The organism is Blastococcus brunescens (genome assembly GCF_035320885.1).
Classification (GTDB): Bacteria; Actinomycetota; Actinomycetes; order Mycobacteriales; family Geodermatophilaceae; genus Blastococcus_B; species Blastococcus_B brunescens.
Genome location: NZ_CP141261.1, coordinates 1,861,916 through 2,301,544, shown reverse-complemented (window position 1 = coordinate 2,301,544; position 439,629 = coordinate 1,861,916). Strand labels below are relative to the sequence as shown.

At 72.9% G+C, this 439,629-nt stretch carries 480 protein-coding genes, 2 tRNA genes, 3 rRNA genes, 88 pseudogenes and 1 riboswitch (2 of these 574 only partly in view); of the genes and pseudogenes, 262 read left to right on the top strand and 311 right to left on the bottom strand.

Annotated features, from left to right (window positions below; genetic code table 11):
* Positions 1–39 carry the start of an FAD-dependent oxidoreductase gene (locus U6N30_RS15285; protein ID WP_324277946.1) on the bottom strand. Its footprint begins 231 nt before the window's first position, so the window shows 39 of its 270 coding nt (coding positions 1–39); the start codon lies at positions 37–39; its stop codon lies off the left edge, out of view.
* A gap of 123 nt (positions 40–162) precedes the next feature.
* On the opposite strand from U6N30_RS15285, the gene U6N30_RS15280 reads away from it, so the two are divergent.
* Complete coding sequence (locus tag U6N30_RS15280; protein ID WP_324277945.1) at positions 163–828, top strand: TetR/AcrR family transcriptional regulator; 666 nt, start codon at positions 163–165, stop codon at positions 826–828.
* A 453-nt stretch (positions 829–1,281) separates the two neighbouring features.
* The gene (locus U6N30_RS15270) at positions 1,282–2,439 is read left to right on the top strand and encodes an HNH endonuclease (RefSeq protein WP_422678073.1); all 1,158 of its coding nucleotides are present in this window, start codon (positions 1,282–1,284) and stop codon (positions 2,437–2,439) included.
* A gap of 99 nt (positions 2,440–2,538) precedes the next feature.
* On the opposite strand, the gene U6N30_RS15265 is transcribed toward U6N30_RS15270, so the two are convergent.
* The 8 genes and pseudogenes from U6N30_RS15265 to U6N30_RS15235 all read right to left on the bottom strand — a co-directional run bounded on the left by U6N30_RS15265 (position 2,539) and on the right by U6N30_RS15235 (position 8,971).
* Positions 2,539–4,110, bottom strand: a complete 1,572-nt coding sequence (locus U6N30_RS15265) for a VOC family protein (RefSeq protein WP_324277942.1) — start codon at positions 4,108–4,110, stop codon at positions 2,539–2,541.
* A gap of 21 nt (positions 4,111–4,131) precedes the next feature.
* Complete coding sequence (locus U6N30_RS15260; RefSeq protein ID WP_324277941.1) at positions 4,132–4,488, bottom strand: SDR family NAD(P)-dependent oxidoreductase; 357 nt, start codon at positions 4,486–4,488, stop codon at positions 4,132–4,134.
* A gap of 80 nt (positions 4,489–4,568) precedes the next feature.
* Positions 4,569–4,856: pseudogene (locus U6N30_RS33915) on the bottom strand (SDR family NAD(P)-dependent oxidoreductase); the annotation flags it as partial.
* 147 nt (positions 4,857–5,003) lie between these two features.
* A complete protein-coding gene (locus U6N30_RS15255; protein ID WP_324277940.1) occupies positions 5,004–5,609 on the bottom strand; it encodes a fumarylacetoacetate hydrolase family protein in 606 nt (201 codons plus the stop codon).
* Positions 5,610–5,849: 240 nt separating this feature from the next.
* Entirely contained in the window at positions 5,850–6,626 is a 777-nt protein-coding gene (locus tag U6N30_RS15250; protein ID WP_324277939.1) for a VOC family protein, read from the bottom strand.
* Positions 6,587–6,787 carry a VOC family protein gene (locus U6N30_RS15245; RefSeq protein ID WP_324277938.1) on the bottom strand — a complete coding sequence of 67 codons (201 nt, stop codon included), beginning with the start codon at positions 6,785–6,787 and terminating at the stop codon, positions 6,587–6,589. Before U6N30_RS15245 ends, U6N30_RS15250 begins: the two co-directional genes overlap by 40 nt.
* A gap of 54 nt (positions 6,788–6,841) precedes the next feature.
* Positions 6,842–7,869, bottom strand: a pseudogene (locus U6N30_RS15240) (FAD-dependent monooxygenase).
* A gap of 103 nt (positions 7,870–7,972) precedes the next feature.
* On the bottom strand, positions 7,973–8,971 hold the full coding sequence (locus tag U6N30_RS15235) for a cyclase family protein (RefSeq protein ID WP_324277937.1): 999 nt from the start codon (positions 8,969–8,971) through the stop codon (positions 7,973–7,975).
* A gap of 85 nt (positions 8,972–9,056) precedes the next feature.
* On the opposite strand from U6N30_RS15235, the gene U6N30_RS15230 reads away from it, so the two are divergent.
* The 12 genes and pseudogenes from U6N30_RS15230 (at position 9,057) to U6N30_RS15175 (ending at position 17,564) form a co-directional block, all read left to right on the top strand.
* Positions 9,057–10,013 carry a LysR family transcriptional regulator gene (locus U6N30_RS15230; protein ID WP_324277936.1) on the top strand — a complete coding sequence of 319 codons (957 nt, stop codon included), beginning with the start codon at positions 9,057–9,059 and terminating at the stop codon, positions 10,011–10,013.
* A gap of 194 nt (positions 10,014–10,207) precedes the next feature.
* On the top strand, positions 10,208–10,846 hold the full coding sequence (locus U6N30_RS15225) for an MFS transporter (protein ID WP_324277935.1): 639 nt from the start codon (positions 10,208–10,210) through the stop codon (positions 10,844–10,846).
* Complete coding sequence (locus tag U6N30_RS15220) at positions 10,810–11,355, top strand: MFS transporter (RefSeq protein WP_324277934.1); 546 nt, start codon at positions 10,810–10,812, stop codon at positions 11,353–11,355. The genes U6N30_RS15225 and U6N30_RS15220 overlap by 37 nt, the downstream gene beginning before the upstream one ends.
* Before the next feature lie 87 nt (positions 11,356–11,442).
* Positions 11,443–11,601: a hypothetical protein gene (locus U6N30_RS15215; RefSeq protein ID WP_324277933.1), complete on the top strand. Its 159-nt coding sequence runs from the start codon at positions 11,443–11,445 to the stop codon at positions 11,599–11,601.
* Positions 11,602–11,905: 304 nt separating this feature from the next.
* Positions 11,906–12,100, top strand: coding sequence for a hypothetical protein (locus U6N30_RS15210; RefSeq protein ID WP_324277932.1), 195 nt, complete (start codon positions 11,906–11,908; stop codon positions 12,098–12,100).
* A gap of 23 nt (positions 12,101–12,123) precedes the next feature.
* On the top strand, positions 12,124–12,384 hold the full coding sequence (locus U6N30_RS15205; protein WP_324278690.1) for a hypothetical protein: 261 nt from the start codon (positions 12,124–12,126) through the stop codon (positions 12,382–12,384).
* Positions 12,282–12,986 carry an alpha/beta fold hydrolase gene (locus U6N30_RS15200; protein WP_324278319.1) on the top strand — a complete coding sequence of 235 codons (705 nt, stop codon included), beginning with the start codon at positions 12,282–12,284 and terminating at the stop codon, positions 12,984–12,986. The genes U6N30_RS15205 and U6N30_RS15200 overlap by 103 nt, the downstream gene beginning before the upstream one ends.
* Before the next feature lie 183 nt (positions 12,987–13,169).
* Positions 13,170–15,029, top strand: coding sequence for a protein kinase domain-containing protein (locus U6N30_RS15195; RefSeq protein ID WP_324277931.1), 1,860 nt, complete (start codon positions 13,170–13,172; stop codon positions 15,027–15,029).
* 117 nt (positions 15,030–15,146) lie between these two features.
* Positions 15,147–15,923, top strand: coding sequence for a cyclase family protein (locus U6N30_RS15190; RefSeq protein ID WP_324277930.1), 777 nt, complete (start codon positions 15,147–15,149; stop codon positions 15,921–15,923).
* Complete coding sequence (locus tag U6N30_RS15185; RefSeq protein ID WP_324277929.1) at positions 15,920–16,696, top strand: thiamine pyrophosphate-binding protein; 777 nt, start codon at positions 15,920–15,922, stop codon at positions 16,694–16,696. Before U6N30_RS15190 ends, U6N30_RS15185 begins: the two co-directional genes overlap by 4 nt.
* Positions 16,597–16,818: pseudogene (locus tag U6N30_RS15180) on the top strand (thiamine pyrophosphate-binding protein); the annotation flags it as partial. The gene U6N30_RS15185 and the pseudogene U6N30_RS15180, both read left to right, overlap by 100 nt.
* 260 nt (positions 16,819–17,078) lie before the next feature.
* Complete coding sequence (locus U6N30_RS15175; protein ID WP_324277928.1) at positions 17,079–17,564, top strand: thiamine pyrophosphate-dependent enzyme; 486 nt, start codon at positions 17,079–17,081, stop codon at positions 17,562–17,564.
* 9 nt (positions 17,565–17,573) lie between these two features.
* Here U6N30_RS15175 and U6N30_RS15170 read toward each other — a convergent pair whose 3' ends face one another.
* The 4 genes from U6N30_RS15170 to U6N30_RS15155 form a co-directional block, all read right to left on the bottom strand.
* The gene (locus U6N30_RS15170) at positions 17,574–18,203 is read right to left on the bottom strand and encodes an NUDIX hydrolase (RefSeq protein WP_324277927.1); all 630 of its coding nucleotides are present in this window, start codon (positions 18,201–18,203) and stop codon (positions 17,574–17,576) included.
* A gap of 31 nt (positions 18,204–18,234) precedes the next feature.
* Positions 18,235–19,005, bottom strand: coding sequence for a DivIVA domain-containing protein (locus U6N30_RS15165; protein ID WP_324277926.1), 771 nt, complete (start codon positions 19,003–19,005; stop codon positions 18,235–18,237).
* On the bottom strand, positions 19,002–20,126 hold the full coding sequence (locus U6N30_RS15160; RefSeq protein ID WP_324277925.1) for a globin domain-containing protein: 1,125 nt from the start codon (positions 20,124–20,126) through the stop codon (positions 19,002–19,004). The genes U6N30_RS15165 and U6N30_RS15160 overlap by 4 nt, the downstream gene beginning before the upstream one ends.
* A gap of 81 nt (positions 20,127–20,207) precedes the next feature.
* A complete protein-coding gene (locus U6N30_RS15155) occupies positions 20,208–21,437 on the bottom strand; it encodes a globin domain-containing protein (protein ID WP_324277924.1) in 1,230 nt (409 codons plus the stop codon).
* A gap of 175 nt (positions 21,438–21,612) precedes the next feature.
* Here U6N30_RS15155 and U6N30_RS15150 point away from each other — a divergent pair, with 175 nt between their 5' ends.
* Positions 21,613–22,380: a sulfotransferase family protein gene (locus U6N30_RS15150; protein WP_324277923.1), complete on the top strand. Its 768-nt coding sequence runs from the start codon at positions 21,613–21,615 to the stop codon at positions 22,378–22,380.
* Positions 22,368–22,496 (top strand): hypothetical protein, encoded by a 129-nt coding sequence (locus tag U6N30_RS15145; RefSeq protein WP_324277922.1) that lies wholly within the window; start codon positions 22,368–22,370, stop codon positions 22,494–22,496. The genes U6N30_RS15150 and U6N30_RS15145 overlap by 13 nt, the downstream gene beginning before the upstream one ends.
* On the opposite strand, the gene U6N30_RS15140 is transcribed toward U6N30_RS15145, so the two are convergent.
* Positions 22,493–23,452, bottom strand: coding sequence for a YihY/virulence factor BrkB family protein (locus tag U6N30_RS15140; RefSeq protein WP_324277921.1), 960 nt, complete (start codon positions 23,450–23,452; stop codon positions 22,493–22,495). The two genes, U6N30_RS15145 and U6N30_RS15140, sit on opposite strands and share 4 nt — an antisense overlap.
* A gap of 536 nt (positions 23,453–23,988) precedes the next feature.
* On the opposite strand from U6N30_RS15140, the pseudogene U6N30_RS33910 reads away from it, so the two are divergent.
* Positions 23,989–24,768, top strand: a pseudogene (locus tag U6N30_RS33910) (M12 family metallopeptidase); the annotation flags it as partial.
* 268 nt (positions 24,769–25,036) lie between these two features.
* The gene (locus U6N30_RS15130; protein WP_324278318.1) at positions 25,037–25,912 is read left to right on the top strand and encodes a hypothetical protein; all 876 of its coding nucleotides are present in this window, start codon (positions 25,037–25,039) and stop codon (positions 25,910–25,912) included.
* A 221-nt stretch (positions 25,913–26,133) separates the two neighbouring features.
* On the opposite strand, the gene U6N30_RS15125 is transcribed toward U6N30_RS15130, so the two are convergent.
* The 3 genes and pseudogenes from U6N30_RS15125 to U6N30_RS15115 form a co-directional block, all read right to left on the bottom strand.
* Positions 26,134–27,762, bottom strand: coding sequence for a GGDEF domain-containing protein (locus tag U6N30_RS15125; RefSeq protein WP_324277919.1), 1,629 nt, complete (start codon positions 27,760–27,762; stop codon positions 26,134–26,136).
* A gap of 122 nt (positions 27,763–27,884) precedes the next feature.
* Positions 27,885–29,269: pseudogene (locus tag U6N30_RS15120) on the bottom strand (phosphoenolpyruvate carboxykinase domain-containing protein).
* Positions 29,270–29,274: 5 nt separating this feature from the next.
* Positions 29,275–29,718: a hypothetical protein gene (locus tag U6N30_RS15115; RefSeq protein WP_324278317.1), complete on the bottom strand. Its 444-nt coding sequence runs from the start codon at positions 29,716–29,718 to the stop codon at positions 29,275–29,277.
* A 170-nt stretch (positions 29,719–29,888) separates the two neighbouring features.
* Here U6N30_RS15115 and U6N30_RS15110 point away from each other — a divergent pair, with 170 nt between their 5' ends.
* On the top strand, positions 29,889–30,464 hold the full coding sequence (locus U6N30_RS15110; protein WP_324277918.1) for an LLM class flavin-dependent oxidoreductase: 576 nt from the start codon (positions 29,889–29,891) through the stop codon (positions 30,462–30,464).
* 160 nt (positions 30,465–30,624) lie between these two features.
* Here U6N30_RS15110 and U6N30_RS15105 read toward each other — a convergent pair whose 3' ends face one another.
* From U6N30_RS15105 to U6N30_RS15090, 4 genes and pseudogenes are all read right to left on the bottom strand, one after another.
* Entirely contained in the window at positions 30,625–30,873 is a 249-nt protein-coding gene (locus U6N30_RS15105; protein WP_324277917.1) for a hypothetical protein, read from the bottom strand.
* A 112-nt stretch (positions 30,874–30,985) separates the two neighbouring features.
* Positions 30,986–31,441, bottom strand: a complete 456-nt coding sequence (locus tag U6N30_RS15100) for an ATP dependent DNA ligase (RefSeq protein ID WP_324277916.1) — start codon at positions 31,439–31,441, stop codon at positions 30,986–30,988.
* Positions 31,442–31,595: 154 nt separating this feature from the next.
* Positions 31,596–32,267 (bottom strand): annotated as a pseudogene (locus U6N30_RS15095) (ATP-dependent DNA ligase); the annotation flags it as partial.
* Between the two features lie 23 nt (positions 32,268–32,290).
* Complete coding sequence (locus U6N30_RS15090) at positions 32,291–32,512, bottom strand: hypothetical protein (RefSeq protein WP_324277915.1); 222 nt, start codon at positions 32,510–32,512, stop codon at positions 32,291–32,293.
* Between the two features lie 98 nt (positions 32,513–32,610).
* Between U6N30_RS15090 and U6N30_RS15085 the strand changes: the two genes are divergently transcribed.
* From U6N30_RS15085 to U6N30_RS15075, 3 genes are all read left to right on the top strand, one after another.
* A complete protein-coding gene (locus tag U6N30_RS15085) occupies positions 32,611–33,243 on the top strand; it encodes a saccharopine dehydrogenase family protein (protein ID WP_324277914.1) in 633 nt (210 codons plus the stop codon).
* 56 nt (positions 33,244–33,299) lie between these two features.
* On the top strand, positions 33,300–33,758 hold the full coding sequence (locus U6N30_RS15080; protein ID WP_324277913.1) for a saccharopine dehydrogenase family protein: 459 nt from the start codon (positions 33,300–33,302) through the stop codon (positions 33,756–33,758).
* Positions 33,759–33,908: 150 nt separating this feature from the next.
* Positions 33,909–34,772: an SGNH/GDSL hydrolase family protein gene (locus U6N30_RS15075; RefSeq protein WP_324277912.1), complete on the top strand. Its 864-nt coding sequence runs from the start codon at positions 33,909–33,911 to the stop codon at positions 34,770–34,772.
* 18 nt (positions 34,773–34,790) lie between these two features.
* On the opposite strand, the gene U6N30_RS15070 is transcribed toward U6N30_RS15075, so the two are convergent.
* Both U6N30_RS15070 and U6N30_RS15065 read right to left on the bottom strand, forming a co-directional pair.
* A complete protein-coding gene (locus U6N30_RS15070; protein ID WP_324277911.1) occupies positions 34,791–35,099 on the bottom strand; it encodes a hypothetical protein in 309 nt (102 codons plus the stop codon).
* A 145-nt stretch (positions 35,100–35,244) separates the two neighbouring features.
* Positions 35,245–35,550, bottom strand: a complete 306-nt coding sequence (locus tag U6N30_RS15065) for a hypothetical protein (RefSeq protein ID WP_324277910.1) — start codon at positions 35,548–35,550, stop codon at positions 35,245–35,247.
* 83 nt (positions 35,551–35,633) lie between these two features.
* Here U6N30_RS15065 and U6N30_RS15060 point away from each other — a divergent pair, with 83 nt between their 5' ends.
* The 3 genes from U6N30_RS15060 (at position 35,634) to U6N30_RS15050 (ending at position 37,561) form a co-directional block, all read left to right on the top strand.
* Entirely contained in the window at positions 35,634–36,308 is a 675-nt protein-coding gene (locus U6N30_RS15060; RefSeq protein ID WP_324277909.1) for a DNA polymerase, read from the top strand.
* Between the two features lie 76 nt (positions 36,309–36,384).
* Positions 36,385–36,816 carry a hypothetical protein gene (locus U6N30_RS15055; RefSeq protein ID WP_324277908.1) on the top strand — a complete coding sequence of 144 codons (432 nt, stop codon included), beginning with the start codon at positions 36,385–36,387 and terminating at the stop codon, positions 36,814–36,816.
* Between the two features lie 49 nt (positions 36,817–36,865).
* Positions 36,866–37,561, top strand: a complete 696-nt coding sequence (locus U6N30_RS15050; RefSeq protein WP_324277907.1) for a cytochrome b — start codon at positions 36,866–36,868, stop codon at positions 37,559–37,561.
* On the opposite strand, the gene U6N30_RS15045 is transcribed toward U6N30_RS15050, so the two are convergent.
* Positions 37,458–39,284: a protein adenylyltransferase SelO gene (locus tag U6N30_RS15045; RefSeq protein WP_324277906.1), complete on the bottom strand. Its 1,827-nt coding sequence runs from the start codon at positions 39,282–39,284 to the stop codon at positions 37,458–37,460. The two genes, U6N30_RS15050 and U6N30_RS15045, sit on opposite strands and share 104 nt — an antisense overlap.
* Before the next feature lie 121 nt (positions 39,285–39,405).
* Between U6N30_RS15045 and U6N30_RS15040 the strand changes: the two genes are divergently transcribed.
* The 3 genes from U6N30_RS15040 to U6N30_RS15030 are packed head-to-tail and all read left to right on the top strand — an operon-like array spanning position 39,406 to position 40,432.
* Positions 39,406–39,570, top strand: a complete 165-nt coding sequence (locus tag U6N30_RS15040; RefSeq protein ID WP_324277905.1) for a hypothetical protein — start codon at positions 39,406–39,408, stop codon at positions 39,568–39,570.
* Between the two features lie 26 nt (positions 39,571–39,596).
* Positions 39,597–40,229: a hypothetical protein gene (locus U6N30_RS15035; protein WP_324277904.1), complete on the top strand. Its 633-nt coding sequence runs from the start codon at positions 39,597–39,599 to the stop codon at positions 40,227–40,229.
* The gene (locus U6N30_RS15030; RefSeq protein ID WP_324277903.1) at positions 40,205–40,432 is read left to right on the top strand and encodes a helix-turn-helix domain-containing protein; all 228 of its coding nucleotides are present in this window, start codon (positions 40,205–40,207) and stop codon (positions 40,430–40,432) included. The genes U6N30_RS15035 and U6N30_RS15030 overlap by 25 nt, the downstream gene beginning before the upstream one ends.
* Here U6N30_RS15030 and U6N30_RS15025 read toward each other — a convergent pair.
* The 9 genes and pseudogenes from U6N30_RS15025 to U6N30_RS14985 form a co-directional block, all read right to left on the bottom strand.
* Positions 40,407–41,456 (bottom strand): flavin-containing monooxygenase, encoded by a 1,050-nt coding sequence (locus U6N30_RS15025; RefSeq protein WP_324277902.1) that lies wholly within the window; start codon positions 41,454–41,456, stop codon positions 40,407–40,409. The two genes, U6N30_RS15030 and U6N30_RS15025, sit on opposite strands and share 26 nt — an antisense overlap.
* Positions 41,456–41,581 (bottom strand): annotated as a pseudogene (locus U6N30_RS15020) (FAD-dependent oxidoreductase); the annotation flags it as partial. The gene U6N30_RS15025 and the pseudogene U6N30_RS15020, both read right to left, overlap by 1 nt.
* A 104-nt stretch (positions 41,582–41,685) precedes the next feature.
* Entirely contained in the window at positions 41,686–41,934 is a 249-nt protein-coding gene (locus tag U6N30_RS15015) for a hypothetical protein (protein WP_324277901.1), read from the bottom strand.
* Positions 41,934–42,937 (bottom strand): annotated as a pseudogene (locus tag U6N30_RS15010) (uroporphyrinogen decarboxylase family protein). The gene U6N30_RS15015 and the pseudogene U6N30_RS15010 overlap by 1 nt, the downstream one beginning before the upstream one ends.
* A 38-nt stretch (positions 42,938–42,975) precedes the next feature.
* The gene (locus U6N30_RS15005; protein ID WP_324277900.1) at positions 42,976–43,536 is read right to left on the bottom strand and encodes a phosphatase PAP2 family protein; all 561 of its coding nucleotides are present in this window, start codon (positions 43,534–43,536) and stop codon (positions 42,976–42,978) included.
* Positions 43,537–43,651: 115 nt separating this feature from the next.
* Entirely contained in the window at positions 43,652–44,452 is an 801-nt protein-coding gene (locus U6N30_RS15000; RefSeq protein WP_324277899.1) for a lysylphosphatidylglycerol synthase domain-containing protein, read from the bottom strand.
* Positions 44,434–45,006, bottom strand: a complete 573-nt coding sequence (locus U6N30_RS14995) for a hypothetical protein (protein WP_324277898.1) — start codon at positions 45,004–45,006, stop codon at positions 44,434–44,436. The genes U6N30_RS15000 and U6N30_RS14995 overlap by 19 nt, the downstream gene beginning before the upstream one ends.
* 13 nt (positions 45,007–45,019) lie before the next feature.
* Positions 45,020–46,084: a phosphatase PAP2 family protein gene (locus U6N30_RS14990; RefSeq protein WP_324277897.1), complete on the bottom strand. Its 1,065-nt coding sequence runs from the start codon at positions 46,082–46,084 to the stop codon at positions 45,020–45,022.
* The gene (locus U6N30_RS14985) at positions 46,081–47,193 is read right to left on the bottom strand and encodes a hypothetical protein (protein ID WP_324277896.1); all 1,113 of its coding nucleotides are present in this window, start codon (positions 47,191–47,193) and stop codon (positions 46,081–46,083) included. Before U6N30_RS14985 ends, U6N30_RS14990 begins: the two co-directional genes overlap by 4 nt.
* 601 nt (positions 47,194–47,794) lie before the next feature.
* Here U6N30_RS14985 and U6N30_RS14980 point away from each other — a divergent pair.
* The 5 genes and pseudogenes from U6N30_RS14980 to U6N30_RS14960 all read left to right on the top strand — a co-directional run bounded on the left by U6N30_RS14980 (position 47,795) and on the right by U6N30_RS14960 (position 52,043).
* Entirely contained in the window at positions 47,795–48,175 is a 381-nt protein-coding gene (locus U6N30_RS14980; protein ID WP_324277895.1) for a hypothetical protein, read from the top strand.
* Between the two features lie 132 nt (positions 48,176–48,307).
* Positions 48,308–48,568, top strand: a complete 261-nt coding sequence (locus U6N30_RS14975; RefSeq protein ID WP_324277894.1) for a hypothetical protein — start codon at positions 48,308–48,310, stop codon at positions 48,566–48,568.
* Positions 48,565–50,055 (top strand): SpoIIE family protein phosphatase, encoded by a 1,491-nt coding sequence (locus U6N30_RS14970; protein ID WP_324277893.1) that lies wholly within the window; start codon positions 48,565–48,567, stop codon positions 50,053–50,055. Before U6N30_RS14975 ends, U6N30_RS14970 begins: the two co-directional genes overlap by 4 nt.
* 82 nt (positions 50,056–50,137) lie before the next feature.
* Positions 50,138–51,535, top strand: a complete 1,398-nt coding sequence (locus U6N30_RS14965) for a thioredoxin family protein (RefSeq protein WP_324277892.1) — start codon at positions 50,138–50,140, stop codon at positions 51,533–51,535.
* Positions 51,532–52,043, top strand: a pseudogene (locus U6N30_RS14960) (UGSC family (seleno)protein). Before U6N30_RS14965 ends, U6N30_RS14960 begins: the two are co-directional and overlap by 4 nt.
* Positions 52,044–52,052: 9 nt before the next feature.
* On the opposite strand, the gene U6N30_RS14955 reads toward U6N30_RS14960, so the two are convergent.
* From U6N30_RS14955 to U6N30_RS14945, 3 genes are all read right to left on the bottom strand, one after another.
* Positions 52,053–52,454 (bottom strand): DoxX family protein, encoded by a 402-nt coding sequence (locus U6N30_RS14955; RefSeq protein ID WP_324277891.1) that lies wholly within the window; start codon positions 52,452–52,454, stop codon positions 52,053–52,055.
* A 77-nt stretch (positions 52,455–52,531) separates the two neighbouring features.
* Positions 52,532–53,329, bottom strand: a complete 798-nt coding sequence (locus U6N30_RS14950) for an FAD-dependent monooxygenase (protein WP_324277890.1) — start codon at positions 53,327–53,329, stop codon at positions 52,532–52,534.
* Complete coding sequence (locus U6N30_RS14945) at positions 53,326–54,159, bottom strand: FAD-dependent monooxygenase (RefSeq protein ID WP_324277889.1); 834 nt, start codon at positions 54,157–54,159, stop codon at positions 53,326–53,328. The genes U6N30_RS14950 and U6N30_RS14945 overlap by 4 nt, the downstream gene beginning before the upstream one ends.
* Positions 54,160–54,490: 331 nt before the next feature.
* Between U6N30_RS14945 and U6N30_RS14940 the strand changes: the two genes are divergently transcribed.
* The 3 genes from U6N30_RS14940 to U6N30_RS14930 all read left to right on the top strand — a co-directional run bounded on the left by U6N30_RS14940 (position 54,491) and on the right by U6N30_RS14930 (position 56,628).
* Positions 54,491–55,234, top strand: a complete 744-nt coding sequence (locus U6N30_RS14940) for an IclR family transcriptional regulator (protein WP_324277888.1) — start codon at positions 54,491–54,493, stop codon at positions 55,232–55,234.
* A gap of 195 nt (positions 55,235–55,429) precedes the next feature.
* Entirely contained in the window at positions 55,430–56,218 is a 789-nt protein-coding gene (locus U6N30_RS14935; protein WP_324277887.1) for a hypothetical protein, read from the top strand.
* A complete protein-coding gene (locus U6N30_RS14930; protein WP_324277886.1) occupies positions 56,194–56,628 on the top strand; it encodes a hypothetical protein in 435 nt (144 codons plus the stop codon). The genes U6N30_RS14935 and U6N30_RS14930 overlap by 25 nt, the downstream gene beginning before the upstream one ends.
* Before the next feature lie 9 nt (positions 56,629–56,637).
* Here the strand turns inward: U6N30_RS14930 and U6N30_RS14925 are convergent, their stop codons facing one another.
* The 4 genes and pseudogenes from U6N30_RS14925 to U6N30_RS14915 all read right to left on the bottom strand — a co-directional run bounded on the left by U6N30_RS14925 (position 56,638) and on the right by U6N30_RS14915 (position 59,441).
* The gene (locus tag U6N30_RS14925; protein ID WP_324277885.1) at positions 56,638–57,258 is read right to left on the bottom strand and encodes a hypothetical protein; all 621 of its coding nucleotides are present in this window, start codon (positions 57,256–57,258) and stop codon (positions 56,638–56,640) included.
* A gap of 92 nt (positions 57,259–57,350) precedes the next feature.
* Complete coding sequence (locus U6N30_RS33905) at positions 57,351–57,512, bottom strand: kynureninase/PvdN C-terminal domain-containing protein (protein ID WP_422678072.1); 162 nt, start codon at positions 57,510–57,512, stop codon at positions 57,351–57,353.
* 155 nt (positions 57,513–57,667) lie between these two features.
* Positions 57,668–58,501: pseudogene (locus U6N30_RS14920) on the bottom strand (aminotransferase class V-fold PLP-dependent enzyme); the annotation flags it as partial.
* Positions 58,502–58,592: 91 nt separating this feature from the next.
* Complete coding sequence (locus U6N30_RS14915; RefSeq protein ID WP_324277883.1) at positions 58,593–59,441, bottom strand: tryptophan 2,3-dioxygenase; 849 nt, start codon at positions 59,439–59,441, stop codon at positions 58,593–58,595.
* 83 nt (positions 59,442–59,524) lie between these two features.
* On the opposite strand from U6N30_RS14915, the gene U6N30_RS14910 reads away from it, so the two are divergent.
* From U6N30_RS14910 to U6N30_RS14895, 4 genes are all read left to right on the top strand, one after another.
* Positions 59,525–60,271, top strand: coding sequence for an alpha/beta hydrolase (locus tag U6N30_RS14910; RefSeq protein WP_324277882.1), 747 nt, complete (start codon positions 59,525–59,527; stop codon positions 60,269–60,271).
* A gap of 642 nt (positions 60,272–60,913) precedes the next feature.
* Positions 60,914–62,689 (top strand): SNF2-related protein, encoded by a 1,776-nt coding sequence (locus U6N30_RS14905; RefSeq protein ID WP_324277881.1) that lies wholly within the window; start codon positions 60,914–60,916, stop codon positions 62,687–62,689.
* Entirely contained in the window at positions 62,584–63,033 is a 450-nt protein-coding gene (locus tag U6N30_RS14900; protein ID WP_324277880.1) for a C-terminal helicase domain-containing protein, read from the top strand. The genes U6N30_RS14905 and U6N30_RS14900 overlap by 106 nt, the downstream gene beginning before the upstream one ends.
* Before the next feature lie 44 nt (positions 63,034–63,077).
* Positions 63,078–64,691 carry a phospholipase D-like domain-containing protein gene (locus U6N30_RS14895; protein WP_324277879.1) on the top strand — a complete coding sequence of 538 codons (1,614 nt, stop codon included), beginning with the start codon at positions 63,078–63,080 and terminating at the stop codon, positions 64,689–64,691.
* A 41-nt stretch (positions 64,692–64,732) separates the two neighbouring features.
* Here the strand turns inward: U6N30_RS14895 and U6N30_RS14890 are convergent, their stop codons facing one another.
* Both U6N30_RS14890 and U6N30_RS14885 read right to left on the bottom strand, forming a co-directional pair.
* A complete protein-coding gene (locus U6N30_RS14890; RefSeq protein ID WP_324277878.1) occupies positions 64,733–64,969 on the bottom strand; it encodes a DUF6186 family protein in 237 nt (78 codons plus the stop codon).
* 10 nt (positions 64,970–64,979) lie between these two features.
* The gene (locus U6N30_RS14885; RefSeq protein ID WP_324277877.1) at positions 64,980–65,315 is read right to left on the bottom strand and encodes a hypothetical protein; all 336 of its coding nucleotides are present in this window, start codon (positions 65,313–65,315) and stop codon (positions 64,980–64,982) included.
* A gap of 62 nt (positions 65,316–65,377) precedes the next feature.
* On the opposite strand from U6N30_RS14885, the gene U6N30_RS14880 reads away from it, so the two are divergent.
* The 3 genes from U6N30_RS14880 (at position 65,378) to U6N30_RS14870 (ending at position 68,993) form a co-directional block, all read left to right on the top strand.
* The gene (locus tag U6N30_RS14880; RefSeq protein WP_324277876.1) at positions 65,378–65,641 is read left to right on the top strand and encodes a hypothetical protein; all 264 of its coding nucleotides are present in this window, start codon (positions 65,378–65,380) and stop codon (positions 65,639–65,641) included.
* Between the two features lie 88 nt (positions 65,642–65,729).
* Complete coding sequence (locus U6N30_RS14875) at positions 65,730–66,032, top strand: CPBP family glutamic-type intramembrane protease (protein WP_324277875.1); 303 nt, start codon at positions 65,730–65,732, stop codon at positions 66,030–66,032.
* Between the two features lie 156 nt (positions 66,033–66,188).
* Positions 66,189–68,993 (top strand): TSUP family transporter, encoded by a 2,805-nt coding sequence (locus U6N30_RS14870; RefSeq protein ID WP_324277874.1) that lies wholly within the window; start codon positions 66,189–66,191, stop codon positions 68,991–68,993.
* 44 nt (positions 68,994–69,037) lie between these two features.
* On the opposite strand, the gene U6N30_RS14865 is transcribed toward U6N30_RS14870, so the two are convergent.
* Entirely contained in the window at positions 69,038–69,856 is an 819-nt protein-coding gene (locus U6N30_RS14865) for a hypothetical protein (RefSeq protein ID WP_324277873.1), read from the bottom strand.
* 104 nt (positions 69,857–69,960) lie between these two features.
* Between U6N30_RS14865 and U6N30_RS14860 the strand changes: the two are divergent.
* The 10 genes and pseudogenes from U6N30_RS14860 to U6N30_RS14820 all read left to right on the top strand — a co-directional run.
* Positions 69,961–70,382, top strand: a pseudogene (locus U6N30_RS14860) (acyl-CoA dehydrogenase family protein); the annotation flags it as partial.
* Positions 70,383–70,499: 117 nt separating this feature from the next.
* Complete coding sequence (locus tag U6N30_RS33900) at positions 70,500–70,733, top strand: acyl-CoA dehydrogenase family protein (protein WP_422678115.1); 234 nt, start codon at positions 70,500–70,502, stop codon at positions 70,731–70,733.
* The gene (locus U6N30_RS14850) at positions 70,703–71,893 is read left to right on the top strand and encodes an acyl-CoA dehydrogenase family protein (RefSeq protein ID WP_324277870.1); all 1,191 of its coding nucleotides are present in this window, start codon (positions 70,703–70,705) and stop codon (positions 71,891–71,893) included. The genes U6N30_RS33900 and U6N30_RS14850 overlap by 31 nt, the downstream gene beginning before the upstream one ends.
* Before the next feature lie 137 nt (positions 71,894–72,030).
* Entirely contained in the window at positions 72,031–72,939 is a 909-nt protein-coding gene (locus tag U6N30_RS14845) for an NAD-dependent epimerase/dehydratase family protein (RefSeq protein ID WP_324278316.1), read from the top strand.
* Between the two features lie 178 nt (positions 72,940–73,117).
* On the top strand, positions 73,118–74,896 hold the full coding sequence (locus U6N30_RS14840) for a glutamine synthetase family protein (RefSeq protein WP_324277869.1): 1,779 nt from the start codon (positions 73,118–73,120) through the stop codon (positions 74,894–74,896).
* Positions 74,897–75,179: 283 nt separating this feature from the next.
* Positions 75,180–75,392 carry a type II toxin-antitoxin system VapB family antitoxin gene (locus tag U6N30_RS14835; protein WP_324277868.1) on the top strand — a complete coding sequence of 71 codons (213 nt, stop codon included), beginning with the start codon at positions 75,180–75,182 and terminating at the stop codon, positions 75,390–75,392.
* Between the two features lie 94 nt (positions 75,393–75,486).
* Positions 75,487–75,786 (top strand): type II toxin-antitoxin system VapC family toxin, encoded by a 300-nt coding sequence (gene vapC / locus U6N30_RS33895; RefSeq protein ID WP_422678114.1) that lies wholly within the window; start codon positions 75,487–75,489, stop codon positions 75,784–75,786.
* A gap of 240 nt (positions 75,787–76,026) precedes the next feature.
* On the top strand, positions 76,027–76,260 hold the full coding sequence (locus U6N30_RS14830; RefSeq protein ID WP_324277867.1) for an AbrB/MazE/SpoVT family DNA-binding domain-containing protein: 234 nt from the start codon (positions 76,027–76,029) through the stop codon (positions 76,258–76,260).
* Between the two features lie 4 nt (positions 76,261–76,264).
* Positions 76,265–76,672 (top strand): type II toxin-antitoxin system VapC family toxin, encoded by a 408-nt coding sequence (locus tag U6N30_RS14825; RefSeq protein ID WP_324277866.1) that lies wholly within the window; start codon positions 76,265–76,267, stop codon positions 76,670–76,672.
* Positions 76,673–77,010: 338 nt separating this feature from the next.
* Positions 77,011–77,451, top strand: a complete 441-nt coding sequence (locus tag U6N30_RS14820) for an ester cyclase (RefSeq protein WP_324277865.1) — start codon at positions 77,011–77,013, stop codon at positions 77,449–77,451.
* Between the two features lie 141 nt (positions 77,452–77,592).
* Here U6N30_RS14820 and U6N30_RS14815 read toward each other — a convergent pair whose 3' ends face one another.
* Positions 77,593–77,790, bottom strand: coding sequence for a hypothetical protein (locus U6N30_RS14815; protein ID WP_324278689.1), 198 nt, complete (start codon positions 77,788–77,790; stop codon positions 77,593–77,595).
* On the opposite strand from U6N30_RS14815, the pseudogene U6N30_RS14810 reads away from it, so the two are divergent.
* Positions 77,779–78,114, top strand: a pseudogene (locus U6N30_RS14810) (hypothetical protein); the annotation flags it as partial. The gene U6N30_RS14815 and the pseudogene U6N30_RS14810 sit on opposite strands and share 12 nt — an antisense overlap.
* 46 nt (positions 78,115–78,160) lie before the next feature.
* Entirely contained in the window at positions 78,161–78,583 is a 423-nt protein-coding gene (locus U6N30_RS14805; protein WP_324277864.1) for a MarR family winged helix-turn-helix transcriptional regulator, read from the top strand.
* 106 nt (positions 78,584–78,689) lie between these two features.
* On the opposite strand, the gene U6N30_RS14800 is transcribed toward U6N30_RS14805, so the two are convergent.
* Entirely contained in the window at positions 78,690–79,163 is a 474-nt protein-coding gene (locus tag U6N30_RS14800; protein ID WP_324277863.1) for a helix-turn-helix domain-containing protein, read from the bottom strand.
* A 44-nt stretch (positions 79,164–79,207) separates the two neighbouring features.
* Between U6N30_RS14800 and U6N30_RS14795 the strand changes: the two genes are divergently transcribed.
* The 12 genes and pseudogenes from U6N30_RS14795 (at position 79,208) to U6N30_RS14740 (ending at position 87,258) form a co-directional block, all read left to right on the top strand.
* Positions 79,208–80,440, top strand: a complete 1,233-nt coding sequence (locus U6N30_RS14795; protein ID WP_324277862.1) for a thiolase family protein — start codon at positions 79,208–79,210, stop codon at positions 80,438–80,440.
* 48 nt (positions 80,441–80,488) lie between these two features.
* Positions 80,489–82,267: a feruloyl-CoA synthase gene (locus tag U6N30_RS14790; RefSeq protein ID WP_324277861.1), complete on the top strand. Its 1,779-nt coding sequence runs from the start codon at positions 80,489–80,491 to the stop codon at positions 82,265–82,267.
* A 120-nt stretch (positions 82,268–82,387) separates the two neighbouring features.
* Positions 82,388–82,993 carry an ABC transporter ATP-binding protein gene (locus U6N30_RS14785; RefSeq protein ID WP_479690607.1) on the top strand — a complete coding sequence of 202 codons (606 nt, stop codon included), beginning with the start codon at positions 82,388–82,390 and terminating at the stop codon, positions 82,991–82,993.
* Between the two features lie 56 nt (positions 82,994–83,049).
* Positions 83,050–83,708 (top strand): annotated as a pseudogene (locus U6N30_RS33890) (ABC transporter ATP-binding protein); the annotation flags it as partial.
* Between the two features lie 63 nt (positions 83,709–83,771).
* Positions 83,772–84,005, top strand: coding sequence for an ABC transporter ATP-binding protein C-terminal domain-containing protein (locus tag U6N30_RS33885; protein WP_422678113.1), 234 nt, complete (start codon positions 83,772–83,774; stop codon positions 84,003–84,005).
* Complete coding sequence (locus U6N30_RS14770; protein ID WP_324277860.1) at positions 84,002–84,616, top strand: branched-chain amino acid ABC transporter permease; 615 nt, start codon at positions 84,002–84,004, stop codon at positions 84,614–84,616. Before U6N30_RS33885 ends, U6N30_RS14770 begins: the two co-directional genes overlap by 4 nt.
* 100 nt (positions 84,617–84,716) lie before the next feature.
* The gene (locus U6N30_RS14765; protein ID WP_324277859.1) at positions 84,717–84,890 is read left to right on the top strand and encodes a hypothetical protein; all 174 of its coding nucleotides are present in this window, start codon (positions 84,717–84,719) and stop codon (positions 84,888–84,890) included.
* Positions 84,883–85,851, top strand: a complete 969-nt coding sequence (locus tag U6N30_RS14760) for a branched-chain amino acid ABC transporter permease (RefSeq protein ID WP_324277858.1) — start codon at positions 84,883–84,885, stop codon at positions 85,849–85,851. The genes U6N30_RS14765 and U6N30_RS14760 overlap by 8 nt, the downstream gene beginning before the upstream one ends.
* On the top strand, positions 85,776–86,012 hold the full coding sequence (locus U6N30_RS14755; RefSeq protein ID WP_324277857.1) for a hypothetical protein: 237 nt from the start codon (positions 85,776–85,778) through the stop codon (positions 86,010–86,012). Before U6N30_RS14760 ends, U6N30_RS14755 begins: the two co-directional genes overlap by 76 nt.
* The gene (locus U6N30_RS14750; RefSeq protein ID WP_324278688.1) at positions 86,009–86,161 is read left to right on the top strand and encodes a hypothetical protein; all 153 of its coding nucleotides are present in this window, start codon (positions 86,009–86,011) and stop codon (positions 86,159–86,161) included. The genes U6N30_RS14755 and U6N30_RS14750 overlap by 4 nt, the downstream gene beginning before the upstream one ends.
* A 55-nt stretch (positions 86,162–86,216) precedes the next feature.
* Positions 86,217–86,687, top strand: a pseudogene (locus U6N30_RS14745) (ABC transporter substrate-binding protein); the annotation flags it as partial.
* A 46-nt stretch (positions 86,688–86,733) separates the two neighbouring features.
* The gene (locus U6N30_RS14740; RefSeq protein WP_324278313.1) at positions 86,734–87,258 is read left to right on the top strand and encodes an ABC transporter substrate-binding protein; all 525 of its coding nucleotides are present in this window, start codon (positions 86,734–86,736) and stop codon (positions 87,256–87,258) included.
* A gap of 121 nt (positions 87,259–87,379) precedes the next feature.
* On the opposite strand, the gene U6N30_RS14735 is transcribed toward U6N30_RS14740, so the two are convergent.
* From U6N30_RS14735 to U6N30_RS14715, 5 genes and pseudogenes are all read right to left on the bottom strand, one after another.
* Entirely contained in the window at positions 87,380–87,943 is a 564-nt protein-coding gene (locus U6N30_RS14735) for an acyl-CoA dehydrogenase family protein (RefSeq protein WP_324277856.1), read from the bottom strand.
* The gene (locus tag U6N30_RS14730; RefSeq protein WP_324277855.1) at positions 87,934–88,539 is read right to left on the bottom strand and encodes an acyl-CoA dehydrogenase family protein; all 606 of its coding nucleotides are present in this window, start codon (positions 88,537–88,539) and stop codon (positions 87,934–87,936) included. The genes U6N30_RS14735 and U6N30_RS14730 overlap by 10 nt, the downstream gene beginning before the upstream one ends.
* Positions 88,540–88,585: 46 nt before the next feature.
* Positions 88,586–88,834, bottom strand: a complete 249-nt coding sequence (locus tag U6N30_RS14725; RefSeq protein WP_324277854.1) for a 3-hydroxyacyl-CoA dehydrogenase family protein — start codon at positions 88,832–88,834, stop codon at positions 88,586–88,588.
* Between the two features lie 101 nt (positions 88,835–88,935).
* A pseudogene (locus tag U6N30_RS14720) lies at positions 88,936–89,016 on the bottom strand (3-hydroxyacyl-CoA dehydrogenase NAD-binding domain-containing protein); the annotation flags it as partial.
* Between the two features lie 119 nt (positions 89,017–89,135).
* Positions 89,136–90,350, bottom strand: a pseudogene (locus U6N30_RS14715) (LLM class flavin-dependent oxidoreductase); the annotation flags it as partial.
* A gap of 89 nt (positions 90,351–90,439) precedes the next feature.
* Between U6N30_RS14715 and U6N30_RS14710 the strand changes: the two are divergent.
* Positions 90,440–91,153, top strand: coding sequence for an SDR family NAD(P)-dependent oxidoreductase (locus tag U6N30_RS14710; RefSeq protein WP_324278312.1), 714 nt, complete (start codon positions 90,440–90,442; stop codon positions 91,151–91,153).
* 5 nt (positions 91,154–91,158) lie between these two features.
* Here U6N30_RS14710 and U6N30_RS14705 read toward each other — a convergent pair whose 3' ends face one another.
* The 11 genes and pseudogenes from U6N30_RS14705 to U6N30_RS14655 form a co-directional block, all read right to left on the bottom strand.
* Entirely contained in the window at positions 91,159–91,677 is a 519-nt protein-coding gene (locus tag U6N30_RS14705; protein ID WP_324277853.1) for a gamma carbonic anhydrase family protein, read from the bottom strand.
* Positions 91,674–92,006, bottom strand: coding sequence for a ferredoxin (fdxA, locus tag U6N30_RS14700; RefSeq protein WP_324277852.1), 333 nt, complete (start codon positions 92,004–92,006; stop codon positions 91,674–91,676). The genes U6N30_RS14705 and fdxA overlap by 4 nt, the downstream gene beginning before the upstream one ends.
* A 24-nt stretch (positions 92,007–92,030) precedes the next feature.
* Positions 92,031–93,098: an NAD(P)/FAD-dependent oxidoreductase gene (locus tag U6N30_RS14695; protein ID WP_324277851.1), complete on the bottom strand. Its 1,068-nt coding sequence runs from the start codon at positions 93,096–93,098 to the stop codon at positions 92,031–92,033.
* 236 nt (positions 93,099–93,334) lie between these two features.
* A complete protein-coding gene (locus U6N30_RS14690; RefSeq protein ID WP_324278687.1) occupies positions 93,335–93,514 on the bottom strand; it encodes a hypothetical protein in 180 nt (59 codons plus the stop codon).
* Between the two features lie 100 nt (positions 93,515–93,614).
* On the bottom strand, positions 93,615–94,370 hold the full coding sequence (locus U6N30_RS14685) for an AMP-binding protein (RefSeq protein ID WP_324277850.1): 756 nt from the start codon (positions 94,368–94,370) through the stop codon (positions 93,615–93,617).
* 185 nt (positions 94,371–94,555) lie between these two features.
* Positions 94,556–95,014: pseudogene (locus U6N30_RS14680) on the bottom strand (AMP-binding protein); the annotation flags it as partial.
* A gap of 65 nt (positions 95,015–95,079) precedes the next feature.
* The gene (gene boxB / locus U6N30_RS14675; RefSeq protein WP_324277849.1) at positions 95,080–96,561 is read right to left on the bottom strand and encodes a benzoyl-CoA 2,3-epoxidase subunit BoxB; all 1,482 of its coding nucleotides are present in this window, start codon (positions 96,559–96,561) and stop codon (positions 95,080–95,082) included.
* A 2-nt stretch (positions 96,562–96,563) separates the two neighbouring features.
* Positions 96,564–96,737 carry a hypothetical protein gene (locus U6N30_RS14670; RefSeq protein WP_324277848.1) on the bottom strand — a complete coding sequence of 58 codons (174 nt, stop codon included), beginning with the start codon at positions 96,735–96,737 and terminating at the stop codon, positions 96,564–96,566.
* 5 nt (positions 96,738–96,742) lie between these two features.
* A complete protein-coding gene (locus tag U6N30_RS14665; protein WP_324277847.1) occupies positions 96,743–96,988 on the bottom strand; it encodes a hypothetical protein in 246 nt (81 codons plus the stop codon).
* On the bottom strand, positions 96,985–97,224 hold the full coding sequence (locus tag U6N30_RS14660; protein ID WP_324277846.1) for a hypothetical protein: 240 nt from the start codon (positions 97,222–97,224) through the stop codon (positions 96,985–96,987). The genes U6N30_RS14665 and U6N30_RS14660 overlap by 4 nt, the downstream gene beginning before the upstream one ends.
* Positions 97,140–98,153 (bottom strand): enoyl-CoA hydratase-related protein, encoded by a 1,014-nt coding sequence (locus U6N30_RS14655; RefSeq protein WP_324277845.1) that lies wholly within the window; start codon positions 98,151–98,153, stop codon positions 97,140–97,142. The genes U6N30_RS14660 and U6N30_RS14655 overlap by 85 nt, the downstream gene beginning before the upstream one ends.
* Positions 98,154–98,538: 385 nt before the next feature.
* On the opposite strand from U6N30_RS14655, the gene U6N30_RS14650 reads away from it, so the two are divergent.
* Positions 98,539–99,219: a GNAT family N-acetyltransferase gene (locus U6N30_RS14650; RefSeq protein ID WP_324277844.1), complete on the top strand. Its 681-nt coding sequence runs from the start codon at positions 98,539–98,541 to the stop codon at positions 99,217–99,219.
* Here the strand turns inward: U6N30_RS14650 and U6N30_RS14645 are convergent.
* The 8 genes and pseudogenes from U6N30_RS14645 to U6N30_RS14615 all read right to left on the bottom strand — a co-directional run bounded on the left by U6N30_RS14645 (position 99,195) and on the right by U6N30_RS14615 (position 103,915).
* Entirely contained in the window at positions 99,195–99,350 is a 156-nt protein-coding gene (locus tag U6N30_RS14645) for a hypothetical protein (protein ID WP_324277843.1), read from the bottom strand. The two genes, U6N30_RS14650 and U6N30_RS14645, sit on opposite strands and share 25 nt — an antisense overlap.
* Positions 99,347–99,637, bottom strand: a complete 291-nt coding sequence (locus U6N30_RS14640) for an ATP-binding cassette domain-containing protein (RefSeq protein ID WP_324277842.1) — start codon at positions 99,635–99,637, stop codon at positions 99,347–99,349. The genes U6N30_RS14645 and U6N30_RS14640 overlap by 4 nt, the downstream gene beginning before the upstream one ends.
* A pseudogene (locus U6N30_RS14635) lies at positions 99,616–99,828 on the bottom strand (ATP-binding cassette domain-containing protein); the annotation flags it as partial. The gene U6N30_RS14640 and the pseudogene U6N30_RS14635, both read right to left, overlap by 22 nt.
* Positions 99,829–99,894: 66 nt before the next feature.
* The gene (locus U6N30_RS33880) at positions 99,895–100,224 is read right to left on the bottom strand and encodes an ABC transporter ATP-binding protein C-terminal domain-containing protein (RefSeq protein ID WP_422678112.1); all 330 of its coding nucleotides are present in this window, start codon (positions 100,222–100,224) and stop codon (positions 99,895–99,897) included.
* Positions 100,225–100,686: pseudogene (locus tag U6N30_RS33875) on the bottom strand (ATP-binding cassette domain-containing protein); the annotation flags it as partial.
* Positions 100,687–100,819: 133 nt separating this feature from the next.
* Positions 100,820–101,722: pseudogene (locus tag U6N30_RS14625) on the bottom strand (branched-chain amino acid ABC transporter permease); the annotation flags it as partial.
* Positions 101,722–102,636: a branched-chain amino acid ABC transporter permease gene (locus U6N30_RS14620; protein ID WP_324277840.1), complete on the bottom strand. Its 915-nt coding sequence runs from the start codon at positions 102,634–102,636 to the stop codon at positions 101,722–101,724. The gene U6N30_RS14620 and the pseudogene U6N30_RS14625, both read right to left, overlap by 1 nt.
* A 58-nt stretch (positions 102,637–102,694) precedes the next feature.
* Positions 102,695–103,915 (bottom strand): ABC transporter substrate-binding protein, encoded by a 1,221-nt coding sequence (locus tag U6N30_RS14615; RefSeq protein WP_324277839.1) that lies wholly within the window; start codon positions 103,913–103,915, stop codon positions 102,695–102,697.
* A gap of 210 nt (positions 103,916–104,125) precedes the next feature.
* Between U6N30_RS14615 and U6N30_RS14610 the strand changes: the two genes are divergently transcribed.
* Together U6N30_RS14610 and U6N30_RS14605 are read left to right on the top strand one after the other, a co-directional pair.
* Positions 104,126–104,764: a hypothetical protein gene (locus tag U6N30_RS14610; RefSeq protein ID WP_324278311.1), complete on the top strand. Its 639-nt coding sequence runs from the start codon at positions 104,126–104,128 to the stop codon at positions 104,762–104,764.
* Complete coding sequence (locus U6N30_RS14605) at positions 104,662–104,946, top strand: PaaX family transcriptional regulator C-terminal domain-containing protein (protein ID WP_324278310.1); 285 nt, start codon at positions 104,662–104,664, stop codon at positions 104,944–104,946. Before U6N30_RS14610 ends, U6N30_RS14605 begins: the two co-directional genes overlap by 103 nt.
* 8 nt (positions 104,947–104,954) lie before the next feature.
* Here U6N30_RS14605 and U6N30_RS14600 read toward each other — a convergent pair whose 3' ends face one another.
* Positions 104,955–106,409 carry a DUF6158 family protein gene (locus tag U6N30_RS14600; protein WP_324277838.1) on the bottom strand — a complete coding sequence of 485 codons (1,455 nt, stop codon included), beginning with the start codon at positions 106,407–106,409 and terminating at the stop codon, positions 104,955–104,957.
* Positions 106,410–106,494: 85 nt separating this feature from the next.
* Positions 106,495–107,382 carry an FAD-dependent monooxygenase gene (locus U6N30_RS14595; RefSeq protein ID WP_324277837.1) on the bottom strand — a complete coding sequence of 296 codons (888 nt, stop codon included), beginning with the start codon at positions 107,380–107,382 and terminating at the stop codon, positions 106,495–106,497.
* An 8-nt stretch (positions 107,383–107,390) separates the two neighbouring features.
* Here U6N30_RS14595 and U6N30_RS14590 point away from each other — a divergent pair, with 8 nt between their 5' ends.
* A complete protein-coding gene (locus U6N30_RS14590) occupies positions 107,391–108,059 on the top strand; it encodes a hypothetical protein (protein WP_324277836.1) in 669 nt (222 codons plus the stop codon).
* A 28-nt stretch (positions 108,060–108,087) separates the two neighbouring features.
* Here U6N30_RS14590 and U6N30_RS14585 read toward each other — a convergent pair whose 3' ends face one another.
* Complete coding sequence (locus tag U6N30_RS14585; protein ID WP_324277835.1) at positions 108,088–109,695, bottom strand: AMP-binding protein; 1,608 nt, start codon at positions 109,693–109,695, stop codon at positions 108,088–108,090.
* A 129-nt stretch (positions 109,696–109,824) separates the two neighbouring features.
* Here U6N30_RS14585 and U6N30_RS14580 point away from each other — a divergent pair, with 129 nt between their 5' ends.
* The gene (locus U6N30_RS14580; protein ID WP_324277834.1) at positions 109,825–110,679 is read left to right on the top strand and encodes a PaaX family transcriptional regulator; all 855 of its coding nucleotides are present in this window, start codon (positions 109,825–109,827) and stop codon (positions 110,677–110,679) included.
* 155 nt (positions 110,680–110,834) lie between these two features.
* On the opposite strand, the pseudogene U6N30_RS14575 reads toward U6N30_RS14580, so the two are convergent.
* A pseudogene (locus U6N30_RS14575) lies at positions 110,835–111,215 on the bottom strand (RidA family protein); the annotation flags it as partial.
* Positions 111,212–112,008, bottom strand: a pseudogene (locus U6N30_RS14570) (SDR family NAD(P)-dependent oxidoreductase). The pseudogenes U6N30_RS14575 and U6N30_RS14570, both read right to left, overlap by 4 nt.
* Between U6N30_RS14570 and U6N30_RS14565 the strand changes: the two are divergent.
* Positions 111,926–112,809, top strand: a pseudogene (locus U6N30_RS14565) (enoyl-CoA hydratase-related protein); the annotation flags it as partial. The pseudogenes U6N30_RS14570 and U6N30_RS14565 sit on opposite strands and share 83 nt — an antisense overlap.
* Positions 112,810–112,951: 142 nt before the next feature.
* Here U6N30_RS14565 and U6N30_RS14555 read toward each other — a convergent pair.
* Complete coding sequence (locus U6N30_RS14555) at positions 112,952–113,374, bottom strand: MaoC/PaaZ C-terminal domain-containing protein (RefSeq protein WP_324277833.1); 423 nt, start codon at positions 113,372–113,374, stop codon at positions 112,952–112,954.
* A gap of 161 nt (positions 113,375–113,535) precedes the next feature.
* Between U6N30_RS14555 and U6N30_RS14550 the strand changes: the two genes are divergently transcribed.
* Positions 113,536–114,396 (top strand): amidohydrolase family protein, encoded by an 861-nt coding sequence (locus tag U6N30_RS14550; RefSeq protein ID WP_324277832.1) that lies wholly within the window; start codon positions 113,536–113,538, stop codon positions 114,394–114,396.
* Here the strand turns inward: U6N30_RS14550 and U6N30_RS14545 are convergent.
* From U6N30_RS14545 to U6N30_RS14535, 3 genes and pseudogenes are all read right to left on the bottom strand, one after another.
* Positions 114,372–114,722 (bottom strand): EamA family transporter, encoded by a 351-nt coding sequence (locus U6N30_RS14545; RefSeq protein WP_324277831.1) that lies wholly within the window; start codon positions 114,720–114,722, stop codon positions 114,372–114,374. The two genes, U6N30_RS14550 and U6N30_RS14545, sit on opposite strands and share 25 nt — an antisense overlap.
* 208 nt (positions 114,723–114,930) lie before the next feature.
* Positions 114,931–115,299 (bottom strand): annotated as a pseudogene (locus U6N30_RS14540) (EamA family transporter); the annotation flags it as partial.
* Between the two features lie 215 nt (positions 115,300–115,514).
* Positions 115,515–115,928: a PaaI family thioesterase gene (locus U6N30_RS14535; RefSeq protein WP_324277830.1), complete on the bottom strand. Its 414-nt coding sequence runs from the start codon at positions 115,926–115,928 to the stop codon at positions 115,515–115,517.
* Between the two features lie 222 nt (positions 115,929–116,150).
* On the opposite strand from U6N30_RS14535, the gene U6N30_RS14530 reads away from it, so the two are divergent.
* Together U6N30_RS14530 and U6N30_RS14525 are read left to right on the top strand one after the other, a co-directional pair.
* Complete coding sequence (locus U6N30_RS14530; RefSeq protein ID WP_324277829.1) at positions 116,151–116,414, top strand: hypothetical protein; 264 nt, start codon at positions 116,151–116,153, stop codon at positions 116,412–116,414.
* Positions 116,411–116,797: a type II toxin-antitoxin system VapC family toxin gene (locus U6N30_RS14525; protein ID WP_324277828.1), complete on the top strand. Its 387-nt coding sequence runs from the start codon at positions 116,411–116,413 to the stop codon at positions 116,795–116,797. Before U6N30_RS14530 ends, U6N30_RS14525 begins: the two co-directional genes overlap by 4 nt.
* A 474-nt stretch (positions 116,798–117,271) precedes the next feature.
* Here the strand turns inward: U6N30_RS14525 and U6N30_RS14520 are convergent, their stop codons facing one another.
* The 3 genes from U6N30_RS14520 to U6N30_RS14510 all read right to left on the bottom strand — a co-directional run bounded on the left by U6N30_RS14520 (position 117,272) and on the right by U6N30_RS14510 (position 121,995).
* Positions 117,272–118,687, bottom strand: a complete 1,416-nt coding sequence (locus U6N30_RS14520; protein WP_324277827.1) for a CPBP family glutamic-type intramembrane protease — start codon at positions 118,685–118,687, stop codon at positions 117,272–117,274.
* A gap of 104 nt (positions 118,688–118,791) precedes the next feature.
* Complete coding sequence (locus tag U6N30_RS14515; protein WP_324277826.1) at positions 118,792–118,926, bottom strand: hypothetical protein; 135 nt, start codon at positions 118,924–118,926, stop codon at positions 118,792–118,794.
* A gap of 483 nt (positions 118,927–119,409) precedes the next feature.
* Entirely contained in the window at positions 119,410–121,995 is a 2,586-nt protein-coding gene (locus U6N30_RS14510) for an AfsR/SARP family transcriptional regulator (protein WP_324277825.1), read from the bottom strand.
* A 187-nt stretch (positions 121,996–122,182) separates the two neighbouring features.
* On the opposite strand from U6N30_RS14510, the gene U6N30_RS14505 reads away from it, so the two are divergent.
* The 8 genes from U6N30_RS14505 (at position 122,183) to U6N30_RS14470 (ending at position 128,210) form a co-directional block, all read left to right on the top strand.
* On the top strand, positions 122,183–122,479 hold the full coding sequence (locus U6N30_RS14505; RefSeq protein ID WP_324277824.1) for a heavy-metal-associated domain-containing protein: 297 nt from the start codon (positions 122,183–122,185) through the stop codon (positions 122,477–122,479).
* Positions 122,479–123,285 carry a multicopper oxidase family protein gene (locus U6N30_RS14500; RefSeq protein ID WP_324277823.1) on the top strand — a complete coding sequence of 269 codons (807 nt, stop codon included), beginning with the start codon at positions 122,479–122,481 and terminating at the stop codon, positions 123,283–123,285. Before U6N30_RS14505 ends, U6N30_RS14500 begins: the two co-directional genes overlap by 1 nt.
* The gene (locus U6N30_RS14495; RefSeq protein ID WP_324277822.1) at positions 123,282–124,073 is read left to right on the top strand and encodes a multicopper oxidase domain-containing protein; all 792 of its coding nucleotides are present in this window, start codon (positions 123,282–123,284) and stop codon (positions 124,071–124,073) included. Before U6N30_RS14500 ends, U6N30_RS14495 begins: the two co-directional genes overlap by 4 nt.
* 635 nt (positions 124,074–124,708) lie before the next feature.
* Entirely contained in the window at positions 124,709–126,097 is a 1,389-nt protein-coding gene (locus tag U6N30_RS14490) for an MFS transporter (protein WP_324277821.1), read from the top strand.
* A gap of 87 nt (positions 126,098–126,184) precedes the next feature.
* A complete protein-coding gene (locus U6N30_RS14485; protein ID WP_324277820.1) occupies positions 126,185–126,433 on the top strand; it encodes a hypothetical protein in 249 nt (82 codons plus the stop codon).
* Entirely contained in the window at positions 126,430–127,440 is a 1,011-nt protein-coding gene (locus tag U6N30_RS14480; RefSeq protein ID WP_324277819.1) for a DMT family transporter, read from the top strand. Before U6N30_RS14485 ends, U6N30_RS14480 begins: the two co-directional genes overlap by 4 nt.
* 147 nt (positions 127,441–127,587) lie before the next feature.
* Entirely contained in the window at positions 127,588–127,794 is a 207-nt protein-coding gene (locus tag U6N30_RS14475) for a DUF2191 domain-containing protein (RefSeq protein ID WP_324277818.1), read from the top strand.
* Positions 127,791–128,210, top strand: coding sequence for a PIN domain-containing protein (locus U6N30_RS14470; RefSeq protein ID WP_324277817.1), 420 nt, complete (start codon positions 127,791–127,793; stop codon positions 128,208–128,210). The genes U6N30_RS14475 and U6N30_RS14470 overlap by 4 nt, the downstream gene beginning before the upstream one ends.
* A gap of 136 nt (positions 128,211–128,346) precedes the next feature.
* Here the strand turns inward: U6N30_RS14470 and U6N30_RS14465 are convergent, their stop codons facing one another.
* From U6N30_RS14465 to U6N30_RS14455, 3 genes are read right to left on the bottom strand one after another with little or no spacing between them, the layout of a single operon-like run.
* Complete coding sequence (locus U6N30_RS14465; protein WP_324277816.1) at positions 128,347–128,832, bottom strand: response regulator transcription factor; 486 nt, start codon at positions 128,830–128,832, stop codon at positions 128,347–128,349.
* Positions 128,817–128,948 (bottom strand): hypothetical protein, encoded by a 132-nt coding sequence (locus U6N30_RS14460; protein ID WP_324277815.1) that lies wholly within the window; start codon positions 128,946–128,948, stop codon positions 128,817–128,819. Before U6N30_RS14460 ends, U6N30_RS14465 begins: the two co-directional genes overlap by 16 nt.
* Positions 128,945–130,147, bottom strand: coding sequence for a sensor histidine kinase (locus U6N30_RS14455; protein ID WP_324277814.1), 1,203 nt, complete (start codon positions 130,145–130,147; stop codon positions 128,945–128,947). Before U6N30_RS14455 ends, U6N30_RS14460 begins: the two co-directional genes overlap by 4 nt.
* A 164-nt stretch (positions 130,148–130,311) precedes the next feature.
* Here U6N30_RS14455 and U6N30_RS14450 point away from each other — a divergent pair, with 164 nt between their 5' ends.
* The 11 genes and pseudogenes from U6N30_RS14450 to U6N30_RS14400 all read left to right on the top strand — a co-directional run bounded on the left by U6N30_RS14450 (position 130,312) and on the right by U6N30_RS14400 (position 137,053).
* Positions 130,312–131,205, top strand: a complete 894-nt coding sequence (locus U6N30_RS14450) for an ABC transporter ATP-binding protein (protein WP_324277813.1) — start codon at positions 130,312–130,314, stop codon at positions 131,203–131,205.
* Between the two features lie 21 nt (positions 131,206–131,226).
* Positions 131,227–131,427, top strand: a complete 201-nt coding sequence (locus U6N30_RS14445) for a hypothetical protein (RefSeq protein ID WP_324277812.1) — start codon at positions 131,227–131,229, stop codon at positions 131,425–131,427.
* Positions 131,379–131,945 carry an ABC transporter permease gene (locus U6N30_RS14440; protein WP_324277811.1) on the top strand — a complete coding sequence of 189 codons (567 nt, stop codon included), beginning with the start codon at positions 131,379–131,381 and terminating at the stop codon, positions 131,943–131,945. The genes U6N30_RS14445 and U6N30_RS14440 overlap by 49 nt, the downstream gene beginning before the upstream one ends.
* A pseudogene (locus tag U6N30_RS33870) lies at positions 131,942–132,118 on the top strand (GPP34 family phosphoprotein); the annotation flags it as partial. The gene U6N30_RS14440 and the pseudogene U6N30_RS33870, both read left to right, overlap by 4 nt.
* A gap of 62 nt (positions 132,119–132,180) precedes the next feature.
* Positions 132,181–132,555, top strand: a complete 375-nt coding sequence (locus U6N30_RS33865) for a GOLPH3/VPS74 family protein (RefSeq protein WP_422678071.1) — start codon at positions 132,181–132,183, stop codon at positions 132,553–132,555.
* Between the two features lie 383 nt (positions 132,556–132,938).
* Complete coding sequence (locus U6N30_RS14430) at positions 132,939–133,199, top strand: hypothetical protein (RefSeq protein WP_324277809.1); 261 nt, start codon at positions 132,939–132,941, stop codon at positions 133,197–133,199.
* 65 nt (positions 133,200–133,264) lie between these two features.
* Entirely contained in the window at positions 133,265–133,915 is a 651-nt protein-coding gene (locus U6N30_RS14425; RefSeq protein WP_324277808.1) for a hypothetical protein, read from the top strand.
* A 505-nt stretch (positions 133,916–134,420) separates the two neighbouring features.
* The gene (locus U6N30_RS14420; RefSeq protein WP_324277807.1) at positions 134,421–134,735 is read left to right on the top strand and encodes a GNAT family N-acetyltransferase; all 315 of its coding nucleotides are present in this window, start codon (positions 134,421–134,423) and stop codon (positions 134,733–134,735) included.
* Positions 134,736–134,892: 157 nt separating this feature from the next.
* Positions 134,893–135,839, top strand: a pseudogene (locus tag U6N30_RS14410) (DUF5996 family protein).
* Between the two features lie 144 nt (positions 135,840–135,983).
* A complete protein-coding gene (locus U6N30_RS14405; RefSeq protein WP_324277804.1) occupies positions 135,984–136,649 on the top strand; it encodes an NAD(P)H-binding protein in 666 nt (221 codons plus the stop codon).
* On the top strand, positions 136,646–137,053 hold the full coding sequence (locus U6N30_RS14400) for a RidA family protein (protein ID WP_324277803.1): 408 nt from the start codon (positions 136,646–136,648) through the stop codon (positions 137,051–137,053). Before U6N30_RS14405 ends, U6N30_RS14400 begins: the two co-directional genes overlap by 4 nt.
* A gap of 56 nt (positions 137,054–137,109) precedes the next feature.
* On the opposite strand, the gene U6N30_RS14395 is transcribed toward U6N30_RS14400, so the two are convergent.
* Positions 137,110–138,258, bottom strand: a complete 1,149-nt coding sequence (locus tag U6N30_RS14395) for a LuxR C-terminal-related transcriptional regulator (protein WP_324277802.1) — start codon at positions 138,256–138,258, stop codon at positions 137,110–137,112.
* A 219-nt stretch (positions 138,259–138,477) separates the two neighbouring features.
* Positions 138,478–139,854, bottom strand: a complete 1,377-nt coding sequence (locus tag U6N30_RS14390) for an AAA family ATPase (protein ID WP_324277801.1) — start codon at positions 139,852–139,854, stop codon at positions 138,478–138,480.
* Positions 139,855–140,048: 194 nt separating this feature from the next.
* Here U6N30_RS14390 and U6N30_RS14385 point away from each other — a divergent pair, with 194 nt between their 5' ends.
* From U6N30_RS14385 to U6N30_RS14375, 3 genes are read left to right on the top strand one after another with little or no spacing between them, the layout of a single operon-like run.
* Positions 140,049–140,894, top strand: coding sequence for an alpha/beta fold hydrolase (locus tag U6N30_RS14385; RefSeq protein WP_324277800.1), 846 nt, complete (start codon positions 140,049–140,051; stop codon positions 140,892–140,894).
* Positions 140,891–141,340, top strand: coding sequence for an SRPBCC domain-containing protein (locus U6N30_RS14380; RefSeq protein ID WP_324277799.1), 450 nt, complete (start codon positions 140,891–140,893; stop codon positions 141,338–141,340). The genes U6N30_RS14385 and U6N30_RS14380 overlap by 4 nt, the downstream gene beginning before the upstream one ends.
* 45 nt (positions 141,341–141,385) lie before the next feature.
* On the top strand, positions 141,386–142,357 hold the full coding sequence (locus U6N30_RS14375) for an aldo/keto reductase (RefSeq protein ID WP_324277798.1): 972 nt from the start codon (positions 141,386–141,388) through the stop codon (positions 142,355–142,357).
* Between the two features lie 17 nt (positions 142,358–142,374).
* Here the strand turns inward: U6N30_RS14375 and U6N30_RS14370 are convergent, their stop codons facing one another.
* Positions 142,375–142,533 carry a hypothetical protein gene (locus U6N30_RS14370; RefSeq protein WP_324277797.1) on the bottom strand — a complete coding sequence of 53 codons (159 nt, stop codon included), beginning with the start codon at positions 142,531–142,533 and terminating at the stop codon, positions 142,375–142,377.
* A 102-nt stretch (positions 142,534–142,635) separates the two neighbouring features.
* Here U6N30_RS14370 and U6N30_RS14365 point away from each other — a divergent pair, with 102 nt between their 5' ends.
* Positions 142,636–143,439 (top strand): NAD(P)H-binding protein, encoded by an 804-nt coding sequence (locus U6N30_RS14365; protein ID WP_324278309.1) that lies wholly within the window; start codon positions 142,636–142,638, stop codon positions 143,437–143,439.
* A 989-nt stretch (positions 143,440–144,428) separates the two neighbouring features.
* Here the strand turns inward: U6N30_RS14365 and U6N30_RS35435 are convergent.
* Genes U6N30_RS35435 through U6N30_RS14355 form a run of 3 tightly spaced genes read right to left on the bottom strand, consistent with a single transcriptional unit; the run spans position 144,429 to position 146,226 of the window.
* Positions 144,429–144,533, bottom strand: coding sequence for a hypothetical protein (locus tag U6N30_RS35435; RefSeq protein ID WP_479690606.1), 105 nt, complete (start codon positions 144,531–144,533; stop codon positions 144,429–144,431).
* A complete protein-coding gene (locus tag U6N30_RS14360; protein WP_479690605.1) occupies positions 144,530–145,090 on the bottom strand; it encodes a response regulator in 561 nt (186 codons plus the stop codon). Before U6N30_RS14360 ends, U6N30_RS35435 begins: the two co-directional genes overlap by 4 nt.
* Positions 145,087–146,226: a sensor histidine kinase gene (locus tag U6N30_RS14355; protein WP_324277796.1), complete on the bottom strand. Its 1,140-nt coding sequence runs from the start codon at positions 146,224–146,226 to the stop codon at positions 145,087–145,089. Before U6N30_RS14355 ends, U6N30_RS14360 begins: the two co-directional genes overlap by 4 nt.
* 172 nt (positions 146,227–146,398) lie before the next feature.
* Here U6N30_RS14355 and U6N30_RS14350 point away from each other — a divergent pair, with 172 nt between their 5' ends.
* On the top strand, positions 146,399–148,690 hold the full coding sequence (locus tag U6N30_RS14350) for an MMPL family transporter (RefSeq protein ID WP_324277795.1): 2,292 nt from the start codon (positions 146,399–146,401) through the stop codon (positions 148,688–148,690).
* Here U6N30_RS14350 and U6N30_RS14345 read toward each other — a convergent pair.
* The 4 genes from U6N30_RS14345 to U6N30_RS14330 form a co-directional block, all read right to left on the bottom strand.
* Positions 148,621–149,094: a hypothetical protein gene (locus U6N30_RS14345; protein ID WP_324277794.1), complete on the bottom strand. Its 474-nt coding sequence runs from the start codon at positions 149,092–149,094 to the stop codon at positions 148,621–148,623. The two genes, U6N30_RS14350 and U6N30_RS14345, sit on opposite strands and share 70 nt — an antisense overlap.
* A 121-nt stretch (positions 149,095–149,215) precedes the next feature.
* A tRNA-Leu gene (locus U6N30_RS14340) sits at positions 149,216–149,298 on the bottom strand.
* Between the two features lie 54 nt (positions 149,299–149,352).
* Complete coding sequence (locus tag U6N30_RS14335) at positions 149,353–150,372, bottom strand: GGDEF domain-containing protein (RefSeq protein ID WP_324278308.1); 1,020 nt, start codon at positions 150,370–150,372, stop codon at positions 149,353–149,355.
* A 162-nt stretch (positions 150,373–150,534) separates the two neighbouring features.
* Positions 150,535–150,846, bottom strand: a complete 312-nt coding sequence (locus U6N30_RS14330) for a hypothetical protein (RefSeq protein ID WP_324278686.1) — start codon at positions 150,844–150,846, stop codon at positions 150,535–150,537.
* Between U6N30_RS14330 and U6N30_RS14320 the strand changes: the two are divergent.
* The 3 genes and pseudogenes from U6N30_RS14320 to U6N30_RS14310 all read left to right on the top strand — a co-directional run bounded on the left by U6N30_RS14320 (position 150,793) and on the right by U6N30_RS14310 (position 154,677).
* Positions 150,793–151,865: pseudogene (locus U6N30_RS14320) on the top strand (M20/M25/M40 family metallo-hydrolase). The gene U6N30_RS14330 and the pseudogene U6N30_RS14320 sit on opposite strands and share 54 nt — an antisense overlap.
* Positions 151,866–151,985: 120 nt before the next feature.
* Positions 151,986–152,753, top strand: coding sequence for an SDR family oxidoreductase (locus U6N30_RS14315; RefSeq protein ID WP_324278307.1), 768 nt, complete (start codon positions 151,986–151,988; stop codon positions 152,751–152,753).
* Between the two features lie 178 nt (positions 152,754–152,931).
* Positions 152,932–154,677 (top strand): zinc-binding dehydrogenase, encoded by a 1,746-nt coding sequence (locus tag U6N30_RS14310; RefSeq protein ID WP_324277792.1) that lies wholly within the window; start codon positions 152,932–152,934, stop codon positions 154,675–154,677.
* Here U6N30_RS14310 and U6N30_RS14305 read toward each other — a convergent pair.
* Both U6N30_RS14305 and U6N30_RS14300 read right to left on the bottom strand, forming a co-directional pair.
* Positions 154,674–155,222, bottom strand: a pseudogene (locus U6N30_RS14305) (amidohydrolase family protein); the annotation flags it as partial. The gene U6N30_RS14310 and the pseudogene U6N30_RS14305 sit on opposite strands and share 4 nt — an antisense overlap.
* A 78-nt stretch (positions 155,223–155,300) precedes the next feature.
* On the bottom strand, positions 155,301–155,504 hold the full coding sequence (locus U6N30_RS14300; protein ID WP_324278306.1) for a DUF5703 family protein: 204 nt from the start codon (positions 155,502–155,504) through the stop codon (positions 155,301–155,303).
* A gap of 67 nt (positions 155,505–155,571) precedes the next feature.
* Here U6N30_RS14300 and U6N30_RS14295 point away from each other — a divergent pair, with 67 nt between their 5' ends.
* The 8 genes from U6N30_RS14295 to U6N30_RS14260 all read left to right on the top strand — a co-directional run bounded on the left by U6N30_RS14295 (position 155,572) and on the right by U6N30_RS14260 (position 160,840).
* Entirely contained in the window at positions 155,572–155,895 is a 324-nt protein-coding gene (locus U6N30_RS14295; RefSeq protein WP_324277791.1) for a hypothetical protein, read from the top strand.
* Positions 155,896–156,440: 545 nt separating this feature from the next.
* Positions 156,441–156,863, top strand: coding sequence for a hypothetical protein (locus tag U6N30_RS14290; protein WP_324277790.1), 423 nt, complete (start codon positions 156,441–156,443; stop codon positions 156,861–156,863).
* Between the two features lie 191 nt (positions 156,864–157,054).
* Positions 157,055–157,891, top strand: a complete 837-nt coding sequence (locus U6N30_RS14285) for a quaternary amine ABC transporter ATP-binding protein (RefSeq protein ID WP_324277789.1) — start codon at positions 157,055–157,057, stop codon at positions 157,889–157,891.
* On the top strand, positions 157,891–158,124 hold the full coding sequence (locus U6N30_RS14280) for a CBS domain-containing protein (RefSeq protein ID WP_324277788.1): 234 nt from the start codon (positions 157,891–157,893) through the stop codon (positions 158,122–158,124). Before U6N30_RS14285 ends, U6N30_RS14280 begins: the two co-directional genes overlap by 1 nt.
* On the top strand, positions 158,117–158,794 hold the full coding sequence (locus U6N30_RS14275; RefSeq protein WP_324277787.1) for an ABC transporter permease: 678 nt from the start codon (positions 158,117–158,119) through the stop codon (positions 158,792–158,794). Before U6N30_RS14280 ends, U6N30_RS14275 begins: the two co-directional genes overlap by 8 nt.
* On the top strand, positions 158,773–159,069 hold the full coding sequence (locus U6N30_RS14270; protein ID WP_324277786.1) for a hypothetical protein: 297 nt from the start codon (positions 158,773–158,775) through the stop codon (positions 159,067–159,069). Before U6N30_RS14275 ends, U6N30_RS14270 begins: the two co-directional genes overlap by 22 nt.
* 129 nt (positions 159,070–159,198) lie before the next feature.
* Positions 159,199–160,128 carry a glycine betaine ABC transporter substrate-binding protein gene (locus tag U6N30_RS14265; protein ID WP_324277785.1) on the top strand — a complete coding sequence of 310 codons (930 nt, stop codon included), beginning with the start codon at positions 159,199–159,201 and terminating at the stop codon, positions 160,126–160,128.
* A 229-nt stretch (positions 160,129–160,357) separates the two neighbouring features.
* The gene (locus U6N30_RS14260) at positions 160,358–160,840 is read left to right on the top strand and encodes a hypothetical protein (protein WP_324277784.1); all 483 of its coding nucleotides are present in this window, start codon (positions 160,358–160,360) and stop codon (positions 160,838–160,840) included.
* 69 nt (positions 160,841–160,909) lie between these two features.
* Here the strand turns inward: U6N30_RS14260 and U6N30_RS14255 are convergent, their stop codons facing one another.
* The 6 genes and pseudogenes from U6N30_RS14255 to U6N30_RS14230 form a co-directional block, all read right to left on the bottom strand.
* Positions 160,910–161,080 (bottom strand): hypothetical protein, encoded by a 171-nt coding sequence (locus U6N30_RS14255; protein ID WP_324277783.1) that lies wholly within the window; start codon positions 161,078–161,080, stop codon positions 160,910–160,912.
* Positions 161,062–161,493 carry an ATP-binding domain-containing protein gene (locus tag U6N30_RS14250; RefSeq protein ID WP_324278305.1) on the bottom strand — a complete coding sequence of 144 codons (432 nt, stop codon included), beginning with the start codon at positions 161,491–161,493 and terminating at the stop codon, positions 161,062–161,064. The genes U6N30_RS14255 and U6N30_RS14250 overlap by 19 nt, the downstream gene beginning before the upstream one ends.
* Complete coding sequence (locus U6N30_RS14245; protein ID WP_324277782.1) at positions 161,424–162,851, bottom strand: AAA family ATPase; 1,428 nt, start codon at positions 162,849–162,851, stop codon at positions 161,424–161,426. Before U6N30_RS14245 ends, U6N30_RS14250 begins: the two co-directional genes overlap by 70 nt.
* A 148-nt stretch (positions 162,852–162,999) precedes the next feature.
* A pseudogene (locus U6N30_RS14240) lies at positions 163,000–163,728 on the bottom strand (aldo/keto reductase); the annotation flags it as partial.
* A gap of 242 nt (positions 163,729–163,970) precedes the next feature.
* Positions 163,971–165,188: an RNA polymerase sigma factor gene (locus U6N30_RS14235; protein WP_324277781.1), complete on the bottom strand. Its 1,218-nt coding sequence runs from the start codon at positions 165,186–165,188 to the stop codon at positions 163,971–163,973.
* Entirely contained in the window at positions 165,185–165,517 is a 333-nt protein-coding gene (locus U6N30_RS14230; RefSeq protein ID WP_324277780.1) for a YciI family protein, read from the bottom strand. Before U6N30_RS14230 ends, U6N30_RS14235 begins: the two co-directional genes overlap by 4 nt.
* A 291-nt stretch (positions 165,518–165,808) precedes the next feature.
* On the opposite strand from U6N30_RS14230, the gene U6N30_RS14225 reads away from it, so the two are divergent.
* From U6N30_RS14225 to U6N30_RS14200, 6 genes are all read left to right on the top strand, one after another.
* Positions 165,809–166,639, top strand: a complete 831-nt coding sequence (locus U6N30_RS14225; protein WP_324277779.1) for an undecaprenyl-diphosphate phosphatase — start codon at positions 165,809–165,811, stop codon at positions 166,637–166,639.
* A gap of 26 nt (positions 166,640–166,665) precedes the next feature.
* Positions 166,666–167,130 carry a histidine phosphatase family protein gene (locus U6N30_RS14220; protein ID WP_324277778.1) on the top strand — a complete coding sequence of 155 codons (465 nt, stop codon included), beginning with the start codon at positions 166,666–166,668 and terminating at the stop codon, positions 167,128–167,130.
* Complete coding sequence (locus tag U6N30_RS14215; protein WP_324277777.1) at positions 167,055–167,363, top strand: histidine phosphatase family protein; 309 nt, start codon at positions 167,055–167,057, stop codon at positions 167,361–167,363. The genes U6N30_RS14220 and U6N30_RS14215 overlap by 76 nt, the downstream gene beginning before the upstream one ends.
* 50 nt (positions 167,364–167,413) lie before the next feature.
* Entirely contained in the window at positions 167,414–167,965 is a 552-nt protein-coding gene (locus tag U6N30_RS14210) for a DUF3090 family protein (protein ID WP_324277776.1), read from the top strand.
* A gap of 871 nt (positions 167,966–168,836) precedes the next feature.
* Positions 168,837–169,223 (top strand): VOC family protein, encoded by a 387-nt coding sequence (locus tag U6N30_RS14205; RefSeq protein WP_324277775.1) that lies wholly within the window; start codon positions 168,837–168,839, stop codon positions 169,221–169,223.
* Positions 169,220–169,666, top strand: a complete 447-nt coding sequence (locus tag U6N30_RS14200) for an SRPBCC domain-containing protein (protein ID WP_324277774.1) — start codon at positions 169,220–169,222, stop codon at positions 169,664–169,666. Before U6N30_RS14205 ends, U6N30_RS14200 begins: the two co-directional genes overlap by 4 nt.
* A gap of 1 nt (position 169,667) precedes the next feature.
* Here U6N30_RS14200 and U6N30_RS14195 read toward each other — a convergent pair whose 3' ends face one another.
* Together U6N30_RS14195 and U6N30_RS14190 are read right to left on the bottom strand one after the other, a co-directional pair.
* Positions 169,668–169,790 carry a hypothetical protein gene (locus tag U6N30_RS14195; protein WP_324277773.1) on the bottom strand — a complete coding sequence of 41 codons (123 nt, stop codon included), beginning with the start codon at positions 169,788–169,790 and terminating at the stop codon, positions 169,668–169,670.
* Positions 169,787–170,383, bottom strand: coding sequence for a maleylpyruvate isomerase N-terminal domain-containing protein (locus U6N30_RS14190; RefSeq protein ID WP_324277772.1), 597 nt, complete (start codon positions 170,381–170,383; stop codon positions 169,787–169,789). Before U6N30_RS14190 ends, U6N30_RS14195 begins: the two co-directional genes overlap by 4 nt.
* A gap of 113 nt (positions 170,384–170,496) precedes the next feature.
* On the opposite strand from U6N30_RS14190, the gene mshC reads away from it, so the two are divergent.
* Positions 170,497–171,891: a cysteine--1-D-myo-inosityl 2-amino-2-deoxy-alpha-D-glucopyranoside ligase gene (gene mshC / locus U6N30_RS14185; protein ID WP_324277771.1), complete on the top strand. Its 1,395-nt coding sequence runs from the start codon at positions 170,497–170,499 to the stop codon at positions 171,889–171,891.
* Positions 171,892–172,134: 243 nt separating this feature from the next.
* Positions 172,135–172,848: a deoxyguanosinetriphosphate triphosphohydrolase family protein gene (locus U6N30_RS14180; RefSeq protein ID WP_324277770.1), complete on the top strand. Its 714-nt coding sequence runs from the start codon at positions 172,135–172,137 to the stop codon at positions 172,846–172,848.
* A gap of 87 nt (positions 172,849–172,935) precedes the next feature.
* Here U6N30_RS14180 and U6N30_RS14175 read toward each other — a convergent pair whose 3' ends face one another.
* The gene (locus U6N30_RS14175) at positions 172,936–173,796 is read right to left on the bottom strand and encodes a PAC2 family protein (RefSeq protein ID WP_324277769.1); all 861 of its coding nucleotides are present in this window, start codon (positions 173,794–173,796) and stop codon (positions 172,936–172,938) included.
* 89 nt (positions 173,797–173,885) lie between these two features.
* On the opposite strand from U6N30_RS14175, the pseudogene U6N30_RS14170 reads away from it, so the two are divergent.
* The 8 genes and pseudogenes from U6N30_RS14170 to U6N30_RS14130 form a co-directional block, all read left to right on the top strand.
* Positions 173,886–174,341: pseudogene (locus tag U6N30_RS14170) on the top strand (homocysteine S-methyltransferase family protein); the annotation flags it as partial.
* An 8-nt stretch (positions 174,342–174,349) separates the two neighbouring features.
* Positions 174,350–175,050: pseudogene (locus tag U6N30_RS14165) on the top strand (homocysteine S-methyltransferase family protein).
* Entirely contained in the window at positions 175,047–176,003 is a 957-nt protein-coding gene (locus tag U6N30_RS14155) for a dihydropteroate synthase (RefSeq protein ID WP_324277768.1), read from the top strand. Before U6N30_RS14165 ends, U6N30_RS14155 begins: the two are co-directional and overlap by 4 nt.
* On the top strand, positions 175,958–177,034 hold the full coding sequence (locus U6N30_RS14150; protein WP_324277767.1) for a B12-binding domain-containing protein: 1,077 nt from the start codon (positions 175,958–175,960) through the stop codon (positions 177,032–177,034). Before U6N30_RS14155 ends, U6N30_RS14150 begins: the two co-directional genes overlap by 46 nt.
* Positions 176,953–177,783 carry a vitamin B12 dependent-methionine synthase activation domain-containing protein gene (locus tag U6N30_RS14145; RefSeq protein WP_324277766.1) on the top strand — a complete coding sequence of 277 codons (831 nt, stop codon included), beginning with the start codon at positions 176,953–176,955 and terminating at the stop codon, positions 177,781–177,783. The genes U6N30_RS14150 and U6N30_RS14145 overlap by 82 nt, the downstream gene beginning before the upstream one ends.
* Positions 177,784–177,896: 113 nt before the next feature.
* Positions 177,897–178,051, top strand: a riboswitch (cyclic di-AMP (ydaO/yuaA leader).
* Between the two features lie 307 nt (positions 178,052–178,358).
* A complete protein-coding gene (locus tag U6N30_RS14140) occupies positions 178,359–178,595 on the top strand; it encodes a hypothetical protein (RefSeq protein WP_324277765.1) in 237 nt (78 codons plus the stop codon).
* Positions 178,592–178,969 (top strand): VldE C-terminal domain-containing protein, encoded by a 378-nt coding sequence (locus U6N30_RS14135; RefSeq protein WP_324277764.1) that lies wholly within the window; start codon positions 178,592–178,594, stop codon positions 178,967–178,969. The genes U6N30_RS14140 and U6N30_RS14135 overlap by 4 nt, the downstream gene beginning before the upstream one ends.
* The gene (locus U6N30_RS14130; RefSeq protein ID WP_324277763.1) at positions 178,966–179,685 is read left to right on the top strand and encodes an HAD family hydrolase; all 720 of its coding nucleotides are present in this window, start codon (positions 178,966–178,968) and stop codon (positions 179,683–179,685) included. The genes U6N30_RS14135 and U6N30_RS14130 overlap by 4 nt, the downstream gene beginning before the upstream one ends.
* Before the next feature lie 198 nt (positions 179,686–179,883).
* Here the strand turns inward: U6N30_RS14130 and U6N30_RS14125 are convergent, their stop codons facing one another.
* The gene (locus tag U6N30_RS14125) at positions 179,884–180,672 is read right to left on the bottom strand and encodes a RecB family exonuclease (RefSeq protein ID WP_324278303.1); all 789 of its coding nucleotides are present in this window, start codon (positions 180,670–180,672) and stop codon (positions 179,884–179,886) included.
* Between the two features lie 153 nt (positions 180,673–180,825).
* Between U6N30_RS14125 and U6N30_RS14120 the strand changes: the two are divergent.
* From U6N30_RS14120 to U6N30_RS14105, 4 genes and pseudogenes are all read left to right on the top strand, one after another.
* Positions 180,826–181,515: pseudogene (locus U6N30_RS14120) on the top strand (tRNA (adenine-N1)-methyltransferase); the annotation flags it as partial.
* A gap of 83 nt (positions 181,516–181,598) precedes the next feature.
* Positions 181,599–181,826 carry a hypothetical protein gene (locus tag U6N30_RS14115; protein ID WP_324278685.1) on the top strand — a complete coding sequence of 76 codons (228 nt, stop codon included), beginning with the start codon at positions 181,599–181,601 and terminating at the stop codon, positions 181,824–181,826.
* Positions 181,827–181,993: 167 nt separating this feature from the next.
* A pseudogene (locus tag U6N30_RS14110) lies at positions 181,994–182,854 on the top strand (proteasome ATPase); the annotation flags it as partial.
* A 131-nt stretch (positions 182,855–182,985) separates the two neighbouring features.
* Positions 182,986–183,762, top strand: a complete 777-nt coding sequence (locus U6N30_RS14105) for an AAA family ATPase (RefSeq protein ID WP_422678070.1) — start codon at positions 182,986–182,988, stop codon at positions 183,760–183,762.
* 60 nt (positions 183,763–183,822) lie between these two features.
* Here U6N30_RS14105 and U6N30_RS14100 read toward each other — a convergent pair whose 3' ends face one another.
* Complete coding sequence (locus U6N30_RS14100) at positions 183,823–183,990, bottom strand: hypothetical protein (protein ID WP_324277762.1); 168 nt, start codon at positions 183,988–183,990, stop codon at positions 183,823–183,825.
* 130 nt (positions 183,991–184,120) lie between these two features.
* A complete protein-coding gene (locus U6N30_RS14095; RefSeq protein WP_324277761.1) occupies positions 184,121–184,390 on the bottom strand; it encodes a hypothetical protein in 270 nt (89 codons plus the stop codon).
* Between the two features lie 383 nt (positions 184,391–184,773).
* Here U6N30_RS14095 and dop point away from each other — a divergent pair, with 383 nt between their 5' ends.
* On the top strand, positions 184,774–186,279 hold the full coding sequence (gene dop, locus U6N30_RS14090; RefSeq protein ID WP_324277760.1) for a depupylase/deamidase Dop: 1,506 nt from the start codon (positions 184,774–184,776) through the stop codon (positions 186,277–186,279).
* Positions 186,280–186,328: 49 nt separating this feature from the next.
* Here the strand turns inward: dop and U6N30_RS14085 are convergent, their stop codons facing one another.
* Positions 186,329–187,063 carry a hypothetical protein gene (locus U6N30_RS14085; RefSeq protein WP_324277759.1) on the bottom strand — a complete coding sequence of 245 codons (735 nt, stop codon included), beginning with the start codon at positions 187,061–187,063 and terminating at the stop codon, positions 186,329–186,331.
* Positions 187,064–187,258: 195 nt separating this feature from the next.
* Here U6N30_RS14085 and U6N30_RS35430 point away from each other — a divergent pair, with 195 nt between their 5' ends.
* The 6 genes from U6N30_RS35430 (at position 187,259) to pafA (ending at position 191,886) form a co-directional block, all read left to right on the top strand.
* Positions 187,259–187,597, top strand: a complete 339-nt coding sequence (locus U6N30_RS35430) for a ubiquitin-like protein Pup (protein WP_479690604.1) — start codon at positions 187,259–187,261, stop codon at positions 187,595–187,597.
* 25 nt (positions 187,598–187,622) lie between these two features.
* Entirely contained in the window at positions 187,623–188,285 is a 663-nt protein-coding gene (locus tag U6N30_RS14075) for an endonuclease VII domain-containing protein (RefSeq protein WP_324277758.1), read from the top strand.
* Positions 188,286–188,382: 97 nt separating this feature from the next.
* Positions 188,383–188,988: a proteasome subunit beta gene (prcB, locus tag U6N30_RS14070; RefSeq protein WP_324277757.1), complete on the top strand. Its 606-nt coding sequence runs from the start codon at positions 188,383–188,385 to the stop codon at positions 188,986–188,988.
* Positions 188,898–189,239, top strand: a complete 342-nt coding sequence (locus tag U6N30_RS14065) for a hypothetical protein (protein ID WP_324278300.1) — start codon at positions 188,898–188,900, stop codon at positions 189,237–189,239. The genes prcB and U6N30_RS14065 overlap by 91 nt, the downstream gene beginning before the upstream one ends.
* Before the next feature lie 3 nt (positions 189,240–189,242).
* Complete coding sequence (prcA, locus tag U6N30_RS14060; RefSeq protein WP_324277756.1) at positions 189,243–190,445, top strand: proteasome subunit alpha; 1,203 nt, start codon at positions 189,243–189,245, stop codon at positions 190,443–190,445.
* An 82-nt stretch (positions 190,446–190,527) separates the two neighbouring features.
* Complete coding sequence (pafA, locus tag U6N30_RS14055) at positions 190,528–191,886, top strand: Pup--protein ligase (RefSeq protein WP_324277755.1); 1,359 nt, start codon at positions 190,528–190,530, stop codon at positions 191,884–191,886.
* 3 nt (positions 191,887–191,889) lie between these two features.
* Here the strand turns inward: pafA and U6N30_RS14050 are convergent, their stop codons facing one another.
* Both U6N30_RS14050 and U6N30_RS14045 read right to left on the bottom strand, forming a co-directional pair.
* Positions 191,890–192,183 carry a putative quinol monooxygenase gene (locus tag U6N30_RS14050; protein WP_324277754.1) on the bottom strand — a complete coding sequence of 98 codons (294 nt, stop codon included), beginning with the start codon at positions 192,181–192,183 and terminating at the stop codon, positions 191,890–191,892.
* Positions 192,180–193,501: pseudogene (locus U6N30_RS14045) on the bottom strand (DUF3866 family protein). The gene U6N30_RS14050 and the pseudogene U6N30_RS14045 overlap by 4 nt, the downstream one beginning before the upstream one ends.
* 86 nt (positions 193,502–193,587) lie before the next feature.
* On the opposite strand from U6N30_RS14045, the pseudogene U6N30_RS14040 reads away from it, so the two are divergent.
* The 12 genes and pseudogenes from U6N30_RS14040 to U6N30_RS13985 all read left to right on the top strand — a co-directional run.
* Positions 193,588–194,166: pseudogene (locus U6N30_RS14040) on the top strand (helix-turn-helix transcriptional regulator); the annotation flags it as partial.
* A gap of 167 nt (positions 194,167–194,333) precedes the next feature.
* Positions 194,334–194,564, top strand: coding sequence for a WCX domain-containing protein (locus U6N30_RS14035; protein WP_479690603.1), 231 nt, complete (start codon positions 194,334–194,336; stop codon positions 194,562–194,564).
* Positions 194,565–194,619: 55 nt separating this feature from the next.
* Positions 194,620–194,924, top strand: a pseudogene (locus U6N30_RS33860) (protein pafC); the annotation flags it as partial.
* Entirely contained in the window at positions 194,904–195,596 is a 693-nt protein-coding gene (locus tag U6N30_RS14025) for a helix-turn-helix transcriptional regulator (protein ID WP_324277753.1), read from the top strand. The pseudogene U6N30_RS33860 and the gene U6N30_RS14025, both read left to right, overlap by 21 nt.
* A 9-nt stretch (positions 195,597–195,605) precedes the next feature.
* Positions 195,606–195,800 (top strand): hypothetical protein, encoded by a 195-nt coding sequence (locus U6N30_RS14020; RefSeq protein ID WP_324277752.1) that lies wholly within the window; start codon positions 195,606–195,608, stop codon positions 195,798–195,800.
* A 90-nt stretch (positions 195,801–195,890) separates the two neighbouring features.
* A complete protein-coding gene (gene tatA, locus U6N30_RS14015) occupies positions 195,891–196,247 on the top strand; it encodes a Sec-independent protein translocase subunit TatA (protein ID WP_324277751.1) in 357 nt (118 codons plus the stop codon).
* Positions 196,248–196,326: 79 nt separating this feature from the next.
* Positions 196,327–197,163, top strand: a complete 837-nt coding sequence (gene tatC / locus U6N30_RS14010) for a twin-arginine translocase subunit TatC (protein WP_324277750.1) — start codon at positions 196,327–196,329, stop codon at positions 197,161–197,163.
* A gap of 5 nt (positions 197,164–197,168) precedes the next feature.
* Entirely contained in the window at positions 197,169–198,068 is a 900-nt protein-coding gene (locus U6N30_RS14005; protein ID WP_324277749.1) for a diacylglycerol/lipid kinase family protein, read from the top strand.
* Between the two features lie 123 nt (positions 198,069–198,191).
* Positions 198,192–199,076 (top strand): DEAD/DEAH box helicase, encoded by an 885-nt coding sequence (locus U6N30_RS14000; protein WP_324277748.1) that lies wholly within the window; start codon positions 198,192–198,194, stop codon positions 199,074–199,076.
* A complete protein-coding gene (locus U6N30_RS13995) occupies positions 199,073–199,507 on the top strand; it encodes a hypothetical protein (RefSeq protein ID WP_324277747.1) in 435 nt (144 codons plus the stop codon). The genes U6N30_RS14000 and U6N30_RS13995 overlap by 4 nt, the downstream gene beginning before the upstream one ends.
* On the top strand, positions 199,456–201,036 hold the full coding sequence (locus U6N30_RS13990; RefSeq protein ID WP_324277746.1) for a DEAD/DEAH box helicase: 1,581 nt from the start codon (positions 199,456–199,458) through the stop codon (positions 201,034–201,036). The genes U6N30_RS13995 and U6N30_RS13990 overlap by 52 nt, the downstream gene beginning before the upstream one ends.
* Before the next feature lie 196 nt (positions 201,037–201,232).
* Complete coding sequence (locus tag U6N30_RS13985; protein WP_324277745.1) at positions 201,233–201,715, top strand: DUF4333 domain-containing protein; 483 nt, start codon at positions 201,233–201,235, stop codon at positions 201,713–201,715.
* Here U6N30_RS13985 and U6N30_RS13980 read toward each other — a convergent pair.
* Positions 201,672–202,634, bottom strand: a complete 963-nt coding sequence (locus U6N30_RS13980) for a 5'-3' exonuclease (protein ID WP_324278299.1) — start codon at positions 202,632–202,634, stop codon at positions 201,672–201,674. The genes U6N30_RS13985 and U6N30_RS13980 overlap by 44 nt on opposite strands.
* A gap of 129 nt (positions 202,635–202,763) precedes the next feature.
* On the opposite strand from U6N30_RS13980, the gene U6N30_RS13975 reads away from it, so the two are divergent.
* The 4 genes from U6N30_RS13975 to U6N30_RS13960 are packed head-to-tail and all read left to right on the top strand — an operon-like array spanning position 202,764 to position 205,523.
* Positions 202,764–203,588 (top strand): M24 family metallopeptidase, encoded by an 825-nt coding sequence (locus U6N30_RS13975; RefSeq protein WP_324277744.1) that lies wholly within the window; start codon positions 202,764–202,766, stop codon positions 203,586–203,588.
* On the top strand, positions 203,519–203,878 hold the full coding sequence (locus U6N30_RS13970) for a M24 family metallopeptidase (RefSeq protein ID WP_324277743.1): 360 nt from the start codon (positions 203,519–203,521) through the stop codon (positions 203,876–203,878). The genes U6N30_RS13975 and U6N30_RS13970 overlap by 70 nt, the downstream gene beginning before the upstream one ends.
* Positions 203,853–204,329 carry an Lrp/AsnC family transcriptional regulator gene (locus U6N30_RS13965; RefSeq protein ID WP_324277742.1) on the top strand — a complete coding sequence of 159 codons (477 nt, stop codon included), beginning with the start codon at positions 203,853–203,855 and terminating at the stop codon, positions 204,327–204,329. Before U6N30_RS13970 ends, U6N30_RS13965 begins: the two co-directional genes overlap by 26 nt.
* Positions 204,330–204,386: 57 nt before the next feature.
* A complete protein-coding gene (locus U6N30_RS13960; protein WP_324277741.1) occupies positions 204,387–205,523 on the top strand; it encodes an Rv2578c family radical SAM protein in 1,137 nt (378 codons plus the stop codon).
* A 48-nt stretch (positions 205,524–205,571) separates the two neighbouring features.
* Here U6N30_RS13960 and U6N30_RS13955 read toward each other — a convergent pair whose 3' ends face one another.
* The gene (locus U6N30_RS13955) at positions 205,572–206,417 is read right to left on the bottom strand and encodes a hypothetical protein (RefSeq protein WP_324277740.1); all 846 of its coding nucleotides are present in this window, start codon (positions 206,415–206,417) and stop codon (positions 205,572–205,574) included.
* A 312-nt stretch (positions 206,418–206,729) separates the two neighbouring features.
* Here U6N30_RS13955 and U6N30_RS13950 point away from each other — a divergent pair, with 312 nt between their 5' ends.
* Together U6N30_RS13950 and U6N30_RS13945 are read left to right on the top strand one after the other, a co-directional pair.
* Complete coding sequence (locus U6N30_RS13950) at positions 206,730–207,878, top strand: glutamate--cysteine ligase (protein ID WP_324277739.1); 1,149 nt, start codon at positions 206,730–206,732, stop codon at positions 207,876–207,878.
* 9 nt (positions 207,879–207,887) lie between these two features.
* Complete coding sequence (locus tag U6N30_RS13945) at positions 207,888–208,724, top strand: lysophospholipid acyltransferase family protein (protein ID WP_324277738.1); 837 nt, start codon at positions 207,888–207,890, stop codon at positions 208,722–208,724.
* A 36-nt stretch (positions 208,725–208,760) separates the two neighbouring features.
* On the opposite strand, the gene U6N30_RS13940 is transcribed toward U6N30_RS13945, so the two are convergent.
* The 5 genes from U6N30_RS13940 to U6N30_RS13920 form a co-directional block, all read right to left on the bottom strand.
* Positions 208,761–209,162 carry a GNAT family N-acetyltransferase gene (locus U6N30_RS13940; protein WP_324277737.1) on the bottom strand — a complete coding sequence of 134 codons (402 nt, stop codon included), beginning with the start codon at positions 209,160–209,162 and terminating at the stop codon, positions 208,761–208,763.
* Between the two features lie 178 nt (positions 209,163–209,340).
* The gene (locus U6N30_RS13935; protein WP_324277736.1) at positions 209,341–209,727 is read right to left on the bottom strand and encodes a hypothetical protein; all 387 of its coding nucleotides are present in this window, start codon (positions 209,725–209,727) and stop codon (positions 209,341–209,343) included.
* 85 nt (positions 209,728–209,812) lie between these two features.
* Complete coding sequence (locus U6N30_RS13930; RefSeq protein ID WP_324277735.1) at positions 209,813–209,971, bottom strand: hypothetical protein; 159 nt, start codon at positions 209,969–209,971, stop codon at positions 209,813–209,815.
* 43 nt (positions 209,972–210,014) lie between these two features.
* The gene (locus U6N30_RS13925; protein ID WP_324277734.1) at positions 210,015–210,341 is read right to left on the bottom strand and encodes a hypothetical protein; all 327 of its coding nucleotides are present in this window, start codon (positions 210,339–210,341) and stop codon (positions 210,015–210,017) included.
* Positions 210,323–210,745, bottom strand: a complete 423-nt coding sequence (locus U6N30_RS13920; RefSeq protein WP_324277733.1) for a hypothetical protein — start codon at positions 210,743–210,745, stop codon at positions 210,323–210,325. Before U6N30_RS13920 ends, U6N30_RS13925 begins: the two co-directional genes overlap by 19 nt.
* A 123-nt stretch (positions 210,746–210,868) precedes the next feature.
* Between U6N30_RS13920 and U6N30_RS13915 the strand changes: the two genes are divergently transcribed.
* From U6N30_RS13915 to U6N30_RS13860, 11 genes and pseudogenes are all read left to right on the top strand, one after another.
* On the top strand, positions 210,869–211,414 hold the full coding sequence (locus U6N30_RS13915; RefSeq protein ID WP_324277732.1) for a hypothetical protein: 546 nt from the start codon (positions 210,869–210,871) through the stop codon (positions 211,412–211,414).
* A gap of 108 nt (positions 211,415–211,522) precedes the next feature.
* Positions 211,523–211,894, top strand: a complete 372-nt coding sequence (locus U6N30_RS13910) for a hypothetical protein (RefSeq protein ID WP_324277731.1) — start codon at positions 211,523–211,525, stop codon at positions 211,892–211,894.
* Positions 211,891–213,090, top strand: a pseudogene (locus tag U6N30_RS13905) (amidohydrolase); the annotation flags it as partial. The gene U6N30_RS13910 and the pseudogene U6N30_RS13905, both read left to right, overlap by 4 nt.
* Positions 213,091–213,400: 310 nt before the next feature.
* Positions 213,401–213,496 (top strand): annotated as a pseudogene (locus U6N30_RS13900) (hypothetical protein); the annotation flags it as partial.
* Between the two features lie 163 nt (positions 213,497–213,659).
* Positions 213,660–214,981: pseudogene (gene kamD / locus U6N30_RS13890) on the top strand (lysine 5,6-aminomutase subunit alpha).
* The gene (gene kamE, locus U6N30_RS13885) at positions 214,974–215,684 is read left to right on the top strand and encodes a lysine 5,6-aminomutase subunit beta (RefSeq protein ID WP_324277730.1); all 711 of its coding nucleotides are present in this window, start codon (positions 214,974–214,976) and stop codon (positions 215,682–215,684) included. The pseudogene kamD and the gene kamE overlap by 8 nt, the downstream one beginning before the upstream one ends.
* Before the next feature lie 31 nt (positions 215,685–215,715).
* Positions 215,716–216,105: a 3-aminobutyryl-CoA ammonia lyase gene (gene kal / locus U6N30_RS13880; protein WP_324277729.1), complete on the top strand. Its 390-nt coding sequence runs from the start codon at positions 215,716–215,718 to the stop codon at positions 216,103–216,105.
* Positions 216,106–216,493: 388 nt separating this feature from the next.
* A pseudogene (locus tag U6N30_RS13875) lies at positions 216,494–217,147 on the top strand (hypothetical protein); the annotation flags it as partial.
* A 106-nt stretch (positions 217,148–217,253) separates the two neighbouring features.
* Positions 217,254–218,294, top strand: a complete 1,041-nt coding sequence (gene lnt, locus U6N30_RS13870; protein ID WP_324277728.1) for an apolipoprotein N-acyltransferase — start codon at positions 217,254–217,256, stop codon at positions 218,292–218,294.
* Positions 218,291–219,076 (top strand): polyprenol monophosphomannose synthase, encoded by a 786-nt coding sequence (locus tag U6N30_RS13865; protein WP_324277727.1) that lies wholly within the window; start codon positions 218,291–218,293, stop codon positions 219,074–219,076. The genes lnt and U6N30_RS13865 overlap by 4 nt, the downstream gene beginning before the upstream one ends.
* Positions 219,069–219,593 carry an FxsA family protein gene (locus tag U6N30_RS13860; protein ID WP_324277726.1) on the top strand — a complete coding sequence of 175 codons (525 nt, stop codon included), beginning with the start codon at positions 219,069–219,071 and terminating at the stop codon, positions 219,591–219,593. Before U6N30_RS13865 ends, U6N30_RS13860 begins: the two co-directional genes overlap by 8 nt.
* Here U6N30_RS13860 and U6N30_RS13855 read toward each other — a convergent pair.
* The 8 genes and pseudogenes from U6N30_RS13855 to U6N30_RS13820 all read right to left on the bottom strand — a co-directional run bounded on the left by U6N30_RS13855 (position 219,590) and on the right by U6N30_RS13820 (position 225,889).
* Positions 219,590–220,147 (bottom strand): dihydrofolate reductase family protein, encoded by a 558-nt coding sequence (locus U6N30_RS13855; RefSeq protein WP_324277725.1) that lies wholly within the window; start codon positions 220,145–220,147, stop codon positions 219,590–219,592. The genes U6N30_RS13860 and U6N30_RS13855 overlap by 4 nt on opposite strands.
* A 92-nt stretch (positions 220,148–220,239) precedes the next feature.
* Entirely contained in the window at positions 220,240–220,584 is a 345-nt protein-coding gene (locus U6N30_RS13850) for an RNA polymerase-binding protein RbpA (protein ID WP_089336610.1), read from the bottom strand.
* 131 nt (positions 220,585–220,715) lie between these two features.
* On the bottom strand, positions 220,716–221,534 hold the full coding sequence (locus U6N30_RS13845) for a thymidine kinase (RefSeq protein WP_324277724.1): 819 nt from the start codon (positions 221,532–221,534) through the stop codon (positions 220,716–220,718).
* A complete protein-coding gene (locus tag U6N30_RS13840) occupies positions 221,531–222,790 on the bottom strand; it encodes an MFS transporter (protein WP_324277723.1) in 1,260 nt (419 codons plus the stop codon). Before U6N30_RS13840 ends, U6N30_RS13845 begins: the two co-directional genes overlap by 4 nt.
* A 167-nt stretch (positions 222,791–222,957) precedes the next feature.
* On the bottom strand, positions 222,958–223,524 hold the full coding sequence (locus U6N30_RS13835) for a lysophospholipid acyltransferase family protein (RefSeq protein WP_324277722.1): 567 nt from the start codon (positions 223,522–223,524) through the stop codon (positions 222,958–222,960).
* A gap of 426 nt (positions 223,525–223,950) precedes the next feature.
* Positions 223,951–224,310 (bottom strand): annotated as a pseudogene (locus tag U6N30_RS13830) (glycerophosphodiester phosphodiesterase family protein); the annotation flags it as partial.
* A gap of 23 nt (positions 224,311–224,333) precedes the next feature.
* Positions 224,334–224,528, bottom strand: a pseudogene (locus U6N30_RS13825) (glycerophosphodiester phosphodiesterase); the annotation flags it as partial.
* 158 nt (positions 224,529–224,686) lie between these two features.
* Complete coding sequence (locus tag U6N30_RS13820) at positions 224,687–225,889, bottom strand: MalY/PatB family protein (RefSeq protein ID WP_324277721.1); 1,203 nt, start codon at positions 225,887–225,889, stop codon at positions 224,687–224,689.
* A 50-nt stretch (positions 225,890–225,939) separates the two neighbouring features.
* Between U6N30_RS13820 and U6N30_RS13815 the strand changes: the two genes are divergently transcribed.
* Positions 225,940–226,356: a hypothetical protein gene (locus U6N30_RS13815; protein ID WP_324277720.1), complete on the top strand. Its 417-nt coding sequence runs from the start codon at positions 225,940–225,942 to the stop codon at positions 226,354–226,356.
* A gap of 7 nt (positions 226,357–226,363) precedes the next feature.
* Here U6N30_RS13815 and U6N30_RS13810 read toward each other — a convergent pair whose 3' ends face one another.
* Positions 226,364–226,594: a hypothetical protein gene (locus tag U6N30_RS13810; RefSeq protein ID WP_324277719.1), complete on the bottom strand. Its 231-nt coding sequence runs from the start codon at positions 226,592–226,594 to the stop codon at positions 226,364–226,366.
* Between the two features lie 987 nt (positions 226,595–227,581).
* On the opposite strand from U6N30_RS13810, the gene U6N30_RS13805 reads away from it, so the two are divergent.
* Both U6N30_RS13805 and U6N30_RS13800 read left to right on the top strand, forming a co-directional pair.
* Positions 227,582–227,755 carry a LuxR C-terminal-related transcriptional regulator gene (locus tag U6N30_RS13805; protein WP_324277718.1) on the top strand — a complete coding sequence of 58 codons (174 nt, stop codon included), beginning with the start codon at positions 227,582–227,584 and terminating at the stop codon, positions 227,753–227,755.
* Between the two features lie 201 nt (positions 227,756–227,956).
* Positions 227,957–228,184 (top strand): VOC family protein, encoded by a 228-nt coding sequence (locus tag U6N30_RS13800; RefSeq protein ID WP_324277717.1) that lies wholly within the window; start codon positions 227,957–227,959, stop codon positions 228,182–228,184.
* On the opposite strand, the gene U6N30_RS13795 is transcribed toward U6N30_RS13800, so the two are convergent.
* The 3 genes from U6N30_RS13795 to U6N30_RS13785 form a co-directional block, all read right to left on the bottom strand.
* Positions 228,185–228,445, bottom strand: coding sequence for a hypothetical protein (locus U6N30_RS13795; protein WP_324277716.1), 261 nt, complete (start codon positions 228,443–228,445; stop codon positions 228,185–228,187).
* A gap of 337 nt (positions 228,446–228,782) precedes the next feature.
* Positions 228,783–229,016, bottom strand: coding sequence for a hypothetical protein (locus U6N30_RS13790; protein WP_324277715.1), 234 nt, complete (start codon positions 229,014–229,016; stop codon positions 228,783–228,785).
* Positions 229,013–229,414, bottom strand: a complete 402-nt coding sequence (locus U6N30_RS13785; RefSeq protein ID WP_324277714.1) for a LysE family translocator — start codon at positions 229,412–229,414, stop codon at positions 229,013–229,015. Before U6N30_RS13785 ends, U6N30_RS13790 begins: the two co-directional genes overlap by 4 nt.
* 103 nt (positions 229,415–229,517) lie before the next feature.
* On the opposite strand from U6N30_RS13785, the gene U6N30_RS13780 reads away from it, so the two are divergent.
* Positions 229,518–230,225, top strand: a complete 708-nt coding sequence (locus U6N30_RS13780) for a M50 family metallopeptidase (protein ID WP_324277713.1) — start codon at positions 229,518–229,520, stop codon at positions 230,223–230,225.
* Here the strand turns inward: U6N30_RS13780 and U6N30_RS13775 are convergent.
* The 3 genes and pseudogenes from U6N30_RS13775 to U6N30_RS13765 all read right to left on the bottom strand — a co-directional run bounded on the left by U6N30_RS13775 (position 230,218) and on the right by U6N30_RS13765 (position 233,083).
* Positions 230,218–230,493, bottom strand: coding sequence for a glycosyl hydrolase family 65 domain-containing protein (locus tag U6N30_RS13775; protein ID WP_324278297.1), 276 nt, complete (start codon positions 230,491–230,493; stop codon positions 230,218–230,220). The genes U6N30_RS13780 and U6N30_RS13775 overlap by 8 nt on opposite strands.
* 144 nt (positions 230,494–230,637) lie before the next feature.
* A pseudogene (locus tag U6N30_RS13770) lies at positions 230,638–232,625 on the bottom strand (glycoside hydrolase family 65 protein); the annotation flags it as partial.
* On the bottom strand, positions 232,622–233,083 hold the full coding sequence (locus U6N30_RS13765) for an HAD family hydrolase (protein ID WP_324277712.1): 462 nt from the start codon (positions 233,081–233,083) through the stop codon (positions 232,622–232,624). The gene U6N30_RS13765 and the pseudogene U6N30_RS13770, both read right to left, overlap by 4 nt.
* Before the next feature lie 454 nt (positions 233,084–233,537).
* Here U6N30_RS13765 and U6N30_RS13760 point away from each other — a divergent pair.
* Together U6N30_RS13760 and U6N30_RS13755 are read left to right on the top strand one after the other, a co-directional pair.
* Positions 233,538–234,082, top strand: a pseudogene (locus U6N30_RS13760) (YbhB/YbcL family Raf kinase inhibitor-like protein).
* Between the two features lie 89 nt (positions 234,083–234,171).
* Complete coding sequence (locus U6N30_RS13755; protein ID WP_324277710.1) at positions 234,172–234,735, top strand: serine hydrolase; 564 nt, start codon at positions 234,172–234,174, stop codon at positions 234,733–234,735.
* Here U6N30_RS13755 and U6N30_RS33855 read toward each other — a convergent pair.
* Positions 234,633–235,913, bottom strand: coding sequence for a hypothetical protein (locus tag U6N30_RS33855; RefSeq protein ID WP_422678069.1), 1,281 nt, complete (start codon positions 235,911–235,913; stop codon positions 234,633–234,635). The two genes, U6N30_RS13755 and U6N30_RS33855, sit on opposite strands and share 103 nt — an antisense overlap.
* 302 nt (positions 235,914–236,215) lie before the next feature.
* Between U6N30_RS33855 and U6N30_RS13745 the strand changes: the two genes are divergently transcribed.
* The 3 genes and pseudogenes from U6N30_RS13745 to U6N30_RS13735 form a co-directional block, all read left to right on the top strand.
* A complete protein-coding gene (locus U6N30_RS13745) occupies positions 236,216–236,404 on the top strand; it encodes a hypothetical protein (protein ID WP_324277709.1) in 189 nt (62 codons plus the stop codon).
* Positions 236,401–236,985 (top strand): type I pantothenate kinase, encoded by a 585-nt coding sequence (gene coaA / locus U6N30_RS13740; protein ID WP_324277708.1) that lies wholly within the window; start codon positions 236,401–236,403, stop codon positions 236,983–236,985. Before U6N30_RS13745 ends, coaA begins: the two co-directional genes overlap by 4 nt.
* Before the next feature lie 211 nt (positions 236,986–237,196).
* A pseudogene (locus U6N30_RS13735) lies at positions 237,197–237,307 on the top strand (DUF5999 family protein); the annotation flags it as partial.
* On the opposite strand, the gene U6N30_RS13730 reads toward U6N30_RS13735, so the two are convergent.
* The 22 genes and pseudogenes from U6N30_RS13730 to U6N30_RS13630 form a co-directional block, all read right to left on the bottom strand.
* Positions 237,268–238,092, bottom strand: a complete 825-nt coding sequence (locus tag U6N30_RS13730) for a DinB family protein (protein ID WP_324277707.1) — start codon at positions 238,090–238,092, stop codon at positions 237,268–237,270. The pseudogene U6N30_RS13735 and the gene U6N30_RS13730 overlap by 40 nt on opposite strands.
* A gap of 38 nt (positions 238,093–238,130) precedes the next feature.
* Positions 238,131–238,352, bottom strand: a complete 222-nt coding sequence (locus U6N30_RS13725; RefSeq protein ID WP_324277706.1) for a hypothetical protein — start codon at positions 238,350–238,352, stop codon at positions 238,131–238,133.
* Positions 238,322–239,272 carry an aminotransferase class V-fold PLP-dependent enzyme gene (locus U6N30_RS13720; RefSeq protein WP_324277705.1) on the bottom strand — a complete coding sequence of 317 codons (951 nt, stop codon included), beginning with the start codon at positions 239,270–239,272 and terminating at the stop codon, positions 238,322–238,324. Before U6N30_RS13720 ends, U6N30_RS13725 begins: the two co-directional genes overlap by 31 nt.
* A gap of 41 nt (positions 239,273–239,313) precedes the next feature.
* Positions 239,314–241,016: pseudogene (locus U6N30_RS13715) on the bottom strand (aminomethyl-transferring glycine dehydrogenase).
* A gap of 212 nt (positions 241,017–241,228) precedes the next feature.
* Positions 241,229–241,801 (bottom strand): MerR family transcriptional regulator, encoded by a 573-nt coding sequence (locus U6N30_RS13710; RefSeq protein WP_479690602.1) that lies wholly within the window; start codon positions 241,799–241,801, stop codon positions 241,229–241,231.
* 246 nt (positions 241,802–242,047) lie between these two features.
* Positions 242,048–242,539: a bifunctional nuclease family protein gene (locus U6N30_RS13705; protein WP_324277704.1), complete on the bottom strand. Its 492-nt coding sequence runs from the start codon at positions 242,537–242,539 to the stop codon at positions 242,048–242,050.
* A 154-nt stretch (positions 242,540–242,693) separates the two neighbouring features.
* Entirely contained in the window at positions 242,694–243,065 is a 372-nt protein-coding gene (locus U6N30_RS13700) for a hypothetical protein (protein ID WP_324277703.1), read from the bottom strand.
* Positions 243,053–243,430, bottom strand: coding sequence for a transcriptional regulator FtsR (ftsR, locus tag U6N30_RS13695; RefSeq protein ID WP_324277702.1), 378 nt, complete (start codon positions 243,428–243,430; stop codon positions 243,053–243,055). Before ftsR ends, U6N30_RS13700 begins: the two co-directional genes overlap by 13 nt.
* Before the next feature lie 85 nt (positions 243,431–243,515).
* Complete coding sequence (odhI, locus tag U6N30_RS13690) at positions 243,516–244,034, bottom strand: oxoglutarate dehydrogenase inhibitor Odhl (protein ID WP_324277701.1); 519 nt, start codon at positions 244,032–244,034, stop codon at positions 243,516–243,518.
* Between the two features lie 262 nt (positions 244,035–244,296).
* Positions 244,297–244,659 carry a glycine cleavage system protein GcvH gene (gene gcvH, locus U6N30_RS13685; protein ID WP_324277700.1) on the bottom strand — a complete coding sequence of 121 codons (363 nt, stop codon included), beginning with the start codon at positions 244,657–244,659 and terminating at the stop codon, positions 244,297–244,299.
* A gap of 90 nt (positions 244,660–244,749) precedes the next feature.
* Complete coding sequence (locus U6N30_RS13680) at positions 244,750–245,118, bottom strand: DUF881 domain-containing protein (RefSeq protein ID WP_324277699.1); 369 nt, start codon at positions 245,116–245,118, stop codon at positions 244,750–244,752.
* Positions 245,115–245,360 (bottom strand): hypothetical protein, encoded by a 246-nt coding sequence (locus U6N30_RS13675; RefSeq protein ID WP_324277698.1) that lies wholly within the window; start codon positions 245,358–245,360, stop codon positions 245,115–245,117. The genes U6N30_RS13680 and U6N30_RS13675 overlap by 4 nt, the downstream gene beginning before the upstream one ends.
* Positions 245,361–245,756: 396 nt before the next feature.
* Positions 245,757–246,089, bottom strand: a complete 333-nt coding sequence (locus U6N30_RS13670) for a small basic family protein (RefSeq protein ID WP_097183245.1) — start codon at positions 246,087–246,089, stop codon at positions 245,757–245,759.
* 4 nt (positions 246,090–246,093) lie between these two features.
* Positions 246,094–246,834: a DUF881 domain-containing protein gene (locus U6N30_RS13665; RefSeq protein ID WP_324278294.1), complete on the bottom strand. Its 741-nt coding sequence runs from the start codon at positions 246,832–246,834 to the stop codon at positions 246,094–246,096.
* A gap of 2 nt (positions 246,835–246,836) precedes the next feature.
* On the bottom strand, positions 246,837–247,001 hold the full coding sequence (locus tag U6N30_RS13660) for a hypothetical protein (protein WP_324277697.1): 165 nt from the start codon (positions 246,999–247,001) through the stop codon (positions 246,837–246,839).
* Positions 246,998–247,678 (bottom strand): cardiolipin synthase ClsA, encoded by a 681-nt coding sequence (gene clsA, locus U6N30_RS13655; protein WP_324277696.1) that lies wholly within the window; start codon positions 247,676–247,678, stop codon positions 246,998–247,000. Before clsA ends, U6N30_RS13660 begins: the two co-directional genes overlap by 4 nt.
* Positions 247,679–247,936: 258 nt before the next feature.
* Positions 247,937–248,209: a hypothetical protein gene (locus U6N30_RS13650; protein WP_324277695.1), complete on the bottom strand. Its 273-nt coding sequence runs from the start codon at positions 248,207–248,209 to the stop codon at positions 247,937–247,939.
* Positions 248,206–249,534 (bottom strand): EF-Tu/IF-2/RF-3 family GTPase, encoded by a 1,329-nt coding sequence (locus tag U6N30_RS13645; protein WP_324277694.1) that lies wholly within the window; start codon positions 249,532–249,534, stop codon positions 248,206–248,208. Before U6N30_RS13645 ends, U6N30_RS13650 begins: the two co-directional genes overlap by 4 nt.
* Complete coding sequence (locus tag U6N30_RS13640; protein WP_324278293.1) at positions 249,417–249,941, bottom strand: GTP-binding protein; 525 nt, start codon at positions 249,939–249,941, stop codon at positions 249,417–249,419. The genes U6N30_RS13645 and U6N30_RS13640 overlap by 118 nt, the downstream gene beginning before the upstream one ends.
* Positions 249,942–250,079: 138 nt before the next feature.
* Positions 250,080–250,420 (bottom strand): annotated as a pseudogene (locus U6N30_RS33850) (DUF1918 domain-containing protein).
* Positions 250,357–250,809 (bottom strand): DUF2243 domain-containing protein, encoded by a 453-nt coding sequence (locus tag U6N30_RS13635; RefSeq protein ID WP_324278292.1) that lies wholly within the window; start codon positions 250,807–250,809, stop codon positions 250,357–250,359. Before U6N30_RS13635 ends, U6N30_RS33850 begins: the two are co-directional and overlap by 64 nt.
* Before the next feature lie 168 nt (positions 250,810–250,977).
* Positions 250,978–251,151 carry a hypothetical protein gene (locus U6N30_RS13630; protein ID WP_324277693.1) on the bottom strand — a complete coding sequence of 58 codons (174 nt, stop codon included), beginning with the start codon at positions 251,149–251,151 and terminating at the stop codon, positions 250,978–250,980.
* A gap of 153 nt (positions 251,152–251,304) precedes the next feature.
* Here U6N30_RS13630 and U6N30_RS13625 point away from each other — a divergent pair, with 153 nt between their 5' ends.
* The 16 genes from U6N30_RS13625 to U6N30_RS13550 all read left to right on the top strand — a co-directional run bounded on the left by U6N30_RS13625 (position 251,305) and on the right by U6N30_RS13550 (position 261,102).
* Positions 251,305–251,583 carry a hypothetical protein gene (locus tag U6N30_RS13625; RefSeq protein ID WP_324277692.1) on the top strand — a complete coding sequence of 93 codons (279 nt, stop codon included), beginning with the start codon at positions 251,305–251,307 and terminating at the stop codon, positions 251,581–251,583.
* A 312-nt stretch (positions 251,584–251,895) separates the two neighbouring features.
* A complete protein-coding gene (locus tag U6N30_RS13620; protein WP_324277691.1) occupies positions 251,896–252,339 on the top strand; it encodes a hypothetical protein in 444 nt (147 codons plus the stop codon).
* Positions 252,336–253,328: a response regulator gene (locus U6N30_RS13615; RefSeq protein ID WP_479690601.1), complete on the top strand. Its 993-nt coding sequence runs from the start codon at positions 252,336–252,338 to the stop codon at positions 253,326–253,328. Before U6N30_RS13620 ends, U6N30_RS13615 begins: the two co-directional genes overlap by 4 nt.
* A 246-nt stretch (positions 253,329–253,574) precedes the next feature.
* On the top strand, positions 253,575–253,775 hold the full coding sequence (locus U6N30_RS13610) for a hypothetical protein (RefSeq protein ID WP_324277690.1): 201 nt from the start codon (positions 253,575–253,577) through the stop codon (positions 253,773–253,775).
* A gap of 23 nt (positions 253,776–253,798) precedes the next feature.
* Entirely contained in the window at positions 253,799–254,722 is a 924-nt protein-coding gene (locus tag U6N30_RS13605; RefSeq protein ID WP_324277689.1) for a HAMP domain-containing sensor histidine kinase, read from the top strand.
* Positions 254,722–254,868 (top strand): hypothetical protein, encoded by a 147-nt coding sequence (locus U6N30_RS13600; protein WP_324277688.1) that lies wholly within the window; start codon positions 254,722–254,724, stop codon positions 254,866–254,868. The genes U6N30_RS13605 and U6N30_RS13600 overlap by 1 nt, the downstream gene beginning before the upstream one ends.
* A complete protein-coding gene (locus tag U6N30_RS13595; protein WP_324277687.1) occupies positions 254,865–255,437 on the top strand; it encodes a GerMN domain-containing protein in 573 nt (190 codons plus the stop codon). Before U6N30_RS13600 ends, U6N30_RS13595 begins: the two co-directional genes overlap by 4 nt.
* A gap of 96 nt (positions 255,438–255,533) precedes the next feature.
* Positions 255,534–255,947 (top strand): hypothetical protein, encoded by a 414-nt coding sequence (locus U6N30_RS13590; RefSeq protein ID WP_324277686.1) that lies wholly within the window; start codon positions 255,534–255,536, stop codon positions 255,945–255,947.
* Positions 255,944–256,084, top strand: coding sequence for a hypothetical protein (locus U6N30_RS13585; protein ID WP_324277685.1), 141 nt, complete (start codon positions 255,944–255,946; stop codon positions 256,082–256,084). The genes U6N30_RS13590 and U6N30_RS13585 overlap by 4 nt, the downstream gene beginning before the upstream one ends.
* Positions 256,085–256,131: 47 nt before the next feature.
* Positions 256,132–256,506 (top strand): STAS domain-containing protein, encoded by a 375-nt coding sequence (locus U6N30_RS13580; RefSeq protein ID WP_324277684.1) that lies wholly within the window; start codon positions 256,132–256,134, stop codon positions 256,504–256,506.
* Between the two features lie 192 nt (positions 256,507–256,698).
* Positions 256,699–257,931, top strand: a complete 1,233-nt coding sequence (locus U6N30_RS13575) for a PEP/pyruvate-binding domain-containing protein (RefSeq protein WP_324277683.1) — start codon at positions 256,699–256,701, stop codon at positions 257,929–257,931.
* Positions 257,932–258,447: 516 nt separating this feature from the next.
* Complete coding sequence (locus U6N30_RS13570; RefSeq protein WP_324277682.1) at positions 258,448–258,672, top strand: PEP-utilizing enzyme; 225 nt, start codon at positions 258,448–258,450, stop codon at positions 258,670–258,672.
* Positions 258,669–259,214, top strand: a complete 546-nt coding sequence (locus tag U6N30_RS13565) for a hypothetical protein (RefSeq protein WP_324277681.1) — start codon at positions 258,669–258,671, stop codon at positions 259,212–259,214. Before U6N30_RS13570 ends, U6N30_RS13565 begins: the two co-directional genes overlap by 4 nt.
* Positions 259,211–259,618 carry a hypothetical protein gene (locus tag U6N30_RS13560; RefSeq protein ID WP_324277680.1) on the top strand — a complete coding sequence of 136 codons (408 nt, stop codon included), beginning with the start codon at positions 259,211–259,213 and terminating at the stop codon, positions 259,616–259,618. The genes U6N30_RS13565 and U6N30_RS13560 overlap by 4 nt, the downstream gene beginning before the upstream one ends.
* 88 nt (positions 259,619–259,706) lie before the next feature.
* A complete protein-coding gene (locus tag U6N30_RS13555) occupies positions 259,707–260,675 on the top strand; it encodes a metallophosphoesterase family protein (RefSeq protein WP_324277679.1) in 969 nt (322 codons plus the stop codon).
* Between the two features lie 235 nt (positions 260,676–260,910).
* The gene (locus tag U6N30_RS13550) at positions 260,911–261,102 is read left to right on the top strand and encodes a hypothetical protein (RefSeq protein ID WP_324277678.1); all 192 of its coding nucleotides are present in this window, start codon (positions 260,911–260,913) and stop codon (positions 261,100–261,102) included.
* Positions 261,103–261,382: 280 nt separating this feature from the next.
* Here the strand turns inward: U6N30_RS13550 and U6N30_RS13545 are convergent, their stop codons facing one another.
* The 4 genes and pseudogenes from U6N30_RS13545 to U6N30_RS13530 all read right to left on the bottom strand — a co-directional run.
* Complete coding sequence (locus tag U6N30_RS13545) at positions 261,383–262,954, bottom strand: molybdopterin-dependent oxidoreductase (protein ID WP_324277677.1); 1,572 nt, start codon at positions 262,952–262,954, stop codon at positions 261,383–261,385.
* Between the two features lie 242 nt (positions 262,955–263,196).
* Positions 263,197–264,810, bottom strand: coding sequence for a phospholipase D-like domain-containing protein (locus U6N30_RS13540; RefSeq protein WP_324277676.1), 1,614 nt, complete (start codon positions 264,808–264,810; stop codon positions 263,197–263,199).
* Positions 264,803–264,982 (bottom strand): hypothetical protein, encoded by a 180-nt coding sequence (locus tag U6N30_RS13535; protein ID WP_324277675.1) that lies wholly within the window; start codon positions 264,980–264,982, stop codon positions 264,803–264,805. The genes U6N30_RS13540 and U6N30_RS13535 overlap by 8 nt, the downstream gene beginning before the upstream one ends.
* A gap of 485 nt (positions 264,983–265,467) precedes the next feature.
* Positions 265,468–266,061, bottom strand: a pseudogene (locus U6N30_RS13530) (YihY/virulence factor BrkB family protein); the annotation flags it as partial.
* 632 nt (positions 266,062–266,693) lie between these two features.
* Between U6N30_RS13530 and U6N30_RS13525 the strand changes: the two are divergent.
* The gene (locus U6N30_RS13525) at positions 266,694–267,179 is read left to right on the top strand and encodes an alpha/beta fold hydrolase (protein ID WP_324277674.1); all 486 of its coding nucleotides are present in this window, start codon (positions 266,694–266,696) and stop codon (positions 267,177–267,179) included.
* Between the two features lie 191 nt (positions 267,180–267,370).
* On the opposite strand, the gene U6N30_RS13520 is transcribed toward U6N30_RS13525, so the two are convergent.
* The 3 genes from U6N30_RS13520 to U6N30_RS13510 form a co-directional block, all read right to left on the bottom strand.
* Positions 267,371–268,738 carry an LmeA family phospholipid-binding protein gene (locus U6N30_RS13520; protein ID WP_324277673.1) on the bottom strand — a complete coding sequence of 456 codons (1,368 nt, stop codon included), beginning with the start codon at positions 268,736–268,738 and terminating at the stop codon, positions 267,371–267,373.
* Positions 268,735–270,504 carry an MMPL family transporter gene (locus tag U6N30_RS13515; RefSeq protein ID WP_324277672.1) on the bottom strand — a complete coding sequence of 590 codons (1,770 nt, stop codon included), beginning with the start codon at positions 270,502–270,504 and terminating at the stop codon, positions 268,735–268,737. Before U6N30_RS13515 ends, U6N30_RS13520 begins: the two co-directional genes overlap by 4 nt.
* Before the next feature lie 64 nt (positions 270,505–270,568).
* Positions 270,569–270,982: a hypothetical protein gene (locus tag U6N30_RS13510; protein ID WP_324277671.1), complete on the bottom strand. Its 414-nt coding sequence runs from the start codon at positions 270,980–270,982 to the stop codon at positions 270,569–270,571.
* Between the two features lie 161 nt (positions 270,983–271,143).
* Between U6N30_RS13510 and U6N30_RS13505 the strand changes: the two genes are divergently transcribed.
* Together U6N30_RS13505 and U6N30_RS13500 are read left to right on the top strand one after the other, a co-directional pair.
* Positions 271,144–271,446 (top strand): hypothetical protein, encoded by a 303-nt coding sequence (locus U6N30_RS13505; protein WP_324277670.1) that lies wholly within the window; start codon positions 271,144–271,146, stop codon positions 271,444–271,446.
* A complete protein-coding gene (locus U6N30_RS13500) occupies positions 271,443–271,748 on the top strand; it encodes a hypothetical protein (protein ID WP_324277669.1) in 306 nt (101 codons plus the stop codon). Before U6N30_RS13505 ends, U6N30_RS13500 begins: the two co-directional genes overlap by 4 nt.
* Here the strand turns inward: U6N30_RS13500 and U6N30_RS13495 are convergent.
* Positions 271,723–272,328 carry a hypothetical protein gene (locus tag U6N30_RS13495; protein ID WP_324277668.1) on the bottom strand — a complete coding sequence of 202 codons (606 nt, stop codon included), beginning with the start codon at positions 272,326–272,328 and terminating at the stop codon, positions 271,723–271,725. The genes U6N30_RS13500 and U6N30_RS13495 overlap by 26 nt on opposite strands.
* Before the next feature lie 258 nt (positions 272,329–272,586).
* On the opposite strand from U6N30_RS13495, the pseudogene U6N30_RS33845 reads away from it, so the two are divergent.
* The 3 genes and pseudogenes from U6N30_RS33845 (at position 272,587) to U6N30_RS13475 (ending at position 277,183) form a co-directional block, all read left to right on the top strand.
* Positions 272,587–274,232, top strand: a pseudogene (locus U6N30_RS33845) (AI-2E family transporter).
* A 450-nt stretch (positions 274,233–274,682) separates the two neighbouring features.
* On the top strand, positions 274,683–276,899 hold the full coding sequence (locus U6N30_RS13480; RefSeq protein WP_324277665.1) for an HAD-IC family P-type ATPase: 2,217 nt from the start codon (positions 274,683–274,685) through the stop codon (positions 276,897–276,899).
* Positions 276,863–277,183, top strand: a complete 321-nt coding sequence (locus U6N30_RS13475; protein ID WP_324277664.1) for a hypothetical protein — start codon at positions 276,863–276,865, stop codon at positions 277,181–277,183. Before U6N30_RS13480 ends, U6N30_RS13475 begins: the two co-directional genes overlap by 37 nt.
* A 231-nt stretch (positions 277,184–277,414) precedes the next feature.
* Here U6N30_RS13475 and U6N30_RS13470 read toward each other — a convergent pair whose 3' ends face one another.
* The 3 genes from U6N30_RS13470 to U6N30_RS13460 all read right to left on the bottom strand — a co-directional run bounded on the left by U6N30_RS13470 (position 277,415) and on the right by U6N30_RS13460 (position 278,932).
* Entirely contained in the window at positions 277,415–277,864 is a 450-nt protein-coding gene (locus tag U6N30_RS13470; protein WP_324277663.1) for a hypothetical protein, read from the bottom strand.
* Positions 277,861–278,187, bottom strand: coding sequence for a hypothetical protein (locus tag U6N30_RS13465; RefSeq protein ID WP_324277662.1), 327 nt, complete (start codon positions 278,185–278,187; stop codon positions 277,861–277,863). The genes U6N30_RS13470 and U6N30_RS13465 overlap by 4 nt, the downstream gene beginning before the upstream one ends.
* 672 nt (positions 278,188–278,859) lie before the next feature.
* Positions 278,860–278,932, bottom strand: a tRNA-Pro gene (locus U6N30_RS13460).
* A gap of 215 nt (positions 278,933–279,147) precedes the next feature.
* On the opposite strand from U6N30_RS13460, the gene U6N30_RS13455 reads away from it, so the two are divergent.
* Positions 279,148–280,428, top strand: coding sequence for an MMPL family transporter (locus U6N30_RS13455; RefSeq protein ID WP_324277661.1), 1,281 nt, complete (start codon positions 279,148–279,150; stop codon positions 280,426–280,428).
* A complete protein-coding gene (locus U6N30_RS13450; RefSeq protein ID WP_324277660.1) occupies positions 280,422–281,306 on the top strand; it encodes an MMPL family transporter in 885 nt (294 codons plus the stop codon). The genes U6N30_RS13455 and U6N30_RS13450 overlap by 7 nt, the downstream gene beginning before the upstream one ends.
* 110 nt (positions 281,307–281,416) lie before the next feature.
* Here the strand turns inward: U6N30_RS13450 and U6N30_RS13445 are convergent.
* The 4 genes and pseudogenes from U6N30_RS13445 to aroH form a co-directional block, all read right to left on the bottom strand.
* Positions 281,417–282,187 (bottom strand): annotated as a pseudogene (locus U6N30_RS13445) (GTP-binding protein); the annotation flags it as partial.
* Positions 282,070–282,663 carry a GTPase gene (locus U6N30_RS13440; RefSeq protein WP_324277659.1) on the bottom strand — a complete coding sequence of 198 codons (594 nt, stop codon included), beginning with the start codon at positions 282,661–282,663 and terminating at the stop codon, positions 282,070–282,072. The gene U6N30_RS13440 and the pseudogene U6N30_RS13445, both read right to left, overlap by 118 nt.
* Positions 282,660–283,354, bottom strand: a pseudogene (gene cmk, locus U6N30_RS13435) ((d)CMP kinase). The gene U6N30_RS13440 and the pseudogene cmk overlap by 4 nt, the downstream one beginning before the upstream one ends.
* 140 nt (positions 283,355–283,494) lie before the next feature.
* A complete protein-coding gene (gene aroH / locus U6N30_RS13430; protein WP_324277658.1) occupies positions 283,495–283,857 on the bottom strand; it encodes a chorismate mutase in 363 nt (120 codons plus the stop codon).
* 96 nt (positions 283,858–283,953) lie between these two features.
* Here aroH and U6N30_RS13425 point away from each other — a divergent pair, with 96 nt between their 5' ends.
* Both U6N30_RS13425 and U6N30_RS13420 read left to right on the top strand, forming a co-directional pair.
* Positions 283,954–285,165 (top strand): IS110 family RNA-guided transposase, encoded by a 1,212-nt coding sequence (locus U6N30_RS13425; protein WP_324277657.1) that lies wholly within the window; start codon positions 283,954–283,956, stop codon positions 285,163–285,165.
* Between the two features lie 372 nt (positions 285,166–285,537).
* Positions 285,538–285,971 (top strand): annotated as a pseudogene (locus U6N30_RS13420) (glycoside hydrolase family 3 protein); the annotation flags it as partial.
* A gap of 56 nt (positions 285,972–286,027) precedes the next feature.
* Here the strand turns inward: U6N30_RS13420 and U6N30_RS13415 are convergent.
* On the bottom strand, positions 286,028–286,891 hold the full coding sequence (locus tag U6N30_RS13415; RefSeq protein ID WP_479690600.1) for a pseudouridine synthase: 864 nt from the start codon (positions 286,889–286,891) through the stop codon (positions 286,028–286,030).
* 124 nt (positions 286,892–287,015) lie between these two features.
* On the opposite strand from U6N30_RS13415, the gene U6N30_RS13410 reads away from it, so the two are divergent.
* The gene (locus U6N30_RS13410) at positions 287,016–287,837 is read left to right on the top strand and encodes an alpha/beta fold hydrolase (RefSeq protein ID WP_324277656.1); all 822 of its coding nucleotides are present in this window, start codon (positions 287,016–287,018) and stop codon (positions 287,835–287,837) included.
* A gap of 1 nt (position 287,838) precedes the next feature.
* Here U6N30_RS13410 and scpB read toward each other — a convergent pair whose 3' ends face one another.
* The 7 genes and pseudogenes from scpB to ald all read right to left on the bottom strand — a co-directional run bounded on the left by scpB (position 287,839) and on the right by ald (position 293,421).
* On the bottom strand, positions 287,839–288,342 hold the full coding sequence (gene scpB / locus U6N30_RS13405; RefSeq protein WP_324277655.1) for an SMC-Scp complex subunit ScpB: 504 nt from the start codon (positions 288,340–288,342) through the stop codon (positions 287,839–287,841).
* Positions 288,342–288,698 (bottom strand): hypothetical protein, encoded by a 357-nt coding sequence (locus U6N30_RS13400; RefSeq protein WP_324277654.1) that lies wholly within the window; start codon positions 288,696–288,698, stop codon positions 288,342–288,344. Before U6N30_RS13400 ends, scpB begins: the two co-directional genes overlap by 1 nt.
* A complete protein-coding gene (locus tag U6N30_RS13395; RefSeq protein WP_324278289.1) occupies positions 288,616–289,413 on the bottom strand; it encodes a segregation and condensation protein A in 798 nt (265 codons plus the stop codon). The genes U6N30_RS13400 and U6N30_RS13395 overlap by 83 nt, the downstream gene beginning before the upstream one ends.
* 225 nt (positions 289,414–289,638) lie before the next feature.
* Positions 289,639–290,148: a hypothetical protein gene (locus U6N30_RS13390; RefSeq protein WP_324277653.1), complete on the bottom strand. Its 510-nt coding sequence runs from the start codon at positions 290,146–290,148 to the stop codon at positions 289,639–289,641.
* Positions 290,149–290,221: 73 nt separating this feature from the next.
* Positions 290,222–290,962 (bottom strand): ParA family protein, encoded by a 741-nt coding sequence (locus U6N30_RS13385; RefSeq protein ID WP_324277652.1) that lies wholly within the window; start codon positions 290,960–290,962, stop codon positions 290,222–290,224.
* Between the two features lie 373 nt (positions 290,963–291,335).
* Positions 291,336–292,253, bottom strand: coding sequence for a site-specific tyrosine recombinase XerD (locus tag U6N30_RS13380; protein ID WP_324277651.1), 918 nt, complete (start codon positions 292,251–292,253; stop codon positions 291,336–291,338).
* 53 nt (positions 292,254–292,306) lie between these two features.
* Positions 292,307–293,421: pseudogene (ald, locus tag U6N30_RS13375) on the bottom strand (alanine dehydrogenase).
* 272 nt (positions 293,422–293,693) lie between these two features.
* Here ald and U6N30_RS13370 point away from each other — a divergent pair.
* Positions 293,694–294,317 carry a hypothetical protein gene (locus U6N30_RS13370; RefSeq protein ID WP_324277650.1) on the top strand — a complete coding sequence of 208 codons (624 nt, stop codon included), beginning with the start codon at positions 293,694–293,696 and terminating at the stop codon, positions 294,315–294,317.
* Between the two features lie 81 nt (positions 294,318–294,398).
* On the opposite strand, the gene U6N30_RS13365 is transcribed toward U6N30_RS13370, so the two are convergent.
* The 11 genes and pseudogenes from U6N30_RS13365 to U6N30_RS13315 form a co-directional block, all read right to left on the bottom strand.
* Positions 294,399–294,902, bottom strand: a complete 504-nt coding sequence (locus U6N30_RS13365; RefSeq protein WP_324278288.1) for an NUDIX hydrolase — start codon at positions 294,900–294,902, stop codon at positions 294,399–294,401.
* A gap of 102 nt (positions 294,903–295,004) precedes the next feature.
* Positions 295,005–296,741 carry a CTP synthase gene (locus U6N30_RS13360; RefSeq protein ID WP_324277649.1) on the bottom strand — a complete coding sequence of 579 codons (1,737 nt, stop codon included), beginning with the start codon at positions 296,739–296,741 and terminating at the stop codon, positions 295,005–295,007.
* A 190-nt stretch (positions 296,742–296,931) separates the two neighbouring features.
* Positions 296,932–297,987, bottom strand: a complete 1,056-nt coding sequence (locus U6N30_RS13355) for a hypothetical protein (RefSeq protein ID WP_324277648.1) — start codon at positions 297,985–297,987, stop codon at positions 296,932–296,934.
* Positions 297,966–298,169 carry a hypothetical protein gene (locus U6N30_RS13350; protein ID WP_324277647.1) on the bottom strand — a complete coding sequence of 68 codons (204 nt, stop codon included), beginning with the start codon at positions 298,167–298,169 and terminating at the stop codon, positions 297,966–297,968. The genes U6N30_RS13355 and U6N30_RS13350 overlap by 22 nt, the downstream gene beginning before the upstream one ends.
* Positions 298,133–298,906: a hypothetical protein gene (locus tag U6N30_RS13345; protein WP_324277646.1), complete on the bottom strand. Its 774-nt coding sequence runs from the start codon at positions 298,904–298,906 to the stop codon at positions 298,133–298,135. The genes U6N30_RS13350 and U6N30_RS13345 overlap by 37 nt, the downstream gene beginning before the upstream one ends.
* A gap of 166 nt (positions 298,907–299,072) precedes the next feature.
* Positions 299,073–300,230, bottom strand: a complete 1,158-nt coding sequence (locus U6N30_RS13340; RefSeq protein ID WP_324277645.1) for a glycosyltransferase family 4 protein — start codon at positions 300,228–300,230, stop codon at positions 299,073–299,075.
* Positions 300,223–301,709, bottom strand: a pseudogene (gene murJ, locus U6N30_RS13335) (murein biosynthesis integral membrane protein MurJ). Before murJ ends, U6N30_RS13340 begins: the two are co-directional and overlap by 8 nt.
* Before the next feature lie 255 nt (positions 301,710–301,964).
* The gene (locus U6N30_RS13330) at positions 301,965–302,729 is read right to left on the bottom strand and encodes a hypothetical protein (RefSeq protein WP_324277644.1); all 765 of its coding nucleotides are present in this window, start codon (positions 302,727–302,729) and stop codon (positions 301,965–301,967) included.
* Entirely contained in the window at positions 302,726–303,673 is a 948-nt protein-coding gene (locus U6N30_RS13325; RefSeq protein ID WP_324277643.1) for a copper transporter, read from the bottom strand. The genes U6N30_RS13330 and U6N30_RS13325 overlap by 4 nt, the downstream gene beginning before the upstream one ends.
* Positions 303,670–304,476 carry a putative cytokinetic ring protein SteA gene (steA, locus tag U6N30_RS13320; protein WP_324277642.1) on the bottom strand — a complete coding sequence of 269 codons (807 nt, stop codon included), beginning with the start codon at positions 304,474–304,476 and terminating at the stop codon, positions 303,670–303,672. The genes U6N30_RS13325 and steA overlap by 4 nt, the downstream gene beginning before the upstream one ends.
* On the bottom strand, positions 304,443–304,856 hold the full coding sequence (locus tag U6N30_RS13315) for a hypothetical protein (RefSeq protein ID WP_324277641.1): 414 nt from the start codon (positions 304,854–304,856) through the stop codon (positions 304,443–304,445). Before U6N30_RS13315 ends, steA begins: the two co-directional genes overlap by 34 nt.
* Positions 304,857–305,019: 163 nt before the next feature.
* Between U6N30_RS13315 and U6N30_RS13310 the strand changes: the two genes are divergently transcribed.
* Positions 305,020–305,865, top strand: a complete 846-nt coding sequence (locus tag U6N30_RS13310) for a TetR/AcrR family transcriptional regulator (RefSeq protein ID WP_324277640.1) — start codon at positions 305,020–305,022, stop codon at positions 305,863–305,865.
* 146 nt (positions 305,866–306,011) lie between these two features.
* Here U6N30_RS13310 and U6N30_RS13305 read toward each other — a convergent pair whose 3' ends face one another.
* The 6 genes and pseudogenes from U6N30_RS13305 to U6N30_RS13280 form a co-directional block, all read right to left on the bottom strand.
* Positions 306,012–306,491 carry a hypothetical protein gene (locus U6N30_RS13305; protein WP_324277639.1) on the bottom strand — a complete coding sequence of 160 codons (480 nt, stop codon included), beginning with the start codon at positions 306,489–306,491 and terminating at the stop codon, positions 306,012–306,014.
* Complete coding sequence (locus U6N30_RS13300) at positions 306,488–306,640, bottom strand: hypothetical protein (RefSeq protein ID WP_324277638.1); 153 nt, start codon at positions 306,638–306,640, stop codon at positions 306,488–306,490. The genes U6N30_RS13305 and U6N30_RS13300 overlap by 4 nt, the downstream gene beginning before the upstream one ends.
* A 164-nt stretch (positions 306,641–306,804) precedes the next feature.
* The gene (locus U6N30_RS13295) at positions 306,805–307,527 is read right to left on the bottom strand and encodes a DNA repair protein RecN (RefSeq protein WP_324278684.1); all 723 of its coding nucleotides are present in this window, start codon (positions 307,525–307,527) and stop codon (positions 306,805–306,807) included.
* A 901-nt stretch (positions 307,528–308,428) separates the two neighbouring features.
* A pseudogene (locus U6N30_RS13290) lies at positions 308,429–308,599 on the bottom strand (hypothetical protein); the annotation flags it as partial.
* A 3-nt stretch (positions 308,600–308,602) separates the two neighbouring features.
* Positions 308,603–310,528: an NAD kinase gene (locus tag U6N30_RS13285; RefSeq protein ID WP_324277637.1), complete on the bottom strand. Its 1,926-nt coding sequence runs from the start codon at positions 310,526–310,528 to the stop codon at positions 308,603–308,605.
* Positions 310,528–310,740, bottom strand: coding sequence for a hypothetical protein (locus U6N30_RS13280; protein ID WP_324277636.1), 213 nt, complete (start codon positions 310,738–310,740; stop codon positions 310,528–310,530). Before U6N30_RS13280 ends, U6N30_RS13285 begins: the two co-directional genes overlap by 1 nt.
* A 184-nt stretch (positions 310,741–310,924) precedes the next feature.
* Here U6N30_RS13280 and U6N30_RS13275 point away from each other — a divergent pair, with 184 nt between their 5' ends.
* Positions 310,925–311,242 (top strand): alkyl sulfatase C-terminal domain-containing protein, encoded by a 318-nt coding sequence (locus U6N30_RS13275; RefSeq protein WP_324277635.1) that lies wholly within the window; start codon positions 310,925–310,927, stop codon positions 311,240–311,242.
* A gap of 7 nt (positions 311,243–311,249) precedes the next feature.
* On the opposite strand, the gene U6N30_RS13270 is transcribed toward U6N30_RS13275, so the two are convergent.
* The 3 genes and pseudogenes from U6N30_RS13270 to U6N30_RS13260 all read right to left on the bottom strand — a co-directional run.
* Positions 311,250–311,453, bottom strand: a complete 204-nt coding sequence (locus U6N30_RS13270) for a hypothetical protein (protein ID WP_324277634.1) — start codon at positions 311,451–311,453, stop codon at positions 311,250–311,252.
* A 155-nt stretch (positions 311,454–311,608) separates the two neighbouring features.
* Positions 311,609–312,297: pseudogene (locus U6N30_RS13265) on the bottom strand (HAD-IIA family hydrolase); the annotation flags it as partial.
* 136 nt (positions 312,298–312,433) lie between these two features.
* Positions 312,434–312,757 (bottom strand): annotated as a pseudogene (locus U6N30_RS13260) (tetratricopeptide repeat protein); the annotation flags it as partial.
* Between the two features lie 67 nt (positions 312,758–312,824).
* On the opposite strand from U6N30_RS13260, the pseudogene U6N30_RS13255 reads away from it, so the two are divergent.
* Positions 312,825–314,173: pseudogene (locus U6N30_RS13255) on the top strand (DUF1015 domain-containing protein).
* 7 nt (positions 314,174–314,180) lie between these two features.
* Here the strand turns inward: U6N30_RS13255 and U6N30_RS13250 are convergent.
* The 23 genes and pseudogenes from U6N30_RS13250 to U6N30_RS13140 form a co-directional block, all read right to left on the bottom strand.
* Positions 314,181–314,540, bottom strand: coding sequence for a single-stranded DNA-binding protein (locus U6N30_RS13250; RefSeq protein WP_324277633.1), 360 nt, complete (start codon positions 314,538–314,540; stop codon positions 314,181–314,183).
* Positions 314,537–315,502, bottom strand: coding sequence for a tetratricopeptide repeat protein (locus U6N30_RS13245; protein WP_324277632.1), 966 nt, complete (start codon positions 315,500–315,502; stop codon positions 314,537–314,539). Before U6N30_RS13245 ends, U6N30_RS13250 begins: the two co-directional genes overlap by 4 nt.
* A gap of 1,296 nt (positions 315,503–316,798) precedes the next feature.
* A 5S ribosomal RNA gene (rrf, locus tag U6N30_RS13240) occupies positions 316,799–316,914 on the bottom strand.
* A gap of 179 nt (positions 316,915–317,093) precedes the next feature.
* Positions 317,094–320,222: ribosomal RNA gene (locus tag U6N30_RS13235) — 23S ribosomal RNA — on the bottom strand.
* A 450-nt stretch (positions 320,223–320,672) separates the two neighbouring features.
* Positions 320,673–322,190, bottom strand: a 16S ribosomal RNA gene (locus tag U6N30_RS13230).
* Together the 16S, 23S and 5S rRNA genes form the textbook arrangement of a ribosomal RNA operon.
* Before the next feature lie 342 nt (positions 322,191–322,532).
* Positions 322,533–322,805, bottom strand: coding sequence for a hypothetical protein (locus U6N30_RS13225; protein WP_324277631.1), 273 nt, complete (start codon positions 322,803–322,805; stop codon positions 322,533–322,535).
* A complete protein-coding gene (tyrS, locus tag U6N30_RS13220) occupies positions 322,802–323,704 on the bottom strand; it encodes a tyrosine--tRNA ligase (RefSeq protein ID WP_324278287.1) in 903 nt (300 codons plus the stop codon). The genes U6N30_RS13225 and tyrS overlap by 4 nt, the downstream gene beginning before the upstream one ends.
* Positions 323,623–323,850, bottom strand: coding sequence for a hypothetical protein (locus U6N30_RS13215; RefSeq protein ID WP_324277630.1), 228 nt, complete (start codon positions 323,848–323,850; stop codon positions 323,623–323,625). The genes tyrS and U6N30_RS13215 overlap by 82 nt, the downstream gene beginning before the upstream one ends.
* Positions 323,851–323,863: 13 nt before the next feature.
* Positions 323,864–324,474: pseudogene (locus U6N30_RS13210) on the bottom strand (DNA-3-methyladenine glycosylase).
* 32 nt (positions 324,475–324,506) lie between these two features.
* Positions 324,507–324,893 (bottom strand): hypothetical protein, encoded by a 387-nt coding sequence (locus U6N30_RS13205; RefSeq protein ID WP_324278286.1) that lies wholly within the window; start codon positions 324,891–324,893, stop codon positions 324,507–324,509.
* 189 nt (positions 324,894–325,082) lie between these two features.
* Positions 325,083–325,876 (bottom strand): annotated as a pseudogene (argH, locus tag U6N30_RS13200) (argininosuccinate lyase); the annotation flags it as partial.
* An 80-nt stretch (positions 325,877–325,956) separates the two neighbouring features.
* Positions 325,957–326,493, bottom strand: a complete 537-nt coding sequence (locus tag U6N30_RS13195) for an arginine repressor (protein WP_324277629.1) — start codon at positions 326,491–326,493, stop codon at positions 325,957–325,959.
* A 19-nt stretch (positions 326,494–326,512) separates the two neighbouring features.
* Positions 326,513–327,457 carry an ornithine carbamoyltransferase gene (argF, locus tag U6N30_RS13190; RefSeq protein ID WP_324277628.1) on the bottom strand — a complete coding sequence of 315 codons (945 nt, stop codon included), beginning with the start codon at positions 327,455–327,457 and terminating at the stop codon, positions 326,513–326,515.
* 120 nt (positions 327,458–327,577) lie between these two features.
* Entirely contained in the window at positions 327,578–328,639 is a 1,062-nt protein-coding gene (locus U6N30_RS13185; protein WP_324277627.1) for an acetylornithine transaminase, read from the bottom strand.
* Complete coding sequence (argB, locus tag U6N30_RS13180) at positions 328,636–329,667, bottom strand: acetylglutamate kinase (protein ID WP_324277626.1); 1,032 nt, start codon at positions 329,665–329,667, stop codon at positions 328,636–328,638. The genes U6N30_RS13185 and argB overlap by 4 nt, the downstream gene beginning before the upstream one ends.
* Positions 329,664–330,830 carry a bifunctional glutamate N-acetyltransferase/amino-acid acetyltransferase ArgJ gene (argJ, locus tag U6N30_RS13175; RefSeq protein WP_324277625.1) on the bottom strand — a complete coding sequence of 389 codons (1,167 nt, stop codon included), beginning with the start codon at positions 330,828–330,830 and terminating at the stop codon, positions 329,664–329,666. The genes argB and argJ overlap by 4 nt, the downstream gene beginning before the upstream one ends.
* A gap of 10 nt (positions 330,831–330,840) precedes the next feature.
* Positions 330,841–331,578 carry an N-acetyl-gamma-glutamyl-phosphate reductase gene (argC, locus tag U6N30_RS13170; RefSeq protein WP_324278285.1) on the bottom strand — a complete coding sequence of 246 codons (738 nt, stop codon included), beginning with the start codon at positions 331,576–331,578 and terminating at the stop codon, positions 330,841–330,843.
* 98 nt (positions 331,579–331,676) lie between these two features.
* Positions 331,677–331,892: pseudogene (locus U6N30_RS13165) on the bottom strand (hypothetical protein); the annotation flags it as partial.
* Between the two features lie 44 nt (positions 331,893–331,936).
* Positions 331,937–333,457 carry an SDR family NAD(P)-dependent oxidoreductase gene (locus tag U6N30_RS13160; protein WP_324277624.1) on the bottom strand — a complete coding sequence of 507 codons (1,521 nt, stop codon included), beginning with the start codon at positions 333,455–333,457 and terminating at the stop codon, positions 331,937–331,939.
* The gene (locus U6N30_RS13155; RefSeq protein ID WP_324278284.1) at positions 333,450–334,100 is read right to left on the bottom strand and encodes a phenylalanine--tRNA ligase subunit beta-related protein; all 651 of its coding nucleotides are present in this window, start codon (positions 334,098–334,100) and stop codon (positions 333,450–333,452) included. The genes U6N30_RS13160 and U6N30_RS13155 overlap by 8 nt, the downstream gene beginning before the upstream one ends.
* Positions 334,101–334,228: 128 nt before the next feature.
* A pseudogene (locus U6N30_RS13150) lies at positions 334,229–334,563 on the bottom strand (hypothetical protein); the annotation flags it as partial.
* Positions 334,482–335,930, bottom strand: a pseudogene (gene pheT, locus U6N30_RS13145) (phenylalanine--tRNA ligase subunit beta); the annotation flags it as partial. The pseudogenes pheT and U6N30_RS13150, both read right to left, overlap by 82 nt.
* Positions 335,931–335,958: 28 nt before the next feature.
* Positions 335,959–337,026, bottom strand: coding sequence for a phenylalanine--tRNA ligase subunit alpha (locus U6N30_RS13140; RefSeq protein WP_324277623.1), 1,068 nt, complete (start codon positions 337,024–337,026; stop codon positions 335,959–335,961).
* 184 nt (positions 337,027–337,210) lie between these two features.
* Between U6N30_RS13140 and U6N30_RS13135 the strand changes: the two genes are divergently transcribed.
* From U6N30_RS13135 to U6N30_RS13120, 4 genes are all read left to right on the top strand, one after another.
* The gene (locus tag U6N30_RS13135; RefSeq protein WP_324277622.1) at positions 337,211–337,741 is read left to right on the top strand and encodes an EamA family transporter; all 531 of its coding nucleotides are present in this window, start codon (positions 337,211–337,213) and stop codon (positions 337,739–337,741) included.
* Complete coding sequence (locus tag U6N30_RS13130) at positions 337,738–338,052, top strand: EamA family transporter (protein WP_324277621.1); 315 nt, start codon at positions 337,738–337,740, stop codon at positions 338,050–338,052. The genes U6N30_RS13135 and U6N30_RS13130 overlap by 4 nt, the downstream gene beginning before the upstream one ends.
* A gap of 125 nt (positions 338,053–338,177) precedes the next feature.
* A complete protein-coding gene (locus tag U6N30_RS13125) occupies positions 338,178–339,218 on the top strand; it encodes a sensor domain-containing phosphodiesterase (RefSeq protein WP_324277620.1) in 1,041 nt (346 codons plus the stop codon).
* Complete coding sequence (locus tag U6N30_RS13120) at positions 339,188–340,384, top strand: diguanylate cyclase domain-containing protein (protein ID WP_324277619.1); 1,197 nt, start codon at positions 339,188–339,190, stop codon at positions 340,382–340,384. The genes U6N30_RS13125 and U6N30_RS13120 overlap by 31 nt, the downstream gene beginning before the upstream one ends.
* Here U6N30_RS13120 and U6N30_RS33840 read toward each other — a convergent pair.
* Positions 340,282–340,590, bottom strand: a pseudogene (locus U6N30_RS33840) (DUF4873 domain-containing protein); the annotation flags it as partial. The gene U6N30_RS13120 and the pseudogene U6N30_RS33840 sit on opposite strands and share 103 nt — an antisense overlap.
* 123 nt (positions 340,591–340,713) lie before the next feature.
* Positions 340,714–341,346, bottom strand: a complete 633-nt coding sequence (locus U6N30_RS13115) for a TetR/AcrR family transcriptional regulator (protein ID WP_324277618.1) — start codon at positions 341,344–341,346, stop codon at positions 340,714–340,716.
* A gap of 115 nt (positions 341,347–341,461) precedes the next feature.
* Here U6N30_RS13115 and U6N30_RS13110 point away from each other — a divergent pair, with 115 nt between their 5' ends.
* Positions 341,462–342,400 carry an AurF N-oxygenase family protein gene (locus U6N30_RS13110; protein ID WP_324277617.1) on the top strand — a complete coding sequence of 313 codons (939 nt, stop codon included), beginning with the start codon at positions 341,462–341,464 and terminating at the stop codon, positions 342,398–342,400.
* A gap of 17 nt (positions 342,401–342,417) precedes the next feature.
* Here the strand turns inward: U6N30_RS13110 and U6N30_RS13105 are convergent, their stop codons facing one another.
* The 5 genes from U6N30_RS13105 to U6N30_RS13085 form a co-directional block, all read right to left on the bottom strand.
* Positions 342,418–343,233, bottom strand: coding sequence for a TrmH family RNA methyltransferase (locus tag U6N30_RS13105; protein WP_324277616.1), 816 nt, complete (start codon positions 343,231–343,233; stop codon positions 342,418–342,420).
* Between the two features lie 46 nt (positions 343,234–343,279).
* Positions 343,280–343,669, bottom strand: coding sequence for a 50S ribosomal protein L20 (gene rplT / locus U6N30_RS13100; RefSeq protein WP_324277615.1), 390 nt, complete (start codon positions 343,667–343,669; stop codon positions 343,280–343,282).
* Between the two features lie 39 nt (positions 343,670–343,708).
* Complete coding sequence (gene rpmI, locus U6N30_RS13095) at positions 343,709–343,903, bottom strand: 50S ribosomal protein L35 (RefSeq protein WP_092200389.1); 195 nt, start codon at positions 343,901–343,903, stop codon at positions 343,709–343,711.
* 98 nt (positions 343,904–344,001) lie between these two features.
* Entirely contained in the window at positions 344,002–344,574 is a 573-nt protein-coding gene (infC, locus tag U6N30_RS13090) for a translation initiation factor IF-3 (protein WP_324278283.1), read from the bottom strand.
* Between the two features lie 382 nt (positions 344,575–344,956).
* A complete protein-coding gene (locus U6N30_RS13085; RefSeq protein WP_324277614.1) occupies positions 344,957–345,397 on the bottom strand; it encodes a PH domain-containing protein in 441 nt (146 codons plus the stop codon).
* Positions 345,398–345,606: 209 nt separating this feature from the next.
* Here U6N30_RS13085 and U6N30_RS33835 point away from each other — a divergent pair.
* The 10 genes and pseudogenes from U6N30_RS33835 to U6N30_RS13040 all read left to right on the top strand — a co-directional run.
* Positions 345,607–345,855, top strand: a pseudogene (locus U6N30_RS33835) (MBL fold metallo-hydrolase); the annotation flags it as partial.
* A 244-nt stretch (positions 345,856–346,099) separates the two neighbouring features.
* Positions 346,100–346,552 carry an MBL fold metallo-hydrolase gene (locus U6N30_RS13080; protein ID WP_324277613.1) on the top strand — a complete coding sequence of 151 codons (453 nt, stop codon included), beginning with the start codon at positions 346,100–346,102 and terminating at the stop codon, positions 346,550–346,552.
* A 5-nt stretch (positions 346,553–346,557) separates the two neighbouring features.
* Positions 346,558–346,860 (top strand): hypothetical protein, encoded by a 303-nt coding sequence (locus tag U6N30_RS13075; RefSeq protein ID WP_324277612.1) that lies wholly within the window; start codon positions 346,558–346,560, stop codon positions 346,858–346,860.
* Positions 346,857–347,144: a hypothetical protein gene (locus U6N30_RS13070; protein ID WP_324277611.1), complete on the top strand. Its 288-nt coding sequence runs from the start codon at positions 346,857–346,859 to the stop codon at positions 347,142–347,144. The genes U6N30_RS13075 and U6N30_RS13070 overlap by 4 nt, the downstream gene beginning before the upstream one ends.
* 111 nt (positions 347,145–347,255) lie before the next feature.
* The gene (locus U6N30_RS13065; protein ID WP_324277610.1) at positions 347,256–347,732 is read left to right on the top strand and encodes a GAF domain-containing protein; all 477 of its coding nucleotides are present in this window, start codon (positions 347,256–347,258) and stop codon (positions 347,730–347,732) included.
* Positions 347,648–347,992 carry an ANTAR domain-containing protein gene (locus U6N30_RS13060; protein WP_324277609.1) on the top strand — a complete coding sequence of 115 codons (345 nt, stop codon included), beginning with the start codon at positions 347,648–347,650 and terminating at the stop codon, positions 347,990–347,992. Before U6N30_RS13065 ends, U6N30_RS13060 begins: the two co-directional genes overlap by 85 nt.
* Positions 347,989–348,597: a hypothetical protein gene (locus U6N30_RS13055; protein ID WP_324277608.1), complete on the top strand. Its 609-nt coding sequence runs from the start codon at positions 347,989–347,991 to the stop codon at positions 348,595–348,597. The genes U6N30_RS13060 and U6N30_RS13055 overlap by 4 nt, the downstream gene beginning before the upstream one ends.
* A complete protein-coding gene (locus U6N30_RS13050; RefSeq protein WP_324277607.1) occupies positions 348,594–348,773 on the top strand; it encodes a hypothetical protein in 180 nt (59 codons plus the stop codon). Before U6N30_RS13055 ends, U6N30_RS13050 begins: the two co-directional genes overlap by 4 nt.
* A gap of 145 nt (positions 348,774–348,918) precedes the next feature.
* Positions 348,919–349,373, top strand: a pseudogene (locus tag U6N30_RS33830) (PP2C family protein-serine/threonine phosphatase); the annotation flags it as partial.
* 87 nt (positions 349,374–349,460) lie between these two features.
* Positions 349,461–350,660, top strand: coding sequence for a uroporphyrinogen-III synthase (locus U6N30_RS13040; protein WP_422678107.1), 1,200 nt, complete (start codon positions 349,461–349,463; stop codon positions 350,658–350,660).
* Here U6N30_RS13040 and U6N30_RS13035 read toward each other — a convergent pair.
* A complete protein-coding gene (locus tag U6N30_RS13035; RefSeq protein WP_324277604.1) occupies positions 350,541–351,230 on the bottom strand; it encodes a GNAT family N-acetyltransferase in 690 nt (229 codons plus the stop codon). The two genes, U6N30_RS13040 and U6N30_RS13035, sit on opposite strands and share 120 nt — an antisense overlap.
* A 486-nt stretch (positions 351,231–351,716) precedes the next feature.
* Between U6N30_RS13035 and U6N30_RS13030 the strand changes: the two genes are divergently transcribed.
* From U6N30_RS13030 to U6N30_RS13015, 4 genes are all read left to right on the top strand, one after another.
* A complete protein-coding gene (locus tag U6N30_RS13030; RefSeq protein WP_324277603.1) occupies positions 351,717–353,006 on the top strand; it encodes an MFS transporter in 1,290 nt (429 codons plus the stop codon).
* An 88-nt stretch (positions 353,007–353,094) separates the two neighbouring features.
* Positions 353,095–353,781, top strand: a complete 687-nt coding sequence (locus U6N30_RS13025) for a hypothetical protein (protein WP_324277602.1) — start codon at positions 353,095–353,097, stop codon at positions 353,779–353,781.
* Positions 353,782–353,984: 203 nt separating this feature from the next.
* Entirely contained in the window at positions 353,985–354,155 is a 171-nt protein-coding gene (locus tag U6N30_RS13020; protein WP_324277601.1) for a hypothetical protein, read from the top strand.
* Between the two features lie 73 nt (positions 354,156–354,228).
* Positions 354,229–354,672 (top strand): hypothetical protein, encoded by a 444-nt coding sequence (locus U6N30_RS13015; protein ID WP_324277600.1) that lies wholly within the window; start codon positions 354,229–354,231, stop codon positions 354,670–354,672.
* 89 nt (positions 354,673–354,761) lie between these two features.
* Here U6N30_RS13015 and U6N30_RS13010 read toward each other — a convergent pair whose 3' ends face one another.
* Positions 354,762–354,926, bottom strand: a complete 165-nt coding sequence (locus U6N30_RS13010; RefSeq protein WP_324277599.1) for a helix-turn-helix domain-containing protein — start codon at positions 354,924–354,926, stop codon at positions 354,762–354,764.
* A 432-nt stretch (positions 354,927–355,358) separates the two neighbouring features.
* Here U6N30_RS13010 and U6N30_RS13005 point away from each other — a divergent pair, with 432 nt between their 5' ends.
* On the top strand, positions 355,359–356,027 hold the full coding sequence (locus tag U6N30_RS13005) for a DUF4333 domain-containing protein (protein ID WP_324277598.1): 669 nt from the start codon (positions 355,359–355,361) through the stop codon (positions 356,025–356,027).
* A gap of 7 nt (positions 356,028–356,034) precedes the next feature.
* Here the strand turns inward: U6N30_RS13005 and U6N30_RS13000 are convergent.
* The 7 genes and pseudogenes from U6N30_RS13000 to U6N30_RS35425 all read right to left on the bottom strand — a co-directional run.
* Positions 356,035–356,286, bottom strand: a pseudogene (locus U6N30_RS13000) (Rieske (2Fe-2S) protein); the annotation flags it as partial.
* A 79-nt stretch (positions 356,287–356,365) separates the two neighbouring features.
* Positions 356,366–357,577 (bottom strand): (2Fe-2S)-binding protein, encoded by a 1,212-nt coding sequence (locus tag U6N30_RS12995; protein ID WP_324278282.1) that lies wholly within the window; start codon positions 357,575–357,577, stop codon positions 356,366–356,368.
* A gap of 140 nt (positions 357,578–357,717) precedes the next feature.
* Positions 357,718–358,206: pseudogene (locus U6N30_RS12990) on the bottom strand (FAD-dependent oxidoreductase); the annotation flags it as partial.
* Positions 358,207–358,295: 89 nt separating this feature from the next.
* Positions 358,296–358,475, bottom strand: a pseudogene (locus U6N30_RS12985) (hypothetical protein); the annotation flags it as partial.
* On the bottom strand, positions 358,472–360,298 hold the full coding sequence (locus U6N30_RS12980; RefSeq protein WP_324277597.1) for a molybdopterin oxidoreductase family protein: 1,827 nt from the start codon (positions 360,296–360,298) through the stop codon (positions 358,472–358,474). The gene U6N30_RS12980 and the pseudogene U6N30_RS12985, both read right to left, overlap by 4 nt.
* Positions 360,299–360,548: 250 nt before the next feature.
* A complete protein-coding gene (locus tag U6N30_RS12975) occupies positions 360,549–360,962 on the bottom strand; it encodes a molybdopterin-dependent oxidoreductase (protein ID WP_324278281.1) in 414 nt (137 codons plus the stop codon).
* A gap of 318 nt (positions 360,963–361,280) precedes the next feature.
* A pseudogene (locus U6N30_RS35425) lies at positions 361,281–361,457 on the bottom strand (hypothetical protein); the annotation flags it as partial.
* A 123-nt stretch (positions 361,458–361,580) separates the two neighbouring features.
* On the opposite strand from U6N30_RS35425, the pseudogene U6N30_RS12965 reads away from it, so the two are divergent.
* From U6N30_RS12965 to U6N30_RS12925, 9 genes and pseudogenes are all read left to right on the top strand, one after another.
* Positions 361,581–361,823 (top strand): annotated as a pseudogene (locus U6N30_RS12965) (hypothetical protein); the annotation flags it as partial.
* Positions 361,824–362,241: 418 nt separating this feature from the next.
* The gene (locus tag U6N30_RS12960; RefSeq protein ID WP_324278683.1) at positions 362,242–362,424 is read left to right on the top strand and encodes a hypothetical protein; all 183 of its coding nucleotides are present in this window, start codon (positions 362,242–362,244) and stop codon (positions 362,422–362,424) included.
* Positions 362,425–362,536: 112 nt separating this feature from the next.
* Complete coding sequence (locus tag U6N30_RS12955; RefSeq protein WP_324277596.1) at positions 362,537–362,962, top strand: PRC-barrel domain-containing protein; 426 nt, start codon at positions 362,537–362,539, stop codon at positions 362,960–362,962.
* Positions 362,959–363,327 carry a YsnF/AvaK domain-containing protein gene (locus tag U6N30_RS12950; protein ID WP_324277595.1) on the top strand — a complete coding sequence of 123 codons (369 nt, stop codon included), beginning with the start codon at positions 362,959–362,961 and terminating at the stop codon, positions 363,325–363,327. Before U6N30_RS12955 ends, U6N30_RS12950 begins: the two co-directional genes overlap by 4 nt.
* Positions 363,327–363,926: a M48 family metalloprotease gene (locus U6N30_RS12945; RefSeq protein WP_324277594.1), complete on the top strand. Its 600-nt coding sequence runs from the start codon at positions 363,327–363,329 to the stop codon at positions 363,924–363,926. Before U6N30_RS12950 ends, U6N30_RS12945 begins: the two co-directional genes overlap by 1 nt.
* A gap of 159 nt (positions 363,927–364,085) precedes the next feature.
* Positions 364,086–364,427 (top strand): hypothetical protein, encoded by a 342-nt coding sequence (locus U6N30_RS12940; protein ID WP_324277593.1) that lies wholly within the window; start codon positions 364,086–364,088, stop codon positions 364,425–364,427.
* A 61-nt stretch (positions 364,428–364,488) separates the two neighbouring features.
* Entirely contained in the window at positions 364,489–364,767 is a 279-nt protein-coding gene (locus U6N30_RS12935) for a GNAT family N-acetyltransferase (protein WP_324277592.1), read from the top strand.
* 93 nt (positions 364,768–364,860) lie between these two features.
* Positions 364,861–365,211, top strand: coding sequence for a YciI family protein (locus tag U6N30_RS12930; RefSeq protein WP_324277591.1), 351 nt, complete (start codon positions 364,861–364,863; stop codon positions 365,209–365,211).
* A gap of 21 nt (positions 365,212–365,232) precedes the next feature.
* Positions 365,233–366,447, top strand: coding sequence for an RNA polymerase sigma factor (locus U6N30_RS12925; RefSeq protein WP_324277590.1), 1,215 nt, complete (start codon positions 365,233–365,235; stop codon positions 366,445–366,447).
* On the opposite strand, the gene U6N30_RS12920 is transcribed toward U6N30_RS12925, so the two are convergent.
* Positions 366,448–366,747, bottom strand: coding sequence for a hypothetical protein (locus U6N30_RS12920; protein WP_324278280.1), 300 nt, complete (start codon positions 366,745–366,747; stop codon positions 366,448–366,450).
* Here U6N30_RS12920 and U6N30_RS12915 point away from each other — a divergent pair.
* Positions 366,631–367,035: a hypothetical protein gene (locus U6N30_RS12915; protein ID WP_324278682.1), complete on the top strand. Its 405-nt coding sequence runs from the start codon at positions 366,631–366,633 to the stop codon at positions 367,033–367,035. The two genes, U6N30_RS12920 and U6N30_RS12915, sit on opposite strands and share 117 nt — an antisense overlap.
* Positions 367,036–367,067: 32 nt before the next feature.
* On the opposite strand, the pseudogene yidD reads toward U6N30_RS12915, so the two are convergent.
* A pseudogene (gene yidD, locus U6N30_RS12910) lies at positions 367,068–367,235 on the bottom strand (membrane protein insertion efficiency factor YidD); the annotation flags it as partial.
* 197 nt (positions 367,236–367,432) lie between these two features.
* On the opposite strand from yidD, the gene mmuM reads away from it, so the two are divergent.
* From mmuM to U6N30_RS12890, 4 genes are all read left to right on the top strand, one after another.
* Entirely contained in the window at positions 367,433–368,386 is a 954-nt protein-coding gene (gene mmuM / locus U6N30_RS12905; RefSeq protein WP_324277589.1) for a homocysteine S-methyltransferase, read from the top strand.
* A 321-nt stretch (positions 368,387–368,707) separates the two neighbouring features.
* Positions 368,708–369,049 (top strand): phosphatase PAP2 family protein, encoded by a 342-nt coding sequence (locus U6N30_RS12900; RefSeq protein WP_324277588.1) that lies wholly within the window; start codon positions 368,708–368,710, stop codon positions 369,047–369,049.
* A complete protein-coding gene (locus tag U6N30_RS12895) occupies positions 369,028–369,936 on the top strand; it encodes a phosphatase PAP2 family protein (RefSeq protein WP_324277587.1) in 909 nt (302 codons plus the stop codon). The genes U6N30_RS12900 and U6N30_RS12895 overlap by 22 nt, the downstream gene beginning before the upstream one ends.
* Complete coding sequence (locus U6N30_RS12890; RefSeq protein WP_324277586.1) at positions 369,933–370,727, top strand: metallophosphoesterase; 795 nt, start codon at positions 369,933–369,935, stop codon at positions 370,725–370,727. The genes U6N30_RS12895 and U6N30_RS12890 overlap by 4 nt, the downstream gene beginning before the upstream one ends.
* 182 nt (positions 370,728–370,909) lie before the next feature.
* Here the strand turns inward: U6N30_RS12890 and U6N30_RS12885 are convergent, their stop codons facing one another.
* Positions 370,910–371,767: an SDR family oxidoreductase gene (locus tag U6N30_RS12885; RefSeq protein WP_324277585.1), complete on the bottom strand. Its 858-nt coding sequence runs from the start codon at positions 371,765–371,767 to the stop codon at positions 370,910–370,912.
* A gap of 11 nt (positions 371,768–371,778) precedes the next feature.
* On the opposite strand from U6N30_RS12885, the gene U6N30_RS12880 reads away from it, so the two are divergent.
* The gene (locus U6N30_RS12880; RefSeq protein WP_324277584.1) at positions 371,779–374,436 is read left to right on the top strand and encodes a DEAD/DEAH box helicase; all 2,658 of its coding nucleotides are present in this window, start codon (positions 371,779–371,781) and stop codon (positions 374,434–374,436) included.
* Between the two features lie 615 nt (positions 374,437–375,051).
* Here the strand turns inward: U6N30_RS12880 and U6N30_RS12875 are convergent.
* The gene (locus tag U6N30_RS12875; protein WP_324278279.1) at positions 375,052–376,101 is read right to left on the bottom strand and encodes an arginase family protein; all 1,050 of its coding nucleotides are present in this window, start codon (positions 376,099–376,101) and stop codon (positions 375,052–375,054) included.
* Positions 376,102–376,210: 109 nt separating this feature from the next.
* Between U6N30_RS12875 and U6N30_RS12870 the strand changes: the two genes are divergently transcribed.
* The 3 genes and pseudogenes from U6N30_RS12870 to U6N30_RS33825 all read left to right on the top strand — a co-directional run bounded on the left by U6N30_RS12870 (position 376,211) and on the right by U6N30_RS33825 (position 377,746).
* Complete coding sequence (locus U6N30_RS12870; protein WP_324277583.1) at positions 376,211–376,984, top strand: sulfite exporter TauE/SafE family protein; 774 nt, start codon at positions 376,211–376,213, stop codon at positions 376,982–376,984.
* Complete coding sequence (locus U6N30_RS12865) at positions 376,981–377,106, top strand: hypothetical protein (protein ID WP_324277582.1); 126 nt, start codon at positions 376,981–376,983, stop codon at positions 377,104–377,106. The genes U6N30_RS12870 and U6N30_RS12865 overlap by 4 nt, the downstream gene beginning before the upstream one ends.
* Positions 377,103–377,746, top strand: a pseudogene (locus U6N30_RS33825) (sulfite exporter TauE/SafE family protein). The gene U6N30_RS12865 and the pseudogene U6N30_RS33825 overlap by 4 nt, the downstream one beginning before the upstream one ends.
* Before the next feature lie 14 nt (positions 377,747–377,760).
* Here the strand turns inward: U6N30_RS33825 and U6N30_RS12850 are convergent.
* The 6 genes and pseudogenes from U6N30_RS12850 to U6N30_RS12825 form a co-directional block, all read right to left on the bottom strand.
* Positions 377,761–378,153 (bottom strand): hypothetical protein, encoded by a 393-nt coding sequence (locus U6N30_RS12850; RefSeq protein WP_324277581.1) that lies wholly within the window; start codon positions 378,151–378,153, stop codon positions 377,761–377,763.
* A 279-nt stretch (positions 378,154–378,432) separates the two neighbouring features.
* Positions 378,433–378,798: a GmrSD restriction endonuclease domain-containing protein gene (locus U6N30_RS12845; protein ID WP_324277580.1), complete on the bottom strand. Its 366-nt coding sequence runs from the start codon at positions 378,796–378,798 to the stop codon at positions 378,433–378,435.
* 502 nt (positions 378,799–379,300) lie between these two features.
* On the bottom strand, positions 379,301–379,702 hold the full coding sequence (locus U6N30_RS12840) for a hypothetical protein (protein WP_324277579.1): 402 nt from the start codon (positions 379,700–379,702) through the stop codon (positions 379,301–379,303).
* Positions 379,669–380,897, bottom strand: a pseudogene (locus U6N30_RS12835) (alpha-amylase family glycosyl hydrolase). The gene U6N30_RS12840 and the pseudogene U6N30_RS12835 overlap by 34 nt, the downstream one beginning before the upstream one ends.
* Before the next feature lie 68 nt (positions 380,898–380,965).
* Complete coding sequence (locus U6N30_RS12830) at positions 380,966–381,952, bottom strand: TIGR03885 family FMN-dependent LLM class oxidoreductase (RefSeq protein WP_324277578.1); 987 nt, start codon at positions 381,950–381,952, stop codon at positions 380,966–380,968.
* 190 nt (positions 381,953–382,142) lie between these two features.
* Positions 382,143–382,775: a LysE family translocator gene (locus tag U6N30_RS12825; protein ID WP_324277577.1), complete on the bottom strand. Its 633-nt coding sequence runs from the start codon at positions 382,773–382,775 to the stop codon at positions 382,143–382,145.
* Between U6N30_RS12825 and U6N30_RS12820 the strand changes: the two are divergent.
* The 5 genes and pseudogenes from U6N30_RS12820 to malQ form a co-directional block, all read left to right on the top strand.
* Positions 382,675–383,292, top strand: a pseudogene (locus U6N30_RS12820) (DEAD/DEAH box helicase); the annotation flags it as partial. The gene U6N30_RS12825 and the pseudogene U6N30_RS12820 sit on opposite strands and share 101 nt — an antisense overlap.
* Positions 383,293–383,426: 134 nt before the next feature.
* Positions 383,427–383,720 (top strand): hypothetical protein, encoded by a 294-nt coding sequence (locus U6N30_RS12815; protein ID WP_324277576.1) that lies wholly within the window; start codon positions 383,427–383,429, stop codon positions 383,718–383,720.
* 2 nt (positions 383,721–383,722) lie between these two features.
* Positions 383,723–384,097: a hypothetical protein gene (locus U6N30_RS12810; RefSeq protein WP_324277575.1), complete on the top strand. Its 375-nt coding sequence runs from the start codon at positions 383,723–383,725 to the stop codon at positions 384,095–384,097.
* Between the two features lie 315 nt (positions 384,098–384,412).
* Positions 384,413–385,329 (top strand): annotated as a pseudogene (locus tag U6N30_RS12805) (ATP-dependent helicase C-terminal domain-containing protein).
* 37 nt (positions 385,330–385,366) lie between these two features.
* Entirely contained in the window at positions 385,367–387,196 is a 1,830-nt protein-coding gene (malQ, locus tag U6N30_RS12795) for a 4-alpha-glucanotransferase (protein WP_324278276.1), read from the top strand.
* Between the two features lie 113 nt (positions 387,197–387,309).
* On the opposite strand, the gene U6N30_RS12790 is transcribed toward malQ, so the two are convergent.
* The 7 genes and pseudogenes from U6N30_RS12790 to U6N30_RS12760 all read right to left on the bottom strand — a co-directional run bounded on the left by U6N30_RS12790 (position 387,310) and on the right by U6N30_RS12760 (position 392,716).
* A complete protein-coding gene (locus U6N30_RS12790) occupies positions 387,310–387,882 on the bottom strand; it encodes a hypothetical protein (protein WP_324277574.1) in 573 nt (190 codons plus the stop codon).
* The gene (locus tag U6N30_RS12785) at positions 387,801–388,262 is read right to left on the bottom strand and encodes a 5'-nucleotidase (RefSeq protein WP_324278275.1); all 462 of its coding nucleotides are present in this window, start codon (positions 388,260–388,262) and stop codon (positions 387,801–387,803) included. Before U6N30_RS12785 ends, U6N30_RS12790 begins: the two co-directional genes overlap by 82 nt.
* A 356-nt stretch (positions 388,263–388,618) precedes the next feature.
* Positions 388,619–389,776: pseudogene (locus U6N30_RS12780) on the bottom strand (metallophosphoesterase); the annotation flags it as partial.
* 161 nt (positions 389,777–389,937) lie between these two features.
* Positions 389,938–391,161 (bottom strand): endonuclease/exonuclease/phosphatase family protein, encoded by a 1,224-nt coding sequence (locus U6N30_RS12775; RefSeq protein ID WP_324277573.1) that lies wholly within the window; start codon positions 391,159–391,161, stop codon positions 389,938–389,940.
* Positions 391,162–391,277: 116 nt separating this feature from the next.
* Positions 391,278–391,595: a hypothetical protein gene (locus tag U6N30_RS12770; protein WP_324277572.1), complete on the bottom strand. Its 318-nt coding sequence runs from the start codon at positions 391,593–391,595 to the stop codon at positions 391,278–391,280.
* 76 nt (positions 391,596–391,671) lie between these two features.
* Positions 391,672–392,262, bottom strand: coding sequence for a hypothetical protein (locus U6N30_RS12765; protein WP_324277571.1), 591 nt, complete (start codon positions 392,260–392,262; stop codon positions 391,672–391,674).
* Between the two features lie 10 nt (positions 392,263–392,272).
* Positions 392,273–392,716: a hypothetical protein gene (locus U6N30_RS12760; RefSeq protein ID WP_324277570.1), complete on the bottom strand. Its 444-nt coding sequence runs from the start codon at positions 392,714–392,716 to the stop codon at positions 392,273–392,275.
* A gap of 517 nt (positions 392,717–393,233) precedes the next feature.
* Here U6N30_RS12760 and U6N30_RS12755 point away from each other — a divergent pair.
* The 4 genes from U6N30_RS12755 (at position 393,234) to U6N30_RS12740 (ending at position 395,106) form a co-directional block, all read left to right on the top strand.
* Positions 393,234–393,590 carry a hypothetical protein gene (locus U6N30_RS12755; protein WP_324277569.1) on the top strand — a complete coding sequence of 119 codons (357 nt, stop codon included), beginning with the start codon at positions 393,234–393,236 and terminating at the stop codon, positions 393,588–393,590.
* Positions 393,591–393,666: 76 nt separating this feature from the next.
* Positions 393,667–393,867 carry a hypothetical protein gene (locus tag U6N30_RS12750; RefSeq protein ID WP_324277568.1) on the top strand — a complete coding sequence of 67 codons (201 nt, stop codon included), beginning with the start codon at positions 393,667–393,669 and terminating at the stop codon, positions 393,865–393,867.
* Between the two features lie 22 nt (positions 393,868–393,889).
* A complete protein-coding gene (locus tag U6N30_RS12745; RefSeq protein ID WP_324277567.1) occupies positions 393,890–394,702 on the top strand; it encodes a hypothetical protein in 813 nt (270 codons plus the stop codon).
* Positions 394,681–395,106 (top strand): hypothetical protein, encoded by a 426-nt coding sequence (locus U6N30_RS12740; RefSeq protein ID WP_324277566.1) that lies wholly within the window; start codon positions 394,681–394,683, stop codon positions 395,104–395,106. Before U6N30_RS12745 ends, U6N30_RS12740 begins: the two co-directional genes overlap by 22 nt.
* A gap of 235 nt (positions 395,107–395,341) precedes the next feature.
* Here U6N30_RS12740 and U6N30_RS12735 read toward each other — a convergent pair whose 3' ends face one another.
* From U6N30_RS12735 to U6N30_RS12720, 4 genes are all read right to left on the bottom strand, one after another.
* Positions 395,342–396,172 carry a DMT family transporter gene (locus U6N30_RS12735; protein WP_324277565.1) on the bottom strand — a complete coding sequence of 277 codons (831 nt, stop codon included), beginning with the start codon at positions 396,170–396,172 and terminating at the stop codon, positions 395,342–395,344.
* A 234-nt stretch (positions 396,173–396,406) separates the two neighbouring features.
* On the bottom strand, positions 396,407–396,772 hold the full coding sequence (locus tag U6N30_RS12730) for a GyrI-like domain-containing protein (protein ID WP_324278274.1): 366 nt from the start codon (positions 396,770–396,772) through the stop codon (positions 396,407–396,409).
* Positions 396,721–397,029, bottom strand: coding sequence for a hypothetical protein (locus tag U6N30_RS12725; RefSeq protein WP_324278681.1), 309 nt, complete (start codon positions 397,027–397,029; stop codon positions 396,721–396,723). Before U6N30_RS12725 ends, U6N30_RS12730 begins: the two co-directional genes overlap by 52 nt.
* Entirely contained in the window at positions 397,026–397,190 is a 165-nt protein-coding gene (locus U6N30_RS12720) for a hypothetical protein (RefSeq protein ID WP_324278680.1), read from the bottom strand. Before U6N30_RS12720 ends, U6N30_RS12725 begins: the two co-directional genes overlap by 4 nt.
* Positions 397,191–397,258: 68 nt before the next feature.
* Between U6N30_RS12720 and U6N30_RS33820 the strand changes: the two genes are divergently transcribed.
* Entirely contained in the window at positions 397,259–397,651 is a 393-nt protein-coding gene (locus U6N30_RS33820) for a hypothetical protein (RefSeq protein WP_422678067.1), read from the top strand.
* Positions 397,652–397,990: 339 nt separating this feature from the next.
* Entirely contained in the window at positions 397,991–399,535 is a 1,545-nt protein-coding gene (locus U6N30_RS12710; RefSeq protein WP_324277564.1) for a helix-turn-helix domain-containing protein, read from the top strand.
* A gap of 133 nt (positions 399,536–399,668) precedes the next feature.
* Here U6N30_RS12710 and U6N30_RS12705 read toward each other — a convergent pair whose 3' ends face one another.
* From U6N30_RS12705 to U6N30_RS12690, 4 genes are all read right to left on the bottom strand, one after another.
* Positions 399,669–400,280 carry a DUF5995 family protein gene (locus tag U6N30_RS12705; protein WP_324277563.1) on the bottom strand — a complete coding sequence of 204 codons (612 nt, stop codon included), beginning with the start codon at positions 400,278–400,280 and terminating at the stop codon, positions 399,669–399,671.
* Between the two features lie 132 nt (positions 400,281–400,412).
* Positions 400,413–401,435, bottom strand: coding sequence for a PucR family transcriptional regulator (locus U6N30_RS12700; RefSeq protein ID WP_324277562.1), 1,023 nt, complete (start codon positions 401,433–401,435; stop codon positions 400,413–400,415).
* Entirely contained in the window at positions 401,378–402,076 is a 699-nt protein-coding gene (locus U6N30_RS12695) for a PucR family transcriptional regulator ligand-binding domain-containing protein (RefSeq protein ID WP_324277561.1), read from the bottom strand. Before U6N30_RS12695 ends, U6N30_RS12700 begins: the two co-directional genes overlap by 58 nt.
* The gene (locus tag U6N30_RS12690) at positions 402,070–402,219 is read right to left on the bottom strand and encodes a hypothetical protein (RefSeq protein WP_324277560.1); all 150 of its coding nucleotides are present in this window, start codon (positions 402,217–402,219) and stop codon (positions 402,070–402,072) included. Before U6N30_RS12690 ends, U6N30_RS12695 begins: the two co-directional genes overlap by 7 nt.
* A 1,100-nt stretch (positions 402,220–403,319) precedes the next feature.
* Between U6N30_RS12690 and U6N30_RS12685 the strand changes: the two genes are divergently transcribed.
* Positions 403,320–403,622 (top strand): oxamate carbamoyltransferase subunit AllH family protein, encoded by a 303-nt coding sequence (locus U6N30_RS12685; protein ID WP_324277559.1) that lies wholly within the window; start codon positions 403,320–403,322, stop codon positions 403,620–403,622.
* Positions 403,623–403,627: 5 nt separating this feature from the next.
* Here the strand turns inward: U6N30_RS12685 and U6N30_RS12680 are convergent, their stop codons facing one another.
* The 16 genes and pseudogenes from U6N30_RS12680 to U6N30_RS12605 all read right to left on the bottom strand — a co-directional run bounded on the left by U6N30_RS12680 (position 403,628) and on the right by U6N30_RS12605 (position 411,835).
* Positions 403,628–403,930 (bottom strand): SSI family serine proteinase inhibitor, encoded by a 303-nt coding sequence (locus tag U6N30_RS12680; RefSeq protein ID WP_324277558.1) that lies wholly within the window; start codon positions 403,928–403,930, stop codon positions 403,628–403,630.
* Positions 403,927–404,088 carry a hypothetical protein gene (locus tag U6N30_RS12675; protein ID WP_324277557.1) on the bottom strand — a complete coding sequence of 54 codons (162 nt, stop codon included), beginning with the start codon at positions 404,086–404,088 and terminating at the stop codon, positions 403,927–403,929. Before U6N30_RS12675 ends, U6N30_RS12680 begins: the two co-directional genes overlap by 4 nt.
* Before the next feature lie 11 nt (positions 404,089–404,099).
* Positions 404,100–404,314, bottom strand: a pseudogene (hisG, locus tag U6N30_RS12670) (ATP phosphoribosyltransferase).
* Positions 404,314–404,964 (bottom strand): ATP phosphoribosyltransferase, encoded by a 651-nt coding sequence (hisG, locus tag U6N30_RS12665; RefSeq protein ID WP_324277556.1) that lies wholly within the window; start codon positions 404,962–404,964, stop codon positions 404,314–404,316. The pseudogene hisG (U6N30_RS12670) and the gene hisG (U6N30_RS12665) overlap by 1 nt, the downstream one beginning before the upstream one ends.
* A 92-nt stretch (positions 404,965–405,056) precedes the next feature.
* The gene (locus U6N30_RS12660) at positions 405,057–405,320 is read right to left on the bottom strand and encodes a phosphoribosyl-ATP diphosphatase (protein WP_135158081.1); all 264 of its coding nucleotides are present in this window, start codon (positions 405,318–405,320) and stop codon (positions 405,057–405,059) included.
* Positions 405,317–405,829 (bottom strand): 6,7-dimethyl-8-ribityllumazine synthase, encoded by a 513-nt coding sequence (ribH, locus tag U6N30_RS12655; RefSeq protein ID WP_479690599.1) that lies wholly within the window; start codon positions 405,827–405,829, stop codon positions 405,317–405,319. The genes U6N30_RS12660 and ribH overlap by 4 nt, the downstream gene beginning before the upstream one ends.
* A gap of 10 nt (positions 405,830–405,839) precedes the next feature.
* A pseudogene (locus U6N30_RS12650) lies at positions 405,840–407,188 on the bottom strand (bifunctional 3,4-dihydroxy-2-butanone-4-phosphate synthase/GTP cyclohydrolase II).
* A gap of 37 nt (positions 407,189–407,225) precedes the next feature.
* Positions 407,226–407,501, bottom strand: a complete 276-nt coding sequence (locus U6N30_RS12645; protein ID WP_324277554.1) for a hypothetical protein — start codon at positions 407,499–407,501, stop codon at positions 407,226–407,228.
* Positions 407,501–407,791, bottom strand: a complete 291-nt coding sequence (locus U6N30_RS12640; protein ID WP_324277553.1) for a riboflavin synthase — start codon at positions 407,789–407,791, stop codon at positions 407,501–407,503. Before U6N30_RS12640 ends, U6N30_RS12645 begins: the two co-directional genes overlap by 1 nt.
* A gap of 1 nt (position 407,792) precedes the next feature.
* Positions 407,793–408,358: pseudogene (locus U6N30_RS12635) on the bottom strand (RibD family protein).
* A gap of 62 nt (positions 408,359–408,420) precedes the next feature.
* Positions 408,421–408,681 carry a hypothetical protein gene (locus tag U6N30_RS12630; protein WP_324278273.1) on the bottom strand — a complete coding sequence of 87 codons (261 nt, stop codon included), beginning with the start codon at positions 408,679–408,681 and terminating at the stop codon, positions 408,421–408,423.
* Positions 408,682–408,846: 165 nt separating this feature from the next.
* Entirely contained in the window at positions 408,847–409,518 is a 672-nt protein-coding gene (gene rpe / locus U6N30_RS12625; RefSeq protein ID WP_324277552.1) for a ribulose-phosphate 3-epimerase, read from the bottom strand.
* A 244-nt stretch (positions 409,519–409,762) separates the two neighbouring features.
* Entirely contained in the window at positions 409,763–410,176 is a 414-nt protein-coding gene (locus U6N30_RS12620) for a DUF2589 domain-containing protein (protein WP_324277551.1), read from the bottom strand.
* A 9-nt stretch (positions 410,177–410,185) separates the two neighbouring features.
* Positions 410,186–410,869, bottom strand: a complete 684-nt coding sequence (locus U6N30_RS12615; RefSeq protein ID WP_324277550.1) for a hypothetical protein — start codon at positions 410,867–410,869, stop codon at positions 410,186–410,188.
* Positions 410,866–411,456, bottom strand: coding sequence for a DUF2589 domain-containing protein (locus tag U6N30_RS12610; protein WP_324277549.1), 591 nt, complete (start codon positions 411,454–411,456; stop codon positions 410,866–410,868). The genes U6N30_RS12615 and U6N30_RS12610 overlap by 4 nt, the downstream gene beginning before the upstream one ends.
* Before the next feature lie 22 nt (positions 411,457–411,478).
* Complete coding sequence (locus U6N30_RS12605; RefSeq protein WP_324277548.1) at positions 411,479–411,835, bottom strand: hypothetical protein; 357 nt, start codon at positions 411,833–411,835, stop codon at positions 411,479–411,481.
* A gap of 392 nt (positions 411,836–412,227) precedes the next feature.
* On the opposite strand from U6N30_RS12605, the gene U6N30_RS12600 reads away from it, so the two are divergent.
* Together U6N30_RS12600 and U6N30_RS12595 are read left to right on the top strand one after the other, a co-directional pair.
* The gene (locus U6N30_RS12600) at positions 412,228–412,923 is read left to right on the top strand and encodes a hypothetical protein (RefSeq protein WP_324277547.1); all 696 of its coding nucleotides are present in this window, start codon (positions 412,228–412,230) and stop codon (positions 412,921–412,923) included.
* Between the two features lie 12 nt (positions 412,924–412,935).
* Positions 412,936–413,457 carry a hypothetical protein gene (locus U6N30_RS12595; protein WP_324277546.1) on the top strand — a complete coding sequence of 174 codons (522 nt, stop codon included), beginning with the start codon at positions 412,936–412,938 and terminating at the stop codon, positions 413,455–413,457.
* A gap of 8 nt (positions 413,458–413,465) precedes the next feature.
* On the opposite strand, the pseudogene U6N30_RS12590 reads toward U6N30_RS12595, so the two are convergent.
* The 19 genes and pseudogenes from U6N30_RS12590 to U6N30_RS12495 all read right to left on the bottom strand — a co-directional run.
* A pseudogene (locus tag U6N30_RS12590) lies at positions 413,466–413,824 on the bottom strand (rRNA cytosine-C5-methyltransferase); the annotation flags it as partial.
* Positions 413,825–413,961: 137 nt separating this feature from the next.
* Positions 413,962–414,015 (bottom strand): annotated as a pseudogene (locus tag U6N30_RS12585) (hypothetical protein); the annotation flags it as partial.
* A gap of 451 nt (positions 414,016–414,466) precedes the next feature.
* Positions 414,467–414,829 (bottom strand): annotated as a pseudogene (locus U6N30_RS12580) (transcription antitermination factor NusB); the annotation flags it as partial.
* Positions 414,826–415,815 carry a methionyl-tRNA formyltransferase gene (gene fmt, locus U6N30_RS12575; protein ID WP_324277545.1) on the bottom strand — a complete coding sequence of 330 codons (990 nt, stop codon included), beginning with the start codon at positions 415,813–415,815 and terminating at the stop codon, positions 414,826–414,828. The pseudogene U6N30_RS12580 and the gene fmt, both read right to left, overlap by 4 nt.
* Positions 415,752–416,297 carry a peptide deformylase gene (def, locus tag U6N30_RS12570; protein ID WP_324277544.1) on the bottom strand — a complete coding sequence of 182 codons (546 nt, stop codon included), beginning with the start codon at positions 416,295–416,297 and terminating at the stop codon, positions 415,752–415,754. The genes fmt and def overlap by 64 nt, the downstream gene beginning before the upstream one ends.
* Before the next feature lie 134 nt (positions 416,298–416,431).
* On the bottom strand, positions 416,432–418,423 hold the full coding sequence (locus tag U6N30_RS12565; RefSeq protein ID WP_324277543.1) for a primosomal protein N': 1,992 nt from the start codon (positions 418,421–418,423) through the stop codon (positions 416,432–416,434).
* A 130-nt stretch (positions 418,424–418,553) separates the two neighbouring features.
* The gene (metK, locus tag U6N30_RS12560; RefSeq protein ID WP_324277542.1) at positions 418,554–419,750 is read right to left on the bottom strand and encodes a methionine adenosyltransferase; all 1,197 of its coding nucleotides are present in this window, start codon (positions 419,748–419,750) and stop codon (positions 418,554–418,556) included.
* A gap of 108 nt (positions 419,751–419,858) precedes the next feature.
* Positions 419,859–421,027, bottom strand: a pseudogene (gene coaBC / locus U6N30_RS12555) (bifunctional phosphopantothenoylcysteine decarboxylase/phosphopantothenate--cysteine ligase CoaBC).
* A gap of 242 nt (positions 421,028–421,269) precedes the next feature.
* Positions 421,270–421,533: a DNA-directed RNA polymerase subunit omega gene (gene rpoZ / locus U6N30_RS12550; RefSeq protein WP_012949163.1), complete on the bottom strand. Its 264-nt coding sequence runs from the start codon at positions 421,531–421,533 to the stop codon at positions 421,270–421,272.
* A 119-nt stretch (positions 421,534–421,652) separates the two neighbouring features.
* Positions 421,653–422,561 (bottom strand): guanylate kinase, encoded by a 909-nt coding sequence (gene gmk, locus U6N30_RS12545; RefSeq protein ID WP_479690598.1) that lies wholly within the window; start codon positions 422,559–422,561, stop codon positions 421,653–421,655.
* A 317-nt stretch (positions 422,562–422,878) separates the two neighbouring features.
* Positions 422,879–423,190, bottom strand: coding sequence for a hypothetical protein (locus U6N30_RS12535; protein WP_324277540.1), 312 nt, complete (start codon positions 423,188–423,190; stop codon positions 422,879–422,881).
* Entirely contained in the window at positions 423,187–423,984 is a 798-nt protein-coding gene (gene pyrF / locus U6N30_RS12530) for an orotidine-5'-phosphate decarboxylase (RefSeq protein ID WP_324278272.1), read from the bottom strand. The genes U6N30_RS12535 and pyrF overlap by 4 nt, the downstream gene beginning before the upstream one ends.
* Before the next feature lie 93 nt (positions 423,985–424,077).
* Positions 424,078–424,257, bottom strand: coding sequence for a hypothetical protein (locus tag U6N30_RS12525; RefSeq protein ID WP_324277539.1), 180 nt, complete (start codon positions 424,255–424,257; stop codon positions 424,078–424,080).
* Between the two features lie 612 nt (positions 424,258–424,869).
* Entirely contained in the window at positions 424,870–425,562 is a 693-nt protein-coding gene (locus U6N30_RS12520) for a beta/alpha barrel domain-containing protein (RefSeq protein WP_324277538.1), read from the bottom strand.
* A gap of 1,577 nt (positions 425,563–427,139) precedes the next feature.
* Positions 427,140–427,787 carry a hypothetical protein gene (locus tag U6N30_RS12515; RefSeq protein ID WP_324277537.1) on the bottom strand — a complete coding sequence of 216 codons (648 nt, stop codon included), beginning with the start codon at positions 427,785–427,787 and terminating at the stop codon, positions 427,140–427,142.
* Positions 427,730–429,151, bottom strand: a complete 1,422-nt coding sequence (carB, locus tag U6N30_RS12510) for a carbamoyl-phosphate synthase large subunit (protein WP_324277536.1) — start codon at positions 429,149–429,151, stop codon at positions 427,730–427,732. The genes U6N30_RS12515 and carB (U6N30_RS12510) overlap by 58 nt, the downstream gene beginning before the upstream one ends.
* Positions 429,152–429,308: 157 nt before the next feature.
* Positions 429,309–430,425: pseudogene (gene carB / locus U6N30_RS12505) on the bottom strand (carbamoyl-phosphate synthase large subunit).
* Positions 430,425–430,598 carry a glutamine amidotransferase-related protein gene (locus U6N30_RS12500; protein WP_324278271.1) on the bottom strand — a complete coding sequence of 58 codons (174 nt, stop codon included), beginning with the start codon at positions 430,596–430,598 and terminating at the stop codon, positions 430,425–430,427. Before U6N30_RS12500 ends, carB (U6N30_RS12505) begins: the two are co-directional and overlap by 1 nt.
* A 163-nt stretch (positions 430,599–430,761) precedes the next feature.
* On the bottom strand, positions 430,762–430,989 hold the full coding sequence (locus U6N30_RS12495) for a glutamine amidotransferase-related protein (RefSeq protein WP_324277535.1): 228 nt from the start codon (positions 430,987–430,989) through the stop codon (positions 430,762–430,764).
* A 116-nt stretch (positions 430,990–431,105) separates the two neighbouring features.
* Between U6N30_RS12495 and U6N30_RS12490 the strand changes: the two genes are divergently transcribed.
* Positions 431,106–431,282 (top strand): hypothetical protein, encoded by a 177-nt coding sequence (locus tag U6N30_RS12490; protein ID WP_324277534.1) that lies wholly within the window; start codon positions 431,106–431,108, stop codon positions 431,280–431,282.
* Here the strand turns inward: U6N30_RS12490 and U6N30_RS12485 are convergent.
* From U6N30_RS12485 to pyrR, 4 genes and pseudogenes are all read right to left on the bottom strand, one after another.
* A pseudogene (locus tag U6N30_RS12485) lies at positions 431,261–431,515 on the bottom strand (carbamoyl-phosphate synthase domain-containing protein); the annotation flags it as partial. The gene U6N30_RS12490 and the pseudogene U6N30_RS12485 sit on opposite strands and share 22 nt — an antisense overlap.
* Before the next feature lie 151 nt (positions 431,516–431,666).
* Positions 431,667–432,956: a dihydroorotase gene (locus U6N30_RS12480; protein WP_324277533.1), complete on the bottom strand. Its 1,290-nt coding sequence runs from the start codon at positions 432,954–432,956 to the stop codon at positions 431,667–431,669.
* Complete coding sequence (locus U6N30_RS12475; RefSeq protein WP_324277532.1) at positions 432,953–433,873, bottom strand: aspartate carbamoyltransferase catalytic subunit; 921 nt, start codon at positions 433,871–433,873, stop codon at positions 432,953–432,955. Before U6N30_RS12475 ends, U6N30_RS12480 begins: the two co-directional genes overlap by 4 nt.
* 151 nt (positions 433,874–434,024) lie before the next feature.
* A complete protein-coding gene (gene pyrR / locus U6N30_RS12470) occupies positions 434,025–434,306 on the bottom strand; it encodes a bifunctional pyr operon transcriptional regulator/uracil phosphoribosyltransferase PyrR (RefSeq protein ID WP_324277531.1) in 282 nt (93 codons plus the stop codon).
* A 578-nt stretch (positions 434,307–434,884) separates the two neighbouring features.
* Here pyrR and bldD point away from each other — a divergent pair.
* Entirely contained in the window at positions 434,885–435,439 is a 555-nt protein-coding gene (gene bldD / locus U6N30_RS12465; RefSeq protein ID WP_324277530.1) for a transcriptional regulator BldD, read from the top strand.
* A gap of 62 nt (positions 435,440–435,501) precedes the next feature.
* Here bldD and nusB read toward each other — a convergent pair whose 3' ends face one another.
* The 9 genes and pseudogenes from nusB to U6N30_RS12425 all read right to left on the bottom strand — a co-directional run.
* The gene (gene nusB / locus U6N30_RS12460) at positions 435,502–435,906 is read right to left on the bottom strand and encodes a transcription antitermination factor NusB (protein WP_324277529.1); all 405 of its coding nucleotides are present in this window, start codon (positions 435,904–435,906) and stop codon (positions 435,502–435,504) included.
* A 29-nt stretch (positions 435,907–435,935) separates the two neighbouring features.
* Complete coding sequence (locus U6N30_RS35420; RefSeq protein WP_479690597.1) at positions 435,936–436,118, bottom strand: hypothetical protein; 183 nt, start codon at positions 436,116–436,118, stop codon at positions 435,936–435,938.
* Positions 436,115–436,495 (bottom strand): hypothetical protein, encoded by a 381-nt coding sequence (locus tag U6N30_RS12455; RefSeq protein ID WP_479690596.1) that lies wholly within the window; start codon positions 436,493–436,495, stop codon positions 436,115–436,117. The genes U6N30_RS35420 and U6N30_RS12455 overlap by 4 nt, the downstream gene beginning before the upstream one ends.
* A complete protein-coding gene (locus U6N30_RS12450; RefSeq protein ID WP_324277528.1) occupies positions 436,495–437,046 on the bottom strand; it encodes a M24 family metallopeptidase in 552 nt (183 codons plus the stop codon). The genes U6N30_RS12455 and U6N30_RS12450 overlap by 1 nt, the downstream gene beginning before the upstream one ends.
* A 197-nt stretch (positions 437,047–437,243) precedes the next feature.
* Positions 437,244–437,594 (bottom strand): annotated as a pseudogene (locus U6N30_RS12445) (aminopeptidase P family N-terminal domain-containing protein); the annotation flags it as partial.
* Positions 437,591–438,025, bottom strand: a complete 435-nt coding sequence (gene aroQ / locus U6N30_RS12440) for a type II 3-dehydroquinate dehydratase (RefSeq protein ID WP_324277527.1) — start codon at positions 438,023–438,025, stop codon at positions 437,591–437,593. The gene aroQ and the pseudogene U6N30_RS12445, both read right to left, overlap by 4 nt.
* Positions 438,022–438,792, bottom strand: coding sequence for a 3-dehydroquinate synthase family protein (locus U6N30_RS12435; protein WP_324277526.1), 771 nt, complete (start codon positions 438,790–438,792; stop codon positions 438,022–438,024). Before U6N30_RS12435 ends, aroQ begins: the two co-directional genes overlap by 4 nt.
* Positions 438,789–439,127, bottom strand: a complete 339-nt coding sequence (locus tag U6N30_RS12430) for a hypothetical protein (RefSeq protein WP_324277525.1) — start codon at positions 439,125–439,127, stop codon at positions 438,789–438,791. Before U6N30_RS12430 ends, U6N30_RS12435 begins: the two co-directional genes overlap by 4 nt.
* Positions 439,124–439,629: pseudogene (locus tag U6N30_RS12425) on the bottom strand (shikimate kinase); it runs 30 nt beyond the window's last position. The gene U6N30_RS12430 and the pseudogene U6N30_RS12425 overlap by 4 nt, the downstream one beginning before the upstream one ends.

The following is a 439,629-nucleotide window of genomic DNA, read 5'->3' as shown; positions in this document are numbered from 1 at the left end:
GGCGACACGGCCAGGCTTGACGGCGGGGGCAGAAGTCATGAAGCACCTCGACGGAGTGATCGGAAACCGTAGTAAGCACTACTGTTAGCCGAGAACTGTAGTACCCGTCACGTTGCTGTCAAGCAGCCTTGATCGCGGGCCGCGACAGGAGAGGATCAGTTGGTGAGCGATGTCGACGCCGCGGTGCCGCCCGGCCTGCAGGTCCGCCCGCCCAAGCAGCGACGTAGCCGCGAAGCCTGGGAGCGGGTCCTCGACGCGGGCGTCACGATCCTCGAGGACGGCGGCTACGACGCCTTCACCATCGCGGCGGTGTGCCAGCGGGCGCACGTGGCGCCCCCGGCCATCTACGCCCGCACCACCAGCAAGGACGCGCTGTTCCTCGCCGTCTACGAGCACGGCATCGGGCGCTTGCGGGCCGAGCAGGACGTGTTCGCGGACGACGGTCGCTGGGTGGACCTGGTGCCCGCGGACCTGGTGCGCGCGGCGGTCGGCGAGATGGTCGCCATCTCTCTGCGGCACGAGCGCTTCCTGCGCTCCGTCGTCCTGATCTCGGCCGCGCATCCCGAGGTGCGCGAGCGTGGCTCCCGGTACAGCAAGGAACTCGGGGAGCGGTTCGGGCAGGTGGTGCTGCGGGTGGCCGAGAGCGTCACCCACCCGGACGCCGAACTGGCGATCCGCTCCTGCTTCGGCACCGTCTTCTCGGCGTCCATCATCCGCGTGGCGTACGGCCCCGCCTTCGCGACGTCGCAGCCGGTCGACGACGACGCGTTCGTCGCCGATCTCGGGGAGATGGCCGTCCGCTACCTGCTCGGCGACTTCGCCGGCTGATGCCCGGGGGTCGGGGACGCAGCCCGTACTTCCCGGATCCGCCCATCGATCGACCAGAACTGTCAGTGGTCGCACGTATGTTCGATCCGTGCAGCAGACGGTGGACGCCTCTCCGGTGGAGGAGTTGTTGGCGGGCTGGCTGGCGGTCCAGCCGGAGCCGGTGTCGGCTCTGCCTGCCCGTCTGCTGGATGACGAGCGGGTCGCCGAGGAACTCGGTCGCATCCAGCGCAACCGGGCGCGGGAAGCCGCGCGGGAGGCGGAGCTGATCCTGCGGCTGGCGGAGCTGCGGCCCGATGGGGAGGATCCGGCGCCGGGAACGCCGGGGGCGCGGCGCGGCTGGCGCAGGACCGATCCGGAGTTCGCCGGGGTGAGCGAGTTCTTCCCCGACGAGGTCGCGCACGCGATCAATCTGGGCCGGGGGACGGCGGCGGTGCGGGCGCGGCGGGCGTTCACGTGGCGGGACAGGTTGCCGGCGACGTTCGCCGCGCTGGCCCGAGGGGAGATCGACGAGCGGCGGGCCTCGGCGCTGGCCGATGCGCTGCAGCACAGCCCGCCGGGGGTGGCCGGCGCGGTGGAGGGGTGCTGCTGCCGGGGGCCGGTGACCTGTCGGTGGCCCGGCTGCGGGCGCGAGCGCTGGAGCTGCTGGCCGAACTGGACGCCGACGCGGTCAGGCAGCGGCACGAGGAGGCGCAGCGGGCCGCCGACGTGCGCTGCGCCGATGCCGGTGACGGCATGGCCACCCTGTCCACCGACCTGCCCGTGGCCGAGGCCGCGGCCTGCTACGACGTGATCGACCAACTGGCCGCGATGGCCAAGGCCGACGGCGACCCGCGGCCGATCGGGGCCATCCGGGCGGCGATCCACGCCATGCTCATCCTGCGCCCAGCCGACTCCGGCCTGCCCGGGGTGACGGTGAACCTGGCCGTGTCCGCCGCCCTGGAGGGGTTGGCGGGCACCTCGACCCGCGGCGGGGAGGTCAACGGGCTCGGTCTCAGCGCCGCCCAGCTGCGCGACCTGCTGCGCCGGGTGGGCGCCCTGGGCCTGCAGACCCCCGAGGGCGGGACGCTGACGTTCGCGCTCACCGACCCCAACGGCCGTCTGCTCGCGACCCTCAGCGCAGCGGAGCTGGCCCGGCTGGCCGCGAGAGGCTGCCCCGACCACCCAGCCGACACCGACCACCCCGCCGACACCGACCACCCCGCCGACGCGGACCATCCAGCCGACGCGGAGTGCAGTTGCGCGGTAACCGGGATGCCACCGCCGACCGGTTCCTACGAGCCCACCTCGGCGCAGCGGCGGTTCGTGAAGACCCGTGACCGTCGTTGCCGGTTCCCCAACTGCGGGCAGCGCGTCGGCTGGGCCGACCTCGACCACGTAGTCGCGCACGCCCGGGGCGGCGCCACGACCTGCTCGAACCTGTGCTGCGCCTGCCGATCCCACCACCGGCTGAAGACCTTCGCCCGCGGCTGGACCTTCCGCATGGACCCCGACGGCACCCTGTACGTCACCAGCCCGTCCGGGATCACCCGCACCACCCGACCACCCGGCCTGCGGCCACCTGAACCCGAACCACCGCAGGACCAGCCGGCCGACGACCCTGCACCGTTCTGACCACCGCGACATGACGCGTCGACTCGACCGCATGTCGACGTGCCGACATGCGGTCGAGTCGACGAACGGTCGCGGCCCGCGAGCAATGGGCCGAGACGATCAGTTCACGACGTGCAGCTGGTCCATCCACCTGACCTGCCACACGTGACCGTCCGGATCGGCGAAGCTGCCGGTGTAGGTCGAGTCGTCGTCCGTGGCCGGAAGCCGAGTCCCGCCCGCAGCGAGCGCCTTCGCGACCATGTCGTCGACCTCCGGCCGGTCTTCGACGATCAGACAGTGGACCACTGTCGGACCGGCTGCCTGATCGCCGACGTCGACGGGAAACGACTCGCGCGTCAGCAGCGTCACCACGATGTTGTCGTCGACGACCACCGCGGCGGTGTGCCCGTCCGAGGAGTGTTCGTTGATGCCGAAGCCGAGGGCCTCGTAGAAGGCCCTCGACGTCAGCACATCGCGCACCGGCAGCGTCACGAAGAGCATGGGCACGGCGGTCAGCCCTTCCGGCTCAGCTCGGCGAAGGTGTCGGCCACCCAATCGGCGACGAAGGTGCTCACGTGAGGGAGGTGGTCGAGACCGATGTGCTCGGTCGCGCCCTCCTCGGGGGTGAACACGCGGAGCTCCCGCTTCGGTGAGTTGACCGCCTGGTCGTAGGAGCGGTGCGCGTACTCCAGCGGGATCTGCCGGTCGTTCGCGCCGTGGGCGATGAGGAACGGCACGGTGATCTTCTCGACGACGCCGTCGAGGTGGATGTCGTCGGCGAAGTCGAGGAACGCGTCGAGGTTGTTCTCGTCGCCGTCCTGGCCCCACACCCAGAGGACGTGCGACCAGTAGTGGGGGACCGGGCGCTCGCCCTCGCGCTCCTTGCGACGACGCTGCACCGCGCCCCAGTTGTGGTTGGCCCCCAGGCCACGCAGAGCGCGAACCGCTTCTCGAAGGCGGCCGCGCGCGGGCGTAGTAGCCGCCGAGCGACCAGCCGACGATGCCGATGCGGGAGGCGTCGACGTCGGCGCGGGTCTCCAGCCAGTCCACGGCAGCACCGGCCCAGACTTCGGTGTCGATCCGGGCTGTGATGCCCTGCAGGCGGAGCGCCTCACCGGTGCCGGGCTGGTCGAGCATCAGGCAGGAGATGCCGCGGGCGGCCAGCTCCTCCCAGTGGTTGGAGGCGTACATGTGCTCCTTGGTGGAGTCCAGACCGTTGACCAGGACGATCACCGGCGCGGGGCCGTCGTCCGTGGCCGGCGCGGCGCTGAAGTACGCCGGCAGCGTCGTGCCTTCGTAGGGGATCTCGACGCGCGAGACCCGGGGGCTGTGCGTGTCGAAGGCCTTCTGCGCGATCTCCAGCATCCGCCGGTAGGTGGGCACCCGGTTCGGGTCGGAGTGGGCCAGCATCCGCTCGGCCTGGGCCAGGTAGTTGCTGGCGCGGAAGTACAGCTGCCCGGCGGTGCGGGTGTGCCCTGCCTTCTCCGCGTCCTCGGCCTGGCCGACGAGCTGGTCGGTCAGCGCGGTCCAGGCGCGCAGGAACTCGGGCGTCCTGGCGTCCTCGCCGGCGTTCGCGGCGTCCTTGATCGGCCGGCAGGCGCGGTCGACCTCGTCGATGAGCCCGCCGGAGTTCAGCGTCGCGACGACGCCGAGGTTCCAGGTGTAGGGGCCGGTGGGGAAGTACTCGAACACGGTGGTTCCTCTCGGTGGTTCCTAGGAGGCGCGGAGGGCGTCGCTGATCGACTTCACGCCGCCGTGGGCGGTCATGCCGCCGTCGACGGGGATCTCCGCGCCGGAGATGAAGGAGGCCTCGTCGCTGACGAGGAACAGCACCAGCGGCGCCACCTCGTCGACGGTGCCGGTTCGGCCGAGCGGGGTCTCCGCCACGTTGGCGTCCCGGAAGGCGGGCGCGGCCGAGGCGGTCATCGGGGTCTCGATGTAACCCGGGTGCACGGTGTTGACCCGGATTCCGCGCGGCCCCAGTTCCAGGCACGCCGCCTTCGCCAGGCCGCGGAGCGCCCACTTGCTCGCGGTGTAGGCGACTGGGAAGTGCCCGGTGAGCGCCGCCACCGACCCGCCGGCCCTCCTGCAGGGGCCCGACGCGAGCGTGCGAGCGGTGGGGGCAGGAGGGTCCTTTCACCGGCGACGTTGACCTCGCTCACCCGTGCCAGGTCGGCGGCGCCCAGCTCGTCCAACCGGGCGCGCCAGGTGATCCCAGCGTTGGCGACCAGTCCGTGGACGACGCCGAAGCGGGCGCGCAGGTCCTGCGAGAGCAGTCCCCAGCCGGTGGCGTCGGTGACGTCCAGCTGCCGGTACTCGACGCCGGCCAGCTCCTCGGCCGGCTCGGGATCGAGGTCGCAGCCGAACACCGTGGCGTCCTCGGCGGCGAGCAGCCTCGCCTCGGCCGCCCCCTGCCCCTGGCCGGCCCCGGTGACCACGACGACCTTGCCCGCCACCCGCCCGATGACCTTCCCTCCACGCTCACGAGCGCTTGCGCGTCCGCGGTCGTGGGCGAGCGGGTGCCACGGGCGGCAGGTCGAGGCCGGGAACGATGCGGTTGCGGATGGTGCCGATGCCCTCGACGGTCATCTCGACGACGTCCCCGGGCCGCAGCGGGGAGGAGCCTGATCGCCACGGCGTCCCCACAGCTCGGCGAGGCAGCCGCCGTTGCCGCAGGTGCCGGAGCCGAGGACGTCGCCGGCGCGCACCTCGGTGCCGCGGGAGGCGTAGGAGATCAGCTCCTCGAACGGCCAGCCCATGTTCGACAGCAGGTCCTGGCCGACCTCGACGTCGTTGACCGAGACGCGCATGTCCAAGGTCAGGAAGCCCTCCTCGTCCCGGTAGGGCTCGAGCTCGTCGGCGGTCACCAGCCACGGGCCGAGGGTGGAAGCGGAGTCCTTGCCCTTGGCCGGGCCGAGCTTGACCGCCATCTCGCGGAACTGGAGGTCACGTGCCGACCAGTCGTTGAGGATGGTGTAGCCGAAGACGTGGTCCCGGGCCTGCTCGGGGGTCAGGGAGGCCCCGTCCCTGCCGACGACGACGGCGACCTCGAGCTCGAAGTCGAACCGCTGCGACCCCGGGGGCACCGGGACGTCGTCGAATGCGCCGACGAGCGCGTACGGGTTGGTGAAGTAGAACGTCGGCGCCTGGTACCACTCCGGCGCGACCGGCTCGCCACTCGGCGCCACCATGCCTTCGACGTGCTCCTCGAAGGCGACGAAGTCGCGGACGGTCGGGGCCTGCAGCGGCGGCAGCAGCCGGACCGAATCCAGCGGGACGGCGGGCCCTCGAGCGCGGCGGTTCCGGCCTCGAGCGCCCCCCGGCGCGCACGAGGTCGAGGACGGTGCGGTCGTCGGGGAGTGCGTGCAGGCCTGCGGCTGATGCCACACCGGCCTGCACGCGGCCGCCCGCCTCCCAGGTGGCGAACCGCATCAGACGGGAGGAGCGACGAAGAGACCCTTGTCCGGGTCGTTGAAGGACTTCTGCGCGACGAACTCGTTCATCGCGTTCGCCGTGCCCCACTGGTCGCTGACCTCGGGGTCGCTGATGTCGTACAGGTGCGGGTGCCAGGTGTCCTCGTCCAGGGTCTCCAGCTCGGTCGTGTACTCGACGGTGTTGCCGTGCGGGTCGAGGAAGTAGCTGAAGGTGTTGTTGCCCGCCAGGTGCCGGCCCGGGCCCCAGACCTTCTCGACGCCCGCGCGCAGCAGGCGGCCGGTGCCGCGCATGTACTCGTCGAGGCCGCGCATCTCGAAGGAGGCGTGGTGCAGCGAGGCGTGCGGGCCGCGGGCGATGGCCATGCTGTGGTGCCAGGCGTTGGTGCGCAGGAACCACATCATGTTGCCCATCCGCGGGTGCATGAGCGTGTCCGACAGGGAGAAGCTCAGGTACTTGTCGTAGAACGCGACGGTGCCCTCGGGGTCGGTCGAGTTGATCACGACGTGGGAGAGGCGGACGGGGATCGACTCGCCCTCCTCGATCGTGCGGTGCTGGCGCACCTCGACGTCCGAGCTGACCTCGATGGTGCGGCCCTCGTTGTCGAAGAACCGGAAGCCGTAGCCGCCACCGGGGGTGTGCAGGTCGGTCGGCTCGTGCACCAGCTGGACGCCGTCGGCCGCCAGCTGACCGGCCAGGGTGTCGACGTCGGCGCGGTTCGCGGCGCCGAACGAGATCAGGTCGATCCGCTTGTCGGTGGCCTCGCGCAGCCGCACGATGTACTGCTCCGGGGACCCCTCTGCGGCCAGGAACGCCAGCCCCGTGTCGGTGTGCTCGGGGCCAGGCCCCAGATGCCGGAGTAGAAGTCGAGCTGCGTGGCGAAGTCCGGCACGGCGAGGTCGACGTGCCGCAGGTGGGTGATCAGGCGCTGGGTCATGGTTCTGTCTCCGGCTTCAGGCGGGCTGGCTGGTGAGCATGGCGATCGAGCGCATCATCGAAGGGATGTCCCCTGGACGTGGTCGAGCTGCCACTGGGCGAGCTGGTTGGACGCGTCGACGACGGTCTTCGCGCGCTGGTACCGGCGCGCCATGAAGGCGTCCCACAGGTCTTGGTCGAGGGCGTCCCGCTCGACCAGCAGCTCGGCGAGGACGACGGCGTCCTCCAGGGCCATGGCGCCGCCCTGGGCGATCGTGGGCGGGCAGGTGTGCGCGGCGTCGCCGATGAGCACGACCCGGCCGCGGTTCCACGGCTCGTCGAGGAGGTGGGTCTCGAACCACGTGTAGTTCACCCGCGACGGGTCGGTGAGCGTCTCGCGGATCTCGTCCCATGGGCCGTGGTAGGCCTGCGACAGCTCCTTCATCACCGCCAGCTGCTCGTCGGGTGAGAGGGCGCTGCGGTCCTGGGCGTCCTCGACGATGTAGGCGTAGAGCGAGTCCTCACCGGTGGGGCAGTAGCCGGCGATGTACGACGGTCCGCCGTAGTAGAGGTCGGTGCGGGTCACGGACGCCGGACGAGGCCCGAAGGCGCGCCAGATCCCCATGCCGACGGACTTCGTCTCCAGGTTCACGCCGACGGCCCGCCGCGTCCACGAGCGGATGCCGTCCGCCCCACGACGAGGTCGTACCGGACGCGCCGAGCTTCGCTCGCCGATGTGCCGACGTGGTCGGAGAACGTCACGTCGACGCCGTCGGCGTCCTGCTGGAGCTCGTTGTGCGTCGTCCCGAAGCGGACCTTGACGCCGACCTCCGTGGCCCGGTCGACCAGGATCCGGGCCAGCTCCCGCCGCGGCATGCCCATGGCGGCGGGCAGGTCCGGCCCACCGGTCTTGGCGTCGGGGATCTCGGCGACGACGGTGCCGTGCGGATCCGGGGCGCGGATGCCGGTGACGTCGAAGGCGTAACCCGCGGCCTGCACCTGGTCCCACACCCCGAGGGAGCGGAACTCGCGCAGGGCGTTGCCCTGCAGCGTGATGCCGGAGCCGAGCGCGGCGACGTCGGGCTTGATCTCCACGAGGTCCACGGCGACGCCGGCCTTCGCGAGGTGGATCGCGGTCGCGGCGCCGGCGAGGCCGCCCCCACGACGAGGACGGTGTTCACAGCGGGCATGGCGGGACTCCTTCGTCCTACTTGACGGCGATCGGGTTGACCGGGGAGCCCACGGCGCCGGTCACGGGAAGGGGCGCGGCGGTGAGCCAGAAGTCGTAGCGGCCGTCCTCGGCGCAGTCGGCGGCCAGCGCGTCGAGGTCCCACATCTCGCCGATGAACAAGCCGATGTTCGGGATGGCGACCTGGTGCAGGGGCTGGAAGGCGACGTCGAACTCGTTGGGCCGGACCTCGAAGCCCCAGGTGTCGGTGGCGATGCCGGCGATCTCGGTGCCGTGCAGCCAGCCGGCAGTGGTGAAGGACAGGCCCGGGGCGTCGCCGCCGGCGTAGTCGCCCCAGCCGCGCCCCTCCGCGATGTCGCGGCGGGCCCGGGTGAGGCGCCCGGTCCGGACGACGACGAGATCGCCGCGCCCGACCCGGGAGGACTCGCCCTGGGCGGCGATCGTCGCCTCGAGGTGCTGATGAGTGATGGCGAAGCCGTCGGGCAGCTCGCCGTCGGTGCCGACGGCCCGGCCGACGTCGAGCAGCACGCCGCGGCCGGCGATCAGCGAGGCCACGGTCTCGATGCCGGTGACCGAGTCGCCGAGGCTGGTGACGACGTCGCCCGCGCGGCGGCCGTTCCAGGCGAAGCCGTGGTCGAAGATGTGCCCGAGGCCGTCCCACTGCGTGGAGCACTGCAGGGGCATGGCGATGACGTCGTCGGCGCCGCCGATGCCGTGCGGGAACCCCTGGACGCCGCGCTCGGCGTCGGTACCGGTGTCGGTCATCGTGTGCACGGGGTTGGTCCGGCGGCGCCAGCCCTTCTGCGGGCCGTCGGTGTCGAACGACTGCGACAGCGAGAAGCTCGCCCCGCGCCGGACCAGTGCCGCGCCCTCGACCCGCTTCGCGTCGTCGAGGAAGTTCATGGTGCCGAGGACGTCGTCGGCACCCCAGCGGCCCCAGTTCGAGCAGCGCTTCGCGGCGGCCGCGATGGCGCCCTCGGGGTCGGTGCGGTCGAGGTCGTCGGGGGACTGGTGCACGATCCCGACAGTGGTCCAGCCCACAGGGGTGAGGGAAGACCGAATGCCTGATGACGGGCATAACTCGGGTCGATACGGTGCGCGGGTGAACCTCGCGAGCCTGGATCTCAACCTGCTCGTGTCGCTCGACGCGCTGCTCCAGCAGCGCAGCGTCACCCGGGCCGCGGCGCAGATGGGGCTCAGCCAGCCGGCCCTGTCCGCGTCGCTGGCCCGGCTGCGCCGGCACTTCGACGACGAGCTGCTCACCCGCGTGGGCAACGAGTACCGCCTCACGCCGCTGGCGGTCCAGCTCCGCGAGCTCGCCCGCATCGCGCTGTCGGGGGTCGAGCGCGTGTTCACCGCCCAGCCGGAGTTCGACCCGGCGTCGTCGACCCGCGAGTTCACCCTGCTCGTCAGCGACTACGTCACCGCGATCCTCGGCGACACGGTGGCCGCTCTCCTGGCCGAGGAGGCGCCGCACACCCGGTTGCGGTTGAGCACCCACTCGCCGGCGGTCGTGGACCGCGCCGAGCAGGCGCTGCTCTCGGCCGACCTCCTCTTCCTACCGCCCGGGTTCCTGACCGGTCTCTCCCGCCGGGACCTGTACCGCGACGAATGGGTCTGCGTGGTGGCCGCGGACAACCCGGTCGCGGACGTGGGACTGACGGTCCAGGACCTGGAGACCCTGCCCTGGGTGGCCACCTACCACGGGCCGACGGCGTCGACGCCGGCCGCGCGCCAGATGCGCATGCTGGGCATCGAGCCGCGGGTGCAGGTGGTCAACGAGAACTTCCTGACCGTGCCGACGCTGATCGCGGGCAGCGACCGCATCGCGCTGCTGCAGCGCCGGCTGGTCGACCAGCTGCCGCTCAACACCGGGATCCGGGCGCTGCCGGTGCCGTTCGACGCCGGCCCGCTCATCGAGGCGATGTGGTGGCACCCGGTCTTCGACGACGACCCGGAGCACCTCTACCTCCGCGACCTGGTCGTCCGTGCGACCGGGCTCGCCGTCGGCGAACCCGAGGGTATCGACCTGACTGATGACGGTCAGCAGAAGAAGTGATTTCCGCTCGGTACTCCCCGTAGTGACACTTCACGGCCAGTGATGCCGGTCACCGGGACCGGCACGCCGCTGTCAACGGAGATCCCCGTGTCGGAGAACGTCCTGAGTCCTGAGCGGCCGGCCGAGGAGCCCTCGCCGGCGAGGTCGCCGTCGATCCCGCCACCGGCCGGCTCGCAGGCCGCGCACAGGCGCTGGTGCTGCTCCTCTCCAGCTGCCTCGCCGTCCTGGGCGCGGTGTTGCTCGCGCCCGTGCTGCCCCGCATCCAGGACGCCTTCGCCGGCACCCCCGGGGTCGAGGCGCTGGCGCCGATCGTCCTCACCGCGCCGGCCCTGGTCATCGGTCTCACGGCCATGATCGCCGGCCGGATCGTCGACCGGGTCGGCCGCAAGCGCCTGCTCGTCGCCTCGCTCGTCGTCTACGCCGTCGTCGGGACGGCGCCGCTCTGGCTTCCCTCGCTGCAGCTCATCGTCGCCAGCCGTGTGCTGCTGGGGCTGACCGAGGCGGCGATCATGACCTGCTGCACGACCCTGCTGGCCGACTACTTCCACGGCTCCCAGCGGGAGAAGTACTTCGGGCTCCAGGTCGTCTTCACGACCGTCGCCGCGACGATCTTCTTCGCTGTGGGCGGCGCGCTGGGCGCAGCGGACTGGCGGGCGCCCTTCTGGCTGTACGTGGTCAGCCTGCCGCTGGCCGTCGCGGCCGCGAAGCTGATCTGGCAGCCGGCACCCGCGCGCGGGCGGCACGGACCGAGAAGCTGCCGGCCCTGCCGTGGCGTCAGCTCGGCGCGCCCGTGGGCGTGTCGTTGCTCGGTGGGCTGGTCTTCTACGTCCTGATCGTCCAGCTGTCCTTCAAGCTCGACGACATCGGCGTCGAGTCCACGGCGATCATCGGCGCCGCCAGCGCGATCGCGTCGCTGGGCACGGCCGTCGGCGGGTTCCTCTTCGGCAAGCGGGCGACGCTCGGTCCGGCCGTCCTGGTCCCGCTCGCCTTCGCCCTCTCCGGCATCGGCATCATCGGTCTGGGCCTGGTGTCGACGGTCCCGCTGGTGATCGCCTGCGCGGTGGTCACGGGCTTCGGCAACGGACTGCTCCTGCCGTCGCTGCTCACCTGGGCCCTCAGCTCGCTGACCTTCGAGCAGCGGGGTCGCGGCACCGGCATCTGGACGTCGGCCTTCTTCATCGGCCAGTTCGTCTGCCCCCTGGTGGTGCTGGGGCTCTCGGGGGCCCTGACCGGGTTGGGCGCGGCGCTCACCGTCCTCGGCGTCGTCTCCGTGCTCGTCGCGGTGGCCGTGCGGCTGGCCCGTCCGACCGTCGCGGTGGAGCCCGCACTCGCCGGTCACTGAGGCAGCCGTGGCGGGGCCCCGTGGGAGACCACGGGGCCCGTCGCCTACCCGGGTGCCGTCCGAGGGCTGGGCGCGCACGATGGGGACGTGACGGAGACCGGCCGCCCGGTGTGCGTGGCCCTCGGTGACTCGACCTCCATCGACGACCACGCCGGCGGGCTCGGGCGGAGCGCCGCCAGTTCCCTGGTCGCCAACCGGGACGAGGGACGCCATCCGCGGGCGGTACGGGGGTCGGCCGGGAGCTGATCGACCGGGGCGTCGCCTTCTCCCCGGGCTTCATGCCGTCCGGGAGGGCACAGGGCCGACCGGCGGTCGTCTCGTCTCGCACGGAGACGCGGACGACGTCCCCCGGTCGCCCGGACCAGCCGCCGGATCGCCCCTGCTCTGGAGGACGACGGCTACGACGTCACCTACCGGGAGGTCGCCGGTGGGCACACCGTCCCACCCGAGATCTCCCGGGAGGCGTCGGCTGGCTGGGCTGGAGCCCGGACGGATGAGCCGGGAGCTCAGGACGGGTCTGGCCGGGCCGTCGACCGGGTAGCGGCGACCCATGGATGCGATCTCAGTGGGAAAGGCCGGCCTCCAGGGTTGGCGCGGCAAGGTGGCCGACGCCGTGGCCGGGCCGGTGGCCAAGCGCACGGGGGTGGCTGACGACCAGGTGCGCGCGGTGGTCGGGGCGCTGTTCCTCGCTCTCTCGGTGATGTACGTCGTCAGCGCGGCCAAGCGGCTGGCGAGCGAGCGCTGAGCTCCGCCGAGGGACCGGACGCCATGGAAGATCGCCGGGAGGGCGTCGTCCGGCTCTCCGACGGCCGGACCCTGGCCTACGCCGAGTGGGGAGACCCCGACGGGTGGCCCGTCCTGGGCTGCCACGGGTCACCCAGCTCGCGCCTCGAGCGGCACGTCGAGGACCCGGACGCCTACCGGCGCTGGGGGTCCGGCTCGTCGTTCCGGACCGGCCCGGGTTCGGTCTCTCGGACCCGCACCCCGGCCGCCGGGTCATGGACTGGCCCGACGACGTCCGCGCGCTGATGGAGCATCTGGACGTCGACCGGTTCGCCGTCCTCAGCCTGTCCGGCGGCGCGGCCTACGCGCTGGCCTGCGCACATGCCTTCGGCGACCGGGTGCACGCCGTCGGCGTGCTGGGCGGCGCCCCACCGCCGGACGTCCCGTGGCCGTGGCCCCGGTGGGTGCCGGAGCGGGTCCGGGCAGCCGCCCACCGGCCCACCCGGGCGGCAGCGCTCCTCGCGCCGATGTTCGCCCCGGCCGCGCTCCGCCCGGCCATGATCCCGCGATACCTGCAGGCACGGCTGAACCCCGCCGACCGTCGGGTGATCGGCCGACCGGCCGTGCGGCGGATCCTGGCCGAGACGTTCTCCGAGGGTCTGCGGAACGGTTCCGCGGTGCTCGCCGAGGACCGCGCCCTGCTCTTCCGGCCATGGGGCTTCTCCCTGTCCTCGGTGCGGCAGCGTGTCCACATCTGGCACGGCACCCAGGACTGGTTGGTCCCGGTGTCGATGGGCCGGGTCCTCAGCGCGATGCTTCCGGACTGCACGGCGCACTGGTTCCCCGGCGAGGGCCACTTCCTCGTGTTCGACCACGCCGAGGAGATCTACGCAGCCCTCCGTCCGTGACCCGGCCGGGCGCCGGGAGGGCGACCGACGTGGCGGCCCGGGTGTCGCGCCGCCGGTCGACGAGGCTCGTCCGGAGCGTGCCCCGGAGCGCCCGACGTGCCGGGCGGGTGTAGCGATACCTGCCGACGGGCACCCTTGGTGCGCGGGAGCAGACCCGCGACTTCATCGAGGGACGGGGCAGGAGTGACCATCGCTGAGCAGGATCACGAGATCCTGGGTGGCCGCTACGCGCTGGAGCACCTGATCGCCACCGGTGGAATGGGTGAGGTCTGGCGCGGCCGCGACCTCCGCCTCGGCCGGCCCGTCGCCGTCAAGATCCTGCGGAGCGAGTACGCCGACGATCCGGGCTTCGCCGCCCGCTTCCGGGCCGAGGCCACACACGCCGCCGCCCTCAGCCACCCCAACATCGCCGCCGTCCACGACTACGGGGAGACCACCTCCCGGGCGACCGGCGAGCGCATCGCCTATCTGGTGATGGAACTGGTGGAGGGCGCTCCGCTGTCCGCCCTTCTCAGCGACGAGGGGCCGCTCGAGCCGGCAGCCGCCCTGTCGGTCCTCCGGCAGGCCGCGTCCGCGCTGGCCGAGGCCCACCGCGCCGGCCTCGTCCACCGCGACGTGAAGCCGGCGAACATCCTGATCGACCCCGACGGGCACGTGAAGCTCACCGACTTCGGCATCGCCTGGTCGGCGGCGAGCGTCCCGCTGACCCGGACCGGGCAGGTGATCGGGACGCCGCAGTACATGTCGCCCGAGCAGGCGTCCGGGGAGGCTCCCCGTCCCGCGAGCGACGTGTACGCCCTCGGGCTGGTCGGCTACGAGACCCTCGCCGGGCACGCCGCCTTCGACGGGGACAACCCGGTGACCATCGCGCTCAAGCAGGTACAGCAGGACCCCGACCCGCTGCCCGCCGAGCTCCCGGCCGAGGTGCGCAGCCTGATCGACGCCGCGCTCGAGAAGGATCCCGACGCGCGGATCCCCGACGGGAACGCCCTCCTCTCCGCGATCGACGAGACGCTGGACGGCCGCACCCCGGAGGTGGGGTCGGGAACTCGTGCCCTTCCCGTGGCCGCAGGCACGAACGCGTACCCGGTCGCGGTCACCGAGACCGCTGACCCGAACGGCGGCCCGAGGACGGCGGGCACGGCCACGGCGGACCCCTTCCGTCCCGGATCGCGGCACCGGCGGTGGCTGGTGATCGTCGCCGGCCTCGCGGTACTGCTCGGTGGTGGCGGCGCCGCGGTCGCGCTGTGGGGGAGCGATCGCGCGCCCGTGGACTCCGCCCAGGCCGGCCTGCCGGAGGCGGGGGCGATCGTCCTGGCCGCCGACGACTACGTCGGGCGCCCGGCCGACGAGGTCGCCGACGAGCTGACGGCGCTCGGCCTCACGGTGGAGCGGCTCGACCGCGTGACGGCCGAGCGTGCCCCTGGGACCGTCGCCGCGCTGGACCCTGTCGGCACCGGTCTCTCCGCGGGTGACGACGTCCGCCTGCATGTCGCCGTGGCGCCCCTGGCGGTTCTCCGGATCCGGGGAGCGGGAGCAGCACGACCGGGACGGGGCCGGAGGTCGCCATCACGACGTCTGCCGATCCCGCCGCCACGTCGACCGCACCCGCACCCGCACCCGCACCCGCTTCCGGCGGATCGGGGGCGGTCGACGAGCCGGCCGGCCAGGCGCCGGCCGGTCAGGCGCCGACCGGCGTGGGAACCGGCGAGGGCAGGGCACGCCGGCCGATCCCGCGACCGAGCCGTCGACCGCGCCCTCGACCGCGCCCTCGACCGCGCCGGAGACCGGAGCCGGAGAGTCGACTGCGCCCTCGACCGCGCCGGAGACCGGAGCCGGAGAGTCGACCGCGCCGGAGACCGGAGCCGGAGAAGGGGACGCGGCCGAGGAGCCGGCACCCTCCTCACCCACGGTGGACGACGGGGGACCGCGCCGAGCAGCCCGTCGGCCGACGAGCCGGCGGGCGGGACGCCCGACAGCGCCGCACCTGGCCCCTCCTCCCCGGCGGGCCAGACCACCCCGGATCCAGGCCCTGCCGCCTGAGGGACCGGCGCGAGGACGCGCGGGCACCGCGGCCGAGAGCAGGGTGCTGGTGACCACGGGCCGGAATCGTGTGCTTGGCTGACGGCCGCCCCGCAGCCGGCCCGAAGGGATCCCGAGATGTCCGTGCTCTCCAGCTTCGCCGAGGCACTGTCCACCGGGGCCGTCGAGGTGGTGGACCTGACGTCGCCCCTGTCGTCGGACACCCCGGTGATCGCCCTGCCCGAGCAGTTCGCGCAGACGGCGACCTTCCAGCTGGAGGAGCTCAGCCGTTACGACGACCGGGGCCCGGCCTGGTACTGGAACAACTTCCGGACCGGCGAGCACACCGGCACCCACTTCGACGCGCCCAACCACTGGGTCACCGGGAGGGACGGTGACGACGTCGCTTCGGTGCCGCCGCGGCGGTTCATCGCGCCGGCCGTCGTCCTCGACTTCTCCGCCGAGGCCGCCGCGGACCCGGACTTCCTGCTGGAGGTCGAGCACGTCCGCGCGTGGGAGGCCGAGCACGGCCCGCTGCCTGACGGCGGCTGGCTGCTGTTCCAGACCGGGTGGGACGCGCGGTCGGCGTCGCAGCAGGACTTCCTCAACGCCGACGAGACCGGCCCGCACACGCCCGGCCTGTCGCCGGCCTGCGCCCAGTGGCTGGCCGAGGAGTCGCCGGTCATCGGGCTGGGCGTCGAGACGGTCGGCACCGACGCCGGCGGGGCGCACTCGTTCGACCCGCCGTTCCCGTGCCACGCCGCCCTCATGGGCAGCGGGAAGTACGGGCTGACCCAGCTGCAGAACCTGCACCGGCTGCCGGCCACCGGGGCGCTCGTCGTCGCGGCCCCGCTGCCCATCGTGTCCGGCTCGGGCTCGCCGCTGCGGGTGGTGGCCCTGGTCGAGCGGGGATGAACGGGGCGGGGACGACGGTCGCCGATGCCGTCGGGGAGGCCCTCGTCCGTTGCGGGATCGACGCCGTCTTCGGTGTCGTGGGCTCGGGCAACTTCGCCGTGACCAACGCGATGGTGGCAGCGGGGGCGCGGTACGTCGCAGCGCGGCACGAGGGCGGGGCGGCCACGATGGCCGACGCCCACGCCCGCATGTCCGCGCGCGTAGCTGCGCTGAGCCTCCACCAGGGCTGCGGGCTGACCAACGCGCTCACCGGCATCACCGAGGCGGCGAAGAGCCGCACCCCGCTGGTGGTCGTGACCGCCGAGGCGACCTCCCGCCGGTCCAACTTCTTCGTCGACCAGCAGGCCCTGGCCGCGGCGGTCGGTGCGGTGCCGATGCGGGTGGAGCGGGCGGACGACGCGGCGGCGGTGGCCGCGGCGGCGGTGGCCACGGCACGGGATGAGCGGCGGGTCGTCGTCCTCAACCTCCCGCTGGACGTGCAGCAGCTGCCCGCCGGCTCCATCGCCCCGGAGCCGACGCCGCCACGGGCGCCGGTCGCCCCGGCGGATGACGACGTCGACCGGCTGGCGGACGCGCTGCGGCGGGCCCTGCGGCCGGTGTTCGTGGCCGGACGCGGCGCCCGGGGAGCGGCACGCGGGCAGCTCTCGAAACCCTCGCGGACCGGTGCGGGGCGCTGCTGGCGACCTCCGCGGTCGCGAAGGGGCTGTTCCGCGGCAGCCCCTGGGACCTGGACGTCTCCGGCGGCTTCGCCACCCCGCTCGCCGCGGAGCTGATCTCCGGCGCCGACCTGATCGTCGGCTGGGGGTGCGCGCTGAACATGTGGACCATGCGGCACGGACGCCTGATCGCCGACGACGCCGTCGTCGTGCAGGTGGACGACGACGCCGACGCGATCGGCGCCCAGCGGCCGGGGGCCCTCGGGGTGGTGGGCGACGTCCGCGAGGTCGCCCGGGCGACCGCCGCGGTCCTCCGCGAACAGCAGCCCGGCTACCGGACGGACGCGGTGCGGACCGCCCTCGCCGCCCGGCGGCGCTGGCGGGACGAGCCGTTCGACGACGGCGGGGAGCGGGCCGGGTCGACCCGCGGGCGCTCACCGCCGCGCTCGACGACCTGCTGCCGCCCGAGCGCCTGGTCGCCGTCGACTCCGGCAACTTCATGGGTTATCCCAGCATGTTCCTCGACGTCCCCGACGAGTTCGGGTTCTGCTTCACCCAGGCCTTCCAGTCGGTCGGCCTCGGCCTGGCGACCGCCATCGGGGCCGCCCTCGCCCGCCCCGGCCGACTGCCGGTCGCCGCCCTGGGGGACGGGGGCGCGCTCATGGGCGCCTCGGAGCTGGAGACCGTCGTCCGCCTCGGGCTGCCGATGGTCGTCGTCGTGTACGACGACGCCGCCTACGGCGCCGAGGTGCACCATTTCGGCCCGGCCGGCCACCCGCTGGACATCGTCCGGTTCCCGGAGACCGACTTCGCCGCGATCGCGCGGGGCCACGGCTTCGAGTCGGTCACCGTCCGGGCCGTGGCCGACCTCGAGCCGGTGCGGCAGTGGCTGGCGGGTCCGCGCTCGGCGCCGCTGCTGGTCGACGCCAAGGTGACCCGCGACGAGCCCTCGTGGTGGCTGGAGGAGGCCTTCCGCGGGCACTGAGACTCCCGGTCACCGCCAGGCGAACACCGGTTGCTCGAAGTGGGCGACCCGGGTGACCAGACCGCGGCAGGCGATCCGGCAGAACTGGTGGATGATCGCGGCCGTCGGCGCGTGCAGCTGCCGGCCCAGCAGGGGTAGCGCGATCACCGGTGCGTCGGACTCCGGGATGCGGGTGAGGGTCGGCTCGACGTCGAGGTAGGCCAGCGGCACCTGGTGGACCGCGGCCACCTCGGCCTCGGCGCCGACGAGCGTCCCCACCTCGCCCGCCCAGCAGACCACCGGGGTCATCACGTAGCCGGAGCGGGTCACGTAGTCGTCGAGGACGCCCAGGACGTCCGTCGGGGGCACGGTGAGCAGCACCTCCTCCCGCAGCTCGCGCAGCGCGGCGTCGACGACCGTCTCGCCCGGGTCCAGTCGGCCGCCCGGGAGCGCCCACTGGCCGGCGTGCGCCCGGAGCCGCGGCGCACGGCGGGTGATCAGCAGGGCCGGCCGCCCGTCGTGGACGGTGACGCACAGCGCGACGGCGGCGTGCACCAGGTCCGGGCGGTCGGCCGAGCGCCTGGGAAAACCGTGCAGGCGCTCGGCCGTCGTCGTCCTGCTGATCGGCTCGCTCGTGGCAGCCAGGACCCACCTCCGCACCGGACCGCGCGTCGGACCCGTCCCGAGCCTGTCAGCCGCGGGCGGGCGAGGTCGAGGAACGCGAGCCGGCCGTGGCCGGGAGGTCCTCCTCCACCTCCTCCGGCGGCTGGGCGACGGTGTTGTCGCTGAAGGCCGTCGGGCCGCCGTTCTCGCTGCCCGATCGCCGCTGCTCCGGCGGGCGGGGCGGTCCCTGCGGCAGGGCTGCCGGATCGGCCTGCCCCCACTCCTTCTCCACGTCACTGAGCAGCGCCTCCAGGTAGGAGCGCAGCTGCACGCGGCAGGCCTGGCCGAACGCCTTGAGGTAGGCCACCTGCTCCTCGAGCTCCGCGACGCTCCGCCCCGGTGCGTCCGCGCCCATCGGGCCGGGCCCGGTCATCTTCGCCGCGGCCTCCTGCGCCGCCTGGATGATCGCGCCGGCGTTCTCCCGCGCCTCGCGGACCCGCTCCTCGTACTCGGCGCGGGCCTCGCTGGTCATCTGGCGGCTGAACTCCTCGGCCTCGGCCACGTAGTTGTCCGCCGTCTGCTGCGCGCTGGCGAGGATCCGGACGGCCTGGTCGCTGGGCGGCACCGGCGGCACGGTCTCGTCCACCTGGGCCTGGAGCGCGCGGAGCCGGTCGCGCAACTCGGCCTTCTCGGCGATGTGCCTGCCCAGCTCCTCGGCGAGGCGGTGCACGAGCCGGTCGACCTCGGTGTCGGCGTACCCCGGGTGCAGCATGGAAGCCCGGGTGAACCGGACGTTGTGCAGGTCGGCGGGTGTGATCCCGCGGTCCCCGTGCGCGGACCCGTTGGATGCGCTGCTCATTCGGTCACCTCTCCGTCAACACTGGGCCCCGGTCGGCTGGGGGCGAAGACCTCGCTGGACATGCGTTGTGGTGGGACGCCGTGCTGCAGCAGCCGGCCGACGGTGTCCTCGACCATCGGGGCGGGCCCGGCGACGCACACCTCCCGGCTGGTCCACGGGCCCTGCCGCAGCACCACGTCACCGACGTCACCGTGCTCCAGGGACGACAGCTTGTCCTCGGAGACGGCGTAGGTGACGGTCAGCCACGGATTCTCCTCCTGGAGCCGGGCCAGGTCCGGGCGGTCGTAGATCTGGTCCTCGGTCCGGAACCCGACGAACAGATCCACCCTCCGGGTCGGCCCGACGCGCGCCACCTGGTCGACCATCGCCTTGAGCGGGGCCAGGCCCAGGCCGCCGGCGACGAGCAGGAGGTCGCGGTCGGACTCCGGGTCGAGGGCCAGGTGACCCATGGGTGGCCCGAGGCGCAGGACGTCTCCGACGCCGACCCGGCGGACCAGCGCGGAACTGACCGGCCCGCCGTCGCGGGCCTTGACGTGCAAATCGAGGACGCCGTCGGGCCGCGGCGCGTTGGCGGGGGAGTAGTAGCGCCACAACCGGGGCCGCAGATCGGACTCCAGGGAGACCGACTGGCCGGGCAGGTAGTCGTAGCGGACCCGCGGCCGGACGCGCAGGACGGCGACGTCGATGGTGCGACGCTCGTGCCCGACCACGTCGGCCTCCCACCAGGCGGGTTGCTCGGTGGCCTCGTCGGCGGCGGCGATCATGACCTCCGCGACGAGGGTGTAGGCCTCGGTCCAGTCCTTGGCGAGCTCGGGGCTCCACTGGTCGTCGAAGTGCTCCAGGGTGGCGAGCAGGCTCGCGCCCACCGCCGGGTAGTGCGCCGCCAGGGTCCCGAACTTCCGGTGGTCGCGCCCGAGCTGCTGGAGGATCGGGACGAGCGAGTCCAGGTCGTCGACGCGGGCGACGACGTCGCCCAGCGCCGCGAACAGCCGGTCGCGCTGGTGCGCCATGGACACCGGGAACATCTGGCGGGTCTCGGGATGGCTCAGGAACAGGTGCGAGTAGAAGTACAGCGGGGCCTCGTCGCCGGTGGCCGCGGCCTTGGCGAAGTTGGCCCGCATCGCGGGATGTCCACGCGCGCCTCCTCAGGTGGTCGGCGTCCGGGGCCGTCCTCGCGACAGCGGGCCCGGACGGTCGGGGGATCAGGCGCTGTGGCGCCCGCTCCGCTCGGAGGCGCCGGGGGTCTCCTCGGTCGCGAAGTCGGCCTGCCACAGATCGGGGCCGAACACCTCGTACTGGATGTCGCGGGCGGGGACACCCCGGTCGATCAGCGAGCTGCGCACCGCCTGCATGAAGGGCAGCGGACCGCAGAGGTAGTAGGCGGCGTCGTCGGGCAGCTTGACGTCGTCGAGGTCCAGCTGCCCGGGATGCACCTCGGCTGCCAGGGAACTCTCCCCGCCACGCTCGAACCAGACGTGGGCCGACGCCCCGGGAAGGTAGCGGACGTCCTCCAGGACCTGGTCGCGCAGCGCGAACGAGGCCTCGTCCACGTCGGCGTGCAGGAGCGTGATCGGCAGGTGCGAGCCCGCGGCCGCGAGGTGGGACAGCATGCCGGCCATCGGGGTGACGCCGATGCCGGCGCTGGCGAAGACCACCGGGCGGCCGGAGTCGTCGAGGACGACGTCGCCGAACGGCAGCGACAGCGTCAACCGGTCGCCGACCTGCACGCGGTCGCACAGGTGGTTGGAGACCTCGCCGTCCGGCTTCTCACCGCCGTGCACCCGCTTGACCGAGAACTGGCGGTGCTCCCCGTCGTCGGCCCTGGTGAGGCTGTACTGGCGTGGCTGGCGGACGCCGTCCGGCATGGGCACCTGGACGGTCACGTACTGGCCCGGCAGCGAGGTCTTCACCAGGCGGTCGTCGGTCTTGCGCATCCGGAAGGTGACGACGTCGTCGGTCTCCTGGACCTTCTCGGCGATCTCCCACTCGCGCCACACGGTCTCCGGGCGGACGCCCCGGGCGCTGTAGAGGCCGCGCTCCTGGTTGATGAGCGCGTAGGCCATGAGCCAGTAGACCTCGTCCCACGCGGCCGCGACCTCCGGCGTCACCGCGTCGCCGAGCACGTCGACGATCGCCCAGAACAGGTTGTCGTGGACGACGTCGTACTGGGCCGGCGTGATGCCGAGCGAGGCGTGCTTGTGGGCGATCCGCGAGAGGAGGTGCTCGGGCAGCTGCTCGGGCACCTTCACGAGCGAGGTCGCGAAGACCGCCACCGAGCCGGCGAGGGCCATCTGCTGGGTCTTCTCGGCCTGGTTCCCGCGGTTGAAGACGCCGTCGACGAGCTCGGGGTGCTCCTCGAAGAGGTGGGCGTAGAAGCGGGTGGCGATCTCCTCGATGTTCTCCGCGACCACCGGGAGCGTCGCCTCGATCACGGGACGGGATCGGTCAGAAGCACGTGGTCTCCTTGCCAGTCGACTAGCCCCCGCTGGCGCGGTCACGTTCCGCTCGTCTCCCGCTACCCGTTCGAGCGGATCTGAGACGTGCGGATTACGCCCGGGCGTGTCGTCCGGCGGGCAGGGCGGATCGGCCGGGAGGAGGGTGAGCGCCGTGGACCGCGCCCGGACGGAGCCGACCGGTGCCCTGCCGAACCTGGTGCTCATCGGCGCGATGAAGTGCGGGACCACCTCGCTGCACCGCTACCTCGACCTGCATCCCGACGTCGCGATGTCCCGCCCGAAGGAGCTCAACTTCTTCCTCGGTCCCGACCGGCGCCCGGAGCAGGGGACCGGTCGGCACGCCGGCAACTGGCACCGCGGCCCGGAGTGGTACGCCGCCCGTTTCGACGCGGACGCACCGCTGCGCGGCGAGGCGTCGCCGGGCTACACCTCACCCGACCACCCGGATGTCGCGGGGCGGATGGCCGAGCTGATCCCGGGCGCCCACCTCCTGTACGCGGTCCGCGACCCGATCGAGCGTGCCGTCTCGCAGTACTGGCACCACCGGCGGGACGGGACCGAGACCCGCGAGCCGGCGGAGGCGCTGCGCGACCCGGCGAGCCAGTACGTCTCACGGGGCCGCTACTTCCAGCGACTGGCCCCCTTCCTCGCCACGGGTGCCTTCCACGGCCGCATCACGGTCGTCGCCCGGGAGCACCTGCGCGACCGGCCCCGGGCGACCCTCCGGGGGCTGTTCGGCGCACTGGGCGTCGACGACGGCCACTGGTCGACGGCGATGGACCAGCGCCGGAACGCGGCGCCCGAGCGGCCACCACCGGTGGGCGAGGCGGTACGGCGGGAGCTGCGCGCGGCCCTCGCGGAGGATGCGGCCCGGTTCCGCGACTTCACCGGCGAGGAGTTCGCCGAATGGTCGGTCTGAGCGGCCTGGGCGCCTTGCTGGACGGCGTGGTCGTCGACGACCCGGCGGCCTGGGAGGGCACCCTCGAGGGACGGCGGTTCTCCGCACGATCCATCGCGGCATGGACCGTGGGCTAGGGCGGGGTGCTGTCGGCGACGACGGCACCCCGCTCGCCCAGCGGCCGGTCGGGCCCGACGGTGGAGTCCCGGAGCGTCTGGCGCTCGGCCTCGGCGTTCACCGCCGCACCGAGGATCACCAGGAAGACGCTGATCCAGAGCCACAGCATGCTGATCGCCACCCCGGCCAGCGAGCCGTAGGTCTTCTCGTAGCTGCCCAGGCTCTGCACGTAGGCGAACAGGCCGACCGACGTGCCCAGCCAGAGGACGGTCGCGATGGCGGCACCGGCGCTGGTCCACCGCCAGCGCGCCTGACGCCGGTCGGGCGCGAACCGGTACAGCACGGCGAGCACGGTCGCCATCAGGGTGGCGAGCGCCAGCCAGGTGAACACGGGACCGAGGGCACGGATCGTGGCGGGGGCCCGGTCCAGGGCGTCGGAGAGGACCTCCGCCACCGCGATCGCGCCCCCGACCACCAGGGCGCCGCCGAGCACGAACAGGAACGCCAGCCCGGTCCGGCGCAGGAATCCGCGGGTCTCCCTCTCGTGGTAGGCGAGCGTGAGGGCGTCGATGAGGTAGGTCGCGGCCGTGGTCGCCGTCCAGAGCGCGAGGACCAGGCCGGTGATCCCTCGGACGGTGAGCACCTGCGTCGAGGCGGCGGTGATGGTGGTCAGCTGCTCGGCCACGAGCGGCTCGAGCTCGGGCGGCAGCGTGCGTGCGATCCCGGACAGCTGTTCCAGCGCCTCGTCCGGCGTCGTCACCGCGCCGTAGACCGACACCGCCGTCACCAGCATCGGCGCGATGGACAGCAGGGCGAAGAACGAGATGCCGGCGCTCAGCACCATCAACCGGTCGTTGAGGACGTGCCGCACGACCCGCCGCAGGATGCTGCCCCAGTGCCGGGCGTGGATCCGGTGCGGCCAGCTGGCGTCGCTCGCCCGGCCGCCCGCTCCCGATTCCACGCGGACCTGCGCCATGAGGCATGTGTGCCCAGGAGGTGGCCCGCTCACGCCGTGACGCTCCCGTGACGGTCCAGCGTGCACGCTGGGCGCGCACGGGTGGGTGCCACGACCGGGGAAGCCCATGGATCTCGAGCTGCTCTTCGACGGGCTCGACGCCGACGTGCTCGACGGCGTCGTCGACGTCCGGCTGGCCGACCTCGGCCTGGCCGACGCACCGGCGGAGGGTCCGGCGGCCACCGCCGCCGACCTGACCGTGACACCTGCCCGTCCGACGGCGCGCACGTCGGTCGACCTGCCGGTCGGGGAGATCTGTACGAGCCCGGACTGCTGGTCCGGGTGCGCGGCCGCACCGCGGCCGGCACTCCCGTCGAGTTCTTCACCACGAGCGCGACCCCGTGACGGCGCCGTCGGACGGCCCGGTGCGGGTCCGCCTGTCCCGGATCGCCTGAGACCCGCACGGACCGCACGAGGCAGAGCACGACCCAGGAGCACGACCTCAGGAGATGGTGGGCATGAGCACGGACGACAGGCAGCTCGGCGTCATCGACCACATGGCGGCCAGCCCGGTGAGCGGGGGCGGCTTCCTCACCGGTCCCGGGCTCGTGGAGCACCCGGTGCGCTACGCCGTGGTCGACGGCCGGGCGATCCACGACGGCTGCATCGACATGGGGCCGGTCGAGGAGGTGGCGGCCGAGGCCGCCGAGGTGGCGCGTCGGCGCGAGCGGCGGCTGACGACCGCCTTCGCCGGCAGCCAGGACGGCGCCGGAACGACGGGCCCGCTCGGCATCGGCCTGCCGTCGGACTCCGCCTTCCTGTGGCCGGGCGGGCGGGTCGCCTACGCCGTCGACGCGGGCCTGCCGAACCCGCAGCGGGTCACCGACGCGATCGCCCACCTCCAGCAGAACACCGGCATCCGCTTCACCCTGCGCACGACGGCGAACGCCGGCACGCTGCCCGACTGGATCCAGATCGTAAGCAACGGCGCCGCGACGTCCAGCTCGTCGGCGATCGGGAGGCGGGGCGGCCGGCAGGACCTGCGGCTGGCCGACGGGCACCCGTGGGGCGTCCTCGTGCACGAGTTCCTGCACGCCCTGGGGGTGTACCACGAGCAGTCCCGGTCCGACCGCGACTCCTTCGTGGAGATCAGGTGGGACAACATCAAGGACGGGCCGCCGCCGGACGGCGAGGACGACACCCGGCACAACTTCCAGACCAAGCCGGGCTCGACCGACTACTTCGGCTACGACTACGGCTCCCTCATGCACTACCACGCCACGGCGTTCGCGAAGGACACGTCGAAGCCGACGATCGTGCCGCGGCAGTCGGGCGTGACGATCGGCCAGCGGACGGCCATGAGCTTCGGCGACCGGCAGACGGTCGCGAAGATGTACGAGCGGTTCGTCGAGAAGGGCTACTCGGGCGTGTGGCGGGCCGGCAGCGGTCGGTACGCGCTCTGGGTCAACGACACCTGGGACGGGTTCGCCGCGAAGTGGCAGCAGTGGAGCGCGGACGGGCTGCGCCTCGTGGACGTGCACGTGCGCCCGGTACAGGACGGCGCCCGGTACTCGGGGTCTTCCTGCCCGGGAGCGAGGGCACGCGCTGTGGGCGAACGCGACGTGGGACAGCTTCCGGGCGAAGTGGGAGCAGTGGAGCGCGCAGGGGCTGCGGCTGACCGACATCCACGTGGCCACCGTCGGAGGGCAGGACCGCTACACGGGTGCCTTCCTGGCCGGCGGCGGCGGGCACGCGCTGTGGGTGGGCGCGACGTGGGACAGCTTCCGGGCGAAGTGGGAGCAGTGGAGCGCGCAGGGGCTGCGGCTGCACGACCTGCACGTGCACCAGGTCGGCGGCCAGGACCGGTACACCGGGGTCTTCCTGCCCGGCGGCGGCGGTCACGCGCTCTGGGTCAACGCCTCGTGGGCGAGCTTCGTGGCGAAGTGGGAGGAGTGGAGCCGGCAGGGCCTGCGGCTGGTGGACCTCAACCAGCACCGGGTCGGGAACGAGGTCCGGTTCTCCGGCGCCTTCCTGCCCGGCTCCGACGGCTACGCGCTGTGGGCCAACGTCAGCTGGGAGAGCTTCCGCGCGAAGTGGGAGGAGCTGGCCGGTCAGGGGCTGCGGCTGGTCGACTTCGAGTTCGTGAACCCGGTATCGGGCGCGCTGCTCGACGGTGCCGACGCCGCCGACCTGCCCGGCGGGGACGAGATCCCGGAGCCGTTCGGCGGGATCCTCTCGACCGGCGCGGCGACGGTGGAGTCGATGGCCGTGGACGGGGTCGGATCGGCGGAGCCGGCCCGGCCGTCCGGGGACACGGGCGACGTGAGCGGGGCCGGCGGAGCCGAGCTGCCGGACGTGGTCGCGCCACGGGCGGCCGCCGACGCCCACGGTGGCGGTGCCGGCGGCTCGCCGCGGGAGAACGGCGCCGTGCCGGCTCCCGCCGGAGCGGGCGCGGGCGGGATGGTGCGCGACGACCGGTGACGGCGGCGGGCGGCGCGCGGGTCGCCCGCGCGCCGCCGGGTGCTCCGTCCAGCCCGCGGCGGCGGCCAGGTGGTCGACGACCAGCAGCGAGCCGCGTCGTCGTCCGTCCCGGTCGAGCGGTCGGGGCAGTCGAGGACGGAGACCATCGGCCGCGACGTCCGGTGTGCGTCCCTCGTGCACCGGCCGGATCCTGGCACCGGTCGGTCCGGCGCGGCGAGGGCTCAGGCGGTGTCGGTGACGACCCGGTCGCGTCCCGCGCGCTTGGCCAGGTAGAGGTGCGCGTCGGCACGACCGAGCACCTCCGGTGGCGAGGTGTCGGTGCGTCCGGCGGTGCCGGCCGCACCGATGCTCACCGTCACCGGCAGGTGGCCGGTGACGTCTGCCCATGCATGGGTGGCGACGACGGAACGGACCTCCTCCAGTCGACGCGCGACCGAGTGCTCGTCGTCGCCGACCAGGACCAGGAGGAACTCCTCTCCTCCCATCCGGGCCACGAACGACCCGGCGCCGGCGGTGGAGCAGGCCTCCTGCAGCAGCTCGGCGACGGTGCGCAGCACCTGGTCGCCGACGTCGTGGGAGCAGGTGTCGTTGATGCGCTTGAAGTGGTCCAGGTCCAGCAGGGCCACGGTGACCGGCGCCGTCCCTGCCGCGGCCTGGTCGAGCAGGCCCGGCAGGTGGTCGTCGACGTAGCGGCGGTTGTAGAGGCCGGTCAACGGGTCCCGGAGGGAGAGTTCCCGGTAGCGCCGGGTCTGCCGGCGCGCCTCGGTCGTCTCGTACATCGCCTGCAGCGCGCGGGCCCGGGCGTCGCGCTCGGCCGACTGCAGCTCCGTGAGCTCGTCGGAGTAGCGCTTGTGCTCCTCGTAGGCGGTCCGGAAGTCGCCGCCGGCGGCGTGCAGCTCGGCCGCCTCCCGCCGGGCGCGCACGCGGATCGCGGTCAGGCCGTGCCGGTCGCAGCGGCGCACGCACTCGGCGAGGGTGGCCCGGGCGTCGTCCAGGTGCCCCCGGCGCCGGCGGATCTCGGCGAGCGTCAGGAGGAAGTCGGCGCCGGCGTCCCCGTCCAGCGACCCGTCCAGGTCCTCGGCGCGGAGTCCGGGCAGCATCGCCGCCTCCGCCTCCTCGAGCCGCCCGAGCTCCATCAGCGCCCGCCCGACGGTGTCGAGCCGGCCGACCCGCAGGGGCGCGTGGTGTCGTGCGGCGAGGTCCTGCAGCTTCGTCGTCCAGACGAGTGCCTCCTCGAACGCGCCCGCCACCGTCTCGCAGTAGGCCCGGTTGTTGAGGACGAGCAACTGGCGATCGACGTCGCCCAGCTCCTCGGCGAGGCCGAGCACGTGGTCGTAGCGCTCCCGCGCGGCGACCGCGTCCCCGCTCAGGCCCAGGCAGTCGGCCAGCCGCGCGTGGTGGTCGATGCGTGCCGCGGGCCCGGCGTCCTCGGCCAGCAGGTCGACGGCGCGGACGGCGTGCTCGAGGGCCAGCGAGAGGTCGCCGAGCTCCTGGAAGACGGCGGTCAGCACGAAGTGGCTGCGGGCCAGGAGGTGGCGCGCGTCGTGCGCCGCGGCCCAGCGCTGGATCTCCTGCGCCCGCCGGCCCGCCTCCGCGACGTCGCCGCGCCGTCGGAGCAGGTCGGCCTGCACCAGGCGGGCGCGCAGGGCGAGGTCGGTGCGGCCGAGCTCTTCGGCGGCCGCCGTGGCCAGCTCGGCACCCGCGTCCACGTCGTCGCCGTCGAAGCGCGACAGGTTCTCCAGCTCGCCGATCGACGCGGTCAGGTCCGGGGCATGCGAGACGGGCGCTGCGGGCGCGGCCGGGTACCGGTCCTCGTCCGCCGCGCCGTGCACGCCCGCGATGCTGGTCACGGGACCCCATCGTCGCGCACGCCGCCCGGCTTGAGGGTTGGTCGGCGTGATCTGACCCGCACCGGGGAGATCTCCCGCCGGGGAGGCCCGACGGGCCGGCGCGCGGCCGGCCCGTCGGGGCGTCACTCCGTGTGCGCGTCGAGGGCGGCCGCCACCCGGCGGTGCGCCTCCCAGATCTCCTCGGGCATCTCGCGGAAGAGCGACAGGTGCTGTTCGCGGTGCGCCATCTCCTGCTGCCAGCGCGGGACGTCGATCGACAGGATCGTCTCCAGGTCGTCCTCGCGGAGGTCAGCCATGCCCTCGAGCTGGAGCTCCTCCTCGGTCGGGACGATGCCCACCGGCGTCTGCCGGCCGGTGACCTCGCCGTTGCGCAGCTGCATGAGCCACAGCAGGGGGCGAAGGTTGTCCCGGTATCCCGGCCACAGGAAGCGGCCGTCGTCGCCACGCTGGAACCAGTTCACGTGGGCGAAGACGGGCTGGTCCTTCGCAGCACCGATGATCTTCATCCAGTGCGCGGCGTACGCGCCCTCGGAGTAGGCCATGAACGGCCGCATCGACATCGGGTCGTACCGCAGCACGCCCTCGGTGCCCTCGGCGGCGAAGGTCGCCTCCGCGCCCAGGGTGAGGCCGTCGTAGACGCCCTCGGCGAGATCGGTGATCGCGCGGATCAGCGGCTCGCGGTCACGCGTGCGCCCGCCGAAGATGATGCCGTCGACCGGCACGCCCTTCGGGTTCTCGTAGTCCGGCGCGATGTTCGGGATGTTGGCCAGCGTCGTGGTGAACCGGCTGTTCGGGTGGGCCCAGGGCGCGTCCTTCTCCGCCTCGGACCGCTCCGCGATCAGCTCGCCCTTCCAGTCGCGCCAACCGGTGACGTCGGCGGGCGGGTTCTTGCTCTTGCCCTCCCACCAGACGTCCTGCGTCTGCTCGTTGTAGGCGACGTTGGTGAAGATCGTCCCGGTGCCCTCGGCGATCGCCTCGACCGCGGTGGGGTTGGTGACCTCGTTGGTGTCCTTGGCGACGCCGAAGGCCCGTACTCGGGGTTGATCGCGTAGACGCGACCGTCCTCGGGGTCCACCCACAGCCAGGCGATGTCGTCGCCGTAGAAGTGCACCTCGTAGCGGTCACCGAGGGCGTCGGGCGCCAGGATCATGGCCAGGTTCGTCTTGCCGGACGCGCTCGGCATGCCACCGCAGATGTGGTAGGTGCGGCCGGTCTGCTTGTCGGTGATGCCGAGCAGCAGGAACTGCTCGGCGAGGAACGTGCCGGTGGCCCAGCCGTCGTAGGTGGCCTGCCGCAGGCCGTGGGCGATCTTGCCCAGCAGCGCGTTGCCGCCGTAGGACGAGCCGTAGTGCAGGATCGTGCGCTCGTCGGCGATCGTGACGAAGTAGCGCTGGTCGTCCGCGGTGCCCTGGCCCAGGTTCTCCAGGTCGCCGGTGACGTGCACGCCGCGGACGAAGTAGTCCGGGTCGGCGAGATCGTTGACGTACTCCACGCCGACGCGTGCCATGCGGATCATGTGCAGCACGACGGTGCGCGTGTCGGTGAGCTCGACCCCGGTGGCGTGGGGCTGGAGGGGGAGCCGGGCGGTGCCATCACGTAGGGCACCACGTACATGGTCTTGCCCGCGGACTTGCCGGCCATCCGCTCCTCGAGCATCGGCCGCATCTCCGAGGCGGGGCGCCAGTTGTTGTACTCGCCCTTGTCGTCGGGGTTGTTCGTCGCCACGACCGTGCGCTCCTCGGAGCGCGCGGTGTCCTTGGGGTGACTGCGCGAGTAGTAGCGCCCCTCGCCGGCGGGCAGCAGCTCACCCGCCTCGAGCGCCTCGCGGATCAGCCGCGCGTCGTCGGAGGCGTTGATGACCTCCACCCGCTCGGCGCCGGTGTGCTGCGCCCAGTGCTTCACGTAGGAACGGACGTGTTCGTTCGTCAGTCCCGCCTCGTCGAGTGCCGCGTCCATGGCAGTCACGAAAGTTCCTCTCGGTATGGCACGACCCGCGTGTGCTGTGCCCGTGATCCAACCATCGCCGCCCGGAGGAGGCCGGTCGGTCCTCGAGCTGCACCTCGACGGGCCGGTTCCCGGGCGGACGGGCACGTCCGCCTGCTTGACTGGCGGGCATGCACCTGGGCGTGGACAGCTTCGTCTCGGCGGTGACCGACCCCGTCACGGGGCACGTCGTGGGACCCGAGGAGCGGATGCAGCACCTGCTGGAGGAGATCGAGCTCGCCGATCGGGTGGGGCTCTACTCGTTCGGCATCGGCGAGCACCACCGCAGCGAGTACTACGACTCGGCCCCGCCGGTGATCCTCGCGGCCGCGGCGGCCCGGACGTCGCGCATCCGGCTGGGCAGCGCGGTCGCCGTGCTGAGCGCAGCCGACCCGGTCCGGGTCTTCCAGCAGTTCGCCACGCTGGACCTGATCTCGAAGGGCCGGATCGACCTGGTCGTCGGGCGCGGCTCCTTCACCGAGGCGTTCCCGCTGTTCGGCCTGAGCCTGCGCGACTACGACGAGCTGTTCGAGGAGAAGCTCGACCTGCTGCTGCGCATCCGCGAGTCCGAGCACGTCACCTGGTCCGGCCGGCATCGGCCGGCGCTCAGCGGGCAGGGTGTCTACCCGCGACCGCTGCAGGACCCGCTGCCGGTCTGGGTCGGTGTCGGGGGACGCCGCAGTCGTTCGTGCGGGCCGGGCTGCTCGGGCTGCCGCTGATGGTGGCGATCATCGGCGGGGAGCCGCGGCAGTTCGCGCCGCTGGTGGAGCTGTACCGCCGGGCGGGCGCGCAGGCGGGTCATCCGCCCGAGCGGCTGCAGGTGGGTCTGCACGTGTTCGGCTTCGTCGCCGAGAGCACGCAGGCCGCGGCGGACACGATCTACCCGGGCTGGCACGAGCTGTTCGACAAGGTTTCCCGCGAGCGCGGCTTCTCCCCGCCGTCCCGCGCCCAGTTCGACGCCACCAGCGGGCCGGACGGCGCCTTCTTCATGGGCGATCCGGACACCGTGGCCACCAAGATCGCGCGGGTGGCCGAGCAGCTGGGCGGCGTGGACCGGCTCTCGCTGCAGATGACCAACCCGCGCCTGGCCCACGGCGACCTGCTGCGCGGCATCGAGCTGCTCGGCACGGAGGTCGCCCCGCGGGTCGCGGGGTCTGACCCAGGTCCAGCCGTCTGCCCGACCGTCCAGCCGTGCCGTGACCCGGCCAGACGTCCGGTGGGGCGACCGGTGTGCCGGGGTTCAGCGGGCGAGCAGGGCGCGGATCGCGTCGAGGGTGTCGGCCTCGGCGGGGCTCTTGTCGGGCCGGTACCGCAGCACCCGGGCGAACCGCAGGGCGACCCCGCCCGGGTAGCGGGTGCTCCGCTGGGCCCCGTCGAGGGCGACCTCGACCACCAGTTCCGGCCGCAGCACCAGGCCCCAGTCGGGGCGCTCGCGGGCCAGCTCCGGGAACGTGCGGGTCTGCCACTCCAGCAGCTCGTCGGTCATGCCCTTGAAGGTCTTGCCCACCATCACCGGCTCGCCGCCGTCGGGGTCGCGGGCGGCGAGGTGGATGTTCGACAGGGTGCCGGTGCGGCGCCCGTAGCCCCACTCCACGCCGATCACCACGAGGTCGAGGGTGTGCACCGGCTTCACCTTCTGCCAGGCCTTGCCGCGCCGGCCGGCGGCGTAGGAGGCGTCCAGCGCCTTGACGACCACCCCTCGTGGCCGGCGGCCAACGCGCCGTCGAGCACCTGCGCCGCCTGGTCCGGGTCGGGGAGCGGACGGCCGGCATCCGGAGCGCGGCGTGCTCCTCGCCCGCGAGCAGCCCGGCCAGCGCGTCCAGGCGGATGTGCAGCGGCTCGTCCAGCAGGTCACGCCCGTCGAGGTGGAGCAGGTCGAAGAAGAAGGGGCTCAGCAGCACGCCCTCGTCCGAGGCGTCACTGCCGAAGCGGCTCATCGTGTCCTGGAACGCCCGCGGCCGACCGTCGTCGTCCAGCGCCAGCGTCTCGCCGTCGAGGACGGCGGTGGAGCAGGGCAGTGCCCGCACCCGGTCGACGAGCTCGGGGACGCCGTCGGTGACCTCGCGCAGCGTGCGGGTCCACACGCGGACGACGTCGCCGTCGCGGTGGACCTGGATGCGGGCGCCGTCGAGCTTGTACTCGACCGTGACGTCCGTCCCGAGGTCGGCGATCGCGGTGTCCAGCGAGGATCCGGGACTGGCGAGCATCGGCCGCACCGGGCGGCCGACCTCGAGGCGCACCGCCTCCAGTGCCCCGACGCCGCCGGCGAGCGCCGTGGACGCCGTCGCCGGCAGGCTGCCGGAGAGCATGAACGCCCGGCGCACGCTCGCTGCAGGGACGTCGGCGGCGGTCGCGACCGCGTCGAGGACCACGCCCTCCAGCGCGCCCTGGCGCAGCTCGCCGCCGATCAGCCGCACGAGGAACTGCCGCTCCACGTCGGTGGCGGCCGAGAGCAGCGACGTGAGCGCGGCGTCGCGCCGGGCGGTGGAGCCGGCGCCGGAGGTGCCGGCGAGCTCGGTCAGGCTCTCGTCGACCGCGCCGACCGTCAGCGACGAGGTCGGGGCAGGGGCGCCGCGGACCGGGTGAGGGTGCGCCAGCCCACGCCGATCCGGCCCTGGCGGATCTCGCCCGCCAGCCAGGCGGTCACCGGCCCGATCTCGTCGGGAGCCGCCTCGCGCAGCACCCCGGCGATGGTGCCCGCCTTGGCCGTCCGGGACCGGGTGGCCGCGACGGCGGTCGAGGCGGCGACGACGTCGGCGAGCAGCACCGCGTCATCGTGGCAGGCCCGGCCGACGTCTCGGCGGCGCCGGTGCCCCGGACGGGGGCCACCGGGCGTCGTCCGCCCACGGCACGCAGGATGGCGGCATGGCTGAGAGCGCACGTGACCACGACCTCGTCGTCTTCGGGGCCACCGGCTTCGTCGGACGGCTGCTCGCCGCCTACCTGGCCGAGCACGCCCCGCCGGACGTAAGGATCGGGCTGGCGGGGCGGTCGCGGACGCGGCTCCTGGAGGTCCGCGCGGGCCTTCCGGCGGCCGCTCGCGAGTGGCCGGTGATCGAGGCCGACTCCGGTGATCCGGCATCGCTGACGGCCCTGGCGGAGAGCACCCGCGTGCTGGTGACCACCGTCGGCCCCTACGCGCGGTACGGCCTCCCCGTGGTCGAGGCCTGCGCGGCCGCCGGGACGCACTACGCCGACCTCACGGGCGAGGTGCTCTTCGTCCGGGAGGCGATGGCCCGGGTCGACGACGTGGCACGGAAGTCCGGCGCCCGGATCGTGCACGCCTGCGGCTACGACTCGATCCCGTCCGACCTCAGCACGTTCCTCCTCGCCGAGCGGGCCCGCGCCGACGGGGCCGGCGGCCTGTGCGACGTCCGGTTGGTGGCGACGCTGCGCGGTGGGTTCAGCGGCGGCACCGTCGACTCGATGCGGGCGCAGGTCGAGGCCTTGCGGCAGGACCCGTCGCTGCGCCGGGTGCTCGGCGACCCTTCGCGCTGAGCCCGGACCGGGAGGCCGAGCCCGACACGGTCCAGCCGCGGGATGTGGGCCTGCCCGTGCGCACGCCCGACGGGCGGTGGACGGCGGCCTTCGTGATGGCGCCGTTCAACAGCCGCATCGTGCGGCGCAGCAACGCGCTGCAGGACTGGGCATACGGGCGAGGCCTCAGCTACGGCGAGGCGATGGGTGTCGGCCGCGGCCCGCTGGGCGCCGCGACGGCGGCCGGGGTCTCCGTCGGCCTGGTCGGCGCGGTGTCGGCCATGAGCTTCGCCCCCACCCGCGGGCTGCTCGACCGGGTGCTGCCGGCGCCGGGGAGTGGCCCGAGCGAGGAGGCGCGCCGGAAGGGCTGGTTCCGCATGACGGTGGACGCCGAGACGGAGGACGGCCGCCGGTACCGGGCGGTGGCCGCCGGATCCGGGGACCCGGGCTACGCCGCGACCGCCGTGATGCTGGGGAGAGCGCCCAGGCCCTCGCGCTGGACGGCGACCGGCTGCCCGCCCGCGCCGGTTCCCTGACCCCGGCGACGGCGTTCGGCGACGTCCTGGTCGAGCGGCTGCGGGCCGCCGGGCAGACGTACGAGGTGTCCGAGCTCTGAACGACCTACCTGTGCACGGTGCGTAACCTCAACCGTGGTCCGGCGTTGTCCTACCGAGTTCCCGCCTCGGATGGAGAAGCCCGTGCACCGGATCGCCGCTTGCGTCCTCGCCGCTCTCGCCTTCCTGCTGCTGGGCGCGCCGTCCACGGCGGGGGCGCACGGTCCCCTCCGCTACGTGGCGCTGGGCGATTCCTACAGCGCGGCCTCCGGCGTCCTGCCCCCGGACCTCACGGCGCCACCGCAGTGCCTGCGCTCGACCGCGAACTACCCCCACGTGATCGCCGCCGCCATCGGCGCCCAGCTCACCGACGTGACCTGCGGCGGGGCGGACACCGGTGACTACGTCGCGGAGCAGTACCCCGGGGTCGCTCCGCAGCTGGACGCGCTGGCGCGGGACACGCAGCTGGTCACCATGACGATCGGCGGCAACGACAGCAGCGTCTTTCTCGACTCCATCCTGCAGTGCGGCGCCGCCGGCCTGTCGACCCTCGGCCAGGGCAGCCCGTGCAAGGACCGGTACGGAACGTCCTTCGAGGACACCATCCGGAACGTCACCTACCCGGCGCTGGTGAACACGCTGCGCGCCGTCCGGACCGAGGCGCCGCGGGCCAGGGTCGCGATCCTCGGCTACCCGTGGATCCTGCCCGAGACCGGCGGCTGCTTCGACCGGATGCCGATCGCCGAGGGCGACGTCCCCTACCTGCGCAGCCTCCAGGCGACCCTCAACGACGCCGTCGAGCGGGCGGCCGCCCGCACCGGCGTCACCTACGTGGACATGAACCGCGTCTCCGAGGGCCACGACGCCTGCCAGCCCCTCGGCGCCCGCTGGATCGAGCCGGTACTGCAGGGCACGAACGCGGTCATCGTCCACCCGAACGCGCTGGGCGAGCAGGGAATGGCGACGCAGGCAATGCGGGTGCTGCGCCTGCGCTGATCGGTTCCGGTCGGCTGATCACCGGACGGCGCGCTGGGTCCTCAGCAGCTCCACCTGCGGGGACCGGTGCACCTGCACCGTCCGACCGGCCCGCTCGGCGGCCTCGAGGTGGTCGCGCAGGAGCTCGAACGCCGGCGCCGAGAACGCGGTGACCGAACCGGCGTCGATGCCGTCTATCCGCGCCGGCTCGTGGCCGTAACGCCGCAGGAAGGCGTCGACGACCGCGGCATCGACGTCGCCGGCGAGCACCAGCATGCGGCCGCCCGCGGTGGTGAGCAGTCGGACGATGCCCTGACCGGTCGGGCCCGGGAACCGTGGCGCGCTCACCCGTCCAGTCTGTCGCCCTCGCGGCGGACGCGCAGAGCTGTCGTCCCGGTCGGCGACACTGCGACGGTGAACCGCGCCCTCCTCGTCCGCCGCGACGGCGCCGTGGAGGCACGGGAGCGGGCGGCCGACGGCTCGGCGGACCGGGTCACCCGGCTGTCTCCGGGGACCTCCCGGCGTTCGTGCGCGAGCGGGAGCGGGAGCCGGTGCGCTGGGTGTGGGACGACACCACGCGGTGGTACCCGGCACTGCTGGCGGCCGGCGTCCGCGTGGAGCGCTGCTGGGACCTGCGGCTGGCCCACGCCGTCCTCCGCCGCTCTCCCTTCGTCGACCAGGGCCTGCTCGCCGGCGACGACACCTCCGGCTGGGGCGAACTCCAGCCCGTCACCGCCGCCGACGCAGCGCTCTTCCCCTGGACGACCCGGCCGATCGCCTCGACCCCGCCGCCGAGCACACCCGCCAGCAGTCGGCGCTGGCCGCGTCGGCGGAGCGGGGCGCCTCGGCCTCCTGCTGGCCGCAGAGTCCTCGGGCGCGCTGGTGGCCGCCGAGATGACGCACGCCGGGCTGCCCTGGCGGGCGGACGTGCACGGACGGCTGCTGACCGAGCTGCTCGGACCCCGGCCCGCGCCCGGGCAGCGTCCGGCGGCCCTCGAACGGTTGCTGGCCGAGATCCGCGCGGGCTTCCGGGCCCCGACCCTGAACCCCGACTCGCCCGGTGACCTCCTGCGGGCGCTGCAGGCCGCGGGGCTGCCGGTGAGCGACACCCGGTCCTGGACGCTCCAGGAGCTCGACCACCCGGGCATCCCGGCACTGCTGGAGTACAAGAAGCTGTCGCGGCTGCTGCAGGCCAACGGCTGGAACTGGCTGGACGCCTGGGTGCGCGACGGGCGGTTCCGGACCTGGTTCCTCCCCGGCGGCGTCGTGACCGGCCGCTGGGCCGCCACCGGGGGCGGTGCGCTCTCCGTCCCCATGCAGGTCCGGCCGGCCGCGATCGCCGACGACGGGTGGCGGTTCGTCGTCGCCGATGTCGCGCAGCTCGAACCGCGGGTCCTCGCCGGCATGAGCGGGGACACCGCGATGGCCGCCGCCGCCCGGTCGGCCGACCTCTACCAGGGGATGGTGGCCGGCGGCGCCGTGGCCACCCGGGCCGACGCCAAGCTCGGCATCCTCGGGGCGATGTACGGCGGCACGCGGGGGAGAGCGGCCGCATGATGCCCCGCCTGGCCCGCCGGTACCCCCGGGCGATCGGCCTGGTCGAGGAGGCGGCGCGCGCGGGGAGCGCGGCGACGTGGTGCACACCCTGCTCGGCCGGGGTCGCCGTCGCCGGGCGGCGGTACGGAGCTCCCGGACGAGCCGGGCGAGCCCGGGGAGCGCGCGGGAACACCGGAGGACCGGGACCGGCGGCGCCGCGCGTGGGGCCGGTTCACCCGCAACTTCGTCGTCCAGGGCACCGGGGCCGAGTGGGCGCTGTGCTGGCTGGCCGACCTGCGCAACCGGCTGTGGCGGCTGGACGGCACCGGCCAGCTGGAGCACTCGGCCGCACCTGGTCTTCTTCCTCCACGACGAGGTGGTGGTGCACACGCCCGAGCACCTGGCCGGTGCGGTCGTCGAGGAGGTCCGCCGCGCGGCCGCCGAGGCGGGACGGCTGCTGTTCGGCTCGTTCCCGATCGACTTCCCGCTCGACGTGGCGGTGGTCAGGTCCTGGGCCGATGCGGACTGATCCCGGCCGGCCGCGGGGACCGGCCCCGCGGCGGCGCGTCCCCGAGCGGGTGACGGCCGTCGCCGGCGGCGTCCGCACGGGGCAGGCTCGGCGCATGCACCTGCGCAACGGGCGCCACGGGTACGGCGTCGTCACCAAGGTCCTGCACTGGTCGACCGTCGCCGCCGTCCTGGGGCAGTTCGTCGTGGGCTACGGCATGGATCTCGACGACGTGTCCGACCGGCGGGAGGACCTGCTGGACGCCGAGGAGCAGCGGCTGGAGGTGGAGGCGGAGGGCCGCGGCGAGGCCGCCGAGGAGGAGGCCGAGGCCGCGATCGAGCGGCGCGAGGAGGCCCTCGATGCGCAGGAGGACGACCAGGCGTCGGAGGTGTTCTCCGACGTCGTCAGCGGCAGCGCGTTCGCCGACGGGCTCTCGCTGCCGGAACTGCACATCTGCCTGGGGCTGCTCGTGCTGGTCCTGGCGGCGGTGCGGATCGGCTGGCGGAGCACCACGCCGCTGCCGCCGTGGGCCGGGCACCTGAGCGCCGGGGAGCGGCGGCTGGAGGGCGCTCTGGAGAAGCTGCTCCTGGCCTCGCTGGTCGCGGTGCCCGCGAGCGGGTTCTTGCTCGTGGCCGCGGGCGAGGACTGGCTGCCCGCGCACGTCACCGCCCAGATCGTCTTCCTCGCGGCGATCGCCGGGCACGTGGGGCTCGTGCTGACGCACACGGTCCTGCGGCGGAACCGGCACCTCGCGCGCATGCTCTGAGGCGGTCGGCCGGCCCGCCGGTCAGGGAGCCGCCGGGGCGGCGCTCCCGTAGTGCTCGCGGACGACCTGCAGCAGGCGGTCGAGACCCGGCTGGGGGCTGTCGGCCACCCGCCCGCCCCGCGTGCGACGAACTCGTGGCCATCGCGGGTTGATCGCCACCGTTCCGTCGCATTCGCGAGCAGCCCGTGCGCCGGGCGGTCATGGCGATGGTCGGCCAGTTCCTGCGGTGCCGAACGGAGCGGCATCGCGCGGTCCCTGCGTCAGGTGCCGCAGAAGGTCCGGTAGACGCCGAAGTCCTCCGGAGCGGGCGACGCGTAGCGCTCGAGGCCGGGCCGCTCGTCGTAGGGGCGCCCACCGCGTCGAGGAGCCGGCCCAGCGGGTCGAGGTCGCCGACGGTGGCGGCGTCGAGCGCCTCCTCGACGAGGTGGTTGCGGGGCACGTAGACGGGGTTGACCCGGTCCATGGCGGCGGGGTCCGGGCCGAGTGCGCGCCAGCGCTCCAGCCAGCCGTCGATGGCCGGCAGGTCCAGGAACAGGTTCCGGGCCGGGTCGGCGTCCCCGCGGGCGGCGCTCCCGAGCGCGCGGAAGAACGTCGTGTGGTCGACGTGGCTCTGCTGCAGCTGGACGAGCAGCTCGTCGACCAGTGGTGCGGCGACGGCGTCGTCCAGCCCCTCGGGCAGACCGAGCTTGGCCCGCATGCCCGCTGACCACGCCGCCTCGTACCGCGGCTGGAAGGTCTTCAGCGCCTCCACCGCGAGGGGGACCGCCTGCTCGGGGTCGTCGGCCAGCAGCGGGAGGAGGGCCTCCGCGAGACGGGCGAGGTTCCACTCGGCGGCCAGGGGCTGGTTGCGGTAGCGGTAACGCCCGCCGGCGTCGATCGAGCTGTAGACGGTGTCGGGGTCGTAGGCCTCCATGAACGCGCACGGCCCGTAGTCGATCGTCTCGCCGGAGATGGTCATGTTGTCGGTGTTCATGACGCCGTGCACGAATCCGACGAGCATCCACTGCGCCACCAGGGCGGCCTGCGCGGCGACGACGGCCTCGAACAGCGCCAGGTACGGCTGCTCCTCCTCCGCGGCGGCCGGATGGTGCCGGGCGATCGCGTGGTCGGCGAGCCGGCGCAGCAGGTCGGCGTCACCCGTGGCGGCGGCGTACTGGAAGGTGCCCACGCGCAGGTGGCCGGCGGCGACGCGGGTGAGCACGGCGCCGGGCAGCAGCGTCTCCCGGCGCACCGGGCGGCCGGTGGCCACCACGGCGAGCGAGCGGGTGGTCGGGATCCCGAGGGCGTGCATCGCCTCGCTGACGACGTACTCACGCAGCATCGGCCCCACGGCCGCGAGGCCGTCCCCGCCCCGCGCGAACGGCGTCCGGCCGGAGCCCTTGAGGGCCAGGTCGCGCAGCCGGCCCCCGGTGTCGGTGACCTCGCCCAGCAGCAGCGCCCGCCCGTCGCCGAGGCGGGGCACGAAACCGCCGAACTGGTGCCCGGCGTAGGCCTGCGCGACGGGGTGGGCACCCTCGGGCACCGCGGTGCCGAGGAGCAGCTCCAGCCCTGCGGGCGTGCGCATCGCCGCCGGATCCAGGCCCAGGTCGGCGGCCAGCTGCTCGTTCAGCACCAGGAGGCGCGGCTCGGGCGCCTCCTCGGCCTGCCAGGCGACCGCCAGCTCGGGGAGCTCACGGGCGAAGCGGTCGTCCAGGGAGAGGGATGACGGCGGGGCGATGCTCACCCCGTCCAGCCTACGAGGGTCGCGGCGCGTGGTGGACCCGTCGGCCGACCGGACGGAGAATGGTGGCCGTGACGGCCCGCCGGCACGGAGTCCAGCGCTTGTCGGAGCGGGTGGTCCGGGAGTGCGCCAGGGCCCAGGACCCCTCCGGCTGCTGGAGCGTGTCGCGACCCTGGTGCGGGCGGAGATCCCGTACGCGGTCGCCGGATGGCTGCTGATCGACCCCGAGACGATGCTGATCACCGGCGTCCACGGGGAGTCGGTCCCCGGGACCAGCAGCTGGCGCTGATCGAGTGCGAGCTCACCGAGGAGGACGTGAACACGTTCTCCGAGCTCGCGTCGCGGGAGGTGCCCGCGGCCTCGCTGAGCGCCGCGACCGGAGGAGTCCTCGCCCGCAGCACCCGGTGGGCGCGGATCTACGGGCCGTGCGGGTACGGCGACGAGCTGCGCGCCGTCTTCGCCACCGGCTCGACCGCGTGGGGCCATGCCTGCCTGACCCGCCCGGCCTCCGAGCCCTACTTCTCCGACGCCGAGGTGCGGCAGCTGGCCGGGCTCTGCCCGCACATCGGCCACGGCATCCGCACCTCGCTGCTCCTGTCCGGAGAGGCCGGGGACGTCTCCGGCAGCGGACCTCCCGCGCTGGTGGTCCTGACCGACGACGGCTGCGTCGAGTCGGTCACGGCCGCGGCCCGGGAGTGGCTCGGACCCATCGACGACGAGGACCTCGAGAGCACGATCGTGCTGCACGAGGTGGCCCAGCAGACGCGGGTGCTGGCCCGCGACGGCGCCGGCCGGGTGGCGTGCGCCCGCACCCGGGCGCGCACCGGGAGTGGCTGGTCGTGCGCGGCGCGCGCCTGGAAGGAGGAGACCGGGGCCGCACCGCGGTCGTCGTCGAGGCGGCCCGGCGCTCCGACATCGCCCCCGTGCTCCTCCGGTTGCACCAGCTGACCGACCGCGAGCGCGAGGTGACCCAGCTGCTCCTCACGGGCCTGCCGATCTCCGCCATCGCGGAGCGGCTGTGGATCACGCCGGAGACGCTGCGCGGCCACGTGAAGGCCGTCTTCGCCAAGCTCGGCGTCAACAGTCGCCCCCAGATGGCCGCGCTGCTGTCGCACGAGCCGGTGGTCAGCCCGTCGAGCTCGATGCGCTGAGCGCTCGTGCCCGCGCCGGCGCACGCCGACCGGCGGCGATCTCCCGGCCGACCCGCCGCGCCGCGTGCCCGACGTACCCGGTGATGCCCGGCCGGGGGACGAAACCGACGAACCGCAGCCCGGGTGCCACCTCGGCTCCCTCGCCGTCCAGCGGCAGCTCCCGGTCGTCGAGGACGCCGAGGTGCCCCACCAGCTCGGCGAGCCCGGTGGAGTAGCCGGTGGCCTCGATGATCGTGTCGACGTCGACGCGCTTCCCGTCGGCCAGCACCGCACCGTCGGGGTCCAGCCGCTCCACCGCCGGCACCACCTCGAAGGCGCCCGAGCGGATCGCGTCGACCACCTCCCGGTCGACGACCGCAGTGCCCGCGCCGCGGCGCAGCAACTGGGAGATCGGGCCCTCCGTCGGTGGCCGGAGACCGTGCGCGCTGAGGTCTCCGATGACCCGGCGCTGCATGAACAGCAGCAGCCGGTCCACCCATGCGGTGGGCAGGTGCAGGAACAGCGGGACGGGCAGGTCCGCGGGCAGGCCGCCCATCATCCGCAGCAGGATGTTGGGGGCGGTGCGCACCGACAGGCGGACGCGGCGGGCTCCGTGGGTGGCGAGCTCGTGGGCCACCTCGAACCCGGTCGACCCGGCGCCGACGACCAGCACGTCGCGGCCCTGGAACGGTGCGGCGTTGCGGTAGGCGACGGCGTGCAGCAACGTTCCGCGGAACTCGTCGCGGCCGGGCCAGTCCGCGGGCTTCGGCCGGTTGAAGACGCCGGTCGCCACGACGACGTGGTCGGCGCGGCGCTCGCCCTGGTTGGTCCGCACCTGCCAGCCCCCACCGACGGCCGGCTGCAGCCGGGTCACCTCGACGCCGTGCTCGACCCGCACTCCTCTGCGCTCCGCGTAGTGCCGGAGGTAGGCGACGTACTGGTCGCGCGTGGGGAACTGACCGAACTCGCGGGGAACGGGGCGCCGGGCAGTGCGGAGTGCAGCCGGCAGGTGTTGAACCGCAGCGCGTCGTACCGGGCCGACCACGCCGCCCCGATCCCGTGGCCGCGCTCCAGCACCGTGGCGGGCACCCCGCGGGCCACCAGCTCGGCAGCGGTGGACAGCCCCGCCGGTCCGCTCCCCAGCACCACGACGTCCGTCGTCCCGTCCATGCCGCCCTCCCAGTCGCGTGAGCCTCCGCCGGGACCACGATCAGGGCGGGACGGGCACGAGGACCACCCCACAGGTGGGGGTCTTCCGCCGTCCGGCGAGGGCGTCAGCCCATGCCCTCCATGGCCTCCGCCCGGAACTGCGCGAGGAACTGGTGACGGGTGATGCCCCGTCGCTCCGCCTCCCGCTCGCAGAGCATGGCGATGACCAGCGACGACTGGCGGACGACGTCGGCCCGCGTGTCCTCGTCCAGGGAGGCGAGCACCGTCGTCCAGGCCGCCCAGTCGCCGTCGCCGGCCGCCTCGGCCATCTCCAGGACGATGCCGAACCGCCGCAGCGACTCCAGGTTGGCCATCAGATCTCTCCCCGGAGCGTCGCGGCCGCCTCGGCCAGGGCACGCATCTTGCCGGCGGCCGAGGCCCGCGGGAGGTACTTCAGCCCGCAGTCGCTGGAGAGCACGAGCCGGTCGACGTCGACGGAGTCCAGGGCCCGCCGCACCCGGTCGGCGACGGTCTCCGGCGTCTCGACCTCCGGCGTCGACAGGTCGAGGACGCCCAGGGCGATGCCCTTGCCCCGGAGCGGGCGCAGGGTCGCCGGGTCCAGGTGCGACTGGGCCGTCTCCACCGACACGACGTCCGCCGGGGTGTCGGCCAGCTCCGGCAGGAACGAGTAGCCGTCGGGCCGGTCGGCGACCATCGCGGCGTAGCCGAAGCAGAGGTGCACGTGCACCGGGCCGGCGGCGTCGGCGAGCGCCCGGCTGACCGCCTCCGCGCCGTACTCCCGGGCGACGTCGGGCCGGGCCTGCAGCCACGGCTCGTCGATCTGCACGATGTCGGCGCCCGCGGCGAAAGGTCGGCGATCTCCTCGCGGACCACCTCGGCGTAGGCCAGCGCCAGGCTCCGGTCGTCGGCGTAGTGGTCGTTCTGGGCCTGCTGCGCCATCGTGAACGGACCGGGCACGGTGATCTTGACGGCGCGGTCGGTGTGCGCCCGCAGGAAGCGGACGTCGTCGACCTGCACGGGCGCGGGCCGCCGGATCTCGCCGGTCACCCGCGGCACGGGGATGTCGATGCCCGACCGGTTGCGCACCGTTCCCGGGCGGTCGAGGTCGAGGCCCTCGAGGGCGGTGGCGAAGTGGTTGGAGTAGGACTCGCGGCGGATCTCGCCGTCGGTGACGACGTCGAGCCCGGCCTCCTCCTGGCTGCGGAGGGCGACCAGTGTGGCGTCGTCCTGCGCCTCTGCGAGCAGCGACGTCGGGACGCGCCACAGCTCCCGGGCGCGGACCCGCGGTGGGAACTGGTGACCGAGCCGATCGCGGTCGATGAGCCAGTCGGGCTGGGGCAGGCTGCCGACGATCATCGTGGGCAGCGGCGGCAGCGACGTGGGCATCGGCCTGGTCATCCGGGGACGGTAGCGCGACGGCCCGACGGCCGGACGGGGACGCCGACGACGATGTTCAGCAGTGCCGCCACCGCGATCCCGGCAGCTGCCCCGCCGACGACGTCCAGCGGGGCGTGTGCTCCCAGGTAGACCCGGGCCACCGAGTTGAGCACCGCCAGGGTCAGGGCGGCGAGCACCCATCGCCGCCGCAGGTACGGGGCGAGCAGGACCACCAGGCCGAAGGCGATGAGGGCGTGCCCGGAGGGAAAGGACGGTCCGGCCGAGGGGACGTCGCGCAGGACGGCGCCGGGGATGGTCGTACCGGGGCGCTCGCGCGGCACCAGGACCTTCAGCAGGTCGCGCTCGACGCCGAGCTTCGCGGGCACGAGCAGGACCGCTGCGACCGCCAGCCGCCAGTGCCGGAGCACGAGCGCCGCGGCCGCCACCACCAGCGGAACGGCGAGGACACCCGCGGTCTGGGCGAGCCACAGCGGCGCCCGCAACGCGTCGGGGAGGCCGTTCAGCGAGGCGAAGACGCGCCGTTCCAGGGAGCCGACCGTGCCCGGCGACGCCCCCACGCGCAGAGCGCGGTGAGCGCAGCGCCCGCGAGTGCGATGTGCACGTCGACCGGTCGACGGCGGTAGGAGGGCTCATGCCCGGCCTCGGGTGCGGCGGACTGCCACCCGCCGGGGGTCATGTGACGAAGCGGTGCTCGAACCGGGCCGCGAGCAGCGCGCCCAGCCCGGCCGGCAGCCAGTAGGACAGCAGACGGAAGGCGAGCACGCCGGCGCACGCGCTGGCGAGCGGGGCGCCCAGCGAGGTCAGGGCCAGGAGCAGGGCGGCGTCGGCGGCACCGGGCAGCCCGGTCGCCGGTACCAGCGACCACAGCAGGTGCAGCGCGCCGTACACGGCGGCGGTCGCCAGCACCGGCACGGCGCCGCCCACGGCGTGCACGGCGGCCGCCAGGGTGCCGGCCTCGAGGGCCACCCCGAGGGTGGTCCAGCCGAGCTGGGGCCACCACTTCCACCCGGGCGGGACGGCTCTCCCGGCCCGTCGCCAGGTGAGGGCCGACCGCAGGGTCAGGGTCACGTGCCGCGCCGGTTCCTCGGCGACGGCCGGACCGCCCGCCGGCCCGCGGCCCGCGGCCAGCCACTGCCCCAGCAGGACCAGCGCCCACGCCACGATGCCGAGGAGCAGGACGGGGACGAGCGACTCGGGGGTCCGCCACCCGGTGAGCCGGTCCTCCACGACCGCGAGGACGAACGTGCCGACGGCGACGACGGCCGCCGCGGCGATGGCCCCGGCGACGAACCGGTCGATCGACCGTCGGGCGGCGGCCGGGAGCACCCCGGCGCGTTCGAGGTACCGCGCGGCCGACCGTCGCCAGCCGACGCGCCCGCGCAGCAGGCTCGCGCCGTCGGCCACCATGGCGGCGCCCACGGTGCGGCCCAGCGCGATCCGGCGCTCCACGGTCATCAGGGCGGCGGCCGCCAACGCGACCCGCGCCAGGATCCCCAGGGCGAGGGCGCCGCCGAGCCACCGCCAGCCCCGACCTCGACCGAGCCGACGACCGCGGTGGCCCCGCCGAGCAACGGGACGCCGACCAGGATCAGCGCGGCGCCCGCCCCTACGGCCACCCGGGCGGCGGGGCCGGCCGGACCGAACTGGGGTCGGCGCGGGTCGGGCAGGTCCAGCCGCCGCCGGACCTCGCGGCGCAGCGCGCTCAGCCGGCCGGGGCGCGCGCGCTCACCCGCCCGGGTCGCGGCCGACAGCGGCAGCGGGGCGAGGCTGGGCAGCGCCGCGGCGACCACGTCGGGCCCGAGCACGTCCAGTGCGGACCCGACGACCATGGCCGGCTCGATGCACAGCGACAACGAGGCCATCAGCTCGGCGACGTCGGCGTCCAGAGCATGGTCGTCGGCGCCGGTCAGGGCGTTCCCGAAGTCCACCAGCCAGGGCTCGCCGTTCTCGTCGACCAGGACGCTGGCGGCGACCAGGTCGTGGTGGGCGACGCGGGCGGCGCGCAGGCGGGACACCTGCCGCCACACCCGGGCGAGCAGGTCAGGGTGACCTCCTCGGGGCGCAGGTCGTCGAGGTTGCGGCCGGCCACGTGTTCCTGGACCACGACGCCGCCACGGTCGGTACCGCGGGCCAGGACCACCGGGGGACCCGGACACCGCGCTCCCGGGCGGTCATCGCGGCCACCGCCTCGTGCTCGGCCTGCTGGCCCAGGGGCGCGACCGCGTCCGCGTCCTTGACGTCCCGGACGGCGATGAGCCGGTAGAGGCGGTACAGCCAGTCGCGCTCGAAGCGGTCGGGGTCCAGGACCTTCACGTAGAGCCGGCGACCGTCGTCGTCGATCGCCGTGAACGGGTGCGAGCTGCGCGCGTCGACGTCGGCGGGGCGCAGGTCCCGGACGGGGAGCCCGAAGCGGCGCAGCATGAGGGCCACCGCGGCCGGGACGGGCTCCCAGCGCGGCACGCCGAAGGCGTAGTGCACGAGGGAGCCGATGGCCCATCCCACGGCCGCCCCACCCAGGATGTCCAGCGGCAGGTGCGCCCCCACGTAGACGCGGGCGATCGCCACCGTCCAGGCCAGCGCCCAGGCGACCCGGCGACCCCGGCGCGTCAGGTACGGCACCGCGGCGGTGGCCAGCGCCGCGGCGACGGCGGCGTGCCCGGAGATGAAGCCGATGCCGCCGACGTTGCCGTCGAGCAGGTTCGCGTCGACCAGGCCGGCCGGGCGCTCCCGCCCGACGACGCTCTTGACCAGGTCGGCCGCCAGGTACGCCAGGGAACCCGACACCAGCAGGTCGCGCGCCATCCGGATGCGCCGCGTGAGCGCAGCGATCGCGGCCACGGCGGCCACGGCGATGACGTTGCCGAGCTGCATGACCGCCCACACGACCGGGAAGACGATCTCCGGCAGGTCGTTGACGATGCGGAAGAGGTCCCGCTCGAGAACCGGCAGCTCGCCCCGTTGCGCGACGAGGAAGCCGATCCCGAAGACGGACAGCCCGAGGACCACGCGGACGAGGTCGACGGGGTGCCGCTGGACGGCACGGGGGCCGTGCAGGCCTTCTCGTGCAGTCGAGGTCGCCCCGTGCGTCAGCGTTCGGGCCGTCACACCGACAGTGCACTGGAGACGCGGTGGCCCGGCAAGGTCTTCCGATCCGCCGAGCGTGCTCCCTGCGCCGTCAGGCCGCCGTGCGCCTCCGGTGACGGGCCCCCGCAGGCGCGGCCCGGCCACCGGCTGGCCCCCAGGCCGCCGTGTGCCGGCCGATGCGCTCGCCGAGCCACGCGAGGGGAACGCACGCCGGCCGGGCGGCTGCCCGGCGGAGCGGCCGCGGCTCTGGCCGCCCGGTCCAGCTCGGCGCGGAGGGCGTCCCGCCGGTGCTCGAGGTCGGCCACCTCGGCCAGCAGGACGGCGCGGCGTGCCGCGGCGTCGCGGTCCAGGCGGTCCCGCACGGCCGCCGCTTCGACGTCGGCGCGTCGCCGTTGCTCCCGGCCGACGCCGAGCATGCCGACGACCTCTTCGCGCGCCACGAGACGGGCCGCCTCCGCGTCCGCGACGGCGGACCGCCGGATCTCCTCGGCACCCTCCGCGGCGCGGCGTTCGACCTGCCGGACCGTCGCCAGCCGGGCCGCGGCCTCGGCGCGGGCGTCGAGGCCGGTCCGTTCGGCGTCGGCGACCAGCCGGGCGGCCTCGGCGGCCATCGCCGCCACCTCGGCCGTCGCCTGATGGAGTCGCCGCGCGGCCTCCTGCTCGGCGTCGGCGAGCACCCGGTGCGCGTCGGCTGCGAGCACCTCGGCCCGCGCCGAGGCGACGGACCGGTGGTTCTCCGCCTCGGCGACGATGGTCTGGGCCTCGTCGGCGGCGGCTGCGAGCATCGACCCGATGCGGCGGGACACGGTGAGGAGCTGCCCGCCGGCCGCGGAGTGGGACAGCAGCGCACGCGCCTGGTCGAGCTCGGCCCGCGTGCGCACGTGGCCGGCGAGCAGGTGCTCGCGCTCGCGGTCGGCGGTGGCGAGCTCGTCCTCGGCCCACTGGACGTAGGTGTCGACCTGGAACCGGTCGTAGCCGGCCACGGTGCGACGGAACATGGGCCCGGTCCCGAGCACCGTGGGCAGATCGCCGGACACGTGCGGGCGGGCCCGGTCGCGCGGACCGGTCTCCTGGACCGGCTCCCGTGCCGGGACGGCGGCCCCGTCCTCGGCGTGCAGCTCGACGCTCATCCCACCTGCCTCATCACGGAGTTACGGTACGAGTGCAGAACGTTACGACTCCGAATCGGCTTCCGGGCCGGGGAGCGGGCCGGGGTCACCCGGAGGGGCTGGGTCCCGGCCCGGACCGGCGACGACGGCCCCGCGGCGCCTTCTCTGCCGAACGTCGCCCGGGCGAGTGAGGACGCCGGCTCCCGACCACCCGGCAGGCGTCGGCAGGGCGCACCCTCGTCCCATGGCGCCCGAGCTGACCCCGCCGCCCCCGGCAGCATGACCGTCCCGCCGCTGTTCGGCTGGCAGGAGATCGCGACGCTCCTCGTGCTCGTCGTCGTCCTCGGCGTCGCCTTCCTCCTCGTCGCGACGATCCGTTCGGGATCAGGGGAGCGGTCGGAGTGGCAGGCCTGGCTGGACGCTCGGTCCAGCTCCGGCCGGGCACCGGTCGAGGACGTGCACGGCCACCCGGCGCGAGGCCGGGCCGAACGGGTCGATGCCCCGCTCGGACGGGTCCGGCCCGGAACCCCTGAGACCGCGCCGGAATCGGGCCCCGCTGGTTGCGGCCGCCCACGGCGGGGCACCAGCCGCCACGCCGCCCACCGGCTAGGTTGCGTGGGACATGTTCAGGACCGCGCCCCGCCAGCTCAGTGCCGTCGTCGCCATGCTGTTGCTGGCGCTCACGGTGGCGTTGAGCTTCCTGACCTGGCAGGTCAACGACAACAGCGAGGAATCGCTGCTCCGGCGCCAGCTCGCCCAGGTCGGCTCCCTGCTGAGCAACCAGGCGGCGGTGCTGCAGGTCCAGCTGTCGGACATGGGGCTGGTCGCGGTCGCGACCGACGCGGACCCGGACGCGTTCGCGCGGTTCGCCGACACGCAACTGGCCGACACCGGCCAGTCGCTGTCGCTGTGGCGGATCACCGACGACGGACCCGAGCGGGTCGCCGTCCAGGGGTCGAACCGCTGCTCCAGGGCGACCCGGCGGAGACGTTCGGGGAGCTGAGCCCGACCGGTGAGCTCGTGATCCTGGGAATCGTGCCGGGGAGCCGGACCGGCTGGCGTACGCGCTGATGCCGGCCGAGGACAACACCGACCTGCTCGTCTACGCGGAGTCCCCCTGCCGTCGGACCGCCAGGTGACCGTGCCGGAGGGATCGCCGCTGCACGGCCTCGATCTCGCGCTGTACCTGGGGGACGAGGTCGGTCCGGAGACCCTGCTGCAGGCCACCGCGCCAGCCCCCATCGAGGGGGACACCGAGACCACGACCGCAGAGTTCGGCAACACCGAGATCACCATCGTCGGCAGATCCCAGACCCCGTTGGCGGGAGCGCTCTCGGCAGCGCTGCCGTGGATCGTGCTGGGCGTCGGCGTGGCCCTGGCCGTGGGCGGGGGATGACCGTCGAGTACGTGTCCCGGCGCAGGCTGATCGCCGAGCGGTTGGCCGCCGAGAACGAGCGCCTCTACCGCCAGCAGCGCGGCATCGCCGGGACGTTGCAGCACGCCCTGCTCCCCGTCGTCCCCGACATCGGCGGGGTGGAGGTCGCCGCGCGGTACGTCGCCGGCGTCGACGAGCTCGAGGTGGGCGGCGACTGGTACGACGTCATCGCGCGCGCTCCGGGATGCTGCGTCTTCGTCGTCGGCGACATCTCCGGGCGCGGCCTGCCCGCGGCGACCACCATGGCCGCGCTGCGGTTCGCCGTCCGCGCCTTCGTGTCCGAGGGGCACGACATCGAGGTCGTGATGGCCAAGCTGCGCGGCCTGCTGGACATCGAGACCGACCACCAGTTCGCCACGGTGCTGCTCGGCGAGCTGGACGCGAGCGCCGGCCGCCTGCGCCTGGTCTCGGCCGGACACTTCGCCCCGGTGCTCCTCACCGCCGACGGCGCGACGCTGCTGGAGTGCCCGACGGCGCCCCCGGTCGGGCTCCCGGACGACATGCCGCCGCCCGCCGCGGTCGTGACGGTGGGGAGGGGGCCGCCCTCCTGGCGTTCACCGACGGCGCGGTGGAACGCCGGGGGAGACGATCGACACCGGGCTGGAGAGGCTGCGGTCAGCTGCGTCCGGAGCCAGGTCCAGTCCGCTGGCGGAGATGGTCGACGGCCTGCTCGCCGACCTCACCACCGAAGACAACCAGGACGACACAGTGCTGCTGGGGTTGCGATGGAACTGACCCATGGGCCGCGGGCGCGGCTCGACGTCCGTGCGGGTTCCGACGGCGAGCTGGTGCTCCACCTCGCCGGCGAACTGGATCTCGCCAGCCTGCCGGCCGTGGCCGGGCCGCTGGCCGAGGCGCTGGCCCGCCCGCCGCAACCGGTGGTGCTGGACCTGGGGAGCTGGACTTCCTCGACTCCTCCGGCATCGCCGTGCTCGTGCGGATCGCGAACCACTTCGGGCAGGTCCGGACCCGTTCGGCGAGCGAGCCGGTGCGCCGCGTCATCGAAGTCCTGGGCCTGGCCGCACGCTTCGGCCTGGCGGAGGCCTGAGATGCCTTCCCGGTCGTTCTCCGCCTGGCCCGACTCGATCCCTGCCGCCCGTGCCTACGTCGGCCACGCCCTGGACGGCGTTCCGGCCGCGTCGTGCCAGACGGCCGTGCTGCTGGTCTCCGAGCTGGTCACCAATGTCGTGCGGCACGCAGGTGGACACGACTTCGTGGTGGAGATCCAGGCCTTCCCGGACGAGGGGCGCCTGTGGGTGGGTGTCACGGACACCGAGGCGGGGCTTCCCGTCCTGCTCACCCCTCCCGTCACCGCGGAAGGCGGGCGCGGCATGCAGCTGGTCAGCACCCTGGCCGACCGCTGGGGTGCCCGCCGGCGCCGGCACGCCGTCGAGAAGACGGTCTGGTTCGAACTGAGCTACCCGCCGCACCACGCCCCAGCCGGCTGACCCGCGCGGCGGATCCTCGCGTCTCCTGGCTGCCGTTCACGGAGCGCGGCGGAGGCGCGCCAGGAGGGCTAGCGTCGACGGCGTGCGGTTGCCGGACGGACTCGTCGCCGTGGTCAAGCGCGACTGCCCCACGTGCGTGCTGGTCGAGCCGGTGCTGCGGGAGCTCGGTGCGGCGGTCTGGTGCCAGGACGACCCCGACTGGTTCGACGGCGACGACACCGCCCTGGAGCTGTCCTACCGGCTCGGCATCGAGACCGTCCCGACGCTGATGCGGATCGACGGCGGCGTCGAGGCCGCCCGGGTGGTGGGCTGGAGCCGCGAGCACTGGGAGTCCCTCACCGGGCTGACCGGGCTCGGGCCGGGGCTGCCCGAGCACCGCCCCGGCTGCGGGTCGCTGTCGGTGGACCCCTTCCGGATCGACGTCCTGGAGGCGCGCTACGGCGGCAGCGGCCTCGGCAGCCGCCGGGTGGAGCTGGCCGACCTCGAGGACGAGCACGAGGCGATGTTCGACCGGGGCTGGACCGACGGACTGCCCGTCGTCCCGCCGACGCCCGAGCGGGTGCTGCGCATGCTGCGGGGGACGACGCGGAACCCCGCCGATGTGGTGGCCGTCGTCCCGCCCGACCTCGTGGAATGCACGGTCGAGAAGGTGGCCGTCAACGCGGTGATGGCCGGCTGCCTGCCCGAGTACCTGCCGGTCGTCCTGGCCGCCCTGGAGGCCGCCTGCACCGAGGAGTTCGCGCTGCACGGGCTGCTGGCGACGACGTACTTCTCCGGCCCGCTGGTCGTCGTCAACGGCCCCGTCGCGCGCCGGATCGGGATGAACAGCGGCGTCAACGCGCTCGGCCAGGGCAACCGGCCCAACGCCACGATCGGCAGGGCGCTGCAGCTGGTCGTCCGCAACGTCGGCGGAGGCCGCCCCGGCGGGGTCGACCGGGCGACGCTGGGCAACCCGGGCAAGCTCACCTTCTGCTTCGCCGAGCGCGAGCAGGACAGCCCGTTCGCGCCGCTCGCCGCCGAGCGCGGCGTCCCCGGGGACGCGGTCACCCTCTTCGCCGGCTCCGGCGTCCAGCCCGTCGTCGACCAGCTGAGCCGGACCCCGGAGTCCCTGGCCCGGACGTTCGCGGCCTGCCTGCGGGTCACCGCGCACCCGAAGCTGCCCATGGCCTTCGACGCGATGCTCGTCGTCTCGCCGGAGCACGGGCGGGTGTTCCGGGAAGCCGGCTGGGACCGGGTCCGGTTGCTCGCCGAGCTGGCGGGCCTGCTCACCCTGCCCTCCGACGAGCTGCTCCGTGGTGCGGCGGGCATCGCCGAGGGCGTTCCCGCAGCACTGGCCGGTGTCGACCTGCCCAAGTTCCGCCCCGGCGGGCTGCTGGTGGTGCACGCCGGCGGCGACGCCGGTCTGTTCAGCGCGATCGTCGGTGGGTGGGTGTCCGGTGAGACCGGGAGCGCCCCGGTGACCAGAGAGGTGCGCGCATGAGAACCGTCCTGGACCCGACCGGGGAACAGCGGACCGCGGTGCGGGAGCTGCTGCCCCGACCGGCCGCGCTGGCGGGCCGCACCGTCGGCCTGCTCGACATCAGCAAGGCCCGCGGCGACGTCGTCCTGGACCGGCTGGAGCAGCTGCTGACCGCGGACGGCGTCCACGTCCGCCGGTACCGCAAGCCCACGTTCGCCCGCACCGCCCCGGTCGACCTGCGGCACGAGATCGCCGAGCAGTGCGAGGTGGTCATCGAGGCGCTCGCCGATTAGGGCTCGTGCACGTCGTGCAGTGTGCACGACATCGCCGACCTCGAGCGCCGTGGCGTGGTGGGTCTCTTCCTCGCCAGCGAGGCCTTCGCCGAGGCCGCGCGGCTGCAGGGGAGGCGCTCGGTTTCCCGGCCCCGTTCGTCCTGGTGCCCCACCCGGTGCAGGACCGGACCGACGACGAGTTGCGCCTCACTGCCGAGAAGGTCTACCCCGACGTGGTCGCCGCGCTGACGGCGTAGCCCCGGGGTTCAGTCCTGCCGGGTGCGCCGGAACCAGCCGCCGCCGAACAACGCCCAGAGCACCAGGAGGGGCTGGAAGAACAGCCGGACGAGCCGCTTGGTGTCGGTGTCGAGGCCGAAGGCGTCGGTGCCCTCGACGTACTGGGCGATGTTGCCGGGGAAGATCACCACGAAGAACGCCGCCAGCAGGCCACCGACGAGCCGGCGCTTCCGCGGGAACGCGACGAACGCCGCGCCCAGGGCGATCTCGGCGACGCCCGAGGCGAGGACCGTCAGGTCCTCGTCCACGGGGAACCACTCGGGCACCTGCGCCTGGAACTCCTGCCGCTGGACCGTCAGGTGCAGCACTCCTGCGCCCACCATGGCCGTGCCGAGGAGCAGCCGGGCCACGGTGCGGGCGACGGAGGGCATGGTCGCACCGTAGCCGGGCGCCGTCGCGGGCCGGCCGGCCTACCGGGCGTCGACGAGGACGCCGGACAGGAACTCCGTCAGCTCCCCGTGGGCATCGAGGGGAGCACGGCTGCGACGAACTGGTCCGGCCGGACGAGCACCATGGCGCCCTGGTCGCGCGCGATGCCGCGCAGGTCGAAGATGTCGTCGGCCTTCGGGTCGGGGCAGAAGGCCTTCTCGTGGTCGATCAGCCCGAAGCTGCCCTTCCGGGGCAGCAGGACCGCCGGCAGCCGGCCGACGTCCAGGTCCCGGTGCCCCTGCTGGAAGACGGCGCGGACGTCGATCACCGAGTCGGGGTCGGCACCGGCCGGGGTGAAGCGGACCAGCGGTGACTTCTCCGACGCCAGGTGCTCGCACAGCGCCCGGGCCCGCGATACCTCCGACGACGGGTCCGCGGCGTCGGCGAAGACGTAGAGCCGCCAGGCGCCGTCCGCCCGGGCGGCGTGTCCCAGCTGCATCGGCTTGGCGTCGGCCAGCCGCACCACCGGCGCCGAGTGGAAGCGCATCCCCACCGGATAACCGCCGGCAAGCTGCTGGTGCTCGCCCGTCCCGGTGATCATCGAGGGCCCGTAGCGGGTGGCGACGCCGGCGGTGAACCGGCCCTGTGCGGCGAAGTGGGCCTGGAACGCGCCCGGCTCCGCGCCGTCGTCGTCGGGCGAGGTGGGTCTCCTGGCGCTCATCATGCGGGCGAACTCGCGGTCGAAGTCGATGAGCTCCTGGGCGACCTGCTGCCGCTCGTCGGAGTAGGTGTGCAGCAGCTCGGGTCGCGCGGTGCCGCGCAGGACGGCGGCCAGCTTCCAGCCGAGGTTCCAGGCGTCGGCCATCGACACGTTCATCCCCTGTCCGGCCTTCGCGCTGTGCGTGTGGCAGGCGTCGCCGGCGATGAAGACCCGGGGAGCTGGGTCGGCATCTCCTCGGCGGGGACGTCGTCGAACTTCCTGCAGAGCCGCTGGCCGATCTCGTAGACCGACCACCAGCCGACGCTCTTCACGTCGATCGCGTAGGGGTGCAGGATCCGGTTGGCCACCGCGGCGAGCTTCTCCGGGGTGACGCTGCGGGCGTCGAGCATGTCGCGGTCCCGGACCTGGTCCAGCTCGATGTAGAGCCGGACCAGGTAGCCGCCCTCGCGCGGGATGATCAGCAGGCTGCCCTGGTCCGCCGAGTGGACGACGGCCTTGAGCCGGATGTCGGGGAAGTCGGTGACGGCGAGGACGTCCATGACGCCCCAGGAGGAGTTCATCGCGTCGCCGACCAGCTCCTGGCCGATCGAGGTCCGGACGGCGCTGCGGGCGCCGTCGCAGCCGACCACGTACCGGGCGCGGACCGTCGAGATCTCACCGGTCTCCTGGCCGTCCGCGACGTGGCGCAGGGTCACCGTCACCGGGGCCTTCCCGTCCGGGGCGACCTGCACGTCGGCGGCCTGCAGCCCGTAGCACGGCTCGAGCCGGCTGGCCGACCGCGCCATGGAGTCGCGCAGGTAGGCCAGCATCCGGGCCTGGTTGACGATGACGTGCGGGAACTCCGAGAGCCCGTCCTCGACGTCCTGGATGCGCCCGGTCCGCGTGATGCGGGAGGGGTCCTCGGGGTCGGGCCGCCAGAAGCCCACCTCGTTGACCCAGTAGGCCTCCGAGACGAGCTGGTCGGCCAGCCCGAACGCCTCGAACATCTCCACCGTGCGGCAGGCGACGCCGTCGGCCTGGCCGACGGCCAGGGGCCGTCGCGCCGGTCGACGATCGCCGTCCGGATCTCGGGGAACTGGGCGAGCTGAGCGGCCAGCACCATCCCGGCGGGACCGCAGCCGACGATCAGGACGTCGACCTCCTCGGGCAGGCCGTCCGGCCGGTCCGCGACAGAGGGTGCGGCTGCGCGACGAACGGATCGCCGGGCCGGTAGCCGTCGAGGTAGAACTGCACGTCTGTCGTCCCCTGACATCCGTCGGTGGAATGGCAATTCCCACGGTGCCGCGCTTCCCGGAGCGAGGGATAGACTTTTCTGCGGTGAAGAATCGTCCCGCGTACGCGATCGCCTCCGTCGACTCCGCGCTGCTGCTGGCGAGCCTGCTGCAGCAGGAGGGCGCCATGCGGGTGACCGACGTCGCCGCCCGCCTGGGCGTCTCGGTCTCGACCGCCCACCGGCTGCTCGGCATGCTCGTCTACCGGGACTTCGCGGAGCAGTTACCCGACCGCAGCTACACCGCCGGTCCCGTGCTCCGCCGTGGGCGGCAGCAGCAGGCGCCGGTCACCCGGTTGCGCGACGCCGCCCTGCCGCACCTGCGGACGCTGGTCGACGCGATGGGGGAGACGGCGAACGCGATGGTTCTCGCCGGGGGCGACGTGCGTTTCGTCGCGACGGTCGAGTGCGACCAGGTCCTCCGGGTCGGTGACCGCACCGGCCGCGCCCTGCCGGCCCACCTGAGCTCGGGCGGCAAGGCGGTACTGGCCACGCTGGACGCCGAGCGGCTCACCCCGGTCGTCGAAGCCTTGGCGGCGGACACCGCGGCCCGGCTGGAGCGGGAGCTGCGGGTGATCCGGCGCCGCGGGTACGCGGTCAACGACCAGGCCACCGAGCCGGGCCTGATCGCCGTCGGGGTGGCGGTCCCGCCCGCCGGCGGGGTCAGCGGCGCCGCGCTCTCGTTGGCCGCGCCCTCCGCCCGGTACTCCCGGGACCGGTCGCCGGCCTGGGCGAGTGCCCTGGCCGAGGCCGCCGACGCCGTCGCGCGGGACCTGGACACCATCGGTTAGCGCCGTGGGCCCCGCGGTCGGTGACCGTATCGGTGCACCCGGCGTGGGTGAGGCGGTCTCGGATCGCGAGTGCTGGGTAGCGTGGTGGCCCGGTCGACGGACAGCGCCGTCGACCGATGCAGCCGGCACGCGCCCACGCACCGCGATCCCCTCTGTTCCCCTCGGGACCAGAGCCGCGAAGGGACGGATGACCAGATGACCGCACCCAACACGCTGGGGGACGACCACCGTCCCCGGTTCTTCGCCTTCGACCAGCCGGCTCGCTACGGTCTCGTCCCGCCGACGGCGCGACGGGACGTGGCGGTCCGCACGTTCGTCCGGTCGCTGGCGGGCATGCAGAAGGAGGCGCTGGTCGTCTCCAGCGCGGGCGGGACGGGCTGGCGGCTCACCTCGGACGAGGGCCCCTACCTCGCCGGACACGACGAGGCCCCGTTCCCGCTCGCCTTCCTGACCGCCGGCATGGTCGCGTCCTACGCCAACGAGGTGCTGGCCCTCGCGGCCCAGCGGGGGCTCCGCCTGGACGGCCTGCGGCTGACCCTGGACAACGTCTACACGATGGAGGGCTCGGCGCTCCGGGGCACGATGATCGGCGGCGCGCTGCCGCCCGAGCTCACGATCGAGGCCGACGCCGGTGCCGACGTGGGGACGCTCCGCAGTCTGGGTGCCGATGCGATCGACGCCTCCCCGCTCAACGGGCTGCTGCGCGGCCGGAGCACGAGCCTGTTCACGCTCACCCACAACGGGGAGCCGCTGGAGCCGGCGCGGGTGGCGGCACTGGGTTCGCCCGCCCCGGCCGACGCCGCGGACCGGTACGACGAGGTCTCCGTGGACGGCCCGGACGAGGCCCCCGAGCTGATGCGGCTGGCCGGCTCCGCGGAACGGCACGAGGGGAGGGCGGCACCGGCTCCAGCCTGCTGGCGGAGCAGAAGCGGACCCTGCACGTACGCGGCGTCTGCACGGTGCGCGCCGACGGCGTCAAGGTGATCGACGTCCAGTTGCACAAGCCGAGCGGCTCGCGCTTCCGTCTCCTGTCCGACGAGCCGGAGGGTTCAGGAGGGCGGGGTCGGGCGCCGGACGCGGCCACGCTCGTCTCGGCCGGGATCGCCTTCTGCTTCATGACGCAGTTCGGCAGGTACGCCGCGATCACCCGGAAGCGCCTGGACCGGTACCGGATCATCCAGGACACCCACTTCTCCGTCGGCGGTGCCTCCGGTGGCACCGGCAGGGCCGGCGCCGCAGACCCCGTCGAGACGCACGTCTACCTCGAGACCCGGGAGGACGCGGATTTCGCCCGGACGTTCGTGGACATGGGGGAGCAGACCTGCTTCCTCCACGCCCTGTGCCGGACCGATCTGAAGACGAAGCTCCGGCTGGCGCCGGTCGTCGCGGCGTAGCTGCCGCGGTCACCTGCTCTCGGGCACCCGCAGGTCGGCGATGGAGAGGTCGAAGTCGGCGGTGTCGGTGACCTCGATACCCAGCGACGGCCCGAAGTCCTCCCGGAACTCGCGTGCGCCCTCGGCGGCCTGCTCGAGGTCGGACCAGCTGTCGTAGGAGACCGTCGCGACGCTGATGCCCTCGCTGCGCCGCACCATGACGCTGACGCTGCAGAAGCCGGGCAGGTCGTCCAGCTTCGGCATGAGCGAGAGGCGGACGGCGTCGACCGCCTTGTCCACCGCCTCCGGGTCGGTCCGCATCCAGGTCACCCGGGAGCAGGCGCCGGAGTGGGACTCGTGCACCCGGTGCATGGCAGCGATCTCCCACTCGTCGACCTGCACGTCGCCGCCGAGCACCTCGACCGTGCGCTGAGAGGAGGCCCGGACGGCGTCCTCGCTGGCTCGCATCGCGGCCTCGTCGCGCCACGACGTCGTCACGATGCACCGGCCGGTGGTGCGGTTGGCCAGCATGGACAGGCCGTTGCAGCCGTCCAGCCGCCGCACCGCGGGCATGTCCTCGTTCCGGACGACGGCGATGCCCTCGTCGACGGACTGCGGGTTGCCGTGGATCGTCGTCGACCGCGCGTACATGCCGTTTCCCTTCGGCGGAGCTCGTGTTCGCCGGCGACGCCGACCGGCCCAGGTTGCTGGACCGCGGAGCCGGGGGCAACACCGTCGGTGGGTCAGCGGTGCTGCGACGCCAGGACCTGCCGGACGTGGCCGAGGGCCGCCGCCAGCTCGCCGAAGCTGGTGCTCAGCGGCGAGAGCCCGATCCGTAGGCCGCGGGGCCGCCGGAAGTCCGGGATGACGCCCCGCTGCCAGAGCTCGTCGACGACGGCGGCCATCGCGTCGTGCTCGAGCGTGACGTGCCCGGCCCGGCGGTCCACGTCGCGGGGGAGGCCACCGTGACCCCGAGCGGAGCGAGGACTTCGTCGGCGACGGCGATCGCGAACTCCGTGAGCCGGACCGACTTGTCCCGCACCGCGGGCATGCCGGCCCGCTCGATCAGGTCCAGCATGTCCTGCATCGGGATCATGCCCAGGATCGGCGGCGTACCGCTGAGGAAGCGCCGGATCCCGGACGCCGGCACGTAGGCACCGCCCATGGCGAAGGGCTCGGCGTGACCCATCCAGCCCGGAACGGGCTGCGTCAGCTCGTCCTGGAGCCGGCGGGCGACGTAGCCGTAGGCCGGCGCGCCCGGGCCACCGTTGAGGAACTTGTACCCGCAGCCCACGGCGAGGTCCACGTCCGCGGCGTCCAGGCCCACCTCGGTGACGCCGGCGGAGTGGCAGAGGTCCCACAGCACGAGGGCGCCGGACCGGTGGGCCGCGGCCGTGATCGCGGGCAGGTCGGCGATGTAGGCCGACTTGTAGGCGACGTGGCTGAGCAGCACAAGTGCCGTGCGGTCGCTGAGCAGCGCTGCCACCTCGTCCGGGTGCACGCCCGTCGCCGGGTCGGGCTCGATCCAGCGGATCGTCCGGCCCGTCTCGGCGGCGACCGCGGCGAGGACGAAGCGGTCGGTCGGGAAGTTCTCGGTGTCCGCGACGATCTCGGAGCGGTCCGGGCGCGCGTCCACCGCTGCCCGGAGGAGCTTGTAGAGCAGGACCGTGGTCGAGTCGGCGACCACCGTCTGGCCGGGCGCGGCGCCCAGCACGACCCGACCGACGAGGTCGCCCACGGCGGTGGGACGGTCCAGCCACGTCTCGTCCCAGGCGCGGATGAGCCGCTCGCCCCACTCGCCGTCCACGAAGCCGGCGAGGCGCTCGGCCGTGACCCGCAACGGGCGGCCCAGCGAGTTGCCGTCGAGGTAGGCGAGCACCCCGTCGGGCAGCATGAACTCCGACCGGAAGGCGGCCAGCGGGTCGCGCTCGTCCAGCTCCGCGGCCAGCTCGACGAACTCCTGGGGCAGCCGCCCGGCGTCGTCCTCAGGCACCGATGTGCGTCCGCACCGTGTAGAGCTCCGGGAAGAAGGTCAGATCCAGCGCCCGCTTCAGGAAGTCGACCCCGGAGCTGCCGCCGGTGCCGACCTTGAAGCCGATGGTCCGCTGCACCGTCCGGAGGTGGCGGAAGCGCCAGAGCTGGACGGCGTCCTCGAGGTCGACCAGGTCCTCGCACATGGCGTACTCCGCCCAGTGGGCCGTCGTGTCCTCGTAGATGGCCGTGAACACCGGCAGCAGCGACGCGTCCTCGACCCAGGCCCTGCGGACGTCGCGGTCGAGGAGGTGCCGTGGGACGTCGTGCCCGCTGCGCGCGAGGAAGGAGAGGAAGGCGTCGTAGACGGTGGGCGAGTCGAGGAGCTCCGCGAGCAGGTCGTGGGCCTCCGGTCGCGACCGGACCAGCGTCAGCATCCGCTCGTTCTTGTTGCCGAGGACGAACTCCACGGCCCGGTACTGGTAGGACTGGAAGCCCGACGCGTTGCCGAGGACGCCGCGGAACTCGGTGTACTCGCTCGGGGTCAGCGTCGCGAGCACCGACCACTGGTCGGTGATCGTGCGGAAGACGTGCTTGACCCGCGCCAGCCCCTTGCGCGCCCGGCGGACGTCGTCGGCGTCGAGATCGGCCCGGACGCCGCGCAGCTCGTGCAGAGCCAGCTTCAGCCACAGCTCGGTGGTCTGGTGCGCGGCGATGAACAGCGGCTCGTCCCGGTGGTCGCTGATCGGGTTCTGTGCCGACAGCAGCGTGTCCAGCGACAGGTAGCCGCCGTAGTCCATCCGCGCGGTGAAGTCCGTCGCCACACCCGTTTCGATGGCGCGGACGCCGTCCTCGATCGTCATGGCGCCTCCCTCGTCCTCCTGGACGCTATCCCCGTCCGGCATCCCGCCGAGGCGTCATCGACCGATCGGGTACTACTGGGCGCATGGGAACGCGCGGATCCGAGGACCGGTCCGTCCTGAGCCGCCCGGCGTCGGCGCCCGACGCCGTCCTGACGTACGGCACGGGCGACCAGCCGGCCGACGTCCGTCTCGCCCCGGATGCCCCGGCCGACCGGCCGCTCCTGGTGGTCGTGCACGGTGGGTTCTGGCGGCCGGCGTTCGACCGGGTGCACGTGCGGCCCATGACGGAGGCGCTCGCGGCCGCCGGCTGGCCGACCGTGACGCCGGAGTACCGGCGCAGCCCCGGCCGACCGGACCTGGCGGTCGAGGACGTGCACGCCGCGGTGCGGGCGGTCGCCGGAGAGCCGCAGTTCGCCGGACGGCGCCTCGTCCTCGTGGGGCACTCCGCCGGCGGGCACCTGGCGCTGCACGCGGCCGCGACCCTCGAGCCCGCCTCCGCCCCGTACGGGGTCCTGGCGCTGGCCCCGGTGGCGGACCTGCGGCGCGCACAGGAGTTGCGGCTGGACGGCGACGCCGTGCCGGCCTTCCTGGGCCAGGACGCCGGCGCGCGGCCGGACCTCGACCCGGCGCGGCTGCCGACGCCCGCGGGACGGGTCCGGATCGTGCACGGGACCGGGGACGCCGTCGTGCCCGTCGAGGTGAGCGAGGCCTACCTGCGCCGGCATCCGGATGCCGTGCTCACCCCGGTGGAGTGCGGGCACTTCGCCCTGATCGATCCGCGCAGCGCCGCCTGGCCGACGGTGCTCGCCGCCCTGGAGGACCTCCGCTGACCGTCGTGCGCCCGCGCGGTGATCCGCAGGCTCCGTGCCCGGCGGCTCAGGCCGGCTCCGGCACACCGCCCGGGTCGCCCCCGGGGTCGTCGGGGCTGGCTTCGATCGGCGGAGGTGGCAGCGGCTCCGGGGCGTCGGGCAGCAGTTCGGCCGGATCATCGGGCACCGGCTCGTTCGGATCGATCTCCCGATCGGGGCCTGGCAGCGGTTCGACCATGCGAGGAGTGAACCAGCGCCTCGTCGCCGTCGCATCGTCGTCGGTCCTCGGTCGGTCGCGGACGGCCCTGCGGATCGGCGGCGATGCCGCCGTGGCGACTCGCGGGGTCGGCACCGGTCCGCCGGTTCGGGCCCGGCCGCCCCGGGAGCGCTACCATCGGTACGGCACCGAGCCCAGGCGAGTCCGCTCGTCCGGTGGCGAGTCGCGTTCCGCGGTCGGTGCCCGGCCATCGCCCGATGACCGCAGGTCTCACCGCTGGCGGGCCGTCCGGCCCCGAGGCATCGATCTCTCGGAGATCCGTGGGGCCGACTCGCGGACGGACGGCACTCGTGCCATCCGGTCGCGGCATGCACCGACCCGGACTCGCTGACCGCGTGCGGCATCCAGCCGCCGCAACCGATCCGGGGATCTCAGAGGAGGTGGCCTTGGCTCGACGGGGCCAACGCCAGACCAGTACCCGCCGCCCGGCGCCGCGGGACCAGCGGCGCGGGCGCGATCGCGACGACGTCATCTCGGTCATCGCCCGGGCCGTCCGCGAGGTCGAGGCAGCCGTGCAGCGCGGCCGGGTGACGCCCGCCGTGCGCACCAAGTTCCAGGCCGTGGCCCTGCTGATGCGCGAGGAGCACACCCGGGTCAAGGCCGACGAGAGCCTCGGCGACGCCCGCCGGGCCGAGCAGCTCAAGCGCCTCGACGGGGTCGCGACGATCCTCGCCAAGACGGCCGTGCGGGACACCGGCCTCCTGTCGCTCCTGGCGGAGGACGCCGTCGTCTCCGACGCCGCCCGGACGCTCACCCGCGAGATGCTGCGGGCCGTCGGCATGGAGCCGCCCCGGAGGAGGCGCCGCCGGCCGAACCCACCGCGAGCCCGGCCGCCCCCAGCGGCGGGTCGTTCCGCAGTCGGTCATCTCGCGGCAGCTGGCCAACCCGTTCCTGGCCCCGGACTTCGATGCCGTCCGGCCGACCGCGGCGCGCCCCCGTCGCCTGGCCGGGTGGGAGCTGATCGAGCCGCTGCTCAACTCGTTCGAGCGGGCGGGCGGCGGCGACGCGGCCCTCATGCCCCTGCCCGCGCCGTCGTCGCTGCGCGCCGCGGGGGCCGGGAGCTCATGCCGCACCAGGCGCAGGTGGTCGCCGCGGCCGCGGACGGGCACCGGACCTTCCTGCTCGCGGACGAGCCGGGGCTGGGCAAGACCGCCCAGGCGCTGCTGGCCGCCGAGGCGGCGAACGCCTACCCGTTGCTCGTGGTCGTGCCGAGCGTCGTCAAGACCAACTGGGCGCGCGAGGCGGGCATCTGGACCCCTCACCGCCCGACCACCGTCGTGCACGGCAACGGCGACTCGATCGACGGCTTCGCCGACATCGTCGTCGTCAACTACGAGGTGCTCGACCGCCACGTCGGCTGGTTCGGCGACTTCGGCTTCCGCGGCATGGTCGTCGACGAGGCCCACTTCATCAAGAACAAGAGCTCCCAGCGCTCGCAGCACGTCCTGGAGCTGTCCGACCGCATCCGGTCGCGCTTCGCCCGGCCGCTGATGATGGCCCTCACCGGCACCCCGCTGATCAACGACATCGACGACTTCCGGGCGATCTGGCAGTTCCTCGGCTGGATCGACGAGAGCAAGCCGCTCGGCGAGCTGATGGAGGCCCTCGAGGAGACCGGGCTGACGCCGGCCGACTTCGGCTTCTACGCCGCCGCCCGTCGGTGCGTGGTGGACCTGGGCATCGTCCGGCGCCGCAAGGTCGACGTCGCCGCCGACATTCCCGCCCGGCGCATCGCCGACCTGCCGGTCGAGCTCGACGGGGCGGCCGGCCGGTCGATCCGGGCGGCGGAGCAGGAGCTTGCCCGGCGGATGGTGACGCGGTACGAGACCGCGCTGGCGAACCGGTCCGGCGACGTGGTCGAGGGGATCGATCGGGACCTCGTGCGCCGGGTGGCCCGGTCGGAGCTCAAGGACGCGACCACGGGCGAGGCCGGCGAGAACGTCTTCAGCATGATGCGGCGCATCGGCCGGGCGAAGGCCGGTCTCGCCGCGGACTACGCGGCGCAGCTGGCGCGCAGCGCGGGAAGGTCGTCTTCTTCGCCAAGCACGTGGACGTCATGGATGCCGCCGAGGAGACCTTCACCAGGCAGGGCGTCCGGTTCTCGTCGATCCGGGGCGACCAGACGCCCACGTCGCGGCAGAAGAACATCGACGCGTTCGTGAACGACCCGGACGTCGCCGTGGCGGTCTGCTCGCTGACGGCGGCGGGCGTCGGCCTCAACCTCCAGGTCGCGTCGAACATCGTCCTCGCCGAGCTTTCCTGGACCGACGCCGAGCAGACCCAGGCCATCGACCGCAGCCACCGCATCGGCCAGAGCGAACCGGTCACCGCCTGGCGGATCATCGCCGCGCAGACCATCGACTCCAGGATCGCCGAGCTCATCGACAGCAAGGCGGGGCTCGCCGCCCGCGCGCTCGACGGCTCCGACGAGGAGGTGTCCTCCTCGACCGACGTCCAGCTCGAGGCACTGGTCGCGCTGCTGACGGACGCCCTGACGGCGGCCTAGCCCTAGCCGAGGCCTGGCCGACGGGGCGCGCTGCGGCCGGTCGTTTGCTCCATCCCCGGCAGCGGGCACACTGCCGGGGTGATGGACAGCGGCCAGGCGACCACCGATCCCGATACCGAGCCCGGTATCGCGGTGCCCCTCTGCGCGACGGCCGCGACGACGCCCGCCCCGAGCAGGGCGCGCCGCTGCTGGTTCCCGGGGAGACCTGCTGGCGGATCGAGCGGGCCGACCGCTTCGCCATCTTCGTCGACGCGGCCGGCTACTTCGCCACCCTGAAGCGTGCCGTGCTCGGCGCCCAGCGGAGGGTGCTGTTCATCGGCTGGGACTTCGACCCACGGATCCGGCTCGACCCGCTGGACGGCGGCCGGCCGAAGGACGACCGGCTGGGCGCGGTGCTCGACCAGGCGGTGAGCCAGAACCCGCGGCTGGAGATCGGCCTCCTCCAGTGGGACCTCGGCATGCTGCGGGCGCTCGGCCGCGGCCTCAAGCCCATCGTGCTGCTCGACCGGCGCACGCCCGACCGGCTCACCTTCGCCGTCGACACCCACCATCCCGTCGGTGGTGCCCACCACCAGAAGATCGTGGTCATCGACGACTGCCTGGCCTTCGCCGGCGGCATCGACATCACCGCCGACCGCTGGGACACCTCCGATCACACCGACGGCAACCCGCACCGTCATCGTCCGGCCACCGGACGCGCCCAGGGCCGGCCGACCGGCCCGTGGCACGACGCGACCAGCATCATGACCGGGCCCGCCGCGCACGCCCTCGCCGAGCTCGCCCGCGAGCGGTGGGAGAGCGGCACCGGGGAGCGGCTCGAGCCTCTCCCCGAGGGCAGGGAGTGCTGGCCCGACGACGTCGAGCCCCTGCTCACCGACGTCGACGTCGCGATCTCCCGCACCCGTCCCGAGCACGGTGACGAATCCCTGGTGCACGAGGTCGAGCTGCTGTGGCTGGCCGCCATCGCCGGCGCGCGCCGTTCGATCTACGTGGAGAGCCAGTACTTCGCCAGCCGCCGGATCGCCGAGGCGGTCGCCCAGCGCCTGGCCGAGGCCGACGGTCCGGACGTGGTCGTGCTCAACCCGTGGACCGCCGACGGCTGGCTCTCGGAGAAGGCGATGGGCACCGCCCGTGCCCGGGTGCTCGAGATCATCCGCGAGGCCGACGTGCACGACCGGTTCCGGATCTACACGCCGGTGACCGAGCAGCGCGAGCACATCTACGTGCACGCCAAGGTGACCGTGATCGACGACCGCCTGCTGCGCATCGGTTCCAGCAACGTCAACAACCGCTCGATGGGCCTGGACACCGAGTGCGACCTGGCCATCGAGGCGGTGGAGGGACGGCCGGGAGCCGACCGGCTCGCCGGGACCATCGTCGGCTTCCGCGATCGCCTGCTCGGCGAGCACCTCGGCTGCAGGCCGGACGACGTCGCCGCGGCGATCGCCGAGACGGGTTCGCTCGTGCAGGGCATCGAGCGGCTGCGCCGGCCGACCGGTCGCTCGCTGGTGCCTTTCGAGCCGCCGGAGCTGGGACCGGTCGACCAGGCCCTCGCCGAGTCGGAGGTGATGGATCCGGAGAGGACGCCGAACCGGTGGCGCCGCGTGGAGCGGTTCTTCGCCCGCCGGCGGCGGCCACGGAACCGCGTGCGCACCTGACGCACCGCCGGGCGGCGTCCTTGCCGTCGGGGTCGCGGCGTTCAGCGAGCCAGGAAGTGCACCCCCAGCCAGAGCCAGGCAGCGAGCACCGTTACTCGACCCGGGGTGGTGCGCATGGCTGCGCCGATGGCCTGCGCGACGGTCGCCCCGCCGCGCCCACGGCGGGCCGAGACCTCCAGGGCCGCACCGGCGACCGCCAGCGCGACCACCGCGAGGACGCCCACGAGGATGTCGCTCATGGTCGCCGCCGCCGGTGAGAGGGCCGGGTGATCAGCCACGCGCCGGCCGTCAGCCAGCCCGCGGTGGCAGCTCCCCGGAGGAGCGGGTGCGCGAGCAGGGATCGGCGAGATCGCTCACGGTCGCGAGGTCGTCGTCGAGCAGGGTGACGACCTCCCAGGCCAGTGCTGCTGCCAGCCATCCCAGCCACGGCAGACCTCGGTGGCCGACCGGTGGCGCGTCCTCGCCGGCATGCCGGGCCAGTCCCACGCCCACGGCCAGCACGCCGGCGGCGCCGACGGCGAGCAGCGCGCCGGTCGTCAGCTCCCCGAAGAACATGACGGCGGTGACGCAGGAGATCGCGACCGCGGGAGGGGTGAGCCGGCGGGCGGAGCGGGCAGACACCACCCGTGCATGCTCACCCACCGGGCCGGCGGAGGGTACTGACCTTCGCGACGCCGCTCGTCCTGGTGCTCTGCGCCTGGAACAACGTCGTGGTGACCCGGCTTCCCGGATACCCCGGGTCCTACGTCGCGGCCAACGTCGCGGCCACGGGCGTGCTCCTGGTGATGGCTCGGGTCACTGGTCTGTCCTGGCAGGAACTGGGACTGGCGCGGCATCGTCTGCGCGCCGGGCTCGGGTGGGGGCAGCCTGCGCCGCCGTGGTCGCGAGCAGCTACGCGGTGGCGGTCGCCGTTCCCCGTCTCCGCCCACTGTTCGACGACGCCCGGATGACCGGCCTCGACGGGGAGGCGATCGCCTACCAGGTGCTCGTCCGCATCCCGTTCGGCACGGTGCTGTGGGAGGAGGTCGCCTTCCGGGGGTGCTGCTGGCCGCGCTGATCCGCGTGGTGTCGGTGCGCGCCGCGGCGGTGATGTCCGCGGTCGTCTTCGGCATCTGGCACATCCGCCCCACCCTCGGGGCCCTGGCCGCCAACGACCTGGTCGACGGACCGGTGCAGCGGGTCGTCGCCGTGGGGCTGGGCTGTCTGGTCACGGCCGTCGCAGGTGGCGTGTTCACCTGGCTGCGCCTGCGCAGCGGAAGCCTGCTGGCGCCCGCGCTGCTCCACCTGGCGACCAACTCCCTGGGCGCCCTGGCCGCTGTCGTCGCGCACCGATGGCGGTGAGAGCGGCCGTGGTCCGGCGGACGCGGGCCCACTCCGCGCCGGCGTCCTCGCTGGTTGGCACGATGCCACCATGGCGTCGACACCAGTGCCGGGCCGGCACGGCGACACGGCCTTCGTCCTCGGTGGCGGGGAGTGCTCGGCGCGGCCGAGGTGGGGATGCTGCGCGCCCTGTTCGAGCACGGGATCCGCCCGGACCTCATCGTGGGCACGTCGGTGGGCGCGATCAACGGTGCGCTCGCCGCGGGCGACCCCACGCCCGAGGGGGCCGAGCGGTTGCGCCGATTGTGGGAGGAGCTGACCTCCCAGGGAGTCTTCGCCGGTTCCGTGCTGTCCCGGATGGGCACCCTGGTGCGGACCCGCACGCACGTGCACCCGCGAGAGCCCTTGCGGGATCTCCTCGCAGCGCATCTGCCGGCGCGGACGTTCGCCGAGCTGCAGGTGCCCTTCCAGTGCGTGGCGGCCAGCATCGAGCGGGCGGCCGAGCACTGGTTCACCGACGGAGCCCTGGTCGACGCCGTCCTCGCCTCCTGCGCGGTTCCCGGGTTGCTGCCGCCGGTCGAGCTCGACGGCGAGCACTACCTGGACGGTGGGCTGGTGCACAGCATCCCGGTCGGCCGGGCGGTCGCGCTCGGAGCCGACACCGTCTACGTGCTGCACGTCGGCCGGATCGACCGTCCGCTGCACCCGCCGACCCGGCCGTGGGAGGTCGCCACGGTCGCCTTCGAGATCGCCCGCCGCCACCGGTTCGCCGCCGACCTGGCCGCGCTCCCACCGGGCGTGACGGTTCACCTGCTGCCCTCGGGGACGCCCCGCCCGGCACCGCCAACCTGCGGTACCGGGACTTCTCCGGCGTCGTCACCCGCATCGAGCGGGCTCACCAGGCGGCCGCCGACTACCTGGCTGGACCCGGCGCGCCGGGGAACGGGGGCTGCTGAGGTGCTGCCGCCGCGCCCCGTCCGCCGGGTCACCGGTCCGCTCCTCGTCGCCGCGCTGGTGGCCGCGGTCCTCCTCCTGCCCGTGCTCGTCCTGGTGGCCGCCGTCGTCTCGGTCTTCGTGCCGGGACGGTGGCGCGCACTGCGGCTCCTGGGCTTCGCGCTCGCCTACCTCGCGCTCGAGGTGGCCGGACTCCTGGCCGCAGCGGTGCTCTGGGTGTGCAGCGGCTTCGGCCGCCGGCTGGACAGCCCGAGATCGCGCGCGGCCCACTACACCGTGCTGCGGTTGTTCCTGGCCTCGCTGATGCGGGTGGCGCAGCGGCTGTTCGCCCTCCGGCTGGTCACCGACGGGACGTCCTGGTCGCCGCTCGACGACGGGGTGCCGGGCTCGACGAACGCCATGGTGGTGCTCTCCCGCCATGCCGGTCCGGGCGACTCGTTCCTGCTCGTGCACACGCTCATGAACCGGGACCACCTGCGCCAGCCGCGGATCGTGCTCAAGGACGTGCTGCAGCTGGAGCCGCTGATCGACGTCTACCTCAACCGGCTGCCCAACCACTTCGTCGGGGCCGATCCGGCGGCCGGAGCCGGCTCCGCGCAGGCCATCGCCGATCTCGCCCGCGACCTGGGGGAGGAGGACGCGCTGCTGATCTTCCCGGAGGGCGCGAACTTCACCCCGCGTCGCCGGTTCCGGGCCATCCAGCGGCTCCGCGACCGTGGGCTGCTGAGCGCGATGCGCCGGGCCGAGACGATGCGGCACGTCCTGCCACCGCGCCCGGCGGGTGTCCGGGCGGCCCTGCACGCCGCTCCGCACGCCGACGTCGTCTTCGTGGCCCACACCGGGCTGGAGCACCTGAGCACGGTGCGGGACCTGTGGCGGGAGCTGCCGATGGACAAGACCCTGCACCTGCGCTGGTGGTTCGTCCCCGCCGCCGACGTGCCCCGCGACGAGGCGGAGCAGACCGACTGGCTGTACCACTGGTGGGAGACCGTCGACGACTGGATCGCCAGCACGCAGGAGCAGGAATCGACGAGGGCGCGCGCTAGTCGCCCCGCGCAGTGGGCGTCGACGCCTCGCGGGGAGTCGCCGATCTCTCACCCGTCGCGCGGACGCGGTGCCGGTGTGGTGACGGAGACTCTCCCACAGACTGCGGTCCCGAGACCGGGTCCGGGACGGGTTCGCGGAGCTGGAGGTCAGGACCGGGATGACGGATGCGTTCCCGGCCGACCTGCTGCCCGAGGGACTGACCCCGGCGTCCTCCTCCTCGTCCTGGTCGCTGCCCTCGCGGCCGGGTGGATCGACGCCGTCGTCGGTGGCGGCGGGCTCCTGCAGCTGCCTGCGCTGCTGCTGGTCCCCGGGATGAGTCCCGTCCAGGCTCTCGCGACGAACAAGCTGGCCTCGATCTTCGGCACCACGACGAGCGCCGTCACCTACTACCGCCGCGTCCACCCGGATCTGCGGACCGCCCTCCCGATGGCCGCGGTGGCGCTGGTGTGCAGCTTCGCGGGGGCCTCGGTCGCGGCTGCGTTGCCGGCCAGCGTGTTCAAGCCGATCATCGTCGCCGCGTTGATCGCGATCGCGGTGTTCACCGTGCTGCGTCCCTCGCTCGGCGAGGTGACCGCACTGCGCCACAGCGGGCGACGCCACCACGTCGTCGCCGCGGGCCTGGGCGCCGGCATCGGTTTCTACGACGGCATCCTCGGTCCGGGCACCGGGTCCTTCCTCGTGTTCGCCATGGTGTCGCTGCTCGGCTACGACTTCCTCAACGCGAGCGCCAAGGCCAAGATCGTCAACGTCGCCACCAACCTCGGGGCGCTGCTGTTCTTCGTCCCCTACGGGGCGATCTTCTGGGTCATGGGGCTCATGCTCGGGGCGGCCAACATGCTCGGCGCCTACTTCGGCTCCCGGATGGCGACCGCCCGGGGCAGCCGTTTCATCCGGATCGTCTTCCTGCTCGTCGTCACCGCGTTGGTCGGCCGGCTCGGCTGGGACGTCTGGGTGGAGAACCTCCGTCCGCTCATGGGCTGAAGCAGCCCGGCCCATCGGCTCGCCGTGAGGCGCCGGCGCAGCGGCTACGCGCTCATGTCTGTGCGGGGCCTCTCACCGGGCGCCCGGGCGACGGGGACGGGATCGGGGGCAGCGGAGACGCCACCGGCGGGGCGAGGAGTTCGTGGTATGCCGTCGTGTGCGCGCGCAGGGCGCTGACGGCATCGGCGACGTCGATGGTCGGCCGGCCGGCGGCCGACGCCACCCGCTCCGCCTGGAGCACCGCGTCGCAGACGTCGGCGATCGTGGCGAGGTACGCGCGGGCCTCCGGCTCCGGATCGGTCCGGTCGGTCGGATCGGGAACCAGCGCCCGCGCCGCAGGCGCTGCTCGAGCCGACCCCCTCGGCCTCCAGCGACGGGACCAGATCCGCTACGTCGCCGAGATGCGCACCGGCGGCCTGAGCGGTGGCCACCTGGTGGCGGAGCCGGTCGCGGGCACGGGCGATCTCCAGCTGGAGCTCCGCCGACGAGCGCCGGTGGCCCGGTGGCAGGCGGCGCGCAGCGACGGCGGTGGCACCCTGGACGCCCAGCTCGCGGCCGCGCGAGGCGAGCTCCCGGCCACGGGCCACGAGCGGACTGCGCCGGAGGCGCCTGAGCACCAGCCACCCGGCGACCGCCGTGATCACGAGGAGCGCCACCAGCACGCCGCCGAGGACAGCGAGCACCGTGGGGTCCAGCGACAGCAGCCACGACAGTTCGTCGTCGTCGCCCACATCGAGGGCGATGGCGGTGCCGGTCGGCGGCGGGGTGGTCATGAGGCTCCTCATCCAGTCGGTGTGCCGGCCCCAGGTGAACGCATCCAGGCCGCACGACGGTTCCCGGGACGTCGCCCGAGCGCTGGTCACACCCGGCCGTCGCGCACGTCTTCGTGCGGACCGGTGTCGGTGAGCGGGCCGTCCGGGGCGTCGAGAAGCGTTGTCTCGCGGGAAGACAGGGGTGATGGTGGTGCATGGCGTCGCACCCGTCGTACGAGCAGTCGAAGCAGGTGGCCGAGGCCAGCCGTGAGACCGAATGGTCCAAGCCGTCGTTCGGCAAGGAACTGTTCCTCGGCAATTTCCGGCTGGACCTGATCCACCCGCAGCCGCAGCCCGACGCGGCAGCGGTGGAGAAGGGCGAGGCGTTCCTCGACAGCCTCCGTGTCTTCCTCACCGATCGGGTCGACCGTCAGCAGATCGAGCGCGACGCCAGGATCCCGGACGGCGTCCTCCAGGGCCTGAAGGAGTTGGGCGCCCTCGGCATGAAGATCCCCGAGGAGTACGGGGGCTGGGGCTGAGCCAGGTGTACTACAACAGGGCGCTGGCCATGGCGGGCACCTGGCACTCGTCGATCTCCACGCTGCTCTCCGCCCATCAGTCGATCGGCCTGCCCGAGCCGCTGCGCCTGTTCGGCTCGGAGGAGCAGAAGCGGCACTGGCTGCCTCGGCTGGCCAGGGACCACGTCTCGGCGTTCCTGCTCACCGAGCCCGACGTCGGCTCGGATCCAGCACGCATGAGCACGACCGCGGTCCCGACCGGCGACGGCGCCGGCTACCTCATCAACGGCAGGAAGTTGTGGGCCACGAACGGCGCGATCGCCGACGTCGTCGTGATCATGGCCGTCGTCCCGGAGTCCGAGGGCACCGGGGCGGCATCACCGCGTTCCTCTGCCCGTGCGACCGCGACGGCATCACGGTCGAGCACCGCAACGACTTCATGGGGCTGCGGGGGATCGAGAACTCGGTGACGCGATTCGACGACGTCTTCGTGCCGCGCGAGGACGTCATCGGGGGCGAGGGCAAGGGGCTGCGGATCGCGCTCACCACGCTGAACACCGGCCGTCTCTCGCTGCCGGCGTTCTGCGCGTCGGCGGTGAAGCACTCGCTCAAGATCGCTCGCGAGTGGTCGGCCGAGCGCAGGCAATGGGGGCGGCCCATCGGCGAGCACGACCCGATCGCGCAGAAGCTCGCCTGGCTCGCGGGCACGGCGTTCGGTCTGGAGGCGGTGCTCGACGTGTCCAGCCGCCTGGCCGACGACAATCGCAACGACATCCGCATCGAGGCAGCCCTCGCCAAGCTGTACGCATCGGAACTCGGCTGGACCGCTGTCGACGAGATGGTCCAGATCCGCGGTGGTCGCGCCTACGAGACCGCCGAGTCGCTCGCCCGGCGCGGCGAGAAGCCGGTACCGGCCGAGCAGATGCTGCGCGACATGCGCATCAACCGGATCTTCGAGGGCTCCACGGAGATCATGCACCTGCTGATCGCCCGCGAGGCTGTCGACGAGCACCTGAAGGTGGCCGGGGACCTGGTCCTCGGCGACGCCCGTCCGGTCGACAGGGCGAAGGCCGCCGCGCGGGCGGGTGGCTTCTACGCGAGGTGGTTCCCGACGCTGACCATGGGCGCCGGCCAGCGTCCCGGCTCGTTCTCCGAGTTCGGTCGGCTGGCCGGGCACGTGCGCTACGTCGAGCGCCACGCGCGCAAGCTCGCGCGCTCGACGTTCTACGCGATGGGGCGCTACCGGGCGCGACTCGAGCAGAAGGGGCACCTGCTCGGCCGGATCGTCGACATCGGTGCCGAGCTCTACGCGATCTCGTGCGCGTGCGTCTACGCGGACACCATCGGCCGCGAGCAGCCCGAGCGCCGGCAGGAGGCGCAGGAACTGGCCGACCTGTTCTGCGGCCAGGCCCGCCGTCGGGCCGACCTGCTGTTCGCGCAGCTGTGGGCCAACGACGACCACGCCCAGTACTCGGCTGCGCAGCAGGTGCTCTCCGGCCGGTACGCGTGGTTCGAGGAGGACGTGCTCGACCCCGCGGGTGACGGTCCGATGATGCCGACGCATGCACCGCCGGCCGACGAGCAGTTCGAGTCGCCTCCGGCTCCGGCGGAGGCCACGGCCGGAGGTTAGGGGTCCGCGCATCCTCGCTCGCCCGACCGCGGACGCCGTGGCCCGCGCACGGCTCGAGGTCGACCTCGAGCATGCAGCAGTGACCGGCCGCTCCGCACGGCGAGCACCGTCGTGCGGTCGCTGGCAGTGTGGGCGGCATGGTCAGCTCCTCTCCCGTCGTCGTGGTGACCGGTGCGAACGGGCTGGTGGGCACCGCGGTGTGCCGGGCGCTCGTCGCGCGGACGGCGCTGGTGCGCGCCGTCGTCCGCCGCGCCGGCAGCGCGCCCGCGATCGACGGGGTCACCGAGCACGTCGGCGACTTCGCCGACGAGCGCCTCGCCCGCGAGGTGACCGAGGGCGCCGACGCGGTCGTCACGACGGTCCACCCCATGGGCTCGCCCCGCGACGTGCAGCACCGGGTGGGGGTCGAGGGCACGCCGGTCCTCGCCCGGGCCGCCCGGGACGCCGGCGTCGCCCGGCTGGTGCACGTGTCCACGGCCGGGATCTACGACCGCTCTCCCGGTGTCGGGGACGTGGCCGAGGACGGTGCCCTCCTGCCCGAGGGCAGCGGTGACTACCCCGACACCAAGAACGCCACCGACGCCGCGCTGGCGCAGGTCGGCGGGCTCACGACCGTGCTGGTCCGCCCTCCGGCGATCCTGGGCGCCGGCGACACGTCGGTCTGGAACACGCTGCGGCCGCAGGAGATCCGGAACGGTGAGCGCCGGGCGAACCCGGCGCAGAGCTGGGCGTGGGTGCACGTCGACGACCTGGCGACCCTGATCGCGGACGTCGCCACGGGCGCCGTCGCGACCGCCGACGACCCGGAGCGAGGCCCCGTGACCGGGAGCACGACTCCGGTCATCGTCGCGGGCGAGCCGGCGACGTGGCGGGACTACCTCGGCACGGTGAGCGCCGCGCTGGGCGTCGCACCCGAGTGGACCGACGAGCCGGCCTGGGCCGGGCAGCTGCTCACCGACCGCGCGCGCCGGTGGGGCTGGACGCCGCGAGTGGGCCTCGCGCAGGCCATGGACGAGCTGCGGCAGGGCCTGACGACGCGTTCCTGACCGCGTCGCCCGCCCTGGGCCCGCCGCTCACACCGAGGTCGAGCGCGTGCGGCGGATGAGTCTCGCCACGCCGTGCGCGTGGGTGGTTCTGGAGCAGAGCAAGGCCACCCACCGCCCAGGACCGGCGCAGCGTCACTCGTCACCGGAACCTTCCGGCTCGACGCTGGTAGAACGGCGTATGCCCATCGACGCCTTCGAACCGCACCCCATCGTCCGCCTCCTCAGCAAGCCATCGGCCGACTTCACCGGCGGCGACCTCGTCCGGGCGATCGAACAGCTGGGCCTGCGCCAGGTGAACCTGCGCTACGTCGGCGGGGACGGGCGTCTGAAGACCCTGGCCTTCCCCATCAACTCGCGCGACCACCTCATCGAGGTCCTCGTGCGCGGCGAGCGCGTGGACGGCTCGAGTGTCTTCGCCGGCACGGACACCGGTGCCAGCGACGTGTACGTCGTACCGCGCCACCGCACCGCCTTCCTCAATCCCTTCGGCGAGCGGCCGTCGCTCGACGTGCTCTGCTCCTTCTACGACGAGGACGGCAAGCCGCTGTCCTACGCGCGCGAGCAGGTCGTCCGGAGGGCTGCCGAGGCGCTCACCCAGGAGACCGGCATGACGCTCGAGGCCTTCGGCGAGCTGGAGTACTACCTGGTCGACGAACGCGAGCGGATCTACCCCGTCGAAGAGGAGCGCGGTTACCAGGAGTCGAGCCCCTTCTCGAAGGGGCAGCGGATCCGGGAGCAGGTGCTGGGGCACCTCAGCGCCATGGGGGTGCCGCTGAAGTACGCCCACGGGGAGGTCGGCAACATCCTGGAGGACGACCGACAGCTGGTGCAGCACGAGATCGAGCTGCAGCCCGTGCCCGTGGAGCGGGCCGCCGACCACCTCGTCCTGGCGAAGTGGGTGGTGCGCGAGGTCGCCCACGCGCACGGTCTGGAGGCGACGTTCGCCCCATCGGTGAGCAGCAAGGGCGCAGGGAACGGTCTGCACATCCACAGCCGGCTGGTGCGCGACGGCGCCAGCGCCATCGTCGGCGAGGACGGAATCAACGACGCCGGGCGTCGGCTGGTCGCCGGCTACCTCGCGGCGGCCAGCGCGCTCACCGCTTTCGGGAACACGGTCCCCACGTCCTACCTGCGGTTCGCCGACGGCGACGAGTCACCCGGGGACATCTGCTGGGGCGAGAAGGACCGCACCGGTCTGGTCCGTGTTCCCCTGGCCTGGAACGGGGCGTGCTGCCCGAGATGGTCGCCCACGCCAACCCGGGCCACGCCGGGCCCGTCCCCGAGCCCGCCACGCATCCCCAGACCGTCGAGCTCCGGGTCGGCGACGGCTCGGCCGACGTGCACCTGCTGCTGGCCGGCATGGCCGTCGCGGCAAGGCGCGGGCTCGGTGATCCTGACAGCCTGGAGCTGGCCGCGCGGCTCAGCACCGCCGACCACGACGACTTCGAGCAGCTGCCGACCTCGTGCGCGGAATCGGCTGACGCGCTCGATTGCGACCGAAAGGTGTTCGAGGCCGACGGGGTCTTCCCCGGCGCGCTCGTCGACGCCGTCCTCGCGGGCTTGCGCGAAGCCGACCATGCCGCCGGTGACTTCGCTCGGGACGACGCCGCCCGTGACGAGCTCGTCCGCCGGTACTGGCACGTCGGCTGACCGTGACCGGCTCACGGGCCGGCAGTCCGGGGCGCCCGTCGACCGCGCGAGTCCGCCGGCGGACCCCGTGTCGGAGTCCGAGCCATCGTGCGGTTTCCGATCGTCCCCCAGGCGCGGGCTCCGGACTCGACGAGCGGGCCGTGCGGCTCGTCCGGCAATGAACCATTGCCTGGTTCGCACCCGATCGGTCCCGGCGCTGTCCGGAGCCGAGCGGCTCGCGGCGGCGGTCCGGCGCGACTCGAAGGGGATGGGGTGCACCCTCCTCCTCCCGGATTTCCAGCGGCGGCGCAGTCAACGCGATCCCTGATACATGTCGAAAGGAGTAGAGAAGCGCACCGACCAAGGGCGACCAGCAGACTCCGCGGATCGACGACGGTGTCGCATACCTGCCGAAGTCCTCCAGCGTCCCGGTCGACATCTTCTGCATCCTGGGCCGCTCGCGACGGGCGAGCTTCGCGAGTGCCGCAGGTGCGCAACCCGTCTCGAGCCGCCGTGACACGCCCTCGGTCCCGTGGCGCGCTCGGACGACCACGTGACCGCCGGCGCGCGGGTGGTACACCTCCGGTACACGCAACGTGTATGATAGGTGTATGGCGCGGCTGCGGACCAATATCGAGATCGAGGACGAACTGGTGCAGGTCGTGATGACCCGCTACGCAGTGAGGACCAAGACGGAGGCGGTCGACCTCGCGCTGCGGCACCTGGCTGGTCAGCCGATGAGCCGCGATGAGGCGTTGTCCATGCGCGGCGCCCGAGCCATGCAGGACGTTCCGGAAGACCGCGCACCACGCGGCGCCGTGTGATCCTCGCCGACACCTCGGCCTGGGTGGAGTTCGACCGGGCGACGGGCAGCGCCGTGGACCGGCGGATGACTGAGTTGATCGCCTCCGACGGCCCCTGGCCGTCACCGAGCCCGTGCTGATGGAGGTACTTGCCGGCGCACGCGATGACCGACGGGCAGATGATCTCCGGCGGTTGCTGTTGCGCTGTCATCTCCTGGCGCTCGAGCCCGCTGCGGACTTCGATGCGGCGGCCCGCGTCTATCGGCGTTGCCGTCGCGTCGGGGTGACCCCTCGCGGACTCTTGGACTGCTTGATCGTCGCGGTGGCTTGGCGCAGCGGAGCCAGCGTGCTCGCACAGGATGTCGATGTCGATCGCGTCTGTGGGGTCGTGGACGTGCCCTCGGATTCGCGATGACGCTGGGCCTGCATCCGCTCCTTCGACACCTCGGCCGAGCGCACCGCGGCCTTCCCCTTCTCGCTGTCCCCTAGGACCACCACCGAACCCACACCGCCCTCGGCGGGGACCCATCCCCAGCCGGATCGCCGTCAGCGGCAATTCCGGGCACTGCACCTGGACACCAGCTGACTCGGCGACCGCGTGAACGCCTGAACGCGTCGCCGGGTGGTAATCCCACGCAGATGGTAGCGTCGTGGCATGCGCACGACCATCGACAAGGCGGGACGCCTGGTCATCCCCAAGGAGCTGCGCGAACGCATCGGCCTGGTCCCCGGGGAGGTCGACGTCCGCGTCGAGGGCGCGACGCTGCGGGTGGAACCTCTGGCCCGCGATCGGCTGACCGAGCGCGACGGTCGACTCACGGTGCCGCCGAGCGGTGATGCGCTCGATGACGACCGGGTCCAGTCGCTGCGCGATGCCGACCAGCGGTAGCTCCGTGCCCGATCTGCTCGACACCAGTGCCGCGATCGCCTTCCTCGTCCAGGATCACGAGCATCACGAAGCGACCTTCTCTGCGCTGGCCGATCGGCAGCTCGGCTTGGCCGGCCACGCCGCGTTCGAGACCTTCTCGGTCCTGACCCGCCTGCCGTCGGCGTCCCGACTGGTCCCAGGGGCTGCGCACCGGCTGTTGGCGGCCAATTTCCCGCACAGTCGCTTCTTGAGCAGCGAGCGGACCGCCGTCCTGCTCGCGACGCTGGCCGATCTGCGCATCGCCGGCGGCTCGGTCTACGACGCGCTGGTCGGGGCGGCGGCCGCCGAACACGGGCTCACGCTGATCAGCCGCGACCGTCGTGCGCTCGACACCTACCGCACACTGCACGTGTCGGTCGAGATGATCGACTGAGCGGAAGCGCCCCGGGCTAACCCGGCCCTCGCCCATGAGGCAACGACCGACGGGCGTCGGAGAAGCAAGGCCGGCCGGCTGATGGCATCCAGCGGACGGGCCGTCATCAGACACTGGAAACCGGCCGGCCCGACAGCCGCGGAGGTCCGATCTGGTGTCCGAGGGGCGACAGGCTACGTCCGTAGACGTCTCTCGTGGGGGCTGACCACGAGCGCGACCATCGACCTGGCAGCAGGCAACGAACCTCCTGCGGGTGCTGGCCGGTTCGGCGAGCGGAGGCACCGGCCGGGGGCCCGGTGTCCGTTTCCCTCCTCGGGAACCGTGGGTAGCGGTGCACGATGAACCCTCAACAGAACGTCTCGACCCAGGAGAAGGCTGCAGCTCTGCTGAACAGCGGTGACGTCGATGCATTCGTGGACACGTTGTTCGCCGTGGACGCCGTCGACCACGACCCGGCACCCGGCCAGGGCCCTGGCCGGGAGGGTTACCGCACCTTTTTCCACACCCTGAGCACCGCCTTCCCGGATGCTCATCTCGAACCGCTGGTCAACGTCGTCGACGAGGACAAGATCGCGTTCGCCTACACGCTGACGGGCACCCATCAGGGGAGTTCCACGGCATTACAGCGACCGGTAGGCGGATCGAGGTACGAGGAGTGCAGATCGGTCGGTTCGAGAACGGCCAGATCGTCGAGCGGTGGGGGAGCACCGACGAACTCGGCATCATGCAGCAGATCGGCGCGGCTCCAGGCGGCCAGGAGAGCGTGGTCGACAAGGTGAAGAGCGCGTTCACCAGCTGAGCTCCCGCTCGCCGCAGCCCCCGCCCGTGGCTCGGGACGGGGGCTGCGCCGAAGCAACCTGTGCCGGTGATGGCGGCACATGATCCAGTGCTGGGCGACCTGGCCGGCGCGGAAGGGCAGGTCAGCGGGGTCCCGGTCCCAGCGGGTCGACGCCGGCGATCGTGCCGGAGGACGACCGAACGGCGAAGCGGGCGGACAGCTCCTCCGCGTACCAGCCCTCCTGGCGGGTTCGCTCAATGACTGCCATGTGCAGAGGCCGCCCGTAGGCAAAGGCGTTCAGCGCCGACGACGAGTCCCAGATGCCGAGCCTGGTCCACACCTGGTGTCCTCGTTGCTCAAGCGCTGGACTGCCGGCACGTTGCATTATCGAGTTAGTCGTCAGCACCTGCCGTATTACCTCGACGGGTTCACGTTCCGATTCAATCGGCGCACATCGAAGGCCCGCGGCCTGCTGTTCTGCCGACTCCTTCAACAGGCCGTCGACATCGACACGCACCCGCTCAAGGAACTCATCGGCGGCGGAGCGGCGTCACTGCACTCAAGCAGAGATGCACGACGTACGTACGAGATGGGGAGGCGCCGCGCCCGGGCCTCTGGTGCAAGCGCTCCGCGCACGCGGCGGCTCATCCATCCGCGACGCTAGAGCGATATCGTGGAGATTGTCAATGAAATGGGAGGGCGCCGGTGCCATGGCTTTGACCGAGGACCTGGGTTTCCTGCTGTCGCGGGCCAGTGGACTGGTCATCCGGGCGACGAACGCTGCCCTGATCGAGAGCGGGCTCCGGGTGCGCGCCTACTCCGTGCTGGAGCTGGCCTGTGTTCCTCCCGGAGGGTGGTCGCAACGCGACCTCGCCGAGGTGCTGGGTCTCGATCCCAGCCAGGTCGTCCAATTGGTCGACGAGCTCAGCTCCGCCGGACTGGTCGAGCGGCTCCCTTCACCGACCGACCGCCGCGCCAAGCTGGTGGCGGGCACCCCGCGGGGCCGTCGGGTTCTCGGGCAGGCTGCGACGCTGGCCACCGCCGGCCAGCAGCGGCAACTCAGCTGCCTGGATGAGGAGGAGCAGGCCACCCTGCGGTCGCTGCTCTCCCGGGTCGTGCACTTTCCCGGCTGATCGCTTCCCCGTGCGCAGGATCAGCTGGGGCTGAACTGCTGGACCTGGGGAACTGTCGTGACCACGTGCACGAGCGCACCACCCGAGGCCGCTCGCAGCACGTGCTTCATGTCCGCGGGGAAGCGGATGAAGTCTCCGCAGTCGAGACGGCGGGAGTCTTCGGCTGGGCCGGCGACGACGCTCCCCGAGATGACGTAGACGTGGTGGAGGGTGCCGGGGAGAGGGGCGGTGCCACGTCCCGTGCGTCGGTCAGTTCCACGATCGCGGTGTTCACGTCGCCGCTGCCATGGATGTGGTCGAGAATCCGGCGCCGGCCGGAGCCTGCGGGGTCCCAGATCCCGTCCTTCCGCCGCTGGATGAGAACCGGGCTGCCCCACTCGGTGACCAGCCAGTTCACCCCCACGCCGAGGGCGCGCGCCACCCGCAGGAGCGTGTCGACCGTGGGATTGCCGCCGCCGCCCTCGAGGTTGGCGAGTGTCTGTTTCGCCAGACCCGACTTCTGGGCGAGTGCGCCCAGGCTCAGCTGACGTTCGCCGCGGATGCGCCGGACGTTGCGGCCGAGCATCTCCAGGTCTTCCATGCGTCCACTCTATTAGACGCCCGTCCATCTTGACCGGTCGGCCAATGCGTGAGTGGATGACGCGGATCACATTTTCTACCCGTGGGGGCTCTGTGCAGTACACCGACGTCGCGATCCCGCTCGGCCATGCCTGGTCCTCCCCGTTCGCCAAGTGGCAGGGCAGCCTCGCCGAGGTCTCGAGCCTCGACCTGGCGGTCGCGGTGACGCAGCAGGCGCTGGCCCACCGCGGCGTCGACCCCGCGGTTCTCGACGGGGTGGTGCTCGGCTGGACGGTGCCGCAGCGCGACATCTTCTACGGTGCCCCCACGCTGGCCGCGCGCCTCGGCGCGACCGGGCTGTCCGGGCCCATGGTCAGCCAGGCCTGCGCCACCAGCGTCGCTGCCCTGCACGCGGCCGCCGGTGCCGTCGGCGCCGGTGCCGGGCCGCAGCTGGTCGTGGCGACCGACCGCATCTCGAACGGCCCGACGCTGTCCTGGCCGGCCCCGAGCGGCATGGGCGGGGCGCCGGTCACCTCGCACTGGGTGCTCGACAGCTTCGCCCGCGACCCCTGGGCCGGCGCCGGCATGCTCGCGGCGGCCGAAGCGGTCGCCGCGGAGATGGGGGCCGGCCGTTCCGAGCTCGACGACCTCACGGCGTTGCGCTGGGAGCAGTATGCCGCGGGCCTCGCCGATGACCGGGCGTTCCAGCGTCGCTACCAGGTGCCGGTGGAAATCCCGCAGCGCAAGGGCTCCCTGACGCTCGACGCGGACGAGGGGATCCGTCCCAAGACGCGCGACGGCATCGCGGGCCTGCCCCCGGCTGCGGCGGAAGCCCTGCACACGTTCGCCTCCCAGACGCACCCGGCCGACGGGTGTGCCGGCGCGGTCGTCACGACGGCGGCCCGTGCGCGAGAGCTCTCGGGGGAGGGGATCGTCCGCATCCTGGGCAGCGGCTTCGCCCGGGTGGCCAAGAGCCGTATGCCGAAGGCGCCGGTCCCGGCGGCGCGCTCGGCGCTGCAGGCGGCAGGACTCGACTTCGGCGACGTCCAGGCGATCACCACGCACAACCCGTTCGCCGTCAACGACCTGTACTTCGCCCGGGAGACCGGCGTGAAGCCCGAGGCCATGAACACCTACGGCTGCAGCCTCGTCTTCGGTCACCCACAGGGGCCGACGGGGCTGCGATCGGTCGCCGAGCTCATCGAGGAGCTCCGCCTCCGGGGTGGCGGGATCGGCCTGTTCACCGGGTGCGCCGCCGGCGACACGGGGGCGGCGCTCGTCCTCGAAGTCACCGACTGATGACCATCACCCACCCGGCGAGGCGTCTCGCCACCCCTGGGAGACGGAATGACCACCACCTTCTCCACCCCGCGCATCGAGGCGGAGGAATCCGCTGACGGCCGGCTGCTGCTCCGCTCGACGGAGCCGCTGGCCGAGCACCGCGTCAGCCTCGTGCACTCCTTCCGGGCGCACAGCGAGATCCATCCCGACCGGCTGCTCGTCGCCGAGCGGTCGGGCGAGTCCTGGGAGCGGCTCTCCTGGGGTGAGATGCGCGCGCTGGTCGACCGGCTGGCCCAGGGCCTGATCGACCGCGGGCTGGGCGACCGACCGGTCATGGTGTTGTCCGGCAACAGCCGGTTCCACCTGGCGGTCATGCTCGCCGCGATGACCGTGGGCACCCCGGTGGTGTCGACCAGCGTCGCCTACTCCCTGCAGAGCGCCGACCACGCCAAGCTGAAGGCGATGGCCGAGGTCGCCGCGCCCGGCCTCGTCGTGGCCGAGGACGCCTCGTTCGCCCGTGCGGTCGACGCGGTGCGAGGCGACCGTGTCGTCCTCAGCCGCGACGGCGACGTGGCGGGGTCCGTACCGCTCGACGGGTTCGGCGCCGAGCCGACCGAGGAGGTCGACCGGCGGTGCGCTGCGCTGCGCCGGGAGGACGTGGCCAAGATCCTTTTCACCTCCGGCTCGACCGGGACACCGAAGGGCGTCCTCAACACCCACGGCATGCTGTCGGCCAACCAGCAGCAGATGCGCCAGGTGTGGCCGTTCCTGGACGAGGAGCCGCCGGTGCTCCTGGACTGGCTGCCGTGGAGCCACACCTTCGGTGGGAACCACGACCTCAACATGGTCCTGACCAACGGCGGGACGCTGTGGATCGACGACGGCCGGCCCGCACCCGGCCTGGTCGCCCGCACGGTGCGCAACCTGGCCGACGCGCGACCGACGATCTACTTCAACGTGCCCGCCGGTTACGCCGCCCTGCTGCCGGAGCTCGAACGGGACGCAGCAGCGGCCCAGGCCTTCTTCAGCCGGCTGCGGCTCGGCTTCTTCGCCGCGGCCGCGCTGCCCCAGCAGCTGTGGGACCGGATCACCACACTGGCCGCGAGCCACGGCTCGGCCATGCAGATGACGACGTCCTGGGGGCTGACCGAGACCTCACCGGCGGCCACCTCGGCGCACTTCCCCATCACGCGCAGCGACGTGCTCGGGGTCCCACTTCCCGGCCTGGAGTTGGCGCTCGTGCCGGTGGGCGGCAAGACCGAGGTGCGTGTCCGCGGCGGAAACGTCACCCCCGGCTACCACCAGCGGCCGGACCTCACGGACGAGGCCTTCGACGAGCACGGGTTCTTCCGCACCGGGGACGCCGTGACGCTCGCGGACCCCCAGGACGTCACCGCGGGACTGCTCTTCCGCGGCCGGATCGCCGAGGACTTCAAGCTCTCCACCGGCACGTTCGTCAGCGTCGGCACGCTGCGCCCGGCGTTGCTGTCGGCCTCCTCCGGACTGCTCACCGACGCAGTGATCTGCGGGCAGGACGGGGACCGCGTCACCGCCATGGTGTGGCTGCACCCCGACCACGCCGGTCGGGTCGACGAGAACGGCGTCCCGGACGACGCGTTGCGCGCCGACCTCGCCGCCACGATGCAGCGCCTGGCCGCCGAGGGCGGCGGGTCCTCGCAGTGCGTGGACCGCATGCTCATCCTGACCGAGCCGCCACAGCTTGACGCCGGGGAGATCACCGACAAGGGCTACGTCAACCAGGCTGCGGTCCGCGATCGGCGGGCCGACCTGGTGGCCCTGCTGTCGGCTGAGCCGCGCCCATCGCGGGTGGTCGAGCGCGCATGAACGCCGTCCGTCCGCTCGTCCCTCGTCCGACCTCCGGGTCCGCGTCGGCCCGTATTGCAGTACGGAAACGCTTGTTCCGGTCCGGCGGCCGGGCGCCGGTGTCGGTGGCACGGTGTGCGCGTGGCTGACGCTTCCGGCTCCAGCGTGCCGACCCGGTCCACGGCTGCCGGACGCGACGCCCTGCTCGAGGTGCGCGACCTGCACGTCTCCTATGCCGGTTCCGTGCAGGCACTCCGGGGCGTCTCCATGTGGGTCCCGGACGGCGGCATCGTGGCGGTGCTGGGCAACAACGGGGCAGGGAAGAGCACCCTGCTGCGCGCGATCTCCGGAGCTCTCGGGCGGGAAGGTGGCACGGTCGATTCCGGCACCATCCACTTCGAGGGACGCCCGCTGGACGTGCGCAGTGCCTCCGCCGTGGTGCGGAAGGGCGTGCTGCAGGTTCCCGAGGGACGGCGGGTGTTCGCGCCGCTGACCGTCGAGGAGAACCTGAGCGCCGGCGGGACGGCGGCCCGCGACGCGAAGGCCCGCGACGAGGCCCGGGCGAAGGTGTACGACCTCTTCCCCATCCTGCAGCAACGGCGCCGGCAGCGGGCCGGTCTGTTGTCCGGCGGTGAGCAGCAGATGCTCGCCATCGGACGCGCGCTGATGGGCAACCCCGGGTGCTCCTCCTCGACGAGCCATCGCTGGGCCTGGCGCCGCTCATCGTGGAGCAGATCGGTGACGTGATCAGCGAGATCAACCGGCAGGGAACCGCCGTCGTGCTGGTCGAGCAGAACGCGGCGATGGCACTGCGGGTGGCCTCCCACGCCTTCGTGCTCGAGGTCGGACAGATCTCACTGGAAGGCCCTGCGGCGGAGCTCGCGCGGACCGACGAGGTCCGGGACCGCTACCTCGGCGTGGGAGCCGAGGCGGCAGTGACACCCGCTGTCACGGAAACGCCCACCGCAGCCGCCGGCGCGTCGGTGCGGGACCTCGTCGTCGAAGGGCTGACGGTGCGGTTCGGGGGCATCACCGCGCTGACCGATGTGTCCTTCACCGTGGCGTCCGGGTCGCTGCACGCCCTCATCGGGCCCAACGGCGCAGGGAAGTCCACCTGCCTCAACGTGCTGAGCGGCGTCTACGCCGCCACGGCGGGAGCGCGCGCTACGGGGAGGACGCCCTGACCCGCCTGCCCCGCCACCAGATCGCCGCTCTCGGCATCTCGCGCACGTTCCAGAACATGGCGCTGTCCCCGACGGAGACCGTGCTCGACAACCTGCTCGTCGCCCGCCACCGGCACATGCGGACCGGCTTCGTGTCGGCGGCGCTGCGGCTGCCCCGGGCGCGACGGGAGGCGGCGGAGCACGAGGCGGAGGTGGTGCGGACGGCCGAGCTGATCGGTCTGGGGCGCAACCTCCACCACCCGGTCAGCGACCTGCCCTACGGCGACCGCAAGCGGGTCGAGCTGGCCCGGGCGCTGTGCGCGGAGCCGGGACTGCTGCTGCTCGACGAGCCGGTCGCCGGCATGAACTTCACCGAATCGCTGGCGATGGAGGAGGCGATCGGCACGGTGCAGCACGAGCTCGGCATCTCCATCGTGCTCGTCGAGCACGACATGCGCTTTGTCATGGGACTGGCCGACCGCGTCACGGTGCTCGACTTCGGCAAGCGGATCGCCGACGGCACGCCGGCCGAGGTGCAGAGCGATCCCGACGTCCTCCGGGCCTATCTCGGCGAGCAGCAGGAGGAGCGCCAGTGAGCAACTTCTTCGGCCTGATCATCAACGGACTGTCGCTCGGCGCGATCTACGCGCTGATCGCGCTCGGCTTCGTGATGATCTTCAAGGCCACCCACGTGCTGAACTTCGCGCACGGTTCGGTCCTGCTGCTCGGTGCCTTCGTCGTCGGCACCACTCACGACGAGATCGGTTTCTGGCTCGCGCTGCTGTTCGGCATCCTGGCCGCTGCACTGGCCGCCGTGGTGATCGACGTGGTGATCATGCGACGGGTGCGCGCGGCCGACCTCGGCACGCTCGCCATCCTGACCCTCGGGGTCGACGTCCTCATGCTCACCGAACTGACCCGGCAGATGGGTACGTCCACCCTCACTACCGGAGCGCCCTGGGGGACCGACACCGTCGCCCTGGCCGGCGCCACCATCCCGCTGTCCCGGGTGATCGCGTTCCTGGTCACGGTCGTCGTGGTCGCCGTGCTCTGGGCCGTCTTCAAGTTCACCGCCTCGGGGATCGCGATGCGCGCCGCGGCCGCGGACGGTGGGACGGCGGACCTCATGGGCATCAGCCTCAACCGGGTGGCCGCAACCGCATGGGGGTTGCCGGGGCACTGGCGGCGGTGGCCGGGATCTTCCTGACCTCCTTCCCCTCGCCGGGAATCAGCCCCACGGTGGGCCTGGTCGCGCTGGCGGCGATTCCGGCCTGGGTGCTCGGGGGTTCGATTCCTTCCCGGGCGCCGTGGTCGGTGGCCTCATCATCGGCGTGGTGACGACGCTGTCCGCGGGCTACCAGGGTGATCTCACCTTCCTCGGGCGCGACCTGGCGCAGGTGACCCCGTACGCGGTGATGCTGCTGGTCCTGCTGGTGCGCCCCTCCGGACTGTTCGGCACGAAGGAGGTCGCCCGTGTCTAGGCCGCAGAGGGTCCGGCTGGGGCGTCGGCTGGCGCTGGTCGTCCTCGTCGTCATCGCCCTCGCCGCTCCGCTGAGTCTGCGCAGCTTCTGGCTGCAGTCGGGCCTGTTCGCGATGGCCGCGATCATCAGTGCGATCGGGCTGACCCTCCTCGTCGGACGGTCGGGACAGCTGTCCCTCGGCCATGCGTTCTTCGTGGCCATCGGGGCGTACGGCTACAGCTACCTGGCCGGGGATCCCGCCTCCACCCTGGCCTCGGGCCTGGGCTGGCCGCCGGTCCTGGCACTGCTCGGGGCGGTGCTGACCGCGGCGCTCGCCGGTGCGCTGTTCAGCCCGATCTCGGGCCGGCTGCGGGGCATCTACCTCGGCCTGGCCTCGCTGGGGCTGGTGTTCCTCGGTCAGCACATCCTCTTCAACGCCACCCCCGTGACCGGCGGCTACAACGGGCGCAATGCCGAGCCGTTCCGCATCTTCGGGTTCACCTTCAGCGACAGCAGCCCGGCGGACCTGGTCGTCCTCGGCGTGCGCTACGGGGAGCTGGAGCGGCTGTGGTACCTCGGGCTGCTCTTCGTCGCCGTCGCCTGGTGGTGTGCGCACAACCTCGTGCGGAGCCGACCCGGGCGAGCATTGGCCACCATCCGCGACAGCGAGGTCGCCGCCGGGGTGATGGGCGTGAACGTCGCCCGGTTCAAGGCGGCGGCCTTCATCGTCTCGTCGATGTACGCCGCCCTAGGCGGGGTGCTGATGGCCCTGGTCTTCGGCCGGATCGTGCCGGAGAGCTTCGGCCTGCTCATGTCCGTGGAGTTCCTGGTGATGATCGTCATCGGTGGAATCGGCTCCGTCGGGGAGCGGTCGCCGGAGCCGCGTTCGTCACCCTGCTGCCCCTGGTGCTCAACCGTTACAGCGACCTGCTGCCGCTGCTGGCTCAGCCCGGGACCAGCGGCATCAGCGCTGCCGACCTGAGCCGGATCATCTACGGCCTCGCCATCATCCTGATCCTCCTCTTCGCCCACGACGGGTTGGCCGGTCTGGCGCGCCGGCTGCGCCGCCGCGGGACGGGCGAAGCGACCGATCCCGACCACCCGATGTCCGATCCGTCCACCACCAAGGAGCTGGCCCGATGAAGAGACCACTGATCACGAGCACCTGTCTGGCGCTCGCGCTGGCCGCGACCAGCTGTGGGAAGGCCGAGGAACAGGGGGCGGCGGCGGCGGCGGCGGTGGTGCGGCGGCGCCCGGCGTCACCGAGGACACGATCACGTTGGGGTCCTTGATGGACCTGACCGCGGTGTTCGCCGCGAACAGCCGGTCGATCCTGCAGGGGCGAACCTCTACTGGGACTCGGTCAACGCAGAGGGCGGTGTCTGCGAGCGGCAGGTGGAGCTGGACGTCCAGGACCACGCGTACGACCCTCAGCAGGCCGTCTCGCTCTACCAGACCATGTCGAACAACGTGCTGGCAATCGCCCCCGTTCTCGGCTCGTCGGTTATCACCGCACTGCGGCCCTCCTTCGAGGAGGACAACATGCTCGTCGGCATGGCGGCATGGACCTCCGACGTCCTCCCCGACCCGAACTTCCAGATCACCGGGACCACCTACGACGTGGAGACCATCAACGCGATCGACTGGCTCATGAGCGAGCAGGGGCTCCAGGAGGGGACGCGATCGGCGTCGTCTACTTCGAGGGTGACTTCGGCGGCAGCTCCTTGGCCGGCGCCGAGTACGCCGCGGAGGAGCTGGGCCTTACCGTCGTTCCGCACCAGATCAAGCCGAGCGACACCGACCTCTCGGCACAGGTGAACGCGATGGCCAACGACGGCGTCACGGCGATCATCGTCGCGGCGGCATCCCCCAGACCGCTTCGATCGCCAGCGTGGCGCAGTCCATCGGGCTCAACGTGCCGATCGTGGGCAACGGTCCGGCCTTCACGCCGAACCTGATGGACACGCCGGCCGGGCCGGCGCTGGAGCAGAACTTCTACACGGCGACGTCGATGGCACCGCCGTCCCTGGAGGCGGAAGGGGTGACGGAGTTCCTCACCGCCTACGAGGAGGAGTACCCCGACGAGGAGCCCATCCAGAACGGCGCGATGTACGGGTACGCCTCGGCGCAGATCATGCACGAGGTCCTCACCCGCGCCTGCGATGAGGACGCCCTGACCCGGGACGGCCTGCTCGAGGCGCTCCGGTCCATCACCGACTACGAGTCCGGCGGCACCGTCGCAGGGGTCCTGGACTACTCCGACCCCGCGGTGCCGCCGACCCGCGAGGTCTACATCTCCAAGGCCGACTCGACCGTGCCCGGCGGTCTGACAGCCGTAGGCGAGGGCTACACCTCCGACCTGGCGGAGGCCTACGAATTCGCCGGGTGACCCCGGCCTGACCGGTCCAATCCCGCCCGGTCCCGCCCTGTGGCGGGGCCGGGCAGCGGTGGGCCTCCGCGGCGGCGAGGGCCCTCGCCGCCGCGCCGAACACCCGCGCACTGGTCGCGGTCTACCGCGGCATCCGGCCTCGGGCGCGGGACAGCAGATCGCGCGCGATGACGATGCGCTGGATCTGGTTGGTGCCCTCGTAGATCTGGGTGATCTTGGCGTCGCGCATCATCCGCTCGACGGGGAAGTCCGTGACGTAGCCGGAGCCGCCGAGCAACTGGACGGCGTCGGTGGTGACCTTCATGGCAGTGTCGGAGGCGAACAGTTTCGCGGCCGCGCCGGAAGCGCCCATCGTCGGCGCCTCCGCCTCGATCTCCGCGGCGGCGGCGTGCGTGAGCAGGCGGGCGGCGCGGACGGCCACGGCCATGTCCGCGAGCATGAACTGCAGCCCCTGGAACTCTGCCAGCACCCTGCCGAACTGCCTCCGCTGGGAGACGTACTCGACAGCGACGTCGAGGGCGCCCTGGGCGATGCCGACCGCCTGTGCGGCGACCCCGGTGCGGGTGCGGTCGAGCGTGCTCAGCGCGATCTTCAGCCCCTCGCCGGGCCGGCCGATCAGCCGGTCGGCCGGTAGCGGCACGTCGTCGAGGTAGACCTCGGTGGTGGGCGAGCCCTTCAACCCCATCTTCTTCTCGGGGGCACCGAAGGACAGTCCGGCGTCGGTCCCTCCAGCACGAAGGCCGAGATCCCGCGACTGCCGGCCTCGGGGTCGGTCACGGCGAAGAGCACGTAGCAGTCGGCCACCCCGCCGTTGGTGATCCACCGCTTGGTGCCGCGCACGCGCCAGCCGTCGTCGGTGGCGTGGGCGCGGGTCGTCATCGACGCCACGTCGCTGCCCGCGTCCGGTTCCGAGAGAGCGAACGCGCCGAGCGCCTCGCCGGCGGCGATCGGCGACAGCCAGCGCTGCTTCTGCTCTTCCGAGGCGGCGAGCAGCAGGGGCCAGGCGAACAGCTCGTTGGCACCGGAGACCTGCTGCGTGGTGGCGCAGGCGCGGGCGATCTCCTCGGCCACCACGGCACTGGTGAGCGCGTCGGCCCCTACGCCGCCGTAGGCCCCGGGGATGACGACCGCGTGCAGTTGGGACGCGACCAGGGCCTGGTAGCCCTCGGTCGGGAAGCGCCCGGCCTCGTCCACGTCGGACGCCGAGGGGGCGATGCGCTCCGTCGCGACCGATCGGGCCAGCTGCCGGATCTCCTCGAGGTCGTCAGCGGAAATGCTCATGTGTCGCTCCGGGCGCGCGGGCGGCGCATGCCGGGGTCAGGTGTAGTCATAGAAGCCTCATCCGGTCTTCCGGCCGAGCTCGACGGCGGCGACCTTCGCGCGCAGCAGTCGCGGGGGCTCGACACGCTCGCCCAGCGTCCGGTGCAGGTAGTCGGGCGATCGACAGGCGCACGTCGAGTCCGACCAGATCGGCCGAGCGCAGCGGGCCCATCGGGTGCCGGTACCCCAGTTCCATCGCGGTGTCGATGGCCTCGGCGTCAGCGACGCCCTCCTCCAGCTTCCGGATGGCCTCCATCCCCAGGAGGACGCCGAGCCAGGATGATGCGAACCCGGGGAGTCGTGGACGACGATCCCGGTCTTCCCCAGCCGCCGCACCCAGGTGTCCGCGGCGTCGACGACGTCCGGAGCGGTGTCGACGGCGACGACGATCTCGACCAGCCGGGAGGCGGGGACGGGTTTGAAGAAGTGCATCCCGATGAACCGGTGCGGCCGGTCCAGCGTGGCGGCCAGCTCCCTGACAGACAGGGAGGAGGTTTCGTCGCCAGCACCGCCGCCGGGCGCACGGCCTGCTCGACCTCGCGGAGCAGCTGGGCCATCAGGGCGGCGTCCTCGGGCACGGCTTCGACGACGAGCAGGGCATCGGCGGGGATGTCCGCAGGGCTGGATCGGATGCGCAGCCTGGCCAGGACGTCCGGGACCGCCTCCGTCAGCGTGCCCCGCGCGGCCGACTTCTCGACGGAGGAGGTCACCCGCTCCCGGGTCGCGTCCGGCGCAAGCGCTTCCACCACGGTGACCGCGCACCCGGTGGTGAGCAACGCATGGGCGATGCCGGACCCCATCTTCCCCCGCCGACGACGGCCGCGTCGGAGATGTCTACGTCGTCCGGTACGGGCATGGCTCTCCTCAGGACAGCGACTGGAGCTGTGGCAGCACGGAGCAGGTGAACTCGTCGACGATCTCCTGGCGGCGGACGCCCTCGCCGACGGGGAGAAGATCAGGGTCTCCGCGCCGGCGTCGGCGTACTCCCGCGCCCGGGCGGCGACCCGGGCCGGGTCGCCGTGCAACAGGTACCGGTCGGCGATCCGGTCGAAGTCCTGCTGGTACACCGCACCGACTCCGTCGACGACCTCCTGGCGCGATCGCACCGGGTCCTGGTCGACGCCGCCCCAGCAGAAGATGGACCCGCGCACCGCTGCCGGGTCCCGCCCCGCCTGCTCGGCGGCCGCGCGCACCTCCGCGAGGCTGGAGGCGACCTGCTCCGGCGAGTACATGTACGGCATCCAGACGTCGGCGTAGCGGCCCGCCCGGGCGATGGCGGCCGGGCTGCGGCCGCCGAGCCAGATCGGCGGGCCACCCGGTTGCACCGGGCCGGGGGCGAGCGCGAGGTCGGGCACGCGGGTGAACCGGCCATCGAAGTCGACCGGGCCGCCGCTCCAGAGGCTCGCGAGCAGCTCCAGTGCCTCGTCGGTGCGTGCCCCGCGGGTGGTCACGTCCACGCCGGCCGCGACGAACTCGGGCGGGTACTCACCGCCCACGCCGACGCCCATGTCGAACCGCCCACCGGAGACCTGGTCCAAGGTGGTCGCCAGCTTCGCCGCGATCGCGGCGGGATACAGCGGGAGCACCGTGAGGGAGCTGAGCAAACGGATGCGCGACGTGGCGCCGGCCGCCGCGGCCAGGGCGACGAAGCCGTTGGGGTGCGGCCCATGGAAGAAGAGGTGCTCGCCGACGGCGACGCCGTCGTAGCCGGCGTCCTCGGCGTGGCGCGCCTCGGCGGCCACGGCGCGCTGATCGAAGCTCAGGGTCAGCATCACGCGCACCGTGCATCGTCTCCTCGAAGCGGTCGACCTGCTACGCGGAGACTACCGGCTGCGGGCGAAATAGTAGAGTGATCGCCGTGATGGGGCAGCGGACGGTGCTGGTGCTGGGCGGGAGCAGCGGGATCGGACGCTCGGTGGTGCGCCGGCTCGCCGCCGAGGGCACGCCGGTGGTGTTCACGTACAACACCGGCGCCGAACGAGCCGAATGGATGTGCGCCGACCTCGGTCCCCGCGTCCGCGCGGTGCGGTGCGACGTCCGTCGTCCGGACGACGTCGCGGCGGCCTTCGAGGCCGTCGGGAACGACCTGTCCGGCGTGGTGCACTGCGCGGGCGGCTGGACCTACACCCGCCTGAGCGAGCTCACCGTCGAGGACCTGGACGACGCGTGGGCGCTCAACGCGCGCTCGGTGGCGCTGACCCTGCAGGAGAGCGGGCGCCGGCTGGCCGACGGCGGCGCGGTCGTCGTGGTCTCCTCCGCGGCCGCCGAGCTGGCTCCGGCCCGGCAGACCTCGTACGTCATGGCCAAGGCAGCCGCCGAGGCCGCCGTCCGGGTGGCGGCCAAGGAGCTCGGGCGCCAGGGCATCCGGGTCACCGCGGTCCGGCCGGGCGCCACCGACACCCCGCAGCTGCGCGGGACGACGGGGGAGGAGGCCATCGAGGCGATGGCCAAGGCTCCTGCTCTGCGTCGCCTCGGCCAGGCCGAGGACATCGCCTCGGTGATCACCTTCCTGCTCGGCCCGGAGGCCGGCTGGGTCACCGGCACGGTCATCGACGTGGACGGCGGCCTGCGGTAGGCAGGTCAGCCGACCTGCACCAGGTGCTCGCGGTACCGCCGGGCGTTCTCGACGTAGAGCGGCACGGCCCAGCCGATCTGCTCGGCGATCCCTGCGCCCTCCCGCACCCGCGCGGGCACGCCCAGTGCCCGGCAGTCAGCCGGCACCAGGGTGCCCTCCGGAACCAGGGCGCCGGCCCCTACGAGTGACCCGTCCTCGATGACGACGCGGTTGAGGACGACCGAGTTCGACCCGATCAGGCAGCGATCGCCCACGGTGCAGCCCTCGAGGTGGGCGAGGTGTCCGACGACGCAGTCAGCGCCGATCACCGTGGGGTGCTCGGCGGTGGTGTGCAGCACGGTGCCGTCCTGGATCGACGTCCGCGCCCCGACCCGGATCTCCCCGTAGTCGCCGCGCAGCACGGCCTGGGGCCAGACGCTCGCCTCCGGGCCGAGTTCCACCCGGCCGATGACCGTTGCGTCGGGATGCACCCAGGCCGTGGGGTGGATGGTGGGAGCGACGCCGTCGAGGGCCCAGACGGTCACGAGTGATCGGCGACGAGTTCGGTGTCCACGCCGATCTTGCCGACCTTCGACGCCCCGCCCGGGCTGCCGAGGGGTCCCTCGCGCCCGGGCAGGGGCTCGACGAAGAAGCGTCGGTTGTCGGCGATGTGGGGCTCGTTCTCCTCGGACACCCGGCGATCCTGGGAGATGGCCTCGACCGGGCAGACCGGCTCGCAGGCGCCGCAGTCGATGCACTCCTTGGGATTGATGTACAGCTTCCGGTCACCCTCGTAGATGCAGTCGACCGGGCACTCCTCCACACACGACATGTCGGTGGTGTCGATGCACTCGGAGCCGATGACGTAGGGCACGGGGGTGTCTCCTGAGATGAGGGCTCAGTGCGCGGCAGCCGCGCCGATGCCGGCGGGGTCGTCGCTGCTGTGGCCGGGGAACAGGGGTTGGTCGGGGTCGAGATAGGTGGCGGCATTGTTCACCGCGGTCGCGGACTCCCCGAAACCTACGGCGATCAACCGCACCTTGCCCGCGTACTCGGTGATGTCGCCCGCCGAGTACACGCCGGGCACCGACGTGCGCATCGCGGTGTCGACCATGATCTTGCGATCGACGATATCGACGCCCCAGGTCTCCAGTGGGCCGATATCGGCGGTGAAACCGAGGGCGGCGATGCACGACTGCGCCGTGTAGGGCGTCACCGTGCCGTCCTTCGCCTTGACGTGCACGGTGTGCAGTCGCTCGTCGCCCTCGAGCGAGTCGACCTGCGCGTCGGTGACGATGACGGTCGACCCTTTCTCCATGTCAGCGACGCTGGCGGCGTGGGCCCGGAAGTTCTTGCGCCGGTGCACGAGCGTGACCGAGGAGGCGAGGCCGTCGAGGGCCAGCGCCCAGTCGACGGCGCTGTCCCCACCGCCGACGATGACGACGTCCTGGCCGGCGTGGGCGGCGAGTTCCTTGACCACGTACGTCAGCCCGCGGCCCTCCCACACGGCGCCACCGGGCAAGGGGCGCGGGGTGAACGTGCCGATGCCGCCGGTGATCACCACCGTTCCGGTGCTGATCCGGGTGCCCTTGTCCGTGGTGACGATCAGCCGTTCGCCGGCGCGCGGACGGTGCCCGGCCTCGTTGGTCAGGTGCTCGGCGCGCTCGCCGAGCACGTAGACCGGGTCGAAGCGGGCCGCCTGCTCGACGAGGCCGGCGACGAGATCCCGGCCCTTGATCCCCGGGAAGCCGGCGACGTCGTAGACCATCTTCTCCGGGTACAACGCGGTCACCTGGCCACCCGGCTCCGGAAGGCTGTCGACGATCGCGGTGCGCAGGCCCCGGAAGCCCGCGTAGTAGGCGGCGTACAGCCCGGCGGGGCCGGCACCGACGACCAGCAGGTCGACGTCGACCCGCCGTCCGCCGGCCGCCGCGTTGTCGGGCAGCAGCGTGTCGGTCGCGGTCACTGGTCCTCCTCGCTGGCGCTCGTCGGCCTCGTGACCGCGGGCGGTGCTGTGTTCATGGGTGACCTCGCACGCTCGGTCACCGGTCCTCCTCGCTGGCGCTCGTCGGCCTCGTGACCGCGGGCGGTGCTGTGTTCATGGGTGACCTCGCACGCTCGGTCACCGGTCCTCCTCGCTGGCGCTCGTCGGCCTCGTGACCGCGGGCGGTGCTGTGTTCACGAGTGACCTCGCACGCTCGGTCACGCAGGGCCTCCGGTCATCGGGATCAGGTCGGGCGTGGCTGAGTCGAGGCGCTCGAGGGCCAGCTCGCGGATGCGGAAGCGTTGCAGCTTGCCGGTCGCGGTGGTCGGCAACTCGTCGAACACCAGGACGTTGCGGGGGCGCTTGAACGCGGCGAGGCCGTCGCGGCAGAACGCCACCAGGTCGTCGGCCGTGGCGGTGGCCCCGGGGAGAGGACGGTGCAGGCGACGGGCTTGTCCAGGCCGGACGCGTCGGGGACCGACACGACGACGACCTGCATCACCTCTGGGTGCTGCCGCAGCCGCTCCTCCACCTCGGTGGGGAGACCCAGATGCCGCCGGCCTTGATGATGTCGTCGGTGCGGCCCAGGGAGGTGTAGAAACCGTCCTCGCCGCGGACGTAGGTGTCGCCGGTGCGCACCCAGTCGCCCTGGAAGACCAACCGGGTCGTCGCCATGCGGCACCAGTAGCCGGTCGCCGCGGAGCTGCCGCGCACGAACAGGTTGCCCGGGGTTCCGTCGGGCACCGGGTTGCCGTCGTCATCGAGGATCTTGGCGTCGTAGCCGGCGACGATCTCGCCGGTGGCGCCGGCGCGCGTGCGGCCGGGGCGGCCGCTGATGAAGATGTGCAGCATCTCCGTGGAGCCGATGCCGTCGAGCATCTCGACGTCGAAGGTGGAGGTGAAGCGTTCGAACAGCGGGGCAGGGAACGCCTCGCCGGCCGAGACGCACGCGCGGACCGACGTGAAGGCGTCCTGCGGCAGGTCCGCCGCCAGCAGCGCGGCGTAGTACGTCGGACCGCCGAAGAACAGCGTCGGCCGGAACTCCTGCAGCACGCGCACGGTGCCGGCCGGGCTCGGCCGCGACCGGTCGAGGACCGTGCTGGCGCCCACCGAGAAGGGGAACGTGAGCGTGTTGCCGAGGCCGTAGGCGAAGAAGAACTTGGCCACCGAGAACGTGACGTCGTCCGGCCCGATGACGAGCACGTCCCGGGCGTAGGTCTCCGCTGTGTCACGCAGGGAGCCGTGCCGGTGCATCGCTCCCTTCGGCGTGCCCGTGGTGCCGGACGTGTAGAGCCAGAAGGCGGGGAGTCGGCGACCGTGGGGTAGGGCGCGGCGGTCTGCTCCAGGAAGCCGGCGCCGGCACTGACGAAGGAGTCCCAGTCGCGCACCCGCGTGCCGTCGACCCCGGGGAGCGCGGTGTCGGGTCGCTCCGTCAGGACGACGACGTCCGCCAGGTCGGGCAGTCCGCCGACGGCCGGTGCGAGCTCGGCGAACTCCGAGCTGAGGGCCACGAGGCGGGCGCGACTGTCCCGCGCCAGGACGGCGATGTCCTTGGGCTTGAGCATCGTGCTCACCGGCACCGGGACGGCGCCGATCCGCAGTCCCGCGAGGAACGCCGTCAGCAGCTCGGGCGTGTCGCCCATGCACAGGAGGAGCCGTTCCTCCGGGCGGACGCCCGATGCGATGAGGGCGGCCGCGAACCGGCGGATCGCCTCGTCGAGCTCGCCGTAGCTGAGCGTTCGCACGTCGCCGTCCAGACCGATCGCGGTGATCGCCCGGCGCTCCGGCGTCGCGACGGCGTGCCTGTCGACCAGCCACTCGGCGGCGTTGAACAGGTCCGGCGACGCCGGCGCCGGGTGCGGTGCGGGTGCTGCAGGTGCGGTGTCGACGGTGGCCACGCAGCCTCCTCGGACAGCGGAGCCGCCGGGAGACGAGAACACGTCACCCGGCGACTCCGGAGGGGTCAGAACCGGACGTAGTCGTACTCGACCGGCATCGAGTTGATGCCGACCGACGGCGGGGAGATCCAGCCCGCGAAGTCGCCGGTGTCGTAGTGCGGGACCATCAGCTCGGCCACCCGGGCGCGGTCGTCGGACGTCGGCAGCCACTCGCCCACGTTCTTCTCCCACGCGGCGTCGTCGAGGATCTCGCCCGTCGGGCTCACGCGATGGCCGGCGAAGGTGCCGACCTTGCGGTTGAAGCCCTGGTGCGGCAGGAACAGCCGCTCCTCCAGCCCGGCGTCCTCGAGCTCCTGGTTCCAGCGCTTCACGCCGTTCTCGCAGTCCGCGGCGTACTCGTTGCGCAGGTCGAGGTTCAGCGCGGTGAGCATCGGCACGTTCTTGGTGGACATCGCGCCGTTCTCGATGATCGGCACGTCCATCGTGAGGTCGTGCAGCTGGTGGTCGTCCTTGCGGCGGGTCTCCATCCAGCGTCCCTTGAGCCCGGCGGTGTAGTAGGCGGCCGCGTTGGACGAGGTCTCCGAGCCGAACAGGTCCATCGACACCGAGAACTGGAAGTTGAGGTACTTCTGGATGACCGTCAGCGGGATGCCGCCGTACTGCCAGATGTCGTCGGTACCGTGCTGCTTCATCAGCTCGGCGGTCCGCTGCACGGTGCGCTGCACGCCGGTGGTGCCGACGAACATGTGGTGCGCCTCTTCCTTGAGCATGAACTCGCAGGTGCGCGCCAGCGGGTCGAAGCCGCTCTCCTTCAGCGTGCCGAGCTGGTACTTGCCGTCCCGGTCGGTGAAGTAGGTGAACATGAAGAACGACAGCCAGTCCGTCGTCTCCTCGTTGAACGCCCCGAGGATCCGCGGCGAGTCGAAGTCGCCGGAGTTGCGCTTGAGCAGCTGCTCGGCCTCCTCGCGGCCGTCCTTCCCGAAGTAGGCCTGGAGCAGGTAGACCATCGCCCAGAGGTGGCGGCCTTCCTCGACGTTGACCTGGAACAGGTTGCGCATGTCGTACAGCGACGGCGCGGTCATGCCGAGGTGGCGCTGCTGCTCGACCGAGGCCGGCTCGGTGTCGCCCTGGACGACGATCAGCCGGCGCAGGTCCGACCGGTGCTCGCCTGGAACCTCCTGCCAGGCCGGTTCGCCCTTCTTGTCGCCGAAGTTGACCTTGCGGTCGGGGTCCTGCTCGGCGAGGAAGATGCCCCAGCGGTAGTCCTCCATGGGCACCCGGTCGAAGTGCGCCCAGCCGTCGCGTCCGACGGCGATGGCGGTGCGCAGGTAGACGTCGTGGGTCGGGATGGACGGGCCGAGGTTCTTCCACCAGTCGATGAACTTCGGCTGCCAGGCCTCCAGGGCGCGCTGGAGCTTGCGGTCGCCGGCGAGGTTGACGTTGTTCGGGATCTTCTCGCTGTAGTCGATCTTCGACGTCGGGCCGGTCGGCGTGGGCGCCTCGCCGGTGACCGTGCCTGACTGGGGAGTGCTCTCCGTGGTGGTCATCGTCAGACCCGCTTCCTGTCGTAGTCGGCCCGCTGACCGGTGCCGTACCGGCGCAGTGCCCCTTCGGGGCCAGCGGCGTTGGGCCGCTGGAAGATCCAGTTCTGCCACGCGGTGAGCCGGCCGAAGACCTTGGTCTCCGGGGTTTCCTGGCCGGCGAAGCGGAGGTTGGCCTCCATGCCGGTCAGCGCATCGGGGAGAAGCTCCGGCGCTCCTCGACGACCAGCCGGATCTCGTCCTCCCAGTCGATGTCGTCCGGTGCGGTGGTGACCAGGCCGAGCTCGAGGGCGTCCGCGGCGAGCAGGTCGCGGCCGACCGCGGCCTCCGCGGCGGCCAGCTCCTCGGCGCTGCCGAGGAAGCGGACCTGCAGGCGGGTGAGGTCGTTGCCCATGGGCAGCAGGCCGGTGTTGAACTCGTCCAGCCGGATCACCGCGGGGGCAGCGGGGCGTCGTCCTCTTCGAACTGGCCCTCGAGCATGAACGAGCGGTCGGCGGCGAACGCGATCTCGGCGAGGGCACCGACGAAGCAGCTGCCCGGCTCGATCAGCGCGAACAGGCTGCGCGAGGTGGTGTCGAGCCGCTTCACGGTCCGCTTGTAGAAGCCGATGGTCTCGTTGACCAGCCAGTCGTCGCGGTGCGCGAGCAGGAACTCGTCGTACGCGGCCACGGTCGCGACGTCGCCCTCGGTGCGCAGCAGCCAGGTGCCGATGGACAGCTCGTTGGTGCGCAGGCGCAGGATCGCGTCGTCGAGCTCCCGGGTGGCGGCCAGCAGCCAGGCCTGGTCGCCCTGCTGGTGCAGCTCGTCGACGTCGTCCGGGACGGCGGTCGGGCCGAGCACCGTGACGGTGGCGGTACCCGACTCGCGGTCGAGGACGACGCGCACGTGCTGGTACCGGGTCGTGTCGCCGTCGACCTCGCGCGCCAGCGGGGTGAGCTGCACCCCTGGGCACCGGCGCCGGGGCGGGATGACGTGGCCGCGGCCTCAGCAGCCCGCCGGGCGATCTCGCCCGGGAACTCGGTCGCCTTCGCGGTCCCGTCGACGAGGCGCCACTGCACTGCCCGATCGCCCTTGATGCCCTCGGACGTGGTGGAGAAGATGTCGGCGAGGTCGCGACGGACGCCGCGCTTGTCGACGACGCGCGTCAGGCCACCGGTGCCGGGCAGCACGCCCAGCAGCGGCACCTCAGGGAGCGAGACGGATGACGAGTTGTCGTCGACGAGCAGGATCTCGTCGCACGCCAGCGCCAGCTCGTAGCCGCCGCCCGCGGCGGTGCCGTTGACCGCGGCGATCGAGCGGAGCCCGGAGTGGGCGGAGGCATCCTCGATGCCGTTGCGGGTCTCGTTGGTGAACTTGCAGAAGTTCACCTTCCAGCTGTGCGGTGAGGCGGCCAACATCTTGATGTTGGCGCCGGCGCAGAACATGCGGTCCTTGCCGCTGGTGACGACGATCGCCTTGGCCTCGGGGTGCTCGAAGCGGATCCGCTGGACGGCGTCGTGCAGCTCGATGTCCACGCCGAGGTCGTAGCTGTTCATCTTCAGCTCGTAGCCCGGGACGATCCCGCCGTCCTCGGCGACGTCCAGCGTGAGCGTGGCCACGTCGCCGTCGACCGACAGCTTCCAGTGCTTGTACCGGTCAGGGAGGTGTCGAAGGAGACCTCGGTCTGCGCAGGGGGCTGGTCGGGGCCGGGGGCCGTGGCCTCCGCGCCTCCGGTTGCCGGACGGTCGTCGAGGGTGGTCACGAATCCTCCAAGGGATGTACTGACGCGGTAGTCCCGCGGGCTTTCGAGACCATCCTGACGTGCTACACCGACATGCGCAAGCGGCAGCTCCAGTGTAGACATGTGGCTCACGTCTCTATCCTGCGAATCGTCGGCCGCGTGCCCATGTCGGTCGGCCGGACGACAGATGCCTCAGGGGGCCCCATGAGCACCACGGACACCCGGACGACGAGCCTGCGGTGGGTGAAGGACGACGATCCCCGGTGGGACACCGACCGCGAACGAGTGTTCGCGGGCATTCCGGAGGGCGTCTTCCGTGCCGAGTCGCGAGCGGCGGGGAGCGGCTCGCCAGCGACTGGTGGCGGGTTGAGGACGGCGATCGCGTCGTCGCCTACGGCTGGCTGGACGACGTGTGGGGCGACGCCGAGATCCTGCTCGCCGTGGACCAGAGCGCCAGGGGCACCGGTGCCGGCGCCTTCACCCTCGCCCGACTCGAGGAGGAGGCAGCCGCCCGTGGGCTCAACTACGTGCTGAACGTGGTGCGGGACACACATCCCGATCGGGTCGCCGTCACCGAGTGGTTCCTCGCCCACGGCTTCACCGGCACCGACGACGGCAGGCTCCGCAAGCGGGTGGGCGACCGGAAGCGGGACATCGGCCAGCGCAACGCGGGTCGTCCGGGGACCGGCACGTTCGAACCGGACGAGGCGCACCGGGCGGCGTACGACGCCGAGCGCGAGCGGGCGTCGGCGCGCCCCCGGGGGAGTCCGAGCAGCCGGGCGGTTCTGATCTCGGCCCCGGAGCCGAGGAGAGCGGCGGCTACGTGGACCCGGAGCACCACCGTTTCTGACGTCGTTCTCCGGACGACACCGCGGCCGGCCGTCCCCGGCTCACACGGGGCCCCGGTCCCGGCAGCTCGTCAGGCCACGCCGAGGAGTCGGTGAGCGACCGAGCTGTCGCTGCGGAACTCCCGCGTGGTGGACCGGTGGGCGATCACGCCCTTGTCCATGACCGCGATGTCGTCGGCGACGGCGAACGCGAGATGCAGGTCCTGCTCGACCACCACCAGCGTCACCCCTCGGCCTTCATCCGGCCGATGGCCTCACCGATGAGGTCCACGACCGCGGGCGCCAGCCCGTCCGAGGGCTCGTCCATGAGCACGAGGCGCGGGTTGGTGAGCAGGGCCCGCGCGATGGCCAGCATCTGCTGTTCGCCGCCCGAGAGCTGGCCGGCATCGTGCCGGCGGCGTTCCCCGAGACGCGGGAACAGGTCCAGCACCCGGTCGATGTCCCAGGGGCCACGGCCCCGTCCACGCCGCGCGGCCAGGTCCAGGTGCTCGGTCACGCTGAGCGGTGGCCACACCCGCCGTCCCTGCGGCACGAGACCGACCCCGCCCGCGCGATCACGTCCGAACGGCGTCCCGCCAGGTCGACGCCGTCGAGCCGGACACTGCCCCGCGTGGGGTGTACCAGCCCCATCAGCGTGTTGATCAGCGTGCTCTTGCCCACCCCGTTGCGGCCGAGGAGCCCGAGCACCTGACCGGCCGCCACGTCGAGGTCGACCCCTGCAGCACCGTGCTGCGCTTGTAACCGGACTCCAGGTCACGCACCTCGAGCACGTCAGCTCACCTCCAGATGGGCGGTGCCGCTGCCGTCCAGGAACAGCGACTCGCGGCCGGAGCCCAGATAGGCCTCCTGGACGGCCTCGCTCGTGCGGACCTCGTCCGGGGTGCCGGTCAGGAGCTCCTGGCCCAGGTGCAGCACCGTCACCGAGGTCGCCAGCGCGAACACCACGTCGAGGTCGTGCTCCACGATGACGAGAGTGACCGACTCCGGCAACGACTTGAGCAGGCCGACGAGCTGGGCGCTCTCGGCCGGTGACATGCCGGCGGCCGGCTCGTCGAGGAGGAGGAGTCGGGGCTCGCAGGCCAGCGCGACGGCGACCTCCACCTGGCGCCGCTCACCGTGCGACAGGGCGGCGACCGGCGTCTCCGCACGGCCGGCCAGGCCGACGTCGGAGAGGAGCGCTGCCACCCGTTCCCGGGCGGCCGTCTGCCGGCGTGGCACCAGGGCGTGCCGGCTGCTGTGCTGGCGCTGAGCTGCCAGCAGCACGTTCTGCTGCACCGTCTGGGTGAGGAAGAGGCTGGAGTGCTGCAGGGTCTGGCTGATCCCGCGCCGGGCCCGCTGATGTTCCGACAGCCGGGAGATGTCCGAGCCCGCCAGGCCGATCGTCCCGGCCGACAGGGGCAGCGCGCCGGTGATCAGCTTGAACAGCGTGCTCTTGCCGGCGCCGTTGGGACCGATGAGCGCATGGCGTGCGCCATCGGGCACCTCGAGGCTGACGTCGTCGACCGCCTTGAGTGCGCCGAAGTGCCGGCTCGCGCCGGACAGGGACAGCAGCGGTGCACTCATGCCGGACCTCCTGATGAGCGCTGCCGGCGGCCGACCAGGCCGCTGAGGCCGGCGAAGCCGCGGGGGAGCACGTAGACGGCGACGACGAACACCACGCCCAGCAGCAGGGGCCGTGCCCGTCCAGCTGGGGACCGAAGGTGTCCCGGACCAGCACGACGACCGCCGCGCCCAGGATCGGACCCCACAGCGTGCCGGCTCCGCCGAGGATCACGGCCAGGAGGATCAGTGCGCTGGTGGTGAAGCCGGTGTCGGTCGGGTTGACGATGCGGACCAGGCCGGCCAGGAGGCCGCCGGCCAGACCGGCGAAGCCGCCGGCGATCGCGAATGCGACGAATTTGTAGCGGAAGGGCGAGTAGCCCAGTGACCGCATCCGGGGTTCGTTGTCCCGGATGCCGCGGAGCACGCTGCCGAACGGCGAGTGCGCCACCAGCCAGAGGCCGAGGAAGCCCAGCAGCGCGACGGCCAGGATGTACCAGTAGACGTAGCCGGCCAGCGTCAGGGGTTCGCCGCCGACGCGCACGCTGGGGATGCCGAACAGGCCGTTGGAGCCACCGGTCACGTCGGAGAGGCTCTGCGCGAGCTGGTGCACCAGCTCGCCGATGGCCAGTGTCAGCATGAGGAAGTAGACGCCGCCGCTGCGCACCGCGAGCCACCCGGTCGCGGCCGCGGCCACGGCGCCGGCCACCCCGGCCAGCAGGACAGGGACGGGCGCCTCGCTGGTCCAGTGGATCGACACCAGCCCTGCCGTGTAGGCGCCGACGCCGAAGTACGCGGCGTGCCCCAGGGAGGGCAGACCGGTGACCCCGACGAGCAGGTCGAGGCTCACGGCGAACAGCGCGAAGACCAGGATCCGGGAGAGCGTGTTCGTGTCGAACGGCGCGAGGAACAGCGGGACCGCCGCGAGGAGCGCGAGCAGTACCAGCGCCGCGACCGCGGGGAGGGAGCGGCCGAACCGGCGGGACAAACCTCCTGGAGAGCCGGTTGCCGGGGGTTCGGCGACGGACGGTTCGGTCGGCCTGTCGGCGTGCACGGTCATCAGTGGGCCACCTTCCCGGCGAAGAGTCCGCGCGGACGGACGACCAGCACCAGTGCGAGCGTGCCGAACAGGATGAAGGACGCGATCTCGGGGAACAACGCCCGGCCCAGCGACTCCACCTGGCCGATGACGAGAGCGCCCACCAGCGCGCCGCGCACGGAGCCCAGCCCGCCGATGACGATGACGACGAGCGCCAGGATGAGGATCGTCTTGTCCAGTCCCGGCCGCGCGCCGTAGACGGGTGCGGCCAGCACCCCGGCCACGGTGGCCAGCAGGGAGCCCACCCCCAGGACGGCGAACTTGACCTTCCGGTTGTCGATCCCCAGGGCCGACACCATCTCCCGGTCGGCGACGCTGGCCCGCACGAGCGCACCGATCGACGTCTTCTCCACCACCAGCCAGACCACCAGCGCCAGCACCAGGCCGACCGCGATGAGCATCAGCCGGTAGGTGGGGTACGAGCTGCCCGCGACGCCGACGCTGCCGGCGAGGCCGGGCGGCTCGGGGACGGAGAACACGTCGTTGCCGTAGATGATCGACAGCACCTCGGCGACGATCAGCGAGATGCCGAGCGTCAGCAACGCCTGGTCGAGGATCGGCCGGCGGGCCAGCGGCTCGGTGAGGCCGGACAACGCCCCGCCGGCCAGCAGGCCGACGAGCGCGGCGATCCCCAGTGCGGCGAAGAACCCGCCCCACGACTCGCCGGCCACGAACGTCACGGCGAGGTAGGAACCGATCAGGAAGAACGCGCCGTGGGCGAGGTTGAGCACGTCCATCATCCCGAAGACGATCGACAGCCCCACGGCGAGGATGAACAGCAACGAGCCGATCGCGAACCCGTTGAGAATGCTGACCAGGTTCGCGTCGAACCAGCCGGCCATCGAGGTCTCCTCTCCGCGCGGATCGGCGGCCACGGCCGGGAGGAGGGAACCTCCGGGCCGTGACCGCCGTCGCGGGACTAGCGCGACTGGGTTACGGCTGGGGCATGACGCCGAGGTCGGTCACCACGCTGTTGAGCAGCGTGCCGCCCTCGTCGACGACCTCCCGCAGGTAGATGCTCTGCTCCGGCGTCTGGTTCGTGAAGCTCCACGGGCCCCGCGGGCTGTCCTCGATCTCGCCCAGGCCGTCCAGCGCCTCGGTGATCGCCGGGCCGGAGAGGTCCTCGGCGTCCTCCAGTGCCCCGTCCAGCACGTTCGCGGCGTCGTAGGCCTGCAGCGCGTACGTCGTCGGCAGCTCGTCGTAGGCCGCCTGGTAGGCCTCCACGAACTCCGTGTTGGCCTCGTTGTCGATCTCGGTGGAGTAGTGCAGCGTCGTCCGGACACCGACGGCCGACTCGCCCTGGGCGTCCAGGACGCTGCCCTCGGTCAGGAAGCCCGAGCCGTAGAGCGGGATCGTGTCCTTCAACCCGAAGTCGGCGTACTGCTGGACGAAGCTGACCGCCTCGCCGCCGGCGTAGAAGACGAAGGTCGCCTCCGCACCCGATGCCTGGATGCCGGACAGGAAGGGCTGGAAGTCCTGGGTCGAGCCGAACGGAGTCAGGGCCTGACCGGCGACCGTGCCGCCGGCGGCCTCGTAGGCGGTGGTGAAGCCCTCGACGACCTCCTGGCCGGCGGCGTAGTCCGGGGCCATGACGTAGACCGGCCCGATGCCTTCCGCGGCGAGGTGCTCACCCATCGCCGCGGCGACCTGGGCGTTGGTGAACGAGGACCGCCACACGTAGGGGCTGCCGGCGTCCTTGGTGATCGCCTCGGCACCGGCGTTGGCCACGATCAGCGGGATCTCCGCCTCGGTCACGGCCTCGGCCACGCCGAGTGCGGTTGCGGAGTTCACGATGCCGACGAGCGCGTCGACGTTGCCCTCCGTGAGCAGGCGCTGCACGGCCGGGACCCCGGTGTCGGGGCTCTCGCCCTCGTCGGCGATCACCGTCTCGACCTCGTACCCGCCGAGCATCCCGTCGTTCTGCTCCAGGTACAGCTCCCAGCCCTGCTGCATGTCCTCGCCCAGCGGCGTGTAGACGCCCGCCTGGGGGATGACCAGGCCGACCGTGACGGTCTCCTCGCCCTCGGCCGTGCCTCCGCCGGTGTCCTCGTCACCTCCGAGGCTGCCGCCGCCGCAGGCGGCCAGGGCCATGGCGAGGACGCCCACGCCGCAGGTGGTGGACAGCCGTCGCCGGGCGGGATGAGCCACTGCCATGGAGATCTCCGTAGGGTCAGGACGTGCTACAGCTGCACGTCGTGTTCTCGATGATGCTGTAGAACGGGGTGAAGTGTGTCAAGCGCCACAAACAGAACCGTGACCCGACCGGTACCTGCGCCTCCTCCGGGGCAGCTGCCAGGCGGATCGGGTAACGGTCTTGTGGCCGGGTGTCACGATGTACAGGTGGAGGCGTTCGTGGGACCCGTCGTGACGCGGCGGCAGGAGCTCGGCGCGGCGAGCGCCCGCAGCCTGCTGCTCACCGTGCTCGGCGAGTTCGTGCTCCCCGACGCCCGGCCGGTGTGGACCTCCACGCTGATCGACCTGCTGGCTGATCTGGACGTCGCGGAGAAGGCGGCGCGGCAAGCCATCATGCGCACCGCCGACTCGGGCTGGATCCGGCCGAGCCGGGTCGGCCGCGAGACGCGGTGGTCGCTCACCGACGCGGGAACCGAGCTGCTGCGCGAGGGAACCGAGCGGATCTACCATTTCGCGGCCGAGAGCCGGCCGTGGGACGGCCGCTGGTTGGTGCTCACCGTCGGGGTTCCCGAGAACAACCGGGCCCTCCGCCAGCGGCTTCGGACGCAGCTGGGCTGGGCGGGGCTGGGCTCCCCGTCGCCGGGTGTCTGGGTGACCCTCGGGTCCACCGGGAGGACCGGGCGCGCAAGGTGCTCGAGGATCTGCAGCTGCTCGCCGGCAGCTGGTCGTTCGTCTCCACCGGGGGCGCGATCGGGGACGAGCGCTTCCTGGCCCGCACGGCCTGGGACCTCGATGACGTCGAGCGCCGGTACGAGGACTTCCTGGACCTGGTCAGCCGACGGCGGCCGCGCACCGACCGGCAGGCGTTGATCGCCCAGGTCCGGCTGGTCCAGGAATGGCGGCGCTTTCCGCTGCTCGACCCCGGCCTGCCACGCGAGCTGCTGCCGCCCCGCTGGACCGGCAACCGCGCGGCAGAAGTCTTCCGCGAGCGGCATGCCGCCTGGGCCCCGCGCGCCCGTGCGGCGTGGGAGCAGCTGGTCCGTCGAGACTGACGGGGCGCTCAGGCCGGCACCCCGTGCTCCTGCAGCCACGCCCGTCCGGCATCGGTGATGACCCGAGCGTCCCGTTCCGCCTGGAGCAGCGGGGGATCCTGGCGGTACAGGCTGGCGACCAGGTGACTGTCCGGCGTCAGCTGACGGGCGATCTGGTGTGCCTCCAGCTTGTGCAGCCGACCACCGGGCGACTCGGCGAAGCGTCGGAGCAGGGCCGCCTGTGCCTCCGCGGGATCGGGTCGGGGCGTCGTCCCCGTGGCGCTCCCGGGCGCGGGCTCCTCGTCCAGGAGCGCGGTGATGGCCCGGGAGAAGGTCTGGACCAGGTCCCGGATCCGGTCGTCGCGCGAGGGAGCGCCGGGCGCGTCGCCCGACCCCTGCCAGGTGCGCTGGGGGTGCCGGCGGAGGTACTCCTGCTCGAGTTCGAGCATCCGCTCGGTATGGGTGCGGAACTGCTCGGCCGTCCCGTGCAGGAAGACCCAGTGCCGCATCGCGTGCGCGTGCACGCCTTGGCGCTCCAGTTCCTCGTCGGACAGTTCGCGGGCCGGAATGCCCTGTCGATCGCTCATGGCCGCTCCCTCGTTCGATTCCGCCGGAACCCGTTGGTGGGCACCGGTCGCGCGGTCCGGTGCCGTCCGGCGGTCGGTGCTGGGTGATCGTGCTGGGATCATGGTGGTTGCTGGCCGGGGTGGTGTCATCCGGTGCCGGCGGTCAGGGCCGCCAGCGGGCGTGGCGAGTACGCGGCTCGCCGTGCCGGACGAGTTCGAGGCGTGGACGGGCCCCTCGCTGCGCCCGGTCTGCGGCCGGCGGCTGCCCGCGGCGAAGGGCTTGGGCCAGACCGCGCCCGCCCCGGCGTACTCCTGGTCGGCGGCCGCGTGCAGCGTCCACTGCGGGTCGTAGAGGTGCGGGCGGCCGAGCGCGCAGAGATCTGCCCGGCCGGCGAGCAGGATCGAGTTGACGTCGTCGTAGCTGGAGATCGCGCCCACGGCGATCACCGCGCAGCCGAACTCGCGACCGACCTCGTTGCGGATCCGGTCGGCGTACGGCGTCTGATAGCTCCGGCCGAAGGCCGGGCGCTCGGCCTTGACCACCTGACCGGTCGACACGTCGATCCCGTCGGCCCCGTGCTCGGCGAAGGCGCGCGCCACGGCGACCGCGTCGTCGACGTCCGTGCCGCCCTCGTGCCAGTCGGTGGCGGAGATGCGCACCGTCATCGGGCGCTCGGCAGGCCAGGCCGCGCGGACGGCGTCGAAGACCTCCAGCGGGAAGCGGAGGCGGTTCTCCAGGGAGCCGCCGTACCGGTCCGTGCGCCGGTTGGCCAACGGGGAGATGAACGAGGACAGCAGGTAGCCGTGCGCGCAGTGCAGCTCCAGGACATCGAACCCCGCTCGGGCCGCGGCCTCGGCGCTCCGCACGAACTCGTCGCGGATCTCCGCGAGCTCGCTCTCGGTCAGCTCGCGCGGCACCTGGTTGGCGGGGAGTACGGCAGTGCCGACGGGCCGACCACGTCCCAGTTGCCGTCGGGAAGCGGGTCGTCGATGCCCTCCCACATCAGCTTGGTGGAGCCCTTGCGGCCGGAGTGCCCGAGCTGGACCCCGATCCTGGCGTCGGTGGCGGCGTGCACGAAGTCGACGACGCGGGCCCAGGCCGTCTCCTGGTCGGGGAGTAGAGCCCGGTGCAGCCGAGGGTGATCCGGCCCTCGGGAGAGGTGCAGACCATCTCGGTCATGACCAGTCCGGCACCGCCGAGGGCCTTGCTGCCCAGGTGGACCAGGTGGAAGTCGGTCGGCAGCCCGTCGTCGGCGGAGTACATGTCCATCGCCGAGACGATGATCCGGTTCTTCAGCTCGAGCTGGCCCAGCCGGAAGGAGTGGAACATCGGCGGCCGGGGCGCCACCGGCTCCGGCTGGCTGCGGGCGAACCAGGCGTCGATGCCGGCGACGAACTCGGGGTCCCGCAGCCGCAGGTTCTCGTGGGTGACCCGGCGGCTGCGCGTGACGATGTTGAAGGCGAACTGCTCGGGATCCTGGTGGACGTAGTGGGCGATGTCCTCGAACCACTCCAGGCTGGCCTGGGCGGCGCGCTGGGTGGAGAGGACGACGGGGCGCCGCTCCTCCTCGTAGGCGGTCAGTGCGCTGTCGAGGTCGGGCTGCTCGTGCAGGCAGGCGGCGAGCGCGAGGGCGTCCTCCATCGCCAGCTTGGTGCCCGACCCGATGGAGAAGTGCGCCGTGTGCGCGGCGTCGCCGATGAGCACCAGGTTGCCGTGCCGCCAGGTCTCGTTGCGCAGCGACAGGAAATTGAGCCACTTGGAGTTGTTGGCGAAGACCTTGTGGCCGCCGAGGACGTCGGCGAACAGGTGCTCGACCAGCTCGATCGACTTGGTGTCGCTCTCGCCCGGGGGAGGTCCAGGACGGCGATGTCGCCGAACGCCCGCTGCCACACGTCGTCGTGCATCTCGACGATGAAGGTGCTGCCGGTGCGGTCGTAGGGATAGCCGTGGATCTGCATGACGCCGTGCGGCGTCTCCTCGACGTAGAACTTGAACGCCTCGAAGACGAGGTCGGTGCCCAGCCACATGTACTTGCTGTGCCGCGTCTCCAGGGTCGGGCCGAACACGTCCTCGTAGGTCGCACGCACCTGGGACCGGGCGCCGTCGCCGGCGAGCACCAGGTCGTACTCCGCACGCAGCACCTCAGGATCCGGCGCCGGCGTGCGGAAGTGGACGGTGACGCCGAGGTCGGCGCAGCGGCGCTGCAGGATGCCCAGGAGCTCCTTGCGGCTCATGGCGGCGAAGCCGTGTCCGCCCGAGGTGGTCGTCGTGCCGCGGAAGTGGACGTCGATGTCGTCCCACCGGGCGAAGTGCCGCTCCATCTCCCGGAACACGGCCGGGTCGGCGTGCTCGATGCCCCCGAGCGTCTCGTCGGAGAAGACGACCCCGAAACCGAACGTGTCGTCGGGGGCGTTGCGCTCCCAGACGGTCACCTCGTGCGCGGCGTCCAGTTGCTTGACCAGTGCGGAGAAGTACAGCCCGCCCGGACCTCCGCCGACAACCGCGATGCGCATGGGTCGTCCTCCAGCTCGGGTGGTCCGTGGGCCAACGATATGCCGCTCATGTGACGGCCGTCAATGAAACGAGAGCAGGCTGTCAGCGCAGTCGATACCGCTGCAGCTTCCCGGTGCTGGTCCGGGGCAGTTCGGCCACGAACTCCACCACCCGCGGGCGCTTGTACGGCGCGATCGCCTGCTTGACGAACTCCTCGAGTTCCGCGCCGGTGACCTCCCGCGTGCAGGCGGGATTGAGGACGACGAAGGCCTTGACGGCCATCCCGCGCTCCGGGTCCGGGACGCCCACCACCGCGCAGTCGACGACGTCGGGGTGGCCCTGGAGCGCCTGCTCCACCTCGGGGCCGGCGATGTTGTAGCCGGCGGAGACGATCATGTCGTCGGTCCGCGCCTGGTAGAAGAAGTAGCCGTCGGCGTCCCGGACGTAGGTGTCGCCGGTGAGGTTCCACCCGTTCCGGACGTACACCTCCTGACGGTCCCCGCCCAGGTACCGGCAGCCGGTCGGTCCGCGGACGGCGAGGTGGCCGGGGGTGCCGGCGGGAGCCGGCCGCCCCTCGTCGTCGAGGATCGCGGCGGTGTAGCCGGGGACGGCCCGTCCGGTCGATCCGGGACGGATGTCGTCGTCGGCCGCGGCGATGAAGATGTGCAGCATCTCGGTCGCCCCGATCCCGTCGATGATGCGCAGCCCAGTCGCGGCGTGGACGTCCTTCCAGACGGCGGCCGGGAGCGCCTCGCCGGCGGAGACGGCACGGCGGACGCCCGCCAGCCGGTCGGCCCGCCCCGAGGCGAGGATCGCCTTGTACGCGGTGGGTGCGGTGAACAGGACCGTCACCGAGTGCTCGGCGACGGCGTCGGCGAGGACGTCGGGCGCGGCCCGCTCGAGCAGCAGCGTGCTGGCGCCCACGCGGAGCGGGAAGACCACCAGGCCGCCGAGGCCGAAGGTGAACCCGATCGGCGGGGAGCCGGTGAAGACGTCGTCCGGTTCCGGACGCAGCACGTCTGCTGCGAACGTGTCCGCGATGGCGAGCACGTCCCGGTGGAAGTGCATGGTGGCCTTCGGCCGGCCGGTCGTCCCCGAGGTGAAGGCCAGCAGCGCGACGTCGTCGGCCGCGGTGCCCACGTCGGGGAATTCCGTCGGCTGCTCCGCGGCACGGACGCACAGGTCCTCGGGTGCCGACGAGCCGAAGGCCATCGTCGTCAGGCCGGGGATCTCGGCGCGCTCGAGGTCCTCGGTCAGCCGGTGGTCGCACAGCGCGACGCTCGGGCGGCACATCTCGCCCATCGTCGCCAGCTCGCCGGCCCGCAGCAGCGGCATCGTCGTGACCGCGACGCCACCGGCCTTGAGCACGGCGAACCAGCAGGCGACCAGCCAGGGCTCGTTGTAACCGCGCAGCAGCACCCGGTTCCCCGGGACCAGCCCGAGCTCGCCGACGAGGACGGCGGCGATCTGGTTGGCGTGCGCGCGCAGGTCGCCGTAGCTCCACACGGTCCCGTCCGCCGAGCGCAGGCAGGGACGGTCGGGCCCGAGGCGGTCGATCGTCGCGTCCAGCAGCTCGGTGGCGCAGTTGAGCCGGTCGCCGTAGTCCAGTCGTCCCAGGTCGAGCACCGGCCACTGGTCGAGCGGGGGCAGGTGGTCCCGGCTGAACGTGTCCTGGTGGGCGGAGCGGCTCAGCGCGGTCAGCTGCGTCATCGAGGTCCTCTCGGGGAGGGATCGGACTGCGGTGAGCCCGGCAGCAAACGGTATGGCGTCTACCTAACGAGAGTCAACAACGCACGATGCATACCCCGGCCTGGCGCCGACCGTCGCTATCGTGGGCCGGTGACCGTCGTCGAGGAGGCAACCGGCTCCGTTGCAGGCGCTGCCGGTCCGCTGCAGCCCCGGCAGCTGATCGTCACGCTCTACGGTCTGTACGCCCGCGAGCACCACAGCTGGCTGTCCATCGCGTCCGTCGTCCGGCTGATGGCCGATCTCGGGGTGGAGGAACCGGCCGTCCGGTCCTCGATCTCCCGGCTCAAGCGGCGTGGACTGCTGGACTCCCGGCGGGTGGACGGCGTGGCCGGCTACGCCCTCACCGAGGTGGCCCAGGAGATCCTGGCCGACGGCGACGCGCGCATCTTCGGCCGGCGCCGCGCGGATGAAGCCGACGGCTGGCTCCTGGTCGTGTTCTCCGTGCCGGAGTCCGAGCGGGACCGGCGGCACCAGTTGCGGTCCCAGCTGACCCGGCTCGGGTTCGGCACCGTGGCCCCCGGTGTCTGGGTGGCGCCCGGCCATCTGGCCGACGAGGCCGCCGAGGTGCTCGGCCGCCGGGGCCTCGCCGGGTACGTCGAGTTCTTCCGCGGCGCACACCTGGCCCTCGGCGAGGCTCGCGACACCGTGGCCCGCTGGTGGGATCTGGACCACCTGCACGCCCGCTACGCGGAGTTCCTCGACCGCCAGGAACCGGTGCGCGAACGGCTCGCGGCCGGCGACGGAGCAGAGCCCGAGCAGGCCTTCGCCGACTACGTGCGACTGCTGACCGACTGGCGGCGGCTGCCCTATGCCGATCCGGGTCTGCCGCTGCACCTGCTGCCCGCCGACTGGAACGGAGCCCGGGCCGCGGATCTCTTCGTCGACCTGCAGGGCCGCCTGGCCGACCCGGCGCACGACCACGCCCGCCGGCTGATCGACCCCTGACGAGCGCCAGGCCGCGCGGAGCGGCCGAGGCCGCCCGCATGTGCCTGAACGTCGTCATGGGCGCGTTCATGACCGCCGTCGTGCGCATGGCGGCGATCTGGCGGGCTCAGGAGATGCGGCGGTCCGTGCGGGTCAGGAGGGAGGGCGGCGATGCCCTGCACCTCGACCAGGGCCTCGACGTCCCACAGGCGGGCGATGCCGATACCGGCCATCGCCGGGTAGTCGGTGCCGACGAGCCGCCGCCAGACTGCCCCGATCTCCCGGGCGTGGGCGCGGTAGTCCTCGATGTCGACGGCGTAGACCGTCACCGTCGCGAGGTGCTGCGGTTCTCCGCCGGCCGCCCGCAGAGCGGTGAGCAGGTTGCCGAGAGCCTGCTCGAACTGCGCGACGACGCCGTCGCCGACGATCCGGCCCTCGGCGTCGAGGGCGGTCTGCCCGGCCAGGAACACGATCCGGCCGGCGTCGGCGCGCACCGCGTGCGAGAAGCCGGCCGGCCGGCCCAGTTCCGGCGGGTTGATTCGTTCGAGGTTGCTCACGACTGCACCGCTCCTCCGTCGACGTTGAGTCCCTGGCCGGTGATCGCCCCGCTGTGGACGCACATGAGCACGGCATCGGCGACCTCTTCCGGATCGATCAGCCGTCCGATCGGCTGGCGGCGCGCCAGCGTCTCCCGAGCCTCTGCCTCGGACCGCCCGGTGGTGGCGCTGATCGTCGCGACCGTCTGCGCCGTCATGGGGGTGTCGACGAAGCCCGGGCACACGGCATTCACCGTGACCCCTTCGTGGCGACCTCCGCTGCTGCCGACCGGACCAGACCGAGCAGCCCGTGCTTGCTGGCGGTGTAGGCGCTGACGTAGGGGTCGCCGCGCTTGGCCGCGATCGACGCCACCGCGACCACGCGGCCCCAGCGCTGCTCGACCATGCCGGGCAGGGTGCGGCGCAGCAGCCGGAACGGCGCGGTCAGGTTGAGCTCGAGCGTGCGGGCCCAGTCCTCGTCGGTCGTCCGGGCCAGCGGTGCGGAGGTGCCGGCGCCGGCGTTGAGCACGAGCACCTCGACGGGACCGTCCCACTCGGTCTCGACCCGGGAGATCACCGTGTCGGCGGCCGCGGGGTCGGTCAGGTCGGCCGGTAGGACGAGCGAGGGGCCGGGCAGCGCGGCGGCCAGCGCGGTGAGCTCGTCGGCGCTGCGGGCCGTGAGCGCGACGGAGTGGCCCTCGGCGGACAGCCGCTGCGCCACGGCAGCACCGATGCCCCGTCCCGCCCCGGTGACGAGGCAGCGACGGGCAGGCACCGCCGGAGCTTGCCACTTGCCCTTGACGCCCGTCAACATGGCGACATACCCCCGGGGCGGGCGCCGGCCTGCGCTGTCGCAGGTCGGCCGCGAGCGGTCCCGGGACGTCGAGGAGAGAGGCGCACGGATGAAGATCGAGGAGTTCACCGACATCCGGTACGAGGTGGAGGAGGACAACCACGCGGTCATCACGATCGACCGGCCCGACCGGATGAACTCGTTCCGTGGCCGCACGGTCGACGAGCTGATCTCGGCGTTCAAGCACGCCTGGGTCGACCGTCGCGTCGCCGCCGTCATCCTCACCGCCACCGGCGAGCGGGCCTTCTGCACCGGGGGTGACGTCAAGGAGCGCGCGGAGACCGGCGGCTACGGCGAGACGGAGTGGGGCACCTTCGAGATCGAGCGGCTGCACCGGATCATCCGGGACATCCCGAAGCCGGTCATCGCCGCCGTCAACGGCATCGCGATCGGCGGCGGGCACGTGCTGCACGTGCTGTGCGACCTCACCGTGGCCGCCGAGAACGCCACGTTCGCGCAGGCCGGGCCGCGGGTGGGCTCCTTCGACGCCGGCTTCGGATCGGCCTACCTCGCCCGCGTCGTGGGGAGAAGCGGGCCCGGCAGATCTGGTTCCTGCTCGACCGCTACGACGCCGTCACGGCGGAGCGGTGGGGGCTGGTCAACGAGGTCGTACCCAAGGAGCAGCTGCTCGAGAAGGCGCGGGAGTGGGCCCGGAAGATCGGCTCCTACTCACCGACCGCCATCAAGTTTCTCAAGCACTCGTTCAACGCCGACAGCGACCACATGAGCGGCATCTCCCACCTGGCCTTCGACGGGCTGGCGCACTACGCCACCAGCGAGGAAGGAATGGAGGGTGCGCGGGCCTTCGCCGAGAAGCGACCCCGGACTTCTCGCCGTACCGCTGACCGGGCCGGCGGCACGGCTCACCCGCTCGTGCCGCCTCCGGGGCGGGTGCTGACCAGGTTCATCGCGAGCAGCCGCAGGACGACGTCGCCGCCGGAGTCCACCAGTTCGACCCGGGTCCGCAGCAGCCCGCGATCGGGCTTGCTGCGGGACACGCGGGCCTCCTCGACGGTGGTGCGCAGCGACAGCTCGTCGCCCGGGCGCACCGGCTTGACCCAGCGCAGCTCGTCGATCCCGGGCGAGCCGAGGCTCGAGACGGGGAGAGGTACTCCCGCGCCAGTAGCCGCATCATGAGCGCGCAGGTGTGCCAGCCGCTGGCGATCAGACCGCCGTAGGGGCCGGCCAGCGCGGCCTCGGCGTCGACGTGGAAGGGCTGCGGGTCGAACCGGCGACCGAAGTCGACCACCTCGTCCTCGTCGACCCGTATCGAGCCGTGCTCGGTCGTCGTGCCGACGACGTAGTCCTCGAACCAGCGCTCGGTCATCGGGGCAATGTAGAGCCCGGCCGCCGACGCCGCGCGGCCGCCGTCGAGCCGGTCGACCCTGGCCCGATGTGCTACACAGCATGGGCGCCAGATGCCGCCCGGCGTAGTACGGACCCGACGGGTCGGCGGAGCCGGTACACGTCGCGAGAGGACGGTCGGACATGCTCGATGGACACGTGCTGGTCGATGCGCACGTGCACGTGCCGCACCTGGGTTCGCTCGCGCCGGCCTGGGTCGACTGGGCCCGGCGGTTCGGGGCGCCGGGCATCCTCGACCGGATCTGGCAGGCCGACGGGACGCCGGACCCGGCGGCGCTAGACGGGCTCATGGCCGGCGAGGGCGTCGACGTCGCCCTGCTGTTCTGCGAGTACAGCCCCAAGGCGACCGGCTACCAGCACTTCGACGACCTGCTCCGGCTGGTCGAGCACAACCCGCGGCGGTTCCGCCCGGTCGCCAACGTCAACCCGCACCTGCACTTCCCGATCGCCGCCGAGGTGAGGCGGCAGCTGGACCACGGCGCGGCGGCGCTGAAGATCCACCCGGTGCACGGTGGGTTCCGGGCCGATGACCCGGCCATGTACCCCGCCTACGGTGTGCTGGTCGAACGGGGCGTGCCGCTGGTCGTGCACTGCGGCACGAGCAGCTTCCCGGGATCGACCAACGCCTTCGCCGACCCGACGCTGCTCGACGCCGTCCTCCGCGACTTCCCGGACCTGGACGTCGTCCTGGCGCACGGCGGCCGCGGCTGGTGGTACGACGCGGCGGCGTTCCTGGCCCTCTCGCGGCCCAACGTCTGGATCGAGCTGTCGGGCCTGCCGCCGAAGCGGCTCCCGGAGTACTACAGCCGTTTCGACCTCGGCCGGCTGGCCCGCAAGTGGATCTACGGCACCGACTGGCCCGGCGTCCCCGGGCAGGCCGCGAACGCACGCGCGGTCGCCTCCCTGGGTCTGCCCGAGGACGTCGTCCCGCTGGTCCTCGGTGGCAACGCCCTGCAGGTCTACTCCGGGCTCGACCCGGCCTGATCGGCAGGTCTGCGAGTGGGGACGACGACCAGAGCGACCCCGAGGGCGGTGACGCCGATGCCGATCAGCGACAGCGCGCTGAGCGTCTCGCCGAACAGCAGGTAGGCCTCGATCGCCGTGGCCGGCGGAACGAGGTAGTAGAGGCTCGAGACGCCGGCGGCGGTTCCTCGGCGCAGCAGCAGGAGCAGCAGCAGGACGGCGCCGAGCGACAGCACGAGCACCAGCCAGACGAACGCCGCGACGAACTCGGCGGTCCAGCGGATCGCCATGTCCTCGGTGGCGAGCGCGACGACCAGCAGCAGGGCCGCCGCCGCGGCGTACTGCACCCGTGGTTCCCCAGACCAGCGGGATCCCGTCGCCGTGCCGCTTCTGCCAGACCGTGCCGAGGGTGCCCGAGACCAGGGCGACCACGCACGCGACCAGTCCGACCGTCGGCAGCGGTTCGGCAGAGCCGGCCGCGAGGATCCCCGGCCCGAAGACCAGTGCGACGCCGGTCAGCCCCAGGACCAGCCCGACCCACTGCCGCGACGTCGGGCGCTCACCCAGAACGCGGGATGCCAGGACGGCGGTGAGCACCGGCTGCAGGCTGACGACGACCGCGGAGACGCCGGCCGGCACGCCGAGCGAGATCGCGTAGAAGACGCCGCCGAGGTAGCCGGCGTGCAGGAGGAGACCGGCGACGGAGGCGCGCCCGTACTGGGCCCGCTCCGGCATCCGGGCCGACCGGAACGCTGCGGCGACGAGCGCGAGCAGCACCGCCGCCAGGGCGAGCCGGACGGCGAGGAAGGTGAACGGCGGAGCGTAGGGAAGTCCGTACTTCGCGCCGACGAAGCCGGTGCTCCAGAGCAGGACGAACAACGCCGGCCCGCCGAGCGTCTGGACCCGCGATGTCGTTGCCGTCACCGGGCCAGTCTGACGGGGGTGAGGAGCGATGGTCGCGACAGGTCTGGCACGGCGGTCGGACCGGTGTACGCGATGCACGGACCTGCTACGCACGCACGGAATTCCGATGCCGACGGCGCACCGCCGTGCAGGCCTCGCCTGCGATGCTGTCGGCTGTCGGCGCGGGGAGTGAGACCGCCGCTGACGCACGTCAGCCCCCGGCGATGGGCGGGCCTTCAGGCGCCGCGGGCCGGCCGCACCATGCACGTGAGGCGGGCGCTGGCGGTCAGCTGGCCGTGGTCGTCGAAAACCTCGATCGCGAAGGCGGCGAGGGGCAGCTCCGAACCGAGGGGCGTGCAGACCGCCGTTACATCGCCCTTCGTGGCCGGAAGGTGGTAGCTGGCGTTCAGTTCGATGCCCACCACGTGAGCGCCTGGCCCGGCGCCCAGTGCGGCGGCAAAGGAACCGACCGCCTCCACGAGGCTGCACGTCGCTCCTCCGTGCAGCAGGCCATACGGCTGAGTGTTGCCTGCAATGGGCATCCGGGCGACGACTCGCCCTGGGTCCCAGTCGGTGATCTCGATACCGAGCTTGTCGTCCAGGGCGCTGGAGATGTCCGTGGGAAACCAGGCCGGCGCTTCGGTCGTCACGCGGTCACCCTAGCGCCGGGGCGCGTTGAGACTTGCGTACGCAGCCGGCCGCCAAGGGGACGCCGGTACGCCGTAGGTTGCCCGGCGCTACCGACGATTCCGGCCCAGCCGACTTCACCACCCTGGCGGCACGATGGAGGTCACTCGTTCGGTGTCAATCTCGGCGTCGACCGACAGGTTCGAGGTGTAGCACCTCCTCCGTGTGGTGCTACACTCGCCCGCGTGCCCACCACCCGTCCGCGGATCATGGTGACCGAGACCGACGAACTCGCTGCGGCTCTGGACTCCGCGGCCTCCCGGTATCCAGAGCTCACTCGCGCGCAGTTGCTCACTCGTCTCGCGCTGGAAGGCCAGCGGGTTGCCCAACATGCCCAGGAAGACCGGCGACGCCAACGGCTCGACGCGCTGCGGCAGCACAGTGGCGCCCTCACCGGCGCCTACGGTGAGCACTATCTGGAACGGTTGCGCCAGGAGTGGCCGGCGTGATCGTGCTGGACGCCAGCGTGCTCATCGCCTACCTCGACGCCGAAGACGCTCAGCATCACAAGGCCGAGTCGTTGCTCGCTCGCGAGATCGACGACGAGTTCGCCGCCAACCCGCTCACGCTCGCGGAGGTGCTCGTCGGCCCTTCCCGGAGCGGCCGCCTCGACGCCGCGCGCTCGGCGCTGCGGGAGCTCGAGGTCGCAGAACAGCCGTTTCCCGCTGACACCGCTGTCCGACTGGCCCGGTTGCGCGCCGATACGGGTTTGCGGATGTCGGACTGCTGTGTCTTGCTGGCCGCCCAAGATGCGGCCGCGCGAATCGCCGCCTTCGATGAGCGGCTCGTTCGTGGGGCCGAGGAACTCGGACTGGTCGCGCTGCGCGGATGAGGTGCACGCCCGAAATGGCGGTGTGCTTCAGCTGGTGCCCGAGGGGCGACACGCTACCTACGCACACGGCTCTGGCCTGTCGAGTGATCGCTCGCTGCTTCTTCGTGAGCGGGCGGGTCAGGACGCCGACCCGCCCGGGGACATGGACCCTGCAGCAGAGCCTCAAGCGGCTCGGTCACCGGGCCGGGGTACTCGAGGACTGGCAGGTCGATCAACGCTGGGATCTCCTGTCGATCCGCCACGGATGATGGTGATCCCCGTACCGACTGGGCCGTCATGTCGAGCGGTGGACTACCCGGTAGCGGAGGTGGGTCGCCTGCCGACCTTCCAGACTGCGCACCAACTCCAGCTCCACCTGGTCAGGGAGCAGATGGTCGAACAGGCGATGTCCGCGGCCGAGCCACACGGGTACGAGGTGCAGCTCCAACACTCGGGCCCGCAGTAGTGCCTGTGCCGCACCGGCGCCGTGCACCATCACCGGTCGCCTTGGGGAAGCGGCTCGGGCCTGTGCGGCGCAGATCGCGACGTCGGTGACGAAACGGGCGCTGCCCAGGGGTGGTTCGTCGGGGATTTCGTGGGCGAGCCCGAGGATCGGCACGCCGTCGTGATGGTCGCCTCCCCAGCGGCCGGCCAACTCGAAGGTGCGCCGCCCGGAGATGACCGCGCCGGGGGCCAAGGCTTCGGCGTAGACCTGCCCCTTGATGCCGGGGGACAGGCGGTCGTCGAGCCAGTTGAACAAGCGGCCTCCGCCTTCGCCGAGTTCCTGGCCCGATCGGCACTCGGACCCCGGCCGTCGCGGCAGCTCAGCTTCTGGCGGTCAAGGGGTCGCAGGTTCGAATGCTGTCCAGCCAGCACACTGTCAGCCCGGGAGTGTCTCAGGACATTCCGACGCCCGGACCCACGGATCGTGGGTCCGGGCGTCGTCATCAGCGGGTAGGTCCGGTCGTTGCTCGGTGGGCGGGTAGTCGCGGGGTTGGGTCGTCGGCCTCGCTGCTCAGCGGCCGGTGTCTTCGCGGAAGGCCCGGGTGAGCCGGGGCCGGACGGCGAGGGCGACGACCGCGCCCAGCAGTGCCACCCCGTGACCGCAAAGGCGATCGGCTGGCCGCCGGACAGCACCTGGTCGACGAGGCCGTCTTCGCCGTTGGACGTGTTCCACACCGCGTGCAGCACGGCGACGGCCAGCAGGCTGTCGGCGGCGGCCCGGAGCACCACACCGACCATCAGTCGGAAGAGCACGCTGACGGCCAGCAACAGGGCGACACCGAATGCCACCGATGCCGCTGAGAAGTCGCCGACGAACTCCAGCGGCACGTGGATGGCCGCGAAGGGAAGGGCGGTGAGTGCCGCTGCCAGCACCAAGCCGTGCCGTCGTTCCAGCCGCGTCTGCAGGAAGCCGGCCCAGACCGTCTCCTCCCACAGGTTGATCAGCACCACGGCAACGATCAGCGAGACGACCTCGCCGGCCAGGACGCCGAGCAGGTCGGAGATCTGTACCGATCGGCCGGTCGCGACGCCGAGGGCCAGGGCGGTGAGGGGCAGCGCGAGCAGCACGACGGCCCACCATCCGGCGCCGAAGCGCCAGCGGAACGCACGGTGCAGCAGCGTGCGCACCCCGCTGCGGCCTTCGGTCACCGAGGTCACCCACAGTGCAGCAGGCAGCATCACGAGAAGGACGACGGCCAGGATCCAGATCTCGCCGGGGAGGCCTCGGCCGGCCACCACACCGTGGTCGGTGAGGGCCGGCAGCGACATGAGCGGCCAGCCGAGACCGAAGACGATGAGGAGGAAGGCGGTCAACGGCCGCCGGGTCACCCAGGCGCGGATACCGGTCGGGCTTGCCGAACGGGGTGCAGGTGCCGTGGTCGTGCCGGAAGTCTGCGGGATGAACATCGGAAGGCCTTTCTCAGCGGGGCGGTGTGCCTTGTTCGCACAGTCGGCCCCGGCGATGTCGAGATCCTGTCGGGATCCTGTCGGCGCCCTGCGGAGCCGTGTCGTCAGTAGCCCGCGGGGGCTGCGCCCAGTTCCATGGCGAGGGCATGGGGCTCATCGGCGCCGGCGCAGTAGGCCGCCTGATACGCGTCATTGCCGAGGAGTGCGCGGGCGCGGTCCTCGGCTCGTCGGACGTCCATCTGCTCCAGCCGTGCGAGGGGCGGTGTCGCCGGCTGCGCCACCAGCTTGCCGTGCCCAGCAGCCGCGCCGCGGTGGCGGCGTCGGCCCGCGCGGCCGCGACGCAGGCCAGTCCTTCGAGGGCGGCCGCGTCGCCGGGTGCGGTCTGCCAGGCCCGGCGGTGGCATAACTCCGCGCTGTCCAGATCTCCGGAGAGCTCTCCGAGATGGCCGAGACCGATGAGAGTCGCTGAGGTCCACGCCGGCTCGTTCTGTCCGGCCAGCCTGTGCTGCGCCCACGTCAGCCTGCCCCGCGCTTCGGTGAGGTCGCCGCGCTCGCGCGCGAGGAGCCCTCGCCGACGGCCGCCCGTGCGTTGCCGTCCGCTCCCAGTTCCCGGCCGACCTGGTGCGATTCGGCGAACAGGCGAGTCGCGCGGTCGCCGTCCCCGAGCTGGAGCGCCACGTGGCCGGCGCCGGCCAGGGCGTACTGGATGGTGTTGGCCGGACCTACCTGCCGTCCGCTGCCCAGCGCCCCTCGTACATGGACAGAGCCTCGTCAAGTTGTCCCGCGCGATGCAGGGCGAGGCCGAGGTGGAACTGGATCGCCGAGACGCCCCACTGGTCACCGAGAGCACGAAAGACGGCAAGGGCACGGTCCCCGCGGAGTGTCGCGTCGGCCATCTCTCCCGCAGCGGCGTGCAGCTCCATGTGCACGAACTGCACCAGGGCGGAGCACCAGTCGTTCTCCGTCCGCTGGAACTCCTGGTCGGCGTCGGCGAGCAGCCCCAAGGCCTGATCGGGGTCGTCTCGGCCGATGTCCTCGACGGCGAGCAGCGTGGCCGAAAGGGCGGCCCGGAAGTCGTCGCCGAGCTGTGCGAACAGAGCGCGGCTCTCGGCTGCGGCGGTCGCGCATTCGGGGGCCGCGTGCACGATGCACGCGCCCGGACGTCCCGTGACGGCCAGGGCCTGCAGGGCATGGGCACGCGCCGAGGGCGACCCGCCCGGGGCGGACTCGAGCATGGCGGCCACTTTGCCGCCGCCGTCGGGTCGACTCGCGAAGTACCAGTACCAGCCCAGAGCGCCGACGAGCCGTAGTCCGGCGTCTGGATCACTGGCCGCGTGCGCGTTGCACCAGGCCAAGGCCGACTCGATGTCGTCGCGCTCCATCGCCAGGCGCGGCAGCCAGCGCGCCTGACCGTCGCCCCGCAGCTCCCGCTCCGCCTGCTGAGCGAGGGCGGTGAGATACCGGACGTGTGCCCGCCCGACGATGTCCGACTCGGCCGCCTCGTCCAAGCGCTCGCGGGCGTACTCGCGAATGGTTTCCAGGAGGTGGTAGCGGGGACCGGAGTCCCGGTCGACGACGACGAGGGAACGGTTGACCAGCCGGGCCAGGATGTCCACCACGGCTCTAGGGTCAAGGCCCTCTCCGCCGGCGACGGCCTGGACCGCAGCCAGGGTCCACGCGCCACGGAACACCGAGAGGCGTCGCAGCAGCATCCGCTCGGGCTCGGACAGGAGCTGGTAGCTCCAGTCGACGGTTGATCGCAGCGTTCGTTGACGCATCTCCGCGGTTCGCGGGCCGGTGGTGAGAAGCGCGAACCGATCCTGCATCCGGCCGGCCAACTCCGTCACCGGGAGCGCAGCTACGCGGGCCGCGGCCAGTTCCAGCGCCAGCGGAATGCCATCCAGGCGCCGGCAGATCTCCGCGACCGCGGCGGCGTTCTGCTCCACGAGTCGGAAGTCGGGCAGCGCGTTCTGCGCCCGCTCGACGAACAGCCGAACAGCGGTGCTAGTCTCCAGGTCGGAATGGTCCGCGTCGGACGACGGGACGGGGAACGGGTCGAGAGAGGCCTGGACCTCGCCGCGTGCCGCCAGCGGTTCACGGCTGGTGGCCAGCAGTCGCAGCCGTGGGCAGGACTCGAGGAGGTGCTCGGCGAGCACCGCGCAGCTGTCCGCCAGGTGCTCGCAGTTGTCGAGGACCAGCAGGACCTCGCGGTCCCGGAGGTGGCCGAGTACCTGGTCCTCGGCGGTCGCTGTCGGGACGTCGCGAACGTCGAGCGCCGAGAGCACAGCAAGGGGGACCTGCCCCTCTTCCGCGACTCCGGCCAGCCGCACGAATCCCACTCCGTCGGAGAAGCCGTCTGCCGCCGCACGAGCGACCTCGACGGCGAGGCTGGTCTTCCCCACGCCACCGGGCCCGGTCACCGTGACCAGTCGGTGGTTCTCCAGGAGCGCGCCCACCCGCTCCGCGTCGTCGTCGCGGCCGAGGAAGGACGTGAGTCGGGGCGGCAGCCGATGTCCAGGCGGTCGTGCAGGCCGCGCCGGGGTGATCCGGTCCGGTCCACGGAGATCCGGGCGCTGGTCCAGGATCGCCTTCTGCAGCCCGCGCAGCTCGGCGCTGGGCTCCAGGCCGAGTTCGGCGTCGAGCAGACCGCGGGCGCGCTGGTAGACGGCCAACGCGTCGGCCTGCCGACCCGCGCGGTACAGCGCCAGCATCAGCCGGCCGTGCAGCCGCTCACGGAGCGGATGCGCGTCGGTGAGCGTCTCGAGCTCTCCGAGCACGTCGGTGTGGCGCCCCGCCGCCATCTCCAGGTCGATGAGCTCCTCCCGTGCCGCCAGCTGGAGTTCCGCCAACCGGGCAGCCTCGGGCCCTGCCCACCGGGTCTCTGCGAACTCGGCCAGGGCGGCGCCTCGCCAGTGGGAGAGTGCGTGCCGGTAGCGGTCCGCGGCGTCCGACGGATCACCGTCGGCGGCGGCGCGGGCCTCCCCGACCAGTCCGGCGAACCCGAGCGCATCGACCTGACGGGGCTGGAGGTCGAGCAGGTACCCGGGCGGACGCGTGACGACGACGGAGCCGGAGATGCCGAGGGCGTTCAGGGCGCGGCGGAGCTTCGACACGCGCACCTGCAGGGCGTTGCCCGGATTCGCCGGCAGGTCCTCGCCCCAGAGCGAGTCGACGAACGTCGGGACGGCCACGACCCGTCCGGCGGACAGCGCCAGGATTGCGAGCAGCTCGCGTTCCCCGCTGCCCGGAATGGAAACGGCGTGTTCCTCGACGACGACCTCGACCGGTCCGAGGAGGCGGATCTCCATGCCTCGCCCTCCCATGACCGGTTCGATTCCGCGGAGCGCCGATTCTCGGCCGTGCAGACGCGGGGAACAACAACTTCTGGGCCGGTGTCCACGTTGCAGAGCCGGGCGACCGCGGTCGGCGGGCCGACAGCGTCTGGACAGCGGCCCTCGGCAACGTCTGCACCGACGGACCTGCAGAGGAGACGCGGTGATCTCGATCCATGTGCCGGCCATGCGTTCCCGGCGTTGCGTCCGGGCGATCAGTGCCCGGGTGAACGACGTGCCCGGGGTGCAGACCCTCGAGTTCGACCTCGCCACCAAGACCGTCCACGTGACCGGTCCGGCGGGCCCCGCAGCGGTGGCCGCCGCCATCGGCGCCGCCGGCTACGCCGTCGACGAACGTGCAGGCGCCTCATCATCCGCCGCAACAACACCCGCAGGGGAGCCATGGACACCTTCTCCACCGCCACTGTCGGTCTGCCGGAAGTCACGCGACCGCCGGTGATGGAACTCGCCGATGGCGAGTCCTTCCATCTCCGGCCCGGCCCCGTCATCAAGCAGCTGAGCGGGACGACCGTGCGCATGCTCGGGTACAACGGCTCCGTCCCCGGCCCAACCCTCAAGGTCCGGCAGGGGACGGAGGTCGTCGTCCACGTCACCAATGGCACGGAGATCGACACGACCGTGCACTGGCACGGCCTGCGCCTCAACAACATGTACGACGGCGTGCCGTACGAGACGCAGGTGCCGATCCCGGTGGATGGCAGCTTCACCTATCGCCTGCAATTCCCCGACCCGGGCCTGTACTGGTACCACCCGCACATCCGTGAGGACTACACGCAGGAGATGGGCCTCTACGGCAGCATCCTGGTGGAACCGACCGACCCCGACTACTGGCCGCCGGCGCATCGCGACGTCGTCCTGACCCTCGACGACGTCCTCATCGAGGACGGCGCCGTCGCACCGTTCAGCCGCACGCAGACGACCTTCTCGGCCATGGGCCGCTTCGGCAACGTGCTGCTCGTCGCCGGGGAGCCTGACCTGGCGCTCACCGCCAGCGCCGGCGAGGTGGTGCGCCTGTGGCTGACCAACACGGCCAACACCCGGGTCTTCAACGTGACCCTGCCCGGGGCGCGGATGAAGCTGGTCGGCGGGGACAGCGGTCGCGTGGAGCGCGAGGAGTTCGTCTCCCAGGTGCTGATCGCCCCGTCCGAGCGGGCGATCGTCGACGTGTTGTTCGATGGGCCGGGGAACTGGCCCTGGAGCACCGCACCCCCGACCGCACCTACCGGCTGGCGTCGATCACCGTGACGAACGAGCGAGCCGCCCCGGCACTGCGGGACTCGTTCGAGCTACTGCGTCGTGCACCGGAGTTCGAGGACGAGCGAGAGCAGCTGGACGGCTGGCTCGCGGCGCCTCCGGACAAGGTCCTCGCCGCCGTCGCCGAGATGGACGACCCGTCCGGGGACCAGACGGCTGGCCCGGTGATCTACGCGTGTCCGATGCACCCGGATGTCGTACGCGACCAGCCGGGGCACTGCCCGAGGTGCGGGATGAAGCTGATGGCCACCCACCTTGGGGAGCAGGTCGGCGGCCACGACATGGATCACGCCGAGTCCTCCGCCGAGCGCGGAACCACCCATGGGCATTCCGACGGACACGGCAACGGCGTCGGCGCCGGCATCGAGTGGGAAGACGACATGGTCGAGATGAACCGCCGAACCACTCCCGCGAACATGCGGTGGGTGCTGCTCGATCGGACCGCAGGCAACGGGGACCGGCCGCCGGTCGACTGGCACTTCACCGCGGGGCACCGCGTGAAGATTCGGCTGGTCAACGAGATGGTCTCCGACCATCCCATGCACCACCCCTTCCACCTGCACGGTGCCGGGCGCTTCCTCGTCCTGGCCCGCGATGGCGTTCCCGAGCCCAACCTGGTGTGGAAGGACACCGTTCTGATGCGCACCGGGCAGACCGTCGACATCCTGTTCGACGTCACCAACCCCGGGCTCTGGATGGCCCACTGCCACATCGCCGAGCACATGCACAGCGGGATGATGTTCAGCTTCACCGTGGGCCCCCGCGGAGTGACCGCGTGAAGCGCTGAGCTGAGGATGACCACCGCGCACGGCGCATCGACGTAGCTGCCGACGGGGCCCCTGTCCCGCCCGGCTGGAGGGCGACGCCGACCGCCATCGCGAGTCCGGCCGGACCGCCCTATGCCTGCCGCAGCGGAACGAGCGGACGAGCCCACCGGTTACGTCGGCCTCTCGCTCCCGATCGGCGACGCCAACGCGACCCGTCGTGTTCCGTATAGCGCCATCGGTGTAAGGGCTGATGCTGCGCCCCGCGATCCTCTTCGATCGGGGCGGAGGCCCTTGCATTGCTTCCGAGGCCGGAAGCGCTCGCCGCGACAGCCGGCTGCTCAGCGTCCCGACAGCCGTTCGACAGCCCTTGGCGGCAGCGTCGGATCCGCAAGGCGCGGCTCCTCTACGGCGCCCACATCGCAGCTACAGCCGCACGGAATGCGCGGAGCCACATCGAAGCACCGGTACCCCTGCCGCGTATATGGACAAGGAGAGACGTCATGAGTGCTCACGACGCGGCGGTGCGTCCGTCGCCCGACGAGTCGATCGCGGAAGCGCTGACACGTCATGAGGCCGGCGCCACCGGCACTCACTCGCACGAGCACGCCGTCGCAGTCGTCCCATCGCCGCGAGGCAGGACACGGCGGATGCCCGTGGCTGTCTGGGCCCTGGTCATCGGCGCATTCGCGATGGGTGCCGACGAGTTCATCGTCGCCGGCGTCGTCCAGGAGATCGCCACGGCTCTGCGCGTGACGATCGGCGAGGTCGGACACTTCGAGAGCGCCTACGCGGTGGGTGTCGCCGTGGGGGCGCCGCTGTTCGCCGCGCTGGGCACGCGATTCCCGCGCCGCGGCATGCTCCTCGCCACCACTGGGGTCTTCCTCGCCGGCAACCTTCTCTCGGCCCTCGGTCCCACATACGACCTGATTTTGGTCGGCCGCGTCGTCTCGGCGATGGCGCACGGCGCGTTCCTCGGGATCGCGGCCGTCTACGCCGCCGAGCTGGTCGATCCCGCCCGGAAGGGTCGGGCCGTCGCAACGGTCTTCACCGGCCTGACGGCGTCCACCGTTCTCGGCGCACCGATCGGTGCAGCCGTCGGCCAGGCCCTGGGCTGGCGGTTCACATTCTGGACTCTCGTGGTCCTCGGTGGGCTCGCCCTGATCGGTCTGCTCGCGTTCCTGCCCGCCTCCCCACGGCGCAGCACGGAGGCACACGGGGCGCACCCGGCTGATGTCGAAGCCTCCGGCCACGACCACGGAGATGGGCACGGAGCGACCGCGGATTCCGGCCACGAGAGCGGCAACGAGCACGGCCACGACACCCACCATGCGCACGCCGTGGAAGGGCACGCCCCGGGTAGTGAGACCGAGGGCCTGGACGCGCACGCACTAGCGCACCTCGGCGGTGGCGGGCACGGACCCAGCATGCGGGAGCAGCTGGCGGCGCTCCGTCGGCCGGCGGTCTGGGCCGCGCTGCTCACCACCCTGCTCGGTTACGGCGGGGTCTTCACCAGCTACGTCTACATCGCACCGCAGTTCACGGAGGTGACCGGGTTCTCCAGTGCCTGGATCACGCCGCTGCTCCTGCTGTTCGGGGTGGGCTTGTTCGTCGGCAACAACCTGGGCGGCCGCCTGGCCGACAAGTGGTTGATGCCGACGGTTCTCGGCACGATCGCGACGCTCGCGGCAGTGCTGTTCGCGATGACCTGGTTGATCGAGAACACGGTGGCCGCGGTGGTGGGGACGTTCGTCTTCGGTGCCGCAGCCTTCGCGGTGGTTGCGCCGCTGCAGTTGCGGGTGATGAACGCGGCTGGGCACGCCCCGGACGTGGCCTCGGCCGCGAACATCTCCGCCTTCACCCTCGGCAGCGCGCTGGGCATCTTCCTGGGTGGCGCCGCCATCGACGGGGGACTGGGGCTGGCGTCGGTCAACTGGATCGGGGGACTCATCAGCACCGCCGGTCTGGTGGTGGCCGTTCTGAGCTGGCTGCTCATCGACCGTCGCCGCCCGACCGCGGAGCCGCCGCACCACCACTGAGGAGCGCGAACCCCGGCCGGCGAGACCGGCCGGGGCTCGCGTCCGACCGTTTGCCCTGCACGGAAGATCGAGAGGAGGGAAGCCGACATGCCGCACGTGGTCCGTGAGCCCGGCGTCCTCAGCGGGACCCGCATGGCAGCCTTCCTGGCCCTCGCCCACGCCGTCAACGACGTGCCGACCGCGATCCTGGATGCGCTGCTGCCCACGTTGCAGGCGCGACTGGCGGCCGGGACGACCACGCTGGCTCCGACCCTGGTCTGGTCCGATGGCTCAGTCCTGGTCGAACCCAGCGACGAGGGGCTACGCGCCCGGCTCGACGAGCTCGCCCGACCTTGAACGGCACGAGGGACCCCCGTGGACAGACCCGGCGCCGGCAGTTCGTTCGCTCATGCAGGCAACGCAGCTCAGCAGGCACCAGCCGTCCGTCATGTGCTGGGCAACTGGCGCGTCTGGACTGCACTGCTGGCTGTCGGGACGCTCTGGGGCAGCGCCTTCCCCTCGTCCGGGTCACCGCGCCGGCACCCGGGCCGGTCGGCGTCACCTTCGCGCGGATCGCGCTGGGCGCCCTGGTGCTGGCCTTGATGGTCACGGCGAGCTGCAGCGGCGTCCGGCAGCGGAGAACCTGGCGGGCGATCGGCTCGCAGCTGCCGGCCATCTTCCTGCTCGCTGCGCTGAACGCCGCGATTCCGCTGACGCTCGTGGCCACGGCAATCGTCGGCCTGAACGCCTCACTCGCCGCGGTGCTCAACGCCACGACCCCCATGGTCACCCTCGCCGTGGCCGCCGTCTGGCTGCGTGAGCCGGTGACGGCCCGCCAGCTGCTCGGGGTGGCAGCCGGCGTTGTCGGTGTCGCCGTGCTCGTCGGGGGCGCGTCGCTGGAGCTCGACGGAACAACCACCCTGGCCGTGGCCGCCTCCCTGCTCGCGGCGCTGTGCTACGCCCTGGGCGGCGTCTACACGCGGACCCGGTTCGCTGACGCCTCGCCCACGACGATCGCGCTCGGGCAGCAGCTGGGCGCCACGTTGCTGCTGTTGCCAGTAGCCCTCGCGGCGCCGCCACCCGGTCCATATACGCCCGCCCTCGCCGGGATACTGGTCGTGCTCGGCGTGGGCTCGATGGCACTGGCCTACGTGCTCTACTTCTGGGTCATCCGCACCGCCGGTCCCGTCGCGGCCTCCGCAGTAACCCTGCTGATCCCGCTGGTCGGCTCTGCCATCGGCGTGGGTTGGCTCGGCGAACCACTCAGCTTCAGCCTCGTCGCTGGCCTGGTCGTCATCCTCACCAGCGTCCTGGCGCTCAGTGTTCCTTCGAACAGCCGTCGGAAACGGCCCATTACGAGGTGAACGCCCTGGTCCAACGCGGCTGGCGCCCTCCCGCGAGGCCCGAGCCAGATCCTTCGCAGGCCCCTACACCATAGCGAGCGTGGACTACGCGACAATGCGCAGTATATACTACGGAACTGATAGACATATATACCTGGGAGTTGTGCTATGACCAAGCGCCTGATCGACCTCGATGATGAACTTCTTGCTCGAGCGCAGAGGGAGCTGAACACCAGCGGGGTGTCGGACACGGTCCGCGCCGCGCTGAGGCAGGCCGCAAGCGCGGCCGCGCGCGCGCGGCAAGTTGCTTGGCTGCGAGAGGGTGGCTTGGAGACGTTGGCCGATCGGGAGAAGCGGACTGACGTGTGGCGGTGATCGCCCGGTTTCTCATCGACACCAGCGCGGCGGCCCGTATGCGCGTGGTTGCCGTCGCGAACCGATTGGAGCCGCTCATCACCGGCGGCCTGGTCGCCACTTGCGCCACCCTCGATGCTGAGGCGCTCTACAGCGCTCGAAGCCCGGCCGAATACGAGCAGGTGCGTGCGGACCGCCGAGAGGCGTACGAGTACCTGCCCACCGACGACGTTCACTGGCAGTGTGCCTTCGACGCCCAGCGAACGCTCGCCCGAGGCGGGCGGCATCGAGCCGTGGGCATCGCCGATCTGCTAACCGCGGTGCTTGCCGCGGAGCACGGGGCCACTGTCCTGCACTACGACAGCGACTTCGAGATCGCCGCCGAGGTGCTCGACTTCGAACACCGGTGGGTCCTGACACGAGGAACCGTGCAGTGACACCCATCAAGAGGTGTGCATGAACTGGTGTCCGGGGGGCGACACGGTACATACGCACACGGTTTGCGGGCGTGACCGACGGTGAACCTGTGACCCGGCGGTGGTCCGAACCCACCGCTGGCTGTCCGCGAGACGCCTACAGCCAGTCGTGCTCGCGTGCATAGCGGGCTGCCTCGTGCCGAGTGCGGGTCGGGGTCTTCTGCATGGCGCTGGACAGGTAGTTCCGCACCGTTCCCTGAGCCAGGTGCGTCCGGGCGGCGACCTCGGCCACCGAGTAGCCGTCGCGGGTCACCCGCAGCACGTCGAGCTCCCGATCCGTCAACGGGCAGTCGTCGATGATCGCGGCGGCCGAGACGTCCTGGTCGATCCATCTCCGACCGCCCCGCAGCGTCGCGATGACCGCGGCGAGGTGGGCCGGTTCGGCGGACTTGCTGGCGAACCCCTGGACGCCGAGCTTCAGGGCGCTGCGCAGGACGCCGGGTCTCGCGTGGCGGGTGAGCATGAGGACGACCTGCTCCGGCAGCACTCGACGGATCTCGGCGATGGCGTCGAGACCGTCGAGGCCAGGCATCTCGAGGTCGATGACCAGCACGTCGGGCCGGTGGGTCAGGGTGGCCGCCACCGCCTCCGCGCCATCGGCTGCCTCCGCCAGCACCGTGATGTCCCCTCCAGCGGCAGCAAGGAGGCGAGCGCGCTCCGGAGCAGCACCTCGTCGTCGGCCAGCACCACGGTGGTCACCGGTCGGCCTCACCCGACGCCGTCCCGTGCCGGTCGGCGGACGGTGGGGACGCGAAGGTGGCCGTCGTGAGGAACCGGCCGTCCTCGCGCTGGACGGTGAGCTCACCGCCGTCGTCCGACACCCGGCGGGCGAGGCCGGCGAGCCCGCGCAGTTCCGGCAGCCCCTCCTCGTCCACGCCGTCGTTCACCACGGTGAGGCCGTCCCCGGAGAGAACGATGTGCACCAGAGTGGCTCGCGAATGGCGCAGGATGTTGGTCGTCGTCTCCCGGAGCAGCTGCGCCAGCAGGTCGTCGGCGTGCGCGACGTCCGCCCGGCAGTCGACGCGGACGTGGATGCCCGCCGCCTCCAGGAGATTCTGCGCGTTCACCAGCTCCGCCGCGATGTTGAGGTTCCGCCGTCCGTAGGCCAGGTCCTTGGTCTGCTCGATCGTGTCACCGACCAGGGCGTACATCTCGCGCAGTTCCTGCTCGACGCGCGCGGTGTCGCTGTGCAGCAGCTTCCGGGCCAACGCGATCTTCAGCTTCACGACGTGGAGCGTGTGTCCCTGGATGTCGTGCAGGTCACTGGCGAAACGCATCCGTTCCCGGACGACCGCCAGCTCCGCATCGCGCTCCCGGGCCTCCTCGAGCTCCGCCACGACGTCGTAGAAGCCCTTGTTGGGGAACATGAGCCCGATCAGCACGGCCGTGAACCCTGTCGGGACGATGACGTCGGCGATCAGGTCGCCGACGTCGGGTCCGGCTGCCGCCACCAGCCCGAGCAGTCCGACCGAAGCCACGTAGCCGGTCAGCCCGACGGCTGCCGGGAGGCGGCGGCGGGGGAGCTGGGAGACGACGAGCGAACCCACGATGGCGAGTCCGTAGTACGCCCCTTGGATGCGACCGTCGACCACCAGGACGCCGAAGGGCCAGACCACGGCGGCGATGGCCAGGCAGGGCCCCGCCACGCGGAAGATGTCGCCGGCCGTCCACCGCTCGAAGGCGACCAGCGCGGCCACGACACCGAGCCCGAGGACGCACGCCTGCTGCCAGGTCTGCGCCTGCCGGGCCACCAGGAGTGCCCCGACGGTGGCCAGCACGGGCAGGAAGACGGCGAGGTTGAGCGGGCGGAAGCGACGACGCGACGACTCGGCCGCTCGTGCCGACCGCCGCACGGCCGTCGGTGTCGGCGGCGTCCGGCGAGGGCTGCGGGCTTCCATGGGCGGCTTCCTGGGCGAAGGGCAGAGAGATGCGTCCCATCCTCTGGCCCGGTGCGGCCGGCCGGTAGTGACGCCATGTCATGCGGACAGTCCCAGCACGGTCATGCCGATGAGGTGACGGCACGGCACTGGGCGGACCCGACGGCGGCCTGTCCCATGGATGCATGTCCGCCAACCCCGTCATCGACGTCGACGAGCTCAACGTCAGCTACGGCGACTTCTCCGCAGTCAGGGACCTGTCCTTCCAGGTCGAACCCGGCGAACTCTATGCGTTGCTGGGCACCAACGGTGCAGGCAAGACCTCCGCCCTGGAGGTGATCGAAGGGCACCGGAAGGCATCGTCGGGAACGGTGCGTGTCTTCGGCCGGAGCCCGACGGACCGGCGCGCGATCCGGCCCAGGACGGGGATCATGCTCCAGGAGAGCGGCTTCGCGGGCGATCTCACCGTCTCGGAGTCGGTGCGCCTGATCGGCCGGCTCAGCGGCCGCGCCGACGCCCTCGACCGTGTCCTGAAGGTCGTCGACCTGACCCACAAGGCCGACACGTTGGTGTCCCAGCTGTCCGGCGGTGAGAAGCGACGGCTCGACTTCGCCACGGCCGTGTACGGACGGCCGGAGCTGATCTTCCTCGACGAGCCCACCACCGGGCTGGACATCCAGTCGCGTGACGCCCTCTGGGACGCCGTGCAGCGCTTGCGCGAGGACGGGTCCACCGTCGTCCTGACCACGCACTACCTGGAGGAGGCGCAGCAGCGGGCCGACCGCATCGGGTTGATGCACGGCGGCACCCTGCGCCAGCAGGGCACCGTGTCGGAGCTGACCCGGGCCCTGCCGGCCACCATCCAGTTCTCCCTGCCCCGAGACGCCGCGACGCCCCCGATGCACTCCGCCCCCGTCTCCGGGAGCACCTACGTCATCGAGACCTTCGACATGCAGGCCGACCTCAAGCAGCTGCTCGACTGGGCGAATGCCCACGCCGTCGAGTTGCGCGGCCTGTCCGCGGCGCCGACCCGGCTGGACGACGTCTTCCGTGCCATCGGCTCCCAGCCGGCCTCCTGACCACCTCCGAAGAGGAATCCCATGCTCCCCATCGCGTACAGCGAGCTCGTCCAGATCTTCCGCAACCGGTCGGTGCTGATCGCCAATCTCCTCTTCCCCGCAGCGGCCGCCGCCTTCTTCATCTACTCCCGCGACACGTTCGAGGGGCGGGTGGTCTCGGCTACATCGGGGCAGTGCTGGTGTTCACCGTCGGCGCCTTCAGCCTCTACGCCACCATCGTGACCACGCTGGCCGCACGCCGGCAGACCCTCTTCCTCAAGCGCTTGCGGTCCACGGCGCTCGGCGACCCGGCCATCCTGATCGGCCTGGTCCTCCCGGTCGCCGTCGTCTCGGTGATCCAGGTGGCCGTGATGCTCGGGGTCTTCGCCGCGGTCAGCGACCGCCCGGCCGACGTGCTGCTGCTGGTGGCGGCGGTCGTGGCAGCGTTCCTCATGCTGCTCGCGCTGGGGCTTGCCACGGCCGGCGTGACCAGTTCGCCCGAGCAGGCGCAGGTGACCACCCTGCCCATCAGCCTCGGTAGCATCGGCGTGGCCAGCTGGATCGGCATCGCCGGGACGGAGAGCCTCACCTGGCTGAAGCGGCTGCTACCCGGTGGCTCGGCCACCGAACTGGTCATCGGCGCCTGGAACGGCGGACTGCCCGTCGCCGAGTCCCTTCTCCTGCTCGTCCCGACCCTCGGCTGGGTCGTCGTGGCGGTCGCGCTCGCCGCGCGGTACTTCCGCTGGGAGCCGCGCCGGTGACCACGGACGACCTGCTGATCGTCGAGGACCTGATGCTGCTCCTGATGGACGACGACGGCGCCTCGGTGCAGGGCGCCGGGACCTTGCACTACACGCTGGGCGGCGCGCTGCTCACCGAACTCGCGCTGCTCGGCCGGGTGGAGACCGACGGCACCGGGATCGTGAACGGCCCGCGGGTCACCCCGCGGGCGCAGGGCCGCTCCCGGACCTGCCGCTGCAGTCCGCCTACGACACCGTGGCCTGGAGGACCCGGCGCGTGCAGCCCCTGCTGCTCGCACTGGGCGGTGACCTGTGGCGGGTGGTTCGCGACCGGCTGGTGGAGCGCGGGCTGCTGCGCCGGGAGGAGTCCCGTTGGCTCGGCGTGTTCCGCAGCACGAGGTGGCCGGCCGACGACGAGAGGCACGAGGCGCAGCTGCGGGTGCGCATCCGGCGGGTGCTGGAGGACGGCGAGACCCCCGACCCTCGTACCGCGGTGATCATCGGCCTGCTCTACGCCAGCGGATCGATGCCTGCCCTGCGGCCGGCGTTGCCCTGGACGTCGCAGACGGTGACGCGCGCACAGGACCTCCTGCGCGGTGAGTGGGGAGCGAGGCGGTCGCAACCGCGGTGACGCGGACAGCGGCCGGGATCGCCGCCTCCAGCGCTGCCGTCGCCATCAGCGTGTCGGGTTCCGGCAGGTGAGCACACGATGACCAGCCCCGAGCCGGCGTCGGTCACGGCGTCCCGGCAGCTCGCCGCGGACTCCCGCGATCGCGGGCGGCAGGTTCGCAACCGCCCGCCGGAGGCCCGCTCGGTCGGCGTGGTTCCGGCGAGACGGGGGCAGGGACGGCGGATCGACGCACCATCCGCCCCCTCGGGCGCCCGGCGGCCGAGCACCTCGACGTGACCGGCTCCGCAGGTGATCCGGCGACTGCCGAGTGGAGGCTGGGACGAGCCCGTCCCGCAGAAGATGCCGCGCGGGACGCTCGTCCGCCAGAGGATGTGTGACCGCCCATGGCGAGACGCTCGTCGCGGTCCGTCGTCGAACCGGCCGCGGCGCGACCGGCGGTGCTGATCGGTGCCGGTCTCGCGGTCATCGCGGTCATCGCGGTCACCTACGGGCTCGCCCGGTACGGCTACGGTCTCTATCTGCCGCAGTTCCGCGCCGAGTTCGGCTTCTCCGCCGGGGTCGCGGGCTGGCCGGCGGGCTGCTCGTGCTCGGCGCTCCGGGGGCCTGGCTCGCGTTCGCCGGCCCTGGCGCTGCTCGTCACGTAGGTCGCCGACCAGAACGCCCGCTGGCTGCGGGGTGCCGCAGGGGTGCTCCGCACGGCCGGCCGGCCATGGGGCCGGCTCGAGCGGGGACGGTGGCCGCCGTCCTCGCCGGCGTGGGGTGCGCGGGCGTCTGGACCTTCGCGCGCGACCTGCTGACCGGGCACGGCGGCCCGGGCCCCGGCATCAGTGGCGCGTTGTGGTGCGTCCTGGGCGTGGCCGGACTGGCCGGCGGGGCCAGCGGGGCGGTGGTCGAGCGCTACGGGGTGGCGATCGCGTGGCGCGGCAGCCTGCTCGTCGCCGCTGTGGGCACGGCGTTGCTCGCCGTCCGCCCGGACGTCCCGTGGCTGGCCGGCGTCGCGCTGGCTGCGTTCGGCGCCTCCTTCGTCGCGCTCAGCGGCGTGCTGATCGCCTGGGGGCCCGTTCCCGGCCGGACGGCGCAGCGGCCGCCGCGGCCTTCCTGTTCGTGGGACTCACGGCGGGTCAGGCACTGGGTTCCGTGGCGCTGGGCCTACTGGCCGCAGGGCTCGGGCTGCCGACGGCCCTCCTCGTGGCCCCGGGGATGGTCCTGCTCGCCGCCGGTATCGCCGACCGACGTCCCGGTCACCGGTGAGACCCGGTCGGCCGCGGGTGCAGCCCTGCACGCTCATGAGGAGGAGGCTCGCAGGGAAACCTACGGGGCTTCTACCGACGCGAACCGGCCGCCGGCGGCGCGAGGCTGATGACGTGGCAACGACACGTCCGATCCAGCCGTGGCCGGCGTACGTGGCGCGAGGACCGGCGGAGGACACCGACCAGCCCGACGTCCTCGGCCCGTGTCGGCCCCGCCGAGCACCCGCTGGTCGAGCGGACTGCCTCCTCCACCGGCCGCCGGCTCGCCGCACCGTCACAGGGCGGCTCGACTCGCGTGCCGATCGGTCCCGAGGTCCCGACCCGACAGCCGCCCCGATGAGATCGCCGACCGGAGCGGGCAGTGCTGCGATGACATCGCTCCGGTGGGCGTTCGCCTTCTACGGAGGCTTCACGTTCACATCGCTGGCGACGATCGTCGTCACCTGGTTCACACCATGACCGCTCTGGAGGAGCGGATCGACGGTGGCGCGCCATCGACGCAAGCACGCCCGGCGGGAAAACCGGATGAGATCGCGGTGTCGCGGACGTGCCCCAACAGCGCGGTGCCCCCGGGTGCCCGAACACCACCGCCTACAGCAGGAGGGCCGAACGACCATGTCCACTGACATCACCGTGACCAACGATCCCGACCGGCGGCGCTACGAGGCCGCTGTCGGAGGAACAACGGTCGCGGGGTTCATCGACTACCAGGAGACCAGCGAACTGGTGGTGCTGACCCACACCGAGGTCGACGTCTCTTTCGCAGGCCAGGGAGTCGGCAGCGGGCTGGCCCGCGCCGCGCTGGACGACATCCGCGACCGCGGCCTGAGGGCCTTGGTGATCTGCCCCTTCATCATCGGCTGGCTGCGTACGCACCACGAGTACCGCGACGTGCTCTACAACGCTTCCCCGGCCACGGTCACCGACTAGCTCTCCATGCCCATCCCGGACTCGACGGTCGTGCCGTCGTGTGCGCGCCCGCCGGGAGAACGGAGCCCGGGAGGGGACCCACGCGGCACCTGGGTCGACACGTCCGACCACGTGCCCGGGTCCACGCAACAGCCTGTTCACCGAAGAGGGAGAAGGCATGACCACGACAGACGCGCCAGCACCCCATCAGGCCTGGCCCGCACTTCGGGTCCAGGACTGGACCGCGACCCGCGACACCCTGCACATGTGGACCCAGATCGTGGGCAAGGTCCGGCTCGCGCACGCGCCCCTGCTGAACCACTGGTGGCAGGTGACCCTCTACGTCACCCCCGCGGTCTGACCACTGGCGCCATCCCCGAGGGCAACCGGCTCTTCGACCTCGAGTTCGACTTCATCGACCACCAGCTCCGCATCCGCAGCAGCGACGGTGGCGCCCGGAACATCCGGCTCGAGGCGAAACCGGTCGCGGAGTTCTACGCCCAGACCATGCAGGCGCTGAGCGAGCTGGGCATCGATGCCGACATCGCGTCGACTCCGAACGAGGTGGATCCCGCCATCCCGTTCGCCGAGGACTACGAGCACGCCTCCTACGATCCCGAGGCGGCACAGTTGTTCTGGCGCCAGCTGATGCATGCCGACCGGGTCCTGGGTGAGTTCCGGTCCCACTTCATCGGCAAGGTCAGCCCGGTGCATCTGTTCTGGGGTTCGCTGGACCTCGCCTGCACCCGGTTCTCCGGACGGGAGGCTCCCGAGCATCCCGGCGGTGCGCCGAACTGTGGTGACTGGGTGATGGTGGAGGGCTACTCCAGGGAACTGAGCAGTTGTGGGTTCTGGCCCGGCGGCGGAGCGGAGGGCGCCTTCTACGCCTACGCCTACCCCGAGCCCGACGGTTTCGCCGACTACCCGGTCGGCCCGGAAGGTGCCTACTACAGCGCCGAGAACGGTCAGTTCCTGCTGCCCTACGAGGCGGTGCGGACGGCAGAGGACCCGGATCGGGCTCTTCTGGAATTCCTCCACACCACCTACGAGGCCGCCGCCGCGCTCGGTGGCTGGAACCGGGCCGCCCTGGAGGACGACCCGGCCCGCTGGGACCACGTCCGGTGACCACGCCGATCTGCTCGACGTTGCCGGCGCGGGCGTCGTCCCCGGCGGCTCCACCGTCGTCCCGGGGCGGCCCATGCCATCCGGCCACGGCCGTGACCGTCGGCCGAGGCAGTTCGGTATCCCTGCGAGGACGAGGAGCGTGCCGTGAGGGTGTTCATCATCGGGATCACCGGCGCCGTCGGCGGACTGCTGGCCGAGGACCTGACCGCTCGAGGGGACGTCGTCTCGGGACTGGTGCGCCGCGAGGCCCAGCGAGCCGACCTCGCATCGCGGGACGTCGAGGCGCGCGTCGGTGACATCGGTGCTCTGACCGCTGATGCGCTGGCGTCCCTGCTCGGCGGAGTCGATGCGGTGGTGTACGCCGCAGGATCGAACGGAGGGACCAGGGACGTCACGGATGTCGTCGACGGCGAAGGCGTCGTGAAGGCGCTCGAGGCCGCCCGCCTCGCCGGCGTGACGCGGTTCGTCCTGGTCTCGGTGCTGCCCGAGGCCTGGCGCGAGCGCCACCTCGACGAGGACCAGGAGCACTACTTCGCGGTGAAGAAGCTCACGGACGTCGCGGTCAGCATGTGTGACCTCGACTGGCTGATCCTCCGACCCTCGATGCTCGTCGATCGTGCCGGAACCGGGCGGGTCGCCCTCGGCCCGGCTCAACCTCATGACGAGATCGCCCGCGCGGACGTCGCCGCCACCCTTGCCGAACTCCTGCACGAACCCCGCATCCGCCGGCAGATCCTCGAGCTCAACGCGGGGAGGCGCCGATCGCCTCAGCCGTGCGAGCGAACCTCCGAGACAAGGGAAACCACATGACCGTCCAGCTCAGCCACCCCGACGGCCTGCTCCAGCAGGACATGTACGCGCCCGTCGCCCTGACGACGGGATCCCGCCTCCTGCTGCTCGCCGGACAGGTGGCGGTGACCCCCGCGGGCGAACCGACTGCCGCAGACCTCGCGGGCCAGGTCCACTCGGCGCTGAACAACGTGGCCACGGGGGTGAGAGGCGCTGGAGGTGATGTCAGCGACGTGGCTCGTCTGACCTTCTATGTCGTCGGCTGGAGACCGGAGCTGGCGGAGGAGCTCCTTGAGGGCTTCTCGCGTGCCCAGGGATCCGACGGCTTCAGCTCCCCGTTGCCGCCGTGCACCGTCATCGGTGTCCAGGCCCTGTGGACTCCGGACCTCCTCGTCGAGATCGAAGCGACAGCCGTTCTCACCTGATCTTCGCGAGAGCCCGGGTCGTTCCCGGCCCGCTCGGCGTCGGTGCGCCGCTCCGGTCAGGGAAACCGTAGTTCCCTGAGCTGCCGGCGCGAGGTGATGCCCAGCTTGCGGAAGATGTTGCGCAGGTGGGCCTCGATCGTGCGCGGGCTGAGGAACAGCTGCTCGCCCACCTCCCGGGAGGTGGCCCCGGTGGCCACCAGCCGCGCGATGTGCAGCTCCTGGGCGGTCAGCGCATCGGTCGGCTGGGTGGTTCGGCTGCGCGGGTGCTCGCCGGTGGCGCGCAGCTCGCGGCCGGCGCGGGCGGCGAATGCCTCCGCGCCCATGTCCGTCAGCATGTCGTGGGCGGTGCGGAGCTGGTTCCGGGCGTCCTGACGGCGGCCCTCCCGGCGCAACCACTCGCCGTACACGAGGTGGGTGCGGGCGAGGTGGGCCGTCATCCGGGAGTTCGTGAGCTCGTCGACCGCCTCGCGGTAGCCGTCCTCGGCGGTCGAACCGGTGCTGGTCAGGGCACGTGAGCGGGCCGCCAGCCCGCGGGCCCACGGGGTGCCGGTGGCGCGGGCCCGCGAGTCGAGCTCCTCCAGCGCGGCAGCCGCCTGCTCCGGGTGACCGTCACGGACGCACGCCTCGACCAGCTCCGGCAGACCGGCGCTGCTGAGCGACAGCTCCTGGGACTCGCACGTCCGGGCCGCAGCCTCCCGCGCGGCCGAATAGTTGCCCAGCCCGTTGTGGAGCACGGCCATCGCGTACTGGGCCAGGACGACCTCCGTGCCCCCGTCGGGGTAGGCGACGTCCCGGGTGGTGCTGGCGTCGAGAGCCGTGGTCCCGGCGTGGTCGCCGCGCCAGGCACCCAGGATGAGGTGCGCGTGCCGGAGCTGCACGCCGCCGGTGGCCCGCGTGATCGTCGTCGCCTCGGCGGCGAGCTCTCCTGCGCGGGCGAGCTCGCCCATCAGGACCGAGGTGATGGACAAGAAGCTCAGCGCGGCGGGGAGCGTCGCCAGCGCACCGGCCTCACGAGCCAGCTGGACGTTGCGGGTGGCCAGGGTGTGGAGCAGCTCGTCGTCGAGGATTGCCACCGCGTTGCGGCCGGCCAGCCACAGCCAGTGGTCGCTCCGGCGGTTCTGCTCGGCGTCTGTGAGCGGGCTGTCGCGAAAAGCCTCCAGGGCGCGCCGCAGCCCGGGCGCTCCCGCGGCGTATCCACTCGTCACGGTCGTCGCGAGGCCATCGAGGAGCAGATCGACGGGTCGTGCCGGTACCTCGGACGGGGAGCGGCCAGGGCCGCTTCGGCGATCTGCACGGCGTCGCCCCGCCGTTGATGACAGCCGCATCCAGCGCGTGCAGGTAGGTCTCGCGGGACAGTGCAGCGTTCAGCGGGGAGAGCATCCTGGCTGCGTCCAGCAGCATCCCCGGCACGGTGCTGTCGCGGGTCAGGTGAAACGCGATCTGGGCGCGCAGCAGTTCGAGGCGGGCCCGTTGCAGCGCGTCCAGCGGTCCGGCCGCTGCGACCGCCAGGAGGTCCAGGGCGACGACGGACGCGCCGGCCTCGTGCTTGGCGTGGGCGGCTTCCAGCGCCCGTCTCGCACGGCTGGCCGGCCCGGGGTCAGCTCGGCCGCGTGTTGCAGGTACGCGCCCGCGGCGGCCAAGCCGCCGCGGGCCTGTGCTCGGCCGGCCGACCGCTCCAGCGCTGCGGCAGCTTCCTCGTCGACTCCGAATACCGCCTGCGCGCGGTGCCAGGCACGGCGATCGGGGTCGACCTCCGGATCGGTCGCCTCGGCCAGCGCACCGTGGGCGCGGCGACGATCCGGTGCCGTGGCCGCCTGATACACCGCCGAGCGCACCAACGGATGCCGAAACCGCACTCGGGCATCGATCTCCAGCAGCCCGGCAACTTCGGCCGGCGCAGCCGCCTCGCGAGCGATGCCCAGGTGTTCGGCCGCGCGCCACAGCAGCTGCGCCTCACCGGTCGGCTCGGCCGCGGCAGCCAGCAGCAGCAGCTGCGTCGGGGCCGGCAGGCTTGCCGAACGGTGCTGAAAGCTGTCCTCGATGCGGCGAGGGACGTCCGGCCCATCGGGCAGCTCGAATCCGCCGGCCAGGTGTGCCGGTTGTGCGGTGCGGGGCAGCTCCAGCAGTGCCAGCGGGTTGCCGCGTGCCTCGGCCACGATCCGGGCACGAACGACGTCATCCAGTGGTACTCGGGACGCGGCAGTCAGCAGCGCCCACGCGTCGGTCTCACCGAGCCGATCCAGACGTAGCTCTGGTATCCCGGAGAACGGAAGGGCCTCGCCTTCATCCGAGTCGCGCACCGCGAACACCAGCGCCAGGCGTTCGGCTCCCACCCGCCGAGCCACGAATGCCAAGACCTGCGCCGACGCATCGTCCAGCCACTGTGCGTCGTCGACGAGGCACAGCAACGGACCGTCCTCGGCGACCTCGGCCAGCAGGTTGAGCACAGCCAGCCCGACCAGGAAGCGATCCGGCGCGGATCCGCCGCGCATACCGAACGCCACGCCGAGGGCTGCCTGCTGCGGTTCGGGTAGCGCACCGGCCCGGTCCAGCAGCGACGCGCACAGCTGGTGCACGCCCGACAAGGCGAACTGCGTCTCCGACTCCGCCCCGACCGAGTGCTCCACCCGGAATCCTGACCTGGACGCGGCGCTGCGGGCGTACTCCAGCACCGCGCTCTTCCCGATGCCGGCTTCTCCGCGCACCACGAGCGCTCCGCTGTGCCCGGCGCGCGCCCCGGCGAGCAGCTGTTCGACGGCCTCGCGCGCTGTGCGCCGGCCCAGGAGGTCCGCCAGCTCCACTCCCGTCCGAGTCCCGCTGTGTTGGCGGTCCACAGATTAGGCCTGTCGGCGCGCGACGGGCGTTTTCCGGGCCGGTGATCGTCCGTAGGTGGCTTTCACCGATGCGAAGGCGCCTCCGCCCCGGCGAGCCTGAGGACACGTCGACGACCGGACCTCATCCCGCCCGCAAGGGTCGCCAACCAAGGAGTCGGACCATGGGCTACATCGCCGTCGGGCACGAGAACAGCGCCCCAGTCGAGCTGTACTACGAGGACCATGGTGCCGGCCAGCCCGTCGTCCTCATCCACGGCTATCCGCTGGACGGCCACAGCTGGGAACGTCAGACGCGCGCGCTGCTGGCCGACGGGTACCGCGTCATCACCTACGACCGTCGCGGCTTCGGGCAGTCGTCGAAGGTGGGCTCCGGCTACGACTACGACACGTTCGCTGCCGACCTGGACACGGTCCTGCGAACTCTCGACCTGCGTGACGTCGTCCTCGTGGGGTTCTCGATGGGCACGGGCGAGCTGGCCCGCTACGTCTCGCGGTACGGCTCCGACCGGGTCGCGAAGCTCGCCTTCCTCGCCTCGCTCGAGCCCTTCCTCGTGGCCCGTGACGACAACCCCGAGGGCGTGCCGCAGAAGGTCTTCGACGGCATCGAGGCCGCGGCCAAGGGCGACCGCTACGCCTGGTTCACCCAGTTCTTCGCCGACTTCTACGACCTCGACGAGAACCTCGGCAGCCGGATCAGCCAGGACGCGGTCACCGCCAGCTGGAACGTCGCCGTCGCCAGCGCTCCCGTGGCTGCCCACGCCGTCGTCGCCTCGTGGATCGAGGACTTCCGGGCCGACGTCGAGGCGGTCCGGGACAGTGGTGTACCGGCCATGATCCTGCACGGCACCGCCGACAACATTCTCCCGATCGACGCCACGGCCCGACGCTTCCGCCAGGTCCTCCCCGAAGCGGAGTACGTCGAGATCGAGGGCGCACCGCACGGGCTGCTCTGGACCCACGCCGCCGAGGTCAACGCCGCCCTGCACGCCTTCCTCGAGCTCCGATGAGGACCATCGAGCACGCCGTCGACATCCCGGCGTCCCCGGCCACGGTCTGGCAGGTCCTGACCGAGACCGACCGGTACGGCGAGTGGAACCCGTTCATGACCGAGTTGTCCGGGCGGCTGGCCGTCGGCGAGCGGTTGACGGTGACCATCCGCCCCGGCGAGCGGTCGATGACCTTCCGGCCCACCGTGCTCGCGATCGAGGACGGCGCGTTCGTCCGCTGGCAGGGCCGGCTCCTGATGCCGGGCATCTTCGACGGCGAGCACGAACTGCGCCTGGAGGCGACCCCGGAGGGCAGTACCCGCTTCGTCCAGCGGGAGGTGTTCACCGGGCTGTTCGTCCCGGTGCTGCGCCGGGCCCTCGACGACACCGAGGCGGGGTTCGCCGCGATGAACGCCGCGCTCCGGGACCGGGCCATCTCCCGGTCGGCCGGACGAGTCCAGCCATGACCCGGGGGCGGATCACCCGCCCCGGCGACACGAGGAGTTCACGTCATGAGGAGTGCATCACTGGGCGGCCTCGAGGTCTCCCGGGTCGGCCTCGGCATCATGGGGATGTCCGCCTTCTACACCGGGGCGGGCCGTTCGGAGGCGGAGTTCGTCCGGACCATCCACCGCGCCCTGGACCTGGGGATCACGCACATCGACACGGCCGAGGTCTACGGGCCCTTCACCAACGAGGAGTTGTTGGGACGGGCGCTGAAGGGACGGCGGGAGCACGCCGTGGTGGCCACCAAGTTCGGAATGGTCTCCTACACCGGCCGCCCGGGGTTCGACAGCAGCCCGGCGAACGTGCGGCTCGCGGTGGAGGGCTCCCTGCGGAGACTCGGGACCGACCACCTCGACCTCTACTACCAGCACCGGGTGGATCCCGGCACCCCGGTGGAGGAGACGGTGGGTGCCCTGGCCGAGCTCGTGGCCGAGGGCAAGGTGCGGCACATCGGTCTGTCGGAGGCCGGACCCGCCACGATCCGACGCGCGCACGCCATGCACCCGATCGCCGCGGTCCAGAGCGAGTACTCGCTCTGGACCCGCGACCCCGAGGCCGCGGTGCTGGAGCTGCTGCGCGAGCTGGGGATCGGGCTGGTGCCCTACGCGCCGCTCGGCCATGGCTTCCTGACCGGTGGCATCCGGTCGCTGGAGGGCCTCGACGCGGACGACTGGCGCCGGACCAACCCCAGGTTCAGCGGCGGGAACCTCGAGCGCAACCTCCGCATCGTCGACGAGGTGCGAGCCGTCACCGCAGAGGTGGGCGCGACGCCGGCCCAGGTCGCCCTCGCCTGGCTGCTCGCGCGCGGCGGGGACATCGCCCCCATCCCGGGGACCACGCGGGTCTCGCGGGTGGAGGAGAACGCGGGCTCGGACGACGTCGCCCTGACCACGGAACAGCTGGCCCGCCTCGAGGCACTCACCCCCGCAGCCGGGGACCGCCACGACGCGGGCGGCATGGCGGCCATCGACCGCTGACGGGCTCGCGTCGGGACTCAGGGATCACGACGGCGGACGTCGCCGCGCAGCCACTTCTCCCACCACCCGGCACGAGCACCACGCAGGTCCAGCGCGCAGGAGGAGACATCCATGTCCCGAGTACTCATCACCGGCGCGGGGACGGACATGGGCCGGCTCACGGTCCGCACGCTCACCGCCCGAGGCGGCAGCGTCTTCGCGACGATGCGCGACCTGTCCCTCGCATCGCGGCGTCTGTCGAAACACCGCGGGGGTGGCCAGGGCCATGAGGATCTTTCATCATCGGCATCACCGGCGGCGTCGGCTCCCGGCTCGCCCGATCGCTGCAGCACCTCGGTGACACCGTGTCGGGCCTGGCCCGTCGCGCCGCAGCGCGCGAGGAACTGTGGGAGGCCGGCATCGACGCCCGGCCGGGCGACCTGACCACCCTCACCTCCGCGCAGCTCGCCCAGGTCACCGGCGACGTGGACGCGGTCGCCTTCACGGCCGGAGCGGGCGGCACCGGCGACACCGCGACGATCGACCGCGACGGCGTCGGAAAGGCGATAGAGGCCGCCCGCCTCAACGGGATCGACCGCCGCGGCCTCGTCTCGGTGTTCCCCGCGGCGTGGCGCGAACGGAACCCCGGCGCCGGCCTCGACCACTACATCGCCATGAAGAAGGACGCGGACGTCGCCCTCACGCAGAGCGGACTCGACTGGATCATCCTGCGGCCCGCCGTCCTGCTCGACGGACCCGGGCGCGGCGCCGTCGCACTCGGCCCCGCGCAGATCCACGGGGACATCACCCGCCAGGACGTCGCCGACACCGGTCGAGGTCGGCGCGGTGGTCAGCCCAGGCCGCGGCCTCCGTGTGCGTGCACCGGGCATGCGCCCACCGCAGCCTCGTGCGGGCGTCGTCCAACGTCGCACGAACCGGCCGCGCCATCTCGGGGTGGCGGTCGCAGAGCCGGTCCGTCGCCGTCTGGACCTGCTGGTCGATCGCCGTCGCCTGTTCTTCCGCTGCGACGCCGAGCGGCTGGGTGTCGATCATCCACCGAAACCAGGGGCGAAAGGGAGGGTGGTCCTCCCGCGCGCCGATGAACAGCGGATGACACCCGCCCAGCATGGGCGCACGCCGCGGGAGTCGGAGCCGAGTCCGGGACGTTCCGGGGTCCGGGCTTCGCCCAGCTAGGGACGGTCGAGAAGCGGGACTCAAGGCATCGGCGGACGTACCGACATCAGAAGCAGGAGAACCTCCACGGGCTCAAGGCCGTGGAGGTTCAGCTCGGTGTCCGAGGGGCGACACGCTGCATACGCACACGCCTGCTTGAGTCGGCCCCGGGCTGACGCAGCCCCCGTCGGGGCGGAGGACGGAGAGCGCGACCCCTTCTGCGAAACGGTAGGGATTGGTGAAAACCAGGCCACCGATGACCCGGCGGAGTCGGGAGACGGAGGGCCTCGAACAGCTCGAGCCGAGCGGCCATCGCATGCCCTCGTGCTGTGCGCCGTGGCGGCGGCGAGCGCTCGGTCGGGCGTGGACACGGCGAGCTGCTCGGCGGGACTGGTAGCGGCACGGGTGCGCGTCCCGAGGACGTCGAGCAGTGCCGCGTCGATCCTGGGAGGCCGGACCTCGAGCAGGTGCGAGACGTCATCCTGGGCGAGCAGAGAGACGCGCCAGGTCTCCACTCCCGTGTTGTAGAGAGCGGCGCGCCATGCTGCGGTGGCCGCGAGCTGCACCGGGTGCAGAACAGACCGGACCAGCCGCCCTGCGGTGCAGGGACCGCAGCGCTGCGGTCAGCAGCACCGTGCTCGCCGTGATCAGCGCATGGCCCGGCACCCACAGCGGGTCGGCCGTGATCTGCGCGATCTACTCGGCGGGCGTCGAGTCGACCTTGACAGCGTCGGGGTGGAGGGGCCGCCGACGAGCACGAGCAGGCCGGATGCGGCCAGTCGCGGGCGGAAGAGACGTTCACAGCGGATCCTCGCGTCGGGCGTGACCGACCCTGGCCGCCACTGCTTGCAACAGGCTTGCCATCCGCTTGCCGCGGCCCCCGGCCCGCCCGGACGGACCGACTGACGTCGCCCGGTGTTCAGGCGCCCGGCTCGACGAGCCCCGCCTCGTAGGCGAACACCACCACCTGGGCGCGGTCGCGCAGGCCGAGCTTGGTGAGCACGCTCGACACGTGCGACTTCACCGTCGCCGCGCCGATGTACAGCTCGTGCGCGATCTCGGCGTTGCTCCGCCCCTCGCGACGGCGGTGACGACGTCGCGCTCGCGGGCGGTCAGGCTCTCCAGCCGTCCGGCGAGCGCGGTGTCGGGCGCGCGCTGCGCCGCGAACCGCCCGATCAGCCGCCGGGTGATCGACGGCGCCAGCAGCGCGCCGCCGTCGGCCACCGTGCGGACGGCGACGACCAGCTGCTCGGGCGGCAGGTCCTTGAGGACGAAGCCGCTCGCGCCCGCGCGCAGCGCCCGGTAGACGTACTCGTCCGGCTCGAACGTCGTGAGGATGAGCACCCGCACCGCGTCGCCGAGCTCGGCGACGATGCGCGCCGTGGCCTCCAGGCCGTCCATCTCCGGCATGCGGATGTCCATCAGCACGACGTCGGGCCGGTGCCGGCGGGTGAGGTCGACCGCCTCGACGCCGGTGCCGGCCTCCGCGACGACCTCGATGTCCGGCTGGTGGTTCAGCACCATCGCGAACCCACCACGCACGAGCGCCTGGTCGTCGACGACGGCCACCCGGATCGTCATGCCGCCCCGCCGTCGAGCGGCAGGCGCGCCCGCGCGGCGAACCCGCCGTCCGGACGCGGGCCGACGTCGAGGGAGCCGCCGAGCAGCTGCGCGCGCTCGCGCATGCCGACGATGCCGTGCCCGGCGCCGGGAAGCGACGTGGCTCCGCTGCCGTCGTCGCGCACCTCGACGACGAGATCCCGTCCTTCAGTCGTGAGCCGGACGCCGGTGCGCGCGCGGGGACCCGCGTGCTTCACCACGTTCGTCAGGCACTCCTGCACGATGCGGTACGCCGACAGCTCCACCCGCGCGGGCAGCCCGCGGGTGACGCCGTCGATGTCCAGGTCGACGTCCAGGCCCGCCTCGTGCATCCGCGCCACCAGCGAGGGGAGATCGGCCAGACCCGGTTGCGGCTCGGTGTCCCCCGATCCGGCCGAGGGACGCAGCACGCCGAGCAGGTGACGCAGCTCGTCCAGCGCCTGCCGGCCGGCCTCCTCGACCGCGCCCATGGCGCGCGCCGCCGCCACCGGGTCGTCCGCCGCGACGGTCTTGGCCGCCCCGGCCTGGACGGTCATCAGGCTCACCCGGTGCGCGACGACGTCGTGCAGTTCGCGCGCGATGCGGGACCGCTCCTCGGCCACGATGCGACGCTCCCGTTCCCTCAGCTCACGCTCCTGCAGCACGGCGCGCTCGGCGCGCAGCCGCAGACGGCGGCCGACGTACCAGACGGCGAAGAACACGACGACGCCGAACGCGACCCCGCTCCACGGGACGTCGCCGGTGACCCCGTCGAGCACGAGCACGACGAGCGCGACGTCCACCCCGACGTGTCCCCACCGCTCGACCGACCCGTAGCGCCCGAGGGCGTAGAGGGCGAAGAGCGCATGGCCGCCGAGGTCGGCGTGGCCGGTGCCGAGGGTCAGCGCCCACGCGGCGAGGACGACGGCGAGGACGACGACAGGTGCGTGGCGGCGCCAGTACAGCGCGCCGCTGCCGACGGCGAACAGCAGCACGACCCAGAGCGGGACGTCGCCGAGGTCGCGCAGCACCCACGAGTCGTCCGGCCCGGTCGTGAAGAGCAGCGTGAGCACGAACAGCACTGCGGCCAGGGCGGCGTCGGCCGCGCGCGGCCAGCGCGTGAACGGGCCGGGTCGCATGCGCTGAACGTAGGCGCGCCCGGCGCTGCTGTCGCCGGTCCGGAGTCGGACACCCGTCTCCTCCTCCAGGGGAGACGGCGCCGCCCCGAGCCCGTCCCGCGCCGGGCGACAGCACCGGGGCTCGACGCCGAGAGTCCGAGGTGCCCGTCACCCACGACTCCCTGGAGCAACCGTGAACAGCTGGATCCGGCGCCTCGGCACCGCGAGCGCTCGTCGCCCGAAGCGGACGATCGGCGCCTGGGCACTGCTAGCCGCGCTCGTCGTCGTGCTCTCGAGCGCGCTAGGCGGCGCCTATCTCGACGACCTCACCGTGCGTGGCAGCGACAGCGCCGCCGCCACCGAGCTGCTCGAGCAGGGCTTCCCCGAGGCGGCCGTCGGCTCCGCCGTCGCGGTGTTCGCGGCGCCCGAGGGCGAGCTCCTCACCGCCTACCGGGACGACGTCGAGGCGACGCTCGTCCAGCTGCGCGCGGTGGAGCGCGTCACCGCGGTGACCGAGCCCTTCGCGAGCGGCGCCGTGTCGCCCGACGGGCGGGTCGGCTTCGCCGACATCGTCATGGACGCGCCGTCCGGAGAGCTCGGGCCGGAGCCGGCCGAGGCGCTCGCCGCGGCCCTCGCCCCGGCGCGCGACGCCGGGCTCACCGCTGAGGTCGGCGGTGAGGCGGTGTTCCTCAACACCGAGCCCGAGCCGTCGGGCGCCGAGGCGGTCGGCGTCCTCGTCGCGCTGGTCGTCCTCGTCGTCGCGTTCGGCACGGTGGTGGCCGCGCTCGTGCCGATCGCGCTGGCGCTGGTCGCGGTGGCCGCCGGGCTCAGCGGCATCACCTTGCTCGCCGGCGCGATGGACGTCTCCACCTCCGGGCCCGTGATCGCCGCGATGGTCGGGCTCGGCGTGGGCATCGACTACGCGCTGTTCCTCGTGTCCCGCTACCGCGAGAACCGGATCGCGGGCCGGGACAACGCGACGGCCCTGTCGGCCGCGATGGGCACCTCCGGCACCGCGGTGTTCTTCGCCGGCGTCACCGTGGTGCTCGCCATGGCAGCCCTCGTGCTCACCGGCATGGGCGTGCTCGCGTCGATCGGCCTCGCGACGTCGCTCGTCGTGCTGTTCGCCGTGGCGACGGCGCTCACCCTGCTTCCCGCGCTGCTGTCGCTGCTCGGCGACCGCATCGACGCCGGTCGGATGGTCGGACGGCGGCGTCCCGCGCGTCCCGCCGAGGCGACCGTCTGGTGGCGGCTGTCCCACCGCATCTCCGCGCGGCCCGGGCGGTACGTGGTCGTGGCGGCGATGCTGCTCCTGACGCTGGCCGCGCCCGCGCTGTCGATGGAGACCGGCTTCCCCGACGCCGGCGACGCGCCGGTGGGCGCCACGCACCGGCAGGCGCACGACCTGCTCGCCGAGGGTTTCGGGCCCGGCATGAACGCGCCGCTGCTCGTCGTCGCCGACCTCTCGGGCTCCGGCCTGGGCGTGGACGACGTCTCGCTGCTCGCCGAGCGCATCGGGGCCGACCCCGGCATCGGCTCGGTCGCCGAGGCGAGGCTCTCGACGGACGGCGACACCGCCGTGCTGAGGGCGCTGCCGACCACCGCGCCGGCCGACCCGGCCACAGCGCAGACGCTGGAGCGGATCCGGTCCGGCGCGCCCGACGGCGTGCACGTGACCGGCCAGGCCGCCCTGGCGATCGACCTGGACACCTCGCTCAGCTCGACCCTGCCCCTGCTCCTGGGGTCGGTCCTGGCCGCGTCGTTCCTGCTGCTGGTCGTGGTGTTCCGGTCCATCACGGTCGCCCTCAAGGCCGTCGTCATGAACCTGCTGTCGATCGGCGCGGCCTACGGCGTCGTCGTCGCGGTCTTCCAGTGGGGCTGGCTCGGCGGGCTGATCGGGCTCGAGAGCACATACGTCATCGCCTCGCCGCTGCCGGCCATCCTCTTCGCCGTGCTGTTCGGCCTGTCGATGGACTACGAGGTCTTCCTGGTCTCGCGTATCCGAGAGGCGTACGACGCCACCGGGGACAACGTCGAGGCGGTCGCGCGAGGGCTGGCGTCCAGCGCCCGCGTCATCACCTGCGGAGCGCTCATCATGACGGCGGTGTTCCTGTCGTTCGTCGCGACCCCGGACCCGTTCGTCAAGATGATCGGCCTGGGGCTCGCCGTCGCCATCGCGCTCGACGCGACGCTGGTGCGCATGGTGCTCGTGCCGGCGACGATGGCGCTGCTGGGCAACGCGAACTGGTGGCTGCCAGGGTGGCTCGACCGGCTGCTCCCCATGGCGCGGGTGGAGGGGAGGTCGAGGCCGCTCCCGCGACCCCGCGAGGGTGCCGGTGCCGATCGGCTGAGCCGGCTGACATCGTGCGGGGCCACGTCAGGCGGGGGCCCGCCGCGACGTGGTCCCGCGCGATGTCAAACGATCATGTCCTCCTGCCCCCGCCGGCCGACCTCGAGCAGCGTCGCCCACACGTCCACGCCGTAGCGCTCCGACGCCGCCTCGGCGTGCCGCAGGAAGCTCGAGTGCACGCCGGTGTAGCCGAGGGTCAGCGTCTCGTGGGCGTACCAGCAGGCCGGTGTTGAGGTAGAGCTCACCGAGTTCGGCCGCCGAGGGCGCGGCCCCGCCGAACGGCCAGCCGCCGACCGGGGTGCCCGCGGAGGTCGGGCGCGAGCCGGCTGACGGCGCAGTGGCTGTGGGACCAGGGGATGTGGCGGCAGCGGGCGGGGGACCAGGGAGACCCCGGGCTGGGCGGCGCGCTTGCGGGCCAGCGGCGCGGCGGAGGCGGTGCGACGGGGCATTGCCGCACCCGTCCGAGGGTGGGCGTCGGCGGCGATCATCACCGGTGAGCCCGAACCGACGGCGGCGGCCAGCGCTGCGCGGGCGTCCATCGCGCGTCGGGATGCCGCTGGTGATGTCGCAGCTGGGGAGGCGCCGCAGGGATGTCGGCGGCTGCGACTTGCGGCCAGTGCGTCACCGGCCTGTGCGAAGGGGACAGGTCTCACATCTGAGTGTCCGAGGGGGACTTGAACCCCACGCCCGATAAAGGGCACTAGCACCTCAAGCTAGCGCGTCTGCCATTCCGCCACCCGGACGAGTGCCTGACCAGACTACCGGAGGCCCTTCGCTCGCCGAAGCACCCCCGGCGCTCAGGTCGCGGCGACCGACACGCGCCCGCGGCCGGCGCGCTTGGCGGCGTAGAGCGCGTTGTCCGCCGCGGTGTAGAGGCCCCGCCGGTCGTCCGAGTGCTGAGGGACGTGCGCCACGCCGACGCTGATCGACAGGGCCAGCAGGGTGCCGTCGGGCAGCGTCATCGGCGTCGACCGAACCGCCTCGAGCAAATCCTGTGCCCGGTGCGCCGCCGTCCTCCGCTCGCAGCCGGGCATGAGGACGGCGAGCTCGTCACCGCCGAGCCGGGAGAGGACGGCGTCCTCCGCCCGGACCCGGCCCCGCAGCACGGACGCCAGGTGCACGAGCACGTCGTCGCCCACCGGGTGGCCGTGGGTGTCGTTGATGGATTTGAACGAGTCGACGTCGATCAGCACGAGCGCAGTCCCGCCCGGGACGGAGCGGCTCATCGCCGTCTCGAGCGCGCCGTCGAAGGCCCGGCGGGTGGCCAGCCCCGTCAGGGAGTCGACCGTCAGCTGCTCCTGCAGCGCATCGACCAGCCGCTGCTGGGTCGTGTCGGCGCGGACCAGCATCACGGCCATGACGACCAGCACCGCGCCGAAGAACACGAAGTCGGTCATCGCCGCGTCGAAGGGCAGGATGAGCAGCAGCGCGATGCCGTTGGCGACCACGGCCGTGGAGGTCACGAGGACGACCGCGCCCCGTTCGAGGTGGGACGCGGCCCACAGCACGGGGAAGGCGAGGAACGCCTGCGAGGCGGCCGACGGGTCGTCGGTCAGCACGTTGAGGCCGCAGATGAGCAGCACGCCACCCAGGGCGATCATCGTGAAGACGCCCATGCGGTCGAGCCGCTCGGCGGACATCGCCGCGACTGCGGCAGCGATCACGACGACCAGGCCGACGGCCGACCAGGCGGCCACCTTCGCCCAGGCGCTGTAGGGCAGGGGCTGGAAGGTGTTGAAGGCGGTCAGCACCAGCGCGGCGACCATCAGGATCAGCACACCGCTCCGGGCAGCCGTCTCCGGCTCCCGCGAACGCATGCTCACCCCGATCCTCACCTGAGCAGCATCGGTCCGCCGGAGCCCACGGACGAGGGGTCCTCACCCCTGCGGGGGTCACCTCTTGCGGTCCGATGCGACGGCGTCGTCCGAAACGGCGCGGCCGGCGGACGAACCCTCCGCTGTGGCGTGGCCGGTCCGGCCCTACGCTCGCCGGATGGACAGCACCGCGCCGGTCAGGGCAGAGGACGAGGTCGCCGAACTGCTGTCCGACCTCATCCGGATCGACACCACGAACACCGGTGACTCGAGCACGAGCGCGGGGAGCGGACGGCGGCCGAGTGGGTCGCCTGCAAGCTCGCCGACGTCGGCATCGAATCGGAGATCCACGAGTCCGAGCCGGGCCGGGCCAGCCTCGTCGCCCGCATCCCGGGTGCCGACCGCAGCCGGCCCGCGCTCCTCGTGCACGGGCACCTCGACGTCGTCCCCGCCGATCCGGCCGAGTGGAGCATCCACCCGTTCTCCGGCGAGGAGCGCGACGGCTACGTCTGGGGCCGCGGCGCGGTCGACATGAAGGACATGGACGCGATGGTCCTGGCGCTGGTCCGCGACTGGGCCCGCACCGGCGTCCAGCCCCGCGCGACATCGTGCTGGCTTTCCTCGCCGACGAGGAGGCCGGCGGCAAGCTCGGGGCCCGGTGGATGGTCGACCAGCACCCCGACCTGTTCGAGGGCTGCACCGAGGCGATCAGCGAGGTCGGCGGCTTCAGCATCACCGTCCGCGACGACCTGCGCCTCTACCTGGTGCAGACCGCCGAGAAGGGGCTGGCGTGGATGCGGCTCACCGCTTCCGGCAAGCCCGGCCACGGCTCCTTCGTGCACGACGACAACGCCGTCACCCGGCTCTGCCAGGCGGTAGCGCGGTTGGGGTCGGCGCGGCTGCCCACGGTGCTCACCCCGCCGATGCGGCAATTCATCGCCGCCGTCGAGGACGCCTACGGCATCGAGATCGACCCCGACGAGCCGGAGGCGGCCCTGGCCCGCCTGGGCAGCATCAGCCGCATGATCGGCGCGGCCCTGCGCAACACCGCGAACCCGACGATGGTCGACGCCGGCTACAAGGCCAACGTCATCCCCGGGACGGCGTCGGCGACCGTCGACGGCCGCTTCCTCTACGGCCAGCAGGAGGAATTCGAGCGGCAGCTCGCCGGGCTCATCGGCGAAGGCATCCAGCGCGACTGGATCGTCCACGACCAGGCCGTGGAGACGACGTTCGACGGCCCGCTGGTCGACCAGATGGTCGCCGCGCTCAAGGCCGAGGACGACGGCGCGCGGCCGGTGCCGTTCACCATGAGCGGCGGCACCGACGCCAAGAGCTTCCAGACCCTCGGCATGCGCTGCTTCGGGTTCTCACCGCTGCGGCTGCCCCCGGACCTCGACTTCGCCTCGCTCTTCCACGGCATCGACGAGCGGGTTCCCGTCGAGTCGCTGAAGTTCGGCATCCGGGTGCTGGACCGGTTCCTGCGCTCTGCATGATGGAGGGGTGACCGAGCTTGTGAGGTCGCCCGGAGACACAGCACCCATCGGCACGCGACCGACGAGCGTCAGCGAGGATGGGCGCGTGACGACCCCACACCTGCGCCCGGTTCCGTCGCCCTGATCACCGGTGGGACCGGTGGCTTCGGCCGCGCCCTCGCCACCAAGCTGACGGCGGCCGACGTCACCGTCGTCCTCACCGACCTCGACAGCGAGCGCAACCGGCAGGTCGCCGCCGACCTCGGCTGCCCGTTCCTGCCGCTCGACGTCACCGACCTCGCCGCCAACGAAGCGGTGGTCGCGCAGATCGAGGCCGAGCACGGCCGGCTCGACGCCGCGTACCTCAACGCCGGCATCTCGGCGGCGAAGTCCGAGGACGCGCTGGACCTCGACGAGTTCATGAAGGTCGTGACCATCGACCTGTTCGGCGTCGTCCACGGCGTCCAGGCCGCGCGGCCGGCGATCAAGCGCGCCGGTGGGGGAGCGATGGTCGTGACGGCATCGCTCGCCGGACTCTCGCCGATGGCCGGCGATCCCGGCTACAGCGTCGCCAAGGGCGGCGCCATCGCGTTCGTCCGCTCGATGGCGCCCCGCCTGGACCGCGACGGCATCACGATCTCGGCGATCTGCCCCGGCTTCGCCGACACCGCGATCATCGACCGGATCCGCGACCAGTTCACCGCGGCCAAGTTCCCCGTGCTCACCGCAGAGGAGGTCGCCGACGCCATGGTGATGGCCTGGACGTCGGCCGAGCCGGGCGCCGCCTACGTCATCCAGCCCGGCGTGGGTGTGGTGCCCTACAAGTTCAAGGGCGTGCCGTCGGCGAGGACCGAGAGCGGCGAGACCGCCGTCGTCCCCGAGGCGCTGCGCCCGCCCTCGATGCGCTGACGACGTCCTCCTCGCCGTTTCGGGTCCTCCCGCACCGTCGACCACGAGGGAGGACACGGAACGATCAGGTCCCCTGATCATCATCACGGGACCCGGTGACGGCGGTCACCGGGCGTCTGGCAGGGTCGGGCTCATGCGTGCATGGCGGGTACACGAACTCGGTGATCCTTCGAAGGTCATGAGCCTCGACGAGGTCGACCAGCCCACCCCGGGCGAGGGTCAGGTCCTGGTCAAGGTGCGGGCGGCCGCGCTGAACTTCCCCGACGTCCTCATGGCGATGGGCATGTACCAGGAGAAGCCGCCGCTGCCCTACACGCCGGGCGTCGAGCTGTGCGGCGAGATCGTCGAGACCGGCCAGCGCGTCATCGGCTCGCCCTCGGGCGGCCCGGGCGCCTTCGCCGAGTACGCGCTGATGGACGCCAACAACGCCTGGCCGGTGCCGGACTCGGTGACGGACGAGAAGGCCGCCTCGCTCTACCTGACCTACCAGACGGGCTACGTCGGGCTGCACCGCCGCGCGCACATCCAGGCCGGCGACTGGGTGCTCGTGCACGCGGGCGCCGGGGGAGTGGGCACGGCGGCGATCCAGCTCGCCAAGGCCGCGGGCGCGAAGGTCATCGCCACCGCCGGCGGGGCCCGCAAGACGGAGGTCTGCACGTCTCTCGGCGCCGACCACGTCATCGACTACACGACCGAGGACTTCGTCCCGATCGTCAAGGAGGTCACCGGCGGGCACGGGGCCGACATCGTCTACGACCCGGTCGGCGGCGACGTCTTCGACAAGAGCACGAAGTGCATCGCGTTCGAGGGGCGGCTCGTCGTCGTCGGGTTCACCAGCGGCCGGATCCCCGAGGCGAAGGCCAACCACCTGCTGGTCAAGAACTACAGCGTGGTCGGCCTGCACTGGGGCCTGTACCGCAAGCACGAGCCGGCGATCTTCGGGACGGTGCACGACGAGCTCATCAAGCTGGTCGGGTCCGGCGCCGTCGACCCGCTCGTGGGGAGTCGCTGCCGCTGGACCAGGCACCTCAGGCGCTGGGGAAGCTCGCCGACCGGAGCACCGTGGGCAAGGTCGTCCTCGTCCCCTGATCGACGGCGCCTACCGTGGGCGCGCCATGACCGAGATTCCGCTGATCGACGCGCGGGCGCACCTGCGGGCCGACTGCTCGCGCTGCGCCGGTCTGTGCTGCGTGGCGCCGGCGTTCGCCGCGTCTGCGGACTTCGCGATCGACAAGCCCGCCGGCACGCCGTGCCCGAACCTCGCCGGGAACTTCCGCTGCGGCATCCACGCCCGGCTCCGCGAGCGCGGGTTCCCCGGCTGCACGGTGTTCGACTGCTTCGGCGCCGGACAGCGGATCACCCAGCAGACCTTCGAGGGCCAGAGCTGGCGGGAGGCGCCGGAGCTGGCGGCCGCGCAGTTCGCCGTCCTCCCGGTCGTGCGGCAGCTGCACGAAGCCCTCTGGTACCTCGCGGAGGCGCTGTTGCTGCGCACCCCGCACGCGTCGGAGATCCATCAGCTGCGGGACCGGACGGAGCGCCTGGCCGAGGGCACGCCCGAGGAGCTGGCAGGGCTGGACGTCGGCGCCCACCGGGCGGCGGTGGGGAGCTGCTGTCGCGGGTCAGCGCGGCCGTCCGCGGGCCCGGGCACCCCGACCGCGGCGGCGCGGACCTGATGGGTCGCGACCTCCGCCGCGCCCGGCTCCGGGGCGCGAGTCTCCGCGGCGCCTACCTGATCGGCGCGGACCTGCGCGGGGCGGACCTCGGAACGGCGGACCTGCTCGGCGCCGACCTGCGGGCCGCCGACCTCCGGGGTGCCGACCTCGGCCGCGTCCTCTTCCTCACCCAGCCCCAGGTGACCGCTGCGCGGGGCGACATGTCGACACGGCTCCCTGTCGCCGTGTCGGCACCCGCGCACTGGGCCTAGTGCGACTGCGGCCGGCCCAGGCGTGACACGGTCGCCTCGACGTCCATGCCGTGCAGCCGCAGCATGTTCTCGCCGAGGATCTTCCGCTCGGCCTGGTCGGTGAGCTGCGGGTAGCCGTAGCCCACGCACAGGTCCTGCGGGATCGAGAAGTCCCGGAACGCCTGCAGCGCCCACTGCGGATGGAAGATCGGCGCCTCCGACCCGTACACGATCTTGTTCTCGCCGCACCAGAACAGCAGCTTGCCGAGGATCTCGGCGAACATCCGCGGTGCGCGCACCAGGAAGTTGATGGTCGCGGCCAGCGAGGCGTACAGGTTCGGATAGCGGATCAGCTGCCAGCAGGTCTCGTCGATGAACGGCAGCCCGACGTGGAAGATCACGAAGTTGATGTCGGGGGAGTTGGCGGCCGCGCCGTCCATGTCCCAGGTCTGGGTGGCCTCGACCGGCTGCGGCCCCAGCGGAACGCCCTTGTGCACCCCGATCAGGTCGACGCCGAGCTCCTGGGCCTTCGGCGAAGACGGGGAAGGCGACCTGCGGGTCGTCCATCCGCCAGGGAACGGCCGGCCGTAGTCGTATCGGACGCTGTAGAACGTGAACGCCTTGGCGCGGGGAGGACCGGACGTCTAGATGACCGGTAGCGGGAGGTAGGACAAGCGCGCCCGACGACGCAGGATCACCTTGCGGGTGCCGTCGGCATGCATCTGGAGCCGGGCGAGCTCCCAGCCCCCGGTGTCCGCCTGCAGGCTCAGCATGGTCGCCGCTGCGGACCGGGACGTGCCCGGCGGGATCCGCAGCGGCGCGTACTGGTAATCCGCGGCCGCCTCCATCACCGGTGATTGTGCCTGCCCGGCGTCGATTGGTCACCCGGTCCCCTCCGGTCTGCCGCAGCTCACGGTGGCGGGCAGGATGGAGGGCGACCCGCCACCGCTGGACGAGGGAGGACGACGTGACCGGACCCGGCATCCCGAGCGAGGTGCCCGACGCCGACCGCGCCGAGCAGGAGGCGCTGCTCGACCCGCCCGCCGTGACATCGGCGGGGGATGCGCGATCGCCCGGCGAGGGGTCCCCGAGGCCGACGCCCTCGAGCAGCAGTTGTCCGCGCGACCAGGCGAGGCCGGTTTCCCGTACCGGCCGGTGAGCGACCGGGAGGCGGACGAGGCCGACTCTCTGGAGCAGGACACCGACGTGCCGGTGGACGACGACGACATCGGAAGCTGAGCCAGCACTTCCGACTTCCCTCAGGTGTGGTTAGGCTGCCCTAACTCATCTGAGGAGGGCGCCATGCCGACCTGCCCGAGCCGTCCGGCGCCGGAGCCGCACCGTCGCGACCTCGCCGACCTCCGGCCGGGACCGGCCGAGCGGGCGCGCACGGTGGCCGCCCGGACCGGCGCGACGGTCTGCGCCGCCGGCGTGGAGAGCAGCCGGGTGCTCGCGCACGCGATCACCGCGGCCGACCAGGTCCTCGTCGCCGTCCCGGCCCAGGGGAACCTGGCGTGCGCCGTGGCCACGGCTCCGGAGGCCGACCTGTCCGCCCTGGTGATGGTCACCGACCACGCGCCGGTGCCGCTCCGGCGGCCCGTCCGCGCGCAGCTGTGGCTCTCCGGCTGGCTCACCCCCGTCCCCGCCCGCGACGTCCGGTCCGCCGTCCTGGCCTTCGCCGACGCGCGGCCGACCGAGGTCCTGCTCGACGTCGGGCGGTCGGTGACGCTGCTGCATTTCGACCTGGCGGAGGTCGTCCTGGGGAGGGCGGGGCTCCGCTGGAGGTGGGTCCGCTCGACTTCCTGGTCGCGCGTCCCGACCCGCTCGCCGAGATCGAGGCCGAGCACCTGGGGCACCTCGATCGGGACCACCCCGAGTTCCTGCGGCTGCTCGCCGAACTGCTCCCGGCGGGGTCGCTGGCCGCCGGTGACGTCCTGCGCCCGCTGGGCCTGGACCGGTTCGGCTTCCGCCTCCGGATCGAGCGACCGGGGGACACCAGGACGTCCGGGTGCCGTTCGGCCGCCCGCTGGGATGCGCCGGAGAGCTCGGTGCCGCGGTGGGCCGCCTCACCTGTGCGGCACGCACCGGGTCCGCCCGCCGGGCCTGAGCCCCGTTCTGCGACGTCGGTCACGCCGGACATGTCGATCTCTTTGCGGGTCCGTGTCCATCTCTGGTGTTCGGGTCTCCGGCCCGGCGGGCGCTGTTAGCTTCGCTCTTCGCGGGGTCGGTGCGGTCCTGGCCGGGAGGTCGGACCGCGCGCCACGGAGACGGCCCGGCCGCCCCGCCGCCCACCACGCTGCTGCGCCCCGAGGCGTCGGCGGTGGCCCCTGCCCGCGCGGAGCTGACAAGGACGCGATCCCCGGACGTGCGCGCCGTCCAGGAGGGTCCGACGAGAGAGGTGAACGTGCCAGCAGTACAGGTCGACGGACTGTTCAAGGTCTTCGGTCGACGACCCGAGGACGCGGTCGCCCGGCTGCGCGAGGGTGCGTCCGCGGCGGAGCTGCGCGCCGACGGCTCGACGGCAGCGGTCATCGACGCCGGCTTCAGCGCCGAGCCCGGCGAGATCTTCGTCGTGATGGGCTTGTCCGGATCGGGGAAGTCGACGCTGATCCGGATGCTCAACGGGCTGCTCACCCCGACCGCGGGACGCGTGCACATCGGCGACACCGAGCTCACCGGGCTCGACCCGGCCGGCCTGCGCCGGGTGCGCCAGGAGCACATCAGCATGGTGTTCCAGCACTTCGCGCTGCTGCCGCACCGCACCGTCGTCGAGAACGCGGCGTACGCCCTCGAGGTCCGCGGCGTCGAGCGGCGCACGCGGCTGGCCGCGGCGCGCGAGGCTCTCGACCTCGTCGGTCTCCAGGGCTGGGCGGACCACCGCCCGGACGAGCTCTCCGGCGGCATGCAGCAGCGGGTCGGGCTGGCCCGCGCCCTGGCCGCCGAGACCGACGTGCTGCTCATGGACGAGGCGTTCAGCGCGCTGGACCCGCTGATCCGCCGCGAGATGCAGGATCAGCTGCTGGAGCTGCAGCGTCGCTTCGGCAAGACGATCGTGTTCATCACGCACGACCTGAACGAGGCCATGCGGATCGGTGACCGCATCGCCGTCATGCGCGACGGCCGGATCGTCCGGACCGGTACGCCGGGGAGATCCTGGCCGATCCGGGGGACGAGTACGTCGCCCGCTTCCTCGCCGACGTCGACCGCGCCCGCGTCTTCACCGCGTCCGACGTGATGACCCCGCTGCCCGCCGGGGCGGGCACCGCGGCGGCCACCGTCGCGCCGCGCACGCCGCTCGCCGAGCTCGTGACGCAGGTCGCGACGTCCTCGGAGCCGCTGCTCGTCGAGGACGCCGACGGCCGGGTCCTGGGTGTGGTCACGCGCGAAGCGGTGCTCACCGCCCTCGCCGGCCGGCCGGCCGGGCGGTCCGACGACGCCCCGCAGCTCCTGGAGACCATCGATGCCTGACCTGCTGCTCGCTGCCGAGGGCGACGGCGGCCTGCCCCGCATCCCGCTGGGGAACTGGATCGACGGCGCGTTCGACTGGCTCACCGACAACGCCGAGCCGGTGTTCGACGCGGTCAGCACCGTGGTCGAGGGTGGGGTCGAGGGGCTCAGCGACGTGCTGCTCCTGCTCCCGCCGGTGGTCCTCGCTGTCCTGTTCGCCCTGCTGGGCCTGGTGGCGCGCTCGGTCGTCTTCGCGGTCGGTTCCCTGGCCGGTCTGCTGCTCGTGCAGAGCATGCGGCTCTGGGAGCAGTCGATGGAGACCCTGGCGCTGCTCCTCTTCGCCACCGTCGTCTCGGTGGTGATCGCGTTGCCCCTGGGCATCGCCGCTGCCAAGAACGACCGCGTGAGCGCCGTCGTCCGGCCGGTGCTCGACTTCATGCAGACGATGCCCGCGTTCGTCTACCTCGTCCCGGCGGTGACCTTCTTCGGCATCGGACTGGTCCCCGGCGTCGTCACCACGATCATCTTCGCCCTGCCCCCGGGCGTGCGGCTGACCGAGCTCGGCATCCGGCAGGTGGACCGCGAGACGGTCGAGGCCGGGCACGCCTTCGGCAGCACCCCGGCCAGATCCTGCGGGGCATCGAGCTCCCGCTCGCCCGGTCCACGATCATGGCCGGGATCAACCAGGTGATCATGCTGGGGCTGTCCATGGCGGTGATCGCCGGTCTCATCGGCGCCGGCGGGCTCGGCGGCGTCGTCGTCACCAGCATCTCCCGGCTCGACGTGGGCCTCGGGTTCGAGGCCGGCCTCGCCGTGGTCATCCTGGCGATCTTCCTCGACCGGCTCACGGCGTCCTTCGGGAGCAGCAGCCGCCCCGGCGGCCTGCGATCGCTCATGCCCCGTCGACGTCCACCGGCTGACCCCGAGGTCGAGGCCGTGAGCGCCCGGCGGCTCCCGGTCGCCTGACCCGCCGAGGCCCCTCCGGGGCCCGGCCACCCGACCTGCGCGACGACTGCCCTCACGGGGGCGGCAGCCGCGCGCACGGGCCCGCGACGACGCGGGCCGTTCTGCACCACCGAGAGGAGCACCAGTCCGTTGAGCACCCACACGACCCGCCGAGGTGTCCGCCTGGCCGCCGGCATGGCGGCGCTCGCCCTCACCGCGACCGCCTGCGGAAGCGACGACGGCGAGAACACCGACGCCTCCGCGAGCGGCGGCAGCGAGTCCTGCGACTCGGTGACGCTCGGCTTCATCCCATCCTGGACCGACGGGCTGAGCATCGCCCACATGTGGCAGGACGCCCTCGAGTCGCGCGGCTACGAGGTGGAGTTCGAGGAGATCGCCGACGCCGCGCCGCTGTACGCCGGTCTGGCCGGCGGTGACGTCGACGTCTACCCGTCGGCGTGGTCGGAGGTCACCCACGCCGACTACCGCGAGGAGTACGAGGAGGACCTCGAGGACCTCGGCGCCTGGTACGACGGCGCCGTCCTCACCCTCGCCGTGCCCGAGTACACCGAGATCGACTCGATCGAGGACCTGGCCGGCAACGCCGAGATGTTCGGCGGCCAGATCGTCGGGATCGAGCCCGGTGCGGGTCTGACCCGCACCACCAAGGAGAGCGTGATGCCCGGCTACGGGTTGACCGACTCCTACGAGCTCGTCGAGTCCTCGACCACGGCGATGCTGGCAGAGCTGCAGGCCGCGATCGACGCCGAGGAGGACATCGTCGTCACCCTGTGGCGGCCGTTCTGGGCCAACAGCGAGTTCCCGGTCAAGGACCTCGAGGACCCGCAGGGCACCCTCGGTGAGCCCGAGGGCCTGCACAGCATGGCCCGCGCCGGCTTCTCCGACGACTGCGCCGAGGTCGCCGAGCTGATGAGCGACTTCACACTGACCGACGAGCAGTACGGCTCGTTGGAGAACAAGGTCGTCAACGAGTACGGCGAGGGTAGCTACGACGAGGCCGTCGACGCGTGGTTCGAGGAGAACCCGGACCTCGCCGAGACCCTGCGCGGCGAGCCCTGATCGACTGACCGCCTCCTGAGCCGCGACGGGCGCGGTGCACCGGCAACGACGCCGGGGCACCGCGCCCGTCGCGTTCCCCTGACACCGGGGAGCCCGCCGTTCGTGCACGTCCGGTGGTCTCCCGGTCCTCGACATGGGCACTCAGCGTGGGTGGGCGACGGTCCCCGAACGGGTGGTTCGGCCGCGTGCCGGACGACCCGGACGGCGGCGGTCGGCAGAGTCAGCCGGCGTGGTCGCCGTCCTCGTCATCCTGCTGATCCTCGTCGGCCTGCCGCTGCTGGCCTGGTGGCTGGGCAGCAGACGGGCCTGGTCGCGCATCGATGCCAGTGGCCGGGACGCGATGCAGGTCGAACGCGAGTGGATGACGAGGCACCGTCTCGACCACGTGGAGGTCGCCGAGGTCGGCCGCGCGGTCAGCTGGGGACGGGCACTGACGGACGAGCGGCTCCGCGCCGCGGCCGTCGAGCGGGCGCGGATGCTCCAGGACGCGATGCGGTCCTGGCAGGAGGACCGCCCGCGGTGGGCCGCGGTGATGCGCTGGCTCGCGCTGGCGTGGCTGCTCGTGCTGGTCAGCGCCCTCGTCTTCGCCGTCTCCTTCGGGGACTGGCCACCGGGGCTGTTCTTCGCCCTGGTGGCCGCGGCCTCCTCGTGGGTGTCCGAGTGGGTGCGGCGGCGCAACCTGCGGCGGGCGATCGAGCTCAACGGCGGCTGAACGCGACCGTCGTCGACATCGCGTGGCCTCCGACCGTGCCGACACCACGACACGTCGACACGTGCGGCGTCAGCCGGTGAGATCGCCCAGGTCGGCCAGCAACGCGGCCAGCCGGGTGCGGCGGGGCCGGACGTCGACCTCGCGCACCGCGCGGGCCAGCGCGGCGCCGCTGGCGTGCACGATCGACAGGTGCTGCTGCGCGCGGGTCAGCGCGGTGTAGATCAGCGGCCGGGACAGCATCCCCCGGCTTCCGGCGGCACGACGACGACCACACCCGGCCACTCGGAGCCCTGCGCCCGGTGGACGGTGATCGCCCAGCCGTGGCGCAGGTCCGACATCGCCTTGCCCGTCACGGTGACCGGTCCGGACGCGAACGTGACGTCGAGCGACCCGTCGCCGGTCTTGGTCACCACCCCGACCTCACCGTTGGCGAACCCGATGGGCTCCAGCTCCAGGTGGTTGGCGGTGGCCACCACCCGGTCGCCGGCGTCGAAGCCCCACACCGTGCCCTCACCGGGGTTGAGCACGGCCTTGAGCGCCTTGTTGAGCTCGATCGTGCCGGCCGGCCCGCGGTGCACCGGCGTCACCACCTGGACGGACGCCGGATCGATGCCCAGGGCGCGGGGGATGGAGTCGGTGACCAGCTGGACCACCCGGCGCGAGGCCTCCGCGCTCCCGGTGGCCGGGACGACGACGACCTCGCGGTCCGGGAGTCGACCGGCGGCAGCTCGCCCTCGCGGACGGCTGTGGCCAGCCGGGCGATCGCCCCGCCCTCGGCCTGCCGGTAGAGCGTGGTGAGCTCGGTGACCGGTACCGCTCCCGAGTCGATGATGTCGCCCAGCACGTGGCCCGGGCCGATCGAGGGCAGCTGGGCCGGATCGCCCACCAGCAGCAGGTGCGTGCCGTCGGGGCAGGCCTCCAGCAGCGCCGCGGTGAGCTCGACGTCCAGCATCGACGCCTCGTCCACGACGACCACGTCGGCGTCCAGCGGCCACTCCTCGTTGCGGGCGAACCCACCGGTCATGCCCTGGGCGCCGAGCAGCCGGTGCACCGTCGTCGCCGGGTGGTCGGTGAGCTCCTCGAGCCGCTTGGCCGCTCGACCCGTGGGGGCGGCCAGCGCGATCTCGGTGCCCTTGGCGCGCAGCAGCTTCACCACCGCCGCCACCGTGCGGCTCTTTCCGGTGCCCGGTCCACCCGTGAGCAGGCTGACCCCGGACCCGAGCACCTGGGCGACGGCCTTCTTCTGCGCCTCGTCCAGCCCCTGGGCCACCGAGCGCACGGAGGCCGGATCGGCGATCCGCGCCGCTGAGGCGGCCAGGCGCGCGATCCCCTCGGCGACGGCCTCCTCCGCCATGCCGTAGCGGGCCAGGGACAACGCACGGAGGGCGGGGTCGGGCTCGGTGTCCGGGTCGTCCGGCTCCGGAGGTTCGTGCTCCAGCACGTCCCCGGACTCGACGGCGGCCACGATCGCGGCGGCCGGATCGGCGATGCCCTCGGCCTGCAGCGCCGCGACGACCAGGTCGGCGGGCAGCACCGTGTGCCCGTCGCGGGTCGCCGTCCGCAGGGTCAGCCCGACGATGGCCCGGCCCCGGCGGCTGTCCTGCCGGTCGGCGCCCGTGAGGACGGCGATGGCCAGCCGGTCGGCGTCTGCGAGGGTGACGCCGGTCAGGCTCAGCAGCGCCCACGGGTCGTCCCGCAGCCGCCGGGCGGCGTCCGGACCGAGCGCGTCGGCGACGCCGGCGGCGAGCTTGGCCTGCAGCCCGGCGCCGACGAGCAGCTCGACGACCTCGTAGGTGGGAGCTGCTGCCAGGAAGCTGGAGAACAGGCGCTCGGCGCGCTGCCGCCCCACGAGCGGGATCTTCACCAGCCGGTCGGCGGTGACGTCGTCCGGCGCGGTGATGCCGGCGCCGGGGAGCTCCGCCGCCGTCCGCCGGCCGAGCCCCGGCCAGAGCCCGGCGCCGCAGAACGCGGCGAAGACCGGGTCCCCGGCGGGAGCCGAGGGCCCGCTCATGCTTGCGACCGGCGCTCGGGGTAGCTGAAGGCCGGCGCCGAGACGTCCTCCAGCGCGGTGCGGATGGCAGCGGGCAGCCGCACCCCTCGGCGTCCAGGCTGGCCTGCAGCTGCTGTGCGGTGCGGGCGCCGACGACGGGTGCGACGACGCCGGGCCGGTCCCGCACCCACGCCAGCGCGACGGCGAGGGGAGTGGTGCCCAGGCCCTCGGCCGCGGTGATCACGGCCTCGACGATGCGGTCGGCCTTCGCCGAGCGCAGACCGTCGATGAACGCCTGCCACTGCGGGGACGCCCCGCGCGACTCCGAGGGCGTGCTGTGCCGGTACTTGCCGGTGAGCAGGCCACGGCCCAGCGGGGACCACGGCAGCACGCCCAGGCCCAGGGATTCCGCCGCCGGGACGACCTCTCGCTCGACCCCGCGCTGGAGCAGCGAGTACTCGACCTGCGTGCTGATGATCGGTGTACGACCGGGCCACGCCCGCTGCCAGGTCGCGGCCTGCGCGGTCTGCCAGCCGGTGAAGTTGCTGACCCCCACGTAGCGGGTGCGTCCCGAGGAGACGGCGACGTCGCAGGCGGCGAGCGTCTCCTCCAGCGGGGTCGACTCGTCCCAGGCGTGCAGCTGCCACAGGTCGACGTGGTCCAGGCCGAGGCGCTCGAGCGAGGCGTCCAGCGCGGCGAGCAGGTGCCCGCGGGAGGCGCCGCGCCCCATCGGCCCCGGCGCGGTCCGCCCGACCGCCTTGGTGGCGACCAGCACCTCCGAGCGGGGGACGACGTCGGCGAGCAGGTGGCCGAGGACGCGCTCGCTCTCGCCGTCGCAGTAGACGTCCGCGGAGTCGACGAGGGTGCCGCCGGCGTCGACGAACGCCGTGAGCTGCATCGCGGCCTCGTCCTCGTCGGTGTCGCGGCCCCACGTCATCGTGCCCAGCGCCAACCGGGACACGACCAGACCACTCCGCCCCAGCGCGCGCTGCTCCACGAGGGGTCAACCTACCGGCGGACGCAGACGGTCACCCGGAGCCCGCTCGACCGGGGCGGCGCGCCCGTCATCCGCCCAGGAACCGTGACTCCCGACCGGCGGTGACCGTTCGGCCAGCTATCCCAACTCGTCGGCGCGGCGGCTCAGGTGGCGCCGGGTGACGTCGGTGGTCGCCGTCGCGGCTGCCTCGAGCAGCGCCGCCCGAGCGGGTGCCAGACGGCCGATACGGGCGAGCAGCTCGCCACGCGCCAGGTGCCAGGGGAGTAGCCGGCGAGCCCGCCCAGTGCATCCACCAGGGCCAGCCCGGCCTCGGGACCATGGACCTCGGCCACCGCGATGGCACGGTTGAGGGCCACGACCGGGCCGGGGTCGAGCGCGAGCAGGTGGTCGTACAGCGAGGCGATCTGCGCCCAGTCGGTGGCGGCGTACGTGCCGGCGTCGGCGTGCACGGCGTTGACGGCGGCCTGGACCTGGTACGGGCCCGGCCGGTCGCGGTCCAGGCAGGCCCGCAGGAGCTGCTGTCCTTCTGCGACCAGCCGGCCGTTCCAGAGCGTGCGGTCCTGGTCCCGGAGCAGGACCAGGGCACCCTCTTCGTCGTACCTGGCGGCCCGACGCGACTCCGTGAGCAGGAGGAGTGCCAACAACCCCGCCACCTCGGGCTCGTCGGGCAGCAGGTCGTCCAGCAGGCGGGCCAGCCGGATCGCCTCGGCGCGCAGGGATGGCTCGCCCGGCGGGTCCGGGCGGTCCGCAGCGGCGTTGTAGATCAGGTACACGACCCCGAGGACGGCGTCGACCCGGTCGGGCAACGCCGCAGCGGTCGGCACCCGGAACGGGATGTGAGCGGCCGAGATCTTCCGCTTCGCACGCACGAGCCGCTGCGCCATGGTCGACTCCGTCACGAGGAAGGCCGCCGCGACGTCCGCGGTGGACAGGCCTCCGAGGAGGCGCAGGGTGAGCGCGATCTGGGCCTCCAACGCCAAGGCCGGGTGGCAGCACATGAAGACGAGGCGCAGCCGATCGTCCACCACCGGGGCCCCGTCCGCTGCGTCGTCGTCGTCGGCGCGCGGCTGCGGCTCGCCGTCGCCGGACGCCAGACGGGCGACCTCGTCGAGGAGCTGGCGGCCGCGGCGCTCTCGTCGCAACCGGTCCAGTGCCCGGTTGCGCGCTGTCGTGGTGATCCAGGCACCCGGGTTGGGCGGTAGCCCTCCCGAGGCCAGCGGTCCAGAGCAGTCACGAACGCCTCCTGAACGGCGTCCTCGGCCGAGGTCGACGTCGCCGAGGGCCCGGATCAGGGTGGCCGTCGACCGGCCGGACTCCTCGCGGAAAATCCGGCCGATCCGTTCGGCACCCGGTCCGGTCACTCCGGCCGTGGCTCCGTGGCCTGGCCCCCTGCTGTGGCGACGAACGGCCAGACCTCGATGGGCATGCCGATCGCCGCCACGGTGCGGTCCGCCCATCCCAGCGCCTCGTCGAGATCGGCTGCGTCGATGACGTAGAAGCCGCCGAGGTGCTCCTTGGACTCGATGAACGGCCCATCGCTGACGACGCGCCGTCCGTCCACCTGCCGCACGACCGTGGCGGTGTCCGCGGAGGTCAGCCGGCCGGAGAAGAGCCACGAGCCCCGGGCCCGCATGTCGGCCTCGAGCTCGCCGAGCCGCGCCATCTGGAGCTCCATCTGCGACTGACCCATCGGCGGGCCCCCTCGCCCTCGGCCACGTGCACGCTGAGCATGTACTGCGGCATGTCTGCTCCTCCGGTTCCGGCGACGGGTTGGTCCCGCGCTCACCCCGTCTACGAACGGAAAGCGCGCAGATCGACAGTTGCAGGTCGGCATTCTCGCGTCTCGTGGGCCGCCGTGACACCTGTCTGCTCCGCGACTCCTCCCGAGCGGCGCACCGGGCAGGTCGACGGCGTCACCTAAGGTGCTCACTCGTGCCTGCCGCCTCTCCGCTTCCCCGCGCGCCGCATCAGGTGACCTGAGGTGGGCTGGATCGAAGCGATCGTCCTCGGCGTCGTGCAGGGGCTGACCGAGTTCCTGCCCATCTCCTCCAGCGCCCACCTGCGGGTCGTGGGCGAGGCCTTCGGCTGGGACGACCCCGGGGCCGCGTTCACCGCGATCACCCAGATCGGCACCGAGGCCGCCGTCCTCCTGTACTTCCGGAAGGACATCTGGCGGATCATCGTGGCCTGGCTCGGCTCGCTGACCGGGGGACGCAAGGGGGACCCCGACGCCCGCATGGGCTGGTTGATCATCATCGGCAGCATCCCGATCGTCGTCCTCGGCCTGCTGTTCCAGGACGACATCGAGACCACGCTGCGCGACCTGCGGATCGTGGCGACGGCGCTGATCCTCTTCTCGCTGATCCTGTTCTGGGCCGACCGCGTGGGCGCCAAGCGCCGCGAGCTGAACGACCTCACCGTGCCGCACGGCATCGGGTACGGGTTCGCCCAGGCGATGGCCCTGATCCCGGGGGTCTCGCGGTCGGGCGGCACGATCACCATGGGGCTCTTCCTCGGCTACTCCCGCTCGGCGGCGGCGCGCTACTCCTTCCTGCTGGCCGTCCCCGCCGTCCTCGGCTCGGGCTTCTTCCAGGCCTACGAGGCGCTCACCGGCGATGTCGCCGGCCAGGGCGTCTCGTGGGGGCCCACGATCCTGGCGACCGTCATCGCCTTCGGCGTCGGCCTGACCGTGATCGCCTGGCTGCTGCGCTACCTGGACCGGGGCAGTTTCACCCCGTTCGTCGTCTACCGGATCGGGCTCGGCACCCTGGTGCTGGTGCTGGTGTGGACCGGGGTCCTCGATCCCACCTGATCATCGCCCCGCATAGGCTCGGCCCCGTGACCACGGTGATCCTGCTCCGGCACGGCCGGACGACGGCGAACACCGGCGGGGTCCTCGCCGGCTGGACCCCGGGCGTGCAGCTCGACGAGACCGGCGCGGCCCAGGTGAGGGCGGTGGGGGAGCGGCTGGCGAAGGTGCCGCTGGCCGCGGTCGTCAGCAGCCCGCTGGAGCGCTGCGTGCAGACCGCCGGGGTCGTCGCCGCCGGTCGCGACGTCGACGTGCAGACCGACGACCGGCTCGGCGAGGCGCGCTACGGCGACTGGACCGGCCAGACGATCAAGGAGCTGGTCAAGGAACCGCTCTGGAAGGTCGTCCAGCAGCACCCGTCGGCGGCGGTCTTCCCCGGTCCCGAGGGGAGGGGCTGGCGCAGACCCAGACTCGCGCGGTGGCCGCCGTCCGGGCGTGGAACGCGCAGCTCGGACCCGACGCCGTCTGGCTCGCCTGCAGCCACGGCGACGTGATCAAGGCGATCCTCGCCGACGCGCTGGGCCTGCACCTGGACCAGTTCCAGCGGATCGTCGTCGACCCGGCGTCGATCTCGGTCGTGACCTACACCGAGACCCGGCCCTTCGTCGTCCGGGTGAACGACACCGGAGGGGACGTCTCCGGGCTCGTCCCGCCGCCCCGCAAGCGCCGGCGCGCCAAGGCGTCCTCCGACGCCGTCGTCGGCGGCGGCGCGGGGACGACCGCCTGACCTCGGTGTCGGCGGGGCCGGGCGTCGGTCCGCCCGCGTAACCTGGGCGCGTGCCCCGTCAGGTCCATCTCTTCGAACGTCCGACCCGTTTCGTCGCAGGCACCGTGGGCCAGCCCGGCGACCGCACCTTCTACCTCCAGGCGTCCGACGAGACCGGTCGCACGGTCAGCGTCGCCCTGGAGAAGACGCAGGTGCAGGTCCTCGCCGACCGCATGAACGAGCTGCTCGACGAGGTGGCCGGCCGGGCCACCGCCGTCATCCCGGCTGAGGCCGAGGTCGACGACCTCGAGCCGCTCACCGCGCCCGTCGACGAGGAGTTCCGGGTGGCGGCCATGGGCCTGGCCTGGGACGGCTCCGCCGAGGCCGTCGTGGTGGAGGCCGTGGCCGCCGGCGACGAGCCGATCGACGAGGAGGCCATCCTCTCCGACAGCGACGACGGCCCGGACGCGCTGCGGGTGACCATCACACCGGTCGCGGCGCGCGCCTTCGTCGCCCGCGCCCGGCGCGTCGTGGCGGCCGGCCGGCCACCGTGCCCGCTGTGCTCCCTGCCGCTGGACCCGGCCGGGCACGTGTGCCCCAGGCAGAACGGCTACCGCCGCTGACCGGCGGCCCCTCGATGAGCGAGCAACCGGTCGAGCCGGACCTGCGCCCACCGGCGGACGACGACGAGGCGATGCGGCTGCTGCGCGAGGGCGAGATCGACCTCGAGGGACGGATGCTCGACGCGTCGAACGTCACCCTCGTCGGCGCCATCCAGCTCGGCGAGATCGGCGCCGAGTGCGTCTACAAGCCGGTGGCGGGGGAGCGGCCCCTGTGGGACTTCCCCGACGGCACCCTCGCCGGGCGCGAGATCTCGGCCTTCCTGGTGTCCGCGGCGACGGGCTGGCGGGTGGTGCCACCGACCGTGCTGCGCGAGGGGCCGTTCGGACCGGGGATGGTCCAGCTGTGGATCGACGGCGACGAGACCGTCGACCTGGCCGCGTTCGTCCGCCGCGACGACCCCGCCCTGCGCCGGATGGCGGTGTTCGACGCCGTGGTCAACAACGCCGACCGCAAGGGCGGGCACATCATCCCGATGCCGGACGGCCACGTGTACGGCGTCGACCACGGCATCTGCTTCTCCACCGATCCGAAGCTGCGGACGCTGCTCTGGCGGTGGGCGGACCAGCCGCTCCCCGCCGAGGCCGTGGCCGTGCTGGAGCGCCTGGGCGACGAGCTCCGCGGCGGCCTGGGTGAGCAGCTGCACGAGCACCTGACCAGGCGTGAGGTGCGCTCGACCCAGAAGCGGGTGGCGGAACTGCTGCGCAGCGGCCGGCACCCGAGCCCAGCGGCGAGTGGCCCGCCCTGCCCTGGCCGCCGTTCTGAGCGGGCGGCAGCCGCCCTCTTGCGTGACGAGGCGGTCATCGGCCGCCCGATGACCGCCCTCGTGCGCAAGCGGGTGATCTGTCGCCGGCAGGCCCTAGGGTCCCGGCCATGCCGCATCGGAGCCGTCTGTCGATCCTGTTGCTGGACCTGCCGCCGGAGCACCACGTCGCCGGCACGGACTTCTGGGCCGGCGCGACCGGTCGCTCGGCCGAGCCCGACCACACCGACGAGAAGTGGGCGTCGCTGGGTTCGTTCGCCGAGGGTTGGCACGTCGAGATCCAGAAGACAGGTGAGGGGACGCCGCCGCGCTGGCACGTAGACATCGAGACCGACGACATCCCGGCCGAGGTGGCCCGCCTGGAGGCACTCGGCGCCACCCGGCACCGGGACATGGGCTCGTTCTGGCAGATGCTGGATCCGGCCGGGCTGGTCTTCTGCGTCGTGGGCATCCAGACCGGCGAGGAGTTCGACCGCCACGCCGCTACCTGGCCGTGAGCACCACTCGCGCGGGTGCACTCCTGCGGGCGCCGCGGGCAGTGGTGTACGCGGCGCTCACCGACCCGGAGACGATCGCCCGCTGGCGGTTCCCCGCCGGCATGACCAGCGTCGTGGAGCAGCACGAGGACGGCGGGTTCCGCGTCACGCTGACGTACGAGGCCTCCGACCAGCGGGGCAAGTCCACCGCGCGCAGTGACTCCTACCGTGCCCGGTTCACCCGGCTGGTGCCCGGCGAGCTGGTCGTGGAGGTCGACGAGTTCGAGACGGACGACCCCACGATGGCCGGCGCGATGACCGTGACCGTCACCCTGCACGACCACGACGGCGGAACGGACCTGCGGGCCGTCCACGAGGGCGTGCCCAGCGGTGTGGCCCCGGAGGACAACGCGCTGGGCTGGCGGATGGCGCTGGGGCGGCTCGCCGCGCTCGTCGAGGGGTGAGCTACTCGAGCTCGACCAGGCCGATCATCGCGGCCGCCTGGAGCCCGTCGCCGTCCACGGTGAGCACCTCGAGCGGCAGCCGGCGCCAGACCGCGAGCAGCAGGTCGCCGGCGGTGCCGGTCACCGCGGCGATCGGGAACGGCCGGCTGCCGGGGAACAGGGTCCGCTCGGCACCGGCGTCGACCGCATGGAGAACGACCGGGTGCGCGCCCGGGGCGGGCCGTCCGGCAGGGCGCCGGGGACCATCACCTCCAGCCACTCGTCCAGGCCGTCGAGCCCGACGTCGGTGGCGATGGGCCGCACGTCGCCCAGCACCTGCTCGACGTCGACGGTGTGCACCGTCGCCTCCTGCAGCTGGCGCCGCAGCACGAAGGCGACGTCCTGCTGCGGTGCCCACGTCCAGACGCGGGAGTGCGGGTCCGCGCCGGCCAGCACCGTCTCCAGCTCGGCGTTCTGGGCGGTCAGCCAGCCGAGCAGTTCGTCGTCCGGACGGCGAACGGGCGCCACGTAGGTGGAGGGGTCCGGCGCGCGCGTCCGTACCACCCAGGCCCAGAAGTGCTGGACCTCCGACAGGTGCCAGACGAGGTCGGCCAGCCGCCAGCCGGGGCAGCCGGGCACCGGGGCGCGCCAGCCGTGGGCGAGCACCGCCTCGGCGGCAGCCGCGGCGAACCGTGCGTTCGTCTTCTCCAGGGCCGGCAGGTACTCGTCCACGTCCACGGCGCCTCCTCGTGCAGTTCCGCGCTGGTGCGGACGCTAGGGCAGAGCCGGCCCGAGCGGGGCGCTCCCGGTGCGCGATCACCATCGTCGGAGCCCCGCTCTAGGCTCGTGCCGTGCTCTCCTGGCCTGCTCCGCTGCTTCCCACCCTGCCCGGGACCGGGCCCGTCCTCAAGGTCCACGACACCGCCCGCGGCGACGTGGTGGCCACCAGCCCGGGTCAGACGGCCCGGATGTACGTCTGCGGCATCACGCCCTACGACGCCACCCACCTGGGGCACGCGGCCACCTACCTGGCCTTCGACCTGATCAACCGGATGTGGCGGGACGCCGGGCACGCCGTCCACTACGTCCAGAACGTCACCGACATCGACGATCCCCTGCTCGAGCGGGCCGACCGCGACAACGAGGACTGGGTCGTCCTCGGCATGCGGGAGACCGCGCTCTTCCGCGAGGACATGACCGCTCTGCGGGTCCTGCCGCCGGAGGACTTCGTGGGCGCGGTCGAGTCGATCCCGCGGATCGTCGCCCACGTCGAGGACCTGCTCGCCGAGGGCCTGGCCTACGTCCTCGACGACGGCACCGGCGACGTCTACCACGACGTCGCGCAGGCCCCGGGTTTCGGCGGGGAGTCCCGGTACGACGAGGAGACCATGCTGCGCTTCTTCGCCGAGCGCGGCGGCGACCCGGAGCGGCCGGGCAAGCGCCAGCCGCTGGACCCGATGCTGTGGCGCGGCGAGCGGCCCGGCGAGCCGTCCTGGCCCGGGCCGCGGGGCACCGCCGGCCGGCCCGGCTGGCACATCGAGTGCGCCACCATCGCGCTGGACACCATCGGCATGGGGTTCGACGTGCAGGGCGGCGGCAGCGACCTGGTCTTTCCGCACCACGAGTACTCCGCCGTGCACGCCGAGGCCCTGACCGCCACCAAGCCCTTCGCCCGGGCCTACGTGCACGCGGCGATGATCGGTCTCGACGGCGAGAAGATGAGCAAGAGCCGCGGCAACCTGGTGTTCGTCTCCAAGCTCCGGGGCGAGGGCGTCGACCCCATGGCGATCCGGCTGGCGCTGCTGTCGGGGCACTACCGCACCGACCGCGCCTGGACGGCGGACCTGCTGACGGCCGCCGAGCAACGCCTGGACACCTGGCGCTGGGCCGTGGCGCTCGATGCCGGAGCCCCCGCCGCGCCGCTGCTGGGGGCCTCCGGGAGCGGCTGTCCGACGACCTCGACAGCCCGGGCGCGATCGCGCTGGTCGACGCGTGGGCGGCGGAGACGCTGGCCGGGGCGGCGGACGCCGAGGAGGAGTCGCCGCGCATCGTCTGCGACGCCGTCGACGCCCTGCTCGGGGTCGCCCTGGGCGACTGCGGATGAGCGGCCGGTTCCGGTTCACCGACCGGCCCGCGCGCCAGGCTGCGGAGGAGCAGCTGGCGCCGGCGGCCGCACGGGCCGTCGACAGCCGCGGTCGATCGTTCGCCGAACCCGAGGACCCGCTGCGGACGGCCTTCGAGCGTGACCGCGACCGGATCCTGCACGCGAAGGCCTTCCGCCGGCTCAAGCACAAGACCCAGGTCTTCCTCAACCCCGACGGGGACCACTTCGTCACCCGGCTCACCCACACGCTCCAGGTCACCCAGGTGGCGCGGTCACTGGCCCGTGCCCTCGGGCTCAACGAGACCCTGGCCGAGGCGATCGCCCTGGCGCACGACGTCGGGCACTCCCCGTTCGGCCACCTGGGGAGGACGCCCTGGAGCCGTACGTGCCGGGCGGCTGGCACCACGCCGCCCAGGGTGTCCGGATCGTGGAGGTGCTCGAGCACCTCAACCTCACCTGGGAGGTCCGCGACGGCGTCCGGTCGCACAGCTGGAAGATCGACCCACCACCGTCGACCCGCGAGGGCGAGTGCGTCCGCTACGCCGACCGCATCGGCTACCTGTCGCACGACGCGCTGGACGCCATCCGCGCCGGCGTGATCCGGCTCGACGACCTCCCCGCCCGCGCCCGCGAGGTGTTCGGGACGCCGGGCAGCGAGATGGTCGGCACGATGATCGCCGCCGTCGTCGAGGGGTCGTTGTCCGCGGAGAACAACGCGGGTGCGGTGGTCATGGCGCCCGGGCCCCTGGAGGCGATGCACGAGCTACGGGCGTTCCTGTTCGAGCGGGTGTACGCCTCGGAGACCGCCGCGGGCCAGAAGCACGTCGCCATCGACGTGATCCGGCGCCTGGTCGACCACCACCTCGTCCATCCCGAGCTGATCCCCGCGACCTACCGGGACTCCGAGGCCGACACGGTCACCCAGGTCGTGGACTACGTCTCCGGGATGACCGACCGGTTCGCGCTCGCCATGCACGACCGGCTCTTCGACGCCGACGCGACGTCGCAGATGACGCCATTGCTTCGCGATCCTCTGGATCCCACCGCGATGACATCGCGATCCTCCGGATCGCACCGCGGCCAGGTGCCGTCCCCCTGATGGGACGAGCCGCTGCGTCGCGCCTGCGCGAACCCCTCCGGGGCCCACTCGGCGCGACAGGGTCAGTTACCCCCGGACGCGCGCCGCCTACCCTCCGGAGCCCCGGCGGCGCAGGTAGCGCTCGAACTCCTTGGCGATGGTGTCGCCGCTGGCCTGCGAGAGGTCGACCTCGGCGGCCCGTTCCTCGAGCGATCGGACGTACTCCACGACCTCGTCGTCCTCGTTGGCCATCTCGTCGACGGTCTTGACCCAGTCGTCGGCCTGCTGCGGCAGCGCACCCAGCGGCACGGTGATCTCGAGAACCTCCTCGACCCGCTGCAGGAGCGCGACGGTGGCGCGCGGCGACGGCGGCTGCGAGACGTAGTGCGGCACCGCGGCCCAGAAGCTGATCGCCGGCAGCCCCGCCTGCACGCAGGCGTCCTGGAACACGCCGAGGATGCCGGTGGGTCCCTCGTAGCGGGAGGCGTCCAGGCCGTAGGCGCGCGCGGACTCGGCGTCGTACGCCGAGCCGGTGACCGGCGTGGGCCGGGTGTGCGGGGTGTCGGCCAGCAGCGCACCCAGCGCGACGACGATCGACACGTCCAGCTCCGACAGGACCGCGAGCAGCTCGTCGCAGAAGCCGCGCCAGCGCATGTTGGGCTCGATGCCGCGGATGAGGACGACGTCGCGCTCGCTGCCCGGCGGCCGGGCCACCGAGATGCGCGTCGTCGGCCACTCGATGCGACGGCTCACGCCGCCGATCAGCGACACGGTCGGTCGGTTCACCTGGAAGTCGTAGTAGTCCTCGGGGTCCAGCGCGGCGAGGGGCTTGGCGTCCCAGATCAGCTCGAGGTGCTCGACCGCTCCGGTCGCGGCGTCCCCGGCGTCGTTCCAGCCCTCGAAGGCCACTACGACCAGAGGGTCGGTCAGCCGGGGCAGGTCGTCAGCTGCGGACTGGGGATCGGTCACCCCTGCGAGCCTACGTCGATCCGGTCGACCCGCCCGCTTCTGCGACCCGTCCGCGTGAAGCCGGGACGCTCGGTGGAGGAGATGAGAGGATGGGGGTGACATCGGGAGCGCCCAAGCCTGGGCCAGCCCGCCGGGGGTGCCGGAGCATCGAAGCCCGCACACCCACAGCAGAGCACCACTGGGGATCGCCTGTGTCCGAATCACCCACTCTCCGCCCGGACGCCACCGCCGAGCTCACCGCCCTGCTCGAGGAGCGGATCCTCGTCCTCGACGGCGCCATGGGTACCGCGATCCAGCGAGACCGGCCCGACGAGGCCGGCTACCGCGGCGAGCGCTTCGCCGACTGGCCCACCGAGGTGCAGGGCAACAACGACCTGCTCAGCCTCACCGCGCCAGAGATCATCACCGAGATCCACCGGGAGTACCTCGAGGCCGGCGCGGACCTGATCGAGACCAACACGTTCAACGCGACGACGATCTCGCTGTCCGACTACGGCATGCAGGAGCTCGCCTACGAGCTGAACGTCGCCTCCGCACGCCTGGCCCGGCAGGAGTGCGACGCGATGACCGCGCGTACTCGGAGAAGCCGCGCTTCGTCGTCGGGGCGATCGGCCCGACCAGCCGGACGGCGTCCATCTCGCCCGACGTCAACGACCCGGGCGCCCGCAACGTCAGCTTCGACGAGCTGGTCGAGGCCTATCTCGAGCAGGCCAACGGGCTCGTCGACGGCGGCTCGGACGTGCTGCTCATCGAGACCATCTTCGACACGCTCAACGCCAAGGCGGCGATCTTCGCCCTGGAGACGCTGTTCGAGGAGCGGGGACGCCGTTGGCCGGTGATGATCTCCGGCACGATCACCGACGCCTCGGGCCGCACGCTGTCCGGGCAGGTCACCGAAGCCTTCTGGCACTCCGTGCGACACGTGAACCCGCTGCTGGTCGGCCTCAACTGCGCACTCGGTGCCAAGGAGATGCGGCCCTACATCGCGGAGCTGTCCCGCATCGCCGACACGTTCGTCTCCTGCTACCCGAACGCCGGGCTGCCGAATGCGTTCGGCGAGTACGACGAGTCCCCGAGGAGACCGCCGCCGTCCTCGCGGAGTTCGCCGACAGCGGCTTCGTCAACCTCGTCGGGGGCTGCTGCGGCACGACCCCGCGCACATCGCGGCGATCGCCGGGGTCGTCGAGGGCGGCAAGCCCCGGGTCCCCGTCGAGCCTGCCCCGGCCCTGCGGCTCTCCGGCCTCGAGCCGGTGACGGTCACCGAGGACAGCCTCTTCGTCAACGTCGGCGAGCGCACGAACATCACCGGATCGGCCCGCTTCCGCAACCTCATCAAGGCCGGTGACTACCCGGCGGCGCTGGCGGTGGCGCGGCAACAGGTCGAGGCCGGCGCGCAGGTCATCGACATCAACATGGACGAGGGGATGATCGACGGCGTCGCCGCGATGGACCGCTTCACCAAGCTGATCGCGAGCGAGCCCGACATCTGCCGCGTGCCCACCATGGTCGACTCCTCCAAGTGGGAGGTCATGGAGGCCGGGCTCAAGAACATCCAGGGCAAGGCGATCGTCAACTCGATCTCCCTGAAGGAGGGCGAGGAGAAGTTCGTCCACCACGCGCGGCTGTGCCGCAAGTACGGCGCCGCGATCGTGGTCATGGCCTTCGACGAGGACGGCCAGGGTGACAACTTCGAACGGCGTACGCAGATCTGCCGGCGTGCCTACGACATCCTCGTCGACCAGGTCGGGTTCCCGGTCGAGGACGTCATCTTCGACCCGAACATCTTCGCCGTCGCCACCGGCATCGAGGAGCACGCCAACTACGGCCTGGACTTCATCGAGACCACCCGCTGGATCAAGCAGAACCTTCCCGGTGCACTGGTCTCCGGTGGCGTCTCCAACGTCTCGTTCTCCTTCCGCGGCAACAACCCCGTGCGGGAGGCCATCCACTCGGTCTTCCTCTACCACGCGATCGCGGCCGGACTGGACATGGCGATCGTCAACGCCGGCCAGCTCGAGGTCTACAGCGAGGTTCCCGAACTGCTGCGGGAACGCATCGAGGACGTGGTCCTCAACCGCCGTCCCGACAGCACCGAGCGCCTCCTGGAGATCGCCGGCGACTTCGCCGGCGACGGCTCGGTCAAGGAGGTCGCCACCGAGGAGTGGCGGTCGCTGCCGGTGGGGAGCGGATCACCCATGCGCTGGTGAAGGGCATCGACGCCTTCGTCGAGGACGACACCGAGGAACTGCGGGCGGAGATCAGCGCGCGCGGCGGCCGGCCGATCGAGGTCATCGAGGGCCCGCTGATGGACGGCATGAACGTCGTCGGCGACCTGTTCGGCGCGGGGAAGATGTTCCTGCCCCAGGTGGTGAAGTCGGCGCGCGTGATGAAGAAGGCCGTCGCCTACCTGATCCCGTTCATCGAGGCGGAGAAGCAGCCCGGAGACGCCGAGCGCACCAACGGCAAGGTCGTCATGGCGACGGCGAAGGGCGACGTCCACGACATCGGCAAGAACATCGTCGGCGTCGTCCTCCAGTGCAACAACTACGACGTCGTCGACCTCGGCGTGATGGTGCCGCCCCAGAAGATCCTGGACGCGGCCAAGCACGAAGGCGCCGACATCATCGGCCTCTCGGGGCTGATCACGCCGTCGCTGGACGAGATGGTCACCCTCGCCACGGAGATGGAGCGGCAGGGCTTCGACGTCCCGCTGCTCATCGGCGGTGCGACGACCTCCCGCGCGCACACGGCCGTCAAGATCGCGCAGAAGTACCACGGGCCGGTCGTCTGGGTGAAGGACGCCTCGCGGTCGGTGCCCGTGGTGGCGGCGCTGCTGTCGGACGAGCAGCGGCCGAAGCTGCTGGCCGAGACCGCGGCCGAGTACGAGGCGCTGCGCGAGCGGCATGCCGCGCGTCAGGACAGCCGGACGATGCTGCCGATCGCCGCCGCCCGCGCCGCGGCGCCCCGATCGACTGGAGCAGCTACTCCCCGCCGCGGCCGCGGATGCTGCTGCAGCAGGCGTTGGACGTCTGTTCCGGCCCGGCCTGCGACCACGTCCACCACACGGCGACCCAGTTCGTCCGGACCTTCGCCGACTACCCGCTCGACGAGCTCCGCGCGTACATCGACTGGCAGCCGTTCTTCAACGCCTGGGAGATGCGGGGCCGGTTCCCCGACATCCTGCACAACCCGGTGTCCGGAGAGGCGGCCCGCCGGCTCTTCGAGGACGCGCAGGTGATGCTCGACCAGATCATCGGCGAGAAGTGGCTCACCGCCAGCGGCGTCTTCGGGTTGTTCCCGGCCAACCAGGTCGACGGCGACGACGTCGAGGTCTACACCGACGAGTCGCGCTCCGCCGTCCGGACCACGCTGCACCAGCTCCGGCAGCAGACCGAGGGTCGCGACGGCTCGCCGCGCAAGTCGCTGGCCGACTTCGTCGCGCCGAAGGTCACCGGGCTGCGCGACTACGTCGGGGCCTTCGCGGTGACCGCCGGCCTGGGGTCCATGGAGCGGGTGATGGCGTTCAAGAAGGCGAACGACGACTACAGCGCGATCCTGCTGGAGTCGCTCGCCGACCGGCTGGCCGAGGCCTTCGCCGAGCGGCTGCACGAGCGGGTGCGGAAGGAGTTCTGGGCGTACGCCCCGGACGAGCACCTCGACGCCGACGGGCTGATCGCCGAGAAGTACCACGGCATCAGGCCTGCCCCGGGCTACCCGGCGTGCCCCGAGCACACCGAGAAGCAGACGATCTGGCAGCTGCTGGACGTCGAGGCAGCCACCGGCATCCAGCTGACCGAGAGCATGGCCATGTGGCCGGGTGCCGCCGTGAGCGGGCTGTACTTCTCCCACCCCGAGTCGCGCTACTTCGTGCTGGGCCGGGTCGGCCGCGACCAGGTCGAGGACTACGCGCGCCGCAAGGGCTGGACCGTCGACGAGGCGGAGAAGTGGCTGTCGCCGAATCTCGGCTACCGCACGGAGGACGAGTAGAGCGGGGCCCTACACCGGGAACGGAGATCTGTTCTTCGTCACGTATCGGTCGTCACGGTTTCGTAGTACTTTCGTTATCTGTTCGCCGGGCCCCGCTCCTCGACCGAGGACCCCGCCGGACACCGCCGAACTGCGCGCGGCCCCGTGCCGCGATCAGACCGGGGACCCATGGTTCCACTGGGGTGAATCCTGCGCGCGTACGCCGCAGGTAGGGCAACTTCCGGCCCGAACCCGTCAGCTAACTCGGTAGGCGGCTGAGGAAGAAACGGAGAGACGCCCCCTGTGGCGCCCCTGAACCTGTTCACCGCACAGCCCACTGACGACACCACCGGCACCGACGACCGGCCGAACCGTCGGGACCGCCGTCACCGCCTGGCCGCGCCGGGGTCCCGGGTGGCCTACTCCTCGGCATCGCCACCGTCTGCGTCCTGGCCACCTTCGACCTCGTCGCGGGCGCGCCGGCTCCCGCCACCGCGGAGACCCAGTCGGCGTCCGTCGTCGTCGCCGACGCCCTGGGCATCGACGGCGCGGGCGTCGAGGCCCCCGCCCCGGAGGACTCCGAACTGCTGGGCCAGTTGGCCGCCAGCAGATCGGAGCGCGACGCCGAGCAGGCCGCGGCCGCCGCGTCCCAGGCGCAGGCCGAGGAGGCCGCCGCCGCGGCGAAGGCCGCGGAGGAGGCTCGCGTCGCGGCCGAGGCCGCCGCCGCACAGGCCGCCGCCGAGGCCGCCGCCGCTGCCGCCGCGGAGGCCGCCGCGGCAGCGGAGACGGCAGCCGCTGCCGGCCCTCACCCGCCGCTGCGGCAGCGTCCGTGACCGCCAGCGTGATCGCGAAGATCAACAACAGCGCGGGGCCGATCCGGCCCGTCGCGCAGGCCGCCGCCAACGCGGTGGTCTCCAACGTGCCCGGCGCCGCGGGCATCACGCTCGGCGGCACCCGCGCCAGTGCCGCCGACCCGGGTGGGCACCCGTCCGGGTTGGCGGTGGACTACATGGTCGGCTCGAACGCGGCTCTCGGTGACGCGATCGTGGCGTACCACGTCGCCCACTGGGACGAGCTCGGCGTCGACTACATCATCTGGCAGCAGCGCATGCTCAGCTCGCCCGGTGGTGGCTGGAAGACGATGGAGAACCGAGGCAGTGCCACGGCCAACCACATGGACCACCCGCACGTGAACTACCGGGGATGAGCGACCCGCAACCCGGCCGGGCCGACCTGCGCGCCGTCCTGTTCGACATGGACGGCACGCTGGTCGAGACCGAGCAGTACTGGGGCGAGGCGATGTTCGAGCTCGCCGCGAGCCTCGGCGGGCGGATGTCCGAGAGCGCCCGCGCGGCGACGGTCGGCTCCACGATGCGCCGGTCGATGGCCATCCTGCACGCCGACCTGGGGCTGGTGCGCACGGAGGAAGAGCTCCTGGACGACGCCCGCTGGGTCGAGTACCGAACGGCCCAGCTCCTCGCGACCGGCATCTCCTGGTGCCCCGGCGCGCGCGAGCTGCTCACCGAGGTCCGGGCCGCCGGGCTCCGCACGGCGCTGGTCACCACCACGCCCCGCCGGCTGGCCGACATCGTCCTCTCGACGATCCGCGCCGACCTGGGGGCCGATCCGTTCGACGTCACCGTCTGCGGCGACGAGGTCCCGGCGCGCAAGCCCGACCCCGCGCCCTACCGGCAGGCGATGAGCGCCCTGGGCGTCGGGCCGGAGGCGTGCGTGGTGATCGAGGACTCGGAGTCTGGCGTGGCCGCGGGGCTCGCCGCAGGTGCGGCCGTCCTCGGTGTGCCGACCCTGCAGGCACTGGCGCCCGCGCCCGGCCTGACGCTCCGGAAGGGGCTCGGAGGCATCGGCCTCGAGGATCTCGCCGGCGTCCTGGCCGCACGGCAGCCGGCGGGCGTCCCGGCCTGACCGGGCTGTTCAGCCTGCGGATGTGCCGGAGGTCCCCGACAGCCTGCGGCCGCGGCCGATCGACGACGAGCGGGAGCAGCTGCTCGCCTGGCTCGGCTCCCTGCGTGCCGGGACCAGGTCGGCGCCCTACGGGCGCCGAGGTGGCCCCGCCGTTCCGTGCGGTCGAGGCGCGCCGTGGCGGCCGAGTGCGGCCCCCGGTCAGTCGCGCTCGACGACGGGCAGCAGGGTCTGCCAGCCGGCGGCGGCTGCCGCCTCCGCGGGGAAGGGCGGGGGAGTGCCGCCCCACTCCGGGCAGACCGCCTGGTGGTCGCACCAGCCGCAGAGCCGGGTCTTGTTGGGGCGGAAGTCGCCGGTGGCGACGGCGCGCTCGATCGCGGCCCAGATGGCCTGCAGCGTCCGCTCGAACCGGACCAGCTCCGCCTCGTCCGGAGCGTAGGTGAGCGTGTCACCGTCGCCGAGGTAGATGAGCTTGAGCTGGGCAGCCACCACGCCACGGGTGCGCCACAGCACCAGCGCGTAGAACTTCATCTGGAACAGGGCCTTGGCCTCGAACGCCTCGCGCGGCATCGACCCGGTCTTGTAGTCCACGACGCGGATGGCGCCGCTCGGCGCGACGTCGACCCGATCCACGAAGCCGCGCAGCAGCAGCCCGTCGGGGAGGGTCACCTCGACCAGCTGCTCGCGCCCGTCCGGCTGGATGCGGGTCGGGTCCTCCAGGGCGAAGTACCTCTCGACCAGCTTCCCGGCCGACGCCAACCACGCCTCCACGGACTCGGGGGCGTTCGGGTCGGTCTCCGCGCCGTCGTCCTGCACCGTCCGGAAAAGCTCGGCGATGCCTGGCTCGTCCCGCAGCTCGGCCCAGGCCGGCACCACGAGCTCCTGCGCGGCGGCGACCGTGCGGCCGGCCGGCGGGAGGTCGTACAGCTTCTCGAGGACCGAGTGCACCAGCGTGCCGCGGACGGCAGCGAGGCTCTTGCGCTCGGGCAGGCGGTCGATCGTGCGGAAGCGGTAGAGCAGGGGCAGGTCTTGAAATCGGCCGCGCGGCTGGGCGACAGCGAGGGACGGCGGGGCGCGGTGGCCGCGTCGGGAGCGCTCTCCGCGGGCGTCGCGGGAGCCAGGTCCGGATGCAGGATCGCCGTCATGGGTCCGAGGCTAGGTCGGCCCACCGACATTTCCGACCGACCGCGCCGCAGCCGTACCTCGGGTCACATCCGCGCCGTCCGTAGGCTGGCCGCCCGTGGACACGCAGCACGACGCCGCCGAGGCCGTCGCCCCCGAGACCGTCGCCCTGGAGCCGTCGCCCCCGAGACCGAGCCGGTGGCGGGATCGTTCGTGGCCGGTGACCGGGTGCAGCTCACCGATCCGAAGGGCCGGCTGCACACCGTCGTCCTGGAGCGCGGCAAGCAGTTCCACACCCATCGCGGGGCGATCGAGCACGACCACCTGATCGGCGCTCCCGAGGGCTCGGTGGTCATGTCCACCGCGAACACCGGCTACCTGGCGTTCCGGCCGCTGCTCGCCGACTTCGTGCTCTCGATGCCCCGCGGCGCCCAGGTCATCTACCCCAAGGACGCCGCCCAGATCGTCGGCTTCGGCGATGTCGGACCGGGCATGCGGGTGCTCGAGGCCGGCGCCGGTTCCGGAGCGCTCACCTGCTCGCTGCTGCGGGCCGTCGGTTCCGGGGGCTCGGTCACCAGCTACGAGCGCCGCGAGGACTTCGCCGACGTCGCCCGCGGCAACGTCGGCGCGTTCTTCGGCGAGGTGCCGCAGAACTGGTCGCTGCGCCTGGGCGACCTGGCCGAGCACCCCGCCGCGGAGGTCGTCGACCGCGTCGTCCTCGACATGCTCGAGCCCTGGGCCGTCCTGCCGACGGTCGCGGCGGCGCTGCGGCCCGGGGAGTGCTGGTCGGGTACGTGGCCACCACGACCCAGCTGTCGACCTACGTGGAGGCGCTGCGCGCCCAGGGCGTCTGGACCGAGCCGCACGCGTGGGAGTCGCTGCTGCGGCCCTGGCACGCCGTCGGCCTCGCCGTCCGCCCGGAGCACCGCATGGTCGCCCACACGGCGTTCCTCGTCACCGCACGGCGGCTGGCGGAGGGAGCCGTGGCGCCCATGCGGCAGCGGCGCGCCCAGAAGCACTGACGAAGGACCCCGTCCTCTCACCCCTCGCAGGCTCGGGCGGGCCTCCGGACGAGGCCACGGGGTTCGTGTGACGGGCAGGCCTCGGTGCCCGCGAGCCCACGGCGCAATGTCGGGGCGCGTGTATAGATTTGCGTCGTGGCTCCCTCGGATGCCTGTGGAGGTGCGCGATGAGTCTGGGTCCCGACGAGATTCGAGCGCGGCGTGAACGTGACGTCGCGGCACTGCTCAGCCAGATCTCCTACCTCGAGGAGGAGATCGGGCTCCTCAGGCGCAAGGTGGCCGACAGCCCCCGGCAGGTGCGGCTGCTCGAGGAGCGCATCGCCGAGGCGGAGGGCCGCGCGGCCTTCCTCTCCGAGCGCAACGACAAGCTGGCCGGCACTCTGCGCGACGCCCGCGAGCAACTGGTCTCGCTCAAGGAGGAGGTCGACCGGCTGGGCCAGCCCCCGTCGGGCTACGGCATCTTCTTGAACCGGTTCGAGGACGGCACCGTCGACGTCTTCACCGGCGGCCGGAAGCTGCGCGTCTCCGTCTCGCCGAACATCGAGGTCGAGACCCTGCGCCCCGGCCAGGAGGTCATGCTCAACGAGGCGATGAACGTCGTCGAGGCGCGGGACTTCGAGCGCGCCGGCGACGTCGTCATGCTCAAGGAGCTGCTGGAGCCCATCGACGGCGTCACCCCGCGGGCCCTGGTCATCGGCCACACCGACGAGGAGCGCGTCGTCTTCCTGGCCGATTCGCTGACCGGGCAGCCGCTGCGGGTCGGTGACTCGCTGCTGCTGGAGTCCCGCTCCGGTTACGTGTACGAGCGGATCCCGAAGAGCGAGGTCGAGGAACTCGTCCTCGAAGAGGTCCCCGACATCGACTACGCCGACATCGGCGGTCTGTCCCGTCAGATCGAGCAGATCCGCGACGCCGTCGAACTGCCGTTCCTGCACGCCGACCTGTTCCGCACCTACGAGCTTCGGCCGCCGAAAGGCATCCTGCTGTACGGCCCGCCCGGCTGCGGGAAGACGCTGATCGCCAAGGCCGTCGCGAACTCGCTGGCCAAGAAGGTGTCGGCGCTCAAGGGGAGGGGCAGGGCAAGTCCTACTTCCTCAACATCAAGGGCCCCGAGCTGCTCAACAAGTACGTCGGGGAGACCGAGCGGCACATCCGGCTGGTGTTCCAGCGGGCGCGGGAGAAGGCCAGCGAGGGCACGCCGGTCATCGTGTTCTTCGACGAGATGGACTCGATCTTCCGCACCCGCGGGTCGGGTGTCTCCTCCGACGTCGAGTCGACCATCGTGCCGCAGCTGCTCAGCGAGATCGACGGTGTCGAGGGCCTGAAGAACGTGATCGTCATCGGCGCCTCCAACCGCGAGGACATGATCGACCCGGCGATCCTCCGGCCCGGCCGGCTCGACGTGAAGATCAAGATCGAGCGGCCGGACGCCGAGGCCGCCCGCGACATCTTCAGCAAGTACCTGACGACGTCGCTGCCCATCAACCCCGACGACCTCGCCGAGCACGCCGGGAGTCGTGAGGCGACCATCGCCGGGATGATCCAGCGGACCGTCGAGCGGATGTACACCGAGAGCGAGGAGAACCGCTTCCTCGAGGTCACCTACGCCAACGGCGACAAGGAGGTCCTGTACTTCAAGGACTTCAACTCCGGCGCCATGCTGCAGAACATCGTCGACCGGGCGAAGAAGATGGCGATCAAGGAGCACCTGGAGTCCGGCACGTCCGGTCTGCGGGTCAGCCACCTGATGGCCGCGTGCCTGGACGAGTTCAAGGAGAACGAGGACCTGCCCAACACGACCAACCCCGACGACTGGGCGCGGATCTCGGGCAAGAAGGGCGAGCGGATCGTCTACATCCGCACGCTCATCAGCGGCAAGGGCAACGAGTCGGGGCGCGCCATCGACACGGCCACGAACACCGGCCAGTACCTGTAGCGGACGCTCGCCGTCGGTGCCCGGCTCCCTACGGGGCCGGGCACCCGTGGTGCGGCCCGATCAGCCGGTCAGCCGCTCGACCAGCCCCTGGATGTGCGCGGCGCCGGCGTCCTCGTACCGGAGCCCGGGAACCACCGTGACCGCGTAGGGCTGCCCTGGCAGGGCGCCTTCCGGCCCGACGTCGACGTGGGTGACGTCGTAGCCCTGACGGTGCAGCTCGTCGGCCATCGCGTAGTCCGAACGCGAGTCACCGACGGTGTGCCAGGTGCGGGGAGCGGGCCGTCGTCGGCGAGCAGGGCCAGGGCCCGGCGCGCGCCGAGGGCCTTGCCGGACAGGTCGGACTCGATGTCCGTGGCGATCACCGAGGGGTCGATCCGCCACGGTGTCCGCCCTGCGCGTCGGGGAAGCGGGCCGCACCGAGCCGGACGCCCAGCCCCGCGGCCCGGAGGCCGGCCAGCAGGTCGGCGTCGAAGGCGCGCTGCCGCGTCCGGTAGTGCTCGTTCGGGACGTCGGTGCGTGCCTCGACGGTCGCCATCACCTGCTTGGTGCCGTCGACGAACATCGCGTCGGCGTACGTGTCGCGGACGAGGTCGTCGAGCAGGACCCGGCAGATGCCGGGGACCCGCAACCCCGGGTCGGTGCGTGGCTCGCCGACGCCGCCGGGACCTGCCGACGTCCAGACGCCGCCCTTCTCGCAGATCGCGTGCAGGCGGGCGGAGGGCGGCAGCCCACCGCTCGCGAGGGGTCGAGGATGTTCTCGGAGACGAAGTCGACCGACCGGCCGGTGTTGAGGACGACGGGGACCCCGACGTCCAGAAGGGTTCTGAGGTCGTCGAGCAGCGGCCCGGCCACCGTGCGGGTCTCCGGGCTGGAGACGGGCCCGTCGACGTCGAGCAGGATCCCCAGCGGCGGCGCGTCCACCCCGCCATCCTGCGGGACGCCGCGCCCGGACCTCGCGTGACGCCCCGGACGGTGCGGGCCCGGGCGCGCGGTGCCGCCTAGGGTTGGGGCATGAGCGTGCGGCGGGTCATGGGCACCGAGATCGAGTACGGCATCTCGGTGCCGGGGCAGCCGGCGGCGAACCCGACCACCTTGTCCAGCCAGGTGGTGAACGCGTGGGCCGTGGCCGGAGCCCCCAGTCCGCGCCGTCCCCGCTGGGACTTCGAGGAGGAGTCGCCGCTGCGCGACGCCCGCGGGTTCGACCTGTCGCCGGCGCAGGCGCTGGACCACAACGACCTCGACGAGGACACCGGGATGGCCAACGTCATCCTGACCAACGGAGCGCGGCTCTACGTCGACCACGCGCACCCGGAGTACTCGACGCCCGAGGTGACCAACCCGCGCGACGTCGTGCTGTGGGACAAGGCGGGGGAGCAGGTGATGGCCGAGGCGTCCCGCCGGGCGGCGCGCATCCCGGGCCAGCCGACGATCCAGCTCTACAAGAACAACACCGACGGCAAGGGCGCCAGCTACGGGGCGCACGAGAACTACCTGATGGACCGGAAGACGCCGTTCATCGACATCATCCGCGGGCTCATCCCGTTCTTCGTCACCCGTCAGGTGTTCGCCGGAGCGGGCCGCGTCGGCATCGGGCCCGAGGGGCGCACGCGGGGATTCCAGCTGTCCTCGCGCGCGGACTTCTTCGAGGTCGAGGTCGGTCTCGAGACCACGCTCAAGCGGCCGATCATCAACACCCGGGACGAGCCGCACGCCGACGCCGACAAGTACCGCCGGCTGCACGTGATCATCGGCGACGCGAACCTGGCCGAGCTGTCGACCTACCTGAAGGTGGGGACGACGTCGCTCGTCCTGGCGATGATCGAGGCGCGAGCGCTGTCCCGGGACCTCACGATCGAGGAGCCGGTGGAGGCGCTGCAGGCGATCAGCCACGACCCGTCGCTCACCCACGTGGTGCGGCTGCGCGACGGGCGGCGGATGACCGCGCTGGAGGTGCAGCACAGCTACCTGGAGCAGGCGGAGAAGTTCGTGGCGGCCCAGGGCGAGTCGGACGAGCAGACCACCGATGTGCTGCGGCGCTGGGCCGAGGTGCTCGAGGACCTCGCGATCGACCCGATGCGCTGCGCGGACCGGCTCGACTGGCCGGCGAAGCTCCGCCTGCTCGAGGGCTACCGCACGCGCGACGGGCTCTCGTGGGGCGACTCGCGGCTGCACCTGGTCGACCTGCAGTACTCCGACATCCGGCCCGACAAGGGGCTCTACAACCGCCTGGTCGCGCGCGGGTCGATGCAGCGACTGCTCACCGACGAGGAGGTGGCCCGGGCGATGGTGCACCCACCGGCGGACACCCGCGCCTTCTTCCGGGGTGAGTGCCTGCGCCGGTACCCCGCGCAGGTGGCGGCGGCGTCGTGGGACTCGGTGGTGTTCGACCTCGGCGGGGAGAACCTCGTCCGCATCCCGACCATGGAGCCGCTGCGCGGCACGCGCGAGCACGTGGGCGCGCTCTTCGAGGCGACGTCGACCGCGCAGGAACTGGTCGACACCATCACCGGCGGCTGAGCCGCCGCCCGATCATCGGTCGGGCGGCGGCTCAGGGAGCGGAGCGGCATCACTCGCCGTCGGCACTCCCGGGCCCCACACCCTGGATGCTGCGCGCCAGGTCCCACCGCTGGGCGGTGTCGCGCAGCCAGTCGGCCCACTTCTCGACGTCCTCGCCGTACTCACCGTCGACGGCGTCCTCCATGATCTGCCGGACGTCGGCACGGGCCTCTTCCGGCTCCTGCCCGAACACGCCCTGGATGTCCTGGCGCAGATCCTGGGGCAGGGAGGAGAGCAGGCCGCCCACCCGCTGGCTCCAGCGCTGCGCCTCGTCGCCGTAGTCACCGTCCACCGCGGACCGCACGATCTCCTGCAGCCGCTCCGTCCGCTCGCCCGCCGGGAGCTCCTCCAGGCCCTCCAGGTCCTCCCGGAGGTCATCGGGCAGCCACTCGCCCGCGTCCATCTGGGGGATGTTGCCGAAGGCGTCCTCGGCCTGCTCCCGCGCGTCGTCCGCGGCGTCTCCGGCCTCTTGCTGGGCCTCGTCCGCCGCCTCGTCGGCCGCCTCCTCGGCCTCGCGCTGGGCGTCCTCCACGGCCTGCTCGGCTCGCTGCCGGGCGTCCTCGAGTGCCTGCTCAGCGTCCTCGACCGCCTGCTGAGCCTCCTGCTGAGCTTCCTCCGCGGCCTGCTCGGCCTGGTCAATCGGAGAGGCGGACGCGGCCGGCCCGACGAACACCGCCGCGGCGGTCAGGGCTGCGGCTCCCGCGCCGGCCAGTGCGTGTCGTCGTCCTCGCGATCGCAGTGTCACGGTGTGTCTCCCTCATGTGTGGACTCTCGGCTGGTGCAGCCGGTCAGCGCACGGGCTGGGCGGCCGGGAGCCTGTCTCGGACGGTCATGGCTCCTGGCAGGTGTGTTCCCGCGGGACGTCCGGTTGACGAGCGCAGAGCCATGACAGGGCAGTGACACTCGTGCGACGTTCTGCCGACGGTTCTGCCGGCGGCGCATGATCGCCGTCCGACCCGGTCGCACGGACGAGGGAACGGCGGACGGCGGCTGGCTCGGCGCCGCCCGGCTGTCGGCCCCGACGAGTACTTTCTGCGTCAGCAGCAGTTCCGATCATCCGGAGGGCAGCATGGCCACCAGGGACACCGGCGGGCAGCAGAAGGCGACGCGTACGCGCGATGAGGCCGAGGAGGTAGAGGCCTCGGTCGACACCGAGGTCGCCGAACGTCACAAGGAGATGACCGAGGACGTCGACTCTCTTCTCGATGAGATCGACGAGGTGCTCGAGGAGAACTCCGAAGAATTTGTTCGTCAGTACGTACAAAAAGGGGGCCAATAGATAATTCCGTACAAAAAGGCATGCAATGGCCGTCAAATACTGCAAGGATTGCGACGATTACCGTCCGTTGTCGGACTTCTCGAAGAACGCCCGGTCGAGGGACGGGTTGGCGTTCTACTGTCGCGAGCATCTCGCGGAGCGTTCGCTGCGCAGCCGTGAAATGCGACGGACGAAGCCGCGGATCCGACGGCTGCCGCCAGAGCGGCTCGTCATCCCGGACGGACACAAATGGTGTCCCGACTGCAATGCCGTCTTGCTGTTGCCGGAGTTCGTTCGCACCGTGCAGTCGCGCAGTGGATATTCCGCCTATTGCAAGCCTTGCCACAACACCAGATCGCGAGCGTCGCGGGAGAAGTTGGGCGGCTCGCGCAGCTACCACCTGACACGTCGCTATGGCATCACCGCGGCTGAAGCGGATCACCGACTCGCAGTCCAGGGCGGTGTGTGCGCGATATGCAAGACCGCTCCTGCGGACCACGTCGATCACGACCACGCTACGGGCGCCGTGCGAGCGCTCCTGTGCTTCAACTGCAACGGCGGGCTGGGGCAGTTCAAGGACGACCCGGCCGTGCTGCGAGCGGCAGCCGAATACGTCCGGTTCCACACCCTGCGCCAGTTCCTGGTGACGGCCGCCGAGGCGGCCGGCCTCGGACCGGTCCGAACCATCCGGCCGGGGAGCCGCCGGTAGGGTCGCAACGACGCCCAGGAGCCGGTAGCACCAGCACACGGAGCACCGGGCGGACCAGTGGTGCACGCCGGCGGACGCAGGCGGGAGAGGCGGATGGGTGAACGAGTCGTCAGCTGGCCGGAGCGGGTTCCCGCCCGCCTACCTGGACCGGGTGGGTTCCTCGTTCACCGACTTCCTGTCGGCCGCGGCGCCTGACCTCCTGCCCGGCCGCCGTCCCGTCCCGACCGTGCCCGTCGGAGACCTCGCGCCCCACGGCACGACGATCGTCGCCGTGACCTACCAGGGCGGCGTCCTCATGGGCGGCGACCGGCGCGCCACCATGGGGAACCTCATCTCGAGCCGGGACATCGAGAAGGTCTACCCGGCCGACTCCTACAGCGTCATCGGGATCGCCGGCGCAGCGGGGATCGCCATCGAGATGGTGAAGCTGTACCAGGTCGAGCTCGAGCACTACGAGAAGATCGAGGGGCTCACGATGAGCCTCGACGGCAAGGCCAACCGCCTGGCGCAGATGATCCGCGGCAACCTCGGCGCGGCGATGCAGGGTCTGGCCGTCGTCCCGCTGTTCGCCGGCTTCGACCTCGACGCCGGCGAGGGCGTCGCCCCGGGCGGATCTTCAGCTACGACGTCACCGGCGGGAACTACGAGGAGCGCGGCTACGCAGCCGTCGGCTCCGGCTCCCTCTTCGCCAAGAACTCGCTGAAGAAGACCTGGCGCAGCGGTCTGCCGGGCGACACCGCCACCCGGACGATCGTCGAGGCGCTGTACGACGCCGCCGACGACGACTCGGCCACCGGCGGCCCCGACCCCGTCCGCCGGCTGTACCCGATCGTGTACCGCGTCGACGCCGAGGGCGCCGTCCGCCTCACCGACGCCGAGGTCGCGGCCGTCGCCGACACGATCATCACCGAACGGGCTGCCGCCGACCGCCGCAACGTGGACCGGGAGGCCTGAGCCATGACCATGCCGTACTACGCCTCACCCGAGCAGCTCATGCGGGACCGCTCGGAGTACGCCCGCAAGGGCATCTCCCGCGGTCGCAGCGTCGCCGTCGTCACCTACGCCGACGGCGTGCTGTTCATCGCCGAGAACCCCAGCTCGACGCTGCACAAGGTCGGCGAGCTCTACGACCGGATCGGCTTCGCCGCGGTGGGCCGGTACAGCGAGTTCGAGAGCCTGCGCGTCGCCGGCGTGCGGCTGGCCGACGTGCGCGGCTACTCCTACAACCGCCGCGACGTCACCGGCCGGGTCATCGCCAACGCCTACGCCCAGACCCTCGGTGAGATCTTCACCCAGCAGACCAAGCCGTTCGAGGTCGAGCTGTGCGTCGCCGAGGTCGGCGACCGTCCCGAGAGCGACCAGCTCTACCGGCTCACCTTCGACGGCTCCATCGTCGACGAGCCGGACTTCGTCGTCATGGGCGGCCAGGCCGAAGCGGTCACCGGCCACCTGCGCGAGCACTTCCACGCCGGGCTGGGCCTGTCCGACGCTCTCGAGGTCGGCGTCCGCGCCCTCTCGGCCGTCAGTCCGGTCACCGCGGGAGCGACCAACGGCGGGCCCACCCGCCTGACCGGCGCCCAGCTGGAGGTAGCCGTTCTCGACCGCCGGCGGCCCAAGCGGGCCTTCCGGCGGATCACCGGGTCGGCGCTGCGCACGCTCCTGGGCGACGACCCGACGCCCGACGCCACGAAGGACGCCCCGCCGACCGCCGCCCACGCGCCGAGCGTATCCGAACCGGGCACCCCCGCCGGGCTCGGCGACCCGGCCAACCCCGACACCGCCGGCGGCCCACCCCCACGGAGGACTGACATGCCGAGCTACCGCCTCAACGACGACGCGGTGGCGCAGGCCCGGAAGCTCATCGACGCCGGCACGGTCGACGTCGACACCGAGTGGTCCGACGCCGCGCCGTCCGCGGACGACGGCAACGCCGAGATCGACGAGCACGGCTACGAGGGCTACGGCTCGTGGCACCTCGCCATCGATCCCGACGCCTCCGAGGAGACCAAGGGCCGCTACGCGTTCCCGTACGGCGACTTCGCCAAGGTCAACCGGGCGGCGCTGATCCACGGCAAGCAGCGCGCGGCGCAGAACGACCACGGCGCGATCGAGCAGGCGTTCGACGAGCTGCTGCAGCGGCTGGACGAGAAGCGGTCCTAGCGACCACGGCATTCACCCGCTCGTGACCGTTCCTGTGGCACGGGACACGCGCGCTGTCGCTCCCGGCGCCTAGTCTCGGATCGTGGACCGACGGATCTTCGGCATCGAGACCGAGTACGGCGTCACGTGCACCTTCAAGGGGCAGCGTCGGCTGTCCCCGGACGAGGTCGCCCGGTACCTGTTCCGGCGGGTGGTCTCGTGGGGGCGCAGCTCCAACGTGTTCCTGCGCAACGGCTCCCGGCTGTACCTCGACGTGGGCAGCCACCCGGAGTACGCCACCGCCGAGTGCGACGACCTCACCGAGCTGGTCGTCCACGACAAGGCCGGCGAGCGGATCCTCGAGGGCCTCCTGGTCGACGCCGAGCAGCGGCTGGCCGAGGAGGGCGTCACCGGCGACATCTACCTGTTCAAGAACAACACCGACTCCGCGGGCAACAGCTACGGCTGCCATGAGAACTACCTCGTCGGGCGGCACGGCGAGTTCAGCCGGCTGGCCGACGTCCTCATCCCGTTCCTGGTCAGCCGGCAGATCGTGGTCGGCGCCGGCAAGGTCCTGCAGACGCCCCGGGGCGCCATCTACTGCGTCAGCCAGCGCGCCGAGCACATCTGGGAGGGCGTCAGCAGCGCCACCACCCGCTCCCGCCCGATCATCAACACCCGCGACGAGCCGCACGCCGACGCCGAGCGCTACCGCCGCCTGCACGTCATCGTCGGCGACTCGAACATGAGCGAGACGACGACGCTGCTCAAGGTCACCATGACCGATCTGGTGCTGCGGATGATCGAGGCCGGCACGCCCATCAAGGACATGACGCTGGAGAACCCGATCCGGGCCATCCGCGAGATCAGCCACGACATCACCGGACGGCGGAAGGTCCGCCTGGCCAACGGCAAGGAGATGTCGGCGCTGGAGATCCAGTCCGAGTACCACTCCCGGGCCGCGGAGTTCGCCGACCGCGAGGGCTGCAGCCCCGAGCACCGGCAGATGCTGGAGCTGTGGGGCCGGGTGCTCAAGGCCGTCGACACCGAGGACCTCAGCCTCATCGACCGCGAGATCGATTGGGCCATCAAGTACAGCCTGCTCGAGCGCTACCGGGCCAAGCGGGACCTGCCGCTCAGCTCCCCGCGGATCGCCCAGATGGACCTCGCCTACCACGACATCAGCCGCCGCCGGGGCCTCTACTACCTGCTGGAGCGGGCCGGTCAGGTCGAGCGGGTGACCCACGAGCCGCGGATCTTCGAGGCCAAGAACGTGCCCCCGCAGACCACCCGGGCCCGGCTGCGCGGGGAGTTCATCCGCAAGGCCCAGGAGAAGCGGCGCGACTTCACCGTCGACTGGGTCCACCTCAAGCTCAACGACCAGGCTCAGCGCACCGTGCTGTGCAAGGACCCGTTCAAGGCCGTCGACGACCGCGTCGACAAGCTCATCGCCTCTATGTGAACGTCACGGCTCTTCGACGGAGGAGATCCGGTACTTCCGCACCTCGGCGCCGAGCAGGTCCGGAACCTCGGGCTGGGGCGCGTCGGGGTCGCCCGACGTCCGGAACCGCAGCAGGTCGTCGTCGGACTCCCAGCGCTCGTAGACGGTGATCCGCTCGGCGTCGAGCGGATCCGCGGCCTGGGTGAAGTCCAGACAGCCGGGCGCGGCGCGAGCCAGGCGGGCGACGTCGGCCACCGCGGCCAGGTAGCGGTCCCGCTCGTCCGCAGCCACCCGCAGCCAGCCGGCGACGATGATCACGATGCCGGTTCCGCCTCGACCCCGGGCACCGGCACCCGGAGCGCCGCGTAGCGGCCGGCGGCCGCCGCGGCCAGGAAGTACGCGCGCTCCTCGGGGTACCCGCGGCCCATCGTGCGCAGCGGCACGGGAGAGAGGACCAGGGCGTCGTCCAGGCCGTCGGTGTCCACCCAGACGACGGGGTTGCGGTCGGGCTGACCCGCCAGGTCCTCGTCGATCTGGCCGCCGAGCTCGGAGGACAGCCCGCGCGGCGCGATGAGCGTGACGTCACCCAGCGCGACGCGCCCGAAGGCCGTGAGCGAGTGGTGGGAGACCCCGCGGTGCCGGGTGCGCGGGTCGGCGTCGGAGATCCGCAGCGCACCGACCGGCTCGCCGCCCAGCACGGTCACCGCGTTGCAGGCCTCGCCGGACGCCACCCCGGAGAAGCCCCACGGCGTCCCGGTGCCGAGATTGCCCGGCCCCTGGGTGACGATCGCCAGGTCGGCGCCCAGCACGTGCCGCGCAGCCAGCAGCCCGGTGTGCAGGGTGACCGCCTCCAGGTCGCCGCCGAACGCCTGCCCCACGGTGATCACCCCGGCCAAGGACTTCGCCAGCGCGTCGAGCGTCCGCGAGAACGCGGCCGGGAGCGCCCCACCGTCGGTCATCACGTACGCGACCTTGAGGTCGGGGTCGGTGGCCAGCATCCCGATGAGGATCGCCGGCAGCGCCGAGTGCAGGTCGGCGACGACGACCGGCATGCCCCCAGGTCGTCGGCCTCGGCGAGCAGCGCGTGGTGCTCGGTCTCCTGCTCGTCGACGCCGCTCACGGTCACCTGCAGCGGGGTGTACCGGGCCTTGACCAGGTGACCCGGGCCTTCGGGGTCCGGAGGCAGCCGGTCCGGCACGGCGACGACCATGGCGAAGCCGCCGGTGCCCAGGCCCTGGGCCAGCGCGGTGGTGTTGAGCAGCACGTCGTCCCCGACCTCGGGGATGCCGACCAGCGAGGGGTAGGCGAGCGCGGGCAGGGAGCCCTCGTCGAGGACCTCGACGGTCAGCTGCAAGGTGTCCCGTCCCCGGCGCCCCGTCTCCGTGACCCGCCCGCGCCGCCAACGGATGCGCGAGGGCAGGGAGGGGAGGAGGAGAAGGGCATGCAGGCAGGCTAGTGCCGTGTCAGGCAAGGTTCGCCCTGGGCGGGCGGTGCCTGATCCTCGCGGCGGGTGCCGGCGAGCGACTTCCTGGAACCGGGGCCGGTTCCGGGACGGGCCACGGCGGGCCAGACTCCCGACGACGAGGCACAACCGCACCCTGCCCCACCCCACCGACAAAACGACCACAGCCGCCATCAAGGCAAACGTTGCCGGCCGCGGTACTGGCCAGGAGCGGCGACACCGGCGCACCAGAGCCGCGGCGGCTGACTAGCCTGAGCGCCATGGCGGCCAAGCGGGCAGAACGACTGGTGAACCTGGTCATCGCCCTGCTCAGCACCCGGCAGTACGTCACCGCCGCCCGGATCCGCTCGATCGTGCCCGGCTACGAGGCCGACGACGGCTCCGAGCGCGCCGACGAGGCGTTCAAGCGGATGTTCGAGCGCGACAAGGCGGAGTTGCGCGAGATGGGCGTGCCGCTGGAGACCGGCCGCACCAGCGCCTTCGACACCGAGGACGGCTACCGCATCGCGCGGGCCGACTACGAGCTGCCCGAGATCCACCTGACCGGTGAGGAGGCCGCCGCCGTCGGCCTGGCGCTGCGCCTGTGGGAGTCGGCCCAGCTGGCCGGGGCCGCGCACAGCGCGCTGGTCAAGCTCAAGGCGGCCGGCATCGACGTCGACAGCTCCCGCGCCATCCCGTTGCAGCCCCGCCTGGATGCCGGCGAGCCGGCCTTCGAGCCCTGCTACGCCGCTGCCCGGGACCGCAGGCAGCTCGAGTTCGGCTACCAGCGGCCCGACGAGGACGTCCCGGCCCGCCGCCGAGTCCAGCCGTGGGGCGTCGTCGCGTGGCACGGCCGGTGGTACCTGGTCGGGCATGACCTCGACCGCGCCGCCCCGCGCGTCTTCCGCCTCTCCCGCGTGGTCGGGACGCCGAAGGCGACCGGCTCGGGGGCGCGTTCGAGCCGCCGGAGGGCCTCGACCTCGCCGAGGTCGTCGCCGGCCAGGTCACCGGCGAGGAGCAGCTCGTCGTGGTCCGCGCCCGCCCCGGGACGGCGATCGGCCTGCGGCGGCACGCCACGCCCCTGGGCCCGGCCGCTGACGGCGACGACCTGCTGCAGCTGCGCACCACCGAGCCCGGACGGCTCGCCGACCAGTTGGCCGCGTACGGCTCAGACGTCCTCGTGGAGGCACCGGCCGAGGTGCGGGGCGCCGTGATCGCCCGGCTCACCCGGCTGGCCGCGATGGGGGTGCCGGCATGAACTCACCCCACGAAGACGTTCCGCTGGCGCTCCACGTCTCCGCGGGGACCCCGAGATGAGCACCACCGGCACGACCGACCGCATGACGCGCCTGCTGGCGCTCATCCCGTACCTCACCGCCCGCGAGGACGGCGTCGCCGTCGCCGAGGCCGCCCGCGACTTCGGCGTTCCGGAGCGGCAGTTGCGCAGCGACCTCGAGCTGCTCTGGATGTGCGGGCTGCCCGGCTACGGCCCCGGTGACCTGATCGACCTGTCGTTCGAGGGCGACCGCGTCCGGGTCACGTTCACCGCCGGCATGGTGCGCCCCTGCGGCTCACCACCGACGAGGCCGTCGCCCTGGTGGTCGCCCTGCGGACGCTCCTGGAGCTGCCCGGCCTGGCCGAGCGCGACGCGGTCAGTCGGGCACTGGCGAAGGTGTCCACCGCCGCCGGGCACGCGGCCGATCGCGTCACCCCGGTGGCGGTCAGCGTGGACGCCCGCGAGGAGGCGCTCGCCGTCGTCCGCGACGGCCTCGAGCGAAAGCGGGCGCTGCACCTGCACTACTACGTCCCCACCCGCGACGAGCGGACCGAACGCACGGTCGACCCCATGCGCCTGCTGCTGGTCGACGGGAAGTGGTACCTCGAGGCGTGGTGCCGCCGCGCCGAGGGCGTGCGGCTGTTCCGCCTGGACCGGGTCGACGACGTCGTGGTGCTCGACGAGCGGGCCGCCCCGCCGCCACAGGCGCACGAGCGCGACCTCGACAACGGCGTCTACCAGCCCGATCCGGGGTCACCGGCCGTGCGGCTGCGGCTGTCCCGCAGCGCGCGCTGGGTCGCCGACTACTACCCAGTCGACTCCGTGCAGCCGGTGGACGACCCGCCGGGCGGCCTCGCGGTGACCGTGCGAACCCACGACCTCGCCTGGGCACGCCGGCTGGTCGCCTCGCTCGGCGGGGAGGCGCTGGTCGACGAGCCGGCCGGCTTGGCAGAACAGGTCGCCGCTGACGCCCGTGCCGCGCTGGCCCGCTACGGGGTCGGGCCCACCGGCTAGGGTCGCCGGGTGCTGTTCTGGATCGTGCTGGCCGTGGTCGTCGCGCTGGCGCTCGTCGTCCTCGGCGTCGTCGGGTACGGGACGTTCGGTGCGTTCGGCCGGCTCGGCCGGGAGCTGGAGGCCGCGGAGCGGGACGTGCGTCCGCTGCTCGAGCAGGCGGGGGCGACCGCCGCGAGGGCGAACGCGCTCGGCGAGCGGAGCTGAACCACAGGGGAACATCCGTGTGAGCGACCGGGGACGAACATCGGTCGGCGTAGCATCGCCCGCGAAGACCCCACGTCTGGAGGACCTGTCATGGGCGGACTCGGCCCGCTGGAGATCGGCCTGATCATCCTGGCCATCCTGCTGCTGTTCGGCTACAAGAAGCTGCCCGACGCCTCCCGTTCCCTCGGTCGCTCGCTGCGCATCTTCAAGGGCGAGATGAAGGGCATGAAGGACGACGACGTGCGGACGAAGGACTCGGCCACGACCACGCCCGTCCGCGGCGAGATCGTCGCGCCCGCCGCGCCCGCCGCGCCCGCCGCGCCCGCCGCGCCCTCGGGCGGCGACCTGAGCGCCCAGCTGCACGAGGAGGCCCGCGTCGCCGAGGCCCGCGCCGCCGAGCTGCGCGCCCGCGCGGAGCAGTCGCGCGCGGCCGACGGCTCCCGCTGACCTTCCCGCACCCGGCAGGACGACGGTGAGCGGTCCGCGGCTGCGACGGCGTCGCGCCCCGCGCGACGCCGAGGCGACGATGACACTGGTCGCCCACCTCACCGAGCTGCGCAACCGCATCGCGAAGGCCCTGTTCTTCATCGCGCTGGGCACCGTCGTCGGGTTCATCTGGTACGACCGCGGCCTGCTGACCTTCCTCACCGGGCCCTACTGCGAGGTGCCCGACCGCCTGCGGCTCGACGGCGACGGCGACTGCCGTCTCGTGGTGCTCGACGTCTTCGGCGGGGTCCTGCTCCGGTTGAAGATCGCCTTCATCGCGGGGATCGGGCTCTCCGCGCCGTTCTGGCTGTACCAGCTCTGGGCGTTCATCACCCCGGGGCTCAAGCGCAACGAGAAGCGCTACACGGTGGGCTTCGTCGCGGCCTCGACGCTGCTCTTCGCCGGCGGCACCGTGCTCGCCTGGCTGACCCTGCGCAAGGGGCTGGAGCTGCTGCTGCGGCTGGCCGGTGACGAGGTCGCCTTCCAGCTGACGGCGCCGCTGTACCTGAGCTTCGTCATCAGCCTGCTGGTCGCCTTCGGCCTCTCCCTCGAGCTGCCGCTGATCGCCGTGGCGCTCAACCTCGTCGGGGTGCTGAGCTACGACGCGCTGAAGAAGTCCCGCCGGTGGATCTTCTTCCTGACCATCGTCTTCGCCGCCTTCGTCACCCCGACCCAGGACCCGTTCACCATGCTGGCGATGGCCGGTCCGATGATCCTGCTCTTCGAGCTGGCCATCCAGACCGCCCGCGTCGTGGACAGACGCCGGGCCAGGCGCGCGGCCATCGAGGGGTTCCACAACCTCGGGGACGACGAGGCCTCGCCGCTGGACGCCCGGCCGTCCTCCCTCGACGACGCCTCCTCGCCGACGGCCCGCTGAGCGCGATGAGCACCACTGCGGCGGACGTCGTCGTCCTCGTAAGCCCCTCGGCCGGCCGGGGCCGCGGCACCCACCTGGCGGGTCAGGTGCTCGCCGCGTTCCGGGACGCCGGCTTCTCGCCCGAGGTGCTGCCTGCCACCACCGGCGCCGAGGGTGAGCGGCAGGCCGGCGACGCCGTCGCCGCCGGCGCCCGGGCGGTGGTCGCCGTCGGCGGCGACGGCACGGTGCACGCCGCCCTCCAGGCCGTCGCCGGGACGCCGACCCCTCTGGCGCTGATCCCTGCGGGGACGGGCAACGACCTGGCGCGGGCCCTGGGCGGGCACATCGACCCGGCAGCCGCCGCCCGCGCCGCTGCCGACGACCTCAAGGCCGGCACGACCCGCTCGGTCGACGCGGGCCGGACCGGCGACCGCTGGTGGGCCACGGTGCTGTGCTGCGGGTTCGACTCCGCCGTCAGCGACCGGGCCAACCGGATGCGCTGGCCCCGCGGGCGGCGCCGCTACGACGTCGCGGTCGTGGCGGAGCTGGCCCGGCTGCGGCCCCGCGAGCTGACAGTGGTGCTGGACGGGGAGTCGCAGACCCTCCCGGTCACCATGGTCGCCGTCGGCAACACCGCCTGGTACGGCGGCGGTCTGAAGGTCTGCCCGGGCGCCGACCCGGCCGACGGGCTCTTCGACGTCACCGTGGTCGGGGCCTCGACGCGCCTGGCGCTCATGCGGCAGAAGCCGCGGCTGGCGACCGGCGCCCACGTCGACCACCCCGCGGTGTCGGTGTTCCGCGCCTCCCGCGTGGAGCTGTCGAGCCCGGGGGTCACGGCGTACGCCGACGGCGAGCCGGTGGCGCCCCTTCCCGCCGTCGCCGAGTGCGTCCCGGGCGCCCTGCACGTGGTGGGCACCGGGCGCTAGCCGATGGCCGGCCTGCAGGGGCCCGCCGCCGGCCGCGTCCCGAGGCTCGTCCCGAGCGTGCGAGGGATGAGGAGGACGGGGTCCTTACATGGCGGGGGCAGGCAGGTCCTTACTGTGGGGAGCATGTCCAGCCCCGCTGAGCGGTACGCGGCTGCCCGGCGGCGGACCGCCCACCCCACGCTGTCGGACTTCACCGCCGAGCTGGGCTTCTCGCTGGACCCCTTCCAGGTCGAGGCCTGCGAGGCGCTGGACGAGGGCTCCGGCGTCCTGGTCTGCGCACCCACCGGCGCCGGGAAGACCGTCGTGGGCGAGTTCGCCATCCACAAGGCGCTCACCGAAGGCCGCAAGGCGTTCTACACGACGCCGATCAAGGCGCTCTCCAACCAGAAGTACGCGGACCTCGTCGAGCGGTACGGGCCGGACGAGGTCGGCCTGCTGACCGGCGACAACGCCGTCAACGGCGATGCACCGGTGGTCGTGATGACCACCGAGGTGCTGCGCAACATGCTCTACGCGGAGTCGCCCGCGATCCGCGGACTCGGCTACGTGGTCATGGACGAGGTGCACTACCTCGCCGACCGGTTCCGCGGCGCGGTCTGGGAGGAGGTGATCATCCACCTCCCGCAGGAGGTCACCCTCGTCTCGCTGTCGGCGACGGTGAGCAACGCCGAGGAGTTCGGCGAGTGGCTGGTCACCGTCCGGGGCCACACGACGGTCGTCGTCAGCGAGGTGCGCCCGGTCCCGCTCTGGCAGCACATGCTCGTGGGCAACCGGGTCTTCGACCTGTTCGCCCTCCGCCCGGCGGCGCACGCGGGGAGCAGGGCGAGAAGCCGCGCGAGCTGTCCACCCGGGAGCGCGGGTCCTCGGTGGTCGACCCGGAGCTGGTCCGGTACGTGCGCGAGCACGAGCGCCGGATCGACTCCTGGCACGGCGGCGGCACGGGCAACGGCCGCCGCGACTCCTGGCAGCGGCCCCGGTACCGGACGCCCGCCCGCTCCGACGTCGTGACCCGGCTGGACGCCGCCGGGCTGCTCCCGGCGATCACCTTCGTCTTCAGCCGCAACGGGTGCGACGCCGCCGTCCACCAGTGCCTGCTGTCCGGCCTGCGGCTCACCGACGAGGCCGAGCGGGCCGAGATCGCCGAGATCATCGACCGGCGTACCGGGTCGCTGCCGGAGGAGGACCTGCACGTCCTGGGCTTCTGGGAGTGGCGCGAGGGCCTGCTGGCCGGCCTCGCCGCCCACCACGCTGGGCTCGTGCCGGCGTTCAAGGAGACCGTCGAGGAGTGCTTCGTCCGCGGCCTGGTCAAGGCGGTGTTCGCCACCGAGACCCTCGCCCTGGGCATCAACATGCCCGCGCGCAGCGTCGTGCTGGAGCGGCTGACGAAGTGGAACGGCGAGGCGCACGTCGACGTCACGCCGGGGAGTACACCCAGCTGACCGGCCGGGCCGGGCGCCGCGGGATCGACGTCGAGGGTCACGCGGTCGTGATCTGGGCGCCGGGCATGGACCCGTCCGTGGTCGCCGGCCTCGCCAGCACGCGCACCTTTCCGCTGAAGTCCTCGTTCCGGCCGAGCTACAACATGGCGGTCAACCTGGTCAGCTCGTTCGGCCGGGCGCGGGCCCGGGAGCTGCTGGCGTCCTCGTTCGCCCAGTTCCAGGCCGACCGGTCGGTGGTGGGGCTGGCCCGCGCGGCCGCCCGCCACGAGCAGGACGCCGAGCGGTTCGCCACGGACATGCACTCCGACCGGGGCGACGTCGGCGCCTACGCCCAGCTGCGCCGGGAGATCGCCGACCGGGAGAAGGAGCTCTCGCGCGACTCGCAGGCCAAGCGGCGCATGGACGCCGCCGAGGCGCTGGCCGCGCTGCGCCCGGGCGACGTCATCCGCGTGCCGTCCGGGCGACGGCAGGGCCTGGCCGTGGTCGTCGACGCCGGCATCACCGACCTCGCGGACCCGCGGCCGCTCGTGGTCACCGAGGACAAGTGGGCCGGCCGGCTCGGATCGGTCGACTTCCCGACGCCGGTCAGCGCGCTGGCCCGCGTGAAGGTGCCCAAGAACTTCAACCACCGCAGCCCGCACGCCCGTCGCGACCTCGCCTCCACGCTCCGCAACGCCCGCGTCGAGAACGACCTCGGCGCCCGGCGGATCAAGAACCGGTCGGCGGCCGCGGACGATCCGGTGCTCGGCGACCTCCGCCAGGCCCTGCGCAACCACCCCGTGCACCAGCTGCCCGACCGCGAGGAACGGGTGCGGGTCGCGGAGCGCTGGCTGCGCGCGGTGCGGGAGGCCGACGCCCTGCAGAAGAAGATGGCGGAGCGGACCGGCTCCCTCACCCGTCAGTTCGACGCCACCTGCGACGTCCTCGAGGAGCTGGGCTACCTCGTCCCCGAGGTGGTCCCGCTGGTCCCGGCCGACACCGAGGTCGTCGGTGCGACCGACGACGTCCCCGTGATCACCGACGACGGCCGCCGGCTGGCGCGGATCTGGTCGGAGGCCGACCTGCTGGTCGCGGAGTGCCTGCGGGCGGGTGCGTGGCGCGGCCTGAACCCGGCCGAGCTCGCCGCGGCCGCGTCGACCCTGGTGTTCGAGGCCCGCTGCGACAACCCGGCCCTGCCCGCCGTCCCGGCGGGGAAGGTGGCGACCGCCATCGGGGAGATGCGGCGCATCCGGGCGCGGCTGCACGACGTCGAGGCCGACCACGGTGTCCGCGTCACGCGTGACCTGGACCTGGGTTTCGCCTGGGCCGCCTACCGGTGGGCCGACGGCCAGAGCCTGGACCGCGTGCTGGCCGGTGCCGAGCAGGCCGGCACCGAGCTCTCCGGTGGCGACTTCGTCCGCTGGACGCGGCAGCTCATCGACCTGCTCGACCAGCTGGCCAAGGTCGCCGACGAGCCGGTCGCGGGAGTGGCCAGGTCCGCCGTGGGCCGGGTGCGCCGCGGTGTCGTCGCCGTGGCGGTCGGCGGTTGACGGGAGGTTCCGGCAGCGGCCGTGGCGGCCCCGCGTAGGGCATCATTCGACCGCCCGCGTACGGCGACGACGCGGGGAACGCCGGACCGGGAGCGATCATGACCAACCCGCCGCTGGGCAGCGACGACCCGGACCGCCACGAGCCCGGCCCGGGCACCGGGAGCAGCCGGGTACCGACCGCCATCCCACCGCGCCGGTGCCGTACCCGTCCCAGCCCTACGGCCAGTACGGGCAGTCCCCGGCACCGGGCCCGTACGGCCCGCCTCTCCAGCCGCCCGCCCAGCCCTACGGGCAGCCGCAGTACGGGCAGCCGCAGTACGGGCAGCCGCAGTATGGACAGCCGCCGTACGGAGGTCCGCCGACGGCGCCGGCGAAGTCACGGGTCGGGCTGATCGCCGCGGTCACTGCCGGCATCGTCGCGGCCATCGCCCTCGGTGTCGTCCTCGCCCTGACCATGTCCACGACGGTGCTGGACCGGAACGCCGTGCAGCAGGACGTCGGCAGCCAGTTCGAGGAGCGGGAGGGCGTGGCCGTCGACCTCGAGTGCGCCCAGGAGATGGAGGTGGCCTCCGGCGCGACCTACGAGTGCACCGGGACCACCGCGGACGGCGAGGACGTGACCCTGCAGATCGCGATCACCGACGAGGCCACCGCGGCCTACACGTGGACCGAGCCCTGACCCTCAGCCCAGCACGTCCGCCGGCCAGCCGAGAACCGCGGCCAGCCGCCTGACCGAGTTCTCGATGCCGTGCCGTGCCGCGAGCTCGGCCAGCGCCTCCGGGTCGGCGGGGGACCGGGGAGGCTTCCTCGACCGGGGGCAGGTCGATCGCCTTCGCGACCGCCACGACCACCGGCGCGGCGTCGAGGTAGTCCGCGGCGGCGAGCATCTTCTTCAGGACGGCGGCGGTGAGCGGCGGCTTCGGGACGACGGTGCGCGCGACGGCCGCGCGGATGCCGGCGAGGTCGCCGAACTCGTTGATCAGCGCGGCCGCGGTCTTGGCGCCCACGCCCGCCACGCCCGGGAGCCCGTCACTGGGGTCGCCCCGCAGGACGGCGAAGTCGGCGTAGGCACGGCCGGGGATCCCGTACTTGGCCGCGACCGCCGCCTCGTCGACGAACTCGATGTCGCTGATGCCACGCGCGGTGTAGAGGATCCGGACCTCGCGGGCGTCGTCGACCAGCTGGAAGAGGTCGCGGTCGCCGGTGACGACGTCCACCGGACCGCGGGCCCGGGTGGCCAGGGTGCCGATGACGTCGTCGGCCTCGAAGCCCGGAGCGCCCACCCGGTCGACACCGGCGGCGGCGAGGACCTCGACGAGCACCGGCACCTGCGGGCTCAGTTCGTCGGGCACCTCCTCGCCGCCCTCCACGGCGACCCGGTGGGCCTTGTAGGAGGGCAGGGCCGCCACCCGGAAGGCCGGCCGCCAGTCGTCGTCCCAGCAGGCGACGAGCCGGTCGGGGCCGTGCGCGGCGATCAGCCGGGCGGTCATGTCCAGGAAGCCGCGGACGGCATTGATCGGCCGGCCGTCCGGCGTCGTCACGCTGGTGGGGACGCCGTAGAAGGCCCGGAAGTAGAGGCTGGCTGCGTCCAGCAGCATCGTCGTCACGGCTGCGGACGGTAGCGGTCTGACGGTATCGACGGGGAAGGGATTGCGGAGAACGGCGGTCCCCGTGGCTACTCTGCGCTCGTGGCAACCCCGACAGCACCGGCCGGAACCGGCCCCTTGGTGACGATCGACCGGATGCGCGCCGCCCGCGACATCGCGGCCGAGACCGGCGTGGACCTCCTGGTGCTCACACCCGGATCGGACCTGCGCTACCTGTGCGGTTACGACGCGCACGCGATGGAGCGGTTGACCGCTCTCGTCGTGCCCGGCCGCGGGGAGCCCTTCCTCGTCGTCCCGCGGCTCGAGGCGCCGATGGTGGACGCGAGCCCGGCCGGGAGCCTGGGGCTGGAGCTGCTGGCCTGGGACGAGACCGACGACCCGTTCGCCCTGCTGGCCCGGGAGGCCGGTGCCCGCCTCGGGGCCAGGCCGGCACGGGTGGCGGTCGGTGCCCGGACCTGGGCCGAGCACGCGCTCGGCGTCCAGCGGGCACTGTCCGGCTCGACGCTGGAGATCGCCAGCCCGGTCGTGGACCGGTTGCGGATGGTCAAGTCCGCCGCGGAGATCGAGGAGCTCGCGCTGGCCGGCGCCGCCATCGACCGGGTGCACGCCCGGATGGCCGAGTGGCTCCGCGTCGGGCGCACCGAAGCCGAGGTGGGCGCAGACATCGCGGCGGCGATCATCGCGGAGGGGCACACCGGCGTGGACTTCACCATCGTCGGGTCGGGCCCCAACGGCGCGAGCCCGCACCACGAGCTCTCCGGGCGCACCGTGCAGGCCGGGGACCTCGTCGTCGTCGACATCGGGGAGAGACGGGCACCGGGTACCGCTCGGACTGCACCCGGACCTACCTGGTCGGCGGAGCGCCCAGCGCCGAGGTGGCCGAGTGGTACGCCGTCCTGCAGGCCGCGCAGGAGACCTCCACCGCGGCGGTCCGCCCGGGCGTGACCGCCGAGGAGGTCGACGCCGCGGCCCGCCGGGTGATCGACGACGCCGGGTGGGGCGGGCACTTCATCCACCGCACCGGTCACGGCATCGGCCTGGACACCCACGAGGCGCCCTACATCGTGGCGGGCAACGACCTGCCGCTCGTGCCCGGCATGGCGTTCTCGGTCGAGCCGGGCATCTACCTCCCCGGCCGCTGCGGCGCCCGCATCGAGGACATCGTCGTCTGCACCGAGGACGGCGTCCGCACGCTCAACGAGGGCCCGCGTGAGCTCGTCGAGCTCGCCGGCTGAGCCGGCCGCGCCCGCCGTGGACGTGGACCGTGCGCTGCTGGCCGCCCTGGCGCGGGACGGGCGGGCCAGCTACACCGACCTCGCCGAGAAGGTGGGCCTGTCGGTGTCCGCAGTGCACCAGCGGGTCCGCCGGCTCGAGCAGCGCGGGCTGATCACCGGCTACCGCGCCACGCTGGACCCCAAGCCGCTGGGCCTGCCGCTGACGGCGTTCGTGTCGATCACGCCGATCGACGTCGCCCAGCCCGACGACGCGCCCGCGCGACTGGCCCACCTGTCGGCCATCGAGGAGTGCCACTCGGTGGCCGGCGTGGAGAGCTACATCCTCAAGGTGCGGGTGGCCTCGCCCGACGCGCTCGAGCACCTGCTCCAGGACATCCGCGCGGCCGCGAACGTCACCACGAGGACGACGGTGGTGCTCTCCACCTTCTACGAGGACCGTCCGCCCATCTGATCCTCGAGGCAGCGGCTGGACAAACCGTTCGAACGTGTGTTCGATGGTCGACATGCGATGGGACGCCCAGCGGCTCGACTTCGACGAGCCGACCACCCTGCCCGGCATGCCGAGCATCCGTGGACTGCTGCGCAGCGTCCAGGTGCCGGAGTACCCCGGTCTGACGTTCCACGAGGTTCGAGCCAAGAGCGCACTCAACCACGTGCCGGGCGAATCGGCGATGCCATTCCCTATACCATTAATCCTTATCGTGGATGTTCTCATTCTTGCGTTTATTGCTTCGCTCGGAAGACGCATGAATGGCTGGAACTCGATTCGGGTCAGGACTTCGACACGCAGGTCGTGGTCAAGACCAACCTGGCGGAGATCCTCCGGAGAGAACTGGCGCGGCCGTCGTGGACGCACGAGCACGTCGCCCTGGGCACCAACACCGACCCCTACCAGCGGGCCGAGGGTCGCTACCGGCTGATGCCGGGCGTGATCGGGGCGCTCGCCGAGTCGGGCACGCCGTTCTCCATCCTGACGAAAGGCACCCTGCTCCGCCGGGACGTCCCGCTGCTGCGCGACGCCGCGCAATCGGTCCCGCTGGGGCTGGGGGTCTCCATGGCGATCTGGGACGACGACCTGCACGCCGGCCTGGAGCCGGGTGTGCCGACGCCGCGGGCGCGGCTGGACCTGGTGCGGGCGCTCGCCGATGCCGGTCTGCCGTGCGGCGTGTTCCTGGCACCGGTGCTGCCGGGCCTCACCGACGGCCTGGCAAACCTGGATGCCGCACTCGCGGCGATCGCCGCGGCCGGAGCAACCGGGGTGACCGTGATCCCGCTGCACCTCCGGCCGGGCGCGCGAGAGTGGTTCATGGCGTGGCTGTCCCGCGAGCACCCGGAGCTCGTCCCGCGCTACCAGCAGCTCTACGCGCGGCGGGCCTACGTGCCGACCGAGTACCGCACGTGGCTGGCACATCGGGTGGCACCGCTCCTGGCGGCGCACGGCCTGGACCGGCAGAGCGGAGGGACGGCGCGGAAGGCGGTCGACACGGTGATCACCAGCGGCGTTCCCGGCGACCCGGAGGTGGGCTTCCCGGAGGGCAGCCTGCCGACCGGCGGCATGCCCGGCGTGCGCCCGAAGAGCCAGCTCGCTCCCGCCCCGGTCTGCGCGGAAGCGTCTCCCGGGGGCGAGCAGCTCGCTCTCATCTGAGGCGACCTGGGCCGCTGCCCAGGCACACCGGAGCGATTGCGGTGTGCTTCAGCCGGCCCGTCGGGACGACCGGCCGACCGCCCGCGCGGCCCGGACCACGCCGCGCGGCGACACCGGCGGCGCTCCAGCGGCCAGAGCCAGCCGGCGGTAGGAGTCGTAGGAGAGCTCCCGGTAGGCGACGGCCAGCTCCGCCGCCCACGCCTCCCGCGACGGTGCCGACGTCGCGCGCAGGTGCTGCGCCGTCCGGGCGGCGTGCTTGGTGAAGGTGGCCTGCAGCGCCTGGTTCGACAACCGGCCGCCGATCCGTGAATCGAGGCCCGGACCGCGCCGCAGGGCCGGCAGCACCCAGGGGCTCTCGGCCAGCGCCGGGAACCGCGACCTGACCGCCTCCCACGCATGCCACGCGGTCAGCGCGCCGGTGACCGACCACTCGCCGTCGTCGGTCGAGACCAGCAGGCGCCGTCCGCTCGGCCGCACTTGGTCCCGGCGCAGCGACCGGAACGCCGCCACCGACGCCGGCCAGCCGAGTGCGACGGCGCACCAGGCCACCGACCGCAGGTGCTCGGGGTCCTCGGTGCGGATGCGCGTCAGGGGCCGGAGATCGAGCTCGGGCGGATCCGGTTCCGGGGTGGCCACTCTCGGCAGGGCCACGCCGCCGTACCGGGCGACCTTCGTGTACAGCGCCACGGTCGCCGGCTTCCAGCCTCGGGCCGCCGTCAGCGGTTCGAGCCCCGTCTCGCTCAGCTGGTCAGGGCCCAGTCCCAGCTCCAGCGCGGCGTCGGCCAGCCGGCGCCACTGCGCCTCGTACCCGGGTGGCGCTTCCAGCCGGCGCCAGGCCCGGGCAGGAGGAGGCGTCGGCATGTCGGGCAGCGGCTGCTGCCACCCACCTCTCATGACGGAATACTACCGTTATCCCCAACAAACATGCAGTCCCGATTTGTGGTCACCTGGTGAAGCCCGCTTCACGGCACCCTCCGGGCGCCGCATCAACAATCGCGGGAGCCCCGGCCGTGGTGTCAGGGTGACCAGGAGTGGTGGCGGCCCGGAGGGTCCGCCATCACTTGTCATATCTATCTTGGGGATAACGGCCGTAGGTCGTGCCCCGATGGAGTCGCAGTGCCACGCCCACCGCGCGGCCGGCAGCGTGGCTGACGATCATCGAGGACGTGCGCACCATCGGGGTCGAGGAAGAACTGCTGGTCGTCGATGCCGGCGGCCGTCCCGTCCCACTCGGCCCCGACGCTCTCGACGTGGCCTCGCGCCGGGGCGAGGAGAGACCCCCAGGAGCACGACCGCGCGGAGCGGGGCGACGACGAGACCGGCGGGTCGAGGGACGCGGGGTCGGCAGCCCATCTGGTGCCGGAGCTCAAGGCGCAGCAGCTCGAACTCGGTACGCGCGTGTGCTCCGACCTCGCCGAGGTGGAGACAGAGCTCGGGCTCTGGCGGGCCCGGGCCGAGTCCGCCGCGGCGGCCACCGGCGCGTCCGTCGTCGCCCTGGCCACCTCCCCGGTCCCCGTCGAGCCCATTGCCACCGAGGGCGAGCGCTACGCCCGCATGCTCGAGGCGTTCGGGCTCACGGCCCGCGAGATGCTCACGTGCGGCTGCCACGTGCACGTGTCGGTCGCCGACGACGAGGAGGGCGTCGCGGTCCTCAACCGCATCCGAGTCTGGCTGCCCGTGCTCACCGCGCTGACGGCCAACTCACCCTTCTGGCAGGGCCGGGACAGCGGCTACGCCAGCTTCCACTCCCAGGCCTGGCACCGCTGGCCATCGGCCGGGCCCACCGAGGTCTTCGCCGACGCCGCCGAGTACCACCACCTCATGGACCGGGTGCTGGGGACCGGCACCGTCCTGGACACCGGCATGGTCTATTTCGACGCCCGCCTCTCGGCCAACTGGCCGACCGTCGAGATCCGCACCGCCGACGTCGCGCTCCGCGTCGAGGACGCCGTGACCCTCGCCGGCGTGGTCCGCGGCCTGGTCGAGACGGCCGCCCGGGACGCGGGCCCGCCACCCGACGTGCCGGCCGCGGTGCTGCGGATGGCTGCCTGGCGGGCCGGGCGCTCCGGCCTGACCGGCGATCTCGTCCACCCGCTCACCGGCCGCCCCGCTCCGGCGGCGGACGTGGTCGGCGCCCTCCTGGACCACATCCGCCCGGCGCTGGCCGACGCCGGTGACGAGGAGCGGGTGACCGACGGACTCGGCACCGTCCTGCGACGGGGGACCGGCGCCGACCTCCAGCGCCGCGTCCACCACGAGACCGGCGACCTCGCCGCCGTGGTCCGCACCGCGGTCGCACTCACCACCGGCCGGCAGGAGGACGTCGCTCGGGCGGCGCAGGGACCGACCGGCTAGATTTCCGCCATGTACACCGCGAGCTGGCGCGACGTCGTCCGCGGCAACCTCTTCGGCTCCATGCCGCCGCGCCGCGACCGGCCCTACCGGTTCGTCATCCGGGCCTGCCTGGTGGTCTTCCGGCTGTTCCGCTTCCGCTTCGACGTGCGCGGCTCCGAGCACGTGCCCACCACCGGCGGCGCGATCATCTGCAGCAACCACGTCAGCTTCTTCGACTTCACCTTCCTCGGCCTCGGCGCACTACCGCAGCACCGCCTGGTCCGGTTCATGGCGAAGTCCGCCGTCTTCGACCACTGGTTCTCCGGCCCGTTCATGCGCGCGATGCAGCACATCCCGGTCGACCGGAAGGCCGGCGCCGCGGCGTTCGAGTCCGCCGTCCGCGCCCTCAAGGACGGCGAGGTGGTCGGCGTCTTCCCCGAGGCCACGATCAGCACCAGCTTCACCGTGAAGGACCTCAAGGCCGGCGCCGCGCGCATGGCCGTCGACGCCGGTGTGCCCATCGTCCCGGCTGCGGTCTGGGGCGGGCACCGCGTCGCCACCAAGGGCCACAAGATCGAGCTGCGCCGCGGCGTGGCCGTCATGGTGATCCTGGGCGAGCCGCTGGTCCCGCAGCCGGGGAGAAGCCGCAGGCGCTCCTGCGGCGTACCCGGGCGGCCATGGAGGCCCTGCTGGACGAGGCCCAGCGCGACTACCCCGACCAGCCGGCCGGCGACGAGGAGCGCTGGTGGCTGCCCGCGCACCTGGGCGGCACCGCGCCGACCCCCGAGGTGGCCGCGGAGAAGGACTCGATCCGGGCGGCCGGCAAGGAGGTCACGGCGGAGCGGCCGCACCCGGTCAAGCGCCTGATGGCCCGCCTCCGCCGCTGAGTCACTCGACGACGGGTCACTCGACGACGACGGGCGCCGTCAGCCGGAACGTCTCCAGCTCGACGTCGTACCACCGGCGGAAGCGACCGATGTGCTCCATGTCCAGCCGGGCGCACACCGCCACGGATGCCTGGTTGCCGGGCCGGACGACCGCGTAGACCTCCGGCACGCCGGCGTCGAACCCCCGGTCGATGACCGCCCGGGCGGCCTCGGTGGCGTACCCGTGCCCCCAGGAGTCGGGGTGCAGGTGCCAGCCGACCTCGACCTCCCCGACCCCGTTCGGCAAGGGCTTGAAGAGCACCGTCCCGGCCACGACGGGGAGTCCGGCCGCTCGATGGCCCAGCAGCCGTGCCGCTCGTCGAGCGCGGACACCGCGGCCCAGCGCGCCACCAGCTCGTCCGGGGGACCGACGGTGCACCGCCGATCCAGCGGGTGATCTCCTCGCGGGAATAGAGGTCGGTGAGCCGGGCGATGTCCTCCCGCGACGTGGTCCACGGGCGCAGCCGCAGCCGATCGGTCCGCAAGAGCAGCTCATGCGTCGTCCCCACGGACCAGGGCTACCCGAGCCGCCATCCCGGACACCCGGGAGACGGCGTTCAGCCGAGGAGGTCAGCCGCCGACGCCGCCCTCGACGACGCGGCGCGCACCTCGGCCGCGACCGGGTCCAGGTCACGCTGCGCCCACCACGCCTGCCCGCTCTCGGGCAGGGTGCCGATCGGGTCGTAGTAGGTGTAGCGGCGGTCCAGCGCCGCCTCGTCGCCGGCCTCGATGCCGGTGCGGTAGTTCTTGGTCCAGTAGCTGATGCCGCGTTCACGGTCGTACTCCGCCACCTGGTGCACCCAGCGCTTGCCCACGTAGGGGACGTCGCAGACGATGCGCGGCGTCGCGAAGCCCGGCAGGTAGCCCATGATGTCGTGCTGCAGCGTCTGCGCCTGCGCCAGCGACACCCGCCAGTGCTCGGCGCTGGGGATCATGTCGCACATGTAGAAGTAGTACGGCGTGATCGCGGCGCCGTCCTGCAGCGCGAAGCACAGGTCGAGCAGCTGCGTCGCGGTCGCGTTGACCCCTTCAGCAGCACGCCCTGGTTGCGCACGTCGCGCACACCCGCGGCGAGCATCGCCTGCGCCGCCTCGGCCACCAGGGGGTCACCGACTGGGCGGCGTTGACGTGCGTGTGGATCGCCAGCGAGACCCCGCGGGCCCGGGCGGTCGTGGCCAGGCGGGTCATGCCCTCGACCACGTCGTCCTGGAGCCAGTGCTGGGGAGGCCCATCAGGGCCTTCGACGCCAGCCGGATGTCGCGCACCGACTCGATCTCCAGCAGGCCGGCCACGAACGCCTCGAGGTTCTTGAACGGCAGGTTGGCCACGTCGCCGCCGGAGACCACGACGTCGCGGACGCCGGGGTGCGGCGCAGGTACTCGAGCATCGCCGTCTGCCGGTCCACCGGCTTGAGCTCGAATTTGAGCTTGGGGACGGCGGGCGTCGAGTTGCCCACCAGGTCCATGCGGGTGCAGTGACCGCAGTACTGCGGGCAGGTGGACAGCAGCTCGGCCAGCACCTTGGTCGGATAGCGGTGGGTCAGCCCTCGACGGCCCACATCTCGTGCTCGTGCAGAGAGTCGCGCGCCGCGTACGGGTGGCTGGCGGCTGCGCCGGGCAGCCGGTCGGAGGCGACCGGAAGCATGTACCGGCGCACCGGGTCGGCCAGCATCGCCGCCGTCGACGGCGCTTGCGTCGGGACCATCGTGTTGAGCATCTGTGGCGGCAGCAGCAGGGACATCGTGGCGCGACCGGCCTGGTCGGTCTCGACGTCGGCGTAGAACGTCTCGTCGAGCAGGTCGCCGTAGACGCCGCGCAGCTGGCGCAGGTTCTTGACGCAGTTCACCCGCTGCCACTGGGCGCTGCGCCACTGCTCGTCGGTCACGTCCGCGAAGCCGGGCAGCCGCCGCCAGTCGGGCTCGACGAGCGCGCGCGCCGAGTACTCGTAGGGCTGTTCGAGCACGGTGTCGCCTCCTGTCCTGCCGCGGCCCTCCGCAACACGGGTGAGCCTACGGGAGATTCTTCGGCACAAGGGGCTCTGCACGATAGGTTCTCCTGCGACGAACGGGTGAGACGGGAGAGTCGCGTGGCGAGATCGGCAGACCGCTCGCTCGGTGCCCACCGGGTGCTGGAGCCCCGTGGGGCGCTGCCCCAGGCCGCGCTGCGGCTGGACGCCGACCCGGTCATCGGGCCGGACGAGGTGCGGATCGCCGTGCAGCGGCTGAACCTCGACGCCGCCTCCTACCGCCAGCTCTGGGAGTCCTGCGGCGGCGACGGCGACGCCGTCCGGGCTGCGGTCCTCGGGATCGTCGCCGCGCGGGGCAAGATGCAGAACCCCGTCACGGGGTCCGGCGGCATGCTCATCGGGGTCGTCGACGCCGTGGGCCCGGAGTCCCCGCTGGGACTGACCGTCGGCCAACGGGTGGCCACGCTGGTCTCGCTGACCCTGACGCCGCTGCGTCTCACCGACGGCCTGACCGGCTGGGACGGGCGCAGCGAGCAGGTCCCGGCCGAGGGTCGGCGATCCTGTTCGCCCGCTCGATCGCCGCCGTCCTGCCCGACGACCTGCCCGACCCGGTGTCCCTGGCCGTGCTGGACGTCTGCGGCGCCCCCGCGGCCACCGCCCGGGTGATCGAACGGACGGGTGCCGGCTCCGTCGTCGTGCTCGGGGCCGCCGGAAAATCCGGCTGCCTCTCTCGCCGCCGCCCGGGCAGGCGGTGCCGCGCACCTCACCGGGCTGGTGCGCGACGAGCGCGAGGCCGCAGCGCTGCGCGCTACCGGTCTGGCCGACCGGGTGGTGATCGCCGACGCGACCGATCCACTGGCCGTCGCCGCCGCGGTCGACACCCCGGCAGACGTCACGGTGGTGTGCGTGGACGTTCCCGGCGCCGAGCACGGGGCCGTCCTGGCCACGGCCGACGGGGGCACCGTGGTCTTCTTCTCCATGGCCACGTCCTTCTCGGCGGCGGCCCTGGGTGCGGAAGGGATGGCGGCGGACGTGACGATGCTCGTGGGGAACGGTTACACGCCGGGGCACGCGGCCCTGGCCCTGGACCTCTATCGCCGCGTACCGGGCGTCCGGTCGTTGATCGATCCGCGCGTCCGGGCATGAGCCTGCTGCTGACCGACGTCACCGTCGGCGACCGGCACGGGTGGGCGGTGCAGGTGTCCGACGGGCGCATCGCGTGGCTGGGCCCGGCCGCCGGCGCACCTCCGGCGGCACGCGTGGTGGCGGGGGAGGGGGCGCTGCTGACCCCGGCCTTCGTCGACGCGCACGTGCACGCGACCGCGACCGGCCTGGCGCTGACCGGCCTCGACCTCCACTCGAGCGTGAGCCTTCGCGACGCGGTGGGCGCCGTGGCCGCCCATGCCTGTGCGGTTCCGACCGGCATCGTCCTCGGCACCGGCTGGGACGAGACGGACTGGCCGGAGGGACGCGCGCTGACCCGGCACGACGTCGACGCCGTCGTCGGCGACCGACCCGCCTACCTCGCCCGGGTCGACGTCCACTCGGCCACCGTCTCCACCGCGCTGCTCGACCGGGTGCCCGGTGTGGCCGACCTCCCCGGCTTCGGCGCCGACGGTCAGCTGCGCCTCGACGCGCACCACGCGGTCCGCCGGGCCGCGTACGGGGCGGTCGACCCCGTGCAACGGCGCACGGCCCAGCGGGCGACGCTCGGCGCGGCCGCCGGCCTCGGCATCGGCAGCCTCCACGAGATGGCGGGCCCCGAGGTCTCCGGCGCCGACGACCTGGCCGCCCTCCTGACGCTCGCCGGCGAGGAGCCCGGACCACGGGTGCTCGGCTACTGGGGCGAGCTCGCCGAACGGGGTGGGCTGGACCTGGTGCGCGAGCTCGGGCTCGCCGGCGCGGGCGGGGACCTGTTCTGCGACGGCGCCTTCGGCTCGCACACCGCCGCGCTGAGCGAGCCCTACGCCGACCGGCCCGCCACGAGCGGTGCCCTGCGCTTCGAGACGGCGTCGCTGGTCCACCACGTCCGTGCGTGCACGGAGGCACGGATCCAGGCCGGGTTCCACTGCATCGGCGACGCGGCGGTGAACCAGGTGCTCGACGCGGTCGGCGCGGTCGTCGAGGACCTGGGCGTCGCGGCCGTGCGTGCCTGCCGGCACCGGCTGGAGCACCTGGAGATGTGCGACGACGCCGTCGTGGACCGCATGCAGGCCTGGGGGATGGTGGCGAGCGTCCAGCCGGCCTTCGACGCCGCGTGGGGCGGCGACACGGGCATGTACGCCGAGCGGCTGGGCCTCCGACGGGCCGCGGCCACCAACCCGTTCGCCGACCTCTCCGACGCCGGCGTGGCCCTCGCGCTGGGCAGCGACGCCCCGGTCACCCCGCTGGACCCCTGGGGAGCGTGCACGCCGCCGTCGACCACCGGACCCCCGGCTCCGGCCTGCGACCGTTCGACGCCTTCGACGCGCACACCCACGGCGGCTGGCACGCCGTCCGCGCCGAGCACCCGGCCGGTCCCTTGGCGGTGGGCGCTCCCGCGCACCTGGCGCTCTGGGCCACCCGGCAGACCCTCTCCGCCGTCCTGGCCGAACGCGCGGTGCCGTCCTGCCGCGGCCTGCTCGTCGGCGGCGAACCGATCGGAGACCTGCCATGAGCACGCTGCCCCTCGACCCGGCGCTGGTCGTCCGCGCCCGGGAACTGGCTGCGCGAGCGGCCCAGCCGGTGATCGACCTGGCGCACCGGCACACCACCGTCTCCGTCGAGCGGGCGGTGCTGCGGCTCGCCGGCCTGACCGGGACGGACCCGGTGACGGGGGAGGGAGGCTGGAGGACCGCGTGCCCTGGGCCAACCGCGTCGTGGACGCCGTCCGCGAGCAGGTGGGACTGGAGTCCGGCGTCGCACTGCCGGTGTGGCACACGCTCGCGTCCGGGGAACCCTGCAGCAGCTGGCGGAGGACGTCGGCGCCGGCACCGCCCGGTTCGCGATCCCCTCCGGCGCGGCGGCCGAGCAGGCACGGCAGGCGGCCCGGACCGCGGCGGCCGCAGGGATCGCCCGCATCGACGCCAACCGGCGGCGCCGCGAGGAACTCGTCGCCACCCACGGCGACCCGCCGCGGCGGCCCTGGATCTACCTGATCGTGGCCACCGGCGACATCCACGAGGACATCCCCAGGCGCAGGCCGCCGCACGCGCGGGTGCCGACGTCATCGCCGTCATCCGGTCGACCGGCCAGTCCCTGCTGGACTACGTGCCCGAGGGCGCCACCCGCACCGGGTACGCGGGCACCTACGCCACCCAGGAGAACTTCCGGCTGATGCGGGCCGCCCTGGACGACGTGAGCGCAGAGCTCGGCCGCTACGTGCGGCTGACGAACTACGCCTCCGGCCTGTGCATGCCCGAGATCGCCGTCCTGGCCGGTCTGGAGCGCCTGGACATGATGCTCAACGACGCGATGTACGGGATCCTCTTCCGCGACATCAACCCGCGGCGCACCTTCGTCGACCAGCGGTTCAGCCGGATGGTGCACGCCCGCGCCGGGATCATCATCAACACCGGCGAGGACAACTACCTCACCACCGCCGACGCCGTCGACGAGGCGCACACGGTCACCGTCAGCCAGCTGCTCAACGAGACGCTCGCGAAGGAGGCGGGGCTCGAGGACTGGCAGCTCGGCCTCGGCCACGCCTTCGAGATCGACCCTGACGTCCCCGAGTCGTTCCGGCTGGAGCTGGCCCACGCGCTGCTGGCCCGGAACCTCTTCCCCGACGCGCCGCTGAAGTGGATGCCGCCGACGAAGCACATGACCGGCGACGTGTTCCGCGGCTACCTGCTCGACGGCTTCTTCAACCTGGCCGGTGCGCTCACCGGTCAGGGCATCCTGCTCGTCGGCATGATGACCGAGGCGGTCGTCACGCCGTGGCTGTCCGACCGCGACCTGGCACTGCGCAACGTCCGCTACGTGCTGAACTCCGCGGGAAACCTCGCCGAGGACTTCGCCCCGCCCCCGGGCGGGTTCATCGACAAGCGGGCACACACGGTGCTCACCGAGGCCGTGGCGCTCCTGGAGAGGATCGCCGACCACCCCGACGGCCTCATCCAGGCGATCGCCGACGGGACCTTCGGCATCACCAAGCGCCCGGCCGACGGCGGCAAGGGCCTGGACGGCGTCGTCGTCACCGGGCCCGACGCCTACAACCCGGCCCTGCAGCTGCTGGAGGGGTCCGATGCCTGACGGGACCGTGATCCGCCCGTACGGCGACACCACCGGCGACGGGATGGTGCAGACGTCGTTCACCCTTCCCGTCCCCGCCGGGCCGAAGGCCGAGGGCGCCGCGCTGCAGCTGGCCAACAAGATGGGGCTCGAGCCGGCGATGGTCGTGCACAGCCACGCCATCGACAGCGGCTACACCTTCTTCGTCGTCTACGGCAGCGTGCGGCACCTGGTCGACCTCGACGCCGTCGTCGTCGAGGAGCGCGCCTACCCGCTGCTGTCGTCGTCGGAGATCAACGCCGCCATCCGGACGGGTCTGAACCGGAAGCTGGTGGTCCTCGGCGCGTGCATCGGCACCGACGCCCACACGGTCGGCATCGACGCGATCCTCAACGTCAAGGGCTTCGCGGGGGAGAAGGGCCTGGAGTACCTGCGCGAGATGGCCGTGACGAATCTCGGGGCGCAGGTGACGGTGCCCGAGCTGGTCGCGCGGGCCCGGGCCGCCCGCGCCGACGCCGTCCTGGTGTCGCAGGTGGTCACGCAGAAGGACGCGCACCTGCGCAACACCCGCGAGCTCGCCGCGGCGTTCCGCGAGGCGATGGGGAGGACCGGCCCCTGCTCGTCGTCGGCGGCCCCCGGTTCGACCCCGCCATGGCCGCCGACCTCGGCGTCGACAAGGTCTTCGGCCGGGGGACGACGCCCGGCGAGGTGGCCAGCTACCTGATATCCGCCCTCGTCCCACAGGAGGTACGACCATGACCGACCCCCGGCTCGGCCTGACCGTCACCCACCGCCGGTACGTCCCGTACGCGCACGCCCACTACGGCGGCGCCCTGGTCGACGGCGCCTACACCCTCGGGCTGTTCGGTGATGTCGCGACGGAGGTGGCGATCGTGATGGACGGCGACGAGGGCCTGCTCGCCGGCTACTCGGAGGTGTCCTTCCTGGGGCCGGTGCGCGCTGGTGACGTCCTGGAGGCGACGTGCGAAGTGGTCCGGATCGGTCGCCGCAGCCGCGAGCTGCGCTGCACCGCCCGGGTGGTCGCCCGGGCCGAGCCGGAGCGGGGCCCGTCCGCCGCCGGGGTGCTGGAACCGCCCCTGCCGGTCGTGGAGGCGACGGCGACGCTGGTCGTCCCGGGCCCTTGACGGGCGGATAACGATTCAGCCACAGTAGCTCCCGCAGTCACCGTAAGTACGCGTGCAGGCGCACGGAGTTCTTACAGTCGCTGCAGTTCCATTCGGGGGCACCAGCCTGCGCCCTCCGGATCGAGCCGCGACGTCCTCCGGTCACGCCGGGTCGAGGGAGCGCGCGGACCGGCCGGGGGCACGCGGACCGGCCACCCCGGCGGGGCCTGCTCGGATCGGCGTCATCAGACAACGGTCGAGCCGATCGCGTCCAGCGACCGGCCGTCCGGCCCGAAGACGCGGAGACGGCGCGGAGCACCTGCCGGCCGCTGACCCGGTTGACAAAGGACCCCGTCCTCCCCACCTTCGCAAGCTCAGGGCGGGGCCCGGGACGGGGCCTTACGGCCGCATGCGCGGCCAGGGATGGGATGCTGGGTCAGGACCGCAGCCGAGGCGCGGCGGTCCGGACCCCGTCCGACCGGCTCGGGGAGTGACCGGTGACGGGGACCACCCCCGGGGGCACCGGAGCGGTTCCGGGAGGCTGTGGGTGCCGGCAGGAGCAGGGCGGCCGGCGGTCGGCACGCTGACGCGGCCGCTGCCGCCGCCGGAGGAACCGACGCAGCCCCGCAGGGCTCGGGCCTGGCCCTGGCGCAGTCTGATCGCGATCGCAGGCGGCCTCCTGCTCGTGCTCGCCTTCCCGGGCTACGACCTCGTCGGCCTGGCGGTGCTCGGGCCGGCGGCGCTCGCCCTCGCGGTGCACAGGCAGCGGGTGCGCTCGGGGCTGTGGCTGGGCCTCCTGTTCGGACTCGCCTTCTTCGTGCCCCTGCTGTCCTGGACCGGCATCTACGTCGGCGCCTTCCCGTGGCTCGCCCTGGCCGTCTGGGAGGCCGTGCACCTGGCGCTGCTGGGCGGCGCGACGGCGCTGACCTCCCGGCTGCGCTTCTGGCCGGTCTGGACCGCGGCCCTCTGGGTCGCCGACGAGGCCCTCCGGGGACGCTTCGTCCTGGACGGCTTCCCCTGGGGCCGGCTCGGCTTCAGCCAGACGGAAGGGCCACTCCTGGCGCTCGCCGCGTACGGGGGCGTGCCGCTGGTCAGCTTCGCCGTCGCCCTCACCGGCGCTCTGCTGGCCGCGATGGTCCTCGTCGTGGCCCGAGCCCTGGGACGGGCCCGTGGGACGGCAGGAACAGCGGGGAGCGTGGACCCGTCCTGCGGACCGTGGGCCTCCTCCTCGTCGCCGCGCTCGCGGTCCCGTTGGTCGGGGCCCTGGCCTGGCTGCCGCTGCCCGGGCCGTCGCTCACCGCGGGCGGGCCCACGTCGACGGTCGCCGTCATCCAGGGCGACGTGCCGCGGGCCGGGCTGGACTTCAACGCCCAGCGTCGTGCCGTGCTCGACAACCACGTCCAGCGCACCCTCGAGCTCGCCGAGGCGGTGGCGGCGGGGAGGAGCCGCAACCCGATGCCGTCATCTGGCCGGAGAACAGCTCCGACATCGACCCGTACACCAACGCCGACGCCGCCCGCCAGATCGACCGGGCGGCGACGGCCATCGGGGCGCCGATCCTGGTCGGGGCCGTCGTCCAGGGGCCGGGCGAGTTCCTCAGCAACACCGCCATCGTCTGGGACCCCGCCGACGGGCCGGGGGACACCTACGTCAAGCGCCACCCCGTGCCGCTGGCCGAGTACGTCCCGGCCCGCGACTTCTTCCGCTTCTTCAGCGACAAGGTCGACCTCGTGCGTCGCAACTTCATCGCCGGGGACGAGGTGGGGGTGCTCGACGTCGGGGGCGTGCGGCTGGGCGACCTGATCTGCTTCGAGGTGGTCTACGACGGCCTGGTGCACGACGTCGTGGACGGCGGAGCCGGGATGATCGTCGTCCAGACCAACAACGCGACGTTCGGCTACACCGACGAGAGCGCCCAGCAGCTGGCGATGAGCCGCCTGCGGGCGGTGGAGTTCGGTCGCACCGTCGTGGTGGCGGCCACCAGCGGGATCTCCGCGATCGTGGCCCCGGACGGGTCGATCGCCGAGTCCTCGGAGCTGTTCACGCCCGACGTCTTCGTCGAGTCGATCGCCGAGCGGAGCTCCTCGACCGTGGCGCGGCGGCTCGGCTCGGTCCCTGAGTGGACGGTGACCGCTGTCGGCGTCGCCGCCCTGCTGGCGGCCGCCTGGCCGGGCGTGCGTGCGCGCCGTCAGCGGCGGGCGGCCCGGTGAGCGAGCGCGTGCTGGTCATCGTCCCCACGTACAACGAGGTGGAGAACCTCGAGCCGATCCTCGACCGGCTGCGCCACAGCGTGCCCGAGGCGCACGCCCTGGTGGTCGACGACGCCTCGCCCGACGGCACCGGGGACCTCGCGGAGAAGCTCGCCGCGCGTGACGACCGCGTCCACGTCCTGCACCGCAGCGCCAAGCAGGGGCTGGGCCGGGCGTACGTGGCCGGCTTCCGCTGGGGCCGCGAGAACGGCTACGACGTGCTCGTCGAGATGGACGCCGACGGCTCGCACGCCCCCGAGCAGCTCCCGGACCTCCTGGCCGCGCTGCGGACGGCGGATCTCGTGCTGGGCTCGCGGTACGTGCCCGGAGGAGGGGTGACCGACTGGCCGATCCACCGCCTCCTGCTCTCGCGGGCCGGCAACCGGTACACCCGCTGGGCCCTGCGCCTCCCGTTGAGCGACGCCACCGGCGGCTACCGGGCGGCGCGGACCGAGCTGATCGAGCGGCTGCCCTTCGACGACGTCGCCAGCCAGGGGTACTGCTTCCAGGTCGACTGGGCGTGGCGGGCGGTCCGGTCCGGGGCGCGCGTGGTGGAGGTGCCGATCACCTTCGCCGAGCGGCGGTTCGGCAGGAGCAAGATGAGCGGTTCGATCGTTAGGGAGGCATTGGTACGGGTCACCGTGTGGGGGCTGCGGGACCGGCTGGCCGACTGGCTGCCGGGCCTCGCCCGCCGTCCGGTGCCGGCGAGAGCCGGGCACAGAGAGGCAGGACAGCATGAGTGACGCCGTGGGGCGCCGGATCCGGACGGTCGCGGGCCTGCTGGTGCTGGCCGAACTGGTCGTCTTCGTCCTCGTGGCGCAGTGGATCGGGGTCGGCTGGACGATCCTCGCCACGCTCGCCACGAGCGTGCTCGGGTGGATCCTGCTGGCCCGGCAGGGGACGCGCGCGCTGGCCGACCTCCGCGAGCGGGCCCGCACCCGCCGCTCGCCGGGGACGGAGCTCGGCAACGCCGGCCTGGTCGCCGCGGGCGGACTGCTCATGGTGCTGCCCGGCTTCATCGGGGACGTGGTGGGGCTGCTCTGCCTGCTCCCGGGCACGCGGAGCCTGGTGCGCGGCGCCCTGACGCGGCTGGTCGTTGCCCGGCTGCCGGTCGGACTGCGGCCACCGGTGCGGGTGGAGAGCGTCCGGACCGCCGAGGTGCCCCGCGCCGGGGACCTGCGCCCCGACGGCTCCGGCAGTTCGCGCCTGGTCATCGAGGGCGAGGTCGTGCGCGGACCCGACGGACGCCCACCCGCCTAGCGGAGCACCGCGAACCGGAGCGTCGTCCGGGTGCCCTCCTCGTCGACGCCGAGCTTCTCCAGGCGGACGGAGCCGGCCGGGAGGCCGTCGAAGAGCCGCCGTCCTCCTCCCAGGAGGACCGGCATGACGTCGACGCGCAGCTCGTCGACCAGCCCGGCGGCCAGCAGCTCCCGGGTCAGGTCCGCCCCGCCGAGGACGGTCACCGCCTTGTCACCGGCCAGCTCGGCCGCCTGACCGACGGCGGCCTCGACTCCCTCGGTCACGAACGTGAAGAACAGTTGGTCGTTGCGCTTCGGCTGCCGCTCCGGCTGCCGGTGGGTCACGACCACGATCGGCACCTGGAACTCGTACCCGTCGGCGTACCCGTCGGGGTCGGGAGCCATGTCGAAGAAGCGCCGTCCCATGAGGGCAGCGCCCGTCTCGGCCTGGGCCGCTTTCATGTAGGCCGAATCCCGGAGGTCGTCGAAGTCGCTGTAGAGGGCCGAGATGCTGCCGTCCGCGTCCTCGAAGAAGCCGTCCAGGGAGAGGGTCAGTCCGGCGATCACGCGTGTCATGCCGGTATGACCCCGGAGGACCGGTGAACTCATCGCGGACGCGGAACGGCCCCGGTGGATCGCTCCACCGGGGCCGTCAGGCACTGCTGGGTTCAGCTGGCGCGGGTCCGCCGGCCGCGGAGCACGTCCAGCCGCTCGGCGAGCACCTCTTCGAGGTCCTCCACGGAGCGACGCTCGAGCAGCATGTCCCAGTGGGTGCGCGGGGGCTTGACCTTCTTGGGCGCGGGCTCGGCGCCACCGACCAGCTTGGCCGCGGAGCCGTCGAACTTGCACTCCCAGGTGTCGGGGAGCTCCGCGTCGTCGGCGAAGGGCACCGTGAACAGGTGACCGGACGGGCACCGGTACTCGGCGTACTGCCGGTCGATCGGCGCGGTGTTCCGCTCCGTCTCGTAGCTGACGCTGCCCAATCGGCTGCCGCGCAGGGAACGCTCGCCCATGGCACACCGTCCTCTCGTTCGTGGTGTCGGTCGCGACTCGATGTCCGGCGACGGGGGCATACCCACGAACCGGGGAGTCACTGAGATGAACGACAGAAATCGCGGAAGGATTCCGCCGAATCAGTTGTCCATCATCGCATGGAGTCAGAAACATGGGGCGGGGGCCCTCGGAGGGGTGACCCCGACGGGTCAGGGAGCGCCAGCTGCCCCGGCCCGGCCGGCGTGGGGCCCAGTTCGCCCCGCACGTAGTGCCGTCGGCACAGCACCTTGTAGCGGACGCCAGGGGTGTCGGGGACCTCCCCGACGGCCTCGGCCGGCGCCGTGTCGGCCACCACGACCGTCTCGCCGGAGCGGACCATCGCACCGTCCACGATGCGCGCGTTCAGCAGCCCCGGGAGCCCGCACCAGCACAACACCTCCACCTGGACGCGCTGCACGTCGTCGGCAAGCTCCAGCAGCCGCTGGGTGCCGGGGAACAGACGAGTGCGGAAGTCGGTGGTCAGACCGAACGCATAGACGTCGACGTGCCAGTCGTCGACGAGGTGGGCGAGCTGGTCGACCTGGGTCCCGGTGAGGAACTGCGCCTCGTCGACGATCAGGTAGTCGACCCGGTGACCGTCGGCCCACCGGTCGCGGACCAGCCGGTGCAGGTCGGTGCCGGCGTCGATCTCGGTCGCCGCGCGGGCCAGCCCCACCCGGGAGCTGATCCGGGGCGCGGCCGAGCGGTCTCCCTGGGTGATCAGGACGCCGTGCCGGCCCTGCCGGCGCTGGTTGTGGTCGACCTGCAGGGCCAGCGTCGACTTCCCGCAGTCCATCGGGCCGTGGAAGAACCGCAGATGAGCCGGTGCGGGGTGCCGCCGGCGGTCGCCGGACGCCGGCACGGACGACGGCGCAGGGAGGAGCGCGGGGCGGGCGCCCTGCGCGGCCGCCCCGTCGGCCTCGAGGCTCACAGACGCTCCGGAGGCGTGTTCCCTGCGGCGAGGACCGCGCGGCGCATCGGCAGGGCCGCCAGCGCGATGAAGCCGCCGACGAAGAAGATGACCAGGCTGACGATCGCCAGCCGGTAGGAGCCGGTCAGCTGGTAGGTCAGCCCGAAGGCCAACGGCCCCAGCCAGCTGGTCCCGCGGTCGCTGATCTCGTAGAAGCCGTAGTACTCGGCCTCCTTGCCCGCCGGGATGAGCTGGCTGAACAGCGATCGGGACAGCGCCTGGGTGCCGCCCTGCACCAGCCCGATGACGGCGGCGAGGGCGTAGAACTGCGCCACCGCCCCGGTCTGCAGGAAGAACGCGGCGAACAGCACGCCGATCCAGGCGACCAGGGCACCGAGGACCACCCGCTTGGCGCCGTAGCGCCCGGCCAGCCGGCCGAGCCCGAGCGCCCCGAAGATCGCCACCACCTGCACCATCAGGATCGCGCCGGTGAGCACGTCCTGGGCCAGGTCCAGCTCTTCGGTGGCATAGGTCGCCGACAGCGAGATCACGGTCTGGACGCCGTCGTTGAACAGCAGGTAGGCGCCGAGGAACCACAGGGTCAGCGGGAAGGCCCGCATCTCCCGGAACGTGGTGGCCAGCTGCCGGAAGCTGCTGCCCGACCGCATCGCCGAGGCCGCGACCGGGCGGTTGCGCAGCCGGGACACCGAGAACAGCGTGAACGCACCCCACCACAGGCCTGCGGTGGCCAGGCAGATCCGCACCGCCTCGCCGGTGCTCAACCCCAGGTCCTCGGCGGCGACGACGAGCCCGAGGTGGACGGCGAGGAGCAGCGCCCCGCCGACGTAGCCGAACGCCCAGCCCCGGCTGGAGACCTTGTCCCGGTCGTCGGGACCGGCCAGGTCGGGCAGCCACGAGTAGTAGACGACCGTGGCGGCGCCGAAGCTGATGTTGGCGAGGATGAAGAGGAGGGCGCCCATCAGCCACCGGCCGTCGCCGGCGAAGAACAGGGCCGTGGTCGCGAGCGCGCCGAGGAGGGCGAAACCGGTGAGCATCTCCCGCTTGCGGCCGGTGCGGTCGGCCACGGCACCGGTCAGCGGCAGCACCAGCACCTGCAGGACCACCGACGCCGACAGGACGTAGGAGAACCAGCTGCCGGCGGCGATGGACAGGCCGAGGAACGACAGCCGCTCGTCGGGACCGGCGGCGTCGCGCGCGATGGCGGTGAGGTACGGGCCCAGGAAGACGGTCGTCACCGAGGTGTTGAAGACCGACATGGCCCAGTCGTAGGAGTACCAGCCGAAGCGCTCGCGCTTCAGGGGTCCCCGACGGGGGATCGGCGGGCCCGGCTCCGGTGGAGGGCGGCGCGGTGGTCACCGGCGCAGGCTTCCAGCCGCCGGACGGCGGGTCCAGCACCGGGTCGTCCGCGTCACCTGATGTGCTGTCACGGGATGCCCTCGGGAACCACGCCACCGGGGTACGCGGCGACGGCGGTCGTCGGCCGGGTGGGGTCGATGAAGGCCGGCCGCTCCCGCTCCGCCGCCCGCAACGGCACGAGTCCGCGGGTGATCGCCGCGGCGATCCGGTAGCGCGCCCGGTTGGCGTCGCCGACTCGGCCCATCTGCAGGTCGTCGAGGCGCACGGGCGGGCCGATGTGCACCTTCAGCGCGGGCCGCCGCACGATCGCGCGGACAGCGGTGCGCAGCTTGCCCCAGTCGTTGCCGTACTGGAGCACCTCGTGCGCGCCCCACTGGCTGACCGGGATGACCGGGACGCCCAGCCCCAGCGCCAGCCGGGCCATGCCGGTGCGCCCCCGCTCGGGCCAGCCGTCGGCGGCCAACCCGACCCGGCCCTCCGGGTAGGCGACGACGTGCCCTCCGGAGACCAGGGCGACCTCGGTGACGCGAACGGCGTGGCGGGCCAGCTCGGTGCCGCGCTCGACGCGGATGGCGCCGGTGCGCTCCAGCAGGGGACCGGCCACCGGCGCGGAGATGATGCCGCCGGTCGCCATGATGCGGGGACCACACCGATCCGGTGCAGGGCGACGGCCACGACGAACGGGTCGAAGTCCCCGATGTGGTTGGCCGCCAGCAGGAGCGGCCCGTCCCGCAGCTCCTCGGGCACGCCGCCGCTGACCTCGACGCGCCCGAAGATGCTCACGAGCCAGGCGAAACGGCGCAGGACGAAGCGCCAGAACCACCACGGTGGGGCGGCCGCGATGGCCATCTCGCGTGCGAACCACCCGGATCCTCGGGCCGCACCAGGCGGGCGAGGTCGTCCGGGAGAGCGGGGGTGCGTGGCCGCCAGCTGCGCACCCGGGCCGCGAGCGTCACCGCGGGAACCACTGGCCGCGCTTCTCCAGCAGCTCGCGCATCATGGCCGGCCGGTCGGTCATGATGCCGTCGACCCCCAGGTCCAGCATGCGGGTGGCCTCGTCCTCGGTGTCGACGGTCCAGACGTGCACCTGCAGCCCGCGGGCGTGGGCGGCGGCGAGGAAGCGCTCGTCGACCAGCGCCCGACCGCCCAGCTGCAGCGGCACCTGGGCGCAGCCGGCCTGGATCCGGACGAGCCCGGCGGCCTTGGGGAGTAGGAGGACAGCCGCAGCGCGGCGACGCCACGGGGCCCCAGGCTGGTGCACACCGACGGGCCGAACAGCCGGCGGGCCGCCGCGATCCGGGCGTCGGAGAACGAGCCCAGGCAGATGCGGTCGGCGACGTCCAGGCGCCGGACCATGCGGACCAGGGGCGCCAGCACCCCGGCGGCCTTGATGTCGAGGTTGAAGCGCACGTCCGGCCATGCGCCGAGCAGGTCCTCCAAGCGCAGGATCGGCTCCCGGCCACCGATGCGGGCCTGGGACATCTCCGACCAGGTCAGGGCCTCCACCCGTCCGGTGAGATCGGTGACCCGCTCCAGCGTGGCGTCGTGGAAGACGACGAGGACGCCGTCGGCGGTCACGCGGACGTCGGTCTCCAGGTAGCGGTAGCCGAGGTCCACGCAGGCCTGGAAGGCCGGCATGGTGTTCTCGACGTGCTCGATCGCACCGCCGCGGTGGGCCATCGCCAACGGGGTCGGCCCGTCGAGGAAGGCGTGATGCACGGCGGGCACGGCGTCCACGCTAGTGCCCGGCGGGAGGGCTGCCGACAGGCCCCGCTCGGTTCCGGGGCCGCCAGTGGTCAGCCCCGCCGGACGGCGTCGGCCATGCGCCGCACGATCGCCGTCAGGACCGGCCGCGGGGTCGCGACGTTGAGGCGGACGTGCCCCGCGCCGGGGGCACCGCACTCGGGGCCGTCGACCATCGCGACACCGGCCCGCTCGAGGAAGAACGCGCCGGCCGACGTCGGCAGCCGGAGTTCCCGGCAGTCCAGCCACGCGAGGTAGGTGCCCTCCGGCGGGCGCCAGCGGACCTCGGGCAGGTGCTCGGCCAGCAGGGCGCCCAGATGACGTCGGTTGCCGTCCAGGTACGCCAGGACGCCGTCGAGCCACGGACCGCCCGAGTCGTAGGCGGCGGTGGCGGCGAGGACGCCGGGAGTCGAGGCGCCGTGGGTGTAGAGGAAGCCGACCTGCTCCCAGGAGGCGGCGTCGTCGGCGTTGGTCAGGATCAGCTGGGCTGCCTTCAGACCCGGCAGGTTCCACGCCTTGGACGCCGACGTCGCGGTCAGGGCGTGGCCGGCGGTGACCGGGGAGAGGGACGCGTACGGCCGGTGCGCCGCACCGGGCAGGACCAGGGGCGCGTGGATCTCGTCGGAGAAGACGCGGGCGCCGGCGTCCTCCACCACCTCGGCCAGCGCCAGCTGCTCCTCGGCGCTGAAGACCCGGCCCAGCGGGTTGTGCGGGTTGACGTGGACGAGCAGCCCGGCGCCGCCGGCGAAGGCCCGGGCGATCCCGTCGAGGTCGTAGGAGGGCCGGCCGTCGCGTTCGACCATCGGCACCTCGACGAGCTCGCGGCCCAGGAGGCCGGGGACCGCCAGGAACGGCATGTAGGCCGGCGTGGGCAGCACGACGGCGCTGCCGGGCGGCGTGAACCGCTCGATGGCCACCTGCAGGCCTGCCACGACGTCGGCCAGGGGCGTGATCCGGTCCGGCGGCACCTGCCAGCCGTACCGTCGCCGCTGCCAGTCGGCGCAGGCCCGGGCCATGTCGGTGGCCGCCTCGGTGGTGAGGTAGCCCAGCCGGCCGCGGTCCACCGCGTCGTGCAGCGCCGCCGTGACTTCCGGAGCCGTGCCGAAGTCCATCTCGGCGACGAACGCCCCGATCGCGGCACCGTAGCGGGTCCACTTGAGGCTGCCCGCGGCCCGCAGAGAGTCCTCGGACAGCGCGTCGAAGCCGATCGGGGGCCCGTCGGGCGCTCGGCCGGTCGGATTCACCTCTGCGTCCATGGCGCTCCTCCTTGGCGTGTCCCGGAATGCTGTCGTCCCAGGCGTCTACCGTGCGCAGTCGTGGCAGAACGACACGCGGCCGGCACCACGGCAGAGCTCCCCGTGACAGCGATCCCGAACCGGGGAGCGACGAGCAGCGGCGCTGCGGCTGGTGCCGCCGGGTCCTGCCGTCCCAGGGGGCGGTCGGACGCCCGCGGCTGTACTGCGGGCAGGCCTGCCGGCAGCGCGCCTACGAGCAGCGCTCCGCCACCGCGAAGGCAGGTCTTCCGGGGGACGTCGTCCTGGTGTCGCGCAACGAGCTCGACGGGCTGCAGGACCGGCTCTACCAGTTGCGCTGCGCGCTCGAGGACGCCCAGACGCTGCTGACCGAGAAGCCGACGAAGGCCGAGCTGGAGCGTCAGCTCACCGAGCTCATCCGATCCACGGGCCGGCTGGACCGGCTCTGGGTCAGCGAGCGGTCCGGCTGACCGTCGCTCAGTCCGGGTCCTGCTCGTCGCCGTCGTCGCCGGCGTCCTCCGGATCCGGGTTGCTGTTGTCCGGCAGGTTCTCGCGGTCCGCGTCCTCCGGGTCGACTTCCTCGACCTCTTCGTCCGTCGTTCCGTCGTTCTGGTCCTGGCCGGCCGCCTCGCAGCCGGTCATCGTGGCGCCACCCCCGAACAGCGCCAAGGCGGTGAACAGGGCGGCGATCGGACGTCGGATGCGCATGCATCGACCCTACGAACAGCCGGCGGTTCGCGCCCGTCGAGCCACCGACACCACCTGCATTACGTCACGGTGACGTAATTAACCAGGGGCAGGTGGACCAGGGAAGGTGGCCGCCCTCGGCCGCCGGGGGCACGCGGCGCCGACCGGACGCATCCGACGCCTGTGCTGATCATCGAGGCGACGATCATGATCACGATGGTCATGATCAACTAACGGGGAGTCGACGCGATCAGGGCCGGCTCGCCACGTACCGGACGTCGGCCGGTTGCGCTGTCCGGCGGTCGGCCCGCCGGCGGGAGGTGAGGACGACGAAGAGGGACGGCGAAGACCACGCGGACGACGACGACTGCGGAGCCGGCTCTGACCGACGGTCAGGGAAGATCGGTGGCGTCGTCCGGCGCGTGGTGGTGGAGCTTCAGACGGCCCCTTCTGGGCCTGACGTCTTGCGCCGATAATGCACATTATGTCAACTCATCGGCCGGCTGGGTCCTCCGGCACGAAGCCGACCTCCTCGTAGGCGTAGATGCCGATCCCGTGGTCCTGACCGTCGGGATCGTCGACGTCGACGGCAACACCCCCGTCGACCCAGTCGACGACCCGTTCCGTGCGCCCGACCTCCGCTGCCGGTCGGCACGACGACCCGGCGCCCGGAGCGCACGTCCTCGGGCGGCGGCATCCGGAGGTCGACGGTGAACCACCCGTCGGTCAGCAGCCCCAGCCGCTCGGCGACCAGTCGCCGGGACTCCGGCCCCAGCTCGCGCGTGCTCCGCAGCTCGCCGAGTGCGACGCGGGGATGCGACTCCCCGGGTCCAGCCACAGGCGGTACCGACGACCCGGTAGGTGCTCGACGTCGACCCGGATGCTCGGTGCACCGTCATAGGAGGACACGGTCGGCAGTCTCCCGCACGCGATGCCCGTCGCCGACCCGGGCACGGCCCGGTGCCCACGGTTCTCGAGGGAACACCTCACGGCGCCCCTTTCGTCACTGTGACGGAGGTCATTCGGGTACGGGGGCGCGGGCTGTTGAACGCCCAGATCGCCGGCGAGCTGTCCATGAGCGTGGCGACGGTGCAGGCGCACGTCTTCCGTCTGCTCGCGAAGCTGGAGGCCGCCAACCGGGTGCAGGTGGCGCTGCTGGTCCACGACGCCGGGCTCCCGTGAGCCGATGACTTCCCGGGCGCCCCGGCGTCACCAGGAGGAAGCCCGCGTCCCCACGACAGGAGGCACCATGCCGTCGAGCATCCGGCCGATCATCGTCAGCAGCGATCTCGAGCGCTTGCGGGCCTTCTACAGCGGCCTGTTCGACGCCCGGGAGGTCATGCGCTTCCCGGAGGACGGTCCGGTCTTCTACGTCGGCCTGGCGTGGGGGACGCCGAACTGGGTCTGTCGTCGGACTCCGACGCCACGCCCGGCGACCCGGGCCGGATGCTGCTCGGCATCGAGGTGCTCGACGTCGACGCGCTGCTGCCGAGAGTGGCGGATCTCGGCGGCGACCCGGGCGGCGGGGCCAACGACATGCCGTGGGGCCAGCGGGTGGCCCACATCAGGGACCCCGACGGCAACGTGGTCAACCTTACGCAGCAACTCTGATCAGCGGGCCGGACCGTCCTCGTCGTCCGGCACGCGCGAGAACGTGGCCAGCGAGCCGTTCCTCGCGAACGCCGCCCACAGGTTGAAGCCGATGATGGCGAGACCGGCGACGCACCACAGGACGAGGAAGGCCAGCCCCCGCCGTCCCGGGCTGCGCCGCCGTCCAGCATGCGGACGAGCCCGAACACCACCGATCGCCGCCCCGAAGACCGCTCCGAAGACGGCCAGGGGCTTGCTGGGCTTGTACCGGTAGGTGCTCACCGATCGTTCCTCCACTGCTGGCGGTGGCCGGGTCCGGGTCCCCTCCGGCGGCGTCGATGCTGGCACGCTGCTTCCGGATCCGCACGGTCAGGCACCCGGTCGTGGACGGGTTCCAGCGGCTCCGGGCGGGTAGCGGACCACGCATGACCGAGGAGCGACCGGACACCGACGAACGCGCCGACCCCGGAGGCACCCCTCCCCGGGCCGGACGACCTGACGGCGAAGCCCGCCACGCCGGGCACCGACGACGCGGGGAGACCGTCCGCCGTACCGGGCGCCTACGAGGCCGACGACGCCGAGCAGGCGCGCGGCAAGGCAGTGAAGCCCGGGAACTGACTCACCGGCTGGTGACGGCCACCCGCAGACCGAGGCCGACCAGCACCGTGCCGCTGACCGCCTCGAGGCGGCGACGGATCCGAGGCCGGCGGAACCACGTCCCCGCCCGCGCCACGCCGGCGGCCAGCGCCAGGTAGAGCCCGGTCTCCACGGTGATCTGCAGCAACCCGAGCAGCGCCGTCGTCGCGAAGACCGGCCCGTCGGCCGGGACGAACTGCGGATAGAAGGCGATCATGAAGACGGCAGCCTTGGGATTCGCCAGCTGCACGACCAGTCCTCGCCGAAGGCCGTCCACCACGACCGGCGGCCCGGCGCGGCCCGGAGCGGCGGTTCGGGGGCGACCTCCCCGCCGTCCCGCCACGCCGCCAGCAGGGCCCGCCCACCGAGGTAGAGCAGCACCGCCGCACCCACGATCCGGAGCACGACGTAGGCGGCCTCCGAGGCGGCGACGAGCGCCGCGAAGCCGGCGCCTGCGAACAGCGCCCAGGCGTAGATCCCGAGCTCCAGCCCCAGGACGGTCGGCACCGAGGCCCGCAGCCCGCGGAGCGCGGCCCGCCGGACGATCAGCGCCATCGCCGGCCCCGGCGACGCGGAGATGAGGAGCACGGCCAGCAGGAACGCCGGCAGCGACACCGCGAGGTCCACGGCGGGAATGGTGGCACTCCCTCCCCCGCCGTCGACCGACTACCCGCGCCGCTCCACGGGACGTGCAGCTCCGTGCGGTTGACTCGGGGACGTGGAGGCTCTCGGTCGGTTCTGGACGAGGGTCAGCGCCACCGTTCCCGATCTCTCCACGACCGTCCTGCTCGCCACGGCCGCGGCAGCCGCCGTGCTCGTCCTCTCCCCCGTGTTCTGGCGGTCCGCCCGGCACGCGGTCACGATCGCCCACGAGGGCGCCCACGGTGTGGTCGCGCTCGCCGCCGGACGCCGGCTCTCGGGCATCCGGCTGCACTCGGACACCTCCGGGCTCACCGTCTCCGCCGGGAAGCCGACCGGGCTGGGCATGGTGCTCACCTGCGCGGCCGGCTACACCGGCCCCGGGCTGTTCGGGCTGGGGGCCGCGGCGCTGCTCGCCGCGGGCCACGCGATCGGGCTGCTGTGGGCGCTGCTCGTGCTGCTCGCGTTGCTCCTCGTCCAGATCCGCAACTGGTACGGGCTGTGGTCGATACTCGTCACCGGCGCGGTCGTATTCGCGGCCACCTGGTGGCTGCCGCCGGAGGGCCAGGCCGTGTTCGCCGCCGTCGCCACCTGGTTCCTGCTGCTGGCCGCCCCCAAGACCGTGCTGGAGCTGCAGGCCAAGCGCCGCCGCCGGGGCGGCGCACCCGATTCCGACGCCGACCAGCTCGCGCGACTCACCCCGTTCCCGGCCCTGTTCTGGGTCGGCGTCTTCCTGCTCGTCGACGTCGGCGCGCTCGTGCTGGGCGCCCGCTGGCTGCTCACCTGAGGACGGCGGAGTCCTTCGCCGACGGGTGGCGCTCGGGCTGCACGGCCGGCCGGGATCGCCGGCGGGGCTCGCAGCCGACCGGCTGACGGACCGGCTCCACCGTCGGCGCCGGCGGGATCTCCAGCACCAGGTCCTGGTGGTCGACGGTGACCTGCCGACCGTGGTGCCGGATGTCGAGCGGCTCGCCGTCCTCCAACCGGTAGGTGGCGCACTCGTGGGTCACCGTCACCGTCAGCCGGCGGCCCCGGTAGACCACGCGGAACCGCATGCGGGTGATCCGCTCGGGCAGCCGCGGCCCGAAGGTCAGCTCCCCGTTGTGGTCCCGCATGCCGCCGAACCCGGCGACGGCGACCGTCCAGCCGCCGGCCAGCGACGCGATGTGCAGGCCGTGCCCCGAGTTGTGGTGCAGGTTCTGCAGGTCGGTCAGCGCCGCCTCGGCCCAGTAGTCGTAGGCCAGCTGCAGGTGCCCGGTCTCGGCGGCGACGACGGCCTGCTGGCTGGCCGAGAGCGAGGAGTCCCGCGTCGTCCGCTCCTCGTAGTACGCGAAGTTGGCGATCTTCTCCTCGAGGGTGAACGCGTCGCCCCGCAGGTGCAGCGCCATGACGAGGTCGGCCTGCTTGACCACCTGCTTGCGGTAGATCTCGAAGTAGGGGTAGTGCAGCAGGAGCGGATAGTTCTCCTTCGGCGTGCCGGCGAAGTCCCACTCCTGGTGGTGGGTGAACGCGTCGGACTGCATGTGCACGCCGCGCTGCGTGTCGTAGGGAACCGCCATCAGGGAGGCGGCCCGCAACCACACGTCCACCTCGTCGTGAGAGACGTCCAGGCGGCCGGCCACGTCGGGCTGGCGTCGCACCGCCTCGGCCGCCTCGCGCAGGTTCCGTTGCGCCATGAGGTTGGTGTAGACGTTGTTGTCCACGACCGCGGTGTACTCGTCCGGCCCGGTCACGCCGTCGATGCGGAAGCCGTGCTCGGGGTCGAAGTGGCCCAGCGAGGCCCACAGCCGAGCCGTCTCGATGAGCAGCTCGGCGCCGAAGTCCCGGTCGAAGTCCTCGTCGAGGGTGGCGTTCCGGTAGCGGACGACCGCGTCGGCGATGTCGGCGTTGATGTGGAAGGCGGCGGTCCCGGCGGGCCAGTAGCCCGACGTCTCCTCGCCGCGGATGGTGCGCCACGGGAAGGCCGCCCCTGACGCCCGAGCTCACGGGCCCGGGCGCGGGCCAGGTCCAACGTGGAGTGCCGCCACCGGAGCGCGTCCCGGACCGCGTGCGGCGCGGTGTAGGTGAGCACCGGGAGGACGTAGGTCTCGGTGTCCCAGAAAGTATGGCCGTCGTAGCCGGGGCCGGTCAGCCCCTTGGCGGGGATCGGCTGGCGTTCCGCGCGGAGCCCGGCCTGGAGGACGTGGAACATGCCCACGCGCACGGCCTGCTGCAGCTCGTCGTCGCCCTCGATCTCGACGTCGGCCTCGTCCCAGTGCTGGTCGAGCACCTCGCGCTGCTCCCGTGCCAGGCGCTCCCAGCCCGCCAGCTTCGCGGTCGCGAGTGCCGCCTCCACCTGGTCGCGCAGCGCCGCGCTCGACCGGCGGGAGGACCACCCGTAGGCCAGGAACTTGACCAGCTTCAGGCTGCCGCCCTGGGGGATCCGCGCCGCGAGGGTGTAGCGGGCGAGATCGGCGGCCGCCTCGAGGTCCTCGGTGGAGCTGTCGGGGATCTCGATGACGTGGTCCATGCCGGCGGCCATGCGCAGATGGCTGCGCCGGGTCCGGTGCACCAGCACCGCACGCCGGCCGCGGGCGACGGCGAGCTCCGACTGCAGGGGCTTGGCCAGCGCGGCCGCAGCCCGGGGGTCGTCGTCCTCGGTCGGGACGGCCTCGTTGGCCAGCAGGTCCGACTGCAGTGCCACGTAGAGGTCGCCGAGGTCGTCGGTGAGCTCCACCTTGTACTCGATCGCGGCGATCGAGCGGCGGGCCAGCGACACCAACCGGGTGCTCGTCACGCGGACGGTCCGGCCGCCCGGGGAGCGCCACTCGGTCGACCGGCGGAGGACGCCGGCCCGCAGGTCCAGCGTGCGGGTGTGGTCGATGATCTCGCCGTACTCGAGGTCGAGCGGGGAGTCCTTGACCAGCAACCGGATGAGCTTGCCGTCCGTGACGTTGACCATCGTCTGGCCCTGCTCCGGGAACCCGTAACCGGCCTCGGCGTAGGGCAGCGGGCGCTCCTCGAAGAACCCGTTGAGGTAGGTGCCCGGGACGACGACGGGCTCGCCCTCCTCGAACGACCCGCGCATGCCGATGTGCCCGTTGGTCAGCGCGAACACCGACTCGTGCACGCCGAGCGAGGCGTGGTCCAGCCCGACCTCGGTCAGCGACCAGGGCTCGATCGGGAAGGTGGCGCGGCCTTCCGTCATGCCCTCTCCCCCATCAGTTGCTCGAGGTCGGTGACCACGACGTCGGCACCGGCCGCCGCGAGTGCCTCGGCCTGGCCGACCCGGTCGACCCCGACGACGTAGCCGAAGTTCCCCGACCGGCCCGCCTCGACGCCGGAGATGGCGTCCTCGAACACCACCGCGGCGGCCGGGTCGACCCCGAGCAGGCGCGCCCCCGCCAGGAAGGTGTCCGGTTCCGGCTTGCCCCGCAGGGCGTCGCGCGCCGCGACCAGCCCGTCCACCCGGACGTCGATCAGGTCGGCGAACCCGCCGGCGGCGATGACCTTCTCGCCGTTGGCGGACGCGGTGACCACGGCGGTGGGCATCCCGGCGTCCTTGACCGCACGCAGGTACCGGATCGATCCGGGATAGACCTCGACACCGTGCTCGTCCAGCTCGCGGAGCACCATGTCGTTCTTCCGCGTCGCGATCGCCTGCACCGTCGCGGCCTCGGGCGGATCCCCGGCGCCCCCTCGGGCAGCGTGATGCCCCGGCTGGCGAGGAAGCCGCGGACGCCGTCCGCCCGGTGCTTGCCGTCGACGTGGCTGTTGTAGTCGAGTTGGCTGAACTCGGGCTGCCCCGGTGCGAAGCGCTGCAGGAACTCGTCGAACGTTCGCTTCCAGGCGGCGAAGTGGACCGTCGCCGTCCGGGTGAGCACGCCGTCGAGGTCGAAGAGACACACGCGGACGGAGGCCGGGAGGCCGAGAGGCCCGGGAGCTGACACGACCGGGACGCTACCGGCGCCATGACACCGCGACGTGTCAGGACGGCTGCCGTCGCGTATCGGATCGCCGACGGCGCCGACGGGCGGGCCGAACGCGCGGTGCCTAGGGTCGGCCGGGGCGCTTCCCGCACCCCCGTACCCGAGCCCTACCGAGAAGAGGAGAGCCCGCGATGGCCGACCGGCCGCTGTCCTACGACCCCTACGCGCACCTGCCGCAGGTGCCGAGCTTCACCGTGACCAGCACCGACTGCGCGGACGGCGACGTCCTGCCCACGCCGCAGGTCAGCGGTGTGATGGGGGCCGGCGGCGAGGACCGATCGCCCCAGCTGTCCTGGTCGGGCTTCCCGGAGGGGACCAAGAGCTTCGCCGTCACCGTGTACGACCCGGATGCGCCCACGGCGAGCGGCTTCTGGCACTGGGCGGTGGCCAACATCCCGGGCTCGGTCACCGAGCTGCCCAGCGGCGCGGGCGACAAGGACGCACCGCAGCTACCGGAGGGCGCCCTCCAGCTGCGGAACGACGGCGGTTTCGCCGGCTACGTGGGCGCGGCACCCCGTCGGGTCACGGGCCGCACCGCTACTTCGTCGTCGTGCACGCCGTGGACACCGACGCTCTGGACATCACCGCGGACACCACGCCCGCCGTCCTCGGCTTCAACCTGTTCTTCCACACCCTGGCCCGCGCCACGATGGTCCTGACGTACGAGGAGAGCTGAGCGCCATCGGCCGGTGACAGCCGATCAGCGGCGCGCCGCGAGTGCATGAAGGCTGAAGCGTTGCCGCCGTTCGGGGGGACCATGGCGGTATGTCGTGCGCAACCGATCGCTCGGCCGGCCGGGCCCGCTCTGCTGCGCGGCGGGTCCTCCTGACCCTCGCGCTCCTCTCGCTGGTGGTGGTCGCGCTGCCGCCGGACCGAGGGGCGCTCGCGGGCGGGCCACCGGCCACCCAGCTGGTCCCGGCGGTCGTCGCGGCCTATCCCCCGATCGGGACGCTCGCTGTCGCGGTGGCGCGGCAGCAGGTGCCCGTCTCCGGGCTCTCGCTCCGGGCGGCGGAGGCGCGCGCTGCTCGGCTGGCGGCCGGGGCGGCCGGGAACGCCGCGGCCGACCGCGCCTTCCCCACGGCCTCCATGGTCAAGCTGTTCATGGCCGAGGACATCCTGCATCGCGCCCGGAGTGGCGTCCTGGGGCTGCGCGCTGACGACCCGGGCCTCCTCCGGGAGATGATCCGCACCTCCGACGACCCGGCCGCCTCGACGCTGTGGGTCCGCTACGGCGGCGGGCAGATGGTCACCGACGTCGCGGCCCGGTACGACCTGCCCGGCACGCGCCCTCCCCCGCGACGATCCCGGGACAGTGGGGCCAGGCGGTGACGACGGCCCGGGACCTCGCCCGCTTCCTGGCGCTGCTCCCCTCGGTGGCTCATCCCGACGACGCGGCCGCGATCCTGTCCTGGATGCGTGCCGCCACGCCCATGGCTGCGGACGGTTTCGACCAGCAGTTCGGCGTGTTCGCGACCGCGCCCCCGCAGACGCCGGTGAAACAGGGATGGATGTGCTGCGTCGACGGCCACCGGCACCTGCACTCGGTGGGCGTGGTCGGCTCCCGGGTGGTGGTGCTGCTCAGCGAAGTGCCGCGGACGACCGACGTCGACACGGCACGCCGGGGGCTCACCGCGGCGGCCGCGGAGATCCCGGCGCCGTCCCCTGAGCTCGCTGCCGGCCCGGTCCCGGGTGGGCTCAGGCGAGCGGGCGGAGGTCGGCGACGGCCGAGGTCGCCAGCCGGGCGAAGCCCACGCGCTCGTAGATGCGGGCCACGTCGTCGTCCCCGGCGGCGAGGAACACCATGTCCGCCGTCTCGGCGGCGTGCGCGACGAGCGCCGACGCCATCCCCGCACCGACGCCCCGCCCGCGCAGCCGCGGGTGCGTCGCCACCCCACGACCTCGCTGACCTCGGAGCCGTCGATGTCGACCGGCTGGTGCGAGCCGACCGCGACCGGCTGCCCCTTCTCCACCGCCACCATCATCACGGTGCGACCCGAGGCGATCCGCTCCCGGAGCACCTCGGTCCGCGACCGTGCCTCGTCAGAGGTGTCCAGCGGGACGTCGCCCACGTCGGACGGGCCGCCGGGATGGGCGAAGGCGGTGGCCGCCACCCGCTGGTAGCGGGCCAGCTCCGGGTCGTCGGCGCCCACCACGTAGAGGCGGAGTCCCACGGGGAGCAGCAGCTCCACCGGGTCGACGGCGACCAGCAGCGGCTCCTCCTCCACCGTCAGACCGGCGGCCCGAGCGGCGGCCGACGTACCCGGCGAGCACTCCGGCACCCACTCCAGGGCTGTGGGGAGACCCGACTCCTGCTGGAGGGCGACGGCAGCCCGCACGTCCTCCGCGGTGACCGGGTCACCGTCGGCGCGCGGGCGGGCCGGGTACGGCCAGGCAGGGTCACCGACGGGCACGTCGAGCCCGCCGACGGCGTGGATGCGCGCGTCCGGGAGCGGAGCGGCGGCGAAGTAGCGCTCGATGCACTCGAGCAGCCCCGGGCGGGTCGGCACACGCCGACCCTAGACTCGCCGCGCGCCGGCGTGCGCCTCCCGCCCCGTCTCGTGCCTCTCCCCACCCGGGCGGGTGACCCGGAGGAACGCGACCGGACACGCGGACGGCACGATGGGCCCGTGACGGTCGGTGCGCGCGGCTCCATCTCGCCCTACGCGGTCTTCGACCGCGCGTCGTGGCGTGCCCTGGCCGCGGGGACGCGCCTTCCGCTCGACGAGGCGGAGCTGCGCGAGCTGGCCACCCTCGGCGACCGGATCGATCTCGACGAGGTGGCGACGGTCTACCTCCCCTGGCGGAACTGTTGGATCTGCACGTCGCCGCCAGCCAGCGGCTGTGGGCGGCGCAGAGCGACTTCCTCGGCAACAGCACGGCCAAGGTGCCCTTCGTCATCGCGGTGGCCGGCAGCGTCGCCGTCGGCAAGAGCACGACGTCCCGCCTCCTGCAGCGGCTGCTCGCCGGGGCGCCCGGCTCCCCCGCGTCGACCTGGTGACGACCGACGGCTTCCTGCTGCCCAACAGTGCGCTCGAGGCCCGCGGCCTGCTGGGCCGCAAGGGCTTCCCGGAGAGCTATGACCGTCGCGCGCTCGTGCGATTCCTGGCCGACGTGAAGTCCGGCCGCGAGGAGGTCGCCGCCCCGGTCTACGACCACCAGTCCTACGACATCGTCCCCGGCGCCCGGCAGGTCGTGGACCGGCCCGACGTCCTGGTGCTGGAGGGGCTCAACGTCCTGCAGGCCGGTGGCCGCCCCGACGGGACGGCGCCGCCGGTGTTCCTCTCGGACTTCTTCGACTTCTCCGTCTACGTCGACGCCGCCGAGGCCGACATCCAGCGGTGGTACGTCGAGCGGTTCCTCGCCCTGCGGCGCACGGCCTTCCGCGACACCACCGCGTACTTCCACCGCTTCGCCGACCTCACCGACGACCAGGCCCGGGAGACGGCGCTGGGCATCTGGGCGGCGGTCAACGGGCCGAACCTGCGCAGCAACATCGCACCCACCCGCTCGCGCGCCCGGCTGGTGCTGCAGAAGGCGGCCGATCATTCCGTGCGGCGGGTGCTCCTCCGCAAGCTCTGACGCGCAACGGCGACACGCCGGAGCCGACCTGCGAGTACTCCCCGAGCCGTCGTCGGCGTGGCAGTACTTGCCGACCCCTTGGGGTGATCTGGTGATCCGGCTCACGTCCAGCGGCTTCAGTCGACGCGCACACTTGCCGAATTCAGTAATCAGACGAGCACGGTACGTAATTCCGGACCGTGTCGTGGATGCCCGACGAAGAGAGACCGCCATGTGCCATCACGTAACGCCCTGCCCCGACGTCACGAGCGAGGCGCGCGACCTCGCGGCCGTCGTCAGCAGTCACCCCGAACAGGGGTGGAGCCTGCTGTGCAACGGCGTCGTGCTCTTCGACGACGACGGCGAGCTGCTCCCCGACGGCCGCGCCGTCCCCGACCACCACGTCTGGCTGGCACCCGAGCTCGCCCAGGCCTGACGAGGGACCCCGCCCCTCCCACCGGAATGGCCCCGTCCTCCCACCGATCGCAGGCTCCCGGCGGTGCCCTGGACGCCGGCGGCGGCTAGCCCGCATTCGGAGCTCGACCGGGCGCTTCCCGTGCGGCCTGCTCCAGCCGGTCGCGGTAGGACCCCACCACTCGCGGTCCCCGGCGCCAGGTTGTCGTTCCCCGGGCGCAGGCCGGCCGCCCCGTCGATCAGCTCCCGCACCACGTCGGCGTGCCCGACGTGCCGGTTGGTCTCCGCGATGACGTGGACGAGCACCCTGTGCAGGGTGACCTGCGCCCGCTCGCCGTCCCACCACGGCACCGCGCCCCCGGCGTCCAGCCCCAGGGCCTCGATGGTCGCGTCCGCGTGGGCCCAGGCGCGGCGGTACAGGCCCACGACCTCCGCCCGGGACTCGTCGGCGCGCGCCCACATGTCCCAGTTGGGCTCGCTGCCGTCGTCGGCGACCCACACGCCCGCTTCCGCCGCCGGGCGGCCGAAGGTCTCGCCGAAGTAGCCCAGCTCCACGTACGCCAGGTGCTTGACCAACCCCAGCAGGTTGGTGCCGGTGGGCGTCATCGGCCGTCGCGCGCCGTACTCGTCGAGCCCGTCGAGCTTCCAGAGCAGCGCGTCGCGCGCCACCTGCAGGTAGCGGTGGAGGTCGGCCTTCGCGCCGGGGTCGGTCATGACTGGCACGTTGCCAGCCACCCCCGACGGTCCGCCGCCTAGGTCCGGGCGCCCACCACGTCGGCCGTCGTCCCGAGGTCGTCCGGAGCTCCGGACGAGCGGTCCGGGGCCGTGCCGTCATGAGCGGGCTCGTGCGCTCCGAACTCGTGCTCGGCGAAGGCCTCCGGCGGCGGGCACGAGCAGACCAGGTTGCGGTCGCCGTAGGCCTGGTCGATCCGCCGGACCGGGCTCAGGTAGCCCCGCCCCTGGAGGCCGCGCACCGGGTAGACGGCAGTGGTGCGCGCGTAGGGCCGGTCCCACTCCCCGCCAGCATGGCCAACGTGTGCGGCGCGTTGCGCAGTGGGTTGTCGGTGCGGTCGAACTCCCCGGTCGCGACCTTCTCGATCTCCTCGCGGATGGCGACCATCGCCTCGACGAAGCGGTCCAGTTCGGCCTTGTCCTCGCTCTCGGTGGGCTCGACCATGAGGGTTCCGGCGACCGGGAAGCTCATCGTCGGGGCGTGGAAGCCGAAGTCGATCAGCCGTTTGGCGACGTCGTCGTTGGTGACACCGGTGGCCTTGGTGAGCGGCCGGATGTCGAGGATGCACTCGTGGGCGACCAGGCCGTCCGCACCGGTGTAGAGGACCGGGTAGTGGTCCCGCAGCCGGGTCGCCACGTAGTTGGCCGCAAGGATGGCGTGCTCCGTCGCCGCCAGCAGCCCGTCCGGGCCCATCAGCCGGAGGTAGGCCCAGGAGATGGGCAGGATGCCGGCGGAGCCCCATGGCGCCCCGGACACGGTCGCGCCCTGGCCCCCGGTCTCGGCGAGCCGGTGGCCGGGCAGGAAGGGCACGAGGTGCTCCCGGACGCCGATCGGGCCGACCCCGGGCCCGCCACCGCCGTGCGGGATGCAGAAGGTCTTGTGCAGGTTCAGGTGGCTGACGTCGGAGCCGAAGCGCCCCGGCTTGGCCAGGCCCACCATGGCGTTCAGGTTGGCGCCGTCGACGTAGACCTGCCCGCCGGCGTCGTGCACGGCTGCGCAGATCTCCTGGACGTCGACCTCGAAGACGCCGTGGGTCGACGGGTAGGTGAGCATCATCGCCGCGAGGCGGTCCGCGTGCTGGTCGACCAACGCGCGAAGGTCGGCCACGTCGACGTTGCCGGCCTCGTCGCAGGCCACTACGACCACCCGCATCCCGGCCATGACGGCGCTCGCGGCGTTCGTGCCGTGCGCCGAGCTGGGGATCAGGCAGACGTCGCGCTGGTCGTCCCCGCGGGAGCGGTGGTAGCCGCGGATCGCCAGCAGCCCGGCGAACTCCCCTGGGAGCCGGCGTTGGGCTGCACGCTGACCGCGGCGTAACCGGTGACCTCGGCGAGCGCCGCGCACAGCTCGTCGATCAGCTGCCGGTACCCGCGGGCCTGCTCGGCCGGCACGAACGGGTGCACGTTGGCGAACTCCGGCCAGGTGACCGCGGCCATCTCGGTGGCGGCGTTGAGCTTCATCGTGCAGGAACCGAGCGGGATCATCGTGCGGTCGAGCGCGAGGTCCTTGTCGCTCAACGTCCGCAGGTAGCGCAGCATCGCCGTCTCGGAGCGGTGCGCGGAGAAGACCGGGTGGGTCAGGTAGGGCGTACGGCGGCGCAGGTCGGCGGGCAGCGCGTCCTCGCCGTCGCCGCACAGCTCGCCGGCGGCCACCCCGAACGACTCGGCGACCGCGCGCAGGACCTCGGGCGTGGTTGTCTCGTCGCAGGCGACGGCCACCGTGTCGTCGTCCACCCGGCGAACGTTGATCCGACGCTGCGCGGCGTCCGCGACCACCTCGGCGGCGCGCCCGGGCACCCGCACCCCGATCGTGTCGAAGTACGCCTCGTGCACCAGCTGGAGTCCGCCGTCGGTCAGCCACCCGGCGAGCGTCTGCGCGCTGCGGTGCACCCTCGCGGCGATCGCCGCGAGGCCCTCCGGTCCGTGGTAGACGGCGTAGGCGCCGGCCATGACGGCCAGCAGCACCTGGGAGGTGCAGATGTTGCTCGTCGCCTTCTCGCGGCGGATGTGCTGCTCGCGGGTCTGCAGCGCCAGCCGGTAGGCGACGTCGCCGTCGGCGTCGACCGACACCCCGACGAGGCGGCCCGGCAGCTGCCGGGCCAACCCCTCGCGCACCGACAGGTAGCCGGCGTGCGGCCCACCGAAGCCCAGGGGGACGCCGAAACGCTGGCTTGTGCCGCAGGCGACGTCGGCGCCCCACTCCCCGGCGCCTCCAGCAGGGTGAGCGCCAGCAGGTCGGCCGCGACGACGACCGACGCCCCGGCATCGTGGGCGGCGGCGGCGAGCGCCCGGTGGTCGCGGACGGCGCCGCTGGCGCCCGGGAACGACAGCAGCACCCCGAAGGCGCCCGCCTCAGGCAGGTCCTGCGGCCAGCCCGCCGACAGGTCCGCGACGTGCAGCCCGATGCCGAGGGGCTCGGCGCGGGTCTGCAGCACCGCGAGGGTCTGTGGCAGCGTGTCCGCATCGACGACGAAGACGGCGTCCGACGCGGCGCGCCCCGCCCGGCGCACCAGGGTCATGGCCTCTGCGGCTGCCGTCGCCTCGTCGAGCATGGAGGCGCCGGACACCGGCAGGCCGGTCAGGTCCGCCACCATCGTCTGGAAGTTGATCAGGGCCTCGAGGCGGCCCTGGCTGATCTCGGGCTGGTACGGCGTGTAGGCGGTGTACCAGGCCGGGTTCTCCAGCACGGTGCGCTGGATGACGGCCGGGGTGACCGTTCCGTAGTACCCCAACCCGATCATCGAGGTGTAGACCTCGTTGGCGGCCGCCCTCTTCCGCAGCAGGGCCAGCACGGCCGCCTCGTCCAGTGCGGCGGGCAGGTCGAGCGGGGTCCGGTCGCGCACTCCCTCGGGGACGCAGGCGTCCACGAGGGACTCGAGCGTCGGGTGACCGACGGCAGCGAGCATCTCGGCGGTCTCGCCTGGCCGCGGCCCGATGTGCCGGGCGGCGAAGGACCCGGAGGGGGCCAGTGAGCTCAGTGACGGCAGGGATCGAGCGCGGTCGGCCACCAGCCGGACGGTACCAGCGGGCCGCAGCGGCTGAGGAGGCGACAGTGGGCGCGGATGCGCAGTTCTGAGGGTCAGATCTGCGCATCCGCGCCCACTGTTCGAGGCTAGGGCTAGACCGCGGCCCGACGGCGACGGCGCATCGACAGCTCGTCATCGGCGGCGTGCACGGGCCCGCCGTCGAGGCGCTCGGCAGGCAGCTCGGCCAGCTCACCGGAGAGCTCGCGCAGCGCGCCGGAGACCGCGATCCCGAAGACGCCCTGGCCGCCGGCGAGCAGGTCGACGACCTCCTCGGCCGAGGTGCACTCGTAGACCGTCGCGCCGTCGGAGAACAACGTGACGTTGGCGAGGTCCTTGATCCCGCGAGTCCGCAGGTGGTCGACGGCCTTGCGGATGTTCTGCAGCGAGACGCCGGTGTCCAGCAACCGCTTCACGACCTTGAGCACCAGGATGTCGCGGAAGGAGTACAGGCGCTGCGTGCCCGAGCCGGTGGCGCTGCGCACCGACGGCGCGACCAGGCCCGTGCGGGCCCAGTAGTCGAGCTGGCGGTAGGTGATCCCTGCAGCGGCACACGCCGTCGGGCCGCGGTAACCGACCAGGTCGGTGTCGACCTCGTCGTACGGCGGGGCCCCGACAGCGGCATCGCTGAACAGCTGACCCTGAGAGCCGTCCCTCTGGTCGCTCACGTCCAGCGTCCTCCTCTGTCCCGGAGCCGCTCGCGCGGTCCGGGTCGACGGCTTCGCGCCTGCGGTCCGATCGTGTGGGCGTTGCACCCACTGACCTCAGATGTCACACCGTTGTTGTTCGCCGACCGTAAGCCGGGCCAGGGACTCGGTCAACTGAGCGGGGCGGCGTGTCGCCCCGCTCATCATTTCGGGTGGAGGTCCGCGAACAGCTGCCGATAACCCCTGACGGCCCCGTGCCGGCCGGAGTCAGGCCGGGCCACCGCCCTGTCCGGAGCCGGCGCCGAAGTCCTCGGGCGAGATCTGGTCCAGGAACTCCCGGAACTTCTCGACCTCGTCCTCCTGCTCGTCGGGGATCTCGATCCCCACCTCGTCCAGCAGGTCGTCGGCGCCGAAGATCGGCGCGCCCGTGCGGACCGCCAGCGCGACGGCGTCCGAGGGGCGCGCGCTCACCACGCGCTCGTCCCCGAACACGAGCTCGGCGATGTAGATCCCGTCCCGCATCTCGGTGATGTTCACCGCCTCCAGCGTGGCGCCCAGCGCACTCACGACCTCCCGCAGCAGGTCGTGCGTCATCGGGCGGGCCGGCCTGACCCCCTGCTGCTCGAACGCGATCGCGGCGGCCTCGACGGCACCGATCCAGATGGGCAGGTAGCGCTCGCCCTGCGTCTCCTTGAGCAGCAGGATCGGCTGGTTCCCGGGCAGCTCGACACGGACACCGACGACTCGAAGCTCCTGCACGGTGCGACTCCTCGGCTGCGGCCCGGGGGTGGCGGGCGGCTGGTCTCTTCTGCGGCGTCTGGTCAGGCGGCGGTCGGACTCGGGGACCGGCTCGGGCGCGTCGGGGCGCCCCGTCCCGTGGCGTGCGATCTGCCATGTCCACGGTACGCCGGAGTCATGGGCGCAGGAGATCCCGGAGGCGTGCCTCCAGGAGCGCGGTGTGCAGTTGCGCCGACAACGTCGCGAGCTCCCGCAGCTTCTCCGTGGCCCGGGTGCGGGCCTCCTCCGACCGCGCTCGCAGCACGGGGGCGACGAGCTGTTCGACGAGCCCCGCCTCGCGCTCGACGCCGGTGCGGTAGACGCGCAGGTGCCGGGGCTCGATGCCGTGGCGGGCGAGACCCGCGGCGGCGCGCGCCACCGGCAGATCGGCGGCCGGGTGCCGGCCGTCGGCGTCGGTGGCCAGCAGACCGAACTGCACGCAGTCGGCGAGCTGGTCGGGCTCGAGTCCCGCGGCCCGCGCGAACTGGTCCGGGGTCAGCGGAGGCACCCCCGTCTCGGCGTCGACGTCCGCGGCGGGCGGCGGCAGCACCGCGCCGGGGCCGCTGACGGCCGCGGGCAGCGGCTCCCCCGGTCGAGGGCCTCGAGGTGGTCCTTGATCACGCGCAGCGGCAGGTACTGGTCGCGCTGGGCGGCCAGGACGTAGCGCAGCCGGCTCACGTCGGCCCGCGAGAACTTCCGGTACCCCGACGGCGTGCGCTGCGGGTGGACCAGGTCCTCGGACTCGAGGTAGCGGATCTTGCTGATCGTCACGTCGGGGAAGTCGTCGCGGAGAACGGCCAGCACCTCGCCGATGGTCAGTCGTGGCGTGTGCTGATCGACGGCGTCCCCGAGCGCGCTGTCGCGCTCGGGCACCGCCGTCACGTCCCCGTCTCGCCGGCGCCCTGGACCGGGACGCCGGATCGTGCCCCGCACACGCGGGAGACCGCCGGTCCGGCCACTAGCGAGCGGCCGGCTCGCCCGTGCGGGGACCGGTGAGGTAGACCAGGCGGAACTTGCCGATCTGCACCTCGTCACCCCCGGCGAGGTTCGCCACGTCGACCGGCTCCCGGTTGACGTAGGTGCCGTTGAGGCTGCCGACGTCGCGCACCGAGAAGCCGCCGCCCTCGCGGTGGAACTCCACGTGCCGGCGGCTGACGGTGACGTCGTCGAGGAAGATGTCGCTGTCGGGGTGCCGCCCGGCCGTGGTCACGTCCTGGTCGAGCAGGAACCGGCTGCCGGCGTTCGGGCCGCGCTTGACGACCAGCAGGGCCGAGCCGGCCGGGAGCGATTCGACCGCACCGGCGTGCGCGTCGGCCGCCGACTCGGTGATCTCCGGCTGCTCCGTGGAGTCCTCGCCGCCGACCTTGGGGATGACGCTGGTCGACTCACCGACCCGCTCCTGGGAGAGCGCCGAGCCGCACTGCGCGCAGAAGCGACTGCCCTCGGGGTTCTCGTGGCCACATCGAGTGCAGTGCACGTCTGTCTCCTCCTGTGCGAGGGCCCCGCCGCGGGCCTCGGAACGGGCCGCGAGCGGCCGGCGGACGACGGACCGGACGGCCCGCCGTGGGTCGGCCGCCGCGGGAGCGGCGGACCGTGGTCATGGAACCAGCCGGTCGGCCCGAGGGTCAACTGGACGGTCAGGGTCGTGGAACCGAGGTTCCCGTGCTGGTCACCGGCGAACCGGTGCTCTCACGCGATCATAGTGATCGTCGTGCCGCCGGGGCCCGACGGCGGGGCCGTCACGACGCATCCACGAGGGCCTGGTAGGCGTCGGCGTCCAGCAGCGCGCCGGTGGGATCCCCACCCTCGCCAGGAACGCTGATCTCGACCAGCCAGCCCGCTCCGTACGGGTCGGCGTTGACCGTCTCCGGCGCGTCCTCCAGGGCCTCGTTGACGGCCGCGACCACGCCGGCGACCGGTGCGTAGATGTCCGACACCGACTTGGTCGACTCGACCTCGCCGATCGGCGTGCCCGGGGCGACCTCGTCGCCGACCGCCGGCAACTGGACGAACACGATGTCCCCGAGCGCGTCCTGCGCGTGGTCGGTGATGCCGACCCGGACGACGGTCGAGGTTCCGTCGCTCCCTGGATCAGCGCCCACTCGTGCTGATCGGTGTAGCGACGGTCATCCGGTGTGGCCATGCGCTGGTCTCCAGGGATCGTGGTGGGGGCAACGTGCGGACGGCCTCGTTCAGTCGTCGGTCTCGGGTGAAGCGTATTGAGGCGTGTCGAGCGGCCGCAACGCGTCCACCACGACGTCCTCGGACTGCTCGATCGTGACCGCGGCACCCTGCCGGTTCAGGTCCTGGGCGACCCCTCCCGGGATGTTCAGCGCGGTGTCCATGTCCTGCGGCGAGCCGATGACGACGATCTCGTAGGGCGAGGTGACGGGACGCCCGTCGATCATCAGGTCCCCCGGCGTCCCGGTGACCGCGGTGGAGACGCCGACCCGGACCCCGTCGATCTGCATGGTCTCGGCACCGGCACCCCGGAGCTCCTGGATCGCGTCCACGATGTCGCTGACCGCCACCTCGTCGTCCGGGTCCCGGATGGTGATCACCAGCCCGGGGCCCTGTGCGGGAGCGTGCCGTTGAGGATGCCGATGGCCTCGGCGCGCGCCCGCGCCTCCTCCAGCGCCGCTGCGGACTGGCTGTCGGAGCTGGTGAGCTGCTCCAGGGCGTTGCGCTGGTCGGCGATCTGCTCGCGGAGTCGTTCCTCGCGCGCGTTGAGGTCGTCGAGGATCCGGACCAGGTCCTCCTCCCGGGCGCCGGCGTAGTCCTGGTCGTCGCCGACGGCCCGCACCTGGACGGCGAAGGCGAAGCCGAGGAGCAGCGTGAGGACGCCGATGAGGGCGGCGGCCAGGGGTCGCGGCGCCTGCGGGCCGGCCGTGTCGGCGGGGCGGCGTCCGCTTCCGCGCCCTCCGACGCCGCACCTTCCGACGCCGCGTCCGTCGGGGCCCGTGTGGTCGCCGGCTCGTCGGCGGCGGCCTCGTCCTCCCGGTCCGGTACGGGTGCCGCGGTCTCCTCGGCGGCCGCATCGGCCGTCGCGTCCGGGACCGCGCCGTCCGGCGGTTCCACCGGCGCAGCGGGTCGTTCCCCAGGGATCCCGCACCGAACGGGTGCGGCACCACGACGTCGTCCCCGGCGGGACCGGGGTCCTGCCCCGGGTGCCGGCCGGGACCGGGCCGCTGGTCGCCGCTCATGCCCGGAACACGTGCCGGCGGATCGCTGCGGCGTTGCCGAAGATCCGGATGCCCAGGACCACCACGACCGCGGTCGACAGCTGCGCCCCGACCCCGAGCTGGTCACCGAGGAAGACGATCAGGGCCGCGACCACGACGTTGGACACGAAGGAGATCACGAACACCTTGGCGTCGAAGATCCCGTCGAGGCGGGCGCGGAAGCCGCCGAAGACGGCGTCCAAGGCGGCCACGACAGCGATCGGCAGGTACGGCTGCAGCCAGAGCGGCACGGTCGGGTCGAAGAAGAGGCCGAGGAGGACGCCGGCCGCGAGTCCGAGGATCGGGATCACGGGGTCAGCCTCCAGGCAGGGAATCGGGTTCGGCGGCCGGCGCGTCGCGGCCCTCCGGTCGGGCGGAGTCGAGTTCGGGGATGCCGCCCGCGGGAAGGGACAGCTCCTCCCGCTCGGCGAACTCGAAGCGGAGTCCGAAGGTCTTGGAGATCCCCGCGAGGACCTCGACCTCGGGGCTGTCGAGGAAGGCGTTCGACAGCTCGTCCGGATCGCCGATCGCCCTGATCTCGTACGGGTTGGTGACCGGCCGGAAGTCCACCAGCACCGCCTCGCCGGCGAAGCGGATGGCGGTCGTGGGGCCGAGGCGCTGGCCGTTGATGCTGATCGCCTCCGCGCCGGCGGCCCACAGCGCATTCACGACGACCTGGAGATCGCCGTCCTTGACCCGTCCGCGCAGGTCCTCCTGGGCGGTGCCGCCACCCACGGGGTCCTCGTCGGCGGTCGGGTCGGCGTTGGCCAGGGTCACGAGCAGACCCGGCCCGGTGACGGCCACCGCGGCGGCATCGCGCTCGGCGCGGGCCAGCACGTCCGCGGCCCGCTGTCCCACGGCGCTGGCCGCGAGCACCTCGTCGCGGGCGCTGGTGAGCTGGGTGCGCAGGAGCTCGAGCTGACCGGCCAGTTCGTCGGTGATGGCGGAGTCGCGCCGGATGTCGTCGACGAGAGCGGCCCGTACCTGCTGCCGGCCCTGGACGCTCGCGGCCGCCTCCTGGTAGGTGATCGCCACCAGCACCCCGGCGACGGCCATGGTCACCGCCACCGCCACGCGCCCCTGCGGCTGGGCCTGGGGTCACCGCCGGCGGCGCGGTCCGCTGCCGCGCGTGCGTAGGCGGGGTCGAGGGTCTCGGCCAGGACGGCGTCGAGGAGGGACGCGCCCATCGAGCGCGGCCCGCCGCCCCGCGGTGCTGCGGTCACCGCGCCGTGCGGGACAGGGTGCCGGCCCGCTCGGCACGCACGATGCCGGCCACCTGGATGACGTAGAAGAGGCCGGCCAGCACGTACAGCGCCGTTCCCCAGATCGTGAACGCCCAGGCGAACGGCTCGATGGCCGTCGCGAGCCAGCCGCTGCCGTCGGCCAGCAGCAGACCGGGGAACGCGTAGAGCAGCAGGAGCGTGGCGGCCTTGCCGAGGTAGTGCACCTGCAGCGGCGGATAGCCGTAGTGGCGCAGCACGAGGAGGGCGATGCCGAGGACCACTTCCCGCCCGACGAGGAGGGCGACCACCCACACCGGGACGATGTCGCGCAGCGCGAGCGCGATCAGCGTGCTGACGATGTAGAGCCGGTCGGCCGCTGGGTCCAGCAGGGCCCCCAGCTTGCTGCTCTGGTCCAGCCAGCGCGCCAGCTTGCCGTCGAGCCAGTCGGTGAAGCCGGAGACCATCAGGACGGCGACGGCCCAGCCATCGGCCTCGGGACCGAGGAGCAGCCAGAGGAAGAACGGCACACCCAGCAGCCGGAGCACCGAGAGCGCGTTGGGCAGCGTCCACACCCGGTCGGGCAGGTCCTCGCGATCGGTGACAGGTGGCGAGCCGGCCGGCAGCGGCCCGTCCGGAGGGACGGGTGCAGTCGCCGACGAACCGTTCGACGACGTCACTGCTCCTCCACCTCGTCTCCCAGCCCAGGGACAGCGAGTACGAGGCTAGTGGAAGGACCCCTGCCCCCCACCACTCGCACGCTCGCGGCGGGTCCCTGCAGGGGGCCACCACGAGCAACAGATCCGGCCCCCAGAACTCGCACGCTCGCGGCGGGTCCCTGCAGGGGGCCACCACGAGCAACAGATCCGGCCCCCAGAACTCGCACGCTCGCGGCGGGTCCCTGCAGGGGCGCCTCCACGAGCAACAGATCGGGCCCCTCAGCACTCGCACGCTCGCGGCGAACTCCGGAAGGACCCCGTCATCGACGCCCGGGCTCGCCGATCACGCGGACACCGCGAGATTCGCCGGCGCCGGCTCGTAGCCGAGGGGCGCCGCGAGAAGGCGCCCGTGCCGTGGGTGACCGACCGCAGGACCCCCGGATAGGTGAGCAGCTCGACCTCCGGGACCTCCGCGCGCACCGTCGTGCTGTCCCGCAGTGGATCGGCCTCGCTGCCGGTCACCCGAGCGCGACGGCCCGAGAGATCGCTCATGACGGCGCCGACGTACTCCCCGGCACCACGACCTGCACCTCGCACCACGGCTCGAGCACCCGGGTGCCCGCCGCGGCCGCGAGCTCGCGGAGCGCCAGGGCGCCGGCGGCCTGGAAGGCTGCGTCGGAGGAGTCCACCGAGTGCGCCTTGCCGTCCACGAGGGTGAGGTGGACGTCGACGAGCGGCCGGTCCCCGCTGATCCCCCGCTCGGCCTGCAACCGGATCCCCTTCTCCACGCTGCCGTGGAACTGGGTGGGCACCGTGCCGCCGACGATGCGCTGCTCGAAGACGATGCCCGACCCCGGTGGCCCGGGCTCGGCCTCGATGACGACGACGGCGTACTGGCCGTGCCCACCGGACTGCTTGACGTGCCGGCCGGTCACCCGCGCGGGACCGGCCAGCGTCTCGACCATGGGAACGCGCACGGGCACCGTGGTGACGGAGACGCCATGGCGGGTCCGCAGTCGTTCCAGGAGCACCTCCGCGTGCGCCTCGCCGACGCACCAGAGCAGGAGCTGACCGGTGTCGGGGCGACGTTCGAGGTGCACGGTGGGGTCCTCGGCCACCAGCCGGGCCAGCGCCGTCGCCAGCCGGTCCTCGTCCGACCGGGACGCCGCCTCGAGGGCGACGGGGAGCTGCGGGCTCGGCAGATCCCACGGCGGGACCAGTCGTGGGTCCTCCGGCGAGGACAGGGTGTCGCCGGTCTCGGCGCTCGCGAGCCGGGCGACGGCGCAGACGTCGCCCGCGGGGCACGAGGCGACCGGCCGCAGCGTCGCCCCCAGCGGAGAGGACAGGGCGCCGATCCGCTCGTCGACGTCGTGGTCGGGATGACCGCGGTCGGTCATGCCGTGCCCGGACACGTGCACGGGGACGTCGGGCCGCAGCGTCCCGCTGAAGACCCGGACCAGGCTGACCCGGCCCACGTAGGGGTCGGTGGTGGTCTTGACGACCTCGGCCACCAACGGCCCCTCCGGGTCGCAGGCCAAGGACGAGACGGGCGAACCGTCGGGCCGCGAGACCGCCGGGCAGCCGTGCTCCATGGGGCTCGGGAACCCGGCGACGATGAGCTCGAGGAGATCGGGGACGCCCACGCCCGTCAACGGGGCGGCGCAGAGCACCGGGTGGAAGTGCGCACGGGCGACCGCCGTCTCGAGATCGGCGATGAGGTCGCCCTGGACCAGGTGGTCACCGGCCAGGTACCGCTCCATCAGCGCCTCGTCCTCGCTCTCGCCGATGATCCCCTCGATGAGCTCCGAGCGGAGGCGGTCGGCGCCCGCCCGCCCCGCGCTCGCATCGGGCTCCAGGAGCGAGACCAGCCCGCGCACGGCGCCGTCCGGCCCCGGTCGACGAGGTGCACGGGGTAGACGCCTTCGCCCAGCAGGAGCTGGCACAGACGGACGGCCTCCTCGACGTCGGCCCGCGCCCGGTCCAGCTGGGTGATGACGACGGCGCGCGGCATGCCGACGGCGGCGCACTCCTCCCACAGCGCCACGGTGGCGGCGTCGACACCGTTGACCGCCGAGACGACGAACAGGGCGGCGTCCGCGGCGCGCAGCCCCGCGCGCAGCTCGCCCACGAAGTCGGGCGACCCCGGGGTGTCGAGCAGGGTGATCCGGTGGCCGGCGTGCTCGATCGTCGCGACACCGAGGGACACCGAGCGCTGCTGGCGCACCTCCACCTCCTCGGTGTCCAGGCACGTCGTGCCGTCCTCCACCCGACCGGCGCGCGGCAGCGCGCCGGTGGCGACGAGGAGCGCCTCGGCGAGGGTGGTCTTCCCCGCCCCGCGTGGCCGACCAGCGCCACGTTGCGCACGTGCGTGGCCGGCCGCGGGGCCGGCGCCGTCCCGGTGTCCTTCGCCATGGGCCGGCGCTCAGCCGTTCGCTGTCTCGGTACGGACCACCGTGGCGGTACCGGCCGGGTAGAAGAGCCCGGTGTGCCCGTCGGGTTCCCAGCGCACCCGGTAGGGCGGCCCTCCCCGGGCTCGGCGCACTCGACGACCTCGCCCACCCGCTCGGGTTCTCCCTGATGGGTGGACCGCACGACGATCCGGTCTCCGACATGAGCTTCCACGGCGGCCTCCGAGGGTGGATTGTGGCGTGCTTCACAGCCTGCCCGCGATCGCGGGGCCGGACAAGCCCCTCGGGCCCTCAGCGGACGCGAGCCGCGCGTCGTCGTTGCAGCGCTCGGGCGCCGCGCCGGTGCAGCAGCCATCCCCCGACGATGAGCAGGACCCCGGCCGCCAGGAAGCCGAGGTCCCAGCTCAGCGGGGCGCCGAGGTCGTCGCGCACGTGGTGGACGCCCAGCAGCTGGTGGTCGATCAGCCCCTCGACGAGGTTGAAGATCCCCCAGCCGGTGAGCACCAGCCCGAGGTGGAAGGAGTAGCTCGGCGCGAGGCGGCCCTGCTGCCACGCCCGGATCGAGGTGATCGACGCCGCGACGACGAACAGCCAGGTGGCCACGTGGAAGAACCCGTCGGCGAGCGTGTTGACCTCGAGCCCTGCCAGGGTCGTCGGCGGCCTCTGGGCGCTGACCATGTGGTGCCACTGCAGGATCTGGTGGAGGACGATGCCGTCGACGAAGCCGCCGAGGCCGAGCCCCAGGAGCAGTCCCGACGCCCTCGGGGGCGGCCGTCCGGCCGAGGGGTCTCTGCCATGCGGCTGCCCTACCCGGCCGGGAGCCGACCACTCCCGTCAGGACGGGGACCGGGACGACCGACCGGACCACGTCCGCACCTGAGCTCCACCGGAGGCGCCCCGGGACGCCGCGACTCAGCGGTGACCCGACAGGCGCGCGGCCACCCGGTCGACCTGCCGCCACTGCTTCAGGGAGAGCCGGACCACGGGCCGGTGCGCGGGGTTGAGTTCCAGCAGGTCGATGACGTCGGCCTGGATCGCGGTCGGCTCGCGCGCGTCGGAGACGTCGAGTGCGCTGTCGTGGATCACGGGGACCTCCGTTGACTTCCGCTGCCGGTCGTCGGCTATCCGGCCGCCGGCTGCCGGAAACCGCCGTCCGTCGCGTCGTAACCAGAACGCAAGGAAGCCGGGCGGTGGCCGGGTGCCCGGCATGTGCGGCCAGCCGCCGGGTACGCCGGACGCATGAACGACTCGAGCGGCTCCCCACTGGTCGCGAGCCGGACGCCCGGCCCGGGCCCGAGGCCCGCCCGGTTGCCGCCGTCGCTCCCCACCCCGCTCCCGGCACGCGCTCGTCGTCTTCGGCTCGTCGCTGGTCCTGGTGGTGTGCGCGGTGGCCGGGATCCTGTTCCTCTTCACCCCCAGCCGGTGGGGTACGCGGTCCTCCGGCTGGGGATGGCTGCGCTGGCGGCTGCCGTCCTGGTCGTCACCGTCCGCAGGAGATCGCGGGGCGGGCGGAGCTGAGCCACGGCTCCCGGCCCCCGTGCCGACCGGACGGGCTACCCGGTCCGCGGCGGTCGCGGGAGGTCTCCAGCCTGGACGCGGAGCCGGCGACCGCGTGTGGCGGGGCGGTGTCGAACCGGTGTCACTGGTGCCACATTCCGATTCCGCGCGGCTCGGACGGGCACGCCCAGTGCGGTCCGGGAGGAACGGCGCACGCGGCAACGCGCGCCGGTCGGAGCTGAGGAGACGACGTGACCACCAGTGCCGCCCATCGCACGGAGGCCCTCGAGGAGCAGGGGCAGGACGACTGACCGAGGAGCCGGGCAGAGGGGCTTGCGGAGAATGCGTGCGCCCGTCGTCGTCCGCACCGCGGTCCGGCCGGACGCCGGGTGGGACCGCGGGCCCGACGCCGCTCCCGGACGCGTCGCCGCCCCGCTGGGGCGGCTGCGCCGGATGCTCCTGCTGATCGCCCTCCTGTCCCTGACGGCCTGCGGCCTCCCCGGCGACGGCTCCGTGGCCCCCGTCGCCGTGCCACCCGGACCGACGGCGCGGGAGCGGACGGATCCCGCGCCGGATGGCGGGGCGGTCCTGGTCTGGTTCGTCCGCGGTTCGCGCCTCGAGGCGGTGCCACGCCAGGCCGACGAGCCCGGACCGTCGGGTGCACTCGAGTTGCTGCTGGCCGGCCCGACCCGCGCCGAGGCGGTGGACGGGTTCCGCACGGCCCTGTCGGCGGTCGATCTGGTCGTCCCCGGGAGCCCGACGGGACCGGCACGGTGACGATCGCGGTCGGCCGGGGCTTCGCCGACATCGGCGGTGGCAACCAGCTGCTCGCGGTGGCGCAGGTGGTGTGGACCGCGACCCAGTTCCGTTCGGTCGACCTCGTCTGCTTCACGCTGGAGGGGACCGTCATCGAGGTGCCCACGGACGCGGGCCTGATCGACCGGCCGGTCGGCCGGTCCGACTACCCGTCCGTCGCTCCGGGTGCCGCTCCCGGTCCGTGGCCGAGCCGGCCCGGTCGACTGCCCCGAGGAGAACGACCGGCGCCCGCTCGATGGTTCGCCGGGGCCCGCCCGGGCAGACTCCTCCACGTGCCGCGCTCCGTGCTGATCATCGAGGACGACGAACGCATCCGTCGCATCGTGGCCATGACCCTGCGCCGGGAGGGCCTCGAGGTGACCGAGGCGGCGAACGGGCAGGAGGGCCTGGACCGGCTGGAGGAGCGGCCCCACGACATGGTGCTGCTGGACCTGATGCTGCCCGACCGCGATGGTTTCGAAGTGTGCCGGGAGATCCGCCGTCGCGCCGACACCCCGATCATCATGATCACCGCCCGGACCGACAGCCACGACGTCGTGGCCGGCCTGGAGGCCGGGGCCGACGACTACGTCACCAAGCCGTTCGTGGCCAAGGAACTGTCCGCCCGGATCCGGGCGCTGGCCCGCAGGACACGGGGCGACCAGCTGCGCCCGGTCATCCAGATCGAGGATCTGGAGATCGCTCCGCAGGACGGGGTGGTCACCCGCGGGGGTGCGGTCGTGCCGCTCACCAAGACGGAGTTCAAGCTGCTCAGCGAACTCGCGGTCGAGCGCGGCCGGGTCGTCAGCCGGGAGGAGCTGCTGGAGAGGGTGTGGGGCTATGACTACTTCGGGGACTCCCGGCTGGTCGACGTCCACGTGCGTCGGCTGCGCAAGAAGATCGAGTCCGACCCGTCCGCGCCCACCGTGGTGACGACGGTGCGGGGCATGGGTTACCGGCTGCCGGAGTGATGCGCCGCAGGGGCCGCGAACCCTCCGCGGCCGGGCCACCCTGGCGCTGACGACCGTCGCCGCGGTCCTGACGGCCGTGATGGCGCTCGGCGTCTGGCTGTACGCGACCGACTACCTCCTCCAGACCCGGCAGAACGTGACGCTCGGGCAGGCCGCCGCCAACGCCGCCCAGGTCCAACGGGGCTGGCCACCCCGGGGCTCTCCCCGGCGCAGCTGCTCGCCCAGCTGCCGCGGGAGACCGGATCGGTGTCGCTCCTGGCCGACGACGGTGAGTGGAGCACGACGTCCCTGCGCATCGGCCGTGACGACCTGCCGGAGAGGCTGCGCGCCGAGGTGCTGGCGGGCGATCCCTCCCGGCAGCGGATCACCGTGGAGGGCCGGCCCTACCTGGCCGTCGGGGTGCCTCTGGCGGGTCTGGACGACGCCTACTTCGAAGTGTTCCCCTGACCGAGCTCGACAGCACCTATCGCGTGCTGAGCGCCATCCTCGTCCTCGGCGTGCTGGTCGTCGGCCCGGTGGCGGCAGCCATCGGCTGGTGGGTCACCCGACCTGCGCTGCGGCCGTTGGACCGCCTCTCCGCAGCCGCCGCAGCCATCGCCGCCGGGGAGCTGACGGCGCGCATCGACCCACGGGGCGATCCGACGCTGATCCCCATCGCCGAGTCCTTCAACGCCACGGCCGAGGCACTGGAGCGGCGGGTGAGCGCCGACGCGCGGTTCGCCGCGGACGTCAGCCACGAGCTGCGGAGCCCGCTGACCACGATGCTCAACGCGGTGGCCCTGGTCGAGGACCACGCCGAGAAGCTGCCGGAGGACGGCCGGGAGGGCCTGGATCTGCTGCGCTCGGAGGTGTGCCACTTCGAGCGCCTGGTCACCGACCTGCTGGAGATCTCCCGGGCCGACGCCGGCAGCAGCGACCTCGTGCTGGAGGACGTCCGTCTCGCGGCTCTCGTCCGCGAGGCGCTCGCGCGGCGTAGGCTCGCGGGCCGTTCCAGCGTGCCGGTGACCGTCGCCAGCGGGGCCGGCGACGTCGTCGTCAGTGCGGACAAGCGGCGGCTGGAACAGGTGATCGGGAACCTGGTGGAGAACGCCGACAACCACGGCGGTGGGCTCACGGCCATCTCGGTCGAGCGCGCCTCGGACATCGCCTGCCTGATCGTCGACGACCGCGGGCCGGGGGTCCCGGAGGCGGAACGCGAGGCCGTCTTCGAGCGGTTCGCCCGCGGGAGCAGGAGTTCTCGTGCCGCCTCCCAGGGGAGCGGGCTGGGACTGGCGCTCGTGAAGCGGCACATCACCCTGATGGGAGGCACGGTCGACGTGACGGACAACCCCGTCGGCGGAGCCCGTTTCGTCGTCCGCCTCCCCGTGGACGCCGTGCCCGGTGGAGCGCCCTGATGCGCGCGACACTCGCCGCGCTGTCCGCCGTGCTCCTGCTGTGCGGTTGCGGCATCGACCCGCAGCCCCGGCCGGAGGGGTCAGCATCCCGGCACCGCCGTCCACCCAGGCGGGACAGAGCGGTGACGCCGGGGATCCGCGGGTGAACGTCTATCTGATCCGGGGCGCCCGCCTGACGCCGGCGAGCAGACCCCATCCCGAGCCGGGCGTCGACGCATCCCTGGAGCTACTGGCCGCCGGGCCCACCCGCGCCGAGGTCCTGGAGCAGGGACTGCGCACGGCTCTTCCTCCGCAGAGCCTGGTGCCGGATCCCTCCGCGACCGAGGATGCGGTGCTCACGATCGCCGTCACCCGCGACTTCACCGACATCTCGGGACTCAGCCAGCTGCTCGCCGTGGCCCAGGTGGTGTGGACGGTGACCGAGCTGCCCGAGGTCAGCCGCGTGCGGCTCACCGCCGAGGGGCGACCGATCGAGGTGCCCACCGATGCGGGCCTGACCGACCAGGCCGTCGGTCGCGACGACTACGGCTCGGCCGCCCCGACGCAACCGACACCGTCGCCCGTCGCGCCGAGACAGGACGAGCCGCCCGGCGCCTCGGACCCGGCCGGTCCGGGAGCCGGTACCCCGCCGCCCGCCGCGCCCACGACCGGTCGCCGGCACCGGCCGGTGCGATCGAGCCCGCTCCGTCGCCGTCGGGATGCCATCGGCCCGTAGCGCGGGCACGGGGCGGCCATGACGGTTCCGTGACAGACCACGGACCGACCGGTCCGTGGCCGATCCCGCCGCCGCAGAGTGGACGGGACGACGCACGTGGTCGCCGTGCGCCCCCGACGACAGGAGAGCACCGACATGGTCGAACCGCGTGCTCGGACGCGGGGCCGGCCTGCGGTCGCCACCGTCCTGGTGTTCGCTGCGGTCGGGCTGTCGGCCTGCGCGGACGAGGACGACGACGCGCGGGCGCCGTTCCGGGAACCGGCGGTGCCCGACATCCGCGGAGCCGAGGACCTCGACGACCCCTACGTCGGGCTGCTCGACGCCGCCTTCCGGGAGGACCTGGAGGCCTACTCCGGGCAGGAGGTCACCCTGCTCGCCGACGTGGCCGACGTGATCTCCCCGCGCGCCTTCACCGTCACCTCCCCGACGGCGACGACGTGGAGCCGGTGCCCGTCGTCACCACCGCTGACGCCGGGGACGTCGATCCGCAGGCCGGCGACGCGCTGGTGATCGCCGCGACGCCGGTGGAGGACTTCGACGCCGAGACGGTGACCGAGGAGCTGCGCCTGGAACTCGACAAGGGGCAGCTCGACGACTGGGACGACGACGTCTTTCTCGTCGCCACCATCCTCGAGGCCGCGCCGTGACCCGGCCACACGTCCGTCCCCACCGGTCCGTGCCGCGAAGGAGGACCATGCACGACGACGGCCCGCCCGGCCGGGCGCCGATGCGCGCTGACCTCCGGGACGGCGCCTCCCCGGGCTCCCACGCCGATGAACGACGGCCCCACCGCGGCGGCGAGCCGGGAGAACCGTTCACCCAGACCGTCGACGGGCGGCTCGGAATCGTGCGTCCGCGGGGCCACCTCACCGCGGACACCGGCGCGCTCCTCACGGAGACGGTCGAGGCACTGCACCGCAGCGGCCACCCGCGGATCCGCCTCGACCTCGGCGGTCTCCTGAGCGCCGACGACGCCGGGCTGGACACGCTGTGCGCGCTCCAGCGATGGGTCACGTCCCGTGGGCGCTCGCTGGTCCTCCTCGGCCGCGTCGAGCGGGCGTCCGCCTGACGACGGAGCCGCCTTCATGACGATCTCCTGACAGAAGCGTCCAGCGACGCCTCGCCGGACGTCCGGAGGGCAACTCAGGTGATTCCGGAGGGCAACTCAGGTGATCATGCAGGCTGCCTGGACTGACGACGGATCCCAGACCTCCCCGGGTCGACGGCACCGTCCGTCGTCGACCTGGACGACGAGACGGCCGTGCGGCAGGACGTCACCGGGGCGAAGGCCGCGGCCCTGGCCACGGCTCGCCGATCCGGCCTGCCGACCGTCCCGGGCTTCGTGATCTCCACCGCCGCCGTCGAGCGGATCGCGGCCGGCGCACCCCTCGGCGACGACGTCCTGACCGCCTGGCGCGAGCTCTCCGAGAACGGCCGGCGCGTGCTCGTCGTCCGCAGCAGCTCGACGGTCGAGGACCTCGGCGACTCCTCGATGGCCGGGCGGTTCGAGTCCGTCGTGGGCGTGTCCGGCGCCGAGGAGTTCCGCCGCGCGGTGGACGTCGTCGTGGCGTCCCGGCACGAGGCCGCCGCGGGCTCGGACACGCTGACCGGGCGGGAGCCGCTCGCCGTCCTCGTGCAGCCGCTGCTCGACGCCCGGAGCGGCGGCGTCCTGTTCGGGATCGACCCGGTGTCGGGTCGGGAGGACCGGCTGGTCGTCGCGGCCGTCGAGGGCGGCCCGGACCGCCTCGTGAGCGGCGAGGTCGACGGGGACCGGTACGAGCTCGACCGGGCCGGCCGGCGCACCGAGGTCACCAGGGGCGACGGCGGCGTCCGGCTCCGGAAGCCACAGCTCCGGTCACTGGCCCAGCTGGCGGAGCGCACGGCGACGGTGTTCGGCGGGCCGCAGGACGTCGAGTGGGCGTTCGACTCATCGGGGCGACTGCGGCTGCTGCAGAGCAGGCCGGTGACCGCCGAGCCACGGGGACGTCCGGTCGGACCGGTCCTGGGCCCCGGTCCGGTCGCCGAGACATTCCCCGAGCCGCTCCAGCCGCTCGAGACCGACCTGTGGGTGGTTCCGCTGCGCGAGGCGCTCCGGCAGGCCCTGCTCCTCGCCGGTACGGCCGACGGGACGGCGGTGGACGCGTCCCCGCTGGTCACCGTGCTCGGCGGCCGGGCCGCCGTCGACCTCGACCTGCTGGAACCGCGGCAGCAGGCCCCCGCGTGCGTGACCGACTCGATCCCCGGCCCCGGCTCCGGCGGCTGCGGGCCTCCTGGCGGGTCGGACGGCTGCGCGCCGCGCTCCCCGCGCTGGCGCAGGACGTGCTCGTCACCGCCGACGACGTGCTCGCCGGCGTGCCGGAGCTGTCCGAGCTCACCGACCGGCAGCTCGTGGCGGTCCTGCACCGCGCCCGGCCGGCCCTCGTCTCGGTGCACGCGCACGAGGTCCTCGTGGGCATGCTCGTGGACCCCGCGGCGCCCCGGCTCACCGGCGTGAGCGCGGCGATGCGGGTGCTGGCCCGGTCGCGGCAGGCCGGCGTGCCGGACGCCGAGATCGTCGCCACGAACCCGGTGGTGCTGGCGCTCGCGCCGCCCCGCATCTGCCGCTTCCCGCAGCTGCCGCCCGCCGTCGAGGCACCGGAGAGCCCCCGCCGGGCGACGACGGTGATGCCGGACTGCTGCGCGAGGCCCTGCGGCTGCGGGCCCGCTGGCTGCAGGAGGTCACCGCCCGCGCTGCGTGGACCCTCGGCGAGCGGTTCGCCGCGGCCGGCCGGCTGGCCGGTGCCGAGGACGTCCGTGGGCTCCGCTTGGCGGACGTGGCGGTCGCGGTCCAGGAGGGTGACCGGGAGCTGCACCCGGAGTTCGTCGAGCCGGAGGAACCGCTGCCCGCCCGGTTCCGGATGGGTGACACCGGGCGGCCCATCCCCGTGGGCGGCACCGGCGGCGGCACCGGGGCCGGTGGCGGGAGCGGCAGCGGCCCCGTGCACCACGGGGACGATCCCCGGCCGGCGCCGTGCTGGTCGTCCGCACCCTGGATCCCTCGCTGGCTCCGGTGCTGCCGCGGCTGGCCGGCCTGGTCGCCGAGACCGGCAGCGTCCTGGCCCATCTGGCGATCCTGGCGCGGGAGTCCGGCGTCCCGACGGTCGTCGGCTTCGCCGGCGCGATGGACGCGTTCGCGGAGGGGACCGTCCTCCGGGTGGACGGCGCCACCGGTGCCGTGGAGGAGGAGACGCCGTGAAGAAGGTGAGCTGGATCGTCGCCACCGTCGCGCTGATCGCGTGCGCCGGCTACCTGTTCGTCTACATCTACCGCTGGGAGTGGCACCGGGCCCTGCTGGTCGGGATCCTCTTCCTGGCCACGCTCGTCGGGCTCTGCACGGCACTCGTGCTGCGGCGCGTGGGCACGTCGGCCGCACCTGCGGCGGCACGCGAGGACCGCCCGCCCGGAGCCCTCGAGCGGCTCCGGGCGGCGCCGGTGGAGACCAAGCCCTTCCCGTGGCTGCGGCCGGAGGCGTTCGACCGCACGCACATCTTCATCCCCGTGCTCCTGGGCGGCGGGTTCGTGGTCTCCGGCATCGCCTGGATGATCGAGCGCGTCGCCGGCAGCTCCGCCCGTTCCGGGGTGGAGGAGCAGCTCGCCACCGATCTCGAGGGCATCGCCTTCCCCACCGCGCCTCTCGCACCGACCGACGCGGAGCTGCTGGCCGGCGGCGACGACTTCGCCGACGACGCGGCGCTGCGCGTGCTGCTCGGCCCGGCCGCCGGCGGGAGGCACCGGTGAAGCGCGCCGTGGTCGGTCTCCTCGCCGTGGCGCTCGTGGGCGCCGGGATCTGGCTGCTGCGGGCGGAGCTGATGACGGTCGAGGTGGCCCAGCCCGAGGGCTCCTACACCGACGTCGTGGTGGCCGCCTCGACGGTGCGCGAGGACCCCGCCGTCCAGGAGGAGATGACCCGGGGCATGGTCAGCACGTGCCGGCTGCTGGTCAACGCCGACGTGGCGGAGGACTCCTTCGTCCAGCGGAGCGAGGGGTCTTCGCGTTCCGGCTGCGACCGGGGCTCGACGAGTTCGACCGACGGGAGCTCGGGGGTGCCTGCGCGACCTGCGGGTCCAGCACCTGCTGCTCGACGTCCGCGAGCTGACGACGGTCGCCCCGGGCCAGGACGACGACGGCCGGCCCTGAGGTGAGGGCGGTCGGAACGAGGCGCACCTCGCCCGTGTTGCACCGGGCAGCAGACGACGCAACCGACGTACCCACCGGAGGTGGACGGGGATCGTGGCGGAACTGAACCGACGGCAGTTGCTGGCGGCCGCTCTCGGCGCTGCCGGGACGCTGGCCGCCGGCTCCGGCGTGACCGGCCAGCTGTGGCCGCTGCTCGGCCGGGAGGACCTCGTCCCGGGGCGCGCACCCCGGCTGGCCCTGCAGGAAGCGGCCTGGACACGCGCCGCCGACCGGCTGACCTTCGCCGCGGTCGGTGACACCGGCAGCGGGGGCCGCCAGGCCATGGCCGTGGCCAACCGGATGGCGGAGGGCTACCGCCAGGCGCCCTACGGACTGGTGACCCACCTGGGCGACCTCTGCTACTACGGGAGCGTCGAGGACCGCTCCGACGACGTCTTCACCCGGCCGATGCGGCCGCTCATCGACGCGGGTGTGCGCTTCGAGCTCGCCATCGGCAACCACGACGGGGACCTCCACCACAGCGACGCGAGCCTCGCGGAGATCGACGCCGAGCTGCGGCTCCTCGGCACCTCGGCCCGCCACTACACGAGCAGCCACGGGCCCGTCGACTTCTTCTACCTCGACTCCAGCACGCCCGGGCTCTTCGGGGACGACTCCTCCGAGCAGCTGGAGTGGCTCGACGACGCCCTGGCCAGCTCCACGAACCAGTGGAAGGTCGTGTGCATGCACCACCCGGTGTACTCGTCGGGGTCGCACGGTTCGACGCCGGGCGCGGACGAGGTGCTCGAACCGCTGCTGGCCCGGCGGAAGGTGGACCTGGTCCTGTCCGGGCACGATCACCACTACGAGCGGACACGACCTCAGGACGGCGTGACCTACGTCGTCAGCGGCGGCGGGTGGAAGACCACACCGGTGGGTCGCAGCCGCTTCACCGCGTCGGCAGCGTCCGCACTGCAGTACCTGCACGTCGACGTCGTCGACGACCGGTTGACGGGGCGGTCGGTCCGCGCCGACGGAAGAGTGCTCGACCGGTTCGAGCTCCGTGCACGAGAAGGGCGATGACCCTTCCCCGGGCTCTGGCCCTCGGCTACTCGGCGCTCGTGCTGGGCGCCGTCGTGGCCCCCGCGCTGGTCATCGGGCAGGCGGGTGGCAGGGGCGGCCTGCCGGCCCTGGAGGAGGTCGACCTCCTGGCGGCCAGCGTGGCGGTGGGCACCCCCGCGGCACTGCTGGCCTGGCGCCGGGTGCGTCCCCGGCGAACCGGGAGCGATCCCGGACCGACGTCGGGATCGCCGCGCTCGTGTCCTTCGGCGTCCTCGCGGGAGCCGCGTCGGCCCTGCCGACCGTCGTCCTGCACGCCACCACCGGCCTCGCCGCGCTGGACGCGGATGCGGGGTGGCCGGTGCCCGTCGTCTGGGCGGGCTCCCAGGTGGCCGCCGTGGCGTCCGGAGAGGTGACCCACCGGGGGATCCTGCGCTGGCTGGCGAGCTGATCGGCCCGGATGTCACCGGACCGTCAGGCGGCACCCCGCGGGCCCGGGAACCGGGGGCACTCCCGGAGCCCGGCGAGCAGATGCCACGGACGACGGACGGGGCCCGCCCTCGCCCCCAGCCACCGCAGGAGGACGTCCCGGGATCCCCGTGCCCATGACCTCTGCGCCGGAAGAGAGCGGACCATGCCCGACTCGCACGTCGAGCCCGTCGTCCACCTCGTCGACGGCGCCCACGGCCGTCCGGCCGTCCGGTGACGGGCCGCCGGATGGCCGGTCGCGCTCAGGCCTCGACCTCGACCTCCACCACCGGGTAGCCGGAGGCACCGTCGGGGGCCACCGGTGTGCGTTCGTCGGTCTGCACCTCGCCGAGCCCGTCGGTCGCTCGTGCAGCGATCACGTGCCGGCCCGGCGTGGCGTCCCAGGGCAGGTACCACTGCCGCCAGCAGTCGACGTCGAGGCGCTCGGCGAGCTCCGCCGGACGCCACGGGCCGTCGTCGATGCGCACCTCGACCCCCTCGATCCCGCGCGTGGGAGCCCAGGCGACGCCGGCGATCACCTGACGTTCAGCGGCGCTGACGGTGCCGCCGGCCCGAGGCACGTCGATCCGGGCCTGGGTCTTGATCGGCCCCTCCTTGGCCCAGCCACGCGGGATCCAGTAGCCGTCGACGTCCCAGCCGGTGAGCTCGATGGCCGAGAGCCACTTGGTCGCCGAGACGTAGCCGTAGAGACCGGGGACCACCAGCCGGGCGGGGAACCCGTGCTCGGCCGGCAGCGGCTCGCCGTTCATGGCGACGGCGACCATGGCCTCCTCCACGTCGAGCGCGGTGAGGACGGGGAAGCCGGCCGTGAAGCCGTCGACGGACCGGCCGAGGAGCTGGGTCGCGCCCTCCTGCAGCCCGGCCCGCTCGAGGAGGGCCCGGAGCGGCACGCCCTGCCACCGCGCGTTGCCGACCAGGTCGCCACCCACCTCGTTGGACACGCAGGCCAGGGTGATGTCGGCCTCGATCTGCGGCAGCTCCAGCAGCTCGGCGTAGGTCAGGGTGAACGGCTCGTCGACCATCCCCCGGACCTCGAGCTGCCATCCGTCGGGTTCGACGACGGGAACCCGTAGGGCCGTGTCGATCCGGTAGAACTCCTCGTTCGGCGTGACGAGCGGCGTCAGGCCGGGGATGTCCAGATCGGCTCCGGCGGTGACGGGCGCGGCTCTCCGGAAAGGGGCCGGCAGCCGGATGGCCGCCCGCAGCTCCCCAGCCGCTCCCGCCCGGAGAGCAGGTAACCCCCACCCCGGCCAGGACGGCGAGCGCGGTCGTACCGCCGGCCAGGACCAGGAAGCGGCGCCGGTCCGACGGCTGCGCCGCACCCGACCGGGCCGTGCTCCCCCGGCGGGAACGGCCGCGGGCGGAGCGGCGGCACCCGCCGATCGGTCGGCGCGCGCCGCGCGGATGAGCAGGTGCAGCACGCCGACCCCGACCGCGGCTCCCACCGCACCGACGAGCAGGGCCCCCAGGAAGGTGGTGCGCGGATCGGTCAGTGCGGCCGCGACACCCAGCGCGGCGAAGGCCACGAACCCCGCGGCCGACGGGAGGAACCTGCGCCGGGCCAGGACGCCGAGAGCGGCGCCGAGGAGGACGGAGATCAGCAGGATCCCGCCGATGAGAACCGGCTTGTCGGCACGGCCGAGGGTTGCGATGGCGGCCCGTTCCAGCCAGCCGGGGACGCTGTCGATGACCACATCGCCCACGGCGATCACCAGCGACGGCGCACGCTCGAAGACGCCGGCCACGAGCTCCGCCGTCCCCAGCGCCGCCGCCACCGCCGCGAGGCCCGCGATCGCCCCGGTGCCCCGGCGCACCGGACGGGGGCGACGTCCTTGCGGCGCGGCTCTTCCTCTGTCTCCGTCACACAGGCGCGATGTCCGACGACAGGTCCGGCGACACGAGCCCCGTCGCAATGACGCGCGATCGTCATGAGAGCAGGGAGCCTGCATCCATGTGGGACGTCGTCGCGCGTCCGTCGCAGCCGGCGGTCGATCCGCGGGTTCGGCCGGCGGTGGCGCCGCTCACTGGCGGCGCCACCGCCCTGCTCGCCTGCGGATCAGTCCTCTTCTTCCTCCTCCATGTCCTCCTCGTCACCGACGCCTTCTTCCACGACCCCTCCGTCGTCGACGGGCTCCTCCTCGCCGCAGGCGGTCATCGTGAAGGACGCGGCCGCGATGGCGACCCCGGCGGCGGCGGAGCGCCAGCGGTGGCGTCGTGCGGGCAGCGACGTGCGATTCATGGTTCTCCTCTGGTCGGGGCGGCCGTGACCGGCCGGCGATGGATGCAACGGCCGATACCCGCGCCCGGGTGCCTCGACCCCGCGACCGGTGAACGTCACGGATCTGTCAGGCGCCCCTGATCGCCCAGGTGTCCTGGACGGCCCCCGCCGGCGCTCGGCACGCTGACAGCGACTGCCGGGCGACCGTGCAGGGGTGACCGCTCGCAGGCAGCACCGGTCAGGGTGTGCGTCCGGCCAGCCCCAGTGCTCCCCAGCCGCGCAGCGGCCGGCCCACCAGCTCGGCGGCCGTCTCCAGGGCCCGGCGCCGCAGGCCGCGGGCACGCCACTCCCCGGGTCCACGCGCTCACTCGCACGAAGATCCTCGTCGAAATCGGCGTCGAGGACGTCGACGACGGCACGGTCCTCGATGACCAGGCACACCTGCTCGTTGAGCGCCAGGGATCGGGCGTCGATGTTCGCCGTCCCGACCAATGCGGCCACGCCGTCGACGGTGATGACCTTGGCGTGCATGAGGGTGGGCTGGAACCGCCAGATCTCCACACCGGCATCGAGCAGGGGCTGGAACTGCGTCTCGCCCTGCAGGTGCACGGCCGGGCGTGCCACGTGCGGACCGGAGACCAGCAGCTGGACGCGGACGCCGCGCCCGGCCGTCGCCACGACGAGGTCCAGCAGCCACCGGGGTAGCCGCGCGTACGGGGTCGTCATGCGCACGGTGTGCCGTGTGGTGTGCAGCAGCGCGGCGATCGCGACCGCCGCCTCGTTCCACCCGGGTTGCGACGGCGGCCGGAGCACCTGGACGGCGGCGTTCCCGGCGGCGGCCAGCACGGGGAACTCGTCGCGGTCGGACACCAGGTCGCCGGGCAGCCGGATGTAGGCCTGCATCCAGGAGGTGATGAAGGCCGACCGCAGGCCGGCGACCGCGGGCCCTCGACCCGGTAGGCGGTGTCCCGCCAGTCCCCGGCCGGTCGCCGCGCCCGGTCCACATCCGGTCGATCCCGGTTCCCCGGTGACGGCGACCGTCTCGTCGCAGACCACCACCCGGCGGTGCGTGCGCATGTTCCACACCGTCGGTCGCCAACTCGGCAGCGGCCGGTAGAAGACGACGGTGCAGCCGGACGCCCGGAGTCGCCGCAGGTGCTGCCGCTGGATGTGCCGGCCGCCGAAGTCGTCGAGCAGGATCCGCACGCGGACCCCTGCGGCGGCGCGCTCGGCCAGGGCGTCGGCGACCTGCCCTGCGACGGCGCCGCGGTCCCAGGCGAACCAGAGCATGTCGATGGTCCGGCGGGCAGCGGAGACGGCGTCCAGCAGGGCCCCGAAGGTCTGCTCCCCGTCCTTCAGGACGTCGATCCGGTTGCCGTCGGTGAAGGGCACTCCCACCAGCGCCTCCAGGACCGGACGGCGCCCGGTGGCCAGGTCCAGACCCTCAGCCATCGGTCAGCCCGGGCAACCGGTCGGGGTCCTGGACGCGGTGCACGCCGGGACGCGACGCGCCGGCGAGCAGGTCACCGTCGGTCGACAGCGCGACGTCCTCCACCAGGTGGTGGATCGTCTGCGCGCGGATCCACCCGGATTCGATGAGCTGGGAGTCGACACCGGAGCGCACCCGGACCGCATGTTCGTCCCGCTCCATTCGAGCAACGCCATGCGGTCGTCGGCGAGGGCATGCCGGTGGCTGGAGGAACGGCCGTCGCCGAGGGCCTTCCAGAGCCGGTGCGCGGAGGCCCGGAGGCCGTCGTGCCGCCGGAAGACCTGGCGGGCGGTGAGGATGACCAGCTCCGGGTCGTCGTTCCCCGGCGGCGTCGTCGGCATGGCCATCTCGGGTGGTCCTCCCTCTGCTCGGCTCGTGCGAACGGATCGTGGGAGTAGGGACGGCTCCGGGATCAGCCCGCGTACGGCGGGTCGCAGCCGCGCGGGGTGGCCTCCGGACTCGGCTTGCGACCTCCTCGCGCTCGGCGATCGGTTCCTCCGGTCGGCTGCCCTCGGCCCCTGCGGAAACCACCGCACCAGCACTGTCACACCAATGACGCGGGGCCGCGCGTGCGGACCGGGGCGCACATCCCCGACGACGACAGGCCCGGGCCCTCGTGGTCACGGGCCGGCCGGCTCAGGGTCCGGGAGCACGCCACGCTCGACACCGGCATGTCGTGCCTCCAGCTGTGCGGCCACGGCGAACCCGAAGAGGATCGCCACCGAGGTCAGCTGCGTCCACAGCAGGAGCGCGATGACGCCGGTGAGTGGCCCGTAGACCACCCCGAAGGCCCCGGAGAGCTGGACGTACACCGCGAGCAGGGCGGTGAAGAACAGCCACAGCGACACTGCCACCACCGTGCCGAGCGCCAGCCACGACCAGCCGGGCTGACGACGACGAGGTGCCAGCCGGAGCATCGCCAGCACCGCACCGAGCACCAGGAGGACGCCCAGCGGCATGGCCGTCGCCACGACCGCGTCGTCGTCCCAGCCGTAGACGTCCTCCACTGCCTCGCCGAACGCAGCGCCGGCCAGGAGCACACCGGATCCGGCCATGGCCGGGAGGCCGGCGACGATCGCCATTCCCACCGCGCGGCCGTACTTCTGCCGGCTGGGCCGGTCCCGGACGATCCCGTAGACGCGGTTGGCCCCGCGCTCGATCTGTCCCATGGCGGTGGTCAGCGTGGTGAGCGCGAAGGCGAGCCCGAGCCAGAGCGCCGCCGAGGCCCCCTCCCCTGCTCGAGGGTGTTCCGGATCAGTTCCCCGATCCGCCGGGGCTCACCCCGACGATCGTCGACCGGAGCACCCGCCCCAGCTCCTCCGTGGCCAGGGCTCCGCTGAGACCGACGACGGCGACCACCAGAGGGATGAAGGCGAGGGACAGCTGCAGCGCCAGGGCTCGGGAATGGGAGAACCCGTCGCCGTAGCGGAACCGCGCGAACGCCTGCTGCCAGAACGACCACCTCGCCGCACGGACCGCGCGGATCGCGTCACGTGCCGTCAGCTCGCCCGCCGGGCTGCCCCGCCCGCGGGCACACGGGGAACCGGGCCGGAGGCGCGGCCCTCGCCACCGGGGGCGTCAGTGATCACCGGTACGGCAGCCCTGGTCGTCGAGCGGTGCCGGTGGCACCACGGGGTTGTCGTCTCCGGTCAGGTCCAACCCCCGCACATGCCCGGATTGCAGCACGACGCGACGACGGGCGCCCTCCCAGGGGCCCACGTCGACACGCTGCGGCCGGGGACCGAGCCGCGTGCCGTCCGCCGGGCGGCGCACATGACGTTTCCCCGACGGAACCGTCGTCCCTGCTGATCCGGCTCGGCGCGGGTAGCCAGTGCGCATGACAGACGTGACTTCGTTCGACGGCACCCGCATCGCGCTCAGCTCGTGGGGGCCGGCCGATGCGCCACGGCTGCTGCTCGTGCACGGGCTGGGCCTGTCCACCGAGTCCTGGGGCACGGTTCCACAGCGGCTGTCGGACCGGTACCGGGTGACGGCCTACGACCTGCGCGGCCACGCCCAGAGCGGGGACGCGCGCTCCGGCGACTACACGATGAGCGCGCACGCCCGGGACCTCGACGCCGTCCTGACCCACGTGACGCCCGAGCGCGGCCCGGTCGTCGTCGCGGTGCACAGCCTCGGCGGCGGCATCCTGCTGACCCACCTGGACGCCTCCCCGACGACCGGGTCGCCGGCGCGGTGTTCGTCGGGTCCGGCGGCTCGGGCGTCACCGCTCCTGGACTGCCGGCGCGCCGCCTGCCGACGTGGCTCCAGCAATCGCTGCGGTGGGCCTGGTGGAACGCGCTGCGCGGCGGCGTCCGCGTCGGCCGGCTGATCAAGCCCGTGGAGACCCTGTCCGACCGCTTGATCCGCCGGGCCGCCTTCGCCCCCGGCGAACCCCAGGAGTTGGTCGCCCAGGTGCGCGACAGCTTCCTGGGCGGCCGGCCGCTGGCCCTCGCGGGGACGACCATGGCCAGCCTGAGCCATGACGGCGCCGAACTAGGGCCCGCGCTCCGGGCCCCGGCGCTACTGGTCCACGGCAGCGCCGATCCGGAGGTCCCCGGGGACGAGATCCGGGAGCTCCTGTCGGTGCTGCCGGACGGCGCCCTGGTCACGGTCCCGGATGCCGGCCACATGCTGCCGCTCACCCATCCGGACGTCGTGGTCGCAGAGGTGCGCCGGTGGATGGAGCGCGTCGGATCCACTGGGCGCCCGACGGCGGGTCCGGACGGCCGTGCGGACGGCCGGACCGTCGTCGGAGAGGGATCTGCGACGACCTCGGCCACCGGCTAGCGACGACGTCCTCCGGGACGCGGAGCCCTTCAGCGGCAGCGGACGGCCAGGGTCTGCCACCTGCTGCTCCGTGTCCGCCGCGGGTGCCGGCACCCGCGGCGGACACGGCCTCCATCGCGCCGTCGTCCCGATGGCCCGGCACGTAGGCGCCGGCGCATCGCGGGCACAGCCACCGCCAGAGCCAGACACGCACTGCCAGAGCCGGACCCGTCGAGGGCTGAGTCGGATCCGGGTGCCGCCGCCCGACCTGCGGCCTCGTCCGGGCGTCCTCGTGACGGCGCGGCGCCGTGCCTCGGCCGGCAGGATGCCCGGAGCCAAGCGAACCCGAGCCGGCACCGTCAGTCGCGGACGACGACCCCGAGCCCGTCGTCCGGATGGTGACCGCCCCTCCCCCAGCTCGACGTCGGCCACCTCCTGGCCGAACGGCAGCGGGTCCAGCGGCACCCGGAAGCGGAAGCGCTCGGCGAGCAGCAGCTCGGCGGACCGGTCGAGCTGCCGGTCGGTCCGGACCTCGGTGGGTCGCACGACCAGCGCGCCGGTCGTCGGTTCGACGACGGCGGTGGCGGAGGCGTCGTAGGGGCGGTCCAGCAGTTGGCCGGTCGCGGTGAGGCGGAGCTCGTCCGCGGTCGCTGGGCCTTCCGGGCGCACCGTCATCGGCCGGCCGGTGAACCGGAGGTAGCGGTCGAGGGCGTCGTAGCTCAGGGACGCGTCGGCAGCACTCCGCTCGAACACCACGGCGTCCGCGTCGCGGACCAGCAGGTCGTGGAACGACAGGTGCACGCCGTGCAGCTCGGCCTGCACCCGGTCGAAGGTCAGTGGCCCGTTGGAGACCTGCCCCATCGTCACCGCCACCTCCTCGTAGCGGCCCCGCAGCGCCTGCAGCAGGACCGGCCCGCCTTGGACCTCGACCGTCGGGGTCTGGACCGTGCCCGTCGCCTCCTGCAGTTCCTCGGCGAGCAGCGCCTGGACCGTCGACCGCGCGAGCCGGTCGAGGCCCCAGAGCAGCAGCCCCGTGCCGAGAACGGCGCCCACCAGGACCGTGACGAGCCACGTGCGACCTCGGTGCGCCCGGCCCATCGCCGTCGCGCCGGCCCCCGTCATCGGCCCGGCCCGTCCGGGCTGCCGACCGCTCCGGCACCGACGGGTGCCGCCTCCGCACGAGGCGGTTCCGTCGTCCCCTCCGGGCTGTCGCCGGGCTGCGGTGACGTGCGGATGCGGCGGCCCGGCCAACCGGCCCACCGGCCGAGCAGGGTCAGCACGGCGGGGGTCAGCACCGGCCGGATGAGGAAGGTGTCGATCAGCAGCCCCACGGCCATGACGAACGCGATCTGCCGGAACAGACCGAGCGGGATGATGGCGACCATCGCGAACGTGGCGGCCAGGATGAGACCGGCGGCGCTGATGGCGCGGGCGCTGGCCGGCATCGCGACCCGGATGGCCTCCCGGAGCGGCCGGCGCCCGGCCTCCTCCCAGATCGCCCCGACCGCGAACACGTTGTAGTCCGAGCCCAGGGCGAGCAGGAGCACTGCGGTCGTGAACGGCGCGAAGAAGAGCAGCCCCGGATTGCCCAGCACACCCTGGAAGAGCACGACGGCCAGCCCCAACGCCGCCGCCACACCCAGGGCGCTGCACGCGAGGAGCAGCAGTGGGGCGAGGAAGGCCCGCAGGTACAGGCAGAGGATGACCAGCTCGATAACGAGGGCGGCGATCAGGATCGTCCGGAGGTTCTCCCGGGTCAGCTCGGCCAGCTCGGCCGCGATGGCGGTCTGACCGCCGACCGCGACCGTGGCGTCCTGCACCCCGGCTGCTGCCGCCAGGTCGTCGATGCGGTCGTCGAACCGGTCCAGGTCGGCGATCGCCGGGGCGCCGAGCGGGTCGCTGTCGAGGATCACGATGAACCGCGCGGCGTCGCCGTCCTCGGCGAGGACGAGCCCGTAACCGTCGGGCAGGGGGTTCTGGGCCGGGCCCAGGACCTCGGCGACACCGGGCTCGGCGGCGATGGCGGCCTGCAGGCGCTCCAGCGCGTCCCGCTGCCCCGCCACGCCCTCCCCTTCAACGAGCACTTCCGTGGGCGCGACCGCGCCGCGGATGCCTGCGTCCTCGAGCACCCGCGCGCCGGCGCGGATCGGGTCGTCGGCCGGCAGCTCGGAGATGAAGGACGTGTCGATGCGCATGTTGATCAGCGGCAGGGACGCGGGCACCAGGACGGCGAGGCAGAACAGCACCGCCAGCACGGCGCCACCGCGCCGCGAGACGGTGTCGGCCAGCCACCGGATCGCCCGGCTCGGCTCGTGGGCGCTGGGCGCTGACCGCTCACCGTTGCCGATGGTCAGGAAGAGCCGGCGGCCGAGGATCGCCATGAGGGCGGGCACCAGGGTCAGGGAGACGAGCATGCCGACGACGACCGTCAGGGCCAGTGCGGGGCCGAACGCCCGGAACAGCTCGAAGTCCGCCACCAGCAGTGCGGCGGTCCCCGCGGCGACGGTGACTCCCGCGACGGCGACGATCGGCCCTTCGGTGAGGACGGTGCGACGGGCGGCCTCGTGCCGGTGCAGACCCCCGCCCAGCTCCCGGCGGAAACCCGAGAAGAACAGGACGCAGTAGTCGGTCACGACGCCGATCAGCAGGGCCGCGATCAACGGTCGCAGCTGTTCGGGCAGGGCGAACCCGAGCGCCGCGGCCAGGCGGTCGAGGATCTGGAGCGTGACGAAGTAGCCGAGCGCCACGGTGAACAGGACGACGAGCGGGGCGATCACCGAACGGAAGGCGAGCGCGACGACCACGGTGATGAGCACCAGCGTGGCGATCTCGAAGGTGTGCAGGTGCGCCTGCAGGTAGTGGACCTGCTGGACCTGGGCCGGGAGCACCCCGTCACGTACGCGTCGACACCCGGCTGGTTGTCGAAGTGGGCGGCGTACTGCTGGCTGAGGGTCACCCGGTTCTCGAGCGAGGTGTAGGGCGAGATGTAGAGGTAGGTGACCGCCGTGTCCGCCGAGCCGGTGGGCAGGGGATGGCCCCGATGATCTGTCCCCTGCCGGGCGGTACGCGCCCCTCCAGGTAGGCCTGCGTGTGCGCCAGCGCCCACAGCGTGGAGTCGGCCCGGGTCAGCAGGCCCATCCCGCCCGGGTCGTGCACCACGACGGACGTGTCGGAGAGCACCGGGACGCCGAAGTGGTCCAGGGAGCGTTCCTGGACGGCGACGGCGTCACTGCCCGGTGGCAGCAGGCCCCCGATGTCCCCGCTGCTCCTCTCCTGCGCGGGGCTCGGGACCACGACGGCGAGCACCGCGCTCGCCACCCAGAAAGCCAGCACCAGCCAGCGACCCGAGACCACCGCGGTGCGCACGCCCCGACCCACCACCGCCGGCGCACGCGTCACCGCTCGGAGGATCGATGGTGCGGGCACGGCAGCCTCCCGACGCCCGGCGTCGACTTGGCCGGCGGGTCTTGGATACCTCACAGCGGGGTCGGGTAAAGCTCGCCTCAGGACGTACGAGGAGGTCGACGATGCCCCAGGCCGGATCCGGAGACGCGGACCAGCCCGGCCAGGTGGCCGGGACCGACGCGGAGGGAGCGACCTCGGCGGAGTCCGCTCCCGAGGCGCCACCTCGCCGAGGGCCCGCTGCGGGCTTCCGCACCGGCCTCGTCGTCGCCGTGGTGTTCGTGCTCGGCCTGACCGTCGGAGCCGTCGCGGTCGGGCTGCTCGGCGACTCCGTCCCACCCCGAGCGCCGACCGGGCGGACGCCGGATCGGACGACGGCGGGCCGGTCGCCGGGGATTTGGACCCGGAGGCAGGCCCGTTCCGGGTGAACGGCGCCTGCCTCGGGGCCTTCAACGCCGCGGAGGACGCCTACGGGACCATGGACGAGCTGGGGCAGGCCGCCGCCGCGCTGGACGCGGCCCAGCTGGACGAACTGGTGCGGCGGCTGCAGCCGTTGCAGCGACAGCTGGAGGCCGACCTGGCGGCCTGCCGGGTGACCGCGATCGATGACCCTCCGGCGGAGGGCTCGACGCCCGGCACCGGCTCCCCGCCACGCTCGTCGGCGACGCCCACCCCTCGGACTGACGCGCGCGGTGATCTTCCCCTCAGCCGCCCGCCGTCGCCTGCGTGACCTCGATCCGTACGGCGGCGATGGCGACCTGCCCGTCGGCCTCGGTCAACCACGCCTCCGGATCGTCGAACAGCTCGTCCGCCGCGATGCCGAAATCGGCCTCGAAGCTGTCGGGATCCACCTCGACAGCGGAGCCGGACACCTCCACGACGTCACCTGTGGCGACCGCGGGCGGCGGGGTGACGGAGACGACCGCGACCGGCTCGCCGACGTCCCCCGTGATGCGGAACGCGCTCGCGACATCGGTGGCGGCGAGGAGTTCCGTCACCTCGCCGCGCACCACGACCTCCCGGCCGATCGCCGCCTCCGGGTCGCCGAAGAACGTGTCCGCCGTGCCCGGGGACCCGGCCTCGTCCGGCGGATCCGCGGGATCGCCGTCGTCCAGCCGGTCCTCCAGGGAGGCGACCCGGTCCTCGAGAGCGGCGACCTCGTCCCGGACCTGCTCGAGGTCCTCCGCCGAGACCGCGGACGGGGCGGGCTCGACGCTCCCGCCGCCGCACCCGGTCAGCGCGAGCGCCGCGGCCACCGCCGCTCCCGCGACCCTGCCTGCCGGGTTGGTGCCCGTGATCGTGCTGCTCATCCGTCCCTCCGCATCGGGAGCCGGCCAGGTGGCCGGGACTCGGGTCGTCCGACCCACTGTTCGGTGCCCGCGCCGCCGGAACCCATCCGGAGCACACGCGCTCCGACGTCAACTCGCAAGGCGGCCGCAACACGAGCCGCAGGGCGTCCGTACCGGAGGTCCATGACGATCCGCTGACATCTTCGACGGGGCCGCCGGACCAGGGACGAGGAGGGGCATGGATCCCGGAGGTGACGATGACAGGACCCGGAGGTGACGATGACAGGCGCGGGCGCGAGCCCGCCGGACCGGTCCGCCGGGCCACGAGGAGAGGAGGAGCCGTGGATGTCAGGGGACCGCGTGCCGAAGCGGGGCCGGCGGGTCCACCTCGGGAGGAAGGTCGGCGCCCGCACCAGCGAGTCGCCGGAGACCGGTGACCGCGCCGGACGGCGCGACGCGGTGAGCGGGGTGCCGGTACGCCCGGAAACGGACGGCACGGGACGGCGGCGTCCGCCCCTTCCCGCCGTGCCGGCCTGGACGGTGCGGACCATGGCCGTCGGAGGCGGAGTGCTGGCGCTCGCCGCGCTCGGCTGGCTGGCGTTCTGGCTGCTGCTCAGACTGCCGCTGGTCACCCTCGCGCTGGCGCTGGCCGTGCTCCTGACCGCGCTGATGGCGCCGATGTCCCGGGCACTGCGACGCGCCGGTCTTCCCGCGGCGGTGTCCGCGCTGCTCGGGGTTCTCGCGCTGGCCGCCGTCCTGCTGGGCATCGGCTTCCTCATCGGTTTCCGGGCCGCCGCGGCGGTGCAGGACCTGACCCGGCCACTGGCCGCCGGGATCGACCGGATCCGCGTCTGGGCGATCGAGGGCCCGCTCGGCCTCGACCCTCAGCAGGTCGCCGAGATCCGCAACGAGATCGTCACCTGGCTCTACGAGGCAGGCCCCAGCCCCACGGCCGGTGCCCGCATGGCCGTGTACGTCCTCGGCGGGCTGATCCTCGTCGCTTTCCTCGTGTTCTTCTTCCTCAAGGACGGCGAAGCGATGTGGGCCTGGCTGCTGGAGCGCGTCCCGGACCGGCGGCGCGACCAGGTCGACGGCGCGGGACGTTCGGCCTGGAGCACCCTCGCCAGCTACGTGCGGGGAGCTGTCGTCGTCGCGCTCATCGATGCCGTCGGCATCGGCGCCGCCCTGCTCATCCTGGGCGTCCCGCTGTGGATCTCGCTCACGCTGCTGACGTTCGTGGGTGCGTTCGTCCCCTGCTGGGCGCGACGGTCAGCGGAGCGGTGGCCGTGCTGGTCACCCTGGTGACGAACGGCACGACGGATGCGGTCATCGTCCTGGTTGTCGTCCTCGTGGTGCAGCAGGTCGAGGGCAACCTGCTGCAGCCGCTGATCATGGGACGCGCGCTGCATCTGCACCCGGCCGCGATCCTGGTCGCCGTCACGGCCGGCGGCCTGCTGCTGGGGGTCGCCGGTGCGCTGCTGGCCGTGCCGTTGATGGCGGTGACCTACCGCGTGCTCGAGTACCTCCGCCTGCATCCGATCGATACCGGTCGACCTGAGGGGAACGAGCCGCACGTGGTGGAGGAGTCCCCGTCGCGGCTGCCGCCACGGGGGACGGCGGGTCACGGCATCCGGCCATCACGACCTAGCTGGGGCGCCGGCCGGAGCGCACGGCCGCGACCCATGCTGACCCGACGCCGGCCGGTCGCGCATCCTGGAGCCATGGGCACCAGTGACCACGCGGCCGGCCGCGACCAGGAGACCGGGCGGGCGCACGCCGTGCTCGCCGAGACGGCGGACCTCCCGGCGCCGTGGGCGGCGATCTGCGGCGCATCGGTCGGCGTGGTCCAGGGGAAGTGGAACGGCCGGCGGGGCCTCGGCTCCGCCGAGCCATGCCCGGAGTGCGCGCGCCTCGCGCGGGAGTGACCGGCCCCGCCCCGTGGTCAGCTGGTCCGCGCGCCACGCTGCCCCGGCCGTGTGGCCTTCGCCGTCGGCGGTTCGCTTTCCTGATGAGCCTCATCAGTGTTGGGGATAACGGCTCGTCCATGGAGACGCCGAGGACCGGCTCGCGGTGCCGTACCGCCAGACCCGGTCGATCAGCGACTCCGTCGCCATCACGCGCCCGGCGTTGCGCGTGAGGTGCCGGAGGAGCTGGGCGCCGAGCTGTGACCTCTCCTGGCCGTCGGGCCGGACATGCCTGGACGGCCGGTGGACCAGCCGGTCGGCCGGTGGTGGTCCTGCTGTGTGAACCGGCCGTGGGCGGGCAGGCTCCTGCCGCACCCGGCAGACTCCGGGAGGGCGCACGGTCTGGTCGCGCCGGTTACGGAGGGCGACCCGGGTGGACGGGCAGGGATCGGGCTCCGCGCGGGCGACGACGTGTCGCTGGGGCTGACCCAGCGGGAGGCCGAGGCCCGGCGACGAGGGGGCGAGGGCAACGTCGCCGTCAGCGCGTCGTCCCGCAGCTACGCCCGGATCCTGCGCACGAACGTCTTCTCGTTCTTCACCATCATCCTGTTCGTCATCGGTGCCGCGCTGCTCGCGCTGGGCCAGTACAGCGACGCCTTCACCAGCGTCGGTCTCGGCCTGGTCAACGCGGGCATCAGCGCTGTCCAGGAGATCCGGGCCAAGCGCAAGCTCGACCGGCTGCAGCTGCTCAACCGCAGCCGGGTGACCGTCGTGCGGGACGGCAGGGACGTCGACGTCGCCCCGGAGGAGGTCGTCCGCGGGGACGTCCTCCGGGTGCGCCCCGGCGACCAGCTCGTCGTCGACGGACCGGTGCTCGACGGTGGACGGGTCGACGTTGACGAGTCCCTGCTCACCGGCGAGTCCGAGCCGCTGCTCAAGCAGCCCGGCGACGAACTCCTCTCGGGCAGCTTCTGCGTCGGTGGGGAGGCACACCAGCTCGCCCGGGCCGTCGGCGCCGCGAGCTACGCCAGCCGGCTGACCGACGACGCGCGGCAGTCCACCACCGACCGCACGCCCCTGCAGAGCCGCATCGAGTTCCTCGTCCGGCTGGTGATGCTGCTCGTGGTCCTCATGAGCGTGACCATCCTGTTCCAGGCCGCGCTCGAGGGGTTCACGCTGGTGCGGGTCGTGCAGACCACCGCGGTGCTGTCAGGCCTCGTGCCTTACGGCCTCTTCTTCCTCGTGGCCGTCGCCTACACCGTCGGCGCCGCGCGGAGCAGTGGACGCGGTGCGCTCGTGCAGCAGGTCAACGCCGTGGAGTCGGTCAGCAACGTCGACGTCGTCTGCACCGACAAGACGGGCACGTTGACGACCGGCCGGCTGAGCCTGGCGGAGGTGCACCCGGTCGGCCGGCTCGACGCCGCGGCCGCCGAGGACCTGGTCGGCTCCCTTGCCCGCAGCACGGACGCGCCCAACCTGACCACCACCGCACTGGCCGCCGCACTGCCGGGCGGAGCCTGGGCGGTGCACGACGAGATCCCCTTCTCCTCCACGCTGCGGTGGAGCGCCCTGCGCACGGACGACGGCGTGTACGTGCTCGGCGCACCCGACCGCCTGGCACCGCACCTGTCCGGGGCAACGCTCGCCGAGACCGTCACCACGCGGACCGACCAGGGCCTCCGCGTCCTTCTCGTGGCACGGGCGGCCGCGACCGCCCCGCTGCGCGACGACGCCGGGCGACCACGGCTCCCGGATCTCGAGCCGGTCGCCGTCGTCGCGCTCGCGGACGAGCTCCGCCCCGACGTGCCGGAGACGATCGCCGGATTCGCCCGGGACGGGACGGAGCTGAAGGTCGTCTCCGGCGACGACCCGAGCACCGTCGCCGCCCTCGCGCGTCAGGCCGGCCTCGACGCCGGAACGCCGGTCGCCGGTGCCTGCCTCGACGGCCTGTCAGAACCTGAGCTCGACCGTCTGGTGGCCCGCACGACGGTGTTCGGCCGCATCGCCCCCGAGCAGAAGGAACGCATCGTCGAGTCGCTGCGCCGGCAGGGCCGCTACGTCGCGATGATCGGCGACGGCGTGAACGACGCCCGTGCGCTCAAGCGTGCCCACGTCGGGGTGGCGATGAAGAGCGGCAGTGCCGTCGCCAGGGACGTCGCCGACATCGTCCTGACCGACGACTCCGTGGCCGCGCTCCGGCCCACCCAGCAGGAGGGCCGGCGGATCATCGACGGCATCGGTACGTCGATGCAGGTCTTCCTGGCTCGCGTCGGCACCCAGGGCCTGGTCATCCTCGCCGTCACCATGCTCGGCCTCGGCTTCCCGTACTCCCCGCCAACGTCGGGCTCACGCTGCTCACCGTCGGGGTCCCGACGCTGTTCCTCACGGCGTGGGCCAAGCCCTCCCCACCGGACCCGCGCCTGCTCCCGAACCTGGGGCGGTTCGTCGTGCCGGCGGCGGTCATCACGGCCGCCGGAGGCGTCGGCCTGTACGCCTACCACTACACGTTCCTCTTCGCGGGGCTCAGCCGTGCCGGCACCCCGGATGAGGTGCTCGACGCCTTCGAGCGCTACACCGGGCTCTCCTCGGACGACGTCGGCTTCGCCGAGGCGGCGGCCACGATCGGGGCACAGACGGCGCTGTCGACGTTCGTGTCCTACGCCGCCTTCCTGCTCATCCTCTTCCTGAAGCCGCCGAACCGGCTCTTCGCCGCGTGGACGCGTCCGGACGGCGACAAGCGGCCGGCCGTGCTCGTCGCCGTGCTCGTCGGGGCGTTCTCCGGGCTGTTGTTCGTCCCGTGGTTCACCGACTACTTCGGGCTGACGGAGGCGGCGGACCCGGTCTTCCGGACGGTGCTGCCGGCGCTGGTGGTCTGGTTCCTCGTGCTGACCGCGGCCTACCGCTCCCGCGTGCTCGAGCGCGCCCTCGGGCTCGGGTCCCTGACCGGGGCCGGGCGGGCGCCGGCGGCCTGACGGCAGCGGTCGCGCTCTGCTGCCCGGTGAGCGCGACGGTCCCCTGCACGACCGCCACCACGGCGAGGGCGACGGCGAACGCCAGCCAGGTGCGGGAGCTGAGGCAGGCTCGGTCGGTCACGGGCTGTTCCTCCGCGGAGCGGCTCGCGGGCGGCCGGGGGCACGGGCCGGACGCGGACCGGGTCGCGCCGGGCGGGAGCCCGCCCGGCGCGACCGCGGGTCACCGGTCGATCAGACCTGGTCGGCGGCCTGGCGACGGCGGTAGGCGACGGTGCCCGCGGCGACCGCACCGGCGGCGGCCAACGCACCCACGCCGATGGCGGCCTGCTGCTCGATGCCGCTGGTGGCGCCGGCGCCGGTGTCGGCACCGCCAGCGGGCATCTGGCCCATCTGCGAGGCGTTCAGCACGCCACAGGCGGCCGGCGCGGTGGCCTCGAGCGGCAGCGACGGGTCGAGCGAGCTCTGACCGGCCTCGGCGTCGTACTCACCGTTGCCGTTGACGTCGATACCGTGCACGACCAGCACCGCGGTACCGGCCGCGAAGGACTCCTGCGTGGCCTGGTCGATGCTGAAGGTGCGCTCGTAGGTGTAGCTGTCGCCCTCGGGAGTCGGGAAGCGGTCGACGGCCAGGCCGCTGTCCGCGCCGGTGTCGCCCTCGGTGGTCAGCGAAGCACCGATCATCCCGTAGAACGGCTGACCGTCCGCGGTGGTGATGATGCCATCGCCGTCCGAGTCGGCGGACGCGGGCGGGCAGACCCCTGCGCACCGATGTGGAAGTGCTGGGCGTGCGGCGAGCCGGCGAGGACGCCGCTCGCCTCGACCGTGACAGTGGCCTGGTCACCCTCGAGCGTCACCATGCCCGTGCCCGAGACGCCGGAGTCGTTCAGGGCGCCCAGGGTCGTCTGGTAGCTGCCGTCATGGGCGGCTGATGCAGCGCTCATGGTGAGCAGCGGGAACGCCGCGGCCGCGATCGCAACGGCGGGGACTGCGAGGGTCTTGCGCATGGAAACTCCCTTGTCTGGGCGCCACCGTCCGAGAGGACGGAAGCATCGAAGGCGGCCGAGACCGGCTCCGGAATGAAGGAGAGGCACGTTGTTGCACCAACGCCCATCGAGGCATCGCCCCGGATGTGGCGAGCGGGTCCCCCGGCTGCGAACACGCAGCGCCGGTCCCGCGCCTCCGTCTGACGCTTGACCACATGCCCGCGTCGGCTTGGCCGACAAACCGCTCGCAATCAGATTGCGCTTTACGGTCTCGTGACGGCCTTTACGACCCCGGAGCGCTCCGCCATGCCACCCAGCCGCCGTCCTCGCTCATCGCATGTACCGACTTCCGGGCGGAGAGCCTCTCCTCTTCGAGGACGTCGGGCGTGATGCTCCCCGCCAGGAAGGCCGTCAGGAGGCTCACCGTCACCGACCGTGTCGGAGCGAAGAGCACGCGGGGCAGCCGCCGGTCGAACTGCTCCCCGTAGTGCTCCTCCAGGCCACGGTCTCAAGAGCGCGACGTGCAGGCCCATCGCCACGGTGACCAGCACCGCGAACGCGGTGATCGTCGGGTCGTTCAGCGGCTGGGAACAGGTGATCAACGCGACCCCTGTCGCTGCAACGGTTGCTCTACTCGTGCGAGAGGCGGGTCAGCCTGACCGGCCGACCCGCCTCTGACCTGCGGTTCCACTGTCGGGCTGACAGGATTTGAACCTGCGACCCCTGACCCCCAGTCAGGTGCGCTACCAAGCTGCGCTACAGCCCGCGTGCCGTACGCCTGCCGGGCTGACCCGGGCCGCGTGTCGACCGCCCGAGCAGGTTACCGCACCGACCGGCGCCCTCCGGCGCCCCCTCGGGCCCGCCGCCACCAGCGCACGCAAAGGCGATGACAGCGGACGGCGCTCGTCGCTAGCGTGCGGCCGCACGGGGGTTCCACCGCGTAGTCGAGCGCGGCACCAGCAAGTGCCGGAGGTCTCCGTCATGGGCAGGTCGTTCGCGTCCCGGGTCAGCCACCGACGACTCAAGTGGGTCATCCTCGCCTTCTGGCTGGTCCTGGCAGCTGTGTCGGCACCGCTCACCGGCGGGCTGACCGACCAGCAGGACAACGACATCGCCTCGTGGCTGCCGGGCGATGCGGAATCGACTGTCGCGCTCGAGCGCCAGATCGCGCTGGGCTCGGACCCCGACGTCGTCCCCGCCGTCATCGTCTACGAGCGCGAGGGCGGGCTCACCGCCGCCGATCAGGAAGCGGTCGGCGAGGACGCCCGTGCCCTCGCCGGGCTGGAAGCGCTCGACGGCACCGTCGTGGGGCCGATCCCGTCCGAGGACGGTCAGGCGGCCCAGCTCGTCGTGCCGATCAACCCCGGCTCGGGCGGCTGGGAGGCGATCGCCCCGATCGTCGACGACATCCGGGCGGAGGTCTCGGACGGTCCCGACGGGCTGGCCGGCTACGTGACCGGTCCGGCGGGCCAGGCAGCCGACTCGTCGGAGGCCTTCGCCGGGCTCGACACCACGCTGCTCTTCGCCGCGCTGGGTGTCGTCATCCTCATCCTGCTGCTGACCTACCGCAGCCCGGTCCTGTGGATCCTGCCCATCTTCTCGGCGGTCATCGCACTGTTCTGCTCGCAGGCCGTCGTCTACCTCCTCGCCCGCTACGCCGACCTGACGGTGAACGCCCAGAGCGCCAGCATCCTCACCGTGCTGGTGATCGGTGCCGGCACCGACTACGCGCTCCTGCTCGTCGCCCGCTACCGGGAGGAGCTGCGGCTGCATGCCGACCGCCATGAGGCGATGCCCGAGGCCGTCCACCGCGCGGGGCCGGCCGTGCTGGCCAGCGGTGGCACGGTGATCCTCGGGATGCTGTGCCTCGTCGCGGCGGACATGAACTCCACCCGCGGCCTCGGCCCCGTGGCGGCCATCGGTGTCGGAGTAGCGCTCGTGGTGCTGCTGACCCTGCTGCCGGCGCTGCTGGTCATCTGCGGGCGTTGGGTGTTCTGGCCGGTCCGCCCGGCCCTCGGCAGCCCGGAGCCCAGCGCGACCGGCATCTGGGCCCGCGTCGGGACGCTGATCACACCGCGACCCCGGGCCGTGTGGCTGGTGACCTGCGCGCTGCTGCTCGCGGCCTCGTCCGGCATGTTCGGCCTCAACGCCAAGGGCCTGACCGCGGCGGACTCGTTCCGCGGAACCCCCGAGTCCATCCGGGGCGACGCAGTGGCGACGGAGCACTTCCCCGGGGCCGCGGGCAACCCCTCCACGTGCTGACGGGTGCGGACACGGCCGACGAGGTGGCCGCTGCCGTGGCCGCCGTCGACGGGATCGCGTCGGTCGCCGACCCGCGGGTCACCGGCGCGGACGCGCTGGTCGAGGCGGAGCTCGCGGACCCTGCTGACAGCCAGGCCGCCTACGACACCGTTCGTACCCTGCGCGCGGAACTCGACGACGTGGGAGACGGCGCGGCCCTGGTCGGCGGCAACACCGCCATCAACCTCGACGTCCAGACCGCCTCGCAGCGGGACAACGTGGTGATCATCCCGCTGATCATGCTCGTGGTGCTGGCCGTTCTCGCGGTCCTGCTCCGAGCTATCGTGGCGCCGCTCATCCTGATCGGGACCGTGGTGCTGTCCTACGGCGCGGCACTGGGGCTCAGCGCGCTGATCTTCGACTGGGCGGTCGGTGTCGAGACGACCGACAGCGCGTTCCCGCTGTTCGTCTTCGTGTTCCTCGTCGCCCTGGGCATCGACTACAACATCTTCCTGATGACCCGGGTGCGGGAGGAGGCGTTCGACCACGGCACCCGGCGCGCCGCCCTGGTCGGGCTGGCGGCGACCGGCGGCGTCATCACGTCGGCCGGACTGGTGCTCGCCGCGACCTTCGCGGTGCTCGCCACCCTGCCGCTGACGTTCACCACGCAGCTCGGGATCGCGGTCGCGCTCGGGGTGCTGCTCGACACGATCGTGGTGCGGTCCGTGCTGGTCACGGCGCTGAACCTCGACGTCGGTCGGCACATGTGGTGGCCGAGCGCCCTGGCGCGCCGCGCGGACGAACCGGAGGCGGCGTACCGCGACGGCGGCGCCGTCGCCCGGGTCCCCGAGCCACGCAGCGACCAGGACGCCGCCCAGGACGTCCGCCCCGGCCAGTGACGGCGGCCCGGCTCAGCCCTTGGGCCGGTCGCTCCCCGGCCCTCGCGGACCTTCACCGAGACCTCGATCGGCGTGCCCTCGAAGCCCCAGCGCTCGCGCAGCTTGCGCTCGAGGAACCGGCGGTAGCCGGCCTCGAGGAAGCCGGTGGAGAAGACCACGAAGCGCGGCGGCCGCACGTCGGCCTGCGTGACGTACTTGATCTTCGGAGCCCGGCCACCGCGCGCCGGCGGCGGGGTCTCCTGGACCAGGGCCCGCACGAAGGTGTTGAGCTCCGCCGTCGGCACCCGGGACTCCCACGACGCCAGTGCCGCGCGCAGGTGGTCGGCCAGCTTGTTGACCCCGCGGCCGGTGCTGGCGGAGATGTTGACCCGCGTCGCCCAGCGCACCCGTGCCAGCTCCCGCTCGACCTCTTTCTCCAGCTGGAAGTGCCGGTCCTCGTCGAGGGTGTCCCACTTGTTGATCGCGATGACCAGCGCGCGCCCGGCGTCGACGACCTGGCTGATCACCCGCTGGTCCTGCTCGCTGATGACCTCGTCGGCGGCCAGCAGCACGACGGCGACCTCGGCGGCCTGGATGGCGGCCTCGGTGCGGAGGCTGGCGTAGTACTCCATGCCGCTGGCGGTGTTGACCTTGCGGCGCAGACCGGCCGTGTCGACGAACCGCCACTCCTCGCCGCCGAGGGTGACCATGGAGTCGACCGGGTCGACCGTCGTCCCCGCGACGGAGTCGACGACCGAACGCTCCTCCTTGGCCAGCCGGTTGATCAGGCTGGACTTGCCCACATTGGGCCGGCCGACGAGGGCCACCCGGCGCGGGCCGCCCTCGTGCTCCTGCTCGCGCGGCGCGGTCGGCATCGCCTCGAGCACGAGGTCGAGCAGGTCGCCGCTGGAGCGGCCGTGCAGCGCGCTGACCGGCTGCGGCTCCCCATGCCCAGCGACCACAGCTCCGCGGCATTGGCCTCGCTGCGCTCGTCGTCGACCTTGTTGGCCACCAGGATCACCGGCCGGTCGCTGCGCCGCAGGATGCGGGCGGCGGCGAGGTCGGTGTCGGTGGCGCCGACCTGGCTGTCGACGACGAAGACGATGACGTCCGCCGTCTTCATCGCGTACTCCGCCTGACGGCTGATGGCGGCGCCGAGCCCGGCGGCCCTGGGGTCCCAGCCGCCGGTGTCGACGACGGTGAACCGCTTGCCGTTCCACAGCGCCTCGTAGCTGATCCGGTCGCGGGTGACACCCGGGACGTCCTGGACGACGGCGGCCCGGCGGCCGAGGAACCGGTTGACCAGCGTGGACTTCCCGACGTTGGGCCGCCCGACGATCGCGACGACGGGCAGCGGCCCACCCTGCTCCTCGCTCATGCCCGCTCCCCTGCCCCGACGGCCGACGCCGCGAGCTCCACGATCCGGTCGACGACGCCCCGCTGGTCCAGTTCCGTGCTGTCCACGACGATCGCGTCCTCCGCGGGGCGCAGCGGGCTGTCCGCGCGCCGGCTGTCGTACTCGTCCCTGCGCCGCAGGTCCGCCGCGAGGGCGGCGATCTTGTCCGGATCGGTGACGCCGAGCTGTCCCGCCCGGCGCTTCGCGCGAACCTCCGGCGCAGCGGTCAGGTAGATCTTCAGCGTCGCCTCGGGGAGCACCACCGTGCCGATGTCACGCCCTTCGACCACCACCGCCCCGGCCTCGGCGACAAGGTCGCGCTGTCGCGCCACCAGCAGTCTCCGGACGGCCGGGACGGCGGACACCGGCGACACCGCGCGGGTCACCTCGGCCCCCGGATGCGCTCCCGCACGTCCTCGCCGTCGACGGTCACCAGCTCGCGCCGTGCGTTCGTCCCGACACGGATCGCCGCCTCGGAGACGGCGCGGGCGACCGCCACCTTGTCGTCGAGGCTCACCCCGGCGTCGAGCACGGCGACGGTGGCGGCGCGGTACATGGCCCCGGTGTCCAGGTAGGCCGCCCCCAGCCTGCGTGCGACGTCGCGGGCGACGCTCGACTTGCCGGTGCCCGACGGGCCGTCGAGGGTGATCTGCCCCCGGAACCCGCCGCTCACCGGGCTGTCACCCAGCCCGGTGCCGGCCGCTCGCTGGCGCTCGCTCACTGGGCTATCACCCAGCCCAGTGCCGGCCGCTCGCTGGCGCTCGCTCACTGGGCTGTCACCCAGCCCAGTGCCGGCCGCTCGCTGGCGCTCGCTCACTGGGCTATGTCCTTGCGGAGGGCCACCGCGCCGCGCAGGTACACGTGCTGGATCTCCGAGCGCGGCTTCGTCGTCTCCACGTGGGCCATCAGGCGGAGCACCCGCGGCAGGGCGTGGGCGACGTCGATCTCGGAGGCGCACATCAACGGCACGTCACCGAAGCCGAGCTCGCGCGCGGCCAGGGCGGGGAACTCCGACACGAGGTCGGGTGTGGCCGTGAACAGGATGCTGATCACGTCGTCGCGGTCGAGGTGATTGCGCTCCATCACCGTGCTGACCAGCTCGCGGGTGGCCTCGAGCACCTGCTCCCGGTCGTCGGCGTCGACCTGGGTCGCACCCCGGATGGCTCGGACGGCCATGCACTTCTCCTCGATCGATTGCAGCACCCGGATCGCCGGGGCCTCGTCGAGTCTAGGGAGCGTGCGCCACCGCCCTCCCCGTGCGGGTCAGACCGTATGACCCGACGGTTCCGTGAGGAGCGGTTGCGGGTCGGGGCCCCACTCACACAGATTCGTGGGTTGCCGGACAGAGAGCCCCTGCCCGGCCTATCCGACATGTGTGGGGAGGCCCCGATGGGTGCAGAGCGTACGAGCGTTGGGCTGGATGTGCATGCACGATCGGTTTCCGCGGCGGCGATTGACGGTGTCACCGGCGAGTTGATCAAGCAGCGGCTGGTGCCTGATCCGCGCGTGGTCCTAGATTGGGTGCACGATCTGCCGGCGCCGGCGGCGGTGACCTACGAGGCCGGGCCGACCGGCTTCGGGCTGGCCCGGGCACTGGCAGCTGCCGGGATCCGCTGCGAGGTGGCCGCGCCGTCGAAGATCAACCGCCCGCCCGGGGATCGGATCAAGACCGACGCCCGGGACGCGGTGCTGCTGGCCAGGCTGCTGCGCCTGGACGACATCGTCGCCGTCCGGGTGCCCACCGTGGCCCAGGAATCGGCCCGGGATCTGGTTCGGGCCCGCGAGGACGCCCGCGGTGACCTGATGAGGGTGCGGCATCGGCTCTCCAAGCTGCTACTGCGGCACGGCCACGTCTACTCCGGCGGCGCGGCCTGGACCGGCAAGCACGAGCAGTGGCTACGGCAGATCCGCTTCGACGGGCGGGGGCGGGCGGGCACCCAGGCCGCCTACGCCGCCGACCTGGAAGCACTGACGCTGACGGTGGCCCGCCGTGATCGGCTGGACGAGCAGATCACCGCGCTGGCCGCCGACAGCGAGTTCACCCCGGTGACCTGGCGGTTGTGCTGCCTGCGCGGCATCTCCACCCTGACCGGCTTCTCCCTGGCCGTGGAGATCGGCGACTGGTCGCGGTTCACCGGCGCCAGCATCGGCGCCTACCTCGGCCTGATCCCCTCCGAACATTCCTCGGGCAACTCCCGACGCCAGGGCGCGATCACCAAGACCGGCAACAGCCACGTCCGACGGCTGCTGGTCGAAGCCGCCTGGCACCACCAGCCCGCCTACCGGATCGGGCCGACCATGCGCGCCCGCTGGGACCAGGCAACTCCGGCTGCCCGGGTTCGCGGGCACGCCGGCAATCAGCGTCTGCACGATCGCTGGGTCCAGCTGAGCAGCCGCAATAAGAAGCACACCGTGGCCTGCGTCGCGATTGCCCGCGAACTGGCCGGCTGGTGCTGGTCGCTGGCCACTCTTCCCGACGCCTGACCGGCTCGCTCCCGCCCGGGCCACCCTGCTGGCGCCGTCCTCGCCGTGGTCAAGGCCATGCCCTCCGGGTGGCCTCCGGCCAGCCTTGACCCCGGCTGCGGGCGACACCGAACAGCAACCCGGGGCGCGAGCAAGCCGAGGGAGCCGCCACCCCATCACAGACCTGGCTCGAGCACCGGGCAGCAACGGAAGCAGCGCGAGGGGCCCGACCGGCGGAAGGACTGTGAGCCACCACGTCGACCCGACACAGGCACGACGTCGTGACGCTCGACCTCAGACACGCCGAGGCGCCCCAGCCGAACGCCGTACTGCGGTATCCAACCCGCGCATATCAGTCTCGACCGCGCGTCGCACGACACGCCAACTCCGTCGATGCCTCGCACGAGCCAGCACAGAAGAGGCGCCGCCAGAGCAGCCAGCCCTGGCGGCGCCTCGACCTGCCACTTGACAGACCGACCTCACATATCAGTCCTGCAGTCGCCGGCCGCTGACGACGTCGAACAGGTCCGGCTGGCCCGGGAATCCGACATCTGCCTGGCGGTGCTCGGCGACCGCGCCGGCCTGTCCGGACGCAGCACCTCGGGTGATGGGTGTGACGCCGACGACCTGCGGCTGCCGGGCGCCCAGGCCGAGCTGCTCGAGGCCCCGCTGGGGAGCGGAACGCCGGTGGTCGTGGTGCTGCTGACCGGCCGGCGCTACGCACTGGGCGACGTGGTCGACCGGGCCGCGGCGAGCGTGCAGCCTTCTTTCCCGGCGAGGAGGTCGCCGGCGCGGTCGCGGACGTGCTCAACGGGCGGGTGCACCCGTCCGGGCGCCTGCCCATGCAGGTGCCGAGCCGCCCCGGCGGACAACCCGCCACGGCCTACAGACCGACGAGCTCCTGGAGCGTGCCGAGCTCCTCCTTGGAGAGCTTGCGGATCGACCCCGACCGCATCCGCTGCAGCTGGATGGGGCCGACGGCCGTGCGGGTGAGCCGGGAGACCGGCAGCCCGACGTGCGCCAGCAGCCGCCGGACGATGTGCTTGCGGCCCTCGTGGAGGACGACCTCGACGACCGACTGCCCGGCATGGGTGTCGACGACGCGGAAGGAGTCGACCTTCACCGGTCCGTCGTCCAGCTCGACGCCCGAGCGCAGCCTGCGTGCCAGGTCGCGGGGCACCGAGCCCGACACCTGGGCGAGGTAGGTCTTGGACACCTCGTAGGAGGGGTGGGCCAGGCGGTGGGCCAGTTCTCCGTCGGTGGTGAGGAGCAGCAGGCCCTCGGTGTCCTGGTCGAGCCGGCCGACGTGGACCAGGCCCTTGGCCAGGTCACCGACCATGTCGCCGATGGTGGGGCGGTTGCGGTCGTCGCTCATCGCGGTGATGACGCCCGTGGGCTTGTTCATGGCGTAGGTGACGCGGTCCTCGCGGATCTCGATCCGTACGCCGTCCACGGCGATCTTGTCCTTGGCGGGGTCCACCCGCATGCCCTGGACCTGCACGACGGCGCCGTTCACGCTGATCCGGCCCGACTCGATCATGTCCTCGCACACCCGCCGCGAGCCGACGCCGGCCCGCGCGAGCACCTTCTGCAGCCGCTCGCCCTCACGGTCCTCGTCCGGCTCGGCGGAAGGCCGGTCCCCGGGGTGGACAGGAGCAAGCTCCATGTCCTCCGACCAGCCCGCGCCGGCGTCGGTGGTGGTCTCGTCGTTCGGTGTCGCTGAATTCATCGCCACCCAGTCTTCCACCCCGCCCGACCCACCTCTGCCATCCCACCGCCGGTCACGCCCGCCCGGAGCACCGAAGGTGAGCAAGATCGCCGTGCCGACGGCATGGGAGTGCCGGGACGACGCGGCGGACTAGCGTCGGGCCATGGCGGGCGCAGGAGGTGGACAGCTCCTCGACCTGTCCACCGGCATCACGACCGTCGTCTCCGAGCACGGGCACCGGGACGGTTCACCGGCCGTGCTCCTCCTGCACGGGTGGGCCGGTTCACGCCGGTCGTTCGCGGCGCTGCTGCCCCTGCTGCCACAGCGAGTGCGCGCCGTGACCGTCGACCTGCGCGGCCACGGGGACGCCGACAAGCCGACGACCGGATACGACCTGCCGACGCTCGCCGCGGACGTCATCGCCGTCCTCGATGCCCTCGGCATGCCCGAAGCAGTCCTGGTCGGCGCGTCCAGCGGTGGCTACGTCGCTCAGCAGGTCGCCGTCACCGCACCGGACAGGGTCGCCGGCCTGGTCCTCGCCGGCGCCCCACGCGACCTCCGGGGTCTCCCACCGTTCGCCGACGAACTCGCCGGCATCAGCGACCCCGTGGACCCTGCCTGGGCGCGGACCTTCACGGCCGGGTTCACCGACCTGGACCGGCTGCCCGCCTGGTACGTGGACCTCATGGTCGAGGACGCGCTCCGTCTCCCTGCCTCTGTCTGGATGGCGTCCTTCGACGGCCTGAACAGGTCCCGGCCACCCACCGACGGCGGAATGATCACCGCGCCCACGCTCGTGGTCAGCGGCGCCCGGGACGCACTGCTCGCCCGGGACCAGACGGCCGCGATGGTCGAGGCGATCCCCGGCGCGGAGTGGATCGAGTATGCCGACACCGGTCACCTGGTGCTGGAGGAGCAGCCAGCGCAGCTTGCCGCCGACGTGGTGTCCTTCCTGGCCGAGCTCGCCGGCGACGGCCGGTCCTGAGTCAACTGTCGGGGTGCTCGTCGAGCATCGCCGCGGTCTCCGGCAGGAACGGCGCCAGCTCGGGCAGGTCCGCCAGGCTCTCGAGCCCGAGCCGTTCCAGGAACAGCGGCGTGGTGGCGTAGAGACCGCCCCCGCTGTCGGGATCGCTGCCGACCTCGTGCACCAGGCCGCGGGTGAGCAGCGTGCGCATGACGCCGTCCACGCCGACGCCGCGGATGGCCGACACCCGCGCCCGCGTGACCGGCTGGCGGTAGGCGATCACGGCGAGGGTCTCCAGCGCAGCCTGGGTCAGGCGGCTGCGCTGCCCGTCGACCAGGTACCGCTCCACGACGGGGGCGTGCTCCTCCCGGGTGTAGAGCCGCCAGCCCTCGCCCACCCGCCGAAGCACCAGCCCGGAGCGGCGCCGATCGTAGTCGTCGGCCAGGGCGACCAGCCCGTCGCGCGCCTGCTCGACGGGGCAGCGCAGCGCGGCCGCGAGCGTCACCACGTCGACCGGGTCGTCCATCACGAACAGCAGGGCCTCGAGGCTTCCGTGGAGTTCCGCCGGGTCGAGCAGCTCCAGCTGGTCCTCGGCCTGCTCGCCCGGCTCCGGCTCCCCACCGGGACGTCGGGCGGCGTGGAGTCCTGCGGCGGCTCGGACTCGGTCGGTTCGTCCGGCTCCGGCGGCACCGGAGCCGGTTCCGGCGTCTCCACCGGCTGCTCGGCGACCCGTACGGCCAGTTCGGCCGCCACGGCGTCCCAGGCCTTCGGGTCATCCTCACCCCGGTGCTGCGCCAGCTCACGGGTGGCGGCCAGCTCGGCAGCGAGCGCCTCCCACGAGATCGGTGCCGGATCCTCCGCCTTCGGGATCTGCTCGCTCACGTGTACTCCTCGTCCAGGTCCGTCCTCGCGTCCTCTGGTTCCTCGACCACGCCGTCGACGTCGACGCCGTCCGCCGGGCCGGCCCCACCGGTCCATCGCACGTGCAGCTCCCCAGGGGCGTCAGCTGCTCGAACACGACCCGCTGCTGCCGGTAGAGCTCGAGCAGCGCCAGGAACCGGGCGACCACCTCGAGGGTGTGCCCGCAGTCGGCGGTGAGGGCGCGGAAGGTCGACGTCCCGGAGCGGACCAGGTGGTTGCGGACGGCGAGCAGCTGTTCGGAGACGCTGACCGGCGGGGCATGCAGGTGCGAGACGCTCACCACCTCCGGGGCCTTGGGCGCCAGCACCCGGGCGGCCATCGCCGCGAACTGCTGAGGGCTGAGGTCGAGCACCACCTCGGGCACGAGGTCGGCGAACCGCGGCTCGAGCGCGGCCGACCGGGCATGGCGGTGCGCGGCGCCGGCCTCCCGTTCCCGCAGGAACCGGGCGGCCTGCTTGTAGGCCTTGTACTGCAGCAGGCGGGCGAAGAGCAGGTCCCGCGCCTCGAGCAGCTCCAGGTCGTCCTCGTCGTCGACGTCGGCGGCCGGGAGGAGACGGGCCGCCTTGAGGTCGAGCAGCGTGGAGGCCACGACGAGGAACTCGCTGGCCTGATCCAGGTCGAGCTGGTCCCCCAGAGCCCGCAGGTGGGCGATGAACTCGTCGGTGACCGTCGACAGGGCGATCTCGGTGACGTCGAGCTTGTGCTTGCCGATCAGCTGCAGCAGCAGATCGAACGGGCCCTCGAAGTTGGTGAGCTTGACGGTGAAGCGCGTCGGCGCGGCACCGGGGACCGTGTCGGTCCCGCTGCCGCGCCGTCGTCACTGCTCACGGACGCCGAGCCTAGGCGGCGCGCGTGCAGGGGCCCGCCGCGAGCGTGCGAGCGGTGGGGGGCACGGGGGTCCTTACCCTCTCAGGCGCCGGACCAGGACCGACTCGTCGCCCCGCTCGCCGAGATCGGCCAGCAGGACCGAGATCGCCTCGCGGACGATCCGGCCGCGGTCGGCGGCCAGTCCGTGCTGGCCGCGCAGGGTCAGCCGGGCGGTCTCCAGGGCGAGCAGCTCGTCCGCGGAGATGTAGACGGTGATCTTCTCGTCGTGCTTGGTGCGGTCGGCCCGGCGGACCGGCCGGCCGCGGGTGGGGACGTGCGGCTGCAGGGTCGGCACCGGCTGGGGCGTGCCCCGGAAACCGGCCAGCTCGTCGCCCTGGGCCGCACCACCCGGGACCAGCGTGAGCGGCATGCTCGGCGAGGTCTCACCCGCCTCGTCCCGGCGACCGGTCGAGGCCCCGCGCAGGGCCGGCGAGCTGGTTGTGGAGCTGAGGCTGGGCAGCTCGGTCACCTCGGGGGTCGAGGCGGTGGAGTCGGTGCGCCGGAACAGTTCCGACGCCCCGGGCAGGACGGGCCTACGGGTCACGACCCCTCCTCGCTGACGCTCGTCGGCATCGTGCCCCCGAGTGCTGTGTCCATGGGTGATCTCGCGAGCTCGATCACAGTGAGAGCACCTCCTTCGCGAGGTCGCGGTACGCCGAGGCGCCCGAGGACGTGGGCGCCCACGTGGTGATCGGCTGGCCGGCGACCGTGGTCTCCGGGAACCGCACGGTGCGCTGGATGACGGTCTGGAACACCACGTCGTCGAATGCCTCGACGACCCGGCTGAAGACCTCGCGGCAGTGCACGGTCCGCGAGTCGTACATCGTCGCCAGGATCCCGGAGATCTCCAGCGACGGGTTCAGCCGCTCCTTGACCTTGTCGATCGTGTCGACGAGCAGGGCCACGCCGCGGAGGGAGAAGAACTCGCACTCCAGCGGGATGATGACGCCCTGGGCGGCGGTGAGCGCGTTGACCGTGAGCAGGCCGAGCGAGGGCTGGCAGTCGATCAGGATGTAGTCGTAGTCGTTGCGCACGTCGGCGAGCACACGCAGCAGGGTCTGCTCACGGGCCACCTCGCTGACCAGCTGCACCTCGGCCGCGGACAGGTCGATGTTGCTCGGGACCAGGTCCAGCCCGGGGATGTCGGTCGGCACGCGGACGTCGGCCAGCGTGGTCTTCCGCTCCATCAGCGCGTTGTAGATCGTCCGGTCCATGTTCTGGGCCGGGATGCCCAGCCCGACCGACAGCGCGCCCTGCGGGTCCAGGTCGATGAGCAGCACGCGCCGCCCGAACTCGGTCAGCGCAGCACCCAGGTTGATGGTGGACGTCGTCTTGCCGACGCCCCCTTCTGGTTGCACATCGCGATGATGCGGGCGGGCCCGTGCTCCGTGAGGGCTTGGGCTCCGGCAGGGGCGCTGCCGTGCCTTCGCCGGGTCCTGACGGGAGATCGCCCCCATCTCGGGGCCGCTGTCGTGCGGCCGCGCGACGGCAGAGGCCGCGTCCGCTCGGGTAGCCATGGGTCTTGTTGCCTCCACCTCGTGCCCGATCCCGGTCGTTCCGGGTGCGGTCAGCCGTCCTGGCCGCTCGGGTGATGGAGACGCTACGAAGGGTGGCGGAGGTTCCCAAGCAGGCACGCCGGACCACTTGTCGACATGGCGATTACTGACTACACCTGTGACTCATCAAGCCGAAGTGGCGCCAGAACATGCCAAGAGCGCGACCGCCGTGGTGTCAGGTCAGTGCGCGTGGATGGCTGGTGGCGTAGACCTCGCGCAGGCGGTCGACGGTCACCAGCGTGTACACCTGCGTGGTCGTCACCGAGGCGTGGCCGAGCAGTTCCTGGACCACGCGCACGTCGGCGCCGCCGTCGAGCAGGTGCGTGGCGAACGAGTGCCGCAGCGTGTGCGGCGACACGGTCGCGGGATCGAGGCCGGCACGCTCCGCGGCCGAGCGCAGGATGGCCCAGGCGCTCTGCCGGGACAGCGGACCGCCCCGCACGTTGAGGAAGAGCGTGCCGCCGCGCACGCCGCCGCGGCTGCTCGCGGCCAGGGCCGGGCGCGCCCGCACCAGGTACTCCTCCACGGCGCGGACGGCGTAGCTGCCGACGGGGACGACGCGCTCCTTGCCGCCCTTGCCCGCGAGCCGCACCGCCGCCTGGCCGCGGTCGAGGTCGTCGACGGCCAGCCCGACCGCCTCGGAGATGCGGGCGCCGGTGCCGTACAGCAGCTCCATCAGCGCGCGGTCGCGGAGACCCCGGGGGCCCTCGAGGGAGCCCGCCGCCTCGATGAGGGCGACGACGGACTCCACCGGGAGCGCCTTGGGCAGGCGCCGGGCGGGCGTCGGTGGCCGCACCTCGTGGGCGACGTCGTCGGGCACCAGCCCGTCGAGCAGCGCGAACCGGTGCAGGCCCCGGACGGCGACGACCGCGCGGGCCGCCGACGTCGCCGACAGGGGCGGGTGGTCGTCGTCGCCCTCGCGCAGGGCCGCCAGGAAGCCGGAGACGTCGGATCCGGCCACCTCGCCCAGGCCCCGCACGCCGGCGTCGGCGAGGTACCCGGTGTACCGGCGCAGGTCGCGGCGGTAGGAGGCGATGGTGTTGGCGGCCAGCCCGCGCTCGACGGTGAGGTGGTCCAGGTAGCCGGAGACCACGCGCTCGATCGTGGGCCCGGCGGCGGCGCCGGTGGCCGGGTCGGTGGTGAGCGTCAGGGCAGGACCTCCTGGAGCGGCACGGCGGCCATGCCGTGCGCCTCCGCGACCTCCGGCAGCACCACCTCGCCCGCCACGACGTTGACGCCGTGCGCCAGGGCGGGGTGGGCGCGGACCGCGGCCCCGGTGCCCTCGTCGGCGAGCGCCATCACGTAGGGCAGGGTCACGTTGGTCAGGGCGTGGGTCGAGGTGTTCGGAACCGCCCCCGGCATGTTGGCGACGCAGTAGAAGACCGACTCGTGCACCCGGTACGTCGGGTCGTCGTGCGTCGTCGGCCGGGTGTCCTCGAAACAGCCACCCTGGTCGACGGCGATGTCCACGAGCACGCTGCCCGGCTTCATCCGCGACACCAGGTCGTTGCTGATGAGCGTGGGCGCCTTCGCCCCGGGGACGAGTACCGCACCGATCACCAGGTCGGCGTCGAGCACCGCCCGCTCGAGCTCGTAGGCGTTGGACGCGACGGTCTGCAGATGACCGCGGTAGATGCGGTCCGCGGCGCGCAACTTCTCCATGTCCCGGTCCAGGACGACGACCTCGGCCTGCATGCCCAGAGCGATCGCCGCCGCGTTCATGCCGGAGACCCCGGCGCCGATGACGACGACCTTGGCCGCGTACACGCCGGAGACCCCGCCGAGCAGGACGCCACGACCGCCGTGGGCCCGCTCGAGGCTGTGCGCGCCCACCTGGGGCGCCATCCGCCCGGCGACCTCCGACATGGGGGCCAGCAGGGGCAGCGCCCCGTCGGCCGTCTGCACCGTCTCGTAGGCGATCGCCGTCGTGCCCGAGGCGACCAGCGCGTCGGTGCACTCCCGCGACGCCGCGAGGTGCAGGTAGGTGAAGAGCGTCTGATCGGCGCGCAGCCGGCCGTACTCCTCGGCGATCGGCTCCTTGACCTTGAGCAGCAGGTCGGCGTCGGCCCAGACGTCGTCCGCGGCGTCGCGGATCTCCGCCCCGGCGGCGACGTAGTCGGAATCCGGGATCGACGACCCCTCCCCGCGCCCCGCTCGACGAGCACCTCGTGCCCGCCGCGGACGAGTTCCGTCACACCGGCGGGGGTGAGCGCCACCCGGTACTCGCGGTTCTTGACCTCTCGGGGAACCCCGACCCGCATATCCGACTCCCTGCTCGTGGCGGGCCGGACCCCCGAGGGTGACGGAGCGCCGTCCCGCGGCGTGGGCGACCCGGTCGGGGCGCGCCTCGGCCGGAGTCTAGGCACGCGGACTGCCTGACCCGAGTACTGCGCAGGTGTCCGGCCGCCGCGATCGACTGGTCGCGCCCGTCGCCGGGACCGCGAGTGGGCAGTTCTGGTCGCTGCGCTCGGGGTGTCCGGCCGTGTCGCCGACCGCGACTGCGCACTCGGCCGCCACCCCGGAGGATGCCGCGATGCAGCTCTACGCCTCGTCCCCGGTGCAGCGCACGCGGCAGCTGGCCGCGGACCTCGGCCTGCTGGCCTGGTTCGTGCTGTGGGTGCTGATCGCGCGCGTGGTGCACGGCGCGGTCCTCGTGCTCGCCGAGCCCGGTCTGGCGGTCGAGGACCTGGGCAGGTCCGTCGCCGGGAACATGGGGTCGGCGGCGGGCGTCGCCGAGGACGTCCCCTGGTCGGCGACGAGCTGTCGGCTCCCTTCGAGGCGCTGTCCGACGCGGGCGGATCGGTCTCGGGTGCCGGTCAGGCCGCGCAGGACGCCGTGGGCACCCTGGCGACGGTCCTGGCCGTCGTCCTGGTGGTGCTGCCGGTCGGCTGGCTGCTGGCGCGCTGGCTGCCGTGGCGGCTGCGCTGGGCGCGCGATGCGGGCGCGGCCCGGGCGCTGCTCCACGGCACGCCCGATCTGCACGTGCTGGCCGCCCGGGCGCTCGCGACGGCACCGCTCCCCGGCTCGCCGCCCTCCCCGCGGGTACCGGCGCGGCCTGGCAGGCCGGCGACCCGGCCGCGGTGCGCGCCCTGGCGGGGTGGAACTCGAGCGGCTCGGCCTGCGGCTGCCGCCCGGGGACCCGCTGCGCGCGGGTTGAGTCAGGTGTGGCCGGCGCACCGGACGTTCAGCCGCGCCGTGGCGCGGCTGAACGTCCGGCGCAGCGGCCGACCCTCGACCCTCAGGCCGAGTCGGCCGGGCGCAGACACGGGGATCCGGCGCGGACCTGCGCCGCCGCCAGCACCCCCGCCACCGCCGACGAGTTGCGGATGTCGCCGTCGAACACGCGCTGCACGGCGTCGGCGAGCGGAACCCGCTCCACGGTCATGTCCAGCTCCTCGTGCTCCACGACGAAGCCCTCGGGCCGGACCGCGTCGGTGAGTTCCTCGGCGAGGTAGACCAGCACCTGCTCGTCGCAGAACCCCGGCGAGTTGTAGACCTGCGTCAGCAGCGACCAGCGGCCGGCGCGGAGGAGCACCTCCTCGGCCAGCTCCCGCTTGGCCGTCTCCAGCGGCGGCTCGCCGTCGGCGTCCCGCAGCCCGGCCGGGAGCTCCCAGAGGTACCGGCCGACCGGATGGCGGTACTGGCGCAGCAGGACGACGCGGTCCTCGTCGTCGAGGGCCACGACCGCCACCGCCCCGGGGTGGGACACGACCTCCCGGACGCTGTCGCCGCCGCCGGGCATCGCCACCGTGTCCCGGCGCAGCGAGATGACCCGCCCTCGTAGAGGGCCTCGCTGACGAGCACCCGGTACTCGTGCGCCGCGCCGTCCCCGCGCCGTCCGCCATCAGATGCCGACCTTCTCGCCCTCGTCGAAGGTCACCGGGAGTCGGGACGCCTCCTGGAAGTCGATCGCCGCCTGGACGAACGCCGCGAACAGCGGGTGCGGGCGCGTCGGGCGGCTCTTGAGCTCGGGGTGCGCCTGGGTGCCCACGTAGAACGGGTGGGCCTCGCGGGGCAGCTCGGCGAACTCCACCAGCAGGCCGTCGGGCGAGGTGCCGGAGAAGACCAGGCCGGCCTCGGTGAGCCGGTCGCGGTAGGCGTTGGCGACCTCGTAGCGATGCCGGTGCCGCTCGGTGATCTCGGTCGACCCGTAGGCGGCCGCGGCCACCGAGCCCTTCTGCAGCGTCGCCGGGTAGCTGCCCAGGCGCATCGTGCCGCCCAGCCCCCGCTCGCCGGCGATGACGTCCACCTGGCTGGCCATGGTGGCGATGACGGCGTCGGGGGTGTCGGCGTCGAACTCCGCCGAGTTGGCCTTCTCCAGACCCGCCACGTCCCGGGCGTACTCGATGACCATGCACTGCAGGCCCAGGCACAGGCCCAGGGTCGGGATGCCGTTCACCCGGGTGTACTGCAGCGCGCCGAGCTTGCCCTCGATGCCCCGGACGCCGAACCCGCCGGGGACGCAGACGCCGTCGACCCCGGCCAGCGCCTTCTCGGCCCGCTCGGGGGTGTCGCAGTCGTCCGACGGCACCCAGCGGATCTGCACCCGGCTGCGGTGCGCGAACCCGCCGGCGCGCAGCGCCTCGGTGACCGAGAGGTAGGCGTCGGGGAGGTCGATGTATTTGCCGACCAGGGCGATCGTGACCGTCTCCTTGGGCGCGTGCACCCGGTCGAGCAGGTCACCCCAGACGGTCCAGTCGACGTCCCGGAACGGCAGGCCGAGCCGGCGGACGACGTAGGCGTCCAGGCCCTCCCGGTGCAGGACCTTGGGGATGTCGTAGATGGACGGCGCGTCGGCGCAGGAGATGACGCCCTCGGCGTCGACGTCGCACATCAGGCTGATCTTGCGCTTGAGGCCGGTCGGGATCTCCCGGTCGGAGCGGCAGACCAGCGCGTCGGGCTGGATGCCGATGCTGCGCAGCGCGGCCACGGAGTGCTGCGTCGGCTTGGTCTTCAGCTCACCGGACGGCGCGATGTAGGGCACCAGCGAGATGTGCAGGAAGAAGCAGTTGTCCCGGCCGATCTCGTGCCGCACCTGGCGCGCGGCCTCGAGGAAGGGCAGCGACTCGATGTCGCCGACGGTGCCGCCGATCTCGGTGATGACGACGTCGACCCGCTCGGGGCCCTCGCCACCGGCCATGATCCGCGACTTGATCTCGTTGGTGATGTGCGGGATGACCTGCACGGTGTCACCGAGGTACTCGCCGCGTCGCTCCTTGGCGATCACCTCGGAGTACACCTGCCCGGTGGTGACGTTGGCCCGGCCGTGCAGGTCGATGTCGAGGAAGCGCTCGTAGTGACCGACGTCGAGATCGGTCTCGGCGCCGTCCTCGGTGACGAAGACCTCGCCGTGCTGGAACGGGTTCATCGTCCCGGGATCGACGTTGAGGTAGGGGTCCAGCTTCTGCATCGTGACCCGGAGGCCGCGGCTGGAGAGCAGGGCGCCCAGCGAACTCGCTGTCAGCCCCTTGCCGAGTGAGGACACAACGCCGCCGGTGACGAAGACGTACTTCGTCGGCTGGGAGTTGTGCAGAAGGCCACGTGATGACAGGGATTCAGGCGTTCCCGACGATCGATCCACGGGAGACGACCGTAACACGGTCTGCCCCTCCGCCGGGCCGGAGTGGGGAGCGCCACCCGACGACTCCCCGACGTGGTGTCCTGCCAGCCTCGCCCGGCGGCCAGCCACACCAGCAGCGGCACGAGCAGCACGGCCGCCGTCGCCGGGAGCGCGACTCCGGAGTCGTTGACCGCGGCCCCCAGCGTCAGGCTCAGGGCGCTCGCCAGCAACCCGGCACGGAGGACGACGGCGTCGGCCGCCGGCAGTCCGGCCCCGCCCCGCAGCAGCCCGCCCGGACGCAGCAGCCAGACGGCGGCGACGAGCGCGACCGGCAGCACCCACGCCAGGGGCTGCCCAGCAGGATGTCGATGTTCGCCGACGCCTTGCGGCTGACCACGGTCCAGGCCTCGCCGGTGAGCACCTGCTCGACGAACCGGCCCAGGTGGCTGCGCTGATCGGGTGGGCCGGCCCAGTCCAGCACCGCGACGGTGCTGACCGCCAGGACCGCGACGAGCAGGATCGCCGCGAAGCGCAGCAGGGTCACCCGGACGTGGGTCAGGAGCATCGCGAGGAGCAGGAAGCCGGGCATCGCCGACAGCACGCCGCCGAAGTCCCGGCCCAGCGACGGCGCCCCGATGACGGCGACGGTGAGCAGCCCGATCACGATCACGGTGGCGCCGGTGACCGCACGCGCCCGCCCGGGCCCGGCCCGGCGACCGGCGGCGGCCGCGACGGCGGCGGTGACCAGCAGGGCGGTCACCGAGAGCAGGCCGAAGCTGAGATTGCCGTACCCGGTGAACCGGCCGGCCACGATGGCGTCGTACCCGAGCAACCCGTTGAGCTCGAGCGGAGAACCGGTGAGCACGTCGAGCAGCAGGGTGGCCAGCGTGACCGAGAGGACCACCAGCGGCGGGCCGACGCGGTGCCGCCGCCAGGGCCCGGCGAGCGCCAGCGCCACGACCACGACATCGGCGGCCACGACGGCTGCGACGAGGGCGGGCACGGGCGACCCGGAACGTTCCCAGGGGAACAGCCCGGCGAGATAGGTGGCCGCGGGCACTGCGGCGGCGACCAGGGCCAGGAGCCGCAGCAGACCGCGCGCGCGGGGCCCCGGCGCCGCGGGTGCGGGCCGCCGCTGCCAGCCTCCGAGCAGGACGATTCCGACCGCGACGACGAGCGCGGACACGAACACCACGATCCAGAAGAAGTTGCCTACGTTCCGGTGGTGCACCGTCGCGGCCGTGTTCATGTCCCGCAGCTCCTGCACCGCGGCCTCCAGCGCCGGGCGGTCCCCTCGGCCCGCAGGGGCTGCCCGTTCATCGACGACGGCCGGTCGAGACCCAGGGCGCGCAGCACGGTCGGGGCGACGTCGATCAGCTGCCCGTACGGTGCCCGCCCGGTGCTCGCCGAGGTCAGCCACCCGGTGCCGAAACCGGGTCCCGCGGCCATGCCGACGTGCAGTTGCGGCCGCCCGTCGTTGACCTCGGAGATGCCGGCGAGCAGCAGCAGCGTCTCCCCGGCAGCATCGCCGTCGCAGCGCGCAGCTGCCCGATCGTGTCGTCGATCCGGCGCAGCGCGGCCGCACGCGGCTCCGGATCGGTGCCGTCGTCGGTCTTCTCGACCCCGGGCCTCCCGGCGTCGGTCAGGTGGTCCAGGGAGACCAGGGTGAGCGGGCAGCCACCGAGCACCTCCGCCAGCTCGCCCGGGTCCGACGGCAGCCCGTCGACCCGGTCGAGCTCCACGCCGGGGGCGGCGACCGCCAGGGTCGCCGCGCGGCCGGAGACCGACGCGCAGCCCACCGCCTGCCCGAGCGCCCCGGGCTCCGCGCCGAACCGGCGGGTGCCCGCGTCGTCGGCCGTCCGCTGCAGGGTGGCGAGCGGGTCCTCCAGGGCGGAGCGGGCCGTCTGCTCCTGCAGCCCGCAGTAGGACAGCGAGGTGTAGAGCTGCTCCGGAGCCGGCTCGCCGTCGGCGCCCGGGGGCTGCGGCGTTCCCTCGTCCCCGGGCAGCGGGACCGTCGGGAGCGGCACCGGAGGCAGCCCGTCGTCCGGGCCGGGGACCCGGGCCCGGTTGCCCGCGCCCAGCGTCGCCCAGCCGTCGAGCACGCAGGTCGTGCCGCGGGCGGCGCGCACGGAGAGCGCGCCGATCGTGGCGTCACCGGCGAGCGCCCACAACGCGGGCGTGCCCACGGGGTCGACGTCCCCCAGGTCAGGCCCGGCACCCCGACGACCACGACGGAGTCAGCGGTCCAGTCCTCACCCGCGCCGGCGTCACCTCGGGCGGCCGCGGGGCCGATGACGCCGAGGAGCAGCGCGAGCAGGACGGTCAGCAGCACCGTCGTGCGCGCGGCAGGCCTCATCGCTGCCGGTCCTCCGGCCCGGGCGCCCCGAGGAGCTCGCGGTAGACGGCGGCGATGCGCCGGCCGGCCGCCTCCTCGTCCGGCCAGCCGGCGGCCTGCCGTGGCCCGGCGGCGGACAGCTCGGCCGCTCGCTCGGGATCGGTGAGGACCTGCACGACGGCGTCGGCCAGGGCGGCGGCGTCGCCCACCGGGACGAAGGCGGCGGCGCTGCCGAACAGGTCGGGCATACCCCCGGCGCGGGTGGCGATCAGCGGCGTCCCGGCCCGGAGCGCCTCCTGCCCGGTGAACGGACTGCCCTCCCAGCGCGAGGGCAGGACGCACAGGTCGGCGGCGCCGAGCAGGTCGGCGACGTCCGAGCGGCGACCGAGCAGCAGCACGGGCAGGCGCTGTGCGCGGATGCGCGCCGCGAGCTCGTCCTCGAGCGGCCCGTCCCCGGCGATGGCCACCAGCGGCGCCTGCTGGAGGCGGGCCTCGGCCTCCCACCGCGCCACGGCGTCGAGGAGGACGTCGTAGCCCTTCTGCGGGTGCAGCCGGCCCACGGCCACGACGAGGGGGCGTCCGGCGTCGAGGCCCAGCTCCTCCCGCACCTCGTCCCGGGAGCGTTCCGCCGGTGGCCGCGGCGGGGCGAGCGCAGGCACCACCCGGACGTCGCGCGCGCCGAGCCGGCGAGCGTTCTCGGCGAGGTCGCCGGACACCGCCAGCACCAGATCGGCCGAACGGATGGTCGTCCCCTCGATCGCCCGGAGGAGGCGCTGCCTGGGCCCGGAGCTCTCCTGCAGGGCGTTGTGCAAGGTCAGCACCAGCGGGCGGGTGCGGTCGCCGGACACGTGGCGGGCCGCCGCGGCGACCAGGCCGGCCCGAAGGCCGTGGGCGTGCAGCAGCTCCGCGCCGGCGGCGGCCTGCCGGAGCTGGAGGACCGCGCGGCTGTCGGCCAGCGGCGCGAGGCCGCTGGAGATGCCCACCGGCCGGAAGTCGGCGCCCACGGCCGTGAAGCCGAACAGCTCCTCCGTCGCGGGCGCGCCGCAGACCCGGACGCTGGCACCGGCGGCGCGGATCGCCGGGACGATCGTCCGGATGTGGCTGCCGACCCCGCCCGCGCTGGTGGCGAGCACCTCGACGACGTGGCGGCCGTGCAGGGGCGACCGCTCAGTCACCGGGCACCTCCTGTCGGTCCTCGGTCGGGTCCGGTCGGTTCGGCCGGCACCGGGCGCTCCGGTGCCCGCAGGGCAGCCCACGCCTCGGCCAGGGGCGGCGTGCCGTGACCATCATGACGCTCAGCGCGACGGCCAGCACCAGCCCTGCCCCGGTCAGGCCGCCCGCGACCGCCACTGCGAGCCCTCCGGGCACCGGGTCGGCACCCATGGCGCGGATGACGAGCAGTCCCAGCCCGGCCCCGAGGACGGATCCGGTCAGCGCCGCAGCGCCGGTGCGAGGACGCCGGCCAGGGCTCCGGGGCCGGCGGTACGGGACACCACGAGCAACAGCCCGACTCCGGCCACGACGACACCGATGCTGTGCCCGGCGCCGAGCGCCATGCCCCGGTCCTCGATCGGCAGCGCGCGGGCCAGCACCACGTCGGCGGCGACGGCGACCAGCCACCCCCGACCACGCAGACGGTCGGCGCCCTCCAGAGCCCCCGCGCGTACAGCGCCCGGGTGAGCAGCGCGACGAGGGCGTATCCGGGCAGTCCGGGCGCGAAGGCGACGATCGTGTCGCGCAGCGCGCCGACCTGCGCGTCTGCTGCGGTGGCCAGGAAGACGCGCGCCATCGGGCCGGCCACGGCGACCAGCAGGGCCGCCGCGACCGCCGAGGCGGCGAGGACCAGCACCGCCACCGGCGCCAGGGCCCTGCGGTACCCCCGTCGTCGCCGGCGTCGGCGCGCTCGCTCAGGCCGGGGTAGGCCGAGGTGGCCAGGGGCACCGCGAGCGCCGCCCACGGGACGAGGAAGAGGGTCAGTCCCGCGGCGTAGACGATCAGCGTGCCGTCGGGTCCGTCCGAGGCGAGCCGGATGGCGACGGCCGCCAGCAGCTGCTGCCCGGCGAGGGTGAGGACGCCGGCCAGCGCCAGCCGCCGCACGCGCGGGGCCGCCCCCACCGGGAAGCGCAGCGCCGGCCGCAGCCCGAGCCGCAGCCCCCGCATCGGGACGAGCAGGCTCAGGCTCAGTGCGACCACGCCGAGCGTCGTCCCCACCCCGAGGACCAGCTCCGCGGGCCGGGACAGGTCCTCGACCTTCCGGGCGCCGCCGATGGCGGCGAAGGTCAGGTAGGCACCCGCGACGACGAGGCTGGACAGCAGCGGCGCGATGGCCGGCCCCGCGAACCGCCGATGGGCCTGGAGGACGCCGGTGAGCACGATGCCGATGCCGTAGAGGACCACCTGGGGGCGAAGACCAGCAGGAAGCGGGCGGCGAGCGCCACCTCGGCCTCGTCGTCGCCGCCGAGGAGCAGCCGGGCGATCGGTTCGGCCAGCACGGCGATCGCCACCGCCAGGGGCGTCAGGACCAGCAACGTCCAGCCCAGGAGCGCCGACGCCGTCCGGCGTACCTGCTCCCGGTTCCCGGCGGCGATCCCGCCCGCCAGCATCGGGACGACGAGGCTGGCCAGCGCGCCCCCGGCGACCACCTCGAACACGATGTTGGGAACCGTGTTGGCGGCCTGGTACGTGTCGCCGGTGCTGTCGGCACCGACGGTGTTGGTGAGGACGAGGGTGCGGCCGAAGCCGGCGAGCCGGGCCAGCAGGGTGAGGACGGCGATCAGGGCGGCGGCCCCGGCGACCCCTGCACCACCGTGCGGCGGTTCACGACGGACGGCGGCCGAGACGGTCCAGTTCGCGCAGTCCCGGGGTGGCCTCGATGACCTTCGTGAAGCTGACCTTCTCGCTGGCCAGCGTCAGCGCCACCACGGCGGCCAGCAGCCCGGCTCGGGGAGCGCGCGCCGGGATCGTGGCGAGCCGCAGCCCGAGCAGCGCACCGAGGGCGTTCGCGCCGGAGTCGCCGAGCATGACCCGCTCGCCCAGGTCGGCCGGCAGGATCGCGAGAGCAGCGCCGAGGGGCCGGCGACCAGCCCGCCGCCCGGCCCGCCGAGACCGGCCGCGGCGGCCAGCACTCCGGCCTTCCCCGCGCGGCCCGGCCGCAGGTCCAGCAGGTTGACCAGGTTCGCCGTCCCGGCCACCAGGCCGGTGGTGAGCACTCCGTCGAGGAGTGCTCCCGCACCGGCGCCGCGGCGGGTGAGCGCGGCAGCAGCCGCAGCCGCTGCCCCGATCCCCGCCACCTTGACCGCCCCTGCCGAGACCCGGCCGGCCCGCAGGGCGGCGAAATGGCCGGCCAGCCCCTTGTCGCGGGCCTGGTCCGGGCGGGCACCGGCGAGGTCGTCGTACGCCCCGACCAGGCCGGAGACGGCGCCGACGACCGCGGCCGCCGTCCGCGTTCCGGGAGGAGCGCCGAGCACCGCCGACGCCGTGGCGGACGCTGCCAGCGCCGGCCCGCCCAGCAGGGTCACCGGCCGCCCCGCGTAGTTCATCCGGCGCCACGGCGCCCCGAGCGGTCGGCCGTCGAGCGCGGCCGCGGCGGCCAGCGCCGTGCGCGCGGCCACCGCTCCCACCAGCGCCGACCGGACCGTGCGCGCGACCGGCCGCGTCCCGGTGCGCCCGCTCACGGGACGGCGGCGGGCACCGGGGGCACCGGCTGGGTGTCCTGCCCGGTCCCGTACTTGCCGGAGGTGCCCTCGCCCTCGGCCGTCAGCGCCAGCACGGTGCTGATCCGGCCCGCCGCGGCGGACAGGTTGTCCACGGTGGAGACCGCCGCCGAGAGGTCGGGATCGGCCCGGATGGTGCCGACCAGGCCGTCGTCGCCCGCGGATTCGGCGTCGCCGGCGACGACGGCACCGGAACCCGCGCGGTCCAGCGCGGAGACGAGCTCCACCAGGGTCTCGTTGCGGTCGGCGGCCCCGTCGCCGGTGAAGGTGCCGGCGGTCAGGACGACCGCGTAGTCGGCCGGCGCGACGTCGTCGGTGTCCAGCGAGAGCACCTCGAGCGACGTGAGCCCGGAGAGGACGGAGGAGACGGCGGCCGCCTCCGGGACCACACCCTCCTCGGACACCATGAGGACCTGCGCGAGCAGGCTGGCGACCAGCTGGCCGGCGTCGTCGGTCGTCGGCAGCTCGATGCCCGCGGGCAGACCTCCGCCGGTGGCGTAGCTCTGCAGGCTCGAGGCCGTGGACGGGTCGGTGTAGGCGGGGAGGACGGACACCGCCCCGGTCACCCGGCCACCGGCCTCGCCGATGAGGGCCGTCACCTGCTCGACCGTCTCCGGGTCGACGTCCTCGTTCGTGCTCACGAGCAGGACGCGCTGGTCGGTCAGCGTCCCGTTGACCAGGGCGGGGCCGACGGCCTGCTCGAACGCCTCGGTGGTGTCCAGCCGTGCCTGGAGCCGCTGCGTCTGGTCCTCCAGCGAGCGCTTGTCCTCCTGCAGGTCGGCGACCTGGTTCTCGATGTCGGCGAGGATCGGCTCGTTGAGCGCGGTGGTGCCGATGATGATGCCCAGCGCGACGGCCAGGAAGACGGCGATCAGCGAGACCAGGTGATAGCGGAAGTCGATCACGAGAAGAGGTTCTCCAACCAGAACATGAAGCTGTTCCATTGGTCGAGCAGGAGGTCGATGTACACGCGCCCGGCCGCGGACACCGCCAGCGCCGACCCGATGGCCAGGAACGCGGCGAGCACGAGCACCACCAGCGCGGCGGTGGAGATGCGGCTGCGGTAGAGCCGGCTGACGCCCTTGGCGTCGACGAGCTTGCCGCCCAGGCGGAGCCGGGTGAGGAAGGTGGAGGCCATTCCGCCACGGCCCTTGTCGAGGAACTCGACGAGGGTGGCGTGCGTGCCCACGGCGACGATCAGGGTGGCGCCCTTCTCGTCGGCGAGCAGCATGGCGATGTCCTCGCTGGTGGCCGACGCCGGGAAGGTGATCGCCTCGACCCCGAGGTCCTGCACACGGGCCAGACCCGGCGCCCGGCCGTCGGCGTAGGCGTGCACGACCACCTCGGCGCCGCAGGTGAGGGAGTCGTCGCTCACCGAGTCCATGTCACCGACGATCATGTCGGGCTGGTAGCCGGCCTCGCGCAGCGCGTCGGCGCCGCCGTCGACGCCGATGAGCACCGGCCGGTAGTCGCGGATGTAGGGGCGGAGGGCCGCGAGGTCCTCCTTGTAGTCGTAGCCACGGACGACGACCAGGACGTGCCGGCCGTCGATCTGCGTGGCGACGTCGGGGACGCCGACCCCGTCGAGCAGGAGCGCGCGCTCCCGCTTCATGTACTCCATGGTGTTGGTGGCGAACGCCTCGAGCTGCGTGGACAGCCCCGCCTTGGCCTCGGTCATCGCCATCGCGACCGAGGGCCGGTCGTGCACGCGCCCTCGGCGAGCACCTCGCCCTCGTCGGTGAGCAGCTGGTTGCCGTCCAGCCGGAGGTGCGCGCCTTCCTTGACACGCGCGAAGACGTCCTTGCCGACGTCGTCCAGCAGCGTGATGCCGGCGTTGATGAGGATCTCGGGGCCGAGGTTGGGATAGCGGCCGGAGATGCTGGGGGCGGCGTTCACGACCGCGGCGACCCTGCACCCGACCAGCGCGTCCGCGCTGACCCGGTCGATGTCGACGTGGTCGATGACGGCGATGTCGCCGGGTTGGAGCCGCTTGGTGAGGTTCTTCGTGCGGCGGTCCAGCCGGACGGTGCCGGAGACACCGGGCCCGGCGTCCTGTCCCCGGCCGCGCCGCAGGGTGCCGATGCGCATGCGCCGACTCTTTCACGATGGGTTGAACTGCTGGTCGTCCGACGCGCGTGCGCGACCCTCAGTGACGCACCGTGTCCGACACCACGGTGGGAGCGACACGCCCGCTCCGGCCGCTCCGGTGGCTGAGCGGGACCGTTACCGACTTGTGACTAGCGTTGCCCATGTGACTGGAGTGGCCCACGCCCTGCCCCGCGACACCCACCTCCCCGCCGGGGAGCCGACCGCGGCGAATCCCTCCGCCGGAGCGGTGATCCGGGCAGTTCCGTCGGCCCGTCCCAGGCCCGAGGACCGGCCGGCGCCACCGGCGGCCCGTGCGCCCGAGGCCGATCCAGCCGCGCCGCCGGAGCCGCGGCCCCGCCGGGCCCGACGGGCGGCCGGCGAGCCGGGCGCGCGGGAGCGGAAGCGTCAGGAGACGAGGGCCAGGATCGTCGACGCCGCGGCGGAGCTGTTCGCCCAGCGCGGCTTCGACGACGTCAGCGTGATGGAGATCGCCCGGCACGCCGGCGTGGTGGAGAAGACGGTGTTCAACCACTTCCCGGTCAAGGAGGGGCTGGTCTTCGACGCCGATCCGCCGATGCGCACCGCCCTGCTGGAGGCGGTGCGTCGCCGGCCGGCCGGGGAATCGGTGTCTGCCGCTGCGGGCAGCTTCGTGGTGGGGGCGGTCAGCCTGCTCGGCTCGCCCGAGGCCGGGGCCGGCGTGAGCCGGATGGCCCGCATCGTCCGGAGCAGCCGCACGCTGCAGGTGCGCGAGCGGGAGATCCTCGGTGAGCTGACCGACTCCCTGGCCGCGCTGATCGCCGAGGAGACCGGAGCGCGCCCGCACGCGGTCGAACCGTGGCTGGCCGCCCACGCCGTCCTCGGCCTCTACGCCTCGCTGCTGGAGCTGGCCCGTGACCGGGTGCTCGACGGCGTCTCCGGACCGGAGCTCGCGGCGGAACTGCGCAGGCAGGGCCGCCGGGGCCTGTCGCTGCTGCAGTTCGGGCTCGCGGGCTACGCGAAGCGGCGCTGACCCGACGAGGGGGCCCGGAGGGTCGCCGAGGAGTGGCAGGAAGCCGCCCCGCGAGGCGGTCCCGAGGAGCGGGGACCCGGAGGGTTCCCCGAGGAGGGCCGGCAACGGCTCAGCCCAGCGGGGAACGGCTCCTGGGCGCGGTCAGATCACGGCGTGATCTGGAGTGAATGCAGCAGCTGGCCGGCTCGGTCGCCGGGGACGTCGGGGTTCCGGGTGAACAGGGCGACGGCCACCATGTACCCGTCCTCGCCCGCCCACCCGCGGCCTTCGTCGCACAGCCGTCGGATGTGGTCACGGACCTTGGGCTCGCTGCTGTACGTCCCGAAGTCCAGCCCCATGGCGAGGAAGTTGGCCACCCGGTAGCCCAGGTCGCCCGCGGTACGGACGGTCTCGACCGGGTCGGAGTAGCTCGCGACCGCCGCGATCAGGTTGTCGTATCCGGCCTTGAGCAGCTGCAGCATCAGGTCGTTGCCGTGGACGCCGCCCCACAGCTCCGGCATGAGGATGTCGCGGTCGGGCGCCGGGATGTAGGGCGGATTGGAGATGACCGTCGACACCGGCGGTCCCCCGGCGGCGTCCGACTGGTCGAAGAAGTCACCGAGCTCGACGGCGTAGCGGTCGGTCACGCCCCGGGCGGCGATGTTGGCGCGCGCCGTCTCGACCGAGGGGCGCTGACGTCGTAGCCCCGGACCCGAAGCGACGGCAGCGCACGCACCACGTCGGCGATCGCGGTGGCGTCACCGGTGCCGAGCTCGACGACCCCTCCTCCTCCCATCGCAGCTGGGAGCGGTACTGCTCCAGCAACATGCACACCGAGAAGCCGTAGTGCGCCGACTCGTCGGCGGAGGAGAAGCAGGTCACGCTGGCCGCCTACCCCGCGCTCGCGCGTCGCACGCCCGCCCTCACCCGTCCGTGGCGTGCGCCACACCCCGCCGGCGCTCAGTCGCGACCGGTGGCCGCGACGGCCATCAGCTCCCGCGCGTGGGCCTGCCCGGTGTCGCTGTCGCTGAGGCCGGAGAGCATCCGGGCCAGTTCCCGGACACGGTCCTCGCCCTCGACCGCCCGGATGTCGGTGGCCGTGACCCCGGCTGCGGCGTCGGGCGATTTGTCGACGACCAGGTGCGTGTCGGCGAACGCGGCGACCTGCGCAAGGTGGGTGACGACGACGACCTGGTGGTCACGGGCCAGGCGAGCCAGCCGCCGGCCGATCTCGCCGGCTGCCTGGCCGCCGACCCCGGCGTCCACCTCGTCGAACACCATGACGGGCACCGGGTCGGCTCCGGCGAAGACCACCTCGATGGCGAGCATCACCCGCGACAGCTCACCTCCGGACGCGCCCTTGTGCACCGGGCGAGGCGGGGCTCCCGGGTGGGGCGCGAGGAGCAAGGCGACGTCGTCGACGCCCTCGGGCCCCGGCTCGTCGGCATGGCTGTCGATGGAGAAGGACACGCTGGCGCTCTTCATCGCCAGGCCGGCCAGCTCGGCTCCCACCTCGGTGGCGAATCCCTCCGCCGCCGTCCGCCGACCGGCCGAGACCTCCGCGCCGAGTTCGTCCACCTCGGCGCGCGCGGCGTCGCGGGCCGAGGTGAGCGCCTGCAGGGCCTCGTCGGAGACGTCCAGCTCCGCCAGCCGGCCCGCGGCGTCCTCCGCCCAGGCGAGCACTCCTGCGACACCCTCCCCGGGCCTGCGTACTTGCGCACCAGGGCGGTGATGGTGGCGCGGCGGTCGAGGACCTCGGCGAGCCGTCCCGGGTCGGCGTCCAGGTCTGCCACGTAGACGGCCAGCTGGGCCGACACGTCCGACACCACGGCGACGGCGTCGGCGAGGTCCTGGGCCAGCAGGACGAGCGTGGGGTCGTCCGACCCGGCGAGTGCCCGCTCCGCGATGGCGAGTGCGGCGGTCGCGTCCTGGGGGACCTCTCCCCGCCGAGGTCGCCGGTCACGTCGCCGATCAGGGCCATCCGCGCCTCGTCGGCCGCGGCGCGCAGCGCGTCGGCGTCGGCGAGTCGCTTGGCCTGGGTGTCGAGGGTCTCGTCCTCGCCGGCCTCGGGTGCGACGGTCTCGATCTCCTCGAGGCCGTGCCGGAGGACGTCGGCCGCCTGCGCCAGCTCGCGGGCCTGGCTGTGCCGCCGGTCGAGGTCGGCGACCAGCTCGCGCCAGCGTTGGTAGGCCTCGCGGTAGCGGTCGAGAAGCGCGAGGTGGGCCGGGCCCGCGTAGCGGTCCAGGGCCCGGCGCTGCTCGGCGGGGCGGGACAGCCGCAGCTGGTCGGTCTGCCCGTGGACGGCCAGCAGGCCCTCGGACAGCTCGGCGACGACACCGACGGGCACGCTGCGACCGCCGAGGAAGGCCCGCGAACGGCCCTCGGCGCTGACGGTGCGGGCGAGGATCAGGCTGCCGTCGTCGTCGGGGTCGGCGCCCGCGTCCGCGGCCCGCGCCCAGGCCGGGGACTCCGGGGGCAGGACCAGGCGGCCTTCGACGCCGGCCTTTCCGCTCGCCCGCACACGGCCCGGGTCGGCCCGACCGCCGAACAGCAGGGTCAGTCCGGTGACGACCATCGTCTTGCCGGCGCCGGTCTCACCGGTGACCACGGTGAGGCCGCTGCCCAGTTCCAGGGTGGCGTCGTCGATCGAGCCCAGCCCGCGGATCCGGAGCTCGGTCAGCTGCCCGGACGACGTGCCGACTGCCGGGGCTGCCGTCTCCGCGGGCCGCTCAGTCGTCGTCGTGCGAGCCGGCACCGGTCACCTCCGTCGTGGCGCCGCGGGGCCCTCGTCGCCGGCAACGACGTCCCCGGCCACGACGTCCCCAGCCACGACGTCCCCGGCAACGACGTCTGAAGCCGGGATGCTGCGGCTGCTGAAGAGCTCGTGGCCCGGTCCGGTGCGGCGGGCGTCCCGGAAGCCCCGCACCGGCAGGCCGAACTTGGCCACGAGTCGGTCGCCGAACGTCGAGGCGTGCACGCGAGCGATGCGCACCGGCCGGTCGGCCCGTCGGACGTCCACGCGTCCGCCGTCGGGCACCTCGACGACCCGGCGGCCGTCGGCCGACACGCGTGACCGGTTGCCGTCGGCCGGGACCGCGATCGTGAGGACCGAGTCCGGCGACGTGACCAGCGGCCGTGCGAACAGGGCATGGGCGTTGCTCGGGACTAGGAGCAACGCTTCGACGTCGGGCCAGACGACGGGGCCACCGGCGGAGAACGCGTACGCCGTCGAACCGGTCGGGGTGGCGCAGAGGACCCCGTCGCAGCCGAAGCTGGTCAGCGGACGCCCGTCGATGGCCAGGACGACGTCGAGCACGCGAGAGCGCTGCGCCTTCTCGACGGAGACCTCGTTGAGCGCCCATGTCCCGCCGACGATCGTGCCGGCGCCGTCGAGGACGTCGACCTCGAGGGCGAGACGCTCCTCGACGGAGTACTCGCAGCGCTCGATCGCGTGGAGGGTCTCCTCGACCGCCTCCGGTTCGGTCTCGGCGAGGAAGCCGACCCGGCCGAGATTGACGCCCATGAGGGCGGCGTCGGTGTACCGCGCCAGCTCCGCCGCGCGGAGGAAGGTGCCGTCCCCACCGAAGACCATGACGATCTCGGCGCCGCTGGCCGCGAGCGAGTCGGCGGCGACGATCTCGGCGTCGGCGATGTCGAGGTCGTCGGCCTCGTCGGCCAGCACGCGGACGACGATGCCGGCCGCGGTCAGCCGGGCGGCCGAGGTGCGGGCCAGGTCGACGATGTCGCGGCGGCCGGTGTGCACGGTCAGCAGGACCCGACGGGGCTCCTCCGGCTGTGCGGGTGCGCCCTGGCGGGGCTGGCTCACGTGATCTCCTCGGTGGTGCTGGTCGAGCGTGCTCGCGTCGATGCTGTGTCCCTGCGTGGGCTCACGCCGGGCCCTCCTGGACGGCGCGGCGGACGTCCTCCTCCTGCACCGGTGGCGCGTCCCTGCGCAACCACAGGAAGAACTCGACGTTTCCGGCGGGCCCCGGCAGTGGGCTGGCCACCACCCCTGCGGTACCCCAGCCGAGCGCCGAGGCGGCGGTGGCCACCTCGATGACGGCCTGCACCCGGTGCTCGGGATCGCGCACCACTCCCCGGCGCCGAGGCGCTCCCGGCCGACCTCGAACTGCGGCTTGACCATGGGCAGCAGGTCGGCGGCGTCGGTGGCGCAGGCGGTGAGGGCGGGCAGGACCAGGCGCAGGGAGATGAACGAGAGGTCGGCGACCACCAGGTCCACCGGACCGTCGATCGCCTCCGGGGTGAGCGTGCGGACGTTCGTGCGCTCGAGGACCCGCACCCGGTCGTCGGTGCGCAGCGACCAGGCCAGTTCGCCGTACCCCACGTCGGCGGCGACCACCTCGACCGCGCCCCGGCGGAGCAGGACCTCGGTGAAGCCGCCGGTGGACGCTCCGGCGTCGAGGGCACGTCGTCCCTCGACGGGGACGGGGAACGCGTCCAGCGCGCCCAGGAGCTTGTGCGCCCCGCGGGAGACCCAGCTCGGCTGGTCGGGATCGGTGCGGACGACGACAGGGGTGGCGGCGTCGACGCCGGTCGCCGGCTTGGTGGCCGCCTGTCCGGAGATCGCCACCCGACCCTCGGCGATGAGCGTGACGGCGTGCTCGCGGGAACGGGCCAGGCCGCGCCGCACGAGCTCCGCGTCGAGCCGGCTGCGGCGGGCCATCAGAGCTGGTCGATCGTGCCGAGCTCGCGCTCGAGCCGGGCGTGCTCGGTCTCGAAGACCGCGACGTGCTCGGCGATGGGCCGCTGGGCGAGATCGGCGAACGGGTCGGCGGACGGCGCCGGTTCGGCTCCGGACGCTGCGCCGTGCTCCTCCGGACGCGGGCCGGGGCGCGGCGGACCCGGGACCGGTCGCGGCGTGCTCGGCTCGGTCATCGCGCTGCCTTCCGGTGGAGTGGCGTCCAGCCCCGGTCCCCCGGTCAGCTGGTTCTCGTCGCTGGCGAGGTTACCGGCCCCGGGCGAGGGGCACGGGCGGCGAGCGGGCGGTAGCGTCCCGCGACCGGTACGACCACCTGTGCAGCGTTGGAGGACCGCCCCCGTGGCGACGATGGATCAGTGCATGACGGCGCTCCAGAGCATCCTCGGAGACCTGGCGAGGAACTCGGCGGCCGCGGGCCTGGACCGCAGCCTCTCCTGCCGCCTCACCGATCTCGACGAGGTCGTGCTCGGGCGACTGAGCTCCGGGGCGGTCCGCGACCTGCACGTGCTGCCGCACGGCCCGGCCGTGCCGAAGGCCGACATCCGGCTGACGATGGCCAGCGATGACCTGGTCGCCATGGTGGACGGCCAGCTGCACTTCGGTCAGGCCTGGGCGACCGGCCGCGTCAAGCTGGAGGCGGGGCTCCGCGACCTGCTGAGGTTGCGCAAGCTGCTCTAGGGGCGCGCTACCCGGCGTTCCGGGCTGCCGACGCCAGACCCCACCGACGCAGGGCCTCCTGCGCCCGCGGGCCGGCCGCCACGACGTCGGCCGGTGCCCCGTCGGCCGGATGGCGGCTCCAGTGTGCCGCGCACAACGCCCGGAGCCCGTCCAGTCCGTCGTCGGTCGCCGCCCGGCCCTCCGCCCGCCCCAGGGCTTCGAGGAGGAGCACGTCACCGCCTTCTCCGGCTCGGGCTGTCCACTCCCGCACCGCCAGGCCGAGCCGGCGGCGACGACGGGCGGGTGAGGGCGCAGCAGGCCGGCACAGTCGTGTGCCAGCAGATCCGGACGCTGGTGCGGCCCGGCGGCGAGCAGCGCCGTCGGGTCGGTGACGCCGGTGAGGACCAGCAGGCTCGCCGCTCCGACCCGGCGGGCCCCTCGATGTCGGTGTCCAGCCGGTCACCGACGACCAGCGGCCGCCGCGCGCCGGTCCGGCGGACGCACTCGGCGTGCATGGCCGGATCGGGCTTGCCCGTGACCAGCGGCGCCTGGCCGGTGACGTCGCGGACCACGCCGACCAACGCCCCGTTGCCCGGCAGTGGGCCGCGCGGGGAGGGGACGGTGGCGTCGGCGTTGGTGGCTACGTGACGAGCACCGTTGCGGACGGCGACGACGGCATCGGCCAGTTCCGCCCAGCCCACCTCGCGGCCGTAGCCCTGGACGACCGCGACCGGCTCGTCCTCGGGGCCTCCGACCACGGTCAGACCGGCGGCAGCGAGGGCGGCGGTGACCCCTGGCCCACCCACGGGGAGCACCCGCGCGCCGGGTCCGAAGAGCTCAGCCACCACGGTGGCCGCCGCCTGGGAGCTGGTGATGACGTCGGCCGCGTCCGCGGGGACGGCGAGCTCGGTCAGGTGCCGGGCCACCTCCTCGGGTGTACGGGCGGCGTTGTTGGTCACGAACCCCAGGCGCATCCCAGCCGTACGGGCAGCCGTGAGCGCGTCGGCAACGCCGGGAACGGCGTCGGGACCGACGTAGACGACGCCGTCGAGGTCGAGCAGAGCGACGTCGTACACGTCGACCGGCGCGCGGAGGCTGCCGGCGCGCAACGCCGCAGCACCGGAGATCCCTGGCTCGGTATCGGTCACGTGGACTCGGCCGCCTGCCGGGCCGGACCCCGCGCAGGGCACGCGCGTAATGGGCGGCGTCGGGGCGCATGGCGACCGCCAGCGCGAGGTGCTCGGCGGCGAGCCGCAACTCCCCGGCGCGGCTGGCGGCGAGGCCGAGCCCGAAGTGCGCGTAGTCGTCGGTGGGGCTGACGGCGGTCAGCGTCGTGAAGCTGATGACGGCCTCCTCGTAGCGTCCCGCGTCGTACTGGGCGCGGGCCAGGGCCTCGAGGATGCTCCGCGAGTCCGGCTCCGCGACCGAGGCCCGGCCGAGGAGTGTGGCCGCTGCGGCGGGATGGCCGTCCCGGAGGAGTTGGATGCCGCGCTGGTACCACTCGTAGACGCCGCCGTCGGGGGATGTCTCCGGCACTCGTGCACCTCCTCCCTCGGGCGGACCGGGAACGCGCGGCCCGTGCCCCGGCCCGGCCGGACGGCTCGTGCCCGGTCAGCAGCGGCGCGCTCCTACGATCGACCTCGTGCTCGAATCGTCGTCGTCCCGGCCGTCCGCGTCGGCGACGGGACTGGACGTCCGCCCCTTCCGCGCCCTCACCTACCGGCACCAGGACCCCGAGCACCTCGCCCGGGTGAGCTCGCCAGCCTACGACCTGGTATCGCCGTCCGGCCGGGAGCGACTGGCCGCCGCCGATCCGCACAACGTCGTCCGGCTGATCCTCCCGCTCGCCGGTCCCGGACCCGACGGTGACGCGGGCGCCGTCCTGCGGTCCGCGGAGCTGGCCGCCGGCACCCTGCGACGCTGGCGACAGCACCGGGTGCTGGTCCGGGACACCGAGCCGGGGATGTGGCTCTACGAGCTGGGCCCGGCCGGTGGCGGACCGACGACGACCGGCTGGCTCGGCGCGGTGGCGTTGCCCCCATCCGGGTCGACGGCGGTGCTGCCGCACGAGGACACCTACGCGCCGGCGGTGGAGGGACGACGCGCGCTGCTGGCGGCGACGGTGACCGACCTCGAGCCCATCGTCCTCGCCCACGACCCCGCCCCGAGGTCGACGCGCTGAGTGCCGAGGTGCGCCGGGGCACGCCGGACATGAGGGTCGGCGACGGCGACGGCGTCGAGCACCGGCTGTGGCGGGTGACCGATGACCGCGTGCTGGCGCGCCTCACCGGCGCACTGGGCCGGACGCACGCGGTCATCGCCGACGGGCACCACCGCTTCGCCGCGGCCCGCGCCCACCACCGCGGTGGCCAGGCGGGGCCCGGGAGCGGCCGGGTCCTCGCGCTGCTGACCCCGATGGGACCGGGAGGCCTGCGGGTCGATCCGATCCACCGCGCCGTCCCCGACCTGGACCTGGACAGCGCCGTCCGGTCCGCTGCGACCGGCTTCCACGTCACCGAGCTGACGAGCACCGGCGGCGGGACGGCCGGCGCCGTGCAGCGGTGGACGACGGACCCGCAGGAGACCGGGTTCCTGGTCACGGACGGCACGCGGCTCTTCCGACTCTCCGGGCCCACGGCGGAGGTCTGCGCTGCCGTGCCGGCGGAGGCTCCGCCGGCCTGGCGTGGATTGGACGTGGTCGTGGCCCACTACGGCCTCATCGAGCGGCTCTGGCGGCGCGCAGACGATCCCGACTCGGTGCTGATCGCGCACACCGTGGACGAGGCGCTGCAGACCGCATCCCGCCGCGCGGGGGTGGCGCTGCTGCTCAGAGCTCCGTCGGCCGCCGACGTCGCCGCGGTCGCTCGGGCCGGCGCCCGGATGCCGCGGAAGTCGACGCTGTTCGTGCCGAAGCCCCGCACGGGCCTGGTGTTCCGGCCCCTGGCGGACTGAGACTCACTCATGCCGTCCGCTCGCCGGCGCCGGCTGCTGCTCGTGGCACCTTCCGGCCCCTGCGGCAGTTCACCTCGCAGACGGACGCGGTGCCGGTGCCGGTCCGCCAGAACCGCCGCTGCAGCGTACCTTCCACCTCCACGACGTCCCCGGGCTGCCAGAGTGCCGCGCGCCGCTGCAGGCCACGCTCGTAGGTGATGCAGGTGAGCACGTCGACCGACTGCCCTCGTGCCCGGGGCGCGGGCCGACGGACCACGAGCCGGAAGGTCAGCAGCGGGTCACCGCTGGGCAGGGTCCGGATCTCGGCCGGCGCCGACAGCCGCCCACGGAGCACCACGTCGTTCCGGTCGATCACAGCCACGCTCATGCAGCGAGACTGCCGCCGCCGCCGCCCCGGGCACAGCGCCCGGCAGCATCTGTGGACGCCGCCAGGCGCTGTGGACGAGCGTGCCGCCGATGTCGGAGGTCAGTGCGTGTCGGTCCGGTCCCCGTCCGGCCCGGCGTCGGCCGGCGGCGGACCGGTCTCCCCAGCAGCTCAGCCACCTCGGCCTCCACCTCCTCGTCGAAGCTCCGGCCCAGGCCGTGGTCGTCCTCCGGCAGAGGTGTCACCACCTCCGGCGCGCTCGGCCCGTCGTCGGACGCATCCGCCGCATCCCCGTCCTGCGCGTCGGGGACGTCCACCGGGTCGAGCGACTCCGCGTCGCCCGGCTCCTCCTCGAGATCGGTGAACTCGATGCCCAGCCGATCGACTGCTCCGGTCACACCCTCCGGATCGGCCGCGGCAATGGCGATGATCCAGTCCATGGCCCGCTCGGTCTCGCCCTGCAGCTCCAGCAGATCGGCGTAGGCAGAGGCCAGCCGCAGCCGCGCGTCGTTCCCCGGTTCCAGGGCGTCCGGCTCCAGCGGGCTCCCCAGCGCCGCCTCGAGCACGAGGCGTGCTGCAGGGCCCTCACCGAGATCGAGCCGGGCGCCGGACTCGACGATCCGGAGCTCGACCGTCTCGTCGGCCTCGGGGGCGTCGGCCAAGGCCTCGGCGACGAGCCGCAGCGCCACCTCGGGGCGTCCGAGTGCTCGTTCGCAGTCGGCGAGGACGGCTCGGTAACCCTCGTCGCCGCTCATGCGGCGGTAGGCCCGGAGTTCGCGGGCCGCTTCGGCGTAGTCCTCAGCGTGGTAGGCGGCCACTCCGACCGCCTCACGGACCGCAGCGACGCGGGACGCGCGGTCCCTGGCGGCACGTGCGTGCGCGAGCGCGGCAGCCGGATCCTCCTCGACCAGCGTGCCGGCGGCCACGAGGTGGGCGGCCACCCGCTCGACGTTGCGGGGGTCCATCCCTCGGAGGGCGCCGCGCACCGCAGGGTCGAGATCACGGACATCGACCCACTCCGGGATGGCAGGCCCCGGAGGGAGCGGAGGCCGACGCTCCTCCCCGGCCGCGGACGGTCGCCCGGCACCCCGGGCCGGCGCCCTGCGACTGTCGTCGGACGGACGCCGGTCCCGCCAGTTGCCTCCGCCGGGAGCGCCGGACCGTTCTGGGCGGTCGCTCCGGGCCCCTCGGTCCTGCCACTGCGGACGGCCGCCTGCGGGACGACCGCTGTGTGGACCGCTGCGCTCGGCGCGCTCCTGCCACTGACCTGAGGCGTTCCGCGATCCCTCGGGACGCTCATGCCCCCGCCGGCGGGTCGGTCGCCCTGGGTACGACGGTCGTGCGACTTCGGACGGTCAGCCTGCGGACGACGGTCCTGCCACTGCGGACGATCGCCCGTCGGCCGATCGGTCCGGGGCCCACCCGAGCGCTGCGGACGGTCACCCTGCGGACGACGGTCCTGCCACTGCGGACGATCGCCCGTCGGCCGATCGGTCCGGGGCCCACCCGAGCGCTGCGGACGGTCACCCTGCGGACGACGGTCCTGCCACTGCGGCCGGTCACCCGTCGGCCGATCGGTCCGGGGCCCACCCGAGCGCTGCGGACGGTCACCCTGCGGACGACGGTCCTGCCACTGCGGACGGTTACCCGTCGGCCGATCGGTCCGGGGCCCACCCGAGCGCTGCGGACGGTCACCCTGCGGACGACGGTCCTGCCACTGCGGACGATCGCCCGTCGGCCGATCGGTCCGGGGCCCACCCGAGCGCTGCGGACGGTCACCCTGCGGTCGACGGTCCTGCCACTGCGGACGATCACCCGTCGGCCGGTCCCCACGAGGCGTTCCGGCACGCTGCGGTCGGTCGCCGCCCGAGGGGCGGTCTGAGTGCGGGCGAGCCTGCCCACGGGGCCTTTCGTCACGGGACGAAGCCCCGCCGCGTGAGCCGGCAGGCCCATCCCCGGACGCCGCCCCTCCACGCGGATAGCCCCCACCCGTTCGACGGGCACCACCGCTTCCCAAGGTTCCACCGCGGCCGGCCGCGCCACCTCGCGGCGTGCCCGCCTGCCCCTTACCGGAAGCACCTCGGCCTGCCCCGGAGCCGCGGTCGTCCCGCGCTCCACTGGAGTCGCGTCGCGGAGTTGTCATGACTTCGGAGCACCTCTTCGATTGGCGGCGCGCGTCGGCAGGAGGCCGACGGCATTACCGGACGCAAACGCGAACGGGGGCCAGAGCCTGTGGCTCTGACCCCCGTTCGCTAATGGTTGTCCGGCGGCGTCCTACTCTCCCACCCCGTCTCCAGGGCAGTACCATCGGCGCTGAGAGGCTTAGCTTCCGGGTTCGGAATGTTGCCGGGCGTTTCCTCTCGCCATGGCCGCCGTAACTCTGTGAACATATCAACGCACCTCCGGTGGGGAACCGGAAGAACGCTGTCGACCGCACCTCCGGTGGGGAACCGGAGTGGTCGTGCGTTCAGAACCGCACAGTGGACGCGAAGCAATCTTCGTAAACGACTCTGACCAGTGTTCCCGCACCCCGGTCGAAGAAAGAGGGAGGTGTGTGTGGTCAAGCCCTCGGCCTGTTAGTACCGGTCAGCTGCACACCTCGCGGTGCTTCCACTTCCGGCCTATCAACCCGCTGGTCTGGGCGGGGGCCTTACCCGGTTGACCCGGTGAGAGACCTCATCTTGAAGCGAGCTTCCCGCTTAGATGCTTTCAGCGGTTATCCCTGCCGAACGTAGCTAACCAGCAGTGCACCTGGCGGTACAACTGGCACACCAGAGGTTCGTCCGTCCCGGTCCTCTCGTACTAGGGACAGCTCTTCTCAAGTCTCTTACGCGCACGGCGGATAGGGACCGAACTGTCTCACGACGTTCTAAACCCAGCTCGCGTACCGCTTTAATGGGCGAACAGCCCAACCCTTGGGACCTACTCCAGCCCCAGGATGCGACGAGCCGACATCGAGGTGCCAAACCATCCCGTCGATATGGACTCTTGGGGAAGATCAGCCTGTTATCCCCGGGGTACCTTTTATCCGTTGAGCGACACCGCTTCCACATGCCGGTGCCGGGTCACTAGTCCCAGCTTTCGCTCCTGCTCGACCCGTCGGTCTCACAGTCAAGCTCCCTTGTGCACTTGCACTCGACACCTGATTGCCAACCAGGCTGAGGGAACCTTTGGGCGCCTCCGTTACATTTTGGGAGGCAACCGCCCCAGTTAAACTACCCACCTGACACTGTCCCTGATCCGGATCACGGACCGAGGTTAGACATCCAATTCGACCAGAGTGGTATTTCAACGGCGACTCCACGAACACTGGCGTGCCCGCTTCACAGTCTCCCACCTATCCTACACAAGCCGAACCGAACACCAATATCAAGCTATAGTAAAGGTCCCGGGGTCTTTCCGTCCTGCCGCGCGTAACGAGCATCTTTACTCGTAGTGCAATTTCGCCGAGCCTGTGGTTGAGACAGCTGAGAAGTCGTTACGCCATTCGTGCAGGTCGGAACTTACCCGACAAGGAATTTCGCTACCTTAGGATGGTTATAGTTACCACCGCCGTTTACTGGCGCTTGAGTTCTGAGCTTCGCCCCGAAGGACTAACCCGTCCCCTTAACGTTCCAGCACCGGGCAGGCGTCAGTCCGTATACATCGTCTTACGACTTCGCACGGACCTGTGTTTTTAGTAAACAGTCGCTTCTCACTGGTCTCTGCGGCCACCCCCGCTGCCCACCGTCAAGGTGTTGACAGGAAGTGGCCCCCTTCTCCCGAAGTTACGGGGGCATTTTGCCGAGTTCCTTAACCACAGTTCGCTCGATCGCCTCGGTATTCTCTACCTGACCACCTGAGTTGGTTTGGGGTACGGGCCGCTCGGAACTCGCTAGAGGCTTTTCTCGGCAGCATAGGATCATCCAATTCGCCTCATTCGGCTATGCGTCAGGTCTCACCCTCGTGCGACGCGGATTTACCTACGTCGCGGGCCACACCCTTGCCCCGGTACTACCACTCACCGGTAGAACTACCTTCCTGCGTCACCCCATCGCTTGCCTACTACCAGTCCGGGTCCCGCGCTAGAACCCACGCCTCACCTCGAAAGGATCGGTCACGGGCGTTCGGGCGGTTAGCATCGCTGGGTTCAGCATGGGCGTTCCTTCGCGGGTACGGGAATATCAACCCGTTGTCCATCGACTACGCCTGTCGGCCTCGCCTTAGGTCCCGACTCACCCTGGGCGGATTAGCCTGGCCCAGGAACCCTTGGTCTTCCGGCGGGGAGGTTCTCACTCCCTCTCGCTACTCATGCCTGCATTCTCACTCGCGTGGCGTCCACGGCTGGATCACTCCGCCGCTTCCACCGCCACACGACGCTCCCCTACCCATCCACACACCTGGCCGCCGGCTCGAGGCCGGCGACAGGCTGTTGCATGAATGCCACGGCTTCGGCGGTGTGCTTGAGCCCCGCTACATTGTCGGCGCGGAATCACTTGACCAGTGAGCTATTACGCACTCTTTCAAGGATGGCTGCTTCTAAGCCAACCTCCTGGTTGTCTCTGCGACTCCACATCCTTTTCCACTTAGCACACGCTTAGGGGCCTTAGCCGATGATCTGGGCTGTTTCCTCTCGACTACGAACCTTATCGCCCGCAGTCTCACTGCCACGCTCTCACTTACCGGCATTCGGAGTTTGGTTGACGTCAGTAACCTTGTGGGGCCCCTCAGCCATCCAGTGCTCTACCTCCGGCAAGAAACACGTGACGCTGCACCTAAATGCATTTCGGGGAGAACCAGCTATCACCGAGTTTGATTGGCCTTTCACCCCTACCCACAGCTCATCCCCCAGGTTTTCAACCCTGGTGGGTTCGGTCCTCCACGCGGTCTTACCCGCGCTTCAACCTGGCCATGGGTAGATCACTCGGCTTCGGGTCTAGGGCACGCGACTGACTCGCCCTGTTCGGACTCGCTTTCGCTACGGCTACCCCACACGGGTTAACCTCGCCACGTACCACTAACTCGCAGGCTCATTCTTCAAAAGGCACGCAATCACCCCCATCGCACGAAGCGACATAAGGCTCTCACGGCTTGTAGGCACACGGTTTCAGGTACTATTTCACTCCCTCCCGGGGTACTTTTCACCTTTCCCTCACGGTACTTGTCCGCTATCGGTCACCAGGAGTATTCAGGCTTAGCGGGTGGTCCCGCCAGATTCACACCGAATTTCACGGGCTCGGTGCTACTTGGGAACACGCCCAAGGGAGACAACGCGTTTTCGTGTACGGGGCTCTCACCCTCTACGGCGACCCCTTCCAGAGGCCTTCCACTAACGACGCTGTTTTCTCACTCCCCGAGTGCTCGGCAGAACACTCCAGACGGTCCCACGACCCCGACCACACAACGCCTGCCGGCTATCACATGCGATCGGTTTAGCCTCATCCGCTTTCGCTCGCCACTACTCACGGAATCACGGTTGTTTTCTCTTCCTGTGGGTACTGAGATGTTTCACTTCCCCACGTTCCCTCCACACGCCCTATGTGTTCAGGCGCGGGTCACACCACATGACTGGTGCGGGGTTCCCCCATTCGGAAATCCTCGGATCAACGCTCGGTTGACAGCTCCCCGAGGCTTATCGCAGCCTCCTACGTCCTTCATCGGCTCCTGGTGCCAAGGCATCCACCGTGCGCCCTTAACAACTTGGCCACACAAAAATCCCACCCACCATTGCCCCGGAAGGAACAAAGACGGGCGGGCCTACAAGAACTCTGCTAATCAGAGTCAAAAGATGCTCGCGTCCACTGTGCAGTTCTCAACGTACGACCAGACACCGATCACCCCCACCCCACCAGACCCACCACCCCACAGGGCGACGACGGTATGAGATGCAGACCGGCCCCGACATGAGCAAACGGTCGCCCGCTCCCTCAGGACCCAACAGCGCGCCTACGACCCCCGCACTCCACGCGATCCACTTCCACACGCCACCGAAGCGACGCCGTACTGAGGACCGACCGAAGCCGGCGGCCGAACTGGTCAGCGTTCCACCCTCGAGCACCACCCCAGAAACACCCGACCCATCGGTAGTGACGGGCCATCGCGTCCTGGGCGCGGCTCTGGACCACCCTCACGAGGAGAGCGGCCAGTGCTCCTTAGAAAGGAGGTGATCCAGCCGCACCTTCCGGTACGGCTACCTTGTTACGACTTCGTCCCAATCGCCGATCCCGCCTTCGACGGCTCCCTCCACAAGGGTTGGGCCACCGGCTTCGGGCGTTACCGACTTTCGTGACGTGACGGGCGGTGTGTACAAGGCCCGGGAACGTATTCACCGCAGCGTTGCTGATCTGCGATTACTAGCGACTCCAACTTCATGGGGTCGAGTTGCAGACCCCAATCCGAACTGAGACCGGCTTTTTGGGATTCGCTCCACCTCACGGTATCGCAGCCCTTTGTACCGGCCATTGTAGCATGTTTGCAGCCCTAGACATAAGGGGCATGATGATTTGACGTCATCCCCACCTTCCTCCGAGTTGACCCCGGCAGTCTCCTATGAGTCCCCACCATCACGTGCTGGCAACATAGGACGAGGGTTGCGCTCGTTGCGGGACTTAACCCAACATCTCACGACACGAGCTGACGACAACCATGCACCACCTGTGCACGACCCTTACGGACCCACCATCTCTGGAGGATTTCCGTGCATGTCAAGCCTAGGTAAGGTTCTTCGCGTTGCATCGAATTAAGCAACATGCTCCGCCGCTTGTGCGGGCCCCCGTCAATTCCTTTGAGTTTTAGCCTTGCGGCCGTACTCCCCAGGCGGGGCGCTTAATGCGTTAGCTGCGGCACGGAACTCGTGGAATGAGCCCCACACCTAGCGCCCAACGTTTACGGCGTGGACTACCAGGGTATCTAATCCTGTTCGCTCCCCACGCTTTCGCTCCTCAGCGTCAGTTGTTGCCCAGAGACCCGCCTTCGCCACCGGTGTTCCTCCTGATATCTGCGCATTTCACCGCTACACCAGGAATTCCAGTCTCCCCTGCAACACTCTAGTTTGCTCGTATCGACTGCAGACCCGAGGTTGAGCCTCGGGATTTCACAGCCGACGCAACAAACCGCCTACGAGCTCTTTACGCCCAATAATTCCGGACAACGCTTGCACCCTACGTATTACCGCGGCTGCTGGCACGTAGTTGGCCGGTGCTTCTTCTGTAGGTACCGTCACTTCCGCTTCGTCCCTACTGAAAGAGGTTTACAACCCGAAGGCCGTCATCCCCCACGCGGCGTCGCTGCGTCAGGCTTCCGCCCATTGCGCAATATTCCCCACTGCTGCCTCCCGTAGGAGTCTGGGCCGTGTCTCAGTCCCAGTGTGGCCGGTCACCCTCTCAGGCCGGCTACCCGTCGTCGCCTTGGTAGGCCACTACCCCACCAACAAGCTGATAGGCCGCGGGCCCATCCCCAGCCGATAAATCTTTCCACCACCAGACCATGCGGTCAGCAGTCATATCCGGTATTAGCCCCAATTTCTTGGAGTTATCCCAGAGCTGAGGGCAGGTTGCCCACGTGTTACTCACCCGTTCGCCACTGATCCCCCGCAAGCGGAGTTCACCGTTCGACTTGCATGTGTTAAGCACGCCGCCAGCGTTCGTCCTGAGCCAGGATCAAACTCTCCGTAGATGAATTTGAACCAGCTGAGAACCGCGAGCTGACACTCGCGATATCAATCAACCAAAGGAATCCCAAACCAGAACCCGAAGGGCCCCGGCACGGGGTATTACTTGGCACTGACTTTCGGCACGCTGTTGAGTTCTCAAAGAGCGGACGCGCTCGAACTCCACCCTGACGGGCTTCGCTCGAGACGGCTTCTCGGTGTGGCGCCGCACAACGTTCGGACCCCGCAGGACCCTCGCGCTGGCCCCGGACGGGGTCTCGCGCGGCGCAGAGAGAAAGTTACGTGCGTCCGCGGGCGGTGTCAAACCCGCTGCGGGTGACGCCCGACACGAACCCGTCGCGGCCCCGTCACCCGGCTGTCACCGGGCCCGCGGACGGGTCAGGACGCAGCGGTACCGGCCCGCTGGACCCCGGCGATCGAGCGCTTGCCCCGCCGGAGGACGAGCCACCCCCGGGCAGCCAGGCATCCGCCCCCGGCACGGCGTCGGCGTCGGTCACGCGCTCGTTGTTCACGTAGGCGCCGCCCTCCTTCACCGTGCGGCGGGCCTCCGACAGGCTGCCCACGAGGCCGGTCAGCTGGAGCAGCTGCGCGTGGGACGGCGGCTCGCCGTCGATCGTCACGCTCCCGGCCTCACGGAGGGCGGCGGCGAGCGTGTCCTCCCCAGGGCGGACAGGTCGTCCCGCCCGAACAGCGCCCGGCCGGCCGCCTCGGCCTGCTCCAGCTGCTCCCGGCCGTGGACGAGGACCGTCAGCTCCTCGGCCAGCGCGCGCTGCGCCGTGCGGGCTGCGGGTCGTTCGATGCTCTCGGCTATGAGCGCCTCGACCTCCTCCGCGGGGCGCTCCGAGTAGAGCGGCAGCCACAGCCGGGCGTCGGCGTCGTCGGCGTTGAGCCAGAACTGGAAGAAGGCGTACGGCGACGTGAGCGTCGGGTCCAGCCAGACGGCCCCACCCTCGGACTTCCCGAACTTCGTGCCGTCGGACTTCGTCACCAGCGGCGTGGACAGCGCGTGCACCTTGGCGCTCTCCGTGCGCCGCACGAGGTCGATGCCGGCCGTGAGGTTGCCCCACTGGTCGGAGCCTCCGGTCTGCAGCGTGACCCCGTGCCTGCGGTGCAGTTCCCGGTAGTCGTTGGCCTGCAGGATCTGGTAGCTGAACTCGGTGTAGCTGATGCCCGCCTCGGAGTTCAGCCGCGCGGAGACCGCCTCCTTGGCCAGCATCTGGCTGACGCGGAAGTGCTTGCCGATGTCCCGCAGGAAGTCGATCGCGGAGATCGGCGCGGTCCAGTCCAGGTTGTTCACGTAGATCGGGCCCTCGAGGCCGTCGGTCTCGGCCGGCACGTCCAGGAACGGCGCGACCTGCTCGCGGATGCGCTCGACCCAGGACGCGACGGTGTCCCGGTCGTTGAGCTGCCGCTCCGACGACGGGCGCGGGTCGCCGATCAACCCGGTGGCCCCTCCGACGAGGACGACGGGCTGGTGCCCGGCGCGCTGGAGCGCACGCAGCACCATGAACTGGAGCAGGTGGCCGACGTGCAGGCTCTGCGCCGTCGGGTCGAACCCGGCGTAGTACGCGACCGGCCCTCGGCGAGGTGGGCGCGCAACGCGGCCTCGTCGGTGCTCTGGGCGATCAGCCCTCGGCGGTGCAGGTCGTCGATCACGTCGGTCACGCGCACTCTCCAGTCACGGGGCCCCATCCTGCCCGGCGGTCGCGCGACGGGGCTTCCCACCCGCCCGGAACACGCTCACCGACGGCACGTCCGTCTCCCAGAACCGCCAGGGCAGCTCGGTCGCCACGCTGATCCCGACCCGCGCTCCGGCCGAGATGGCGGCGGGCGCGGGGCCCCGGTGCAGGCGCACCGGCGAGGCGGGGTCCAGCAGGTCGGTGCCGAGATCGTCCCGCCCGATGGCCAGCGCCTGAGTGAGCCGGGCCGGCCCACCCGCCAGATCGCGGGGCGTGCGGGCGGCCGGCCGCCGGGAACGGGCGAGCTCCTCCCCACCACCACCTCCCCGGCACGCAGGAGCACCGCCTCGCCGTCACCGTCCCGGCCGACGACGACGTTGGCGCACCAGTGCACCCCGTAGGAGAAGTACACGTACAGCCGGCCGGGCGGACCGAACATGATCGCCGCCCGCGGGGTCGGTCCACGGTGCGAGTGGGCGGCGGGGTCCACGCCGGAGCCGGAGTAGGCCTCCACCTCGGTCAGCCGCAGCGCGACGGTGCCCTCCGGCCGCTCGGTGACCAGCCAGCAGCCGAGCAGGGACGGCGCGACGACGTCGACCGTTCCGAGCAACTCGTCCGCCGTGAGCAGCGGGCCCGGAGCAGTCAGAGCGCGCCCGTTACCGGTGAGGCCTGCGCCCAGTCGGCGTGGACGACGGCGAGGTCCTTGAGCGCCGTCAACTGCTCGGCCACCCGCTCGGGCGCCGTCCCGCCGCGGGCCTTGCGAGCCGCCAGAGCCCCGGGCACCGACAGGACGGACCGGACGTCGGGGGTGAGCCGTTCGTCGATGCCGGCGAGCTGGTCGTCGTCGAGCTGGTCGAGCTCCAGACCGGCCTCCTCGCAGAAGGCGACCATGGAGCCGGAGATCTCGTGAGCCGACCGGAACGGGACGCCCTGCGACACGAGCCACTCGGCGACGTCGGTCGCCAGGGCGAAGCCCTGCGGCGCCGCCGCCTCCAGCACCTCCGGGCGCAGGGTCAGCGTCGCGATCATGCCGGTGACCGCGGGGAGCAGGAGCATCAGCTGCTCCATGGAGTCGAAAACCGGCTCCTTGTCCTCCTGCAGGTCGCGGTCGTAGGCCAGCGGCAGACCCTTGAGCATGGTGAGCAGCCCGGTCAGGTTGCCGACGAACCGACCGGACTTGCCGCGCGCGAGCTCCGCGATGTCCGGGTTCTTCTTCTGCGGCATGATCGACGAGCCCGTCGCCCAGGCGTCGTCCAGCCGGGCCCACCCGAATTCCGTCGACGTCCAGAGGACGACCTCCTCCCCAACCGGGAGAGGTGGACGCCGAGCAGAGCGGCGGCGAAGCAGAACTCCGCGGCGAAGTCGCGGTCGCTGACCGCGTCGATCGAGTTGTCCGCCGCCCGGTCGAAGCCGAGCTCGGCGGCGACGGCGTCCGGGTCCAGCCTCAGGGACGAGCCGGCGAGCGCGCCGGCGCCCAGCGGGCTGACCGCCGTCCGCCGGTCCCAGTCCTGCAGCCGGTCGACATCGCGGGCGACGGAGTGCGCGTGGGCCAGCAGCTGGTGGGCGATGAGCACCGGCTGCGCGTGCTGGAGGTGCGTCATGCCCGGGGCCGCGACGTCCTGGTAGCGCTCCGCCAGGCCGAGCAGGGCGAACTCCAGCGACGACAGCTCGGCGACCAGGGCCCGCACGTGGTGCCGGAGGTAGAGACGCAGGTCGGTCGCCACCTGGTCGTTGCGGCTGCGGCCGGCGCGCAGCTTGCCGCCGAGGGTGCCGAGCTTCTCGGTGAGTCCGCGCTCGAGGGCCTCGTGCACGTCCTCGTCGGACTCGATCGGCGCGAACGTGCCCGCGGCCACCTCGGCGGAGAGCTCGGTGAGCGCGCCGACCATCTGCTCGAGCTCGTCGTCGGAGAGCAGCCCGGCGCGGTGCAGGACGCGCGCGTGGGCCCGGGAGGACGCCAGGTCGAAGGGTGCGAGTCGCCAGTCGACGTCCGTGGACTTCGACAGCGCCGCCATGGCCGGGGACGGGCCGCCACCGAAGCGACCGCCCCACAGGCGGGTCTGCGAGGTGGCGGGGTCGGCAGGGTCCACCGGGGTCACGGTGCGTCGTCCTCCAGGTCTGACTTCAGTTCGGGGTAGTTCGGTGTGGTGCCGGCCGCGAGCGATCGCAGGCGCTCGGCCAGGACCGGTCCGCCGTCGGGGTCGCGCGAGACGACCAGCAGAGTGTCGTCCCCGGCGATCGTCCCGAGGACGTCGGGGAGTCCCACCTTGTCCAGTGCCGACGCGAGGAACTGCGCCGCACCCGGGGGCGTGCGCAGGACGGCGAGATTGGCGCTGCCCTCGGCGTGGGTCAGCAGGTCCGCCAGCAGCCGGATGAGCCGGGCGGGCGCGGCCTGCGCGGGACGCAGCGGCGCGTTCTCCGGCGGCAGCACATAGCTGGCCGGCGCACCGTCGGAGCCCCGCATCTTCACCGCCCCGAGTTCCTCCAGGTCACGCGAGAGCGTGGCCTGGGTGACCTCCACGCCCGACTCGGCGAGCAGCGCGGCCAGGTGGGTCTGCGAGGTGACCGGTTGCGCCTCGATGAGCGCGCGGATCCGGGCCTGCCGTGCCGAGCGCGTGACCGCTCCCGTCATCGTCGAACCCGTCGGTCGCTCACGACTTCTCCAGGAGCCAGGTGAGAAGTGCCTTCTGCGCGTGCAGCCGGTTCTCCGCCTCGTCCCACACCGCGCTCTGCGGACCGTCGATGACGGCCTCGGCGATCTCCTTGCCCCGGTAGGCCGGCAGGCGGTGCAGGACGACGGCGTCGTCCGCGGCCCGGGCCAGGGCGGCCTCGTCGACGGCGTAGGGGCGGAACGGCGCGCTGCGCTCGTCGTACTCGCCCTCCTGCCCCATGGAGACCCACGTGTCGGTGGCCAGCACGTCGCTGCCCTCCGCTGCCTTGGCGGCGTCGGGCGTCCACTCCACGGATCCGCCGGTCTGGGCCGCGATACCGGCCGCGCGCAGGAATATCTCGGGGTCGGGCGAGAACGCCTCGGGGCAGCCGATCCGCACGTGCATGCCGGCCGTCGCACCGCCGAGCAGGTAGGAGTGCGCCATGTTGTTGGCGCCGTCACCGAGGTAGGTCAGCGACCGGCCGGACAGCGAGCCCTTGTGCTCGGCCACCGTCTGGAGGTCGGCCAGGATCTGGCAGGGGTGGTACTCGTCGGTCAGCGCGTTGACGACCGGCACCCGGCTGGCCGACGCCATCGCCTCGATGCGCTCCTGACCGAAGGTCCGCCACACGATGGCCGCGACCTGGCGGTCGAGCACGCGGGCGGTGTCCTCGATCGGCTCGCCCCGTCCCAGCTGGCTGCTGCCGGCGTCGATCACCAACGGGTAGCCGCCCAGCTCGGCCACGCCGATGGAGAACGACACCCGGGTGCGGGTGGACGGCTTGTCGAAGAGGACGGCGACGGCGCGGGGAACGCCGTTCGGAGCGGCGAGCGGGGTCGGCGCCTCCGCGGTGTGCCGGCTCGCCTTGAGGGAGGCCGCCAGTGCCAGCACCTCGGCCTGCTCGTCCGGGGTGAGGTCGTCGTCGGTGAGGAAGTGCCGGGTCATGACTGGGTCTCCATCGATGCGTCGAGAGCCGCAGGAAGCGCAGCGACGAAGGCGTCGACCTGCGCATCGCTGAGGACGAGGGCGGTGCCAAGCGGAGCACATCGGGCGCGACCGCGTTGGTCAGGAAGCCGGCGGCGCGCAGGGTCGCCTCCAGCGCGGGGGCGACGTCTGCGGTGAGGACGACGCCGAGCAGCGCGCCCCTCCCCGGACCTTGCTGACCCCCGGGTGACCGAGGCCCTCGATGCCGGCGGTGAACCGGTGCTCGAGCTCCTTGGCCCGTTCCAGCAGCCCCTCGTCGCGGATCGTGTCGAGCACGGCGAGCGCGGCAGCGGCGGCGATCGGGTTACCGCCGAACGTCGAGCCGTGCGCACCCGCCGTCAGCAGGTCTGCACCCTCGCCGAAGGCGAGCAGCGCGCCCATCGGCAGCCCACCGCCCAGCGCTTTCGCCAGGGTGATGATCTCGGGCTGGAGGCCGTCGGCCTGGTGCGCGAACCAGTGGCCGGTCCGGCCCATGCCGGTCTGCACCTCGTCGAGCGCGAACAACGCACCGGCGTCCGCGGCCGCGGATGCCGCGCCGGCCAGGTAGCCCGGCGGCGCCGGCAGCACGCCGCCCTCACCGAGCATGGGCTCGAGCAGCACCATGGCGGTCCGCTCGCCGACGATCCTCGCGAGTGCGGCCTCGTCCCCGTAGGGCACGTGACGCACGCCTCCGGGCAACGGCCCGAACGCGGCCGCCTTGGACGGCTGGCCGGTGAGCGCCAGCGCACCCATCGTCCGGCCGTGGAACGCCCCTTCGGCGGTGATCACCTCGGGCCGCCCGGTGAGCCTGCTGATCTTGAACGCGGCCTCGTTGGCCTCGGCGCCGGAGTTGCAGAAGAAGACCCGTCCGGGCCGCCCGGCGAGCTCCAGCAGCCGCTCGGCGAGCAGTACTCCCGGCTCGTGCATGGCCAGGTTCGAGACATGCCCCAGCTTCTGCGCCTGGGCGGTGATCGCCTCGACGACCTTCGGGTGCGCGTGGCCGAGGATCGTCGTCGCGATGCCGCCGAGCAGGTCGATGTACTCGTGGCCGTCGACGTCCCGGACGGTCGCGCCGCTGCCTGAGTCCAGCGCGACCGGCGGAGTCCTGTAGTTGCTCATCATGACGGCCGACCAGCGGCTGGCCAGCTCCTCGGTGCGCGTCATGGTGCTGTGCCCTCCTCCTCGGTCGATCCGGATGTGGTCGGCAGAGCCGGGACGACCATCGTCCCGGTGCCTTCGGTGGTGAACGTCTCCAGCAGCAGTGCGTGCGGCGTGCGCCCGTCGACGACCGTGGCGCGGCGAACCCCGCCCTCGACGGCGCGCAGGCAGGCGGCCATCTTCGGGATCATCCCGGCGTCCAGGTGCGGGAGGATCTCGGCGAGTTCGCGGGCGTCGATCTGCTGGACCAGCGAGTCGCGACGGGGCCAGTCGGCGTAGAGCCCCTCGACGTCGGTGAGGACCACGAGCTTCACCGCGCCCAACGCCGCGGCCAGCGCGGCGGCCGCGGTGTCGGCGTTGACGTTGTGCACCACGCCGTCGGCGTCCGGGGCGACGCTGGCGACGACCGGGATGTGCCCGACCTCGAGCAGCGCGGTGACCGGCGTGGCGTCGACGGAGACGACGTCGCCGACCAGGCCGATGTCGACCGGCTCGCCGTCCACGACCGCCTGCGTGCGGGCGGCGGTGAACAGGCCGCCGTCCTCGCCCGACAGGTGCACCGCCATGGGACCGTGCTGGTTGATCAGGCCGACGATGTCGGGCCCGACCTGGCCGGTCAGGACCATGCGGACGACGTCGATCGTCTCCGGTGTCGTGACCCGCAGGCCGCCGCGGAACTCGCTGTCGATGCCGAGCCGGCCGAGCATCTCGGTGATCTGCGGTCCGCCACCGTGCACGACGACCGGCAGGATCCCGCAGGTCCGCAGGAACACCATGTCCTCGGCGAAGGCCCGGCGGCACTCCTCGTCGACCATCGCGTGGCCGCCGTACTTGATCACGACGACGTTGCCGTGGAACTCCTTGAGCCACGGCAGCGCCCCGGTGAGCACGGAGACCTTGAGCCGGTCGCCCTCGGGGTCGTTCCGCCGCATCACCCGCCGCGTGCCGACCGTCCGCGGCAGCCGCGGCTGCGGGGTCGGCTCGTCGATCCGGACGTCCGGGGGTGTCGGGTCCTGGGCCTCGTTCCCGCTCACGTCGAGTACGCCGAGTTCTCGTGGACGTAGGTGATGGACAGGTCGTTGGTCCAGATGGTGGCCTCGTCGGTGCCGGCCTTGAGGTCGACGTCGATGGTGATCGCCCGGCCGGTGAGGTCGACGCCCTCGCGCGGATCGCCGATCGCGCCGCCCCGGCAGACGGTGACCCCGTTGATCGTGACGTCCACCTGGTCGGCCTCGAACGCGGCGTCGGTCGTGCCGATCGCGGCCAGCACCCGGCCCCAGTTGGGGTCGTTGCCGAACAGTGCCGTCTTGAGCAGGTTGTTGCGGGCGCAGGCCCGGCCGGCGGTGAGCGCGTCCGCCACGCCGGCGGCGTTGCGGACGGTGATCGCGATGTCCTTGGTCGAGCCCTCCGCGTCGGCCAGCAGCTGCATCGCCAGGTCGGTGGCCGCGGCGGTGAGCGCCTCGGTGAACTCCTCGGCGCTGGGCGTGATCCCGCTGGCGCCGCTGGCCATCACCAGCACCGTGTCGTTGGTCGACAGGCAGCCGTCGGAGTCGACCCGCTCGAAGCTGACGCTGGTGGCCTGCTTCAGCGCCGTCGACAGGACGGCCGGGTCGACCACGGCGTCGGTGGTGAGCACGACGAGCATCGTGGCCAGCGACGGGGCGAGCATGCCCGCGCCCTTGGCCATCCCGCCGACCGACCAGCCCTCCCGCTCCTGCACGGTCGTCTTCGGCACGCTGTCGGTGGTCATGATCGCCCGGGCGGCGTCCGGCCCGCCGTCCTCGGACAGGGCCTTCACCGCGTCGGTGACCCCGGCGGTCAGCTTCTCCATCGGCAGTCGCATGCCGATCAGGCCGGTGCTGGCGACGGCGACGTCGATCGCGCCCAGCTCCCGACCGGCCTGCCCCAGCTGGGTCGCGGCGTGCTCGGCGGTGGCATGGGTGTCGGCGAAGCCCTCCGGCCCGGTGCACGCGTTGGCGCCGCCGGAGTTCAGCACGACGGCCCGCGCCCGCCCGTCGTCCAGGACCTGCCGGCTCCACAGCACCGGCGCCGCCGGAAAACGGTTGGTCGTGAACACGGCCGCGGCGGCGTCATCGGGACCGTGATTGACCACGACGGCGACGTCGGGGTCGCCGGAGGACTTCAGCCCGGCGGCGACGCCGGCCGCGGAGAAGCCCTTGGGCGCGGTCGTGCTCATGGCGCTACTCCTACGAGGGGAAGACCGGTGGTCTCGGGCAGGCCCAGGGCGAGGTTGGCGCACTGCAGCGCCGCTCCCCGGTGCCCTTGGTCAGGTTGTCGACGGCCGCGACGACCACCAGCCGGCCGGCGTCCGCGTCCATCGCGATCTGCAGGGCGACGGTGTTGGCGCCGAGCACCTGCGCGGTCGTGGGCCACTGACCCTCCGGCAGCAGGTGCACGAACGGCTCGTCCGCGTAGGCCTTCGCGTACGCCGCCCGGGCGGCGTCGGCGTCCACGCCCGGCAGCAGCCTCGCCGAACAGGTGGCCAGGATGCCCCGGCTCATCGGCACCAGCGTCGGCGTGAAACTCACGCCCACCGGGGCACCTGCTGCCTGCGACAGGTTCTGGATCATCTCCGGCGTGTGCCGGTGCACCCCGCCCACGCCGTAGACGCTGACCGAGCCCATGACCTCGCTGCCCAGCAGGTGCGGCTTGGCCGACTTGCCCGCGCCGGAGGTGCCGGACGCCGCGACCACCACCACCTCGGACTCCACCAGCCCGGCCGCCAGGGCCGGGGCCATCGCCAGGGTCACCGACGTCGGATAGCAGCCCGGCACGGCGATCCGCCGGGCACCGGCCAGCTGCTCCCGCTGACCGGGCAGCTCCGGCAGCCCGTACGGCCACGACCCCGCATGCTCGCCGCCGTACCAGCGGGCCCAGGCCGCCGGATCCTCCAGCCGGTGATCCGCGCCGCAATCGACGACCAGCGTGTCCGCGGGCAGCTGCCCGGCGATCGCCGCGGACTCCCGTGCGGCAGCGCCAGCACCACCACGTCGTAACCGGCCAGATCCTCGGCGCCGCTCGGCCGGACCTCCAGGTCGGCGAAGGGCAGCAGGTGCGGCTGCAGCTCACCCAGCCGTCGGCCGGCGCTCGCATTGGCGTGCACCCCGGCGAGGCGGAGGTTCGGGTGCCCGGCCAGCAGCCGGCACACCTCCCCGCCCGCATACCCGGTGGCGCCGGTGACCCCGACCGTCCACGTCTGCCCTGTACTCACACTGCATGACCATACACGGGCATGCATGACCGTTCACTCGGTTATTCCCCAGCGCTCGGCCCGCGCGGCCGTCAGGGCCGCGAGCCCGCGCGCAGCCTGGCGAACCCGGCCGCGGCGAGGAACGCGATGAGCGCGGTCACCGCCCAGGCGACCGCCGGTGTGCCGGAGGAGGCGCTCGGGACGCCCGTGGTGGTCGCCGCCACCAGCAATACGAGCGCCGTGCCGACCGCCGTCCCGAGCTGGGCGCTGGTGTTGTTGACGCCGGACGAGGTGGCCCGGAGCGACTCCAGGACGTCGGTGCCCAGCGAGGTGGTCGCGACCGCGGCGAGGCCGAGCCCCACACCGGCCAGCGCCATGCCGGCCACCACGAGGACGGCGGTGGCAGGTGCCAGCAGGGGTAGCAGGATGCCGGCCCCGATGAGGGCCAGCCCCGCGGCGGTGACCCGCTCGCGCGCAGGTCGCACGATCAGCCGGGCGGCGAGGGCCGAGCCGGCGATGACCGAGACGCTGCGCGGCAGCAGGGTGGCCGCCGCCTCCAGCGGCGACCGGCCCAGCGTGGCCTGCAGGTAGAGCGTGATCAGGGTGGCGATCCCGCTGGTGGTCACCGTGTTGACGAAGGAACCGCTGGTGCCGCGCAACACCTGCGGCCTGCGCACCAGCGCCACGGGGAAGGAGCGGGGCGGACGTCCGACGGTCCACGGCCGCGAAACGCGACGCCGACGACGACGGCCGCGAGCGCGCCGGGCACTATGGCGGATGTCACCGACACGTGGAGGGCGATGCCGGTCAGGCGATCGGGTCGTCGTCCCCGTAGGGCTGGAGGCGTAGCCGTCGGGCGGCGTCCTCCGGCGTGATCCCGCGGACGGCATCCGGGTCGTCCGCGCCAGCGCGCAGGAAACGCCCGGACCACGCGTCCAGCTCCCCGCCGCGATGGCGACGACCAGCTCGACGACCCGCTCGGGCGGCGTCCAGTCCTCGAAGCCCTCCCACATCGCCATGGAGCGGGTCATCGGAGTGTCGACGACGCCCGGCGAGACGTCGAAGGCGCGCACGTCGCTGCCGTCGAGCGCCTCCGCCAGCGCCTCGGTCAGGCGCATCAGCCCGGTCTTGGCCACCGAGTAGGCCGAGTACTCGGGCCGCGCGCGCACGCTCATCCCGCTGGCGATGTTGACCACCCGGCCGCGGTTGCGCAGCACCATCCACGGGATCACGGCCCGCGACAGCAGGAAGCCGCCCCTGATGTGGCTGGACACGACGTCCCACCACTGGTCGGGGTCGGCCTCCCAGAGCGGCACCTCCAGCGCGTCGATCAGGCCGGCGTTGTTGACGAGCAGGTCGATCTGGCCCAGCTCGGCGACCACGCCCTCCACCGCTGCCTCCACCGACCCCCGGACGGTGACGTCCGCGGGCACGGCGAGGGTCCGAGCACCCGTCGCGCCGGCCACCTCGTCCATCGCGGCCCGCAGCCGCTCCTCGCCTCGAGCCAGCCCGGCCACGGCCATCCCCTGGGCGGCCAGCGCCTCGACGAGGTGCCGGCCGATCCCGGTCGAGGCACCGGTGACCAGAGCAACCTGGCCGGCGAGGCTAGGCACGGAGCTCAGCCCCGGTCGAGGCAGCGGCGGCCGCGACCGCGGCATCGCGCACTGCCGTCGCTTCCTCGCTGGTCAACGTCCGGTCCGGCGCGCGCAGCGTGAGCGCGTAGGCCAGCGAGCGGGAGCCGGCCGGCACGGGCGCACCGGTGTAGACGTCGAAGAGCCGCAGTGACTCCAGCAGCTCCCCGCCCCCTCGCGCAGCGCACCGGCCACCTCGGCCGCAGGCACGTCGTCGCGCACGACGAGCGCCAGGTCGAGGAGGACCGGGGAAGGCCGAGATCGGCGGGCCCACCGGAACGGCGCGCTCGGGCAGCGCGTCCAGCGACAGCTCCATCACGCAGGTGCGCGCCGGCAGCTCCAGCGCGGCGCACACCCGCGGGTGCAACTCGCCCGCATATCCCACGACACGGGGGCCGACGTCCGGAATGTCCGCCAGCAGCTCCGCGCACCGGCCGGGGTGCCAGGGCGCCCGATCCCCCGCCCGGACGGTCAGCTCCACGCCTGCCGCGGCGGCGACCAGGCGGGCGGCCTGGACGGCGTCGGCCCAGGTCGCCGGCCGCCCCGGGCCCCACCAGCCACGGGGTTCACGATTGCCGGTCGACGCCACGGCGACGTGCCACGGCTGGGCCGGGACCGCACCCAGCAGCGCGGCCAGAATCTCGTCGTCCGGCCGTCGGTCGACGCCGGGCAGCGGAGCCGGCGAGCGGCGCCCCCGGGGAAGACGGCACCGTGCTCGAAGATCGCGACGTCGCGCTGCCCGCGGGAGATGTTGCGTGCCAGCGAGGCGAGCAGCCCGGGAGGAGCGTCGTGCGCAGCGCCGGCTCCTCCTCCGAGAGCGGGTTGCGCACCAGCACCACCTCGCGGCGCTCGTCGTCCTCGGGGAGGCCCAGCGCGTCCAGGACCGGCGTCCCGACGAACGGGTAGGACGGTGCCTCGACGTAACCGGCCTCCGCCAGGGTCCGGCCGACGCGCGCCGCCGGCGCTGGACGTCGGTCAGCCCACGGCCGGGCGGCGCCGCCGGCAGCACCGAGGGGACGTCGTCGTAGCCGGCGAGCCGGACGACCTCCTCGACCAGATCGGCCGGGTCGGTGAGATCGGGCCGCCATGGTGGCGGGGTGACGGCCAGCGGGCCGGCGCTCGCGTCGACGGCGCAGCCGACGGCCTCCAGCAGCTCGACGACCTGGGCGGCCGTGTACGGCACACCGGCCACCTGCGCGGGCTTGGCGGCGTCGAGCTCGATCGCCGGTCGCGGTCCGCGGGTGTCGATGTCGACGACCCCGCCCACCACCTGGGCACCGCCGTACTCGCACAGCAGGTCGGCGGCCCGCGCCAGCGCGACGACGGTCATCTCCGGATCGACGCCGCGCTCGAACCGCTTGGCGGCCTCGCTGGGCAGCCGGTGGCGGCGGGCGGTGCGCGCGACGCCGGTCGGCTCCCAGTGCGCCGCCTCGAGCAGGACCGCGGTGGTCCCGTCGCCGATCTCGGTGGTGGCGCCGCCCATCACGGCGGCCAGGCCGATCGGGCCGCTGTCGTCGGTGATCAGCAGGTCGTCGGTCGACAGGCTGCGCACAGTGCCGTCGAGAGTGGTCAGCTTCTCGCCGTCGCGGGCGAGCCGGACGGTGATCGGGCCGGTGACGGCGTCCCGGTCGAACGCGTGCATCGGCTGGCCGAGCTCGAGCATCACATAGTTGGTGACGTCGACGGCCAGGGAGATGCTGCGCACGCCGGCCTGCGCGAGGCGCCGGCGCATCCACCAGGGGCTCGGCGCGGTCGGGTCCAGGCCCTCCATGGCCAGCATGGAGAAGCGGTCGCAGCGCTCGGGGTCGGCGACGGCCACCTCCCAGGCGGGCGCGCCCGACCACGCGGGCGGCGTGATCGCGCCGGGGTCGCGCCAGGGCGCGGCCAGGCCGGTGCCCATCTCGCGGGCGATGCCGCGCATCGACAGGCAGTAGCCCCGGTCGGGGGTGACCGCCAGCTCGACGACGACGTCGTCCAGCCCGACGACCGGACCGGCCGGGGTCCCGGGCGGCGGCACGTCGGCGCCGTGGCCGCCGAGAACCAGGATGCCGGCGTGGTCCTCGCCGATGCCCAGCTCGCGGACCGAGCAGATCATCCCGTCGGAGACGTGGTCGTAGGTGGTCCGCGCGGCGATGGCGAACCCGCCCGGGAGCACGGCTCCCGGCAGCGCCACGACGACGGTGTCGCCGACGACGAAGTTGCGGGCGCCGCAGACGATGCCCCGCGGAGCGTCCTCCCCGACGTCCACCTGGCAGTAGCGGATCGGCTTCTTGAACCCGGTCAGCTCCTCGATCTCCAGGACCGTGCCGACGACGAGCGGCCCGGTGACCTGCTCGGGACGGTGGATCTCCTCCACCTCGAGTCCGAGGCGCACGAAGGCGAGGTCGAGGTCCTCGACGGACGTCCCCGCGGGAACGTCGACGTACTCGGCCAGCCAGCCGATGGGGACCCGCATTACTCTGCCGCTCCCTCGTGACGGTCGGTCACTGCTCTACTCCGAATGCCGTGGTGAACCGGACGTCGCCCTCGACGATGTCGCGCATGTCGCCGACCCCGGAGCGGAACTGCAGGGCGCGCTCGATGCCCATGCCGAACGCGAAGCCCGAGAACTCGTCCGGATCGATGCCGCAGGCGACCAGCACCCGCGGGTTGACCATCCCGCAGCCGCCCCACTCGACCCAACGCGGGCCGTCGCGGTGCTCGGGGAACCAGACATCGAACTCCGCCGACGGCTCGGTGAACGGGAAGTAGCTTGGCCGCCAGCGGGTGATGGCGTCGGCACCGAACAGCGACCGGGCCAGGTGGTCCAGCGTGCCGCGCAGGTGGGCCATCGTCAGCCCGCGGTCGATCGCCAGACCCTCGACCTGGTGGAAGACCGGCGTGTGCGTCGCGTCGAGCTCGTCGGTCCGGTACACCCGGCCCGGCGCGACGACGTAGATCGGCGGGGTGCGGGACAGCATGGTGCGGGCCTGCACCGGGCTGGTGTGGGTGCGCAGCACGAGGCCGGAGTCCGCCGGCGCCACGAAGAACGTGTCCATCATCGTGCGGGCGGGGTGGTCGCGGCCGATGTTGAGCGCGTCGAAGTTCAGCCACTCCGCCTCGAGCTCGGGGCCGTCGGCGACCTCGTAGCCCATGCCCACGAAGATGTCGGCGATCCGGTCGGTCAACGTCGTCAGCGGGTGCCGGGCGCCGCGCGGGATGCGGTCCCAGGGCAGCGTGACGTCGACCCGTTCCTCGGCCAGGGCACGGGCGTCCCGCTCGGCCTCCAGCTCGGCCAGGCGCTCGGCGTAGGCATCGGTGACCGCCTGGCGGGCGGCGTTCACCCGCTTGCCGGCGTCGCTGCGGGCGGCCGGTGGCAGGGCACCGAGCTCGCGGCGGGCCAGCAGGACGGGCGCGCGGTCGCCGAGGTGCGCCGGCCGCACCGCGGCAAGCGCCTCCAGGTCACCGGCGCCGGCGAAGGCCTTGTGCGCGGCCCTTACCGCGTCGTCGAGGGCCTCCGGGGAGAGCGCGGCGACCTGCTTCGGGTCGTATGGATCGTTGGCGCCAGACACGGGAGGCCATTCTGCCCGCTGGGCCCGGCCGCCCGCGTCTGGGTTCCGCTGCGAGGATGCCCGCGCGGCGCTGGCAGCCGCGTCCTACCTCACCGCACAGGGTCCTACCTCACCGTCGACGCTGAGGGAGGACCCACCATGATCAGGGAACCTGATCATCGAACGGGGCAGCAGGAGGTCGTTCGTGGCGGTCGTCCTCGCCCTGGCCTCGGCCGTGGTCTACGGCGCGTCGGACTTCCTCGGCGGGCTGGCCAGCCGCAAGGCATCGGTCTTCGGCGTCGTCGCGGTGTCACAGCTCGTCGGTCTGGCTGCCCTGCTCGTCCTGCTGCCCTGGCTCGGCGGCCCGGTGGCCGGCGCCGACCTCGGCTGGGGCGCGGCCGCCGGGCTGGCCGGCGCCGCGGGGCTCGTCGTCTTCTTCCGCGCTCTGGCCGGCGGCGTCATGAGCGTCGTCGCGCCGGTCACCGCGGTCACCGCCGCGGCCGTGCCCGTCCTCGTCGGGTTGCTCCAGGGCGAGACCATCGGCCCGTGGACGGCGGCGGGGATCGGGCTGGCCCTCGTGGCCGTCGTCCTGGCGTCCGCGGAGGCGGGCCTGTCCGCGCTGCGCGCGGCGCGCACCTCGGCGTTGGCCCCCGCGCTGCTGGCCGGGGCGATGTTCGGGCTCTTCTTCGTGCTCCTCGACCGGACGTCGGCCGATGCCGGCCTGACCCCCTGGTGACCGCCCGGCTGGCGTCGGTGTCGCTCGTCGTCCTCATCGCGCTCGCCGGGAAGCAGTCGCTGCGGGTCCCCCGGCCGGCGTTGCCGCTCGTCGCCGTCTCCGGGATCGGCGACATGACGGCGAACGCGCTCTTCCTCCTGGCCGTCCAGGCCGACGGCCAGCTGGCCATCACCGGCGTGCTCGCCTCGTTGTACCCGGTCAGCACCGTGGTCCTCGCGCAGGTGGTGCTCCGCGAACGGCTGGTGGGCGCGCAGGTCTCCGGCCTGCTGTCCGCGGCTGCCGCGGTCGTGCTGATCACGCTGCCGAATTGAGTCCCCCTTGGGGTGACTCAGTCGACGTCGGCTCATCCCATCGGCCGGGCCGGCCGATGGCAGGGCGTGGACCCTTCCCCCGATCGACGGAGAGCGCGCTCGCAGCGGCGCTGGCTCCCGGCGGCGTGCGCAGCGTGTTCCAGCCCATCGTCGAGCTCGACACCGGTGCCGTCGTCGCCTACGAAGCGCTCGCCCGTGGCCCCCAGGGGCCCCTCGAGCGGCCCGACCTGCTGTTCGCGGCAGCGCGGACGGCCGGTCGGCTGGCCGAGCTGGACGAGCTCTGCCGCGCCGCGGCGTTCCGCGGCGCGGTGGAGCAGGGCCTGCTGGCGCCGCTGACCGTGTTCGTCAACGTCGAGCCGGAGATCCTCGACAGCGCACCGCTCGATGACCTGCTGGCCATCGCCGACGGTGCGCCGAAGGACCTGCGCATCGTCATGGAGATCACCGAGCGGGCCCTCGCCGCCCGCCCGGCCGAGCTGCTGCGCACCGTCGAGCGGGTGCGCGCCCTGGGCTGGGGCGTGGCCGTCGACGACGTCGGCGCGGACTCGATGTCGCTGGCCTTCCTCCCGCTGCTGTCCCCCGACGTGGTCAAGCTCGACCTGCGCCTCGTGCAGGAGCGGCCAGGGCCGGCGGTCGCCGAGATCATGAACGCGGTGAACGCGCACGCCGAGCGGACCGGCGCCGTCGTCCTCGCCGAAGGCATCGAGACCGCCGAGCACCTGGCGACCGCCCGCGCGCTCGGCGCCACCCTCGGCCAGGGCTGGCTCTTCGGCCGGCCCGGTCCGGGCGCCGCTCCCGGCCTGCCCACCGGGGAGCTCGCGCTCCCCGGTGGCGCCGTGGCGGCACCGGTCGACTCCTCCCCGTTCGGCTGCCTGCCGGCCGGCGTGCCGCTGCGCCGCTCGCGGAAGTCGCTGCTCATCGAGCTCAGCAAGCAGCTCGAGCGCGAGGCCATGCGGCTCGGTGAGACGTGCGTGGTCGCGGCGACCTTCCAGGAGGCCCGCCACTTCACGCCGTCGACCATCCAGCGCTACCGCGACCTGGTCGAGCGCACCGGCTTCGTCTGCGCACTGGGCGAAGACCTGCCGGTGGAGCCGCTGCCCGGCGTCCGGGGGCGGCGCTCGACCCCGCGGACCCGGTGCGGGGCGAGTGGGACGTCGTCGTGCTGAGCCCGCACTTCAGCGCCGCGCTGCTCGCCCGCGACCTGGGCGACGACGGTCCGGACCTCGACCGTGGCTTCGAGTACGCCCTGACCTACGACCGGGACACGGTGGTGCGGGCCGCGCACGCCCTGCTCACCCGCGTCGCCCCGCGGACCGGCAGCACGGCCGTCGAAGCGCCCGCGCGGCCGCAGCCGCAGTCCTCCCCCGCAGCCCCGGCCCTGCCGCCGATCGGCGTCGACGGCGACGCCTTGCTGCGCAGTGCCCTGGCGGCGACGACCAGCGGCGTGACCATCGCCGACATGCGGCTGCCGGACCAGCCGCTCGTCTACGTCAACGAGGCCTTCGAGCAGCTCGCCGGTCTGCCGCGCGAGGAGGTCCTGGGCCGCAACTGCCGGTTCCTCCAGTCGGCCGACACCGACCCCGCGGCGGTCGCCCGGATCCGGTCGGCCATCGCCCGCGGCGAGGAGTGCCGGGAGACCGTCCTCAACCTGCGGGGCCCCGGTCGGGAGCCGTGGTGGAACGAGATCCACCTGGCGCCGGTATTCGACCCCGACGGCACCGTCGCGCAGTACATCGGGGTGCAGCACGACGTCACCGCGCGGGTGGAGGCCGAGCGCGCCCTGATGCAGGAGCGCGACCGCAACCGCGCCTGCCTGACCCGGATCGAGGAGCTCGCGTACACCGATCCGCTCACCGGCCTGCCCAACCGGCGCCGGCTCGAGGAACAGGTCGAGACGGCGGTCTGGGATGCCCGCAGCGGCACCGACACCTTCGCCTTGCTGTTCGTCGACCTCGACGGCTTCAAGGCGGTCAACGACGGCCGGGGTCACGCGGTCGGCGACGAGCTGCTGCAGACGGCGGCCCGCACGCTCCGCGGCCGGCTGCGCCGGGGTGACCTGCTCGCCCGGCTCGGCGGGGACGAGTTCCTGGTCGTCCTCAGCGGGCTGGACCCGGAGTCCGCCGCCGCCGAGGCCCGTCGCGTCGCCGACGACCTCTCGGCCGCCCTGAGCGCTCCGATGGATCTCCGCGGTTCCGAGGTCGCCGTCGGTGCGAGCGTCGGGATCGGCGTCTACCCGGCGGACGGCGAAGACTTCGGCGCGCTGCTGCACAGCGCCGACGTCGACATGTACGCCCGGAAGACGGCCGCGCGCATGGCGCTGCCCCGCCGCTGACGCCCGTCAGCCGCGGGGAACGCCCTCGCCGTCGCCGTCGAGGAGCTCCACCGGAAGGGCGGCCGGCCGAGGCCGCTGATCCGGGTGTTGCCCCAGGGGTCGCGCTCGGTCGCCTCGGCCGGCGCGCTGCCGTGGGGCGTCGTGAGCAGCAGGGTCGTCCGCGGCGGGAGCCCGGTCCGCACGCGGCCGGACCAGACGACGTGCCCGGCGAGGGGTCGAACCGGGCGGCCAGCGCGGCCGCCGCGGTGCGCGGCGGCTCGCCCTCGACCGTCACGGTGACGTCGCCCTCGTAGCCCTCGGTTTCCTCGTGCCCGCTCATCCGTCTCCTGTCAGGCCCGCGGGGGCAGCAGGGAGCCGAGCCCACCGTCGGCCAGCGCGACCAGTTGCTCGACGAGCTCCCCGGCCGGGACCGGGCGGGTGGTGGCCCACCAGTGCGACGTCAGCTGCACCATCCCGACGAGTCCGTAGGCCCAGGTCCGGGCCGCTCCGGACGGACGTCCCGCGGCCTCCAGGCGCTCGGCGAAGAGCCCCGCCAGCGCGTCGGCGATCCGGTGCTCGGTCGCGGCCACCAGGTCGGCGCGGCCGGAGCGGCCGGTGTGGGCGTAGGCGAAGCGGTGGAGCTCCGGCTCGTCCTCGATCAGGGCGACGAACGCCGTGATGACGGCGCGCAGCGCGGCCCTGTCGTCGCCGTGCTCGCGGACGATCTCACCGAGCAGCCGCGGGAGCAGCACGGTGTCCGAGATCCGCTCGAGGACGGCATCGACCAGTTCGTCCTTGTCGGAGAAGTAGCGGTAGATCACCGTCTTGGAGACCCCGGCGCTGCGCGCCACGTCGTCGACCGCGAAATCGGGACCGGTGCTGCGGACCGCTTCGACGGCCGCCCCGATCAGGTCCTCGCGGCGGGCCCTCCGGTGCTCGGTCCACCGGGACCGGCGGCCGTCCTGCGGAGGGGTGTCGGGCACGGGCGCTGCCTCGACGCGTGGCGGGGTGCCCCGGTCATCCGCCACCTGTTGCATGTGTTTCACGGTAACAACTACCTTCCTCACAGCCATGCTCGACGTTCCGGGGATTTCGCCGATGACCGCAACCATCTCGTCCACCATGCCCACTTCGGGCGCCGGTCAGTCGGGCCGCAGGCGGGTCGACCGCGAGGAGCTCTCCAGCCGCCTCCTGGGCTCGGCGGCGAAGAAGTCCTACGACCCCGTCGTGGACATCGACTGGACCGCGCCGATACCTGACGACCTCTACGGTCTGTCACCCGAATGGTCGTCGCTGTACGCCACGCCGCTGTGGGATTCCCTCAGCGAGGAACAGCGCATCACGTTGACCATCCACGAATACTGCTCGATCTCCGGCGTCGGCATCTGGTTCGAGTGCCTGCTCATGCAGCTCATGCTGCGCGACGTCTACGGCGACGACCCGGCCCAGCCGCACGTCCAGTGGGTGCTCACCGAGATCGCCGACGAGTGCCGCCACTCGGTGATGTTCGCCCGCACCGCCGAGACGTTCGGGGCGCCGTCCTACCAGCCGCCCGCCTCGATCCTCCGGCTCGGGAAGGCGTTCGCCGCCAAGGGCGCCGGCCCGGCCGCCTACGCCGCGTTCCTGGTCGCCGAGGAGATCCTGGACATCTTCCAGCGCGACCTGATGAAGGACGAGCGCGTCCAGCCGCTGACGCGCGCCACCAGCCAGATCCATGTCGTGGAAGAGGCCCGGCACATGCGGTTCGCCCGTGAGGAGATCGCCCGCCGGACGCCTGGGCTGTCGACGTGGCAGCTTCGCAAGCACCGCACGGTCGTGGCCGCGGTCGCCGCGATCGTGGCCGACAACCTGGTGCAGCCGGAGGTGTACGCCGCCGTCGGGCTCGACCCGCAGGAGGCGAAGGCCACCGCCCGGGCGAACGAGCACTACGCGGGCAAGCTGCGGCACGCATCGACGGGCCTGGTCGCGTTCCTGCGGGACGTGGGCCTGGTGGGCGGGCCGTCCGAGCTGCTCTGGAAGCGCGCCAAGCTGGTCTAGCGACCGGCCCGCCGCGATCAGCCTTGCGCGAGCTGGGTGGCGTACAGGCAGATCGCGGCGGCGGCGGCGAGGTTGAGGCTCTCGGCCCGCCCGCGCATGGGGATGCGCACCCGTGCGTCGGCCAGGGCCACGAGGTCGGCGGGGACGCCGCGGGCCTCGTTGCCGAACAGCCACAGCACCGGTCCGGCCAGCCGCTCGGCCAGCTCGTCGAGGGACGCCTCTCCCCCGCCGTCGGCGGCGAGCACGGCGACCCCGGCCCGCCGGACCGCCGGCAGCAGCTCCTCCAACGGCGCTCCGCGGACGACGTCGACGTGGAAGAGGCTGCCCGCGCTCGCCCGCACGGCCTTGCCGCCGTAGGGGTCAGCGGACCCCGCGCCGAAGACGACGGCACCGGCGCCGCACGCGTCCGCCGTCCGCAGGACGGTGCCGGCGTTGCCCGGGTCGGCGAGCTCGGCCAGCGCGACGGACAGCTGCGGCGGCCGGGCGACCAGGGTCTCCGGGTCGACGTCCCGGAGCTCGCACACGGCCAGCAGCCCTTGCGGGGTCACCGTCTCCGAGAGCCCCGCGGCGGCCTTCTCGGTGATCAGCCGGACGGGGACGCGGGTTGCGGAGAGCAGGTCGCGGTGCGCGGCGGCGGCGGGCTCGGTGGCGAGGACCTCCCGGACGCCGTCCGGCTCGACGAGCGCCTCCACGACGGCCTGCCGCCCCTCGGCGAGGAAGAGGCCGGCCGCGTCGCGGCCGGACCGGCGGGTGAGCTTGCGCGCCGCGACGATGCGCGCGGACCGCTCGGTCAGCAGCTCCCTGTGCGCCGAATGCGACGAACTCGTGGCCATCAGCGCGCGATGACCACGAGTTCGTCGCACTCGCGGGAAGCCAGGATCAGGCGGCCGTTGCGCCGGTCGCCTCGGGGTTCGCGGCGAGCGCGGCCCGGGCGGACTCGACGAGCGAGGCGAAGGCGGCCGGCTCGTTGACGGCCAGCTCGGCCAGGACGCGCCGGTCCAGCTCGATGCCGGCGAGCTTGAGCCCCTGCATGAACCGGTTGTAGGTCATGTCGTTCAGGCGGGCCGCGGCGTTGATGCGGGTGATCCACAGCTTGCGGAAGTCACCCTTGCGCGCCTTGCGGTCGCGGTAGGAGTACGTCGCCGAGTGGAGCAGCTGCTCCTTGGCCTTGCGGTACAGCCGGGACCGCTGACCGCGGTAGCCGGCTGCGGCCTCCAGGGTCGTCCGGCGCTTCTTCTGGGCGTTGACCGCCCGCTTCACGCGTGCCACGTGAGAGCTCCTGTCTGTTCGTTGCGGGAAGAGGGGCGGTCAGAGACCGAGCAGCTTCTTCATACGGCTGGTGTCGGCCGGGGACAGCACCCCGATGCCCTTGATCCGCCGCTTGCGCGAGGACGACTTGTGCTCGAACTTGTGCTGGTTGTTGGTGTGCTCGCGCACGAGCTTCCCGGACCCCGTCACGCGCACGCGCTTGGCCGTGCCCTTGTGGGTCTTCTGCTTCGGCATGTCCCTCGTCCTGTTCGTCTCTGTCGTCGGTGCTCGGCGGCAGCGTGCAGCTGTCACCCGGGCGCGCGACCGTCTCGGTGGTGCGTGCGTGCGGCCGTTCAGGCGCTGGGCGCCTGCTCCTCGGTCGCCGATGCCTTCTCCGCCTTGGCGGTGCGGCGGGCGGCGTCCGTGGCTGCCTGGTTCCGGTGCGGGGCGATCACCATGACCATGTTGCGGCCGTCCTGCTTGGGGTTGGACTCGACCACGCCCAGCTCCTGGACGTCGGCGGCCAGCCGCTGCAGCAGGCGGTAGCCCATCTCCGGGCGCGACTGCTCGCGACCGCGGAACATCACGGTGATCTTGACCTTGTCGCCGCCCTTGAGGAAGCGCTCGACGTGGCCCTTCTTGGTCTCGTAGTCGTGCGGGTCGATCTTCAGGCGCAGCCGCATCTCCTTGATGACGGTGAGCGCCTGGTTCCGCCGGGCCTCGCGGGCCTTCTGGGCGGACTCGTACTTGAACTTCCCGTAGTCCATGAGCTTGCAGACCGGAGGACGCGCCATGGGCGCGACCTCGACGAGGTCGAGCTCGGCGTCCTGCGCCAGGCGCAGTGCTTCGCCGATGGACACGACGCCGACCTGCTCACCCTCGGGTCCGACGAGTCGGACCTCGGGGACGCGGATGCGGTCGTTGATGCGGGGCTCGGTGATGGCCTCTCCTCTGCTCTTGCCTGTGAGGAGTCCTGGCCCGTCCCGGGCGCCGGATGAGACGAAGGCCCCGGAGCGTCAGCTCACGGGGCCCGTTCTCCGGTGCCGCACGCACCCGGAGGGCGTGCGGAACGCGACAACCGACATGGCCGGCTCTCGCGATCCGGGGACCTGAGTGCCTGGACGGCGTCAGGTGGGAGCGGGCTCCTCTTGGATCAGCGGCCCGGGAAGGGCCGCCGGATGGTTCGCGTGCCTCCATGAAGCAGAGAGGCACGCCGATACTACAGCGTCTCCACTGCGCCGATCATTCCCCCGGCGACGTGCTGGACCGGCCCCCTGCAGGGGTCCGCCGCGAGCCTCCGGACGGGGCCTAATCGTCGTAGAGGAGCGGCGGGCGGACCGGGTCGTCCGCCCGGGCCGCCTCGCGCAGCGCACGGAGGCCTTCGACGGCGCGGACCGCGTGCTCCTTGTCCACCGCCTGGACGGCGAGCAGGGAGATCTCGTCCCCGTTCTCCAGCAGCAGCGACGCCCACGCCGACTTCCGCTCGAACCGCACCGCCCGGACCGCCCGCCAGGGCAGCTGGTGCGCGACCACGACGTTCCGGACGCGCAGCCCCTCGGCGTCGGCGTCGACCCGGGACCGCCCGAGGAAGAGGATGCCGGCGCCGAGCAGCAGCCCGATGCCGATCAGCGCGACCTGGTCGGAGGTCCGGTAGGTGACGACGGTGTTGGTCGTCTCCTTCAGCCCGGCGGCGACGAACCCCATCACGCCCACCACGACCGCGGCCAGGACGGCCAGGAGCAGTCGCATGCGTCGGGGCACGGCCGACACGGAACCGGCGGGCGCAGCTGTCACGCGTCCATGGTCGCAGCCCCGCGCCGTCGACGGCGGCAGGAGGGCGGCTGGCAGAGTGCCGGTCCGTGGAGATCACCGGCACCGCCCAGCACGACGCGTGGCAGGCCCGAGCGCTCCCGGGCGTGGAGCAGCTGCGGGACGGGCTCTGGTCGATCCCGGTGCCCATGGGCGGGCCCCTGCGCTACGTCAGCGTGCACGCGTTCGCCCTCGACGGCGGCGGGCTGGGACTGCTCGACACCGGCTGGGAGAGCGACGAGGGCTGGGCCGCCCTCACCGGGGGTCTCGCGTCGATCGGCGCGGACCTGACCGACGTCCGCGGCGTGCTGGTGACGCACCTGCACTTCGACCACCTCGGGCTCGCCGCGCGGGTCCGCGAGGCCAGCGGCGCCTGGGTCGCGATGCACCCGGCGGACGCCACCCTCGTCCAGGGCTGGAACCGGCGGGACGGCGCCGCCGCGGTGGCCAGCGAGGTGGAGTTCCTCGTCGGTCTCGGGGCCGACCGCGCGGAGGCGGTGTCCGACGTCGGCCCGGCCGAGCACATGGACCGCTTCACGCGCATGGCGGCCCCGGACCGGCTGCTGGAGGACGGCCAGCACGCCGACTTCCCGGCTGGCGCATGCGCGCCGTCCACACGCCGGGGCACACGCCCGGCCACCTGTGCTTCGCCGAGGAGAACACCCGGCTGCTCTTCTCCGGGGACCACGTGCTCCCCGGATCACCCCCAACATCTCCACCGGCCACAGCGGGCTCGCCGACCCGCTGCGCGACTACCTCGACTCGCTCGCCGGCGTCCGCGACCTCGACCCCGACGAGGTGGTACCGGCGCACGAGTGGCGATTCCGTGGCCTCGACACGCGGATCGACGCCCTGACCGCCCACCACGAGCAGCGGCTCACCGAGCTGCTCGCCGCCATCCGCAGCCGTCCCGGATCGACCCCGTGGGAGCTGGCGGCGCACCTCACCTGGTCCCGTCCCTGGCAGCAGTACGAGCGGCGCATGCGGATCTTCGCCGTCACCGAGACCGACGCCCACCTGCGCCTGCTCGCCAGCCGGGGCCTGGTCGTCAGCGACGGCGGGCCGGTCCCGACGTGGACCCTGGCCGCCCGCTGACCGGCGTGCTCCCGGCCGACGCGCTGGCGGCGCGCATCCGTGCTGCGCCGGCGCGTCTCGGCGACGTCCGGCTGGTCACCGTGGACGGGCCCGCGGGCTCGGGCAAGACCACGCTCGCCGGCCGGCTGGTGGCCGCCCTGGGCGACGACGCCGCGCTGGTGCACCTGGAGGACCTCTATGCCGGCTGGACGCTCACCGGCGCCGTGGCACGGCTGCAGGCCGGTGTGCTCCGGCCGCTGGCCGAGGGCCGCCCGGGAAGCCACCACCGGTACGACTGGGCCACGGGCCGGTTCGGCCCCAACCGGTGACCGTGCCCGTGCGCCCGGTGCTGGTGGTCGAGGGGTGCGGGAGCAGCCTTCGCGCCCTCGATCCGTGGACGACGCTGCGGCTGTGGGTGGAGGCACCGGCGGCCCTGCGGCTGACGCGGGGTCTGGCCCGCGACGGCGCCGACCTGGCAGAGGAGTGGCAGCGCTGGCTGGTCACCGAGGCGGCCGAGTTCGCCCGGGAGGACACCCGCGCCCGCGCCGACCTCCGCCTGGACGGATCAGGGGCCCACCCGGGGGCCTCCGGCTCCTCGACTGACCGCCGCTGAGGAAGGCGCACCGGGCGGACGTTTGCGACGTGCTCCTTCTGGCCAGGGTCAGAGGGGTTCTCCCATCGAAGACACGGTGGCGCAGGATCCTCGTCCCGAAGAGGACATGCCGTGCCCGGGAGCCATCCCTCCGACCAGCACCTGCCGCTCACCGACGAACTCGCCGGAGTATTCGCCCGGATGTCCGGCCTGCTGCTGACCCACGAGACCGTCGACACGGCCCTCGGAATCCTCAGCGCCCTCGCCCGCGAGACGGTCCCTGGCTCCGCCGGCGCCGGCGTCTCCATCGTCGACGGGAACCGCAGGACGTCGTCGGGGGCCACGGACGAGCGGGTGCGGGAGGCCGACGCCCTGCAGTACGAACTCGACGAGGGACCGTGCCTGTCCGCCGCGGTGACCCGCGAGGTGGTGCGCATCGATGACATGGCCGAGGACCGGCGCTGGCCGCGTTGGGCGTCCGCCGCGCTGCCCCTGGGCCTGCGGGCCACCCTCAGCGCCCCCTGGTGGGAGGCGACACCTGCCTCGGGGCCATCAAGGTCTACGCCGAGCGGCCCCGGGTCTTCGACACGCACAGCGAGCAGCTGCTGAGCATGTTCTCCACGCAGGCCGCCGTCCTCGTGGCCAATGTCCAGGCCTACGACCGGGCCAAACGGCTCACCGACGGCATGCGTGAGGTCATCCGGGACCGCGACGTCGTCAGCATGGCGAAGGGCTTCCTCATGGGCCGGAGCAACCTGGACGAGGCCTCGGCCATGACCGTCCTCCTGCGCCAGGCGGGGCGCGACGGGATGTCCGTGGCTGCCGCCGCCCGGGCCGTCGTCGAGTCGGCTGCCCGACGTAGACGATGATGGGGCAGGCCGGCGGCCGGCCGCCCGAGGACCAGCGGCGCTCGGCGCTGCGCGCTGCCCTGGACTTCGCCGAGCTGCCGCTGGACCAGCTGTGGATCCGGTACTTCGCCCTCGGTGGCACGGGGGACCTGATGGATCTGGACGCACACCTGACCGGTCTCGTGCTCCTACCGCCCGCCGAGTCGAATCTGCTCGCCCACGCGATCAACGAGCGCCTGGACGAGCTCGTCACCGAGCGGCGGGTCCCCTACACGAGGCCCATGCCGCTCACCCGCCCGACGGCCGGTCCGCTCGCCGCACTGGTGGACCTGCTCGGCGCCGCCGGTTCGTCCCCGCCGGAGCGACTGCCGGCACTCACCGCGTCGGCGGGCCGAGCACTGGGCGTGGACATCGAGGTCCATCTCATCGACCACGAGCAGCGCGCCCTCCTCCGGCTGCCTGCAGACGGCACCTCCTCCCCGAACACCAGGCGGTGGACGGGACCATGGCAGGCCGGTCGTTCCGCGACAACCAGCTCCTCACGTCCGACCGGGCGGACAGCCCACGGATGTGGGTCCCCGTCGTCGACGGAGCGGATCGCCTCGGCGTCCTCGAGGTGGGGATGAGCTCGGCGGCGGAGCTCCACGACCCGGGCCTCCGCCAGCAGGTCACGTGGCTGGCCCGCATGCTCGGACATCTCATCGCCTCGATGGGGCCCTACGGGGACGAGCTCGAACGGATGCGGCGCCGACGGCCGCTAGCGACGTCCGCGGAGCTGATCTGGCAGCAGCTTCCCCGCTGACCGCGGCGACGGACGACTTCGTGCTGGCCGGCATGCTCGAGCCGAGCTACGAGGTGGGGGCGACGCGTTCGACTACGCGCTCTCGGAGCGGACCGTGTCCCTGGCCATCTTCGATGCCGTGGGGCACGGTGTCCCGGCCGCCCTGATGTCCGCCGGCGCGCTGGCCGGCTACCGCAGCGCCCGCCGCGACGCCCGTGGTGTCTTCGACCAGGCCGCGGCCATCGACGAGGTCGTGGCCGAGACCTTCCCAGGCAGCGCCTTCGTGACCGGGGTGCTCGCCGAGGTGGACCTGGCCTCGGGCCGGCTGCGCTACGTGAACGCGGGACATCCGCCCCCGTGCTGCTCCGCGGCGGCAGGGTGGTCAAGAAGTTGACCGGTGGGCGGCGGGTGCCGTTCGGGCTGGAGGTGAACGGCCTGACGATCGCGGAGGAGACGCTCGAGCCGGGCGACTGGCTGTGCCTCTACACCGACGGCATCGCCGAGGCGCGCGACGCATCGGGCAGCTGGTTCGGGGAGGAGCGGCTGATGGACTTCCTCACCCGGGAGATCGCCGCGGACCAGCCGCCGCCGGAGACCGTGCGTCGGCTGACCCAGGCGGTGCTCCGGCACCAGGGCGGTCTCCTCCAGGACGACGCGACCGTCCTGCTCGCCCGGTGGCAGCAGGTCGGGCCCGCCCCTCCTGACGGCATGTCGCGCGTCTCACCCAGCGACACCGCCCGCCGACACACGCGCGCAACACGGGGGCCGCACCATGGTGGCATGACCGAAACCGAGACCCGGCCCGAGGCGGGAACCGATCCGCCGCCGTTGGCCGGCTACACGGTCGCGGTCACCGCCGCCCGCCGCAAGGAGGAGCTGGGCGCGTTGCTGGACCGCCGGGGCGCCCGCGTGGTCTACGCGCCCGCCATCCGGATCGTCCCGCTGTCCGACGACGCGGAGCTGGTGTCCGCCACCCGCGAGGTGCTCGCTCACCCCGTCGACCTCGTCGTCGCGACCACCGGGGTCGGCTTCCGCGGCTGGCTCGAGGCCGCCGACGCCTGGGACCTGCCTCTGGTCGAACATCTGCGCTCGGCACGGGTGCTGGCTCGCGGCCCGAAGGCCCGTGGAGCGATCCGGGGTGGCGGCCTGGTCGACGCATGGTCACCGGAGTCGGAATCGTCGGCCGAGGTGCTCTCCCACCTGCTGTCCGGCGCCGAGGGGTCGCTGGAGGGACGCCGGATCGCCGTCCAGCTGCACGGTGACCCGCTGCCCGACCTGGTCGCGGGCCTGCGCGCCGCCGGTGCCGACGTCCTGACCGTCCCGGTGTACCGGTGGGTGCTGCCCGAGGACGAGGCACCCGTGCGCAGGCTGGTGGGCACGATCGCCTCCGGCGGGGTGGACGCCGTGACCTTCACCAGCGCCCCCGCCGCCACCAGCCTGCTCACCGTCGCCGACGGCCTCGGCCTGCGGGACGACGTCGTGACGGCGATGGGCGGGCGGGTCCTGGCGGTCGCCGTCGGGCCGGTGACCGCCGCCCCGCTGGACGCCGCCGGCATCCCCTCCGTCCAGCCCGGACGCGCCCGGCTCGGTGCGCTGGCGCGGGAGGTCGTCGCCCGGCTGCCCGAGCGCGACCCGGTGCTGCGGCTGGGCGCGCACACCATGCAGGTGCGCGGGTACGCCGTGGTGCTCGACGGTGCGCTGCTCGAGCTCGCGCCCGGGCCGATGGCCGTGCTGCGCGAGCTGGCCCGCCGGCCTGGTCACGTCGTCGCCCGGGCCGATCTGGTCGGCTCACTGCCCGGCGGCGGGGACGGGCACGCGGTGGAGATGGCCGTCACCCGCCTGCGCGCCGCGCTGGGTGCCCCCGTCGTCGAGACGGTCGTCAAGCGCGGCTACCGGCTGGCCGTCTGACGACCCCGGGGACGTACGGGCGTCCTGGGCGCCGGACGACCTCGGGTTCACGGTGTGGCCGCGGAACGCGCGGTCGACGGCGAACCCCGCTGCGGCACCGCGAACCTCAGTGCGTGCGGGTGGGGCTGGCGCACCCGCCCGTCGCCCGGGCTCACCGGAGATCGAGGCGCATGAGCAGGCGGGGAAGCCGTTGAGCACCGAGTCGGTGTCGGCCGCCTTGGTGAACCCGGCTCGTTCGAAGAGTGCCCGCGTGCCGACGTAGGCCATCGTCAGGTCGACCTTCGCGCCGCGGTTGTCGACCGGGTACGCCTCGACCACAGGCGCACCACGATCGCGGGCGAACTCGACGGCGCCGCCGACCAGCGCGTGGCTGATGCCCGTGCCGCGGTGCCCAGGACGCACCCGGACGCACCACAGGGACCACACGTCGAGGTCGTCGAGAACGGGGATCCGGCGGTTGCGGGCGAAACTCGTGCCGGCGCGCGGATGGATCGCCGCCCACCCGACCACCTCGTCGCCGTCGTAGGCGAGCACGCCGGGCGACGGGTCCTCCCGGACCAGCTGCCGCACGCGCTCCCCCGCGCCGGTCCGCGCAGTTCCCGGTTCTCCTTGGAGGGGACCCGGTAGCTCAGGCACCAGCACACGTCGGCATCCGGCCGCTTCGGACCCACCATCGTCGCGACGTCGTCGAAGCTGGTCGCCGGGCGCACCTCGATCGCCATGTCGGCATCGTGGCAGGCGCCACCGACGATCGACGGCCTCACACCCGCCGGATGCGGCCGGTGAGGTGGACGTTCCCGAGAGGTCATGCGAGCGCGGCGTCGAGGTAATGGCGGCTTCCTAGCGTCGGAGGCCACCGGGCCAGCCCGTCCGGCCCCCTCGAGTCAAGGGATGCGCCCATGACCTCCACGCCCACCGTCCGCACGACCGAGAACGTGGTCGCCACCACCCCCGCGCCCCCGCGGGCAGCGGACCGGTCACGAAACCCGGCTCGCGGTGGATCGCCGACTACAACCCTGAGGACCCCGAGTTCTGGGCGTCGTCCGAGGAAAGCCGGTGGCCCGGCGCAACCTGGTGTGGTCGGTCCTGGCGGAGAACATCGGTTTCAGCGTGTGGCAGATGTTCAGCATCGCCACCGCCGTCCTGGCCTCGATCGGCTACGGCTTCACCAGTGACCAGCTGTTCTGGCTCGTCGCCACCGCGGGACTCGTGGGCGCCGTCATGCGGGTGCCATACACGTTCATGCCGGCCCTCGTCGGCGGGCGGAACTGGACCGTCGTCAGTGCGGCCCTGCTCCTGATCCCGGTCACCCTGCTCACCGTCGCGGCGACGACCGACCAGCCGTACTGGTTCTGGGTGCTCACGGCCATCACCTGCGGGTTCGGCGGGGGCAACTTCGCCTCGTCGATGGCCAACATCTCCTTCTTCTACCCGGACAGGGAGAAAGGCTTCGCGCTCGGCCTGAACGCCGCCGGCGGCAACATCGGCGTCGCGATCATCCAGCTCGTCGGGCCGCTGGCGGTCACCGCCGGCGCCATCGCCGTCGTCGGAGGCAGCACGGGGACGACGGAGGGTGGCGACGCCCGGTACGTGCAGAACGTGGCACTCATCTGGGTGCCGTTCATCGTGCTCGCGGTCGTCGGCGCCTGGTTCGGCATGAACAACCTGTCCGGTGCGAAGGCGAACATCGCCGACCAGGCGGCGATCGCCCGCCGCAAGCAGACCTGGGTGATGTCGTTCCTCTACATCGGCGCCTTCGGGTCCTTCATCGGCTTCTCCGGCGCCTTCCCGCTGGTGCTCGCCAACGAGTTCGCGGCCGACACCTACCGATACGCCTTTCTCGGGCCACTGGTCGGATCACTGTCCCGTCCGTTCGGCGGCTGGCTGGCCGACCGGGTGGGCGGCGCCAAGGTCACCGTCGTGACGTTCGTCGGGCAGGCCCTGGCGATCGGGAGCGCCATCCTCTTCCTCCGCGCGGAGAGCTTCGGCGGCTTCCTCGCCAGCTTCCTGGTGCTGTTCGCGATCGTCGGCATGACCAACGGGTCGACCTACCGGATGATCCCGATCATCTACCGGGCCGAGGCGGCTTCCGACCATCCGGGCGAGTCGCCGGCCGCCGTGCTCTACCGCGCACGCCGCGACACCGCCGCGGCGGTCGGGATCATCTCGGCGGTCGGCGCCCTCGGCGCCGTCTTCATCCCGCGGATCGTCTCGGAGTCCTACGGCGCGACCGGCGGGGTCGAGACCGCCCTGCTGTCCTTCTGCGGCTTCTACATCGCCTGCGTCGCGGTGACCTGGTTCGTCTACCTGCGGCGCGGCACGCTGATGCAGCAGGCCGGCGTCTAGCCGGACCCGTCCGCCGGGAACTGCCCCGCTGTGGTGAGGGGCGGTTCCCGGCGTGCAGGTCGGCCCGGGAACGGACGAAGATCACCGGGTGACCGCTTCCGAGCAGACCGCCACCGGCCGCGACCTCATCGAGGCCGGGGACGCCGTGGCCGGCTCGATGTGCCGGGCGGCCGCCGCCGTGGTCTTCGAGCCGGCGGCAGCGATGGTGCAGGTGAGCAGCCGTGTCGCCGCCTGCCTGCGCACGGCGGCGGACGAGACGGCCGGCCTGGAGGTTCCCCGCGAGCGGGTGCGTGCCGGCGCCGTCCTGGCCTTCGCCGTGGAGTACGCGGCGACGCTGCACCGCAACGGCCGGACGGGGCGCACCGACGGCTGGTTCGAGCCCCGGCCCGGCAGCCGCCCCGCCGCCGACGAGCTCGCCGAGTCAGTGGTCGCCGCGGCGCGCCGGTCGATCGAGGAGCGCCGGGTCCGGCACCTGGGCTACCTGCTCGCCGAGGTGGCCGTCTCCCCCGACGTCGACCTGGAGCTGGCCGGCCGGGCGCTGCGGCTCGCCGAGTCGCTGAGCTGGCGGCAGCTCGCCCTGCTGGCCGGAGTGGGCCGCCGGGACCGCGTGCCGCTGCCCATGGCCCCGCTGGAGGACGAGCCACGCGCCTGGGCCGCCTGGGGCGCGCGCGAGGACGTCACCGACCTGCAGACGCGCGGGCTGCTCGCCCCGCCGCCGGTGCCGGCCCGCCCGGCCGCGACGCTCCCCGGCTCCGCCCTGCCGACCTGCGGCTGACCCGCCGCGGCGTGCTCCTCCACCGCCTGCTCGTGCTGGACCTGCTGCACGACGACGCCGTCACCGCGGCCCTCGCGGACCTGGGTCTCCCCGCTCCTGAGCAGTACCGGACCGAATCGTTATCGGTTCGTGTCCGCGATCTGTCATCCTTCGCGCCCTCTCGCAGCGTTTTACGCAGCAGGGGGCCAGCGAGGGAGCCAGCGTTGCTCGAGAGCCACAGCACGGCCGCGGACACCGCGTCGGTGATCGCCGCCCGCCAGCTCGCCCAGGAGGCGCAGCGGCGGCGCGCGCTGTCCGAGCTCCGCCGACGTTCGCGCCGTCCGCTCTACGTTCCTCCACTGCCCGCGGCCCGGAAGGAATCCGCCCCGGAGTGACCCGACCGGGCTCTCGGCGCCCACGGTCCGCGGGCGTGTGGGTGCAGGCCGGGGCCCGGGGCGTGGAAGAGGCATGGACGACGACTCGAGCACCGGGTGGATCGCCGGAGGCGCCTGCGCCATGGCCGCTGCGCTCGCGCTCGGCGCCTGCGCCGGTGGCACACAGACGGTCTGCCCGGCCATCGGCTGGAGCAACGCGGTCATCGTGACGCTCGCCGACGACTGGCCACCGGTCGAGGGCGGCGCGCTGACCGTGGACTGTTCCCCGATGTGCGGCTGGGCCGTCGTCCAGGACGAGCCGCTGGCGGAGCGGGACGCGGTGGCGGTGCCGCTCGACGGCCGGACCGCAGTCCTCCAGCTGGACATGTCGGCGCCGGACTTCGTCAGCATCCGCGTGCTGGGGCCGGACGGGGACGAGCTCGCGGACGTGGACACCGACCTGGCTTGGCGCCGGGTCGGCGGCAGCGAGCAGTGCGGCGGCCCCTTGGAGGCGACCGTCGTCGTCCCGGCCCCCTGACCCGGGTTCCCCGACTCCAGTCGCCCAGCTCCGGCCCGAGCGGGCGTAGGCACCCGGGGTGGTGCCGAGCATCCGGCGGAAGTGCCGGGTCAGGTGCGACTGGTCGACGAAGCCGGCCGCGCCGGCCACCTCGGCGGCCGCATCCCGTCCAGCAGCAGCCGCCGGGCCAGGTCGATCCGCCGGCTGGTCACGTACCGGTGCGGCGGCAGCCCGTGGGGTCGGGTGAACGTCCGGACGACGTGCGTGGGGTGCACACCGATCCGGCGGCCGCCTCGGCGGCCGCAGCCCGTCGGTCACCCCGGCACCGAGCAGCTCCCTGACCCGGGCCCGAGCTGGTCGGCGAGCCGCACGAGGACGCCGACGGCACGCCCTGCCTGCCGATGCCGCGCCAGCCGGTGCTCGTGCTGGCCGGGACGGCGGACCTGCTCGGCACCGCCCGCACCGGGGCTCTCGGCCGGGCTGCGGCCCGCCGTCTTTCCCGCCGACCTGTTCGGCCCCCGGTGACGCGCGGAACCGCGCCGCGGTGCGCGCGGTCACCGGCGCGAAGCTGGACCTCGTCGGGCCGGCCGAGCACGGCCCGAAGGACGCCGTCGACAACGCCTCACGTGAGCCGCACGTGCATCCGAGCCGTCCGCAAGCGACTCCCGTCATGGTCGCCCCCGACCCACTCGACGAGGAGAACCACGATGGCCCACCCGACGTACCCCACCCCGCCCGCCGGCCCGTCGGGCCCGCAGTACGGCCCGCCGGACTACGGCCCGCCGGACTACGGCCCGCCGGACTACGGCCCGCCGGCCGGCTATGCGCCGGCACCGGCGCGGCGCAGGCGCACCGGGGCCATCGTCGGCGGCATCCTCGCCGCGGTGGTGGTGCTGGGCGGACTCGTCGTCGGCGCCGTCGTCTGGTTCGGCAGCAGCACCCTGGACACCGCCGAGGCCGAGCGCCAGATCGGGCAGCTGACGGCCGAGCAGACCGGCGTCGCACCGACCGACGTCTCCTGCCCGGCCGACGTCGAGGCCGAGTCGGGGGCGACCTTCACCTGCACCGCATCCCTGGAGCACCAGCCGATCTCCTTCACCGTCACGCAGACCGACGACGAGGGCAACGTGCAGATCGACAGCGACAACACCTTCGTCGACGTGGACGTCGTGGAGGCGTCCCTGGACGAGCAGCTGGGCGAGCTGACCGGCGTGGTGGTCATCAGCAGCTGCGACACCGATGGCCACTCCGTCCTCGTGGACGCCGTCGGGACGCCGATCCCCTGCTTCGTGGACAACGCCGCGGACGCGACGGACACCATCGAGGTCCTGGCGACGGTGGACGAGAGCGGTGCCGTCTCCTACGAGTTGGCGTGACCGGCCGCTAGACCTCGACGACGAGATCCCCGTCGACCTCGCGCACCGGGTACATCCGGATCGGCGTGGCACCGCTGGCCGAGGCGCCGTCGGACCACCGGTACGCGTAGAGATGCAGCGGGCAGACCAGCACGTCGATGTCGGTCTGCCCATCGGCCAGCGGTCCGCCCGCGTGGGGGCAGGCCGCCTGGGTGGCGTGCAGCGACCCGTTCCGCAGCCGGAACACCGCCACCTGCGTGCCGCCGACGACGAACGCCCGCCCCTCCCCGGCGGGACGTCCTCGACCCGGCCGACGACGTGCTCGGTCGCCGTCGAGGCGGTGGTCAGCTCGGTGATGCTCATCGGACGGGCACCTTCGGGAGGGCGATCAGCGGCAGCGAGGGGCGGAACTGGCCGGGCGTCGCCGGCTGCTTCCCGTCCTGGCCCCAGGGGTCGGTGTAGGCGTCGATCGAGCGCTGCATCCCGGCGTCGAGGTCGGCGACGATGCCCTCGGTGTCCTCGAGCAGCACCGCCTTGATCGTCTCGAGCCCGATGCGGGGCACGAAGTCGTAGGTGCGCTCGAGCCAGTTGGCGTTCTCGCGGTAGTACTGCAGGAACCGGCCGGCCAGCGTGATCACCGCCTCCGGGGAGTCGACCGTGGCCAGCAGGTCGCCCTTGCGGACCGACGCCCCGGCGGCGCCCCCGACGTAGATCTCCCACCGGCCGTTGCCGACCGCCACGACGCCGACGTCCTTCACGTACGCCTCGGCGCAGTTCCGCGGACAGCCGACGACCGCCATCTTGATCTTGGCCGGGCTCTCGATGCCCTGGAACCGGGTCTCGAGATCGATCCCGAGCTGGGTGGAGTCGTCGAGGCCGAAGCGGCAGAAGTCGCTGCCGACGCAGGTCTTCACCGTCCGGAAGCTCTTGCCGTAGGCGTACCCCGACGGCATGCCGAGGTCGTTCCACATGGCCGGCAGGTCCTCCTTGCGGACGCCGAGCAGGTCGATCCGCTGGCCGCCGGTCACCTTGACCATCGGCACCTCGTACTTCTCGGCGACGTCGGCGATCCGGCGCAGCTGCGCGGGGGTGGTCACCCCGCCCTTCATCTGCGGGACGACGGAGAAGGTGCCGTCGCGCTGGATGTTGCCGTGGACGCGGTCGTTGATGAACTTCGCGTCGTTCTCCTCGACGTAGTCGCGGCCCCAGATCATCCGCAGCAGCGAGGTCAGGCCCATCTTCGACTTCGCGTCGTCCTTGCCGCCCGGCGCGAGGGCGGCGAAGACGGCCGAGACGCTGCGCAGGTCCTGCGCGCGGATGGCGGCCATGAGCTCCGGCTTGGCCATGGGGATGCCGGGCACGTAGTACGAGGCGGCAGGGTCCTCGGCCAGGTCGCCGTCGGCGGCCCACTCGACGATCTGCCTGACCAGCGACGTGCACGACCCGCACCCCTTGCCGGCGCGGGTGCGGTCCATGACCTCGCCGACGCTCGAGCAGCCGCCGGACACCGCCCCGCAGATGTCCCCCTTCGAGACCCCGTTGCAGTTGCACACCTGGGAGTCGGCCGGCATCTCGGCCACCCCGACCTGCTCGGCCCCGTCGGAGAGGTCGACCAGCAGCCGGATCCGCTCCTCGGGCAGGGCGCGCCGCGGTCGAAGGCCTGGGTCAGGAAGGCCACCTTGCGGGTGTCGCCGAGCAGCGTGGCGCCGACCAGCACGTCGTCGCGGATGACCACCGACAGGTGGACGCCGCGCTTCGGCTCGGAGATGACGAGGAACTCGTCCCCGTCCCGCTCGGGGGTGTTGATGCCCATGACGGCGACGTCGACGCCGGCGACCTTGAGCTTGGTCGCCGTCCGGCTGCCGTGGTACTCCGCCTCCGGGTCCGTGCCGGTGAGCACGTCGGCGAGGACTTTCGCGTGCTCCCACGCCGGAGCGACCAGCCCGTAGACCTCGCCGCGGTGCTGGGCGCACTCCCCGATGGCGTAGACGTCGGGCTCGTCGGTGCGCAGCTGGTCGTCGACCACGATGCCGCGCTGGACCTCGAGCCCCGACCGGACGGCGAGGTCGGTGCTGGGCCGCACCCCGGCGGCGACCACGAGGAGGTCGGCGTCGAGCTGCCGCCCGTCGGCCAGCCCCACCCCGCGGACGCGGTCCCCGCCGATGATCTCGGTGGCGAAGACGTCGAGGTGGACGGCGATCCCGAGCGACTCGACGCTGCGCTTGAGGATCGCCCCGCCTCGGGGTCCAGCTGCATGTTCATCAGATAGGGCGCCGCGTGCACCAGCTCCACGTGCAGGCCGTGGCCCTGCAGCGCCCGGGCGGCCTCCAGGCCGAGCAGCCCGCCGCCCATCACGACGGCCCGCCGACAGCGGCCGACGGCGTCGAGCATCGCCCGGGTCTCGTCGATGGTGCGGAAGCCGAACACCCCGGGCAGGAGCTCGCCGGCCTCGTCCAGGACCCCCGTCATCGGCGGGATGAACGAGTAGCTGCCGGTGGCCAGCACCAGGTGGTCGTAGGGGTGGTCGTGCCGTCGGCGGCGTGCACCTGCTTAGCCGCGGTGTCGATCCGCTCGATCCGCACGCCGGCCCGCAGGTCGACGTCGTTGTCGGCGTACCAGTCGTGGCTGTTGAGCACGATGTCGTCCTCGTGCGCCTCCCCGCCAGCACCGGCGAGAGCATGATCCGGTTGTAGTTGCCGTGCGGCTCGTCGCCGAAGACGGTGATCCGGAACTGTTCCCCGCCGCCGCGCTCGAGCACCTCCTCGACCAGCCGCGCACCGGCCATCCCGTTGCCGACCACCACCAGCCGGGGGCGGGTGTCGAGATCGTCGTCGATGTGCAGGGACGTCATGCCGCCGGGGCGACCACCCAGAACGGCGGTCATACCTCCACCAGCCCGAGGTCGACCACGAGCTCGCCGGTGACGCCCTCGGGGGCGGCGGCGTGCAGCTCGACGACGGTGCCGCCGACGAGGTCCTCGACCACCCGCAGCGGCACGTGGACGTCGCCCTTCGCGCCGATCGGGAACCAGCGCATCGGCTCGCCGTCGCGGACGAGCAGGACGTAGACCAGCTCGGACGTCGAGTTGCCGCCCCGGAAGTACAGCGCCTGGGCGGACTTCCCTGCGGGACGGTGTAGCGCAGGGCGGCGTCGACCGGCCCGGGCTTGGACAGTCCCTCGCCGGTGATCGGGAAGACGCCTTGCAGGAAGCGTGGGCTGCTCTTCACGCGGGTGCTCCTCTTCCGGGTGGGGTGGCGCGGTTCGGGGGTGGCGGACGGCGTGTGGTCGCGGGGCTGCGGCTGGGTGGCCGGCGCGGGCGGGGCGATGAGCTCCTCGGGCCCGCCGGCGCGGGCGACGGCGACCGCGCACACCTTGAAGGCGGCCATCTTCGAGGTCGGGTCGAGCGCGTCGGCGTCGGTGAGCGCGTTGGCGCTGGACCCGCCGCCCCAGTGGAAGGGGACGAAGACGACGTCGGGCCGGATCGTGTCGGTGACCAGCGCGTGGAAGCGGGCCCGGCCGCGACGGGTGGTCAGCTCCACGACGTCGTCGCCCCCGATGCCGAGCCGCCGGGCCAGGTCCGGGTGCAGCTCCGCCCGGGGGCTCGGGGTGACCAGCTGCAGGCTCCGGGTGCGCCGGGTCTGGGTGCCCGACTGGTACTGCGCCAGCACCCGGCCGGTGGTGAGGACGTAGGGGTAGTCCGCGTCCGGACGCTCGTGGGCGTCGACGTGCTCGACCCGGAGGAAACGGGCCCGGCCGTCGGGGGTGGCGAACCGCTCGGTGAACAGCCGCGGGGTGCCCGGGTGCCGGGGCGTCGGGCACGGCCAGAACACGCCCTGCTCGTCGTCGATCCGCCGGTAGCTGATCCCGGCGTAGTCGGCCACTCCCCCGGCGCTGGCGCGGCGGAGCTCGTCGAACACCGTCTCCGGGTCGCCGCTGAAGTGCCGTCCCGCCCCCAGCCGCTCGGCCAGGGTGGCCAGGAGCTGCAGGTCGTCGGGGACGCCGACCGGCGGGTCGAGCGCCCGCCGCCGCCGGATGACCCGCCCCTCGAGGTTGGTCATCGTGCCCTCCTCCTCCGCCCACATGGCGCTGGGGAGGACGACGTCGGCGAGCTCGGCGGTCTCGGAGAGGAAGAAGTCGCTGACGGCGAGGAAGTCCAGGTCGCCCAGGCGGCTGATGACCCGCCGCGCGTCCGGGGCGCTGACCGCCACGTTCGAGGCGAGGACCAGGAGCGTCCGGACGCCACCGTCGGTGCCGAGCGCGTCGAGCAGCTCGAACGCCGACTTCCCCGGCATCGGCAGGTCGTCGGGGTCGACCCCCAGACGCCGGCCACGTGCGCCCGGGCGGCCGGGTCGGCCAGCGAGCGGTAGCCGGGCAGCTGGTCGGCCTTCTGCCCGTGCTCGCGGCCGCCCTGGCCGTTGCCCTGGCCGGTGACCGTGCCCCAGCCGCTCCCCGGCCGGCCGGGCAGCCCGAGCGCCAGGGCAAGGTTGATCCACGCCTGGGCGGTGTCGGTGCCGCTGCGGTGCTGCTCGGCGCCGCGGGCGGTCAGCACGATGGCCCGCTCGGCCCGTGCGAGGGCGAAGACGGTGCGCCGCTGGTCGGCCACGGGGACGCCGGTGAGCCGCTCGACCCGGTCGGGCCAGTAGCCCGCGACCCCGGTCCGGACGTCGTCGAAGCCGGTCGTGCGATCAGCGACGTACTCCTCGTCGACCAGCCCTCGGCGAGCGCGATGTGCAGCAGTCCGTTGGCCAGCGCCAGGTCGGTGCCCGGCAGCGGCTGCAGGTGCAGGGCGGCGTTGCGTGCCGTCGCGGTGCGGCGGGGATCGACGACGACGTGCTGCGCGCCCCGCTCCCGACCGGCGTCGAAGTACTGCATGGCCGGCGGCATGGTGTCGGCCGGGTTGCTGCCGACCAGCACGACCACGTCGGCCTCGGCGATGTCGGAGAGCGGGAACGGCATCCCCGGTCCAGCCCGAACGCCCGGTTGGCGGCGCCCGCGGCCGACGACATGCAGAAGCGGCCGTTGTAGTCGATGGCGCTGGTGCGCAGGGCGACGCGGGCGAACTTGCCGAACTGGTAGGCCTGCTCGTTGGTCAGCGAGCCGCCCCGAAGCAGCCGACGGCATCGCGGCCGTACCGGTCCTGCGTCCGCTCGATCGCGTCGACCACCCGGCCGAGGGCGTCGTCCCACGTCGCCTCCACCAGGGGCTGGTGCGGTCGCCCGGAGTGCTGCGCACGAGCGGGCGGAGCAGGCGTTCAGGGTGGTCGAGCAGCTCGACCGACGACCAGCCCTTCGAGCACAGCCCGCCCTTGTTGGTCGGGAAGTCGGCCGGGACGAGCGTGGCCGGGCGGTCGCCGGCGGTCACGTCCATCCCGCACTGCAGCGAGCAGTACGGGCAGTGCGTCAACGTCGTCCGCGTCGAGCCCGCACGGCGGGCCGGGGACTCGGGCGACACGACGGCGGGCACGCAACCGAGCGTCGGTGGTCGTCGTTTCCCTTCGTGGACACCGGCGTCAACGCTGGGTTCCGAGCGCCTCACACGGGGCCGCCCGGCACTGTGCGGTGGCCCCGGCGCAGGATGTCGGGCGAGGGGCGCTCACGAACGGAAGAGGTGGTCATGACCGGGCCGGACCAGCTGCCGGACGACGGCGCCGACCCCGACAGCCCCGAGGGCCGTGGTGGCGCCGCGAGCGTCATCCCCGCCGCGCCTCCGGGGACCGGCCGCAGCGGGCTCGACCGCCGACGCGTCCTGGGCGCGGCGATCGAGTTCATCGACGGGCAGGGCCTCAACGCGCTGACCATGCGCCGCCTCGGCGCCCACCTCGGTGTCGAGGCCATGGCGCTCTACCGGTACGTGCCGGGACGGGAGCAGTTGCTCGACGGCGTGGTGGAGTCGGTCATCGACGAGCTCTACGGTGATCCGGACGTGCACCTGGCCGCGTCCAACGGCTGGCAGGACTACCTCCAGCGCCTGGCGCACGGCGTCCGGCGCATCGCGCTGGCCCACCCCGAGGTGTTCCCGCTGGTGGCCACCCGCCCCCGGCCGCGCCCTGGGTGCGGCCGCCGCTGCGCAGCCTGCGCTGGGTGGAGTCCTTCCTCGACACGCTCCTCGCGAGCGGGTTCAGCGAGGAGTCCGCCGTCGCCGCGTATCGCGCCTACTCGAGCTTCCTCCTGGGTCACCTGCTCCTCGAGGTGTCCCAGAAGGGGGTCAAGATCAGTCCCGAGGACCAGCCGGAGGGGTGCCGCACGCGGCCGCGTCGACGGACCTCAGCGAGTACCCCACCGTCGTCCGGCTCGAGGCCCTGCTCTCCCTGGACGAGTCGGCAGCGGAGTTCGAGGAGGCGCTGGAGAACCTGCTGGGGCGCCTCGAGCTGGTCCTCCACGAGGGCCGGACGCCGCGGCGCGGGGACTCGCGCGACTAAACACCAGGACATCGTTTACGTCGTAAATCGCCGGGCATGGCCTGGGCCGGCGCGCAACCGTGAACGAGCCGCGACGCGCCCCTGTCTCACCCTGACCCCGCGAGGAGCACGCATGATCACCGAGCAGAACCTGTCCGCCGTCATCGGGAGCACGGCCGTCGGATCCGACGGCAAGCTCGGCACCGTCGGCGAGGTCTACCTCGACGACGAGACCGGCCGTCCGGAGTGGGCGACCGTCCGCACCGGCATGTTCGGCACCAAGGAGTCCTTCGTGCCGCTCGCCGACGCCGACCTGTCCGGGGACGACCTGCGTCTCCCTACGACAAGGACAAGGTCAAGAACGCCCCGCAGATCGACACCGACGGCCACCTCTCCCCGGCCGAGGAGTCCGAGCTCTACCGCTACTACGGCATCGGCTCCGGGACGGGCGCGGAGTTCACGGACACGACGCGCACCACGGGTACGAGCGACCACGGCACCGTGGGCCACGACACCGTGGGCCACGACACGAGCGGTCCCACGACCGACGACGCCATGACCCGCTCCGAGGAGCACCTCACCGTCGGCACCCAGCGGGTGGAGAGCGGTCGCGCCCGGCTGCGGAAGTACGTCGTCACCGAGAACGTGACGCGCACCGTGCCCGTCGCGCACGAAGAGGTCGTCCTCGAGCGCGAGCCGATCACCGACGCGAACATCGGCAACGCCCTGGACGGCCCGGCCATCTCCGAGGAGGAGCACGAGGTCGTCCTGCACGCCGAGCGCCCGGTCGTGGAGAAGGAGGCCGTGCCGGTCGAGCGCGTACGGCTGGACACCGAGACGGTCACCGACCAGCAGACCGTCACCGAGTCCGTCCGCAAGGAGCAGGTCGAGCTCGACACCGATCCCGAGATCCGGCGATCCTGATGTCCGACCCGGACCACTCCACCGACGGAGCCCACTCGACGAAGGGGCGGGCCCGCGACGCCGTCGACGCGCAGCACTCCCGCTACGGCGGCATCAAGTGGGGCGCCGCCTTCTTCGGCTGGCTCTCCGCGAACGGGCTCGCCGTCCTGCTGATCGCGCTGCTCAGCGCCGCAGGGGTCGCCATCGGGTTGACCGAGGGCGTCCCCAGCGTGGACGACGCCGTCCAGGACGCCGACACCATCGGGATCGTCGGCGGCATCGTGCTGCTGGTGATCCTGTTCCTGGCCTATCTGGCCGGCGGCTACGTGGCCGGCCGGATGGCCCGGTTCGACGGCGCCCGGCAGGGCATCGCCGTCTGGGTCATCGGGCTGCTCGTGGTCATCGCGCTGGCCGTCCTGGGCCTGGTGTTCGGCTCGGAGTACAACGTGCTCCAGCAGCTCAACCTGCCGCGCATCCCGATCGACGAGGGCACCGCGACGACCGGCGGCATCATCGCGCTGGTCGCCGTCCTCCTCGTCACGCTGCTGGGAGCGATCCTCGGCGGCAAGCTCGGCGACAAGTACCACCGCAAGGTCGACCGCGCCGGCTTCGACGTCTGAGCAAGGCCCCCGAAAGGACCCCGTCCTCCCCACCGCTCGCAGGCTCGCGGCGGTGCCCTGGACGGGGCCGCTAGACCGCTCGCAGGCTCGCGGCGAGCCGCTGGACGGGGCCACACGGGGGCCGTCCCGCCTGGGGCGGCCCCCTCGTCGTCCGGGGGCGTGGTCGAATGCCGGGGTGACTCCCCGGGCCCGAGGATCCAGCGGATCGACGACCCGGACGAGGAGGGGCCCGACGTCCGGCGGGCCGAGCAGCGCGACGTCCCGCGCATCGCCGCGACTCTCACGACCTCCCTGGGCGCCTCGCGCTGGGCGCGGTGGGCGCTGCCCGACGACGGCCGCATCCAGCGGCTGACCCGCCTGCACGAGCTCGACGCCGGGCACCGCGGGGTGGGCACCGGCACGGCCTGGGTCACCGACGAGGTCGACGCGGTCGCCGTCTGGGAAGCGCCACCGGGAGCCGAGGGCACCACCCCCTGCCGGCCGACGTGCGTGCCGCACTGACCAGCGAGCTCCCCACCTCTCCGCGCACCGGATCAGCGCCGTCCGTGACACCGCCGCCCTCGTGGACGCGGCGCGTCCGGACCAGCCGCACTGGTGGCTCCGGCACCTGGGCGTGCGGCCCAGCTCCCGCCGGCGTGGCCTGGCCGCCGCCGTCCTGGCCCCGGCCCTGGTGCGCTGCGACACCGACGGCGTCCTCGCCGGGGCCGCCGTCTACTCCTGGGCGAACGTGCGGTTCCTGCGCGGCTTCGGGTTCGAAGTGATCTCGACCGGCAGGACGAGCGACGACGAACTCCCGCTGTGGGTGCTCGTGCGGCAACCGCAGCGCCTGCTGACCGGCTGAGAACTTTCTGCGCGGACCTGTCGATCCGGCCGTCCCCGTTCGTACAGGGGTGAGCGACCGGCACGGCGCCGGCGCCGAACCCGAGGAGACGACATGCCCCAGTACCTGATCAACATCATCCAGCCCGTCGGAGAGGTGCCCCCGCCGGAGGTCCTGGAGCCCGTCATGCGCGACCTCGCCTCGCTGAACGAGGAGATGCGCTCTGCCGGGGTCTGGGTCTTCGCCGTCGCACTCCACCAGCCGGAGGCCACGACCGTCGTGCGTGCGGACGGCGACACCGTCCTCACCACCGACGGCCCCTATGCGGAGGGCAAGGAGTTCATCGGCGGCTTCGACGTGATCCAGGCCGAGAACCTCGACGATGCGCTCGCCTGGGCCGGCAGGCTGGCGCGCATCCTCGGTGGGCTGCCCGTCGAGGTCCGTCCTGTGGCGACCTCCTTCTGATCGCACGACCTGTCTGATCGCATGGGTCCCGATCCCACCGCTGACGTTGCACGCACCTTCCGGGAGCACTACGGCAAGGCGGTCGCGGTCCTCACCCGCCTCCTCGGCGACATCGACGCCGCCGAGGAGGCGGTCCAGGATGCCTTCCTGACCGCGGTGCAGCGGTGGCCCGCCGACGGGATCCCGCCCAGCCCTGCGGGCTGGATCATCACGACCGCCCGGAACCGGGCGATCGACCGCATGCGCCGGGAGAGCACCCGCGTCGACCGGTACCGCCAGGCGGCACTGCTCCATGACGACGCACCGGCGGCCGAGGAGGCACCCGTGCACGACGACCGGCTCCGGATGGTCTTCACCTGCTGCCACCCCGCCCTGTCGACGGCCGCGCAGGTCGCCCTGACCCTGCGCCTGCTGGGCGGCCTCACCACCGCGGACGTCGCCGCCGCCTTCCTCGTCCCCGAGCCGACGATGGCTCAGCGCCTGGTGCGGGCGAAGGGCAAGATCCGCGACGCGCGCATCCCCTACCGGGTGCCGAGCGGAGCGGAGCTGCCCGACCGCCTGCGTCCCGTGCTCGCCGTCGTCTACCTGGTCTTCACCGAGGGGCACACGGCGTCGTCGGGCAACCGGCTGGTGCGCGACGACCTGTGCGCGGAGGCCGTCCGGCTGGGCCGTCTCCTCGCCGAGCTGATGCCCGACGAACCGGAGGTCCTCGGATTGCTGGCGCTCATGCTGCTCACCGAGGCTCGGCGGCCGGCGCGGACCACCGCGGACGGCGACCTGGTGCTCCTGGCCGACCAGGACCGCACGCTCTGGGACCGGATGCTGGTCGCAGAAGGCCAGGACCTGGTGCGGGCGTGCCTGCGCCGCAACCGGCCCGGCCCCTACCAGATCCAGGCCGCCATCAACGCCGTCCACAGCGATGCGACGTCCGCCCGGGCCACGGACTGGGGCCAGATCCTGGCGCTCTACGACCAGTTGATGGTCGTGGCACCGAGCCCGGTCGTGGCGCTCAACCGGGCGGTCGCCCTGGCCGAGGTCGCCGGACCCGAAGCCGCCCTGCCCGTCGTGGAGGCCCTGGACCTCGACCGCCTCGACGTCTTCCACGCCGTGCGGGCCGATCTGCTCCGTCGTCTGGGTCGGCCGGCCGAGGCGGCGCGGGCCTACCGTGCTGCGATCGAGCGGGTGGGGAACGAGCCGGAGCGGAACTTCCTGACCCGCCGACTGGAGTCGCTGTGACTAGTCCCAGGAGCGGCGCTGCTTCTTCAGCTGCCCGCGCTGCTTCTTCGCCTCGATCCGGCGCTCCTGGGAACCGCGGGTGGGCTTGGTCCGCCGCCGGCCGGGCGCCGGGGGCGCGAGTGCGGCCCGGAGCACGGCCGCGAGCCGCTCCCGTGCCGCCTGCCGGTTGCGCAGTTGCTGGCGGTGCTCGCTGGCGGCGATGGTGAGGACGCCGTCGACCAGGCGGGCACCCAGCCGCGCAGCCAGCCGGGCGCGCTGCGGATCGCTGAGGCCCGGCAGGTCCAGCGGTGCGACGGACAGCTCGACCCGCGAGTCGGCGGTGTTGACGCCCTGCCCCCAGGGCCCGAGGACCGGGAGAACCGCCAGCTCAACGCGGCGGCGGGGACGACGACCGTCGCGGTGACCGGGAGGTCACCGGAAGCGTCGTCGATACCGGGCACGTGCACAGTGTCGCCGAGCCGACGCGGCGCGCACGACCGGATACCGGGACCACGCGGTGCTGCCGTCTTCGGCGTCGTCCCGCTCCTCCTCGAGTTCGCCGTCACGCGGGCGCCGGCACCCGGCACCGATGTCGCCGCCGCTCGCTGATCCGGGTCACTCCCTCCGGGAACCGGGTCCGCGCCACCGGTCGCCCCTGGACGGCAGCGCAGCAGCCGGCGGACCGTCAGGCAGGATCCAGGCCGGGCGCCGTGCCGCTCGAGCGCCTCGACCGCGTAGGCGGAGCAGGTCGGGGTGAACCGGCAGCACGGCGGCCGCTGCGGGCTGACCCGCCGCTGGTACACGCGCACGGCAGCGACCAGCCGATCCGCGATCGGTGTTCCCCGCTCCCCGGTCCCGGTGCGCCCCAGCTCCCGCAGCGTCGTCGGCGCCAGCAGCACCGCGTCAGTGCCGCAGCCGATCGCATGGGCGAGGCAGCAGCCGGTGTTGAGGACCAGCAGGTCGCGCAGGCAGCCGCCTCCGCCGTGAACCCCGGCCACTGCTCCGGATGAACACCATGGACAGCCAGGTACCGCGGGATGATCGGAGCCATGCCTTCCCTCGCCGACGCGCTGACCACGGGCCCGGTCGTCCTCGACGGGGTCTCTCCACCGAGCTCGAGGCCCGGGGGCACGACGTCTCCTCCGCCCTCTGGTCCGCCCGGCTGCTGCGGGACGACCCGGCCGCGATCGTCGCGGCGCACGCCGCCTTCGCCGCGGCCGGCGCCCAGGTGGCCACGACCGCCAGCTACCAGGCCACGGTCGGGGGCTTCGCCGCCACGGGCGTCGACGCGGGCGAGGCCCGAAGGCTGATCGCCTCGTCGGTGGCGCTGGCCCGCGAGGGGCAGGGCCCTGGCTGGGTCGCCGGCTCGGTCGGGCCCTACGGCGCGATGCTGGCCGACGGCTCGGAGTACACCGGGGCGTACGTCGCCGAGGTGGGGATCGCGGAGCTGCGCGCCTTCCACCGGCCGCGGATGGAGTTGCTCGCCGAAGCGGGGGCCGACGTCCTGGCCTGCGAGACCGTGCCCGCCGCCGCGGAGGCAGAGGCGCTGCTCACGGAGGCCGAGGCGCTGGGTGTGCCGATCTGGCTCTCCCTCACCACGGTGGTCGACGACGCCGGCCTCGCACGCACCCGGCGCGGTGAGCGCGCGGCCGACGTCCTCGCCATGGCCGCCGACGTCGACGCCGTCGTCGCGGTGGGCGTCAACTGCACCGCGCCCAGCGCCGTCGCCCCGTCCCTCGCCGCAGCTGCCCTCGCCTCGCGGCCCGTCGTCGTCTACCCGAACAGCGGCGAGACCTGGGACGCCGCGGCCCGACGCTGGGCCGGCAGCCCCGGCATCCTCCCGGACGACGTCCCCGGGTGGGTGTCGGCCGGCGGCCGGCTGATCGGCGGCTGCTGCCGGGTGCGACCGGCCCACATCCGCGCGGTGGCCTCGGAGGTGGAGCTCCTGTCCCGGAGCTGACCGGCTCGGCCCCGGCCTGTCACGGAAATGCAACCCGCGGCGGTCCGTACCGCAGAAGGTGCCGGGTAGTACTCCGGGAGATGACTGCTCCCTCCCGCACGACCACGCGTCCGCGCGCCGGCGAGGGGCGCCCGGTGTCGGACGGTTCGGTACCCGATCGGCCGTGGGCCTGGCAGCCCTGGTGCTCGGCGCCGTCCCCTTCCTGCTCCTGTGGCTCCTCGTGCAGCAGCGCTGGTCCCCCTGGCGGGGCTCGACGGCGACGTCGCGGCGAGACTGAACGACGTCGTCAGCGACTCCACCGCGCTGGTCGACACCCTCCGGGTGGTCACGGATCTGGGCGGCACGGAGTTCGCCGTCCTGGCCTTCGCCCTGATGGCCGCCTTCCTCGCCATCCGCCGCCACTGGCGGCTCGCCGCCTTCGTGGCCGTCACCGGCTCCGGCCTGGCCGTGCTCGGCCCCGTGACCAAGGCCGTCGTCGACCGAGCGCGTCCGGTGGTGGACGTGGCGGTGGTCCAGACGCCGTCCAACGCGAGCTTCCCGAGCGGTCACGCGATGACGTCGGTGGTGCTCTGGGGGACGCTGGTCCTCCTCGCGCTCCCGGCTGTCGGCCGCCGTACCCGCCCGTGGTTGGTGGGGGCGCGGTGCTCGTCGTCCTGGCGGTGAGCTTCACCAGGCTCGCTCTCGGCGTCCACTTCGTCTCCGACGTGCTCGCCGGCTGGGCCCTGGGTCTCGGCTGGCTGGCGGTGACTGCCGGAACCTTCCGCGCGTGGCAGCACAGCCGCGGCCGGTACGCGGACGAGCCGCTGGACCCGCTCGACCTGGACCCGGACGAGGCGCCGCAGCTGGTCGTGCGGGCCGAGCCGCACCGGAGCCTGCCGGCGACGGCAGGCCGTCTCGCCGGAGCGGCTGCGGTCGTCGTCGCGGCCCTCGGCGTGCTGGGGCTGCTGGTCACCGCCGTCCTCACCGACACGTGGCTCGGCCGGCTGGACCGCGACATCGTCGCGTCCCTCGTCGAGGAGCGCACGGCCTTCCGGTCCGACCTGGCCACGGCCGTGAGCACGCTGGGCGGTACCAGGGCGGTGATCGCGGTGGGGCTCAGCGCCGCCGTCCTGGCGCTGGCCGTCACGGGACGCCGCCGGCCCGCTCTGTTCGTCGTCGTCACGCTCGTCGGCGAGGTGCTGCTGTACTTCGTCGTCGCGCAGATCGTGGGGCGGCTGCGCCCCGACGTCGCCGATCTGGTCTCCGAATTGCCCAGCGGGGCGAGCTGGCCGTCGGGTCACTCCGCGGCCGCGGCGGCCCTGTACGGCGCGGTGGCCGCCCTCGTGCTGGTCTCGAGCCGCTCTCCCTGGCGCTGGGCCGTGCTCGCCCTGCCGGTCGTGCTGGCGCCGGCCATCGGGCTCTCGCGGCTTTACGTCGCCGCGCACTATCCGACCGACGTGGTCGCCGGCTTGGTCCTGGGCGGGGCGTGGGTGCTGGTCTGCGCCCGCTTCGTCCTCGTCCCGGCGGCCGCCGACGCGGCCCGGCGGGCGGACGCCGGGGCTGCCCGATGAGGCGCTGGCTGGGCCGCGCAGCCGTCGCCCTCGGCGCGCTCCTCGCCCTGCTCGCCGTCTACGGCGTGCTCGTGGAGCCACGCCTGCTCCTCGAGGAGGAGCGCTCCGAGGTCGCCCTGCCCGGGCTGCGGGCGGGCGCGGTGGAGCTCGAGGTCGCGGTGTTGTCGGACATGCAGATCGGCATGTGGTGGGCCAACACCGGCATGGTGGAGAAGGCCGTGGAGCGGGCGGTGGACCGGCGCCCGGACGTGGTCCTCCTGGGCGGGGACTTCGTCTACAGCACCGATCCGGACATCGACACCCAGGTCGACAACGTCCTCGAGCTGCTCGATCCGCTGATCGAGGCGGAGATCCCCACCGTCGCCGTCCTCGGCAACCACGACTACGCGGTGGGGGCCCAGCGAGAACTGACCACCGCGCTGGAGTCCCAGGGCATCCCTGTCCTGCTCAACGAGTCGGTCCCGATCCCGGTCCCCGGTGGGGACGGGGACCGCGAGCTCTACGTCGTCGGGCTCGGCCCCACCGTCCCCGACCTCGCCGACCCCGATGCCGCGCTCGCCGACGTGCCGCCGGACGCCCCGCGCGTGGTGCTCATGCACAACCCGACGGCGTTCCCCGAGCTCCCGCCGGGCAGCGCCCCCTCGCCGTCGCCGGTCACACGCACTGCGGCCAGGTGGCGCTGCCCGGGTCCCCGCACTGGTCCTACGTGGGGCTCACCGATGAGGAGAAGGTCGTCGCGGACGGATGGGGGCCGGAGGACTACGGCGCGGAGGGCAACCGGCTGTTCGTGACGTGCGGGGTCGGCTTCAGCGTGGTCCCCGTGCGCATCAACGCGCCGCCGCAGATCGCCTACTTCGACCTCGTCCCGCCGCCGCGTCGATGATCAGGTGACCTGATCGTTCTGGGTCCTACCTCGCGGTCGACCGTGCGGTAGGACCCCTGATGACCAGGAGACCTGATCATCATGTGGTGGCTAGAGGATGGGGCGGCCTCCGGTGACCGCCACGCGGGCGCCGGACACGTAGGACGCCTCGTCGCTGGCCAGCAGCACGTAGACCGGCGCGAGCTCGGCAGGCTGCCCGGCCCGCCCCAGCGGGGTGTTGCCGCCGAAGCTCTCCACCTTCTCCTCCGGCATCGTCGACGGGATCAGCGGCGTCCAGATCGGCCCCGGCGCGACGCTGTTGGCCCGGATGCCCTTCTCGCCGTACAGCTGCGCCAGGCTGGCGGTGAAGTTCGCGATCGCGGCCTTCGTCATGGCGTAGGCGATGAGCTGCGGGCTCGGGTTGTCGGAGTTGACCGACGAGGAGTTGACGATCGAGGCACCCGGCTGCATGTGCGGGATGGCGTCCTTGCAGAGGGTGAACATCGCCGACAGGTTCGTCGCGAGCGTGTGGTCCCACTCCTCGTCGCTGATCTCATCCAGCGAGTCGTGGCTCATCTGGAACGCCGCGTTGTTGACCAGGATGTCGATCTTCCCGAACTCCTCGATCGCCTTCGGCACGATCGTCTTGGCGTGCCCCCGGTCGGAGATGTCGCCGGGCACGAGCACGCAGCGCCGGCCGGCCTCCTCGACGTACTTCGCGGTGTCCTTCGCGTCGTCGTGCTCGTCCAGGTAGGAGATCAGGACGTCGGCGCCCTCGCGGGCGAAGGCGATCGCCACGGCGCGACCGATGCCGCTGTCACCGCCGGTGATCACCGCGGCCTTGCCGGTCAGCTTCCCGGAGCCGCGGTAGCTCTCCTCCCCGTGATCGGGCTTCGGGTCCATCTCCCCGAGGCTGCCGGGCGGGGTCTGCTGCTGGGCGGGCTGGGATTCGGGGCGGGGCTCTGACACGGGTCCTCCTGGTGCTCGGCTCGGCGCCACTGTTCGACGTCGCCGCCGCCCTACCCGCGCCGTCGGCGGCGGAACCCGACCGCCTGCCCGGGAAGAGAACCGCCGTCAGGCAGGCTGTTCCCCACGATGACCGCCACTGCCCCGCCGCTGCTCGACGACGCCGCCGACCTCTCCGCCCTCCGCGCGAAGGGGACGACGCCGACGAGCTGTTCGCCTCGTTCGCCGCATGGGCCGAGCGCAGCGGGACGACGCTGTACCCGGCGCAGGAGGAGGCGCTGATCGAGCTGGTCAGTGGCGCGAACGTCGTCCTGGCGACGCCGACGGGCTCCGGCAAGTCGCTGGTGGCCACCGGGGCGCAGTACGCGGCGCTGGCCGCCGGGCGGCGCAGCTACTACACCGCCCCCATCAAGGCGCTGGTCAGCGAGAAGTTCTTCGCGCTGTGCGGCGTCTTCGGGGCGGCCAACGTCGGCATGCTGACCGGCGACGCCAGCGTCAACGCCGGAGCACCGATCATCGCCTGCACGGCCGAGGTGCTGGCGAACATCGCCCTTCGAGAAGGCGCGGACGCCGACATCGGGCTCGTGGTCATGGACGAGTTCCACTTCTACGGCGACCCCGACCGCGGCTGGGCCTGGCAGGTGCCGCTGCTGGAGCTGCCCAAGGCGCAGTTCCTGCTGATGAGCGCCACCCTCGGCGACGTCACCTCGCTGCGCGAGGACCTCACCCGCCGCACGGGCCGGCCCACCGCGCTGGTCGCCAACGCCGAGCGGCCGGTGCCGCTGCACCACTACTACGCGACGACGCCGATGCACGAGACGATCCAGGACCTGCTGGACACGAAGCAGGCGCCGGTCTACGTCGTCCACTTCACCCAGGCCTCGGCGCTGGAGCGGGCGCAGGCGCTCGTGAGCGTCAACGTGTCGACCAAGGAGGAGAAGGCCGCGATCGCCGACCTGATCGGCGGCTTCCGGTTCTCCTCCGCCTTCGGCACCACCCTCAGCAGGCTGGTGCGGCACGGCATCGGCGTCCACCACGCCGGGATGCTGCCCAAGTACCGACGGCTGGTGGAGCAGCTGGCCCAGGCCGGGCTGCTCAAGGTCATCTGCGGCACCGACACCCTCGGCGTGGGCATCAACGTGCCGATCCGCACCGTCGTCTTCTCCGCGCTGAGCAAGTACGACGGCACCCGCACCCGGCTGCTGCAGGTCCGCGAGTTCCACCAGATCGCCGGGCGGGCCGGCCGGGCCGGCTACGACACCGCCGGGACGGTCGTGGTGCAGGCGCCGGAGCACGAGGTGGAGAACCTCAAGCAGTTCGCGAAGGTCGCCGACGACCCGAAGAAGCGCCGCAAGCTCGTGCGCAAGAAGGTGCCCGACGGCATGGTGCCGTGGAGCGAGTCGACGATGAACCGGCTCGTCGAGGGCGAGCCCGAGAAGCTGACCAGCAACATGCGGGTGTCGACGTCGATGATCCTCGACGTCGTCGACCGGCCCGGTGACCCGTTCGCCGCGATGCGCCGGCTGCTGACCGACAACCACGAGCCGCGTCCGAAGCAGCTGCAGCACATCCGCGAGGCGATCGGCATCGCGCGATCGCTGCTGCAGGCCGGCGTCCTGGAGCGGCTGCCGGAGCCCGAGCGCGACGGTCGGCGCCACGACCTGACCTTGGACCTGCCGGAGGACTTCGCCCTCAACCAGCCGCTGTCGACGTTCGCGCTCGCCGCGATCGACCTGCTCGACCCCGAGTCCGAGACGTACGCGCTCGACGTCGTGAGCGTCATCGAGGCGACCCTCGACGACCCGCGGCAGATCCTCGCCGCCCAGCTCAACAAGGCCAAGGGCGAGGCCGTGGCGCAGATGAAGGCCGAGGGCATCGAGTACGACGAGCGGATGGAGCTGCTGGAGGAGGTCAGCTACCCGAAGCCGCTCGAGGAGCTGCTGGGGCACGCCTTCGAGATCTACCGGCAGTCCAACCCGTGGGCCGCGGACGGCCTGCTGTCGCCGAAGTCCGTCGTTCGGGAGATGTGGGAGCGCGCCTTCACCTTCCGGGAGTTCGTGAACACCTACGGGTTGACCCGGTCGGAGGGCGCGGTGCTGCGCTACCTGTCCGACGCGTTCAAGGCGCTGCGCTCGGGCGTGCCCGCCGCCGCCCGCACCGAGGAGGTCACCGATCTCGTCGAGTGGCTGGGCGAGCTGGTCCGCCAGGTCGACTCCTCCCTGCTCGACGAGTGGGAGCAGCTCACCTCACCCGACCAGCCGCTGGACGCGCCGGTGTCGGTGCCCGCCCGGCCGCGCCCGCTCACCGGCAACGTGCGGGCGTTCACGGCCATGGTCCGCAACGCCCTCTTCCGCCGGGTGGAGCTGTTCGCGCGGCGCCGCTGGTACGACCTGGGCGAGCTCGACAGCGGCTCGGGCTGGGACGCCGAGCGGTGGGAGCAGGTCGTGCGGGCGTACTTCGCCGAGCACGACGAGGTGCAGACCGGCGCCGACGCCCGCGGCCCGGCGCTGCTGATCATCGACAAGGCGGCGCCGGGACTCTGGAAGGTCCGGCAGATCCTCGACGACCCGGCGGGCGACCACGACTGGGGCCTCGACGTCGAGGTCGACCTGGAGGCCTCCGACGAGGAGGGCACGGCCGTTCTCCGCGTGGTCGACGCCGGCCGCATGTAGGGCTCCGGGCGCGTCGCCGGCGGCGCGCCGGGGATCCGGACGGTGCTGTGCCGCGTCGGACGCCGCGACGGTCGAGCCGGCCCTACGCTCGTGCCAGTGGCCGTCTCCCCGCGCCGCACCGTCGGAGGACCCGATGACGCAACGCCTGCAGTCCCACGGCTCGGGCCGCGGCACGACACGCGCGAGGGCCGCCCGATCCCGGGCCGGCGGACTCTGGGGCGGCCGCAGCCGGGCCCCCGCCGGCCGGCCGGCCTACGACGACGAGCCGACCCTTCTCGGGTTGCCCGCCGAGTACGACGACGCCGCGACCGGCCCGCCCGCCGGTGCGCCAGACCTCGAGGCCCCGCGGTCCGGGCTGACCGTCCTCAGGCGGGCCGACCCGCTCGGCGCCTGCGCGCTCGTCCTCGCCGGCGTCGCCGCGAACATCAGCCTGTCGCTGTCCTGGGCGCCCGGCGAGGGCCCGAGCGGCCTGTCCCTGGTCCAGCGCGGGGGCGAGACCCTGGGCGCCGGCATCGCCGAGACCGCACGCAGCGAGGTCTGGCCGCCGCTCGTCGTGGTGCTGAGCGGCGGACTCCTGGTGCTCCTCGGGTTCCTCCTGCTCGTGCCCGCGCGCGCTCACCGGCTCCTGGGTGTGCTCGCCCTGGCCGTCACCCTGGCGGCCGCCGCCGCGGTGGTCCTCCTGGCAGCGGACGCCGGCTGGCAGGCCGACCGGTTCGGTCCCGGGCTGTGGTGCGCCGCCGCCGTTCCCGTCCTCGGCCTGCTCGGCGCGCTGAAGGCGATGCTCACCGCCCCGCTGGTCACGCTCGACCCCGTTGACCACGGTCCGCAGCGGCGTGGCGCTGCCGGCGACGGCGTCCAGGAGGGCGAGTGCCGTCTCCCGCATCCGGTCCTCGACGTCGTGGGCGGGATCGTAGGAGGCCAGCGTCGCCGACACGACCGGCAAGCGCTCGGCTGCCGACAGCAGGATCTGCACGACGTCGGCGGCCGACAGCCCGTCGGGTGCCGCATAGCCGTTGGCCGGCGCGATCGAGGGTCGTGCACGTCGAGGTCGACGTGGAAGTGCACGGCGTCCACCCGAGCGGCCAGGCGGTCGAGTGCGATGCCGACCTCCTGCGGCCGCCGCGCCCGATCGGGTCGCAACCAGGTCAGCGCCGACCGCTCCAGGACGCCCACCTGCGCCTGGCTCAGGTCCCGGGCACCGACCAGGACGACGTCGCGTTCGGGCAGCGGCGAGAAGCCGGGCACGCTGCCGGCGAGGGCGCGCCAGCAGCGGCCGACCACGATCGCGAGGCCCTGCCCGTCGAGGAAGCCCGAGGTGTCCTCGTCCGGGGTGTTGAAGTCCCCGTGGGCGTCGAGCCACAGCAGCCCGAGCCGCGGCCCGGCGCCCGACAGCCCGGCCAGGACGCCGAGCGTCGTGTTGCAGTTGCCCGCCAGCAGCACCGGCACCTCACCGGCGCCCGTGGCATCGGAGACCGCGGCGGAGACGAGCCGGTTGAGCTCGAAACCGGTGGCGAGCTCCGCCCGCCACGAGGACGACGGCAGGACCACCTGCTCGGTGACGACGTGCCCGCGACGGCGTAGCCGCTCCGCCGCTCCGGCACCGGCCAGCGCGGTCGGGCCGTTGCCCATGCGGGCGCCTACCTGGCCCGAGTCGACCGGGGCCAGCAGCAGCCGGACCGGCGCTGGGTCGAGGGCAGCCCGGGCATGGGCGCGATCACACCATCACGCGGCCACCCGTGCCACCGACGTGTGTCACGCTCCATGCGATGGGCGCATGACGGGGTGGGAGATGCTCGCGGTGGCCGCAGCCGGGTTCGCCGCCGGCGGCATCAACGCCGTCGTCGGCTCGGGCACCCTGGTGAGCTTCCCGGTCCTGCTCGCCGTCGGCCTCCCGCCCGTGCCGGCGACCATCAGCAACTCCCTCGGCCTGATCGCGGGCAACCTCAGCGGCTCCATCGGCTACCGCCGGGAGCTGCGCGGCCAGCGGCGGCTCCTCCTGCGCCTGCTGCCCGCCTCGATCCTCGGCGCCCTCACCGGGGCGTTCCTCCTCCTGCACCTGCCGGCCGCCACGTTCGAGGCGGTCGTGCCGGTGCTCATCGGCATCGCGGTCCTGCTGGTCGCGCTCCAGCCGCTGGTCCAGCGCAAGCTCCCTGCCCGGGGCGGCGACGTGTCCGTGCCGGTGACCGGTGGCCGGCTGGCCGCCCTCTTCGCCGGCGCCTATGCCACCGGCACGTACGGCGGCTACTTCGCCGCCAGCCAGGGCGTGCTGCAGATCGGCATCTTCGGGCTCCTGCTGCGCGAGTCCCTGCAGCGGCTGAACGCGCTCAAGAACGTCCTCACCCTCACCGTGAACACCGTCGCCGCCGGTGCGTACGTCGTCGTCGCCACCGACCGGATCGACTGGACGGCCGCCGGGCTGCTGGCGGTGGGCTCGCTGGTGGGCGGAGCGGTCAGCTCCCGGTACGGCCGTCGTCTTCCCTCGGCGGTCCTGCGGGCGGCGATCGTCGTCCTCGGCGTCGTCGCGATCGCGGTGCTGGTGACCGGGTGAGCGTCTGGGAGTTCGTCTTCCTCGTGCTCGCCGGCGTCGGGGCGGGTCTGACCGGCAGCATCGCCGGCCTCGCCTCGTTGATCAGCTACCCCGCGCTGCTCGCCGCGGGGCTCCCCCGGTGACGGCCAACGTCACCAACACCGCGGCCCTGGTCGTCGTCGGCGTCGGCTCGGTGAGCGCGTCCCGGCCGGAACTGACGGGGCAGGGCAGACGGCTGCTGCCGCTGATGGTCGCCGGGCTGATCGGCGGGGCGGCCGGTGCGCTGCTCCTGCTGCTCACCCCCGAGGGCGGTTTCGAGCTCATCGTCCCGTGGCTGATCGGCGGGGCCTCGATCGCCATCCTCGTGCAGCGGTCGCCGCGGGAACTGGCGATCGAGGGCGCGCTCGCGCACGCCGGCCGGCGGGACCAGTGGTGGCTGCCGGTCGCCGTCTTCGCGATCTCCATCTACGGCGGCTACTTCGGCGCCGCGGCCGGCGTGCTGATGCTCGCCACGTTCCTGCTCACCACCGGCGAGGGGCTCCCCGCAGCAACGCGATGCGCAACGTCGTCCTGGGTGTGGCCAACACGGTGGCCGCGATCGGATTCGTCCTGTTCGCCTCGATCGTCTGGTCGGCCGCGCTGCCGCTCGCGATCGGGCTGTTCCTCGGCTCCCTGCTCGGCCCGAGGATCGTGCGGCGCGCCCCGCAGACGGCGCTGCGCCGGGGCATCGCCCTGGCCGGGCTCGGGCTCGCCGTGTACCTCGCGGTCGAGGCCTACGGCTGACCCGAGCCCCGCCGTCACCGGCTGACGTAGGCCGCCAGGAACAGCACGAAGCCGCTGAGCGCCAGCAGCAGCCGGGCCGGGGTCAGTCCGTTGAGCAGCCCGGCCGTGGCCTCCACCCACTGCGGCCGGACGGCGGCGTCGCGGGAACGCTGGCGCATCATCCGCACCTCGTCGGCCAGCAGGATGCCCGCGCTGCCGAGCATGCCCAGCCCCAGCACCAGGAAGACCAGGGCCATCCGCTCCTCGAAGCTCTCGGCCGTCCCGGCGAGGACCAGCACCGCGATCGCGCCGAGCAGCAGACCCAGCAGCCCGCCGGCGACCGGGGCCCAGGGCCCCATCACCGTGAGCGGCCCTCGCCGCGGCATGCGCGGCCGGGGCCGGACGGACACCGGCGCCGTCGGCTGCATGCCGGGGACGAGATCGTTCTCGGTGGGCGGTTGGCCCGCCGACGCCGGGGGCGACGCGTTCGGCTTCCGGCGGCGGGGACGCCGACTCCCCGGGCGCGGTAGCGGCCGGGCGGACGATCGGGATCTCCGCGGTACCCGTGCCGACGGACGTGCTTCCGTTCTTCTCACTCATGACTGATCACCTCGTCCGCCACGCTAGGCGCCCGAGTCCCGTGCGCACGGGACGCCGCCCCGGCGGCGCACTCACGCAGCGTGATGCCGCGCCGGGTGGCCTCGGGTCTAGCAGGTCGCGAGCAGCGATCTCAGCGCCTCGGACTCCGCCGGGCTCACCGACAGTGCGTACGTCGTCTTCACGGTGACGACGACGGTGGCGTAGGAGCAGCCGTACGACGGGTCCGACGGCACCCACTCCTCGGCCGTCGAGTCGGCCTTCGAGGAGTTCTCCGACCGTGTCGTCGCCAGGAGGTTCGACGGGTCGTTGGCGAAGACCTCCCGCTGCTCGTCGCTCCAGGCGGCCGCACCCTGCACCCACGCGGCCGCCAGGGGACGACGTGGTCGACGGGCACCTCGGCCGCGGTGGCCTTCTCGAAGCGCACCGATCCGCCGGTGTACGGGTCGTCCAGCACCCCCGCGATCACCACGCATCCCTGGGTGCCCTCCCGGACCTCGGTCTCGGCGAGGTCGCGGTGCAGGACGTCGTTGCGCTGGTCGCAGCCGTTGCGGTCGACGTCGGACCACGCCGGCCCGAAGACGCAGCCCTCGCCCTCACCGCATCCCCGCTCGTAGCCCTCGAGCGACGTCTTCTCCGCGACTGCGAGCGCCGCCAGTGCCGCCGAGGCCGCGACCGGGTCGAGCGTTCCCGCGGGAACGTCCCCTGGCCGACGGACGCCGCGGGTTCGGGCGGGCCGGACTCGAGCTGCCACTCGACCTCGCAACCGGTCAGCGACAGCAGGACGGCGAGCAGGACGAGCACGGCGGAGCGGGGCACCCCAGGACGCTACGAGCGGAACGGTCCGGCACCCGGGAGGTCGCGGCGAGTGTCGTCGGCCGTTCTGCGCGAGCCCGCCGCGAGCCCGGTGAGGGTGTGGGAGCGGCCCCGCCGCAGGGGCCCGGTGCCGGCGGAGCGAGCACTGGGGGCCCGGGTCACTCACACCAGGCGGCGGCTGTCCTGGGCCACGACCCGGAGCCAGCGGTACCCGTAGCCACCGAGCAGGATCTCCGCCGTCCCGTCGTCGGCGAGCGACGTGCTCCCGGGCTCGAGGAGGTCGACCAGGCGGTGCGAGGAGTCGCAGTCCGCCAGCCGGAGCGGCACGGTCCGCGGTTCGGGCGAGAGGTTGTGCAGGGCCACCAGCGCGCCGTCGTCCCAGGTGCACAGGTGGGCCAGCACCTCCGGGCACGGGTGCTCCAGCACCCGGAAGTCGCCCCAGCCGAGCTCCGGCGACTCCCGGTAGCGGCGGATCAGCAGCTTCATGAACGACAGCAGCGAGTCGGGGTCGTTGCGCTGGTCGGCGACGTTCACGTAGTCGGGGGCGAACCCGCCGTCGACCACCGGGCCGGGCAGCTTCCGGGGTTCGGCGGCGGAGAACCCGCCGTTGCGACCCGAGGTCCACTGCATCGGCGTCCGGACGGCGAGCCGGCCCTCGGCGTCGAGGTCCTCCCCATGCCGATCTCCTCGCCGTAGAAGAGCACCGGGGTGCCCGGGAGCGAGAACAGCAGGCTGTACACCATCCGGACCCGCCGGGGGTCGCCGTCCAGCATCGGTGGCAGCCGCCGGCGCAACCCGCGCCCGTAGACCTGCATGCGCTCCTCGGGGCCGAACGCAGCGAAGACCTCGGCCCGCTCGTCGTCGCTGAGCTTGTCCAGCGTGAGCTCGTCGTGGTTGCGCACGAACGTGGCCCACTGCGAGTCCGGGTGCAGGGTCGGCCGACCCTCGAGCGCAGTGGCCAGCGGTCCGGCGTCGGCGCGGGCCAGGGCGAGGTAGAGGGCCTGCATGCCGTTGAAGTCGAACTGCATGGTCAGCTCGTCGCCGTCGCCGCCGCCGAAGAACTCCAGCTGCTGCTCGAAGGGCAGATTCACCTCGCCCAGCAGCACGCCGGCGCCGGACCTCCGGGAAACCAGCGCGCGCAGCGACCGCAGGTAGTCGTGCGGTTCGGGAAGGGCCCCGTCGTCGGCACCGGCGGTCTCCAGGAAGAAGGGCACGGCGTCGACCCGGAACCCGTCCAGGCCCAGCTGCAGCCAGAACCCCATGATCTTGGCGACCTCGTCACGCACCCGTGGATTGGTCACGTTCAGGTCGGGCTGCTCCTTGTAGAACTTGTGCAGGTACCACTCCCCGTCTTCTCCGACAGCGTCCAGATGCTGTCCTCCTGGTCGGGGAAGACGACCTGGCCGGAGGTGTCCGGCGGCGGGTCGGAGCGCCAGACGTAGAAGTCCCGGAACGGCGAGTCCTTCGACGACTCCGCCGACCGGAACCACGGGTGCTTGCGGGACGTGTGGTTGACGACGAGGTCGGCGATCACCCGCATGCCGCGGTCCTTGGCCGTGCGGATCACCTCGACGACGTCACCGTGGTTGCCCAGCCGCGGGTCGACGCCGTAGAAGTCGGTGATGTCGTAGCCGTCGTCGCGCTCGGCGGTCGGGTAGAAGGGCATCAGCCACAGGCACGTGACGCCGAGGTCGGCGAGGTGGTCGATCCGCTGGGCGAGGCCCTCGAAATCGCCGATGCCGTCTCCGTTCCAGTCCATGTAGGTCTCGACGTCGAGGCAGTAGACGACGGCGTTCTTCCACCACAGGTCGCTGGTGTCGGTGATCCTCACGTCGCCACCGCCGGCTCGGGCGCGGTGACCGAGAGCTGCGGCAACACGTGCTCGCCGAACGCGTCGAGAAACGCGCGCTGCTCGACGCCGACGTGGTGCAGGTAGATCTCGTCGAAGCCCAGATCGGCGTACTCGGCCAGCCAGGCGGTGTGCTGCCCGAGATCCGCGGAGACGTTCACCACCTCCGCGACGTCCTCGCGCGTGACGCGCTCGCTGGCAGCGTCGAACGCCGTCACGTGGTCGAGGTCCCAGCAGACCGGCGGCGGGAAGACGTTGCTGCGCCACTGGTCGTAGGCGATGTCGACGGCCCGGTCGTGATCCGGGTCCCAGGAGAGGTGCACCTGGACGGCGAGCTTCCCGCGCCCGCCGGCGTCCCGGTAGGCGGCGAGCATCTCGCGGAGCTTGTCGTGCGGCTGCTTGACGGTGACCAGGCCGTCGGCCCACTCCGCGCCCGCACGAGCCGTCGCCACGCTGACCGCCGGGCAGACGAGCGCGGGAGGAACGTCGGGCAGCGTCCAGATCCGAGCCCGGTCGACCGTGACCAGGCCGTCGTGGCTGACCTCCTCACCGGCCAGCATGGCCCGGATCACGTCCACGCACTCGCGCAGCCGGGCGTCGCGCAGCTCCTTGCGCGGCCACCCCTGCCCGGTGATGTGCTCGTTCGACGCCTCACCGCTGCCCAGGGCCACCCAGAAGCGGCCGGGGAACATCGCGCCGAGGGTCGCGATCGCCTGGGCGACGATCGCCGGGTGGTACCGCTGACCCGGCGCGTTCACCGCGCCGAACGGCAGCGACGTCGTCGCCATCGCGGCGCCGAGGAACGACCAGCCGAACCCGGACTGGCCCTGCCGCGCGCTCCACGGCGAGAAGTGGTCGGAGCTCATCGCCGCGGTGAAGCCCACCTGCTCGGCGTGCTGGACCGCCTCGAGCAGCGCCGCGGGGTGGACCTGCTCGTGCGAGTTGTGGAATCCCAGGACCGGCATGCGTCATGCCTACCGGCGCGGTGGCGCCGGTGCCAGGCGACCGCGGCCCGGCCGCTCCTCCTCACGCCCCGGGACGGCGCCCCGGGACGGCGCCCCGAGCCGGTGACGTGGCGATGTCGAGGTGTCCACCACCGCCGTCGCGGGAGAGCCGCCGACAGCTGCCGGCGGCTCCGCCCGTGGCGGCCCTCGCTCAGCGACCGGAGAGAGCCAGGCGCACCCCGAAGCCGACCAAGGTCGTCCCGGTGACGGCGTCGATCGCCCGGACGGTCCCGGGGCGCCGGAGCCACCGGCTGAGGGCCGACGCCAGGACGATCAGCAGGGCGAACCACGCCACGGACAGCGCCGCGTGGACACCGGCGAGCAGGAGGCCCACCAGCAGGTGATCCCTGTCGGCCGGCAGGAACTGCGGCAGGAGCGCGGCGTAGAACACGCCCACCTTCGGGTTCAGCAGGTTGGTCGTCAGTCCGACGCGGGCCGCGCGCCACGCCGAGCCGCCGCCCGTGCCGTCCGGCCGGCCCCCAGCGGGCCGGGCGCGCAGCGCATGGGTGAGCAGGCGGGCGCCGAACCACACCAGGTAGGCCGCCCCAGCCCAGCGGAGCACGTCGTAGGCGACCTGGGAGGCCGACAGCAGCGCCGAGACGCCGACCGCCGCGGCGGCGCCCCAGACGAACAACCCGGTCACGATGCCGGCCGCAGTGGCGGCCGCTTCCCGTCGACCGCGGGTGAGCGCTGCCCGGAGCACCAGGGCGGTGTCCAGCCCCGGCGTCACGGTGAGCGCCCCGGCGACGACGACGAAGGCGACGACGGCCGATCGCAGTGTCACGCCCCCATCATGGGGCCCGGGGCAGAGCGCGGCGCTCGTCGATCCGGCCGCACGCCAGACTGGTGCCGTGCTGCCACCTGCCGGGACACCGGGGACCGACCTGCCGGTGCGCTCCGCGCTGCCCGCGCTGGCCGCCGCGCTCCGGTCCGGCGGCTCGGCCGTGCTCCTGGCACCGCCGGGCACCGGGAAGACGACGCTCGTCCCGTTGGCGCTGGCCGGCACGCTCCCCGGCCGCATCGTCGTGGCCGAGCCGCGGCGCGTCGCCGCCCGGGCCGCCGCCCGCCGGATGGCGGCGCTGCTGGGCGAGGCGGTCGGTGGCCGGGTCGGGTACAGCGTCCGCGGTGACAGCCGGCGCAGCGCTGCCACCCGCGTCGAGGTGGTCACGACCGGGCTGCTGGTCCGCCGGCTGCAGGCCGATCCCGAGCTGGCCGGCGTGGACGCCGTGGTCGTCGACGAGTGCCACGAGCGGCACCTGGACACCGACCTGGCGCTCGCCTTCTGCCTCGACGTGCGCGGCACGCTGCGGCCGGACCTCCGATTGCTCGCCATGTCGGCGACGGCACAGGCGGAGCAGCTGGCCCGACTGCTCGGCGACGAGGAGCCGGTATCCGTCGTCGAGGCGACCGGGGCGCTGCACGAGGTCGACGTCGTTTGGGCGCCGCCGCCGGCCCCGGTCGACCCTCGCACGGCCTCCGGGTCGACCCGCGGCTGCTCGCGCACGTCGCCGCGACCGTCCGCCGGGTCCTGGCGGAACGGACCGGCGACGTCCTGGTCTTCCTGCCGGGCGCCGGGGAGATCGGCACGGTGGCCGGGCTGCTGCGCAGCGTTGCCGCCGACGTGCTGCCGTTGCACGGCCGGCTCCCCGCCACGGCCCAGGATGCCGCGCTGCAGCAGGGCCGCGGCGCCGGGTCGTCCTCGCCACTGCGCTGGCGGAGAGCAGCCTGACGGTGCCCGGCGTGCGCGTCGTCGTCGACGCGGGGCTCGCACGCGTGCCACGGGCCGACCTCTCGCGCGGCCTGAGCTCGCTGGTCACCGTGCGGGCGTCCCGGGCGGCCGGGACGCAGCGCGCCGGCCGGGCCGGCCGCGAGGGACCGGGGGCGGTCTACCGCTGCTGGACCGCCGCCGAGCACGACCGGCTGCCCGCGCACGGGGAGCCGGAGGTAGCCACGGCCGACCTCACCGCCTTCGCTCTCGAGCTGGCCTGCTGGGGAGCGCCGGGCGGTGCGGGGCTGGCGCTGCCCGACGCTCCCCGGCGGCCGCACTGCTCGTCGCCGGGCAGACGCTCCGGACCCTCGGCGCGGTGGACGACGACGGCCGGGTGACCCGCCGGGGACGCGCGCTGACCGCGGTCGGCGTGCACCCGCGGCTGGCCCGTGCGCTGCTCGACGGCGCCCCGCAGGTGGGCCGCCGCCGAGCGGCGGAGGTGGTCGCCCTCCTGTCCGCCGACCTCCCCTCCGCGGCGACGACCTCGTCGCCGCCTGGCGAGACCTGCGCTCGGGTGCTGACCGCGGCGCCACGGCCCGCTGGCGGGAGGAGGTCACCCGGCTCGAGCGGACGCTGCCCGACCACACCCTGCCCGACCCCACTCTGGCGGACGACACCGCGGCCGGTCTGGTGGTGGGCCTGGCCCACCCCGGATGGCTCGCCCGACGGCGGCCGGGGGTACCGGCACCTATCTCATGGCCGCCGGCACCGGCGCCGAGCTCACGCCCGGGACGTCGCTCGCTGGTGCGCGGTGGCTGGCGATCGCCGCCGCCGACCGGTCGCCCGGGCGGCGGGACGCCCGCGTCCGGTCGGCCGTCGCGATCGACGAGGCCACCGCCCTGGAGGCCGGCGGCCCGCTGCACGCCGACCGCGACGAGGTGGCCTGGCGCGACGGCGACGTGCGCAGCGCCCGGGTGGAGCGGCTGGGCGCGATCGTGCTGACCGAGCGGCCACTGCGGAACCCGTGCCCCGACGCGGCGGCCGCGGCGGTCGCCGAGGGGCTGTGCCTGGAGGGGCTGGGGCTGCTGGGCTGGACGCCGGCCGCCCGCCGCCTGCGGGCCCGCCTGGCTGCGGCGCACGCCGGGCTCGGGGAGCCGTGGCCAGCCGTCGACGACGACGCCCTTCTCGCCGCCGTCGACGTGTCCGGCGCCCGCAGCCGTGCCGACCTCGCCCGTCTGGACGTCGTCGCCGCGCTGCGGGCGCTGGTGCCGTGGCAGGTGGCCGGCGACTTCGATGCCGTCGTGCCCGAGCACGTGACGGTGCCCACCGGCTCGCGCATCGGAGTGGACTACACCGATCCCACCGTGCCGACGCTGTCGGTCCGCGTGCAGGAGGTCTTCGGCTGGGCGCAGGCACCTCGGGTCGCCGGCCGCCCGCTGCGGCTCCAGCTGCTCTCCCCGCGCAGCGCGTGGTGGCGACCACGGTCGACCTCGCCGGCTTCTGGGTCACCGGTTACGCCGCCGTCCGCAGCGAGCTGCGCGGGCGCTATCCCCGGCACCCCTGGCCGGAGGACCCGGCGACGGCGCCGGCGACGAAGCGAGCGACGTCACGGTCGCGCCCCCGCACCTGAGGCTGCACGGTTCTCCCGCCCCGGCGAGGATCACCCGGTGACACCGACACCGACCACCGACGAGTGGGGAATCGACGCCAGCTGGCTGGACGCGCTGGACGAGGAGCACGAGGTCGCCCAGGCCACGATCGACCGGCTGCGCGAGGTGATCGGGCAGCCGCCGGCCGACCTGGAGGACCGGGCACCCATCGTGGCCCGCCCCGGGGACGCGCTCGAGATCGACCAGGCCGACGTCGTCTGCGAGGACGGCGAGGTCCGGCACGTCGACGGCGAGCTGCCCGCCGACTTCCCGCTCGGCTACCACTGGCTCTCCTCCCCGAGGGGCGCCGTCGCCGGCTCATCGTCTCCCCGGCCGGTGCTGGCTCCCGCAGGGCGCGCGTGGGGCTGGGCCGTCCAGCTCTACGCGGCCCGCAGCCGTGGCAGCTGGGGCATCGGTGACCTCGCCGACCTGCGCGCGATTCGTCGGATGGCTGCCGACCAGGGCGCCGGCTTCGTGCTCATCAACCCGCTGCACGCCGTCGCCCCCACCGAGGGGCAGGAGGCCAGCCCCTACCTGCCGGCCACCCGGCGCTTCCGCAATCCGCTGTACCTGCGGGTGGCCGAGGTGCCCGGCGCCGACGGCGTCGACCTGGAGGACGAGGCCGGCCGTGCGCTGTCCGACGGGTCGCTGATCGACCGGGACGCCATCTGGGCCCGCAAGCGGGAGGTCCTGATGCGGATCTTCTTCGCCCACGGCGGCGGCGAGGCCTTCGCCCGGTGGCGCGAGGAGCAGGGGCAGCCGCTGCACGACTGGGCGACGTGGGCGGCGATCGTCGAGGAGCACGGGGGCGACTGGCACACCTGGCCCGCCGAGCTGCGCCGGCCGCAGAGCCCGGAGCTGACCGCCTACGTCGAGCGGCACGGCGCCGTCGTCGCCTTCCACGCGTGGCTGCAGTGGGCCCTGGACCTGCAGCTCACCGCCGCCTCCGGCGACATGACCGTCATCCAGGACTTGCCCATCGGCTTCGCCGGCGGCGGCGCCGACGCCTGGGCGTGGCAGGAGGCGCTGGCCGAGGGCGTGAGCGTCGGCGCGCCGCCGGACGCCTTCAACAGCCAGGGGCAGGACTGGGGCTCCCCGCCGCTGATCCCGTGGCGGATGCGGGACGCCGACTACGAGCCGTTCATCCAGTCGATCCGGGCCACGATGGCCGGCGCCGGTGGCCTCCGGATCGATCACGTCATGGGGCTGTTCCGGCTGTGGTGGGTCCCGTCCGACGGAAGCGCCGCCGACGGCGCCTACGTGCGCTATCCGGCCGAGGACCTGCTGGACATCGTCGCGCTGGAGAGTCACCGCGCCCAGGCGCTCGTCGTCGGCGAGGACCTCGGCACGGTCGAGGACGGCGTCCGCGAGGCCATGGCCGAGCACGGCGTCCTCTCCTACCGGCTGCTCTGGTTCGAGGACGACGACCCGGCGCGGTGGCCGGCGGAGGCGATGGCGGCGATCACCACGCACGACCTGCCGACGGTGGCCGGTCTCTGGACGGGCGAGGACGTCGAGGAGCAGCGCGAGCACGGCACCGGGACGGAGGAGGAGCTCGAGCGCGGGCGGACGTCGCTGCTCGCGCACCTGCCCGGGCTCGAGGAGGGTGCCAGCATCGAGGACGCGGTGACGCACGCCCACGAGCGGCTGGCCGGGGCACCGTCCACGCTGCTCTCGGCCACCCTCGACGACGCACTGGGCGAGCTCCGCAGGCCGAACATGCCGGGGACGACGGACCGGCCGAACTGGTCGCTGCCCCTGCCCGTCCTCGTGGACGACCTGGCCGCCCACCCGCTGCTGCAGCAGGTCGCGAAGACGCTCGCCGACGGGGTCGGCACAGCGGACTGAGTGCTCGACCGAAGGGCGCGACACGACCCGAGGCCGGCTCCCCGAACGGGAGCCGGCCTCCGGCCGTCGTGCTGGGTCGTGCCGGCCGACCGGAGGGTCGGCCGGCACGGTGCTCAGCCGCCGAACCAGCCGCGCAGGAGGTTGCGGAGCAGCTCCTGGAACGTGGTCAGGAACTGGCCCGGGTTCGGGCTGCCTCCATTGCCGTTTCCATTCCCGTTCCCGTTCCCGGGCCGGCCCGGCTCGGTCACCTGCACCTGCACGGTGGCGGTGCGGTCGGAGTCAGCGCCCGTGGCCAGGATGTCGGCCGGACCGGCCTCGACCCCGCGGGGGATGCGGACCTCCGCCGAACCGGCGCCCTCGGCATCGGTGCGGATGCGGCCGAGCCGCTCGCCGTCCAGGGTCACCACGACCCGCTCGGACGGCCCGAACCCGGTGACCGAGATCGTCACCCGGTCGCGCGCCGCGACCTCCGTCGACGACGCCGTCACGGCTGCGGCGGGGGCCTGCGGCTCCTCGGCCTCACCGACGCTGACCCGGCCGGTGTAGTCCTCCGGGCTGAGAGGCGAGTTGTCCTCGATGTAGGCCTGGAAGGCGTCGAAGTCGATCAGACCCGTCCCCTCCGTGGTGCCCTCGGTGAAGGCGGCGAAGTTGTCGCCGCCGGAGGCCAGGAAGCTGTTGGTGGCCACCCGGTAGTCCGCGCCCAGGTCGATCGGCTCCCCGCGATCCGGATGCTGTCGACGATGATCCGCTCGCCGACCGGTGCCTCCGGGTCGTAGGACCAGGTGAGCTCCTCGGACGTGCCCAGCGCCAGGAACGGACGCGAGCTGCCGGCCGGCTGCCACTGCTGCTCGAGGACCTGGACGAGCTGCTCGCCGGTCAGCGTGACGACGACCAGGTCGTTGGCGAACGGCGTCACCTCGTTGGCCTCCGCCACGGTGATCTCGCCCGGCTCACCGCCCTCGGCGTACGAGAGGTCGGCGCGCAGCCCGCCGGGGTTGACCAGGCCGAGGTCGGCCGGCGCGCCCGCGGACAGCTCCGTCCCGTAGACGTAGGAGTCGGCGACCAGACCGCCGAGGGCGGAGTACGCCCACGGTCCTCGGTCTCGTCGGCGGTGAACGCCCGGGTGATGTCGGCGGTCAGTTCACCGATGACCTCGCTGCCCACCTCGTCGGCGTACGCCTCGGCCGCGGCCACGGTCTCGGCGACCTCGGCGACGCGCGGATATGCGGCGATGAGCTCCTCGGCCGACCGCTCGGTGAGCGGCAGGTTCTCCACCGTGAAGGCGGTCACCTCGTCAGTGGCCTCCTCGTAGGTGAGCGCGATGCGCCCCAGCGCGTCCGCGTAGGACCCGGTCTGGATGACCGGCCGGGTGTCACCGCTGTCGCCGACCGGCGCCGTCCACGCGTAGCTCTGGTGCGTGTGGCCGGTGAAGATCGCGTCCACCTCGGCGTCCGCACCGCTCACGATCGCGGCGAAGGCGCTGTCGCGGGCGAGCTCCTCCTCGAGGGACCCGCTGCCCGGGGCGCCCTCGTGGGCGAGCAGGACGATGACGTCCGCCTCGTCACCCGCCCCGTCGGTGAGCGTGTCGACCACGCGATTGGTGGCCTCCACCGGGTCGCCGAACGTGATGCCCTCGATGCCGGCCGGGGAGACCAGCGAGCTGGTCTCCTGGGTGACGACACCGATGACGCCGACGGACACGCCCCCGGCGTCGAGCAGGGCGTACTCCGGCAGCGCCGGCGCCCCGCCCCGGTAGACGTTGGCCCCGAGGTAGGGGAAGTCGGCCAGGCCGTCGACCCGGCCGGTCAGGTCGTCGAAGCCGCGGTCGAACTCGTGGTTGCCCACCGCCGAGGCCTGCAGGCCCATCTCGTTCAGCACCTCGAGCGTGGGCTCGTCCTGCTGCACGGAGGAGACGAACGGCGAGGCGCCGATGTTGTCACCCGACGACAGCAGGAGCGTCGCGTCGACGCCCTCGCGGGCCCGCTGCTCCTCCACTGTGCCCGCGAGGGCCACGGCATCCGCCAGCCGGCCGTGGAAGTCGTTGATCCCCAGCAACTGCAGTTCCGTGACGCCGTCGTCGTCCCCGCCGCCGTCGCCGGCGCTCTGCGCCGGGTAGGAAATCGGGAACAGCGACTGGTAGCCCTGCCCGCCCACGTTCTTGTACACGCGGAGCTCGGCCTCGCCCGCCGGCAGCTCGGCCAGCCCCGTGTTCACGGTGAAGTAGGCGGCGGCGCCCGGGGCCACCCGCTGCGCCTCCGACTGGCCGTGCGGGGTGAGCAGCCGGACGTCGACGGGCACGCTGTCGGTGTTCACGAAGTGGCCGGCGATGTAGGCCACCTGGTCCTGCGGGTGGATCCAGGTGTTGCCGTTGGCCACACCCGTCGGATTGCCGACCGCCGGCTGGGACGCGGTGGCGGTCGGGTCGGTGGCGGGCGCTGCCAGCGCCGGCGATACCCCGAGCAGCCCACCCCCGCCAGGGCCGCGGTGACGGCGGCGACGCCATGCGCCGTCCGTTGTGCTGCATGCATCGAGAACTCCCGAGATCGGACGATGGAGATGGGAGGAACTGTTCCGTCCCATCGTGCGCTGAAGAGATGCGGAGCCGAGAAGGCGTGGACGGGCGACGAGCAGCCCGACCTCGCCGGCCCCGGTGCAGGGCCGGACCTCGTGACGGGATCCGGCCCCGCACCTGTGGTGCGGCCGATTCCGGTGACGCCACGTGCTCGCCACCGGAGCCGGAGCTAGTCGCCCGCGGCGCTCTGGCCCGGGTAGGCGACCCGGAACAGTGACTGGTAACCCTTGCCGCCCACGTTCTTGTAGACCCGGAACGTGGCCGTGCCCGCCGACAGCTCGGTCAGCTGCGTGTCCACCGTGAGATAGACCGCCTGGCCCGGGGCCACCCGCTGCGCCTGCGACTGGCCGTGCGGGGTGAGCAGCCGGACGTCGACCGGCACGCTGTCGGTGTTGACGAAGTGGCCGGCGATGTAGGCCACCTGCTCCTGCGGGTGCACCCAGCTGTTGCCGTTGGCCACCCCTGTCGGGTTGCCCGTCCCGGGCGGAGGCGTGCCGGTGGCGCTGCGGCCCGGGTAGGTGACCGGGAACAGCGACTGGTAGCCCTGGCCACCCACGTTCTTGTAGACGCGCAGCGTGGCCGTGCCTGCGGGCAGCTCGGCCAGTCCGGTGTCGACGGTGAGGTAGCCCGCCGCTCCCGGGGCCACCGTCTGCGCCTCCGACTGGCCGTGGTCGGTGAGCAGGCGCACCTGGACCGGCACGCTGTCGGTGTTCACGAAGTAGCCGGCGATGTAGGCCACCTGGTCCTGCGGATGGATCCAGCTGTTGCCGTTGGCAATGCCCGTGGGATTGCCGACCTCCGGCTCCGGCTCGGCCGACTCGGTCAGGTCGATGCCGACGAGGATCGGGTCGTGGTCGCTGGACCGGAACTGGTGCGGTGCGTAGAGCTCCGGGTCGCCGTCGTACTGGTAGGCGAAGGACTCCACCGAGTTGATGTTCCAGTGCGCGACGTCGGTCACCTTGGCGGTCAGGCTCGCGGTGGCCATGGCGTGGTCCAGGGACCCCGACATGTCGTCGAACACGTAGCTGTATCGCCCCTCGTCGAACTGCGTGCCCAGGTCGGTGAGACCGGCCTCCCGGAGCAGCTCGATCGGGTCCTCCTGGGAGTACGCGTTGAGGTCGCCGAGCACCAGCACGTCGTCGTCACCGGTGCTGGCCTGCAGGGTCTCGACGAACCCGGCCAGGGCCTGCGCCTGCCGGGTGCGGTCGGCGTTGTACGCGCCCTGCCCGTCACCCTGGTCGGCGTTGTCGCCGCTGGCACCGCCGGCACCCTTGGACTTGAGGTGGTTGGCGATGACGGTGAACGTGTCACCGTCGGCCTCGAACGTCTGCGCGATGGGCTCGCGGGCGTTGTCGAAGTTCTCCTCGTCGACCAGTCCGACCGACTCGCCCACCGGCGTCACGGCCGAGGGCTGGTAGATGATCGCGTTGCGGATGACGTCGCGGTCGACCTCGTACAGCTCCTCCGGAAAGGCGGCGAAGGCCCACTTGTCCTCGCCGGCAGCGGCGTTCAGCCGGGTGACCAGGTCGGCGAGGGCCGTGTCGGCGTCCCCGGGGTGAGCCCGGTGGAGTCGGTGTCCTCGATCTCCATGAGCGCCAGGACGTCGGCGTCCATCTCGTTGATGGCGGTGACGATCTTGGCGGCCTGCTCCTCGAACTCCGCCTGGTTCGCGGCGCCGCGGCCCACCCCGCCGAAGGTGAGGAAGTAGTTGAGGACGTTGAACGCGCCCAGCTGGACATCGCCGCCGACCTCGTCGGGCGACTCCGGACGCGTGTTCTGCGGGGCGAAGACCCTTCGGCCGTGCCGTCGGCCGGGAACAGGCGCCACTGGTCGAACCCGTAGCCCAGGACCAGCGGCTCGGTGAAGGTCAGCACGTCGCCGACCCGCACGGGGTTCTCCGGTGTCAGGTAGGGCGCCGTCTCCGGGTGACCCGGCCGCTGACGGCGTCGTCGAGCACGATCCGGCGGAGCTCGTTCTGCGCGGCGACGGCCTCGGCCTGGGCGCCCGGACGGGCGAGCTCGGTCGGCTGCACGAGCAGGCCGTCCTCGGACAGGGTGAGGTCGCCGTAGATCGTGAGCTCGTAGACCTCGCTGACGGTGAGGGTGTCGACCGGCTCGACGAGCATGCCCTCGAGCTGCTCACGCGCGGCGTCGTCGGCGGGCAGGTCCAGCGCTGCGGGCGCGGGAAGGTCGGCGGCCGTGCCATCGGCGCAGGTCTCGGCCCCGTTCTGGGAACTGATCTGCGTCTGCTCGAAGTACTCCTGCGCCTCGCCGGTCACCGCGACCGTGTCGCCGAGATCGACCTCGAGCGGGCTGAACACGAAGATCCCGTCGGACGTGGCGGTGTCGCCGTCGCCATCGGTGTCCTGCAGGAAGAAGCCCGACATGCCCGGCAGGTCGCCGACCACGACGCCCCGCACGGTGACCTGCTGGCCGTCGAGCGGGGTGACGTCCCCGGACCCCTGCACTTCGCCGATCTCATGCGTCGGCGTCACGTCGCAGACCTCACCCGGCCCGGGGTCGGGCTCCGGGTCGGGGTCCGGAGCCGGGGCCCCGTTGACGGCGCCGGGGTGGCCGCTGCCGGGCCGGACCACACGAGGGCGTCGGTAGCGGCGTCGTACACGCGGGACAGCGACTGCCCCGCAGGCTCGAGCCGGCCTCCTGCACTCCGATGTCGGTGCTCGTCGTGCCGGCGGCAGGGCCGTTGGTGGCAGCGAAGGTGCCCTCGTAGGACAGGAACTCGAGCACGGTGCCGTCGGAGACGAGGGCCACGCCGTCGGGGCTGCCGTTCTGGATGCCGTTCGACGGGTAGTCCAGGACCGCGACGGCCGGGCCGTCTGCGGGAGCGGTCACCGTGGGCAGCGTGCGCGTCGAGTAGGACGCCCCACCGCTGCCGTTGTAGAGCACGACCGACAAGCCTGCGGAGGTGGTGCCGGCGGGCAGCTGCACCTCGACGAACTCGCCGACATCAGTGCTGTCGTTGTCGTAGTGGATCTCGGAGATGAAGGGGCTGGTGGGAGGGGCCGCGAGAGCGGTGAGGGGAAGTCCGACGACTGCGATGGACGCAGCCGCGGTGCCGAGGACAGCACGCCGTGCGACCGCACGAGCGGCGGCGCGAGGGGCGTGGTGCCGGGATGTTCGGGCACGCGTGTTCCTTCCGAGGGAGGGATGACGGCGGCACCGTATGAGCGCTCAGTGACGGGGAGGTGACGCGATGACCACATCTCGACGCCTGATAACGGTTGACCTGTCACCTTCCTCACCGTCTGCAATGGAAGATCAGCGCATCGTCGCGACTTCACCGACGAGCACCCCGTGGCGATACGACGGATACGGCGCCGAGGCCAGGTGAAATCGGGTGTCCGTTGTCACACCGATCCGCTCCAGCGTGTCGGGACGACGCGCCGTGGAACGACGTCGACCCTGTATCGAACGCGTGTTCGATGGGCGTGCGAGACTTCGGAGCATGGCCGGCGGCATGCATCGAGGAACCTCGGGGCGCTCCCTCGGGGAGCGGGCGGCCAACTCCGGCGTCCGGGTCGAGGATCCCGGACCGACCGTGCACCCCGGGCCGCCGTCCGATCCGCCCCCGCTCTCGGAAGGACGGACGCCCGGCTACGCGGCAGCGGGGAACGGCGGCGAAGGCCGGCACTGCTGGGTGCGCGACCCGCCCGACGCCCCGGGCACCTGGCCGGGCCTGCTCGTGGAGTGGCGTCAGCGCAGCGGCGGGTGGCAGGGACGCGTGGCCTACACCGTCACCGGTCCGCACGGCCCCGCCCTCGTCGAGGCGTGGCTCCCGGCCGCGCGCCTGGAGCCACGCTGACGCCGGCGGGGTTTGCGCCCACCGGTCACGGCTATGGCCTCGGTGCAGACGATCTCGCCAGATGGACGGAGCACCGATGACCGGCCCGCACGACACCCCGAACCTCGACGACATCATCCAGCCCGAGGAGAACGTCACCCGCGACCGCACGCAGCACGCCAAGGACCCGCACCCGGGCGACGAGGTCCTCGAGCACCGCACCGAGCAGGAGCGGCAGGCAGTGGGCTCCGACGACGCGGACCCGGCCGGCGCCGAGTTCCACTCCGCGACCGACTGACACCAGAACCCCAGCAGGCGACGTGGCGCGGCTGTCCTCCGGCGACGTCGCCTGCTGGGTGCTCAAGACCTCCCGCCCACCGGCAGAGGCCGCTCCCGGCTGGTCGGCGCCGGGCGAGCGGGTCCTCGACCGCTGCGTGCGCCGCTCGTACCGGCTGACCCTGATCGAGCCGGGTCAGCCCTGCCTGCTCTGGCTCAGCGGCCGGGAGCAACCGGGCGTCCACGCACTGGGCGAGATCGCCGACGGTGTGGACGACCGCCGGGACGGCCCGGTCGTGCACGTGCGGCTGTGCCTGCTCGACGTGCCGATCCCCGGGCCGCGCTCCTCGGCGATCCCGCTCGTGCGACGCCGAAGTGCTCCGCATGCCGGCCGGCAGCAACCCCTCGTGGCTGTCGGCACGGCAGTTCGCCGCCGTGCTGGACCGAGCCGGCGGAGGCGGCCTGGGACGATGGGCGCCGTGAACCGGAACCGGATCCGCTGGGGTGCGCTCTCCTGGCTGCTGACCCTGCAGTTCTTCGTCCTGGAGACGCTGGCCCAGCTGCGCGTCGAGGGCCCCTACTCCCGCGTGGACGACGTGATCAGCGCCCTGGGCGCCTCCGACTCGGCCGGCCGCCAGCTGATGAACGCCTCCTTCGTCGTCCAGGCCGGGCTCATCCTGGCCGGAGCGCTGCTGCTCCGACCGGCCCTCCTGCGGGCGCCGCCGCGGTCGTCCCGTACCTGCTGGGGGCGTCGTCGCTCGGGGTCCTGCTCGTCGGCGTCTTCCCCACCGACGGCAACGCGACCGCGCACGCGGTCGGCGCCGTCCTCTACTTCGTGGGCGGCGGCCTGGGCCTGATCGCGCTGGCCTACGCGGTGCGCCCCCGATCCGAAGTCCTCGGCACCACGCTGGCACTGCTGGGACTGGTCGCCACCGCGGCGACGGCCTTCTTCCTGACCGGGGTCACCGGGTACCTGGGCGAGGGCGGCACGGAACGCGTCGCTGCCTATCCCCTGCCGCTGGGTCTGGCGCTGGCGGCGTTGGCGCTGTGGCGGCTGGGCCCGCCGACGACGGCCGACGTCCAGGAGGCGCGACCCGGTCGCCGCGAGCTGCGCGCGCAGGCCCGGGACGAGCGCGCATCACGTGCCCGGGAGCGGGACGAGGCGCTGGAGGCCGCCCTCCGGACGACGAGCGGGAGCCGGACGGACGCCGACGCCGGGGAGCTCGAGGACCCGTGGGCGGGCAGCGGCCGCCGCGACTGATGCGCGCGGTCAACTGCCGGCAAGCTCGAACCGCAGCACGTCCGCGACCGCCCGCCGGCCGCTGACCACCCCGGCGGGCGTCTCGGGCGGATAACCCATGCGCAGGAGGCGTTGAGCCCTGGGCGCCCGGTGAGCACGGGAACGGGCTGCGCCTGATCGCGCACGACGTCTCCGGCCGGGCGCATCGTGCCCGGGGAGCTCCCGCCGGCCGGGAACCCGCGCGCCTGTCTCTGACTCACGCGGTCGGGCCGGCGGCCTGCGCCACCGGCACCGGTGACCGCACGCGGTCGCGGCGGCGGGACAGCGCGACCCCGGCCAGGCAGACCGCGCCGCCCACGAGCGCCAGCGCCGGCGGCACCTCGTCGAGCAGCAGCCAGCCCAGCAGGATGACCAGCGGCGGCACGAGGTAGGTGGTGACGCCGAGCCTTCCGGCGTCCATCCGCCGCAGCGCGTACGCCCAGGTGCTGAACGCCAGCGCCGTCGGCACCGCGCCCAGGTAGACCATCCCGAGCACCGAACCCGCGGGCGCCGTCCCGAGGTCGTCGGCCAGAGCACCGGCCCAGGGCAGGCAGCAGACCGCGCCCGTCGCGCACGCCATGAATGTGACCTGCAGGCCCGGCAGCCTGCGCAGCAGCGGCTTCTGCGCCACCACACCCGCCGCGTAGGTGACCGCGGCGACGACGCACAGCACCACTCCCACCACGTCGGTCTCCGCGCCCCGGGTGGCCACACCGATCAGGACGACGCCGGCGAAGGCGACGGCCACGCCGACGACGAGCCAGCGCGGGAAGCCCTCACCGAGCAGCAGCCCGGCGAAGACCGCGATGAGGATCGGGCCGATGTTGACCAGCATCGCGGTCGTGCCGGCGTCGAGGTGCTGCTCGGCGGCGTTGAGCGCCACGTTGTAGATGCCGAACCAGCCGATGCCGCAGACGGCCAGCAGGACCCACTCCCGGCCCTCTGGCCGCACCCAGGCGCGGCCCGCCATGAGCAGGCCCAGCACCGCCGTGCCGATCAGCAGCCGGCCCAGCGCGAGCGCTCCCGGGAGACGTCCTCCCCACGCCACGGATGGCCACGAAGGCCGATGCCCAGGCGAGGACGGTGACGACGACGGCGGCGATCGTGCGCCCGTCGGGCGGAGCGGAGGGCAGCGCGAGGCTCGGGGTCTGGATGCTCACGGGCGGACACTAGGTGGCGGGCCCGACGGTTTCCGGCGGTTTTCGGCCTCCGCGCCCGCGGTGTCCGTCCCACCGCGAGATCTGGCAGGAGTGGCCCCGTCCAGGGCGCCCCGGGGTCCCGATCAGGCCTGCGGGCCGGCTACGGGCTGCCGCACGATCGTCCTGAGCTTCTCCGGCGCCGCCCGCCGGGGATCGCCCAGGTAGATCTCGTGGTGCCTGCCCGACAGGAGGCACCCCTGCTCGGCGATGAACGCGTGCAGGGCCGCGACCGTGGGCCCTTCGGCGCTGTACGGCCCGACGTGCAGGACCTGCGCAGCCGGGCCCTCCGCGAAGCGCTCGAACCGGACGCGGCCGATCGCCTCGAGTCCCTTCTTCTCCGCCGTCCGGGTGCGGGCTTCCTCCACGAGCTCGGTCGTGGCCTGTTCGGGCAGCAGGATCATGAGCGTCCAGTCCCAGTCGGACTTGTCGTCGGTGGAGAAGGTGGCCATGTCGTCGGTCCACCACAGCCCTTCCAGCGGCATGACCCGCGCGTCGAGGGCGGCCGGCCCCGCTCGAGGGCGAACCGGACGGCGTAGGCGACGGAGTAGAGCGCCTGGACGGCGGACGGATAGGCCGGTGCACTGTTGGGGTCGCCGTGGCCGTCGATCATGAGGAACGCCAGGTCCGGCACGTCGACGAGCGCCGGCTCCGGCGCGGCCGAGTACAGCCCGCGCAGCTCCCGCCTGAGGTCCAGCGTGGTGGTCATCCCTGCAGGTGCTGGCCGTAGGTCCGGCGTCCCCGCTCCCCGCCGGTCGGGACCGCCGCGCCGTCCCGCAACGCGGACCCGAGCTTGCCGGGGACCGGCGTCGCCACGACGTGGGTGCCCGGCGCCCGGACGGCCGCCCACGATCGGGCCAGATCGGCCACGGACATGTCCTCCGGCCCCCGAACTCGACGACGCCAGCCGTCGCGGGCCGGCCCACGACGTCGACGACGTGCTGCGCGACCTCGCCGACGTCCACGGGCTGCACCCGCCACCCCATCGGCACGGGCAGGACGGGCCCCTTGCGCGCGGCGTCGAGCAGGAAGTCCACGAAGTCGTGGAACTGGGTGACCCGCAGCAGGGTCACCGGCAGCCCGGAGGCCAGCAGCACCTGCTCGGCGGCGAACTTCGCGCGGTAGTAGCCGTACGGGATCCGGTCCACCCCGACGATCGAGATGTAGACCAGGTGCCGGAGCCGGTCGCGGTCGACCGCCTCCACCAGGCGACGGGTGCCGGCCACGTCGACCTGCCACGGATCCCCTGGGGGTCGCTCGCCGCGTGGACGACGACCTCGGCGCCGGCCAGCGCCTGCCGCAGGTCGAAGCCGGAGGCCAGGTCACCCTGACGCCGCCGGGCCCGGTGCCACGCCGCGACATCTGCCGCACGGAGTGCCCCGCCGCCTGCAACGGGTCGAGGAGCCGGGTGCCGAGCCGACCGGTCGCGCCGGTCACGAGTACGTCCACGCCGTGCAGTCTGTCGCGGGGCCCCGCCCCGGCACAGCCCCCGCGGCTTCGAGAATGCGCCCGTGCCCTTCCGCGCCGTCCTCTTCGACCGGAGGGGCACCTTCGTCACGACCCTGTCCGAGGAGGAGTGGGCCCGCGAAGCGTTGCGCCGGCTGCATCTCATGACCGCCCTCTGCGGGTCGGAACCAGGCTCTATCTCACACGAGAGATAACGTGGCGCCGTGACACTCACCGACGCACCGACCGATACCGCAATGATGCGGATCGGTTCCCTCGTCCGCGACGCCCGCCGCCATCGGGGCCTCACCCAGCAGCAGCTGGCCGAGCGCCTCGGCACCAGCCAGAGCGCGGTGGCCCGGATCGAGCAGGGCAACCAGAACCTCACCCTCGAGCTGCTGGGCCGGCTGTCCGCTGCGCTGGAGAGCGAGCTGATCAGCCTGGGCCCGACCGGCCCCACCCACCTGCGCGTCGAGGGCGGACGGCCGCTGCGCGGCAGCGTCGCGGTGAAGTCCTCCAAGAACGCCGCCGTCGCCCTGCTGTGCGCGGCGCTGCTCAACCGCGGCCGGACGACGTTGCGCAACGTGGCCCGGATCGTCGAGGTGGAGCGCCTGCTCGACGTGCTGCGGTCCATCGGCGTCGTCGCGACCTGGGACACCGAGGGCCACGACCTCACGCTCGCCGTCCCGGACGAGCTCGACCTGGCCGCCATCGACGCCGACGCGGCGCGGCGCACCCGCAGCATCATCATGTTCCTCGGCCCGCTGCTGCACCGCGCGCAGACCTTCGGGCTGCCCTACGCCGGTGGCTGCGACCTCGGCACGCGCACGGTGCAGCCGCACATGATCGCGCTGCGGCCGTTCGGCCTCGAGGTGGAGGCGCGGGCCGGCGAGTACCACGCCACCGTGCGGCACACCGGGGCGCCGGGGCGGGCCATCGTGCTGACCGAGCGCGGCGACACCGTGACCGAGAACGCCCTGCTCGCCGCCGCGCGCACCGACGGGACGACGGTCATCCGCAACGCCAGCTCCAACTACATGGTGCAGGACCTCTGCCTGTACCTGGAGCTGCTCGGCGTCGGCATCGAGGGCCTCGGGACGACGACTCTGGTCGTCCACGGCCGGCCGGTGCTGGACGCCGACGTCGACTACACGATCAGCGAGGACCCGGTGGAGGCGATGAGCCTGCTGACCGCCGGCATCGTCACCGGCTCGGAGCTGACCGTGCAGCGCGCGCCGGTCGACTTCCTGGAGATCGAGCTGGCCGTCCTCGCCGAGATGGGTCTGCGCTACGAGCTCTCCGCGGAGTACCTCGCCGACAACGGGCACACCCGGCTGGCCGACATCACGATCCACCCGTCCGAGCTGCGCGCACCGATCGACAAGATCCACCCGATGCCGTTCCCGGGCCTCAACATCGACAACCTGCCGTTCTTCGCCGTCATCGCCGCGCAGGCGAGCGGCTCGACCCTGATCCACGACTGGGTCTACGACAACCGCGCCATCCACCTGTCGGACCTGACCCGCCTCGGCGCCGACGTCCGGCTGATGGACCCGCACCGCGTCCTGGTCAACGGGCCGACGCACTGGTCCAGCGCGGAGGTCATCTGCCCGCCCGCGCTGCGGCCGGCCGTGGTCATCCTGCTGGCCATGCTCGCGGCCAAGGGCACCTCGGTGCTGCGCAACGTCGACATCATCGCGCGCGGCTACGAGCAGCTCTACGAGCGCCTGGTCGAGATGGGCGCCTCGATCGAGGTCTTCCACGACTGAACCGCCCCATGATGATCAGCGGAAGGACCCCGTCCTCCTCACGCCTCGCACGCTCGGCGCGAGCCTCTGGACGGGGCCGGACATCCGTGCCGCTCAGGCGAGAGGACGGCGTCCGGCGGGGCTGGACGGCGGTTCAGAGGGTGACGCCGAAGCCGTGCACGGCCAGCCGCACCAGCACCGGACCCGGACGCAGCAGGTCGGCGACCCGCTCCGCGCTGGCTGCCTCGAGATCGCTGACGCGGACCGCGTAGGCAGCCGGGCCCTCCAGCCGCGCGGCGTGCAGCGCGTACGTATTGGCCCACACCTTGCGGCGTGACTCGCGCAGGAAGGCGCGGCTGGCCCGGCGGTTGACCGGTGCGAGCAGCCGGTCCAGCGGTGTCCGGCGGCCGCCCACCCGCTGGAGCGCGACGTCCTCCTCGGCGATCCGGGAGGCCAGGACGTCGTCGATCCGTTCGTGGTCGCGCCGACGGCGGTCCAGCAGGGACGGCGAGGCGAAGTCCTCGGACGGGATGACCGCGATCAGGGACTGCGGCAGGTCGTAGTTGATGTGCGCGTTCATCCCGAGCAGCACGTGCGCCTCGGGCGGTAGGCCCGGGGCCGCGCCGAAGGCCAGCCGCCAGGGTCCGGCGACCGCGTCCGGCGAGGCCCGGTGGAGGGTGAGGGCATCGAGGTACAGGTCGGCGAAGGCGACGTCCCACCCGGTGACCCACGCCAGGTCCTCGAACCGCCCCCGGGCCAGCGCCACCCCACCGCCTGCGTGGTGCGCAGGTACGTGCCGAGGAAGAACCTCGCAGGGTCGCCGTCGGCTTCCAGCGGAGCGAGCAGCGCCCCCATCCGCGCCACCAGCGCACCGACGGCGTCCGTCATGGGGTCTTCCTCAGAGGAGCGCGTCCAGGCCCTCGTCCGGCGAGAGGCCCAGCCCCGCGTCGACGGGCGGCCGGTGGGGCTGGTCGAGGCCGCGCATGCGGGCCGCGTGCAGGGCCAGCAGGAGGTTCAGCCGCAGCGTCGGGTCCGTGGTGAACGGACCGAGCAGCCGCTCCAGCTTCCCGATCCGGTAGCGCATGGTGTTGTAGTGGAAGTGCAGCCGACGCGCGGACTCGGCCACGTTGAGGTTGGTCTCGAGCAGGACGCGCAGCGTCTCCCGCAGGTCGGCGGAGTCGGCGTCGGCGGCGTCGGCCAGCGAGCCGAGCACCTCGTCGACGTAGGTCCGCAGCTCGGTGCTGTCGGGGATCAGCGACAGCAGGCGGAACACGCCCAGCTGGTCGAAGTGCGTGACCGCGGAGCCGCCGTGGATCTCCTGACCGACGCCCAGGGCGCGCTGCGCCTGGCGATGGGCCTCCTGCAGCGCCGACAGGGAGTCCGCGGGCCGGCCGATCCCCGTGCCGAGCAGGCGGCCCACCCGGCGCAGCCGGCCGTTGACCCGTGAGGTGACGGCAGCGACGAGGGCGGACACCTCCTCGGCCGTCCGGCCGTCGAGGGGCAACAGCGTCACGATCTCGGTGGCGAGCCCAGCCACCGCTGCTCCGGCGACCTCGGGCTCCAGGGCGGCGCGCCACCCGTCGGCCAGCCGGTCGAGGACGTCGAGCGCCCTGGTCGGGTCGGCGGTCGCGTCGGCGACGGTCTCGGTGGCGGTGACCAGCACCGCGACCGGCCCGTCGAGCCGCCAGCCGAAGGAGCGCGTGTAGGCGAGGGTCCGTTCCGTGTGGCCGACCGAGCCGCCCACCAGCCGGCGCACGAGGTCGCCCTGGAAGCGCAGCTCCACCGAGTGGACCGCCTGGAGGCGGATGACCGAGAGCGCGGCGATGACGGCGGCCCGCTCGAGCACGCCACCGGCGCCGAGCATCATCGCCCCGCTGCGGTGCACCGCCACCAGCCAGCCGTGCCGTTGGTCGCCGGCCATGATCGGGGCGACCGCGTACTCCCCACCCCGCCCGGCAGCTGGTGGTGACCGGGCACGAGCAGGATGCCGTCGGCCGGCGAGGCGTCGGCGTCCAGGTCGGCTGGGGTCACCACCGTCTGGTCGGCCCGGACGCCGGACAGCCGGCGCGAGGGCGTCATGGCGGCCAGCTCGTCGTCGGCGGCGGCGTCCAGCAGCCACAGCCAGTCGCTGATCTCCACGACGTCGTCCCGCGGCCCCGCGCTGGTAACGACCTCGCGGTCGGGACCCAGCCCGAGGACGGCGGTCCCCTCGAGCATGACCGCCAAGCGCTGGGTGACCTCGGCGAGCCCGCCGCCGGTGAGGGCGACCTCCATGAACTCGTCGTCCATGCGGGAGGAGAGTGCGAGCGCCTGGCTCTGCTTGCTGACGACCGCGCCGAGCACCTCGGACACGATCTCGTCCAGCCGGACCCCGCCGGGCAGCGCCAGCACCGGGAGGCCTCTGCGCTCGGCCTCGGCGAGGACCTCGCCCGGTACGGGTGCCGGACCCTCCGTGCGCCGGAAGGCCAGCGCTGCGGTGCCCATGGAGTCCAGCCGCTCGACGAGCGCGCGGTAGTTCGCCGGGTCGGCGGGCGGCAATCGCGCACCGAGGACGATCAGCACGTCGGGGCCGGCCGCCGAGAGGGGTTCGCCGGGTCGTCGACCACCATGTGCCGGACCACGCGCCCCAGCCCCGAACCGCCGGCGGCGACGGAGGTGCCCGCGAGCCCGCGGAGCTGGAGCGCCTCCTCGACCGTGAGGCCCATCCGCTCCTGCCAGCTGGTGCGATCGTCGCGGGGACCTCCACCCGCGACTCGTCGACAGCCCAGTTACGCCGGAAAGGAACGGATCCATCACGGTGCGTCGGCATGATGAGTGAAGCATCACCCTGGGTCACGACGTATCCCCCTCTTGTCGCGGTCCAGGTTGCCACACCCCACGAGCCTGTCAGGTGTCCCCGGACGCCGGGGTCCATTCTTGGCGAGTTCCGCCATGAGACGGCGTGCGACGCGCCGCTTAGGTTCGAGACCGGTCCACACCGTTCGCAGGATGGTAGGCCGTCGCCGGACCCCGGTGACCACCCACCCTCCGCTGCGGCCGGAGCGGGCCGGGCCGAGCGGGGGTACTGGGCACCTCCCGTCGCCCCTCCGCCGAAGGGTCGCATCATGCGCACGATCGACGAGACCACCGCCCCGGGCAGCCGCCCCCAGACGGATCCTCGCAGCGCGGCCGGGCCGCGCGCGCCGGGGTCCCCACCATCCCCCTCCCCGCGACCAGGCACAGGCGGCGGCGCGCACCGCCCGGCCGGCGCGCGCAGCCACCGCGGTACCGGCTGCGGCGAGCACCGGCATCGCCGAACTGCTGCGCGGACCGGTTCGGCCGGCCCGGGTCCTCCTCAGCATCCCGGCCGCCGTGTACGTCCACGTCCCCAACGACCGGGGCGGTGACGTCGTCGGCGTGATGACCAGCGACGCCGCGCGGCTGCCCTCGGCTGCGTGCTGTTCCGGCCCAGCAACGGCCGGCCCCTGGTCGCGCTGCCTGCCGGGGCGCCGGCCGAGGTGGGCGGTGGCCGCATCGTCGTGGGCGACCTCGCCGTCAGCGCCGCCGCCTGGTGGAACCCGCGTCCCAAGCTGCCGAGCCTGCGGCCCGCCCTGCTCCCCGAGGGCGTGCGCCAGCTGCGCAACGCGCTCTACGGCGAGGGCGTCCCACACAGCGCCTTCACGCTGCCGGGCCTGCCCGTCGGGCCGGGCGGCCCGCTGGCCGCCCTCCGCGGAGCGGTCCGCCGGGCCGACCTGGACGCCGCCCTGCGCACCGCGACCCGGCTGATCGGCCTCGGCCCCGGACTGACCCCGCCGGCGACGACGTCATGGCCGGGACGATCGCCGGACTGGTGCTTCTCGGCCACCCGTCCGCCGAGCGGTTCGCCGCCGGCGTGTACGCGCTGGCCGCAGGGCGCACGACCGAGCTGTCCCGCGCCCTGCTCCGGCACGCCGCGTGCGGCCGGGTCAGCGCCGAGTACGCCTCGGTCCTGCACGCGCTCGTCGGCGAGCGCCCGCTGGCACCCGCCGTCGCCGGGCTCCTGTCCACCGGTTCCACCAGCGGCCGGGCCCTCGCGCTGGGCCTGTCCACCGCCATCGACCTCGTGGAGCGGACCACCCGACCCCGCTGAGGGCCTCAGCCCTCGGCTTCCGGCACGAGGGGGACGAGGCTGTCCCACTGTGCGATCAGGCACCCGTCGGAGCGGGCGAGCCGGACGTCGACCGACTCGCCGCCCCAGCGGCCGATCACGTGCGCGGTCTGCGGGCCACCGAACTGCTGCGTGCAGGCCAGGTCGTCCGGCAGCGGCGCGAAGGGGTCCTCCACACCGGCCAGGTGCGCGCAGGCTGCCTCCGCCTCGGGGTGGCTGCCCTCCACGAATCCCACGCACGTGAGGGTCCACTCCACGGGCTGGGTGCCGTCGCCGCGGTCGACCGTCACCTGGAGGTCGTTGTCCGCCTGCGAGATGCCACCCCGGCCGCCGGGTCGCCCGTCGTCTCCGCGGGGTCGGGAACCCCGGCAGCGCCGTCCTCGGCGGGATCGGCGCACGCCGTCAGCACCGCGAGCGAGGCGACGAGGATGGCGAACGGCCGGCGCACGGGTTCCTCCGTCAGACGCGGGAGGCGTGGATGCTCGTGACCAGGATGGCGCGGGCGCCGAGCTCCCAGAGCTCGTCCATCACCCGGTTGGTGTCGGCCTGGGCCACCATGGCGCGGACCGCCGACCACCCCGCCCGCTGCAGCGGGCTCACGGTCGGCCCTCGATGCCGGGCGTGATCGCGGTGGCCTCGGCCAGGATGTCGTCGGGGCAGTCGTAGTCGAGCATCACGTACTGGCGGGCGACGAGCACGCCCTTGAGCCGGCGCCGCAGCTGGGCGACGGCCGGGATCTCCTCGGCCCCTCCCGGCGGACCATGATCGCCTCACTGGTGAGCACGGGCTCGCCGATGATGTGCAGACCTGCGGCGCGCAACGTCGTCCCCGTCTCGACGACGTCGCAGACGGCGTCGGCCACGCCCAGCCGGCAGGCGGTCTCGACCGCCCCGTCGAGCTTGACCACGTCGGCCTCGATGCCTGACTCCTCGAGGAAGCGCCGGAGCAGCACGGGGTAGGCGGTGGCGATCCGCTTCCGGGCGAGCTGCTCGACCTTCTCGATGCCCGACTCCACCGGGGAGGCGAACCGGAAGGACGACCGCCCGAAGCCCAGGGACATGACCTCGACGGCGACCGGCCCCTCGCCGTCGTCCGGCGCGGTCTCCAGCAGCATGTCGCGGCCGGTGATGCCCACGTCGAGCGTGCCGGCGGCGACGTAGACGGCGATGTCACGCGGGCGGAGGTAGAAGAACTCGGTGTCGTTGTCCGGGTCGTAGACCGCGAGGTCCTTGGTGCTGCGCCGCTGGCGGTACCCGCTCTCGGCGAGCATCTCGGCCGCGGGTTCGCTCAGGACGCCCTTGTTGGGCACGGCGATGCGCAGCACTCGAGGTCTCCTCGGAGGTGAGATGACAGGGCGGCCCTCGAGCAGGGCCCCGCGGCGCGCGGAGCGTGTCGTGGGGGCTCGAGGGTCCTTTTTCAGAGGTGAGCGTAGACGTCGTCCAGCGTCAGGCCCCGGGTCAGCATGAGCACCTGCACCCGATAGAGGAGCTGGCTGATCTCCTCCGCCGTCCGCTCGTTCGTCTCGTGCTCGGCGGCCATCCACGACTCGGACGCCTCCTCCACGACCTTCTTGCCGGCGGCGTGGACGCCGTCCCGCACGGCCTGCACCGTTCCCGACGCCGGATCGGCGGCGGCCACCTTCGCCGACAACTCCGCGAACAGCTCGTCGAAGGTCTTCACAGCATCCCGTTCCGCGTCACGCCCGTCGGCGGGGAGGCGAACCCGGTGGCCCGCGCCGGCACGCGCAGTCCCCGCAGGGTGAGCGCCGTGGCGAGCGCGGCGATGGCGGCCTCCCAGCCCTTGTCCTCGGCCGAACCCGGCAGGCCGGCCCGGTCCCGTGCCTGCTCCTCGGTGTCGCACGTGAGGACGCCGTTGCCGACCGGCTTGCCGGCGTCGAGCGCCACCCGCGTGAGGCCCGCGGTGACCGCGTCGCAGACGTACTCGAAGTGCGGCGTCCCGCCCCTGATCACGACGCCCAGCGCGACGACGGCGTCGTGCCGCTCGGCCAGCGCTTGGGCGAGGACCGGCAGTTCGACCGCCCCCGGCGCGCGGACCACGGTCGGCTCGGTCACGCCGCTCTCCGTCGCGGCCTCGACGGCGCGGGCGAGCAGCTGGTCGGTGATCTCGGCGTGCCAGGTCGTGGCGACGATGCCCAGCGTCAGCCCGGCCGCGTCGACCGGCTCGATCACGGGAGCTCCACTACCGCTCATGAAGGCTGCTCGTCCACGCGCAGGGGACGTTCTCCGGGATGGGGTCGGCGTGCGCGGGCTCGCCGGGGGCGCCGGCCGGACCGGCCGTCTCCTCCAGGCTGGCCGGCGGCTCGATGATGTCGAGCAGGTGCCCCATCCGGTCCCGCTTGGTGCGCAGGTAGGACAGGTTCTCCGCGGTGACGTGGCTGGGCAGCGACACGCGGCCCAGGATGCTCAGGCCGTACCCCTCCAGCCCGGCGCGCTTGGCCGGGTTGTTGGTGAGCAGCCGCATCGTGTGCACGCCGAGGTCGACCAGGATCTGCGCCCCGGTGCCGTAGTCGCGGGCGTCGGCGGGCAGGCCCAGGTCGAGGTTGGCGTCGACGGTGTCCACGCCCAGGTCCTGGAGCTGGTAGGCCTGCAGCTTGTGCAGCAGGCCGATCCCCGGCCCTCGTGGCCGCGGATGTAGAGCACGATGCCGCGCCCCTCCTGGGCGACGGCGGCGAGCGCGGCCTGCAGCTGCGGGCCGCAGTCGCAGCGCAGCGAGCCGAAGACGTCGCCGGTGAGGCACTCGGAGTGCACGCGCACCAGCACGTCCTCGCCGTCGCCGATGTCGCCGTAGACGAAGGCCACGTGCTCGCGGTCGTCGTAGGAGCTGGAGTACCCGACCGCGGTGAAGGTGCCGGGGGCCAGCGGGACGGTCGCCTCGGCCACCCGCTCGACCAGCTTGTCGAAGCGCTTGCGGTAGGCGATGAGGTCGGCGATCGACACCATCACCAGGTCGTGCTCGTCGGCGAAGACGCGCAGCTCCTCACCGCGGGCCATGCCGGTCGGGTCCTTCTCGCTGACGATCTCGCACAGCACGCCGGACGGGCGCAGGCCGGCGAGCACCGCGAGGTCGACGGCGGCCTCGGTGTGCCCGGGCCGGCGCAGCACGCCGCCGTCCTTCGCGCGCAGTGGCACGATGTGGCCCGGGCGGCTCAGGTCCTGGGCGGTGGTGTCGGCCGAGGCGAGCGTCCGGATGGTGGTCGCCCGGTCCGAGGCCGAGATGCCCGTCGTGACGCCCTCGCGCGCGTCCACGGTGACGGTGTACGCGGTGCCGTGGCGGTCCTGGTTGACCCGGAACATCGGCGGCAGGTCGAGCCGGTCCGCGTCGGCCTCGGTCACGGCCACGCAGATGTAGCCGGAGGTGTACCGGACCATGAAGGCGACGAGCTCCGGGGTCGCGAGCTCGGAGGCGAAGATGAGGTCGCCCTCGTTCTCACGGTCCTCGTCGTCGATGACGACGACCGGCCGGCCGCTCTTGATGGCGGCGATGGCGGTCTCGATGGTGTCGAGACGGGCCAGGGGGCTGTCGGTCATCGCCGGTCTCCCAGCAGGCGTTCCACGTACTTGGCGATCACGTCGACCTCCAGGTTGACGGTCTCCCCGGGGCGCGCGCACCGAGCGTGGTCTCGCGGAGGGTGGTGGGGATGAGGCTGACCTCGAACCAGGGTTCGGGCACGTCGGCGGCACTGACGGCGCTCACGGTGAGCGAGACGCCGTCGACGGCGATGGAACCCTTCTCGACGACGTAGCGGGCAAGCCCGGTGGGCAGCGCGATGCGCACGACTTCCCAGCGCTCGCCGGGCGTGCGGGCCAGGACGCGGCCGACGCCGTCGACGTGGCCCTGCATCAGGTGGCCGCCGAGGCGGGTGTGGGGGTGACGGCACGCTCGAGGTTCACCGGCCGCCCGGCCACCGCGGCGCCGAGGCTGCTGCGGGACAGGGTCTCGGCCATCACGTCGGTGCTCCAGACGTCGCCGTCGACGGCGGTCACGGTGAGGCACACGCCGTTGACGGCGATCGAGTCGCCGAGCGTGACGTCCTCGAGCACGGTGGCGGCCCGGATCCGCAGCACTGCCGAGTCCGGCTGGTCCTCGCGGAGGACCACGGTGCCCACCTCTTCGACGATCCCGGTGAACACCTCAACTCCCTCCGTCCGCGTGCTGGTCGCCACCAGTGTGCCGGGTGGGCCGCAGCCGGATCTGCACGTCCCCGCCCATCGGGATGAGATCGACGATCCGCAGGGACAGCGCGCCGGCCATCGTGCTGATTCCCAGGTCGCCCACGAGTGACGGCCCGGCCCCGAGGAGCGTGGGCGCCAGGTGCACCACCACCTCGTCGACGACGGCGTCGCGCAGGAACGCGGCGACCAGGGTCGGGCCGCCCTCGAGGAGCACCCGGCGGACGTCGCGGTCGTGCAGCTCGGCCAGCAGCTCGGCCGGTGTGCCGGCCCGGCTCACGTACGTCGAGGCGGCCGCGTCGAACACCCGGGCGGTCTCCGGGACGCGTCCACGGCGGTCGACGACGACCCGGAGCGGCTGCCGCCCGGTGGCCGCCCCTCGGCGTCGCGCACGGTGAGCTGCGGGTCGTCGGTGAGCGCGGTCCCGGAGCCGACGACCACGGCGTCGCAGGTGGCCCGGAGGCGGTGGACGGCGGCACGCGCCTCGGTGCCGGTGATCCACCGGCTGGTGCCGTCCGCGGCGGCCACCCGGCCGTCGAGGGTGGTGGCGACCTTCCACACGACGAAGGGCCGGTGGTCGCGGACGCCGGTCAGCCAGGACCCGAGGGCTCCCTGCTCGGCGGCGTCCTGCTCGATCCCGACCTCGACCCCGATCCCCGCCTCGCGGAGGCGGGCGGCTCCCCGCCGGCCAGCTCGGTGGGCTCGGGGACGGCGACGACGACGCGGGCGACGCCGGCGTCGATCAGCGCGTCCGCGCACGGACCGGTGCGGCCGGTGTGCGCGCACGGCTCCAGGGTGACGACGACGGTGCCCCCGCGGGCCCGGTCACCGGCCTGCGCGAGCGCAGCGATCTCGGCGTGCGGCCCCCGGGCGGGGCAGTGGCACCCTCCCCACGGGCGTGCCGTCAGCCCCGAGGACCACCGCTCCCACCGCCGGGTTGGGACTGGTCGTGCCGAGGACCGAGAGGCCGAGCTCGCGCGCCCGGGCCATCCCGCGCAACTCGGCGGCCGACGCGCTCACCCGCGCATCGCCGCGGCCGCCTGCTGGCGCAGCGCCGCGATCGCCTTCCCGGGGTCGTCCGCGCCGTAGACCGCCGACCCGGCGACGAACATGTCCACCCCGGCCTCGGCGGCCTGCTCGATGGTGTCGGCGTTGATGCCGCCGTCGATCTCGACGACCAGGGTCAGCTCACCGGCATCGACGAGCCGGCGGGCCGTCCGCACCTTGTCCAGGACGTCGGTGATGAACGACTGCCCGCCGAAGCCGGGTTCGACGCTCATGACCAGCAGCGTGTCGAAGTCGCGCAGGACGTCGAGGTAGGTCTCCAGCGGCGTCCCGGGCTTGATCGCCAGCCCGGCGAGGGCGCCGGCGGCGCGGATGTCGCGGGCCAGTGCGCGCGGGTCGGTGCACGCCTCGGCGTGCACCGTCACGTTGCGCGCGCCCGCCTCTGCGTAGCCGGGCGCCCAGCGGTCCGGGTTCTCGATCATGAGGTGGCAGTCGAGCGGCACCGGGCTGACCGCCTGCACCGCCTGCATGACCGGGAGGCCGAAGGTCAGGTTGGGCACGAAGTGCGCATCCATCACGTCGAAGTGCAGCCAGTCGGCGTCGGCGACCCGCTGCGTCTCCTCGGCCAGGCGCGCGAAGTCCGCGGACAGGAGGCTGGGCGCGATCTTCGGTTCGCGGGGCACGTCCGCCGAGTCTAGGTGGACGGACGCGCTCGTCTCCCGGACGGCCGCTCGCGGAGTCAGCCGTCGTCGACCTCCTCGCTGTAGCCCTCGTTGAGGAGCCGCTCGACCCGCTCGAGACCCAGCGGCAGGTCCAGGCGGCGGAGCGTGACCTAGACCCGGATGCTGCCGACGGTCGCCGGGTCGCTCCGGGACGGCTGACCTGGCTGCAGCGGGGGCAGCGGGCGGACCGGGATGGTCCAGAGCTTCAGCGGGGCCCGGACCGGCGGCAGCACCGGACCGACCGGCGGGCGGGGCGGCCTCGGGTGGGGCGCGGGGGTTCCGGGGGCGATTCCGTCGCGACGATGCGCAGGTCCATCTCGATGTCGGCACTGTCGATGGCCAGCGCCGGGAGGGTGACGATGCTCAGCAACGGCAGGGAGGCGGTCACCCGTCGGGAGACCAGCTCGTCACCGGCACCCACCTCCGTGCGGTCGAAGGCGAAGCTGAACGTCCGCGCGCGGAGGGGTCCCTCGCCGTCCTCGGGCTCCTCGAAGCCGACGCGCTCGATGAACTCGGCGAGCTGGCTGGACAGCATTCCCTGCGCCTTCACCAGCGACCCCAGGGTCGATCCGAGGTAGTCCTCGATCAACCGCGCGGTCGCGCTGACCGGTTCGGCCACGGTGCCCCCTCAGTCCGGGACGACGACGCGTTCGCCGCCGACGTCGACCGTCGCCTTCTGGACGTCGCGGAAGGTCAGGGCCGCCCGCTGGATCTGCTCGGGCGGCACCCCGGCGAGCGACTCGGCGTCGAGCCGGATGAACAGCCGCTGCCTCGGCTTGCTCTTCTGCGCAGCCGTCCGGAGCGCCTTCTGCAGCTCCTGGACGTCCCTGACGACGGCGAGGAGCTGCTCCCGTGCCGGGGCGCTGGCCGACGCGGTGAGCGCGGCCAGGTCGGCCCGGCTGAGCCGCTCGACGTCCGGGATCGGCTCATCCCGGAACACCTCGGGGTCCTCGCGGGCGCGGTCGTAGAGGTCCCGCATCCGCTCGTGCTGCTCGACGAGGCGCCTCAGCCGCGCGCCGGTGTCCTCCGGGGCCCCGCGGAGGAGCGACGCCAGCTCCCGCTCGCCGATCGCGACCACCGGCCGGCGGACCAGTTCCAGCCGCGGCGGGCGGATCTCCTCCACCGAGTCCACGACGTACGGGACGTCGAACCGCGCCTCGGCGAGGGCGAACGCCGGCACCGGCAAGGACCTCAGGTGCTCGTCGGCCTCGTACACCGCCGCCAGGTCGGCCGTGGCCGTGTCGAGCGCGTGGCGGGCGGCGACGAGCGAGTTCGCCAGTGCCGACACCGCCTCGCCGAACTCGACCGTCATGCGGGCTCTTCCACGCCGTCGTCGATCGCCGTCTGCAGGATCGTGAGCACGCGGTCGAGGCCGGCCGGCATCTCGTCCTGCACGGCGTAGACGTGCACCTTGAGCGTCGAGGAGCGGTTGACCTGGTCGGAGGTCTTGGTGTTGCGGGTGTAGCTCGCCTTGACGGAGAACTTCACGCCCCAGAAGCCGCCCGAGGCCTCGGCGCTGATCCCGAAGGTCGAGTCGGTGGTGTTCAGCGTGCTGCTGCTCACCTGCGCCTCGAAGTCGACGGTCGCCTCCTTCACCCGGATGAACGGCACCGGGACGATCGTCAGCAGCGGGACGGTGAGCGCCACCGTCTCCGTCGTCAGGACGTCGGTGGGCCCGTCGTCGTCCTCGCGAGCCGGAACGCGACGCTGGAAGGAGAAGTCCACGGTGCGTGCGGTCTGCGCTCCGCCGCCCCCGGGCGGCGGGTTGAGGCCGACCTGCTGGATGAAGTCCACCGTGCTGGAGGCCGCCAGCGCCTGCGCCTTGACCACCGCCTGGAGCGGCCCGCCGATGATCTGCTCCATGGGCAGGGCCATCTCCTGCCCGATGTTGATCGGCATGACGGTGCTCCTTCGCTCGGGGTCAGGACCTCTTCGTCGCCGCCCGGGGTGCGGGCGGGGTCGTAGCGGGCGGGGTCGTGGCGGTGCGGACCCTCGTGGACCGGGACCCGGGCCCCGCCGCTGGGCCCTGCACGGTCCGTCGGGCGGCGGGAGCGGACGTGGCGACCGACGCCGGCGTCGTCGCCAGCAGGCGCGCGGCGCCCAGCAGCGGGTCCAGCAGGTCGAGCGCGCGCTGGGCGAGCCGGGACAGCTCGTCCCACTCCTGCCCGGCCGCAGCACCGGCGACCCGCCGCGCCGTGCGCTGCTGGATCAGGAGGCCACTCAGCTTCGCGTACTCGGCGCCCACCTCGGCGTAGCGCGCCGACTCCAGGCCGGACACGACCGAGGCCCACACCTCGACGGCCGCCGGCAGGGTCCGCGGACGGCCGGGGGCGGTCGGGACGCGACCGGCCGACCCCGCGGGACGACCGGCCGGTGCTCGTCATGGTGCCTCCCCACGAGCCTGACCGGAGTATGGAGAGGCAGCGCTGCGGCGGACAAGGCGATCGGGTGCGAGGAGGCGGACGGATCGGATCCGCATCCGTCGTGGAGCACCGTCGCTCGTCCGGGCGCGCGGTCACCCATGTGGGTGCCCGAGGCGCGGAATCGAGCGTCCGGCGCCTACCGTCCGTGATCGTGCGCCCCAGGCCGTCCCCGACGGATCGACGTCCGACCTGGCCGTCCGGTGATCCGCTCACGGAGGGTGAGTGGCGGGCGGGCGTCCGCCCGGCGGTGTTCGCTTCCGGCAACTGGGTGGTGGACGACCACGGCCCGGTCATCGACGCCGGCCCGGGTGCCGCCGTGGACGACCATGCGCCTGCCGTCGACTGGGCGGAGGTGGAGCGCCGCGGCCGCCGAGCGGGGCTCCTGCTGCCCACCCTCGTCATCGCCCTCGGGGCGTCGCGCGTGCTCCTCACCGGCGACTACGCCGGCCTGCACGGCACGGCCGCCCTGTGGCTGCTGCTCGCCGTCGTGGTGCTGGTCCTGGCTGCTCCGCTCGCCGCCGCGCTGGTCCCGTGGCTGCGCGCACGCCACGACGTCGCGGCCCGCGTGCAGTACGCCCTGCGCACGCACGTCGATCCGGGGCCCGGGCTGCGCTCCCGCGTGGATGCGCTCGCCCGTCGCTCCCTGCGGCTGGCATGGATGCGCCGGGCACTGCCGGTCCTGCCCCTGTCGGTGCTGCTGCAGGCCGAGTGGGACCGGCCATCGTCGCTCCCGGCCGCGACGGTCCTCGTCGCGGCGTACGTGGCGCTGGCGGTGTGGCACCACCGGCAGCTCGTGGCTGCACGGCGCTGGACGGTGGCCCCCGCCGGGCCACCCCGGGCGTTCCCGCCGATCCCGTGGTGGGAGCCCTGGCTCGGTGGCCGGCGGCTGCTGGCGCTCGCCGGCGCCTACGTCCTCGTCGTCGTCCTCGTCCTCGCGCTGTGAACGACTGACGGGGTGAACGACGTCGACTGGGATGCCGGCGTCCGGTACGAGCGCCGGGAGGAGGCCGAGCTCTTCGCCCTGCTCGTCCTGAGCGTCGGTGCGCTCGTCGTGGTGAGGTACGACCCGACCGATCCCGACGACCACTGGGCGATCTCGGTCGCCGTCGGGGGTCTCGCAGCGTTGCCGGTCGGTGCGGCGATCTGCTTCTGGTGGAGCCGCCGCAGCGGACGGTCCGACCGCTACCGATGCGTCCACGCGATCCGGTCGGGACTCGATCCGGGTGCCGGGCTGCGCTCCAGGACCGAGCGGCTCGCGCGCGGGTACGCCGCGGACCGGTGGCTCGCGTGGCTGACCGCGCTGGTCTTCGCGTCCCAGGCAGTTCTCGGCCACTGGCAGCACCTGGCGGTCACGGTGCCCGCCGCGATCGTCTTCCTCGTCGGCCTGGGAATCGCGACGTGGCGACGGCAGTGGCTTGCCGTGGCCGCCAAGCGGTGGCTGGACGATCCTCCCGTGCCGGCGAGCGAGCGTGCCTGACCGTTCCGCTAGCGCGTGCGGCGGAGCAGCGCCATGAACATGGCGTCGGTGCCGTGCCGGTGCGGCCACAGCTGGGCGTAGCTCCCGCGCTCCATGCCGGGCACCTCCGGGAACAGCGGCGCGACGGGGATCACCTCGACGTCGTCCCTGGCCGCGGCCACCTCGACGACGCCGACCGTCTCCTCCGTGTGCGGCGAGCACGTCACGTAGGCGACCACTCCCCGGGCCGTACCGACGCGAGCGCTCCGGCCAGCAGCTCCAGCTGCAGCTCGACGAGCGGGGCGACGTCCTCGGGCGTCCGGCGCCACCGCACCTCGGGACGCCGGCGCAGCGCGCCCAGCCCGGTGCACGGGGCGTCGAGGAGGACCCGGTCGAACGACCCGGCCGGCCACGGCGCCTCGCGGCCGTCGGCGGCCAGCACCTCCACCCCGCCTCGCCGGCCAGCGCCGTGCGCACCAGGTCGGCGCGGTGCGGGGCGCGGTCGGCGGCGGTCAGCCGCACGCCGTCGGGCCGGACGGAGGCCAGCAGCCCGGCCTTGCCGCCCGGACCGGCACACATGTCGAGCCAGGCCTCGTCGCGGCCCGCCAGCGGCGCCGGGCGAGGAGCAGGCCGGCGAGCTGGCTCCCTCGTCCTGCACGGCGGCGACGCCGGAGCGGACCGAGGCCAGCCGGCCGGGGTCACCGCCGTGCAGGCGCACCGCGAACGGCGACCAGGGGCCCGCCTCGCCGCCGGACTCGGCCACCAGCGCCGCACGGTCCGTGCGCCGGGCGACCAGGTGGACCTCCGGGGCCGCGTCGTCGGCCAGGAGCGCCGGTTCGAGCTCCGCGTCGCCCCCGAGCGCGTCCCGCCAGGCGTCGACGATCCAGCGGGGGTGGTTGGTCGCCAGGGCCAGCCGCTGCTCGTCGTCGCCCCCGAGGGTGGTCAGCCACTGCTCCCGGTCACCCCCGGCGGCCACCTTGCGGAGCACCGCGTTGACCAGGCCGGAGGCACCGGTGCCCACGATCGCCCGGGTGAGGTCGACGGTGGTGTCGACGGCGGCGTGGGACGGCACCCGCAGATCGATCAGCTGATGGGTGCCGAGCCGCAGCAGGTCCAGCACACGGGGGTCGAGGTCACCCAGCGGGCGGGAGACCAGCCCGGTCAGGATCGCGTCCAGGGTGCCCTGCGCGCGCAGCGTGCCGTAGGCCAGCTGGGTGGCGAAGGCGGCGTCCCGCTCGTCGAGCTCGGGCCGTTCGCGCAGCAGCTGCGGCAGGAGCAGGTTTGCGTACGCCGCCCGCGAGGAGACGCCGTCCAGGACGTCGTAGGCCGTCAGCCGGGCACCGTCGAGCGGTCGGCGCCGGGTCGCGGGGTGCCGCTTCCTCGGCGGGCTCACTGCCCCACCCGCTCACCGGGCTGCGGACGGGCGCCGCGGGCCCAGTCGGCGGCGGGGAGCATCCGCTTGCCGGCCGGCTGGACGTCGCCGAGCCGGGCCGCGCCCCGGCCGGTGCCCACCAGCACGCCGGTCGGACCGGTCGCCAGCTCGCCGGGGGCCAGGTCCGGGCCGTCGGCGACCGGCACGACGGGGCCCACCCGCAGCCGGTCCCCGCGCCACGTCGTCCACGCGCCGGGGGCCGGGGTGACGCCGCGGACCCGCCGGTCGACCACGTGGGACGGCAGCGACCAGTCCACGCGCGCGTCGGCGGTCTCGACCTTGGGCGCGAGGCTGATCCCCTCGGCGGGCTGCGGCTCGGCCACGAGGGTGTTCGCGGAGATGCCGTCGAGGGTGGCCACCAGCAGGCCGGCGCCACTGACGGCCAGCCGGCCGAGGAGGTCGCCGGCCGTGTCCCGGGGGCCGATGGCCTCGGTGATCGTGCCGTACACCGGGCCGGTGTCCAGGCCCGCCTCCAGCCGGAAGGTCGAGGCGCCGGTGATCTCGTCACCGGCCATGATCGCGTGCTGTACCGGCGCGGCCCCGCGCCAGGCGGGCAGCAGGGAGAAGTGCAGGTTGACCCAGCCGTGCACGGGCAGGTCGAGAGCCGCCTGCGGGACGAGCGCGCCGTAGGCGACGACCGGGACGCAGTCGACGGCGAGCTCGGCGAGCTGGTCGAGGAACTCCGGCTCGCGCGGCGACCGGGGCTGCAGAATTGGGAGGCCTGCGGCGTCGGCCCGCTCGGCGACCGGCGACCGGCTGGTCGTGCGGCCCCGACCGGACCGGGCGTCCGGGCGGGTGAGGACGGCGACGACCTCGTGGTCGGAGGTGAGCAGCGCCTCCAGTGACGGGACGGCGGGCGCCGGCGTACCGGCGAACAGGATCCTCAGTGTGGGCTCACTTTGACGACCGGCGGCGGCGCCGGCAGATAAGCGGCCATCCCGGCCCACTCCGCTGCCTCGAGCTCGGCCAGGGCTACCGCGCGCGCGTCGGCGTCGAGCCGGTCGACGAACAGCACCCCGTCGAGGTGGTCGGTCTCGTGCTGGATGGCACGCGCCAGCAGCTCCGACCCGGCCACCCGCACCGGGTCGCCGTGCATGTTCCAGCCGGTGGCCACGACGTGCAGGTGCCGGCGGCAGTCCCAGCGGAAACCGGGGATCGACAGGCAGCCCTCGGGCCCCTCCTCGGTCTCCTCGCCGACCGGCGACACGTCCGGGTTGACCATGTGGCCGACCTCGCCGTCGACGAACCAGGTGAACACCCGCAGGCCGACGCCGATCTGCGGCGCGGCCAGCCCGGCCCCGCCGGCAGCGTGCATGGTCTCGGTGAGGTCGCCGACGAGCTGCCGGAGCTCGGCGTCGAAGTCGAGGACCGGAGCTGCGGGGGTGGTCAGCACCGGGTCGCCGAACAGCCGGATGGGGGTCACGCTCACCCGACGATCGTAGGCGGGCCGCCGTTCACGCCCCGCCGCCCCTGCGAAGTTGATCATCGACTGCGTGCTCGCGACACGCGGCGACCCGCTGCGCGACCGTGCACGTGGACGATGATCAACCCGGCTCCGGCGGACTACACGAGGTCGAGGGGATCGAGCTGCACCCGCACGTGCTCGGGCGCCTTCTTCGCGCTGCGCACGCCCTGCACCTCGGTGAGCGCGTGCGCGAGCGCCCCGCCCTCGCTGCGCGGCACCCGCACGAGGAAGCGCTCCCGCTCTCCCTCCTGGCCCGGCCGCGGGCGTTCGGGGACAGGTCCGAGCAGGTCGGCGTCGTCGGGGAGTCGCAGCGCCGCCAGGAACTCGGTCAGCGCCGCCGGTGACCCGGACAGGGACGCCATGCGGGTGACCGGCGGGAAGCCCAGTGCCCGGCGGTCGGCGAGCTCCCGGGCGGCGAGCCAGCCCGGGTCCCACCGGACGAGCGCCTGGACGACGGGATGGGCGGCGTCGGCGGCGACCATCACCTGTCCCCCTGCCTCCGCCGGGCGCACCAGCGCCGCCGCGTTCATCCAGCGCCGCATCGTCTCCTCCCCGGCGCGCAGGTCGGCCCGCCCGAGCAGCGCCCACGAGTCCAGCAGCAGCGCCGCTCCGTAGCCGCCTTCGGCGACCGGCTCGGCCCCGGGCGTCGCGACGACGAGTGCCGCCCCGGCCGGCACCGTCGCCAGCACGCCCGACGTGCTGCCGGAGGTGCGCACCGTCGTCCCCGGGAAGGCGCGGGCCAGCTCCTCGGCGGTCCGCGACTCGCCCACCACCGACGCGCGCAGCTTCGTGCCGTGGCAGTGCGGGCAGTCGAAGGTGGCGGCGGGCCGGGCGCACCACCGGCAGGCCGGGATCCGCGTCCCGCCCGGGCCCGGACGCGGGGAGATCCCCAGCGGGCCGGCGCAGTGCGCGCACCGGGCCGGCGCCCGGCAGCGCGCGCAGGCCAGCGATGGCACGTAGCCGCGCCGCGGCACCTGCACCAGCACCGGGGCGTCCGCGGCCAGCGCCCGGCGGGCCGTCTCGTGGGCCAGCGACGGCAGCCGCGCCGAGCGGGCGGCAGGGTCGCGGGCCAGCTCGAAGTCCTCGCCCAGCGCCTGGACCCGGGGTGCGGCTGACCGGAGGACCGCGCGGTCGGCGACCAGTTCGTGCGCCCAGCCCGATTCCACGAGCAGGGCGGCCTCGGCGGTGCGCGACGTTCCGGCGACGACGGCGGCGCAGTTGTCCAGCCAGGCCCGCTGGACGAGGACGTCGCGCGCATGCGGATAGGGCGCGCGCTCGTCGGAGTGCAGGTCGTCGCCGTCGTCCCAGATCACCACCAGGCCCAGGTCACGGACCGGGGCGAACATCGCCGCGCGGGTGCCCAGCACCACCTGGGCCGCGCCCCGGGAGGCGGCCAGGAACTGCCGGTAGCGCTTCTCCGGCGAGTCGTCGGCGCGCAGCACCGTGTACGAGTGCTGCGGCAGCAGCCCTCCCGCTGCGGCGGTGAGCCGGTCGAGGTCCTTGCCGTCGGGGACGACCACGAGCGCTCCCCGCCGTCCGGACAGCGCCGCTCGGCAGAGCTCGGCGAGCCGGGTCGGCCAGTCCTCACCCGGGAGCGCGGTCCACACGGCGCGGGCCGGGCGCCCCTCCGCCAGTGCGTCGAGCAGCGCCGGGCCGGCCTGGTAGCGGGCGAAACCGTCGGGGTCGGGCGGGCCGGGCAGCTCGTCGGGCGTGGGAGTCGGCCGCTTCTCGGCGGCGGACCGGCGCGGCGGGAGGGCCAGCCGGAGCACATCGCTCGCCGTCCCCGCGTATCGGTCGGCCACGACACGCACCAGGCGGGCGACCTGGGGCGTCAGGACGGGTTCACCGGAGGGGACGTGCGACAGCGGCTGCAGGGACCCGGGGAAGTCGGTCGTGTCGCCGATTTCCCAGACCACGCCGTCGACCAGTCGCCCGTGGAACCGCACCCGGACCCGGCAGCCCGCCCGCACGGTGTCGGCGAGCTTCTCGGGGACGGCGTAGTCGAACGGCCGGTCGAGGTGCGCCAGCGGCACGTCGACGACGACCCGTGCCACCCGCGGAGGCGCGGGTGGCGTCGGGTGATCCGTCACGGTGCGACGGTAGCCGGGAGCTACGACACGGCCGCCGTCGTCGGTCGGTCGGTCGGTGGACCCGGAGGACCCAGACGGCAGCTCAGCCCGGGTTGCCCGGGTCCACTGCTCGTCCGTGAGCCGCCCGGGGTCAGGTGCCGACAGCAGCGCGGAGCGCGTCGACGCGGTCCAGACGCTCCCAGGGCAGCTCGACGTCCGAGCGGCCGAAGTGCCCGTAGGCGGCGGTCGGGGCGTAGATCGGTCGCAGCAGGTCCAGGTCGCGGACGATGGCGCCGGGACGGAGGTCGAACACCGCGCTGATCGCCTTCTCCAGCGTGTCCTCGGGCACGGTGCTGGTACCGAAGGTCTCGACGAAGAGCCCCACCGGGTGGGCGGCACCGATGGCGTAGGCGACCTGCACCTCGCAGCGGCGGGCCAGCCCGGCGGCGACGACGTTCTTGGCCACCCAGCGCATCGCGTACGCACCGGAGCGGTCGACCTTCGACGGGTCCTTGCCCGAGAAGGCGCCCCCGCCGTGCCGGGCCATGCCGCCGTAGGTGTCGACGATGATCTTCCGGCCGGTCAGCCCGGCGTCCCCCATCGGGCCGCCGATGACGAACTTGCCGGTCGGGTTCACCAGCAGCCGGTACCCGCTGGTGGGCAGGCCGAGGGCGGCCAGCTCCGGCTCGACGACGAGTTCCTGGATGTCGGGGGCGAGCAGCTGCTCGATCGAGATGTCCTCGGCGTGCTGGGAGGAGACGACCACCGTGTCGACGGCGACCGGCTGGTCGTCCTCGTAGACGACGGTGACCTGTGTCTTGCCGTCGGGCCGCAGGTAGGGCACCGACCCGTCCTTGCGCACGGCCGACAGCCGGCGCGCGAGGCGGTGGGCCAGCGCGATGGGCAGCGGCATGAGCTCGGGGGTCTCGTCGGTGGCGTAGCCGAACATCAGGCCCTGGTCACCGGCGCCCTGGCGCTCGATCGCGTCGTCGGCGGAGCCGGAGGTGCGCGCCTCGTAGCCGGTGTCGACGCCCTGGGCGATGTCGGGCGACTGGGCGCCGATGGACACGCTGACGCCGCAGGACGCACCGTCGAAGCCCTTGCGGGAGGAGTCGTAACCGATGCGGAGGACGGTGTCGCGGACGATCGAGGCGATGTCGACGTAGCCGGCCGTGGTCACCTCACCGGCGATGTGCACCTGACCCGTGGTGATCATGGTCTCGACGGCGACCCGGCTGCGCGGGTCCTGCGCCAGCATCGCGTCCAGGATCGAGTCACTGATCTGGTCGGCGATCTTGTCGGGGTGGCCCTCGGTGACCGACTCGGAGGTGAAGAGGCGGCGTGACACTCGGTACTCCCTAACCTGGTGGGACACGTCGTGGACCGGTCGTCGCACGGTGATCGCCGTGAACGCTACCGGCTGGGCGGACCACATCGTTCGCCCACCCGCGACGGGTCAGGCCCGCGGCACCACGGGCAGTCGTGGCACGACGGTGCCCCAGATCCCTGCGGCGACGGCATCCTTGCTGCTCCTGGGGACCGCGGTGACGGAGCCATCGGGTGCCAGGACGACGACGGTGTTGTCCGCACGGCCGAAGACCTGTCCGGCCGAGACGTCGTTGACCACCAGGAGGTCGCAGCCCTTGCGCGCGAGCTTGGCGCGGGCATGGCTCAGCACGTCCGCGTCGGCGTCCCCGGTCTCGGCGGCGAATCCGACGACCAGTTGCCCGGCCGGCCGGGCGCTGACCAGCTCGGCCAGGACGTCGGGGTTGCGCACGAGGCCGACCGAGTCCGGCTCGCTCGCGGAGTCCTTCTTCAGCTTGGCGCCGGCGACGGCGGCCGGCCGGAAGTCCGCGACCGCCGCGGCCATCACGACGACGTCGGCCTCCTTCGCCTCGGCGTGCATGGCCGAGCGCAGCTCCTCGGCCGTGCCGACCGGGACCAGCCGCACCCCGAAGGGCGGGGGTGCCTCGACGTTCGCACCGACCAGGACCACGTCGGCCCCCGGGCGGCGGCGACGCGGGCCAGCGCCCACCCCTGCTTGCCCGACGAGCGGTTGCCGAGATACCGGACCGGGTCGAGGGGCTCGCGGGTGCCGCCGGCGCTGATGACCACGCGCCGTCCGGTGAGGTCCTGCGCCAGGGCACCGGCGCCGTGCTCCAGGACGATCGTCGCCAGGGCGGCGATGTCAGCGGGCTCGGGCAGCCGGCCGGGACCGGAGTCGGGGCCGGTGAGCCGGCCGACGGCGGGTGGCAGCACGACAGCGCCCCGCCGGCGCAGGGTCGCGACGTTGTCCTGCGTCGCCGGGTGCAACCACATCTCGGTGTGCATGGCCGGCACGAAGACCACCGGGCAGGACGCGGTGAGCAGGGTGGCGGTGAGCAGGTCGTCGGCCCGCCCGGCGGCGGCGCGGGCCAGCAGGTCGGCGGTGGCCGGGGCGACCACCACCAGGTCCGCGTTCTGCCCGATGCGCACGTGTGCCACCTCGGGGACGTCGGACCAGACGTCGGTCGTGACCGGGTTGCCCGAGAGCGCCTCGAAGGTGGCGGCGCCGACGAAGTGCAGGGCGCCCGGCGTGGGGACGACGCGGACGTCGTGGCCGGCTTCGGTGAAGGCGCGCAGCACGAAGGCGGCCTTGTAGGCCGCCACTCCCCGCTGACACCCAGCACGATGGAACTCACGCTGCTCATCCTCCCAACACGAGAAGGCACCCGGCCGGAGCCGGGTGCCTTCTCATCACACCAGGTGAGGTGCTGGAACGGCCATCCTGCAGGGGTCCCGCCGCGAGCCTGCGAGCGGTGGGGGCAGCCGAAACACCCCGTCCTCCCCACCCTTCGCACGCTCAGCGTGGGACCCGGGACGGGGCCTCAGTTCTCGCCGGCGGTGTGGGTCAGCAGGCCCTCGTTGATCTCGCGGAGCGCGATCGAGAGCGGCTTCTCCTGCGGCGCGGTGTCGACCAGCGGGCCGACGTACTCCAGCAGGCCCTCGGAGAGCTGGCTGTAGTACGCGTTGATCTGCCGCGCGCGCTTGGCGGCGAAGATGACCAGGCCGTACTTGCTGCTGGTGCGCTCGAGCAGCTCGTCGATCGGCGGGTTGGTGATGCCCTCGGGGGCAGGTGCGACTCCGGACACGGGCGGGCGTGCTCCTCATTCGATAGCGGGAGGAAGGCGCCGGCGGGTGCACCGGCGAGGCTCTTCCTCGTGGGCGCTACTCCCCGGCACCAGGCCGGGCGAGGGCGCAGTCAGCAAGCCTACCAACTCGTCGGCGGCCCGGGTGACGTCGTCGTTGACGACGACGACGTCGAACTCCCCGCGGCGTCCAGTTCGGCCTGCGCGAGGGCCAGCCGGCGCTCCTGGACGGCGGGCGGCTCGGAACCGCGGCCGGCCAGCCGGTTGACGAGCTCGGCCCACGACGGCGGGGCGAGGAAGACCAGCTGGGCCCGGGGATCGCGCGCCCGCACCTGGCGCGCACCCTGCAGCTCGATCTCGAGCAGCGCCGGAGCCCCGGTCGCCAGGTGCCTCCTCAGCGGCTCCACAGGGGTGCCGTACCGGTTGCCCGCGTACTCGGCCCACTCCAGGAGGCCGTCGGTCGCGATGAGCCGGTCGAACTCGGCGTCGTCCACGAAGTGGTAGTGCACGCCGTCGACCTCGCCCGTTCGAGGACGGCGAGTGGTGGCCGACACGGAGAGCCAGACATCGGGATGCCGACGCCGGACCTCCGCCACGACCGTGCCCTTCCCGACCCCTGAGGGGCCGGACAGCACGGTCAGCCGTGCCGCATCGCCTGAAACCACTCGCCGTCCTCGTCCGGGTGCAGCCGTGTCGGGGCCGGGGTCAGACGACCTTCTCGTCCGCGAACTCGGCCTCGAGCGCCTTGCGCTGGTTGGCCCCAGTCCGCGCACACGGCGGGTCGGGGAGATCTCCAGACGCTCCATGATCTTCGCAGCCCGCGCCTTGCCCACTCCGGGCAGGGACTCCAGGACGGCGGAGACACGCATCTTGCCGATCACTTCGTCGGTCTCGCCCTGCTTGAGGACGTCGGCGACCGTGGCGCCCTTGCTCTTGAGCCGCTCGCGCAGTTCGGCACGGGCCTTGCGGGCCGCGGCGGCCTTCTCGAGGGCTGCTGCGCGTTGTTCCGGGGACAGGTCAGGCAAAGGCATGGCTACCCAATCGTGTCGTTCGCCGGCACGGGTTCGGCCGGGCAGTCGTCGTCAGGGAGTCGTAGGGAAGCGGCTCGCCTCTGAGCCTCATGATGAACGTAGTTCCCGGCAAATCCGCTGGTCACGCGCCCCCGCGCCGGGAAAAGTGCTGCTCGCGTGTCGTAGCCGTTCGCATGGTGTTCACCTACGCGGAGCCGAGGAGGGATCCGTGCAGGTCGCGACCGGAACCGTGCGTTTCCGTTCTGCGTCGGGGCCATGGGTCGCCCGGCGGAATCCGGGCCGTCGGCACGACGACACGCCGCGACACGACACGCCGCTCACATGTCGCGCGCGAACCCCTTCCGGTCGCCGCGGCGACCCAGCCACCAGCCGCCGGTCGCGACGAGGACCAGCAGACCGGCGACGACCAGGAGAGCACCGGTCAGGTGCCCCGCGGTCCAGAGGACGGTCCACCGGTCGTCGAGGGTCAGGGTGAGCCGGCTCTCGTAGGCCGAGCCCGGCTCCAGCGGCGCGTAGCTCCCGTCGTAGGTGACCCGTTCCCGGGTGTTCGTCAGCCAGAAGACGACCACGCCCGCACCCGCCAGGACCCCGCCGAGCGCCGCCAGGAGAGCCGGCAGCGCCCGCCTCACGCCGAGAGCTCCGCCGTCCAGCGGTCCGCGGCGGCGCGGAGGGCGGCCGCGTCCGGGCCTGCGGCCAGCACGTCCCGCGACACCGTGGGGACGACGGCGCGCTCCGAGCCGAACAGCCGACGGAGGTCGGCCACCGACCCGCCCTGGGCACCCAGCCCGGGGGCGAGGATCGGCCCGCCGAGCCCGTCGAGATCGACGTCCAGCTCCTGGAGCGTGGCACCGACGACGACGCCGAAGGAGCCCGGCCCGGACGGTGCGTCCTCGGCGTTCCAGCGCCCCACCGTGTCCACGACGGCCTGGGCCACCGACACCTCACCCACCCGCGCGTGCTGGAACGTGCCGGCGTCGGGATTGGACGTGCGGGCCAGGACGAACAAGCCCCCACCGGAGCTCTTCGCCGCCCGGACGGCCGGCGCCAGGGACTCCGGCCCCAGGAACGGGCTGACGGTCAGGGCGTCCACCTGCATCGGGTGGTCGCTGCCCAGGTAGTCGGCGTAGGCGGCCATCGTGGAACCGATGTCCCCGCGCTTGGCGTCGAGCAGCACGAGGGCGCCCGCCGCGCGGATGCCGGCGACGGCGTCCTCGAGGACGGCGACGCCCCGCGCCCCGAAACGCTCGTAGAACGCCATTTGCGGCTTGAGCACCGCCACCGAGCCGGCCAGCGCCTCGACGACGGCGTCGGTGAACCGGCGCAGACCGTCCAGGTCGTCGCCGACGCCCCAGCCGACCAGCAGCTCCCGGTGCGGGTCGATCCCCACGCAGAGCGGTCCCCGCTCGGCGACCGATGCGGCCAGCCGCGTGCCGAAGCCAGGAGCGATCCCCTAGTCGAAGTCATGACCCCAGGCAATCACGCTGAACAGCATCTGACTTGCGCGACGAACCCCAGCTCACGAAACTTCACACCACTGCTCGACGACGTCCTGCAGTTGCTCCAGAAAGGGGACCTCCTTGAAGCCCTGCAGGTGGGCCAGGATCAGCAGAACGGCATCAGCACACGGCTCGTCGTCCGCGGACAACTGACTGACTTCTCGCGTACGCGAACCGACGTTTCCGAGCTTGGCAACCAACCTTCGGTATCTCTCCTGTGCACGCGCGTCACCAGCCCTCGCGCAGTAGCGCCGATACTCAACCATCAGACGGTTTGCACCATCGACGCCACTCCTTACCCAGCACTCGCAGATCTTCGTCGCCAGGTCCTCGTAGAGTCCTCTCGTGGCTGCTGTCTGACTGTCTCGGTCAGTCTGATCAGCGAGACCAATCAACGTGCGGATACTCTGCGCAGCGGCGATAGGCCTCTTCGTGAGTGCCCCAATGCGAGCAACCAAGCTCGGCCTCGGTCCGGGCGTGCCAGGGCCGTTCACTTCGAGACTCCCCTAGCGTGATGCTTGGCTAGGTACGTCAAGGACAGGATCCCTTCCGCCACAGCGCCGGAGACGGCGGCCCACCCTAGCTCCCCGAGCGACATTCCAACGGCTCCCGCAGCCAGGCCGGATATGGCCACCGTTCCAGTTTGAAAGAGGTAGGCGCGACGCTGATGGGCAAGAGCCAACGCGCGATCCGTACTGTGCAATCCACGAAATTTGAGAACACTTGGCCGCAGCAGGTATTCAACTAAGCAGAGGAGTATTGCTAGGAGGACCAGTCCAAGTGCGACGACGACCAGTCCCATAGCAGGCATGCTAGCTGGTCGACGCCCCAGGCGACGCATGTTGGCGTGGCAGTTCGAATGTGGCGGGCTTGCCTACGACTGGCGCGATGTCCCCGGCAGCCTCCATGGCCTCAAGCAGAAGGTACGACTGTCTAGCGCGCAAGGGTAAGGCTTCAGCGATCTCGAACTTCGAAAGCCGTTCAGCACTCCGCAAGGAATTAACAATCATGCTTCGCAAAGAGGCTTGCAGAGGCGGATCCATGACGGACGCCACCTCGGGTAGCACCTCACCGGAATTCTCGACACATTCAAGCGCCAGGAAAGGATTGGCAAAGGCGCCGGAAGCCGTCTGTACGACATTGGCACCGAGATCGAACAGCCCTCGGAACGACGCTGGATCAGTGACGCCACCCATGCCGACTATCTCGAAGTAGTGCCCTGTTTCGACTCGTAGTCTCGCCAAGCCGGCAACGAAACGATGAGCATACTCACGGACAGCGATACCAGAAACGCCAGCCAGCTGCCTTCCTGGGAACGTGGGCTGTCCATCGGCTCGGCGAACCTTGCATTGCAGGGTGTTGATGCCTGATACGCCATCAATCATGGGTGCAATCTCACGAATGAGTTCTGCAAGGCGACGTTCGTTGAGGTACGACAACTTCGCAACGAGGGACGTATCAGGATCCAATTCGCGTCGGACGCCCTCAACGATCGCCGCAGTCACCTGCGGATCGAAACAAAGGGGGCTTTACGCCTTGCGGGGAGGTATCCAAGGCGTTCGGGCAAGAAAGGTTGAGCTCGACTACGCCGGCGCCCGCGTCTTCGGCCATCTTCGCCGTCCGCGCAAAGTCGGCCACAATGGCCTCAAGCTTAGGAGAATGACTTTCGTAGTCCTCCCCCATGACACTGACGATAAGAAGCTGATCTTCCGCCAAGACGGTTAGCGCGTTAGCAACGTCTGCCATCCACTCGTGCGGTTCGGGCGACGGCACTCGAAAGAGTTGGCGGTTGAGACGTCACGACTCCCGGGATCCACCCAATCCCATGGCTCCGCCAGCACCTCGTAGCCATCATCTGATACATCAAAAGGCGTCCGCACATCCGGAACGAACGCCCAATTCGGCGGGACGTTAGGACCCCAACTACGACTGCGAACGGTTTTATACGTCAGAACATTGAATCCATTTCCTGCGAAGTACTGGATCCACGCCGACCCTCCAGTGAGCGGCGACGCAGGCACTCCTACTGGGAAACCGATTCGCCGTCCAAACAGGGACCAGCTTCGCTCAGGCACTACAGGTCGGGGAAGAATGCGAGGACCCGAAGGCCCGGTTGCATTTGTGAAGTAGTCGTCCAGAATGCTGTATGCGGGGAACCGGAGATGATGTTTCGCTAGTAATCGCTGCTGGCCAGCGAAGTAGAGCATATGAATGAGATGTAGTAGGTCATCCTCACCCAGGTGCCCCGCGGTTAGACTCGTCGCCATCTTTTCGGTGAAAGAGTCGAGCGAATCGCTTGACTCCGCGGCGTACTTCGCCGCGCCCGCCTTGAACTGTGCAACGAGCTCAGAAACTCCGATGCCGGATGCATCAATGTCTTGAACTAGGTTGCGAACGACATCGCCCGCACGACCGGCAGAAAAGAGGCCCGCCGCGTCACGCTTCTCGTCGGGCGCAGCCAGAGGAACCGGCGCGCTGGGCATAGCGATCTTGCTTGAGCTCACCTAGTTACCTTCACAGTCGGTTCGCTCCCCACCGTCCCCGGCGAGGAGGCGACGAGACCACCCGTGTTCGTGAGCGTAGACCGCCCCGCACAAGCGGTCGGACCCGCCCCGAAGGTTCGCGCGGCGCGACGTCTCGCGGCAACCACTCGAGGGTTGCCACCTCGGCCGCGAAAGCTTCGACGGATGCATCAGCCCCCAGGTTGGGCCGCAAGGCCCACATCACATCGACTGCGAAGCTATCGCGCAAGGCCCTCAAGCGCCAAACGAGAAGTCGGCACGTTGTCACCAGGTCGAACGCTTGGACTGGCGAGCGTTGCCAAACCTGTCCACGCAGGCCGATCGAAACCGACTCATCGACCCGCGAACTGGCTCCAAATGCAAAAGTAGTCGACAACCGGTGCCCGATGGCAAACACGCGGAGAATCCATCGTGGACGTCGTGGTATGGCAGCATGAGCGGTAGAGCAGTGGCGCTTCGGTACAGCGTGGAGCATCAAATCGAGACGCCTCGGCCGAGCAATTGCGCACTTGGCGGAGATGTCGACCTATCTCAGCGCCCAGCGCTGGCTTCTAGACATGTCATCGTCCAGTGAGATCGGCGTGGATCTCCTGGAGGCTGCGCACGCCGATGTCGCCGCGCAGCAGGGCCTCCACGCCCTGCACCGCCGCGGCCATGCCCTGGACCGTGGTGATGCAGGGGATGCCGGCGCCGACCGCCGCGGTACGGATCTCGTAGCCGTCCAGCCGCGGCCCGCTGTTGCCCGGCGACCCGAACGGGGTGTTGACCACCATGTCGACCTCGCCGGCCAGGATCCGCTCGACGACGTTCCCCGGCCCCTCGCTGAACTTCCCGACGACCTCGGCGGCGACGCCGTTGCGGCGTAGCACCTGGGCGGTCCCGGCGGTGGCGAGCACCCGGAATCCCAGGTCGGCCAGCCGCTTGATCGGGAAGACCGCCGAGCGCTTGTCCCGGTTGGCCAGGGAGACGAAGACCGTGCCCTCGGTGGGCAGCGAGCCGTAGGCGGCCGCCTGGGACTTGGCGAAGGCGGTGCCGAACTCGGCGTCGAGGCCCATCACCTCGCCGGTGGACTTCATCTCCGGCGACAGCACGGTGTCCACGCCGTGGCCCTCGACCGTGCGGAACCGGTGGAAGGGCAGCACCGCCTCCTTCACCGCGATCGGCGCGTCCTCGGGCAGGTCGGTGCCGTCCCCGGTGGCCGGGAGCACGCCGACCGAACGCAGGGAGGCGATGGTCTCCCCACCGCGATGCGGGCCGCGGCCTTGGCCAGCTGGACGGCGGTGGCCTTCGAGACGAAGGGCACCGTCCGGCTCGCCCGCGGGTTGGCCTCGATCACGTACAGGATGTCGTCCTTGATCGCGTACTGGACGTTCACCAGCCCGCGGACCCCGATCCGGGCGGCCAGCTTCTCGGTGGCTGCCCGGATCTTGAGCAGGTCGCCCGACCCGAGGGTGATCGGCGGGAGGGCGCACGCGGAGTCACCGGAGTGGATGCCGGCCTCCTCGATGTGCTCCATCACGCCGCCGAGGTAGAGGTCGGTGCCGTCGTAGAGAGCGTCCACGTCGATCTCGACGGCGTCCTCCAGGAAGCGGTCGACGAGCACCGGGTGCGCCGTGCTGACGTCGGTGGCCTTGGCGATGTAGGCCTCGAGAGTGCCCTCGTCGTAGACGATCTCCATCCCGCGGCCGCCGAGGACGTAGGAGGGCCGCACCAGCACGGGATAGCCGATCCCTGTCGCGATGGCGCGGGCCTCGGCGAACGTCGTCGCCGTGCCGTGCTTCGGGGCGAGCAGCCCGGTGTCGGCGAGCACGCGGGAGAAGGCGCCGCGGTGCTCGGCGTCGTCGATCGCCGCAGGCTGGGTGCCCAGCACTGGGACCCCGGCGTCCTTCAGTCGCTGGGCGAGGCCGAGCGGGGTCTGCCCGCCGAGGGTGCAGATGACCCCGGCCACCGGACCCGCCGTGCGCTCGGCCGCCACGACCTCCAGGACGTCCTCGAAGGTCAGCGGCTCGAAGTAGAGCCGGTCGGCGGTGTCGTAGTCGGTGGAGACGGTCTCGGGGTTGCAGTTGACCATCACCGCCTCGTAGCCGGCGTCGTGCAGGGCCATGACGGCGTGCACGCAGGAGTAGTCGAACTCGATGCCCTGGCCGATCCGGTTCGGGCCGGACCCGAGGATGAGCACCGCCGGCTTCTCGCGGGGCTGCACCTCGGTCTCCTCGTCGTAGGAGGAGTAGTGGTACGGCGTGCGGGCGGCGAACTCGGCGGCGCACGTGTCGACGGTCTTGTAGACCGGCCGGATGCCCAGCCGCCAGCGCAGCGTCCGGACGCCGTCCTCGCCGGCCAGCTCGGGCCGCAGTGCCGCGACCTGCCGGTCGGAGAGCCCGAAGCGCTTGGCGCGGCGCAACACGGGCTCGGTGAGGGCGGGGGCGTCCCGGACCTCCTCGCCGACCTCGCGGACCAGCGCGATCTGGTCGACGAACCACGGGTCGAAACCACTGGCCTCGGCGACCTCCTCGACGGTCGCGCCGGCCGCGAGCGCCTGCTCGGCGAGGTAGAGCCGGCCGTCGACCGGCACGCGCAGCGCGTCGAGCAGTTCCTCGGCCGAGCGGGAGTCGGCCTCCCCGTCCAGAACCCGGCGACCTTCGTCTCCGTGGACCGCATCGCCTTGCCCAGCGCCTCGGCGAAGTTTCGGCCGAACGACATGATCTCGCCGACGCTCTTCATCGTGGTGGTCAGCCGCGGGTCCGCGCCGGGAACTTCTCGAAGGCGAACCGCGGGATCTTGACGACCACGTAGTCCAGCGACGGCTCGAAGCTCGCCGGGGTGACACCGGTGATGTCGTTGGTGATCTCGTCGAGGGTGTAGCCGATGGCCAGCTTCGCGGCGATCTTGGCGATCGGGAAGCCGGTGGCCTTCGACGCCAGCGCCGACGAGCGCGACACCCGGGGTTCATCTCGATGACGACGAGACGGCCGGTCTCCGGGTGGACGGCGAACTGGATGTTGCAGCCGCCGGTGTCCACGCCGACCTCTCGCAGCACCGCGATGCCGACGTCCCGCATCTGCTGGTACTCGCGGTCGGTCAGCGTCATGGCCGGGGCGACGGTCACCGAGTCGCCGGTGTGCACGCCCATCGCGTCGATGTTCTCGATCGAGCAGATGACCACGACGTTGTCGCTGCGGTCGCGCATGAGCTCGAGCTCGTACTCCTTCCAGCCCAGCACCGACTCCTCGATGAGCACGGTGTGCACCGGGAGTCGGCCAGCCCGTGGCCGGCCATCCGGCGCAGCATCGGCTCGTCGGTGGCGATGCCGGACCCGAGGCCGCCCATGGTGAAGCTCGGCCGGATGACGACGGGGTAGCCGACCTCCTCGGCCGTCGCGACCGCCTCGTCGACCGACGCGCACACCGTCGAGCGCGGCGCGTCCGCGCCGATCGACCGGACGATGTCCTTGAACAGCTGCCGGTCCTCGCCGCGGTTGATCGCGTCGACGTCGGCGCCGATGAGCTGGACGCCGTACTTCTCCAGGACGCCGTTCTCGTAGAGCCCGATGGCGATGTTGAGCGCGGTCTGCCCGCCGAGGGTGGCCAGCAAGGCGTCGGGGCGCTCCTTGGCGATCACCTTCTCGACGAACTCCGGCGTCAGCGGCTCGATGTAGGTGGCGTCGGCGACCTCGGGGTCGGTCATGATCGTGGCCGGGTTGCTGTTCACGAGGCTGACCCGCAGGCCCTCGGCGCGCAGCACCCGGCAGGCCTGGGTGCCGGAGTAGTCGAACTCGGCGGCCTGGCCGATGAGGATCGGCCCGGAGCCGATCACCAGCACGTGCTCGATGTCGGTGCGCTTGGGCATCAGGCCTTCTCCCCCGTGCTGTGCTCGACCTGCGGCGCCGGCCCGCCGGCGTGCGCGTCGCCGTTCCGCGCGGTCTCCATCAGGTCGACGAACCGCTGGAACAGCGGGGCCGCGTCGTGCGGACCCGCGGCGGACTCCGGGTGGAACTGGACGCTGAACGCGGGGACCTCCAGGCAGCGCAGCCCTCGACCACGTCGTCGTTGAGCCCCACGTGGCTGACCTCCACCTGCCCGTACGGGGTGACGGTGGGCCGGTCCAGCGGGGCGTCGACGGCGAAGCCGTGGTTGTGGCTGGTCACCCGGACCGTTCCGCTGACCCGGTCGAGCACCGGCTGGTTCAGCCCCGGTGGCCGAAGCGCAGCTTGTACGTGCCGAGCCCCAGGGCCCGTCCGAGGATCTGGTTGCCGAAGCAGATGCCGAACAGCGGCCGCTTCGCGTCCAGCACGCCCCGGACCGCCTCGACGGCGTAGTCGGCGGCGGCCGGGTCGCCCGGGCCGTTGGACAGGAAGACCCCGTCCGGGCCGGCGGCGAGCAGCTCCTCGGCGGTGGCGGTCGACGGCAGCACGTGGGTCTCGACGCCGAGCTCGGCGAGGTGCCGGGGGTGGCGGTCTTGATACCGAGGTCCAGCGCGGCGATCGTGTAGCGCTTCTCCCCACCGCCGGGACCACGTAGCCCTCGCCGGTGCTCACCTGCGGAGCCAGGTCCGCGCCGGTCATGCTCTCGGCCGCGGTCACCTGGGCGAGCAGCGCGTCGACGTCGGTGGTCTCGCTGCTGATGCCCACCCGCATCGCACCGCGGTCGCGGAGGTGCCGGGTCAGGGCGCGGGTGTCGATGCCGCTGATCCCGACGATCCCCTGAGCCACCAACTCGTCGTCCAGGCTGCCGGTGGCCCGCCAGTTCGACGAGCGGCGGGCCGGGTCGCGGACGACGAAGCCGGCCACCCACATGCGCCGGCTCTCGTCGTCCTCGCCGTTCACTCCGGTGTTGCCGATGTGCGGGGCGGTCATGACGACGACCTGCCGGTGGTAGCTGGGGTCGGTCAGCGTCTCCTGGTAGCCGGTCATCCCGGTCGCGAAGACCGCCTCGCCCACCGTCGTCCCGACCGCGCCGTAGGCCTCGCCGCGGAACGTCCTGCCGTCCTCGAGCACGAGGATCGCCTGACTCACTCTGCAACTCCCGTTCGGCTCCGCGCTCGCTCCGCTCCTCGCTCGTTCCTCGCTGCGATGCTCACTCGCTGTCGCCTCACCGTGTTGCCTTTCCGTCCAAAACGGTCGGCGTCCCCCGCAGGAACGTCGCGACCACGCGGCCGGGGAGCTCCCGGCCGGCGTAGGGGCTGTTGCGGCTGCGGCTGGCCAGCGCCGCCGGGTCGACCGGCGCCCGGGTCGAGGCGTCCAGCAGCAGCAGGTTGGCCGGCTCGCCAGGGGCCAGCGGGCGACCGTGACCGTCGAGTCGGCCGATGGCGGCAGGGCGCACCGACATGCGGTCGGCGACGCCCTGCCAGTCGAGCAGGCCGGTCTCGACCATCGTCTCGACGACGACCGAGAGCGCCTGCTCCAGCCCGAGCATCCCGGGGCGGGCCTGCGCCCACTCGCTCTCCTTGTCCTCCACCGCGTGCGGCGCGTGGTCGGTGGCGACGGCGTCGATCGTGCCGTCGGCCAGCCCCTGCCGGAGGGCCGCGATGTCCTCGTCCGTGCGCAGCGGCGGGTTGACCTTGAACACCGGGTCGTAGCTCTCCGCGCAGGCGTCGGTGAGCAGCAGGTGGTGCGGGGTCACCTCCGCGGTGACCTGGACGCCGCGCGCCTTCGCCCAGCGCAACAGTTCCACCGAGCCCGCCGTCGACACGTGGCAGATGTGCAGCCGGGCGCCGACGTGCCCAGCCAGCAGCACGTCGCGGGCGATGATCGCCTCCTCGGCGGCGGCCGGCCAGCCGGTGAGGCCGAGCCGCGCGGAGCGGTCGCCCTCGTGCATCTGGGCACCGGCGGTGAGCCGGGGCTCCTCCGCGTGCTGGGCGACGACGCCGTCGAGCGCCTTCACGTACTCCAGGGCCCGGCGCATCAACGCGGGGTCGGCCACGCAGTGCCCGTCGTCGGAGAACACCCGCACGCGGGCGGCGGAGTCGGCCATCGCGCCGAGCTCGGCCAGCCGCTCGCCCTTCAGACCGACCGTCACCGCACCCACCGGGACGACGTCGACCAGGCCGGCCTGCTCGCCGAGCCGCCACACCTGCTCGACGACGCCGGCGGTGTCGGCCACGGGGTCGGTGTTGGCCATGGCGTGCACCGCGGTGAACCCGCCCAGCGCGGCCGCCCGGCTGCCGGTCTCGACCGTCTCGGCGTCCTCGCGGCCGGGCTCCCGCAGGTGGGTGTGCAGGTCCACCAGGCCGGGCAGGGCGATCAGTCCACCGGCGTCGATCACCTCGGCGCCGGTCGCGGACAGCGACTCGCCGACCGCGGCGATCCGGCCGTCCTTCAGGAGGATGTCGGCAGCGTCCCCGCCGTAGGGCTTCGCGCCCGTGATCAGGTAGGTCGTCATGCGGGCGAGCCTCCGAGCAGCAGGTAGAGCACGGCCATGCGCACGGAGACCCCGTTGCCCACCTGCTCGACGATCGTGGAGCGGACGGAGTCGGCCACGTCGGCGGCGATCTCCATCCCTCGGTTCATCGGGCCGGGGTGCATGACGATCGCGTCGTCGGACAGCGTCGCCATCCGCCGGCCGTCCAGGCCGTAGCGACGGCTGTACTCGCGGGCGCTCGGGAAGTACGAGGCGTTCATCCGCTCGGCCTGTACCCGCAGCATCATCACCACGTCGGCCTTGGGCAGCACCGCGTCCAGGTCGTAGCTCACGTCCACCGGCCAGCTGCCGATCCCGACGGGGAGCAGCGTCGGCGGTGCGACGACGGTGACCTCGGCGCCCAGCGTGTGCAGCAGCCAGACGTTCGAGCGGGCCACCCGGCTGTGCAGCACGTCGCCGACGAGCACCACCCGCACACCCTCGAGCCGGCCCAGCCGCTGCCGGATCGTGTAGGCGTCCAGCAGCGCCTGGGTCGGGTGCTCGTGAGTGCCGTCGCCGGCGTTCACGACGCTGCCGCGGACCCAGTTGGCCAGCCGGTGCGGGGCGCCCGAGGCGGAGTGGCGGACGACGATCGCGTCGCTGCCCATGGCCTCCAGCGTCAGCGCGGTGTCCTTGAGGCTCTCGCCCTTGGAGACGCTGCTGCCCTTGGCGGAGAAGTTGATGACGTCGGCCGACAGCCGCTTGGCCGCCAGCTCGAAGGAGATCCGGGTGCGGGTGGAGTCCTCGTAGAAGAGGTTGACCACGGTGCGCCCGCGCAGGGTGGGCAGCTTCTTGACTTCGCGGCCGGCCAGCGCCTGGTCGATCTGCGCGGCGGTGTCGAGCACCAGCGTCGCATCGGCGCGGTCGAGGTCGGCCGACTCCAGCAGGTGCCGCTTCACTGTGTCTCCCCTTCGCCCCCGCGGGGCGCTCCGCTCCTCGCTCCGATGCCCAGGCCGGTTCCTCGCTCGTTCCGCTCCTCGCTCGTTCCTCGCTGCGATGCTCGCTCGCTGTCAGCGGCCGCCTCGCTGCGATGCTCACGCCCCTGTCCGCTCAGACCGTCCCCTCGGTCACGAGCACCTCGTCGACGCCGTCGATCTCCGCGAGGTGCACCTTCACCTGCTGGGTGCGCGAGGTCGGCACGTTCTTGCCGACGAAGTCCGCGCGGATCGGCAGCTCCCGGTGCCCACGGTCGACCAGGACGGCGAGCTGCACGCTCCGCGGCCGGCCCAGGTCGCGCAGCGCGTCCAGCGCGGCGCGCACCGACCGGCCGGAGAAGAGGACGTCGTCGACCAGCACGACCAGCCGGCCGTCGATGCCGGAGTCGGGCAGCACGGTGGGCTCCAGGGCCCGGACCCCCGAAGCCTCAGGTCGTCCCGGTACAGCGTGATGTCGGCTGTGCCGACGTCGACCGGCGTGCCGCTGAACGCCTGGATGCGGGCCGCGAGCCGGCGAGCCAGGGGTGCGCCGCGGGTCGGGATGCCCACGAGCACGAGGTCGGAGAGCCCGCCGTCGGCGGATCCGGCGTCGACGGTCGCGGCCCGCTCGATGAGCTGGTGGGCCATGCGATCGACGACGCGGGCGACGTCGGCGGCGGAGAGCAGGGTGCCGGGGGCGCTGCCGGGAGACGGACTCCGGGCAGGCTCGGGAGAGCTGGCCATCAGGCCTCCTTCCCCGCCTCACTGGACGGGTCGTTAAAGGAGTGGGTCGGACCGCGCACGACGGTACTGCACGCACCGAGGGCGTCCGTCAGCGCCTGTTCCGCCCCAGGTCGGCGCCGGATTCGGCTCCCGCACCTACCAGACCGGTTCCGGACGCAGGAGAAGACTCCTCCCTGTTGCGCGCCGCCCGCGACCAGTACGCTCAGTCACCAACAGGACCTTTCCGAGACGACGGACAGTGAGCAGACAGCGATGAGCACCGACTACTCACGGGCCCTCGGCGCCCGGCTCCGCGCCATCCGCAATCAGCAGGGGCTCTCCCTGCAAGGAGTGGAGGACAAGTCGCACGGCCGCTGGAAGGCAGTCGTCGTCGGCTCCTACGAGCGCGGCGACCGCGCCGTCACCGTGCAGCGGCTCTCCGAGCTCGCGGTGTTCTACGGCGTGCCCGTCTCCGAGCTGCTCCCCGACCCGCGCCCCAGCTCCGCGGTCACCTCCAGCACCAAGATCGTGCTGAACCTGGAGTCCCTGGGGTCCCTGCCCGCCGACGAGGCCGGCCCGCTGGCCCGTTACGCCTCGACCATCCAGGCGCAGCGACACGACTACAACGGCAAGGTCCTCTCGATCCGCGCCGAGGACCTCAAGTCGCTGGCGATCATCTACGACATGAGCCCCGACGAGCTGACCACGCGGCTCATCGAGTGGGGCGTCCTGTCCCCCGGCATGGAGAGCGTCGTCGGCTTCGGTGGCGGCGACGACGAGGACGAGGAGCTCGACCCGAACTGGGAGCGCCGCCGCGGCCCGCGCTGACGGACGGGTGGACGCGAGGGGCCCAGAACCATCCCGGTTCTGGGCCTCTCGCGTCCACTGGTTCAGCTCGTGGGGACCTCGGCGGCCAGGATCGCGCCCAGGACGCCGTTCACGTAGGCCGGCGAGTCGTCGGTGGACAGCGCCTTGGCGAGCTCCACCGCCTCGTCGATGACGACGACGTCAGGGACGTCGTCGACCCACAGCAGCTCGAACACGGCCATGCGCAGGATCGCCCGGTCGACGTCGGGCAGCCGGTCGATCGACCAGTTCGACGCGTGCGCGTCGATCAGCGCGTCGATACGGGCCCCGTGCTCGGCGACGCCCTCGACGAGGCGGACGGTGTGCTCGGAGACGGGCGGTGGGGTCTCCATCCGGTCGGAGAGGACGGAGAGCACGTCACGTCCCCGCAGGTCCGCCTCGTAGAGGACGTCGACGGCACGCTTGCGCGCCTTGGTGCGGGCAGCCATGGAGGTGTGCCTTGCTCAGCCGACGCAGCTCAGTTGACGCGGCCGAGGTACCGGCCGTCGCGGGTGTCGACCTTCAGCTTCTCGCCGGTGGTGATGAACAACGGGACCTGGATCTGCGCGCCGGTCTCGAGCGTGGCGGGCTTCGTGCCGCCGGTGGACCGGTCGCCCTGCAACCCCGGGTCGGTGTGCTCGACCACGAGCTCCAGGGTCACCGGAAGCTCGACGTACAGCGGGTTGCCGTCGTGCACCGCGACGATGACCTCGGTGTTCTCGAGGAGGTAGTCCGCTCCCCGCCGACGGTCTCCGACGACACGTGGATCTGGTCGTAGGTGTCACCGTCCATGAAGACGAAGTCGGTGCCGTCCTTGTACAGGTACGTCATCGACCGCTTGTCGACGTTGGCCGTCTCGACCTTGGTGCCGGCGTTGAAGGTCTTGTCGACGACCTTGCCCGACAGCACGTTCTTCAGCGTGGTCCGCACGAACGCGCCGCCCTTGCCCGGCTTGACGTGCTGGAAGTCGGTCACCGTCCAGAGCTGGCCGTCCAGGTTGAGGACGATGCCGTTCTTCAGGTCGTTGGTGGTAGCCATCAGAGAACCAGCAGTTCCTTGCTCGTGAGGGTCAACAGTTCGGGCGCGTCGTCCGTGACGACCAGGGTGTCCTCGATCCGGACACCGCCGTGGCCGGGCAGGTAGACGCCCGGCTCCACGGTGACGGCCATGCCGGCGGCCAGCGTACCCGCGCCGAGCGGGCCGATGCCCGGCGCCTCGTGGATCTCCAGGCCCACACCGTGGCCCAGTCCATGGGTGAAGTGCTCCCCGTGCCCGGCCTGGACGATGACGTCGCGGGACGCCGCATCCACCGCGACGACGTCGGCGCCGACCGCCAGGGCGGCCCGGCCGGCCGCCTGCGACGCCGCCACGAGCTCGTAGATCTCCCGCTGCCAGTCGACCGCGTGCCCGAGGACGACGGTGCGGGTCATGTCGGAGTGGTAGCCGTCGACGGTGGCGCCGAAGTCCAGCTTGAGGAAGTCCCCGCCACGCAGCACCGTGGCGTCGGGGCGGTGGTGCGGGATCGCCGAGTTGGCACCGGCGGCCACGATCGTCTCGAAGGACGGCGCCTCGGCACCGAGCGCCAGCATGCGGGCGTCGAGCTCCCGGCCCACCTCCAGCTCGGTCCGGCCGGGCCGCAGCGCCCCTCGGCGGCCAGCTCGGCCAGCGCCTGGTCGGCGACCGCGCAGGCTCGGCGCAGCGACTCGATCTCGTCGTCGTCCTTGATCGCCCGCTGCGCCTCCACCGCACGCCGGACCGATGCCAGCTCGGGCACCGTGCCGCCGGCGGCGGCGTCCGCGAGGACCTCCTCCAGGTGCGCGAGCCCGTCGACGGTGAGGTCGTGCGACTCGTAGCCGAGCCGGCCGGCGCCCCGGCGCACCGCCTCGCGGGCGAGCCCGGCGACGGTGGCGCGGTCGACGAGCACCTCGACGTCCGGGACCTGTGCCGCGGCCTGGGTGGTGTAGCGGCCGTCCGTGCCGAGCAGGTCGGTTCCGGAGGCACCCACCAGCAGCGCGCCGTTGGAGCCGGTGAACCCGGTCAGGTAGCGGACGTTGAGCAGGTTGGTGACCAGGACGGCGTCGAGGCCGCGCTCGCCGGCGACCCGCCGCAGCGCATCCCTCCGGTCAGCCGTCCTCACTGCACGCCCTGCTGCGCCAGCCAGCCCAGCGCGAGGATGTAGCCACTCACGCCGAGGCCGGCGATCACGCCGTCGGCGACGCCGGAGACGTAGGAGTGGTGCCGGAACTCCTCGCGCGCGTGGATGTTGGTGATGTGCACCTCCACCAGCGGGGCGTTGAGCCCGGCGAGCGCGTCGCGCAGCGCCACCGAGGTGTGCGACCAACCGCCGGGGTTGATCAGCACCGGGTCGCCGGCGTCGGAGGCGGCGTGCACCCAGCGCAGCATCTCGCCCTCGTCGTCGGTCTGGCGGACCCGCACCTCCACGCCCATCTCGCGCCCGGTGGACTCCACCAGCTCGACGAGCTCGGCGTACGTCGTCGTCCCGTACTTCTGCGGCTCCCGCAGCCCGAGCCGGCCGAGATTGGGCCCGTTGAGCACCTGGATGGTCATGGCGTTCCTTCTGCAGAGACGGCGGCCCAGGCGGCATCGAGCCAGGCCCGGTCGGGGTCGGTCAGGATCGTGGGTGTTGCAGCTTCTCCAGGACCACGCCCGTCGAGGACGACGAAGCGCAGCGTCGCGCCGCGGGCCTTCTTGTCCACGCGCATCACCGACTGGATCGTGTCCCAGTCACCGGCGTAGCGGGTGGGCAGGTCCATGGCGGCCACGAGGGAGCGGTGCCGGTCGACCTCGGCGCGGGTGAGGAGACCGGCCTGGCCGGCCAGCTCCGCGGCGAAGACCAGGCCGACCGCGACCGCCTCACCGTGCCGCCAGCCGAAGTCCTCCACCCGCTCGATCGCGTGCGCCAGGGTGTGGCCGTAGTTGAGGAACTCCCGACGGCCGAGGTCGTAGAGGTCCTCGCCCACCGCGTCGGCCTTCACCTGCACCGCGCGCTCGATGAGCTCGGCGGTGTCCCGCCGGCCGGTGGGGTCGTCGTCGAGCAGCTCGAGGATCGCGCCGTCGGCGATGAACCCGCACTTGACCACCTCGGCCAGGCCGGACCGGAACTCCGCCTCGGGCAGCCGCGTCAGCACGTCGGTGTCGGCGAGCACGGCCGTCGGCGGGTGGAAGGCACCGACCAGGTTCTTGCCGGCCGCCGTGTTGATGCCCGTCTTGCCGCCCACGGCGGCGTCGACCATGCCGAGCAGGCTGGTGGGCACCTGGACGACCCGCACGCCGCGCATCCAGGTCGCCGCGGCGAAGCCCGCCAGGTCGGTCACCGCTCCCCGCCGATGCCCACGACCGCGTCCGACCGGGTCATGCCGAGCCGGCCGAACTCCTCCCAGAGCCCAGCGGCGACGTCCGCGGTCTTGGCCGCCTCGCCGTCCGGGACGACGACGGCCTCGGCTGCCACGCCGGCCGTCTGCAGGGTCTCGACCGCGGCCCCGGCCAGGGCGGACAGCGGCGGCGCGTGCACGACGGCGGCCTTCGGGGTCCCGGCGAGGACCAGCGCCAGTTCCGCCTGCACACCCGGTCCGATGACGACCTCGTAGGGCGTCGGGCCCGGCACGGTGACCCGCCTCGGTGCCCGTCCGCCGTGGGCCGCTCCGCTCATCGGCCGGACCTGGCCGTCGGAAGGGCGGCGAGGACGGCCGCGGCGACGTCCCCGGGCGAGCGGCCGCCGGTGTGGACGGTGACCGTCGCGACCTCGCCGTAGAGCGGTGCGCGCGTCTCGAGCATGTGGCGCAGCATCTGCCGCGGGTTGATCCCGAGGATCGGGCGGTCCCGGGACAGGCCCACCCGCTTGGCCGCCGAGGGCAGGTCGACGTCCAGCCACACCACCGTTCCGCCGGCGCGGCCGTAGGCCACCAGCAGTCGGCGCGTGGCGGCGCTGGTCACCGCTCCCCGCCCAGGGCCAGGACGCCGTCGTGCCCGGCCAGCGCCGCCGCGACCGCCTGCTCCTCCAGCGCCCGGAAGTGCGGCTCGCCCTCGGAGACGAACAGGTCGGCGACGGAGGTCCCGGCGGCGGTCTCGACGTCCTGGTCGGTGTCGCGGAAGTCCGCGCCCAGGGCGTCGGCCAACGCGAGCCCGACCGTCGTCTTCCCCGACGCCGGAGG

Coding starts and splice junctions, on each gene's coding strand:
- U6N30_RS15255 (WP_324277940.1), bottom strand. CDS start 5,609: ATGGTGGCGCCGAGTGGCGAGCCGGTCGCGCCGGAGTGGTACCAGGCG.
- U6N30_RS15245 (WP_324277938.1), bottom strand. CDS start 6,787: ATGACCCAGCGCCTGATCACCCACCTGCGGCACGTCGACCTCGCCGTG.
- U6N30_RS15210 (WP_324277932.1), top strand. CDS start 11,906: ATGGATGCGATCTCAGTGGGAAAGGCCGGCCTCCAGGGTTGGCGCGGC.
- U6N30_RS15205 (WP_324278690.1), top strand. CDS start 12,124: ATGGAAGATCGCCGGGAGGGCGTCGTCCGGCTCTCCGACGGCCGGACC.
- U6N30_RS15190 (WP_324277930.1), top strand. CDS start 15,147: ATGTCCGTGCTCTCCAGCTTCGCCGAGGCACTGTCCACCGGGGCCGTC.
- U6N30_RS15185 (WP_324277929.1), top strand. CDS start 15,920: ATGAACGGGGCGGGGACGACGGTCGCCGATGCCGTCGGGGAGGCCCTC.
- U6N30_RS15175 (WP_324277928.1), top strand. CDS start 17,079: ATGGGTTATCCCAGCATGTTCCTCGACGTCCCCGACGAGTTCGGGTTC.
- U6N30_RS15165 (WP_324277926.1), bottom strand. CDS start 19,005: ATGAGCAGCGCATCCAACGGGTCCGCGCACGGGGACCGCGGGATCACA.
- U6N30_RS15160 (WP_324277925.1), bottom strand. CDS start 20,126: ATGCGGGCCAACTTCGCCAAGGCCGCGGCCACCGGCGACGAGGCCCCG.
- U6N30_RS15145 (WP_324277922.1), top strand. CDS start 22,368: ATGGTCGGTCTGAGCGGCCTGGGCGCCTTGCTGGACGGCGTGGTCGTC.
- U6N30_RS15140 (WP_324277921.1), bottom strand. CDS start 23,452: ATGGCGCAGGTCCGCGTGGAATCGGGAGCGGGCGGCCGGGCGAGCGAC.
- U6N30_RS15115 (WP_324278317.1), bottom strand. CDS start 29,718: ATGGACGCGGCACTCGACGAGGCGGGACTGACGAACGAACACGTCCGT.
- U6N30_RS15085 (WP_324277914.1), top strand. CDS start 32,611: ATGGCTGAGAGCGCACGTGACCACGACCTCGTCGTCTTCGGGGCCACC.
- U6N30_RS15075 (WP_324277912.1), top strand. CDS start 33,909: ATGGAGAAGCCCGTGCACCGGATCGCCGCTTGCGTCCTCGCCGCTCTC.
- U6N30_RS15015 (WP_324277901.1), bottom strand. CDS start 41,934: ATGGCCAACCTGGAGTCGCTGCGGCGGTTCGGCATCGTCCTGGAGATG.
- U6N30_RS14985 (WP_324277896.1), bottom strand. CDS start 47,193: ATGAGCGTCGAGCTGCACGCCGAGGACGGGGCCGCCGTCCCGGCACGG.
- U6N30_RS14980 (WP_324277895.1), top strand. CDS start 47,795: ATGTTCAGGACCGCGCCCCGCCAGCTCAGTGCCGTCGTCGCCATGCTG.
- U6N30_RS14970 (WP_324277893.1), top strand. CDS start 48,565: ATGACCGTCGAGTACGTGTCCCGGCGCAGGCTGATCGCCGAGCGGTTG.
- U6N30_RS14955 (WP_324277891.1), bottom strand. CDS start 52,454: ATGCCCTCCGTCGCCCGCACCGTGGCCCGGCTGCTCCTCGGCACGGCC.
- U6N30_RS14950 (WP_324277890.1), bottom strand. CDS start 53,329: ATGAACGTGTCGATGGCCGACGCCTGGAACCTCGGCTGGAAGCTGGCC.
- U6N30_RS14945 (WP_324277889.1), bottom strand. CDS start 54,159: ATGTTCGAGGCGTTCGGGCTGGCCGACCAGCTCGTCTCGGAGGCCTAC.
- U6N30_RS14935 (WP_324277887.1), top strand. CDS start 55,430: ATGACCGCACCCAACACGCTGGGGGACGACCACCGTCCCCGGTTCTTC.
- U6N30_RS14925 (WP_324277885.1), bottom strand. CDS start 57,258: ATGTACGCGCGGTCGACGACGATCCACGGCAACCCGCAGTCCGTCGAC.
- U6N30_RS33905 (WP_422678072.1), bottom strand. CDS start 57,512: ATGGCCGCCGTCGTCGACGAGCTCTGGCAGCGGGGCGTCATCCCGGAC.
- U6N30_RS14915 (WP_324277883.1), bottom strand. CDS start 59,441: ATGACGATCGAGGACGGCGTCCGCGCCATCGAAACGGGTGTGGCGACG.
- U6N30_RS14910 (WP_324277882.1), top strand. CDS start 59,525: ATGGGAACGCGCGGATCCGAGGACCGGTCCGTCCTGAGCCGCCCGGCG.
- U6N30_RS14900 (WP_324277880.1), top strand. CDS start 62,584: ATGGATGCCGCCGAGGAGACCTTCACCAGGCAGGGCGTCCGGTTCTCG.
- U6N30_RS14870 (WP_324277874.1), top strand. CDS start 66,189: ATGCTGCGCGCCCTGTTCGAGCACGGGATCCGCCCGGACCTCATCGTG.
- U6N30_RS33900 (WP_422678115.1), top strand. CDS start 70,500: ATGAGCACGACCGCGGTCCCGACCGGCGACGGCGCCGGCTACCTCATC.
- U6N30_RS14850 (WP_324277870.1), top strand. CDS start 70,703: ATGGGGCTGCGGGGGATCGAGAACTCGGTGACGCGATTCGACGACGTC.
- U6N30_RS14845 (WP_324278316.1), top strand. CDS start 72,031: ATGGTCAGCTCCTCTCCCGTCGTCGTGGTGACCGGTGCGAACGGGCTG.
- U6N30_RS14840 (WP_324277869.1), top strand. CDS start 73,118: ATGCCCATCGACGCCTTCGAACCGCACCCCATCGTCCGCCTCCTCAGC.
- U6N30_RS14835 (WP_324277868.1), top strand. CDS start 75,180: ATGGCGCGGCTGCGGACCAATATCGAGATCGAGGACGAACTGGTGCAG.
- U6N30_RS14830 (WP_324277867.1), top strand. CDS start 76,027: ATGCGCACGACCATCGACAAGGCGGGACGCCTGGTCATCCCCAAGGAG.
- U6N30_RS14820 (WP_324277865.1), top strand. CDS start 77,011: ATGAACCCTCAACAGAACGTCTCGACCCAGGAGAAGGCTGCAGCTCTG.
- U6N30_RS14805 (WP_324277864.1), top strand. CDS start 78,161: ATGGCTTTGACCGAGGACCTGGGTTTCCTGCTGTCGCGGGCCAGTGGA.
- U6N30_RS14800 (WP_324277863.1), bottom strand. CDS start 79,163: ATGGAAGACCTGGAGATGCTCGGCCGCAACGTCCGGCGCATCCGCGGC.
- U6N30_RS14795 (WP_324277862.1), top strand. CDS start 79,208: ATGCGTGAGTGGATGACGCGGATCACATTTTCTACCCGTGGGGGCTCT.
- U6N30_RS14790 (WP_324277861.1), top strand. CDS start 80,489: ATGACCACCACCTTCTCCACCCCGCGCATCGAGGCGGAGGAATCCGCT.
- U6N30_RS33885 (WP_422678113.1), top strand. CDS start 83,772: ATGAACTTCACCGAATCGCTGGCGATGGAGGAGGCGATCGGCACGGTG.
- U6N30_RS14750 (WP_324278688.1), top strand. CDS start 86,009: ATGAAGAGACCACTGATCACGAGCACCTGTCTGGCGCTCGCGCTGGCC.
- U6N30_RS14735 (WP_324277856.1), bottom strand. CDS start 87,943: ATGGGGTTGAAGGGCTCGCCCACCACCGAGGTCTACCTCGACGACGTG.
- U6N30_RS14730 (WP_324277855.1), bottom strand. CDS start 88,539: ATGAGCATTTCCGCTGACGACCTCGAGGAGATCCGGCAGCTGGCCCGA.
- U6N30_RS14725 (WP_324277854.1), bottom strand. CDS start 88,834: ATGGAGGCCATCCGGAAGCTGGAGGAGGGCGTCGCTGACGCCGAGGCC.
- U6N30_RS14710 (WP_324278312.1), top strand. CDS start 90,440: ATGGGGCAGCGGACGGTGCTGGTGCTGGGCGGGAGCAGCGGGATCGGA.
- U6N30_RS14685 (WP_324277850.1), bottom strand. CDS start 94,370: ATGCACCGGCACGGCTCCCTGCGTGACACAGCGGAGACCTACGCCCGG.
- boxB (WP_324277849.1), bottom strand. CDS start 96,561: ATGACCACCACGGAGAGCACTCCCCAGTCAGGCACGGTCACCGGCGAG.
- U6N30_RS14670 (WP_324277848.1), bottom strand. CDS start 96,737: ATGGAGGCCAACCTCCGCTTCGCCGGCCAGGAAACCCCGGAGACCAAG.
- U6N30_RS14615 (WP_324277839.1), bottom strand. CDS start 103,915: ATGGCAGTGGCTCATCCCGCCCGGCGACGGCTGTCCACCACCTGCGGC.
- U6N30_RS14585 (WP_324277835.1), bottom strand. CDS start 109,695: ATGACGCAGCTGACCGCGCTGAGCCGCTCCGCCCACCAGGACACGTTC.
- U6N30_RS14555 (WP_324277833.1), bottom strand. CDS start 113,374: ATGACCGAGCGCTGGTTCGAGGACTACGTCGTCGGCACGACGACCGAG.
- U6N30_RS14550 (WP_324277832.1), top strand. CDS start 113,536: ATGCTCGATGGACACGTGCTGGTCGATGCGCACGTGCACGTGCCGCAC.
- U6N30_RS14520 (WP_324277827.1), bottom strand. CDS start 118,687: ATGTTCATCCCGCAGACTTCCGGCACGACCACGGCACCTGCACCCCGT.
- U6N30_RS14515 (WP_324277826.1), bottom strand. CDS start 118,926: ATGGACGTCCGACGAGCCGAGGACCGCGCCCGCGCACTCCTCGGCAAT.
- U6N30_RS14510 (WP_324277825.1), bottom strand. CDS start 121,995: ATGGAGATCCGCCTCCTCGGACCGGTCGAGGTCGTCGTCGAGGAACAC.
- U6N30_RS14500 (WP_324277823.1), top strand. CDS start 122,479: ATGGAACTCGCCGATGGCGAGTCCTTCCATCTCCGGCCCGGCCCCGTC.
- U6N30_RS14490 (WP_324277821.1), top strand. CDS start 124,709: ATGCCCGTGGCTGTCTGGGCCCTGGTCATCGGCGCATTCGCGATGGGT.
- U6N30_RS14485 (WP_324277820.1), top strand. CDS start 126,185: ATGCCGCACGTGGTCCGTGAGCCCGGCGTCCTCAGCGGGACCCGCATG.
- U6N30_RS14475 (WP_324277818.1), top strand. CDS start 127,588: ATGACCAAGCGCCTGATCGACCTCGATGATGAACTTCTTGCTCGAGCG.
- U6N30_RS14455 (WP_324277814.1), bottom strand. CDS start 130,147: ATGGAAGCCCGCAGCCCTCGCCGGACGCCGCCGACACCGACGGCCGTG.
- U6N30_RS14450 (WP_324277813.1), top strand. CDS start 130,312: ATGTCCGCCAACCCCGTCATCGACGTCGACGAGCTCAACGTCAGCTAC.
- U6N30_RS14445 (WP_324277812.1), top strand. CDS start 131,227: ATGCTCCCCATCGCGTACAGCGAGCTCGTCCAGATCTTCCGCAACCGG.
- U6N30_RS14430 (WP_324277809.1), top strand. CDS start 132,939: ATGGCGAGACGCTCGTCGCGGTCCGTCGTCGAACCGGCCGCGGCGCGA.
- U6N30_RS14425 (WP_324277808.1), top strand. CDS start 133,265: ATGGGGCCGGCTCGAGCGGGGACGGTGGCCGCCGTCCTCGCCGGCGTG.
- U6N30_RS14420 (WP_324277807.1), top strand. CDS start 134,421: ATGTCCACTGACATCACCGTGACCAACGATCCCGACCGGCGGCGCTAC.
- U6N30_RS14400 (WP_324277803.1), top strand. CDS start 136,646: ATGACCGTCCAGCTCAGCCACCCCGACGGCCTGCTCCAGCAGGACATG.
- U6N30_RS14385 (WP_324277800.1), top strand. CDS start 140,049: ATGGGCTACATCGCCGTCGGGCACGAGAACAGCGCCCCAGTCGAGCTG.
- U6N30_RS14380 (WP_324277799.1), top strand. CDS start 140,891: ATGAGGACCATCGAGCACGCCGTCGACATCCCGGCGTCCCCGGCCACG.
- U6N30_RS14375 (WP_324277798.1), top strand. CDS start 141,386: ATGAGGAGTGCATCACTGGGCGGCCTCGAGGTCTCCCGGGTCGGCCTC.
- U6N30_RS14360 (WP_479690605.1), bottom strand. CDS start 145,090: ATGACGATCCGGGTGGCCGTCGTCGACGACCAGGCGCTCGTGCGTGGT.
- U6N30_RS14355 (WP_324277796.1), bottom strand. CDS start 146,226: ATGCGACCCGGCCCGTTCACGCGCTGGCCGCGCGCGGCCGACGCCGCC.
- U6N30_RS14345 (WP_324277794.1), bottom strand. CDS start 149,094: ATGGACGCCCGCGCAGCGCTGGCCGCCGCCGTCGGTTCGGGCTCACCG.
- U6N30_RS14335 (WP_324278308.1), bottom strand. CDS start 150,372: ATGCGTTCGCGGGAGCCGGAGACGGCTGCCCGGAGCGGTGTGCTGATC.
- U6N30_RS14310 (WP_324277792.1), top strand. CDS start 152,932: ATGAGCCTCGACGAGGTCGACCAGCCCACCCCGGGCGAGGGTCAGGTC.
- U6N30_RS14300 (WP_324278306.1), bottom strand. CDS start 155,504: ATGGAGGCGGCCGCGGATTACCAGTACGCGCCGCTGCGGATCCCGCCG.
- U6N30_RS14280 (WP_324277788.1), top strand. CDS start 157,891: ATGACCCCGCTGCCCGCCGGGGCGGGCACCGCGGCGGCCACCGTCGCG.
- U6N30_RS14275 (WP_324277787.1), top strand. CDS start 158,117: ATGCCTGACCTGCTGCTCGCTGCCGAGGGCGACGGCGGCCTGCCCCGC.
- U6N30_RS14270 (WP_324277786.1), top strand. CDS start 158,773: ATGGCCGGGATCAACCAGGTGATCATGCTGGGGCTGTCCATGGCGGTG.
- U6N30_RS14255 (WP_324277783.1), bottom strand. CDS start 161,080: ATGCTGTCCCGGCCGCTGATCTACACCGCGCTGACCCGCGCGCAGCAG.
- U6N30_RS14245 (WP_324277782.1), bottom strand. CDS start 162,851: ATGAGCGGGCCCTCGGCTCCCGCCGGGGACCCGGTCTTCGCCGCGTTC.
- U6N30_RS14230 (WP_324277780.1), bottom strand. CDS start 165,517: ATGGGTCAGTCGCAGATGGAGCTCCAGATGGCGCGGCTCGGCGAGCTC.
- U6N30_RS14205 (WP_324277775.1), top strand. CDS start 168,837: ATGCCGCATCGGAGCCGTCTGTCGATCCTGTTGCTGGACCTGCCGCCG.
- U6N30_RS14145 (WP_324277766.1), top strand. CDS start 176,953: ATGCGGGGCCGGTTCCCCGACATCCTGCACAACCCGGTGTCCGGAGAG.
- U6N30_RS14130 (WP_324277763.1), top strand. CDS start 178,966: ATGAGCGACCCGCAACCCGGCCGGGCCGACCTGCGCGCCGTCCTGTTC.
- U6N30_RS14100 (WP_324277762.1), bottom strand. CDS start 183,990: ATGGCCGACGAGCTGCACCGTCAGGGCTACGACGTCACCCACGTCGAC.
- dop (WP_324277760.1), top strand. CDS start 184,774: ATGAGCGTGCGGCGGGTCATGGGCACCGAGATCGAGTACGGCATCTCG.
- U6N30_RS35430 (WP_479690604.1), top strand. CDS start 187,259: ATGATCGCCGTCCGACCCGGTCGCACGGACGAGGGAACGGCGGACGGC.
- U6N30_RS14075 (WP_324277758.1), top strand. CDS start 187,623: ATGGCCGTCAAATACTGCAAGGATTGCGACGATTACCGTCCGTTGTCG.
- prcA (WP_324277756.1), top strand. CDS start 189,243: ATGACCATGCCGTACTACGCCTCACCCGAGCAGCTCATGCGGGACCGC.
- tatA (WP_324277751.1), top strand. CDS start 195,891: ATGGGCGGACTCGGCCCGCTGGAGATCGGCCTGATCATCCTGGCCATC.
- tatC (WP_324277750.1), top strand. CDS start 196,327: ATGACACTGGTCGCCCACCTCACCGAGCTGCGCAACCGCATCGCGAAG.
- U6N30_RS14005 (WP_324277749.1), top strand. CDS start 197,169: ATGAGCACCACTGCGGCGGACGTCGTCGTCCTCGTAAGCCCCTCGGCC.
- U6N30_RS14000 (WP_324277748.1), top strand. CDS start 198,192: ATGTCCAGCCCCGCTGAGCGGTACGCGGCTGCCCGGCGGCGGACCGCC.
- U6N30_RS13980 (WP_324278299.1), bottom strand. CDS start 202,634: ATGCTGCTGGACGCAGCCAGCCTCTACTTCCGGGCCTTCTACGGCGTC.
- U6N30_RS13960 (WP_324277741.1), top strand. CDS start 204,387: ATGGGACGCCCAGCGGCTCGACTTCGACGAGCCGACCACCCTGCCCGG.
- U6N30_RS13955 (WP_324277740.1), bottom strand. CDS start 206,417: ATGAGAGGTGGGTGGCAGCAGCCGCTGCCCGACATGCCGACGCCTCCT.
- U6N30_RS13950 (WP_324277739.1), top strand. CDS start 206,730: ATGCCGGCGGCCGTCCCGTCCCACTCGGCCCCGACGCTCTCGACGTGG.
- U6N30_RS13945 (WP_324277738.1), top strand. CDS start 207,888: ATGTACACCGCGAGCTGGCGCGACGTCGTCCGCGGCAACCTCTTCGGC.
- U6N30_RS13935 (WP_324277736.1), bottom strand. CDS start 209,727: ATGTGCGACATGATCCCCAGCGCCGAGCACTGGCGGGTGTCGCTGGCG.
- U6N30_RS13930 (WP_324277735.1), bottom strand. CDS start 209,971: ATGACCCGCCTGGCCACGACCGCCCGGGCCCGCGGGGTCTCGCTGGCG.
- kamE (WP_324277730.1), top strand. CDS start 214,974: ATGCCTGACGGGACCGTGATCCGCCCGTACGGCGACACCACCGGCGAC.
- kal (WP_324277729.1), top strand. CDS start 215,716: ATGACCGACCCCCGGCTCGGCCTGACCGTCACCCACCGCCGGTACGTC.
- U6N30_RS13860 (WP_324277726.1), top strand. CDS start 219,069: ATGAGTGACGCCGTGGGGCGCCGGATCCGGACGGTCGCGGGCCTGCTG.
- U6N30_RS13855 (WP_324277725.1), bottom strand. CDS start 220,147: ATGACACGCGTGATCGCCGGACTGACCCTCTCCCTGGACGGCTTCTTC.
- U6N30_RS13850 (WP_089336610.1), bottom strand. CDS start 220,584: ATGGGCGAGCGTTCCCTGCGCGGCAGCCGATTGGGCAGCGTCAGCTAC.
- U6N30_RS13840 (WP_324277723.1), bottom strand. CDS start 222,790: ATGTCGGTCTTCAACACCTCGGTGACGACCGTCTTCCTGGGCCCGTAC.
- U6N30_RS13835 (WP_324277722.1), bottom strand. CDS start 223,524: ATGGCGACCGGCGGCATCATCTCCGCGCCGGTGGCCGGTCCCCTGCTG.
- U6N30_RS13820 (WP_324277721.1), bottom strand. CDS start 225,889: ATGGACGCAGAGGTGAATCCGACCGGCCGAGCGCCCGACGGGCCCCCG.
- U6N30_RS13810 (WP_324277719.1), bottom strand. CDS start 226,594: ATGCGCATCCGACGTCCGATCGCCGCCCTGTTCACCGCCTTGGCGCTG.
- U6N30_RS13790 (WP_324277715.1), bottom strand. CDS start 229,016: ATGATCGCCTTCTATCCGCAGTTCGTCCCGGCCGACGGGCCGGTCTTC.
- U6N30_RS13775 (WP_324278297.1), bottom strand. CDS start 230,493: ATGCGGTTCCGCGTGGTCTACCGGGGCCGCCGGCTGACGGTGACGGTG.
- U6N30_RS13755 (WP_324277710.1), top strand. CDS start 234,172: ATGTCGTGCGCAACCGATCGCTCGGCCGGCCGGGCCCGCTCTGCTGCG.
- U6N30_RS13730 (WP_324277707.1), bottom strand. CDS start 238,092: ATGACCGACCCCGGCGCGAAGGCCGACCTCCACCGCTACCTGCAGGTG.
- U6N30_RS13720 (WP_324277705.1), bottom strand. CDS start 239,272: ATGGCCGGGATGCGGGTGGTCGTAGTGGCCTGCGACGAGGCCGGCAAC.
- U6N30_RS13665 (WP_324278294.1), bottom strand. CDS start 246,834: ATGGCCGTCGCCGGGGTGCTGGTGGCGATCACCTACCAGGAGGCGGCC.
- U6N30_RS13650 (WP_324277695.1), bottom strand. CDS start 248,209: ATGAGCGATCTCTCGGGCCGTCGCGCTCGGGTGACCGGCAGCGAGGCC.
- U6N30_RS13625 (WP_324277692.1), top strand. CDS start 251,305: ATGAACGACTCGAGCGGCTCCCCACTGGTCGCGAGCCGGACGCCCGGC.
- U6N30_RS13600 (WP_324277688.1), top strand. CDS start 254,722: ATGCGCGCGACACTCGCCGCGCTGTCCGCCGTGCTCCTGCTGTGCGGT.
- U6N30_RS13580 (WP_324277684.1), top strand. CDS start 256,132: ATGCACGACGACGGCCCGCCCGGCCGGGCGCCGATGCGCGCTGACCTC.
- U6N30_RS13540 (WP_324277676.1), bottom strand. CDS start 264,810: ATGGCTGAGGGTCTGGACCTGGCCACCGGGCGCCGTCCGGTCCTGGAG.
- U6N30_RS13520 (WP_324277673.1), bottom strand. CDS start 268,738: ATGACGGGGGCCGGCGCGACGGCGATGGGCCGGGCGCACCGAGGTCGC.
- U6N30_RS13505 (WP_324277670.1), top strand. CDS start 271,144: ATGCCCCAGGCCGGATCCGGAGACGCGGACCAGCCCGGCCAGGTGGCC.
- U6N30_RS13495 (WP_324277668.1), bottom strand. CDS start 272,328: ATGAGCAGCACGATCACGGGCACCAACCCGGCAGGCAGGGTCGCGGGA.
- U6N30_RS13470 (WP_324277663.1), bottom strand. CDS start 277,864: ATGATCGGTGCTTCGCTGACCACCGAGGGCGACACCGGCGCGGACAGC.
- U6N30_RS13465 (WP_324277662.1), bottom strand. CDS start 278,187: ATGCGCAAGACCCTCGCAGTCCCCGCCGTTGCGATCGCGGCCGCGGCG.
- U6N30_RS13455 (WP_324277661.1), top strand. CDS start 279,148: ATGGGCAGGTCGTTCGCGTCCCGGGTCAGCCACCGACGACTCAAGTGG.
- U6N30_RS13440 (WP_324277659.1), bottom strand. CDS start 282,663: ATGAGCGAGGAGCAGGGTGGGCCGCTGCCCGTCGTCGCGATCGTCGGG.
- aroH (WP_324277658.1), bottom strand. CDS start 283,857: ATGGCCGTCCGAGCCATCCGGGGTGCGACCCAGGTCGACGCCGACGAC.
- U6N30_RS13425 (WP_324277657.1), top strand. CDS start 283,954: ATGACCCGACGGTTCCGTGAGGAGCGGTTGCGGGTCGGGGCCCCACTC.
- U6N30_RS13410 (WP_324277656.1), top strand. CDS start 287,016: ATGGCGGGCGCAGGAGGTGGACAGCTCCTCGACCTGTCCACCGGCATC.
- scpB (WP_324277655.1), bottom strand. CDS start 288,342: ATGGACGACCCGGTCGACGTGGTGACGCTCGCGGCCGCGCTGCGCTGC.
- U6N30_RS13370 (WP_324277650.1), top strand. CDS start 293,694: ATGCAGCTCTACGCCTCGTCCCCGGTGCAGCGCACGCGGCAGCTGGCC.
- U6N30_RS13365 (WP_324278288.1), bottom strand. CDS start 294,902: ATGCCCGGCGGCGGCGACAGCGTCCGGGAGGTCGTGTCCCACCCCGGG.
- U6N30_RS13350 (WP_324277647.1), bottom strand. CDS start 298,169: ATGGCCGCGGGACCCGGTTTCGGCACCGGGTGGCTGACCTCGGCGAGC.
- U6N30_RS13315 (WP_324277641.1), bottom strand. CDS start 304,856: ATGCGCATCGGCACCCTGCGGCGCGGCCGGGGACAGGACGCCGGGCCC.
- U6N30_RS13300 (WP_324277638.1), bottom strand. CDS start 306,640: ATGGGAGGAGGAGGGGTCGTCGAGCTCGGCACCGGTGACGCCACCGCG.
- U6N30_RS13285 (WP_324277637.1), bottom strand. CDS start 310,528: ATGGCCCGCCGCAGCCGGCTCGACGCGGAGCTCGTGCGGCGCGGCCTG.
- U6N30_RS13280 (WP_324277636.1), bottom strand. CDS start 310,740: ATGACCGAGCCGAGCACGCCGCGACCGGTCCCGGGTCCGCCGCGCCCC.
- U6N30_RS13275 (WP_324277635.1), top strand. CDS start 310,925: ATGACGGCGCTCCAGAGCATCCTCGGAGACCTGGCGAGGAACTCGGCG.
- U6N30_RS13250 (WP_324277633.1), bottom strand. CDS start 314,540: ATGAGCGTGGCTGTGATCGACCGGAACGACGTGGTGCTCCGTGGGCGG.
- U6N30_RS13245 (WP_324277632.1), bottom strand. CDS start 315,502: ATGGACCCCCGCAACGTCGAGCGGGTGGCCGCCCACCTCGTGGCCGCC.
- U6N30_RS13205 (WP_324278286.1), bottom strand. CDS start 324,893: ATGATCGCGACGCTGACCCTGCGCCCGGAGGTGCTGGAGGCGGCGGCG.
- U6N30_RS13195 (WP_324277629.1), bottom strand. CDS start 326,493: ATGACGGGAGCGGTCACGCGCTCGGCACGGCAGGCCCGGATCCGCGCG.
- argF (WP_324277628.1), bottom strand. CDS start 327,457: ATGACCCGGCACTTCCTCACCGACGACGACCTCACCCCGGACGAGCAG.
- U6N30_RS13185 (WP_324277627.1), bottom strand. CDS start 328,639: ATGACGCGCACCGAGGAGCTGGCCAGCCGCTGGTCGGCCGTCATGATG.
- argJ (WP_324277625.1), bottom strand. CDS start 330,830: ATGAGCACGACCGCGCCCAAGGGCTTCTCCGCGGCCGGCGTCGCCGCC.
- U6N30_RS13110 (WP_324277617.1), top strand. CDS start 341,462: ATGACCGCAACCATCTCGTCCACCATGCCCACTTCGGGCGCCGGTCAG.
- U6N30_RS13105 (WP_324277616.1), bottom strand. CDS start 343,233: ATGGCCACGAGTTCGTCGCATTCGGCGCACAGGGAGCTGCTGACCGAG.
- rpmI (WP_092200389.1), bottom strand. CDS start 343,903: ATGCCGAAGCAGAAGACCCACAAGGGCACGGCCAAGCGCGTGCGCGTG.
- U6N30_RS13085 (WP_324277614.1), bottom strand. CDS start 345,397: ATGCGACTGCTCCTGGCCGTCCTGGCCGCGGTCGTGGTGGGCGTGATG.
- U6N30_RS13055 (WP_324277608.1), top strand. CDS start 347,989: ATGATGGGGCAGGCCGGCGGCCGGCCGCCCGAGGACCAGCGGCGCTCG.
- U6N30_RS13050 (WP_324277607.1), top strand. CDS start 348,594: ATGAGCTCGGCGGCGGAGCTCCACGACCCGGGCCTCCGCCAGCAGGTC.
- U6N30_RS13040 (WP_422678107.1), top strand. CDS start 349,461: ATGTCGCGCGTCTCACCCAGCGACACCGCCCGCCGACACACGCGCGCA.
- U6N30_RS13015 (WP_324277600.1), top strand. CDS start 354,229: ATGGACGACGACTCGAGCACCGGGTGGATCGCCGGAGGCGCCTGCGCC.
- U6N30_RS13005 (WP_324277598.1), top strand. CDS start 355,359: ATGGCCCACCCGACGTACCCCACCCCGCCCGCCGGCCCGTCGGGCCCG.
- U6N30_RS12995 (WP_324278282.1), bottom strand. CDS start 357,577: ATGCCGGCCGACTCCCAGGTGTGCAACTGCAACGGGGTCTCGAAGGGG.
- U6N30_RS12980 (WP_324277597.1), bottom strand. CDS start 360,298: ATGCCGGGGAAGTCGGCGTTCGAGCTGCTCGACGCGCTCGGCACCGAC.
- U6N30_RS12975 (WP_324278281.1), bottom strand. CDS start 360,962: ATGCCGTTCCCGCTCTCCGACATCGCCGAGGCCGACGTGGTCGTGCTG.
- U6N30_RS12955 (WP_324277596.1), top strand. CDS start 362,537: ATGATCACCGAGCAGAACCTGTCCGCCGTCATCGGGAGCACGGCCGTC.
- U6N30_RS12950 (WP_324277595.1), top strand. CDS start 362,959: ATGACCCGCTCCGAGGAGCACCTCACCGTCGGCACCCAGCGGGTGGAG.
- U6N30_RS12945 (WP_324277594.1), top strand. CDS start 363,327: ATGTCCGACCCGGACCACTCCACCGACGGAGCCCACTCGACGAAGGGG.
- U6N30_RS12930 (WP_324277591.1), top strand. CDS start 364,861: ATGCCCCAGTACCTGATCAACATCATCCAGCCCGTCGGAGAGGTGCCC.
- U6N30_RS12925 (WP_324277590.1), top strand. CDS start 365,233: ATGGGTCCCGATCCCACCGCTGACGTTGCACGCACCTTCCGGGAGCAC.
- mmuM (WP_324277589.1), top strand. CDS start 367,433: ATGAACACCATGGACAGCCAGGTACCGCGGGATGATCGGAGCCATGCC.
- U6N30_RS12890 (WP_324277586.1), top strand. CDS start 369,933: ATGAGGCGCTGGCTGGGCCGCGCAGCCGTCGCCCTCGGCGCGCTCCTC.
- U6N30_RS12870 (WP_324277583.1), top strand. CDS start 376,211: ATGACGGGGTGGGAGATGCTCGCGGTGGCCGCAGCCGGGTTCGCCGCC.
- U6N30_RS12850 (WP_324277581.1), bottom strand. CDS start 378,153: ATGCAGCCGACGGCGCCGGTGTCCGTCCGGCCCCGGCCGCGCATGCCG.
- U6N30_RS12845 (WP_324277580.1), bottom strand. CDS start 378,798: ATGCGTGGTGATCGCGGGGGTGCTGGACGACCCGTACACCGGCGGATC.
- U6N30_RS12830 (WP_324277578.1), bottom strand. CDS start 381,952: ATGCCGGTCCTGGGATTCCACAACTCGCACGAGCAGGTCCACCCCGCG.
- U6N30_RS12755 (WP_324277569.1), top strand. CDS start 393,234: ATGGCCGGCGGCATGCATCGAGGAACCTCGGGGCGCTCCCTCGGGGAG.
- U6N30_RS12750 (WP_324277568.1), top strand. CDS start 393,667: ATGACCGGCCCGCACGACACCCCGAACCTCGACGACATCATCCAGCCC.
- U6N30_RS12730 (WP_324278274.1), bottom strand. CDS start 396,772: ATGGCCACCTTCTCCACCGACGACAAGTCCGACTGGGACTGGACGCTC.
- U6N30_RS12725 (WP_324278681.1), bottom strand. CDS start 397,029: ATGACCACCACGCTGGACCTCAGGCGGGAGCTGCGCGGGCTGTACTCG.
- U6N30_RS12700 (WP_324277562.1), bottom strand. CDS start 401,435: ATGGCCGGCGACCAACGGCACGGCTGGCTGGTGGCGGTGCACCGCAGC.
- U6N30_RS12690 (WP_324277560.1), bottom strand. CDS start 402,219: ATGGGCCTCACGGTCGAGGAGGCGCTCCAGCTCCGCGGGCTCGCGGGC.
- U6N30_RS12685 (WP_324277559.1), top strand. CDS start 403,320: ATGGCCGGGACGATCGCCGGACTGGTGCTTCTCGGCCACCCGTCCGCC.
- U6N30_RS12645 (WP_324277554.1), bottom strand. CDS start 407,501: ATGCAGGGCCACGTCGACGGCGTCGGCCGCGTCCTGGCCCGCACGCCC.
- U6N30_RS12615 (WP_324277550.1), bottom strand. CDS start 410,869: ATGACGGTCGAGTTCGGCGAGGCGGTGTCGGCACTGGCGAACTCGCTC.
- U6N30_RS12610 (WP_324277549.1), bottom strand. CDS start 411,456: ATGCCGATCAACATCGGGCAGGAGATGGCCCTGCCCATGGAGCAGATC.
- gmk (WP_479690598.1), bottom strand. CDS start 422,561: ATGCCTTTGCCTGACCTGTCCCCGGAACAACGCGCAGCAGCCCTCGAG.
- U6N30_RS12480 (WP_324277533.1), bottom strand. CDS start 432,956: ATGACGACCTACCTGATCACGGGCGCGAAGCCCTACGGCGGGGACGCT.
- bldD (WP_324277530.1), top strand. CDS start 434,885: ATGAGCACCGACTACTCACGGGCCCTCGGCGCCCGGCTCCGCGCCATC.
- nusB (WP_324277529.1), bottom strand. CDS start 435,906: ATGGCTGCCCGCACCAAGGCGCGCAAGCGTGCCGTCGACGTCCTCTAC.
- U6N30_RS12455 (WP_479690596.1), bottom strand. CDS start 436,495: ATGGCTACCACCAACGACCTGAAGAACGGCATCGTCCTCAACCTGGAC.
- U6N30_RS12450 (WP_324277528.1), bottom strand. CDS start 437,046: ATGCTGGCGCTCGGTGCCGAGGCGCCGTCCTTCGAGACGATCGTGGCC.
- aroQ (WP_324277527.1), bottom strand. CDS start 438,025: ATGACCATCCAGGTGCTCAACGGGCCCAATCTCGGCCGGCTCGGGCTG.
- U6N30_RS12430 (WP_324277525.1), bottom strand. CDS start 439,127: ATGAGCGGAGCGGCCCACGGCGGACGGGCACCGAGGCGGGTCACCGTG.